Source organism: Rhizobium sp. BK316, from assembly GCF_014193695.1.
Lineage (GTDB): Bacteria > Pseudomonadota > Alphaproteobacteria > Rhizobiales > Rhizobiaceae > Rhizobium.
Map to the genome: position 1 here is coordinate 323,611 of NZ_JACHZR010000001.1, position 461,373 is coordinate 784,983.

At 59.6% G+C, this 461,373-nt stretch carries 398 protein-coding genes, 11 pseudogenes and 2 riboswitches (2 of these 411 cut by a window edge); of the genes and pseudogenes, 194 read left to right on the top strand and 215 right to left on the bottom strand.

What is annotated here, in order from left to right; all coding sequences use genetic code 11:
- Positions 1-865: the 3' portion of an ABC transporter ATP-binding protein gene (locus FHT87_RS01390; RefSeq protein ID WP_183798869.1), read on the top strand. Its footprint begins 128 nt before the window's first position; the window shows 865 of its 993 coding nt (coding positions 129-993); the start codon falls outside the window, past its left edge; it ends in the stop codon at positions 863-865.
- Positions 862-1,878 (top strand): ABC transporter ATP-binding protein, encoded by a 1,017-nt coding sequence (locus FHT87_RS01395; protein ID WP_246698156.1) that lies wholly within the window; start codon positions 862-864, stop codon positions 1,876-1,878. Before FHT87_RS01390 ends, FHT87_RS01395 begins: the two co-directional genes overlap by 4 nt.
- A 130-nt stretch (positions 1,879-2,008) precedes the next feature.
- On the opposite strand, the gene FHT87_RS01400 is transcribed toward FHT87_RS01395, so the two are convergent.
- Positions 2,009-2,467 carry a helix-turn-helix domain-containing protein gene (locus FHT87_RS01400; protein ID WP_183798872.1) on the bottom strand — a complete coding sequence of 153 codons (459 nt, stop codon included), beginning with the start codon at positions 2,465-2,467 and terminating at the stop codon, positions 2,009-2,011.
- A gap of 373 nt (positions 2,468-2,840) precedes the next feature.
- On the opposite strand from FHT87_RS01400, the gene FHT87_RS01405 reads away from it, so the two are divergent.
- From FHT87_RS01405 to FHT87_RS01425, 5 genes are all read left to right on the top strand, one after another.
- Entirely contained in the window at positions 2,841-4,043 is a 1,203-nt protein-coding gene (locus FHT87_RS01405; RefSeq protein WP_183733507.1) for an MFS transporter, read from the top strand.
- A gap of 207 nt (positions 4,044-4,250) precedes the next feature.
- The gene (msuE, locus tag FHT87_RS01410; protein ID WP_183798875.1) at positions 4,251-4,811 is read left to right on the top strand and encodes an FMN reductase; all 561 of its coding nucleotides are present in this window, start codon (positions 4,251-4,253) and stop codon (positions 4,809-4,811) included.
- A gap of 239 nt (positions 4,812-5,050) precedes the next feature.
- On the top strand, positions 5,051-5,887 hold the full coding sequence (locus tag FHT87_RS01415) for a MetQ/NlpA family lipoprotein (RefSeq protein ID WP_183798877.1): 837 nt from the start codon (positions 5,051-5,053) through the stop codon (positions 5,885-5,887).
- Between the two features lie 87 nt (positions 5,888-5,974).
- Complete coding sequence (locus FHT87_RS01420) at positions 5,975-7,057, top strand: methionine ABC transporter ATP-binding protein (RefSeq protein ID WP_183798880.1); 1,083 nt, start codon at positions 5,975-5,977, stop codon at positions 7,055-7,057.
- Entirely contained in the window at positions 7,038-7,697 is a 660-nt protein-coding gene (locus FHT87_RS01425; RefSeq protein WP_183798883.1) for a methionine ABC transporter permease, read from the top strand. The genes FHT87_RS01420 and FHT87_RS01425 overlap by 20 nt, the downstream gene beginning before the upstream one ends.
- 97 nt (positions 7,698-7,794) lie before the next feature.
- Here the strand turns inward: FHT87_RS01425 and FHT87_RS01430 are convergent, their stop codons facing one another.
- On the bottom strand, positions 7,795-9,150 hold the full coding sequence (locus tag FHT87_RS01430) for an LLM class flavin-dependent oxidoreductase (protein WP_183798886.1): 1,356 nt from the start codon (positions 9,148-9,150) through the stop codon (positions 7,795-7,797).
- A 203-nt stretch (positions 9,151-9,353) separates the two neighbouring features.
- Between FHT87_RS01430 and tauA the strand changes: the two genes are divergently transcribed.
- The 4 genes from tauA (at position 9,354) to scpA (ending at position 14,275) form a co-directional block, all read left to right on the top strand.
- A complete protein-coding gene (gene tauA, locus FHT87_RS01435) occupies positions 9,354-10,358 on the top strand; it encodes a taurine ABC transporter substrate-binding protein (protein WP_183798888.1) in 1,005 nt (334 codons plus the stop codon).
- A gap of 59 nt (positions 10,359-10,417) precedes the next feature.
- Positions 10,418-11,212 (top strand): ABC transporter ATP-binding protein, encoded by a 795-nt coding sequence (locus tag FHT87_RS01440; protein WP_183798891.1) that lies wholly within the window; start codon positions 10,418-10,420, stop codon positions 11,210-11,212.
- Positions 11,213-11,262: 50 nt separating this feature from the next.
- On the top strand, positions 11,263-12,039 hold the full coding sequence (locus FHT87_RS01445; RefSeq protein ID WP_246698169.1) for an ABC transporter permease subunit: 777 nt from the start codon (positions 11,263-11,265) through the stop codon (positions 12,037-12,039).
- Between the two features lie 100 nt (positions 12,040-12,139).
- Positions 12,140-14,275 (top strand): methylmalonyl-CoA mutase, encoded by a 2,136-nt coding sequence (gene scpA, locus FHT87_RS01450; protein ID WP_183733480.1) that lies wholly within the window; start codon positions 12,140-12,142, stop codon positions 14,273-14,275.
- Between the two features lies 1 nt (position 14,276).
- Here the strand turns inward: scpA and FHT87_RS01455 are convergent, their stop codons facing one another.
- On the bottom strand, positions 14,277-15,437 hold the full coding sequence (locus FHT87_RS01455; protein WP_183798894.1) for a fumarylacetoacetate hydrolase family protein: 1,161 nt from the start codon (positions 15,435-15,437) through the stop codon (positions 14,277-14,279).
- A 369-nt stretch (positions 15,438-15,806) separates the two neighbouring features.
- Here FHT87_RS01455 and FHT87_RS01460 point away from each other — a divergent pair, with 369 nt between their 5' ends.
- The 3 genes from FHT87_RS01460 to FHT87_RS01470 are packed head-to-tail and all read left to right on the top strand — an operon-like array spanning position 15,807 to position 18,346.
- Complete coding sequence (locus tag FHT87_RS01460) at positions 15,807-16,817, top strand: Gfo/Idh/MocA family oxidoreductase (protein ID WP_183798897.1); 1,011 nt, start codon at positions 15,807-15,809, stop codon at positions 16,815-16,817.
- Between the two features lie 10 nt (positions 16,818-16,827).
- On the top strand, positions 16,828-17,925 hold the full coding sequence (locus FHT87_RS01465; protein ID WP_183798900.1) for a Gfo/Idh/MocA family oxidoreductase: 1,098 nt from the start codon (positions 16,828-16,830) through the stop codon (positions 17,923-17,925).
- 10 nt (positions 17,926-17,935) lie between these two features.
- Positions 17,936-18,346: a VOC family protein gene (locus FHT87_RS01470; protein WP_183798902.1), complete on the top strand. Its 411-nt coding sequence runs from the start codon at positions 17,936-17,938 to the stop codon at positions 18,344-18,346.
- A 64-nt stretch (positions 18,347-18,410) separates the two neighbouring features.
- On the opposite strand, the gene cydX is transcribed toward FHT87_RS01470, so the two are convergent.
- The 7 genes from cydX to FHT87_RS01505 all read right to left on the bottom strand — a co-directional run bounded on the left by cydX (position 18,411) and on the right by FHT87_RS01505 (position 26,190).
- Positions 18,411-18,533 carry a cytochrome bd-I oxidase subunit CydX gene (gene cydX, locus FHT87_RS01475; protein ID WP_183733466.1) on the bottom strand — a complete coding sequence of 41 codons (123 nt, stop codon included), beginning with the start codon at positions 18,531-18,533 and terminating at the stop codon, positions 18,411-18,413.
- A gap of 12 nt (positions 18,534-18,545) precedes the next feature.
- Positions 18,546-19,700: a cytochrome d ubiquinol oxidase subunit II gene (cydB, locus tag FHT87_RS01480; RefSeq protein WP_183733463.1), complete on the bottom strand. Its 1,155-nt coding sequence runs from the start codon at positions 19,698-19,700 to the stop codon at positions 18,546-18,548.
- A gap of 6 nt (positions 19,701-19,706) precedes the next feature.
- Complete coding sequence (locus tag FHT87_RS01485) at positions 19,707-21,287, bottom strand: cytochrome ubiquinol oxidase subunit I (protein WP_183798905.1); 1,581 nt, start codon at positions 21,285-21,287, stop codon at positions 19,707-19,709.
- A gap of 77 nt (positions 21,288-21,364) precedes the next feature.
- Positions 21,365-23,056, bottom strand: coding sequence for an ATP-binding cassette domain-containing protein (locus FHT87_RS01490; protein ID WP_183798908.1), 1,692 nt, complete (start codon positions 23,054-23,056; stop codon positions 21,365-21,367).
- A complete protein-coding gene (gene cydD / locus FHT87_RS01495) occupies positions 23,053-24,759 on the bottom strand; it encodes a thiol reductant ABC exporter subunit CydD (RefSeq protein ID WP_183798912.1) in 1,707 nt (568 codons plus the stop codon). The genes FHT87_RS01490 and cydD overlap by 4 nt, the downstream gene beginning before the upstream one ends.
- A 4-nt stretch (positions 24,760-24,763) precedes the next feature.
- Complete coding sequence (locus tag FHT87_RS01500) at positions 24,764-25,339, bottom strand: GbsR/MarR family transcriptional regulator (protein WP_183733449.1); 576 nt, start codon at positions 25,337-25,339, stop codon at positions 24,764-24,766.
- 251 nt (positions 25,340-25,590) lie between these two features.
- Positions 25,591-26,190 carry a HupE/UreJ family protein gene (locus FHT87_RS01505; protein WP_183798915.1) on the bottom strand — a complete coding sequence of 200 codons (600 nt, stop codon included), beginning with the start codon at positions 26,188-26,190 and terminating at the stop codon, positions 25,591-25,593.
- 245 nt (positions 26,191-26,435) lie between these two features.
- Between FHT87_RS01505 and FHT87_RS01510 the strand changes: the two genes are divergently transcribed.
- Positions 26,436-27,467 carry a hydroxyacid dehydrogenase gene (locus tag FHT87_RS01510; protein ID WP_183798918.1) on the top strand — a complete coding sequence of 344 codons (1,032 nt, stop codon included), beginning with the start codon at positions 26,436-26,438 and terminating at the stop codon, positions 27,465-27,467.
- On the opposite strand, the gene FHT87_RS01515 is transcribed toward FHT87_RS01510, so the two are convergent.
- Both FHT87_RS01515 and FHT87_RS01520 read right to left on the bottom strand, forming a co-directional pair.
- Complete coding sequence (locus tag FHT87_RS01515; protein WP_183798921.1) at positions 27,464-28,477, bottom strand: Tim44 domain-containing protein; 1,014 nt, start codon at positions 28,475-28,477, stop codon at positions 27,464-27,466. The genes FHT87_RS01510 and FHT87_RS01515 overlap by 4 nt on opposite strands.
- Positions 28,478-28,557: 80 nt before the next feature.
- Positions 28,558-29,016 (bottom strand): YbaK/EbsC family protein, encoded by a 459-nt coding sequence (locus FHT87_RS01520; protein ID WP_183798924.1) that lies wholly within the window; start codon positions 29,014-29,016, stop codon positions 28,558-28,560.
- Between the two features lie 239 nt (positions 29,017-29,255).
- On the opposite strand from FHT87_RS01520, the pseudogene FHT87_RS01525 reads away from it, so the two are divergent.
- Positions 29,256-29,384, top strand: a pseudogene (locus FHT87_RS01525) (helix-turn-helix domain-containing protein); the annotation flags it as partial.
- 166 nt (positions 29,385-29,550) lie between these two features.
- Here the strand turns inward: FHT87_RS01525 and FHT87_RS01530 are convergent.
- The 6 genes from FHT87_RS01530 to FHT87_RS01555 all read right to left on the bottom strand — a co-directional run bounded on the left by FHT87_RS01530 (position 29,551) and on the right by FHT87_RS01555 (position 34,144).
- On the bottom strand, positions 29,551-29,739 hold the full coding sequence (locus tag FHT87_RS01530; RefSeq protein ID WP_183733434.1) for a hypothetical protein: 189 nt from the start codon (positions 29,737-29,739) through the stop codon (positions 29,551-29,553).
- Between the two features lie 483 nt (positions 29,740-30,222).
- A complete protein-coding gene (locus FHT87_RS01535) occupies positions 30,223-31,380 on the bottom strand; it encodes a glutathionylspermidine synthase family protein (RefSeq protein WP_183733431.1) in 1,158 nt (385 codons plus the stop codon).
- Position 31,381: 1 nt separating this feature from the next.
- Positions 31,382-31,984, bottom strand: coding sequence for a DUF1190 domain-containing protein (locus FHT87_RS01540; RefSeq protein ID WP_183733428.1), 603 nt, complete (start codon positions 31,982-31,984; stop codon positions 31,382-31,384).
- A gap of 12 nt (positions 31,985-31,996) precedes the next feature.
- The gene (locus tag FHT87_RS01545; protein WP_183733425.1) at positions 31,997-32,398 is read right to left on the bottom strand and encodes a DUF350 domain-containing protein; all 402 of its coding nucleotides are present in this window, start codon (positions 32,396-32,398) and stop codon (positions 31,997-31,999) included.
- 34 nt (positions 32,399-32,432) lie between these two features.
- Entirely contained in the window at positions 32,433-33,092 is a 660-nt protein-coding gene (locus FHT87_RS01550) for a DUF2491 family protein (RefSeq protein WP_183733422.1), read from the bottom strand.
- Positions 33,089-34,144, bottom strand: coding sequence for an ion channel (locus tag FHT87_RS01555; RefSeq protein WP_183733419.1), 1,056 nt, complete (start codon positions 34,142-34,144; stop codon positions 33,089-33,091). Before FHT87_RS01555 ends, FHT87_RS01550 begins: the two co-directional genes overlap by 4 nt.
- 117 nt (positions 34,145-34,261) lie before the next feature.
- Between FHT87_RS01555 and FHT87_RS01560 the strand changes: the two genes are divergently transcribed.
- The 10 genes and pseudogenes from FHT87_RS01560 (at position 34,262) to FHT87_RS01600 (ending at position 43,298) form a co-directional block, all read left to right on the top strand.
- A complete protein-coding gene (locus FHT87_RS01560) occupies positions 34,262-34,696 on the top strand; it encodes a YjfI family protein (RefSeq protein ID WP_183733416.1) in 435 nt (144 codons plus the stop codon).
- A complete protein-coding gene (locus FHT87_RS01565; protein ID WP_183733413.1) occupies positions 34,693-35,427 on the top strand; it encodes a PspA/IM30 family protein in 735 nt (244 codons plus the stop codon). The genes FHT87_RS01560 and FHT87_RS01565 overlap by 4 nt, the downstream gene beginning before the upstream one ends.
- 72 nt (positions 35,428-35,499) lie before the next feature.
- Positions 35,500-35,815, top strand: a pseudogene (locus tag FHT87_RS31080) (hypothetical protein); the annotation flags it as partial.
- Between the two features lie 293 nt (positions 35,816-36,108).
- Positions 36,109-37,455: an extracellular solute-binding protein gene (locus tag FHT87_RS01570; protein ID WP_183798927.1), complete on the top strand. Its 1,347-nt coding sequence runs from the start codon at positions 36,109-36,111 to the stop codon at positions 37,453-37,455.
- 64 nt (positions 37,456-37,519) lie between these two features.
- A complete protein-coding gene (locus tag FHT87_RS01575) occupies positions 37,520-38,821 on the top strand; it encodes a sugar ABC transporter permease (protein WP_183798930.1) in 1,302 nt (433 codons plus the stop codon).
- 2 nt (positions 38,822-38,823) lie between these two features.
- Entirely contained in the window at positions 38,824-39,666 is an 843-nt protein-coding gene (locus tag FHT87_RS01580) for a carbohydrate ABC transporter permease (RefSeq protein ID WP_183733403.1), read from the top strand.
- Positions 39,666-40,715 (top strand): ABC transporter ATP-binding protein, encoded by a 1,050-nt coding sequence (locus FHT87_RS01585; RefSeq protein WP_183798933.1) that lies wholly within the window; start codon positions 39,666-39,668, stop codon positions 40,713-40,715. Before FHT87_RS01580 ends, FHT87_RS01585 begins: the two co-directional genes overlap by 1 nt.
- Before the next feature lie 3 nt (positions 40,716-40,718).
- Complete coding sequence (locus tag FHT87_RS01590) at positions 40,719-41,492, top strand: glycerophosphodiester phosphodiesterase (protein WP_183798936.1); 774 nt, start codon at positions 40,719-40,721, stop codon at positions 41,490-41,492.
- On the top strand, positions 41,476-42,483 hold the full coding sequence (locus FHT87_RS01595; RefSeq protein ID WP_183798939.1) for a LacI family DNA-binding transcriptional regulator: 1,008 nt from the start codon (positions 41,476-41,478) through the stop codon (positions 42,481-42,483). The genes FHT87_RS01590 and FHT87_RS01595 overlap by 17 nt, the downstream gene beginning before the upstream one ends.
- On the top strand, positions 42,483-43,298 hold the full coding sequence (locus tag FHT87_RS01600) for an inositol monophosphatase family protein (RefSeq protein ID WP_183798942.1): 816 nt from the start codon (positions 42,483-42,485) through the stop codon (positions 43,296-43,298). The genes FHT87_RS01595 and FHT87_RS01600 overlap by 1 nt, the downstream gene beginning before the upstream one ends.
- Here the strand turns inward: FHT87_RS01600 and FHT87_RS01605 are convergent, their stop codons facing one another.
- The 14 genes from FHT87_RS01605 to FHT87_RS01670 all read right to left on the bottom strand — a co-directional run bounded on the left by FHT87_RS01605 (position 43,299) and on the right by FHT87_RS01670 (position 59,400).
- The gene (locus FHT87_RS01605; RefSeq protein WP_183798945.1) at positions 43,299-44,153 is read right to left on the bottom strand and encodes a glycerophosphodiester phosphodiesterase family protein; all 855 of its coding nucleotides are present in this window, start codon (positions 44,151-44,153) and stop codon (positions 43,299-43,301) included.
- A 303-nt stretch (positions 44,154-44,456) separates the two neighbouring features.
- On the bottom strand, positions 44,457-45,548 hold the full coding sequence (locus FHT87_RS01610) for an aminotransferase class V-fold PLP-dependent enzyme (protein WP_183798948.1): 1,092 nt from the start codon (positions 45,546-45,548) through the stop codon (positions 44,457-44,459).
- An 11-nt stretch (positions 45,549-45,559) separates the two neighbouring features.
- A complete protein-coding gene (locus FHT87_RS01615; RefSeq protein WP_183798951.1) occupies positions 45,560-46,339 on the bottom strand; it encodes a dipeptide/oligopeptide/nickel ABC transporter ATP-binding protein in 780 nt (259 codons plus the stop codon).
- Positions 46,336-47,118 carry an ABC transporter ATP-binding protein gene (locus FHT87_RS01620; protein WP_183798954.1) on the bottom strand — a complete coding sequence of 261 codons (783 nt, stop codon included), beginning with the start codon at positions 47,116-47,118 and terminating at the stop codon, positions 46,336-46,338. The genes FHT87_RS01615 and FHT87_RS01620 overlap by 4 nt, the downstream gene beginning before the upstream one ends.
- Positions 47,115-47,945, bottom strand: a complete 831-nt coding sequence (locus FHT87_RS01625) for an ABC transporter permease (protein WP_183798957.1) — start codon at positions 47,943-47,945, stop codon at positions 47,115-47,117. The genes FHT87_RS01620 and FHT87_RS01625 overlap by 4 nt, the downstream gene beginning before the upstream one ends.
- A complete protein-coding gene (locus FHT87_RS01630) occupies positions 47,942-48,931 on the bottom strand; it encodes an ABC transporter permease (RefSeq protein ID WP_183798961.1) in 990 nt (329 codons plus the stop codon). Before FHT87_RS01630 ends, FHT87_RS01625 begins: the two co-directional genes overlap by 4 nt.
- 40 nt (positions 48,932-48,971) lie before the next feature.
- Positions 48,972-50,582, bottom strand: a complete 1,611-nt coding sequence (locus tag FHT87_RS01635; protein WP_183798965.1) for an ABC transporter substrate-binding protein — start codon at positions 50,580-50,582, stop codon at positions 48,972-48,974.
- Between the two features lie 120 nt (positions 50,583-50,702).
- A complete protein-coding gene (locus FHT87_RS01640) occupies positions 50,703-52,103 on the bottom strand; it encodes an LLM class flavin-dependent oxidoreductase (RefSeq protein WP_183798968.1) in 1,401 nt (466 codons plus the stop codon).
- 32 nt (positions 52,104-52,135) lie between these two features.
- Positions 52,136-53,113: an ABC transporter permease gene (locus FHT87_RS01645; protein ID WP_183798971.1), complete on the bottom strand. Its 978-nt coding sequence runs from the start codon at positions 53,111-53,113 to the stop codon at positions 52,136-52,138.
- Position 53,114: 1 nt separating this feature from the next.
- Positions 53,115-54,134: an ABC transporter permease gene (locus FHT87_RS01650; RefSeq protein WP_183798974.1), complete on the bottom strand. Its 1,020-nt coding sequence runs from the start codon at positions 54,132-54,134 to the stop codon at positions 53,115-53,117.
- Positions 54,124-55,674 carry a sugar ABC transporter ATP-binding protein gene (locus tag FHT87_RS01655; RefSeq protein ID WP_183798976.1) on the bottom strand — a complete coding sequence of 517 codons (1,551 nt, stop codon included), beginning with the start codon at positions 55,672-55,674 and terminating at the stop codon, positions 54,124-54,126. Before FHT87_RS01655 ends, FHT87_RS01650 begins: the two co-directional genes overlap by 11 nt.
- 60 nt (positions 55,675-55,734) lie before the next feature.
- Positions 55,735-56,745 (bottom strand): sugar ABC transporter substrate-binding protein, encoded by a 1,011-nt coding sequence (locus FHT87_RS01660; RefSeq protein WP_183798979.1) that lies wholly within the window; start codon positions 56,743-56,745, stop codon positions 55,735-55,737.
- Positions 56,746-56,860: 115 nt separating this feature from the next.
- Entirely contained in the window at positions 56,861-57,919 is a 1,059-nt protein-coding gene (locus FHT87_RS01665) for an ABC transporter permease (protein ID WP_183798982.1), read from the bottom strand.
- On the bottom strand, positions 57,916-59,400 hold the full coding sequence (locus FHT87_RS01670; RefSeq protein ID WP_183798985.1) for a sugar ABC transporter ATP-binding protein: 1,485 nt from the start codon (positions 59,398-59,400) through the stop codon (positions 57,916-57,918). Before FHT87_RS01670 ends, FHT87_RS01665 begins: the two co-directional genes overlap by 4 nt.
- A gap of 235 nt (positions 59,401-59,635) precedes the next feature.
- Between FHT87_RS01670 and FHT87_RS01675 the strand changes: the two genes are divergently transcribed.
- Both FHT87_RS01675 and FHT87_RS01680 read left to right on the top strand, forming a co-directional pair.
- Complete coding sequence (locus FHT87_RS01675) at positions 59,636-60,682, top strand: substrate-binding domain-containing protein (RefSeq protein ID WP_183733348.1); 1,047 nt, start codon at positions 59,636-59,638, stop codon at positions 60,680-60,682.
- Between the two features lie 76 nt (positions 60,683-60,758).
- Positions 60,759-61,967 (top strand): acyl-CoA dehydrogenase family protein, encoded by a 1,209-nt coding sequence (locus FHT87_RS01680; protein WP_183733345.1) that lies wholly within the window; start codon positions 60,759-60,761, stop codon positions 61,965-61,967.
- Positions 61,968-62,041: 74 nt separating this feature from the next.
- Here FHT87_RS01680 and FHT87_RS01685 read toward each other — a convergent pair whose 3' ends face one another.
- Complete coding sequence (locus FHT87_RS01685; RefSeq protein ID WP_183798989.1) at positions 62,042-63,259, bottom strand: SfnB family sulfur acquisition oxidoreductase; 1,218 nt, start codon at positions 63,257-63,259, stop codon at positions 62,042-62,044.
- A 313-nt stretch (positions 63,260-63,572) separates the two neighbouring features.
- Between FHT87_RS01685 and FHT87_RS01690 the strand changes: the two genes are divergently transcribed.
- Positions 63,573-64,901: an LLM class flavin-dependent oxidoreductase gene (locus FHT87_RS01690; RefSeq protein ID WP_183798993.1), complete on the top strand. Its 1,329-nt coding sequence runs from the start codon at positions 63,573-63,575 to the stop codon at positions 64,899-64,901.
- Positions 64,902-64,993: 92 nt separating this feature from the next.
- On the opposite strand, the gene FHT87_RS01695 is transcribed toward FHT87_RS01690, so the two are convergent.
- From FHT87_RS01695 to FHT87_RS01715, 5 genes are all read right to left on the bottom strand, one after another.
- Complete coding sequence (locus tag FHT87_RS01695) at positions 64,994-65,323, bottom strand: DUF6665 family protein (protein WP_183798996.1); 330 nt, start codon at positions 65,321-65,323, stop codon at positions 64,994-64,996.
- A gap of 18 nt (positions 65,324-65,341) precedes the next feature.
- Positions 65,342-65,494 (bottom strand): hypothetical protein, encoded by a 153-nt coding sequence (locus FHT87_RS01700; RefSeq protein WP_183733333.1) that lies wholly within the window; start codon positions 65,492-65,494, stop codon positions 65,342-65,344.
- Positions 65,495-65,627: 133 nt separating this feature from the next.
- Positions 65,628-66,269 (bottom strand): ThuA domain-containing protein, encoded by a 642-nt coding sequence (locus FHT87_RS01705; protein ID WP_183798999.1) that lies wholly within the window; start codon positions 66,267-66,269, stop codon positions 65,628-65,630.
- A 19-nt stretch (positions 66,270-66,288) separates the two neighbouring features.
- Positions 66,289-67,392 carry a Gfo/Idh/MocA family oxidoreductase gene (locus FHT87_RS01710; RefSeq protein WP_183800969.1) on the bottom strand — a complete coding sequence of 368 codons (1,104 nt, stop codon included), beginning with the start codon at positions 67,390-67,392 and terminating at the stop codon, positions 66,289-66,291.
- 29 nt (positions 67,393-67,421) lie between these two features.
- Positions 67,422-68,621, bottom strand: a complete 1,200-nt coding sequence (locus FHT87_RS01715; protein ID WP_183733325.1) for an ROK family transcriptional regulator — start codon at positions 68,619-68,621, stop codon at positions 67,422-67,424.
- A gap of 204 nt (positions 68,622-68,825) precedes the next feature.
- Between FHT87_RS01715 and FHT87_RS01720 the strand changes: the two genes are divergently transcribed.
- The 4 genes from FHT87_RS01720 to ugpC (FHT87_RS01735) all read left to right on the top strand — a co-directional run bounded on the left by FHT87_RS01720 (position 68,826) and on the right by ugpC (FHT87_RS01735) (position 73,086).
- Positions 68,826-70,130 (top strand): extracellular solute-binding protein, encoded by a 1,305-nt coding sequence (locus FHT87_RS01720; protein WP_183799002.1) that lies wholly within the window; start codon positions 68,826-68,828, stop codon positions 70,128-70,130.
- Between the two features lie 78 nt (positions 70,131-70,208).
- Entirely contained in the window at positions 70,209-71,147 is a 939-nt protein-coding gene (locus tag FHT87_RS01725; RefSeq protein WP_183799005.1) for a sugar ABC transporter permease, read from the top strand.
- Complete coding sequence (locus FHT87_RS01730; protein WP_183733316.1) at positions 71,140-71,988, top strand: carbohydrate ABC transporter permease; 849 nt, start codon at positions 71,140-71,142, stop codon at positions 71,986-71,988. Before FHT87_RS01725 ends, FHT87_RS01730 begins: the two co-directional genes overlap by 8 nt.
- 24 nt (positions 71,989-72,012) lie before the next feature.
- Complete coding sequence (gene ugpC / locus FHT87_RS01735) at positions 72,013-73,086, top strand: sn-glycerol-3-phosphate ABC transporter ATP-binding protein UgpC (RefSeq protein WP_183733313.1); 1,074 nt, start codon at positions 72,013-72,015, stop codon at positions 73,084-73,086.
- Between the two features lie 101 nt (positions 73,087-73,187).
- On the opposite strand, the gene FHT87_RS01740 is transcribed toward ugpC (FHT87_RS01735), so the two are convergent.
- The gene (locus FHT87_RS01740) at positions 73,188-74,522 is read right to left on the bottom strand and encodes a dicarboxylate/amino acid:cation symporter (protein WP_183799008.1); all 1,335 of its coding nucleotides are present in this window, start codon (positions 74,520-74,522) and stop codon (positions 73,188-73,190) included.
- Positions 74,523-74,730: 208 nt separating this feature from the next.
- On the opposite strand from FHT87_RS01740, the gene FHT87_RS01745 reads away from it, so the two are divergent.
- From FHT87_RS01745 to FHT87_RS01770, 6 genes are all read left to right on the top strand, one after another.
- Positions 74,731-76,611 (top strand): sensor histidine kinase, encoded by a 1,881-nt coding sequence (locus tag FHT87_RS01745; RefSeq protein WP_183799011.1) that lies wholly within the window; start codon positions 74,731-74,733, stop codon positions 76,609-76,611.
- On the top strand, positions 76,608-77,975 hold the full coding sequence (locus FHT87_RS01750; RefSeq protein ID WP_183799014.1) for a sigma-54 dependent transcriptional regulator: 1,368 nt from the start codon (positions 76,608-76,610) through the stop codon (positions 77,973-77,975). Before FHT87_RS01745 ends, FHT87_RS01750 begins: the two co-directional genes overlap by 4 nt.
- 680 nt (positions 77,976-78,655) lie before the next feature.
- Positions 78,656-80,599, top strand: coding sequence for a PrkA family serine protein kinase (locus FHT87_RS01755; RefSeq protein ID WP_183799017.1), 1,944 nt, complete (start codon positions 78,656-78,658; stop codon positions 80,597-80,599).
- A gap of 37 nt (positions 80,600-80,636) precedes the next feature.
- The gene (locus FHT87_RS01760; protein ID WP_183733297.1) at positions 80,637-81,914 is read left to right on the top strand and encodes a YeaH/YhbH family protein; all 1,278 of its coding nucleotides are present in this window, start codon (positions 80,637-80,639) and stop codon (positions 81,912-81,914) included.
- The gene (locus FHT87_RS01765; RefSeq protein WP_183733294.1) at positions 81,911-83,476 is read left to right on the top strand and encodes a SpoVR family protein; all 1,566 of its coding nucleotides are present in this window, start codon (positions 81,911-81,913) and stop codon (positions 83,474-83,476) included. The genes FHT87_RS01760 and FHT87_RS01765 overlap by 4 nt, the downstream gene beginning before the upstream one ends.
- A 123-nt stretch (positions 83,477-83,599) precedes the next feature.
- Positions 83,600-84,031, top strand: a complete 432-nt coding sequence (locus FHT87_RS01770; protein ID WP_183733291.1) for a hypothetical protein — start codon at positions 83,600-83,602, stop codon at positions 84,029-84,031.
- Between the two features lie 24 nt (positions 84,032-84,055).
- On the opposite strand, the pseudogene FHT87_RS01775 reads toward FHT87_RS01770, so the two are convergent.
- A pseudogene (locus FHT87_RS01775) lies at positions 84,056-84,238 on the bottom strand (glutathione binding-like protein); the annotation flags it as partial.
- Positions 84,239-84,416: 178 nt separating this feature from the next.
- On the opposite strand from FHT87_RS01775, the pseudogene FHT87_RS01780 reads away from it, so the two are divergent.
- From FHT87_RS01780 to FHT87_RS01790, 3 genes and pseudogenes are all read left to right on the top strand, one after another.
- A pseudogene (locus FHT87_RS01780) lies at positions 84,417-84,650 on the top strand (alkanesulfonate monooxygenase); the annotation flags it as partial.
- A gap of 24 nt (positions 84,651-84,674) precedes the next feature.
- Entirely contained in the window at positions 84,675-86,504 is a 1,830-nt protein-coding gene (locus FHT87_RS01785) for a TRAP transporter large permease subunit (RefSeq protein ID WP_183799020.1), read from the top strand.
- Positions 86,505-86,521: 17 nt separating this feature from the next.
- Entirely contained in the window at positions 86,522-87,520 is a 999-nt protein-coding gene (locus FHT87_RS01790; protein WP_183733286.1) for a TRAP transporter substrate-binding protein, read from the top strand.
- A 91-nt stretch (positions 87,521-87,611) separates the two neighbouring features.
- Here the strand turns inward: FHT87_RS01790 and FHT87_RS01795 are convergent, their stop codons facing one another.
- From FHT87_RS01795 to FHT87_RS01830, 8 genes are read right to left on the bottom strand one after another with little or no spacing between them, the layout of a single operon-like run.
- Positions 87,612-87,965, bottom strand: a complete 354-nt coding sequence (locus FHT87_RS01795) for a cupin domain-containing protein (RefSeq protein WP_183733283.1) — start codon at positions 87,963-87,965, stop codon at positions 87,612-87,614.
- Positions 87,958-88,626, bottom strand: coding sequence for a cysteine hydrolase (locus FHT87_RS01800; RefSeq protein WP_183733280.1), 669 nt, complete (start codon positions 88,624-88,626; stop codon positions 87,958-87,960). Before FHT87_RS01800 ends, FHT87_RS01795 begins: the two co-directional genes overlap by 8 nt.
- Positions 88,626-90,176: an ABC transporter ATP-binding protein gene (locus FHT87_RS01805; RefSeq protein ID WP_183733277.1), complete on the bottom strand. Its 1,551-nt coding sequence runs from the start codon at positions 90,174-90,176 to the stop codon at positions 88,626-88,628. The genes FHT87_RS01800 and FHT87_RS01805 overlap by 1 nt, the downstream gene beginning before the upstream one ends.
- Positions 90,173-90,874: an isochorismatase family cysteine hydrolase gene (locus FHT87_RS01810; RefSeq protein WP_183733274.1), complete on the bottom strand. Its 702-nt coding sequence runs from the start codon at positions 90,872-90,874 to the stop codon at positions 90,173-90,175. The genes FHT87_RS01805 and FHT87_RS01810 overlap by 4 nt, the downstream gene beginning before the upstream one ends.
- A 12-nt stretch (positions 90,875-90,886) precedes the next feature.
- A complete protein-coding gene (locus FHT87_RS01815; protein ID WP_183799023.1) occupies positions 90,887-91,903 on the bottom strand; it encodes a formamidase in 1,017 nt (338 codons plus the stop codon).
- Between the two features lie 34 nt (positions 91,904-91,937).
- Positions 91,938-92,864, bottom strand: a complete 927-nt coding sequence (locus FHT87_RS01820) for an ABC transporter permease (protein ID WP_183733268.1) — start codon at positions 92,862-92,864, stop codon at positions 91,938-91,940.
- Positions 92,864-93,994 (bottom strand): ABC transporter permease, encoded by a 1,131-nt coding sequence (locus tag FHT87_RS01825; protein ID WP_183733265.1) that lies wholly within the window; start codon positions 93,992-93,994, stop codon positions 92,864-92,866. The genes FHT87_RS01820 and FHT87_RS01825 overlap by 1 nt, the downstream gene beginning before the upstream one ends.
- A 19-nt stretch (positions 93,995-94,013) precedes the next feature.
- Entirely contained in the window at positions 94,014-95,141 is a 1,128-nt protein-coding gene (locus tag FHT87_RS01830; protein WP_183733262.1) for a BMP family ABC transporter substrate-binding protein, read from the bottom strand.
- Between the two features lie 390 nt (positions 95,142-95,531).
- On the opposite strand from FHT87_RS01830, the gene FHT87_RS01835 reads away from it, so the two are divergent.
- A complete protein-coding gene (locus FHT87_RS01835) occupies positions 95,532-96,155 on the top strand; it encodes a GntR family transcriptional regulator (RefSeq protein WP_246698168.1) in 624 nt (207 codons plus the stop codon).
- Between the two features lie 172 nt (positions 96,156-96,327).
- On the top strand, positions 96,328-96,702 hold the full coding sequence (locus FHT87_RS01840; RefSeq protein WP_183733246.1) for a DoxX family protein: 375 nt from the start codon (positions 96,328-96,330) through the stop codon (positions 96,700-96,702).
- Between the two features lie 395 nt (positions 96,703-97,097).
- Here the strand turns inward: FHT87_RS01840 and FHT87_RS01845 are convergent, their stop codons facing one another.
- The 16 genes from FHT87_RS01845 to FHT87_RS01920 all read right to left on the bottom strand — a co-directional run bounded on the left by FHT87_RS01845 (position 97,098) and on the right by FHT87_RS01920 (position 116,542).
- Entirely contained in the window at positions 97,098-98,174 is a 1,077-nt protein-coding gene (locus FHT87_RS01845) for a porin (RefSeq protein WP_183733243.1), read from the bottom strand.
- Positions 98,175-98,688: 514 nt separating this feature from the next.
- On the bottom strand, positions 98,689-100,365 hold the full coding sequence (locus FHT87_RS01850) for an ABC transporter ATP-binding protein (protein WP_183733240.1): 1,677 nt from the start codon (positions 100,363-100,365) through the stop codon (positions 98,689-98,691).
- Complete coding sequence (locus tag FHT87_RS01855) at positions 100,362-101,306, bottom strand: acetamidase/formamidase family protein (RefSeq protein WP_183733237.1); 945 nt, start codon at positions 101,304-101,306, stop codon at positions 100,362-100,364. The genes FHT87_RS01850 and FHT87_RS01855 overlap by 4 nt, the downstream gene beginning before the upstream one ends.
- A 64-nt stretch (positions 101,307-101,370) precedes the next feature.
- Complete coding sequence (locus tag FHT87_RS01860; RefSeq protein ID WP_183733234.1) at positions 101,371-102,990, bottom strand: ABC transporter substrate-binding protein; 1,620 nt, start codon at positions 102,988-102,990, stop codon at positions 101,371-101,373.
- 25 nt (positions 102,991-103,015) lie between these two features.
- Positions 103,016-103,936 carry an ABC transporter permease gene (locus FHT87_RS01865; protein ID WP_183799026.1) on the bottom strand — a complete coding sequence of 307 codons (921 nt, stop codon included), beginning with the start codon at positions 103,934-103,936 and terminating at the stop codon, positions 103,016-103,018.
- Entirely contained in the window at positions 103,936-104,784 is an 849-nt protein-coding gene (locus FHT87_RS01870; RefSeq protein WP_183800971.1) for an ABC transporter permease, read from the bottom strand. The genes FHT87_RS01865 and FHT87_RS01870 overlap by 1 nt, the downstream gene beginning before the upstream one ends.
- On the bottom strand, positions 104,784-105,365 hold the full coding sequence (locus FHT87_RS01875) for an ANTAR domain-containing protein (RefSeq protein ID WP_183799029.1): 582 nt from the start codon (positions 105,363-105,365) through the stop codon (positions 104,784-104,786). Before FHT87_RS01875 ends, FHT87_RS01870 begins: the two co-directional genes overlap by 1 nt.
- A complete protein-coding gene (locus tag FHT87_RS01880; protein WP_183799031.1) occupies positions 105,362-106,495 on the bottom strand; it encodes a transporter substrate-binding protein in 1,134 nt (377 codons plus the stop codon). Before FHT87_RS01880 ends, FHT87_RS01875 begins: the two co-directional genes overlap by 4 nt.
- A 237-nt stretch (positions 106,496-106,732) precedes the next feature.
- Positions 106,733-106,909, bottom strand: a complete 177-nt coding sequence (locus tag FHT87_RS01885) for a hypothetical protein (protein ID WP_246699547.1) — start codon at positions 106,907-106,909, stop codon at positions 106,733-106,735.
- Complete coding sequence (locus tag FHT87_RS01890; protein ID WP_183799034.1) at positions 106,861-109,089, bottom strand: glycoside hydrolase family 95 protein; 2,229 nt, start codon at positions 109,087-109,089, stop codon at positions 106,861-106,863. Before FHT87_RS01890 ends, FHT87_RS01885 begins: the two co-directional genes overlap by 49 nt.
- A gap of 2 nt (positions 109,090-109,091) precedes the next feature.
- Positions 109,092-110,189, bottom strand: coding sequence for a sn-glycerol-3-phosphate ABC transporter ATP-binding protein UgpC (gene ugpC / locus FHT87_RS01895; RefSeq protein ID WP_183799037.1), 1,098 nt, complete (start codon positions 110,187-110,189; stop codon positions 109,092-109,094).
- A 37-nt stretch (positions 110,190-110,226) separates the two neighbouring features.
- Positions 110,227-111,261, bottom strand: coding sequence for a LacI family DNA-binding transcriptional regulator (locus FHT87_RS01900; RefSeq protein ID WP_183733210.1), 1,035 nt, complete (start codon positions 111,259-111,261; stop codon positions 110,227-110,229).
- A gap of 140 nt (positions 111,262-111,401) precedes the next feature.
- On the bottom strand, positions 111,402-113,453 hold the full coding sequence (locus FHT87_RS01905) for an alpha-L-fucosidase (protein ID WP_183799040.1): 2,052 nt from the start codon (positions 113,451-113,453) through the stop codon (positions 111,402-111,404).
- A 4-nt stretch (positions 113,454-113,457) separates the two neighbouring features.
- A complete protein-coding gene (locus FHT87_RS01910) occupies positions 113,458-114,279 on the bottom strand; it encodes a carbohydrate ABC transporter permease (RefSeq protein ID WP_183733205.1) in 822 nt (273 codons plus the stop codon).
- The gene (locus FHT87_RS01915; protein ID WP_183733203.1) at positions 114,276-115,235 is read right to left on the bottom strand and encodes a sugar ABC transporter permease; all 960 of its coding nucleotides are present in this window, start codon (positions 115,233-115,235) and stop codon (positions 114,276-114,278) included. The genes FHT87_RS01910 and FHT87_RS01915 overlap by 4 nt, the downstream gene beginning before the upstream one ends.
- Complete coding sequence (locus tag FHT87_RS01920; RefSeq protein WP_183733200.1) at positions 115,235-116,542, bottom strand: extracellular solute-binding protein; 1,308 nt, start codon at positions 116,540-116,542, stop codon at positions 115,235-115,237. The genes FHT87_RS01915 and FHT87_RS01920 overlap by 1 nt, the downstream gene beginning before the upstream one ends.
- Before the next feature lie 231 nt (positions 116,543-116,773).
- Between FHT87_RS01920 and FHT87_RS01925 the strand changes: the two genes are divergently transcribed.
- Positions 116,774-117,127: an ABC transporter ATP-binding protein gene (locus FHT87_RS01925; protein WP_348649343.1), complete on the top strand. Its 354-nt coding sequence runs from the start codon at positions 116,774-116,776 to the stop codon at positions 117,125-117,127.
- On the opposite strand, the gene FHT87_RS01930 is transcribed toward FHT87_RS01925, so the two are convergent.
- Both FHT87_RS01930 and FHT87_RS01935 read right to left on the bottom strand, forming a co-directional pair.
- The gene (locus FHT87_RS01930) at positions 117,124-120,417 is read right to left on the bottom strand and encodes a cellobiose phosphorylase (protein ID WP_183799044.1); all 3,294 of its coding nucleotides are present in this window, start codon (positions 120,415-120,417) and stop codon (positions 117,124-117,126) included. The two genes, FHT87_RS01925 and FHT87_RS01930, sit on opposite strands and share 4 nt — an antisense overlap.
- A gap of 296 nt (positions 120,418-120,713) precedes the next feature.
- The gene (locus tag FHT87_RS01935; protein WP_183733195.1) at positions 120,714-121,469 is read right to left on the bottom strand and encodes an SDR family oxidoreductase; all 756 of its coding nucleotides are present in this window, start codon (positions 121,467-121,469) and stop codon (positions 120,714-120,716) included.
- A gap of 217 nt (positions 121,470-121,686) precedes the next feature.
- Between FHT87_RS01935 and FHT87_RS01940 the strand changes: the two genes are divergently transcribed.
- Positions 121,687-122,577: an AraC family transcriptional regulator gene (locus FHT87_RS01940; RefSeq protein WP_210276816.1), complete on the top strand. Its 891-nt coding sequence runs from the start codon at positions 121,687-121,689 to the stop codon at positions 122,575-122,577.
- A 41-nt stretch (positions 122,578-122,618) separates the two neighbouring features.
- Here FHT87_RS01940 and cysG read toward each other — a convergent pair whose 3' ends face one another.
- The 9 genes from cysG to FHT87_RS01985 form a co-directional block, all read right to left on the bottom strand.
- A complete protein-coding gene (gene cysG, locus FHT87_RS01945) occupies positions 122,619-124,094 on the bottom strand; it encodes a siroheme synthase CysG (RefSeq protein WP_183733192.1) in 1,476 nt (491 codons plus the stop codon).
- The gene (locus FHT87_RS01950; protein ID WP_183734179.1) at positions 124,066-126,723 is read right to left on the bottom strand and encodes a nitrate reductase; all 2,658 of its coding nucleotides are present in this window, start codon (positions 126,721-126,723) and stop codon (positions 124,066-124,068) included. Before FHT87_RS01950 ends, cysG begins: the two co-directional genes overlap by 29 nt.
- Positions 126,723-127,052 carry a nitrite reductase small subunit NirD gene (gene nirD / locus FHT87_RS01955; RefSeq protein WP_183733189.1) on the bottom strand — a complete coding sequence of 110 codons (330 nt, stop codon included), beginning with the start codon at positions 127,050-127,052 and terminating at the stop codon, positions 126,723-126,725. The genes FHT87_RS01950 and nirD overlap by 1 nt, the downstream gene beginning before the upstream one ends.
- A gap of 11 nt (positions 127,053-127,063) precedes the next feature.
- Complete coding sequence (gene nirB / locus FHT87_RS01960; protein WP_183733186.1) at positions 127,064-129,514, bottom strand: nitrite reductase large subunit NirB; 2,451 nt, start codon at positions 129,512-129,514, stop codon at positions 127,064-127,066.
- 3 nt (positions 129,515-129,517) lie between these two features.
- Positions 129,518-130,315: an ABC transporter ATP-binding protein gene (locus FHT87_RS01965; protein ID WP_007816841.1), complete on the bottom strand. Its 798-nt coding sequence runs from the start codon at positions 130,313-130,315 to the stop codon at positions 129,518-129,520.
- Between the two features lie 11 nt (positions 130,316-130,326).
- Positions 130,327-131,217 carry a nitrate ABC transporter permease gene (gene ntrB, locus FHT87_RS01970; RefSeq protein WP_183733183.1) on the bottom strand — a complete coding sequence of 297 codons (891 nt, stop codon included), beginning with the start codon at positions 131,215-131,217 and terminating at the stop codon, positions 130,327-130,329.
- A gap of 59 nt (positions 131,218-131,276) precedes the next feature.
- Positions 131,277-132,575, bottom strand: a complete 1,299-nt coding sequence (locus FHT87_RS01975; protein ID WP_183733180.1) for a CmpA/NrtA family ABC transporter substrate-binding protein — start codon at positions 132,573-132,575, stop codon at positions 131,277-131,279.
- 360 nt (positions 132,576-132,935) lie between these two features.
- Positions 132,936-134,210 (bottom strand): CmpA/NrtA family ABC transporter substrate-binding protein, encoded by a 1,275-nt coding sequence (locus FHT87_RS01980; protein ID WP_183800973.1) that lies wholly within the window; start codon positions 134,208-134,210, stop codon positions 132,936-132,938.
- 46 nt (positions 134,211-134,256) lie between these two features.
- Positions 134,257-134,844 carry an ANTAR domain-containing response regulator gene (locus tag FHT87_RS01985; RefSeq protein WP_007816832.1) on the bottom strand — a complete coding sequence of 196 codons (588 nt, stop codon included), beginning with the start codon at positions 134,842-134,844 and terminating at the stop codon, positions 134,257-134,259.
- A gap of 250 nt (positions 134,845-135,094) precedes the next feature.
- Between FHT87_RS01985 and FHT87_RS01990 the strand changes: the two genes are divergently transcribed.
- Complete coding sequence (locus FHT87_RS01990) at positions 135,095-137,398, top strand: FdhF/YdeP family oxidoreductase (protein WP_183799047.1); 2,304 nt, start codon at positions 135,095-135,097, stop codon at positions 137,396-137,398.
- On the opposite strand, the gene FHT87_RS01995 is transcribed toward FHT87_RS01990, so the two are convergent.
- Positions 137,395-138,417, bottom strand: a complete 1,023-nt coding sequence (locus FHT87_RS01995; protein WP_183799050.1) for a LacI family DNA-binding transcriptional regulator — start codon at positions 138,415-138,417, stop codon at positions 137,395-137,397. The genes FHT87_RS01990 and FHT87_RS01995 overlap by 4 nt on opposite strands.
- A 235-nt stretch (positions 138,418-138,652) precedes the next feature.
- On the opposite strand from FHT87_RS01995, the gene FHT87_RS02000 reads away from it, so the two are divergent.
- The 4 genes from FHT87_RS02000 (at position 138,653) to FHT87_RS02015 (ending at position 143,381) form a co-directional block, all read left to right on the top strand.
- Positions 138,653-139,792, top strand: a complete 1,140-nt coding sequence (locus FHT87_RS02000) for a sugar ABC transporter substrate-binding protein (protein WP_183733171.1) — start codon at positions 138,653-138,655, stop codon at positions 139,790-139,792.
- A 78-nt stretch (positions 139,793-139,870) separates the two neighbouring features.
- Positions 139,871-141,409 (top strand): sugar ABC transporter ATP-binding protein, encoded by a 1,539-nt coding sequence (locus FHT87_RS02005; RefSeq protein WP_183733168.1) that lies wholly within the window; start codon positions 139,871-139,873, stop codon positions 141,407-141,409.
- Positions 141,406-142,401 carry an ABC transporter permease gene (locus FHT87_RS02010; RefSeq protein ID WP_183733165.1) on the top strand — a complete coding sequence of 332 codons (996 nt, stop codon included), beginning with the start codon at positions 141,406-141,408 and terminating at the stop codon, positions 142,399-142,401. The genes FHT87_RS02005 and FHT87_RS02010 overlap by 4 nt, the downstream gene beginning before the upstream one ends.
- Positions 142,398-143,381: an ABC transporter permease gene (locus FHT87_RS02015; RefSeq protein WP_183799053.1), complete on the top strand. Its 984-nt coding sequence runs from the start codon at positions 142,398-142,400 to the stop codon at positions 143,379-143,381. The genes FHT87_RS02010 and FHT87_RS02015 overlap by 4 nt, the downstream gene beginning before the upstream one ends.
- Positions 143,382-143,387: 6 nt before the next feature.
- Here FHT87_RS02015 and FHT87_RS02020 read toward each other — a convergent pair whose 3' ends face one another.
- Positions 143,388-143,720 (bottom strand): hypothetical protein, encoded by a 333-nt coding sequence (locus FHT87_RS02020; RefSeq protein WP_246699548.1) that lies wholly within the window; start codon positions 143,718-143,720, stop codon positions 143,388-143,390.
- Between the two features lie 213 nt (positions 143,721-143,933).
- Between FHT87_RS02020 and FHT87_RS02025 the strand changes: the two genes are divergently transcribed.
- The 8 genes from FHT87_RS02025 to dhaL (FHT87_RS02060) all read left to right on the top strand — a co-directional run bounded on the left by FHT87_RS02025 (position 143,934) and on the right by dhaL (FHT87_RS02060) (position 153,002).
- The gene (locus FHT87_RS02025; protein WP_183733160.1) at positions 143,934-145,412 is read left to right on the top strand and encodes a sugar ABC transporter ATP-binding protein; all 1,479 of its coding nucleotides are present in this window, start codon (positions 143,934-143,936) and stop codon (positions 145,410-145,412) included.
- Positions 145,413-145,452: 40 nt separating this feature from the next.
- A complete protein-coding gene (locus FHT87_RS02030) occupies positions 145,453-146,457 on the top strand; it encodes an ABC transporter permease (RefSeq protein WP_183733156.1) in 1,005 nt (334 codons plus the stop codon).
- Between the two features lie 94 nt (positions 146,458-146,551).
- Complete coding sequence (locus FHT87_RS02035) at positions 146,552-147,538, top strand: substrate-binding domain-containing protein (protein ID WP_183733153.1); 987 nt, start codon at positions 146,552-146,554, stop codon at positions 147,536-147,538.
- Between the two features lie 60 nt (positions 147,539-147,598).
- Positions 147,599-148,369: an SDR family oxidoreductase gene (locus FHT87_RS02040; protein ID WP_183733150.1), complete on the top strand. Its 771-nt coding sequence runs from the start codon at positions 147,599-147,601 to the stop codon at positions 148,367-148,369.
- A 22-nt stretch (positions 148,370-148,391) separates the two neighbouring features.
- Positions 148,392-149,387, top strand: coding sequence for a dihydroxyacetone kinase subunit DhaK (locus FHT87_RS02045; RefSeq protein WP_183799056.1), 996 nt, complete (start codon positions 148,392-148,394; stop codon positions 149,385-149,387).
- A gap of 15 nt (positions 149,388-149,402) precedes the next feature.
- The gene (dhaL, locus tag FHT87_RS02050; RefSeq protein WP_183799058.1) at positions 149,403-150,050 is read left to right on the top strand and encodes a dihydroxyacetone kinase subunit DhaL; all 648 of its coding nucleotides are present in this window, start codon (positions 149,403-149,405) and stop codon (positions 150,048-150,050) included.
- A gap of 151 nt (positions 150,051-150,201) precedes the next feature.
- A complete protein-coding gene (locus FHT87_RS02055) occupies positions 150,202-152,292 on the top strand; it encodes a bifunctional sugar-binding transcriptional regulator/dihydroxyacetone kinase subunit DhaK (protein WP_183799061.1) in 2,091 nt (696 codons plus the stop codon).
- 53 nt (positions 152,293-152,345) lie between these two features.
- Positions 152,346-153,002: a dihydroxyacetone kinase subunit DhaL gene (gene dhaL / locus FHT87_RS02060; protein WP_183799063.1), complete on the top strand. Its 657-nt coding sequence runs from the start codon at positions 152,346-152,348 to the stop codon at positions 153,000-153,002.
- 22 nt (positions 153,003-153,024) lie between these two features.
- Here dhaL (FHT87_RS02060) and FHT87_RS02065 read toward each other — a convergent pair whose 3' ends face one another.
- Both FHT87_RS02065 and FHT87_RS02070 read right to left on the bottom strand, forming a co-directional pair.
- Positions 153,025-153,783 carry an alpha/beta hydrolase gene (locus tag FHT87_RS02065; protein ID WP_183799067.1) on the bottom strand — a complete coding sequence of 253 codons (759 nt, stop codon included), beginning with the start codon at positions 153,781-153,783 and terminating at the stop codon, positions 153,025-153,027.
- Positions 153,784-153,825: 42 nt separating this feature from the next.
- The gene (locus tag FHT87_RS02070) at positions 153,826-155,601 is read right to left on the bottom strand and encodes a cytochrome c biogenesis protein DipZ (RefSeq protein ID WP_183800976.1); all 1,776 of its coding nucleotides are present in this window, start codon (positions 155,599-155,601) and stop codon (positions 153,826-153,828) included.
- A gap of 232 nt (positions 155,602-155,833) precedes the next feature.
- On the opposite strand from FHT87_RS02070, the gene FHT87_RS02075 reads away from it, so the two are divergent.
- The 6 genes from FHT87_RS02075 to FHT87_RS31360 all read left to right on the top strand — a co-directional run bounded on the left by FHT87_RS02075 (position 155,834) and on the right by FHT87_RS31360 (position 160,344).
- The gene (locus FHT87_RS02075; protein WP_183733134.1) at positions 155,834-156,202 is read left to right on the top strand and encodes a DUF488 family protein; all 369 of its coding nucleotides are present in this window, start codon (positions 155,834-155,836) and stop codon (positions 156,200-156,202) included.
- A 137-nt stretch (positions 156,203-156,339) separates the two neighbouring features.
- Positions 156,340-157,383 carry an alpha/beta hydrolase gene (locus FHT87_RS02080; protein WP_183799070.1) on the top strand — a complete coding sequence of 348 codons (1,044 nt, stop codon included), beginning with the start codon at positions 156,340-156,342 and terminating at the stop codon, positions 157,381-157,383.
- A 136-nt stretch (positions 157,384-157,519) separates the two neighbouring features.
- Positions 157,520-158,260 (top strand): response regulator, encoded by a 741-nt coding sequence (locus FHT87_RS02085; protein WP_183799073.1) that lies wholly within the window; start codon positions 157,520-157,522, stop codon positions 158,258-158,260.
- Positions 158,257-159,582 carry a HAMP domain-containing sensor histidine kinase gene (locus tag FHT87_RS02090; RefSeq protein ID WP_183799075.1) on the top strand — a complete coding sequence of 442 codons (1,326 nt, stop codon included), beginning with the start codon at positions 158,257-158,259 and terminating at the stop codon, positions 159,580-159,582. The genes FHT87_RS02085 and FHT87_RS02090 overlap by 4 nt, the downstream gene beginning before the upstream one ends.
- Before the next feature lie 159 nt (positions 159,583-159,741).
- Positions 159,742-160,158: an organic hydroperoxide resistance protein gene (locus FHT87_RS02095; RefSeq protein ID WP_183799078.1), complete on the top strand. Its 417-nt coding sequence runs from the start codon at positions 159,742-159,744 to the stop codon at positions 160,156-160,158.
- A gap of 51 nt (positions 160,159-160,209) precedes the next feature.
- Entirely contained in the window at positions 160,210-160,344 is a 135-nt protein-coding gene (locus FHT87_RS31360) for a hypothetical protein (RefSeq protein ID WP_281411196.1), read from the top strand.
- A 108-nt stretch (positions 160,345-160,452) separates the two neighbouring features.
- Here the strand turns inward: FHT87_RS31360 and FHT87_RS02100 are convergent, their stop codons facing one another.
- The 3 genes from FHT87_RS02100 to FHT87_RS02110 all read right to left on the bottom strand — a co-directional run bounded on the left by FHT87_RS02100 (position 160,453) and on the right by FHT87_RS02110 (position 164,344).
- Positions 160,453-161,412, bottom strand: coding sequence for a trypsin-like peptidase domain-containing protein (locus FHT87_RS02100; protein ID WP_183799081.1), 960 nt, complete (start codon positions 161,410-161,412; stop codon positions 160,453-160,455).
- Between the two features lie 164 nt (positions 161,413-161,576).
- A complete protein-coding gene (locus FHT87_RS02105; protein ID WP_183799084.1) occupies positions 161,577-162,761 on the bottom strand; it encodes an alpha-D-ribose 1-methylphosphonate 5-triphosphate diphosphatase in 1,185 nt (394 codons plus the stop codon).
- Positions 162,762-163,198: 437 nt separating this feature from the next.
- On the bottom strand, positions 163,199-164,344 hold the full coding sequence (locus FHT87_RS02110; protein ID WP_183799087.1) for a Xaa-Pro peptidase family protein: 1,146 nt from the start codon (positions 164,342-164,344) through the stop codon (positions 163,199-163,201).
- 96 nt (positions 164,345-164,440) lie between these two features.
- Between FHT87_RS02110 and FHT87_RS02115 the strand changes: the two genes are divergently transcribed.
- The gene (locus FHT87_RS02115; protein ID WP_183733110.1) at positions 164,441-165,739 is read left to right on the top strand and encodes an alpha/beta fold hydrolase; all 1,299 of its coding nucleotides are present in this window, start codon (positions 164,441-164,443) and stop codon (positions 165,737-165,739) included.
- A gap of 45 nt (positions 165,740-165,784) precedes the next feature.
- On the opposite strand, the gene ugpC (FHT87_RS02120) is transcribed toward FHT87_RS02115, so the two are convergent.
- The 5 genes from ugpC (FHT87_RS02120) to FHT87_RS02140 form a co-directional block, all read right to left on the bottom strand.
- Complete coding sequence (gene ugpC / locus FHT87_RS02120) at positions 165,785-166,882, bottom strand: sn-glycerol-3-phosphate ABC transporter ATP-binding protein UgpC (RefSeq protein WP_183733107.1); 1,098 nt, start codon at positions 166,880-166,882, stop codon at positions 165,785-165,787.
- A 10-nt stretch (positions 166,883-166,892) separates the two neighbouring features.
- Entirely contained in the window at positions 166,893-168,824 is a 1,932-nt protein-coding gene (locus FHT87_RS02125) for a beta-L-arabinofuranosidase domain-containing protein (RefSeq protein WP_183799090.1), read from the bottom strand.
- Between the two features lie 29 nt (positions 168,825-168,853).
- Complete coding sequence (locus FHT87_RS02130; RefSeq protein WP_183733101.1) at positions 168,854-169,723, bottom strand: carbohydrate ABC transporter permease; 870 nt, start codon at positions 169,721-169,723, stop codon at positions 168,854-168,856.
- The gene (locus FHT87_RS02135; RefSeq protein WP_183799093.1) at positions 169,723-170,643 is read right to left on the bottom strand and encodes a sugar ABC transporter permease; all 921 of its coding nucleotides are present in this window, start codon (positions 170,641-170,643) and stop codon (positions 169,723-169,725) included. The genes FHT87_RS02130 and FHT87_RS02135 overlap by 1 nt, the downstream gene beginning before the upstream one ends.
- Before the next feature lie 80 nt (positions 170,644-170,723).
- Positions 170,724-171,968 carry a sugar ABC transporter substrate-binding protein gene (locus FHT87_RS02140; RefSeq protein WP_183799096.1) on the bottom strand — a complete coding sequence of 415 codons (1,245 nt, stop codon included), beginning with the start codon at positions 171,966-171,968 and terminating at the stop codon, positions 170,724-170,726.
- A gap of 180 nt (positions 171,969-172,148) precedes the next feature.
- Here FHT87_RS02140 and FHT87_RS02145 point away from each other — a divergent pair, with 180 nt between their 5' ends.
- Complete coding sequence (locus FHT87_RS02145) at positions 172,149-173,162, top strand: LacI family DNA-binding transcriptional regulator (RefSeq protein WP_183799099.1); 1,014 nt, start codon at positions 172,149-172,151, stop codon at positions 173,160-173,162.
- A 24-nt stretch (positions 173,163-173,186) separates the two neighbouring features.
- On the opposite strand, the gene FHT87_RS02150 is transcribed toward FHT87_RS02145, so the two are convergent.
- The 10 genes from FHT87_RS02150 to FHT87_RS02195 all read right to left on the bottom strand — a co-directional run bounded on the left by FHT87_RS02150 (position 173,187) and on the right by FHT87_RS02195 (position 184,618).
- The gene (locus tag FHT87_RS02150) at positions 173,187-174,377 is read right to left on the bottom strand and encodes an MFS transporter (RefSeq protein WP_183799102.1); all 1,191 of its coding nucleotides are present in this window, start codon (positions 174,375-174,377) and stop codon (positions 173,187-173,189) included.
- A 504-nt stretch (positions 174,378-174,881) separates the two neighbouring features.
- Positions 174,882-175,946: a sn-glycerol-3-phosphate ABC transporter ATP-binding protein UgpC gene (ugpC, locus tag FHT87_RS02155; protein WP_183799105.1), complete on the bottom strand. Its 1,065-nt coding sequence runs from the start codon at positions 175,944-175,946 to the stop codon at positions 174,882-174,884.
- A gap of 76 nt (positions 175,947-176,022) precedes the next feature.
- Positions 176,023-177,324 carry a D-tagatose-bisphosphate aldolase, class II, non-catalytic subunit gene (locus FHT87_RS02160; RefSeq protein ID WP_183799108.1) on the bottom strand — a complete coding sequence of 434 codons (1,302 nt, stop codon included), beginning with the start codon at positions 177,322-177,324 and terminating at the stop codon, positions 176,023-176,025.
- Entirely contained in the window at positions 177,321-178,277 is a 957-nt protein-coding gene (locus tag FHT87_RS02165; protein ID WP_183799111.1) for an SIS domain-containing protein, read from the bottom strand. Before FHT87_RS02165 ends, FHT87_RS02160 begins: the two co-directional genes overlap by 4 nt.
- Positions 178,278-178,288: 11 nt before the next feature.
- Positions 178,289-179,146: a carbohydrate ABC transporter permease gene (locus tag FHT87_RS02170; RefSeq protein WP_183799114.1), complete on the bottom strand. Its 858-nt coding sequence runs from the start codon at positions 179,144-179,146 to the stop codon at positions 178,289-178,291.
- Positions 179,146-180,063, bottom strand: a complete 918-nt coding sequence (locus tag FHT87_RS02175; RefSeq protein ID WP_183799117.1) for a sugar ABC transporter permease — start codon at positions 180,061-180,063, stop codon at positions 179,146-179,148. Before FHT87_RS02175 ends, FHT87_RS02170 begins: the two co-directional genes overlap by 1 nt.
- Positions 180,060-181,343 (bottom strand): sugar ABC transporter substrate-binding protein, encoded by a 1,284-nt coding sequence (locus FHT87_RS02180; RefSeq protein WP_183799119.1) that lies wholly within the window; start codon positions 181,341-181,343, stop codon positions 180,060-180,062. The genes FHT87_RS02175 and FHT87_RS02180 overlap by 4 nt, the downstream gene beginning before the upstream one ends.
- Entirely contained in the window at positions 181,344-182,306 is a 963-nt protein-coding gene (locus FHT87_RS02185) for a BadF/BadG/BcrA/BcrD ATPase family protein (RefSeq protein WP_183799122.1), read from the bottom strand. It lies immediately after the preceding gene.
- Positions 182,303-183,097 (bottom strand): DeoR/GlpR family DNA-binding transcription regulator, encoded by a 795-nt coding sequence (locus FHT87_RS02190; protein WP_183799125.1) that lies wholly within the window; start codon positions 183,095-183,097, stop codon positions 182,303-182,305. The genes FHT87_RS02185 and FHT87_RS02190 overlap by 4 nt, the downstream gene beginning before the upstream one ends.
- Positions 183,098-183,301: 204 nt before the next feature.
- Entirely contained in the window at positions 183,302-184,618 is a 1,317-nt protein-coding gene (locus tag FHT87_RS02195; protein ID WP_183799128.1) for an alpha-glucosidase/alpha-galactosidase, read from the bottom strand.
- Positions 184,619-184,722: 104 nt separating this feature from the next.
- Here FHT87_RS02195 and FHT87_RS02200 point away from each other — a divergent pair, with 104 nt between their 5' ends.
- From FHT87_RS02200 to FHT87_RS02230, 7 genes are all read left to right on the top strand, one after another.
- A complete protein-coding gene (locus tag FHT87_RS02200; protein ID WP_183733057.1) occupies positions 184,723-185,577 on the top strand; it encodes a helix-turn-helix domain-containing protein in 855 nt (284 codons plus the stop codon).
- A 113-nt stretch (positions 185,578-185,690) separates the two neighbouring features.
- Entirely contained in the window at positions 185,691-186,764 is a 1,074-nt protein-coding gene (locus FHT87_RS02205) for an Ldh family oxidoreductase (RefSeq protein WP_183799131.1), read from the top strand.
- 108 nt (positions 186,765-186,872) lie between these two features.
- Positions 186,873-187,631, top strand: a complete 759-nt coding sequence (locus FHT87_RS02210) for a FadR/GntR family transcriptional regulator (RefSeq protein WP_183799134.1) — start codon at positions 186,873-186,875, stop codon at positions 187,629-187,631.
- Positions 187,632-187,654: 23 nt separating this feature from the next.
- Positions 187,655-188,629 (top strand): sialic acid TRAP transporter substrate-binding protein SiaP, encoded by a 975-nt coding sequence (locus FHT87_RS02215; RefSeq protein WP_183733048.1) that lies wholly within the window; start codon positions 187,655-187,657, stop codon positions 188,627-188,629.
- Positions 188,630-188,690: 61 nt separating this feature from the next.
- Positions 188,691-189,263, top strand: coding sequence for a TRAP transporter small permease (locus FHT87_RS02220; protein ID WP_183733045.1), 573 nt, complete (start codon positions 188,691-188,693; stop codon positions 189,261-189,263).
- Positions 189,264-189,267: 4 nt separating this feature from the next.
- Positions 189,268-190,674: a TRAP transporter large permease gene (locus tag FHT87_RS02225; RefSeq protein ID WP_183733042.1), complete on the top strand. Its 1,407-nt coding sequence runs from the start codon at positions 189,268-189,270 to the stop codon at positions 190,672-190,674.
- A gap of 9 nt (positions 190,675-190,683) precedes the next feature.
- Complete coding sequence (locus FHT87_RS02230) at positions 190,684-191,727, top strand: L-idonate 5-dehydrogenase (RefSeq protein ID WP_183733039.1); 1,044 nt, start codon at positions 190,684-190,686, stop codon at positions 191,725-191,727.
- On the opposite strand, the gene FHT87_RS02235 is transcribed toward FHT87_RS02230, so the two are convergent.
- From FHT87_RS02235 to FHT87_RS02255, 5 genes are all read right to left on the bottom strand, one after another.
- Complete coding sequence (locus FHT87_RS02235) at positions 191,724-192,485, bottom strand: SDR family oxidoreductase (RefSeq protein WP_183733036.1); 762 nt, start codon at positions 192,483-192,485, stop codon at positions 191,724-191,726. The two genes, FHT87_RS02230 and FHT87_RS02235, sit on opposite strands and share 4 nt — an antisense overlap.
- A gap of 12 nt (positions 192,486-192,497) precedes the next feature.
- Positions 192,498-193,310, bottom strand: a complete 813-nt coding sequence (locus FHT87_RS02240) for an ABC transporter permease (RefSeq protein ID WP_183733033.1) — start codon at positions 193,308-193,310, stop codon at positions 192,498-192,500.
- Entirely contained in the window at positions 193,310-194,176 is an 867-nt protein-coding gene (locus FHT87_RS02245) for an ABC transporter permease (protein ID WP_183733030.1), read from the bottom strand. Before FHT87_RS02245 ends, FHT87_RS02240 begins: the two co-directional genes overlap by 1 nt.
- Positions 194,177-194,258: 82 nt before the next feature.
- Positions 194,259-195,422: a spermidine/putrescine ABC transporter substrate-binding protein gene (locus FHT87_RS02250; protein ID WP_183733026.1), complete on the bottom strand. Its 1,164-nt coding sequence runs from the start codon at positions 195,420-195,422 to the stop codon at positions 194,259-194,261.
- A 22-nt stretch (positions 195,423-195,444) separates the two neighbouring features.
- The gene (locus tag FHT87_RS02255) at positions 195,445-196,536 is read right to left on the bottom strand and encodes an ABC transporter ATP-binding protein (RefSeq protein ID WP_183733023.1); all 1,092 of its coding nucleotides are present in this window, start codon (positions 196,534-196,536) and stop codon (positions 195,445-195,447) included.
- A 190-nt stretch (positions 196,537-196,726) separates the two neighbouring features.
- On the opposite strand from FHT87_RS02255, the gene FHT87_RS02260 reads away from it, so the two are divergent.
- Entirely contained in the window at positions 196,727-197,530 is an 804-nt protein-coding gene (locus FHT87_RS02260) for a LuxR C-terminal-related transcriptional regulator (protein WP_183733020.1), read from the top strand.
- 28 nt (positions 197,531-197,558) lie between these two features.
- Here FHT87_RS02260 and FHT87_RS02265 read toward each other — a convergent pair whose 3' ends face one another.
- The gene (locus FHT87_RS02265) at positions 197,559-198,584 is read right to left on the bottom strand and encodes a fatty acid desaturase (protein WP_183733017.1); all 1,026 of its coding nucleotides are present in this window, start codon (positions 198,582-198,584) and stop codon (positions 197,559-197,561) included.
- A complete protein-coding gene (locus FHT87_RS02270) occupies positions 198,581-198,781 on the bottom strand; it encodes a DUF4167 domain-containing protein (RefSeq protein ID WP_183733014.1) in 201 nt (66 codons plus the stop codon). Before FHT87_RS02270 ends, FHT87_RS02265 begins: the two co-directional genes overlap by 4 nt.
- A 484-nt stretch (positions 198,782-199,265) precedes the next feature.
- Between FHT87_RS02270 and FHT87_RS02275 the strand changes: the two genes are divergently transcribed.
- Both FHT87_RS02275 and FHT87_RS02280 read left to right on the top strand, forming a co-directional pair.
- The gene (locus FHT87_RS02275) at positions 199,266-200,186 is read left to right on the top strand and encodes an MYG1 family protein (RefSeq protein ID WP_183733011.1); all 921 of its coding nucleotides are present in this window, start codon (positions 199,266-199,268) and stop codon (positions 200,184-200,186) included.
- Between the two features lie 25 nt (positions 200,187-200,211).
- Positions 200,212-200,880 (top strand): DUF309 domain-containing protein, encoded by a 669-nt coding sequence (locus FHT87_RS02280; protein ID WP_246698153.1) that lies wholly within the window; start codon positions 200,212-200,214, stop codon positions 200,878-200,880.
- Between the two features lie 24 nt (positions 200,881-200,904).
- Here FHT87_RS02280 and FHT87_RS02285 read toward each other — a convergent pair whose 3' ends face one another.
- Positions 200,905-201,282: a hypothetical protein gene (locus FHT87_RS02285; RefSeq protein WP_183733008.1), complete on the bottom strand. Its 378-nt coding sequence runs from the start codon at positions 201,280-201,282 to the stop codon at positions 200,905-200,907.
- Between the two features lie 243 nt (positions 201,283-201,525).
- Between FHT87_RS02285 and FHT87_RS02290 the strand changes: the two genes are divergently transcribed.
- Complete coding sequence (locus FHT87_RS02290; RefSeq protein WP_246698166.1) at positions 201,526-203,322, top strand: EAL domain-containing protein; 1,797 nt, start codon at positions 201,526-201,528, stop codon at positions 203,320-203,322.
- Here the strand turns inward: FHT87_RS02290 and FHT87_RS31085 are convergent.
- Positions 203,319-203,507 (bottom strand): hypothetical protein, encoded by a 189-nt coding sequence (locus FHT87_RS31085; protein WP_183734217.1) that lies wholly within the window; start codon positions 203,505-203,507, stop codon positions 203,319-203,321. The two genes, FHT87_RS02290 and FHT87_RS31085, sit on opposite strands and share 4 nt — an antisense overlap.
- Positions 203,508-203,564: 57 nt before the next feature.
- Here FHT87_RS31085 and FHT87_RS02300 point away from each other — a divergent pair.
- The 4 genes and pseudogenes from FHT87_RS02300 (at position 203,565) to FHT87_RS02315 (ending at position 205,833) form a co-directional block, all read left to right on the top strand.
- Positions 203,565-204,269, top strand: a pseudogene (locus FHT87_RS02300) (transposase).
- Between the two features lie 169 nt (positions 204,270-204,438).
- Positions 204,439-204,924 (top strand): DUF2384 domain-containing protein, encoded by a 486-nt coding sequence (locus FHT87_RS02305; RefSeq protein WP_183733002.1) that lies wholly within the window; start codon positions 204,439-204,441, stop codon positions 204,922-204,924.
- A complete protein-coding gene (locus FHT87_RS02310; RefSeq protein WP_183732999.1) occupies positions 204,921-205,427 on the top strand; it encodes an RES family NAD+ phosphorylase in 507 nt (168 codons plus the stop codon). The genes FHT87_RS02305 and FHT87_RS02310 overlap by 4 nt, the downstream gene beginning before the upstream one ends.
- A gap of 205 nt (positions 205,428-205,632) precedes the next feature.
- Positions 205,633-205,833, top strand: coding sequence for a phage integrase N-terminal SAM-like domain-containing protein (locus tag FHT87_RS02315; protein WP_183732996.1), 201 nt, complete (start codon positions 205,633-205,635; stop codon positions 205,831-205,833).
- Between the two features lie 78 nt (positions 205,834-205,911).
- On the opposite strand, the gene FHT87_RS02320 is transcribed toward FHT87_RS02315, so the two are convergent.
- The 6 genes from FHT87_RS02320 to FHT87_RS02345 form a co-directional block, all read right to left on the bottom strand.
- A complete protein-coding gene (locus FHT87_RS02320) occupies positions 205,912-206,883 on the bottom strand; it encodes a GDP-L-fucose synthase (protein ID WP_183732993.1) in 972 nt (323 codons plus the stop codon).
- Entirely contained in the window at positions 206,876-207,979 is a 1,104-nt protein-coding gene (gene gmd / locus FHT87_RS02325) for a GDP-mannose 4,6-dehydratase (protein WP_183732990.1), read from the bottom strand. Before gmd ends, FHT87_RS02320 begins: the two co-directional genes overlap by 8 nt.
- 106 nt (positions 207,980-208,085) lie before the next feature.
- Positions 208,086-210,296 (bottom strand): polysaccharide biosynthesis tyrosine autokinase, encoded by a 2,211-nt coding sequence (locus tag FHT87_RS02330; protein WP_183799137.1) that lies wholly within the window; start codon positions 210,294-210,296, stop codon positions 208,086-208,088.
- Positions 210,293-211,423, bottom strand: a complete 1,131-nt coding sequence (locus FHT87_RS02335) for a glycosyltransferase family 4 protein (RefSeq protein ID WP_183799140.1) — start codon at positions 211,421-211,423, stop codon at positions 210,293-210,295. The genes FHT87_RS02330 and FHT87_RS02335 overlap by 4 nt, the downstream gene beginning before the upstream one ends.
- On the bottom strand, positions 211,417-212,517 hold the full coding sequence (locus FHT87_RS02340; protein WP_183732980.1) for a glycosyltransferase family 4 protein: 1,101 nt from the start codon (positions 212,515-212,517) through the stop codon (positions 211,417-211,419). The genes FHT87_RS02335 and FHT87_RS02340 overlap by 7 nt, the downstream gene beginning before the upstream one ends.
- Positions 212,514-213,464 (bottom strand): glycosyltransferase, encoded by a 951-nt coding sequence (locus tag FHT87_RS02345; RefSeq protein ID WP_183732977.1) that lies wholly within the window; start codon positions 213,462-213,464, stop codon positions 212,514-212,516. The genes FHT87_RS02340 and FHT87_RS02345 overlap by 4 nt, the downstream gene beginning before the upstream one ends.
- Positions 213,465-214,104: 640 nt before the next feature.
- On the opposite strand from FHT87_RS02345, the gene FHT87_RS02350 reads away from it, so the two are divergent.
- The 6 genes from FHT87_RS02350 (at position 214,105) to FHT87_RS02375 (ending at position 223,379) form a co-directional block, all read left to right on the top strand.
- Positions 214,105-215,421, top strand: a complete 1,317-nt coding sequence (locus FHT87_RS02350; protein WP_183732974.1) for an O-antigen ligase family protein — start codon at positions 214,105-214,107, stop codon at positions 215,419-215,421.
- A complete protein-coding gene (locus FHT87_RS02355) occupies positions 215,418-217,541 on the top strand; it encodes a right-handed parallel beta-helix repeat-containing protein (protein ID WP_183799143.1) in 2,124 nt (707 codons plus the stop codon). The genes FHT87_RS02350 and FHT87_RS02355 overlap by 4 nt, the downstream gene beginning before the upstream one ends.
- 547 nt (positions 217,542-218,088) lie before the next feature.
- A complete protein-coding gene (locus FHT87_RS02360) occupies positions 218,089-218,946 on the top strand; it encodes a WecB/TagA/CpsF family glycosyltransferase (protein WP_183732969.1) in 858 nt (285 codons plus the stop codon).
- Between the two features lie 14 nt (positions 218,947-218,960).
- Entirely contained in the window at positions 218,961-220,457 is a 1,497-nt protein-coding gene (locus tag FHT87_RS02365; RefSeq protein ID WP_183799146.1) for a sugar transferase, read from the top strand.
- Between the two features lie 44 nt (positions 220,458-220,501).
- On the top strand, positions 220,502-221,545 hold the full coding sequence (locus FHT87_RS02370) for a UDP-glucuronic acid decarboxylase family protein (protein ID WP_183732965.1): 1,044 nt from the start codon (positions 220,502-220,504) through the stop codon (positions 221,543-221,545).
- Between the two features lie 4 nt (positions 221,546-221,549).
- On the top strand, positions 221,550-223,379 hold the full coding sequence (locus FHT87_RS02375; protein ID WP_183732963.1) for a glycosyltransferase: 1,830 nt from the start codon (positions 221,550-221,552) through the stop codon (positions 223,377-223,379).
- Positions 223,380-223,640: 261 nt separating this feature from the next.
- Here the strand turns inward: FHT87_RS02375 and FHT87_RS02380 are convergent, their stop codons facing one another.
- Entirely contained in the window at positions 223,641-224,462 is an 822-nt protein-coding gene (locus tag FHT87_RS02380) for a response regulator transcription factor (RefSeq protein ID WP_348647628.1), read from the bottom strand.
- Between the two features lie 555 nt (positions 224,463-225,017).
- Between FHT87_RS02380 and FHT87_RS02385 the strand changes: the two genes are divergently transcribed.
- Genes FHT87_RS02385 through FHT87_RS02410 form a run of 6 tightly spaced genes read left to right on the top strand, consistent with a single transcriptional unit; the run spans position 225,018 to position 230,552 of the window.
- On the top strand, positions 225,018-225,524 hold the full coding sequence (locus tag FHT87_RS02385; protein WP_183732961.1) for an acyltransferase: 507 nt from the start codon (positions 225,018-225,020) through the stop codon (positions 225,522-225,524).
- Positions 225,521-226,558, top strand: coding sequence for a Gfo/Idh/MocA family oxidoreductase (locus FHT87_RS02390; RefSeq protein ID WP_183732948.1), 1,038 nt, complete (start codon positions 225,521-225,523; stop codon positions 226,556-226,558). Before FHT87_RS02385 ends, FHT87_RS02390 begins: the two co-directional genes overlap by 4 nt.
- Entirely contained in the window at positions 226,555-227,658 is a 1,104-nt protein-coding gene (locus FHT87_RS02395) for a DegT/DnrJ/EryC1/StrS family aminotransferase (protein WP_183732945.1), read from the top strand. Before FHT87_RS02390 ends, FHT87_RS02395 begins: the two co-directional genes overlap by 4 nt.
- A complete protein-coding gene (locus FHT87_RS02400) occupies positions 227,648-228,367 on the top strand; it encodes an acyltransferase (protein WP_183732942.1) in 720 nt (239 codons plus the stop codon). The genes FHT87_RS02395 and FHT87_RS02400 overlap by 11 nt, the downstream gene beginning before the upstream one ends.
- Positions 228,364-229,338, top strand: a complete 975-nt coding sequence (locus FHT87_RS02405) for an NAD-dependent epimerase/dehydratase family protein (protein ID WP_183732938.1) — start codon at positions 228,364-228,366, stop codon at positions 229,336-229,338. Before FHT87_RS02400 ends, FHT87_RS02405 begins: the two co-directional genes overlap by 4 nt.
- Positions 229,335-230,552: a DegT/DnrJ/EryC1/StrS family aminotransferase gene (locus FHT87_RS02410; protein ID WP_183799149.1), complete on the top strand. Its 1,218-nt coding sequence runs from the start codon at positions 229,335-229,337 to the stop codon at positions 230,550-230,552. Before FHT87_RS02405 ends, FHT87_RS02410 begins: the two co-directional genes overlap by 4 nt.
- Positions 230,553-230,610: 58 nt before the next feature.
- Here the strand turns inward: FHT87_RS02410 and FHT87_RS02415 are convergent, their stop codons facing one another.
- From FHT87_RS02415 to FHT87_RS02435, 5 genes are all read right to left on the bottom strand, one after another.
- Positions 230,611-232,119, bottom strand: coding sequence for an O-antigen translocase (locus tag FHT87_RS02415; protein ID WP_183799152.1), 1,509 nt, complete (start codon positions 232,117-232,119; stop codon positions 230,611-230,613).
- Positions 232,120-232,177: 58 nt separating this feature from the next.
- Positions 232,178-233,491, bottom strand: a complete 1,314-nt coding sequence (locus FHT87_RS02420; RefSeq protein WP_183799155.1) for an SLBB domain-containing protein — start codon at positions 233,489-233,491, stop codon at positions 232,178-232,180.
- Positions 233,492-233,775: 284 nt separating this feature from the next.
- Positions 233,776-234,321: an OmpA family protein gene (locus tag FHT87_RS02425; protein WP_183799158.1), complete on the bottom strand. Its 546-nt coding sequence runs from the start codon at positions 234,319-234,321 to the stop codon at positions 233,776-233,778.
- On the bottom strand, positions 234,318-234,989 hold the full coding sequence (locus FHT87_RS02430; RefSeq protein ID WP_183732924.1) for a L,D-transpeptidase: 672 nt from the start codon (positions 234,987-234,989) through the stop codon (positions 234,318-234,320). Before FHT87_RS02430 ends, FHT87_RS02425 begins: the two co-directional genes overlap by 4 nt.
- 14 nt (positions 234,990-235,003) lie before the next feature.
- Positions 235,004-235,252 carry a hypothetical protein gene (locus FHT87_RS02435; RefSeq protein ID WP_183799162.1) on the bottom strand — a complete coding sequence of 83 codons (249 nt, stop codon included), beginning with the start codon at positions 235,250-235,252 and terminating at the stop codon, positions 235,004-235,006.
- Positions 235,253-235,409: 157 nt separating this feature from the next.
- Here FHT87_RS02435 and FHT87_RS02440 point away from each other — a divergent pair, with 157 nt between their 5' ends.
- From FHT87_RS02440 to FHT87_RS02465, 6 genes are all read left to right on the top strand, one after another.
- Positions 235,410-235,910, top strand: coding sequence for a sigma-70 family RNA polymerase sigma factor (locus FHT87_RS02440; RefSeq protein WP_183799165.1), 501 nt, complete (start codon positions 235,410-235,412; stop codon positions 235,908-235,910).
- 117 nt (positions 235,911-236,027) lie between these two features.
- On the top strand, positions 236,028-237,044 hold the full coding sequence (locus FHT87_RS02445; protein ID WP_183799168.1) for a FecR family protein: 1,017 nt from the start codon (positions 236,028-236,030) through the stop codon (positions 237,042-237,044).
- Positions 237,045-237,418: 374 nt separating this feature from the next.
- Positions 237,419-239,818, top strand: coding sequence for a TonB-dependent receptor (locus FHT87_RS02450; protein WP_246699549.1), 2,400 nt, complete (start codon positions 237,419-237,421; stop codon positions 239,816-239,818).
- Positions 239,819-239,893: 75 nt separating this feature from the next.
- Positions 239,894-240,631 (top strand): hypothetical protein, encoded by a 738-nt coding sequence (locus FHT87_RS02455; RefSeq protein ID WP_183799171.1) that lies wholly within the window; start codon positions 239,894-239,896, stop codon positions 240,629-240,631.
- Positions 240,632-240,638: 7 nt separating this feature from the next.
- On the top strand, positions 240,639-242,486 hold the full coding sequence (locus FHT87_RS02460) for a type I secretion system permease/ATPase (RefSeq protein ID WP_183799174.1): 1,848 nt from the start codon (positions 240,639-240,641) through the stop codon (positions 242,484-242,486).
- On the top strand, positions 242,473-243,783 hold the full coding sequence (locus tag FHT87_RS02465; RefSeq protein ID WP_183799177.1) for an HlyD family type I secretion periplasmic adaptor subunit: 1,311 nt from the start codon (positions 242,473-242,475) through the stop codon (positions 243,781-243,783). The genes FHT87_RS02460 and FHT87_RS02465 overlap by 14 nt, the downstream gene beginning before the upstream one ends.
- A gap of 42 nt (positions 243,784-243,825) precedes the next feature.
- Here the strand turns inward: FHT87_RS02465 and FHT87_RS02470 are convergent, their stop codons facing one another.
- Positions 243,826-243,999, bottom strand: coding sequence for a hypothetical protein (locus tag FHT87_RS02470; RefSeq protein ID WP_183732908.1), 174 nt, complete (start codon positions 243,997-243,999; stop codon positions 243,826-243,828).
- Positions 244,000-244,369: 370 nt separating this feature from the next.
- On the opposite strand from FHT87_RS02470, the gene FHT87_RS02475 reads away from it, so the two are divergent.
- The 3 genes and pseudogenes from FHT87_RS02475 to FHT87_RS02485 all read left to right on the top strand — a co-directional run.
- Positions 244,370-246,094: a penicillin-binding protein 2 gene (locus FHT87_RS02475; RefSeq protein ID WP_183799179.1), complete on the top strand. Its 1,725-nt coding sequence runs from the start codon at positions 244,370-244,372 to the stop codon at positions 246,092-246,094.
- A gap of 108 nt (positions 246,095-246,202) precedes the next feature.
- On the top strand, positions 246,203-246,388 hold the full coding sequence (locus FHT87_RS02480) for a hypothetical protein (protein ID WP_246699550.1): 186 nt from the start codon (positions 246,203-246,205) through the stop codon (positions 246,386-246,388).
- A 52-nt stretch (positions 246,389-246,440) separates the two neighbouring features.
- Positions 246,441-246,632 (top strand): annotated as a pseudogene (locus tag FHT87_RS02485) (hypothetical protein); the annotation flags it as partial.
- Between the two features lie 436 nt (positions 246,633-247,068).
- Here FHT87_RS02485 and FHT87_RS02490 read toward each other — a convergent pair.
- Positions 247,069-247,416 carry a hypothetical protein gene (locus FHT87_RS02490; protein ID WP_183732898.1) on the bottom strand — a complete coding sequence of 116 codons (348 nt, stop codon included), beginning with the start codon at positions 247,414-247,416 and terminating at the stop codon, positions 247,069-247,071.
- Between the two features lie 49 nt (positions 247,417-247,465).
- Positions 247,466-248,110: a helix-turn-helix domain-containing protein gene (locus FHT87_RS02495; protein ID WP_183799184.1), complete on the bottom strand. Its 645-nt coding sequence runs from the start codon at positions 248,108-248,110 to the stop codon at positions 247,466-247,468.
- 160 nt (positions 248,111-248,270) lie between these two features.
- Here FHT87_RS02495 and FHT87_RS02500 point away from each other — a divergent pair, with 160 nt between their 5' ends.
- Positions 248,271-249,236 carry a hypothetical protein gene (locus tag FHT87_RS02500; RefSeq protein WP_183799187.1) on the top strand — a complete coding sequence of 322 codons (966 nt, stop codon included), beginning with the start codon at positions 248,271-248,273 and terminating at the stop codon, positions 249,234-249,236.
- A gap of 16 nt (positions 249,237-249,252) precedes the next feature.
- Here the strand turns inward: FHT87_RS02500 and FHT87_RS02505 are convergent, their stop codons facing one another.
- The 4 genes from FHT87_RS02505 to FHT87_RS02520 form a co-directional block, all read right to left on the bottom strand.
- Positions 249,253-251,016: a hypothetical protein gene (locus FHT87_RS02505; protein WP_183799190.1), complete on the bottom strand. Its 1,764-nt coding sequence runs from the start codon at positions 251,014-251,016 to the stop codon at positions 249,253-249,255.
- A gap of 85 nt (positions 251,017-251,101) precedes the next feature.
- A complete protein-coding gene (locus FHT87_RS02510) occupies positions 251,102-251,776 on the bottom strand; it encodes a response regulator (RefSeq protein WP_183799192.1) in 675 nt (224 codons plus the stop codon).
- Entirely contained in the window at positions 251,766-252,977 is a 1,212-nt protein-coding gene (locus FHT87_RS02515) for an ATP-binding protein (protein ID WP_246699551.1), read from the bottom strand. Before FHT87_RS02515 ends, FHT87_RS02510 begins: the two co-directional genes overlap by 11 nt.
- 273 nt (positions 252,978-253,250) lie before the next feature.
- On the bottom strand, positions 253,251-253,496 hold the full coding sequence (locus tag FHT87_RS02520; RefSeq protein ID WP_183799198.1) for a hypothetical protein: 246 nt from the start codon (positions 253,494-253,496) through the stop codon (positions 253,251-253,253).
- Between the two features lie 273 nt (positions 253,497-253,769).
- Here FHT87_RS02520 and FHT87_RS02525 point away from each other — a divergent pair, with 273 nt between their 5' ends.
- A complete protein-coding gene (locus FHT87_RS02525) occupies positions 253,770-254,006 on the top strand; it encodes a hypothetical protein (RefSeq protein ID WP_183732881.1) in 237 nt (78 codons plus the stop codon).
- Between the two features lie 12 nt (positions 254,007-254,018).
- Here the strand turns inward: FHT87_RS02525 and FHT87_RS02530 are convergent, their stop codons facing one another.
- The 4 genes and pseudogenes from FHT87_RS02530 to FHT87_RS02545 all read right to left on the bottom strand — a co-directional run.
- Positions 254,019-255,137, bottom strand: coding sequence for an AI-2E family transporter (locus FHT87_RS02530; protein WP_183799201.1), 1,119 nt, complete (start codon positions 255,135-255,137; stop codon positions 254,019-254,021).
- A 33-nt stretch (positions 255,138-255,170) separates the two neighbouring features.
- Positions 255,171-256,010, bottom strand: coding sequence for a polyphosphate kinase 2 (gene ppk2 / locus FHT87_RS02535; protein ID WP_183732876.1), 840 nt, complete (start codon positions 256,008-256,010; stop codon positions 255,171-255,173).
- 20 nt (positions 256,011-256,030) lie between these two features.
- A complete protein-coding gene (locus FHT87_RS02540; RefSeq protein WP_183799204.1) occupies positions 256,031-257,746 on the bottom strand; it encodes a SulP family inorganic anion transporter in 1,716 nt (571 codons plus the stop codon).
- 77 nt (positions 257,747-257,823) lie between these two features.
- Positions 257,824-257,940: pseudogene (locus FHT87_RS02545) on the bottom strand (DUF3302 domain-containing protein); the annotation flags it as partial.
- 299 nt (positions 257,941-258,239) lie between these two features.
- On the opposite strand from FHT87_RS02545, the gene FHT87_RS02550 reads away from it, so the two are divergent.
- Genes FHT87_RS02550 through FHT87_RS02560 form a run of 3 tightly spaced genes read left to right on the top strand, consistent with a single transcriptional unit; the run spans position 258,240 to position 260,954 of the window.
- Positions 258,240-258,554, top strand: coding sequence for a hypothetical protein (locus FHT87_RS02550; protein ID WP_183734167.1), 315 nt, complete (start codon positions 258,240-258,242; stop codon positions 258,552-258,554).
- 40 nt (positions 258,555-258,594) lie between these two features.
- Complete coding sequence (locus FHT87_RS02555; protein WP_183800981.1) at positions 258,595-259,986, top strand: DUF3300 domain-containing protein; 1,392 nt, start codon at positions 258,595-258,597, stop codon at positions 259,984-259,986.
- A gap of 29 nt (positions 259,987-260,015) precedes the next feature.
- Positions 260,016-260,954: a DUF2950 family protein gene (locus FHT87_RS02560; RefSeq protein WP_183732871.1), complete on the top strand. Its 939-nt coding sequence runs from the start codon at positions 260,016-260,018 to the stop codon at positions 260,952-260,954.
- Positions 260,955-261,441: 487 nt separating this feature from the next.
- On the opposite strand, the gene FHT87_RS02565 is transcribed toward FHT87_RS02560, so the two are convergent.
- A complete protein-coding gene (locus FHT87_RS02565; protein ID WP_183732868.1) occupies positions 261,442-261,909 on the bottom strand; it encodes a hypothetical protein in 468 nt (155 codons plus the stop codon).
- 272 nt (positions 261,910-262,181) lie between these two features.
- On the opposite strand from FHT87_RS02565, the gene FHT87_RS02570 reads away from it, so the two are divergent.
- Complete coding sequence (locus FHT87_RS02570) at positions 262,182-263,984, top strand: hypothetical protein (protein ID WP_183732866.1); 1,803 nt, start codon at positions 262,182-262,184, stop codon at positions 263,982-263,984.
- 66 nt (positions 263,985-264,050) lie between these two features.
- On the opposite strand, the gene FHT87_RS02575 is transcribed toward FHT87_RS02570, so the two are convergent.
- The 5 genes from FHT87_RS02575 to FHT87_RS02595 form a co-directional block, all read right to left on the bottom strand.
- On the bottom strand, positions 264,051-265,313 hold the full coding sequence (locus FHT87_RS02575) for an MFS transporter (protein ID WP_210276803.1): 1,263 nt from the start codon (positions 265,311-265,313) through the stop codon (positions 264,051-264,053).
- Positions 265,314-265,421: 108 nt separating this feature from the next.
- Positions 265,422-267,338 carry a beta-N-acetylhexosaminidase gene (locus FHT87_RS02580; protein ID WP_183799207.1) on the bottom strand — a complete coding sequence of 639 codons (1,917 nt, stop codon included), beginning with the start codon at positions 267,336-267,338 and terminating at the stop codon, positions 265,422-265,424.
- A 31-nt stretch (positions 267,339-267,369) separates the two neighbouring features.
- Positions 267,370-268,146 carry an SDR family oxidoreductase gene (locus FHT87_RS02585; protein WP_183799210.1) on the bottom strand — a complete coding sequence of 259 codons (777 nt, stop codon included), beginning with the start codon at positions 268,144-268,146 and terminating at the stop codon, positions 267,370-267,372.
- Positions 268,147-268,165: 19 nt separating this feature from the next.
- On the bottom strand, positions 268,166-269,029 hold the full coding sequence (locus FHT87_RS02590; RefSeq protein ID WP_183799213.1) for a MurR/RpiR family transcriptional regulator: 864 nt from the start codon (positions 269,027-269,029) through the stop codon (positions 268,166-268,168).
- A gap of 25 nt (positions 269,030-269,054) precedes the next feature.
- Positions 269,055-269,441 carry a RidA family protein gene (locus FHT87_RS02595; RefSeq protein WP_183799232.1) on the bottom strand — a complete coding sequence of 129 codons (387 nt, stop codon included), beginning with the start codon at positions 269,439-269,441 and terminating at the stop codon, positions 269,055-269,057.
- 111 nt (positions 269,442-269,552) lie between these two features.
- On the opposite strand from FHT87_RS02595, the gene FHT87_RS02600 reads away from it, so the two are divergent.
- Genes FHT87_RS02600 through FHT87_RS02610 form a run of 3 tightly spaced genes read left to right on the top strand, consistent with a single transcriptional unit; the run spans position 269,553 to position 272,644 of the window.
- Entirely contained in the window at positions 269,553-270,038 is a 486-nt protein-coding gene (locus FHT87_RS02600) for a hypothetical protein (RefSeq protein WP_183799235.1), read from the top strand.
- Positions 270,039-270,067: 29 nt separating this feature from the next.
- Complete coding sequence (locus tag FHT87_RS02605; RefSeq protein ID WP_183799238.1) at positions 270,068-271,543, top strand: M81 family metallopeptidase; 1,476 nt, start codon at positions 270,068-270,070, stop codon at positions 271,541-271,543.
- On the top strand, positions 271,544-272,644 hold the full coding sequence (locus FHT87_RS02610) for a D-TA family PLP-dependent enzyme (RefSeq protein ID WP_183799241.1): 1,101 nt from the start codon (positions 271,544-271,546) through the stop codon (positions 272,642-272,644). It abuts the gene before it with no gap.
- Between the two features lie 16 nt (positions 272,645-272,660).
- Here the strand turns inward: FHT87_RS02610 and ugpC (FHT87_RS02615) are convergent, their stop codons facing one another.
- The 11 genes and pseudogenes from ugpC (FHT87_RS02615) to FHT87_RS02665 all read right to left on the bottom strand — a co-directional run bounded on the left by ugpC (FHT87_RS02615) (position 272,661) and on the right by FHT87_RS02665 (position 284,490).
- Positions 272,661-273,794 carry a sn-glycerol-3-phosphate ABC transporter ATP-binding protein UgpC gene (ugpC, locus tag FHT87_RS02615; RefSeq protein ID WP_183799244.1) on the bottom strand — a complete coding sequence of 378 codons (1,134 nt, stop codon included), beginning with the start codon at positions 273,792-273,794 and terminating at the stop codon, positions 272,661-272,663.
- Positions 273,795-273,880: 86 nt separating this feature from the next.
- Positions 273,881-275,086, bottom strand: a complete 1,206-nt coding sequence (locus FHT87_RS02620; RefSeq protein WP_183800984.1) for an extracellular solute-binding protein — start codon at positions 275,084-275,086, stop codon at positions 273,881-273,883.
- 75 nt (positions 275,087-275,161) lie between these two features.
- On the bottom strand, positions 275,162-276,019 hold the full coding sequence (locus tag FHT87_RS02625; protein ID WP_183732840.1) for a carbohydrate ABC transporter permease: 858 nt from the start codon (positions 276,017-276,019) through the stop codon (positions 275,162-275,164).
- Positions 276,016-276,900 (bottom strand): sugar ABC transporter permease, encoded by an 885-nt coding sequence (locus FHT87_RS02630; protein ID WP_183799247.1) that lies wholly within the window; start codon positions 276,898-276,900, stop codon positions 276,016-276,018. Before FHT87_RS02630 ends, FHT87_RS02625 begins: the two co-directional genes overlap by 4 nt.
- Before the next feature lie 13 nt (positions 276,901-276,913).
- Complete coding sequence (locus FHT87_RS02635) at positions 276,914-278,071, bottom strand: Gfo/Idh/MocA family oxidoreductase (RefSeq protein WP_183799250.1); 1,158 nt, start codon at positions 278,069-278,071, stop codon at positions 276,914-276,916.
- 160 nt (positions 278,072-278,231) lie between these two features.
- Positions 278,232-278,528 (bottom strand): annotated as a pseudogene (locus tag FHT87_RS02640) (helix-turn-helix domain-containing protein); the annotation flags it as partial.
- 173 nt (positions 278,529-278,701) lie between these two features.
- Positions 278,702-279,711 (bottom strand): annotated as a pseudogene (locus tag FHT87_RS02645) (IS30 family transposase).
- Positions 279,712-279,927: 216 nt separating this feature from the next.
- The gene (locus tag FHT87_RS02650) at positions 279,928-281,127 is read right to left on the bottom strand and encodes a mandelate racemase/muconate lactonizing enzyme family protein (protein ID WP_183799253.1); all 1,200 of its coding nucleotides are present in this window, start codon (positions 281,125-281,127) and stop codon (positions 279,928-279,930) included.
- Between the two features lie 15 nt (positions 281,128-281,142).
- Entirely contained in the window at positions 281,143-282,504 is a 1,362-nt protein-coding gene (locus FHT87_RS02655; protein ID WP_183799256.1) for a mandelate racemase/muconate lactonizing enzyme family protein, read from the bottom strand.
- Between the two features lie 54 nt (positions 282,505-282,558).
- Positions 282,559-283,725 carry a mandelate racemase/muconate lactonizing enzyme family protein gene (locus FHT87_RS02660; protein WP_183799259.1) on the bottom strand — a complete coding sequence of 389 codons (1,167 nt, stop codon included), beginning with the start codon at positions 283,723-283,725 and terminating at the stop codon, positions 282,559-282,561.
- Positions 283,726-283,779: 54 nt separating this feature from the next.
- The gene (locus tag FHT87_RS02665) at positions 283,780-284,490 is read right to left on the bottom strand and encodes a GntR family transcriptional regulator (RefSeq protein WP_183799262.1); all 711 of its coding nucleotides are present in this window, start codon (positions 284,488-284,490) and stop codon (positions 283,780-283,782) included.
- Positions 284,491-284,695: 205 nt separating this feature from the next.
- On the opposite strand from FHT87_RS02665, the gene FHT87_RS02670 reads away from it, so the two are divergent.
- From FHT87_RS02670 to FHT87_RS02695, 6 genes are all read left to right on the top strand, one after another.
- Positions 284,696-286,174 carry a sugar ABC transporter substrate-binding protein gene (locus FHT87_RS02670; protein WP_183799265.1) on the top strand — a complete coding sequence of 493 codons (1,479 nt, stop codon included), beginning with the start codon at positions 284,696-284,698 and terminating at the stop codon, positions 286,172-286,174.
- A 75-nt stretch (positions 286,175-286,249) separates the two neighbouring features.
- Entirely contained in the window at positions 286,250-287,209 is a 960-nt protein-coding gene (locus FHT87_RS02675) for a sugar ABC transporter permease (protein WP_183799267.1), read from the top strand.
- On the top strand, positions 287,206-288,096 hold the full coding sequence (locus FHT87_RS02680) for a carbohydrate ABC transporter permease (RefSeq protein ID WP_183725116.1): 891 nt from the start codon (positions 287,206-287,208) through the stop codon (positions 288,094-288,096). The genes FHT87_RS02675 and FHT87_RS02680 overlap by 4 nt, the downstream gene beginning before the upstream one ends.
- Positions 288,097-288,107: 11 nt before the next feature.
- Positions 288,108-289,205 (top strand): ABC transporter ATP-binding protein, encoded by a 1,098-nt coding sequence (locus FHT87_RS02685; RefSeq protein ID WP_183725118.1) that lies wholly within the window; start codon positions 288,108-288,110, stop codon positions 289,203-289,205.
- A gap of 33 nt (positions 289,206-289,238) precedes the next feature.
- Positions 289,239-290,402 (top strand): mandelate racemase/muconate lactonizing enzyme family protein, encoded by a 1,164-nt coding sequence (locus FHT87_RS02690; protein WP_183799270.1) that lies wholly within the window; start codon positions 289,239-289,241, stop codon positions 290,400-290,402.
- Between the two features lie 21 nt (positions 290,403-290,423).
- Positions 290,424-291,170 (top strand): ribonuclease activity regulator RraA, encoded by a 747-nt coding sequence (locus FHT87_RS02695; protein WP_183799273.1) that lies wholly within the window; start codon positions 290,424-290,426, stop codon positions 291,168-291,170.
- Positions 291,171-291,290: 120 nt separating this feature from the next.
- Here the strand turns inward: FHT87_RS02695 and FHT87_RS02700 are convergent, their stop codons facing one another.
- Positions 291,291-291,890 (bottom strand): gamma carbonic anhydrase family protein, encoded by a 600-nt coding sequence (locus FHT87_RS02700; RefSeq protein WP_183799276.1) that lies wholly within the window; start codon positions 291,888-291,890, stop codon positions 291,291-291,293.
- Positions 291,891-291,918: 28 nt separating this feature from the next.
- On the bottom strand, positions 291,919-292,299 hold the full coding sequence (locus tag FHT87_RS02705; RefSeq protein ID WP_183799278.1) for a nuclear transport factor 2 family protein: 381 nt from the start codon (positions 292,297-292,299) through the stop codon (positions 291,919-291,921).
- A gap of 90 nt (positions 292,300-292,389) precedes the next feature.
- Between FHT87_RS02705 and ftrA the strand changes: the two genes are divergently transcribed.
- Positions 292,390-293,442, top strand: coding sequence for a transcriptional regulator FtrA (gene ftrA / locus FHT87_RS02710; RefSeq protein ID WP_183799280.1), 1,053 nt, complete (start codon positions 292,390-292,392; stop codon positions 293,440-293,442).
- 30 nt (positions 293,443-293,472) lie between these two features.
- Here the strand turns inward: ftrA and FHT87_RS02715 are convergent, their stop codons facing one another.
- From FHT87_RS02715 to FHT87_RS02740, 6 genes are all read right to left on the bottom strand, one after another.
- Positions 293,473-294,732 (bottom strand): MFS transporter, encoded by a 1,260-nt coding sequence (locus FHT87_RS02715; RefSeq protein ID WP_183799283.1) that lies wholly within the window; start codon positions 294,730-294,732, stop codon positions 293,473-293,475.
- A 167-nt stretch (positions 294,733-294,899) separates the two neighbouring features.
- A complete protein-coding gene (locus FHT87_RS31020) occupies positions 294,900-295,622 on the bottom strand; it encodes an MFS transporter (RefSeq protein ID WP_348649344.1) in 723 nt (240 codons plus the stop codon).
- The gene (locus FHT87_RS02725) at positions 295,579-295,992 is read right to left on the bottom strand and encodes a type II toxin-antitoxin system VapC family toxin (protein WP_183725132.1); all 414 of its coding nucleotides are present in this window, start codon (positions 295,990-295,992) and stop codon (positions 295,579-295,581) included. Before FHT87_RS02725 ends, FHT87_RS31020 begins: the two co-directional genes overlap by 44 nt.
- Positions 295,989-296,237 carry a type II toxin-antitoxin system VapB family antitoxin gene (locus FHT87_RS02730; protein ID WP_183725134.1) on the bottom strand — a complete coding sequence of 83 codons (249 nt, stop codon included), beginning with the start codon at positions 296,235-296,237 and terminating at the stop codon, positions 295,989-295,991. Before FHT87_RS02730 ends, FHT87_RS02725 begins: the two co-directional genes overlap by 4 nt.
- A gap of 100 nt (positions 296,238-296,337) precedes the next feature.
- Positions 296,338-298,380 (bottom strand): NADH:flavin oxidoreductase, encoded by a 2,043-nt coding sequence (locus tag FHT87_RS02735; protein ID WP_183799286.1) that lies wholly within the window; start codon positions 298,378-298,380, stop codon positions 296,338-296,340.
- Between the two features lie 88 nt (positions 298,381-298,468).
- The gene (locus FHT87_RS02740; RefSeq protein WP_183799289.1) at positions 298,469-299,374 is read right to left on the bottom strand and encodes a DMT family transporter; all 906 of its coding nucleotides are present in this window, start codon (positions 299,372-299,374) and stop codon (positions 298,469-298,471) included.
- 114 nt (positions 299,375-299,488) lie between these two features.
- On the opposite strand from FHT87_RS02740, the gene FHT87_RS02745 reads away from it, so the two are divergent.
- A complete protein-coding gene (locus tag FHT87_RS02745; protein ID WP_183799291.1) occupies positions 299,489-300,364 on the top strand; it encodes a LysR substrate-binding domain-containing protein in 876 nt (291 codons plus the stop codon).
- On the opposite strand, the gene FHT87_RS02750 is transcribed toward FHT87_RS02745, so the two are convergent.
- Positions 300,339-301,388 carry a GlxA family transcriptional regulator gene (locus FHT87_RS02750; RefSeq protein ID WP_183799294.1) on the bottom strand — a complete coding sequence of 350 codons (1,050 nt, stop codon included), beginning with the start codon at positions 301,386-301,388 and terminating at the stop codon, positions 300,339-300,341. The two genes, FHT87_RS02745 and FHT87_RS02750, sit on opposite strands and share 26 nt — an antisense overlap.
- Positions 301,389-301,429: 41 nt before the next feature.
- Between FHT87_RS02750 and FHT87_RS02755 the strand changes: the two genes are divergently transcribed.
- The 9 genes from FHT87_RS02755 (at position 301,430) to FHT87_RS02795 (ending at position 313,104) form a co-directional block, all read left to right on the top strand.
- On the top strand, positions 301,430-302,332 hold the full coding sequence (locus FHT87_RS02755) for a 3-keto-5-aminohexanoate cleavage protein (protein ID WP_183725144.1): 903 nt from the start codon (positions 301,430-301,432) through the stop codon (positions 302,330-302,332).
- 7 nt (positions 302,333-302,339) lie between these two features.
- Positions 302,340-303,830: a carnitine 3-dehydrogenase gene (locus FHT87_RS02760; RefSeq protein WP_183725147.1), complete on the top strand. Its 1,491-nt coding sequence runs from the start codon at positions 302,340-302,342 to the stop codon at positions 303,828-303,830.
- A gap of 10 nt (positions 303,831-303,840) precedes the next feature.
- Entirely contained in the window at positions 303,841-305,001 is a 1,161-nt protein-coding gene (locus tag FHT87_RS02765; RefSeq protein WP_183727181.1) for an acyl-CoA dehydrogenase family protein, read from the top strand.
- A gap of 3 nt (positions 305,002-305,004) precedes the next feature.
- Positions 305,005-307,059 carry an acetate--CoA ligase family protein gene (locus FHT87_RS02770; protein ID WP_183725149.1) on the top strand — a complete coding sequence of 685 codons (2,055 nt, stop codon included), beginning with the start codon at positions 305,005-305,007 and terminating at the stop codon, positions 307,057-307,059.
- A gap of 6 nt (positions 307,060-307,065) precedes the next feature.
- The gene (locus FHT87_RS02775) at positions 307,066-307,848 is read left to right on the top strand and encodes a carnitinyl-CoA dehydratase (protein ID WP_183725151.1); all 783 of its coding nucleotides are present in this window, start codon (positions 307,066-307,068) and stop codon (positions 307,846-307,848) included.
- A 119-nt stretch (positions 307,849-307,967) separates the two neighbouring features.
- Positions 307,968-309,557 carry an ABC transporter substrate-binding protein gene (locus tag FHT87_RS02780; protein ID WP_183725153.1) on the top strand — a complete coding sequence of 530 codons (1,590 nt, stop codon included), beginning with the start codon at positions 307,968-307,970 and terminating at the stop codon, positions 309,555-309,557.
- 91 nt (positions 309,558-309,648) lie between these two features.
- A complete protein-coding gene (locus tag FHT87_RS02785) occupies positions 309,649-310,656 on the top strand; it encodes an ABC transporter permease (RefSeq protein ID WP_183725156.1) in 1,008 nt (335 codons plus the stop codon).
- Positions 310,653-311,480, top strand: a complete 828-nt coding sequence (locus FHT87_RS02790; RefSeq protein ID WP_183725158.1) for an ABC transporter permease — start codon at positions 310,653-310,655, stop codon at positions 311,478-311,480. Before FHT87_RS02785 ends, FHT87_RS02790 begins: the two co-directional genes overlap by 4 nt.
- Positions 311,473-313,104 (top strand): ABC transporter ATP-binding protein, encoded by a 1,632-nt coding sequence (locus FHT87_RS02795; RefSeq protein ID WP_183725160.1) that lies wholly within the window; start codon positions 311,473-311,475, stop codon positions 313,102-313,104. The genes FHT87_RS02790 and FHT87_RS02795 overlap by 8 nt, the downstream gene beginning before the upstream one ends.
- A gap of 59 nt (positions 313,105-313,163) precedes the next feature.
- On the opposite strand, the gene FHT87_RS02800 is transcribed toward FHT87_RS02795, so the two are convergent.
- Positions 313,164-313,949 (bottom strand): helix-turn-helix transcriptional regulator, encoded by a 786-nt coding sequence (locus tag FHT87_RS02800; protein ID WP_183725162.1) that lies wholly within the window; start codon positions 313,947-313,949, stop codon positions 313,164-313,166.
- A gap of 121 nt (positions 313,950-314,070) precedes the next feature.
- Here FHT87_RS02800 and FHT87_RS02805 point away from each other — a divergent pair, with 121 nt between their 5' ends.
- On the top strand, positions 314,071-315,651 hold the full coding sequence (locus FHT87_RS02805; RefSeq protein ID WP_183725164.1) for an ABC transporter substrate-binding protein: 1,581 nt from the start codon (positions 314,071-314,073) through the stop codon (positions 315,649-315,651).
- Between the two features lie 21 nt (positions 315,652-315,672).
- Complete coding sequence (locus tag FHT87_RS02810; RefSeq protein ID WP_183799297.1) at positions 315,673-317,676, top strand: CocE/NonD family hydrolase; 2,004 nt, start codon at positions 315,673-315,675, stop codon at positions 317,674-317,676.
- Positions 317,677-317,679: 3 nt separating this feature from the next.
- On the opposite strand, the gene FHT87_RS02815 is transcribed toward FHT87_RS02810, so the two are convergent.
- Entirely contained in the window at positions 317,680-318,594 is a 915-nt protein-coding gene (locus FHT87_RS02815) for an alpha/beta hydrolase (RefSeq protein ID WP_183725167.1), read from the bottom strand.
- 414 nt (positions 318,595-319,008) lie between these two features.
- On the opposite strand from FHT87_RS02815, the gene betC reads away from it, so the two are divergent.
- Positions 319,009-320,523, top strand: a complete 1,515-nt coding sequence (betC, locus tag FHT87_RS02820) for a choline-sulfatase (RefSeq protein ID WP_183725169.1) — start codon at positions 319,009-319,011, stop codon at positions 320,521-320,523.
- Positions 320,524-320,618: 95 nt separating this feature from the next.
- Here betC and FHT87_RS02825 read toward each other — a convergent pair whose 3' ends face one another.
- The 6 genes from FHT87_RS02825 to thiC form a co-directional block, all read right to left on the bottom strand.
- Positions 320,619-320,882, bottom strand: a complete 264-nt coding sequence (locus FHT87_RS02825; RefSeq protein ID WP_246698014.1) for a hypothetical protein — start codon at positions 320,880-320,882, stop codon at positions 320,619-320,621.
- A gap of 51 nt (positions 320,883-320,933) precedes the next feature.
- On the bottom strand, positions 320,934-321,398 hold the full coding sequence (locus FHT87_RS02830) for a YbhB/YbcL family Raf kinase inhibitor-like protein (protein ID WP_183725171.1): 465 nt from the start codon (positions 321,396-321,398) through the stop codon (positions 320,934-320,936).
- A 367-nt stretch (positions 321,399-321,765) separates the two neighbouring features.
- Positions 321,766-322,539, bottom strand: a complete 774-nt coding sequence (locus tag FHT87_RS02835; protein WP_183725173.1) for a thiazole synthase — start codon at positions 322,537-322,539, stop codon at positions 321,766-321,768.
- A gap of 3 nt (positions 322,540-322,542) precedes the next feature.
- Complete coding sequence (thiS, locus tag FHT87_RS02840) at positions 322,543-322,740, bottom strand: sulfur carrier protein ThiS (protein ID WP_183725175.1); 198 nt, start codon at positions 322,738-322,740, stop codon at positions 322,543-322,545.
- Positions 322,740-323,711, bottom strand: a complete 972-nt coding sequence (gene thiO / locus FHT87_RS02845; protein ID WP_183799300.1) for a glycine oxidase ThiO — start codon at positions 323,709-323,711, stop codon at positions 322,740-322,742. Before thiO ends, thiS begins: the two co-directional genes overlap by 1 nt.
- A gap of 1 nt (position 323,712) precedes the next feature.
- Complete coding sequence (gene thiC, locus FHT87_RS02850) at positions 323,713-325,539, bottom strand: phosphomethylpyrimidine synthase ThiC (protein WP_183725179.1); 1,827 nt, start codon at positions 325,537-325,539, stop codon at positions 323,713-323,715.
- 92 nt (positions 325,540-325,631) lie between these two features.
- A riboswitch (TPP riboswitch) is annotated at positions 325,632-325,763 on the bottom strand.
- 410 nt (positions 325,764-326,173) lie between these two features.
- Here thiC and FHT87_RS02855 point away from each other — a divergent pair.
- On the top strand, positions 326,174-326,377 hold the full coding sequence (locus tag FHT87_RS02855) for a cold-shock protein (RefSeq protein WP_183725181.1): 204 nt from the start codon (positions 326,174-326,176) through the stop codon (positions 326,375-326,377).
- Between the two features lie 116 nt (positions 326,378-326,493).
- Here the strand turns inward: FHT87_RS02855 and FHT87_RS02860 are convergent, their stop codons facing one another.
- A complete protein-coding gene (locus FHT87_RS02860; RefSeq protein ID WP_183799303.1) occupies positions 326,494-326,787 on the bottom strand; it encodes a DUF2934 domain-containing protein in 294 nt (97 codons plus the stop codon).
- 325 nt (positions 326,788-327,112) lie between these two features.
- Here FHT87_RS02860 and FHT87_RS31095 point away from each other — a divergent pair, with 325 nt between their 5' ends.
- The 8 genes from FHT87_RS31095 to atzF all read left to right on the top strand — a co-directional run bounded on the left by FHT87_RS31095 (position 327,113) and on the right by atzF (position 337,425).
- Positions 327,113-327,418, top strand: a complete 306-nt coding sequence (locus FHT87_RS31095) for a hypothetical protein (RefSeq protein WP_246698063.1) — start codon at positions 327,113-327,115, stop codon at positions 327,416-327,418.
- Positions 327,419-327,638: 220 nt separating this feature from the next.
- Positions 327,639-327,750: riboswitch (guanidine-I (ykkC/yxkD leader) on the top strand.
- Between the two features lie 73 nt (positions 327,751-327,823).
- The gene (locus FHT87_RS02865) at positions 327,824-328,897 is read left to right on the top strand and encodes a putative urea ABC transporter substrate-binding protein (RefSeq protein ID WP_183799306.1); all 1,074 of its coding nucleotides are present in this window, start codon (positions 327,824-327,826) and stop codon (positions 328,895-328,897) included.
- Between the two features lie 58 nt (positions 328,898-328,955).
- A complete protein-coding gene (locus FHT87_RS02870; RefSeq protein WP_183799308.1) occupies positions 328,956-329,774 on the top strand; it encodes an ABC transporter permease in 819 nt (272 codons plus the stop codon).
- Entirely contained in the window at positions 329,771-330,595 is an 825-nt protein-coding gene (locus FHT87_RS02875) for an ABC transporter ATP-binding protein (RefSeq protein ID WP_183725188.1), read from the top strand. Before FHT87_RS02870 ends, FHT87_RS02875 begins: the two co-directional genes overlap by 4 nt.
- Positions 330,592-331,413: an urea amidolyase associated protein UAAP1 gene (locus FHT87_RS02880; RefSeq protein WP_183799311.1), complete on the top strand. Its 822-nt coding sequence runs from the start codon at positions 330,592-330,594 to the stop codon at positions 331,411-331,413. The genes FHT87_RS02875 and FHT87_RS02880 overlap by 4 nt, the downstream gene beginning before the upstream one ends.
- Positions 331,414-331,423: 10 nt before the next feature.
- The gene (locus FHT87_RS02885) at positions 331,424-332,074 is read left to right on the top strand and encodes an urea amidolyase associated protein UAAP2 (RefSeq protein WP_183799314.1); all 651 of its coding nucleotides are present in this window, start codon (positions 331,424-331,426) and stop codon (positions 332,072-332,074) included.
- Between the two features lie 2 nt (positions 332,075-332,076).
- A complete protein-coding gene (gene uca, locus FHT87_RS02890; RefSeq protein WP_183799317.1) occupies positions 332,077-335,616 on the top strand; it encodes an urea carboxylase in 3,540 nt (1,179 codons plus the stop codon).
- A gap of 3 nt (positions 335,617-335,619) precedes the next feature.
- Positions 335,620-337,425: an allophanate hydrolase gene (gene atzF, locus FHT87_RS02895; protein WP_183799320.1), complete on the top strand. Its 1,806-nt coding sequence runs from the start codon at positions 335,620-335,622 to the stop codon at positions 337,423-337,425.
- A gap of 208 nt (positions 337,426-337,633) precedes the next feature.
- On the opposite strand, the gene FHT87_RS02900 is transcribed toward atzF, so the two are convergent.
- Positions 337,634-338,809, bottom strand: a complete 1,176-nt coding sequence (locus FHT87_RS02900; protein WP_183799323.1) for an adenylate/guanylate cyclase domain-containing protein — start codon at positions 338,807-338,809, stop codon at positions 337,634-337,636.
- Positions 338,810-339,061: 252 nt separating this feature from the next.
- On the opposite strand from FHT87_RS02900, the gene FHT87_RS02905 reads away from it, so the two are divergent.
- Positions 339,062-339,259, top strand: a complete 198-nt coding sequence (locus FHT87_RS02905; protein WP_183799326.1) for a hypothetical protein — start codon at positions 339,062-339,064, stop codon at positions 339,257-339,259.
- 42 nt (positions 339,260-339,301) lie between these two features.
- Here the strand turns inward: FHT87_RS02905 and FHT87_RS02910 are convergent, their stop codons facing one another.
- The 7 genes from FHT87_RS02910 to FHT87_RS02940 all read right to left on the bottom strand — a co-directional run bounded on the left by FHT87_RS02910 (position 339,302) and on the right by FHT87_RS02940 (position 347,582).
- A complete protein-coding gene (locus FHT87_RS02910; protein ID WP_183799329.1) occupies positions 339,302-341,137 on the bottom strand; it encodes an ABC transporter ATP-binding protein in 1,836 nt (611 codons plus the stop codon).
- A 33-nt stretch (positions 341,138-341,170) separates the two neighbouring features.
- Positions 341,171-342,367, bottom strand: a complete 1,197-nt coding sequence (locus FHT87_RS02915) for an aminotransferase class V-fold PLP-dependent enzyme (RefSeq protein WP_183799332.1) — start codon at positions 342,365-342,367, stop codon at positions 341,171-341,173.
- 51 nt (positions 342,368-342,418) lie between these two features.
- The gene (locus tag FHT87_RS02920; RefSeq protein ID WP_183799335.1) at positions 342,419-342,934 is read right to left on the bottom strand and encodes a RidA family protein; all 516 of its coding nucleotides are present in this window, start codon (positions 342,932-342,934) and stop codon (positions 342,419-342,421) included.
- A 23-nt stretch (positions 342,935-342,957) separates the two neighbouring features.
- Positions 342,958-344,166, bottom strand: a complete 1,209-nt coding sequence (locus tag FHT87_RS02925; protein ID WP_183799337.1) for an amidohydrolase/deacetylase family metallohydrolase — start codon at positions 344,164-344,166, stop codon at positions 342,958-342,960.
- Positions 344,167-345,036 (bottom strand): ABC transporter permease, encoded by an 870-nt coding sequence (locus FHT87_RS02930; RefSeq protein ID WP_183725210.1) that lies wholly within the window; start codon positions 345,034-345,036, stop codon positions 344,167-344,169.
- Positions 345,036-345,977 (bottom strand): ABC transporter permease, encoded by a 942-nt coding sequence (locus FHT87_RS02935; RefSeq protein ID WP_183799339.1) that lies wholly within the window; start codon positions 345,975-345,977, stop codon positions 345,036-345,038. The genes FHT87_RS02930 and FHT87_RS02935 overlap by 1 nt, the downstream gene beginning before the upstream one ends.
- Positions 345,978-346,055: 78 nt before the next feature.
- Positions 346,056-347,582 carry an ABC transporter substrate-binding protein gene (locus tag FHT87_RS02940; protein WP_183799342.1) on the bottom strand — a complete coding sequence of 509 codons (1,527 nt, stop codon included), beginning with the start codon at positions 347,580-347,582 and terminating at the stop codon, positions 346,056-346,058.
- A 739-nt stretch (positions 347,583-348,321) separates the two neighbouring features.
- Between FHT87_RS02940 and FHT87_RS02945 the strand changes: the two genes are divergently transcribed.
- The 9 genes from FHT87_RS02945 to FHT87_RS02985 all read left to right on the top strand — a co-directional run bounded on the left by FHT87_RS02945 (position 348,322) and on the right by FHT87_RS02985 (position 361,156).
- Complete coding sequence (locus FHT87_RS02945; protein ID WP_183727185.1) at positions 348,322-348,591, top strand: SDR family oxidoreductase; 270 nt, start codon at positions 348,322-348,324, stop codon at positions 348,589-348,591.
- A 402-nt stretch (positions 348,592-348,993) separates the two neighbouring features.
- Positions 348,994-349,494, top strand: a complete 501-nt coding sequence (locus FHT87_RS02950; RefSeq protein WP_183725216.1) for a hypothetical protein — start codon at positions 348,994-348,996, stop codon at positions 349,492-349,494.
- On the top strand, positions 349,494-350,762 hold the full coding sequence (locus FHT87_RS02955) for a hypothetical protein (RefSeq protein WP_183725217.1): 1,269 nt from the start codon (positions 349,494-349,496) through the stop codon (positions 350,760-350,762). The genes FHT87_RS02950 and FHT87_RS02955 overlap by 1 nt, the downstream gene beginning before the upstream one ends.
- A 1,224-nt stretch (positions 350,763-351,986) precedes the next feature.
- A complete protein-coding gene (locus FHT87_RS02960) occupies positions 351,987-352,985 on the top strand; it encodes an NAD-dependent epimerase/dehydratase family protein (protein WP_183725219.1) in 999 nt (332 codons plus the stop codon).
- 33 nt (positions 352,986-353,018) lie between these two features.
- On the top strand, positions 353,019-354,197 hold the full coding sequence (locus tag FHT87_RS02965) for a glycosyltransferase (protein ID WP_183725221.1): 1,179 nt from the start codon (positions 353,019-353,021) through the stop codon (positions 354,195-354,197).
- Positions 354,191-357,202: a glycosyltransferase gene (locus tag FHT87_RS02970; protein ID WP_183725224.1), complete on the top strand. Its 3,012-nt coding sequence runs from the start codon at positions 354,191-354,193 to the stop codon at positions 357,200-357,202. Before FHT87_RS02965 ends, FHT87_RS02970 begins: the two co-directional genes overlap by 7 nt.
- 6 nt (positions 357,203-357,208) lie before the next feature.
- Positions 357,209-358,294 (top strand): glycosyltransferase family 2 protein, encoded by a 1,086-nt coding sequence (locus FHT87_RS02975; RefSeq protein WP_183725226.1) that lies wholly within the window; start codon positions 357,209-357,211, stop codon positions 358,292-358,294.
- Positions 358,291-360,033, top strand: coding sequence for an ABC transporter ATP-binding protein (locus tag FHT87_RS02980; RefSeq protein ID WP_183799344.1), 1,743 nt, complete (start codon positions 358,291-358,293; stop codon positions 360,031-360,033). The genes FHT87_RS02975 and FHT87_RS02980 overlap by 4 nt, the downstream gene beginning before the upstream one ends.
- A 10-nt stretch (positions 360,034-360,043) precedes the next feature.
- The gene (locus tag FHT87_RS02985) at positions 360,044-361,156 is read left to right on the top strand and encodes a glycosyltransferase family 2 protein (RefSeq protein ID WP_183725230.1); all 1,113 of its coding nucleotides are present in this window, start codon (positions 360,044-360,046) and stop codon (positions 361,154-361,156) included.
- 44 nt (positions 361,157-361,200) lie between these two features.
- On the opposite strand, the gene FHT87_RS02990 is transcribed toward FHT87_RS02985, so the two are convergent.
- Positions 361,201-362,115, bottom strand: a complete 915-nt coding sequence (locus FHT87_RS02990) for a DMT family transporter (protein WP_183725232.1) — start codon at positions 362,113-362,115, stop codon at positions 361,201-361,203.
- A 297-nt stretch (positions 362,116-362,412) separates the two neighbouring features.
- Here FHT87_RS02990 and FHT87_RS02995 point away from each other — a divergent pair, with 297 nt between their 5' ends.
- Positions 362,413-363,615, top strand: a complete 1,203-nt coding sequence (locus tag FHT87_RS02995) for an ROK family transcriptional regulator (protein WP_183725234.1) — start codon at positions 362,413-362,415, stop codon at positions 363,613-363,615.
- A 21-nt stretch (positions 363,616-363,636) separates the two neighbouring features.
- Here the strand turns inward: FHT87_RS02995 and FHT87_RS03000 are convergent, their stop codons facing one another.
- Positions 363,637-364,551, bottom strand: coding sequence for a DMT family transporter (locus tag FHT87_RS03000; RefSeq protein ID WP_183725235.1), 915 nt, complete (start codon positions 364,549-364,551; stop codon positions 363,637-363,639).
- A 277-nt stretch (positions 364,552-364,828) separates the two neighbouring features.
- On the opposite strand from FHT87_RS03000, the gene FHT87_RS03005 reads away from it, so the two are divergent.
- Entirely contained in the window at positions 364,829-365,569 is a 741-nt protein-coding gene (locus FHT87_RS03005) for an AraC family transcriptional regulator (protein ID WP_183727187.1), read from the top strand.
- Between the two features lie 147 nt (positions 365,570-365,716).
- On the opposite strand, the gene FHT87_RS03010 is transcribed toward FHT87_RS03005, so the two are convergent.
- Positions 365,717-366,532, bottom strand: coding sequence for an oxidoreductase (locus FHT87_RS03010; protein WP_183725237.1), 816 nt, complete (start codon positions 366,530-366,532; stop codon positions 365,717-365,719).
- Positions 366,533-366,617: 85 nt separating this feature from the next.
- Here FHT87_RS03010 and FHT87_RS03015 point away from each other — a divergent pair, with 85 nt between their 5' ends.
- Positions 366,618-367,079 (top strand): helix-turn-helix domain-containing protein, encoded by a 462-nt coding sequence (locus FHT87_RS03015; RefSeq protein ID WP_183799347.1) that lies wholly within the window; start codon positions 366,618-366,620, stop codon positions 367,077-367,079.
- A 123-nt stretch (positions 367,080-367,202) separates the two neighbouring features.
- On the opposite strand, the gene FHT87_RS03020 is transcribed toward FHT87_RS03015, so the two are convergent.
- From FHT87_RS03020 to FHT87_RS03030, 3 genes and pseudogenes are all read right to left on the bottom strand, one after another.
- Positions 367,203-369,224, bottom strand: coding sequence for a beta-N-acetylhexosaminidase (locus tag FHT87_RS03020; protein ID WP_183799350.1), 2,022 nt, complete (start codon positions 369,222-369,224; stop codon positions 367,203-367,205).
- Between the two features lie 30 nt (positions 369,225-369,254).
- Entirely contained in the window at positions 369,255-369,725 is a 471-nt protein-coding gene (locus FHT87_RS03025; RefSeq protein ID WP_183799353.1) for a GNAT family N-acetyltransferase, read from the bottom strand.
- A gap of 439 nt (positions 369,726-370,164) precedes the next feature.
- A pseudogene (locus FHT87_RS03030) lies at positions 370,165-370,627 on the bottom strand (Lrp/AsnC family transcriptional regulator).
- A gap of 132 nt (positions 370,628-370,759) precedes the next feature.
- On the opposite strand from FHT87_RS03030, the gene FHT87_RS03035 reads away from it, so the two are divergent.
- The gene (locus tag FHT87_RS03035; RefSeq protein ID WP_183799356.1) at positions 370,760-371,176 is read left to right on the top strand and encodes a DUF2000 domain-containing protein; all 417 of its coding nucleotides are present in this window, start codon (positions 370,760-370,762) and stop codon (positions 371,174-371,176) included.
- Between the two features lie 493 nt (positions 371,177-371,669).
- On the opposite strand, the gene FHT87_RS03040 is transcribed toward FHT87_RS03035, so the two are convergent.
- Positions 371,670-371,858 (bottom strand): hypothetical protein, encoded by a 189-nt coding sequence (locus FHT87_RS03040; protein WP_183801109.1) that lies wholly within the window; start codon positions 371,856-371,858, stop codon positions 371,670-371,672.
- Positions 371,859-372,109: 251 nt separating this feature from the next.
- On the opposite strand from FHT87_RS03040, the gene FHT87_RS03045 reads away from it, so the two are divergent.
- The 4 genes from FHT87_RS03045 to FHT87_RS03060 all read left to right on the top strand — a co-directional run bounded on the left by FHT87_RS03045 (position 372,110) and on the right by FHT87_RS03060 (position 374,807).
- Positions 372,110-372,652, top strand: a complete 543-nt coding sequence (locus FHT87_RS03045) for a GXWXG domain-containing protein (RefSeq protein ID WP_348649345.1) — start codon at positions 372,110-372,112, stop codon at positions 372,650-372,652.
- 4 nt (positions 372,653-372,656) lie between these two features.
- On the top strand, positions 372,657-373,025 hold the full coding sequence (locus FHT87_RS03050) for a c-type cytochrome (protein ID WP_183799359.1): 369 nt from the start codon (positions 372,657-372,659) through the stop codon (positions 373,023-373,025).
- 189 nt (positions 373,026-373,214) lie between these two features.
- Entirely contained in the window at positions 373,215-373,661 is a 447-nt protein-coding gene (locus tag FHT87_RS03055; protein ID WP_183799361.1) for an SRPBCC family protein, read from the top strand.
- A gap of 87 nt (positions 373,662-373,748) precedes the next feature.
- Positions 373,749-374,807, top strand: a complete 1,059-nt coding sequence (locus FHT87_RS03060; RefSeq protein ID WP_183799364.1) for an adenylate/guanylate cyclase domain-containing protein — start codon at positions 373,749-373,751, stop codon at positions 374,805-374,807.
- 64 nt (positions 374,808-374,871) lie between these two features.
- On the opposite strand, the gene FHT87_RS03065 is transcribed toward FHT87_RS03060, so the two are convergent.
- Both FHT87_RS03065 and FHT87_RS03070 read right to left on the bottom strand, forming a co-directional pair.
- Entirely contained in the window at positions 374,872-383,367 is an 8,496-nt protein-coding gene (locus FHT87_RS03065; protein WP_183799367.1) for a glucoamylase family protein, read from the bottom strand.
- 666 nt (positions 383,368-384,033) lie between these two features.
- Entirely contained in the window at positions 384,034-385,053 is a 1,020-nt protein-coding gene (locus FHT87_RS03070; RefSeq protein ID WP_183799370.1) for a LacI family DNA-binding transcriptional regulator, read from the bottom strand.
- A 142-nt stretch (positions 385,054-385,195) separates the two neighbouring features.
- Here FHT87_RS03070 and FHT87_RS03075 point away from each other — a divergent pair, with 142 nt between their 5' ends.
- The 5 genes from FHT87_RS03075 (at position 385,196) to FHT87_RS03095 (ending at position 391,611) form a co-directional block, all read left to right on the top strand.
- Entirely contained in the window at positions 385,196-387,529 is a 2,334-nt protein-coding gene (locus tag FHT87_RS03075; protein WP_183725258.1) for an alpha-L-rhamnosidase, read from the top strand.
- Positions 387,530-387,604: 75 nt separating this feature from the next.
- Positions 387,605-388,879 (top strand): extracellular solute-binding protein, encoded by a 1,275-nt coding sequence (locus FHT87_RS03080; protein WP_183725268.1) that lies wholly within the window; start codon positions 387,605-387,607, stop codon positions 388,877-388,879.
- A 63-nt stretch (positions 388,880-388,942) separates the two neighbouring features.
- Complete coding sequence (locus tag FHT87_RS03085; RefSeq protein WP_007823368.1) at positions 388,943-389,806, top strand: sugar ABC transporter permease; 864 nt, start codon at positions 388,943-388,945, stop codon at positions 389,804-389,806.
- A complete protein-coding gene (locus FHT87_RS03090) occupies positions 389,803-390,627 on the top strand; it encodes a carbohydrate ABC transporter permease (protein WP_183799373.1) in 825 nt (274 codons plus the stop codon). The genes FHT87_RS03085 and FHT87_RS03090 overlap by 4 nt, the downstream gene beginning before the upstream one ends.
- A gap of 3 nt (positions 390,628-390,630) precedes the next feature.
- Positions 390,631-391,611 (top strand): ABC transporter ATP-binding protein, encoded by a 981-nt coding sequence (locus FHT87_RS03095; RefSeq protein WP_183799376.1) that lies wholly within the window; start codon positions 390,631-390,633, stop codon positions 391,609-391,611.
- Positions 391,612-391,614: 3 nt separating this feature from the next.
- Here the strand turns inward: FHT87_RS03095 and FHT87_RS03100 are convergent, their stop codons facing one another.
- Together FHT87_RS03100 and FHT87_RS03105 are read right to left on the bottom strand one after the other, a co-directional pair.
- Entirely contained in the window at positions 391,615-391,899 is a 285-nt protein-coding gene (locus FHT87_RS03100; protein ID WP_183799379.1) for an acylphosphatase, read from the bottom strand.
- Positions 391,900-392,108: 209 nt separating this feature from the next.
- Entirely contained in the window at positions 392,109-393,017 is a 909-nt protein-coding gene (locus tag FHT87_RS03105) for a helix-turn-helix domain-containing protein (RefSeq protein ID WP_183799382.1), read from the bottom strand.
- An 85-nt stretch (positions 393,018-393,102) separates the two neighbouring features.
- On the opposite strand from FHT87_RS03105, the gene FHT87_RS03110 reads away from it, so the two are divergent.
- From FHT87_RS03110 to FHT87_RS03140, 7 genes are all read left to right on the top strand, one after another.
- The gene (locus tag FHT87_RS03110; protein WP_183799384.1) at positions 393,103-394,377 is read left to right on the top strand and encodes an ABC transporter substrate-binding protein; all 1,275 of its coding nucleotides are present in this window, start codon (positions 393,103-393,105) and stop codon (positions 394,375-394,377) included.
- An 80-nt stretch (positions 394,378-394,457) separates the two neighbouring features.
- The gene (locus tag FHT87_RS03115) at positions 394,458-395,318 is read left to right on the top strand and encodes a sugar ABC transporter permease (RefSeq protein WP_183799387.1); all 861 of its coding nucleotides are present in this window, start codon (positions 394,458-394,460) and stop codon (positions 395,316-395,318) included.
- Complete coding sequence (locus FHT87_RS03120) at positions 395,315-396,151, top strand: carbohydrate ABC transporter permease (RefSeq protein WP_183725283.1); 837 nt, start codon at positions 395,315-395,317, stop codon at positions 396,149-396,151. The genes FHT87_RS03115 and FHT87_RS03120 overlap by 4 nt, the downstream gene beginning before the upstream one ends.
- Before the next feature lie 11 nt (positions 396,152-396,162).
- Positions 396,163-397,248 (top strand): sn-glycerol-3-phosphate ABC transporter ATP-binding protein UgpC, encoded by a 1,086-nt coding sequence (gene ugpC, locus FHT87_RS03125; protein WP_183725285.1) that lies wholly within the window; start codon positions 396,163-396,165, stop codon positions 397,246-397,248.
- Positions 397,249-397,283: 35 nt separating this feature from the next.
- Positions 397,284-399,287, top strand: a complete 2,004-nt coding sequence (locus FHT87_RS03130) for an aldo/keto reductase (protein WP_183725287.1) — start codon at positions 397,284-397,286, stop codon at positions 399,285-399,287.
- Between the two features lie 170 nt (positions 399,288-399,457).
- Positions 399,458-399,676 carry a hypothetical protein gene (locus tag FHT87_RS03135; RefSeq protein ID WP_183725289.1) on the top strand — a complete coding sequence of 73 codons (219 nt, stop codon included), beginning with the start codon at positions 399,458-399,460 and terminating at the stop codon, positions 399,674-399,676.
- A 64-nt stretch (positions 399,677-399,740) separates the two neighbouring features.
- The gene (locus FHT87_RS03140) at positions 399,741-400,115 is read left to right on the top strand and encodes a hypothetical protein (protein ID WP_183725291.1); all 375 of its coding nucleotides are present in this window, start codon (positions 399,741-399,743) and stop codon (positions 400,113-400,115) included.
- 33 nt (positions 400,116-400,148) lie between these two features.
- On the opposite strand, the pseudogene FHT87_RS03145 reads toward FHT87_RS03140, so the two are convergent.
- Both FHT87_RS03145 and FHT87_RS03150 read right to left on the bottom strand, forming a co-directional pair.
- Positions 400,149-400,358: pseudogene (locus tag FHT87_RS03145) on the bottom strand (DUF2934 domain-containing protein); the annotation flags it as partial.
- Between the two features lie 253 nt (positions 400,359-400,611).
- Positions 400,612-401,385: a siderophore-interacting protein gene (locus FHT87_RS03150; RefSeq protein ID WP_183727192.1), complete on the bottom strand. Its 774-nt coding sequence runs from the start codon at positions 401,383-401,385 to the stop codon at positions 400,612-400,614.
- Between the two features lie 318 nt (positions 401,386-401,703).
- On the opposite strand from FHT87_RS03150, the gene FHT87_RS03155 reads away from it, so the two are divergent.
- Together FHT87_RS03155 and FHT87_RS03160 are read left to right on the top strand one after the other, a co-directional pair.
- Positions 401,704-401,967, top strand: coding sequence for a DUF982 domain-containing protein (locus FHT87_RS03155; RefSeq protein WP_183725293.1), 264 nt, complete (start codon positions 401,704-401,706; stop codon positions 401,965-401,967).
- 116 nt (positions 401,968-402,083) lie between these two features.
- Positions 402,084-402,989, top strand: a complete 906-nt coding sequence (locus FHT87_RS03160) for a lytic transglycosylase domain-containing protein (protein ID WP_348647564.1) — start codon at positions 402,084-402,086, stop codon at positions 402,987-402,989.
- Between the two features lie 259 nt (positions 402,990-403,248).
- Here FHT87_RS03160 and FHT87_RS03165 read toward each other — a convergent pair whose 3' ends face one another.
- Genes FHT87_RS03165 through FHT87_RS03185 form a run of 5 tightly spaced genes read right to left on the bottom strand, consistent with a single transcriptional unit; the run spans position 403,249 to position 408,188 of the window.
- Positions 403,249-404,313, bottom strand: coding sequence for a DUF2218 domain-containing protein (locus FHT87_RS03165; RefSeq protein ID WP_183799390.1), 1,065 nt, complete (start codon positions 404,311-404,313; stop codon positions 403,249-403,251).
- The gene (locus FHT87_RS03170; protein WP_183725297.1) at positions 404,310-405,152 is read right to left on the bottom strand and encodes an ABC transporter ATP-binding protein; all 843 of its coding nucleotides are present in this window, start codon (positions 405,150-405,152) and stop codon (positions 404,310-404,312) included. Before FHT87_RS03170 ends, FHT87_RS03165 begins: the two co-directional genes overlap by 4 nt.
- Entirely contained in the window at positions 405,149-406,189 is a 1,041-nt protein-coding gene (locus FHT87_RS03175) for an iron ABC transporter permease (protein ID WP_183725298.1), read from the bottom strand. Before FHT87_RS03175 ends, FHT87_RS03170 begins: the two co-directional genes overlap by 4 nt.
- On the bottom strand, positions 406,186-407,229 hold the full coding sequence (locus FHT87_RS03180; protein WP_183725300.1) for an iron ABC transporter permease: 1,044 nt from the start codon (positions 407,227-407,229) through the stop codon (positions 406,186-406,188). The genes FHT87_RS03175 and FHT87_RS03180 overlap by 4 nt, the downstream gene beginning before the upstream one ends.
- On the bottom strand, positions 407,226-408,188 hold the full coding sequence (locus FHT87_RS03185) for an iron-siderophore ABC transporter substrate-binding protein (RefSeq protein ID WP_246699583.1): 963 nt from the start codon (positions 408,186-408,188) through the stop codon (positions 407,226-407,228). Before FHT87_RS03185 ends, FHT87_RS03180 begins: the two co-directional genes overlap by 4 nt.
- A gap of 384 nt (positions 408,189-408,572) precedes the next feature.
- Here FHT87_RS03185 and FHT87_RS03190 point away from each other — a divergent pair, with 384 nt between their 5' ends.
- A complete protein-coding gene (locus FHT87_RS03190) occupies positions 408,573-410,702 on the top strand; it encodes a TonB-dependent siderophore receptor (RefSeq protein ID WP_183727194.1) in 2,130 nt (709 codons plus the stop codon).
- 37 nt (positions 410,703-410,739) lie between these two features.
- Here the strand turns inward: FHT87_RS03190 and FHT87_RS03195 are convergent, their stop codons facing one another.
- Positions 410,740-411,636: an AraC family transcriptional regulator gene (locus FHT87_RS03195; RefSeq protein ID WP_183799396.1), complete on the bottom strand. Its 897-nt coding sequence runs from the start codon at positions 411,634-411,636 to the stop codon at positions 410,740-410,742.
- A 494-nt stretch (positions 411,637-412,130) separates the two neighbouring features.
- Positions 412,131-412,277 carry a DUF1127 domain-containing protein gene (locus FHT87_RS03200; protein WP_183725306.1) on the bottom strand — a complete coding sequence of 49 codons (147 nt, stop codon included), beginning with the start codon at positions 412,275-412,277 and terminating at the stop codon, positions 412,131-412,133.
- A 257-nt stretch (positions 412,278-412,534) separates the two neighbouring features.
- Between FHT87_RS03200 and FHT87_RS03205 the strand changes: the two genes are divergently transcribed.
- Positions 412,535-412,843 (top strand): hypothetical protein, encoded by a 309-nt coding sequence (locus FHT87_RS03205; protein WP_183799399.1) that lies wholly within the window; start codon positions 412,535-412,537, stop codon positions 412,841-412,843.
- A gap of 83 nt (positions 412,844-412,926) precedes the next feature.
- A complete protein-coding gene (locus tag FHT87_RS03210; protein WP_183799401.1) occupies positions 412,927-413,856 on the top strand; it encodes a TIGR03571 family LLM class oxidoreductase in 930 nt (309 codons plus the stop codon).
- Between the two features lie 4 nt (positions 413,857-413,860).
- Here FHT87_RS03210 and FHT87_RS03215 read toward each other — a convergent pair whose 3' ends face one another.
- On the bottom strand, positions 413,861-414,640 hold the full coding sequence (locus FHT87_RS03215; RefSeq protein WP_183727195.1) for a DUF1194 domain-containing protein: 780 nt from the start codon (positions 414,638-414,640) through the stop codon (positions 413,861-413,863).
- A 227-nt stretch (positions 414,641-414,867) separates the two neighbouring features.
- Between FHT87_RS03215 and FHT87_RS03220 the strand changes: the two genes are divergently transcribed.
- Complete coding sequence (locus FHT87_RS03220) at positions 414,868-415,110, top strand: DUF6074 family protein (RefSeq protein WP_183799403.1); 243 nt, start codon at positions 414,868-414,870, stop codon at positions 415,108-415,110.
- Positions 415,111-415,116: 6 nt separating this feature from the next.
- Here the strand turns inward: FHT87_RS03220 and FHT87_RS03225 are convergent, their stop codons facing one another.
- Positions 415,117-415,419 (bottom strand): hypothetical protein, encoded by a 303-nt coding sequence (locus FHT87_RS03225; RefSeq protein WP_183725314.1) that lies wholly within the window; start codon positions 415,417-415,419, stop codon positions 415,117-415,119.
- Positions 415,420-415,718: 299 nt separating this feature from the next.
- On the opposite strand from FHT87_RS03225, the gene FHT87_RS03230 reads away from it, so the two are divergent.
- The 3 genes from FHT87_RS03230 (at position 415,719) to FHT87_RS03240 (ending at position 418,789) form a co-directional block, all read left to right on the top strand.
- Positions 415,719-416,879: an HlyD family secretion protein gene (locus FHT87_RS03230; RefSeq protein ID WP_183799406.1), complete on the top strand. Its 1,161-nt coding sequence runs from the start codon at positions 415,719-415,721 to the stop codon at positions 416,877-416,879.
- A gap of 1 nt (position 416,880) precedes the next feature.
- Positions 416,881-418,491 (top strand): DHA2 family efflux MFS transporter permease subunit, encoded by a 1,611-nt coding sequence (locus tag FHT87_RS03235; protein ID WP_183799409.1) that lies wholly within the window; start codon positions 416,881-416,883, stop codon positions 418,489-418,491.
- Positions 418,492-418,597: 106 nt separating this feature from the next.
- Entirely contained in the window at positions 418,598-418,789 is a 192-nt protein-coding gene (locus FHT87_RS03240) for a hypothetical protein (protein ID WP_183799411.1), read from the top strand.
- 57 nt (positions 418,790-418,846) lie between these two features.
- Here FHT87_RS03240 and FHT87_RS03245 read toward each other — a convergent pair whose 3' ends face one another.
- From FHT87_RS03245 to FHT87_RS03270, 6 genes are all read right to left on the bottom strand, one after another.
- Entirely contained in the window at positions 418,847-419,917 is a 1,071-nt protein-coding gene (locus FHT87_RS03245) for an ABC transporter ATP-binding protein (RefSeq protein ID WP_183799414.1), read from the bottom strand.
- Positions 419,914-420,741 carry a carbohydrate ABC transporter permease gene (locus FHT87_RS03250; protein WP_183799418.1) on the bottom strand — a complete coding sequence of 276 codons (828 nt, stop codon included), beginning with the start codon at positions 420,739-420,741 and terminating at the stop codon, positions 419,914-419,916. The genes FHT87_RS03245 and FHT87_RS03250 overlap by 4 nt, the downstream gene beginning before the upstream one ends.
- Positions 420,738-421,640, bottom strand: coding sequence for a sugar ABC transporter permease (locus FHT87_RS03255; RefSeq protein WP_183725325.1), 903 nt, complete (start codon positions 421,638-421,640; stop codon positions 420,738-420,740). The genes FHT87_RS03250 and FHT87_RS03255 overlap by 4 nt, the downstream gene beginning before the upstream one ends.
- Before the next feature lie 105 nt (positions 421,641-421,745).
- On the bottom strand, positions 421,746-422,978 hold the full coding sequence (locus FHT87_RS03260; protein ID WP_183799421.1) for a sugar ABC transporter substrate-binding protein: 1,233 nt from the start codon (positions 422,976-422,978) through the stop codon (positions 421,746-421,748).
- A gap of 65 nt (positions 422,979-423,043) precedes the next feature.
- Complete coding sequence (locus FHT87_RS03265; RefSeq protein WP_183799423.1) at positions 423,044-423,946, bottom strand: sugar phosphate isomerase/epimerase; 903 nt, start codon at positions 423,944-423,946, stop codon at positions 423,044-423,046.
- An 11-nt stretch (positions 423,947-423,957) separates the two neighbouring features.
- Positions 423,958-424,992, bottom strand: coding sequence for a Gfo/Idh/MocA family oxidoreductase (locus FHT87_RS03270; RefSeq protein ID WP_183799426.1), 1,035 nt, complete (start codon positions 424,990-424,992; stop codon positions 423,958-423,960).
- A 286-nt stretch (positions 424,993-425,278) separates the two neighbouring features.
- On the opposite strand from FHT87_RS03270, the gene FHT87_RS03275 reads away from it, so the two are divergent.
- Positions 425,279-426,319, top strand: a complete 1,041-nt coding sequence (locus tag FHT87_RS03275; RefSeq protein ID WP_183727196.1) for a substrate-binding domain-containing protein — start codon at positions 425,279-425,281, stop codon at positions 426,317-426,319.
- 78 nt (positions 426,320-426,397) lie between these two features.
- Here the strand turns inward: FHT87_RS03275 and FHT87_RS03280 are convergent, their stop codons facing one another.
- From FHT87_RS03280 to FHT87_RS03295, 4 genes are all read right to left on the bottom strand, one after another.
- Entirely contained in the window at positions 426,398-427,354 is a 957-nt protein-coding gene (locus FHT87_RS03280; RefSeq protein ID WP_183725332.1) for a rhizobiocin, read from the bottom strand.
- Positions 427,355-427,535: 181 nt separating this feature from the next.
- Complete coding sequence (locus tag FHT87_RS03285; RefSeq protein ID WP_183799429.1) at positions 427,536-428,840, bottom strand: HlyD family type I secretion periplasmic adaptor subunit; 1,305 nt, start codon at positions 428,838-428,840, stop codon at positions 427,536-427,538.
- Positions 428,841-428,850: 10 nt separating this feature from the next.
- On the bottom strand, positions 428,851-430,581 hold the full coding sequence (locus FHT87_RS03290) for a type I secretion system permease/ATPase (RefSeq protein WP_183800991.1): 1,731 nt from the start codon (positions 430,579-430,581) through the stop codon (positions 428,851-428,853).
- Between the two features lie 418 nt (positions 430,582-430,999).
- Positions 431,000-431,593: a transglutaminase-like cysteine peptidase gene (locus tag FHT87_RS03295; RefSeq protein WP_183799432.1), complete on the bottom strand. Its 594-nt coding sequence runs from the start codon at positions 431,591-431,593 to the stop codon at positions 431,000-431,002.
- Between the two features lie 87 nt (positions 431,594-431,680).
- Here FHT87_RS03295 and FHT87_RS03300 point away from each other — a divergent pair, with 87 nt between their 5' ends.
- The 4 genes from FHT87_RS03300 (at position 431,681) to FHT87_RS03315 (ending at position 436,480) form a co-directional block, all read left to right on the top strand.
- Positions 431,681-433,348 (top strand): O-antigen ligase family protein, encoded by a 1,668-nt coding sequence (locus FHT87_RS03300; protein ID WP_246699553.1) that lies wholly within the window; start codon positions 431,681-431,683, stop codon positions 433,346-433,348.
- A 403-nt stretch (positions 433,349-433,751) separates the two neighbouring features.
- Entirely contained in the window at positions 433,752-434,813 is a 1,062-nt protein-coding gene (locus FHT87_RS03305; RefSeq protein WP_348647566.1) for a polysaccharide biosynthesis/export family protein, read from the top strand.
- A 118-nt stretch (positions 434,814-434,931) separates the two neighbouring features.
- A complete protein-coding gene (locus FHT87_RS03310) occupies positions 434,932-435,558 on the top strand; it encodes a hypothetical protein (protein WP_246699554.1) in 627 nt (208 codons plus the stop codon).
- A gap of 151 nt (positions 435,559-435,709) precedes the next feature.
- Entirely contained in the window at positions 435,710-436,480 is a 771-nt protein-coding gene (locus FHT87_RS03315) for a hypothetical protein (RefSeq protein WP_183725342.1), read from the top strand.
- Between the two features lie 17 nt (positions 436,481-436,497).
- Here the strand turns inward: FHT87_RS03315 and FHT87_RS03320 are convergent, their stop codons facing one another.
- Positions 436,498-437,406: a metallophosphoesterase family protein gene (locus FHT87_RS03320; RefSeq protein WP_348649346.1), complete on the bottom strand. Its 909-nt coding sequence runs from the start codon at positions 437,404-437,406 to the stop codon at positions 436,498-436,500.
- Positions 437,407-437,648: 242 nt separating this feature from the next.
- Between FHT87_RS03320 and FHT87_RS03325 the strand changes: the two genes are divergently transcribed.
- The 4 genes from FHT87_RS03325 (at position 437,649) to FHT87_RS03340 (ending at position 442,722) form a co-directional block, all read left to right on the top strand.
- The gene (locus FHT87_RS03325) at positions 437,649-438,695 is read left to right on the top strand and encodes a glycosyltransferase family A protein (protein ID WP_183725344.1); all 1,047 of its coding nucleotides are present in this window, start codon (positions 437,649-437,651) and stop codon (positions 438,693-438,695) included.
- A 316-nt stretch (positions 438,696-439,011) separates the two neighbouring features.
- Positions 439,012-440,472 carry an oligosaccharide flippase family protein gene (locus FHT87_RS03330; protein ID WP_183725346.1) on the top strand — a complete coding sequence of 487 codons (1,461 nt, stop codon included), beginning with the start codon at positions 439,012-439,014 and terminating at the stop codon, positions 440,470-440,472.
- A gap of 62 nt (positions 440,473-440,534) precedes the next feature.
- Complete coding sequence (locus tag FHT87_RS03335) at positions 440,535-441,677, top strand: glycosyltransferase family A protein (RefSeq protein WP_183799441.1); 1,143 nt, start codon at positions 440,535-440,537, stop codon at positions 441,675-441,677.
- 37 nt (positions 441,678-441,714) lie between these two features.
- Positions 441,715-442,722: a polysaccharide pyruvyl transferase family protein gene (locus FHT87_RS03340; protein ID WP_183799444.1), complete on the top strand. Its 1,008-nt coding sequence runs from the start codon at positions 441,715-441,717 to the stop codon at positions 442,720-442,722.
- Positions 442,723-442,865: 143 nt separating this feature from the next.
- Here the strand turns inward: FHT87_RS03340 and FHT87_RS03345 are convergent, their stop codons facing one another.
- Positions 442,866-443,837 carry a glycosyltransferase family A protein gene (locus tag FHT87_RS03345; RefSeq protein ID WP_183725351.1) on the bottom strand — a complete coding sequence of 324 codons (972 nt, stop codon included), beginning with the start codon at positions 443,835-443,837 and terminating at the stop codon, positions 442,866-442,868.
- A 145-nt stretch (positions 443,838-443,982) separates the two neighbouring features.
- On the opposite strand from FHT87_RS03345, the gene FHT87_RS03350 reads away from it, so the two are divergent.
- Positions 443,983-445,104: an endo-1,4-beta-xylanase gene (locus tag FHT87_RS03350; RefSeq protein WP_183799446.1), complete on the top strand. Its 1,122-nt coding sequence runs from the start codon at positions 443,983-443,985 to the stop codon at positions 445,102-445,104.
- A 322-nt stretch (positions 445,105-445,426) separates the two neighbouring features.
- A complete protein-coding gene (locus tag FHT87_RS03355) occupies positions 445,427-446,659 on the top strand; it encodes an acyltransferase (protein WP_183799449.1) in 1,233 nt (410 codons plus the stop codon).
- Positions 446,660-446,865: 206 nt separating this feature from the next.
- Here FHT87_RS03355 and FHT87_RS03360 read toward each other — a convergent pair whose 3' ends face one another.
- The 5 genes from FHT87_RS03360 to FHT87_RS03380 all read right to left on the bottom strand — a co-directional run bounded on the left by FHT87_RS03360 (position 446,866) and on the right by FHT87_RS03380 (position 452,404).
- Positions 446,866-448,230, bottom strand: coding sequence for an O-antigen ligase (locus FHT87_RS03360; protein ID WP_183725357.1), 1,365 nt, complete (start codon positions 448,228-448,230; stop codon positions 446,866-446,868).
- A complete protein-coding gene (locus FHT87_RS03365; protein ID WP_183799452.1) occupies positions 448,227-449,390 on the bottom strand; it encodes an acyltransferase in 1,164 nt (387 codons plus the stop codon). Before FHT87_RS03365 ends, FHT87_RS03360 begins: the two co-directional genes overlap by 4 nt.
- Positions 449,387-450,496, bottom strand: coding sequence for a glycosyltransferase (locus FHT87_RS03370; protein ID WP_183799455.1), 1,110 nt, complete (start codon positions 450,494-450,496; stop codon positions 449,387-449,389). Before FHT87_RS03370 ends, FHT87_RS03365 begins: the two co-directional genes overlap by 4 nt.
- Positions 450,497-450,549: 53 nt before the next feature.
- Positions 450,550-451,011, bottom strand: coding sequence for an acyltransferase (locus FHT87_RS03375; RefSeq protein ID WP_183800997.1), 462 nt, complete (start codon positions 451,009-451,011; stop codon positions 450,550-450,552).
- A gap of 337 nt (positions 451,012-451,348) precedes the next feature.
- On the bottom strand, positions 451,349-452,404 hold the full coding sequence (locus tag FHT87_RS03380; RefSeq protein WP_183799458.1) for a hypothetical protein: 1,056 nt from the start codon (positions 452,402-452,404) through the stop codon (positions 451,349-451,351).
- A gap of 405 nt (positions 452,405-452,809) precedes the next feature.
- Here FHT87_RS03380 and FHT87_RS03385 point away from each other — a divergent pair, with 405 nt between their 5' ends.
- Positions 452,810-454,291, top strand: coding sequence for an SGNH/GDSL hydrolase family protein (locus FHT87_RS03385; RefSeq protein ID WP_246699556.1), 1,482 nt, complete (start codon positions 452,810-452,812; stop codon positions 454,289-454,291).
- An 84-nt stretch (positions 454,292-454,375) separates the two neighbouring features.
- Here the strand turns inward: FHT87_RS03385 and FHT87_RS03390 are convergent, their stop codons facing one another.
- Both FHT87_RS03390 and FHT87_RS03395 read right to left on the bottom strand, forming a co-directional pair.
- Positions 454,376-455,470 carry a glycosyltransferase family 4 protein gene (locus FHT87_RS03390; protein ID WP_183725367.1) on the bottom strand — a complete coding sequence of 365 codons (1,095 nt, stop codon included), beginning with the start codon at positions 455,468-455,470 and terminating at the stop codon, positions 454,376-454,378.
- A 30-nt stretch (positions 455,471-455,500) separates the two neighbouring features.
- The gene (locus tag FHT87_RS03395) at positions 455,501-456,073 is read right to left on the bottom strand and encodes an SGNH/GDSL hydrolase family protein (RefSeq protein WP_246698021.1); all 573 of its coding nucleotides are present in this window, start codon (positions 456,071-456,073) and stop codon (positions 455,501-455,503) included.
- A 527-nt stretch (positions 456,074-456,600) separates the two neighbouring features.
- On the opposite strand from FHT87_RS03395, the gene FHT87_RS03400 reads away from it, so the two are divergent.
- Complete coding sequence (locus FHT87_RS03400; protein ID WP_348647568.1) at positions 456,601-457,797, top strand: glycosyltransferase family 4 protein; 1,197 nt, start codon at positions 456,601-456,603, stop codon at positions 457,795-457,797.
- A gap of 213 nt (positions 457,798-458,010) precedes the next feature.
- Positions 458,011-460,224: a polysaccharide biosynthesis tyrosine autokinase gene (locus FHT87_RS03405; protein WP_348647579.1), complete on the top strand. Its 2,214-nt coding sequence runs from the start codon at positions 458,011-458,013 to the stop codon at positions 460,222-460,224.
- Positions 460,225-460,287: 63 nt separating this feature from the next.
- Here the strand turns inward: FHT87_RS03405 and FHT87_RS03410 are convergent, their stop codons facing one another.
- Together FHT87_RS03410 and FHT87_RS03415 are read right to left on the bottom strand one after the other, a co-directional pair.
- Positions 460,288-460,896 carry an alpha/beta hydrolase gene (locus FHT87_RS03410; RefSeq protein WP_183725373.1) on the bottom strand — a complete coding sequence of 203 codons (609 nt, stop codon included), beginning with the start codon at positions 460,894-460,896 and terminating at the stop codon, positions 460,288-460,290.
- A gap of 14 nt (positions 460,897-460,910) precedes the next feature.
- Positions 460,911-461,373, bottom strand: partial view of a VOC family protein gene (locus tag FHT87_RS03415; protein ID WP_183725375.1) — the 3' portion only. 470 nt of this gene lie beyond the right edge of the window; only the last 463 of its 933 coding nucleotides appear in the window; its start codon lies beyond the right edge, outside the window — the gene reads right to left on this strand; its stop codon occupies positions 460,911-460,913.

Below are 461,373 nucleotides of genomic sequence, written 5' to 3' on the forward strand. Positions count from 1 at the left end.
CATCGTCGGCGAGTCCGGCTCGGGCAAGTCGATCACATCGCTGGCGATCATGGGGTTGATCCCCAACCCGCCTGGCCGTATCGCCCAAGGGCGCATCGAGCTCGAAGGCGTCAATCTTCTCGATCTGCCGAAGACGAAGCTGCCCGAAATCCGCGGCCGCGATATCGCGATGATCTTTCAGGAGCCGATGAGTTCGCTGAACCCGGTCATGACAATCGGCGATCAGATCGGCGAAGCGATCATGCTGCATGAGAAGATGAGCCGCGGAGAGCGCCGTGCCCGCATCATCGAACTCCTGGAGCTCGTCGGCATCCCTAATCCGGAGGGACGTCTCGATGCCTATCCGCACCAGTTTTCGGGTGGGATGCGCCAGCGCGTGATGATCGCCATGGCGGTCGCCTGCAATCCGAAACTTCTGATTGCTGATGAGCCGACGACCGCACTCGACGTCACCATCCAGGCGCAGGTGCTTGACCTGATGGCGAGGGTGCGAAAGACGCTGAACACGGCCGTGCTGCTGATTTCGCACGATCTTGGGGTGATCGCTGAAGTCTGCGATCGGGTCATTGTCATGTATGCGGGGCGAGTGGTCGAGGACGCCGATGTCCGCTCGATCTTCAGGAATCCAAGCCACCCCTACACGCGCGGCCTGCTGCAATCCATTCCGCGTCTCGATGACGAACGCTCGCGTCTCTATCAGATCCCCGGTTCCGTGCCGCTCGCCGGCACGGTCAAGCAGAGCTGTCCCTTTTATGCCCGCTGCAGCGACCGGATCGACAAGTGTGCGGCCGAGATGCCGCCCATGTTCACCGTTTCAAAACGCCACAAGGCGGCCTGCTGGGTCACCGCCGGAGCAACAGCATGATAGAGATGAGCAGCGTCGACGACCTGTTGACCGTCAAAGACCTTGGCAAGACCTTTTCCGATGCGGGCAGACTGTCGTTTGGAAGCTCCTCTTCCGGCAGTGTGCGCGCCGTGGATGGCGCATCCTTTTCCGTCAAACCGGGCGAGACGCTGGCGCTTGTCGGTGAATCCGGCTGCGGCAAGTCCACACTCGGCCGTCTTCTGTTGCGGCTGATCCAACCGACCGATGGCGAGGTGCTGTTCGAGGGGCGTGATATCACCGCTCTCGGCGCTGCCGAGATGCGTATGATGCGCGCCAGAATGCAGATGGTCTTCCAGGACCCTTACGGCTCGCTCAGCCCGCGCCGTTCGATCGCGCAGATCATTTCCGAACCGCTCGAAGTCTTTGGGCTGGCGAAATCTTCGAGAGAACGGCGCGAGCGCGTGGCGGAGCTGTTGGTGCAGGTTGGCCTGTCGCCGAGCTTCATGGATCGTTATCCGCGTCAGTTTTCCGGCGGCCAGCGGCAGCGCATCGGCATTGCCCGCGCCATCTCGGTCAACCCGCAATTCATCGTCGCCGACGAACCGGTCTCGGCGCTTGATGTGTCCGTGCAGGCGCAGATCGTCAATCTGCTGCAGGATTTACAGGCCGAGCGAAAATTCTCCTACCTCTTCATTGCCCACGATCTCGCGGTCGTGCGGCACATCGCAGACCGTGTCGCGGTGATGTATCTCGGCAGGATCGTCGAGATCGGACCGAAGAAATCCGTCTATGCCCTGCCGCAGCATCCCTATACGCAGGCGCTGCTGTCGGCTGCTCCCGAGCCCGATCCGGATCGCAAGGCGAACCGCATCGTGCTGCAGGGCGACGTGCCGAGTCCATCACGCGTCCCGCCGGGCTGCAGCTTCCACACCCGCTGTCCGATTGCAAAGGACATCTGCAAGGTCGATCGGCCGGCGCTTCGCGAGGTTTCGCCGAACCAGTTCTCGGCCTGCCATTTCGCCACGCCCAATCCGCTGACGCAGGCAGGGTAAAACTATCGGCCTTCAGTGCACCAGGCCCGCCGGTGAACCTTCGTTTGTTCCCTCGACCGGCAGGTCTATGCCGCAGCGTATCAGCATAACTGACTCGAGCCTGAAGGTCATGGACCGGTATCGTCCGCTTTCACTCTCTGCGGGATTCCGGCTCGTCCATCCTCAGTGGGTCCAGCGGAATGTCGCTGCTTTCGGCCTGCGCCATCGCTTTGACGAGCGAGATGATCGTCTCGCGGATACGACGGTCCTCGATCTTTACGAAGGCCTTGTTGAGGACGAGGCCTTCCTTCGACCGCAGAAATTCGGCGACCGGATCGATGGGGGCGGAAAGGTCGAGGCCGGCAAAAATCGGCGCTTCCGAATCATCCTGTTCGAAAAAGAAGGCCGGTGAGGTGCGCAGCGCTTCGGCGATTTTCTGCAGGCGGCTTGCGCCGATGCGGTTGATGCCCTTTTCGTATTTCTGCACCTGCTGAAAGGTAACGCCGATCTGTTCGGCAAGCCGCTCCTGGCTCATGCCGAGAAGCTGCCTGCGCCTGCGCATGCGCATGCCGACATAGGTATCAATCGCGTTCGGTGTCTTGACGTTCATGGCCTACCTTCTGTCTCTTTCGCATTTCAGTCCATTGACTTGTAGACGGCATCGCGCCGCTTTTCTATGATTTGTTTTTGATGTCATATTAGGCATTCAAAAAATGCTCGGCACTGTGGCAAATGGCCCGGACCGATCACCAGTGCGGGATCGGTGTGTGAAGTGGTCGAATTGCAGGATCACGAACAAAAATCTTAAAATTGCGTACCGATCCGCGCAAAACTGGGCTGTAATCGTTTCTCTTCATAAGATAAATGCTTTTCCCAGCGACCGCCGCTGACAATTCACTTCCCGAGCCCGATCGCCTTAATAACAGCCCGCACGAAAACCGACGACGGCCCGGCATGGTTCCGGCCGCGCAGGAGGAAGATCCATGGCATCCGTTGCCGAGAGCGCCCCCCGCTTTGAAAAGACAGCAATGTCCATCCTGGTGGCAGTCAGCTTCTGCCACATGCTCAACGACATCATGCAGTCGCTGCTTGCCTCGCTCTATCCGCTCTTCAAGGCCAATTACAACCTCGATTTCGTGCAGATCGGCCTTCTGACCATGACCTTCCAGGTGACGGCTTCGCTGCTCCAGCCGCTCGTCGGCATCGTCACGGACCGTTGGCCGATGCCTTATTCGCTGCCGGTCGGCATGGCGAGCACCTTCTGCGGACTGATCCTGCTCGGCAATGCCGGCAGTTTCGAGCTGCTGCTGGTCGCGGCAAGCCTCATCGGCTTCGGTTCGGCCGTCTTCCATCCGGAATCCTCGCGTGTCGCGCGTCTTGCTTCCGGCGGCCGCCACGGTTTTGCCCAGTCCTTCTTCCAGGTGGGCGGCAATGCCGGCCAGGCAATCGGTCCGCTGTTGGCCGCCTTCATCGTGCTGCCGAACGGTCAGCACAGCGTGTCCTGGCTTTCCGGCATCGCCATGGTCGGAATGGTGGTCCTGAGCTGGGTCGGCAATTGGTACATGAGCCACCGCCGCCAGAACGCCAGCAAGGCAGCCCCGAGCCGCACGCTACCTCTGCCTCAGAGCAAGGTCGTCTGGGCGCTGCTCATCCTCGTGTTGCTGACGGCGACGAAGAACGTCTATATGGCAAGCGTCTCGAGCTACTTCACCTTCTACGTCATCGACCGTTTTCAGCTCGATGTGCAGCAGGCGCAGCTCATGCTCTTCCTGTTCTTGGGGTCTGTTGCCACCGGCACCTTCCTCGGCGGCCCGATCGGTGATCGTTTCGGCGCCCGCTTCGTCATCTGGTTCTCGATCCTCGGCGTCATTCCCTTCGCGCTGCTGCTGCCCTATGCGAACCTTTTCTGGACAGGCGTGCTCAGTGTCGTCATCGGCCTGATCTTCGCCTCTGCCTTCTCGGCTATCGTCGTCTTCGCGCAGGAGCTGGTGCCGGGTCGCGTCGGCCTGATCGCCGGCGTCTTCTTCGGTTTCGCCTTCGGTGCGGGCGGCCTCGGCGCGGCCTTGCTCGGCGGTTTTGCCGACTCGCACGGTATCGCCTTCGTCTATCGTATCTGCTCCTACCTGCCCCTGCTCGGCCTGTTCACCATCTTCCTGCCGCGCATCCCGAAGAACCGAGCGGTTTAAGTTTCGCGCTCAGAAAGAGGCACCGAGAAGCGTTTCGGTGCCTCTTTGGTATCCGGGCAAGCGCATGGCGCGGCGTTGCACTCGAACGAACATATTTTCCCCGGCCTTCGGCGAAGACGGATCGTCATTTCTTTAATCTACTATTTTAATAGATAATATCCGTCTCATGACGCAGCCCGTAACGGCGCGATAGTGGAAGGAAATGACATGTCTGCACCCAAACTGGTCGGTCTTGCCGGCAGCTTCAATCGTCCCTCGAAGACTTTTGCGCTGGTCGAGAATATTGCCGGCCTCGCCGCCGAAAAATATGGCTTCGACAACACGATCTACGACCTGACGGATGTCGGCCCCTCGCTCGGCCAGGCGCTGCGCCGTGACGACCTCGACAATCGTGCCAGGGAAATCATCGCCGATATCGCCAATGCCGATGTCCTCGTCATCGGCGCGCCGACCTTCAAGGGCAGCTATCCGGGTCTCTTCAAGCATCTGATCGATCTCATCGATCCACATGAGCTGCGCGCCAAGCCGATCGTCATCACCGCGACCGGCGGCGGCGACCGTCATGCGCTGATGGTCGAGCATCAGCTTCGCCCGCTCTTCGGCTTCTTCATGACCCATACCCTGCCGACGGCCGTCTATGCCTCGGACCGCGATTTCACTGACTACCGCGTTTCCTCCGAACAGCTTTCCAAGCGCATCGGGGAGGTCGTCGGTGAACTCACCGCCTTCTTTCCGGGCAGAAGTTCCACGCTGATCGCAGCGGAATGAATGCCATCCCGAGACTGATTTCAGCGGCGCCATTGGGCGCCGCTTTTGCTTGAGCGTTATTTTATGCTGACATTAATCCACAAATTTGATAGAATTTTTATCCTGCCGGTATCGACAAGGCGGCAAGAGTTTTTCCGGCGATGAGAAGACATCGGACGTTCGTGCTTCGCTCGTAATGAGCGCATTTGCAATTATCCGCCTGCTCGGGGCTCGGCCTCATCAGTCAGACGGGATATAAAATGACCAAGAACAAGAATTTCAGCGCCATTTCGCTTTCGCGCCGCGCGGCCCTCACTGTTGCAGCCTCTGCAGCTGCATTCATCGCCTTTGCCGCGCCGGCTCCTTCCTTTGCAGAAGACAAGTCGATCAAGGTCGGCATCATGAGCGGTGAGGATGAGGATGTCTGGCGTGTCGTCACCAGCGAAGCCGCCAAGAAGGGCCTTAAGATCGAGACGATCACCTTCAACGACTATACCCAGCCGAACGAGGCACTGGAGCGCGGCGAAATCGACGCGAACGCTTTCCAGCACCAGCCTTATCTCGACAACCAGATCAAGCAGAACGGCTACCATATCGTCCGTGTTGGCTATACAGGCGTCTGGCCGATCGGCCTCTACAGCAAGAAGCACAAGTCCGTTGCCGAACTGCCCGAGGGTGCCGTGATCGGCGTGCCGAACGATCCGTCCAACGAAGGCCGTGCGTTGCGCGTTCTGCAAAACGAAGGCCTGATCAAGCTGAAGGACGGCACGGGCATTCTTGCGACGATCGCCGATGTCGCTGAAAACCCGAAGAATATCGAGATCAAGGAGCTGGATGCCGGCATTGTCGGACGCTCGATCGATGATCTTGACGCCGGCGTCGTCAACACCGACTGGGCGCTGAAGAGTGGTCTTTCGCCGGCAGAGCGCGTCGCGCAGGAGCCGATCGCCGACAATCCCTATCGTAACTTTATTGCCGTGAAGGAAGAAAACAAGGATGCCGATTGGGTGAAGACCCTCGTCTCCTCCTATCAGAACGATACGGTCAAGGCCGAGTTCGACAAGGTGTACAAAGGTACGGGCCTCAGCGCCTATTGATCCACACGCCCTCCGCAGGGCGTCAACAACAGAGGCGGCCCGGGTCTTTCTGCCAGGGCCGCCTTCAGCATTTGTGAAGGAACGAGCATGAATTCAATTGTCTCCGCCTCGAGGATCGAGACGCGGCCGGCTGATGCCGAAGAGGTCGTCCGGCTGAAGGATGTCAGGCGCAGGTTCGGCGCGACACCAGCGCTCGATGGCATTTCGTTGAGTGTGAAGAAGGGCGAAATCCTCGGCATTATCGGCCGCAGCGGCGCCGGAAAGTCGACGCTGATCCGCTGCCTCAACGGCCTCGAGCGCGCCGATAGCGGCGAGATCGTCATCGAGGGCCGCAACATCATGGGCCTTGCCGAGCAGGAGCTGCAGCCGCTGCGCCGCCGCATCGGCATGATCTTCCAGCACTTCAATCTCCTGTCGGCCAAGACCGTCGAGGAGAATGTCGCGCTGCCGCTGAAGATCGAAGGCCTCGCCAAGGCCGAGCGGCTGAAGCGGGCGCATGAATTGCTGGACCTGGTCGGCCTTTCCGACAAGGCCAAGGCCTATCCGTCTTCGCTATCCGGCGGTCAGAAGCAGCGTGTCGGCATTGCCCGCGCACTCGCCGCCCGCCCGGCCCTGCTGCTCTCGGATGAGGCGACCTCGGCACTCGATCCAGAGACGACGCGCTCGATCCTCGCGCTTCTGAAGGATATCAATAGTAAGCTCGGGCTTACGATCCTGCTGATCACCCATGAGATGGAAGTGGTGCGCGGCATAGCCGATCGCGTCGCCGTCATCGATGCCGGTCGTATCGTGGAAGAGGGGCAAGTCTGGTCGATCTTCGGCGATCCGCAGACGGCGATCACCAGGAGCCTGCTCGGCGGCATCCGCCCACAGCTTCCCGAACACATCGCCGCGCGCCTGTCGCAGACAGGCGGCACGGAAGCGATCCTCAGCGTCGATCTCGCCGGGCCGGAGGCACAGGGCGCTCTCTTTGCCGATCTGTCGGCAACGCTGCCGCATTCCTTCCGCCTCGTGCATGGTGGCATCGACCACATCCAGAACCAGCCTGTGGCGCGGTTCTTCATTGCCGTTCCCACGCGCGATCCTGCGCTTGCCGAAAAGGTCGAACAATTTCTGAAGGCCCGGTCCGCCCGGGTGGAGGTGCTTGGTTATGACACCGATCATGATTAATCTGCTTTTGCGCTCACTCTGGGAGACCGTGCTGATGACGGCGGCTTCCGGGGTGATATCGCTTGTTGCCGGCTTGCCGCTCGGGCTGGCGCTGGTATTGACGAACCGCGGCGGCATTGCCGAAAATCCCTGGATCAACCGCATCCTCGGCGCCGTTATCAACGGCTTCCGCTCTGTGCCGTTCATCATCCTCCTGGTGGCACTGATCCCGCTGACGCGACTGATCGTCGGCACGGCGATCGGCACGTGGGCGGCCATCGTTCCGCTCGCCATCGCTGCCACGCCCTATTATGCGCGAATCGCCGAAGTGTCGCTGCGTGAGGTCGATCGCGGCCTGATCGATGCCGTTCGGGCCATGGGCGGCAATCGCTGGACGATCATTCGTGAGGTTCTGGTGCCTGAGGCATTGCCGGGCATCGTCGCCGGTTTCACGGTCACGCTGGTGACGCTGATCGGCGCATCGGCAATGGCTGGCGCCATTGGTGCCGGCGGTCTCGGCGACCTCGCCATACGCTACGGTTACCAGCGGTTCGAAACCAACGTGATGATTGCAGTCGTGGTCGTCCTTATCGTTCTCGTCTGCGGCATTCAATGGCTGGGCGACCGGCTGGTTGCCCGCCTTGATCATCGCTCAGCCTAGAGCAATTCCAGCAAAAGTGCGTAGCGGTTTTGCGTCCGGAATTGCGTGAAAACAAAGAGGTAGAGCGCTTCCGTGATTCGAAGATAAGCGGAATGCTCTAGCGCCTGAACTGTGCGGCGGGATGGCCGGCTGGCAGCCGGCCGTTTCCGCCGAACAGCTTCCGGCGCAGCGGTCCTTCCGCATAATCGGCCTTGAACAGGCCGCGCTCCTGCAGCACAGGCACCACGAGATCGACAAAATCATTGAGGCTTTCCGGCGCCACGGTGCGCGCCAGATTGAAGCCGTCGATACCGCCCTCTTCGATCCAGTGCTGCAGGATGTCGGCAATCTGCTCCGGCGAACCGACGATCGGCGTCATCCGGCTGCCGAGCACCATCTGGTCGATGATCTGCCGCTTCGTCACCGGCTTTGCCGCCTGCTTGGTGATCGCCGCCAGCGCCGACTGATTGGCATTCGTCGAGCTTTGGTCGATCACGTCATCGAGATCGTATTTCGAAAAGTCGACGCCGATAGAGGCGGAGTAATGCGCCAGCGAGGCCTCGACGCTCGCATGTCGGCGATATTCCGCGAGCTTTTCTTGTGCCTCGCTTTCCGTCTTTCCGACGACGACGGTCATCAGGCTCAGGATCTTTATCGCGTCCGCGCCGCGACCGTTCGCTTGCGTCTTGGCACGAAGCGCATCGACAGTCGGGCGTGCCGATTGCGGTGTCGGCCCTGCGATGAAGACGCATTCGGCATGGCGGGCAGCGAAATCCCGCCCGCGTGCGGACGCGCCGGCTTGGAAGAGCAGGGGTGTGCGCTGTGGCGAGGGCTCCGAGAGATGGATGCCCTCCATCTTGTGATATTGTCCCTGATGGCTGACGGCGCGGACCTTGGAGGCATCCGCAAAGACGCCGCGCTCCCCGTCGCGCAGCACGGCATCGTCGTCCCAGCTTCCCTCCCAGAGCTTATAGAGGATTTCGAGATATTCCTCGGCGGCGTCATAGCGCGCATCATGCTCCGGCAGTTTGTCAAAGCCCATGCTGCGGGCGGCACTGTCAAGATAGCCTGTCACGATGTTCCAGCCGATGCGCCCCTTCGTCAGGTGATCGAGCGTCGACATGCGTCGTGCCAGCAGGAAGGGCGGCTCATAGGTCGTATTGACCGTCACGCCGAAGCCGAGATGTTTCGTGACGTAGGCCATCGCCGAAATCGGCATCAGCGGATCATTGACCGGGATCTGCGCGCCCGTTTCGATAACCGGGGCCGGGCTGTTCTTGTAGACATCGTAGATGCCGACAATATCGGCAAGAAATATACCGTCCAGCTTGCCGCGTTCTGCCGTGCGCGCAAAATCCGCCCAGTAGTCGAGATCGGTATAGCTCACCGAACGATCGCGCGGATGTGTCCACATGCCGTGGTTTATATGGCCGACGCAGTTCATGTCGAAGGCGTAGATCTGCATTTTCTTCATTGAATACTGTCCTGAGATTTTCGTCGGTCATATTGGCGGATTCAGCGGGCAGATCGGGAAACACCGTTTTTCTCCTCCAATTTAGAAGCAAATTATCCTTCATGCCCGATTCCGGAAATTTTCTATCTCTATAAAATCTATGAATTTACAATGATCTATCCACATTCCGGGCGGAATGAATTTGAACATTGCGGGAGAGGGATATGAAAATCAACCGACGCAACCTGCTGGGCACGGCTGCCGCCGCTGTCCTCACCTTCACCACCTATACGGCCCATGCTGCCGACGTCACTCTCAATATCGGCTACCAGCCGATCGTCGAGCCGTCGCGCGTGCCGCAGGCCGATGGTACCTATGAGAAAGAGACCGGAGCCAAGATCAACTGGCAGAAATTCGATGGCGGCGCTGATGTCATCGCAGCCATCGCCTCCGGTTCCATCGATATCGGTTATGTCGGCTCGTCGCCGCTTGCTGCGGCTGCCAGCCGCGAACTGCCGATCGAGACGATCTATGTCGTCGGCCTGATCAGCGAGGCCGAAGCGCTTGCGGTCAAGAACATCACCAAGCCGGAGGACCTGAAGGGCAAGAAGATCGCCACCCCCTTCGTTTCGACAGCGCATTACAGCCTGCTGACGGCCTTGAAACACTGGAAGGTCGATCCGAAATCGGTGCAGATCCTCAACCTGCGTCCGCCGGAAATCGCTGCCGCCTGGGAACGGGGTGATATCGATGGCGCCTATGTCTGGGATCCGGTTCTGGCGCAACTCAAGAAGAGCGGCAGCATGCTTGCCACTTCTGCCGACGTTGCCAAGTGGGGCGGCCCGACCTTCGACGCCTGGATCGTCAGCAGGAAGTTCGCCGAAGCTCATCCCGAAATCGTCACAGGCTTCGTGAAGGTCACGGGTGCGGCTTACGCATCTTATCTCGCCAATCCGGACAGCTGGAACGCGACGTCCCCGGAAGCCGAGAAGATCGCGAAACTGACGGGCGCCAAGGCCGATGAAGTGCCCGCGCTCCTCAAGGGTTATACCTTCCCAACGTTGAAGGAGCAGGCCAGCGCCGATCTCCTGGGCGGCGGCACGGTGAAGGCAGTTGCCGAAACCTCGGCCTTCCTTCTGGAACAGGGCAAGATCCCTGGCGTGCTGAAGGACTACAGCCCCTATGTCTCCGACCGCTGGGTCAAGGAAGCCGCTAAGGCCGGTCTCTGATCCTCCCAAGGGTCCCGGTGCGGCTCCGGCCGCGCCGGTTTCATCTGTAGGTGATGTCCATGAGCATACTTTCTCTGCAATCCTTATCGCTCGACTACATCGAGACAGGCAGCCGCCGAAAAAGACGGGTGCTTGAGGACATCAACCTGCATATCGCTTCAGACGAATTCGTTGTCGTCATCGGCCGTTCGGGTTCCGGCAAGACCAGTCTTCTCAATCTCGCGGCGGGTTTCGCTGAGCCGAGCGAAGGCCGTCTGCTCGTCGATGGCCGGGAGATCGATGGCCCAGGCGCGGACCGGGCCGTCGTCTTTCAGGACGATGCGCTCTATCCCTGGCTGACCGCTGCCGGCAACGTCGCCCTTCCGCTGAAGCTCCAGGGCATCTCGAAAGGTGAGAGACAGCGTCGCGCGGCGGACCTGCTTGCCAAAGTCGGGCTCGACGGTGCGGGCGACAAGAATATCTGGGAACTCTCCGGCGGCATGCGCCAGCGTGTCGGCATCGCCCGCGCCCTGGCCTCCGGCCCGCGTTTTCTCTTGCTCGATGAGCCTCTTGGCGCGCTGGATGCGCTGACGCGCAGCCGCATGCAGCAGTTCCTGCTCAATGTCTGGGCCGAGAGCAAGACTGGTGCCTTGCTGATTACCCATAGCATTGACGAGGCCCTATTGCTTGCCACACGCGTCATCGTGCTGGCGCCCAATCCCGGCCGCATCGTGGCTGACATCAAGACAGATTTCGGCGGGGCGCTGCTCGACAACAAGAGCGCAAAGGAGATCAAGGCGCTGGCGGCATTCAAAAGCCTGCATGACGAGCTGACCGCGCTCATCCACGCGGATGAAGAGGAGATTGCTGCATGAGCGTCGAGGCAGAAACACTCACGACAGCAGTTTCCGACCAGCCGGTCGAGATGCGGCCGAAAGGTCGTGGCACGCTGCGGATCTCGTTTGTAACAATCGCCGTCATCATCGCCGCCTGGAGCCTCGCTTCGGCCTATGGCGCTGTCTCACCGGTTTTCCTGCCGTCACCATTTGTCGTGGCAAAATCGCTCGCCAATGTGGCGGTTAACGGTTTCGTCGATTCCACGCTTGCCGAACATACTCTGGCGAGCCTGCTGCGCATCTTCGCGGCACTCGCCGTCTCACTTTTGATCGGCGTGCCCGCAGGCATTGCCATCGCCACGAGCCGTATCGGCAAGGGTATCCTCGATCCGGTCGTCGAATTCCTGCGTCCTTTGCCGCCGCTTGCCTATCTGCCACTGATCATCATCTGGGTCGGCATCGGCGAGGCCTCGAAGGTCACGGTGATCTCGCTTGCCATGCTGCCGCCGATTATCCTGTCGACGGTCTCGGGCGTCAAATCCGCCCCGGCGGATTTCGTCAATGCGGCCCGCTCCTTCGGTGCCACGCGCTTCCAGCTCCTGCTGCATGTCATTCTTCCGGGCGCGTACCCGTCGATCCTGACGGGTACGCGCATTGCGCTCGGCGCCGGCTGGTCGACACTCGTCGCAGCCGAGTTGGTGGCGGCAAGCCAGGGCCTCGGTTTCATGATCCAGTCGGCAGCGCAGTTTCTGGTGACCGACATCGTCATCGGCGGCATCATCGTCATCGCCGCGATCGCCTTCCTGCTGGAATTGCTGGCGCGCTTGATCGAACGGCTCTTCGTGCCTTGGGCAGCACATCGCTGAAGGTCTATCATCGCCTTGCTGATCAAATTATCCTAAGGCTGTATCGCGCCGCGTGACCGCGAGGTGGTAGCGTGGCACGCGCACAATGCCGGAGGATGAAATGACGAAGAAGACGCTGTCGGACTGGGAGGAACTGGCGGAAAAGGAGCTGCGCGCAGCGCCGGAAACGCTGACCTGGCACACACCGGAAGGCATCGACGTCAAGCCGCTCTATACGGCCGCCGATCTCGACGGTGCCGACGCGGACACTCTTCCCGGCTTTGCGCCGTTCACACGTGGCCCGCGTGCCACCATGTATGCCGGTCGACCCTGGACGATCCGGCAATATGCCGGCTTTTCGACCGCCGAAGCGTCCAACGCCTTCTATCGCCGGAATCTTGCCGCGGGCCAGAAGGGGCTTTCCGTCGCCTTCGACCTCGCCACCCATCGCGGTTATGACAGCGACCATCCGCGTGTCGTCGGCGATGTCGGCAAGGCAGGCGTGGCGATCGACAGCGTCGAGGACATGAGGATCCTCTTCGACGGCATTCCGCTGCAGGACATGTCGGTTTCCATGACCATGAACGGTGCGGTCATCCCGATTCTCGCGAATTTCATCGTCGCCGGCGAAGAGCAGGGCGTTTCGAAGGCGGAATTGTCGGGGACCATTCAGAACGATATTCTCAAGGAGTTCATGGTCCGCAACACCTATATCTACCCGCCGGAACCCTCGATGCGCATCGTTGCCGATATCATCGAATATACGGCAAAGGAGATGCCGAAATTCAATTCGATCTCCATCTCCGGCTATCACATGCAGGAGGCCGGCGCGACGCTGGTGCAGGAGCTTGCCTTCACGCTGGCCGATGGGCGCGAATATGTGCGGGCAGCGATCGCCAAGGGACTTGATGTCGACGACTTCGCGGGGCGCTTGTCCTTCTTCTTCGCGATCGGCATGAACTTCTTCATGGAGGCGGCCAAGCTCCGCGCTGCCCGGCTGCTCTGGACGCGCATCATGGAGGAATTCCAGCCGAAAAAGACTTCCTCGCTGATGCTGCGCACCCATTGCCAGACCTCGGGTGTCTCGCTGCAGGAGCAGGATCCTTACAACAACATCATCCGCACCGCCTTCGAGGCCATGTCGGCCGTGCTCGGCGGCACGCAGTCGCTGCACACCAATTCCTTCGACGAGGCGATCGCGCTGCCGACGGAATTTTCCGCTCGCATCGCCCGCAACACCCAGCTCATCCTGCAGCACGAGACCGGCGTCACCAACGTCGTCGATCCGCTCGCCGGCTCCTATTACGTGGAGAGCCTGACGAAGGAACTGGCCGACAAGGCCTGGGCGTTGATCGAGGAGGTCGAGGCGCTCGGCGGCATGACGAAGGCGGTCAACGAAGGCCTGCCGAAGCGCCTGATCGAGGAAGCTGCCGCCCGTCGTCAGGCCGCCGTCGACAAAGGCGACGAGGTCATCGTCGGCGTCAACAAGTACCGGCTGGAGGCCGAACATCCAATCGATATTCTGGAGATCGACAACAGTGCGGTGCGTGCCGCGCAGATCCGCCGCATCGAGGACACCAAACGACGCCGCGATGGTGCGAAGGTGAAGGAAGCGCTGGCGACTCTGTCTGAGGTCGCCCGCAGTGGTGACGGCAATATGCTTGCAGCAGCCGTCGAAGCCGCCCGGGCACGCGCCACCGTCGGTGAAATCTCCGATGCGATGCGCGAAGTCTTCGGCGACCATTTCGCTACGCCCAAGGTTATCAGCGGTATCTACGGCAGCGCTTATCGCGACGAACCCGAGCTCGATGTCCTGAAAACCCGTATGGCTGAAGTAACCGAAGCCATGGGCCACAAGCCGAAGATCATGGTCGCTAAGCTCGGCCAGGACGGGCATGATCGTGGCGCGAAGGTGATCGCCTCGGCCTTCGGCGATGTCGGTTTCGACGTTCTCGCCGGCCCGCTGTTCCAGACGCCCGAAGAGGCGGCCGGCATGGCGGTCGGCGAGAAGGTCAACGTCGTCGGCGTCTCGTCGCTGGCGGCCGGTCACCGGACCCTGCTGCCGCAACTGATCGAACGGCTGAAGGAACAGGGCGGTGGCGATATCATCGTCGTCTGCGGCGGTGTCATCCCGCGACAGGATTACGAATTCCTGCATGAACACGGCGTTGCTGCAGTCTTCGGCCCGGGTACCAATGTACTGGAGGCCGCGAACTCCGTTCTCGACCTCCTGCAGGGGATCCGGCGGAACCAGTAGCTTAGAGCAATCCGCGCTTTGCGAGATTGCCCATCAGGGATGAGATGCCGAAGGTCCAGGGTGGGCATTCGGTGGAAAGCCGGACCGTATTGACCAGCGCGCCAAGGCCGGCGGACGAAATTTCCACGACATCGCCGATCTTGTGCGTGAAACCCTGGTTCTTTGCGTCGCGATCCTGCGTCGGCGCAAAGAGCGTGCCGAGGAACAGCATGAAACCATCGGGGTACTGATGGTGGGCGCCGACCGTCTGCTTGACGAGATCGGTCGGATCGCGGCTGATCTGCGACATGGAGCTCTTGCCATGCAGGATGAAGCCATCCTCGCCAGTGACCTTGAGATCGAGCTCGGCCTTGCGCACGTCATCGAGGCTGTAACCCGCATCGAAAAGCCGGACAAAGGGACCGATGGAGCAGGAGGCGTTGTTATCCTTCGCCTTGCCGAGCAGCAGCGCGGAGCGGCCCTCGACGTCGCGCAGGTTCACGTCGTTGCCGAGTGTGACGCCCTTGATCTCGCCGCGGCTGTTGACCGCCAGCACAATTTCCGGCTCCGGATTATTCCAGGTCGAGATCGGGTGAAGACCGACATCGGAACCCCAGCCGACCGATGAGAGAACCGGCGATTTGGTGAAGACTTCCGCGTCTGGGCCGATACCGACTTCGAGATATTGCGACCAGATGCCTTCCTCGATCAGCGCCTGCTTGACCTTGGCGGCTTCCGGCGAACCGGCCTTGATATTGGTGAGGCTGCCTCCGATCAGCGTGCTGACGCGCTCGCGGATGGAAGCGGCCCGATCCGCGTTGCCGGCGGCCTTTTCCTCGATGACGCGTTCGATCATCGACTGGGCGAAGGTCACGCCGCAGGCTTTGATCGCCTGCAGGTCTGCCGGCGCCAGAAGATAGGCCTTACTCGCATCCGGCCTGCCGGTGCTGTTGGCTGCGATCTCCTCCAGCGTGCCAAGCGGCTTGCCGGTTGCGGCTCGGACGAACTCCGCCGCATCGGCTCGCTCCAGCAGCGCGCTGAGGGTCGGGGCCTCGGCAGAGGTGATGTCGATGAGGGCGCCATCGCGCAGTGTCACGATGCTTGGCCCGGCTACCTCCGGGTTCCAGGCGCGACCGACAAAGAGACCGCCCGAAGCGGCAGCATCGAGGGGGAAATGGGACATGGTGATCTTCCGTCACAGGCGGAGCGGGGAGCGCTCCTGCAGAATTGGATAGCTGCCGTCCTCCTACCCGACGGCGGCGAAAATCGAGCACATTCATCGGACAAGAGCAAGTCTCAACAGGCGAAAAGCGGTTCGTGCCTGCTTTATGCGTGTGCAAAGCAACAAAGTGCCAAAGCGGCATTTCGTCATAACTTATAACTATTTAGATACAAAATAACCTTTCTATTTCATATATTTACCAAGGAGGCAAAACTCTTTTGCCGCAGATCTTGCCTTGACAGGGCCACTCTTTCGTTATCTGTTTTGCACCATGGAGGAGGGGCGGCGGATGCCGACCTGCGAAAGTTTTCCCGGGAGGATAATACTGCGATGCTGAGATTTGCCGTCGTCGGGATCGACCATGGGCACACGTTCGATCATGTGAAGGGATTGCTGGCTGCGGGCGCCGAATTCGTCGGCTATTGCCCCCAGACATCAGTGCCCGCGATCCGCGAAATGTTCGAGAAGACCTATCCGGATGCGCCGCAGATCGACCGGGAAAAGATCTTCGCCGATCCCTCGATCGACGTCATCTGCATTGCCGCCATTCCGCGCGACCGCGCTGGCTTAGCGATCCGCGCCATGAAGGCCGGCAAGGACGTCATGACCGACAAGCCGGGTGTGACGACCTTCGCCCAGCTGGAAGAGGTCAAACGCACCGTTGCAGAAACCGGCAAGATCTTCTCCATCTGCTTCTCCGAGCGCCATTGCGTGCGCTCCGCCGTCAAGGCCGGCAAGCTGGTGAAGGAAGGGGCGATCGGCAAGGTCATTCAGACGCTGGGCACGGGACCGCATCGGCTGCAGTTGCCGACGCGGCCGGACTGGTTCTTCGATCCGGAAGCCTTCGGCGGCATCATCGTCGATATTGCCTCGCACCAGATCGACCAGTTCCTTTTCTATACCGGCTCGACGACAGGCGAGGTGGTCGCCAGCTCGATCGGCAATTTCGGCATGCCGGAGAAACCGGCTTTCCAGGATTTCGGCGACGTGTTGCTGCGTTCCGACACGGCAACCGGTTACATCCGCGTCGATTGGTTCACGCCGGAGGCGCTGCCGACCTGGGGTGACGGACGCCTGACTATCCTCGGCACCGAGGGCTATATTGAATTGCGCAAATATATCGATATCGCCGGCCGGCCGGGCAAGGATCACCTCTTCCTCGTCAACGGCAAGGAGATGACGCATATCGATTGCAGCAGCGAGAAGCTCGACTATTTCGATGCTTTCGCAGCCGATGTACGCGACCGCAGCGAAACGGCGATGACGCAGAGCCACGTCTACGAAGTCTGCCGCCTGTCGCTCGAAGCACAGACGAAGGCAGCCCGCATCGGTACCCGCTAAGGAAAACATCATGACACGGAAACTGCGCGTCGGCGTCCTCGGCGCGGGCATTGCCGAACGGCATTTGACAGGCTTCAGCTGGAACAGCGATCTCTTCGAGGTTCCCGTTCTCTGCTCCCTCGACGCGGATCGCGGCAAGGCGCTCTGCGAAGAGCACAAGATTCCCGAATATACGCAGGATACGGATTCGCTCTTTGCTCGCGACGATCTCGATGTCATCGATATCGCCACCCCGCCGAGTTCGCATTTCGAGCTGTGCAGAAAGGCGATCGAGAGTGGCAAGCATGTGATCTGCGAAAAGCCGCTCTTCGGTTCGATTGCCGAAGTGGATGAGATGGCGCGCATCCTCGCTCGGTCGAACGGCCGCAAGCTGATGCCGATCTTCCAGTATCGCTATGGCAGCGGCCTGCAGAAGCTGAAGCTGTTGATCGAGCGCGGCCTCGCCGGCAAGCCGTTCCTCACCACAATCGAAACGCATTGGTGGCGTGGGCCGGATTATTATGCGGTGCCGTGGCGCGGCAAATGGGCAACGGAACTCGGCGGCGGCCTACTCGGCCATGCGATCCACGCCCATGACATGTTGAACTATGTGCACGGCGCCTGCGCCGAGGTGTTTTCCTACGGTGCGACGCTCGTCAACCCGATCGAGGTCGAGGACACTGCCTCGCTGTCGGTGAAGATGAAGAACGGCTCGCTCGCCACGCTCTCCATGACGCTCGGCTCCCGCAAGGAAATCTCCAGGCTGCGCTTCTGCTTCAGCGATCTCGTCGCCGAAAGCATTCTGGAACCCTACACGATGGGCCGCGATCCCTGGACCTTCATCGCCGGGACAGACGAGCATCAGGTCAGTATCGACGCCGCGCTTGCCGGCTACGAAGTGAAGGAAGACGGCTATACGCGTCAGTTTGAGCTCTTCCATCAGGCGATCATCGAGGACCGCGATCCGCCGGTGACCTTGCAGGATGCGCGCAACTCCCTGGAGCTGGTGACTGCCGCCTATCACTCGCAGCGTACCGGCCAGCCGACGCCGATGCCGATTGCGGCCGATCATCCACTTTATCGTTCCTGGCTTCCGGAAGAAGAACGGCGTCTTGCCGCCGGGGTTTAAGGCAAAGATCGTGCTGAAATCATTCGAACATATCGGCATGACGGTCAGCAATATGGATCGCGCGATCGAATTCTATTGCGGTCTGCTGGGCCTGAAACTGCATCTGCGCAAGCAGATGCCTAACGGCATGCAGGTCGCCTTCCTCGACGCCGGCGGTGGCATGCTGGAGGTTTTTGCGCCGCCTGGCGGTGCCGCAAGAGCTGTCGACCTTCAAGATGGAACGGCCGGCGTCAAGCACATAACCTTCCATTTCGAAAACGTCGAGGAAACCTTCGCCCGCCTGGAAGCGGCGGGTGTAGAAATCAAGGAACGGCCGCGTTTTGCGGTCCATTCCGAGATGTTGAACAGGATCGCGTTTGTCCGCGATCCGGATGGAATCATTGTCGAGCTTGCGGAGCGGTCGCAGAACCGGCTCGCCTGAGAGCGTCATGCCGATCGCGATGAGCTGAAAGGAAAGGGCGCGGTGTGAACCGCGCCCTCGGCTTTTATCTATGTTCTCCCGACGCCTTTTTCTTGGCTTCGTCATCCACCAGTTCGTACCACATGGCGTTGAGGACGGCGAAAGCGGCTGCCAGCGGCAGGCCGAGAATCCATGCGAAATACCACATCGTTTCGTCTCCTCAGTAAGCGTGGCTGTTCTTGTCGGTGACGCTCTTCTCGTCGACCTTGCCCCACAGCACCTTGTAGACCCAGGCGGTGTAGGCAAAGATGATCGGCAGGAAGATGATCGTGGCCACCAGCATGATGAATAGCGTCAGGTGGCTGGACGACGCATCCCAGACCGTCAGGCTCGCCCTTGGATCGAGCGACGAGGGTAGGATGAACGGGAACATCGAAAGACCGACCGTCGAGATGATGCCTGTTATCGCGAGGTCGCTGAAGAGCAGAGTTGCGACCTCGCGGCGGACCCGCATGGCAAGGAATGCCGCGCCTGCGCCCAGGAAGCCGAGGATCGGTGCTGCAATCATCCAGGGATAGGTGTGGTAATTGGCAAGCCATGCACCGCCTTCCGGCGTCACGGTTTTCAAAAGCGGGTTCGACGGGCCGATCGGGTTGATATCGCTGGTGATGCGATAACCGCCGACACCCATCCAGAGAAACAGGCCGCCGAGCGCGAAGAGCACGATGACGGCGAGCGCCGCGATACTGCCGTAGCGACGACTGCGCTCGGCAACCGGTCCCGTTGCCTTCAGCATCAGCCATGCGCCGCCGTGCATCACGAGCATGGCGACGGAGAGCAGGCCGCAGAGCAGGGCATAGGGGTTCAGAAGCGCGAAGAATGAGCCTTCATAGAAGATGCGCATGTCGTTCGCGAAGCGGAAGGGCACGCCCTGCAGCACATTGCCGACGGCAACGCCGAAGATCAGCGACGGCACGAAACCGCCGACGAAGAGTGCCCAGTCCCAATTGCTGCGCCACCGAGGGCTCTCGCGCTTGGAGCGGTATTTGAAAGCGACCGGGCGCAGGATGAGCGCAAGCAGAATTGCGAACATCGCCAGATAAAAGCCCGAGAAGGAGACCGCATAGAGCGGCGGCCAGGCGGCGAAGATGGCGCCGCCGCCTAGGATGAGCCACACTTGGTTGCCTTCCCAGGTGGCGCCGATCGTATTGATAGCGATACGGCGTTCCGCATCGTTCTTGGCAACGAAGGGCAGGAGCGCACCGACGCCAAGGTCGAAGCCGTCGGTGGTGGCGAAGGCTATCAGGAGCACGCCGAGCAGCACCCACCAGATGATGCGCAGGGTTTCATAATCGATAAGTTCGTGAAGGATCATGACGGTTCACTCCGCGGCTGGAACGAGGGTTTCGGAAACAAGCTTTGCTTCCGGCTCGTGGTCCGGTTCCGGTCCTTGCTGGATTGCCTTCAGCATCAGCTTCATCTCGATGATGATCAGCGTTGTGTAGAGTACGGCAAAGCCGCAGATCGTCAGCAGCACCGTGCTGGCGCCGAGGCTGGAGACGGCGACGGCCGTCGGCAGCACGCCTTCGATCACCCAGGGCTGACGGCCGAACTCGGCAACGATCCAGCCGAGTTCGATCGCCACCCACGGCAGCGGGATGGCAAATACCGCGATGCGCAGGAGCAGCGGATATTTGTCCAAATGCCGGCGGGCCGACAGCCAGAAGAAGGTTGCCGTCAGCACGATGAAGAACATGCCGAGGCCGACCATGATACGGAACGACCAGAAGAGCGTCGGCACATGCGGGATGGTGTCGCGTGCGGCCTGAGCGATCTGTTCGTCGGTTGCCTGACGCGGATCGTCGACATAGCGCTTCAAGAGCAGGGCATAGCCGAGATCGTGGCCGAGATCCTCGAAGGAGCTGCGGACTTCCTGGGCAACCTGATCCTGGGCAGGCGCGGACCGGATCTGCATCAGCGCGTCATAGGCCTTGATGCCGTCGCGAATGCGGGTTTCTGCCTGCTGTTCCAGCTGATCGATACCAGGGATTTCCGTCGTCAGCGAGCGGGTGCCGATGAGGCCCATGACCCAGGGGATATGGACGGCGAAATGTGTTTCGCGCGCTTCCTGATCCGGGAAACCGAAGGCGGTGAAGGCGGCCGGAGCCGGCTCCGTCTTCCACATGGCTTCGATTGCGGCGAGCTTCATCTTCTGGTTTTCGGTGGCGAGATAACCGCTTTCGTCACCGAGAACGACCACCGACAGGGCCGAGGCGAGGCCGAAGGAGGCGGCAACCGTCATCGAGCGTTTGGCAAGTTCGACGTGCCGGCCCTTGAGCAGGTACCAGGCAGAAACGCCAAGCACGAAAATCGAGGCACAGACATAACCCGCCGAAACCGTGTGGACGAACTTCGCCTGGGCGACGGGGTTGAAGACCACGTCGAAGAAGCTTGTTATCTCCATACGCATCGTCTGCGGATTGAGCGCCGAACCGACAGGGTTCTGCATCCAGCCATTGGCGACAAGGATCCAGAGCGCCGAGAAATTCGACCCAAGGGCCACCGCCCAGGTGGCGGCCAGATGGCCGACCTTCGACAGCTTGTCCCAGCCGAAGAAGAATAGGCCGACGAAAGTCGCTTCGAGGAAGAAGGCCATCAGGCCTTCGATCGCCAGCGGCGCACCGAAGATGTCGCCGACATAATAGCTGTAATAGCTCCAGTTCATGCCGAACTGGAATTCCATGACGATGCCGGTCGCGACGCCGATGGCAAAATTGATGCCGAAGAGCGTGCCCCAGAATTTCGTCATCTGTCGCCAGATCTGGCGACCGGTCATGACATAGGTCGTTTCCATGATGGCAAGCAGCACGGAAAGGCCGAGCGTCAGGGGCACGAACAGGAAGTGATAAAGCGCGGTCAGCGCGAATTGGAAGCGCGATAGCGCTACGATGTCTAGTTCCATTGTCTTTCTCCCACGGTCCCACGGGGTATCAAGAGTTTCTGCATGGCCGGCCGGCCATGCAGGGCATGCCTGTTCGCTCAATCCGGCCGAAGCCGGTCGAGCGCCTTTTCGAACGCCGCCTCTCCACGGCGCGAAACCTCTGTGATGCGGCCGTCCTCGATGACGACAATGCGGTCTGCGAGTGCCGCTTCACGGCGGATATGCGTGGCGATGACAAGCGCGCGGCCTTCGGCTCTTAGCGCGAGGCGATGGAGCACGTCACGCGCGGTGCGACCGTCGAGCCCCTCGGTCGGCTCGTCGAGCAGCCAGAGCGGCGTATCGCGCAGGAAGAGACGTGCGAGCGCCAGCCGGCGTGACTGGCCGCCGGAAAGCCCCATGCCGCCTTCGCCGAGCGGCGTATCGAGACCTGATGGCAACGCGTCGACATCGGCAAGCAGGCCGGCAGCGGCGAGCGCGCCGCGCAACTGATCGTCATCGGCATCGGCTGCCGCGAGCAGCAGGTTGCCGCGCAGCGTATCCTGGAAAAGCTCGGTCCGCTGGGTGAGCAAGGTTGTATCCAGTGCTGCGGCCACGCCGGCTGCCGGCGGCAATTCGCCTGAAAGCAGCGAGAGCAGGGTCGATTTGCCGGCGCCGCTGCTGCCGACCACGGCGATGTGCTCGCCGCGGCGCAACTCGAGCGTCACGTTGCGCAATGCTGACCGTGTCGCCCCGTCATGTGCGACGGTGATATCCTGGAGCGCGAAGGCAAGCTCATGGGCCGGAGCTTTAGGCGTGAGGTCTGCTTTGACGGCCGAAAGCCGTGGCGCGATGCGTTTGGACGCCAGCATCGTCCTGCCGAATTCCAGGGCGCCGCGGCGCAGTGCGGCGAAAGGTTCGGTCGCGGCAAATGCGACGAGCACGCCGAGCGCGGCAATAGGCGCGGTGATCGCGCCGGTCCGCATCAGCATGGCCACGATCAGCAGAGACGCGACCAGCAGGGCGGTGGAGAAAAGGCCAAAGCCGAAGGTCACGCCGCTCTCGATGCGGTTCAACCGGTCGTCGGCCTTTGCAGTATAGGCGTCAGCAGCGGCGATGGCCTGCTGCTGTGCGGCAAGTCGGTTCGCCATGAGAAGATCGGTCTGGCCGGCGACGAGATCGATGGCCCGGGACCGGATGGTTTCAATGCCGTAAGCGCGGCGGCGCGCGTACTTCAACGCCAGCCGGCCGGCAGCGAGCGGCAGGCCAAGCCCCACTAAAACGAGACAAAGGCCGAAGAGCAGGCCGAACAGCGGATGCATCAGCCCGAGCGTGACGCTGGCAACGAGTGCCGCGCCGACTGCCACGGCTGCCGGCACGAGAACGCGAAGATAGAGTGAATCCAGCGCATCGATATCGGCCGTCAGGCGGAAAAGCAGCCGGGCTGGCCGGTCGAGAAGCGCGCGTGCTGCGCCGGCGGCGGCCCAGCCGCGGAACAGACGTTCGCGAAGGGCAGCAAGCACAGCAAGCGTTGCATTGTGAGTAGTCAGCCGTTCGCCATAACGCGCCGCGGTGCGCAGGATCGCAAGGAAACGAATGCTGGCCGATGGTGCAAAGACGTCAAAGGTCGCGGCAACGGTTGCCGAAAGACCTGCAAGGGCGGTCGCGGTGATGAACCAACCTGAAAGGCCGAGCAGCGCAATGCCAGCCGTGACGGTCGCAGCCGACAATGCGGCGCCAAGCAGCAGCTCTTTGCGGCGTGTCTGCATGAAAAGACACAAGACCGGTTTGATATCGGTGAAGAAAGAGGTCATTCGGCAGCCTCCTGAACACGATCCGCATCAAGGCGGATGGCGCGGTGCATGCGTGCTGCAAGCAGCGGATCGTGTGTCGCGACGATCAGCGTGCGCCCTTTTGCGAGCGCGAGCAGGCTCTCGGTGATCTCGGCCGCCGTCTGAGCATCGAGATGGGCGGTCGGCTCGTCGGCAAGGATGATGCGGATATTGGGATCGCAGGCAGCCCGCGCGATAGCGAGCCGCAGCGCCTCGCCGCCCGAAAGACCGATGCCGGCCTCGCCGAGCGGGCGATGGCCATAGGCCTGCGCGACACTGCCAAGCTTTGCGAGATCGAGTGCCTTGGAGACGTCTGTCTTTTTGATGTCGGGTCTGCCGAGCGCAATATTGCCGGCAATGGTGCCCGCGAAAATGTGCGGCTTCTGACCGATCCAGGCCATCTTGCCGCGACCCTCGTTCGCGCCGCCGATCAGAACCCGGCCTTCATTGCAGGGCGCCAGGCCGGCGATCAGCGACATGAGGGTCGACTTGCCGGTACCACTGGCGCCGAGCAGTGCCACGTGTTCGCCGGCGGCGATACCGAGGTTGAATGTGTCGAAGATCGGTACGTGCTCAGGTCTATAGCGGAAGCCGACATTTTCCAGGCGTATATCGAAGGCTTCTGAAACGGCGGTAACCTGGGCATTCTGCTGATCGGGAAGCACCAAGCCCCCGGCGGCTAGCCCATCCAGCGCCTTCAGCACAGCCTGGCCCGAGGCGCGGTCATGCCAGACGGCCGAGAGTTCACGCAATGGCTCGAAGAAGGCAGGTGCGAGCAGCAATACGAACAGGCCCTGCGAAAGGTCGAGACCGCCGGACCAGGCGCCGAACCGGATTTCGCCGAGCAGGCTGAAGCCGACATAGACGGCGGTCATCGCCACGCCGAGCGCCGAGAAGAGTTCGAGTACGGCCGAGGACAGGAAGGCGATCTTCAGCACGGCCATGGTGCGCGTGCGCAGTGATTCTGCCTCCGCGCGAAGCCGGAGCGCGGTGGCATCGACCGCATCGAGCGAGCGGATCGTTGCAAGCCCGCGCAGGCGATCGAGCAGGAAAGCGTTGAGGCCGCCCGTTGCGACAAGCTGCTTTTCGCTCGCAGCCTGCGCCCGCCAGCCAATCAGCGCCATGAAGATCGGAATGAGCGGCGCTGCAAACAACAGGACGAGCGCAGCGATCCAGGAGATCGGAAAGATGCAGACGAGGATGACGAGCGGTACGAGGCTCGCCTTCATCCGCGCCGGCTGGAAACGGGAGAGATAGGGCACGATCAGCTCGGCCTGTTCGCCGAGTACGCTGGCGGCCTCGCCGGATGCAGGGCGGCCCGCATTAACTGGCGAAAGACGGGCAAGCAGCCCTACTGCGGCGACGCGCTTTTTACTGAGTTCGGCTCGTGCTGCGCGGAAGGCAAGGCGGCCGCCAGCCGCATCGAGACAGCTTTTGACGACGCCGAGCAGCAATACCAAGACCGCTGGCCAGAGGATATCGGCAAGGCCGCCGCCATCGGCGAGCCGACCGACGGACCATGCAAGCAGACCTGCTTGCGGAATCCAGAGCGTGGCTGCGAATGCCTGTAACATTGCGGCGCTGCGCAGACGGCTTCTGGTCCCGCTCGGCTTGTGCGCCGCGGCCTCGCGGGCGGGCGCCCCCGCCGTCTGCCGGTCTCTCGCGTCGAAGAAAGCACTGCTCATGGCGCTAGCTCTTGCTGGCAGAATTGGGACGGCGGCGGCCAAGCGAAACGACCTTGTCCTTGGCCTCCAGAAGTTTGGTCACCTTCGCACCTAACGAGAGTAACGTTGCAAGTCTTTCTGTTTCAAGTTGTTTTACGTCTTCATACCAGTGCGTCAGCTGTTCGATGAGCGTATGCATCTCGCTCATGCGCTCCTGCGCATGGCGTTCGGCCTCGCTTGCCGGGCGCTGCATCAGGATCTCGCGCAGCATCGACAGCGTCGGATCGACCTCGCGCTTCTTGCGCTCTTCGGCAAGCGTTCTGAGGATCAGCCAGACATCGTCGGGTGTTGTGAAGAAGTCGCGCCGGTCATCCGGCTTGTGGCGCAGCAGCACCAGGTTCCAAGCCTGCAGTTCGCGCAGACTCATGGAGACGTTCGAGCGTGATATTCCGAGTGCATCGACGATCTCTTCGGCGCAAAGCGGCGAGGGCGAGACGTAAAGCAAGGCATAGATCTGGCCGACCGTGCGGTTGATTCCCCAGCGGGAGCCCATTTCACCGAAGTGCAGAACGAAGGACTGAACGAGAGGTGGAAGGTTCATTGTCGTTTCCGTTGCGTCTGTGATTTCAGAAATTTCTGAAATCACTATACAGACTTTCGCATTTGTGCCGCAATTGCGCAGGCAGGGCTGCGGCAATTTGGATGCATGCTTCGATGGTCCGCCTTTTTAGTAGACGGACACCGCACGCCTGGAATTGATTTAAGTCAAATTTCGTAAAGACAAAACGCCCGGCAGACGAGCATCTGCCGGGCGTTTTATCTCGGATAAATTAGTGGAAAGGGGCGCGAGCCTCAGATCAGGCCGGTCAGGATGCCGATGCCGGCAACGGCAGCAAGGCTGCCTGCGGTGCGAGTGACGAAGGCGCCCTGACGCTCGCCGAAGCGGGCAATCAGAAAACCGAGACCGAGACCTGCCATGTGCAGCAGGGCAGTGGCGATCATGAAGCCCGCGGCATAGGCAGCACCTCCGGCGTTTTCAGGCATTTCGGCGCCGTGCGCATGGCCATGGAAGATCGCAAACAGGCCGACGATACCCATCGCGACAGCCGTGGAGGCGCGGATGTTCAGCGCAACGATCGCGCCGAGCACGATGACGGAAAGCGCGATGCCTATTTCAACGAGGGGTACATTGATGCCGGCGATGCCAAGAGCGCCGCCGAGTGCCATGACGAGCACGAAGGTCGTCGGCACGGCCCAGACGGCCCGGCCACCAAGCTGGAAAGCGAGGATACCGACCATGATCATGGCAAGGATATGATCGAGGCCGGAAATCGGATGGCTGAAACCGTGCATAAAGCCGGCCGTTTCGCCGACGCCGGTATGGGCATAGGCGACTGCCGGAAGCGCCGCGGCGGCAAGCGCAAGAGCGCCGCTTTTGAAGATTGATTTCATTATGGAATTCCCTCTGAGTTTTTAGATCCCGCGGCTGCCGACTCCTCAGGCACGGTTTCACGTCGCGTCACCAAGCTAGTCCACCGAGATTTTCCCGTCAACGAAAAGTACAGGAATAGATAGGAATTTCAATTGCTTATATCGTATGCAATTGCCTTTTTGAAAGGCGGCTTCACAAGGGGCGCTCAACCGGATTATCAATCATCTTGCGAAGGAGAGAGCCGCCGCATCTTGAGGAGGATCCCATGACGAATACCGAAAGGCCACTGGCGATCAGCGCGCCGGAGCCGCGCACGCTGGACCTGATTTTCAGCGACAAGGCGCGCGCCGAACTCAACGCGAAATACGAGATCGTAGAGGCCGATGCCGATGATATCGCCGGCCTTGGCGATGATATCCTCTGCAGGACGCGCTACATCATCGGCCAGCCTCCGCTGTCGGCGGAGACGCTTGATCGTATGCCACAGCTCCGCTCGATCCTCAATGTCGAGAGCAACCTCCTCAACAACATGCCCTACGACATACTCTTCCAGCGCGGCATCCATGTGGTGACGACCGGGCAGGTGTTTGCACAGCCGGTGGCGGAAATCGGCCTCGGCTTTGCGCTGAGCCTCGCGCGCGGCATCGTCGATGCCGATGTGGCTTTCCGGGAGGGAAATGAACTCTGGGGCGGCGAAGGCAATACCAGCGCCCGGCTGATATCGGGCTCCGAGATCGGGATCGTCGGTTTTGGTGATCTCGGCAAGGCACTGCGGCGGACCCTGTCTGGCTTCAAGGCCAGGATCAGGGTGTTCGATCCGTGGATGCCACGTTCGATCCTGGAGGAAAATGGCGTGGAGCCGGCGAGCCTGAGTGACGTGCTGACGCAGAGCGATTTCGTCTTCGTCGTCGCCTCGGTTACAAGCGAGAACAGGGGCTTCCTCGGCGCGGATGCCTTCGCCAGCATGCGAAAAGGTGCCGCCTTCATCCTGCTCAGCCGTGCCGATGTGGTGGATTTCGATGCACTGATGGCCGCCGTCGCCTCCGGCCATATCGTTGCGGCAAGCGATGTCTATCCGCAGGAGCCGCTGCAGTCAGACCATCCGGTGCGCAACCTCAAGGGTTTTATCCGCTCGGCCCATCGCGCCGGTGCGCTCGACAGCGCCTTCAAGAAAATGGGTGATATGGTGCTGGAGGATATGGATCTGATGGATCGCGGCCTGCCGCCGATGCGCTGCAAGCGGGCGGAGCGCGAAACGGTGTCCCGTATGCGCTCCAAACCCGTTTCTGTGAACTAAGCGGCGCGCTGGCCGGTGCCCTGGATGGCGGCAAGCTTCCAGTCGGCGCCGGACTTGCGCACGAAGGTCCAGATCTCGGTGCTTTCGCTCGCGCGGCGGTCGTCGCCCGAGACGAGGCGGCCACTGTCGCGCTCGACCATCGCGTCGATCGAGGAATAGCGCATCGCCAGCGTCGCATATTCCTGACCGTTCTCACGCCAGGCTTCGGCGATGTCGCCCTGCAGCAGCTTGACGTCGGTAACCTGGTTGCGGACGCCGTTGGTGGCGTTCTCGCCAAGCTCTTCGGCAAGGTAGGACATGGCTTCCGGTGTCGTCAGGCGGCGCAGCGCACCATAATCTTCCGCACCATAGGCGGTCTGAACCTTGGTCAGCAATTCCTCGAACTGATCGAGATCCGCCTGGGCAAGGCCGATCTCATCGCGCGGGCGCGCATTGCTCCGCTGCTGGGAGCCAGAGCCCGAACCGATGGCCGGAATATGGAAGGTCGAACCGCCATTGGCCGGCGACATGTTGTAGGACTGCGGCCCGCTATAGCTCTGGCCACCTGCGCCGTAGGACGGCTGGCGGCGGTTGGCGAAGAAGCGCATGGCAAGCGTGATCGCACCGAAGATCAGCGCGATCTGCAAGAGCATGCCGAGGAAACCGAAGCCGCCGCCGAAGCCGTGGCCGAGCAGCATGCCGAGAAGACCGCCGGCAATCAGGCCGCCGATCATTGAACGGCCGAAGCCGCCGAACAAACCGGGGCGCTGCTGGGCAAAGCCGGGCTGCTGCGTGTTATAGGGCGCGGTCGTCTGCGGGCGCGGTGTCATCGAGCGTTCGATGGGCGCAGCCGGGGCGGGGGCGGTGCTGGTGGCAGGAGGCGCACTGAAGGTGCGCGTGCCGCGGCTTCCGAATCCGCCAAAGCTGCCTGCGCGGCGCGCATCGGCATCACCGATCGAAGCAAAAACGGTAGCGCCTGCAAGAACGGCAATCCCCGCGATCCTGGCAAAACGCGAAACGGCACTGGGCATTTCAAACCTCCTGTCATGCGCTCAACGGCATGTCACGGCCTAATATAGGTATTCTTTCCGCTCTGTGAAGTTGTGCGTTGCTACTGGCAGACGTCGACCCATTCGGCTCCGGTGATTTCCGCCAACCGGCCGGTCGAAATACGCACTGCAGAATTGGTCGACCCGGCGGCCGGCACGACTTCCTCGAACTGCTTCAGCGACACATCGCAATAGACAGGCAGCTGCGCAGGCAGGCCGAAGGGGCAGACCCCGCCGACCGGATGGCTCGTCACCGCGAGCACTTCTTCGGCATCGAGCATGCGCCCCTTGCCGCCGAAGGCATCCTTGAATTTCCTGTTGTCGAGACGCGACGTGCCGCTCGCCACAATCAGCATGGTGCGGTCGCCGACGCGCAGGCAGATCGTCTTGGCGATCTGCGCGGGCTCGACGCCGTGCGCCGCGGCCGCGAGCGTGACGGTCGAAGAGCTTCCGGCCGTTTCGATGATGGCGATGTCGGGAGCGTTGGCAGCGAAGAAGGCGCGGACGGATTCAAGGCTCATGGGATGGGATACTTTTGGATGAACGGCCAATCTGGAGCCGCATGCGAATGCGACGTGGGATTCATGTATTTGCGGTCCAACTTAATATTTAGATCTCAGAAAATTCAATCGCGTAGTTTCCGAGAAAGCATTTCTGTGCGTCTCGAAAGGCGATCTGGATTGCTCCCGATTTCTAAGTCATGGATATTGCTGGAAAAGCGTCTTTGACGATGCAGCCTTCGGCGATTGGGGACAGAGCAGTGAGCAAGCCGAACTATCGGGATATCGCCCGCCAGGCAGGTGTGGGAACCGCCACCGTCGAACGGGTGCTGAACGGCCGGGGTGGGGTTCGTCCCGAACTGGTCGAAAAGGTCATCATCGCCGCGCGGCCACCGATCGATGGGAGGAGGCGCTACTGCTTCGGCAGATACTTCGCGATCTCTGGGCCAGGATTTGATTACCATATCGCATTGGCCGAAAACCGGCAGGGATGATCTCGTCTTGAAACCATTCCCTGCCGGATATTCCCTTGGCAATTTTAGCGAGGAGTCCGATCTATTCATCGGATAAAGCGAGGTCCCGGCGCAGCCAGGATGGGAAGGTATCGAAGCCGTTCACGATGCGACGACGTCTCCACCGGGCAATGATGGTTGCGACAAGAATCTGTCTGAAACTGAACCGCGAGCAAAGCTCGCGCATGGATGCCGACAGGCTTTCGCCGGCGCGTTGATTGGTCATGATCATCAGCGGTCAGAATCCTGAGCCGCCCTTCTTTCAAGCTGAAAGTGCGCAGCGACATAGCGCGGACATCACCGCGCCCAGACGCTGCGTGCGAAACGATGCCATCTTTGGATGGGGAAGCTTGAAAGGTCTCGGATATGATCGAGGGTTGGGAGCTTCGAAGGCCTATGCCAAAGAGGCGTTGGACGAAGAAATATCTGTCATTGCACGCCTCCATTGTTGAGTTACTCCGCCGCAACCCTTAGCCGATTGCGAAGATACAAGCAAGAGCGCGGTCTCGCATTCTTCGAAAAGCCGACAGCGTGATCGTCGCGCTCCCATGTAGAATTCATCCCATAGCGAATCTCTTCAGGCTTGCGAGAAGATTGCGCCATCAAAATCCGGGATCAAACAGCTAGAATTCATCATGGGAATGTGTGCTGATGTTCGCATACTGCCGGGAAAATCGGGCAGCGTCGCACAACTAGTGACGCGATTCGTCCCGTTTTATTCTACTATAACGTGTGGCACGAAGCGCGACAGGTTGGCCGTTATGCGCGAGCGGTCTTCGCGCACGGCAAGGCCGCAGGCGCGATCGCCGACGACCCAGCTGCCGAGCACGGCGAAGCCGCCATCGCTTTCGAAAAGCGGGGCATACGCCTGGACAATGAAGCCTTCGTCGCCGTAATCGCCGGGAGCGGAAATCAATTCCCGGCCATCTCTGAATATTGTGACGTTTTCGCCTTCCCGTGACAGCAGCGGTTTGCGCACATAGTCGGTCAAGGCCGAGGCTGCCGGGTCGTCCGCGAAATAGCTGGGCAGGAGGTTGGGGTGATTGGGGTGGCGTTGCCAGAGCAGAGGCAGAAGCCCTTTGTTGGAGAGGACGGCTTTCCAGGCGGGCTCGATGAAAACATCGCCCGAGCGCACCAGTTCGCGGGCGAACGGCTCGCGCAGCATGAATTCCCATGGGTATAGTTTGAAGCACCGGTCGATTACTCGATCCTTGAGGTCAGTGTAGCGGCCCTGCGCATCGATGCCGATCTCGCGCATGTCCATAAGCTCGACGCGATGGCCGGCCTGCACGGCACAATCCATCAGGTAAACCGTCGTGCCTCGATCCTCCTCATTGTCGGTCATCGCCGCGAAGTGGAAGATCGGCTCTTTGGAAAATTGCCCGAACGCCTCGACGAGGCTTTCCTGCAAGGAATTGTACTGGTCCGCATCCTTGGGCAGGACACCCAAAGCCATCTGGTCGGTCAGCCAATTGAACTGGAAATAGGCTGTCTCGAACACCGAAGTCGGCGTATCGGCATTGTATTCGAGCAGTTTGGCCGGCCCGGTACCGTCGTAAGCGAGATCGAATCGGCCATAGAGATGCCTGTCGCGGCGCTGCCAGGATCGCTGCACCACATCGCGCAGGTCCTCCGGAATGGCCAGCCTGTCGAGTGACTCTTCGCTGCTGACGATATCACCGACCATATCCATGCACATGTCGTGCAGTTCCTGGCTCGGCTCTTCGATCTGCATCTCGATCTCATCGAGCGTGAAGGTATAGGCGGCATCGTCGAGCCAATAGGGCTCGCCGTACATAACATGAAAGCCGAAACCTACGGCGCGCGCCTTGTCACGCCAGTCGGGACGCGCCGGAAGAGTGATGCGCTTCATATCAGCCGCCGAAACTGAAGGATGAACGGCCACCGAAGCCTTGACGGGCGACGGTGCGGGTATTGACGTTGACCGGCTTGACACTCTGGCGCGAGGGCGCAAGCGTCGTGTCACTGCGCGTGCCGCCTGAGCGAACCGTCGTTGTTACTGTCTGCCCCGAGCGATTGCGATAAATCGGCGTCGAACCGTAGTAGTTGCCGCTCTCCTCCTGGCGCCGACGATAAACGTTGTAGTCGCCAATGTTGTTCAGTGCCGAAGACAGCATGTAGCCTGCCAGGAACGGCACAAAGAAGCTGCCGCTTCCGCCGGTATTGTTAGGTGAAGCATTGGCCGACTGTTCAGTGCATTGGCCCGAACCGTACTCGGCCTCGCACGCGGCCATGCCGTTGAAACGCGGCGCGTTGGCGAGATGAGCCCGCATGGCATCCTGATATCCGGCCTGACAGACCTGCCGGTCCATGCCGGATTCCACGCATTGGTCGACGGAGGTGAACATTGTTTCCGAAGGCGTCTGGTCGCCGCAACCGGATAACGCCAAGGTTGAGGCGGCGATGGTGCCAAGGGCCAGGAAGGGTCGTTTGTGCCCGCTCTTGCGTCTGCGCATCTTTCCCTCCCCTCAATAGGTCATGCAGGCGGCATTGAGAATACCGATGACCAGTGCGATGCCGCCGCCCCATATGCCCGCGGCGATATTGCCGGCCGTGATCTTCTTATGCAGGTCCGTCATAGTGAAATTCGCGATGTAGTAAGCGAGGATCTGCGCCAGGATGCCGATCACCGCCCATATGATGTAGTCGACGACGCTGACCGAATTGGCTGCGGCCGAAGCGAGAGGCAGGCTGAAACCGACAAGCGCTCCCAGGAATGCGGTAACGGCCGCAAGATTGCCGGCGCGAATGAGCTGGACTTCCTCTTGCGGCGTCAACCATGTGTAAATCACCGAAAAAACGGCAAAGGCGGCAAGACCGATGGCAAAATAACCAAGGAATGCGGGCAGACCCGCCACGTAATCGAGCATTGAAAAAGTTCTCCGTTGTAAATTGATGGCTCTATCAGACGCGGCGAACATCGGGTGGAGTGAGTCCGTAGCCGATCAGAAATTCCACTGAGCTTCCCGCCTGGCTCTGCATGAGATCGAGGTCGCGTTCGACATTGATCAGAAGCATTTCGCGCGTCGATCCAAGCGGGCGATAATACAACATGCAGGTCTGGTGAATGGAGCGCTGCTCTTCACCATCGTCAACTTTTTCGACAAACTCCGCCAGCGGCGCGCGCTCCGGACCTTCTCCCCAGAAGCGACTATAGAGGATACCGTCGGCATCGTAGGATGGCTGGCCGATCAGGCCTTCCGGGCCGGTCCAGCGGTTCCATTCGCTCTGCCCGGCAGGCACGACGCTGTCCCAAGGCTGATAAAAGCTGATGTCGTCAACGGCATCACCCGGCCGGCCCGAGGTCGACATCACCTGAATCATCCGGTGATCTTCATCGTAGTAACGCGACAGAACCGTCGCGGCATCGAGCGAAACCTCACCGTAGCCGGCAATGATGAAGGGGCCGCTCCGTGGCAGTGGCATGGCCGGCTCACCACCCAAGGCTTCGGCCTCGAGGGAGAGGAAATCGATCTCCAATGCGCCGCCGATGGCAGCACTCAAGGGGCCAAGTTCTTTGGGCAAGGGCCTTTCGTTCTTGTCTCCGCTGAACCAGCCGATCATGATACGCCTCCCATTCGAGCCCAAGCGATGGCAGCGGGATCTAGCCGCATTCCGCTGATATAGTAAAGGGTTTCGCCGCCCCGCATCAGCACCTCGTCTCGACAATTGAGGTCGGTAATACCCTGGCTCAGCAAGCCCACCAGCGTCACATTGTGCTCACGCTTGAGGCTTAAAAACACGTCCCCATAGAGCAGCGGCGTTTGCAAAGGCGGTACTGGTAGGGAAAAGGCCGTGTCGGTGGAGGCGGCCGACAGCAGCCGTGCGGTGATTTCCGAAGAGCCCGGATCACGGGCGGCACGCGACAGCAGCTCCTCGGCGAGCGACCCCACCGCCTCGACGCGGGGCCGGAGTTGTTTGACCATCTGTGCCGTGCGGTCGTCGGTGAAATAAGCTACGATATGCGCATTGGGTGCATGGTCTTCGGCAATCAGGACCGCGGCCAGCGTCTCGTCGTCATTTGCTCCGCGCGCGATGATCGCCCGCGCCTGCCCCGCTCCGGCTCGCACCAGAGCATCGGCATCAGAAAGCCTTTCGGTTCTGATATAGTCGGCGCAGTCGCTGGCGGGATTTTCCAACAGGTCCTTGGCAACCAGAACGCTCATTGGTTCGTTGGCCTGTCGTTCGGCATGCAGCAGCCGGAGCGTCTGATATGTCTGCCCCTCCTGCCAGCCCAGGATAATGATGTGGCCGGTGCGTTCGCTGTAGTCGCCTAAGCCGCGCATACGATTCCTCCAGATCGTGCCGATCGTTGTCAACAATTTGCCAAGAACAGCGGTGAAGATGGCGATGCCACCGGGAAGAACGAACAGGACGGCAATGATCCGGCCAAGCCCAGATTTTGGGGACAGATCGCCATAGCCGACAGTCGTTGCTGTAACCATATAGTAGTAAAGAAAATCGATCGGACTGCCGACAAGATCGCCTTCGCCCGCCAGCGTAAAGAGCAGGTAGGATGCGACCAGATGGATCACGAGGATAAGAAAAAGGGCTGACCAAGCCAATTCGCTGAGCGAGAGATATACACGCCGCAGTATTGAAGCGATAAATGGCACGCGATTCGTCCCCGTTCCCCGTGCGTAACCTAGCGAAATTTATTTAGCACGCCACCTTTAAGTGGCATTTCGACTACCCAGATATTTTTTCGACGTTCTAATCGATGGAGGACTTTTTTGGAGACCTGGAACCTCACCACCTTAACGCGCCTGTTCGCCGCCGATCCCGAGGCACTCGGCGATGTGGATGTCGCCGTACCCGAGCAGGGCGACGTCCTATGTGTCACTCTTAAGGAAAAAGGCGATCTCGACGTCTTCGTGGCGGTGAGCGGGGAGCGCGATATCCTGGTCAGCGCCGTTCTGGTGCCCTGCAAGGACATACCCAATCGCGAAGCCTTCGAACGCATGGTGCTCAAGACGCACAAGTTCGTGCCGCTCTCCAGTTTCGGCATTACCGCGATCGACGGTGAGGAATGGTATGAATTGTTCGGCTCGCTTTCAGCACGCTCGTCTGCCGACACGGTGGTTGAAGAGGTCGCAATTCTGGCGGCCAATGCCGTCGATGCGGCACATATGATCGAAGAATGGAAAAGTGGGGAGATTGCAGCGTGAGCACCTGGGGAAAGATTTTCACTGCCATTCGCGGCGGCATTAACGAGGCAGCGGAAGCTGCCGCCGACAGCCAGTCCATTCGCATTCTTGACCAGGAAATCCGCGACGCCGAACAGTCGCTGCGGCGGGCGCGATCCGACCTGGCCGGCATCATGGCGTCCAACAAGAGCGTTATGCGCCGACTTGAAGAAAATCGCGCGAAGGAGACCAAGGATACCGACAGCGCCCGCGCCGCGATTTCCGCGGGCCGCACGGATCTCGCTCAGGGCCTTGCCCAGCGCATCGCCACGACCCGTACCGAAGTGCAGCGCGACCAGGAAGAACTCGATCGGCTGCTGCCCCGCCAGCAACAGATGCTGCGCACGATCCAGGACACCGAAGCACGCATTGCCCAGATGAAGCGCGAGGTGGAGAACGTCAAAGCCAACGAGTCACTGCTGCGCGCGCAGTCGGCGATCGCCCATAACCAGTCGGGCATCAATACCCGTCTCGGCAGCGCCGTCGAAAGTCTCGAACGCATCAAGAAACGTCAGGAAATCACTGCTGGCCGCATCGAAGCCGGTGCTGAACTGGCCGCACTGGAAAACGGCGGGGATCTCGATCGTCAACTGCGCGAAGCCGGCATTGGCGGCTCGAGCCATTCGGCCGACGATATTCTTGCGCAACTGATGCTGCCCAGGCAGTCGGCCGAGCCCGTCCTGCTGCCGGCGCCCACCAGCACCAAGGTCTGACAATCGTCAGCGAGTGGCAGCCCTGGCTGCTGCTCGCTAGGGATTCCGCTTTTGGCCGCTTTGTGATCCAAGATGCTGGCTGGAGTGGAGGCCAGCATCAAATGGCACGACGTCATCTCAAATCATCTTCGTGAGCATATTGTTGACGCAATCGCTGCAGGCCGGTGCCGGCGCGGTTTGGTATTGCGGTATCTTCAGCGGTGGAGTGACCTCGGCGTTATCGTTCGAGTGGATCTGTCGTGCCTGGGAAGATGGGCGGCCACCGCAAGCGGGTTCTGGAGTCATATCGGACGGTTCGTGGGACGGATCAACTAGGCGCCGCATCTGTCACTGCACCGGTTGAAGGAAGAGGTGCCGCGCGAGAGGTGAAGGTATCACGGATACGGCATGACAGTTCCTGCGGCGTGAGGGATTGCGCTTCCAAAAAAAAAACACTGTTCGCCCCCCTGTGCAGGTACGCGCGATGTCGCGCGGCGCCGACACCTTTCCATTGACGATTGACCGCGCCGAGAACATCGTCATAATAATTTTTGCACACGTGCTCAATTTTGTCATTCGGCCGTTACGTTCGCCCCCTAGAGCGGGATACGCCACGTTTTCGTGGGGTTATCGGAACGGCCGTCACCACCAGTGATGACCCGTCAAGAGGCCTCACACTGCTCTTCTGGGGAGATGAAGAAAATGACTCTTTTGCCGACACTGAAATCCCTTACCGTCGCCGCCGCAATCCTGGCTTCGACTTCGGCTCTCGCGCTTGCCAAGGACGTTCACATCAGCGTCTGGGCCGGCGGTACCGGCCCGAACGACGTCTATCGCCTCGATGCCATCGAGATCGCAGCCCAGCAGCTCCAGCGCGAAGCTGCGCTGAAGGGCGAAGACCTGAAGATCACCGTCGAGAAGAAGCCCTATTCGGCCTGGGAGGACTTCAAGCAGGCGCTGACCCTTGCTGCGGAAGCCAAGACCGCCCCGAACATCGTCGTCAGCGGCCATGAAGACATCGCGCCCTGGTCCCAGGCCGGCCTCATCGTTCCGATCGAGGATTACGTCGATCTCGACTCCTGGCCGCTCAGCGACATCTATGAAAATCTGTTGAAGATCGCCTCCTATAACGGCACCGTCTACGGCATTCCGCAGGATGCCGAATCCCGGCCGATGTTCTTCTGGAAGCCTTACATGAAGGCGATCGGCTACAGCGATGCCGATCTCGATGCCTTGCCGCAGAGTGTCCAGGACGGCAAATACACGATGAAGAACCTGCTCGAAGACGCCAAGAAGATGCAGGACAAGGGCCTCGTCCAGCCCGGCTACGGCTTCTATCCGCGCACCAGCAACGGCCCTGACTACTGGCAGTTCTACACGTCCTTCGGCGGCACGATGGAAGAAGACGGCAAGCTCGTCTTCGACAAGGCGGCGATGACCCGTACCTATCAGTTCTTCGCCGATGCCGTTTCGACCGGCGTTACCAAGAAGAACCATATCGGCATGCCGGGCGACCAGTGGTGGAAGGAAGTTTCCACGGGCAAGGCCGGCATCTGGGACGCGGGCACCTGGCACTATGCCCGCATGGTCAATCAGGAAGGGCTGAAGGACTTCTTCGGCAATATCGTTTTCACGCTGATCCCGGCCGGCGAAGGCGGCAAGGCCAACACGCTGACCCACCCGCTCGTCTACCTCCTGACCGCAGGTCACGACCAGGAGGACACCGAGATCGCCGCCCAGCTGGTCAAGATCGCCTCCGAGCCACGCACCAACGCGCTGCATGCGGTCAAATCAGCCCATCTCGGCATCTCCAAGTCGGAATCCACCGTCGATTTCTACGCGGCCGACCGCTGGACCCGCGAAGCCACCGAGCGCCTGCTGCCGCATGCCAATGCGATGCCGAATAATTCCGATTTCGGCAAATATTGGAACATCATGTGGAAGAACCTCGAAGCATCCTGGACCGGCGCCAAGACCGTAGACGCCGCGATCAGTGATGCAGAGGGCGAGCTGAAGAGCACGCTCGGCGACAAGATCGTCATCCGCTAAGATCGAAGCACTCTTCCGGGCGGCGGCCACCGCCGCCTGGTCGGTTCGCGATGAAGAGGCTTCCATGAAATCGTCCAGAACGCTCGGACTGGTGATGATCGCGCCTGCGGCGATCATGATTGTCCTGTTCTTCCTGATGCCGGTGGTTCTGACGGCGGTCTTCTCGATGACCAACATGACGACCGCGACCGGCATATCAGGCGGTGTCTACCAGATCGCGCCCAACTCCCTGATCGCGCTGAAATCGGCGATGCCCGACATCGCCGCCGAGATGGCCGAACCGCGCTACACGATCGACGAGGCGGGCCTCACGGCCGTCGAGAGCCTCGGGATAGCGCCGGGGATTGCCGCGGAATTGCGCGCCAAACATATAGGCGAGGTCTTCCCGGCACGCCGCGACGTCGAGCGCATGATCAAGGATCTCGCCGAGCGACCTTCGACACGCGAGGTCAAGCAGATCTCCGAACAGTTCAACCGCTCCGTCCTTAACACCCGCTTCGACAGCAAGGACCAGCTCTTCTCCGCGCTCGATACGCTTGGTTTCAAGCTGACGCCGGAGCAGAAGGAAACCGTCGCCAAGACCACCTACACCGGCTGGATCTGGACGACCGACAATTTCTCACGCATGGCCACCTCGCCCGACATGGCGCGCGTGCTTTTCAATACCGTGCTCTACGTCGCGCTGGTGCTGATGCTCTTCAACGTCGGTTATGCGCTGCTGCTCGCCATCTGGACGCATTACATGCCGCCGACCCCGGCTTCGATCTTTCGCGGCATCTGGCTCCTGCCGCGCATCACGCCTGTCGTCATCTATGTCATGCTGTGGAAGTGGCTCGCCTGGGACAGCGGCTTCATTTCGATCCTGATGGGCAAGTTCGGCTACCCCCCGAAGAACTACCTGCTCGATACCGCCTATCATGCCTGGTTCTTCGTGGTGCTGATCAACGGCTTCATCGGCGCTTCGATGGGTATGCTGGTCTTCTCATCTGCGATGAAGGCCATTCCGAAGAGCCAGTTTTATGCGAGCGAGGTTGACGGCGCCTCGCGCTGGCAGCAGATCCGTTACATCATCCTGCCGCAGATGCGCTGGCCGATCCTCTTCGTCACCTGCTATCAGACCCTGTCGCTGCTTGCCTCCTTCAATGAAATCCTGCTCGCCACCAATGGCGGGCCGGGCAACGCGACCGAGGTCTGGGCGCTCTCCGCCTATCACACCGCGCTCAGGAACTATGCCGGCAATCTCGAATACGGGCTGGGTGCCGCCATGGCGCTGGTGCTCGTCGTCATCGGCGTGACGCTGTCGCTTCTTTATCTGCGCGTCTTCAACTACGGCACGCTTGTCGCCAAGCCCCTGATCGAGGATTGACCATGGCCGAACGCTCGCAGCCCTCGGCAAATTACCGCAGCTGGCCTGTCCTAACGGCACTGACCATCGTCAGTCTGCCGCTGCTCCTGATGTATGTCTATCTCTTCCTCGACACCGTGACGGTGAAGCAGCCGGATGCCTTGCTGCCCTCCGGCTTGACGCTCAACCATTGGCGCTTCCTGTGGCAGACGACGGCGGGCAAGGCGAACATCTGGCAGGTGACGCTGAACACGTTGCTGTTTTCGGCCTGCACCACAAGCCTGGTGCTCATCGTCTCGTCGATGGCAGGTTACGTGCTGTCGCGGCTCAATGTCCCTGCGCGCGGTTTCTTCCTTGCCGGTGTCATGGTGCTGCACGCTTTTCCGTCGGTCACGCTCATCATCGCCATCTTCATCGTGCTGCAGATGATCGGTCTCTACAATTCATTGATCGGCGTGATCCTGGTGAAAGCGGCGATCGATCTGCCGCTCGGTATCTGGTTGATGAAGGGCTTCTACGACACGGTGCCCTGGGAAATCGAAATGGCCGGCGTCGTCGACGGCGCTTCGCGGTTCCGGGTCTGGCGCAGCCTCGTGCTGCCGCAGGTCAAACCCGGCATCATGGCGCTCGGCCTTTTCTCCTTCCTCTCCGGCTGGGGCGAGTTCATCCTGCCGCAGGTGCTGGCGCCGGGCAATCAGGTGCAGGTGCTGTCGGTCTATCTCGCCGGCTTCCTTGCCGACGACAACAACTACGATTTCAACATGTTCAAGGCGGTTGGCCTCTTCTACCTCATTCCGGTGCTGATCGCCTACGCACTCTTCAACAAATACCTCATGAACATCTACGGCGGCGGGAGCAAAGGCTGATGCGCATCCTCCTCGACAATTTCTCGAAGAGCTTCGGCTCCACCAAGGTCATCGAGAACATGAAACTCGAAGTCGGCAGCGGCGAGATGCTGGCGCTGCTCGGCCCCTCCGGCTGCGGCAAGTCGACGACGTTGTTTGCCGTCTGCGGCATCCACCGGCCGACTGGCGGCCGCATCCTCTTCGGCGATCGCGATCTAACCGACCTGCCGAGCCAAATGCGCAATGTCGGTGTGGTCTTCCAATCCTACGCGCTCTATCCGCACATGACGGTTGCCGAAAACATCGGCTTTCCGCTGAAGGTAAAGGGCATCAATGCGGCCAATATCCGCAAGGAAGTGGAGCGCATTTCCGGCCTCGTGCAGATCGGCAATCTCATGGAGCGCCGACCGGCACAGCTTTCCGGCGGCCAGCAGCAGCGTGTGGCCCTTGCCCGCGCGCTGATCCGCAAGCCGGATGTGCTGCTGCTCGACGAGCCTCTCGCCAATCTCGATGCCAAGCTCCGCCTCGAAATGCGCTCGGAAATTCGCCGCATCCAACGCGAGACAGGCATCACTGCGATCCTCGTTACCCATGATCAGGTGGAGGCGATGAGCATGTGCGACCGTATCGCCATCATGAAGGAAGGCGAGATCGTGCAGATCGCTACGCCGTCCGAAATGTATAGTGATCCACGCACCGCCTTCGTCGCCGGTTTCCTCGGCAATCCGCCGATCACCTTCCTGCGCGGCGTCATGAAGGACGGCACCTTTGCCATGCCTGAAAGCGAGATCCGCGTGCCGGTTTCGGTCCAGGCTGCCGAGGGCAGCAAGCTGACGCTCGGCGTACGCCCTGAACATTTCAATCCGGCCGGCGATATTGCCGTCTCCGGCAAGGTTACTTTCGCCGAAACGCAGGGCCGTGAGAACCTTTACGACGTACGGCTTGCCGGCGGCTCGCTGCTGCGTTCCATCCAGCCGGTCCGCAATGACATCACCGTCGGTGATGAGGTGAGGTGGGCGATCGACAGCAAGGGCGTGTTCGTCTTCGACGAAGAAGGCCGGAGACTCTGAGCGATGCGTGACTTCTCGACTTTCTTCGAACGCTACGGCTGGCCCTCGGACAAGGGATATCTGCCTTTTTGCATCGGCCATCGCGGCGCGAGCGGCCATGAGCGGGAAAATACGCTCGAAGCCTTCCAGCGCGCTGCCGAACTTGGCGCGGAAATGTGGGAGCTCGACACACAGATCACCAAGGACGGCGTGGTCGTGGTCTCCCATGATGACCATCTGGAACGTGTCTTCGGCATCGATCGACGCATTTCCGAGATGACGGCCGCCGAACTTGCTGCCCTCGAAAGCGTCAATGTTCCGACCTTCGAGGCGGTCGCAGCTCTCGGCCGGCGGACCAATACGGGACTTTACATCGAGCTTAAGGCGCCGGGCACGGGGCTTCTGTGCTGGAAGCACCTTCACGAAAAGAATCAGCGCTTCGCCTGCCTCGGCTCCTTCGATACGGCACAGGTGCGCGAGCTTCGCGATGCCGGTTGCGACTATCCGCTCTCGGTGTTGATCCGCGTCGGACACGATCCGCATGCGGCGGGCGACGAGGCCGGTGCCGATATCCTGCATCTCTGCTGGGAGCGGGCCGGCGAACGGCCGCAGGATCTCGTGACTGACGAGCTGATGCAGCGGGCTTTCGGCGAAGGCCGTGAGATCGTGCTGTGGCATGAGGAACGGCCGGCCATTCTTTCCGACATCACAAAGCTTCCGGTGCTCGGCATCTGCACGGACCTGCCCGATCTGATGCGCCCGGCCGCTGGGAGTGAAAGACATGGCAGACAAGGATAACAAGGGGCCGAGAAAGGTCACCTCCTTCGACGTTGCGCGTGTGGCAGGCGTCTCGCGTGCCGCCGTTTCGCGCGCCTTCACGCCGGATGCGAGCGTTTCGCCGAAGACGCGCGAAAAGGTCTATCAGGCGGCGAAGGATCTCGGCTATCGGGTGAACTATCTTGCCCGCAGCCTGACCAACAAGCGCTCCGATCTCGTCGGTGTTGTCGCCGCCGGTCTCGACAATCCGTTCCGTACGCTGCAGATCGAGCATCTGGCACGTGTTCTGCTCGCCCGCAATTTTCGTCCGATCCTGTTGCCGACCTCAAAGGAAGCCGACACCTCTGCTGTCATCGGCCAGCTGCTGCACTATGCCGTCTCGGGCGTCATCGTCACGTCGGACGCACCGCCGACGGAAATCTGCGAGCAATGCGCTGCCGAAGGCGTACCGATCGTGCTGATCAACAAGGGCGATGATATTCCCTTCGTCGATCGCATCATCTCCGACGATCGCATGGCCGGGCATCTTGCCGCCACGCATCTCATCGAAAGCGGCGTCAAGGCGCCGGCGGTCATGGCCGCGCCCGCAATCTCCTATACGGCCAGGCGACGCAGCGAAGCCTTTATGATGACCTGCCGTCAACGCGGCCTCGATCCACGCATGGTGGAGCTGAAGGTCAACGACTATCGGAACGGTTATGACGCAGCTGCCGGTCTTGCCTCGCTCGGCATCGACGGCCTGTTCTGCGCCAATGACTACATGGCTTGCGGCGTGGTCGACCGGATGATGAGGGAGCACGGCCGCGAGGAGCAGCCACCGATCCGCATCATCGGCCATGATGATATTCCCCAGGCAAGCTGGGCGGCTTACGACCTCACGACCATCCGCCAGCCGTGCGATTTCCAGGCTGAACAAACGGTCAATCTGCTGATGTCCAGGATGGCCGAACCGGATATGACCGCCCGCGTCGAATTTACCCCGGTGACGCTGATCAAAAGAAGGACTGTTTGATGAATTCCGCATTCGATGCCTCTGCTCTGACCGCGCGGGCGGAGGTCGCAATCGACGCGGCCCGCAACGCTGGACGCGAGGCTGCGCGCTTCAGGCGTGAAGGAAAGCCGGGCGCGCTCAACGTCGAGAATAAGGGATTGCAGGATTTCGTCACCATCGCAGACAGGCAGGCAGAGCAGGCGATCCGCGAGGGACTGCTGGCGCGCTTCCCTGAGGATATGTTCATGGGTGAGGAAACCGGCGGTGAGTCCGGCTCGGCCGGCACCTGGGTCGTCGATCCCATCGACGGGACGACCAATTATATCCGTGGCTTCCGCCATTGGGGTGTTTCCATCGCCTTCGTCGTCGATGGCCAGGTGGAGATCGGCGTCGTCTATGATGCGGCCAATGATCAGGTCTTTTCCGCTATCCGCGGCTGCGGCGCCTTCAAGGAGGGTCAGCCGATCCATGCCGCCCCGACCACCGACCCCGCCAATGCGATCGTCGTGCTCGGTCATTCGCGCAAGACGAGCTTTGACGACTATGCGGCGCTCTCCAAGCGGCTCTACGAACGTGGCATGGATTATCGCCGCATGGGGGCAGCGGCAGTCGATCTCGTGCGCGTGGCTGAAGGTGTTTCCGATCTCTTTTACGAACGGCATCTGAATGCCTGGGATATGCTTGCCGGTGCGCTGATCGCCGCAGAGGCTGGCGCGAAAGTCGCCATTCCACCAGTCGGTAGATTGCTGGAGGATGGCGGCCCTGTCATCGCCCATTCGCCTGGATTGGCAGAAGAATTCGCTTTCCTCGTCGAGTTCGAGGGATTGGCGGGCTGATCAGCCCGTCATGCGCTTCAGCCATGCCCGTTCGGTCGCAGGGGCTTCGTCCGTGGTGATCTGATCGGGCTTCAGCGCCACCAGTGTTGAGAAATTCGCCCATTCGACATCGCTGAAACCGCCGTCGGGATCCTTCAGCGTGAAGGTCCAGGCATCGACGAGTTTGCCTTCGCTGTGGCAGAGTGCGATCATATCGAGGCCTGCTTTTGCCGCATCGAGCAGCATCGGCCAGTAAAGATAGATTGTTTCCGGCTCCGTCGGGCCGCGCAGATCGGCAAGCAGCTCCTTTTCAACTGCTATCCACCCTTCGGTTCTGTAGATGTCGCCGAGCTTGTCGCTGGGGTCGATACCACGGCGCAGATGCGGCAGCTTCTCCTTGACGGCCAGGATCAGGTCCAGACTGCCTGCACTGACGATGACGGAGGCGGAAATCTTCTGCAGGTGTTCGGCCAGATGGGCGATCCCCTTTTCGCCGATCACCTCGTAATCGTCCTTCATGTCGAACTGCAGCAACGCGTCCGGATGGGCCGATTGCAGCATGGCCGCCAGATCCTCACTGTAGAGGAGCGGGCGATTGCCGTCCTTCATGCGCAGGTCGCTCAGATCCGCGAGGCTGTTTTGGGTAATGAGACCGTGCCCGGTCGTCTCGCCTTCCAGGTCCTTGTCATGCAGCACGACAAAACCGCCATCGGCGCGCACCCGAAGATCGAGCTCCATCGACGCACCAGCCTTGAAGCCTTCGGCCATCACCTCAGCCGAAAACAGCGGATCGGCCATACGCCGGCGCAACCGGTGCCATTTCAGCAGGGTCGCATGGTTCTCAAACTCGATCCGAAGTCCGCGTGCGTCTGCCATTCCGTCATCCTCGGCATGTCTTTTATTTTCCCTTCGTGCATCGGAAAGGCTCGATTCTCAAGAGGTGCCAGAAGATTGGCGCTACGGTGAGAGGAGGCCTTTTTCGCAAGCCAATCTTCCGGCGGTCTCTCCGTGCACCGCGGCTCAGCAAAATAGAGCACTATTTTATAGACAATATATCTCTGCGAGGCTTTTCCGGAGCCAGGAGCAAGAGGTTTTCGAAGTACGGGCGAGGATTTCGAAAACCGTCTGCACAGTCTGCGGGAGGAATGGCAGCCAACGCCGCTCTCCTGGTATTAAGGATCAGCCGCTATAGGCTCTGACAACTGCCTCCGACGCGGCGCCGAGATCCGCCGGCAAACCGGCTTGACGCAGGGCTTCGCCATAGGCCACGACATTTGCAAGCACGGTCTGGAACGTCGCTCGTCGGCCTGTGTGGTTCAATCGTATGAGATGCGACAGGCCGGTGCCGACACCGGCCGTCAGGTCGACACCCAGTCCCGCAGCAAAGCGGATGACCGATGTGGGCTCCACGCCTGTCGGTGTGGACATCGTTGTCACCAGGTTTGACGCCTGTTTGGCAGGCACCCAAAGGCTTGCTCCCATCGCTGACAAACCGGCTCGGCTGGCGAAAGCGGCCTTCTCGTGACGAGCGACGGTCTGTTCGATGCCTTCCGCCTCGACCCGGTCGAGTGCCGCCTCCAATGCAAAAAATTCCAACGGCGCGGGCGTTCCGGGCAAAGCGCTGCGGCCGCCATCCACCCAGGCTCTCAGGTCGGCGAGTGACAGGATGGAGTTGCGCGGCGCATCGTCATGCATGATCAGCTCCCAGGCTCGCGGGCTGACCGACAGGGCAGAAACGCCAGCAGGTCCGCCAAGCGCCTTCTGCGCGCCGATGACGGCAAGATCGATGCCCAATCCGGCGACATCGAGCACATGACCGCCAACGGACGCTACGGCATCGACCACCGTTACGACGCCACGTGTCCGCGCCAGCGCGACGATTTCGGGCAGTGGATTGAGGATGCCGCTTGCCGATTCCGCGTGGACGAGCGCCAGCACACGGACACCGGGATTGGCTTCCAGCGCAGCGGTAATCGCTTCGACCTCGATGGGCAGGCCGGGTCGGGCGACGATGTCGATGACGTCAGCGTCGCCACGCCGCAGCCACTGCCCGAACCAGCCGCCATAGGAACTGGTGACGATGTTCAGCGCCGCAAGACCGGGTCTGGCAAGGCTGGTCGCAACGGCCTCAAGCGCCACCACCGCCTCGGCCTGCACCAGCAGCACGTCGTTATCCGTCTTCAGGATTGCGCCGATGCGGCGGGCAAGAATGGCGTAACGTTCTGCCGGATAGGCCGGCGCGCCGTAGAGCGGGTTCCAAGCTTCGGTCATAGGCGGCTCCTTCAAGCGGGTTCGGTCACGAGGCGCGGCACGGCCGCAACGAGCCGGCGCGCCGCATCGGATCGCGGTGCGGTGACGACATCGGCTGCCGGTCCTTCCTCGACGATGCGGCCGGCATCCATAACCGCGATACGATGCGAGATCGCCCGCACCACCGCGAGGTCGTGGGATATGAAGAGATAGGCAAGGCCACGCTCGCGCTGCAGCTCGACCAACAATTCAAGGATGCGGCCCCGAACCGTCACATCGAGTGCGGAGACGGCCTCATCCAACACCAGCAGGGCGGGTCGCGTCGTGATGGCGCGGGCGATGGCGACGCGCTGTCGTTGGCCGCCCGACAATGTGCGGACTGGGCGGGAGGCAAAGGCGGTGGGCAGGCCGACGCGCTCCAGCAGGGCGGCGATTTCGGTCGGCCGTTGTTTCCTGTCCGCGATATCGTGAATGCGCAGCGGATCGTCGAGAACCGAGGCGACGGAGGCCAACGGATTGAAGGCGCCGAGGGGATCCTGAAATACCATTTGCATGCGCGCGCGTCTGCGCCGCAGGTCGACGCCGCGAAGTGCGAGCCAATCTTCCCCTTCGAACCGGATGGAGCCGGCATCAGGCTTCAGCAGACGCAGAAGGACGCGCGACAGCGTCGATTTTCCGCTGCCCGAGGCTCCTACGAGGCCCAGGGTTTCGCCGGCCGTGATTGTCAGGGAAACATTGTCGAGAGCCGCAACCTGGCGGCCGGAGCTGTAATAGGCCTTGGACAATGCATCTACGGTCAGAAGCCCATTCATGACACAACCTCGCTAATCAGTGGCTGCGTGGAAAGATCGCGATGGTTGGCGATGAGGGCGGCAGTATAGCTCTCGGCTGGCGATGACAGAACCGACCGGACAGGGCCGGCCTCGACCAGTTCACCTTTGCGGAAGACGGCGACGCGATCGACGAAGCCGGAGGCGAGCGCGATATCATGGGTGATGAAGAGCAGCGTCATGCCTTCCTCACGAACCAGCCCTTCGAGCAGTCTGACGATTTCTGCCTGAACCACGACATCGAGCGCGCTGGTCGCCTCATCGGCGATCAGCAAGGCGGGCTTGGCCGCAATTGCTGCGGCAATCGCCACGCGTTGCCGCTGGCCGCCGGAAAGCTGATGCGGGAAAGCACGCATGGTGCTGGCGGGCTGCGGTATGCGGACGCGATCCAGAAGCTCCTCGGCATGCATATAGGCTTGCCGCCAGTCGAGGCGGAGGTGTCTTCTGGCGACTTCGGCAACCTGTTCGCCGATGGTCAGCACCGGATTGAGGCTGGTGCCGGGGTCCTGAAAGACAAAACCGAAATCACGGCCGGGGAGCGGAGCATGGCCGAGCGCCGGCCACGTTATTTCGCCTTCGATTCTGGCCCGCTCCGGTAAAAGGCCGGCAAGTGTCCGCGCAAGCGTGCTTTTGCCCGAACCGCTTTCGCCAATGATCGCCAGCCTCTCACCCCTGACAATATCGAGGTCGACGGATTTCAGCGCCACCTCCAGTCCATAGCGGACCGACAGGCTTTTCACGCAGCAGAAGGGCGGAGTCATCGGGAGCCTCCCTCATGACCAAGTGCCCTCGTCAGGCCCTCGCTGAAAAGGTGGACGCCGAGCACGGTGATCGCCAGCGCCAGACCGGGGAGAACCGAAAGATAGGCAGCGGAGCGCAATACGCTACGGCCTTCGGCGATCATAGAGCCCCAGGTGGCGAGATTGGGATTACCGAGACCGAGAAAGGAGAGGGCCGCTTCGGTCAGGATCGCGCCGGCGACGATAGTGGCCGACAACGCCAGAACCGGCGGCAATGCGTTCGGCAGGATCTCCTTGAAGGCGATCTCGGCCGGATGCATGCCGATCACCCGCGCGGCCGCCACATAATCTCGCTCGCGGATGGACAGCACTTGTGCTCGCGTCAGCCGCGCCGGATCGGCCCAAGTGCCGAGGGCGATCGCGAAGACGACGACCGGCGTCGACACACCGATGATGCTGACGAAGGCGAGCGCTAGCAAAAAACCTGGGACGATCTGGAAGGCATCGACCACACGCATCAGCGACTCGTCGATCGCGCCGCCGGCAAAGCCGGCAGCCATGCCGACAAAAAGCCCGAGCAGCATGGCGGAAAGGGCTGCGGCGATCCCGACGGCCAGCGAGGTCCGAGCGCCATAGAGCAGGCCGGCGAGTACATCGCGACCCAGCCGGTCCGTGCCGAGCGGCAGGCTCGGATCAGAGAAGGGTGAAAGCAACGCCCTGCCGGCGATCCGCAGCGGATCTCCCGGCGATATCGCCGGTGCCAGCAGGCCGGCAATAAACAGGGCTGCCAGAATGACAAGTCCGATCGTACCTTCCGGAGTCCCTAGGAGACGCTTGAGCAGGGTCATGCGCGGCCCTCCGACGCGCCGATGCGCGGGTCGAGGGCGGCATAGACGAGATCGACGATGAAATTGACGCAGATGACGAGAACGGCGCTGGTGACGATGATGCCCATCAGGAGCGGCGCGTCACGGCCGTTGACGGCCTCCTGGGCCAGCCTGCCGAAGCCCGGAATGGCAAAGACGCTCTCGATGACGACGCTGCCGCCAAGCATGGCGGCGGACTGCAGGCCGAGCATGGTGACGAGCGGCAGCAGCGCATTGCGCGCCACATGGCGAAGCACGATGCGGCTGCGCGACAGGCCCTTTGTCCGGGCAAACAGCACGAAATCGAGCTTCCACGCCTCAGCCATGCCCGAGCGCATGACGCGCAGGAACAGCGCAAGATAGATAAAGGCGAGCGCCCCGACCGGCAGGGCCAGGTGTTCTGCGATATCAAACGCTCGGGAAAGGCCTGTTTTGCCGGAGGCGATGGTCTCGATGCCGCCGATCGGCAGCCAGCGCAGTTTAACCGAAAACAGGATGCTGAGCACCAGTCCCAGCCAGAAGCTCGGAATGGCATAGATGATCAGTGAACCGATCGAGAGAAAACGATCACGCAGGCTGCCCGGCCTCGCGCCGGCAAGGATGCCGAGCACTGTGCCAAGCCCGAAGGACAGCGCCGTCGCACTTCCCATCAAGAGCAGCGTATTCGGCAGCCGCTCGGCGATGAGATCCCGCACCGGCCGGTTGAAGGCCACCGACCAGCCGAGGTCGAGACGGGCGAGCGACGACAGATAGAGCCAGAGACGGGCGAAGACCGATTGATCGAGCCCATAACTTTCCCGCAGCGACTTGATGAGAGCTGCATCGCCGCCGCCGATAGAGCCGAGATAGGCATCGACGGCATCGCCGGAGGCGGATTCAAGCAGGAAGAAGCTGAAGATCACGACGATCAGCAGCACCGGAATGCTGCTGATGATCCTGTGTCTCAGGAGGAGAAGTGCACGTTTCACGCCGGACGAGGCCCCCGAAGCAATTGCGCCTTCGACCCTATCACGATTGCAGCGCGGTATCGCCCCAGTTCGAGACCACCCAGCGTGGATTATCCGAGACGTTCAGCACTGTGTCGCGAGCAACCGTGATGAAACCCCATTCGGCGACGTTGATCAGCGGTAGTTCGGCTACCACGAGCTGCTGGAACTTGTAATAGAGGTCGGTACGCGCAGCCGCATCAATGGTCCCGGACGCCTGCGCGATGATCTTGTCGAGTTCGGCGCTGACATAGCCGCCCTGGTTGGAGAAAGGCACACCGTCGGGCGTTCCGGACTGAACCAGGATGGTGGTGGAGATGGCCGGATCGCCGCGGAAGACCGGCGGGCCGACGGCAATATCGAAATCATGATCCGTATAGACCGCTTTCTGGTGGGCGGCCGCATCGGCATTGACGATCACAGCGTCGATGCCGACAGCAGCAAGCGCCTGGCGCAGATAGTCGCCGAACTGGCGCGTCTCGTTGAAATAGGGCGCCGGCCGCAGCTTGAGCTGGAAACGATTGCCGTCAGGTCCTCTCGTATAGCCGCCCTGGTCCAGCAGATCGTTTGCCACCTGCACGTCGAAATTATAATTCGCGACGTCGGCCGTGTAGAACTCCTTGGAATTCTTCGGGATGGGGCCGGTCGATTCCGTCGCATAACCGAGGAAGATCGTGTCGACGACGAATTTCTTGTCGATCGCATGGGCGATCGCCTGGCGGACTCTGAGATCGGCGAGTTCCTTGCGGCGATGGTTGATCTCGATGACGAGCTGATAGGTCAGCGCCTCGTAGCCCTTGGAGATGACCTTGATGCCGTCGACCTTGGAGATGCGGTCGAGATCGGCGAGCGGCACGGCCGAGAAGGCAGCAAGGTGGATTTCCTCGGCTTCCAATGCCGCGCCAGCCGATTCACGGTCGGGCAGCACGCGGTAGACGATTTCGTTGAGCTTCGGCTCGCCCTTCTGCCAGTAGTTCTCGTTGCGCGTCAGCCGGTAATATTCGCCGGGTTTATATTCGGCGAACTTGAACGGGCCGGTACCGACAAGCGTGTTGTTGGCAGGATTCTTGGCGATGTCCGTGCCTTCGAAAATATGCTTGGCGACGACGCTGGTGACGGTTGGAAGCGCATTGCGGATGAGCTGGAAGGGCGTCGGCTTCGAAAAGCGGAAGATCGCCGTATGGCCATCGGGCGTATCGACTGTCTGCAGATTGGCGAAGACCAGGCGCCCGAGATTCTGAAGCGGCTTCCAGACGTAGAGCGCGGAGAAGGCGACGTCGGCCGACGTGAACGGCTTGCCGTCGTGCCAGGTGGCGTTTTCACGCAGCTTGAAAGTCACGGAAAGCCCGTCAGGCGAGCCTTCCCAGGAGGTGGCGAGCCGCGGTGCGAGACCATCCGCGCCCTCGTAGGAGGCTTCGGCCAGCGGTTCGATCACCTTGCTTGCAACGAAGAAGACGCCGTTAGAGGCAACAATGGCGGGGTTCAGGTTTTTCGGCTCGGAGTCGGCTGCGACGATCAGGCGCCCGCCGGCCGGCACGTCCTGTGCCAGAACAATGCGCGAAAATGCGGTCGAGCCGAGCAGCAGCGCGGTACCCTGCAGCAGGCTGCGCCGAGAGATATCTGCAATAGTCATGCCCCGTCCAATCCTTAAAAATTCAATGGGCTATATTCGAGCTGACACCGTAAGTGTGACAGGAATTAAATTCGAACATGATGGCCAGGCGAGATATTTTTTGTCACCCAGCCATTATTTTCAACGGCTGCCCACGGCAAGCCGGGGCGCTTCGGCGCCGAGGTTACGGTAGGCTGCTCCTGGGTGCGGGGCAACCAGTCGCGGTCCGCCGCCGCCGAGCTTTTCACGTAGCGTGCCTTGCCGGTACTCGGTCTTGTAGACCCCACGTTTTTGAAGTTCGGGCACCAGCAGATCGACAGTGTCTTCAAAGCTCTCCGGCGTGACCGCATAGGCGAGGTTGAAGCCGTCGACATCGGTATCCTCGACCCATTCCTGCATCAAGTCGGCAACCGTTGACGGCGAGCCGACAAAGACCGGCCCGAAGCCGCCGACGCCGACCCAGTCGGCCATCTCGCGTACCGTCCACTCCTTGTCCGGATCGATGGTCGTGAAGGTTTCGACGGCCGATTGCACGGCATTCGTATAGCGGTGGCGCAGTACCTCGTCCGGTCCGAATTGGCCAAAGTCGATGCCTGTCCAGCCGGAAATCAGCGTCAGCGCGCCTTCGAAGGAAGTGTACTGGCGGTATTCGTTGAATTTTCGCTGCGCCTCGGCATCCGTTTCGCCGAGCACGACCGTCTGGAGATTGAAAGCGAGAATTTCGCGCGGGTTGCGCCCGAGCCGTTCGACCGCCTGGCGGACGTTGGCCACGTAGCGCTTCAGGACCGCCTTGGAGGGCGCAGCCACGAAAATGCATTCGGCATGCGCGCCGGCAAAATCCTTGCCGCGGCTGGAGGCGCCGGCCTGATAAAGCACTGGAGTGCGCTGTGGCGAAGGCTCGCTCAGGTGAATGCCGGGAACCGTGAAATATTTTCCGGCATGGTTGATCGGATGGACCTTTTCCGGATGCGTGAAGATGCCTTTTTCCCGGTCGCGGACAACGGCATCGTCCTCCCAGCTTCCTTCCCAGAGCTTGTAGCAGATCTCGAGATATTCGTCGGCGAGGTCGTAGCGGTCGTCATGGTTGGTCTGCGCCGGTTGACCGATATTGAGCGCGCCGCTGTTGAGATAGGAGGTGACGATGTTCCAGCCGACGCGGCCCTTGGTCAGATGGTCGAGCGTGGAGATGCGGCGCGCGAATGTATAGGGGTGCTCGAAGGAGAGCGAGGCCGTCAGCCCGAAGCCGAGATGTTCGGTTTCGTAAGCCATGGTCGGGATGAGTTGCAGCGGATCGTTGACCGGCACCTGCGCGGAATGGCGCAGCGCTGCGTCGACATTGCCGTTCAGCACGTCATAGACGCCGAGCACATCGGCGATGAAGAGACCGTCGAACTTGCCGCGCTCCAGCGTCTTTGCCAGATGCACCCAATAGTCCAGATCCTTGTAGGTCCAGGATTTGTCGCGCGGATGCCGCCAAAGGCCCGGCGACTGGTGTCCGACGCAATTCATGTCGAAGGCGTTGAGCCTGATTTCACGGGTCATGTCATATTTCCTGCATCTGTCGGCGGGTGCGGTCAGGCGCCGACGGTTTTCCTGTTGATGAAGCTGAAGGCGAGCACGGCGAAGATGAGCGTGCCGGTGCCGACCTGTTGCCAGTAGAAGTTCAGGCCCGTCAGCAAGAGGCCATTGGCGACGACGCTGAGGAGCAGGACGCCGAGCACGGTGCCGAGGATGTTGGGCCGGCCGAGCGGCGAGAGGGTCGTGCCGATGAAGGTCGCGCCGATCGCGTTCAGCAGGAACGCATTGCCGGAGGAAGGGATGTAGACCGTCACCGTCGCCGTCAGGATCAGGCCGGCAACGGCGGCAATGGTTCCGGCAAGAATGAAGGTCGCCGCGACATGAGCACCAAGTCCGATGCCGGAGTAACGCACCACGCTCGGCTGGATGCCGATCGAAAGCACGACGCGTCCAAACCGCGTCCAGGCAAAGGCAGCCGCCGCACCTGCGATGATGACGGCCGCAACGATGAGGGGCACCGGTACATTTGCGATCGTTCCGTGCCCGAGGAAACGGAAGGCGGGTGGAATGCCCGAGGGCGGCAGATAGACGGGATTACCGCCGTTGGTCAGCAATTGCTGGATACTGCGCCCGATGAACAATGTGCCAAGCGTCGCCAGGAAGGGTGCGACGCCGATTGCAGAAACAAGAATAGCGTTGAAGGCGCCGACAAGTGCGCCCGCGGCGAGACCGGCCGCGAGGGCCAATGGCACCGGCTGCCCGGCCAGCACCAGGGAGACGAAGGCGAAGCTTGCGACATCGACCGCCGTACCCACGGAGAGATCGATGCCGCCGGCCGATACGGCAAAGGTCATCGCGATCGAGACGATGGCCAGCAATGTGAAGTTGTTCACCAGAATGCTCTGAAGATTGCCCGGACTCAGGAAGGTGGGCGCCAGGATCGAGAAAACGGAGAAGACCGCGACGAGCGCCACAATCAGTCCATATCGTGCGAAGCCCGCGGCCGAGCGTCCGGCAAAAGTCGGAGCGGACATGTCAGATCTCCCGTTTGCGCAGCAGCGTCGTGGCCGACACGACGATCAGGATGAGAAGGCCCTGCACGCCGCTGACGAGCGTGCTCGGCAGGTTCAGCAGTTGGAAGCCGTTGGTCAGGACGCCGACGAAAAGCGCCGATATCAGGGTTCCCGGAACGGTCGGCACCAGGCGACGGGAGAAGACTGCGCCGAGCAGCGCGATGACGACGACAGGCAGCAGCGCTTCCCCCGAACCCGTCGTGCTGCCGCTGAGATAGGAAACTGAAAGGATGCCGGCAAAACCGCCGCAGAGACCGCTGGCAATGAAAGCGCCGGAAAGCAGGCGCTTGAGCGGCAGGCCCGCAGCGCGTGCAGCGTCCGGAAACTCGCCGACCGCATAGAGCCTCAGCCCCACAGGTGTGTATTGCACGATTGCCGTCGCGATTGCTGTAAAGCCTATCAGGACATAGGCAAGGATCGGGATGCCGAAGCTGTCGGAAGCCGAGATTGCCGTCAGGAAATCGGTGGAAGCGGGAACGACCGTATTCTGCGTGAGAACCAGTTCGAGGCCGGCAACGACGTTCATGACGGCAAGCGTTGCAAGCAGGGGTACTATACCCGCCAGGACGACGGCGGTCGCATTGATCACGCCGATCGCAAGCCCGGTCAGCAAGGCGGCGGTGACCGCCACGGGATCGCCGTAGCCGAGCTGGATCAGCGAGGCATAAACGGCTGCACTCAAGCCCATATTCGCCGCCAATGACAGATCGATGCCGCCGGTGACGACATTCGAACCGCCTGCGATCAATACGACCGTCAGGCCGATCGCAAGAACACCCGAAATGGCGGATTGGCCGAGGACATTGCCGATATTGCCGACCGACAGGAAATAGGGAGCCGTCAACGAGAAAACCAAGAGGATCGCGGCAAAGGCGAGCAGGGAACCGAAGCGGAGAACTGCGGCAGCGGCTTTGCCTTTTGCCTGCGGTGGGTGATCCGACGAGGCGACGGGGAGGGTGGCAAACTGAATGTCAGCCGACATGGCGTAATCCTTCCGAAGCGCCGGTCGAAATCGACAGCACTTCATCCGTTGTGGTCTTTGCGGAGCCGAGTTCGCGGATCAGCCGTCCGCGGAAGAACACCAGAATGCGATCGGTGATACCAACGAGCTCCGGCAGGTCGGAGGATAAGACGATGACGCCGGCGCCGCGCGCGGCAAGCTCACCGATCAGGGCATAGATCTCGACTTTGGATCCGATGTCGACGCCGACCGTCGGCTCGTCCAGCAGATAGATTTCCGACTGACGGCTCAGCCATTTGGCGATGGCAACCTTCTGCTGGTTGCCGCCGGAGAGCGTGCGAACCAAAGCATCACGGCCTGCCGTCTTGATCTGCAGCCGCTTGATGAGGTCGGTGGTATCGGAGCGCTCGCGCTTCAGATTGAGAAAACCGAAACGGCTGTAGCGGGCAAGGCTTGGAAGCGTGATGTTTTCGGACAGGCTGAGATCGAGGCCCACGCCATGTCCGCGCCGATCCTCGGGAACGAGCGCAAGCCGGCGGTCGACAGCTTTTGCGGGGCTGCGTGGCTGTGCCGTTTGTCCCCCTATCTCGATTTCGCCGCTGGCGGCCTGTTCCAACCCGAACAGCGTGCGGATGAGGTCCTTTGCGCCCGAGCCGAGAAGGCCGGTAATGCCGAGCACTTCGCCGCGGCGCAAGGTGAAACTGATATCGTCGAAACGGTTCGGCGACGAAAGCGCCCTGACCTTCAGGATGTCTTCGCCGAGCTCCACACGGCGCTTGGGAAACATCTCGGCAATATCGCGTTCGATCATCAGGCTGGCGATCGCCTTGGCTGACGTTTCGCCGATCGGCAGGGAGGCCACATCCAGGCCATTGCGCAGCACGGTGACGTGATCGCACAGCTCCTGGATCTCATTGAGGTAGTGCGAAATGTAGATGATCGTCACACCTTCATCGCGCAGCCGGCGGATCAGGCGGAAGAGGATTTCGGCCTCGCGTCGGACGAGGGCCGCGGTCGGCTCGTCGAACACCAGCACCTTCGGCTGATGCAGCAGCGCTCGGGTGATCTGGACGATTTGCCTTTCAGCGGTCGACAGCTCGCTGATTAGAGCATTCTTCGGCAGGTTCACGCCGAAATAATTGGCAAGAAGCTCGGTGGCGCGCTTCTGCATGGCCCGTCGGTCGATGAACGGCGTTCCCGCAAGCCGCGTTTCTCGCCCGAGAAACAGCGCTTCGCCGACGGTGAATGTCGGAACCAGCAGCCGGTCCTGATGAATGAAATGGATGCCGAGCTCTTCGCAGAGATGCGGCGTCAGCCGGTCATGGGTTTTGTTTTCAATTTCAATCCGGCCGTCATCCGGTCTATGCAGCCCGGCAAGCAGCTTGATCAGCGTCGACTTGCCGGCGCCGTTTTGCCCGACGAGGCCGTGAACGGTGCCGCGGCGTATGGCGACCGATGCGCCGGCAAGTGCCTGCGCGCCGCCGAAGCGCTTCACGATGCGGTCGAAGCGAATGATGACATCGTCATTTTCGGCCGGTTGCGTCGGGGCGGATACAGTCATGATGCAGCTTTCCGGAAAGGGGCGGACCTTGTGGCGCCAGCAGCAAGGTCCGAGTTGATGTCAACCAATGCCGAGCTTCTTGACGATCTCGGATACGTTTTCCTTGTTGGCGAGCAGCGCCGGCACATAGGTTTCGCGCGGCAGCGTCTGGCCAGCGAGCAGCTTGGCGACATTGCGGACCGCCACGCGGCCGATCTCTGCCGGCTGCTGAGCGGCATCGGCGCCTGCCGGAGAGTTCTTGTCGGCAACGAGCTGGAGAACTTCCGGGCTGCCGTCGACGCCATAGGTGCGGATCTCGTTGCGGCCGGCAGCGGCGATCGCCTGCGTTGCGCCAAGCTGCGGAATGTCCCAGGCCGACCAGACGGCCTTGATCGAGCCCTTGTCCGGATATTTGTTGAGGATTGCGGTGATCTGGGTAAAGGCGTCCTGGACCGTGTTCGGGATGATGTCCCGCAGCTCCGGCTGAATGATCTTCACCTTCGGGAAATACCTGATGACATTGACAAGCTGATCGTAGCGGATCGCGCAGGGCGTGACACCGTAAAAGCCGTTGAAGACGACGATATTGCCCTCGCCGCCGATGTCGGAGACGAGCTGCAGGGCGAGGTCCTTGCCAATGCCCCAGTTGTCCGACGTCGTATTGTTGATCGAATTGGTCGAGCCGACATCGACGGTCAGCACCGGAATGCCGGCATCGCGGGCCTTCTTGAGCCAGGGATCGATAACGCTGAGCGTGCCGAGGATCTGGACGAGCGCATCCGGCTTCTGCGCGACGAGCGTCTGAAGCTGGGCGATCAGCTTGCCGTCGTTACGGCCGGCATCGACTGCGATCGGCTCGCCGCCGAGCCGCTTCACTTCGTCGATCTGGGCATTGTAGACCTGCAGGTCGAAATAGTGGTCCGTGCCGGTGGCGCTGATGGCGATGCGCTTGCCCTGCAGGGAAAGGCCTTCGTCTGCGGCCCTTGCCGCCGGCGCAGTCAGCATGCTTGCGCCCGCAAATGTCGCTCCGGCGACTGCCGCGAGCTTCAAGATTTCGCGGCGTCCGAAGCCGCCTCCAAGTCCTTCATTCATAACGATACCCTCTCAATTTTATAGTCTATAAATTATATAGATTTTAAGTGTATAAGAGGTACGTTATTCCAAAAGCACGCGATCGCAGGAAATTTTCTGAGGCCAAATCCCGCTGTCAGCGATCGGTGTTGCGGCCGAGGCCGTAGGTCAGCGCCAAGGCTCCGACGAGCACGGCGCCCTTGACGAAATCCTGGGTGTAGTAAGGGGCGTTCAGCATGGTGAGGCCGTTGAGCAGCACGCCGACGAAGACGGCGCCGGCAATCGTGCCGAGCACATTAGGACGGCGCAGATTGAGGACGGCAAAGCCGATCAGCGCGGCTGCGACCGAGTCCATAAGCAGCGACCCGCCGGAGGAAACGTCACCGCGGCCGACGCGGGCGGCAATTACGATGCCGCCAAGCGCTGCTAAGGCCCCCGAAATGACATAGGCGAGTGTCTTCAGTCGCGTCGTGGAAGCGCCGGCAAGCCGCGTTGCCACCTCATTGCCTCCGGTCGCAAAGAGCAGCCGGCCGATGCGGGTGCGCTCGGTCAGCACGAAGAGAACGATCGCGACGACCGCCATCAGCACGACGGAAACGGGCAGAGTGTTAAACAGGCTGTAGCGACCAATCAGCAGGAAGGCCGGGTCATAGGCGCCGGTCGCCTTGGAGCCGTCGGGCAGAACGAGGCCGGCCGAAATCGAGCGTCCGGCCGTCGGGATGAGCTGCAGGCCCGACAGCAGGAACATCATGGCGAGCGTCGCAAGCAGATCTGGCACACGCAGGCGCACGATGAGGAAGGCGTTGACGAGCCCGATTGCCGCTCCAAAGGCGAGCACCAGCGGTACAGTCGCGAAGGCACTCAGATGCCAGACGATCATCGCGTAGCTTGCGGCCATGACGCTGGAGGCGGCAACCGCACCGATTGAGAGATCAAAGCCGCCGACGGCGAGCGTCACCGTGACACCGGCGCCGAGGATCGCGACAACCGACACGGCCTGCAGGATGCTCATCAGGTTTCCGATATTGATGAAGGCCGGTTCGGCATAGGTGAAGCCAATCACCATCAGCCCGAGCAGGATGAAGACTGCGCCGGCGCGCAGAACGCTGCCGAGCGCCAGGAGGCGATTGGCCGGGTTGCGGCTTTTCGGCCCTGCGACAGCCTTCGGAAGCACTTCGTCGTCGATGGTCGTCATGCGGAAAGTCCCTGTATGGCTGAAGAAGAGGCGACATTTGTGATGACTGGCAGCAGCGTGTGGCGGTCGATGGTCAGGATGCGGTCGGCGACCTCATAGGCCTCTTCGGGATCGGATGTGGCGATCAGGGTTGCGCGGCCGGTGCGGGCGCGGATCGCCTGGATGATATCGTGGCGGGCGCCGACATCGACGCCCTGGAATGGCTCGTCGAGCAGCAGCAACCGGCTGGGCTCCGCCTCCCAGCGGGCGATCACCGTCTTCTGCTGATTGCCGCCTGACAGTGTCCAGACGGAGGTGAGGGGACCGGCGGCCCTGATGCTGAGACGGGAAATAGCCTTCTCGGCCTCGCGGCGTTCGCGGCCGCCGAATAGAAGGCCGTGCGGATACCATTTGGAAAGATGCGGCAGGCTGATGGTGGCGGCGAGCGAATTGCCGGGCCAGGTGGCGGGCATGAGCGAGGAGCGGTGGCGGTCTTCTGCGGCCATTGCCACGCCGGCTGCAATCGCGCCACCAGGTGATTTCGGCCGGTAGGACCTGCCATCGAGCCGCATCTCGCCGCCGGCAAATTCTCTTGCGCCGAAGATTACGGAGAGCAGGCGGCTCTTGCCGGCGCCGAGTACGCCGGTGATGGCGACGACCTCTCCCTCATGCAGGGTCAGATCGAAGGGGGCACTTGTCGGCAGAAGGCGTACGTCGCGCATCTCGAGAACGGCCGGACCAGTCGCCGGTCGCGCGTCCGGCCGCGCCGCTTCCAGCCGGCGACCGATCATCGTTTCAATGGCGCTGGAAAAATCGATGGGGCGGTTGAAGCTGCCGACGACGCGGCCGCCGCGCATGACGAGTGCCCGGTCGGCGATCGCTTCGAGATCGGCAGTCCTGTGGGAGATGTAGAGGATCGCAAGACCTTGTGCACGCAGGCTGAGCAGGATGTCGAAGAGGCGCCGGCTCTCGTCTGCCGAAAGGCTTGCGGTCGGCTCGTCGAGGATCAGCAGGTCAGCCTTGTTGGCAAGCGCCCGAGCGATTGCCACGAGTTGCCGGTCGGCGGCGGTCAGATCGCCGAAATCCCTGTCGAGCGGCAGCGAGAAACCGGCGGCATCGAGCATGGCACGGGCCTGGCGCCGCACGCATGCCCGCGAAACAAAGAAAGGCGTGCCCCGCTCGGCGAAGCGATTCAGCAACAGGGCGTCGGCCACCGTCAGGCCTGCCGCGCCGACAAGATCGGTCGATTGATGCACGGTGACGACGCCGGCCTTCCCAGCTTCGGACGGGGTCCTCGGAGAGAAGAGCCGGTCGTTCAGGCTGATCGTGCCGCCATCGGCTGCGAGCACACCTGACAATATCTTCACCAGCGTCGATTTGCCCGCGCCATTTGCGCCCATAAGCGCAACGATCTCGCCGCGCTCAATCGAGAAATGGGCGCCCGCAAGGGCGCGCGTCGACCCGAAACTGCGAGTGATGTTTTCGACATGAAGGAGTGGCATCGGGCAAGTCCAGGTCTGCTTTCAAGCTGCAATATTCGCCTGCAAGGTGCCCGAACCTCCAGGCACGCTTTGTCACTGGTGTATGATGTCGAGAACAAAGAATCTCCGGAAGCCGCGAAAATCGGATCATTAAATCTACTAAAAACATAGAGTTTATATCTAATAATTTTATGCGTCGCAGGAGAACTGCCTACCTGTCAGACGACGCTCACGATCGACCAGAAGGACCGCGACGATGAAATCCCTCGCACGGCTTGCGCTCTCTGCTGCCGCAATCTCTTTGCTCTTTGCCCAGCCTTCCCTTGCGGGTGGCGTGAGCGGCGCTCCTGCGCCCTTCGACAAGGGCGGCGTCAAGGTAGCGCTGATCAGCTATATCTCGGCTGGCGACTTTTTCCAGGCCTATCAGGCCGGCGCGGAAGCCCAGGCCAAGGCCCTCGACATTGACCTGCGCGTCTTCCCCGGGCGGCAGGATGCCGCCGAACAGCGCGAGCAGATCTTGCAGGCGATCAATCTCGGTGTTGCCGGCATCGTCGTCGACCATGGCCTGCCGGAATCGCTCGGCGATGTCGTCCAGCAGGCGCTGGACAAGGGCATCAAGGTCGTCGCCTTCGACGTCAACCTCAACAATCCCAAAGTGCCGCAGGTGGAGCAAAGCGACCACGAACTCGCCGAGCGTGCGCTGGAGCAGGCGGTGAAGGATAACGGCAAGAGCTTCAATGCCGGTTATGTCTATGTCGCAGGATTCGCGCCGCTCGACCGCCGCAACGAGGTTTGGGAGAAGTTCAAATCGGAGAATTCCGGCGTGATCGAGAAGGCCCGCTTCGGCAATGTCAGCGATACGACGGCGACCTCAACGGCCGATCAGGCGAAGGCCGCGCTGACCGCCAATCCTGACATCAGCGTCGTCTTCGCGCCTTATGACGAGTTTGCCCGCGGCGTGAAGCTTGCTGCCAACGATCTCGGTATTGCGAGCAAGCTGAAGATCTATTCGGCCGACGTCTCGACCGCCGACATTCAGGAGATCACCGAAGAAGGCAGCCCCTGGGTTGCGACGGTTGCGACCAACCCGGCCGTCGTCGGCGCGGTTTCCGTGCGCGCGGCGGCTCTCCAGATCGCCGGACAGGAGATCCCTCATCAGATCACGGTCAAGCCAACGCTGCTGACGCAGGAAAGCCTGCGTGCGGCCGGCGTCAAGACGATCGAGGAATTGGCGCAGAAAATCCCGGCCTTCAGCACAAGCGATGCGGCAACCGCGAGCTGGATTCCGGACAAGCTTTTCTAGGCTGCCTGCCTCGATCTTCCGGCGGGGGTTGTGCGGCCCCCGCCGGCCCCATTTCTGAAAACCGGAGTTTTAACCCATGAGCCAGTCCAATGTCGTCTTTGCGACCAACCGCAGCACGACGCGAGAGGACCTCTTTGCCCGTGCCGAGGAAATCTCGGCCGATCTTTCCAGACGGGCAGCTGAGCTCGACCGTGACGGTCGTCCACCGCTGGCCGAAATCGTCAAGCTGAAGAATGCGGGCCTGCTGAATGCCCTGCATGACCAACAGATTGGTGGCGGCGGGTTGGACTGGGTCGATGGCCTGCGGCTGGTGCGCATCCTGGCGCGCGGTGAAAGCTCCATCGGCCAGCTTCTCGGCTATCACTACGTCAACAGCCAATTCATTTACTGGGCACTCGATGAAGCCCGCGCCCATGCATTCGGCTCTGAAACCGTTGCGAAAAACCTCTATTGGGGTGCCGCCGTCAATCCGCGTGATCCAGGCCTTGTTCTCACCCGCCGCGGCAACGGCTATGTGCTGAATGGACGCAAGTCCTTCTCCACCGCCGCCCACGTGTCCGACTATATCAATGCCAATGCGGCGCTGGGCGACAAGATCGTCGGCTTCGCTGTACCCACCAATCGGTCGGGCTACCAGGCAAACGACGACTGGGACAATTTCGGTCAACGTCTTTCGGATAGCGGCAGCGTCGAGTTCCACGATTTCCCCGTCTATGAGGAGGATTTCGTTGGCGTCCCGGCCGCGCCCGACGCAGCACCGCCCGTCCTCTCGACCTTCAACACACCGCTTATCCAACTCGTTTTCGTCAACTTCTATCTCGGCAGCGCCGAAGGCGCACTTCAGGCTGCGATCGATTATGTGCGCACGACGACGCGTCCATGGGTTACGTCAGGCGTCGAGCGCGCTGCCGACGATCCTTATATTCTCGAACGGGTCGGCGAGTTCACGGCTACGCTGAAGGCCTCTGCGGCGCTGGCCGACGCGGCAGCAGCGGCAGTCCAGGCCGGGCTTGCAAAGGGTCATGCCGTCACGGTACGCGAGCGTGGCGAGGCGGCTGCGGAAGCCTATGCCGCCAAGGTGCACGCCACCCATGTCTCGCTCGACATCACGTCACGTGTCTTCGAACTGACCGGTGCGCGGTCGACGGCGGAGAAATATCGCTTCGACCGTTTCTGGCGCAACGTGCGCACCCACACGCTGCACGATCCGGTTTTCTACAAGGCCAAGGAAGTCGGCGAGTTCGTGCTGAACGACAGGATTCCCGACGTCAGCCTCTACAGTTGAGATCAGGTAGATTTACTCAAAAAGAAACCCCATTTCGGTCATCGGAAATGGGGTTTTCAGTTTGAGGAGAGCGGTCAGAGCGCGCCGTTCTTCGGCGGTGTCACTCCGTTCAGATGGTAATTGCCGACGACGTGGTACTTCCAACGCACTGGATCGTGCAGCGTATGGGTGCGTGCATTGCGCCAGTGCCGGTCGAGATTGAGTTCGGCCTTGACCGCGGATGTTCCGGCGAGCTCGAACAGCGTGTTGGTTGCTTCGATCGCAATCTCTGTCGTCAGCACCTTGGCGGCAGCGACCGCAAGTGTGGCCTCGACGACGGTCGCCTCGGTCGTCTCGATCTGCGCCGCATCGACCTTGCGGCCGGCGCGTTCGAGGAGCGCTGTTGCAGCCTCCAGCCGGATGGCGATCTGCCCCACCTTCGATATCGTCAGCGGATCATCGGCGGCGCGCTCCACGCCGCTGTCCATCCAGGGGCGTGACTTGGTGCGCACGAATTCCAGCGTCTCGGCAAAAGCTGCGCGCGCGATGCCGAGATCGATGCCGGCATGGACGATCTGGCCGACCGAGCCGATCGTCGTCGGCCGCTCGAAGCCCTTGTGATGCAAGACGACGGAATCGGCATGCACATAGACATTGTTGAAGATCGTCGTGCCGCTGCCCGTCGTGCGCTGGCCGAAGCCATCCCAGTCGTCGATGGTCTCAACGCCCTCAGTGCCCTTCGGCACGAAGGCCATGACGAGACGGTCCTCTTCGTCAAGCGCGAAAACGGTGACCCAGTCGGCAAAGAGCACGCCGGTCGAATAATATTTCGTGCCATTGATGTGATAACCAGGCCCGTCCCTGACAATGCGGGTATTGTAGTGGCCGACCGTCTTGGTGCCGCGCTCGGAAAGCGCATTGCCGAAGCGGTCGCCGGCGAGCGCCCGGCCGAAGAAATACCGTTTCTGCTCCTCGCTGCCATCCGTGCGCAGCGCTTCCAGAATGTAGAAATGGTTCTGCGGGATCTGGCCGATCGAGCCATCGGCTGCTGCGAGGATCGCCGTTACTTCAGCCAGCACGGCATTCGAGACATCGAGCCCGCCATATTGTGCGGGGACGGCGATCGCCAGCAGGCCGGACTGGGCCAGTTCATCGAGTTCGGCAAAGGGCAACCGGCGTTCTGCGTCGCGCCCGGCGGCCGTAGCAGCAAACTGGACGGCCAGCCTACGCGCCGTTTCAAGCGCTTCCTCGTCGCTGGCAATGCGGGCGGCCACGGGCCGGATCTGATCTTGTTGCCTGAGCACGGTCGTCATCGATTTCTCCAGGTTCTGACGAGGCTATGGGTGAAAGAAATCGAAGCGAGAGGTAAGATTATAAATTCTATAGATGTGATAGAAAATGGAAAGCGCTTGCTTATCCGGCGGCTGGCCCGGCGTCTAACGTGCATCTTCGTCGATCTCACCTGGAAGTGACCGGTTTGGTGGTGGAACTGTCGCCGAAAAATGACATGGTCGATCTTCTATTGCTGCTCTCCAGCTCCTACGTAACCCTGGACCGATACGTCATTCCCGTATCCGCATTCTGCAGAGGGCAGGCGACCGCTTCGCCCGATCCATGAGGAAAAACATGACCCGTTCCCGGCAGTTGCGCCTTGGCGCCTTTATGCGTCCCGTCAGCCTGCACACCGGCGCATGGCGCTATCCCGGGTCCTATCCGGATGCCAATTTCAACTTCGCCCATCTCAAGTCTTTCGCCCAGAAGCTCGAGGCCGCGAAGTTCGACGCCTTCTTCATGGCCGATCACCTGGCTGTGCTCAACATGCCGGTGGAGGCGCTGAAGCGCAGCCATACCGTGACCTCCTTCGAGCCGTTCACGCTGCTTTCGGCGCTGGCCGCCGTCACCGAGAGGATCGGGCTCGCTGCGACGGCATCGACGACCTTCGATGAGCCCTACCACATCGCCCGTCGTTTCGCCTCGCTCGATCACATCAGCAATGGCCGCGCCGCCTGGAACATCGTGACCACCTCCAACCCCGATGCAGCTCTCAATTTCGGTCTGGACGAGCACGTGGAACACGGTGAGCGCTACAAGCGCGCGCGTGAATTCTATGATGTCGTCACCGGCCTCTGGGACAGCTTCGCCGACGATGCCTTCATCCGCGATCGCGACAGCGGCATTTATTTCGATCCCGACAAAATGCATGTGCTTGACCACAAGGGCGAGGAGTTGAGCGTGCGCGGGCCGTTGAACATTGCCCGACCGGTCCAGGGCTGGCCCGTCATCGTGCAGGCCGGCCAATCGGACCCGGGTCGCCAGCTTGCGGCCGAAACCGCCGAAGTGGTCTTCTGTTCGCCACGCGATCTCGACGGCGGCAAGGCACTTTACGCCGATATCAAGGGCCGGATGCAGGCCATCGGCCGCAATCGCGACCATCTCAAAATGCTGCCCGCCGCCTTCGTCGTCATCGGCGACAGCATCGAGGAAGCGCGCGCCAAGCGTCTCGCCCTCGATAGCCTCGTTCACTACGATAGCGCCATCGCATCGCTTTCGATCGCCCTCGGCCATGATGCCTCCGGCTTTGACCCGGATGCGCCACTGCCTGATGATATTCCCGATACCAATGCCAGCAAGACCGGCCGCGCCCAGGTCATCAAGCTGGCGCAGGAGGAAAACCTGACTGTGCGCCAGCTTGCCCAGCGTTATGGCGGCTATTCCGGCCTTGCCTTCGTCGGCACGCCTGAGAGCATTGCCGACGAGATGGAACGCTGGCTGGATGAGGAAGGTTCGGATGGCTTCAACGTCGTCTTCCCTTACCTGCCGCAGGGTCTCGACGACGTCACGACACGCCTGGTTCCGGAATTGCAGCGCCGGGGCCTGTTCCGCAGGGACTATGAGGGCACGACGCTGCGAGAACATCTTGGCTTGCCGCGGCCGGAAAACCGCTTCTTCGCCTGAAGAAAACCGTCAGGGCCGGGCAACGATCAGGCAGAGCGACTTTCGAAGAGGGGCTGCGCGCGGAGATGCGGAGGCGACTGCCTGACCGGAGGCTATTTCCTGATAACACCGACCCTTGCCAGCACTTCGCCGGGAATGGCGTAGCGCTGGATAATATCCTTGTTGTTGCGAAGCCCACAGATCTCGCGCTGGACGAAGAGCGCCCAGACCGCATCGGAGGCGTTGTTGACCAGGGTCTCGCGCTGCTCGGTGCCATGGCGATCGGCATTCCAGGCCTTCAGCGCAGCGAGCGCCGATTCGACCTTCAGGCCATTGCGCCCGAGCGAACTCGCCCGCTCCGACATGAGTTCATATTCGAGTACATTCACCCCGCCTTCGGCCGAAATGGACTGCCTGAAGGATTGCGGCGGGCGAACGCTCATTGGACTTTCCCTCGCTGGTTACGGCGCCGGCCTGCCCGTGACCTGGAAATAGGCCCAGGCGGCGGCAAACACGAGAATCACCACGGCGATGATCACCAGCTTGCGGAGCATGGGATTGGGTGCTTTCGGCGGAGGCTTCGGCTTGCGAAACTTGATGACGTTGTCGCTCATTGTCTTGCTGTTCGGTTCATTCTTCCCACAGCAGTAACGCATATCGACGGGCTTTGGCACCCGTGTCCTGTCCAAATATGCGCTTTTATGTGAGAGCTGCCGGTGGACACCGGCAGCTCAAGGTCAAGTCGGGTCAGCGAGCCGCCCAGTTGGCGCCGCGGCGGAAGATCGTCTTCATCTGCGGCACATCGAATTCCTTGGCGACATGGCCGAGGGACGAATAAAAGACTCGACCCTTGCCGTATTTGCGCTTCCAGACGACCGGCATGGTTACGCCATCGATCCAGTAGGCATGTTCGCCGGTGAAGGTGGTTGTTGCCAGCACCTCGTTCGAGGGGTCGACATGCATGTAATACTGCTCGGAATTATAGGGGAAATCGGTAATCCCCTCCATCAGCGGGTCATCCGGGCGCGTGATGTTGACGGTGTAGTTGATGATGTTGCCCGGATGGGCAACCCACTGGCCACCGATGATGAACTGGTACTCAGTCGATTCGCGGAAGCTGTCGCCGGCGCCGCCGTGATAGCCGGCAATGCCAACGCCGCTTTCGATGGCGGCAGCGAGGTTCTTCACCTCTTCCTTCTCGATCTTCGACATTGTGATGACGGGTACGATAAGGCTCAGGTCGTGAATCGACGGATCGGCGAACGCCTCCGTGCTGTGCTCCACATAGACCTTGAAGCCGTCTTCCTCGAGCATGTCCTTGATGATTGCGGCGCATTGTTCCGGTTCGTGGCCTGCCCAGCCGCCCCAGACGATCAGTGCTTCACGCATCGTGTATTCCTCCTGAAAATTACTTGCCGAGCAGTCCGTCGACGAGGGATTGAGAAAGCGGAGCAGGACGCTCCGTTGTCGTGGTGAGTGTCACCGTGCTGCCGGTGTCGGATGCCTTCTGGAAGGCTTCCATCACTTCGAGCACGTGCAGCGCCAGATCGCCGTTCGCGCGGTGCGGCCGGTTCGACCGGATGGCGTGGGCGAGATCGGCGACGCCGAGAGAGCGGTAGTTGCCCTCGGCATAAGGCAGGGTCACGGGCTGGTCCTCGAACTGACCGCCCTTCTTCAGATATTCGACGGGGCCTTCAAACCGGTTCGGATCCGGCACAATCAGCGTACCCTCGGTGCCGTAGACCTCGAGCGGCACATGCTTGTGGCCGGCCACATCGAAGCTCATGCCAATTTGCACGACAGCGCCATTGGCGAAAGCCATCACGCCGGCCACATGGGTCGGGATATGAACCGGAATGCGCTCGCCATTGCGCGGCTCGCTGGTGATGATGCGCTCATTGCGCGGGGTGACCGCAAAACCCGCAACCTTGGCGACCGGTCCCAGCAGATTGACGAGGTCGGTGATGTAGTAGGGACCCATGTCGAGCATCGGGCCGCCGCCGACTTCATAGTAGAAGGCCGGGTTGGGATGCCAGCGCTCGTGGCCGGGGCACATGAAGGTCGCGGTGCCGCCGACCGGGATACCGATGACGCCGTCATCGATCAGGGTACGGGCCGTCTGATGGCCGCCGCCGAGAAAAGTGTCGGGAGCCGCGCCGATGCGCAGGCCCTTGGCCTTGGCGGCATCCGCCAATTTTTTCCCTTCTCCGAAATTAATCCCGAGTGGCTTTTCTGAATAGGTGTGCTTTCCGGCTTCCAGCGCTTGCAGGCCGACGGCGACATGGGCCTTCGGAATGGTCAGGTTGACGATGATCTCGACCTTCGGGTCGGCGAGAAGCTCGTCGACCGTCCTGGCCTGAAGATTGAATTCGGCCGCCTTTGCCTCGGCGAGTTCGCGATTGAGATCGCCCAGTCCCTTGATATCGAGGATCGGAAATGCCGATGTCATCGCCTTCAGATAGGCGCCCGAAATATTGCCGCATCCAATGATGCCGATACCGACTTTTTCCATCATGTCCTCCAACAATACGGTTTTGCGCGTCAGAGCGCTGGCCCGGTGGTACTCCAGGGCGATTCATAGAGTTCGTAGAGCGCGACGGCCGCTGCACCCTGTGCCCAGAAATCGTCGGTCGAATCATCGAAAACGAGTTCGCTGACGCCTTGCAGGGATGGCGGGATGGCCAGTGCATAGGCATCCCGCAGGCTGTTGAGGAACGGCTCACCCAGCGCGAGCGAAGAGCCGACGAGAATGACGCGCGGCGGTGCAAACAGCGTGACGATATTGGCGATCGTCAGCCCGACCGCCTCGCCGGCCCGCGCGGCTGCACCGATCAGCCTGTCGTCGTCGGCCTGGATCATTGCCTGTACATGGGTCATGCCGCGGCCGAGACGCACCGCCTCGGCAAAACGTCCATCGGTCTGCTGGTCGCCGAGAATGGCGCTTTCTCCGGCCTGGCTGGAAAGGCGGACCACGCCCTGCTGGCCCATGCCGAGAACGAGGTCGCCAAGATTGTGGCTGAGGCCGCCGGCGCCGCGGAAAAGCTGGTTGTCATGAAGCACGCCCAGGCCGAGTGTCTGCTCCAGTGAGATCAGCACCATGTCTTCGAGGTCGCGGGCCTTGCCGAACCAGTGATGGCCAAGCGTGATTGCATGCGCGTCGCTTTCGATGATCGTCGGCGTCGATAGGCGGGTCGACATTTCCTTAGCAAAATCAACATTGACTTCGCGGAATATCGGGCTTGAGCGGATATAGCCGGTGCGGTGCTCGATGACGCCGGGAAGTGCCAGGCAGATGCTGTCTATATCATCGAGCGACAAGCCGATATCGACGACACAACGGCGAACGCCATCTTCGACGAGATCGGCAATGACGGCGATCGGCTGACGATCGATGCGGATCGGCAGTGTCAGCCTGGAGAGCACGTCCCCGCGGAAATTGGCGACGACGAAGATCATGCGGCTGGCGGCGATCTTGGCGCCGACCACACGGGCGGCATCAGGATTGAGCTCCAGCATCACGCGGGGTCTTCCGCGGACAGCCTCATTGCGGATATCGCCCTCATGACGCGGCAGGATCAGTCCATCGTCGAGCAGCGAAGCGGTGATCGCGGAAACCGTCGTGGTCGAGAGCTCCGTACGCTCGCTGATCTGGATACGAGAAATCGGACCGTGACGCCGGATCGTGTCGAGCACGTTCAAGCGGTTGATCGCACGCATTAATTCGGGGTCTGCAGTCTTCATAAAAATTAGCCAGGCAATCGGTCTGCTGGGGCAAGCCGCCTAATGTTTTTAACGGGTTACGAAATAAATAGCAGGCAAATACGGAGCCCTGTCAAGCGAATTTGATGAAAAATACAGCGATTGGCTTGACATTGGGCAAAAGCTCCGTTGAATTATTCCGCATAGGGGAAAAATTGTGAGGATAGGTCCCCTGGGAGGAAAATCATGAATTTTATGTCCAAGAGCGCCGCTTTTGGCGGCGGGCGCATCGTGTCCATGGCTGCGGCAGCCGGCATGTTATTGGCCGGGGCAGGGGCTGCTTCGGCGGCGACGGTGGTCAAGTGGCTGCATCTCGAAACCGATCCGAAAAACGTCGCGGCCTGGGAAGGTATCGTCAAGAAATACGAAGCCCAGCATCCCGACGTCGACATCCAGATGCAGTTCCTCGAAAACGAGGCGTTCAAGGCCAAGCTTCCGACATTGCTGCAGTCCGACGACGTACCGGATTTCTTTTTCAGCTGGGGCGGCGGCGTCCTGAAGCAGCAGTCGGAGACCGGCGCGTTACAGGATGTGACGCCGGCCCTCGATGCCGATGGCGGCAAATTGCGCAAGGCTTATACGCCCGCTTCCGTGGATGGCCTGACCTTCGACGGCAAGACCTGGGCGATCCCATATAAGGTAGGCCTTGTCAGCTTCTTCTACAACAAGGCGCTGTTTGCCAAGGCCGGTGTCAAGGCCGAAGACATCAAGACCTGGACCGATTTTCTCGAAGCGGTGAAAAAGATAAAGGCGGCCGGCATCGTGCCGATTGCGGGCGGTGGTGGCGAGAAGTGGCCGATCCACTTCTACTGGAGCTATCTCGTCATGCGCGAGGGCGGCCAGAAGGTCTTCGAAGCCGCCAAGAAGGGCGAGGGCGAAGGTTTCCTCGACCCCGCGATCATCAAGGCCGGCGACGATCTCGCTGAACTCGGCAAACTCGAACCCTTCCAGCCCGGCTATCTCGGCGCGACCTGGCCACAGACGCTCGGCGTCTTCGGTGACGGCAAGGCCGCGATGATCCTCGGCTTCGAAGCGACCGAGGCCAACCAGCGCAAGAATTCCGGCGACGGCAAGGGTCTGGCGCCCGACAATATCGGCCGTTTTGTCTTTCCGACGGTCGAAGGTGGCGCGGGCAAGCCGACGGATACGCTCGGTGGCCTGAACGGCTGGGCCTTAACCAAGAAGGCCTCCAAGGAAGCGATCGATTTCCTCGCTTTCCTGACGAATGCGGACAACGAGCGCACGATGGCAAAGGCCGGTATGCTCCTGCCTGTTGCGGCCGGCGCCGACGATGGCGTCGTCAACCCACTGCTTGCCGAATCGGCAAAACAGCTTGCTGGTGCCACCTGGCATCAGAATTTCTTCGACCAGGATCTCGGTGCGGCCGTCGGCCGTGTCGTTAACGACGTGTCGGTGGAAATCGTCTCCGGACAGATGAATTCCAAGGACGGCGCCCAGATGATCCAGGACGCTTTCGAACTGGAGCAATAGTCAGCGCCCGCAGAACCTTCCGGCGCTCCTGCCAAAGCGGAGCGCCGGCACCGCAGCCGAGATGCGAAAGCAGGACCCATGGCCAATGTATCAGTCCTATCAACACCGAGTGCCGTAAGGCTGGCAAGACGAACCGCAAATAGGAAGAGCTCGGTCGCCCACGACCGGCTGACGGTGCTGCTGCTTTTCCTGCCACCGGCGCTGCTCCTCTTCACGCTCTTCGTCATCATGCCGATGGGCGAGGCGGCCTGGTACAGCCTCTATAAGTGGAACGGCTACGGCACGCCGACCGAATTCATCGCGCTCCGCAATTTCCAGGTCCTGTTCCGCAACGCGGCTTTCACCCAGGCGCTGATCAATAACGGCCTGATCATCGTCATCTCGATCTGCATCCAGGTGCCGCTCGCCATCTGGCTGGCGACGATGCTTGCCCACCGCATTCCCGGCGTTGTCGGCTTCCGTCTGATCTTCTTCCTGCCCTATGTGCTGGCGGATGTTGCAGCGGGCCTCATCTGGCGTTTCGTCTATGACGGCGATTACGGCCTGTTTGCAGCCGTTTCCAATTTCTTCGGTTTCGCCAACCCTTATGTGCTCGCCGACAAGGACGTAGCAATTTATGCGATACTCGGGGTCATCGTCTGGAAATATTTCGGTTTTCACATGATGCTGTTCATCGCCGGCCTGCAATCCGTCGACAAGAACGTGCTGGAGGCGGCCGAAATCGACGGCGCCACCGGCTGGCAGAAATTCCGTTACGTCACGCTGCCGCTGCTCGGCTCAACCTTGCGCCTTTCGATCTTCTTCGCCGTCGTCGGCTCGCTGCAGCTCTTCGACATGATCATGCCGCTGACGGGCGGCGGGCCGTCCAATTCCACGCAGACGATGGTCACCTTCCTCTACACCTATGGCGTCATGCGTATGCAGGTGGGCTTGGGCAGCGCCGTCGGCGTGGTGCTCTTCATCATCTGCGTCACGCTCGCCTTCGGCTACAAAAGGATCTTCATGCGTCATGACTGATATAAGCTCTTCCATCCGTATGAGCGTGTCCACGCGCATCTATCTGTACGTGTCGCTGAGCCTGATTGCCGCGATCGTGCTCGTGCCGCTGGTGACGACCGCGCTCGGCGGCTTCAAGACGCTGGGCGACCTGCGCACCAATCCTTTCGGCCTGCCAACGGAATGGCAATTGGCGAATTATACCGACATTCTCTTCGGCGAGCGCTACTGGCTGCAGATCGGCAATTCACTTGTCATCGCAGCGCTCACGGTGCTCCTGACGCTGATCGTTTCGTCCATGGCGGCTTTTGCCTTTGCCCATGTCCGGTTCTTCGGCTCGTCCTTCCTGCTCAACTATTTTCTGCTCGGTCTGATGTTTCCGGCGGCGACCGCGATCCTGCCGCTCTTCATCCGCATCCGCGATCTTGGGCTTTTGAACACCTATTGGGGCGTGGTGCTGCCGCAGGTGGCCTTCGGTCTCGGCATGAGCATCCTCTTGTTTCGCAACTATTTCCGCAATCTTCCGGAAGAATTGTTCCAGGCGGCGTTCGTCGATGGTTGCGGTTATCTGCGCTTCTTCTGGCATATATCGCTGCCGCTTTCCCGACCGATCGTCGCCACCGTCAGCATCATCTCCTTCGTCGGCAGCTGGAACAGTTATATCCTGCCGCTGATCATGCTGAACTCGGAGTCCAAATATCCCTGGCCGCTCGGCATCATGGTCTATCGCGGCGAATACGGGACGGAATGGCAGCTGGTGCTGGCCTTCATCACGCTCACCATCCTGCCCACCATCATCGTCTTTTTCATCGCCCAAAGGCACATCATCGCCGGATTGACCGCCGGCGCCGTGAAGTCCTGAGCCCGAGCCATTGGAGGTGCAATCATGGCATCCGTTTCACTGAACGATATCCGCAAGGCCTATGGTGCCGTCGACGTCATTCACGGCATTTCGCTCGATATCGAGGATGGGGAATTCGTCGCCCTCGTCGGGCCGTCCGGCTGCGGAAAATCGACCCTTCTGCGGATGATCGCCGGCCTCGAGGAGATCACCGACGGCGAGATCGCGATTGGCGGCTCTGTCGTCAACAGCATGACGCCGCGCGAGCGCAACATCGCCATGGTCTTCCAGTCCTACGCGCTCTATCCGCATATGACTGTCGCGGAAAACATGGGCTTCAATCTGAAGCTCGCCGGTGTCGCAAAAGCGCAGATCGAGGCGCGCGTGGCAGAGGCCGCTCGAATGCTGGATCTCGCCCAGCTTCTCGACCGCAAGCCGGCCCAGCTTTCCGGCGGCCAGCGCCAGCGTGTCGCCATGGGCCGCGCCATCGTGCGAAATCCTGCCGTCTTCCTGTTCGACGAGCCGCTGTCCAACCTCGATGCCAAGCTGCGAGTGCAGATGCGCTCGGAAATAAAGACGTTGCACCAGAAGGTCAGGACCACCTCGATCTATGTCACGCATGACCAGATCGAGGCGATGACGCTTGCCGACCGCATCGTCGTGCTCAATCATGGCAGGGTGGAGCAACAGGGTACGCCGCTCGAACTCTACAGGAAACCAGCCAATCTCTTCGTCGCAGCGTTCATCGGATCGCCGGCGATGAATATGCTCGACGGCACGGTGGACGGCGAAGACGGTAAGCCGGCCGCGCGTCTTTCGGATGGCACTGCGATCCGCATTGCTGCCGACCGCAAAGTCCGCCCCGGACAGGCGGTGACTATCGGCCTGCGCCCCGAGCATCTGACGCCGGGCAACAGAGATGGAAATGCGCTTGCCGGGCAGACCCTGCTTGTCGAGCCGACCGGTGCCCAGACACATGTCGTTTTTGATCTGGCCGGTCAGCCGGTCACGGCGGTGGTGGATGGGGACTATGCCGCCCGCTACGGCGCCCGTTTCGAGGCCAATATTGCCAGCGAGCAGGTCCATATTTTCGATCGGGGTACGGGTCTGGCGCTCTAAGTTTAAGAGATAGCGGGCGGGCTTCTTTGGCCTGTAGCATCGATCTCAAATGAAATCCGCCGCCAATCCCGTGATTGGCGGCGGATTTATTTTGTCAGCGCTTATTCTGCAGGCTGTGCGATCGGTACCAGGAGATCGCTGTCGTCGCGCAAATTTCCGTTCATTGCGGCGGCAAAGCGGGTCTGGTCGAGTTCGTTTTCCCAGCGGGCAACGACGATCGTGGCAACCGCATTGCCGACGAGGTTGGTCAGCGCGCGGCATTCCGACATGAAGCGGTCGATGCCGAGGATGAGCGCCATCCCGGCGATCGGAACCGAGGGGACGACCGAGAGTGTTGCGGCAAGCGTGATGAAGCCGGCGCCGGTAATGCCGGCGGCACCCTTGGAACTCAGCATGGCCACGAGCAGCAGCAGGATTTGATCGCCGAAGCTCAGATGCGTATCCGTCGCCTGGGCGATGAAGAGGGCTGCCAATGTCATGTAGATGTTGGTGCCGTCGAGATTGAAGGAATAGCCGGTCGGAATGACGAGGCCGACGACCGAGCGCTTGCACCCGGCGCGTTCCATCTTGTTCATCAGGCCGGGCAGGGCGGCTTCGGACGACGAGGTGCCGAGCACCAGCAGCAGCTCTTCCTTGATATAGCGGAGCAGCGCCAGGATGGAAAAGCCGTTGTAGCGGGCGACTGCACCGAGCACGACCAAAACGAAGAGCAGCGACGTCAGGTAGAAGGTGCCGATCAGGAAGGCGAGGTTGGCGATCGCGCCAATGCCGTATTTGCCGATCGTAAACGCCATGGCACCGAAGGCGCCGATCGGCGCGAACTTCATCAGGATTGCGACGAGACGGAAGACCGGGGCTGTCAGAACCTGGAAGAAATCCAGCACCGGCTTGCCGCGTTCGCCGACGGAGCCAAGCGCAATGCCGAAGACGATGGAGAAGAACAGCACCTGCAGGATGTCGCCCTTGGCGAAGGCGCCGACGATCGTGTCCGGGATGATGTTCATCAGGAAGCCGACGATCGTCGCGTCATGAGCCTGGGCGGCATAATTGTTGACAGCCTTCGTATCCAGCGTTGCCGGATCGATATGCATGCCGGCGCCAGGCTGCAGCACGTTTGAGACGACGAGGCCGACGACGAGCGCCAGCGTCGAGAAGACGAGGAAGTAGCCTAGCGCCTTGCCGACCACGCGGCCGAACTTCTTGAGGTCGGCCATGCCGGCAATGCCGGTTGTCACCGTCAGGAAGATGACGGGCGCGATCACCATGCGCACGAGCTTGATGAAGGCATCTCCAAGAGGCTGCAGCGAAGCGCCAAGAGAAGGATAGAAGTGGCCAAGCAGAACGCCGGCGGCGATAGCCGCGAGAACCTGCACATAGAGGTGCTGGTAAAGGGGAGTTTTGCCGCGCGGTGTGGCGGCGTTGATAGCAATATCCATAGTGTCCTCCACTGTGCCGAACGCCAATGCGGCGAGCGGGCGAGTCATGATGGTCAAACAGCCTCCCGACTGTTGAGGCATGGGATTGCAACACGCGTGCCAGTTTCCGTTGCGATCTTAACCCGTTGATATTCCTACCTATCGCTTCCAATCATGGTTGGGTATGTGCGGATTTGCGCACAACGTGATTTGCTCTCGGTGCGAATATATGCACAATCTCCTCATGCTCCAGAAGACCGCATCCGAACGTTTCCTGACGCCCGAACAGCTCGGCCGGCGCTCCCGGTTGGTCTGGCTGATCTTTGCCGTACTTGCTGCCATCTTGATCGGTACGGCGCTTTACGGCGCCGGCATTTATGGTCGCCTGCAGGCTATCGCAGCGTTGGAGGACCAGGGGCAGACAGACGCCAATCTCAAGGTGGCGCTGCTGCGTGCCGTGCTTGAGGGACCGCGAGCCCTGCCGCTGCTTCTCGCCGATGATCAACAGGTACGGGACGCTCTCGCTTCAGGGCAGGGCGAGGCCGTCATGGGGCTTGACCGTAAGCTCCAGAGCCTCGTTGCCGGCACCCGCGCCTCGGTTCTCTATGTCACCGGCAAGAATGGCATCGCGATCGCGTCCAGCAATTGGCAGGAGCCCCTGAGCTTTGTCGGCAATGACTATTCCTTCCGTGACTATTTCCGCCGCGCGATGGAAACGGGTACGGCTGAGCATTTCGCGCTCGGCAATGTCAGCAACCGGCCCGGCCTTTATATATCCCGGCGAGTGGGGGATGACGCGGCTCCGCTCGGCGTGGTCGTCGTTAAAATGGAATTCGATCAGCTGGAATCCGACTGGCGCGATGCAGCCCGGCCGGCCTATGTCACCGACGAGCATGGTGTCGTGCTGATTACCAGCCTGCCGTCCTGGCGTTTCATGACGGCCACGCCCTTGCCGCAGGAAAACCTGGCAGCGATCAGGAGCAGTCTGCAATTCGGCGAGGCGCCGCTGTTGCCTCTGCCGATCGATCAGCGGCAGGTGCTGCGGCCAGGAGCCGCGATCGTGCACGCCATCCTGCCGGGCGGCGGCGGGGAAGGCGAGTTCCTGCGATTACGCACGGAGGTGCCGTCGACATCCTGGCAACTGGAATATCTCGTGCCGACCGAGGTGCCCATTGCCTCTTCCGTGCGCGAGTGGCGGCTGCTGACACTGGCCGGGCTCCTTCCGGTGTTGGCAATCATGACCTTCCTGCTGCGCCGCCGCCAAATCGTCGTCATGCGTATTGCAGCCGAACGCGCTGCGCGTGAGCTGCTGGAGCGCCGGGTGCTGGAGCGGACCGAGGACCTGAGCCGTGCTCGCGACCGGCTGCAGGAGGAGATATCCGATCATCGCGCGACCGAGGCAAGGCTGCAGGTGGTGCAGCAGGAACTCGTGCAGGCAAACCGACTGGCGATCCTTGGCCAGGTCGCCGCCGGTGTGGCGCATGAGATCAACCAGCCGGTGGCGACCATCCGCGCCTATGCCGACAATGCCCGCACCTTCCTCAAACGCCAGCAGCCGCAATCGGCTGATGACAATCTCGATGCCATTGCCGGCCTGACGGAACGTATCGGCACGATCACCGAGGAACTGAAGGCCTTCGCCCGCAAGGGCCGCACTGCAGCCGAACCGGTGGAACTGCGTGCCGTGATCGAAGGGGCTGTCGTGCTGCTGCGAAGCCGCTTTGCCGGTCGGCTGGATGCGTTGAATATCACGTTGCCATCCCCCGATCTGAAGGTGAGCGGAAACCGCATTCGCTTGGAGCAGGTACTAATCAATCTCTTCCAGAATGCGCTGGAAGCGCTCGAGGGCAGGGACGGAGCAAAGGTGGACATCTTCTGCGACGAGGCTGACAGCGAGGTGGCCGTGACTGTCGCCGATAACGGTCCCGGCATATCGAAAGATATTCTCGGTTCGCTCTTTTCTCCTTTCAACACCTCGAAGGAAAAGGGCCTCGGCCTCGGGCTTGTCATCTCCAAGGATATTATTGCCGACTATGGCGGTCGTATCGAGGTCGAGAGCAATGAGAGCGGCACCTGCTTTACCGTCTATTTGCAGAAAGCACAGGCATGATTGACATGATCCCGGTCTTCCTTATCGATGACGACAAGGATCTCCTGAAGGCGACGAAGCAGACGCTGGAGCTTGCCGGCTTTGAGGTCTCGACCTTTTCTACCGCCGCAGAAGCGCTGAAGGCACTCAAGTCAGAATTTTCCGGGGTCGTGGTCTCGGATATTCGCATGCCGCAGATCGACGGATTGCAGCTCTTCGACCGCATCCGACGGCTGGATGAGGACCTTCCGGTGATCCTGATCACCGGGCACGGGGATATTCCGATGGCCGTCAAGGCAATCCAGGACGGAGCCTATGACTTCATCACCAAACCTTTCGCAGCCGAGCGGCTGGTGCAGAGCGTGCATCGGGCAGTGGAAAAGCGCCGGCTCGTGCTGGACAACCGATCGCTGCGCGAGGCTGCCGAACAGGCGCAGGGCGATCTGCCGCTGATTGGCCAGACGCCGGCCATGGAACGCCTGCGGCGGACACTTCGGCAGATCGCCGATACCGATGTCGACGTGCTGGTGACCGGCGAGACCGGCAGCGGCAAGGAAGTTGTGGCAAGCCTGCTGCACCGCTGGAGCCGTCGCGCCAAGGGAAATTTCGTCGCCCTGAACTGCGGCGCCTTGCCGGAAACGGTGATCGAGAGCGAACTCTTCGGCCATGAGGCCGGCGCCTTTACCGGCGCGCAGAAGAGGCGTGTCGGCCGCATCGAGCATTCGAGCGGCGGAACGCTGTTTCTCGACGAGATCGAAAGCATGCCGGCCTCCGCACAGGTGCAGATGCTGCGCGTCCTGGAAATGCGTGAAGTCATGCCGCTCGGCACCAACGAAGTGCGGCCCGTCGACCTGCGTGTCGTGGCCGCCGCCAAGATCGATCTCGCCGATCCGCGCGAGCGTGGCGATTTTCGCGAGGATCTTTACTATCGCCTCAATGTGGTGACGATCAGTATCCCGCCGCTCCGCGACCGACGAGATGACATCCCGCTTCTTTTCGCCCATTTCACAGAACGCGCTGCCAACCGCTTTAAGCGCCCCGTTCGCTCGGCTTCACCTGAACTTTACCGCCACTTGAAAAGCCATGACTGGCCGGGCAACGTACGCGAGCTCTCGCATTTCGCCGAGCGCTTCGTGCTTGGCCTCGAAATCATGTCGGAGGAATCGAAGCAGAACGGGACGGAGGACAAAGAGGCCTCCCTTCCTCTGCCGGCGAGGATCGACCGCTACGAGGCCGATATCATCCGCGAGACGCTGACCCGCAACGAAGGCGACGTGCGCCGGACCATCGAAACACTCGGGATCCCGCGCAAAACCTTTTATGACAAGCTGCAGCGTCACGGCATCGAGCGGGCCGCTTTCAGCCCTTCGAAGGCGGATAGTTGAGATGACCGGTTCGAGCAACCGCGGCACCAGGGCATCGTCAATTTCCATGCCGGTTATTTCAAAACGCTCAGCGATGCCGGCGACAGGATCGGTATCGAATACCGCAGGAGGGGAAGCCGTGAGACGATCGCTCTCCCGGTCGACTGGATTGTCAATTGCACTGGCCTGGAACGTACAGGGCTGGCGCATTCACCGCTTCTGCAGGAAATGCGCCGGCAAGCTTTGTCGTTGCGGATCCGCTCGGGCTCGGAATTTCGGAAAATCCGGAGCCTTAATCGCGTGGGTTGAGTTGCCGGCCTGTTTTCGATCAGGCATTGCTTCACTCGCGGAGGTCTCTTGGAGGCACATCTCGAATACGGACGGCGAGAAATCCTCGCTCCAACGAATCAGATAACCCTTAATCGGCACCAGCACATGTTCGCGTCGTTGGCGTGAAGGTGCGCGGCGCTCTCTTCAAAACCGCGCGCGAATGATACTCCCGGCGCTGCCGCAAAGCTATAGAGACTGTCAATTTTCGAGGATCAATTCGGTGGGTTGCGTGCACTTTTTTGTGTAGCGATGCCGGAATGCCAGCCATGTCTTATTTCCGCCCTTGAGGATCTTGATCTTTCAGAACATTGGCGCACCATCTTACTTAGCGAAGGCGAAAATCGCTGAGGCAGACCTTTATAGGAGGGCCTATGCTGAACAACTCCCTATTTGATGCGTTCACCCGTAACTACGAGTCTCGCCGCGAGACGGATATGTCTATCGCGGATTATCTTGCTTTGTGCAAGGAGGATCCGATGGCCTATGCCAATGCCACCGAGCGGCTGCTGGCGGCAATCGGCGAGCCTGAGATCGTCGACACAGCCAAGGATTCGCGGCGCGGTCGGGTGTTCATGAACAGAACCATTCGAACCTACCCGGCCTTTTCAGGGTTTTTCGGTATGGAAGAGACGATCGAACGCATCGTTTCCTTTTTCCGGCATGCGGCCCAAGGCCTCGAAGAGCGTAAGCAGATCCTCTACCTGCTCGGCCCGGTCGGCGGTGGTAAGTCCTCGCTCGCGGAACGCTTGAAGCAGCTGATGGAGGTCAATCCGATCTATGTCCTGAAAGCCGGCGACGACTTGAGCCCGGTCTTCGAAAGCCCCCTCAATCTCTTCGATCCCCTGACCATGGGGCCGTTGTTGCTTGAGCAATACGGCATTCCGACCCGCCGCCTCAGCGGCCTCATGAGCCCATGGTGCCTCAAGCGCCTTGATGAATTCGACGGCGATATCTCTCGCTTCCGCGTGGTGCGAATCCAGCCATCGAGACTGCGCCAGATCGCGATTTCCAAGACCGAACCGGGTGACGAGAACAACCAGGATGTCTCATCACTGGTCGGCAAGGTCGATATTCGCAAGCTTGAGCACTATTCGCAGAACGATCCCGATGCCTACAGCTATTCCGGTGGGCTCAACCGCGCCAACCAGGGCGTGCTGGAATTCGTCGAGATGTTCAAGGCGCCGATCAAGATGCTGCATCCGCTGCTGACGGCGACTCAGGAAGGCAACTATATGGGCACCGAGAATATCGGTGCGATTCCCTTCATGGGCATCATCCTTGCCCATTCGAACGAAGCGGAATGGCAGAGCTTCAAGGCCAACAGGAACAATGAAGCCTTTATCGACCGTATCTGCGTCATCAAGGTTCCCTATTGCCTCAGGGTCACGGAGGAACAGAAGATCTATGAAAAGCTGATCGAAGGATCGGAACTTGCGGATGCGGCCTGTGCGCCGGCAACCCTGGAAATGCTGGCTCGCTTCTCCGTCCTGTCACGGCTTCGCAAGCATGAGAATTCCAATCTCTTCTCCAAGATGCGCGCCTATGACGGCGAAAGTCTGAAGGAAACCGATCCGCGCGCCAGGAGCGTGCAGGAATATCGCGATGCCGCTGGCGTCGATGAAGGCATGGACGGAATATCGACACGTTTCGCGTTCAAGGTTCTTGCGTCGACCTTCAACCACGACGCGACGGATATCGGAGCCGATCCCGTTCATCTGATGTATGACCTGGAACAGGCCATCCGCCGCGAGCAGTTTTCCGAGGAGACGGAAAAACGCTACATGGAGTTTATCAAGGCAGAGTTGGCGCCGCGTTATGCGGAATTCATTGGCAACGAGATCCAGAAGGCCTATCTGGAATCCTATTCCGACTACGGTCAAAACCTGTTCGACCGTTATGTGGATTATGCCGATGCCTGGATCGAGGACGTCGATTTCAAGGACCCGGATACCGGTCAGATGCTCGACCGCGAACTTCTGAACCAGGAACTGACGAAGATCGAAAAGCCTGCGGGCATCGCCAATCCCAAGGATTTCCGCAACGAGATCGTCAAGTTTTCGCTCAGGTCGCGTGCTGCCAATGGCGGCAAGAATCCTTCCTGGACGAGTTACGAAAAGATCCGGGAAGTGATCGAAAAGCGGATGTTCTCGCAGGTCGAGGATCTGCTGCCGGTCATCTCATTCGGATCGAAGAAGGATAGTGAGACCGAAAAGAAACACAGCGAATTCGTCTCGCGCATGGTGGCGCGGGGCTACACGGAACGGCAGGTTCGCCGGCTGGTGGAATGGTACATGCGCGTCAAGCAGGCGAGTTAGGTAGGCTGTCCGAGCGAGTACCCATGTAGGAGCAAACATGCACATCATAGACCGGCGGCTCAATCCGCGCGGTAAAAGTTTGGAAAATCGACAAAGGTTTCTACGGCGTGCCAAGGACGCCGTGGAGCAGGCGGTAAAACAATCTTTGCAGAACCGCTCCATCCGCGATGTGCTTGATGGCGGCGAAGTCACTCTTCCGATCGGCGGCATGGCCGAACCGGGCTTCCACCGGGGCGGAGGCGGAATTCAGGACCGCATCCTTCCAGGCAATCAGGAATTCGTCGAGGGCGATTTTATCAAGCGGCCACCGGCATCGGGCCGTGGCCGGTCGAAGGAGGCAGGAGAAGGCGATGGCGAGGATGGCTTCCGTTTCGTGCTCACCCGGAAGGAATTTCTCAATATCTTCCTCGAAGATCTGGAATTGCCCGACCTCGCCAAACGCAGGCTGAGCGAGACCGAGGAGGTGACGCCGCAACGGGCCGGCTTCTCCGTTTCCGGCTCCCCCTCCAACATCGCCGTTGGACGCACGACCCGCCTTGCCATGATGCGGCGTCTTGCGCTTCACCGCCCGAAAGCGGAGGAAATCGAAGCGCTTCAGGAGCAGATCGACGAATGCGACAGCGAGGAAGAGCGTCTGGTTCTTGAGGAGAAGCTGAGGACGCTGACGACCAAGAGCAAGCGCATTCCCTATATCGATCCTCTCGACGTGCGCTACCGGCGCTTCGAAAACACGCCGAAACCTGTCGTCAAGGCGGTGATGTTCTGCCTCATGGACGTTTCCGGCTCCATGAGCGAACATATGAAGGATCTCGCCAAGCGCTTTTACCTGCTGCTCTATCTCTTCCTGTCGCAACGCTATGAAAAGGTCGAGATCGTCTTCATCCGCCATACGGAGAAGGCGGAGGAAGTCGACGAGGAGACCTTCTTCTACAGCCCGGCGACAGGCGGAACCCTGGTCTCCAGCGCGCTGGCCGCCATGCGTTCGATCGTTGCTGCGCGCTTCGATCCGACGGAGTGGAACATCTATGCGGCCCAGGCTTCGGATGGCGACAATTCCTATTCCGACGGCACTTTGACCGGCCAGCTGCTGCAGCAGGAAATCCTGCCGGTCTGCCAGTATTTCGCCTATATCGAGGTTGGAGAGGAAGGCGGGGACTCCTCGATCTCCCGGTCACCGCTCTGGACGCTTTATGATGAGATCCGCTCCGAGGGACTTCCCCTTGCCATGCGCAAGGTCTGCCGCAGGAACGAGATATTTCCAGTCTTCCACGATCTGTTTCAGAAGAAGACCGCCAAAGCGGGGGCAACGCCATGAAAGCCAGCACAGGGCATAAGGGAAAGCTGTTGTTTGAAGGCGCTGATTGGGATTTCCCGGCCTTGCAGCGCATTCATGACGCCTGTGAGGACATCGCGCTTGGAGAACTGGGACTGGATGTCTATCCGAACCAGATCGAGGTCATCACGTCGGAACAGATGCTCGATGCCTATTCTTCGACCGGCATGCCGCTCTTCTATCGCCACTGGTCCTTCGGCAAGCACTTTGCCCACCACGAAGCATTCTACCGCCGCGGGATGCGCGACCTCGCCTATGAGATCGTCATCAACAGCTCGCCCTGCATCTCCTACCTGATGGAGGAGAATACAGCGACTATGCAGACGCTGGTCATTGCGCATGCCGCCTTCGGCCACAACCACTTCTTCAAGAACAACTACCTTTTCAAGCTGTGGACCGATGCAGAGGGCATCCTCGATTATCTCGACTTCGCCAAGGGTTATATTTCCCGCTGCGAGGAACGCTATGGAGAGGTAGCCGTCGAGCGAACGCTGGATGCTGCCCATGCGCTGATGTCGCACGGCGTACACCGCTATGCCGGCAAGACGCAGGTGGACCTGAGGCAGGAGGAAAAACGGCAGCAGGAACGCCGCGCCCATGAAGAGAAGATCTTCAACGATCTCTGGCGGACGGTGCCTGTCGGTCAGAAGCGCAACAAGTCGGACCGCGATCTGGAGCACAGACGAGCCGCACTCGGTTTACCGCAGGACAATATCCTCTACTTCCTCGAAAAATCGGCGCCCCGGCTCCATTCCTGGCAGCGCGAGATCTTGCGCATCGTCCGCCACGTCGCCCAATATTTTCATCCCCAGCGCCAGACCAAGGTGATGAACGAGGGAACCGCCACCTACGTCCACTACAACATCATGAAGCGTCTGCATGAGCGCGGACAGATCAGCGACGGCAGCTATTTCGAGTTTCTGAAATCGCACACGAACGTCGTTTTCCAGCCCATGTTCGACGACCGTCGCTTTTCCGGCTTCAATCCCTATGCGCTGGGTTTTGCGATGATGCAGGATATCGAACGCATCGTGAAGGAGCCCACAGACGAGGATCGCGAGTGGTTTCCTGATATCGCCGGACGAGGCGATGCCATGGCTGTCCTGCGCGATATCTGGGCCAATTACCGCGACGAGAGTTTCGTCAGCCAGTTCCTCAGCCCACGCCTCATGCGGCAGTGGCGCATGTTCCAGCTCCACGACGATCCGGAGATTGAGGAGGGTATTCTGGTTTCGGCAATCCATGACGAGCGCGGTTATCGGCGCATCCGCCGGCAACTCTCACGCGACTACGACATAGGCCATACCGATCCGGCGATCGAGATCGTCGATGTCGATCTCGCCGGCGACCGCAGACTGCTGCTGCAGCACCGGGCCACCAATGACGAGTTCCTGGAAGAGGACGACCTGAAGCTCGTTCTGCAGCACCTTGCCGATCTCTGGAGCTATGACGTTCTTCTGGAAGAGCTCGACAGCAAGGACAGTATCGTGCGGAAGCACGTCGCCCATCCACGTAGCTTTTCGCGACAAAGCGAATTCGCCTGAGTGGGCGGGAACCTGCCTGCATTCAAGAGACGTGATTCTTCAAACGTGATTGGACAGGCAGCGCAGTTGGGGTCAACCTTCTGATGGGGGCGTGCAGTCTATTTTTCCGAATAGGAGGCCGCTATGGAACAATACGCAGTCGATCAGCTCAAAGCTATAGCCAGGGTCAGCCGCACCACTCCACAACTGTCTCGCGCCGAGCGCTTGGACCGGTGGGCGGAGCTCCTGGAAAGCGATCCCGCGCGTTCGCTCGTTACCCTTCGAGAAACCGAATATCTGCCCCGTGACCAGCGGGTGATGATGAGGATCGCCGGGTCGCCCATATCCGTAGCCTATGCCGATCCGGTTCTGCGTGCCGCAGGTCTCGAGGGCGATACCTATGGGGACGCCCAGAGCTTTTTCGATCTTAACGATCGGCAGCTGCACGGGCTCGTCTGCTCCTGCCATTTTGGAGCACAGGTCGATGCAGGTGTCGTCGCCCGCCATCTGAGGGCAGCCTCCATGCCAGGTGCGAAGGGTATCCTGGCACGCATGCGGCTGCTTTTCACGCGATAGGCTGCGGCCACACAATTTTGGCGACTAGAGACCGGGCAGCAGAACCGGGCCGGTGAAGTGCGGCACGTCGTAGCCGCGCTTCACCTGCGGCCGGGCGGCAAGCTGCAGATACCAACGGCAGACATTCGGGAAGTCGCTGAGATCGATCTTGTGGCGCATAAAACGCGAAACCCAGGGCCAGACGGCCATATCGGCGATGGAATAGTCGCACCGAATTCCTCGAGCGCGATCGAGACCTTCAGGCCGTTGGGTGTGATCCAGGTATAGAAATCGATCATGGGACGGTCAGTCGAACATCACTTCATCGACCGGCAGTTTTGCCATGCCGAAACGGCCGGTGAGGTCGGTGGCTCCTCCGACAAGGCGCTCGATGTCGCGACAAAGCCCCGGCATGGCAATCGTCGGCTCCCCCGATACCGTGCTGCGCACGCTGGAGGCCTATCAGAAGGCCGGTGTCGAAACGTTCATTCTTTCCGGCATGCCGCTGCTTGAGGAAGCCTATCGTTTCGGCGAAAAGGTTTTGCCGCGTCTCGACGTCAGCAGGGAAGTGTCGAAGGCGCGCAACTACACCTGGTCGACGCTCTTCGATCGCGACCTCTCGACCGTCAAGAGCGCCTGACAACACGGCAAGAAAGCAAGTTCAGTGGCAGCAAGCGAATTTCATCAAGCTGAACAGGAGGCAAGAGTCGCCGGGCTCGCAGCCCGCATTCTGAGGGCGATCGAAGCCGTGCTCGGCATGGCAGCTGCGTCTGTGCTTGCCGTGTTGCTCGTCATGGTACTGGTCACGGTCTGCATGCGCTACTTCTTTGCGGCAGGCTTCATTGGTGCGGAAGATCTCGGCATCTGGCTGCATGTGCTCCTGATCGCGCTCGGTGCGCCACTTAGCCTCAACAGTGCTCTCGCCATGCGTCTCGATGTCTTCGTCAACATGCTGCCGGAGCAGCTGCGTCCGGCAACGCAGATCGCAGCCGATGTTTTTACCGTGTTGTCCGGCTTGATCCTGAGCTTCGGCGGCAGCGAGATCATGACCATGCTTGGCGGCATGTCCCCAACGCTCGGCGTGCCGGAATGGATCCGCTTCGGTTTCCTCGGCGCCGGCGGCGCGCTGATCCTCATCGTCCTTCTGCTGCAGCGCATCGCTGAAGGGAAGGCGTTGCCGGTCCTGGTCTCCTTCGCGACAGGGGTGGCACTCTATGCCGGTATTCCGCTGCTCACCATCGAGCTTGACTGGCCGCCCAGTATCTTTCTTGGCCTGATGGCGGCAATCGGCCTGGTCCTCGCCGCCCCGCTGCCGCACGCCTTCCTGGCCGCCGCCTATATCGCTATCGCCTTCGGCAGCAGCCTGCCAGAACCGGCGATCGTCTCTTCGACCGTCACGGGCATCTCGAAATTCCTGCTGCTCGCCATACCCTTCTTCCTGCTCGCCGGCGGATTGTTGACGGCATCGGGCGTCGCGAACCAGCTTGTTCGCTTCGCTGCTGCCATGGTCGGCCATCGTCGCGCCGGACTTGCCCAAACGACGCTATTGACCAGTGTGCTCTTTTCCGGTGCCTCCGGCTCTTCGGTTGCCAATGCCGCCTTCGGCGCCTCGACCTTCCAGCCGGAACTCGTCCGCCACGGTTATCCGCCGGCAAAGGCTGCGGCGATCATCGCGGCAACCTCGGTGCTCGACAACGTCATCCCGCCGTCGATCGCCTTCCTGATTCTGGCGACCGCCACCAATCTTTCGGTAGGCTCCCTGTTGGTCGGCGGCTTCTTTGCCGGCGGGCTCATGGCCATCTGCCTTGCCGTTGCCATTCATCTGACTGTCCGCGATCAGGCACCGTTGCCGCGCGCCACGGCAGCGCAGCGCTGGCAGTCGGCCATCCAGGCGATCCCGGCCTTCGGTCTCGGTGTCATCGTCGTGGTCGGCATCCGCATCGGCATCGTCACGACGACGGAGGCTGCGGCACTTGCCGCCTTTTACACCTTCCTGCTCGGCATCGACGCGCGGCTTGGCGTCCTCTCGCTCTACGCCGCCTTCCGGCAGGCGGCTATCGAGGCTGCGGCGATCGGCCTGCTAATCGGCACGGCCGGCCCCTTTGCCTTCCTGCTCGCCGTCGATGATGTCTCAGGCCTGATCTCCAACCTGATGATGGCGCTTGGCGGAAGTGCTCTCGCCGTGATCCTGCTCTCCAACATCATTCTGCTCGTCGTCGGGCTGGTTCTCGATATCGGCGCTGCGATCCTGCTGTTCGGGCCGATCCTGCTGCCAGCCGCCGTCGCCGCCGGCATCGATCCCATCCATTTCGGCGTCATCATCGTGGTCAACCTGATGATTCACGGCCTGACACCACCTCTCGGCATGCTGATCTTCGTCGTCAGCGGCGTGACCCGTATTCCAGCCTCCGCCCTCTTCAGGGCGGTCGTTCCCTATCTGCTTGCCCTTCTCGTCTCGCTCGCAATCCTTTGCGCCTGGGCGATCCTCTTCTAACCGACAGGACCTCATTCATGGACAATCTCAACCGACGCAATTTCCTGAAGACCGCCGCGATTGCCGGCACTGCCCTTGCCGCACCGGCCTTCGTTCGCACGGCGTCCGCCCGTACGACGACGATCACCATCGCCTCGCTCCTCGGCGACGACAAGCCGGAGACCAAGATCTGGGTGAAGATCAGCGAGCTGGTCGAAGCCAAGCTGCCCGGCCAGTTCAAATTCAACATCGTCAAGAACGGCGCGCTCGGCGGCGAAAAGGAAGTGGCAGAGGGCGTTCGGCTTGGCTCCATCCACGCCAGCCTTTCGACGGTCTCATCGCTCTCCGGCTGGGCGCCGGAACTGCAGATCCTCGATCTTCCCTTCCTGTTCCGCGATGCCGATCATGTGCGCCGTACCGTCAGCAGCGATATCGGCGCCGATCTGAGGGATAAGCTGCAGGCGCAGAATTTCGTCGTCGGCGATTTCATCAATTATGGCGCCCGTCATCTCCTGACCAAGGAGCCGGTGACGCGCCCGGAACAGCTCAAAGGCAAGCGCATCCGCGTTATTCAGAGCCCGCTGCACACCAAGCTCTGGAGCGCCTTGGGCACGACGCCGATCGGCATCCCGATCACCGAAACCTATAATTCGCTGGCAACCGGTGTTGCCGATGCCATGGATCTCACCAAGTCCGCCTATGCCGGCTTCAAGCTCTACGAGGTCGTACCCTACATGACCGAGACCGGCCACATCTGGGCGTCAGGCATCATCTATTATTCCTCGACCTTCTGGGGCGGCCTCAACGATGAGCAGAAGACCGTCTTCCAGCAGGCGTCCAGCGAAGGTGCAGCCTATTTCAACCAGCTGATCGTCGATGACGAGGCGGCATCCGTCGAAGTCTCGCTGAAGAACGGCGGCAAGCTGTTGAAGCCGGAAGCCTTCGAGGAATGGCAGAAGGGTGCCAAGAGCGTTTGGGACGATTTCGCTCCCATCGTCGGCGGGCTGGACCGCATCAAGGCCGTCCAGTCGGCCTGAAGAAACTTTGACCGCAAGGCTGGCCCGCCAGTCAGCCTTGCCTACCAGCCAGCCTTGCCCACCCCTTGGGGCGCCGCTGATGCCGTCGAGTTCACGCCGGTTCCTCTTCCAGTATTTTTACCGGCCGGTCCCACTGGATGAGCACGACACAGCCCGTATCGCTCCATACCGAATGTTCGGTACCCGGTGCATTGACGATGTAACTGCCGCGGCCGTAATCGCCCGCTTCATCGGATTGGACGCCGTCAAGCACAAGGATCGTTTCCAGCCCCTCATGGCGATGGCGGGGAACGCTGGCGCCGGCCTCGTATTTCAGCAGTGCGACGCCTGGCTGATCGCCTTCGAAGCGGCGGATCCAATGGATGGTGACCTCGTCGCGGAAGGGGCCGAATTCCAGATCCTTCCAGCCGCCGGATGTCAGCAATTCGCGGGTCGTTTCAGGCATGAGCGATGCTTTCCAGGATATCGTCGACACGGGCCGTCCAGCCGACGATCGCGCCCTGGGCACGGATCATGGCGATGGCGGCCGCCTTGAATTCGGGGAAATAACTCTCTGTCGCCTCCTCGGCGAGCAGGCATTCATAGCCGCGGTCATTCGCCTCCCGCATGGTCGTCTGCACGCAGACTTCGGTCGTCACACCGGCGAAGACAAGCTGCTTGATACCTTTGTGCTGCAGCACTTCGCCGAGATCGGTGGCATAGAAAGCGCCCTTGCCTGGCTTTTCGATGACCACTTCGCCCTTGACCGGCGCAAGCTCCGGCAGGATCGCCGTGCCGGGTTCGCCCGAGATCAGGATCCGGCCCATGGGGCCTTCATCGCCGATCCGGAGCGTCGGGTTGCCGCGATCGCGTTTTGCCGACGGCAGGTCCGAGAGGTCGGGCCTATGACATTCCATCGTATGGATGACCGGCAGGCCGGCATTGCGGAAGCCCTGGATGAGGCGTTTGACATCGGGCACGATCCTGGTGATGCGACTGACATCATTGCCGAGGCTGGCGCCGAAGCCGCCAGGCTCGGCGAAGTCGCGCTGCATGTCGATGATGATGAGGGCGAGCCGGTCGTGCTTCACCGGAAAGGCGAAGGGTTCTGCCTTGATCTCCGCCATCAGTGGTGTCCCGCCATGTGGGCGCCGATGACGCTGATATCGGCGGAAAGGGCCGGGGTCTCGTAGACCAGCCTGCCCTCGGAAATCACCATGATGCGGTCCGACATTTCGAGCAGCTCGTCGAGGTCTTCAGAGAGCAGCAGCACGGCCGTACCGGAATTACGCGCCCTCATGATGCGGGCGCGGATTTCGGCGACGGCCGAGAAGTCGAGGCCGAAACAGGGATTCGAAACGATCAGCAGATCCACTTCGCCGGTCAGCTCGCGGGCCAGAACGGCGCGCTGCACATTGCCGCCCGAAAGAGCTGCGATCGGCGATGAGGAGGAGGCTGTCTTCACCTTGAAGTCGGAAATCAGCGCTATGGCGCGTTTCTTCATCTTGCCCTTGTTCAGCCAGATCGCGTCCTTGCCGTCGGCCTTCAGATCGAAGGTCCGGAAGGCGAGGTTCTCGCTGACTGTCATGCGCGGGGCGCAGGCATTCTGCAGCGGCTCTTCAGGGATGAAGCGGACATTGTTCTTGCGGGTCTCCGGACGTGTCGCGCCATAGATCTCGCCGTTGACGCTAACACGACCGGTATCCGTCGGCCGCTGTCCTGCAAGGATTTCCGTCAGCTCCTTCTGGCCGTTGCCCGATATGCCGGCGATGCCGACGATCTCGCCCGAGCGGACCGTGAGATTGTCGATCTCGATGGTCTTGAGGCCTGAGCGGTCCGGTGCTTTGACTTGCTCGACGGTCAGGACCGGCTTGGCGCTCTCGGAAACCGGAACGCGGGTGTCGAGTTCAGCGAGCTTGACGTCGCCTATCATCATTGCCGCCATATCGGCGGTGGAGAGCTCGCCGACCTTGCCGGTGCCGACCAGCTTGCCGCGCCGCAGGATCGACACGGCATCGGCGAATTTCGTCACCTCGTGGAATTTGTGGGAGATCATCAGCACGGTCAACTCGCCGCGCTCGGTCATGCCACGCACGAGGCCGAGCATTTCATCGGCTTCGGCGGGCGTCAGCACCGAGGTCGGCTCGTCGAGCACCAGGAAGGAACGACCGAGATAGAGCTGCTTGACGATCTCCAGTTTCTGCTTTTCGCCGGCGGCAAGCTCGCTCACCGGACGATCAAGCGGGATCTTGAACGGCATGCGCTCCATGAAGGTCGCAAGGTCTTTCCGCTCTTTCGCCCAGTTGATGATCGCCGGGACTTCCGCACGGCTGATGACGAGGTTTTCAGCACCCGTCAGCGACGGGACCAGCGTGAAGTGCTGGTAAACCATGCCGAGGCCATAGGTCGCTGCATCCTTGGGTGAAGCGACCGCCACTTCGCGGCCGTCGACGGAAAGCGAGCCCGATGTCGCGTGGTAGAAGCCCATGATACATTTGACGAGTGTCGATTTGCCAGCGCCGTTTTCGCCGAGCAGAGCATGAAAGCTGCCCGAAGGCACCTTGATCGAGACGTGGTCGAGCGCGGTGAAGCTGCCGAAGCGCATCGTCATGTCGATCGTGTCGATGCCGACGGCTTTGCCGGCTTGCGGGAGGGGAGTGTCGCGGACGGTGCTCATGGCAGCTGGCTCACAAGCGTTTCGGAGTTGGAAACGGAGCCGAAGACGCCGCCCTGCATCTTCACCATCTTGATGGCTGCGAGGTGGTTACCATAATCGGTCGCGCCGCAGCAGTCCTCCAAGAGCAGGCACTCGAAGCCGCGGTCGTTCGCCTCGCGCATGGTGGTGGAAACGCAGACATCGGTGGTGATACCGGTGAGGATGATGTTCTCGATACGCTTCTGGTTGAGGATCAATTCCAGATCGGTGGCACAGAAGGAGCCCTTGCCGGGTTTGTCGATGATCGTCTCACCCTCGATCGGGTAGAGTTCGGGAATGATGTCCCAGCCGGGTTCGCCGCGGGTCAGGATGCGCCCACAAGGCCCGGGATCGCCGATACCAGCGCCAACGCGCTGCGAGCGCCAGCGCTTATTGGCTGGCAGGTCGGCGAGATCGGGACGATGGCCCTCGCGGGTGTGAATGATGGGGTAGCCCTTGGTGCGCATGGCGGCCAGCACCTTCTTGATCGGCTCGATGGGTGCCTGGACCAGTGACAGGTCGTAGCCCATGTGGTCGACATACCCGCCTTTGCCGCAGAAATCCGTCTGCATGTCGATGATGATGAGGGCGGTATTGTCCGGCCGCAGGGCGCCGTTATAGGGCCAGGCATAGGGATCGGCGTCAATATAATGTCCTTTGCTCTCGACCATGGCGTCCATCGTCTTCTTCTCCTATTCACCCGCGAGTTTGAATGTTTCGCCGTAGCGGCGCGTCGGCGTGTCGAAGCCACAGGACGTACCGTCCGTGACCTTCACCTGATCCTCCCAGGGGAGGCGGTATTTGCCGGCGATGAGGTCGTGCATATAGGTGTAGGGCGCATCATCAGCGCCGCCGGCCACGGCGACATAGCCGCGGTGGCCGAACTGGTAGATGTTGTTTTCGACACCCCAGCCGAGGCGGGCTTCGCGCACGAGATCGGGGCGGACTTCGGCGGTGATAATCTCATTGACGCGGCCCGATGTTCCGTGAGCGATGATCGAGCCGTCGAAATTGCAGATCATGCCTTCGCCCATCGAGTCGAAGGTGCCGTCCGAGCCGCACATGCAGACGCTCGCCGTGACCATGAGGTTGCAGAAGGCGTTCGACTGGTTGGTGAATTTCCAGCTCTCACGGATTGGCGCCGTATAACCTGCGGTGCGGATCATGATCTCCGCACCCTTATAGGCGCATTCGCGCGCCATCTCCGGGAACATGCCGTCATGGCAGATGATGAGCGCCAGCTTTGCGCCCTTCGGCCCGTCGATGACGGGAATGCCGAAATTGCCTGGTTCCCAGGGCTCTACCGGCACCCAAGGGTGCATCTTGCGGTAATAGAGCTTCAGCTCGCCCTTGTCGTCGATGATGACACCCGAGTTGTAGGGCATACCATCGGGGTTCAACTCCATGATCGAGAAGCAGCCCCAGATCGCGTTCTCCCTGCACGCCTTCTTGAATGCTGCGACCTCCGGTCCGTCGAGCGTGCACATGATCTCGGGATTGATGTCCATCGACAGGCCATGCAGGGCATATTCCGGGAAAACGACGAGGTCCATGCCCGGCTGATTGCGCCGCGCCTTGCCGACGAGATCGACGATCGCCTGCGTCTGGCGGGCGAGGTCTTCCCTCGTGACGGTGACGGGAAGCTGCAGCTGCACGAGACCGATGCCGACGCCATGTTCCGATTTATTCAATCCGCCGAGGCCATTCATGGTTTGGCTCCTTTCATGCTCATTTCGTTCGGGCTCATTTCGTCAGGGAGAGCGCGCCGGGCGCACCGGCGAGCGAGCGTGTCGGCGACGAGGTCGCGATCATGATGACCAGGGTCAGCACGTAAGGGGCGGCGTAGAAGAGGTAATAACCCTGGGTCACGCCGACCGATTGCAGCGCCGGGCCGAGTGCGCCGGCGCCCCCGAAGAGAAGAGCGGCAAGAAAGCAGCCGATCGGGTTCCAGCGGGCGAAGATGACGAGTGCTACAGCCATCAGGCCCTGGCCGGAGGAAATGCCCTCGTTCCAGGAGCCGGGATAATAGAGCGAGAGATAGGCGCCGCCGATCGCCGCCAGCGAGCCGCCGACGGCGGTGGCAAGCAGCCGCACGCGATCCGGATCGATGCCCATGGCGCGCGCGGCATCGGTACTGTCGCCGACGACCCGCAGGATCAGGCCGACACGGGTGTTGCGAAAGGCCCACCAGAGGATGAAGGCGAGAGCAGCACCGAGGATGAAGAGCACGTTGATATTCAGCGCTGCCTGGATCTGCGGCATGCTAGACCAGAAACCCAGCGGGATTGCCGGCAGATGCGGAGCGGCAGGCTGGATGAAGGACTTGCCGAGGAAGAAGGCAAGGCCGAGGCCGAACTGCATCATGGCGATGCCGATCGCGATATCGTTGACCTTCGGCCATTTGCAGATCCAGCCATGGACAAGGCCGAAGACCGCGCCTGTCGCCATGGCCGCCAGCACGCCGAGCCAGGGCGAATTGGCCATGACGGCAACGGCGTAGGCCGTCATGGCACCGAAGACGAGTGTGCCCTCGAGCCCGAGATTGATGCGGCCGGAACGTTCGGTGATCGTCTCGCCGAGGCTAACGAAGATGAAGGGTGTGGAAACGCGAATGGCGCCCGCGAGGATGGCGAGGGGGACGCCCCAGATGCCGATGCCTGTCTCTTCCATCAGAGGCTCCTTTTCCAGAGGTCGGGATTGAAGATCCTGAAGCGGCCGTAGAAGGTCTCGCAGAAGAGGATGACGATGAAGAGCGTTCCCTGCAGCACCAGCACGGTGGCATCGGGCAGGCCCATGCGGCGCTGGATGAGGCCGCCCGAGGCATCGATCCCGCCAAGCAGGATTGCGACCGGGATGATCGCCAGCGGATTGTGGCGGGCGAGGAAAGCGACGAGGATGCCGGTATAGCCGTATCCTGCGGCCAGCGAGGCATTGGCGCTGCCCTGGACGGCGGCAACCTCGATCATGCCCGCAAGCCCTGCAAAACTGCCGGCAATCGCCGTGAATCCGACAATGAGCCTGCCGACCGGCAGGCCCTGAATCTGGGCGGCGCGCACATTGCCACCGGCGATGCGGGCAGCAAAACCGTAGCTTGTCACTTCGATCAGGATCCAGGAGGCGATGCAGGCGACGGTGCCGATGAGGAGGCCCCAATGCACGTCCATGCCGGGGATATTGCCGAGCATGTATTCTGGTTGCAGCGGCCTGGTCGAAGGCTTGTTGAGGCTTGCCGGATCACGCAGCGGCCCTTCGACGAACTGGTTCATCAGGGCGATGGCGATATAGGAAAGCAGCAGCGACGAGATCGTCTCGTTGACACCGCGGTAGTGGCGTAGGAAACCGGCAAGGCCGATCCAGATGCCACCGATGACCATAGCGGCAAGCCCCATGAGAATGAGGGTCGGGAAGACAGGGGCGAAGCCGGCAAGCGGCATGGCCATCGCCGCGGCGGCAACGCCGCCCAGCACGACCGCTCCTTCCCCGCCGATGATGACGAGGCCGAGGCGGGCGGGCAGGGCGACGCAGAGTGCCGTCAGGAGAAGGGGTGCGGCACGACTTAAGCAGTTCTGCATCGAAAACCAGCTGCCGAAGCCGCCGGTGTACATGAGCTGGAAAAGTACTGCTGGCGATTTGCCGATCGCCAGGATGAAAAGAGAGAAGAGCGCAAGACCGATCAGGATGGCCGCAAGGCCGATGACGATGGGTTCCGCCCGCCGCGCGATCCATTCGAGGATGGGACGGAGCGAAGCCGGTTTTTCTGAAATAACTGATATTGCGGGATCATTGGCCTGAACAGTCATGGCGCTTCTCCCTTCGCGGTTACGCCGTGGACCCGACGACGCCCTCAACCAGATAATTCATGCTTTCGAGCTCGATCGCGTCTTCGGCGTAGTTCTTGTCGGCGGTTACGACCGTGTTGCCCTTGTTGTCCTTCAGCGGACCCTTGAAGACCGAGAAGCCGCCCTTCATCATCTCCGCCTGCGTGGCTTCGAAAGCCTTGCGGCCTTCGGCGGAAACACCGGGGCCGAGCGCGCTCATCTTCACGAAGCCGTCCTTCAGCCCGCCGCGCACGAAATTGCCGAGCTTCTCGCCGGCCTGCGCCTTCTTGACGAAATCGCTGTAGACGTTGCCCCAGGCCCATTCGGCGCCGGTGAGATATTTTTCGGGGGCAAGCGGGCTCTGGTTGGCGTGATAGCCGCAGACGAAAGCACCGCGGCCGGCGGCCGTCTCGACGACGACTTTGGGGCTGTCGACGTGGCAGGTGATGACATCGGCGCCCTGATCGATCAGCGCGTTGGTGGCTTCGGCCTCCTTGACGGCAAGCGACCATTCACCGGTGAAGATGACTTGGCAGGTGATACCAGGATCGACCGTGCGGGCGCCGAGCAGGAAAGCGTTGATGTTCTGCAGAACCTGCGGGATCGGCTTGGCGGCGACAAAGCCGATCTTCTTGCTCTTCGTTGCATGGCCGGCGGCTATGCCGTTCAGATACTGGCCCTGGAAGATATAACCGAAATAGGAGCCGGTATTGGGCGGGTTCTTGCCCTCCTGCCAGAGGCCGCCGCAATGGCGAAACTGGATATCGGGGTACTTCGCGGCTATCGCCAGCATATGCGGGTCGAAATAGCCGAAGGAGGTGGGAAAGAGCAGGGTCGCGCCATCGAGGTTGATCATCGATTCCATCGTTTTCTGGACGTCGACAGTCTCGGGGACATTCTCTTCTTCGACGACGGTGACACCCGGCAGTGCCTTCACGGCAGCCGCACCTTCGGCATGCGACTGGTTGTAGCCGTAGTCGTCCTTGGGGCCGACATAGATGAAACCGACGGTGAGCGCGGTCTGCCCAAGCGCGCGCGATGAGAGGAGGCCCGGAGTAGCGCCGACAAAAGCGGTGGCAGCAGAAGCCTGGAGGAAATGGCGGCGGTTCATGGAAAGGAGTTTGGTCATCGGAATGCTCCCCTTGCGGCGGTTTCGCCGGCTCAATTGGTTACAGAAAAGTGTATGCAATGACCGTGCCAAGTTTTATCTGATTGATTTTCCTGTAAATATTTAAGGATGCTTGAAGATATGTAAAAAGTGTATGCATTTTTAAGCTCAATAAGATCAAAATCTGTGCATCGTCTATAAATTAATCCGATTTTGACATCACGACATACATGCCTCTGTAGAGCCAGTTGCTGAATGGTAGATTCTCTTATTTAAAACAATATATTATTGCTAATATTTGACTTTGATTCGTAGGCGATGCATGTGTATGCAGCAGGTAATAGGCAGGATCGTACCTTGAGGCAGGTCAGGCGCAGAGAGATCATCCGGGCAGGAACGACCGTCGAGCAGATGGTGCGGGCAATTGCCGACATGATCGTGACCGGGCAGATGCTGCCGGGTGACAAGCTTGACGAAATCTCGCTTGCTGCCCGTTTCGAGGTGTCGCGTACACCGGTACGCGAGGCACTTCGTGAGCTTGGAGCGATGGGGCTTGTCGACCGGGAACCCAACCGCAGCGCTGTCGTCACCACCGTGACCGAGTCCTATCTGCACTCGATGTTCGAGGCTATGGCGGAACTTGAAGGGGTCTGCGCGCGGCTTGCCGCCGAACGGATGACGGTTGACGAGCGGCGCATGCTGGAAATGGAACACCGTGCTTCCGCTCGCCTTGTGCATCAGGGTGCGAAAGAGGACTACGCCGTCCACAATACCGAGTTCCACACGCGGCTCTATCGCGGTGCGCATAACGAGCATATCTATGAACTGGTAACCCAGAGCCGGGCCAGGCTTGCGCCGTTCCGTCGTGCGCAGTTCCGGCTGCCGGGTCGGCTCGCGAAATCCTATGACGAGCACGACATGATCGTGACCGCGATCATGCGAGCAGATGGCGCAGCCGCTGCAAAGGCGGCCTATTCGCATGTGGAAATCGTCAGCGATGCCAGCGTCGTCTTTGCGTCCGCGAGAGAAAAATAGCTGCCACGGCCGGCATGGCTGTGCAAAGTGGCAATCCTCAGCCGCAACGTCCGGAACTGCAGATCATCAGACGCAGATGATCAAATCCCCGGTTATGAGGATACTGCGGAATTGACAGCATCCGGACTACGCCATAAGCCGAATTGTGACCAGCAATTGAAGAGGCAGTATAGTGTCGATCTGGATTGGACGAGTTCTGTCAGCGGCGGTCGTCGTTCTGCTTCTCGCTGATGCGGCCACTAATCTTTTTGCACCCGATTTCATAAGGGCGGAAATGGAAGCGACCGGTTTCCCCGTCAATCTGGCCTCGGCGCTCGGTATTATCATCGCGATCTGCGCGATCCTCTATGCCGTTCCGAAAACAGCCTTCCTTGGTGCAATACTGATAACCGGTTTTCTCGGCGGCGCGATCTGCACGCACTTCCGCCTGGGCGAGTTTTTTACGCCTCCACAGATCGTCAGCCTTCTTCTCGGCATTGCCGCTTGGGGTGGCCTGTATCTGCGCGATCCGAGACTGCGCCAGTTGATGCCGCTGAATATGGTTTGAGCGCGTAGGGATCTCGTCCCGGAGTATGAAAGCGGCGGGCAATCGCCCTGTCCTTGTTCAAGAACAGGCGCGCGCGTTCGCAATCTGTGACCACGACGATAGCTATGCTTACCGGCTGCATTTTTTCCCGCAGGAAATCGGCGGCTGGGTTCTTCAGACTCTCAGCCGCCGACAGAGCCTCCGTCCGTCGGACAATCCAGTCCCATCAAGTAAAAAGCTCGCCCTCGTGTGAGGGCGAGCCAAAACCATCTACAGGAGTGGAGCTCTGTATCGATGGGTGAGGCCGATCCGGCAGGGAACCGGACCGACCTCTTTCTTCTGAATTGGAGGTCACCAAACCAGAAGCTCGTGATGAAAAACCCCGAGATGCGATCCCGGGGTCTTCAATATTCAGATTAGAACGCACGCTGCAGACGGAAGTAACCCGTCGTGGTGTCGTCGCCATCTTCCGGATCCAGCCACTGGACGGAAGCCTTGGCGTAGAAGTTTTCGACGATCTGGTAGTCAACCGTCAAACCGGCCTTCCAGGCATCGCCGAGACCGTCGAAGTTCTCCGGAACATCCGTGCCGCCGCCGAAGTAGTTGCCGTAGTACTGAACGCCGGGGGTGATCTTCAGCTTGTCCGTTGCCTTGATGGCGTATTCGCCAGCAACTGCCCATTCAGCCGACGAGTAGTAGGAGTTCGGGCCGCTGGAGTAGACAACAGCGAGGCCGAGCGTGCCCGGGCCGAGTTCAGCCGTACCCATAGCGCGGATTGCGCCGTCTTCGTTGTCGAAGTCCCAGCCGCCGGTGACCTGGTAGCTGAAGGCGCCGGCCGTACCGCCGATGCCGAAGGCAACGCCGACGTTGTTCGGACCATCGTCCGGAGTGAAGACGGTGGTGCCATCGGCGGCGGTAGCAAAGGTGCCCTGGTAGACGCCGTCTTCCAGTTCGTCGACGCTGAGGCCAGCGTAGAAGGTACCGGTTTCGTACTGATAACGGATCGAGTTATGCAGCGTTACGACGGAACCGATGTCGTCCGTTTCGCCGGAGAGACCATCGTCCCACCAGGAGTAGAAGAGACCAGCGCGGAAGCCCGCGACGTCGAGGTAAGCGGAGTCGAGGATCGTGTCCTGGTCCGTTGCGTTGTCGGCGTTGGCCTGGAAAACGATCACGCCGGTGAGCGGGCCGTATTCGGTGTCGCTCTTGGCCGTGAACTGAACCTGACCGCGGGTTACAGCATCCCAGCTGGAGTCGTTGGTGGCGGGGGTGCCGCCGGCGTTCGGGCCGACGTTAACCTGGAAACGGATGTAGCCTTCGATCTTCAGGCAGGTTTCCGTGCCCGGGATGTAGAAGTAGCCGGTGCCGTAAGCGTCGCAGACGCGAACGTATTCAACCGGTTCCGGCTCGGCAGCAACGATTGCGTCTGCTGCGAATGCCGGTGCAGCGATGAGGGCCGCTGCGGAACCAAGCAACATCATACGAATGTTCATGGAAAGCCAATCTCCTAAGTTCGAGTGCGTTCCACGAAAGAACGTCCCCTCCAATTAAAGCCCGATCAATTCGGTAAGGCCTAAAATAACCGAAAGACGGGAGGGCTCAACATTGAATGCTCTCATTTTACAGAGAATTCTAACTAAACCGCCATGTGTGTGACAGAAGTACAACACTCCTTGGGCGGGTATTAACGAGAGGTAAAGTAGAGTGGCGAAATATCGCTATTTTAGTACGACTTACCCGGATTGGCCGAGCGCGAATGGGTTACAGGTGGTTGTCGCCTGAATGCTGAATCTATCGAATATCCTGCTGCTGCGAGCCTGTATTTGCCCATCTGCACGGGCTGCCGTGAGAAAATGCGGCTGGAAAATAGGCATTAGCTGGCAGGCGGCGCCGCCATTCGACCCTGCCGCAATTCGATTCTGAGCGATGATTCGCGGCCGCCGAGGCAAGCCTCGCCAAAACATACCCGACTCCAAAGGAGGCGCTTCTGTTTCGCGTCTAGGAAACTCAAACCTGCGCTCGCCGCGCTTCCGGATCGGGGATCGGAACGGCAGCCATCAGGGCCTTCGTGTAATCCTCTGCCGGATTTTCGAAGATTTGGCGGCGGGTGCCGGTTTCGACGATCCTGCCGCTGCGCATGACGGCAACCTTATGGGACATGCGTTCGACGACTGCCATGTCATGCGAGACGAAGAGGTAGGAGAGCCCCATGCTTTCCTGCAGTTCCAGCATGAGGTCGAGCACGCGGGCGCGGACGGACACGTCGAGTGCGGCAACGCTTTCGTCGGCGACGATCAGCTTCGGCTCGAGCGCAAGGGCGCGGGCAATGCAGATGCGCTGGCGCTGGCCACCGGAGAATTCATGCGGATAGCGCGTGGCGGCATCCGCCGTCAGGCCGACGCGGCGCAGGAGTTCCGCGACCCTGTCGCGCCGCTCGGATTTACTGGCGATGCCATGAATGACCAATGGTTCGGCGATTGCGGTCCCGACCGCCATGCGCGGGTCGAGCGAGGCATAGGGGTCCTGAAAGATCATCTGCGCAGTGCGGCGTATCGGCTGCATTGCGCGATGGCTGAGGCCTGCAATATTGCGGCCGTCGATGATCACATCGCCCGTGAAGGGGATGAGGCCGAGTACAGCCTTGCCGGTCGTCGATTTTCCCGATCCGCTTTCGCCGACGAGGCCAAGCGTTTCGCCCGGCAGGATATCGAAGGAGACGTCGCTAACGGCCGCAGCCGGCGCCTTGCCCTTGAAGAGAAGGCTTGCCGCACTGCCATAGGTGACGTTGAGGCCACGCACATTCAGGACCGGGGTGTGGTCAGGATGCAGGGTTTCGACGTTGCGTGACGTGATGCGCGGCGGACTATCCGTGCCGGCAAAAGCACCAAGGCGCGGCACGGCCGAGAGCAGTTGCTGCGTATAGGTCTGGCGCGGTGCGCGGAAAATAGCGATTGCCAGGCCTTGCTCGACGATGCCGCCATTCTGCATGATGATGACGCGGTCGGCCATCTCGGCGACGACGCCCATGTCATGGGTGATCAGGATAATCGAGGTGCCGAATTCCGACTTTAGCTCGCGCATGAGTTTGAGGATCTGCGCCTGCACCGTCACGTCGAGCGCCGTCGTCGGCTCATCGGCGATCAGCACCTTGGGACGGCAGGACAGCGCCATAGCGATCATCACGCGCTGACGCATGCCGCCCGAGAGCTCATGTGGATATTGCTTCAGCCGCCGGGCCGGATCAGTGATCTGAACGGCATCGAGCATCCGCAGCGCGGTCGCCTCGGCATTCTCGCTGCCCTGATGTTCGCGGATCGCTTCCGTCAACTGCGCGCCGATCGACATGACAGGGTTGAGCGACGTCATCGGTTCCTGGAAGACCATGGCGATATCGCCGCCGCGCACGCTGCGCATGGCCCGGTCGGAAAGTTTCAGCAGATCGCGCTCGCCGAGCACGATGTTGCCGGAGGAAACCTGGAGCGAGGTCTTCGGCAGCAATCCCATGATCGACAGCGACGTCACCGACTTGCCCGAGCCGGATTCTCCGGCCAGGCAGAGTGTTTCGCCGCCGGCGAGATCGAAGCTGATATCTTTGAGAACCGGTTTGCGTCCATCAGGCGTTCGCGCATCGACGTTGAGATTGCGAACGCTGAGGATAGGCGCGGCGGGCATGGCTTCGATCACGCGAATACGATCCTCGGGAAGTAGAAGGAAACGACCCAGTTCGGCATGTCGACGATTTCGCTGATGCGCAGATCGCCGCAGACCGAGCAGAGCAGATAGGCGTCCACTGCGCTCATCCCGTGCTCCGCCGTCAGAAGATCGATCATACGCATCACGCTTTCACGCGCGCTTGTCATCAAATCCGGGCCGATGCCGGTGGTGACTTCGTAGCCGGCGCCGTCGAGATGGCGGGTGACAGGTTCTGTCGTCGTAAAGCGAGGCGTCTGCAGGCGTGCATCCTTGACGAGCTCGATCGTTGCCTCGACATTCATCTGGCTTTCGATCGCCGTACCGCAGACCTCGCCGTCACCCTGAGCGGCGTGTGTGTCGCCGATGGAAAAAAGCGCGCCCTCAACCTCGATCGGTAGATAAAGAGTGACGCCGGCGGTCAGGTCACGGATATCCATGTTGCCGCCGACGCGGCGCGGCGGCACGACGGAATGCGTGCCGGGCTCGGCAGGGGCAACGCCGATGGTGCCGGCAAAGGGCTTCAGCGGCACACGGCCGCCGGGGCCGTAGAGGGCTGGTGTCATGCTGTTGGCGTCATAGGACCAGACATGCAGCGCCGGATCCTTGAACTGGTCGGCGAGCAGGCCGAAACCCGGAATATTGGCCGTCCAGCCGGTGCCCGAGGGAATGAATTTGCGCAGCGTCACTTTCAGCGCATCACCGGGCTGCGCCCCCTCCACATAGATCGGGCCGGAAACCGGATTGATCTTGTCGAAATCCAGATTGTTCAGCGTATCCAGCGTTGCATCGCCGCCGAGCTGGCCACCGGAGGAATCCAGGCATTCGAAATGAATGGTCTCGCCGGGTTTGGCGACGACGGCGGGTGCGAAATCCTTGTTCCAGCCGAAATTATGCTGGGCGCGGTGAATGGTGTGGGTGCAGGCAATGCACATAAGGTGTCTCCCTCGATTTTATGATGCCTTCCCGGCGGCCGGGAAGGCATTGTTTCCTTAAGGTTTATTGCTTCACATAGATCGCGTCGTAATTGATGACGCGCGTCGGATCGATATAGATATTGTCAGCACCGCCCATTCGCAGCGACTTGGCAACGACGCGACGTTCATTGATGACGGGAACCCACGGCGCATCGGCCATGATATCGGTGAAGACCTTGCCCCAGGCAGCGGTGCGTTCTGCGGACTTTGCCGGATCGGACATGGAGTCGGCCGCTACAGCACGCTTGTCGAGATCGGCGTTGCAGTACCAGGACCAGTTCCAACCGCCCTGAACCGCGCCGGCGCAACCAAGGATCGGGCCGTAGAAGTTCGACGGATCCGGGAAGTCGGCAATCCAGGCCATGCCGCCCGACCAGATCATCGGCGCCTCGCCTTCTGTGCCGCCGGCCGAGATGACATTGGCCTGTGCGAGAGCACGAATTTCGGCCTTGACGCCGATGGCGGCGAGATCCTGCTGGATCGCCTGGGCGATACGCGGCTGCGGATCAGTGTTGGTCGAGTAGAGCACCGTTTCGAAGCCATCCGGGAAGCCTGCTTCCGCGAGCAATGCCTTGGCCTTGGCAACATCATAGGCATAGCCGGTGAAGGACTTGTCGTAGCCCGGCATCAGCGGCGGCAGCGGCTGGTTGGCAGGTGTGGCGCGGCCGTTCAGGATGCGGGTGATGCGTTCCTTATTGATGGCCATATTGACGGCCTGGCGCACCTTCACATTGTCGAAAGGCTTCACCTTGGTGTTCAGAGTGATGTAGCCGGTGTGAAGCTGTTCGCCGTCGACGATCATCTGCGGGCCGTCGGCAGAGTTCTTGATTTCCAGGAATTTCGCTGGCGGGATGCCGTCGCCAGCGATATCGACTTCACCCTTCTGCAGGCGCAGCAGCGCGACCAGCGGCTCCTGGCCCACTTCGACCTTGAAGCTGTCGATATGCGGCATGTCCTTGACGAAGTAATCCTTGTTGCGCTCGAAAACGAGCTGCTGGCCGATCGTCCAGTCTTTCAAGATAAAAGTGCCGGAGCCAACAGGCTTTTTGCCGAAATCGCCGCCGGCGGCATCGACGGCTTCCTTCGGCACGACCGATGCGAAGTTGATGGCGAGAACATGTAGAAAGGTTGCGTCCGGACGCGACAGGTGGAAGATCACCGTGCCGTCATCGGGCGTTTCGATGCCCGAGAGTGTCTCGGCCTTGCCGCCTGTCTCATCATCGAAGCCCTTGATAGCGCCGAAGAAGCCTGCACCCGGTCCCTGGGTCTTCGGATTGACGGCCCGTTCGATCGAATATTTCACGTCCGAAGCGACAACTTCGCGACCGTTCGAAAACTTCACGCCCTTGCGCAGCTTGAACGTATAGGTGAGGCCGTCAGGCGAAACGGTAAAGCTCTCGGCAAGCGAGGGAACGAGGTTCGGCGTACCCGGCTCGTAGTCCATCAGGCGGGAATAGAGGCTCTTGATCATCGACCAGTTGACCCAGTCATAGCCGATGGCCGGGTCGAGCGTGGTGATGTCGTCTTTATAGGTAACGACAATATCGCCGCCCTGCTTGGGCGTTTCCTGTGCCGTGGCGGCGAGCGGCGCGAGCGCCACCATCGTTGCCATGGTTGTGTGTCGAAGCCAGCGTTTGAACATTAGGGTTCCCCTTCTTTGGTTGCTGTCAACGTGTGCGGATGCGTGGATCGATGAGCGGCGCCACGAGATCGGCAAGCAGATTGCCGATGACGATGGCGAGCGCCGACGTCAGCGTGACGCCCATGATGATCGGTATGTCGACCTGCTGGATTGCCTGCCAGGCGAGCTGGCCGATGCCCGGCCAGCCGTAGACGGCCTCGACGACGACCACGCCACCCATGAACTGGCCGATATCGATGCCGATCATGGCGATGATCGGCAGGATGGCGTTCGGCAGGGCGTGGCGGAAGATGATGCGGCGCGAGGACAAGCCCTTGGCGCGGGCAGTGCGGACATAGTCCTGATTGAGCACGTCGATCATCGCCGATCGCACCATGCGCGCATACCAGCCGGCGCCGAGGACGCCGAGGGTGGAAGCCGGCAGCACGACATGGGCGAACGTGCCGTAACCACTCATGGGCAGCCATCCGAGCGTTACGGCAAAGACATAAAGAAGCAGCAGGGCGACGACGAATTGCGGTGCCGAAACTCCGACGAAGGAAGCCATCATGACAAGCCGGTCGACGAAACCGCCGCGGCGCACGGCAGCAATCGTGCCGAGTGTCAGGCCGAGTACCACTTCCACCAGGACGCCGGTGAGCATCAGCATCAGTGTTGCTGGCAGGCGGGCGACGATCAGCGTCCAGACCTCAGTCTTCTGTGCGTAGGAACGGCCAAGATTGCCATGCACGAGATTGGCGAGATAGGTGCCGAACTGCACGAGAAGCGGCTCGTCGAGGCCGAGCTCATGACGGATGTTTGCGACCGTCTGCGCCGTGGCGCTGCGACCGGCGATCATGCGCGCCGGATCGGCCGGCAGTGCGTAGAGCAACACGAAGGTGATGGCGGCAACGCCGAGAAGAATGAGGGCAGCCTGCACCAGCCGACGGAGGATGAGGAAGAACATCAGCCTCTCCCGCGCTGAGTCGGATCGATAATATCGCGCAGTGCATCTCCGACGAGATTGAAGGAGAGCGCCGTCAGCAGGATGATCGCGCCGGGGAAGAAGACCAGCCAGGGGGCCGCCTGGAAGTAACTCTGGCTCTCAAAGATGATATTGCCCCAGGACGGCTGCGGCGGCTGCACGCCGATGCCGAGGAAGGAAAGGGTTGCTTCAAGCAGGACGGTCGTTGCGATGCCAAGCGTGCCCCAGACGATTGCCGTTGGAACGAGATGCGGCAGGATATGCAGGAAGAGCACACGCATATGGCCGGCACCGAGCGAGCGCTCGGCCATGATGAAGTCGCGCTCCACCAGCCCGCGCGTCTCCGTATAGACGATACGGGCGACCTGCACCCAATTGACGAGCGCAATCACCATGGCGACGATCCAGAGGCTCGGCCGCAGCAGCGCGGCGAGCACGATCGCCAGCAGCAAAGCAGGGAACGCCATCATCAGATCGGTGAAGCGCATCAGGATATTGCTGACGAGACCGCGCATGTAACCTGCGAGGATGCCGATGAAGAGGCCGATCGCCACCGCGATGCCATTGGCGACAAGGCCGATGACCAATGAGGTCCGCGCACCGAAGAGCATGCGCGAAAAGAGATCGCGGCCGAGCGTATCCGTACCGAGCAGATAGGGGCCGCCCGGCGGCAGTGGCGCGCCTTCCAGCGACAGGCCGTCGAACATCTGCTCATCGGGGTTGAATGGAGCGACCCAGGGTGCGGCCATCGCAAGGGCGATGACGACGAGCACAATGATGAGGCCGAAGAGGGCGGTGGGCTGCCGCAGCATGGCTTTGATCACACGCATCATCCGGCCTCCGGCAGGGGTTCTATGCCGCCGAGGATGAAGGCGGAGATCTGTTCCATCGGCAGGCGGCGACGCATGGCGCAGTTGCGCAGGATCGAATAGGCGCGTTCCTCATCAACCCCATGCGCCTGCATCAGTTTTTCGACGGCGGCATGGACGAGCGGACGCAGGCGCACGCGCTCTTCGAGATATTGCAGGCGTTCAGCCACGCTCTTGCGCTCCTGATGAACGGAGACGGCCATGACGAGGGCTGGATAGACAGCAGAGGCAGCAATCGGCTTGGCGACGATCGCGCCGGCGCCCTGGGCCAGCGCCCAGGCAATGCGACCCGGCGCTTCCGAACCGAGCAGCGCAACGACGGGGCATGTCGGGGCGCTGCCGCTCCATGGCATGAGATCGTCAAAGCCCTGGTCGGCATCGACGATGACGATGTCGGGCACGCTTGCTGCAGAAAGCGGCGCCCATTGCAAGGTGGCTGAGAGGCCGAGAAGCCGGAGTTGGCGTATCAGTTTTTCCGTATTGCCGTCCTCACGATGCAGGACGACGGCATGCCAACCGGTGAAATTGGGTGTCTCCTTCATGATACTACCCGCAATTTCGGCAAAGCCGGCTTATTGCGGCCGGTCAAATAGGGATCTGCGGCAAGCGGCGGGCGGGATGCGATCACATCGAAACCGTTCTGGGTATTGATACGGCCGAGATGGAAGGGCAGGGCGGCATGGTTCGTTTCCTGGTCGATGTTGAGCGCGCCGAAGGGTGTCGCCCAGCTCTTGCCATGGAGTTCCCGACGCACGGCGGAGGGCTCGTCCCCACCCGCAGCCACAATCGCATCGACGCAAAGGCGCATAGCCGTGTAGGCGCTGGCAAAGACGCTCGAGACGCGGCGAGGCGCGCCATAATGAGCGACGATACGCTGCTTGAAATCGATATTCTCGGAGGTCGCGACGCTGTCAAAGTAGGAGGCTGCACAAAGCTGGCCGATCGCAGCGCCCGGCGCGATATCGTCAAGCTCACATTCCATCAGGTCGCAGCTGACGACAGGGCAGTTTTCGGGCCGGAAGGCGGCGTCTCGATCGGCAAGCCGACGGATTGCCTCATGGAAGGCGTAACTCGATGGGCCGATCAGATTGTTGAGGATGAAACTCGGGCGGCGCTGCTCGATATCGGCGACGATGCGCTCGACCGCGGTCTCTTCGAGCGGCAGGTAGCGTTCGCCGAGCACTTCTCCGCCCGCATTGGCGATCAGTTCGCGGGCGAGCCTATTCATCTCCCAGCCCCAGACATAGTTGGCGCCGACGAGATAGGGACGGTTGCCATAACGCGGAATCAGATGCTCGAAGAGCGGCAGCAGATGCTGGTTGGGGCAGCCACCGACATAGATGACGTTCTCGTTCGCCTCGAAACCTTCGTAGGGGCACATGTACCACAGCAAACCGTCATGCTTCTCGATGACCGGGATGACCTCCTTGCGCGCGGCGGAGGTGATCGTGCCGACGATGTGGCGGCAGCCGTCGCGTAATAGATGCCGGGCGCCGTCGAGATAGGCAGCAAGATCGGCCTGCGGATCGAAGAAAACCGGTTCGACCGAACAACCGCTCGCTGCGGCAAATTCGGCGATTGCGAATTCCGCGCCGTCGCGTGCGTCACGCCCCATCGAGCCGTAGGGACCCGTGGTCGAGTAAAGAATGCCGATTTTCAAAGCATCATTCATTTGTAAGCCAAAAACCAAAAACCCCATGAGGGCATCCCGTCAGCGACGGGGCCGTCATGGGGCGAAACTGCCCAGCGACTATCGAAGTCATGTAAAAATGCGGGGTTCTCTGCCTAATCCGCAGGCTTGAATAAAATACAGGCACTCCTGTTTTGTCAAGCGCGCCTCAAGCGAATTCTGGGCAGTCGGGCAAGATCAACGACTGCACGCAACTAGCCCTGGAAATCAGCCAATATATTAGCCTAATCCAGGCATGGCGTGGCGCGACACGCGCATACGCTCGATGATGTGATGGCCGGAGCCGCCGACATGTTTGGCGATGGCCTGAGCGGCACCTTCGACATCCTGTGCCTTGATGCAGGCGATCAGCTCGCAATGGTGAAACTCTCTCCGGCGGCGAGATCGATCTTGCATCGTGTTTCGCCGAAGCGAAGGATCGTGCTTACATCTCGCGATGCTGTGAGCTTGATCTTCACCGGCCGGCCATTCTCCCAATCGAGGTCGAGAAGCACACCGCCGCGTGCCCGCAAACCGCGCAATGAGCCGCGCGGCCATGCCTTGGGCAAAGCCGGGAGCAGGTGAATTTCGCCTGGGCGCGACTGCACCAGCATTTCCAGGATGCCGGCGGTCCCACCGAAATTGCCATCGATCTGGAAGGGCGGGTGGGCGTCGAAGAGATTGGTGTAGGTTCGCTCGGGGCTGATGAGCAGCTTGATCACATCGAGCGCATGATCGCCGTCGCGTAGCCGCGCCCAGAGATTGATGCGCCAGCCGATACCCCAGCCCGTCGCATCGTCACCGCGGATTTCCAGCGAACGGCGGGCGGCCGCGGCAAGCTCCGGGGTCTTGTCCATGTCGATCTGCCAGCTCGGATAGAGGCCGTAGAGATGCGAGACGTGGCGGTGATGCATCTCCGGCGCCTGCAGGTCCCAGTCTTCCAGCCATTCCTGCAACTGGCCTGCAGATCCGATCCTGTCGGGCGGCAGGCGCAGCAGGATGCGGTCGATCTCCGAGACGAGCGCATCCTCGCCGCCGATGGAGGTGGCGACGGGCCGAAGCAGATTGAGAAAATCCCGGATGATCTGGCTATCCATGGCCGGCCCCGCACAGAGCGAGGCGCCGTGCGGGTGGACATTCTCAGGTGAAAGCGAGGGGTTCGTCACCAGATAGTTCGTGCCCGGAAGCGGCACAAGTACATCGAAGACAAACTCTGCAGCCCCCTTGGCAAACGGAAAGAGCCGCCGGCGCAGGCCATCGGCATCATCAAGATAGTCCGCAAGATCGAGCAGTTGCGCCATGAGCCAGGCGCCGCCGGTCGGCCACAGGCCCCATTTGGCACCGTCGATCGGTCCGGTCGCGCGCCAGAGATCAGTGTTGTGGTGCATAACCCAGCCACGGGCGCGATAATGCACCTGCGCCGTCTCGCGGCCAGTTTCGGCAAGCTCTTCCGCCATTGCGACAAGCGGTTCGATGCATTCCGGCAGATTGGCCGGAGCCGGCAGCCAGTAGTTCATCTGCAGATTGATGTTGGCCGTATATTTGCTGCCCCAGGGCGGATCGGTTTCATCGTTCCAGATGCCCTGCAGGTTGGCAGGCTGTGTGTCGGGGCGCGAAGAGGCGATCATCAGATAGCGGCCGAACTGCACATAGAGGGCGGCAAGTGCGGGATCATGTCCCCCGGCATAACCCGCAATGCGGCGATCGGTGGTCTCGACGGCGGCCGGCGTCGTGCCGAGATCGATGGCAAAGGAACCGAAAAGCTTTTGATGTTCGGCCATATGGTCCCGGCGCATAATCTCGTAGCTGCGGGCAGAGGCCTTTGAAAGACGCGCCGAGATGGTGCCGTCCGGATCGCCGGAGACATCGTCATAACGCCGGAAGCTCGTCGCTGCATCGAGCAGGATCACAAGCTCGTCGGCATCGTCTACGGAGATGCCATTGGAGAAACTCAGCATTCCTCCCTTGTTGATCACTCGGATGCCAAAGGCGAAGCGCAGGGCGCCGGCAATGCCCCACTCGGCCTTGCCGGTGCCGGAAAAGGTCAGTTGCGAGGCTTGTCCTGCGACCAGTTGACCTTGTTGCGGGCTGTCGAGCGATATCCGGCATTTTATGGAGCGGGGTCGATCGGCCGAAAGGCGCAACACAAGCACGCCGTCGACGGCGGAAATGAAGGCTTCGCGAAAAAAGGTCGTGCCATCGGCGACATAAGAGGTCGCTGTGATTGCGGTGTCGAGATCGAGCATGCGGCGATAGCTCATCGCGGTATGCGAATGCAGGAAGTCGATATGGAGATCGCCGATCGGCTGGTAGGACATCTGCTTGATCGGCCGGGCCATAAGATGCTCCTCGGCCATTGCTTCTGCTTGCGCATAGTGCCCGGCGAATATCAGCTCACGTACTTTTCCGAGATGGCTGTAGGCATCGGGATTGACCGGCCGGTAAGGGCCACCCGCCCAGAATGTGGATTCATTGATCTGCAGCCTTTCTGAAACCGGAGCGCCAAACACCATCGCGCCGAGCCGGCCATTGCCGAGCGGCAGCGCGTCTGTCCAGAGCCGGGCTGGCGCATCGTACCAGAGAAGATTGTCCACCATGGTCATTCTGCGGGAATGCTGTTGGCAGGCCTGATATCGCGCACGCGCATGCCGTCGACGCTGAAGAGCAGTGCCTTCCTGGCCGGAAAGGCAGCGCTTACCGTTTCACCGGGGCGCAGAGCCCTTTCCGAGCGGTCTTCGACGATTGCCGATTGGCCTGAGGTGAGCGTGCCGTAGATGAAACGGGTTCCGCCGAGGTTTTCCACCACGTCGACCTTGACGTCGATCGCGCCGCCACCCTCGTCCTGTCCGGTGAAATGTTCCGGGCGGATGCCCACTTTGACCGGCATTTCCTTACCCGCGCCGACAATGCCGACTCGAAAAGCCGTGCCGCAATCGAGTTTGATCACTCCATCCGTACCGAGCTTGCCATCGAGGAAATTCATGCGCGGCGAGCCGATGAACCCGGCGACGAAGAAATTGTCCGGATCGTTATAGAGTGCATCTGGCGTGCCGGCCTGTTCGATCTTGCCGGCGCGCATGACGACGATCTTGTCGGCGAGTGTCATCGCTTCGGTCTGGTCGTGGGTAACATAGATCATCGTCGCGCCGATGCGCCGATGCAGCTTGGCGATCTCGACGCGCATGGAGACGCGGAGTTCGGCGTCGAGGTTCGACAGCGGTTCGTCAAACAGGAAAACGGCGGGGTTGCGGACGATCGCCCGGCCGATCGCAACGCGCTGGCGCTGGCCGCCGGAGAGTTGAGCGGGCTTGCGCTTGAGCAGCGATTCGATCTGCAAGGTCGCGGCAGCGGCGGCAACGCTCTTGTCGATATCGGCCTTGCCCATGCCGGCCATGCGCAGCGAAAAGCCGATATTCTGTTCGACTGTCATATGCGGATAGAGCGCATAGTTCTGGAAGACCATGGCGACGCCGCGTTCGATCGGATCGGCTTCGTTCATGCGTCGTCCGCCGATCGTGAGGTTGCCGGCGGTGATCTTTTCCAGACCGGCGATCATGCGTAGAAGCGTCGATTTTCCGCAGCCGGAGGGACCGACGAAGACCGTGAATGAACCATCGTCCACGCTCAGGTTAAGCCCCTCGATCGCCTGAAAGCTGCCGTAGGACTTGTCGATATCATGCAATTCTACGCTGGCCAAAGCTTCCTCCCTTTAACCGCCTGGCAGGCAGAACGCGTCAGGTGATCCGTCGCGTCGAGCCCCGCAAAATGATGTCGCATTCGAGTACGACGCTGCGCGTCGCCCCTCCCGACGGTTCCGTCAGGCGTTCCACAAGAATGTCTGTGATGGTTTCCGCAATGCTTGCCACCGGTTGGGCGACGGCAGTGATGCCGGCTTCATACAGCCGGAAGATCGCCACATCGTCGAAGCTCGCAAGCGAAATATCCTCGGGCACATGCCGGCCGTTCTCCTTCAGCCAACTCAGTCCTCCGACTGCCATGCCGTAGTTGGCCGAAAAGATCGCGGTGGGCGGATTTTCGAGCGACATCAACCGTTTGGTCGCCTCATAACCGCCATCCATACGCCAGTTGCCGCGGGCAGCCAGTGTCGGATCGATCGTTATGCCCCGGTCACGCAGCGCCTGTTCATAACCTGCCAGCCGCTCGATGCCGGAGGAATTGCGCGGATCGCCCGTCAGGATTCCGATGCGGGTGTGACCGAGATCGATGAGGTGGCTGACGATGCGGTAGCTCGCGCGATGGTTCTCCACCATCACCCGGTCTGCTGCCAGCCCACGGACGTCGTTGTTGTAGAAGATGATCGGAATGTCATGGTGGATCAGGTCGTCAACGCGGTCGTAGACTTCCGCTGTACCGTCCATCACCAGCGCATCGACGCGCTGCGCGGCGAAGAAATCCAGGGCTTCCGCAACCACACGCGGATCGCCACCATGGCAGTAGGTCAGAAGTGCTCGGCCGGTCTGGCGCACTGAATGGGCGAGATGCTCCAGCATGCGAGCATGGAATTCGTCGAAGGTCGGCACCAGGAAGCCGATCATATGGGTAAGGTCGGTGCGGATCGAGGCGGCAGCGGCGTTGCGCCGGTAACCGAGGTCCTGGATGGCCCTCTCGATTTGCTCCCGGTTGGAGCGGCGGATCGTCTGGCCGTTGAGATAGCGGGACACGGTACCAACAGCGACATTTGCCACCTTGGCAACGTCGATGATCGTGGCTCCGCGCCTCCTTCCGGCCGTCTGGTCCGTTTGTCGCATTTCGAGCAGGCTCCTGCACTTATTCCCGGGAAATGGCGCCCGATCAGGCGCCTTTCCGTCGTATAGCCCAGCACTCCGCCGCCCACCAGTATTGCGGGCAGTATGTGCAAAGTCCGACGGCTCCCTGACCTCGATCTGCATCAGGCGCCTTCGAAGACGACGGCGCTATGGATGCGCAGCCGCGGCACCGTGATGCTGATGGCGCCGTCGTCGCCGACATTCCAGGCTAGATCCTCACCCGTCATCGCATCGAAGACGCGCTTCGGTTTTGCCGGCAGGCGCACTGTGGCATTGACCGGGCCGATCGCCGGAATGTCCTCGATCATCTCCATCACGCGGGTCGAGCCGTCATCGCCGCGCACGTCCTTGCCGCGGATCTGCGGCGGACCATAGAGCAGATGCAGAATATGACGGTCATGTTCGATCTGGCGCGTCAGCGTTGCTCGACCGGACGACGGCAGGTCGGTCGCCATTGCCGGGTTGGGAACGAGACGGTCGAGTAGCCCGCGAACGACGTATTTGTAGAGCGGCTGGCCCATCGCCCGGTAAAGCCGGAAAATCGGGTAGGCAATGTAGGCCGCACCCTTATGTACGGTCACCGCAGCACCGACCATCTCGGCATCTGTGTCGTCGGGCGCATGCTGGTGCGAGCAGAAATGTTTGTAGGAGCGATTGAAGTAGGATGGAAAGATACCTGCCAGAACAGTCGCACCGACCGACCGGACGGTTTCCGCGTCGTCATAAAAGACGAAAGCCGTTTCCGGCATGGAGGCGTCGAGGTCTTTGCCCGCCTTTACGTAGCTCGGTCTGAAAGCGACGGGTGCCGCGCCTCTTTCGATGCCGAAATCAACAGCGAATTTACCGTTCTCGTCGAGGCCCGAATGCCAGGAGGCGATGATCTTGCCGCCACCGGCTAAATACGACTTCAGACGTACGGCGAGCGCCGCATCGACGGGGATCTCGTCGGGCAGGATAAGCAGGCGATATTGTTCAAAGCGGCCCGATATATCGAGGACATCGAAGGGGCGTTTCAATTCCTGCAGCACCTGTGCCGCACCATCATCGCTTGGATGATTGCGTGCTCCCCCGGGGTTCATATGTTCCGCCGAAAGGATGGCGATCTCGGAGATTTGTTTTGCTCCTTCCAGGAAGGGTTCGAGCTTTTTGACGCGATGATAGGCCGGTGCGATCGACGCATAGGTATCGGGATTGATCGCGCCATTCGGATGCAACTGGTCGCCGACCAGGCATTTGGAGCCGAGCGCAATCATCTGGGCGCATTCATATTCCAGCGCATCCGGATGTTTGAAGCCGCCAAATTCGCCCCAGGACGTATGGAATTTGCCGGTATGGGCGAGGAAATCCATGCCCAATGTGGCCGCGTAGCGCGCGCTCGAAGGGAAGTGGTCGTAACCCCAGCCGCCGGTCGGCAGGCTTTCGAGCTCGAGATGCGAATAGGTCGAGAAGCGTTCCGGCCCCTGCTTGTGGATGTGGCCACAATTGTAGAAGACGCGCAGGCCTGGAAATTCCGCAAACAGCGCCTCGCTGGTCTCGCGACGGAACTGCTCGTTGACGGCCTCGTCATTCTTCAGGCGGTCGGCCGGATTTTCCGGGTCGAGGCCCTCGCACAGCATGCGTTCGACGCAGGCGGGGCAGACGCAGTCAGGCGTCAGAATGATATCGAAGAAGAGCCCCTGTGTCGGATAGCTCTGCGCCACCTCGCGCGCCTGTTCGAGAATATAGTGCCGCAGGCCCGCATGGTTGAGGCAGAGCGTATGCCAGGCGGGGCTAAGCTGCTTGCCGGCGGAGGGATCTGCCGGCCGGTCGTGGTGGTAGCGGTTCGAGGCGCTCATGGCGCGCCATTCGGGATGTTCGCGGGCCGTCAGCTCGTCCCACTGCACGGAAATGTAGATCGGGCTTTCGATATCAGCCGCCGCCAGCGCCTTCACCATGTCGCCGAGCAGGTCCGGGCGGGCAAGCTTCGGATGCGGCTTGCCGACCTTGGTCGGATAATAGGACCAGCCGTGATGGCACTTGGCGAAAATGGTAATGGAATCGACATGGGCTCCCTTCAGCGTCGAGACGAAAGCATCCGGATCGAAATCGGCGCCGATGCCCGGAATATGTTCCGACGTATGGAAGTCGAGATGGATCTGGCGGTAGCGCAGCGGCTTGTTCGTGGTCTTGGGCATGGTCCTATTCCTTTGCGCCGGTGCGTGTCTGCGAGCCGGCGGCGAACTGACGTTGGAAAATGAGGAAGACAAGCAGTGGTACGATGGTGGTAATCATGGCCGCCACCGATCTCAGGTCCCAGTTGATCTCGTAGCTGCCGGAAATGCGGGCGAGCAGTACGGGAAGAGGTACATCGCTGCGCAAAAAGAGCATGGGCAGCAAGAGCGCATTCCATGTCCACAGGAACTGCAAGATGCCGACGGCGAAGATCGGTGATAGGCTGTTCGGCAACACCACATGGCGGAAGGTCGCGAGCGGTCCGCAACCGTCAATCTTGGCGGCTTCCACCAATTCCCTAGGGAAATCTTCGAAGAAGTTTTTGACGAGGAAGATCGACCAGGCGAATGACAGTCCGACATAGGGGATGAGCACAGAGAGGATATTGTCGATCAGCCCCATATCGCGCCAGAGCGTGAAGAGCGGAATGATGACGACCTGCTGCGGCAGCACGAATGCGTTGATGATGATGATCAGCAGCACCCGGCGGAAGGGAAATGTCAGGAAGTGGAAGGCATAGGCGGCGGCCGGCGTCAGCAGCATGGTCAGCGCCGTCGCAATGCCAGCCGTCTTCATCGTCACCCACATGGAGTCTGCGAGCGGATATTTGTCCCAGACGCGGCGCCAGGCATCCAGCGTAAGATCGAAATGGTCGAAGCGCCACCAGCCGAGCGACACGCCCTCCGGCGGGCGCAGTGACGTGACGACGATGCCGATGATCGGGATCACCCAGATGAAAGCGACGATGCCGACGACGACGATAATCCAGCGAGGAGCCTTTCCGATCATTTCGCACCTGCCGTTCGCTGGATGATGGCCGGGATCGAAACGATGAGAACCGCAAGGAGCAGGATAACGGTGGCCGCCGCTCCGTAGCCCAGTTTGAACTGGGTCATGGATTCCCGGTACATGAAATAGCCGACGGTTTCCGTGGAGCGCACCGGCCCGCCGCCGGTGAGAATATAGATGATATCGAAGGCGCGCAGTGCCGTCAGAAGGTTGATGAAGACGGCGACGCGGACACCCGGCATCGACAGCGGCATCATGATATGTCGCATGGTCGAAACCGGTTTGGCGCCATCCATGTAGGCGGCTTCGAGCACGGATTTCGGTATTGCCTGAATGGCGGCGAAGATCAGCATCAGGGGCAGGCCGACACCGCTCCAGGAAGCCGCGACGATCAGAGCCCAGAGGGCCGTGTTGGCATCCCCCAACCAGGCATGCGCAAAGCCCGGAAAGCCCAGGAGCTGGATCAGCGAATTGAGCAGGCCGCCGGCATCCGCCCGATAAATGCCGATCCACATATAGCCGGAAACCGCCTCCGAAATGCCGAAGGCCGCGAAGATCATCACCCGGAAGGGCAGAGTCTGCTGCGGCGCAAAAGCACACAGCATCGCCAGAGCCCAGCCGATCGCCACTGAGATGACAGTCGTGCCGATGGTGAAGATCAAGGTCGTCAGCAGCGTGTTGCGAAATGCCGCGTCGGCAAAGAGCCGCACATAATTGCCGAAGCCGATGAAAACAGGCTTTCTCAGCCCCTGGATATCCCAGAAGCTCAGCCGGATCGTCTCCACAAGCGGGTAGATCACGGCAATCGCAAACAGCACGATAACAGGCGCAATCAGGATCAGTGCGGCGGGCGTGTCCTTGAGCAGACGCCGACGGCCCTGGATGCCAGCCGCCAGCGGAGAACCCTGCATCACGCCCGCCGCTTCCCGCACCGGGGAGGCGGATGTGTCAGCCATCAGTAGGAACCCTGGGCCTTGGTTTCGATAGCGGCAAGAACCGTGTCGATATTGGCATCGGACGGATCCTGCAGGAATTTCTGCAGCTGCACGCGATACTCGTCGACGAGATCGCCCGGCAGAAGGTCGCCGAGCACGAATTGCAGCTTCGAGTTCGCGACGGCCTGCGTCGCCACTTTCTGTACTTCGCCATAGAGCGAAGCATCGACGTTGCTGCTCGGTGAAGCGTAGCCGGCCTTGGCGAGAATGTTGGCGGCCTCGGCACTCGTCCAGAAATCGAGGAAGGCGTCTGCCGCCTTCGGATTGGGGCCGTTCGTCGTCACCAGCAATTCCTTGGCGTCGACGCTTGACGTATCGTCATGGCCCATGCCGAGAGACGGGAACTGGAAGAGACCGTAATCCTTTCCTTCGGTGAGTTTGTAGTCGTTCTTGGCGCGGTTGTTCATCCACATGCCGATCAGCAGATAGTTCTTGGCATTGGCCTGAAAGATCTGATCGGCTTCGCCGTCCCAGTCATTGGCGAGCATCGTATTCGGCGCGCCGCAGCAGCCGGATGTGAGCATCTGCGCGTATTTGGTAAGCGCCGTCTTCACAGCCGGATCAGTCCACGGAATTTCATGGGTGGCAAGCTTTGTCGTCGTCTCGATGCCTGCGGTTCTGAGCAATAGGGTTTCAAACCACTCGGCATGTGCCCAGTATTTGCCGGGGATCGCGACCGGCGCTGCATAGCCGGCTTGGGTGAGCTTTGCGAAGGACCCGACAAACTCGTCCCAGGTCTTCGGCGGCTCGGCAATGCCAGCCTTGGCGAGGTGCTCCTTCTTGTACCAGATGCCGGAGCGGTCGCCGAACGTATAGGTCAGGCCGTAAGTCTTGCCGTCGATGGCGCCGAGATCCTTCCAGGACTGGCTGATGAGCTTGTCCCAGCCGAAGGATTTCCACTGGTCGTCGATGGGCCGCAGCATGCCGGCATCGGCAAGTTCCTTGCGGAAGGCCGGCCATGTGTTGAAGAGCACGTCGACGACTTCGCCGCCCATCAGTGCGGTACGGATGCCGCCGCGCATGTCGCCTTGGCCGGTGACGACGACTTCGCGGATCGTCACATTGGGATATTTCGCCAGAAAGGCCTTCTGGATTGAATGCATCATGTCGAGTTCGGAGCCGCCGAGCCAGTTGAGAACGACAAGTTCACCACTCACTGCGTCCTGTGCCCGTGTCGCACCGGTCATGGCCAATAAGGCGGTGCTTCCTGCTCCGGCGAGCAGCGTGCGGCGACGAATTTCGGGATTAAATTTACTGCTGCTGGTCATGCCACGTCCTCCCAAACGTTGACTGTTACCGTCATGCATTCAATTTAGTTGAAACGTTATCATCTATATTGTGTGCCGCAAGTGTTTTTATCGATAATAAACAACTATGAGTCTAACATATTGGGAACAAACAATAAAATCGGGAGTTGATGATTATCTTTTGCGGCATTGCAGGACCTGCAGTAGAAGAAGGGTTTCTCCTTCCTCTTCATCGCCCATGACCTCGCCGTCGTGCGGCACATCGCTGATCGCGTGGCTGTGATGTATCTCGGCGGGATCGTGGAGATCGGCGACAAGCGAAAGGTCTATTCCGCCTCGCTGCACCCCTCTACGCTAGCGCTGCTATCAGCTGCGCCCGAACCCGATCCTGATCGCAAAAGTCGCCGTATCGTACTCGAGGGCGATGTGCCGAGCCCATCGCGCATTCCATCTGGCTGCAGCTTCCATACGCGCTGCCCGATCGCCCAGGACATCTGCAAGGTCGAGCGGCCGGTATGGCGGGAAGTCGCGAGCGGCCAGATGGCCGCCTGCCATCTCGCCACTCCCAATCCGATCCCGCTACAGGTGTGGGAAGCCGTCTCCTAGCCTTTTTGCTTCGGCGCCTTTGACGCAGCCTTCAGCCGGCGCCAGGGTGTATGATCCGTCTTGATCGTGATCGATGCGGAAGGCGGCAGCAGCGGTACACGCTTGCGGCGTCCGAAGTGGCGTTTGAAGCCGAGGATGTTTTCGACGAAGCTCCGGGTAAAGAGGCCTGGGCCGCTGGAGTAAATGCGCCAGCCGCCATCGACGTCGATCTTGCCTTTCTTGACCTGATCCCAGTCGCTCATCGCCTGATAACGATCAGGGAAAGCGGCGTCGCTGCTGCTGAAGTAGGTGTTGCGCTGGCGCAGTGACGCATGCGCCAGGGCGTCCGTGACAGCGATCGGGTTGGCGACGCCGATCGTCTTCCAGAGGGCCTTTGCATCCTCGGCGATGGCAAGCGTTTCGCAGTAGCGCAGATGCGCATGCACATACATGAGGCCGATCTCGCGGCCGAAGAAGGACGAGGATTCCGCGCGCCGGAACAGCGTTTCCGGGCCGCCGGCATAGGTCGCGGGCTTCTCCATCAGGCGTACGCCGTCGGGGAAGAACAGGTGTTTTTCAATCAGCTTCATGTGCTGTTGCCGCTGCTCCGGCGTGAAGAGTTTGCCGAGCATCGCCTGCGTCATCGAGATCAGCGAGTAGTGCAGCCCCGTGCGTTGGTCGTCAGGATGCAGCAACAGTTCGACGCCATCGTGGGCGGGATCGAAGATGCCGTAGCCGGCGACAACGCCATCGCGGATGAGGTGCTTGTTGAAGTCGCGCCGCATGGCGGTGGCGATCTTGCGCAAGCCGGTTGCGTTCGCGCCCTGGCCGATCCGGCGCAGGATGGCGGAGTAGCGCACGAGTTGCTCGTAGAGCAGGGAAACGGTCCAGCTGCTCACCATCCAGTCGCGCAGATGTGGATCGGCCGGCTGCAGGGAATCGTTCCAGTCGCCCTCGCCATAGCGGATCAGATGCGTGCCGGGGATGAAACGCTCGCGCACGGTATCGAGTAGCTTGTCGACATGCACGGCGATCGTATCGGCCGGTGCCTTGCCCATGGTCTTGTCATCGCGCCAGGAGACCTTTTCATCGAGGATGGCAAGGTCACCGGTCGCCTCGATATAGTCGCAGAGCGCCTTCAGCGGCCAGACGACGATATCGCCATGGCTGTCGCCGGAGCGGATGTTGGAATAGGGCTCCAGCATGAACCATTGCGGCCAGTCGCCCTTTTCGAGATACTGCTCGCTGAAGACCGTCTTCACCACTTCCTTGGCTTCGCTATCGTGCTCATAGGCAAGCAGGAATTCAATCGGTCCCTGGCAGGCGTCACGCGTACCCCAGGCGGCACCCGTATATTGTTCGAGCCCATGCGGCACACTCAGATGCACGATCGCATCATGCGCCAGCCATGGCAGCATTGCCGCATGCGCTTGAGCCTCGGCTTTCGGCTTGTCCAGCGTCAGGCCGCGGATGGTGTGCTGCCAGAAGTGCGACGCCGGTGTCAGCATCGCTTCCTGCGTTACGCCGCTTGCGTAGCGTTCGGCCAGACGCTCAGCCTCCGCCTTATCTGTCATCGAGCCGACGACAGCGAAGGAAAACGATTGTGTTTCCTTCGACCGCAGGGCGATGAAAGCGCCGTTACGGGCGATGCCATCCTCATAGAGAAGCTCGTCTCCGCCGATTGCCTCCAGAACATCGGGTGTCGGGCTCACCAGCCAGTAGCTGGCATCGGGATAGCGTTCGCCCCAGAGCCAGTGCGGATCCGGACGGAAGAGAATGCGTTTGGCATCATTGTCGAATTCGACATGGCCGCTCGCATCATATTCCCGCTCTCCGAGAACGAGATGGCCGAAGACGAGGAACCGGCAGGGCTTGCCCTCAACCGAGACCGCCCATTGCATCGCGGCATCCTCCCCGGACGCCGCGGCTGTCACGGTGATGGTGCGATCGGCAAGACGATAGATCCAGCGGCAGTCGCTGAGGCCTATCTCGAAGGCGGAGGGAACAGCGAGAAGCTGCCAGCCCTGGCCTGCGTCGGTCAGGATGCGCAATCCGGTGGTCCGCGTCAGGTTATAGGGATCGCGGGAGACGGAAAACAGCTTGTGGAAGGAGGTATTGCCGATCGTCAACTGTGCCGCGAAGATGCCCTGCATCCAGCAGGTAGAGGCCAGTGTCGCGTCGTCGAGCAGCATATTCTGTCCGCTGCGCACGATCGCGCCGTGGCGGCGTGCGACCAGCAGCTCTTTCTCCTGAAGGACGACGTGGCGGTTGAGTGCACCCTCGGCTACGAAAAAGGAGAGGAGTTTTCCACCCTTACGCTCATCGAGCATGCGCTCGGGATAGAGGCGGGCGATTGCCTTGTCGTCGAGTGCGTCGACATCAAGAAGCGCGGCATCCTGCAGGATGCTGCGCGGCGGCGTTCGCTCTGCCGGTCCGGAACCGTTCTTTTCGATCGTGCTCAGATGGTCGAGGCGGGAAAGATCGGCATCATCAGATGCCGCCTGATGATCATTAAGGAACAAGCCGAAGAAAGTCGCCGTCACGCCCTCGGCAGATATGGACAGCGGCTTCGATTGAAGTGCAGGGCAGGCCATTTCATGCTGACGGCGCTGGCACGGCAGGTCCGTGCCGAAGGGGCCAACCAGCAGATCGTCGCTCCGGGCGGCCGATTGCACGAGTTGGATTGCGTCGGTGGCATAGGCGGCGACGCCTTCGAGGCAGCCCTGCGCGAGCCATGGATTGCGCCCTCCGCCTTGCTTGAGGTTCTGCCTGTTCATTACGACAAAACCGAATGCCGGATGCTCGGCAATATGGTGGTCGACATATTGCGAGGCATAGGCTTCGCTGTTCATCAGGAAGCCACGATCGCCGAGGCCGATATCCTGAACCAGCACGAGATCGGCCGGCAGCGTCTCCTTGCCGGTATGCGTCAGCGTAACCTGCCAGAACCACGTCGTCTCGGAGGGAGTAAGCACGAGGCTCACCTGATAGTGGACATCTCCGACATCGCCGCTCCAGGAAAAGCCCGTCTCACCATGGCCGAAGCGACCTCGCGCCCGAGGCCCGACGATCTCTGCAACGGCAGGCTTCTTGCCGCCGATCCGCAGGTAAAGACGCCCGACGCCGCCGGAAAGCGGCGATCCCTGGATCTGGTTGATCTGCACCGATCCGAGGCCATCGACATAGTCGATGGAAAAGAGCGCGCCGTTCGGCAGTGCGGATATGGAGAGGCCGGAGCCATTGGCGATTGTCAGAAGGCCAAGGTCGTCGCGGCGGGGCATCTGCAATTTGCGATTCAGTCTCGAAGACATGTGAGATCTCGTGTCGCCTAACAGGGAATCGGAGAATGACGCAAAAATGTTTGAGCCAAATAATACCCGTTGTCACTGAGTTAGATCAGTGACGTGCTGACGAACTTTCCCTGGAGCGCAATAAACATTGGCTCAAAATCGAGGACAGCAGAACCAATCCGCCTCGGCGCCTCGACGACGCGAGTATTAAAGCGCATCACCTTCCGAACGTCGAGGAACAAGATTTTCTCGGGGAGGGCAGATGCATCGAAGACATCCGAGGCCGGTCCGGCGTAACACCGAACCGGCCTGGCTGACTAGATATTCTGACCGCCAGACACTTCAATGCGCTGTGCCGTGACCCAGCCATTGTCAGGGCCAATCAGGCTGGCGATCATCGGGCCGATATCGTCGGGCAACCCGACGCGGCCGAGGGCGATCATGTTTGCGAATGCCTCGTTATAGGCTGGCGTATCGCGAACCGCGCCGCCCAGGAAATCTGTCGCAATCGCACCTGGAGCGACCGTATTCGCTGTAATACCGCGACTTCCGAGCTCTTTCGCCAGGTAGAGCGTGAGGATTTCGACCGCTCCCTTAGCTGCGGAATAGGCGGAAAATCCCGGATAGGAAACGCGGGTGAGGCCGGACGAGAAATTGACGATACGGCCGCCATCGACAAGGAGCGGGAGCAGGGTCTGAGTCAGGAAGAAGACGCCCTTGACGTGGACATTGAAGAGATTGTCGAACTGCGCTTCCGTAGTCTCCGCGAAACCCGCCATCTCACCATGACCGGCATTGTTGATGAGGTGATCGAAGTTGGTGCGCGACCATGTCACCGTCAGAGCGGATCGAACGGCTTCCGCGAAGGCCGGGAACGCCGACGTGGTACCGACGTCGAGCTGCAGCGCCACTGCCTTGCGGCCGAGAGCTTCTATTTCGGCCACGACAGCCTTGGCTTCTTCTGCGCCATTTCGGTAGGTCAAAATGACATCGCCACCATGCTTGGCGATGCTGATGGCGGTATTGCGTCCAAGGCCGCGGCTTCCGCCGGTTACGATTGAGATTGTCGTCATAGGTCAACTCCTTTTGTGCTGATTGCTAATCAACACAATGCCCCCAGGCCAATGCGAACTGCTGCCTATTTCTCCAAACGAATTGCCTATTTATCCGAAACCGAAGCGTCGCATCGTCCTGCGCGCTTGCGATATGGCTCAAATGCTTGCTAATCTGGCGTCATTCAAGGCAGGCAGACAATCTCAACTTGCCTTTTTCTCCATTGCTGTAGGAGTTCTGATGAGTTTGCTGGAGATCGTCCGCCGTCATGCAGACATCAACGTCGATCGCTTCGGACTGGCAGCAACTCCGATCCCCGGTCTGACGGCTATCCGCGCCCTGAACCCAAGCGAAATCCAGTTTGCGATCAACAGGCCTCTGGTTGCACTGGTTCTACAGGGGCGAAAGAGAGTGAGCATCGGGCCGGAAACGTTCGACTTCGGCGCAGGTGATAGCCTCCTGATCACCGCTGACGTCCCCACGGTGAGCCAGATCACAACGGCACGCCGCATTGCTCCCTATTATTCTCTCGTTCTCGAACTCGACCTCGCCCTGATCCGCGAACTGGGTTCGGAAATTGGCCCAATGACAGTTTCGACCTCGAAACCCGTTAACGTAGACCCGACGGAAACTGAGGTCGCGGACATCGCCGCCAAGCTCATGGGCCTCATCGATCGGCCCTCAGTCATGCCGATCCTGGCGAGGCAGCATCTAAGGGAGATGCACTTCTGGCTGATGACCGGCAAGCACGGCGCCTCAATCCGGGCGCTCGGTCAGACAGATGGCCACGCGGAGAGAATTGGGCGTGCCGTTGCCGTCATCCGCGAAGATTTCGCTCGTCCCTTACGAGTGAATGAACTTGCCGAGACGGCGGGCATGAGCCTTTCGTCATTTCATCAGCATTTCCGCACAGTGACCACATTGTCACCACTTCAGTTCCAGAAGCAGTTGCGCCTGATCGAGGCGCGAAGGCAGATGATCTCGGAAGGCGTTCCGGCCAGCTCGGCTGCGTATTCCGTCGGCTATGAGAGCGTCACGCAGTTCACCAGGGAATATGCCCGCCAGTTTGGGGCACCGCCCGTTCGTGATCTCAAGGCGTTGCTGGAAAATGGCGTAACCGCTGCGTGAATTTGACAAGACAAGCTTTTGTTCATCGTCCCGGCGCTTCCTTAAGCCCGGGCAAACAACGGCAGATTGGCTTCAGCCATCAGGTGGCAAGCGGCAAAAACCTCCCCCACGCCAATCAGTACGGGCCGGTCGAGGCCGATTTCCGCCATGGCCGAAGAAAGGCCGTCCAAACTGCCGGCCCAGCGCCGCTCGTCGGCATTGGCAACAGAACTGACGATCACAACAGGCGTTCGTGCATCGAGACCAGCCTCGATCAGCCTGTTCTGGATTGCTCCGGCTGTCCGTCCACCCATGTAGAAGATCGTCGTTTTTCTTGTGTCTGCGATAGCCTGCCAATCGATCGTCTCGGGCAGGTTGCCATGACGCGAATGGCCGGTGACGAACTGTACGGCTTGCGCGTGATCGCGATGGGTAAGCGAAACGCCGAGCCGTGACGCCATGGCGCTTGCGGCCGTGATGCCGGGTATGACTTCGACCGGGATATTATGCTGCTTCAGATAGGCGATTTCCTCTCCGGCGCGGCCAAAGATCATCGGATCGCCGGATTTCAGCCGCGCGACATTCTTGCCGGCCTTGGCGAAGGTGAGCATCATTTCGTTGATATCCTCCTGCCGGCAACTTGTTCGGCCGCCGCGCTTGCCGACGAGCAGACGTTTTGCCTCGCGCCGCGCAAGTTCGAGAACCTCGTCCGACACGAGATCATCGAACAGGATGACATCGGCCGCCTGTAATGCCCGCACTGCCTTCAGCGTCAGATATTCCGCATCGCCGGGACCGGCGCCGACGAGCGTTACTCGTCCAACGGGGCGTGTCGGAGCTGGCCGTTTCATATCGACAAGCAGATCGCGTACGCACGCTTCAGTCGGCGCAGTTGCAAAGGCACGATCGACGAAATGCTCCCAGAAGGCGCGACGCTCTGCTCCGGGTTTGAGACGAAGGGCAATCTCCTCACGCAGCGATTGGGCGAGGGCCGCCCAGGATTTGAGCGATGCCGGCAGCAGCGTTTCGATGCGGCGGCGAATGGCCTGCGCGAGGATGGGGGCTGCGCCATCCGTCGAGATCGATACCACGACGGGCGAGCGGTTGACGATGGAGCCGAACTGGAACTGGCAGAAAGCCGGCTTGTCGATCACGTTGACCGGAACCCCGGCCCGCTGCGCGGCCTCGAAAAATAGCCTGGCCTCGGTCTCGTCATCGCAGTCGGCCACGGCAATGGCTGCCCCCGCAAATGCATCCTCGTGCCATGCTGCGGGGCGATGGATGAGTGCGCCTTTCGGATGCGCGGATCCTTGTTCGACGAGAGCCGCACAGGCCTCGCCGAGCTGTTCAGCATAGATCTCGACCTTCGCGCCGCAGGCAGCGAGCAGTTCCGCTTTCCAGGCGCAGGCGTCCGAGCCGCCGGCGACAATGACCCGCTGTCCGGCGAGCGACCAGAAAACCGGCAGTTTGGCGAGCGGTGCCATGCGGGCCGGCGTCCGCTCGGCAATCTCATTCGGCAGCGTCTGCAACACAGGCATTGATGATCCCCCTGATTTCGGCGCGGCAGGAACCGCAATTGGTACCGGCCTTGATTTCGCTGCCGATCGCCTCGACGCTGCGGCAGCCGGAGCGCACGGCGGCAACGATCTGGTTGACGCCGACGCTGAAGCAGGAACAGACCGTCGCGCCCGGATCCGGCATGTCAGCACCCGGGCGGCCGGCGATGATCGCAAAGCGGCGGCGCAGGTTGCGGTGGTCGGCGGTCAGCTGCGACACCGCCCAATTGCGGGCGACGGCAACCGGTTCTCTCGCAAGGAAGAGCGCGGCAAGCAGCTTCCCTCCATCGAAGAAGGCAAGGCGCCGGTCACCGGATTGACGGTCGGCATAACCTATTGGTTCGACATGGTCAGGGATGGCGAAGGTCTGGCGGCACCATGCCGTCCAATCTTCGAGTTTGTTGTTGAAAGCGAGTTCCAGCCTCCAGCCACCATCCGCCTTTGCAAGTGCCCAATAGTCCGCATCGGGAGCCTCGGGCCTCGCCATGCTAACGGCAAAGCCATAATAGTCTGCGCGATAACGGCTGACAGCGACGGCGACATTCTTGGAGGCGGGCTGACCCGAAACGGTATCGGTCGCCGGCTTTACGACAGCGCCGATGCGTCCCTTTGCGGAATTCTGGTCGCTCCAGTGCATCGGCACGAAGACGCTGCCGCGTGCCTGCCGGTCAGTTACAAGTGCGCGGATGACGGCCTTTCCGTAGGCGCTTTCGACCTGGACCAAGGCGGCATCGGCTATGCCGAGTTCCATCGCATCGCGCGGATGGATTTCCGCGAAGGGTTCGGCAATGTGGGATGATAGCCGCGCGCTCTTCCCCGTGCGCGTCATTGTGTGCCACTGGTCGCGGATACGGCCGGTGTTCAGCGTAAAGGGATAGGCGCCATCTGTTTTGTCGGTTGCCGGCGCCTCAACGGCTATGAAGCGCGCCTTGCGATCGGGATGGAAAAAACCACCTTCGGCGAAGAACCGCGTTTCTTGGCTGTCCGTCCCGGAAGGCTGAGGCCACTGGAACGGTTTCAACGCGTCATATGCCGGAGTACGCGTTTCGGCGTAGGCGCCGATATCGAAGTCGCGGCTGCCGTCATTCTCGAAGGCGGAAAGGGCCGCGTGTTCGGCAAAGATGTCCGCCGGCGATGGATAATCGAAGGCGTCGGCAAAACCCATCCTGCGTCCGACTTCTGCCAACTGCCACCAGTCGGCACGTGCTTCTCCCGGCAAATCGAGAAAGGGGCGCTGCCTGGATATGCGACGCTCCGAATTGGTGACCGTACCATCCTTCTCGCCCCAGCCGAGCGATGGCAGGAGCACATGTGCGTGCCGTGTCGTATCCGTCTTGTGCAGGATGTCGGACACGACGACGAAGGGGCAGGCAGCAATCGCCGCCTCGACCCTGGTGGTATCGGGCAGGGAAACGACGGGATTGGTCGCCATGATCCAGAGTGCCTTGACGCGTCCCTCCTCGACGGCGCGGAACAAGTCGACGGCTTTGAGGCCGGGCCTTGCGGCAATGTCGGGCGCATTCCAGAAGCGCTGCACCCGGTCGCGATCATCAGCGCTTTCGATCGCCATGTGAGCGGCCAGCATATTCGCGAGCCCGCCGACCTCGCGCCCGCCCATGGCATTCGGCTGGCCCGTCAGCGAAAACGGCCCCATGCCGGGTCGGCCGATGCGCCCCGTCGCCAGGTGGCAATTGATGATGGCGTTGACCTTGTCGGTGCCGGAAACGGACTGATTGACGCCCTGGCTGTAGCAGGTAACGACCTTCTCCGTCGTCTCGAACAGCCGGAAGAATTCCCTCACCTGCATGGCCGGCAGACCGGTGCGCTCAAGCAGGTCGTCTAAAGTCAGCGCGGCGGCAGCGGCAAAGGCTGTACCAAAACCTTCCGTATAGGCGCCGATATAGTTCTGGTCGATCGCGGGGCCTGCCGCGAGATGGGCGAGCAGCCCCATGAAGAGCGCCACGTCGCCATCGGGCCGGATGGCGAGATGCAGGTCGGCGATATCGCACGTCATCGTCCGGCGCGGATCGATGACGACGATCTTCAGGCCCGGCCGGGCTGCCTTGGCGGCAGCGAGCCGCTGGTAGATGACGGGATGGCACCAGGCAAGGTTGGAGCCGGTCAGTATGACGAGATCGGCAAGTTCAATATCTTCATAGAGGCCCGGCACCGTATCCGAACCGAAAGCGCGCCGGTGACCGGCGACTGAGGAAGACATGCAGAGACGGGAATTCGTGTCTATATTGGCCGAGCCGATGAAGCCTTTCATCAGCTTGTTGGCGACGTAGTAATCCTCGGTCAGAAGCTGACCCGAGACATAAAAAGCGACGGCCTCAGGGCCGTGTTCGGCAATGGTCTCGGAAAACCTGCTGGCGACGAGATCGAGCGCCTCATCCCAGCTTGCCTGTCTGCCATTGATCTCAGGGTGGAGGAGGCGGCCATCGAGATCGATCGTTTCGGCAAGCGCCGAACCCTTCGAACAGAGCCGGCCGAAATTGGCCGGATGTTCCGGATCTCCCTTCACGGTCACCGTACCTGCCTCGTCCACACGGGCGATCACACCGCAGCCGACGCCGCAATAGGGACAGGTGGTCTTGACCTCCGCTCCCATCATTCGGCCGCCATGACAAGGCTTTCGAGCGCGATATAGAGCGTGCCGCCCTCGTTCTTGAGGGGGATCGTGCGCACCGCGCCGTCATCGGCCCCGAGGGCTTTGCCGGTCTCCAGCGAGATCACCCAATTGTGCAGCGGGCAGGTGACGGCATTGCCATGCACAATGCCTTCGGAAAGCGGCCCCCCCTTGTGTGGGCAGCGGTTTTCGATTGCATAGACTTCTTCCTCGCTGGTGCGGAAGACAGCGATGTTCATATGCGGGGTCTTCACGCAGCGCGAGCCGCGCAGCGGAATATCGGAGATATCGCCGATCGGGTGCCAGTTCATGATGGTTCTCCTCACTCGGCTGCCTGACTGAAACCGATGGTCGCCATCGGCCGGAACTCATGCTTGTCCTTGCCGGAGACACGCTCCGACCAAGGGTCGACCTGCGCAAATTTCTGGGAAAAGACGAAGCGCTCGTAATAGGCCTGGCGCTTGTCATGGTCCTCCATGATCTGCCGGCGGATCTCGTCGAGGCCGATGCGCTTGGCCCATTTGTAGATGCGTTCGAGATAGCGGCCTTGCTCTCGGTACATCTGTGTCAACGCCACGATATGTTCGAGCGCTTCGTCCTCGGTCTTCACGAGGCCGAGCACCTCGGTGCCCTTGATATCGAGACCTGCGGCGCCAGCGAAATGGATCTCGAAACCGGAGTCTACGCAGATGACGCCGATATCCTTGCAGGTCGCCTCGGCACAGTTTCGCGGACATCCGGAGACTGCCATCTTCAGTTTGGCCGGCGTCCAGGAGCCCCACATGAATTTCTCGATGCGGATGCCGAGACCGGTGGAATCCTGCGTGCCGAAGCGGCACCAGTCGGAGCCGACGCAGGTCTTTACCGTGCGCAGGCCCTTGGCATAGGCCTGGCCGGAGACGAAGCCGGCTTTGCCGAGATCGGCCCAGACGGCCGGCAGGTCTTCCTTCTCGACGCCGAGCAGGTCGATGCGCTGCCCGCCGGTCACTTTGACCATCGGGATCGCGAACTTGTCGACCACGTCGGCGATGGCGCGTAGTTCGCCGGAATTGGTCACTCCGCCCCACATGCGCGGCACGACGGAGTAGGTGCCGTCCTTCTGGATATTGGCGTGGACGCGCTCGTTGATGAAGCGCGACTGGTAGTCGTCGGCATATTCGTCCGGCCAGTCGCAAACGAGGTAATAGTTCAGCGCCGGACGACATTTGGCACAGCCGCCGGATGTCTTCCATTCCAGTTCCTGCATGACGGCGGGAATGGTTTTCAGCTTCTTTGCCTTGATGAGGCGGCGCACATCGTCATGGCCGAGCTCGGTGCAGGTGCACATCGGCTGGACGGCCTTCGGATTATAGGCGTCGCCGAGCGTCAGCGACATGAGCTGCTCGACAAGGCCGGTGCAGGAGCCGCAGGAGGCGGATGCCTTTGTATGGGCACGCACGTCATCGAGCGATGTCAGCCCCTTGGCCGTGATCGTGGACGTGATCTTGCCCTTGCATACGCCGTTGCAGCCGCAGATTTCCGCATCATCCGGCAAGGCTGCAACGGCCGCCATAGGGTCCAGCGGGGACCCTCCCTGATAGGCCTGGCCGAAGATCAAGGTGTCGCGCATCTCAGAGATGTCGACCGCCTTTTTCTTGAGATCGTTGAACCAGGCGCCGTCGGAGGTTTCGCCGTAAAGCACCGTGCCGATAATGCGGTTGTCCTTTAGCACCAAGCGCTTGTAGACGCCCGCGGTCGCATCACGCAGCACGATTTCCTGCCGGTCATCACCGTCGGCGAAATCACCCAGAGAATAGAGCTCGATGCCGGTGACCTTGAGCTTGGTCGGCGTGTCGGAATGCACGAAGCCCGGCTTGGTATCGCCCGCGAGATGGGCGGCTGCCACGCGGGCCATCTCGTAGAGCGGTGCGACAAGACCGTAGACCATGCCGCCGACTTCGGCGCACTCGCCGAGGGAGTAGATGTCACCATCGGAGGTCTGCATGCCGGCATCGACGACGATGCCACGATTGACGGCAAGCCCGGCGTCCTTGGCGAGATTGACGTTCGGCCGAATGCCGACCGCCATGACGACGAGCGTGGCCGGAATGATCGTGCCGTTGTCGAGCTCGACGCCTTCCACTTTGCCGTTGCCGATGATCTGCTTGGTGTTGGCCTTGCAGATGACCTTGATGCCGCGGTCCTCGACCGCCTTCTGTAAGAGGTAGCCTGCGGCGGGATCGAGCTGGCGCTCCATCAGCGTCGGCATGACGTGCAGCACGGTGACATCCATGCCGCGTTGTGCAAGGCCGGCGGCCGCTTCCAACCCGAGCAGGCCGCCGCCGATGACGATGGCCTTTTGCCGCGACTGGGCGGCGAGCAGCATGGCCTGCACGTCGTCGAGATCGCGATAAGTGATGACGCCGGGCAGATCCTTGCCGGGAACGGGAATGATGAACGGAACGGAGCCCGTGGCGATGACGAGCTTGTCGTAGCTCTCGGTCACACCGTGATCCGACGTGACCGTCTTCCTGTCGCGGTCTATCGAAACGATCTTGTGGCCCTTGTAGAGGGTGATGCCATGATCGATGTACCAGCCGTCGCCGTGGATGACGATCTGCTCGTAGGTCTTTTCGCCCGAGAGGACCGGCGAGAGCATGATGCGATCGTAATTGACGCGCGGCTCGGCGTTGAAGATCGTGACCTGATAGCGGCCCGGCGCCTGTTCGAAGAGGTGTTCCAGCATGCGCCCAGGCGCCATGCCGTTACCGATGATAACGAGTTTTTCGGTCATGGTTTACTCCGCGGCTTCGACGAAGCGGTGACGTTCGTAGAGGAACTTCAGCACGGCTTCGCGGCATTTGAGATAGGTTCGGTCGGAGGCGAGTTCGATCCGGTTGCGGGGACGGGCAATCGGCACGTCGAGCACTTCGCCGATGCGGGCTGCCGGCCCATTCGTCATCATCACGATGCGGTCGGAAAGCAGCACGGCCTCGTCGACGTCATGGGTGATCATGACCATTGTGTTGCCGAGCCGGGCGTGGATCTCCATCACGGCGTCCTGCAGATGCGCACGGGTCAGTGCGTCGAGCGCGCCGAAGGGCTCGTCGAGCAGCAGGATCTTCGGCTCCATCGAGAGTGCCCGGGCGATGCCGACGCGCTGCTTCATGCCGCCTGATATTTCGGAGGGGCGTCTGTCTTTCGCATGAGCCATCTGCACGAGGTCGAGATTGGCCATGACCCAGTCGTGGCGCTCCGCCTTGCTCTTCTTATTGCTGAAGACCTTCGAGACGGCGAGATTGACGTTTTCATAGACCGTCAGCCAGGGCAGCAGCGAATGGTTCTGGAAGACGACGGCACGTTCGGGGCCGGGCTCGTTGACCTCACGGTTTTCGAGCAGCACGGCTCCCTTCGAGACAGGCGTCAGGCCGGCGATCAGGTTGAGGAGCGTGGACTTGCCGCAGCCGGAATGGCCGATGATCGAGACGAATTCGCCCTTGTCGATGACGAGATTGATGTCCTTCAGGACCTCTGTACGGGCGCCGGCCCGGTCGAAATGCTTGTCGATATGGTCGAGCTTCAGATAGGCGTTCATGGTCGATCCCCTCAATTGGCCGAGGCGCCGCGCGTGACGAGTTTGCCGATGGCTGCCACGAGCTTGTCGAGGGCGAAGCCGACGACGCCGATATAGGCCAGGGCCACGATGATGTCGGGCAGGCGGGAGGAGTTCCACGCATCCCAGATGAAGAAGCCGATGCCGACACCACCGGTCAGCATCTCGGCGGCGACGATCGCCAGCCATGACAGGCCGACGCCGATGCGCAGACCAGTGAAGATGTAGGGGGCTGCCGAGGGCAGCATGATCTTGAAGAAGAACTCGAACTGGTTGAGCCGCAGCACCTCGGCGACATTGCGATAGTCCTGCGGGATATTGCGCACGCCGACGGCGGTATTGATGATGACCGGCCAGATCGAGGTGATGAAGATCACGAAGATCGCCGAAGGATTGCTGTCCTGGAAGGCCGCGAGCGACAGCGGCAGCCAGGCAAGCGGCGGCACTGTACGCAGCACCTGGAAGATCGGATCGAGGCCGCGCATCGCCCAGACCGACTGGCCGATAATCGCGCCGATGACGATGCCGGCTATGGCTGCAAGGCCGAAGCCATAGGCAACCCGCTGCAGCGAAACCAGCACGCGCCAGCCGAGACCGATATCCTGCGAGCCGTAGTTGAAGAAGGGATAGGCGATGAGATCATAGCTTTCCTGCCAGACCTGGTGCGGCGATGGCAGCGAGGCGTTCGGCGAAGAACAGAGGATCTGCCAGAGGCCGAGAATGATCGCGAGAACGATCAGCGGCGGCACGATATTGCGGGCGACGGCGATCGAAAGAAGCTGCAGATCGATCTTGCGCGCCGGCTTCTTTGCGAGATGGACGACATTGGCCGTTTTCGGCGCAACAATCGTCTTGATGGTTTCATTCTTTGCAAGCGCTGACATGCGTTCGCTCCTTGATGGAATAAAAGGCCGGCGCGCGCCCCACGCGCCGGAGGCGGGGATTACGAAGCGGCCTTGATGGAAAGGCTGTCGAGATAGGCAGACGGGTTTTCCGGATCGAAGACCTTGCCGTCGAAGAAGGTCTCCTTGCCGCGCGACGGCGAGGCCGGAATATCGGCCGCAGCAACGCCGAGGTCCTTTGCGGCGTCGCGCCAGATGTCCTCGCGGTTCACCTTGTCGACCAGCGCCTTGATGTCCGTATCGGGCGCGAGTTTGCCCCAGCGGACGTTCTCCGCCATGAACCAGGTATCGTGGCTCTTGAAGGGATAGGAGACGCCGCCAGCCCAGAACTTCATGTAGAGGTCCGTGCCATGGGCGACTCGGCCATTGCCGTAGTTGATGTCGCCCTTCAGGCGGCCAAGCACATCCTTTGGCGGTACGTTGAACCATTGCCGCTTGCCGAGGATGGTCGCCATTTCCTCCTTGTTGTCCATGCTGTCGCACCATTGTTGGGCTTCCATAATGGCCATCAGCAGGGCCTTGGCGGCATTCGGGTTCTTTTCCACCCAGTCGGCGCGCATGCCGAGGGCCTTTTCCGGATGGCCTTTCCACAATTCGCCGGTCGTTGCCGCTGTGAAGCCGATGCCCTGGTTGACGAGTTGCTCGTTCCAAGGTTCGCCGACACAGAAGACGTCCATGTTGCCGACCTTCATGTTCGCCACCATCTGCGGGGGCGGCACGACGACGGTCGAGACGTCCTTGTCCGGATCGATGCCGCCAGCGGCGAGCCAGTAGCGGATCCAGAGATCATGGGTGCCACCGGGGAAGGTCATGGCGGCTTTCACCTCCTTGCCATCGGCCTTCTTCTTTTCGAAGGCGGCCTTCAGCTTGGAGGAGTCGAGCTGGACGCCGGTATCGGCATATTCCTTGGCGACCGAGATGCCCTGGCTGTCGTAGTTCAGACGTGCCAGCAATGCCATCGGCACCGGCTGGTTGTTCTGGGTCACCTTGCCGGTGTGCATGAGATAGGGCAGCGGCGAGAGGATATGGGCGCCATCGATGCCGTTGGCCGCGCCGCCGAGAACCAGATTGTCACGCGTTGCCCCCCAGGAGGCCTGCTTCGCCACATCGACTTCAGGAAGGCCGTGTTTTTCGAACAGACCCTTTTCTTTGGCGACGATAAGTGGCGCTGCATCTGTCAGGGCGATGAAACCAAGCTTGACGCCGGTCACTTCGGGTGCGGCTGCAGCGGCGAAGGCGCCCGAAGGAAATGCCGTCCGAACAGCGCTCACGAGGGCTGCTGCTGCGGTGGTCTTCAGCATGCTGCGACGGCTGATCGCGGTCGTGAAAATCTTGGTCATGCGCGGGCTCCTCTGGGTGGCTGCCGGAATTTTCGAAATAAAAAAACGCCGCTCGGAGATTGCATCCTCGGGAAGGGAGAAGTCCCGGGCAGCAAAAACCTTGCGACGTCGATGTCTTTTGTGAGCGCTTATTACGCACCCATCCTGCGCCCGGTCGCCGTTGACCGGTACGATTTTAGCCCTGCAAGCAGCGTGCCAGTTTGTTGGTGTTTCTGCAGCCTATTGAAATTAAAGGAGATTGTTTCGGATTAAAGCTGCCGCTGTTTTTTGAAGCACGAAATCGCTCTGCAAAACTTTTGTGCGATTGCTCAGTCGCAGATCGAAAATGCTGCAAGCGATTTATGCAATGCAGCAACCCTTTCAGGTCTCATCAGACTGCGGAATGAAGGGCAGATCGCTCTTCACCTCAAAGCCCGCAATATAATCCGGCAGTTTCGATGGATCGAAAACGTGACCGTCCATGAAGCGGTCGTTTTCGTCGGCGCCTTCGATGCGCACGTCGGCATCGATGGGCGCGCTGCCCTCGCCAAGGGCTGCGCGATAAAGGTCCGGGCGGTAGGCGGAAGCGGCTGCGCGTGCGGGGTTGAGTCCGAGTTCGGCCTGGCCCCAACGGATCATCTGGCTGTAGATCCAGAGCGCTTGGCTCGTGCGAGGATAGTTGGCAAAACCCGCATGGAACATGAAGTAATTATCGATGATGCGCCGGTTGCCCCTCGCATCGAGGCTGAACTCGCCGGCCAGTACATGACGGATGATGTGAACCGGCGCTGCGATATAGCGGGCATCCGCGAGGGCCTCGGCAAGCGCATCGTGGTTTTCCGGTCTGTCGCACCAGCGTGCCGCTGCGTCGAGAGCGACGATCAGCCGGGAGACCGTTTCCGGATGGCTGTCCGCCCATTCCGGGCGCATGCCGATCACCTTTTCCGGCGCAGATGGCCAGATATCCTGTTTGGCAGCGACGATACGCCCGGCACCGCGCTCTGACGCCACCATGTTCCAGGGTGCGCCGACGCAAAAACCGTCGATCGCGCCGGCAGCCAGTGCATCCGGGGTCAACGGGGGCGGCACGACGACGAGTTTGACGTCCTTGTCCGGATCGATGCCGCCGGCGGCGAGCCAGTAACGGAATTCGTAATTATGCGAGGAAAAGGGGTAGGTGACACCGAAGGTCGGCAGCGGCTCGCCGCTTGCCTTCATTTCCGCCAGCACCGTTGAGAGCGCCTTGGCGTTTTCCAGTGCACTGGCAGTTTCGGAAAGCCCGGCCGCATTCCGCATCCTGTCGAACAGGCGGGTCGAAAGCGTGATCGCATTGCCGCCGCGCCCAAGGGAGAAAGGCGTGATCGTCGGGGATGGGTTGGAGCCGAGGCCGAGCATGGAGGCAACGGGCATTGGCGAGAGCATGTGAGCAATATCGAACTGCCGGAAGGCAAGGCGATCACGGACATTGGCCCAGGAGACGTCCTTGACGAGATCGAGCGTCAGGCCTTCCTTCCGGACAAAACCGAATTCGGAGGCGGCGACCAGTACGGAGGCATCGACAAGCGGGATGAACCCGGCTCTCAATGTTCTGTCGCCTTCGCCATTAAGCCGTGCGGGGGCGGGCAGGCCGGCGCCGGGGCCGAGATTTGTCGTCATCATATTCACTCCGGCTTCCTCCGGACATCAGCACACGGAGCCGCCATCACATCAAAAGCCCCGCCGCCGTGACGACGCTCTGGGCGATGTCGGACATTTTCTTCTTCTCGTTCATGGCCGTCTGGCGAAGCAGTGCGAATGCCTCTTCCTCCGACAGTCCACGCATCTTCATCAATATGCCCTTGGCGCGTTCCACCACTTTGCGTTCTTCGAGCGCCGATTTGGCGTCGGCAAGTTCGCGCTGCAGTCGGCTGAAGGCATTGAAGCGGCTGACCGCCATATCAAGAATGGGTTTGACACGCTCCTTCTTCAACCCGTCGACGATGTAGGCCGAAACGCCCGCATCCACTGCGGCCTCGATGGAGGCCGTGTCGGAACGGTCGACGAACATGGCGATCGGCCGGCCGACCGTGCGGGTCAGCTGGAACAGATGCTCCATCATGTCGCGATTGGGGTTCTCGATATCGATGATGATGACATCGGGCCGTAGCGTATCGATGATGCGCGCCACGCCCTGAACCTCGTGAATGACAGTCACGCGCGCGTGGCCAGCCTCCCGCAGCCCCTCTTCGATGATGGAGGCGCGAATGGTATTTTCATCGATCACTAGAATGGTCAGATCGAGCCGGCTCATTGCGCATTTATGACGCAGCGCAGCAAAGTGCACAAGCAAAAAAGGCAAAATTTTAGGCATAAATACATAATGATAAAAAAATGATCATTTTGCTTTATATCCGTGCAGCATCTGATCCGCGTATGGGCCTTTGAAAACAGGCCGCAACATCCATGCCCTTGTCGGCCACTGCGCTACCTATGCCTCAGTATAATGCACGGCCCGATCCATCGCTGTTATCGTCGGGCGATCTTGAAGACGGAGAACGAAGATGAGCGACGAACGTCCTGATGGTGTTGAGGAATACGGGCGTCCCGCAGGGGGATGGGACGCGCTGAAGGCGGTGGCGAAGACGCTGAAGCATCAGCAGATTGTCGCGCAGGGCAGCGCCACCCTGCTCAAGGCAAACCAGCCGGAAGGTTTTGATTGCCCGGGCTGCGCCTGGCCCGATCCCAAGCACACATCTTCGTTTGAATTTTGCGAAAACGGCGCAAAGGCGATCACCTGGGAATCGACCGCTCGTCGCGTCCCGCCGGAATTCTTTGCCGAGCATACCGTCTCCGAACTTTGGGGATGGATCGATCACAAGCTCGAGGATCAGGGTCGCCTGACGCATCCGCTGAAATACAACGGCGTCACCGACAAATATGAGGCCATCGACTGGGACGACGCTTTCAGCCTGATTGGCGCCGAGCTCAACAAGCTTGCAAGCCCGGATGAGGCCGAATTTTACACATCCGGCCGTGCTTCAAACGAGGCGGCTTTTCTTTATCAGCTTTTCGTGCGCGCCTATGGCACGAACAATTTCCCCGATTGCTCGAACATGTGCCACGAAGCGACCAGCGTCGGCCTGCCGTTGTCTCTCGGCGTTGGCAAGGGTACGGTGACGCTTGAGGATTTCGATCATGCCGATGCCATTTTCAGCTTCGGCCACAATCCCGGCACCAACCATCCGCGCATGATGACGACATTGCATGAGGCGTCCCGGCGCGGCGTTCCGATCATCGTCTTTAATCCGCTGAAGGAGCGGGCGCTGGAGCGTTTTGCCGCGCCGCAGAACCCGGTGGAGATGGTGACCTTCTCCTCGACGCCGATCGCATCAGCCTATCACCAGCTCCGCACCGGCGGCGATCTCGCCGCCCTCAAGGGTCTCATGAAGCTGATTTTCGAGCGTGACGAGGCTGATACCGCTGCTGGCGGCGAGGGCGTTCTCGACCGGGCCTTCATTGCCGAACATACCGCCGGTATCGAGGATCTGAAGGTTGATCTCGCCAATACCAGCTGGAGCCATATTCTCAGCGTCTCTGGCCTGACAATGGAAGCGCTGGCGAGCGCCGTCGATGTCTACCTCAACGCCCGAAACGTCATCCTCTGCTACGGCATGGGCATTACCCAGCATGCCAACGGTACGGCCAATGTCCAGCAGCTTGCCAATTTTCTGATGCTGCGCGGCAATATTGGCCGCCCCGGCGCTGGTCTCTGCCCTCTGCGGGGCCACTCCAACGTGCAGGGCGACAGAACCGTCGGTATCACTGAAATTCCGAACAAGGCGCTGATCGACGGTATGGAACGTGCCTTTGGTTTCCGACCTTCCGACAGAAAAGGGCACAATGCAATCGAATCCATCGAAGCGATCGCTGCCGGTCGGTCTAAAGCCCTGATCTGCCTCGGCGGGAATCTGGCCGTTGCCATGTCCGATCCGGATGTCACTTTCGAAACGATGCGCAAGCTCGATCTTGCCGTCCATATTGCGACCAAGCTCAATCGCTCACATCTGCTGACGGCAAAGACCTCGATCATTCTTCCCTGCCTCGGGCGGACCGACCTCGACACCCAGGCATCAGGCCCGCAGGCGGTGACGGTGGAAGATTCCATGTCGATGGTGCATGCATCGCGCGGCTTCCTGAAGCCGCCGAGCGAGTTGCTGAAGTCCGAGCCTGCCATCATCGCAGGTATTGCGATGGCAACGCTGGGTACAAAATATGGCATCGACTGGCCCGGGCTGGTCGCCAATTACGACCGGATACGCGACAAGATCGAAGTGGTCTTTCCGGATTTTCATGAGTTCAACAGTCGCGTCCGTGTTCGCGGCGGCTTCCGGCTCGATGTTCCGGCCTCCTATCGCGTCTGGAAGACGGCAAGCGGAAAGGCGAATTTCCTTGTCGCGCCCGGTCTCGACGAAGATCCCCGCCTGAAGGACCCGACGACATTGGTGCTGACGACGCTGCGAAGCCACGATCAGTATAACACGACCGTCTATGGTCTCGATGATCGCTATCGCGGTATCTTCGGCCGCCGTGACGTCATCTTCATGAGCAGTCAGGATCTTGCTGAACGAGGCCTGTGTGATGGAGACCGGATCGATATCCGTTCAGCCACTGGCAACGGCGGCGGGAAAACCGTCATCGGTTTCACGGCGGTCGAATATAGTATCCCCGTCGGTTCGGTGGCGGGCTATTATCCGGAAATGAATGCGGTGATCGCGCTCGGTCACTACGATCGCAAGTCAGGCACACCGAGCTACAAAGGCGTTCCCGTCACGATCGCCAAGAGCGAGGTTCAGGCTGCGGCTTAGCTGGAAGCCGCGACGGTCACGCCCGTACTTTCGCGGGCGATGACCTCGAAGCCAAGATCGATCTGGTTCGGTGGCTGGCGGCTCGTCGAATTGAGGGCCGCCAGCACCTTTTCGGCGGCAAGCTTGCCCGTCTCGAAACGTCTCGTCATGATCGATGAGAGGGACGGTGACGCACAGGCGGAAAATTCCAGATCATGAAAACCGATGATGGCGATATCGTCTGGCACGCGGATGCCGCGCTTGCGGCACTCTTGCATGGCGCCGAGCGCCACGTTGTCGTCGGTGCAGAAGATCGCCTCAGGGCGGTCGCCGCGTTCATGCATCAGGGCTAGGAGATCGGAACCGAGCGCAACCGAGCTGTGCCGCGGCCGCTGGGTGACGATCTCAAGGTTCTCCAGGCCTGCTTCCTGCATCGCCAGGCGATAGCCGTCGAAGCGAGACTGGGAACGATGGTCGAGGTTGCCAGCCAGGAAGGCGATACGATGGAAGCCACGGTCGATGAGATGTTGCGTCGCCGCCTGCCCGGCGCGGTCTTGCAGCATGCCGATATTGAGGTCGATCGGATCTGGCGACAACTCGAATGTCTCGACAACTGGCAGGTGTGCCCGCGTCAGAAGGTGATGGGAAAGCGGCGTATGATGGATGCCGGCGATGATGATCGCTTCGACCCGTTGGCCGAGCAACACCTTGATGGCGTTTTCCTCTTCCTGCTCGGAATACCGGCTGTTGACGACGATGACCTGAAAGCCCGCCCCGACGAGCACGTCGTGCAGTGCGAAGAGATATTCGGCAAAGATGACGTTATAGAGGGTCGGCACGATGACGCCGATCGCATGCGTACGCGAAGAGGCAAGGCGGCTGGCCGCGATGTTCGGCACATAGCCGAGTTCCTGAACGGCAGCATTGACACGCCGCCGCAGCGCCTCCGAGACCGCATCGGGCTTGCGAAGTACGCGTGATACTGTAATCGGGCTGACGCCGGCCAGATTTGCCACGTCATCCAAAGTTATTCTACGCATTGCCGTCTCGCTTTATACCACAAAGTCATACCGATCCGTAATTTATCTCGCAAGTGCGAAATATTTCTTCTCGGTACTTACAGTTGACAGCGCTAGCAAATCCGATTTGACAGCGCTGTCAACTATGTTAGGCTCAAAGTGCACCGGAAAAGGATGGGATGGAGCCTTCCGGGATCAGCATGCCAATCAGAATTTATGGAGGGGCGGCCTGGTCCGCCTGAGGAGGAGACATTCAATGCTCAAGGTGAAGAAAGCGAAGATGGCCCGTATCGCCGCGTTTTCCGCGTCGGCGTTTGCTCTGCTCTGCAGCACGGCCATGGCGGAGCCAAAGGTCGTGTCCGGTCCCGCCGCCGACCCGAATTGCATGGTACCGTGGTCGGCCGAAACCCAATTCCTGCAATATCCGAAGAAGGATGGTCCTTATCGCATCGCGCTTGCGAACGGCTATATTGCCAATACCTGGCGCATCCAGATGGTGCAGACGGCAAAGGCCTATGCCGCTCAGCCGGATGTCGCCGCCAAGCTGAAAGAATTCAAGGTCGTGTCGACCGGCGAGGACGTTCCGGCCCAGATTTCGGCGATCAACAATTTCATCGATGCCGGCTATGATGCCATCGTCGTCAACGCTCAGAACCCGACAGCCTTCGGTCCGGTCATCAAGCGCGCCAAGGAAGCCGGCGTCGTTCTCGTCGCCTTCGACAATATCCTCGATACCAAGGATGCGATCAACGTCAATGTCGACCAGAAAGGCCTTGGCGTCATCTGGGCCAACTGGCTGGTGAAGCACCTGCCGCAGGGCGGTAAGATCCTGGAAGTGCGCGGCGTTGCCGGCACCTCCGTCGATACGGATCGCCATAATGGCATTCATGAGGCTCTGGATGCTTCCGGCAAGAAGTTCACCGTCACTGAAGTCGTCGGCAAATGGGATGACGGTGTAGCGCAGAAGGCAACGGCCGATGCGATTGCCACTAATGGCCCCTTCGATGGCATTACCGCGCAGGGCGGTGACACCGGCGTCGTGCAGGCGATGATCGACGCGAAGCATCCGTTCGTGCCCTTCGGCGGTGAGACGGAGAACGGCTTCCGCAAATTCTGTGCCGCCCATGCGGCCGATGGTCTGAAATGCTCGTCGGCAGGCACTGGCCCGGCCCAGGTTGCTGTTGCCATCAAGACGGCCATCGCGGCTCTCGAAGGTCAGGTCGTGCCTCAGGCCGTCAAGCTGCCGACGGCACTCGTTTCCGATCCCGATTTCAAGGCGGGCGAGGATTATTACCCCAAGGAATCCGACAACTTCTTCGTTGGCAACTCCTTCCCGACCTGCGGCATCAACTTCTCCGCACAGGAAATCATGGGGCAGACCAAGGAAAACCAGTAAGCACCACCATCCGGACCTGACTGCGGGCGCTCGTGCCCGCAGCCTCGATCTCGACGCGACCGAACGGAGGCTGGATGCATGACCCTTTCCGAACCGCTTCTGCGCCTGGAAGGCATATCGAAGCGTTATGGTGGCGCGATTGCGCTGAAGGAAGCCAATATCGCTGTTCGACCGGGCGCGATCCACGCCGTGCTCGGTGAAAACGGCGCGGGAAAATCGACCCTCATCAAGATCATGGCCGGTGTGGTGACGCCAGATGAAGGGCGCATGCTGCTGGACGGAAATGAAGTCTCCTTCGCCTCGCCGGCTGCCGCCAATGCCGCCGGTATTGTCTGTGTTTTCCAGGAGCTGTCGCTCATTCCCGATCTTTCGGTGGCCGACAACATCGTCATCAGCAATCCGCCGCTGCGTTTCGGCATGATCGATCGCAAAAGACAGCGCCAGATTGCCGAGGCGGCACTTGCCCGCGCTGGAGCAGCCGATATCCATCCGTCGTCCCTCGTCAAGGACCTGCCGCTTTCCCGCCGGCAGATGGTGGAGATCGCCAAGGCGCTTGCCCGCAAACCGCGGCTGATGATCCTCGATGAGGCGACCTCGGCGCTCACCCAATCGGATGTCGAGAAGGTTTTCGGGGTGCTGAAACAGCTGCGTGCCGAGGGCATGGCGCTGATCTATATTTCCCATCGCATGCATGAGATCGCGCAACTGGCTGATGACTGCACGGTTTTCCGAAATGGCCGCAGCATCGAATCCTATCCCGCCGGCACCAAGACTGATCAGCAGGTCGTGGAGCTGATGATCGGACGCGAATATACCCATGTCTTTCCACCCAAGCCGCTGCGATCGAAGGCAGACGCGCCGGTTCTGTCCTGCCGCGACCTCTCCTGGGGAGACCGGCTTTCCGGAATCGATTTCGATGTCCGGCCTGGTGAAATCATCGGTTTCGGTGGGCTGGACGGGCAGGGGCAGCGCGAATTGCTCCTGGCGCTTTTCGGCGTGCTGCGTGACCTGAAGGGCGAAGTGGCAGTCGATGGCCGGCCGGTAAGGTTGAAGAGCCCCGGCGCGGCAAAATCCGGCGAGATCTCCATGGCGCTGATCCCGGAGGACCGCAAGACCGAGGGGTTGATGCTGCCGATGACGGTGCGCGAAAACCTGTCGATCGCAGCCCTTGATCGCGTTTCGCGCAACGGCGTGATCGACCGCGCAGCCGAGCTTCGGGAAATCGACGAACTTCTGAAGCTGCTGGCCATCAAGGCTGCGACGATCGACATGCCCGTCGCCTCATTGTCCGGCGGCAACCAGCAGAAAGTCGTGATCGCCAAATGGCTGATGAACCGCCCACGCATCATTCTGCTCAACGACCCGACCCGCGGCATCGATGTCGGTACCAAGCAGGAGATCTACGCTTTGCTGCGCAAGCTTGCCGACGCGGGTGCGGCCATCATCTTCTATTCGACCGACTATGACGAATTGGTCGGCTGCTGCGACCGTGTGTTGGTCATGTATGATGGCAGTATCATCCGCATTCTTGAAGGAGACGAGATCAACGAGCGCGAGCTGGTGAGCGCCGCCCTCAACATCGGCGCCGCAGAGGCGCAGCAAAGGATGGCCCAATGAGCAGGCAGGTGACTGGTGAATGGCGCTACCGATACGTTCAGCAGAAGGGTACGCTCTTTGCGGCGCTTCTCTTCATCCTGATGTTCATTCTCTATGTCTCGAACCATCCGGCCGGCTTTACGCCCAATGTGGTTCAGACGGCCGCCAACAAGGCGACGCTACTCGCTTTCGTGGCGATGGCGCAGTGTTTCGTGGTCATTACATCAGGCATCGATCTGTCGGTCGGCATGATCCTCGTCCTGTGCAATTGCCTCGCCTCATGGCTTGTGGTCGGCACGCCGCTGCAGACCGGGCTTGGCATAATTGCCGTGTTGCTGACGGGGCTCGCCTGCGGTCTGCTGAACGGGCTCGTCATCATCTTCGGCAGGTTGCAACCGATCGTCACCACGATCGCGACAAGCGCGGTTTTCTACGGTCTGGCGTTGTTGCTGAGGCCAACGCCCGGCGGCTCGGTGAATGAGGATCTCGCCGATGCTTTCACCTCGAAGTTCTTCGGTCTGATACCGGCAAGCCTCGTGGTGCTCGCTCTCGTCGTCCTGGTGATTTGGATACCCTTCAGCCGATCGGTGCTCGGCCGCACCGCCTATGCCGTCGGATCGGCAGAAAATGCCGCCTATATGTCGGCCATGCCGGTGAAGCGTGCAAAGCTTGCGGCTTACGCGCTGGCTGGCCTGCTGTCAGCGATCGGCGGGCTTTATCTGACCTTCTTCTCCTATACGGGTGAGGCGGCCTTTGCGAGCGGCAACGCCTATACGCTCTATTCGATTGCGGCGGTGGTGCTCGGCGGCGTTTCTCTGGCGGGCGGCAAGGGAAGCGCTGTCGGCGCAGTTTTTGGCGCACTGGCCTTCCGCACCATCGGCGACCTTCTGTTCGTCTTCGATCTCGATCCGCTCTGGCAGCCACTCTTCCAGGGTGTGGTGCTGATGCTGGCAGTCAGCGTCGGCTGCATCGGCCTATCACGGGTTCGCAATCGTCTGGAGTGGTTCCAATGAGTGAGGATGCTTCCGCCATGCGGCAAATTCCGTTACCCACCCGGCTGCGCGGTATCGACCCGGCGGTAGCGATCGCCTTCGGCTGCATCATCCTGCTGCTTTTCGGCGGCTCGCTCTATTCCTCCAATTTTCTGTCCCCGGATTACCTGATGCAGCAGTTGAAGGTTGCCTCTTTCCTCGGCGTCATTGCCACCGGCATGATGGCGGTCATCCTGCTTGGACAGATCGACCTGTCGGTGCCCTGGGTGGTGACAACGGGGGCGATGATGGCATGCGCCGCCACCGCTTATGGGACGACAGGCGCGGTTCTCGCAATTCCCTTCGGCATTCTCTGTGGTGCTGCAATCGGCCTCATCAACGGCATTGCAGTTGCCTATCTGCGCATCCCCTCGATGATCATCACGCTCGCTACCAATGCGGTCGCTCAAGGCCTGATGGTGGTCTATACGGGCGGCTTCTCGCCGCAGGATTCGGCCTCCGCTGCCATGCGCTTCCTGGCAACGGGCTACACCATACCGGGGCTTCCGAACGGAGTTCTGGTGTGGCTCCTCGTCGGTCTGTTCGCCGTGTTCCTTTTGACGCGCACGACCTTCGGCCGGGCGCTCTATGCGATCGGCAACCGCGAACGCGCCGCCTACATGTCCGGCATCAATACGCGCAGGATCACCCTTCTGGCCTTCATCATTTCAGGCGGCCTTAGTGCACTCGGCGGTGTGCTTCTTGCCGGTTATGCTTCGAAAGCCTCCCAGTCCATGGGCGACGCATATCTCCTACCCTCAATCGCCGCCGTGGTGCTCGGTGGCACCCATGTTCTTGGCGGCAAGGGCTCCTATCTCGGAACCGTCGCCGGCGTCATCCTGATCACGCTGCTGCAGTCGATCCTCTCAGTCATGCAGATCGAAGAGGCTGGTCGCCAGCTGATCTATGGTGCTGTCATCATCGGTATGCTGCTGCTTTACGGGCGGCAAAAGGTCTCGTGACGAAACTCAACTTTTGGCTTCGTCCAGGCGACTGATTGCCTTGACGTTTTCGGCCAAAGGCCCGTTCGGATAGAAGCTGGAGGCAAGGTAGGTGTCGACGATCGCGTTGGAGCGTTCGGGGCCGACCGCGCGCCCATATTCGCCATTACAACCTTCCGGACAATCTTCTGCGACGCGTCGGCATAGAAGCCCGGCTCGCTCAGATCCGTGACCGTGATGCTTGCTTCCGGTCAGGTGAGAGGTGATGACATCGACCAGCGGTTTGCCGGTGCTGTCGGTCCTGATGCTGTTTTCAGTGCGTGTTTCCTTTCGGCTCTTCGATTTTCTGTCGGCCCTCATTCATGCGGCTATGTCGCCTTGAGCCTGTAAAAACGGCCTTTTTCGGTGTCGTTCCGGCTCTCGATGTGCCCTGCCATTTATATGATTAGGCGTTACTTGACATTTGTCGAATGAGAATCGAATATTGTCAGCATCGACATCGGGCGGAGGTTTTCAGGTGTCGATTGGCGCGCTGTATGGCGCTCGCCAAGTGCATGCGTGGAGGAGACGGACGTGGAATTTCTGCTGGAAGTGGAGGGGCTCAAGAAGTCCTTTGGCGGTGTCGCAGCCCTGCGTGACGGCCGCTTTCAGCTTCGCGCCGGCTCGGTCCATGCGCTGTGCGGCGGCAATGGCGCCGGCAAGTCGACCTTCCTCAAGATCCTGATGGGCATTCACAAGTGTGATGCCGGCTCGATCCGCCGTCGTGGCCAGGAGGTGGATTTTTCGAGTCCTGCAGACGCGCTTGCCTCCGGTATTGCCATCATCGAGCAGGAGCTGAGCCCGGTTCCACATATGACCGTCGCCGAGAACATCTATCTCGGCCGAGAACCGTCAGCTCGTTTCGGCGGCATCGATTTTCGCAGCATGAACCGGGCGGCGCAGAAGCTGCTCGACGAGCTGGAATTCGATATCCGCGCCACCCAATACATGATGAACCTTTCGGTCGCGCAGATGCAACTGGTGGAGATCACCAAGGCGCTCAGCCACGATGCCGAAGTCATCTTCATGGACGAGCCGACATCGGCCATCGGCGAGCGTGAAGCCCAGCAACTCTTCGCGGCGATCCGCCGCCTGCAGGCGCAGGGACGCGGCATCGTCTACGTTTCCCATCGCCTCTCGGAAATTTTCCAGATCGCCGATTCCTACACGGTCTTCCGCGACGGCTCCTTCGTCGGTGCTGGCGCCTTGTCGGAAATCGACCGGCCGAGCCTGATCCGCATGATCGTCGGACGGGAACTTGCCGAAGAATATATCAAGACTAATACACCGACGTCGGATATTGGTCTCGAGGTCAATGCGCTCTCCTGCCCGAACAAGATCGAGGATATTTCCTTTGCCGCCCATAAGGGCGAGATCTTCGGCATTTACGGGCTCATGGGCTCTGGCCGCACCGAGATTTTCAACTGCCTCTTTGGCCTCGACAAACCGTCTGCAGGGCGCATCTCGGTCGATGGTGCGGCGATCTCGGTTGCAAAGCCATCGGATGCGATGGCCCATGGTCTGGCGCTGGTTACTGAAGACCGCAAGCAGACGGGCCTCAATCTCTCGGATTCCGTTCGCGCCAATATCTGCATGGCGAGCCTGCCTGAGCTGAGCCCAGCCTTTTCCATGGATCATGCAAAGGAAGTGGATGCCAGTAGGCGCATGCGCGAGCAGTTTCAGATCAAGGCAGCGCGTGACACCATGCCGGTGTCTGGCCTTTCCGGCGGCAACCAGCAGAAGGTCGTTCTCGGCAAATGGTTCCTGCGCAACCCTAAGGTCCTGCTGTTGGATGAGCCGACACGCGGTGTCGATGTCGGCGCCAAGCGGGAAATCTATCGCATCATCTGCGACTTCGCCGAAGGCGGCGGTACCGTGGTGATGATCTCATCGGAAATCGACGAAGTTCTCGGCATGTCGGACCGCATCATGGTGATGCGCGGCGGCAGGAGCGCCGGAATATACAGCCGGGAGGAGACGAATGCCCAATCACTCGTCCACCTATCAACCTGACCAAGGTCAGCGCATTCGTCCGGCGGCAGAGGAGCAGGCAGTGTCAGTGAGTGAGAACAAGAGTGTGGGCGGTTGGTTCAAGACGGAGCAGCGGCGTCTGATCTTGCAGGAATACGGCATCTTTCTTGCTTTTCTGCTCCTGGTCGTTATCCTGTCGTTCTCGAACGAGTTCTTCCTGACCGGCGGCAATATTTCCAACGTGCTGCTGCAGACGTCCATCAACGGCGTGCTGGCGATCGGCATGACCTTCGTGATTCTCACACGTGGCATCGACCTCTCGGTCGGCTCGGTCGTGGCGCTCGCCGGCATCGTCAGCGCCAGTTTTGCCACCACTTCGGAAACGGCCGGTGTCATCGGTTCGCCCTATCCGGTCGCCATCGGCCTGCTGGTCGGCGTGCTCGTCGGCATCATCTGCGGCTCGATCTCCGGCGCGATCGTCTCTCGCTTCTCGGTACCTGCCTTCGTCGCCACGCTCGGCATGCTCTCGGCTGCTCGCGGCATGACGCTGATCTATGGCGGCGGCCGTCCGGTTCCCGCGCTTACACCCGCCTTCCGCTGGATCGGCACTGGTGATGTGTTCGGCATTCCCGCGCCGGTCATCGTGCTCGCGGTCGTCTTTGCGGTCTCCTGGTGGATCCTCAACCGTACGCGGTTCGGCCGCTATATCTACGCCGTCGGCGGCAATCCGCATGCGGCCAAGACCTCAGGCATCAACACCGACCGAATCCGCTTCACCGTCTATGTCATCTCCGGCGGCCTGGCAGGGCTGGCAGGCATCCTGCTCAGCGCCCGCACCGGTTCGGGTCTGCCGCAGGCTGGCGTCGCGTATGAACTGGATGCGATCGCGGCAGTCGTCATCGGCGGTACGAGCCTTTCCGGAGGCGTCGGCCGCGTAACGGGAACGTTGATCGGCGCCCTCATCATTGGCGTCATGAACAACGGTCTCGATCTGATGGGTATCCAGTCCTACTACCAGCAGGTCCTGAAGGGTGCCCTCATCGTCGGCGCCGTCATGCTCGACCAGAAACGAAATTTCGGAGCCTGAGCTCATCAGCAGAAATTCGGGGCAGGCGGCTCGTTCGCCCCGTCCGACAGGCAAGCCATGCCGGCAGCCTAAACCCAAGTGGAGGAAACTGAAAATGAAAAATCTTCTGATTGCGCTTGCTTCGGCAACGGCGCTGCTGGCGACGTCGGCCGCAGCCCAGGAAAAGATCAAGATCGGCGCAGCCCCCTACGGCTTGAACGCGGAGTTCATGCAGATCTGGACAGCAGCCTTGCAGGATCACCCGGCTGTCAAGAGCGGTGAAGTCGAACTGACGGTTTTCGATGGCCGCTATGACGCACTGGTCCAGCAGGATCAGTTCAAGACCATGATCACCCAGAAATATAATGCCATCATCTTCGCACCGATCGACGTCGATGCTGGTGCATCTGCCGTTCAGTCCGCGGTCGATGCCGGCATTCCGGTCATCGGCTCCAACACCCGCGTCAATTCCGACCAGCTGACCTCCTATGTCGGATCCGACGATACCGTGTCCGGCTATCTGGAAGCCAAGAGCGTTCTGGACAAGATCGGTTGCAAGGGAAATGTCGTCATCATCGAAGGTCCGGTCGGCCAGTCTGCGCAGATCCAGCGCCTGCAAGGCAACAAGAAGGCGCTTGCCGAGTGCCCAGATGTGAAGGTTCTCGAAGACCAGACAGCGAACTGGTCGCGCGCGGAGGCCCAGACGCTGATGGAGAACTGGCTGACGGCTCACCCGAACCAGATCAACGGCATTATCGGCCAGAACGATGAAATGGCGCTTGGCGCCATCGAGGCGATCAAGGCCGCCGGCCTCGACGTCAAGAGCTTTGCCATTGCCGGTATCGACGGCGTCACCGATGCGCTGCGTGCGGCCAAGGCCGGCGAGATGACCTCGATCCTTCAGGATGCCCGCGCCCAGGCGCAAGGTGCTTTGGATCTCGCGATCTTCAATGCCAAGAAAGGCAACTACAAGCCGGAATCCGATATCTGGACCACTTACAAGGATATGCCTTGGAACGACGGCAAGGATAAGACCTATAATGTTCCGTGGACCCCGGTGACGGCTGAAAACGTCGACAAGCTGCTCTCCACGCGCAAATAATCCTCCCTGGGGCGGGATGAAGATCCCGCCCCATATCCCAGACAGATCGAGAACAGAGCCATGACTGACTCCAAACAGGTTGACCTGAACTTTTCGCTGAGCGGCAAGGTCGCTCTGGTCACGGGCGGCGCATCCGGTATCGGCAGCGCCATTGCATCCGCCATGGCTGCCAAAGGCGCCGTCGTTGCCGTCATCGACATCAATGAATCGGTGGCACGGGCCAAAGCTGAAGAACTCGGCAATGGCGCGAAATCCTTCGTCTGCGACGTGTCCGATCCGCAGTCCGTCGAAAAAGTGGTTGCCGATGTCGAGACTGCGTTCGGCCATATCGATATCGCCGTCAACAGCGCCGGTGTCGTCATGCTCGCCCCTGCAGAAGAACTCAGCCTCGATGCATGGGACAAGACCATCGCCATCAACCTGAAGGGCACGTTCCTGGTGTCCCAGGCTGCCGGCCGCGCCATGATCAAGGCGGGCAGGGGCGGCAAGATCATCAACATGGCTTCCCAGGCCGGCACTGTCGCCATCGATCAGCATGTTGCCTATTGTGCATCGAAGTTCGGCGTCATCGGTCTTTCCAAGACGCTTGCTGCCGAATGGGGAAAGCACGGCATCAACGTCAACACGATCTCTCCAACTGTCGTTCTGACCGATCTCGGCAGGAAGGCATGGGATGGCCCGCGCGGTGAGGCGCTGAAACAGCGCATCCCGTCCGGACGCTTCGCGTTCCCTGAGGAGATTGCTGCGGCGGCGGTATTTCTCGCCTCCAACGGCGCCGATATGATCAATGGCGCGGACCTTCTGGTCGACGGTGGCTACACCATTATCTGACGCGCGGTAGATAGGAGTTATAATGCAGCGTTTTATCAACAATCCGGATGAAGTCGTCGAAGATACCGTCAAGGGCTTCGTTAAGGCCCATGCCGACATCGTCAGGCTGTCTTCGGAAAATCCCCGTGTCATCGCCGCCCGTCACGCGCCTGTCTCCGGCAAGGTCGGTGTCATCACCGGCGGCGGTTCGGGTCATGAGCCCGCCTTCATCGGCTATACCGGCCGCAACATGCTGGATGCTGTCGCTGTCGGCGAACTCTTTTCCTCGCCAACCGCAAAAAGCTTTCTGGATGCGGCGCGCGCGGCCAATGGCGGCAAGGGTATCGTCTGCCTCTACGGCAATTACGCCGGCGATAACATGAATGTAAAAATGGCGATCAAGCTTGCGGCGAAGGAAGGCATCGAGATCGCCACCGTCGTTGCCAATGACGACGTATGTTCGGCAGGTCCCGAGGAGCGCGAAAAGCGCCGCGGCGTTGCCGGCGAAATCTTCATGTGGAAGTGTGGCTCAGCCAAGGCTGCCGAGGGCGCGAGCCTCGAGGAAGTCCGCGCGACCGCCCAGAAGGCGATCGACAATTGCCGCTCGATCGGCGTCGGCCTCAGCCCCTGCACGCTGCCCTCCGTTGGCCATCCGAATTTCGCCATCGAACCGGATACGATGGAGGTCGGCATCGGCCATCACGGCGAGCCCGGCGTGCGTGTCGAACCGCTGAAATCGGCCAAGGAAGTCGCCGAAGAGATGGCGAAGATCGTTCTCGACGACCATCAGCTTGCGGCCGGAACTGAGGTCGCCGTCATCGTCTCCGGTCTTGGCGCCACGCCGCTCAACGAGCTCTATATTCTTCATGACACAATCGAATCCGAGATCACTGGACGCGGACTGAAGATCCACAAGGTCTATATCGGCAATTATTTCACATCGTTGGAAATGGTCGGTGCAACGCTGACCGTGATGGCACTGGACGACGAACTGAAACGGCTTCTGGATGTCGACGTCCAATGCCCGGCGATGCTCTGAAGGGAGGCAGGCGGAATGCAGCAATTTCAGAATGCCGGGTCGGGCGATATCGTTCTCTCGCTGGCCGACAAGATCATCGAAAATCGCGCCTATCTGAGCGAAATCGACGGCAAGATCGGCGACGGTGATCACGGCGTCAACATGGCCAAGGGGTTCGGCATGGCTGCCGAACGCATCAAGGGGGCGGACATGTCGCTGGCGCAAGCCTTCGACACGCTCGGCACGGTCCTGATGACGGAGATCGGGGGTTCGATGGGGCCGCTCTATGGCGTGATGTTCACCCAATTCGCCGAAACCATTGAAAAGTCTGATGCGATCGACGCCGCGACCTTCAGCACCATGCTGCATAATGGCCTCGACGGTATCAAGGCGATCGGCTCGGCCAAGGTCGGCGACAAGACACTGCTCGATACGCTCGTGCCGGCAATCACAGCATTCGATACGGCGGTCGGCAGCGGCAAATCCTTTGGCTCTGCGCTTGCGGCCCTCGTTGCGGCCGCCGAAGCCGGACGCGACAGTACGCGCGATCTCGTCGCCAAGATCGGTCGCGCCAGCCGCCTTGGCGAACGGTCGCTCGGCGTGCTTGATGCGGGCGCAACCTCTTGCGCATTGATCCTGAAGTCGCTGGCCGATGGCGTAGAGACAAGGCTGCAGCCCGTCTGACAGACCGGGCTTTGGTGAGAGCCCGTGATCCTCCCTTGCATTACCATCCCGGCCGCTGCGGCGGCCGGGAACAATCAGGCGAGGGCACGTTGAAAACTGCAGCTTTTACGCTCATCTTCGCCGTCGATTTGGATGAGGGAAACCAGGCAGGATGACCGCTAAGACATCATCGGCACGAAAGAATGGTACGGCTGATATCGCGGCCGAGCCCATTCCGTTGCGCTACGGGGACGATCCCTATGTATGGGCGTGCTGGCTCTACTACGAAGACGGCATGACCCAGGGCGATATCGCTGAAACGATGGGCATTTCGCGCGCGACGGTGAACAGCTACCTCGCCGATGCGCGTGCCCGCGGCATCGTCAACATTTCCATCGAACCCGCGCGGTTAAGCTCACTGACCATCGCCCAGGAGCTGAAGCGGCATTTCGGCCTGCACGACTGTCTTGTCGTGCCGAGCGACGACAACACCCGTCCATTGATCGAGCGGCTCGGCTCTGCAGGCGCCCAGGCCCTGCAGAAGATCCTCAAATCCGGCGACACGCTAGCGGTTGTCTGGGGGCGCACGATCATGGCGGTCGGCGAGCAAGCCTCCATTCCGGGGCTTCAGGATATGACCGTCGTGCAGGCGACGGGCGGAACGAGCGCGACTTTCGCCTATACGCCGGAACTCTGTGCCGCGGCCTTTGCCGATGCGGTCGATGCCAAGCTCATCAATATTGCAGCACCTGCCATCGTCTCCAGCCCCGCGGTTCGCGACGTACTGCTGGGTGAACCACTGATCGACGGGCAGTTCGAGGCGCTTTCACGGGCGAACAAGGTGATCTTCGGTATCGCCTCCATGCGGCCGAATTCCACCATCCACACAAGCGGCTTTTTCGATTCCGTATCGTTGCAGGACTATCTCGCCAAGGATGCGACCGGCGTGGTGGCCGGCCGCTTCATCGACGGCCATGGGCGCCCCGTCGCAGGGCCACTGGATGACCGCACAGTCGGCATCTCTCTCGATCTGCTGAAGAAGATCAAAGTGCGCATCGCCGTTGCGGGTGGCTTCGACAAAGTGCCGTCCATTCTTGCCGCGCTCCGCGGCGGCTATGTCAACGTGCTCATCACCGATGCCGCGACCGGCCGCGGCATTCTCAATGCCGATGGCGTGACGGAAGTCGATCAGAAGCTCTCGCAGCGTCCGAAAGTAGACAGCGAGATCACCACGCCGTCGACTGGCTTCCGCACTCATATCAAGAAGTTCCTGAACAACCCCGACGATGTCGTGGAAGAAATGCTCGATGGCGTCGTCAAGGCACATGCGAGCTACCTTCGCCCGGTCGACAGTTCCCACCGTGCGCTCGTTGCCCGTTCAGGTCCGCGCGCCGGCAAAGTCGGTCTGGTCGTCGGGGGTGGTACGGGGCATGAACCCGCCTTTCTCGGTTATGTCGGCAGGGGGCTCGCCGATGCGGTCGCGGTCGGCAATATTTTCTCCTCGCCTCCGCCGGGGCCGATCCTGCAATGCGCCAAGGCGGCATCGGGTGGAGCGGGGGTACTCTTCGTCTATGGCAATTACGCCGGCGACGTGATGAATTTTGAGATGGCCGCCGAGATGGCCGCGGAGGACAATATCGAGGTCCGCACGGTCGTGACGACCGACGATATCTCCTCCTCGCCCTTGGAAGACCGGGATGGTCGTCGCGGCGTTGCCGGCAATTTCTTCATCTTCAAGATCGCCGGCGCAGCCTGCGACCGTGGCCTGTCGCTCGATGCCTGCGAAGCCGTAACCCGCAAGGCCAATGCACGGACCTTCACCATGGGTGTCGCGCTTGAACCCAGTTCGCTGCCGCAGACGCGTCGCCATAATTTCGAGATCGGACCTGATGACATCGAGATCGGCATGGGTATCCATGGCGAGCCCGGCGTGATGCGCGAGAGGATGATGAGCGCCGATGCCGTCGTCGATGTCGTCATGGACAGGATTTTCTCGGAGATGAAAGCCGTGTCGGGAGATCGTGTCGCCGTGCTGGTCAATTCCTTCGGCGGCACGCCGCTGATGGAACTCTACATTCTCTTCAGGCGCGTGGAACAGCGGCTGAGCGCAAAGGGCATCGAGATCGAGGCGAATTGGGTGGGGCATTATTGCACATCGCTCGACATGGTCGGCGCATCCATATCGGTGCTGCATCTCGATCGGGAACTGACGGATATGCTGCATCATCCTTGCGATACGGCATTCCTCAGGGTCGTAGACTGAAAAAGAGAAGACAGCACCCCAGGGGCTGGGCTGCATGAATTGGGAGGATACGCATGTCAGCAAACGCGGCCCGCCGCCTCAGCAGGATGTTTCACCGGATCTCGGTCGCGATTTCAGCTGAGAAGGACCATCTCTCCGATCTGGATGGCGCGATCGGCGATGCCGACCATGGCATTACAATGGCACTCGGTTTCCAGGCGGTGAATGGCGAACTGACAAAGCGCGATCTCGATCAGATGCTGCCGTCCGAAGTGCTTTCGGTTGCCGCTTCCGCCTTTCTCGATGCCGTCGGTGCGTCGACCGGACCACTTTATGCCACGGCCTTTCGCAAGGCGGCGCAGGCCCTGAAGCAGGACGAAGCGCTCTCGGCTGCCGGCCAGGCGGCAATCGTCGAGGCGATGACGTCAGGCATCAGGGAACGCGGCAAGGGACAGCGTGGCGACAAGACGATGCTGGATGCCTGGATCCCGGCAACCGAAGCGGCCGCCGCCGCGCGCGACCGGCAGGCGAGCGTTTCCGCCATGTGGGCCGAGATTGTCGACGCCGCCGATGCCGGCGCACGCTCGACGCGCTCCATGGTCGCTACCCGCGGTCGCGCCGCCCGTCTTGGCGAGCGATCGCTCGGGCACATCGACCCGGGTGCGGCATCGGCGGTCTTCATCATAAAGGCGATGAGGGATACGTTCACAGAAAATGAGCCGGCGGAATGATCCGCCGACCCTAACGACTTGATTATTTGCCTGCTGCCTCAGCCGCTTTCTGGATTACGTCCGCGACCTTTTCAGGCTGCGAGGCGAAGACCGCATGGCTTGCCTTGATCTCGGTGACATCGCTTCCTGCCCGCTTCGCCATGTCTCGTTCGAGGTCGGGATTGATCGACCGGTCTTCCGTGGCGACGATCGCCCAGCTCTTCTTTGTCTTCCAGGCGGGATCGCCGGCTTTCGCCGAGAAGGCTTCCTTGGACGCGAAAACCTGTGATTTTGCCAGGAAGGCCGCTTCGTCTTTCGGCAGGTCGGCGGCAAAGTCGTTCGCGAAGGCGGCAGGGTCGAGATAGAGGTATTTTCCGTCCTTCGTCTCGCGGATATTCATGCCGCCGGCCGGCTTTGAGCTTGCTAGGCTGATGAGGCTTTCACCCTTGTCCGGTTGGAAGGCCGCGACATAGACCAGGCCCGCGACATTCGCGCTGTTGCCCGCTTCGGTGATCACCATGCCGCCGTAGCTGTGGCCGACCAGTAGAGTCGGGCCATCCTGCAGGTCAAGAACCCGGTTGGTTGCGGCGACATCATCGGCAAGCGAGGTGATCGGCTCCTGGACGATGGTGACGTTGAAGCCACGGCGTTCGAGGATATCGCTTGCCTTGCGCCAACCGGAGCCATCGGCGAGCGCACCGTGTACGATGACGATGTTTTTCACCTCGGCCGCCTGGGCAGCAAAAGCGATGACACTGGTGGCAAAGGCAAGGGCGATGGTGGAAAAATACTTGTATTTCATGATTATTGCTCCTGTTGTTCAAGTATAATGTGAGAATGAGTGTCAGCCGAATGTGAAGGCGTAGGCCTGGACACCGGGATCGAAGAAGCGGATCTCGAAGTTGCGGGCTTCGATGTCGCCGGACTGGCGCACCAGTTGGTAGAGCTTCGTCGAAGTCACCGTGCCGTTTCCATCGGCATCGATATCGCTTCCGTGATCGGCACCAGGCGCCTTGCCGTCGATCGTCACCTGGAAGTGCACGGGCTTGCCGTTAGCATCTGGACCGAGGACGAGGTGCAGGTCGCGAGCACTGAAGCGATAGGCAATGCTGCCGCCCGCCTGATCGAGCGTGGCCTCTTCGGCACCGATGGTCCATTTGCCCGCGAGACCCCACTGGTTGAGGCCCAGCTGCTTGACCGAATAGTCTCTGGCGGCATCGGCGCGCATGCTCTCGTTGGAGGCAAAGCTGGTGGCCTGCTTATAGCCGATATAGGTTTCGCCTGAGCCGATATGCTTCAGGTCCGGATCCGCCTCGGCGCCCTTTGCATCCGGTGTTACCGGCGCGTCTTCGGCCATTTCACTGCCGGCTTCGCGCAGCAGGTTCTGGATCGCCTGTTCGGTCTGGCGGTAGTTGCCTTCGCCGAAGTGATGTTCGCGGATCTGGCCCTTGGCGTCGATCAGGTAGTGGGCCGGCCAGTAACTGTTATCGAAGGCACGCCAGATCTTGTAGTCGTTGTCGATTGCGACAGGATAGCCGATCTTGAAGTCGCCAATGGCCTTTTTGACATTATCGATCTTCTTCTCGAAGGCGAATTCCGGGGCATGCACGCCGATCACCACCAGGCCCTGGTCCTTGTACTTTTCAGCCCAGGCACGGACGTAAGGGATGGTGCGGATGCAGTTGATGCAGGAATAGGTCCAGAAATCGACGAGCACGACCTTGCCGCGGAGCTGTTCCATGGTCAGGGGCTGCGAATTCAGCCATTCGACGGCGCCATCGAGCGGCGGAGCAGAGCCTTCGACCGGAAGGTCGCTGTGGAAAGGCGTCTTGGCATCGGCAAGGCCGATCATCTTGTCGTTGCTTGCAACCTCGGACGGCACGCCGTCCGTCGGCTTCACGTTGAGTTTGTCGAGCACGGCCTGCTCGAAGGACGCCGTGCTGGCATAGGAAAGCTGCGACAGCAGACCGGTGTCGAGACCGAGTGCGATGACGACGACGCCTGCAAGCACGGCTGCTCCCAGCCCCTGGCGAATCCGCTCACTGACACTAAGCGACTTCTTCATGCCGGCAAAAATCTTTCCGCCGACGGAAAGGGCCGTCGCGAGCGAGGTTGCGGCACCTGCGGCATAGGCAATCAGCAGGAGGGTCGTCTGCAGATTGGCACCCTGGAGGGCGGCCCCTGTCAGGACCAGGCCCAGGATAGGCCCGGCGCAGGGTGCCCAGAGCAGACCGGTCGCGATGCCCAGAATGAGCGCGCTTGCCACTGTCGGGGCAGAACCGGTCTTGCCGGACGCGTTCAGCAGGCGGTTGCCGAAATCGACGACCGGCTGAGTGATGAAAGCAGCGATGCGCGGCGAAATCAGGCTGACGCCGAAGACGGCAAGCAGGGCCAGTGCGGCAAGGCGGCCATATTCATTCGCATTGATCGCCCAGCTTCCGCCGACGGCAGCAAGTGTCGCCACAAGCGCGAAGGTGGCGGCCATGCCGATCAGCATCGGTAGTGTGCTGCGCACGAAAGGCTGTCCGGCACGGGCAAAGACAAAGGGAAGGATGGGGAGGATGCATGGGCTGAATATGGTCAGCGTCCCTCCGAGATAGGCAATGATAAGAAGCGTCATCATCGTTTCCTTTGAAACCGGGTTACGGGCTCTGGACGGCGATGCGGCTCGACCAGCAACGGGGCTAATCTGGTCGAGGCGATGTATCTCGGATGTGTCCGGTTCGGTGGCAATATGTACCGAAGTGTAGGAAGCGCGCGGATCACGGCTGCGCTATCTTCTCTCCATACCTGCCCCATATCGCCGGGATATTGCCGGCAGAGACGGTCGGCCCAGCACGGAGGATGTCAAGATGGTCAAAGCGGAAGCCATAAAGCTGAAGCGCGCTTATACGGCCAAGGCTGCTACGGATGGCGCCCGATTGCTGGTCGATCGCATCTGGCCGCGCGGCCTCAGCAAGGAGCGCGCTGCACTCGATGCCTGGCTGAAGGATGTGGCCCCAAGCACAGAGCTCCGCCACTGGTTCAATCATGAACCGGATCGCTGGGAGGAGTTCCGCAGGCGCTACACGGAGGAGCTTCAGGACAAGGAAGAGGAAGTGAAGCTCGTGGCCGATTTCGCGAAGAAAGGCCCCGTTACGCTGCTCTATGCCGCTCACGATGACGAGCACAACAATGCCGTCGTGCTTCGTGATTTCCTTATGCACCGCCAGTCCGAGTGAGGCGGCGGAGAATTGTATCAGAACGTATCCAACAGGCCGGATGCTACATCCGCATGCATTAGAACCGGATGCCCGAAATATCGGGGATACATGCCGGCTGTTTTTTCCTGTCATCAACTTGAAAACAGAGAGAGCCAATGTCCAACAAAATCAACCTTCAGCGCCGTCATTTCCTCGGTGTTGCTGCCATGACGATGGCAGCGGCCGAATTCGGCCTGACCAGCGCCGCCGGTGCCCAGTCGATGCAGGCTGCCGCGCCGACTGTTAAGGCTGGGACACATACTTCGTTTCAGGCGCTGAAGCAGGTCAAGGCTGGCGTGCTCAACGTTGGCTACGCTGAAACCGGTCCGGCAGACGGCCCGGTTGTGCTTCTGCTGCATGGCTGGCCCTACGACATCTACAGCTTTGTCGATGTCGCACCTATCCTTGCCGATGCCGGATATCGCGTCATCATCCCGTATCTACGCGGCTATGGCACGACCGAGTTTCTCTCTGCAAAGACCCCTCGCAACGGCCAGCAGGCCGCCATCGCGACCGATATGATCGACCTCATGGACGCTCTTGACATCGAGCGCGCCGTTATCGGCGGCTACGATTGGGGCGGTCGCACTGCAGATATCATGGCGGCTGTCTGGCCGGAACGCTGCAAGGGCCTGGTCTCCGTCAGCGGCTATCTGATCGGTAGCCAGGAAGCCAACAAGAAGCCCCTTCCGCCGCAGGCCGAGCTGTCCTGGTGGTATCAGTTCTATTTCGCCACCGAGCGCGGCCGCGCCGGCTATGAAGCCAACCGGCACGATTTCGCCAAGTTGATCTGGAAGCTCGCCTCACCGCAATGGAATTTCGACGATGTGACCTTCGAGCGCTCGGCCAAGGCTTTTGAAAACCCCGACCACGTGGCCATTACCATCCACAACTACCGCTGGCGGCTTGACCTTGCCAAGGGCGAAAAGAAGTACGATGCGCTGGAAAAGAAGCTCGCCGCCTTCCCAGTCATCACCGTGCCGACCATCACCATGGAAGGCGATGCCAATGGCGCCCCGCATCCGGAGCCCTCGGCCTATGCCAAAAAGTTCACCGGAAAATACGAACACCGCACCATCACCGGCGGCATTGGGCACAATCTGCCGCAGGAGGCACCGCAGGCTTTCGCCCAGGCCATCCTGGATGTTGATCGCTTCTGAAACCTGCTGTCGCTGCCGCGAACAGAATTCCTGTTTCGCGGCAGCCAATTCAGAGTCAAAAAGGGGACAGCGAGTCTGTTCCCGGGAGCAGCGGGCCTGCTTTGCACCGACCGATAGAGGATCCGAAAGTCTAGAGATGGAGCATGTCGACCATATCCTGATCGTCGATGACGATCGTGAAATCCGAGAGCTGGTTTCGAGCTATCTGACGAAGAACGGTCTCCGCACGAGTGTTGCTGCCGATGGCCGCCAGATGCGCAGCTTTCTCGAGGCCAATACGGTCGACCTCATCGTGCTCGATGTCATGATGCCCGGCGATGACGGGCTTGTACTCTGCCGTGAGCTGCGCGCCGGAAAACACAAGGCGACACCGATCCTGATGCTGACGGCCCGCAGCGACGAGATGGACCGTATTATCGGGCTCGAAATGGGCGCCGACGACTATCTGCCGAAACCCTTTGCCGCCCGCGAACTTCTGGCGCGCATCAAGGCCGTCTTGCGCCGCGCTCGTGCCCTGCCGCCGAACCTGCAGATATCCGAGGCCGGGCAGTGGCTGCGCTTCGGCGACTGGCGCCTCGATACGGTCGGCAGGCACCTCCTCGATAAGGAGGGAACCGAAATTGCGCTCAGTGGAGCGGAATACCGCCTGCTGCGCGTGTTCATCGACCATCCGCAGCGGGTGCTCAACCGCGACCAGCTTCTGAACCTGACGCAGGGCCGTGATGCGGAACTCTTCGACCGCTCGATAGACCTTTTGGTCAGCCGCGTGCGCCAGCGGTTGGGGGATGATGCCCGCGAGCCGACCTATATCAAGACGGTGCGCAGCGAAGGTTACGTCTTTTCCGTTCCGGTCGAGATTGAAGAGGCCAGGTCATGAGCGTGGGTGCTGCCCTTCGTTCCGGTTTTTGGCCGAACACCCTCAGGGCTCGGCTTTTCCTCATCCTGCTATTGGGTCTGGCTATTGCCTATGGCCTGTCATTCACCGTACTCTTCGTCGAGCGCTCCATGTCCGCCAAGGCCGTCATGCTTGGTACGCTGGAAAGTGACGTCGCGACCTCGATTGCTGTTCTCGACCGTCTGCCGGCAGACCAGCGAGCCGGCTTGCTCGACCGCTTGAGCCGTGGCAATTATCGCTTCGTACTCGGACCAGGTCTTCCCGGCGTGCCCGACAATTCCAGCAAGGGCAGGGAAATCGGCAGCAGGATCGAAGAAGCGATCGGCGGCGCCTATCCGATCCGAATGGAATCCATTCCCGGCGATATCAGCCGGTTGCAGGCGCATTTGACGCTGAGCGACGGAAGCCCCCTGACGATCGACATCACGCCGCGACCTCCCATGCCGATTGCGGCATGGCTGCCCTATGTACTCGCCATACAGATGGTGCTGCTCGTGCTTTGCACATGGTTTGCCGTCCGTCAGGCGATCCGTCCGCTCGGCGCGCTAGCTGCCGCGGCCGATGCGCTCGATCCCAACAAGAAAGGGCCGCCGCTCAGCGAGCACGGCCCGAGCGAGGTTGCGCATGCGGCGCGCGCCTTCAACGCCATGCGGGAACGAATTGCGCATTATCTCGAGGAGCGCGTGCAGATCCTGGCGGCTATTTCCCATGACCTGCAGACGCCGATCACCCGCATGCGCCTGCGCGCCGATATGGCCGACGATTCCCCCGAGAAGGACAAGCTGGTGCGTGATCTCGGCGAGATCGAGCGGCTGGTGCAGGACGGGATTGCCTATGCCCGCAGCGCCCATGGCAATGGCGAGAAGTTTTCGCGCATCGACCTGTCATCCTTCATCGACAGCATCGCCTATGATTATCAGGACATGGATAAAGCCGTCGCCGTTATAGGCCTCGTGCAGGGTGTCGCATCGACAAAACCCCATGCGCTTCGACGCATTCTGACGAACTTCATCGACAATGCTCTGAAATTTGCCGGTGCCGCCGAAATCGGTGTCGAGCGGAAAGACGAGGGGGCTATCGCCATCACGGTGATGGATCGTGGCCCGGGCATTCCGGATGCCATGCTCGAAGCCGCCATGCAGCCGTTCTTCCGGCTGGAGCAGTCGCGCAACCGCGAGACCGGCGGCACCGGGCTCGGCCTTGCCATCGCTCAGCAGCTGGCCACAGCGATCGGCGGATCGGTGCGGCTCTATAATCGCGAAGGTGGCGGGCTGGCGGCCGAAATCATCATCCGCGCCAACTGAGCTTTTTCACTGATTTGTATATGAAAATGTCTGGATCGGCCGGTGCTACGCTTTGATACATTTCGGCCGATTTGAGAAACATACGGGATACGTCAGATCGTCAAAACCACTCCGTCACCAGATGTCGCGAGCAGCGACAGGAAACGAAGGAGTGCTCACATGACGACGATTGAAAAGGTTCTCTACACCGGTAAGACCCATACCACGGGCGGCCGCGACGGTTCGGCCCGCAGCAGCGATGCGCAGCTCGACATCAAGCTTTCGCCTCCGGGCAGCGCCCAGGCCGGCACCAATCCCGAACAGCTCTTCGCAGCCGGCTGGTCGGCCTGCTTCATCGGCGCGATGGGCCTGGCCGCCGGCAAGCGCAAGCTAAGGCTCCCCGCTGATACTGCTGTCGATGCCGAAGTCGATCTCGGTATGACCGGCGACGCCTATTTCCTGCAGGCGCGCCTGAACATCAGCCTGCCGGGTCTGGAACCGGAAGTGGCCCGCGCCCTCGTCGAGGAAGCCCACCAGACCTGCCCTTATTCGAAGGCAACCCGCGGCAACATCGATGTCGAGCTGAACCTTGTCTAAATATTCCGGATACGAACTGGGTGCGGCTTGGCTGCGTCCACGGAGGTTTCGATGAAGAGGATCATCATCTGTATTCTGGCCGTAACCGTTTTTGCAGCACCTTGCATCTACGACGTGTTCTCTAACGAACCATCGCCTTTGCTTGGTTTGCTTGCCGCAGCCGCTGTTGCGCCCGGATCCTTATAATCATCGCGATTTCATGTCGCGAAAGGCAAACAGACAAGGCGCCCTCCGAAAGACGGGTGCCTTGTTACTTGAATGGCTGATTTCCAGGCACGCTCATCACGTGACCAGCTAATTCGCCCGTTTCGTTGGACGGACGGTGCGCTGTTCGATCCGGCCAGCGACGGAAAAAATCAGCACATCGACTTCGGCGTCGATTGTTGTTCCATCCAAAAGCCGGACGACGTCGTCTATTCCCGACACCGGCTGACCGCCGATTGCGAGCAGGTAGTCACCTTCGCGAAGGCCGGCCCTTGCGGCGGGGCCGCCGTCTTCGACACGGCGCAGGCGCACCGTCGTCCGCTGCGGAACGCCCGCTTCAAGCGCAATGCGCCGATGCAGATCGACCGTATCGGCCGCAATGCCGATATATCCGCGCCTGACTTCTCCGAAGCGCAGAATGTCCGATACCACGTGCTTGGCGGTATTCGATGCAACGGCAAAAGCAATGCTTTGCGCACCCTGGATGACGGCGGTGTTGACGCCGATTACCTCGCCCAGGGAAGAAACCAGCGGGCCACCCGAATTTCCGGGGTTAAGGGCAGCGTCGGTCTGGATGATATCCTCCATCAAGCGTCCGCTGGCTGCTCGCATCGAACGCCCGAGCGCAGAAACGACGCCGGCCGTGACAGTCCATTCGAAGCCGAGCGGATTGCCGATGGCGATCGCGATGTGTCCGCGCTTCAGCTTTTTGGAATCTGCAAGCTGCGCCCAGGCTCCGGACCAATCATTGGCCCTGATAAGAGCGAGGTCGGTGTCTTCATCCCGGCCGAGGACCCTGCCTTCGACAACCGTACCCTCGGGCGTCTTGATGGTGACGGCTTTTGCATCGCCGACCACGTGGTTGTTGGTGACGACGAGACCATCAGGAGAGATGGCGAAGCCAGAACCGTGGCCGGCCCGTCCACCGACGCGTTCGATCCGGCTGACAGCCGGGCCGACCGTGTCGACGGCATTTGACACCGTTTCAGAATAGGCATCCAGCAGTCCGGCATCTGATGACGGCTGAATGTCACGATCAATGAATCCCATGAAATCTTCTCCGACGCGTGAGGCGTCGACGTTGAGGTCCGGCAGCGACTGCTGATGGCAAAGGGCTGTCGTTCGACAGGTGAACAATAGAGATATCAGGTGAGGCTTGCGGGCTTGTCTTTCAAGAGATGCGCCGCAAGCTCCGCAAAACGCGATGAGCGCCTTCAGTATGCGATCGCGTATGGTGCCGGGAATCCCGGAACCGTTCCATCTGAGTAGACCAGTTTTCCGCGGCAGAAGGTTGCCCTCAGCCGTGGCAGACGACCGCGTTCAGCGATGACAAGATCGGCACGCAGGCCAACTTCGATCGCGCCGCGATCTGTAAGCCCTAGCGCCATCGCCGGGTTAGCGCTGACGAGCGCTACAGACGCCGGCAGCCCGCCCGATCCAGCTTCTGCAAGCGCGATGGCGGCCGGCAGCATGGTGGCGGGGTGGTAATCGCTCGCCAGAATGTCGAGGACGCCGTACTCGTAGGCCTCTCGGGCAGAGAGATTTCCCGAATAGGACAGGCCGCGAAGCGCGTTCGGCGCCCCCATGGCTGTTGCCAGTCCGAGTTTGCGGGCTTCCTGCGCCGCCGCCATCGTCACTGGAAATTCGCTGATGCGTGCACCCAGTCCCTCGACGATCGCAACTTTTTCGATGCTGTCATCGTCGTGGGAGGCGATAATGACGCTGTGATCGCGCGCGGTGGCAGCAATTCCCTCCAGATTGTCGACCGCATCATTGTTTTGGGTCCGGTATTCGATGCGCTCCCGCACGCGACGGGCAGCCTGTTCAAGCGTGATTTTGTTGTTGCGGGCAATCGTCTCGATATGCCGCTCGACATCGCGATACTGGCCCTGTCCTGGCGTGTGGTCCATCAGCGACAGGAGGTCGAGGGCGCCGGCCCGCAGCAGATCTTCGATCACGGCGCGGGCATGGGTGAAGGTGATTTCGAAGCGCGCATGGACCCTGTGGTCGACAAGAAGATCACTTTTTCGGAGATGAATCAGGGTCTGGATAATCGAACGCGAATGTTCTTCCGAGCGGACGTTGCCGTAGCCGTGGTTCCCGTGGAAGGAAAGCGCCGCAAAGGCGGTGGTGATGCCATTGCCGGCGAGTTTCTTGTCGAGTTCGAAGAGGCCGAGCTCCAAAGGAAAGCGCACATTCAGACGCGGCTCGATCTCGCGCTCGACCATGTCTCCATGCATGTCGATGAAGCCGGGAAGCAGCAGCCTGCCGTCGCCGTCGATGTCGGCGGAGGCCGCTGGCTGTTCCCTGATTTCTGCGATGATGCCGCCTTCGATCCTGACTGCGCCGCGAGGTATAACCCTATCGCGCAGCACGACTTCGAAATCACTTAGCCACATTCTCCGCTCCATCCATCCTAGATCTGTCGGATCTGCCGATGCGACGACCTAGCCTGTTACGCTGCTGCGATGACGAAACATGTCAGCAAGATCATTGATCCGCAGGCGCCTCGTCGAAAACGACCGGCTACCGGCAAGCGCTTTCGTCTAATCGAGTGCCGCATAGGGTGCAGGAGATGCAGGGGCAGTTTCTACCGCTCTCTAGGAAATGTCAGATTAGTGACTGTCATGTCACCATCTGACATTTCCCACGTGATCAATAAAAAACCTATGCAGATTATGCATCCTATGCAGGTCAGAGTGGACCATCCATGACCGCTAACGTGCGCTCCTTCTGCGGGCTGTTATTGCGGATGTCGGCTCAGTTTGACGTGGCTGCAAGTCGCGGCGGCTGTGACCGGCACGAACAGGCTTTTCGCACGTCTGCGCAATGGAACTCAGACCGCGTAGGGATTTGCAGCCGGAGTCGTGAACCAATGCGCGCCGTCTTCTGCCATATAGATGTGATCTTCGAGGCGAATGCCGAATCTGCTGGGGAAGACAATCATCGGCTCGTTCGAGAAGCACATGCCCGATGCCAGCGGCGTTCCGTTGCCTCGAACGATATAGGGCGCTTCGTGGATTTCGAGGCCGAGACCATGACCGGCGCGATGCGGCAGGCCGGGCAGGCGGTAGTCAGGGCCGAGGCCATGGCGCGCGAAACTGTCGCGGGCAGCCGCATCCAGGCTTTCGCAGGGTGCGCCGAGTTTTGCCGCATCGAAAGCGACCTGCTGGCCTTCGCGCTCGATCGCCCAGGCGCGTTCGAATTCGCCATTGCCTTCGTCGAGCATATAGGTGCGCGTCAGATCCGAATGATAGCCGTCGAGGCGGCAGCCGGTGTCGACGAGAATGACATCGCCCGACTTCAGGATCTGTTCACCATCTGCACCATGCGGCAGCGCGGTTGCCTCACCGAAGGAGACGATGCAGAAGGTCGACCCGCCGTCGGCGCCTGCCGCCCGATGCTGCTGATCGATGAAGCGAACCACCTCCGAAGCCGCGGTGCCGGGTGCGAGCGTATCGCGGACCTTGCGGTGAATATCCAGCGTGATGCCCATCGCATGCTGGATGAGCGCGATTTCCGCCGGCGATTTGATGGCACGCAGCGCGCGGATGAGAGGTCCGCCGTCGATGAGACGCGCAGCGCCCATCTGTTCGGTGAAGGCATGGTAGAAGGCAAGCGGCAGTGCGTCGTCGAGGGCGAGTTTGCCTGTTGGCCCGGCTAGCCGCGAGACGAGCGCCGCCGGGCTTTCCTCTTCTTCCCAGACGGCGATCTCACCCGGCAGATGCGGGAGCATTTCGACACGGCTGCGCTCGAAACCGGGCACGATATAAATCAGCTTATCGTCAGTCATGAGCGCGCCGAGCAGGCGTTCGCTCAGGTGCCAGACGAGGCCGGTGAAATAGCGTAAGCTCTCAGTCGGGCCGAGCAAGGTGGCAGCGATGCCTTGCGCCTGCATGCGTTCGCGCAGGCGCGACAGGCGGCTCTGCCTTTCTTCATCTGTGATGGCTGCGACGGGATGGGACCAGGCTTGGAGAGACACGCTATATATCCGTGATTTTTGCCGAAATTAGATGCTTGATTCCAGCATAGGGCAATTGTAGGCACTGTGTCGACAAACAATCTACAGGATTTGACCATGCTCGTCAGCGAATACACGATCCCCGGCGTCCATGTCCGCGACCATCTCGTCGACGTGCCGCTCGACTGGAAAAAGCCGGATGGCGTATCGATCAAGGTCTTTGCGCGCGAGGTCTGCGATCCCACGCGTAAACAGGAAAAACTGCCCGTCCTGCTGTTCCTGCAGGGTGGTCCTGGCGGCAAATCACCGCGTCCGGTCGGCGGCGGCCCCTCGTGGCTTGGCGAAGCACTGAAGAATTACCGCGTCGTGCTGCTCGATCAGCGCGGCACCGGACGAAGCACCCGCATCGAGAGCGCCACGATGGCCGCCTTTGCGGATGGGAAGGCAGGGGCCGATTATCTCAGCCGTTTCCGTGCAGACAACATTATTGCCGATTGCGAGCATATCCGGAAGAGCGTGTTTGGCGGGGTACGCTGGGAGACGCTTGGCCAGAGTTATGGCGGCTTTCTGACGTTGACCTATCTGTCGCAGGCCCCGGAGGGACTGGCCGCCTGTTATGTCACCGGCGGACTGGCCGGGCTTTCCGCAACAGCCGATGACGTCTATCGCCGCACCTATCCGCGCGTCGCGGCCAAGAACCGGGAATATTATCGGCGGTATCCGGCTGATCGCGATCGCATCGCCCGTATCGCCGAGCGCATTGCCGCCGATGATGTCAGGCTTCCGGATGGTGATCGCCTGACGGTGCGCCGGCTGCAGACGATCGGCATCGATTTCGGCATGGCGCCGGGTTACGAGAATGTGCACTGGCTGGTGGACGAGGCCTTCTCCGATCAGGAGGAGACACGCTTTTCAGATGCCTTCCTGGCCTCGGTCATGTCGCTGACCTCATATGACGGAAATCCAATGTTCGCGGTGCTGCAGGAAAGCATTTACGGGCAGGGTAAGACTGCAACGGGTTGGGCCGCGGAGCGCATCCGATCGGAATTTGTCGAATTCGGTGAAGAGAGCCGGCCGCTCTATCTGACCGGCGAGATGATGTATCCGTGGATGTTTGAGGAAATCCGCTCGTTGCGGCCGTTCCGCGATGCCATGGAGGCGCTGGCGCGTTGCGACGGGTTCGAGCCGCTCTACGATACTGCGCGGCTGTCATCGAGCGAGATCCCGGTCGCTGCGGCGGTCTATTTCGACGATATGTATGTCGATGCCGAGCTGTCGCTCGCAACCGCCCGTGACGTCGGCAATGTCAGGACCTGGGTGACGAATGAATTCGAACATGACGGCGTGCGCCAGTCGCCAGCCGTCTTCACACGTCTCAGGCAGATGGTGCGTGATCGCGGGGGTCCCCTCGGATAATCCGAGGGGCCTTCATCTCGGGTGCGTTCGCGGGCCTGCCAGACGTCAGGCCGAAAGCGACCTGCCGCCGATGGGATCGAAGAGGTGCATACGGTTCATGTTGAAGGAGAGCGGCATTTTCGTGCGCGGACGCGGATCGCTCTCCGGATCGACATTAGCGCATATGCCGACCGAACCGATGTCGAAATAGATCATTGTTTCCGGCCCCAGCGGCTCCACCAGATCGATATCAGCCTCGATGGTTTCAAAGCCGGGTTTCTGCGCCAGGCTTGATATCGATTCAGGCCGGATTCCGAAGATGACCGGCTTGCCGGCATGCGCCAGGTATTCCTGAGCCCGCGTCACTGGAACCGCAAGCCGGCTGCCGTCTTCCAGGATGACGACCAGTCCATTGCCGTCGGCCTCGAGCGATGCGTTGAGGAAGTTCATCGACGGCGAGCCGATGAAACCGGCCACGAACTGACTGACAGGATTATGGTAGAGTTCCTGCGGCGGACCGGCCTGCTCGATAATGCCGCCATTCATGACGACGACGCGATCGGCCATGGTCATCGCCTCGACCTGATCGTGGGTGACATAGACGGTCGTGGTCGGCAACAATTGGTGCAGGCGCTTGATCTCGGTACGCATCTGCACCCGCAGCTTTGCATCGAGGTTGGAAAGCGGTTCGTCGAACAGGAAGACCTTGGGATTGCGTACGATGGCGCGGCCCATCGCGACGCGTTGGCGCTGCCCGCCCGACAGTTGGCCGGGGCGCCGCGACAGGAGTTCGGTAATATGCAGCGTCTCAGCGGCACGGCTGATGCGCTCGTCGATCTCCGTTTTCGGCAGCTTCTGCTGTTCGAGGCAGAAGGAGATGTTTTCCCTGACACTCATGTGCGGATAGAGCGCGTAGTTCTGGAACACCATAGCAATGTCGCGCTTGCCGGGGCCAAGCCGGTTGACGACCTGATCGCCGATGACGATATCACCGCCGGTTATATGCTCCAGTCCAGCGATCATGCGCAGCGTCGTCGATTTGCCGCAGCCGGACGGGCCGACGAAGACGACGAATTCGTTGTCCTCGATATTGAGGTTGATGCCGCGCACGGCTTCGTAGATGCCGTAGGATTTGACCACGTTGCGCAGTTCAAGGCGTGCCATTGCGATCTCCCTACTTCTCGTGCAGCCAGACGGCCATCGCGCCCGGCTCTCTGTTTGCCCAAAGATGATAGGGGATTGCCCTGAAACGTCTCGGCTTCAGCGCCGGCGGCTCTGTGCGATAGAGTGTTTCCCGCCAGTCGGATGCATCGGCTTCCAGCGCATCGCCTTCAAGAACCGTGGCCCCGCCGAGAAGCGTGTCGTCGAAGATTGCGACAATCTCGCCCTGCGAGGGCAGCCTCAGCCGTTGCGGCTCCGTGCCGAGATCGGCTTCCTCGACGCAGAAGATCACCGGGCCGCGCCGTAGCGCAAAACGGCCATTGTCTTCGGTTGCGGCCGGATGGGCATAGAGCCGGTCGACAGGCATATCGAAGGAGAGGCGAACCTCGTCGCCATCCTTCCATTCGCGTTCGATTGCCGCATAGCCCTTGCTGATATCGAGCTTGATCGCCCCGCCATTGACGAAGGCCTCGGCATCGCGGCACCAGCCGGGAATGCGCAGGCGCAGCGTGAAACGCTTCGGCTGTTCGAGGCCGAGCGAGATCCTGACGTCGCCATTCCACGGATATTCCGTCTTCTGCGTCAGGCGCAGGAAAGTATTGCCGACCGAGAGTTCGGCGGCGTTTTCGCCGTAGAGATGGATTGCCACCTCATCGGCTTTGGTCGAGTAGAAGTACTGGCCGAGCGAGGTGATGAAGCGGGCGATATTGGTCGGGCAGCATGGGCAGTAGTGCCACTTCCAGCGGCGGTTCTGGCCGTGGCTTTCGAGCACGTTCTCATAGAAATAATGCTCGCCGTCGCGCGAAATGCCTGACAGTGCGCCGTTGTAGAGCACGATTTCGAGCTTGTCGGTAAATTTGCTGTCGAGCTCGATCTGCGCCATACGATGGCTGAAGAAGCCGAGTGCCACGGCAGCGCAGGTTTCGGCATAGGCCGTCTCGTTCGGCAGGTCGTATTCGCGGGTAAAGCCCTCGTTCGAAGCCGAAGGGCCGAGGCCGCCGGTGACATAGAGCTGACGTCCCACCAGATTGTCGAACAGCCGGTCGCAGGCGTTTTTCAGGCTTTCGTCGTCATTCTCGAAGGCAAGGTCGGCCATGGCGGAGAACAGGTACATGGCGCGCACCGCGTGGCCGACGACCTGTGTCTGCTCGCGCACCGGCATATGGGCCTGGCTGTAGGCATAGGTCTGAAAGACGTAGCTGGCCGGGTCTTCGCCGCGCTTGCGCGCCTCCTCGTCGTAATAGGAGGGCACCTGACCGCGCTCGTCGACGAAATAGGTGGCAAGCTTTAGATGCCGGGGATCCCTCGTCACGCGGTAGAGCTTGATCAGGGCCAGCTCGATTTCCTCATGCGCATCATAGCCGCGCAGCTTGCCCGGCTCGCGGCCGAAGGTGTCGATGATGTGATCGACGGCGCGGATCATCACGTCAAGGAAGCGACGCTTGCCTGTCGCCTCGAAATAGGCGACGGCGCCTTCCAGCAGATGTCCCATCGAATACATTTCATGCAGGTCGCGCAGGTTGGTCCAGCGCTTTTCCGGCTCGCGACGGATGAACCAGCTGTTGAGGTAACCGTCGGCCATCTGGCCGTGTTCGAGCTTTTCGACGATCGCGTCGATCTTCGCCTCGATGTCAGGGTTCGGACTGTTCTTCAGCGTGTAGCTCGCTGCCTCGATCCATTTGCCGAAATCGGAATCGAAGAAATGCTGCATCGACAGGCCACTCGGCTGGATGGGCCGCGCCAGCGGGCCGGCCGGCTTGTCGAAGTCGAGCACTTCGAGGAAGCCTTCCTCATCGAGCCGCATATGCTGGGTTGGAATGGTCACGTCGCGGACGGTCTCCGTCCAGCTCTTCCAGAAGCCGCCATTGAAGGCGACGCGGGTGTGGTCGGCCGGCACGTATCGGTCGATCGGGGATCGTGACGGGGTTTTCTGGGCGATGGGCATGGGAACTCCTTGAGCGGGCGGGCCGCTTCTCATTTCACGGCGCCGGCCGTCAGGCCGCGCACATAGTAGCGTTGAAGAAGAAGAAAGAGGATGATGCAGGGGATCATGGTGACCGCGATACCCGCCTGCAGCGCACCCCAGTCGATGATGCCGTAGAGGCCCGAAGACACGTTCACCAGCATGATCGGCAGCGTGAACTTGTTCTGGTCCGACAGGAAGATGAGCGCCGCCAGGAACTCGTTCCACGAATTGAGGAAGGCAAACATCGCCACCGTCGCGACACCGGGCAGCGCGATCGGCAACATGATGCGGCGCAGGATTGTCGCCTGCGAGGCGCCGTCGATGCGGGCCGCTTCGATCAGCGCCTTTGGTACGGCATCGAAGGCATTGCGCATCATGAAGACGGAGAACGGCAGCTGGAAGGTGACATAGATCAGCACCAGGCCGAACAGGTTGTTCTGCAGGCCGAGCAGCTTCAGGATCAGGAACAGCGGCGTCAGGATCGACTGGAACGGGATCATCATCGTTGCCATGATCAGCACGAAGAGGATCGACTGACCCGGAAACCTGAATTTGGAGAAGCCATAGCCGGCCGGCACCGAGACGACGACCGTCAGCACGACCGTGCCGATGGCGATCATCACCGAATTGGCGGCGTAGACATACCAGCCGGCGCCGACATTCTCGAGCCGCCGGTAATTCTCCAGCGAGAAGGTCTTGGAAAACAGCGCAGCCGGATTGGCGAGCGCCTCGGCTGCCGGCTTGAAGGAATTCGCTAGCGACCAGACGATCGGCATGATGAAGAAGATCGCGAGCAGGATCGATACGAGCAGGAAGAGCAGGTAGCCGGCCTGGCCGTCACGCGGATTATTATTTGTATTGGATTGGGTCGAGGTCATTAGCCTTCCTCCGGGCGCTCGCGCAACAGCACGAATTGAATGGCGCTGATGGCGACCAGCACGATCAGCAGCGCAAAGGAGAGCGCCGAACCGTAGCCAAGCCGATAGGACGAGAAGGACGCCAGGTAGATCGAAAATACCGCAGAGATCGTGCTGTTTTCCGGCCCACCCTGGGTGATGATGAAGAACTGGTCGAAGGCAAGCATGGAGGAGGTGACGTTGAGCACCAGCGCCAGCACCAGCGAATTGCGCATCAGCGGCAGGGTAATGCGGCGAAAGCGGCTGAAGACGCTGGCGCCATCGATCTTGGCGGCCTCGATGACATCGTTGGAAATGCCCTGCAGGCCGGTCAGCAGGATGACCATGGTGAAGCCGGCGGTCTTCCAGACGACCATCAGGACGACCACGGCCATCGCCGGCCAGAAGCTTTCGAGCGGGCGTGGCGCAGAGTCGATCAAGCCGATGCCACGCAGGACCTGTGCGAAGACGCCGCTATCGGGGTTGAGTAGCCACATCCAGAGGGTGGAGGCTGCGCCGAAGCCGATCACGACAGGCATGAAGAAAATCGTGCGAAAGAAGCCGGCCGAGCGCAGCGGGCGATCGACGAGCAGTGCCAGCGGAAAGGCCACTACGAAAATCGCCGCCGTTACGAGCAGGGTGTAGAGCATCGTGAAGCCCAGCGAATGCCAGAGCTGCGTGTCGCCCAAGAGCTCGCCGTAATTGGCGAGGCCGATGAATTTTTTCCGCCCGAGCAGCGGCCAGTTGTAGAAGCTCATCCATATTGTCATGGCGAGCGGGACGAGAAACAGCACCAGGATGAAGAGGAAGCCGGGCAGGATGAAGGCCAGCCCCAGCCAGCCCTTCGGCTCCAGCTCCCCGGAGGTCGGCTGTTTGATACCAGTTGTCGGTGTGTCGACCACTATTTTTCCTCGAAGATTTCAAAACCGCATGTCGGCAATCCGGGATGTGCGGGGCGGAAGGCCGCCCCGCTTCGGTACAATTACGGATTGGTGCGGTCGAGGATCTTGGTGAAGTCGCCTTGCGCCTTCTTGATCGAACCATCGACATCGTCGCCAAAGATCGTGCCCTGGATCAGATTGAGGAACGGGCCGGTGCGGCTCACGAACAGCTCATCCGAGGAGAAGGTGTAGGGCGTACGTGCCTTGGCCAGGATGTCGTAGGCGATGAGATTGCGCTGATCGAACTTGGCATAGGCTTCCTTGGCGAGGTCCGTGCGCGACGGCATGCCGGATTCCTGGGTGATATAGACCTGCTGCTCAGGCTCCATGTAGAATTTCACGAAGTCGAGCGCGACCTTCTTCTTCTCCTCGCTGATGCCTTTGATGAGGGCCACCGTATCGCCGCCGGCAAAGCTCGATGCGCCGCCCTTCGGGCCTGGGATCGGGGCGACCGCGAACTTGACGTCGGGATATTTGCTCGTCAGCAGGTTGACGATGTAGGAACCGGTCATGAGGATGCCGACTTTGCCGGAGGCGAAGGCTTCGACGGCGTTGTTGCCGTTGCCTGAGCGGGAGGTCGGATGAATGGCGCCCTCTTTCCACATGTCGCGATAGGCGGCAATGGTGTCGCGCAGCGCCGGCGTGTCGACGGTGGCCGTGCGGCCGTCTTCGGAGAGCACGTCGGCATTGGCGGCCCAAAGATGCGGCAGGAAGTCGTAGATCAGCCAGCTGCCGGAATTGGCGACGAAGTAGAAGCCGTAGGTTTCTTTGTCGAGCGCGTGTATCTTCTTGGCGTCGGCAGCGATCTCTTCGAGTGAGGCCGGAGCCTTCTCCGGATCGAGGCCGGCCTTCTTGAAGAGGTCGGTATTGTAGGCGATGATCGAGGCATCGGGCAGCGCCGGCACGCCGTAGACTTTGCCGTCATAAGTGGCGAGGCGGATATGCGACGGGCTTAGCGCCGCCGAATACGGCAGGCTCTTGACGAAATCGCTGATGTCTTCAAGGCTGTCATTGGCCGCGAAAGTCGGCAGGTAGATCAGGTCGAGGACCGCGCCATCAGGCGCTGCACCACCGGCAATCGCGGCACCGAGCTTCGGAACCATCTGCTCGGCGGTGATCTGGGTGACGTTAACCTTGTCGGAATGCGAGGCGTTGTATTTTTCAGCCAGGCCCTGAAGCACGGCGCCCGAAGACGTCCGCACCCATAGCGTGATTTCTTCGGCGCTGGCGAGAGAAGAGCTCGCCAGCAGCGCAACGACGGCAATGGTGGTTTTCAAATGTAACATGCGGGTTCCCCTTCTCTTATGCGAGGCTCCTCTGCCTCGAGACAAAGACGACGTTAAAGGAGAAAATTTTTTATGTCGACAGGCTGTATGCATGAAAAGGCCATGTTTTTGTTAAAACCTTTTAGCAACTAAATTATTTCTGCTAAAAGGTTTTAACAAGCCAGTTGAACGGGTGGGATTTTGAAGGAATCAAGCGGCGGCCGGCATACGATCCGTGACGTGGCGAAGGCTGCGGGCGTGAGTATTTCAACGGCCTCGAACGCGCTGAACGGTACCGGGCGGACCAATGCTGAGACGCGCGAAAAGGTGAGAAGGATCGCCGAGGAGATCGGATTCCGTCCGAATGCTCTCGCGCGTGGGCTGTTGACCAAGCGCAGCCACGCGATCGGCATGCTGACCAACGATACCTATGGACGTCTGACACTACCGATGGCATCAGGCGTGTCGGAAGTGCTGGTCGACCATGGTGTCTCGCTCTTCCTCTGCGCCACCAACAACAATCCGAGGCTTGCGAAACTACACCTCGAAGCGCTGCTCGACCGGCAGGTCGACGGGATCATTTTCACCGCGACGCGTATCGACCTCGAGCCGCCGCCGGAACTGACCAAGCTGCGTATCCCGGTCGTCTATGTTTTCGCGCAGGGGCCGTCGGACAGCGTCAGCTTCCATCCCGATGATGCCCAGGGCGCGCGGCTTGCGGTCGAACATCTCCAGCGCCTCGGCCGCTCGCGCATCCTTCACATCACCGGCGAGCAGAATTATCGCGCCGCCTGCATTCGCGCCGAGGCCTACCGGGAGCTCGTCGGGCCGACGGCCGAGGTCATGTTCGGCGACTGGTCAGAAGAATGGGGACATGCGGCGATCGAGACCGTCTTCTCGCGATCCGGTGCAAAACCGGACGCGATCTTCTGCGGCAGCGACGAGATCGCCCGCGGCGTCATTGATGCGTTGCGCGACAGAAACATCTCCATCCCCGACGATATCGCGGTCGTCGGTTTCGATAATTGGGAGGTCGTCTCACGGCAGACGCGTCCGCCTTTGACGACGGTCGATATGGAGCTCAAGGAACTCGGTCACCGGGCGGGACTTGCGATCCTCGGCTTATCGAAAGGCGAGACGGTCGCACCCGGTGTTGAGAGATTGCCCTGTACACTTGTCATTCGCCGTTCCGCTGACCAACCCGGCCAAGCCTGAGGTCAGCCAGTTCTGGTCGATCATCTATACGCGCGCTGCCTGATTGGTCTCGCTCTTGATCCCCGCTCTGTTGTCAGTTCCGCGCGACTTCAGCGCTTTCGTCAGGCATAAGGCCGCAATGATAACTGGCAAGCAGACGAGATAAGCGACCCTGATGCCCGCGTGTTCAGCGACAAACCCGAGCAGCGGGGGTGCCAGAAAGAAGACGACGAAGGACATCTGCCCGAGGGCTGCGACATTCAGATGGGCCGGACGATCGGTCCGCTGGGCTGCCGCGGAAACCGCCAGAGGGTAGACTGCGCTGCAGCCGCCGCCCATCAGCGCGAAGCCGAGCAGCGCGACATAGGGGTGTGGCGCGAGCCAGACGGCGCAGAGGCCCCCCACGGAGAGAATCAGCAGAAAGGTCGCGACAGCACGCGCGCCAAATCGATCGACCAGCGGATCGACGAACAGCCGCGCCACGGCCATGAAGAATGTAAACAGCGTCAGCCCAAGGCCGCCGATAAAGGGCTCGGCTGCGAAGGCATCGCGCATATAAATGGCTGACCAGTCGATGCCAGCGCCTTCCACGAGAAAGGCGGCAATACCGATCACGCAAAGCGGCATCAGTCCCCATGTCGGCAGCGCGATGCTCGGACCTTCTACATGTTCACCCTCATCACGAGCCGGCGCATTCTTGATGCCCGAAATAACGATAGTGCCGACGATCAGAACGAAGGTGAATGTCAGTGCGAGGTGGAGATGCATGGGCACGCCCGCTTGACGAACGGCCGAGCCAACGAGCGCGGTCAGGAAGAAACCAAGGCTCCAGAAGCCATGCGCCCTATTCATCACGCCGCGACCGAGCTGGGCTTCGATGCGGTCGATCTCGACATTAAGATTGATCTCCAACGCGCCTGCCAGCAGGCCTTCGCAGAAAAGAATGAAGAAAACCAACCAGGCGGCGTTGGCCCAGGGGATGGTTGCCAGCAGAGCGGACGTACCGAGCACCGTCAGAAACGCTGTCTTGCGCGCGCCGAACTGGGCAATGAGTGGGGATGCGAAGGTCAGGGAAATCAGCGCACCGATCGCCGCACCGATCAGCGTGAGGCCGAGTTCGGACTTGTTGACGCCCAGCGCATCCTGAAGGTCAGGCAATCGCGAGAGCAATGCTCCCATCGATATGGCGAAGAGAAAGAAGCAGACATAGATCCGGTGTTGCGGCTGGATGTGCATTCGATCGCTCCGGGATGTGATCGGTTCGGGAGTTGGACCTCAGTCGCAACGACGGCGAAAAGGACAATTTCGAGTGGCATTTCCGAGATATATCTTGTTGGCGATTACCGCAACAACAACCTTAACTGGTTTCTAAGGGATTTGCGGACTCTGCCAGGCCATGCAGGGACGCAAGCCATCAGCCGCACAAATGCCGCTTGAGATCGCACACCTGTCTTGGATAGACGCTTTGCCATATGAGCCCTGGAGCTGCCAGAAATGCTCGGCAGCGCCAAGTATTCGTATCTGTTGATGGAAGGACCGTCACCCGCCTCAGGATGTCTTCGGCGCCTTGCTGAGCTCATCCATTTACAGGGAGCTGGTTTCGAAGTCGACCAAGCGATGGAAATGGACGCAATCTATGCGAGATAAAGCCCAGCTTGCTAACACTGGCGACGATACTTGCCTGCGGATCGCATGCATAATGTTGACCATTCAAAATTAAGTAAAAAACAAGTTTTCCTCTCAAGACAGGCGCTTTTCGGTCTTGGCGTCGAAGAGATGCAGTTTGCTGAGATCCGGCATCATCCTGACGGTGTCGCCGGCCTGCAGGGAAAGACGCTCCCGCACCGTGGCGACAACCGGATCCGATCCGAGCCTGGCATTAATCTGGGTTTCGGCGCCGGTGGGTTCGATCACCGCCACCTCGACGCTCACGCCGTTCGGATTGACGGAAAGATGTTCCGGGCGAATGCCATAGATCACCTCCGAGCCTCGCGCTGACGAAGCACTTTCCGGCAGCGGCAGGCGCGCGCCACCATCAGCAATGAATTCCAACGGTCCCGAACTGCTGATCTTGCCCCTGATGACATTCATGCCCGGTGAGCCAATGAAGCCGGCGACGAAGAGATTGGCCGGCCGGTCGTAGAGATCGAGCGGTGAGCCGATCTGTTCGACGTAGCCGTCGCGCATCACCACGATCCGGTCCGCCATGGTCATGGCCTCGATCTGGTCGTGAGTGACGTAGACCGTCGTCGTTTGCAGTCGTTGGTGCAACTGCTTGATTTCCGAGCGCATCTGCACGCGAAGCTTCGCATCGAGATTGGACAGCGGCTCGTCGAAGAGGAAGACTTGCGGCTGGCGGACGATCGCGCGGCCCATGGCGACTCGCTGACGTTGGCCGCCGGAGAGATTTCTCGGGTAGCGATCGAGTAAATGTTCGAGACCGAGGATCTGCGCGGCGTCACGGACGCGACCTCTGATCTCATCCTTCGGCGCCTTCGCCAGCCGCAGCGAAAATCCCATATTCGCCTCGACGGTCATATGCGGATAAAGCGCATAGGACTGAAAGACCATGGCGATGTCGCGCTCCTTCGGCGCCACATTATTGACGACGCGGCCGCCGATCGACACCTTGCCGCCAGAAATCTCTTCAAGCCCCGCGATCATGCGCAGCAAGGTTGACTTGCCGCAGCCGGAAGGGCCGACGAGGATGACGAATTCCCCGTCGCGGATGTCGATGTCGACCCCATGCAATACCTCGAAGTGACCATAGCTCTTGCGTACATTCGCCACGTTTACGGACGCCATAACTGTCTCCGGCTAGAAAACTGATATCGATCTGCACTCGCTCACCCGGAGCGATATACGGTGATGAACGCGCCTGCTATCGGGGCGCCGTTGCGGCAGCGTAAGGCGCCAGCGCTGCATCGATAGCGGCGAGGCAGAGTTCGCGAGCATTCGGTGCGATGCGTTTCTCCACCACGTCGGGATAGAGGCGAGCAAGATGCTGGCTGATCAGCGTTTCCGGGATAGTGTCGGGAAGCAGGGCAAACAGGCGTTCGACCGCCGCTGCCGCACGCGCATCGGGCCAGTAATAGCGGATGCGGTCACTATAGCTGAAATGCCGCTGCAGGCGCTGTTCCTCGGCCGTACCGCCGTAGTGGCCGGCCCAGTGGCCGGGCTCGGCGAGCATGATCTCTTCCATAGTCGCTTTCAGCCCGCCAGCGCCCCTGTCTCCGGCTAGAATGGCAGCGATCGCGTCGAGGCCATAGAGGGCTTCGCGCAATGCGAAAGTGAGCCCAGGGCCGACTTTCAGGATCGCAAATCCGCCATCGACGAGCGCCGAAAGCGAAGCGGCCGGTTGATAGTCAGTGGAATGGGCTTCGAACAGCAGACCCTTCATCTCATCGAGTGCCGAGATCAGCATCTGTGCATGATCCGGCTTGTAGAGCGCGACATTGGCGTTGCCGAATTCGACGCCCGGTTGGACGACGATGGCGATAATGCGCTCCAGTGCCGCACCGACGCCCGCTTTGATAAAAGCCTGGCGATGAACATCAAGCGTGCTCAAAGCGGCTTCCCGTCGCGTGACCTCGAGTTCGGCCAAAGCATGCGTTGCGCCGCCCGGCGGCGGCACTTCGGTGCCGACGACATAGACCGGTAAGCGAGCACCGATGCGGTTGGCAGCATCTTCCGCCGCCCTCGCCAGGCGCGCTGCCCTTGCGGCAGTCAGCTCGTCGGCAAGTGCGACCGGCTCACCGGCGCATCCCATCGACGTATCGAGATGCAGCTTTTCGAAACCGGCCTCGACATAGGCCATCACCATGGCTTCGGCTCGCGCCATGGCATCCTCGGCGCCGAGCTTTCTCCACGGGTTCGGGCCGAGATGGTCGCCGCCGAGTATGATGCGACTGGTGGGAAAACCGATACTCCCTGCAATCTGCTCGATGAAGGCCCGGAAGTCCGCCGGCGTCATGCCGGTATAGCCGCCTTCCTGATTGACCTGGTTGCAGGTCGCCTCGATGAGGACCGCTTCTCCCTGCAGGGCCGCACGTCGCAACGTCGCTTCGATCACAAGCGAATGGGCGGAGCACACCGCTGTGATGCCGCGCGGCAGGGGCAGCTCCCTTCCGCCGAAAAGTTTTGCCAGGGCGATCCGGCGGTTCTGGTCGATTGCGGTGCTCATACCAGTGTCACGACCTTGGTGAGGTGGCGTGGCGAGACGGTATCGATGTGGCGCGCCTGCGCGGCGCGTTCGCCGAGGATCTGCAGGGCCGGCAGGACGACGAGACCGGCGAGCGACAGGTCGACATCGACGGGAAGCTCCAGATCGCCGGGGCCGCCGAGACCGATGACGATAGCCCCCTTCTCGCGCAGTTCGCCGACAAGCTTGGCCTCGGCTTGTCTCTGGTCCGAGCTGTAAAGCATGACGGCTGCCGTCTTTTCGTCGACGAGGCTGATCGGTCCGTGGCGATATTCGAGCGGATGAAAGGCCTGAGTCATCAGTTGGCTCATTTCCATCAGCTTGAGGGCGCCTTCGAGGGCGATGCCGAAAAGCGGCCCGCCGCCCAGGAAGACGAAGTGCGAGCGATCCCTGATGATATCCGGGAGCGCGGCATCGAGCGCGTTCGCCAGCTTTTGAGCCGATGCGACGACCGAGGCCGGGACGGTCTGGCCGATCATCTGCAGGCTCAGCAACACCATGAGGCTTGCTGAAACCGTCATGACGATGCCTTCGTCGGGATGGGTCGGAGAGCAGATCAGCTGGTCGCAGTTTTTCGCAAGCGTGCTTTCGGGCTCGACCGTCACGCCAGTCACGAAGGCGCCTGCGGCGCGGCTCGCCTTGGCGGCGGCAACCGTTTCCGTCGTTTCGCCGCTTCGCGAGAGCGCAACCACATGCGTCTTTTGCCATTCCGGCCAGAAGGATGAGGGTCGGTTCAGCCACTCCGCGCCGGGAACTGCGATCGCCTTGCGCTTGAGGCTATTGGCATAGGCGGCGAGAGACAAGGCGAGGTTGAAAGAGGTGCCGCAACCGACAAAGACGAGGAGATCGTCTGTCTTGCCGCTGGCAGCATTCGAGCCGATAGCCTTTTCCCAATAAGGGAACTGCTCGAAGATTACCTTTTCGGTCGTGTTCATGATGTCTCCGATTATTTGACCGAACCAGCCAGCAGACCGCTGACGAGGTAACGGTTGAGGAAGATGACGACGAGGGCAGGGATGACGATCGCAATCGATCCGCTTGCAGTGATCAGCCCGTAGTCGATGAAGTTCTTGGTGACGAATTCGGGAATGAGAACCGTCAGGGGTTTTGTCGCCTGCGGCGAGAAGATGAGGGGGACGAGATACTGGCCCCAGGCCCCCAGGAAGGTCAGGATGGCAGCCGCCGTCAGGCCGGGGCCGGCAAGCGGCAGCACGATGTGGAAGAAGATGAAGAGGCGACCCGCGCCATCAAGCTGTGCCGCCTCTTCGAGCGCGATCGGAAGCTGCTCGAAGACGCTGCGCAATAGCCATAGCGAGAGCGGCAGATAGGCCGAGACATAGATCAGCGAGACCCCGGTATAGGTATCAACCAGGTGCATCTTGATCATGATCTGATAGAGCGGGATCAGCACCGCATAGGCAGGGATGGCCAGTGTCGCGACGACAGCGCCAAACAGAAGCTGACGCCCGGGAAAGCGTATTCGGGTGAATGCATAGGCGCCGAGTGCCGAGATCGCGACGCAGAGAGCCGTGGCGGCGGCAGACGTGATCACGCTGTTGAGCAGCGCTGCACGGAACTGCTTCCATACTTCCACCCCGCCGATCCGCGCAATGTTGATTCCGAGTAGGCGCGAATAATGGTCGAGCGTGAAATGCTGCGGGAAGAAGCGGATCGGCCGCGTGGAAAAATCTTCCGTCGGCGTCACGGAGCTTGCGAGCGTCCAATAGATCGGGCCGAGCGACCAGATCAGCAGCACGGCAAGACCGGCCCAAATCGTCAGGCGATGGAGAAAGCTTGGTTTCATCAGTCGAACCGTGTGTTGCGATAAACGCGCAGGACGTAGACGAGCGAGACGAGCAGCGAGACCAGCGTGATGACGACCGAAAGCGCCATGCCGTAGGAGAAGCGCAGGTTCTGAAATGTCTCGAGATAGATCTGGACGAGGATCGGCCGCGTTTCGAGGCTCGACCCGGCCAGTACCCAGGCCTCGTCGAAGAGGTTGAAGGCGTTGACGGTCGCGTTCGTCATGGCAACGGCAATGGCGCTGCGCACGAGCGGAAGCGTCACCAGGCTGAACATCTGCACTCGCGTCGCGCCGTCGATACGGGCGGCCTCGTAGAGATGCGCCGGGATGCTCTGCATGGCGGCGAGCACGATGACGATCGTCAGCGGCATCATGCGCCAGACATGCACGACGGTGACCGCGATGATCGCGCTCGTCCGGTCGTTGAACCAGACGTGATTTTCGAAGGGCAGGCCAAGTGCGACGAGGATGCCGTTCAAGAGGCCGGCACCGGGTTGGTAGATCCACAGCCAGATGACGGAGTTGACGACGCCGGGAAGCGCCCAGGGCAGGATGACGGCCGCAAGCACCCATTGGCGCCCGACTTTCACCTGATTGATGAGCGCTGCGGCGAGCACGCCAAAGACGGTTTCGGCAGCGACGGCGAGAACGACATAGATGAGCGTATTCGTCCAGGTCGTCGCCAGCTGTCCGTCCGACAGCATGCGGATGTAATTTTCCAAGCCAACGAAAGGTGTTCCCGCCTGCATTGGATTGACCCGGTGCAGCGAGTCCCAAACCGTTCGTCCCATCGGGTAGAAGACCAGTGCTGCCATCGTCACAAGGATCGGCAGCACCAGCAGCAGTCCGAGCATGGTGTCGGCGTTGAGGCCGACACTACGCTTGGCTGCGACACCTTCAGCGGTGACTGTTGTCATTGGGCCATCGCCTGCTTGGCGGCATCAGCGATGGCCTGCATGGCCTGATCAACCGTCATCTGGTCCTTCGCCGCACTGTTGATCGCCGTATTTACCGCGCTTGAAAACTGCGGGTACCACGGCGGCGTTCCCTGCTGGAACAATGGCTCGACGGTCTTCGACTGCGCGACAAGTGCGTCGCCGCTGGTCAGCTTGCCTTCCGTATTGAGTTCGGAAAGAGCCGAGGTGCGTGTCGGCAGGAAGCCGTTCGCCGCATTCTTCTTCTGGAACTCCCTGCTGGTGAACCACTTGACGAATGCGACTGCCGCTTCCTTGTTCTGCGACACGTTCGGTATGGCGAGCGCTTCCGGAAGGCCGAAGCTGCGCGTCTGACCGCTTGCGGTCGGCACCAGGATCGCTTCCACCTGGCCGGCGACCTTGGATTGCTTCGGATCGTTCATCTGACCCAGGCGGCCGGGTTCGCCCGAGATCATGATGCTGGTCAGTCCCTGGGCAAACATGCTCTCGTTGATCTGGCTGTCCTTGAGACCCGTCGAGGCCGGGTCGACCAGTCCGTCCTTCAGCAGCGAGAGTTCGAAGGCGAGCGCCTTGTAGCCGGCTGAATCGGGCGTGAGGAAAAGCGGCTTGAAGTCCTTGTCGAAGAGTTCGCCGCCGAAGGCCTTGGTCAGCAGATACCAGCTTGTCGAGGCACCTTCCGTTGCCGAGAGCGGCAGGCCGATCGGATAGGTGGAGATGCCCTTCTCCTTGATCCTTTTGGCCGCGGCGACCAGCGCGTCAAGTGTCTTCGGCATCTCGGTAACGCCGGCATCCGTGAAGTGCTTCTTGTTGACAAGCATGACGCGGAAGTCGTTGGTGTAGGGAACGCCGAGCAACTGACCATCGACGGTGAAGATCTTGGCAACGCCGATATCTTCGACGGTATCCTTATCGATCACGTCATTCAGCGGCATATACCAGCCGGCGGCGCTGAACTGACCCGTCCAGGACCAGTCAAATTCAGTGACATCGGCCGGCGCCGTGCCGGCGACCAGCGCCGTTACGAGTTTCGGGCGGATGTCGTCCCATGACAGGGTCTGGAGATCGACATGAATGCCGGTCTCGGCTTCAAAATCTGCAGCGACCGTGGCTCCCTGCGGCGATGGCATCAGGACCGTGATCGACTGGCCGGCAAGCGGCTTGGCGTCGTCTGCCATGGCAGGCAGGGCAATCGCCAAGGCTGCTGAGGCAAGCAAAGGCAATATAAATTTACGCATGTTCCCATCCTTCGTTATCGTTGACATTCATTGTCTTGATCGCGCGATCACGGCTTCAGCCTCGACCGCGATTTGCCCGAACCAGCCTTCGTCCAGCGGCCAGTCGAGAAGTTGGGCGGCGGCCAGAAGCGCGCCGCCAATGGGAGGAAGTACAGGTAAAATCGCCCGCCGGCCGATCCGCCGTTCGACGGCTTCAAGCAGGAGACGGCTGGAAAAGGTGCCGCCCGCATAAGTCCAGTCGGCGCCGGCCTCGCAATGGCTTGATATCGCCCAATGATGCTTGGCAAGCTCGTCGGCCGCCTTTTCGATCAGACTGATCGACGTTTCGTCGCCTTGCTGGGCGGTTCTGTCGACAAGGATGGAGAGGGCGGCAATACCCGCGCGTGGTCGCGCAAGCCCGTTGATCCAACCGCCGAGAGCATTGATCGGATCGGAGATGTCGAGCTGGAGATCATCATAAATTGCCTTCGTCAGTGCCGTCGGCTTGGCTCGTCCATCAAGACTTTGGCTGATGAGATGGAGCGCTTCGCGACCGATCCAGTAGCTGCTGCCTTCGTCGCCGATCACATCGCCCCAGCCGCCTGCACGGGTCGACAGCCCAGCGCCATTGCGCGCCCAGGACATGGAGCCGGTTCCCGACAGGACGAGGATGCCTGGACGACCGGCAAATGCGCCAAGATGGGCGGCGTCGACATCATTGAGCACGGCCTTTTGGATGTCCGGAAAGGCTTCGTCGATGCATTGCTTCTGAAGAGCGGAAAGACGCGCGACTTCACCATAGGCCGGCAAGGCCGCGCCGACGGCAGCCAGCCTCGGCTCATTGCGGAACGGTCGGATATGTCGCTCCAATTCGTGGCGCCAGTCCGGATTATCCATGGGATTGACGCCGCCGCCGAGCGCTGCGCGCAGAATATGGCCGTCTCTATCGGCCAATGTAACGAGCACCTTGCTTCCGCCGCCATCGATGCCGAGGATCAGCTCTCCGCTCATTCTCTTGCTCCGAGTTCGGCGAAGGTCGTATCGACGCCGAAGTTGGCGAGCTCGGCGCGCCATTGTGGTGTCAGGCCCTTGTCGGTGATGAGCTTTGCGGCATTCAAAGGCGCGACCTTGTAAGTTGCCATCGTCCCGAATTTCGAGGAGTCCGCGAGCACATAGCCGTTGGCTGAACGTGACAGCATGCACCGGTTCAGGCTCGCTTCCGCGCTGTCCACGCTGTAGATCGCACCATCAGGGCTGATGGCGCTGGCACCCAGAAACAGCTGATCGAACCAGATCGTTTCCAGCATCGCCTCGGCCTGCGGACCGACGAGCGAGGCGTTTTCACTGCGCAGTTGGCCGCCGAGAAGGACGACCTCGAGGTTTGGAATATTGAGAAATTCCTGGGCGACGATCAGGCCGTTGGTGAAGATGCGCAGCGGCATAGGATTGATGCGGATCAGCCGGGCGAGCTGAAGAACCGTCGTGCCGGCGTCGAGAAAGATCGCCGTGCGGGGCAGGAGCATCTCATAGGCCGCATTGGCGATTGCGCGCTTTGCCGAAAGATGACGCTTTTCGCGCTCCTGGAAGGCGAGCTCGACCGAAGAACCCTCGGCGATGCGGGCGCCGCCATGAACCCGATCGATAGCGCCGTCCTGTTCGAGGATCTGCAGGTCACGCCGCACGGTCGCGAGCGAAGCGCCGACGGCATCGGCCAGATCCTGAATGGTCGAGAAACCCTTCGCATAGAGATGGCTTCTGATGGCATCCAGCCGATCGGTCTTCACTCCGCCATTCTGGTTCACTGGCTATCCCTTGCTGCAATCCTGTCTGCTTGCGTCAAAGCTCCCACCCAATTCGATCAATGTCAATCAGAATTATGATCGTTTATGATCTTTTCTACCCTGCCAATTGCTTGTTCGTGATCAAAAAACAAAGGCGCACCGTCCCGAAAGACGCCGCGCCTGCCGCAGAGTGTTTTGTATGAGAGAACCCGCGTAGGAACGGGCTTAGTGATATCCAGGCAGAAGGTCACCATGCGCCTCGATCAGGTCGTCGACGAGGCTCCAGATCTCGTCTGGAGACAGTTCGGCCGACGTGTGCGGATCGAGCAGGGCTGCTTGGTAGATGCGGTCGCGCTTCCGTGTCAGCGCCGCTTCTACTGTAAGCTCCTGAACCGAAATGCTGAGCTTCATAACTGCCGCAAGCTGTGACGGGATCCTGCCGATACGGGTTGGCTGGATACCGTTTCTGTCGACATGGCAGGGCACTTCCACGACACATTCGGGCGGGAGGTTCTCGATCAGGCCGTTGTTCGGAACATTGCCGTAGATCAGGGCCGGCTTGCCGGTGACAACAGCGTGAATGATGCCGGCGGCATATTCGTTGCTGCGGCAGACGTCGATCGGCTTGTCGCCCTCGAGATCCCGGCGCAGCGCATGCCATTCGGAGATCTGCCTCTCGCAGCGGCTGATATATTCGTCGAGCGGGATATTGAGCTTGTCGATGAGTTCGGGGCGGCGGTCCTTGATGTACCAGGACGTATATTCCGAGAAATGTTCGCTCGATTCCGTCACGAAATGGCCGAGCCGCTTCAGCACGTCAAAGCGGACCCGGTCGTCGGTTGGTACGCGACCCTCACCGGCAAGCGCCGTCAGGCGGGGATAGAGATCCTCGCGTCTGCCATCGGCGTGCAGCTTCTCGTATTTCAGGAAGAAGGCGATGTGGTTGATGCCCGCCGAAATATAGTTGATGTCGGCGATGTCTTCGCTAAGGCATGTCGCGAGATGAGCGGCTGTATGCTGGACGCTGTGGCAAAGGCCGACCGTACGGATGGACGGCGCCAGCTCCTTGATGGCCCAGCAATTGATCGCCATCGGGTTCACATATTGCATGAGCAATGCGCCGGGGCAGACCTCTTCCATATCGCGGCAGATCGCTTCCAGTACCGGTATGGTGCGAAGCCCGCGGAAGATTCCGCCGATGCCGAGCGTGTCGGCGATGGTCTGCCGCAGGCCATATTTCTTCGGCACATCGAAGTCCGTAACCGTCGCCGGCCTATAGCCGCCGACCTGCATCATCAGGATGACGAAATCTGATCCGCGCAGCGCTTCGCGACGATCGAGGGTGGCTTCGATCTTCACCTTGCGCAGATTGAGCGCCTCGCAGATGCGCCTTGCGACAATCTCGGATGTCTTCAGCCGCTCGGGATCGATGTCGAAGAGGCTGATGACATAGTTGCTGCCGGAAGGCGTCGACAGCACATCCCCCAGAATATTCTGCGCAAAAACGGTGCTGCCCGCACCCACGAGGCAAATCTTCGGCATTTTGGTCTCCCGCCAATCAAGGTTGCCTTGTCTTTGCCTCTTCCAAATCAGAATTTCTTCCGCTTAATGGCGTTAATATTCCCGGATCGAAGCGCGAGAGTGACATGAAAGACGATCATTCCGACACAAGTGGCGAATGGACGGGATCGCCACGCGGCTTTCTGATCGAGCGTCACACGGCAGATGCCATGAGCGCTGCACATTGGCACGACCATGTCGAAATCAACCTGCTTCTCGACGGAGCTATGACCTATCTCTTCAATGGCCGGCAAGAGCAGGTCGAGGCCGGCCGCCTTGTCCTGTTCTGGGCGGCCATTCCTCATCAGACGATTCTGGTGACGCAGGAAGCGCCGCTCATCTGCCTCTATCTTCCGCTCGTCGATTTTCTTGCTCTGTCCATAGACAAGAAGGCGAGGCAGGCGATCATGCAAGGCGCCTTCGTGGTCGAGCCCCACCGCCGTGAGACGACACCGCTAACCGTCTCTGCATGGGTCGAGGAATGGGGCAGGGGTGATCCGGTGCGGCGTCAGCTGATTGCCGAGGAGGCCAAGCTCCGATTGCGCCGGCTTATTCTCGATCACGCCGACGGTGAGGGCTCTTCGGTGGCGGTGGCCGCGACGCCTATAAGCCCTGCGATCCGCCACTCCGAGGTGCTGACCGATCTGATAAACAGACATTTTTCCGAGCAGCTCAGCCTGGAGCTGCTGGGAAGGCGCGCCAATGTTCATCCGACCACCGCCAACCGGGCGTTTCGCGATGTGCTCGGTATTTCCGTGATGGAATATCTGACGCGATATCGCCTTGCGAGAGCAATGCAGCGGCTGGCTGAAACCGAAGACTCGATCCTGGAAATTGCTCTGGACTGTGGCTTCGGCTCCAGCAGCCGGTTCTACGATATCTTCAAGCAGCGGACCGGCACCACGCCCCGGCAATTCCGCCTGTCGCTGGGTAAGCCGTGACAGGGCACCAGGTCTGGGCGCGAGACAGCTATCGAATCCCCCGGCCAGCGCGCTAAGCTATGAGGGATAGAATGCTTGGACCTGCTAGCGATAGAGCGAAATGGATTGAACCTATGGCAAGTGATAGCACCAACCCTTCCGGCGCTCTGGTGCCCCTGGCTGTCATCGAGGATTTTTGCCGACAGGTCCTGCTTGCAGCCGGCGCTGACGAGCCGACAGCCGACGCTGCGACACGGGGAATGCTGCACGGCACACGCTACGGCATCGACAGCCACGGTGTGCGTCTGCTTGCGCATTATGTGAAGGGATTGACGCAGGGACGTCTCAATCCAAGCCCAAAGCTCTCCGTCTCCAACATGTTCGGCGCGGTCGCTTCGCTTGATGCGGATAATGCCCACGGCGCCCTTGCGACTTATACGGCCATGGAGCGTGCGACGCGCTTGGCCGGTGAGTTCGGGATTGGTGCCGTCGCCATCCGCAATTCCTCGCATTTTGGTCCGGCAGGCGCCTATGCGCTCGACGCCGCTGAACGTGGTTTCATCGGTTTCACCTTCTGCAATTCCGATAGCTTCGTTCGCCTGCATGACGGCGCCATGCGCTTCCATGGCACCAACCCGATTGCCTGTGCCGTGCCGGTCAAGGGAGACAATCCCTGGCTCTTCGACATGGCGACAAGCGCTGTACCCTATAACCGCGTGCAGCTCTATCGCAGCCTCGGCCGACAACTGCCGGAAGGTGTCGCGTCGGATGAACGGGGTTACAATACGACTGATCCCGATGTGGCCGACATGCTGGCGCCTCTCGGCGGCGAATTCGGCTTCAAGGGCGCGGGGCTTGCCGGCATTCCCGAGATCCTGAGCGCGGTGCTTACAGGCATGAAGCTGAGTTTCGATATCGCTCCGATGCCTGGCCCGGATTTCTCGACCCCGCGTGGGCTCGGCGCCTTCGTCATCGCCCTCAATCCAGCAGCCTTCCTCGACATTGAAACCTTCGATGCTGCCATGAAACGCTACGTCGAAACCTTGAGGGCTTCCCCTGCGCGGAAAGGCTTCAAGGTGCTCGCGCCCGGTGACCGGGAATGGGCTGTCGCCGCCGAGCGGGAAAAACATGGCGTCACGCTGGACCCGGCGACGGTCGACGCCTTCAGAACGCTTGCCTCCCGTTATCGACTGGTCAGCCCGGCCTGAATGAGTGCGGCGGATTGACGCGCAACTTTCCCAATGATAGCTTGAGTTAATTGGTCAGGCCAGTTGACCAGTTGTGCGCTTGAGGAGAAGCGCGCCGGGGAGGCCACGATGTTTTCGGCAGTTGAATCACGCCGCCTTTACAGGCAGGTGGCGGATCAGATTCGTATGATGATTATCCGAGGCGAACTCGCCGTCGGTCAGAGGTTGCCGGCTGAGCGCGAGCTCGCGGAGCAACTTTCGGTTTCGCGCCCCACGCTGCGCGAGGCGCTGATCGTACTGGAAGTTGAGGGCTACATCAATATCCGCATGGGCTCCGGCATCTACGTCACGCGTAAACATGCGGCCGAAGGGACTGGCAACGAGCGCGAACCTGTCGAAGGGCCTTTCGAGCTGCTGCAGGCACGCGCCATCATCGAATGCGCAATATCAGAGGAAGCCGCAAAGTGCGCCCGACCGGAAGACATTGCCGTTCTCGATGCGGCGCTGAGTGCGATGAGTGGTGTCGTGGATGATGCACGGGCCGTGCTTGTCGCCGACCGCGCCTTTCATACCGGCATTGCCGCAATCATCGGCAACGCGACCTTGATCCGGGTCACCGGCGAAATGTTCGACATGCGGATGACACCATATTTCGAGAGGCTTGCCAGCCATTTCGAAGGACCGGTGTCGTGGCGCAGCGCGCTGGAAGAGCACCGGGCCATCCGCGACGCGATCGCCGCAGGCGATGCGGCGGGGGCGAAGGCCGCCATGCGCACGCATCTGACGAATTCGCAGAAGAGGTTTTCCGAAAGCTTCGGGGAGGAGTTCTCGGGCGAGGAGGGGCGCGGCCGTGTGGCCGGGCCAAACAAGGGAAAAGTAATCATCTAACCAGAGCTCAGGAGGAGAGAGCGATGAAGTTGAAACTGACAACGATACTCTGCACCGCCGCCGCTATCATGGCGACAACGGCGATCGCCCATGCCCAGACCGTGCTGAAATGGGCGCATGTCTACGAGACCTCGGAACCCTTCCACACGGATTCCGTCTGGGCCGCGGAAGAGATCAACAAGCGCACCAACGGCCGCTACAAGATCGAAGTCTATCCGGCCTCGCAGCTCGGCAAGGAAGCGGATATCAACCAGGGCCTCAAGCTCGGAACGGTCGATATCATCATTTCCGGATCAAGCTTTGCTGCCCGCGACTACAAGCCGATCGGCGTCACCTATTTCCCCTACATCTTCCGCAGTCCGGAACACCTGATCGCCTATACAAAGAGCGACGTCTTCAAGCGCCTCGCCAAGGGCTATGAAGACAAGACCGGCAACCACATCGCCGCCGTCAGCTATTACGGCACACGCCAAACGACAGCCAATAAGCCGATCGCCAAATGCGCCGACATGCAGGGCCTGAAGATCCGCGTGCCTGACGTTCCGGCCTACCTCGCCATGCCGCGCGCCTGCGGCGCCAACACAACGCCGATCGCTTTTGCCGAGGTCTATCTCGCTTTGCAGAACGGCACGGTCGAAGCCCAGGAAAACCCTCTGACGACGATTGAGGCCAAGAAGTTCTATGAGGTCCAGAAGAATATCATTCTGACCGGTCATATCGTCGACCACCTGAATACGGTGATCTCGAAGACGCTCTGGTCGAGCCTTTCCGACGAGGACAAGAAGATCTTCGGCGATGTCATGCAGGAAGCGGCCCAGCGCACGACCAAGACCATCGAGGGCAAGGAAAACGGCCTGATCACTACCTTCAAGGAGAAGGGTCTGAGCGTCACCGAGGTCGACAAGGCCGACTTCGAGAAGACGGTTGCGGAAAAGGTCAAGTTCGAGGACTTCGGCTACGAGAAAGCCGATTGGGAAGCGATCCGCGCGATCCAGTAAGAGCCCGGGGGCGCGCGGGAGCGCTGCGCGCCCTTCTTCCCCAATCGGAATAAGGCCGATCATGTCTCAAGAAGTCCACACGCAAATCACCGCCGAGGAGATCGGCCACGAGTTCGAAGGGCATGCGCCCACCGCCAATGTCTCGGACTACGCCATCGAAGACTGGATTACGCTGATCGTCTTCTGGCTGATGGCCGGCTGCGTTTTCCTGCAGTTCTTCACCCGCTATGTGTTGAACAACAGCTATGCCTGGACCGAGGAGATCGCCGTGAACTGCCTGATCGGCGTCGTTTTCTTGGGCGCCGTCATGTGTGTGCGCACGTCGCGCCACATCCAGGTGGACGTCTTCTACCATTACATGCCGGCAGGCCTCGCGCGCGTTCTCGCAACGTTCGTCGATATCGTCCGCATCGGTTTCTTCGCTTACGGCTGCTATCTGATGTGGCGTTACGTGCAGATCGTCGCCGACGAGCAGATGGTCACCGTCGATTTGCCGCGCAACATCGTCTTCTACAGCGTGCTTGCTGCCTTCGTGCTGATGCTGATCCGCGCGGTGATCGTCTTCATCGCCAATATGCGCCGCGGCTATTCCGTTCTGGAGCGCCCCGAAGAATTCCACGCTGTCGAAGGATGACCTGATGCTGCTCTTGCTTGGCTCGTTTCTGCTGCTGATGCTGATCGGCGTGCCCGTCGCAATCTCGATGGCCGTCGCATCCGTTCTCTACATTGTCCTCTACGGCGTTGCGCCTGACATCATCGTCGCCCAGCGAATGATCGCGGGTGTAGAAAGTTTCCCGCTTCTCGCTGTTCCCTTCTTCATCCTTGCCGGCAATCTCATGAATTCGGCTGGTGTCACCGGCCGCATCTATTCCTTCGCCGTCGCGCTCGTCGGCTGGATGAAGGGTGGTCTCGCGCAGGTCAATATCATCGGTTCCGTCATCTTCTCGGGCATGTCGGGCACTGCGCTCGCCGATGCGGCAGGCATCGGGACGATCGAGATCAAGGCCATGAAGGATCACGGCTATCCGGTCGAGGCAGCAGTCGGGGTAACAGCGGCTTCCGCCACGCTCGGGCCGATCTTCCCGCCGTCCTTGCCCTTCGTAATCTACGGTATGATGGCCAATGTCTCGATCGGAGCTCTTTTCATGGCCGGCATCCTGCCGGGCGTCGTCATGACGTTGCTGATGATGATCACCGTCGCAGCTTTTGCCTACGTGAAGCGCTGGGGTTCCGATGCGCCATTCGACGTCAAGCAACTCCTTTCCGCAGGTTTGGAGATCGTCGTCGTCCTGCTCGTCCCGTTGTCGATTTACGTGATGATGCGATCAGGCGTATCAATGAACGCCGCGGCGGGCATTGCCCTTGTCGTGCTTCTGGCGCTCGACTGGTATTTTCGCTTTTCTGCCGTCATGGCGCTGATGACGCCGGTCATCCTGATCGGCGGCATGACCATGGGCTGGTTCACGCCGACGGAAGCGGCCGTCGCCGCTGTGCTCTGGTCGCTGTTTCTCGGCCTTGTGCGCTACCGCACGATGACGCTCTCGACTCTTGCCAAGGCGAGTTTCGACACGATCGAGACGACGGCTTCCGTTCTCTTCATCGTCACTGCCGCTTCGGTCTTCGCATGGTTGCTGACGGTGAGCCAGGCGGCACAGCTTCTGTCTGACGCGATCCTGTCGATCACCGACAACAAATGGGTGTTCCTGATTCTCGTGAACCTGCTGATGCTCTTCGTCGGCTGCTTCCTGGACACGATCGCGGCCATTACCATCCTCGTGCCGATCCTACTGCCGATCGTTGCGAAATTCGGCATCGACCCGGTCCAGTTCGGCCTCATCATGACCCTGAACCTGATGATCGGCCTTTTGCATCCACCGCTCGGCATGGTACTTTTCGTACTGTCGCGGGTGGCAAAACTATCCGTAGAGCGCACGACTATGGCGATCCTGCCTTGGCTTGCGCCGCTTTTCATCGCCTTGATCCTGATCACCTTTGTTCCCTCCGTATCCCTGTGGCTGCCACAGCAGCTCGGGCTTCTGAAGTAGGGGAGTGCGATGCAGACCCGTCTGGCACGGCTTTATGCGAAGGGCGATTTGCGGATCGAGACCGCTCCGGTCGCAGCCCCCGGCCCCGGTGAGGTGCTTTTGAAGATGGCAGCCGCAGGCATCTGCGGCTCTGACCTGCATTATTACCAGGATGGCGGTTTCGGACCGGTCCGGATTCGCGAGCCGATGATACCCGGTCACGAGGCCGCCGGAACCGTAGAGCAGGCAGGTGAAGGTGTAACCTTGAAGGCCGGCACGCTGGTCGCGGTCAATCCGAGCCAGCCCTGCGGTGCTTGCGAATATTGCAACATAGGCTTGCCGATCCACTGCCTGGAAATGCGCTTCATGGGCAGTGCGATGCGCCTGCCGCATGAGCAGGGCATGTTCCGGGAATGGCTGGTGGTGCCGGCCCAACAATGCATTGAGGTTGGAGCCTCGATAACGGCTGCGGAAGCGGCCTGCAGCGAGCCTCTGTCCGTCTGCCTGCATGCCGCATCGCGTGCGCCAGGCATTGCCGGCAAAAAAGTCCTGGTAACAGGTGCCGGACCGATCGGTTCCCTGATGGTTGCCGTTGTCAGTCATTATGAGGCGGCAGAGATTGTCGTCACGGATCTTGCCGATGCGGCGCTCGCGCGGGCGAAAGCCATCGGCGCCAGCCGCACGATCAACGCGGTCCGGGATGCAGAGTCATTTGCCGAATTCCAGTCAGGAAAAGGCTATTTCGATCTCGTGTTCGAATGTTCCGCCGCCGCCCCAGCCATCCATAGCGCTATTGCGGCGGCCCGGCCGCGCGGCACCATCGTCCAGGTGGGCGTCTCAGGCGACGTACCGGTGCCTCTCAACGCCATCGTCGGCAAGGAACTGCACATCCACGGAACACAGCGCTTTCATGAGGAGTTCGCGACCGCCGTCGACCTGATCTCGCGCCGGAAGATCGATGTGCGGCCGATCATCAGCCACAGAATGCCGCTCGAAGACGCCGTTTCAGCCTTCGAAATTGCCGGCGACCGTTCGCTGGCCTGCAAGGTGCAATTGACCTTCCACTCGCCCTAAACGATGGTTTCGCCACCATCGACGACGAGGATCTGCCCCGTCATGTAAGAGGAGCGGTCCGAAACGAGAAACAGGATCGGCTCGGCGATTTCCGACACATCCGCCCAGCGGCCGAGCGGCACCTTCTCGGCGATGTAGCCTTCGATCGCACCGCGTCCACCCATTTGCGCGATGAATGGTTCATTGAACGGCGTGTCGACCCATCCGGGACAGAGTGCGTTCACGCGAACGCCGAATTTTGCATAGTCGCCCGCCATCTGCCGGGTCATGGCGATGACAGCATGTTTGGTGGTCGTATAGGCGATCATTTCGCGGTCGTAGAGCACGCCCGACGAGGAGGATGTATTGAGGATAACGCCTTTGCCGGCGTTTTTCATGATCGGCATAACGAAACGCGCTGCCATGAAATGCGCCCGCACATTCAGGCTCCAGGACTTGTCGAAGCCTTCCACGGCGACCTGCTCCAGATCTCCGGCGACCTGAGCACCCGCGTGATTGTGCAAAATGTCGATCCGGCCATGGCGTACGGCAGTAGCGGTTATGCCGGTTTCAAGCGCCCTGTCGTCGGTCACATCGACCACCAGGCTTTCGGCGCTGCCGCCGGCCTCAGCAATCAGCTCGACAGTCTCTTCGGCATTCGCGAAGTTGATATCGGCAACGACGACATGGGCGCCTTCGCGCGCCATGATCTGTGCGCCGGCCCGACCGATGCCCGAGCCTGCGCCCGTAACGATTGCAACGCGATCTCTCAATATCATGCATTTCCCCGGTCAGTTTGTCGTTGTCTTTTCACGCATCAGGAAGCGCGCGATGAAAATGAGGGCAAGCGAGGCGATCAGCACCATCGTTGCGACCGCATTGATCTCAGGCGTTACGCCGCGGCGAATGGAGGCGAAGACATAGATCGGCAGCGTCGTATTCGAGCCGGCCACGAAGAAGGCGATGATGAAATCGTCGAAGGAAAAGGTGAAGGCGAGCAGAAAACCCGCCAGGATCGACGGCATGATTTGCGGCAGCACGATCTGCCGGAAGGTGGTGAACGGTGTCGCATAGAGATCGCTGGAGGCCTCGACGATATCGCGCCCGAGGCTCGCGATGCGCGCTTTCACGATCATCGTCACCAGCGCCATGGTGAAAAGCCCGTGGGCGGCAATGATCGAGCCGTAACCGAGTGCCAGCTTCGGCGGTTGATCGCCCGGCCAGAGGGCGGCGATAACAGGATTGACGAAGCCGAAGACCTCGACGAGGGCAACCAGCGTTGCGATGCCGATGACGACACCGGGCACGACGATTGCTGCCGCAAAGAGCGCGTCGAAAACCGCACGCGTCCGGGCACCGAGCCGCTCCATGCCGATCGCGGCCATGGTGCCGAAAATCGCTGCAAGTGCAGCGCTGGTAAAGGCTATGATCAGGCTGTTGCGCAGCGCTTCCATCAGGAAAGTGTTCGAAAGCGCCCGCCCATACCATTGCGTGGAGAAGCCGGTGAACTCGCTGGCATTGCGGCCGGCATTGAAGGAGAACAGCACGACGAGCGCGATCGGCGTGTAGAGGAACAGGTAGACGAAGGTGACGAGTGCGCGCATCAGATGAGGTCCACCTGCCGGGTACCGGCGACGCGCCAGGCGATACGCATGGCGACAAGCAGCACGATGACGACAACGGCAACCAGCGTGACGGCAATCGCCGATCCGAACGGCCAGTTGCGTGATTGCAGGAAGAGATCGACAAGCGCATTGCCGATGAAGAACACCTTGCCGCCGCCGAGAAGCTGCGGGATCAGGTACTCACCGAGAAGCAGGATCGTCACCAGCGCAACGCCGGTCATCACGCCCGGCAGCGACAGGGGCAGGGTAATACCGAAGAAGGTCGAGATAGGCTTTGCACCAAGGTCGGCCGAAGCTTCGAGCAGCCGGCGATCCAGCTTTTCGAGGTTGACATAGATCGGCATGATCATCAGCGGCAGGTAGCCGTAGACGATGCCGAGCAGCACCGCACCCGGCGTATTGATCAGCCTGACATTTTCGATGCCGACGAATTCAAGCAGGTGCGGAATGCCCCGCGCGCCAAGCAGATACATCCAGGCATAGGTGCGCACCAGCAGGCTGGTCCAGAAGGGTACCACGACAAGCGAGACAAGCAGCAACCGGCGCTGCGGGCTCGCCTTGACCGCCAGATAATAGGCGACCGGATAGGCGACGATGAGGCAGGCAGCCGCCCCGATTGGCGCCAGGATCAGTGTATTGACGAAGGCTGCCGAGCGAGCCCCGAGATTGGCGAACTGTTCAAAGGTGAAAGCCGCCTGATAGCCGCCTTCCGGCGCCCGTTCGCCGAAGGCAAAGACGATGATCGCGATGAAGGGCAGCACCAGGAAGACGAACAGCCAGACACTGGCCGGGCCGACCAGGGCCGCGGTGATCAGGCGCCGTTTGGTGGCGTGGGGCAGGGGCATGGCTTGATCTTCATCCACCGGATCAGGAAGCTGAACCGGCTTCCCCGCTGCAGGGCGGGGGAAGCCGGGATGCAAGATGGTCTTATGCCGACTTGAAGCGCGCCATCAGTTCGGCGCGGCCCGGATCGGTGAGTGTCACGGCGGCACCGAACTCGAGCGGTGTCAGTGCTGCTTCGTCCGGATAGACGATCTTGTTGGAGGTGACCTCCTTCGGCAGCAGCGCGATGACGCGGCTGTCTGTGGTCGGCGCACCGTTGGCAATGTGCTCCTTCACCGCATTCTGCGGGTCCATCAGGTAGTTGAGCAGCGCGTAACCGGCGGCCTTGTTCGGCGCATCCTTCGGGATCGCGTAATAGTCAGTCCAGATCTCGCCGCCGTCGGTGCCGAGGATATAGGCAAGCTCCGGCATGTCGCGGTTGAGCTGCGCGCCGTCATTGGTCCAGCACATGGTGAGCCACGCATCGGTCGAGCGCATCGACGGCTGATAGTCGGAGTTGATGGCGAAGAGATGCGGCTTGACCTTGATTAGCAGCTCTTCCGCCTTGGCAAGTTCGTCGGCCTTGATCGAATTGAAGTCGTAGCCGAGCGAAACAAGCGCACTGCCGATCGTCGTCAGCTGATAGTCATGCACCATGGCGCGACCGTCAGCTTCCGTCTGGGCGATCTCGAAAAAGTCCTTCCAGCTCGAAAGCTTGGTCTTGATCTTGGACGTATTGACGGAGAAGCCGGTCGTGCCCCAGTTCTTTGGCACGGCATAGGTCTTGCCATCGATCTGGCCTTCCTTGGTGAAGCGTGGGCTTTCGCTTGCCTGGCTGAAGTTCGGGATCTTCGAAAGGTCGAGCTCGTCGATGAGGCCAAGCTTGTGGTGGGTCGAGATCGTGTAGTTGGTCGGCACGAAGAGCGACCAGCCGGAGGCACCGGCCTGCAGCTTGGCGAGCATTTCCTCATTCGAACCGAAGACGTTGACCTCGACGGCAACGCCGGTTGCCGCCTTGAAATTCTCGAAGGTCGCCGGGTCATGGTAGTTCGGCCATGTGGCGATCGACATCTGCGTGCCGAGATCTTCTGCCGCATAGGCTGATGTCGACAGCGCACCCGGGAAACGCGACAGCACGGCGGTCGCAAGACCGAGGCCGGTAATGCCGAGGAAGTGCCGGCGGCTGACGGAACCGCGCTTCAGGCGCATGAACTCGTCCATAAAACCTTCGGCAGAAATGGGCAGATTGTCTTTATAATCCTTGCTCATGATGCTGTTCCCTTGTTTTGGTTTATGCATTCGATGCTGGAAAGACATGGATGGCGGCGGGGTCGAAACCGAGGAAAACCTCTTCGCCAGGTTCCACGAGATCGCTCTCGTTCATGCTGCGGCGGTCGGCCGTGATCAGGAAGTCGCCGAGCCCCGGCACGCTGACGGCATATTCGGCGGACGAGCCGAGGAAGATGCGGTGCGTCACGGTCCCCCTGAACGACGTGCCTGATGACGCCGCTTTGCGTGTCAGATGGATCGCCTCGGGGCGGAGTGCAGCGATGACGTCGCCCGACGCCAGCTGCTTGCCTGAGGGGATTGCCGACCCGTCCGCAAGCCGCAATGTCGTGCCGTCGGCTTCCATCGCAGCGGTGATACGGTTCGTCTTGCCGACGAAATCGGCGACGAAAAGATCGGCCGGGCGGTCATAGACTTCCTGCGGGCTGCCGAGTTGACGGATGCGGCCGGCACTCATGACGCAGACCACATCAGCCATCGAAAGCGCCTCTTCCTGATCGTGGGTGACGAGGACGAAGGTGATGCCGAGTTCTCGCTGCAGGGTTTGCAGCTCGATCTGCATCGCCGAGCGCAGCTTCTTGTCGAGTGCTGCCAGAGGTTCGTCGAGCAGCAGCACGGAAGGGCGGTTGACGATGGCGCGGGCGAGCGCCACACGCTGCTGCTGGCCTCCCGACATTTCATGGATCCGCCGCTTGGCAAAGCCGCCAAGCCGAACCATCTCGAGCGCTTCGGCGACACGCCGGTCGATCTCCTTCGCCGCGATCTTTGGGCGCATCTGCTTCAGCCCATAGGCGACGTTCTGCTCGACGTTGAAATGCGGAAACAGCGCATAGTGCTGGAAGACCATGTTGACGGGGCGGCGATAGGCCGGAACGCCATTCATCTCGTCCCCGTCGATCAGCACCGTGCCTTCGCTCGGCTGTTCAAAACCGCCGATCATGCGCAGGCACGTCGTCTTGCCGCAGCCCGAAGGCCCGAGCAGTGCCAGGAACGCGCCCTTTGGCACAGTAAGGTTGATGTCCGTTACAGCGGTCACGGCGCCATAGTTCTTTGTGACCGAACGGAATTCGATATCGTTCGTCGAAGCGGATGCCACGTCTGTTCCCTGCGGTTGGTTGGAATGGCAGTCTGTCGCTGCCTTATTGCCACCGTCGTTAAGGAAAGAGTAAGCCTGAGCTTCCTGCACGGTATATACCCCGAGAGAGGTATTTAGGCACACATCGTTTCGTGGAAGGTGTATATCCGGGCTGCGCGCAATTGCCCGGCATGGCACAGGGGAAGGGCTAGTGAGTATCGACCTGGAGACGCTGTTTGCTGCTTTCAACGCTACTGTCGGCAAGTCAGCCATGACGGATGCGGGCTTCGGCGATACATTCCGCCAGATGATGGCCGCACTCGTGCGCTTCGATTATGTTGTCGTCTTCGCCTATCGCGGAAAAGAGCGGCCGATCGATCTCTACAGCACCTTCGATCGCGAAGAGCACGTCGTTTTTGTGACGCTCTATCAGGCCGGTCCGTACCTGCTTGATCCCTTCTACCACACTGCTCGCGAGAGGCGCGAAGGCGTCTTCCGGATGCGTGAACTGGCGCCGGACCGGTTCTTTTCCAGCGAATATTATCGCACCTATTACGTCCAGACCGGACTTGCCGAGGAAATCGGCTTCTTCGTACCTGTCGATGGCGATATCACGGTGGTGCTGTCGCTGATGCGGCGCGAAAAGACCGGCGCTTTCCCACCCGCCGAATTCGCCACGCTGAAGAAGGTCGAGCCGCTCGTGGCCAGCATGGTGAAACATTATTGGGCCGGGCTCTCGCCGCGTTTCGATGTGCAGCTCGCGGCCAGAGGCAAAAGCCGCCGCAAAAGCGAGAGCATCCCGCGCGCTGATACTGTCTGGCATGACCTCAATCTCACGGGCCGCGAAACGGCAATCGTCGAACTGGTGCTGCAGGGCCATTCGTCGGAATCGATCGGCCTGAAGCTCAATATTTCGACGGGGACGGTGAAGGTCCACCGTCGCAACGTCTACCGCAAGCTCGGCATCTCCTCGCAGACGCAGCTGCTCTCGCTCTATCTGAAGAATCTGAGCTGACCGATGGCTACACGCCCCGGGACTGCTGTTAGGCGCGCGCCTTTGCCTCACGCAGCGAAATCAGCCGTCGTGCCGTCTCGTCCCAGAGGATGAGTTTCACGCAGCTGAGACTGTCACGAATGTTGATGCGCCCAAGCTTCGCCAGTTCCGGATAGTCACGCAGCACTTCCGGCAACCTGTAAAACGGCACTCGGCTCGACAGATGGTGGACATGGTGCATGCCGATATTGGCGGTGATCCACCGCAGAGGGCGCGGCAGATCATAATGCGAGGCACCGTGCATGGCGGAATAGGGAAACGTCCATTCCGGAGGCTTGGACCAGTGGGTGTCTTCGAATTGGTGCTGAACATAAAACAGCCAGACACCAGCCGATCCGGCAAGCAGAACGATTGGCAGATGGATCAGCAGAAAGGGAACGATGCCGACGGCCCAGATGAGGAGAACAGCCAGCGCAGCGATGCCGGCGTTGGTCGCCATCGTGGAAATCCAGGGCAACGCCCCGGAGCGCATCATGCCGAACGGCAATCTTTGCTTGAAGAGAAAAAGATAGGCAGGGCCAATGCCGAACATGACCAGTGGATGCCGGTATAGGCGATAGGCGAGCTTTCCTCGACCCGTCAGAGCGCGATATTCCTCGACCGTCAACGTGGTGATATCACCGACCCCCCGCTCATCCAGGTTGCCGGCTGAGGCATGATGTTCCGCGTGCGCGCGGCGCCAATAATCGTAAGGTGTGAGCGTGAGAATGCCGATCGCGCGTCCCGTCCAGTCATCCCACTGACGTCGTCCGAAGAACGAGCCATGCCCGCAATCATGTTGCAGCATGAAGAGCCGCAACAGGAAGCCGGCGGCAGGGACGACGAGGATTAAGCCGAACCAATAGCCGAAGTGGATCGCAACCGACGCTGCCGCCCAAAGAAGGATAAGCGGGATCAGCGTCACGGCCAGTTCGTACAGGCTTCGGCCTGTATTGGGTTTTCGGTAATTCGAGAGAATCTTGAGCCAGGCTTTTTCGGCACCGGCGTCTTGGCCGGCCGTCATCGTTGCGTTCATAGTCGGTCGGCGTCTTTCTGTTCAGCAGCGCTGCGGAAGAAGTGTTCGGCATGCTGGTAGTCATTTTCTGCGCCGATCCGGTCGCCGGCCAAAGACTTCAGCTCGGCAAACTGAAGGTACTGCTTGTATCGATCCAGCAGGCGCTGCCGCGATGATGTAGCATTTCTATCGGCTCGGGCGAAATGGTGTTTTCTCATGATAAATCCGAACCGCGAGGGTTCGCTCCTGATCGTCTGAAAATAGTTGTTCGATCGCTCTGTTCGGCGATGATCCGCCATAACAGCTTGCAACTGATGCCTTGTCTTGGGAGGCTGTAGCCGGGTGCGTCAGCGATCGGCCAAGCGGCGTTGCCGCCAACAGATAGGGTCATTCTGATCTGGTTTGCAGGGGATCCATGCGCAGAAGCAATCCTCAACTGCGGCTATTACAAATCACTAAAGGGAAGATTGCAAACGTGCGTCGGCAATCGGACGACGAATGCCTGCTTCGTTGAGGATGCAAGGCCCTCGGATGTTAAAGTCGCTACCGCAGCATTGTGGCTGCATCAGGTCCGAACAGCCTTTCAAACCGATCCAGATCGAAAGATTTGTGCGGCTGCCTTTCGTGCCCACTGTTGAGCTGGCGACCGACGCGGGCTATCAGGACGGGCAACATATTATTGGCTCCGAGGCGCATCTCAAAATGACCCCGTTATACCTGGTTACGCATTCCGGCGGATTCCACGCCGATGAGCTGCTTTCGAGCGTCATCCTCACTCGGCTGTTCCCACAGGCCAAGGTCGTTCGCAGCCGAAATGTCGAATGGATCACGCCTAGCACTGATCGCGTCATCTATGATGTGGGCGGGCAATATGATCCCGCAGCAGGCATTTTCGACCACCATCAGCGCGGCGCGCCCGTGCGAGAGGACGGACGGCCCTACAGTTCCTTCGGCTTGGTCTGGAAACATTACGGGGCGGACTATCTCTCAGCATTGGGCGTGCCCGATGCGCATGTTTCGTCGATACATGCGTCCTTCGACGCCAAGTTCGTCTTGCCGGTCGATCTGAACGATAATGGCGCGCTTGATCCTTCCATTGCGGGCGAGTTGGCTGGCCTCACGCTGCCGGCTCTGCTGGAAACCCTGAAGCCGGTTTTTGATGCCAAGGATCCCGAGGCCGATGACCGTGCGTTCCATGCCGCCCTTTCCATCGCGCGAAGTTTCGTAGAGGCAGGTGTCTTGACGCAGGATGCAAAGCTGCGCGCGGAAGCCCTTGTTCTCAATGCAATTAACGAGACAGGACAGGAGCACGTTCTCGAACTGCCGATGGGAATGCCCTTTCGGGCGGCGATCGTAAAGGCGAAGGCCGACCATCTGCTTTTCGTCGTTCACCCCAGGGAAAACGACTGGTGCCTGACGGGCATACGCCGTGCTGACGAGGGTTTCGAACTGCGCGCCGACCTGCCGGCATCCTGGGCGGGTCTTACCGGTCATGAGCTTGAGCGCATCTGTGGTGTCGAAGGAGCAACCTTCTGCCACAAGGGACGCTTCGTCGCGGCCGCCAAGACCCGGGAGGCAGCCCTTGCGATGGCAAAAATCGCCGTAGACGAGGCGCTCTCGTAAAACGACTGCGGACGTTCACGATGTCATGTCATCCGATCCGATAGTGGGTCGATCGTCGGCCGGCTTGCGTAGTGCTTCGCTTGCGATCATGGTCACCGGCATGATGCCTATTGAGGTTATGCAACGTCCTCGTTTACTGCCGCAGAGAAGCTTTCCGCGCTACGCCTATTTGCCCGGCCGGATGCCCCATCCCGTACGGGATCCGGCGGGGCATAGTTACCAGATCGCACCTGTGCCGGTTCTTCCGACACTCGATTCCGATGAATTTGCGTGGGGAGCGGACCTTTTCAACCATGGCTATTACTGGGAAGCGCATGAAGCCTGGGAAGGGATCTGGCAGGTCGCGGAAAGAGGCAGCGTGCTGCGCACGTTGCTCAAGGGGCTGATCCTGCTCTCTGCCGCCGGTGTGAAGATCCGCGAAGGCAAACGCGCACCGGCGATGCGTCATGCCGGCCGCGCCGTCGGGCTGTTTCGTCAACTGTCTAAAGTCCCGCATGACGCCTTTTCGCACGCACTCGGAATGTCGCCGGCGATGCTTGCTGATATCGCCGAAGCATCAGTGAACGCTCCACCGGTCTTGAGGGCGACCGCGCCCGGACAGCCCGAATCGGTCTACGGTTTCATTCTGGGAAGCGATTGCGGATTGACGAGAAGAGCGTCGGTTGGTCGCGAAGAAGACCCGCAAGCGAGCTAACATGGAGCCAATGCCCGGTGACCTTCAAACCTCCATCACGTCTTCAAACGATTCCGGGAAAGTCTGGCGCGCCACCTTCTCGTTGATCACAAGCATCGCCTCATAGGATGTTGGATCGAAATCCTTGTCCGCTGCCACCACTTCCCGCCCAAAGAGCAGGTTTAGTCGGGCGGCGTCCAGATTGCCGCGCTCAAAAGGCTCCGCTCCGAAATGGTGCCAAAGCGCATGCAGGAAGGCAGCATCGACCCGGTGTTCCGATGAGCCCGGCCGCGCACGGCGAGGAAGGGGCTTGATCGGCGTCACACCCCTGGGGTTCGCGCGGCGGATGGTGAACTGAATGCCGCTCCCCGGCATGCCGGATGGAAAGCCGCGGTGCTTCGTCATGTCTGCAAGCTTGGCCATCGCTGCCTCTCCTTCGCAATCGATCCTATCATTTTTTCAATGTCGGGCTCGCCGATGGCGATACCCGCAGCCACAACACGCCCCAATCTTGGGCTCGAATTGTAGACGATATATTTCCAAACCCGTAACATGATACCTGCTAGTTTTCGATCGTAATCGGTCGAACAGGCTTTGAGGCCGTTTGAGCGCAAGCAACATGACGAGGCCAGGATGCGAAGACAGCTTCAGCAAGAAATTCTGGATATGCTGGCACGGGGTTCTTCCCTCGAGGACGCCTGCGATCGCATTTGTGAGCATGCTGAACGGCTTGCGGCCGGCGTCCTTTGTTCAATTGTGACCGTTGATCGTGACGGTCTCCTGCATCCCCTGGCGGGGCCAACGATAGCGAAGACCTATTCGAACGCCCTCGATGGAATACCGATTGGACCTGATGTCGGCTCTTGCGGCACGGCTGCCCATTTCCGCAGGCCGATCGCCGTCACCGATATCTTTGCTGACCCGCTTTGGATCCCCTATCGGTCGCTTGCCGACATCCTTGCAAAGGAACATGGCGTCAAGGCGTGCTGGTCCAGCCCCATCCTGCGCAGTGATGGCCGCGTGCTTGGGGCGTTTGGGTTTTATTACAAGGACAATCGCGGCCCCACCCCCGAAGAACGAATGATCGTCGCCGAGTATCTCGACCTTTGCTCACTGGTGCTCGAGCGCGAGGAGGTGAAAGCCGACAATCAAAGGCTGGCCTTCTTTGACAACCTCACCGGCTTCGGCAATCGCGCCAATTTTCTCAAGACGTTGGAGGCAGCCATCGACGGCGGCGCTGGCCCTCTTTCGGTTCTGCTCATCGATATCGATCATCTCGGCCGGGTCAACGACGCCTTCGGGCATGCGACCGGCGACAGGCTGATCCTGGAGGTTGGTCAAACGGTTGCACGGATCGCAGCGCCGGTGGCCACTTTCAGGGTGGACGCCGATGAGTTCGCGGTATTGATCGAAAATCGTTCGACGGAATTGTCCGCGGTTTCGGCGGAAATTCTACGCGCCATCGAGAACCGGACACCACGGCGCAACGAACATCTCCTGCCGGTCTCGGTCACCTGCGGAGGCGCAATCTCCGAACCGTCCCAGCCGCCCGACGTTCCGACTTTTCTGCAACACGCAAATCTCGCGCTCCACCACGCCAAGCGGACAGCCAGAGGCGGGTTCGTGCTGTACAGCGACGATCTTGCCGGGGCTATCGCAAACCGGTTCCGGGTGCTGCAGACCGTGACGAGCGCCTTGGCCGAAGATCGGATCGAGGCGCACTATCAGCCGATCGTCAGCCTCGCAACGCAGGAAATTGTCGGCCTTGAGGCGCTCTGCCGCATTCGTCTGGACGGAGGGCAGATCCTCTCAGCCGGCGCGTTCGCCGAGGCGCTCCAGGATCTGTCGATGGGCCACCTCCTGACGGATCGAATGCTGGAGCAGGTCGCGCGCGACATTAGATACTGGCTCGATCTTGGGATGTCGTTTCAATATGTCAGCGTCAACGTGTCGATGGCGGATTTCAATCAGGGAAACCTCTGCGAGCGTATCAAAAGCGTTTTTGCCCACCACCGCACGCCCCTCAAGCACGTTGTGCTCGAGGTGACGGAAACGGTCTATATGGACGAAAAGGACGGTAAGGTCGCACAGGCGATCGAGGAACTTCGCAGGGAAGGGCTGCTTGTGGCACTCGACGATTTCGGCACGGGTTACGCCTCTCTCACGCATCTGCTGAATTTTCCGGTTGACATCATCAAGATCGACAAGACCTTCATCGACCGGATGTCGGACGGACCCGGCGCAGTCATCGTCAAAGCCCTTCTCGACATGTCGATCGGTCTCGGCACCCGCATCGTGGCCGAAGGTGTGGAAACCGAAGATCAGGCGGACCGTCTTCGGCGCCTCGGATGCCCCTATGTACAGGGATATCTGTTTGGCCGTCCGGTTGACCGCGACAGGACAACCGAAGCGTTGCGCGCTGATACTTTCGCTCTGGCAAGCAAGGCGGGACAAAAGGCCTAGAGCCGTTCATCGCTTATCGGAATCGTCAGGGATTGAACGAAGCCGCTTTCGCGGCATTTGGAGCGCGGGATTTGCATGAATGCGCGATCGTGTCCCGCCAGGTGATGTAGCTCGGCGGTAGCGAAGCCGCTCGCGAGCGTGCCCTCAACAGCGCCGTAGTGAGCGGGCGGCGGAGCGGTGGTCATCGATGTTCTCCGGTAGCGTCGGGTTGCTGACACCAACCTGATTCGAAGGAACCACCGATGACCGACGACATGATGAACCTGCGTGCGTTCGTGGAGAAGTCCCCCGACGCCGATCTTTTGCGCGAGATGATCGGTTTTGCCGCCGAGCGGCTGATGGAGCTGGAGGTGGGCGCCGCCACCGGTGCCGGTTATGGCGAGAGGAACCCGCTGCGGACGGCCCAGCGCAACGGCGACCGCGAGCGGGATTAGGAGACGCGCGCCGGAACCGTCGAGCTGCGCATTCCGAGGCTCAGGAAGGGCTCTTACTTTCCAGGCTTCCTGGAGCCGCGGCGCATGGCCGAGAAGGTCCTGACGGCGGTCATCCAGGAAGCCTACGTGCAGGGAATGTCGACCCGCTCGGTTGACGATCTCAGCGCAAACGCAGTTTGTCGCGTGGTCAAGGCCATGGGCAAGGTGCCCAAGCGTGCCGCCATCATGGATGATGCCGAAGAAGACGTTCTCGCCTATATGACCTTCCCGAAGGAGCACCGCGCCAAGCTGCACAGCACCAACCCGATCGAGCGCCTCAACGGCGAAATCAAGCGCAGAACCGAGGTCGTCGGGATCTTCCCCAATGATGACGCCATCGTCCGCCTCGTCGGCGCGATCCTGCTCGAACAGAACGACGAATGGGCTGTCCGGCGCGCCAGATACATGACGCTGGAAACCAGCAGCCAGATGAGCGATGATCCGCTCATCAGCCTGCCAGCCGTGGCGCGCTGATCATCCCGGCCCATGCCGGAGAACGCGGCGACCCAGCCGCCACCTACATCACTCCCTGGGACATGATCCGCCCCGCCGCCGTAAAACCGGTTCGGGGGCCGATCACTGCACTTGAAATTTATCACGACAGATGACATGTTAGGCGCGACACTTGACGCGGAGAATGGTAATGGCCCTCGCAGCAAAACCCCCTTCCTCACTGGTCGCCGGTGGCGAATTGCAAAAGATCGAAGCTCTGCTGGGTGGCTCGCGGGTGCTTGCGCGCCGACTGACCAGCGCGCTCGATGCGCATGAGCTGCTGTTGCACGGCCTACCGGCCTCGGCGCTGGATCACCTTGTCGGCAATCTCGTCGTCATCGGCAAGAACGAGTCGCTTGAAAAGGCGGTCGGCATGAGCTTGCGCACATGGCAGCGACGGAGGGACACGCCGTCCAAGCCGCTTAGCCAAGAACAGAGCGGCCGGGCCTGGAAATTCGCCGAAATCCTCGCTAAGGCGACGGACGTCTTCGGCTCACAGGCCGAGGCCGAGCAATGGCTGGAACGTCCCGCAGTCGGGCTTGATCAGCGTCGCCCGATCGACCTTCTCGGCACTCCGGCCGGCGTCGAGCTGGTGGAGGATCATCTCGACCGCCTCGATTACGGCGTCTATGCATGAACCTTCTGCCGATTGCGCTCGGCGGGACCGAGCTTGTCGCATGGCGACTCGATCAGACGGTCCATGCGCAGACATGGGATAGTGGCGAGGGCGCGTATCGGGTTGGTGGACGCTGGAACAGCAAGGGCGTTCGCGCGGTCTACTGCTCCCTCGATCCGGCGACGGCGATCCTGGAGGTGGCAGTCCACAAAGGCTTCCGGGCGCTCGATACGGTTGCGCACATAATGACAGCGGCCGTCATTTCCGCTCCCGCCGATGTCCACGTTGTCGATCCGACGACCGTGCCAAATCCGAACTGGCTGCGGCCGGGCATTCCCGGCGCGGGGCAACAGGCCTTCGGAGACGAGTTGCTGCGCCAACACCGCTTCGTCGCCATCCCCAGTGCGGTATCGACGCACAGCTGGAACCTGATCTTTCTAGCGGGCGGCCCGGCAGGCGCCTATGTGCTCAGATTCCAGGAAGCGTTTGCGCTTGACACGCGTTTGCATCCACCCGGCCCCTAGACATTCGGGAACTGGATGAACCCAGCTCTGCTGGCGTCGTCGTGATGGATCAATTCAAGCGGCTAGAGTCCCGGGCGTCTTTTGTGAATCTGCGGGGGATTGAACGAAGCCGCTTTCGCGGCATTTGGAGCGCGGAATTTGCATGATGCGCTTCTGATTTGAAGGATTGGGCTGTTTTAGCCCAACCTTTGTACAGGAGATGACGATGAGTGAGATGAGCCCGCTACGCCGGCGCATGATCAATGACATGACGATCCGCAATCTTTCACCAGCGACGCAACGATCGTATTTACATGCAATGTCGAAGTTCTCGCGCTATTTCGGGCGATCGCCAGACCGTCTTGGACTGGATGACGTGCGCGCGTTTCAGGTGCATCTGGTCTTCCGTCAAAACTTGAAACGCTAGCGGTCCGTAGCCTTGATGACGCGCTGACCATCAGAACCGCCAGCTAGCTCGATCACTGCGACAACAGTCGTGCCGCCATTACTCTGCAGCCTCGTTGCTGCGTTCGAGGTAATGCCCAGTCAGGAAGGAGCGATAGGCGTCTGCGATACCCTCCTTCAGCCCTATCTTCGGCGTCCAGCCGAGAGTACGGAGCTTGTCGGCACTCATGAGCTTACGTGGAGTGCCATCCGGTTTGGTGAGGTCTCGCGTGATCTCGCCTTCGAAGCCGACGACCTCCGCAACGAGCGCGGCCAATTCGAGGATGGTAATGTCTTCGCCGGAGCCGACATTCACATGACTTTCGGCGGAATAGGTCTTCATGAGATGGACGCAGGCGTCGGCGCAATCGTCGACATGCAGGAATTCGCGCTGCGGCGTTCCGGTACCCCAGATGCGCATGTCTTTCTGACCGCTCATCTTGGCCTCATGCGCCTTGCGTATCAGCGCCGGCACGACATGGCTCGAATCGAGGTCGAAATTGTCGCCCGGTCCATAAAGATTGGTAGGCATGGCCGAGATGAAATCACTGCCATGCTGTTTTCGATAGGCAGCGCAAAGCTTCAATCCGGCAATTTTGGCGATCGCATACCATTCGTTCGTGGGCTCGAGCGATCCGCTCAGAAGCGATTCCTCAACGATCGGCTGATCGGCGAATTTCGGATAGATGCAGGACGAACCCAGAAACATCAGTTTTTCGACGCGAACCTTATGAGCTGCGTGGATGACGTTAGCCTGGAGGATCAGGTTGTCGTAGAGGAAGTCGGCCGGATAGGTATCATTGGCAAGAATGCCGCCGACCTTCGCAGCCGCCAGGAAGACGGCGTCGGGACGGTTATTTCCCATCCACGCCTCCACCTGCTCCTGTCGTCTCAGGTCGACCTCGGCGCGCGTGGCCGTCAAAATCTCGCAGCCCTCGGAGGCAAGACGTCGCATGATCGCCGAGCCCACCATGCCGCGGTGGCCCGCGACATAGACCTTTTTTCCGGCAAGGCTGTAGATCACCTCAGGCATGGACCAAGCCTTTGTTCGCACCGACCGTCGGAACATTTCGTGCCATGACTTTCAGGTCTTCGCGAACCATCTCCGAAACCAGTTGATCAAGACTGGTCTCATGTTTCCAGCCAAGCTTCGTATGCGCCTTCGTCGGATCGCCGAGCAGAAGATCGACTTCTGTAGGGCGGAAGTAGGCCGGATCGATCTCCACCACACAGCGGCCGGATATCGTATCATATCCTTTTTCCTCGACACCCTCCCCACGCCAATCGATCGGCATGCCCACCCTGACAAAGGCCTTTTCGACAAAGGAGCGAACCGAGTGCGTTTCGCCGGTCGCAAGAACATAGTCCTCCGGTTCGTCCTGCTGCAGCATCAGCCACATGCCGCGGACATATTCTCGTGCATGCCCCCAATCACGCTTGGCGTCCAGATTGCCGAGATAGAGCCGGTCCTGCAGGCCAAGATGGATTGCAGCGGCCGCCCGGGTGATCTTTCGGGTCACGAATGTTTCGCCGCGGATCGGGCTTTCATGGTTGAACAGGATGCCATTCGAGGCATGCATGCCATATGCCTCGCGATAATTGACCACGATCCAATAGGCATAGAGCTTGGCAGCCGCGTAGGGGGATCGGGGATAGAAAGGCGTCGTTTCGCTTTGGGGAACTTCCTGCACCTTGCCGTACAGCTCGGAGGTGGACGCCTGATAAAAGCGGGTCTTCTTGGTCAGGCCCAGAAGACGAATTGCTTCGAGCAGCCGCAGCGTTCCGGTTCCATCCGCGTTAGCCGTATATTCCGGCGTTTCGAAGGAGACTTGGACATGGCTTTGTGCGGCAAGGTTATAGACCTCGTCGGGCTGCGTTTCCTGAACGACCCGGATGAGATTGGTTGAATCGGTCATATCCCCGTAATGCAGGATAAAGCGAGGGCTCTCGACATGCGGATCCTCGTAGAGGTGCTCGATACGATTGGTATTGAAGGACGACGAGCGCCGCTTGATGCCGTGAACGATATAGCCCTTGTCCAAGAGCAATTCGGCCAGGTATGCACCGTCCTGTCCGGTCACGCCGGTGATCAGCGCAACTTTCCTGTTATTTCTCATTCCGGTATCCATGGTCGCTCTCCAACTCGAATACTAACGCTATCTTTGAATGCTGGTAGTGTAGGAAAGGCGCGAACGCCGATGAATTTCTCTGGCAATCCGACGTTCTTTCGCTGCTTTAGGTCGTCGTTTTGTAGTATTTCATCAACGATCTCGAGAACAACTCGGAATCGCCGAACGTATAAAGGGCGTGCTTTCTTGGCTTTACGCCGTTTATCGCGATGGAAATCTCCGGGCTGCGTGAAGAAGCCCTCAGCTGCTGAAGGCAAAAATCGACGGCTCGGCGGCTGGTTTTTGCCCATCTGACAACCATGAGCGTCCTCTCCGCGATCGCTGTCAGATGCACTGTATCGGTAGAGGCAAGCACGGGCGCACTGTCGAAGATCACAACCTGGCCATTTGCCCGGGCCATTTCGATGAGTTCCGCAAGATCGGCCAGACGGGTATGCCGAAGGTGGCTGGGGTTGCCGGCGGGAATGAAGTCGATACCGCTTGGATGATGATAGATGATGTCGTCGATTTCAGCCTGTCCGCACATGAAATCGTTCAGTCCGTGCTTGAGTCCCGACTTGAAAAGCGAGTCGAGTTTTCCGCGCCGAAGGTCGCAATCGACGAGCAGCACGGGGGTTCCGTTGGCTGCGAGTTCGATGGCCAGCGATCCGGCGACAAGCGATTTGCCCTCGCCGCTATGGGCGGACGTGACGACAATGCTGGCTGGAAGCTTCCCGCCATTGGTTTGTTTGAGCGAAATCATGACGGTGCGAATTGCTTCATCGAACATGCCGCCTTGAATTTGCCCAAAGAGGACCGACGGATTTCGCCGGGTTGCCTGACTCAGGCGCGGTATGAAACCGGCAGGTACGAAGCGTCCCATCCCGATCAGTTGGTCGAAGCTGCGGACAGATTTGTCCATCATTTCTACCGCGAAAGCGGCCGTTGCAGCGATCGCGGACGAAGCCACAAGAGCACCGATCAGATAGAAAAGCCGGCCCCGTCCTTGTGGCATGAGCGGTACCGCAGCCGGCGACAGAACTTCAACTTCCGCGCCAGGCAGCATGGCTTGTGCCGCAAATACGCGACGCTGTTCCTCCAGCCTGTCCAGGGCTGTCTGTTCCCTATCGGCGACGCGCTCCAGTCGCGCCAGCTCGATTTTATCAAGTGTGGAGTGAGACCGCAGATTGTAAGCCGCCGTCAGGGCGGATCGGACTGTGCTGTCTTCACGATCAAGCGCAGCAAGCTTGGCGCGCAGCGATTGAACATAGCGATCGACGGCAGTGCCGAGATCGGCGCGCGATTTGACAATCTTTGCACGCAGATCGACGACTGGCTGGGCGTCGCTACCATATATGTCGAGAAGACGCTCGAGATCCTGCTGCTGTGCCCGAAAGTCACGTTCCATCGCGCTGATACTGTCGGGGATGGAGTCATTCTGCGTGGCGAGCGAGGCGTCGCCGGCCGCCTCCAGGGTGGTGATTACTGCTTTTATATCGACGCGGTCCTTTTCAATTTTTGCCTGCCGGTCGCTCAGTTCCATAATGGATTTGATCTGTTCGCTCTGAGCATCGTCATTCGGGACGATACCCGTGGTTTTTTGATATTCGTCGGCGGCATTGCGCGCCGCATCGGTGCGGCCCTGCTGCTCCGCTATGCGCTGTCGAAGCCACCCTTCTGCAGCATCCAGACGATTGCGAGCACTCTCTTCCCGCTCTTCAAGGTAAATATCGATCAGGCGATTGGGCACAGCGGCCGCCAATTCGGGATCATGCGTATCGAATCCGATTCGGATAACACCGCCCGGGCCGTCCCGGATCACCTGGAGCGCCCTGTAATATTCCTCGATAACCGGCTCGAGCCTGTCTTGCTGCGGCACGGGCGGCTTACCGCTGTCGATCAACTGCCGCAGACTAGCCTTGATCTCGCTGATCAGAGACGGTTGACGCAGTGCCGGATTGAATTCCGCCCGCTCGTCGAGCCGCAGATCGCGAATGACACGTTCCGCCACGCTCCTGGACCGCAGCCGCTCCGCCTCCGATGCGACATTCAAGGGGTCATTGCCGCTGTCGTCGCTGTTCACCGATTTTGCCAGCGGCGCGTGGATCATAAGCCGGGACTCGGCATGATAGCTCGGCTGCATTCCCAGGATCATCACGGTGGCAACCGTCATCGTCAGAACCACCAGGCATGCAATCATCACCATCCTGCGGCGGAGCAGGCGCAAACCGGATGCCAGATCGAAATCATCCGATCTCGTCTCTGCCTGAAACCGGGGTTCATAGTGCATCGTTCTGATAGGAACATTCCGATCTGGCGGAAAAGTCGAGATTGTCATGATGCGCTAACCCTTGCTTGAGGTTGCGTGGAGATGGCCTCGTAGAGTTTTTCGATCGACCGCATATATGCTGTCATACTGAAATGGTTGAGGTAGTGGACGCGGCCTTTGATGGAGAGCTCAGCGCGCATTTCGGGGTCCGTAACCAGCTTTGCCAGGGCCGCAGCCAGAGCATCCTGGTCCCCGACAGGGACGAAGACACCGGTTTTGCCGTCGGAGATGACCTCCTCATGCGCTCCAACCCGCGTGGTGACGACGGCAAGGCCGTGGGCCAGTCCTTCAATGACGGCCATGGCCAGGCCTTCGGCATGCGAAGGCAGGACGAGAATATCGGCGCGGGCGCATAAGTCCTTGATCTCGTCGGCCCCAAGCCAACCTGGCATCTCCACCAGGTCGGATAGCCCCATCGCGGCGGCTTGGCGGCGGTAGTCCTCGACCGGCCCATCACCTGCCAGCACGGCTCGCCACTGTAACTCTTTCATCATCGGATGGCTGAGCGCCAGCAACAGCTCCGGCACGCCCTTGCGTTCGCTCAAACGGCCGAGAAAGACGATGAGTGGCGTCTGGCCAGCAGGAGGCCTGCGCCGCGCGCCGGGATCGGGGACACAATTGTGGACGACGACGACGCGGTGACCGTCTACGCCGAGAAGCGTCGTCAGCGTCACGTGATCACGCTGGCCAAGTGCCACCACGCAATCGGCATTTTGAAACATCCGCCGGATGAGCGCTTGTTGGCGTGGAGAACGGGCAGCAAAATCGCTGGCGTAATCATAGTCGTGCAAGTGCAATATGTGAGAGCAGCCCAGCACACGGGCGGCCTCCGTCAGGATCAGCTTTCGTGATGTGCTGCCGCGACCTGCGACATGGATATGGTGAATACGCGTGGGAGCAACGACCCGATCCCTAGCCATCGTCAGGATGGCGCCCAGCAGGCGCAGGGACGACGTCGCCGCGGACCATCGAGGCCCTCTGGTGTCGGTGACGAAGTGCGTTGCGCCGGCCTGCCTTGCTGTGCTGGTTATATAACCGACCAGCCTGCCGATCCCGCCGCCGTTCTCGCAGCCGCCCGGGACATAGTGGCGTACACTTGCCATTTGAGCTCTTTCCGCCGATGCCTTCATCAGCATGATCGGACGACCTCGCGATAGACGGCTGCAGCCTGAGCTCCAACCTGCTCGGGTGAATTCGGTCCCCTGGCCCAGGCAAGCGCGTTGGCGCCGAGATTGTTTCTGAGTTCGCTGTTTTCAGCCAATGTGCGGATGGCCTTTGCGAGGTCTTCCGCATCCCCGGGCGAGACCACCATTCCAAGCCCATTCGGCTGAACTGTCGTGCGCAATTCGCCGACGTCGGTGACGATGACAGGTTTGCCGAAGGCAGCGGCAAGGTTGAGTACCCCGCTTTGAGAAGCTTCCGTATAGGGGAGCACAACGATATCGGCATCGAGGAAAAGCTGCGCAACTTCAGCATCTTCGATGAAGCGGTTGCGGATATCATAGCGACCGGCGTCCCCCATCAGCGGCTGGAACAGCCAGGGGTTGTCACCGCGGCCCGCGACCGTAATGCGCAGGTTCGGAAGCGCATCCTTGAGCATCGCTTCGGCGCGGATCAAATGTTCCAGGCCTTTGTAAGCAAAGATCCGTCCGAAAAGCAGGACGCGCAGAGTTCCATCGGCCTGGCCTCGCGTCAGATTTTGCTGCCGGGCGAGTTCCGCGTAACGCTGTATGGCGGGGTGCGACAAGACATGGACGCAGTCTGGAGATTTCGAATATCGATCGAGCGCCATCCGCTTCAGCTCTTCACCATGAACGACGAGGTGTCCGGATTGTCTTGCCATCAATTCCGGCGCCCAGCCGGGCAGGGTGCGGGTATCGGAATCTCCCGGATGTACATCGACATCATGGACGGTCGTGATGAGCGGGATCGGCCGCCAGAACGGAGCGGCGAAATTCAGCCAGAGCGTGCTATTGCTGAGAAGATGAATAAGGTTCGGCTTTTCGTTCCGGATGAGTCGGGTCAACTGATGCAGGAACCAGGGATTGGCGAGCGAACGGTGCCGCGGCCAGTCCAGCAGGTGCAAATCGATTGCCGGATCGAACCAGGATGCAAGATGCGCGTAGCGTCGGCGCGGGACGCCGAGAACGACATCAAGGTGCCGCGCGACACCGCCGGCGAAGGCGATCGTGTAATCTTCCAGTTCGGAAACGAGCAGCAGCGCCTTCATTTCGCTGCCTCCGATAAGCCGATGTCCCGGCCGAACCGGGGGAGATTGCGGACTGAACGCAATGCGTCGCGTGTGCGTCTGAGCACGTTTGGTTCGCCAGCGAATAACAGCCCTTCGAAGGCAAGCTTGATGCGGGTACGCGCATCAGCGCCGGCCAGCTCCGCCGATGCCACCCAGTAGGGATAGTGATCCGTCAGGCTTAACCGTGCCGGTATCTCGTGGATTGAAAGAAACCTGTTTGTCGCTTCGACGGTGCGCTGCCAATGGGCCATTCTCCGTCGCAACATCGCGGCATCATCGACCGGCCGATACCAGTTGTTGTTGTGGATCCGGTAGAAGCCGAGTGAATCCGGCAAAGAAGCGACGTCCCCGAGAAACGGATAGATCCCCGTGAGCCATGCATCGGCCGAAATACGGAACTGATCCGGGATCGGTCCTGCAGCATCCCACGCGCTGCGCCGAACCGAGATGGCTGAGGTCATCGGGAAGGGCCACCAGCCGGCCGATCTGGTCAGCAGTGCCGAGAGATCTCCGGAACATAGCGTCCGGGGGATCGGCTTGAGGATTGACGATCCATCGATCGAAACCGGCTGAAGTCGGTGATAGACAAGCGATACCGCAGAATCCAACTGAAAGGCAGCGCGTGTCGCCGACAGTTTGCCCGGAGCCCACCAGTCGTCCGCGTCCAGAAAACAAAGGATACCGCCGCTGCTGAGCTTTACCGCAGCATTGATCGCGGCTGCCTGTCCCGAATTTTCCTGGAAGAGTACCTTCACCCTGTCATCATAGGCTTCTAGTACGGAGCGCGACTGGTCGCTCGATCCATCATCGACGACGATGATCTCGACGTCGGGGATATCCTGGCTCAGGACGCTGTCGATCGCGCGTCCGACGAAACGGCCATAGTTGTAATTGTTGATGAGAACGCTGATCCCTGACTGCTCCATGACGCCCTCAAGCGGCTTGCAGCACGACAAGGCTGCGCAGCAGCATGGTCGTGCTATCGTCCGGGAGACCGGCCCCGCCATTGCCCCCAGCACCTGGAACCTCGCGGATGGCTATATCAGGAGCGCTCACGCGCCCAATCTGGTTTTTTTGGGGTAGAGACAGTGAGGCAGGCGTTGACGCCGCCGCGACCGGTGAAGCTCTCGTCGTGGAGCATGCCGAACCAGGATCATAACGCGAAACCATAGCAATCCCAACCTTCCAAGCATCGCTGCGGACAGCCTGCGTCGGAACCCTCAATTCGCCAAAAAACCGTGGCGCAACGTGGCGTGCTTTGCTGTCCGCACCTTTGCAAGCTACCGGCGAATGGAGATGGGTAAAATCTGCTCTTATGGGCAATCCCGCAGGCTTAGGGCCTATCCTTTGGGGTAGGTTCCAGACGCCTGCTTAAGCGTAACCACGTCTTTGGGTGATGGGTGTCTGCATTAGGCGTAGCCGCGCCGTCATTTGCGTGAGTTGACTGCGCGGATGTTTGGATGGTTGTTCTTGTGTGTAGCAGCGTAGCTGTGAAAGGAGATACATGCCTTTCCAGACTGACGCGATCAACAGCCGCTCCTTTGGCCAGCTCGGCAAGGACCGACAATGAGCGTATACGGTCTTAGAACTACAAGCGGGCCGGCCATCACTTGGCGAAGCATAGAATGCTGGGGAGCCGGTATATGCCTGTTCCTGCAGACGGGTGCGCTTTTTCCGCTTTTGCTATCAGATCCGGACGGAGGGTTGAGCGATCACTCCAAGTCGCTGCTGCGCCTCGTCAGCCTACCCGTCTATGCATTTACAATACTGATCCTGATAAGAAATTTACCGCTCTTCCTCGTGGCGCTGAGACGCAATCTGCTGCTCCCGCTGATCATCTTGTTGCCGTTTTTGTCCATCTTGTGGTCGATCAGTCCATCGCTGAGTCTGCGGCGCGCCATCGGCCTGTTGTTTACCGTGCTTCTTGCCTACGTGCTTGCAATGCGCTTCACGCCGAGACAGCTGCTTTTGCTGGTCTTTGCGACTTTGGGAACGTGTATCGTACTGAGCCTGGCGATGTTCGCGGTGGCGCCTCATCTTGCCCGTATGCCCATGGACAGCGAGATGCGAGGCATCTTCATCAACAAGAACAGCCTCGGCTGGTATTCGAGCATCATGATACTGGCGGCGGCTGTCGTGCTGATCGACGGCACTCTCGGCTTGCGGCGAACCGCATTTATCCTGCTGGCTGCGAGCGGGATTTGTCTTGTTGCTTCAGGATCGATGACTGCGACGATTGCGATCGCCTCGGCATTTTGCCTGATTGGATTCTATTCAGCCCTGCAGAGAAGCAGCGGCATCGGCCGCATCCTCCTCATCCTGCTGTTCGTTCAGCTCGCGGCTGGCCTTCTCATCTCGCTTCACGAGTTCCTGGTTCCGTTCCTCGAAGCGCTCGGTAAGGACGCCACTTTGACAGGTCGCGTGCCGTTGTGGGAGCTGGTCGACCGCCAGATTGCCAGCCACTTGATGTTCGGCTTCGGCTATCAGGCGTTTTGGACGGAAGCTAACCCCGGAGCATGGTCCATCTGGTCCGAAATCCTGTGGATGGCGCCTCACGCCCATAATGGTTACCGCGACGCGATGCTCAGTTTCGGCATCATCGGCACGGCCTTCTTTGTTCTGCTGCTTTTGCGCGCAGTGCGCCAGGGGGCGATTCTTCAATGCCGCGATCCGCAATATGGCTGGCTCTGGCTCAATGTCTTCACCGTCATGATCTTGGTGATGAACCTGACCGAGAGCATTTTTCTAATCCAGAATGACGCCATTTTCATTCTGTTCAGCACGGCTATCATCATGTTCTCGCTGCATGTGCCCGTCGTTTCGGCAGAGGCCGATCAAGGGTGGCGGATGCCCATGACGGCGCCGGATCCATCAATCCCATGAGACCTCGTTTCACACTGTCCTGTTGCGTACTGCTTGCAGCGCTCTCACCACGCCTGGGCAATTCTGCGCCGGTGAGTTCGGACAAAGACGCGCCCGACATCATGCATAAGGCAATCCAGGCAGCGACCTGCGCCGAGGCCGCGCCAGGCGCATTATCCGACGAACTCAACGGAATTCTCCCTGGCGATGCGGTGACCGGCACAGCCGCGGGACGCGCGATATTCTATGTGTCGCCTGCCGGCAAAGACACTTGGAGCGGCCGTCATCCCGAGCCGAATGCCACCGACGGACCCTTTGCCAGCATCGAGCGCGCGCGCGATGCTGCGCGGGAAGCAGGCGGCCAGAGCATGATTGCCATGGAGGGTGGAGATTATTATCTAGCCCGCCCCGTTGTCTTTGATGCCAGAGACAAGGGCCTGGTCATCACGGCGAGATGCAACCAGACACCTGTCTTGCATGGCGGTCGGCTTGTGAATAACTGGGTGTCACAGACTGCCGGACGCTGGAGGGCGCCACTGCGCTTGCCGACGGACGAGGCCGTCGGCGATCTCTTCGTCAACGGGGTTCGCCAGGCCCTGTCCCGCTTTCCGAACGCTCCTTCCGACGGAGATCCGCGCAAGGGATGGCTGTTTGCCGCCAAATGCAATCCGGCGATTGACCAATGGGAAGGCAATACGCGCTTTTGCTATCATGCCGGCGACGTCCCGACGCTTGAAGGCGCATCAGGGCTTGTCGTCAACATTGTCGGTGGCTTCAAGCCTGGAAGCCAATGGGGCAGCGACACACTGCCGGTCGTTTCGATCGACGCTGCAACGCGGACCGTTCAAACCAAGGGCACCAGCTATTTCTTCACCGCAGAAGGCAGCCGCTATTTCCTGACAGGAGCAGCGTTTCTCGATGCGCCCGGAGAATGGCGCTACAATGTTGCAGCAGGCCAGCTCGACTATATCCCGGCCGAGGGACTGTCACCTAATTCTACTGTTGTGGCCGGTATGCTGCCGACATTCTTCCGGCTGGAGGGTGCCGATAACATGGTCGTATCAGGGCTCCAGTTTCGTGACGGAGCGCCTGAAGGCAGCGGTAAATTCTATACCGACACCAGAGGGTTCGGCGCCATACGGCTTGAACACGCCAACGGTGTCAGGCTGCTCGGAAATCTCATCGAAAATGTCGGCGTCGGCATCCATGTGACTGAGAGCAGCGATGTTCTGATCGCCGGCAATGTGATCGGAGATATCGCCGGCAACGGCATCTATGTCGGCACCACCTATGGTAGTTTCGGCAAATCGAACGGCGTCAGAATTCTGTCGAACCATATCCATGACATCGGAAAGGTCTATTTCGAGACGGCAGGCATATGGTTCCAGGCAGGCGACGGTATGCGGATCGGCAATAACCTGATCGAAAATACCGCACAATTCGGGATCGCCGGCGGCTCCCTTTGGGGTGCCCAGGACGCAGTCCACGACGCGATCATCGAACACAATGTCGTGCGCAACGCCAATCAGCAGACGGCCGACGGCGGTGCCATCAAGATGATGGGCGAGCAGGCCGACCTCCTGAACAGCACCATCCGCTATAATCTCGTCACCGGGACAGGGCATCTCATGAACAGGGCCGATGGCACCTTCTGGCCTCTGGGATACGAAAATATCAATGAATGGCCGTCTCCGATCAGCTGGGCGATATACACTGATGGCAAGGCGAGTGGGGTGCGCATCAAAGGAAACACTCTTTCCGGCAATGTCTGTGCGATCGGGATCAACGGCGGCTGGAATAACCTGGTGACCGGAAACACCATCTCAAACGGCTCGGGCGCGGCCTTCCGCGTGGACGACGGCACCGGTTGGGGATGGCATCCACCGTGGGCCGTCCCGAACCGGATAGAGGACAATATCGTCTCGATCGATAACAGCAACGGGGTCGCCGCCTTCGTCTACGCGCCCGATCACGGGACTGGATCCGTGCAGTTCGCGCGCAACCGCTACAGCGGCAATCTGAACAACAAGAGCTTCCGGATCGATCCGGCGATCATGCGGTGGGGTGTTTTTGGCAGCCTGGCCGATCTTCAGAGAGCCGGTGCGGACAGGGACAGTGTCTTCACTCGTCCCAATGATTGATATCGCCGGGATGACCGGCAACGGAGCCGCATGAGCTGTGGCTCGCGCCGGCATGCGGTAACCGGTGACGATGCGCTCGTTCCCCGGCCCGGCGGTTCAGTGCAATACGGAGACCCCGATAGTGGGCGGGACAACGTTGTTGACCGCGAGCTGCGCCATTACCTCTGCGCTGAGCGTGCCTCGAACACCGGGATGGCGATGGCGGCCCCGGCACCGACAATTCGTTTATTGAATTCACCCTGTTGAATTCACCATTGTCTCTCCCCTCACTTTATCGCGCTCAAACCTCCCAGCTTTGGTCGCGCTGAAGCGAATGTCTTCTGCGACTCCGCGAAGGTCAAACCGCCTTTTCGGGGTAACGCTTATCAAAAAGGGCAATGCGGCATACCCGGGGGATACTGCCTTACTTCGAATATTGTAATTCATTTCTATGCGGGACGCAGAAATGTGAAGTCTTTCTACGTCCAATAGCTGGAGATGAAAGTCTAGAGGCAATCGGCCTGTCAGCATATTCTGACAACAGTTTCAGTTGGCAAAAGCGTAGGTCATGAGAAATTCATCGGCAGACAGAAACCAAACTTCAGACCTTGATCCAAAGGGCTCCCTGGAGTGGACGAATGTTCTTGGTGTTCGAGTTTCGGCAGTCAATCTCAAAAGCGCGACCGGACTGATCGAAAAGGCGATTGAAGACGGCAGGAAAGAATATGTATGCGTTCGCGACGCGCACGGTATCGTGCGGTGTCAAAAAGATCCCGAACTTCGGTCCATACATAACCGTGCATTCCTCGTGACCCCCGACGGCATGCCGTTGGTGTGGGCGCTGAAACATGCTGGCCATGTGGAAAGCGACAGGGTCTACGGACCGGATCTAATGTTATCAGTTTTCGAGGCGGGCAGATCCAAAGGCTTGCGTCACTTCCTCTACGGCGCAACCGCCAAGACGCTGGAGCAGCTACAGGCTCGACTTATCGCAAAATTCCCGGAAGCCCGGATCGTCGGCTCCTATGCGCCGCCCTTTCGTGACCTCTCGCTGCAAGAGGAAACGGATATTGCTGACCAGATCAATCTGTCAGGCGCGGATATCATCTGGGTCGGACTGAGCAGTCCCAAGCAGGAACACTGGATGGCGCGCATGCGCGACCGCCTGGACGCTTCGGTTCTCATCGGAGTCGGAGCTGCCTTCGACTTTCACGCCGGCCTTAAGCGGCAGGCTCCAAGGGTCATTCAAAGAAGCGGCTTCGAATGGGCGTTTCGTCTTTTATGCGAGCCGAAACGGCTGTGGCGGCGCTATGCGCTCGTCGTGCCGACCTTCATCTCACTGACGGCCTTTCAGAGACTGGGGCTTCGGAAATTTCCGATCGAAGACGCGGTTTCTGGAGCGAGTGCGTCGGGACAAAGGCTGTAGAGGAGTAACCCACCATGTCCTTACTTGCGCCGTCAGCAATGACATCGGGTCCGTCGAAGGTAGCCAACACAAATGACGCGTCCTCGCGAGCAGCGCCGGTAGGCTCTGTTCCCCCCATAACGGCCGCCAAGACCGTCGAACCGCTAAGGCAGGCGGGGCTGAATATGCCAGTTGCGCTACGGCGCCGGTTTCCTCGGCTTGCAACATCGTCGGTCTTGGTTGCCGGCGACATTGCCGCCTATCTGACCGCCTATTTTGCTCTCCTTTCCTTCCTTCCCGATGGTTCGGCGGGCACGGTACTGGAGCGTGCTTTCGCCGTCGCGGCATTGGCAACCATCGTTCTCTATGCATCGGCCGGCCTCTACCCTGGCTATCGTCTTCACGACCACGAACATCTGCGGCGTCGCACGATCGGCGCCTTCAAGGTGGCCGTTCTTGCTGCGCTCGGAGCAATCCTCCTGCCGGAAGGGGAACGACTGCTGCTCGCCGTCATCGGCTTCCTCGGCCTCGGGCTAATTGTCCAGCCTGTCATGCATTGGCTCGCTCGAGGCCTGTGCTGGAGACTTGGAATCTGGGGAGAGCGTGCGGTAATCATAGGGGGCCGCAATCTTACCCCGGCACTCATGGCGCATTTCAGAGACCACTGGCAGTATGGCATAAGGCCGGAACCTTTTTCCTCGGATACGTCGGAAGTATCACCTGACGGCGCGCCATCCATTGCCCTGATTGCCGGTGACACCTCCTCGCTTGTTGCCGATCTGGCGGCGATGCGGCGAAAGTTCTCCGAAGTCATTCTTCTGTCGGATACGCCGAGCCTCAAGATAAACGGCTTGCGACCGGCGGATGTCGGCGGAGAGATCGGAGTTCGTCTCACCAGCGGTGGGAGTTCGGTCAATTCGGACCTGGTTCGCCGGATCCTCGATCTCGCGATCGCCATTCCTGCAACCATCGTTGTTGCACCCTTCATCGCGATTGCTGCCGCGGCGATCTACGCCATCGATCCAGGCCCTGTCTTCTTCCGTCATGCTAGGGAAGGTCTGTCCGGCAAACCGGTGCACGTCCTGAAATTGAGGACGATGTACCAAGATGCGGAACAGCGCCTCGAAGCATTGTTCCGGGAGAACCCGGCTATGCGGGCCGAGTGGTTGGCCCACTTCAAGCTCAAAAACGATCCCCGCGTTCTGCCGGTTATCGGCCATCTCCTGCGCTCTTCGAGCTTCGACGAACTCCCCCAATTGGCGAACATCATCGCAGGCGAGATGGCGATCGTCGGACCGCGTCCCTTTCCGGAATACCACCTCCTGGCGATGGATGGCGAGTTTCGCGACAAGCGGCGCTCGGTGACGCCGGGGCTTACGGGCCTTTGGCAGATCTCCGAACGAAGCAACGCGGATATCGAGCTGCAGCAACAACTCGACGAGTTCTACATCGACAACCGGTCCCTGTGGTTCGACTGCCAAATTCTTCTCAGCACAATCCCTGCAGTCTTCAAACGCAGGGGAGCTTACTGACCATCCTCGTTCTGCGAGGCAACCATCAACAACGGAGCACACCAATGCACGGACACAAGCGAATTATGGTAACCGGCGGTACCGGGTTTCTGGGATCGTTCCTGTGCGAAAGACTCTTGCGAGAAGGCAATGATGTTCTCGCCGTGGACAATTACTACACCGGCTCGCGTGACAACGTGCTGCATCTTCTCGACGATCCCCGCTTTGAAATCCTTCGCCACGACATTACCTTCCCGCTTTATGTCGAGGTCGACGAGATCTACAACCTTGCGTGCCCCGCATCTCCTGTTCACTATCAGGTCGATCCGGTCCAGACGGTCAAGACCAATGTGCACGGCGCCATCAACATGCTTGGCCTTGCCAAACGCACCAAGGCGAAGATCTTCCAGGCATCCACTAGCGAAGTCTACGGCGATCCGGCGGTTCATCCGCAGCCCGAGGAATATCGAGGCAGCGTCAATCCCATCGGCCCGCGGGCATGCTATGACGAAGGCAAGCGCTGCGCCGAGACGTTGTTCTTCGACTACCATCGTCAATATGGCGTGGAAATCAGGGTGGCGCGGATCTTCAATACCTACGGGCCGCGCATGCAGACCCATGACGGCCGCGTTGTCTCCAATTTCATCGTTCAGGCGCTTCGAAACGAGTCGATTACCATCTTCGGGAATGGTACGCAGACACGCTCGTTCTGCTATGTGGACGATCTGATCGAAGGCTTCATTCGCCTGATGGGGGCGCCGGCTGGCGTTACCGGCCCGATCAATCTCGGCAATCCCGGAGAATTCCAGGTCCGAGAACTGGCCGAAATGGTGATCGAAATGACGGGATCGAAATCAGGCATCGTCTTCAAGCCGCTGCCGGTTGATGATCCGACACAACGCAAGCCGGACATCAGCCGCGCCAGCCAAGAATTGGGTTGGCAGCCGACGGTGAGCCTGCGTGAAGGGCTCGAGAGAACGATCGCTTATTTCGAGTGGAAGCTTTCGGGCAAAGCCCGAAACATGCCAGGCGCCAAGTTCCCGCAGGCGACCTACACGCATCTGCCTGTCCCGGCGGTCGGCCTCCCTGTTTCGGAAGCCACACGATAGGGACATGGACAGCAACGGCAATCACCGCAAACCGAAGCTCGTTTTCTTTCAATGGGACCATCAGCCCAATGCGAACGCAGCCGGTTACCTGCTGCTGCATATGCAGCAGCAGGTCAAATGCCTCAGCACACATTTTGATGTCGTCGTCGTAAACCGTGACTGCGACTACGCAGAGATATGCGAAAGGTACGAACCGGATCTGACGCTGTTTGAGAGCGGCTACCGGTCACATGGCTCGCGACGGATAAGAATCGCCAACACGAATACCCACATCGGCGTTCCGAAGCTTGGTCTTCACAATGCCGATCCATGGTGCGACCGACGCAGCGGTTTCCTTTCCGATATGGAGCAATGGGGCATCGAGACATATTTCTCGATTGCGACTCTGGCTCCGGAATATATGCCGGAGCTGAAAGATAACCTGTTCGTCTGGCCAAACTTCATCGATCCCGAAGTTTATCAAGACTATCACCAGCACAAGATCATACCGGTCACGCTCACAGGCCAGGTCAATGGCCTTTACCCTTGGCGGCAGAAGGTCTTTCCAATAATCCGTGATCGATATCCCTGCCTGGTTTCGCCACAGCATACCTATGAGAGCAAGCTTGCCTCCCAGTTGCTGTCAGGAGAGGCCTATGCGCGCGCGCTCAACGCGAGCCTCGTCGTACCCACATGCGGAACCATGGCCGGCGAGGTCGTGCGAAAGCATTTGGAGATTCCCGGGGCGAACACCTGTCTCGTGACGGAACGGACGGCGGCGCTGCAGGCAGCTGGCTTTGCCGACATGGAGAATTGCGTCTTCACCGACCACAACGACATCGTTGAACGCTTGGAATACCTGTTTGCTCATCCCGCTGAAATACAGCGTATTTCGGCGGCCGGCTATAATTTGGTCCACTCTCGTCACACGTTGAATCACAGGCCGCAAATATATCAATGGTTTATGCTGAACAGCGGCCAGCGATCCGGAGAGAAAATCATTCAGTCCGGCCCTTTCAGCGACTTGATAAAGGTTCAGCGCATCTCCCAGCGAGCGAGTATCCACGTTGCCGGAGGGGCAAGCGACCGCGCTTTATTGAAGCAAGGCGATCTGCTTCTCGAACAGGGCAAGGTGGAAGAGGCCAAGGACTGCTACGCACGCTGCTTGGATTATGTGTCCTATCTGCCTGAAGCCAAATTCCGTCTCGCCGTCTGCGCCTTGCATGAGGGTAGTGCCGATCGCGCCTACACGCTTCTGGTGAACTTGATCAAGGTAACGATGATCGACTACGGGGCGGCCGACCCGGATCCCGTCGAATGGGCATATTTCCTTCTCGCGCTGGTCTGCAAAGGCCAAATTGCGCAAGCGCGAAGGTTGCAGGACTTTTATCCATCCCTGTCCCATGACGAACTCCGGCGCGCGCGCCTCGTGCTCGCTCAAGGCGGTCGAGAAGACAATTGGCGTGTCCCCGAACGGTCCGGCACAGGCCGAAAGAGCATTCACCAGCTTCCCCGACGAAGCGATCCCGAATGGCTTGCATGCTTCGCCGATATTCTCGATCGTTGTCAGCAGCCGGATCTTGCGAACGTTCTTCGTCGCGGTCCCCTCGAAGAGAGCGGAACCGGCGGACGCGCAGTATCTCGACATCTCAGACTTGATATTGGCTGGCGCCAGCGGTTGTACTCGAGCGTCGATGACCTGATGATCACACTGCGCTTGAATCACTTGAGGCCGAACGTGCCGCCAGTGCCGGAGTTCCGATATTTTTGGCACCTTGCAAAGGGCCTGATCCCCCGTTCGCAGAGAAGCCCATTGCGCAGGATCCGAACGGCGCTTTCCAGGCATCCTTTGTGATCGCCGACAAATGGCGGTGTCCATTGCTGAATGATCGAGAAAGACGAGTTCAACAGTCGCCAACCCCTGCAACTGCAACCAGGGCCAGTCCAAGCCGAACGAAGGGGGTTGGACGATCTCAAGGAAAATCAGTGATGGGCAATTGTGTGCGGGCAGAGCCGGAGATGCACAAGGCGATCTCGGCTCGGGTGCCCTGGCGCCAAATGGCCTCGGTGGCGCATTTGCTTCGCGACCACCGAGGATGTTTAGGTCAGGACCGCACTAGTGATGTGACGGAGGAGTCGATCGCCCGGCAGAATCTATCCTGTCTCTGCCTGTTTCGCGGGCAGTAATACTGTCGAAGAGATCGTTTATCTTGAACACGACCTCTGTTCTGTTCGTTGCTTTGACTTTTTTCATGATGTTACGAACATGCACCTTGACGGTGCTTTCTCGCAGATTGAGCTCATAGGCGATGATCTTGTTCGCCTTTCCGCGCCGGAGCGCCTCTACGACTTCGGCCTGACGATCCGTGAATATGCCCGCCAACGGGCGCGCCGTCGAGTTGCTGGATTCCAGCAAGTGACGCATGGCGAACAGGGTGCTTGCGGGAACAAAAACGCCTCCCGCAACCGACAGTGCGATCAGTTCCATGCAGACGCTGACGCTGACCGAGGCAGGTATGTAGCCCTTGGCTCCATATTCGAGCGCCTTCACGATTTGGGTGAAATCGTCGCTATCAGCCAGCACGATGACAGGTATCGTCCCGAACTCCGACGAGAGGCTCCTGATTTGCTCCGAAACGGCGGGCTCGTCGATTTTCTTGCCGCCAATGTTCAAGAGGATTGCCGAAAGCGGCGGATACTCGTCGCGTTTTTGCTTCCACTCTTCAACCGTTCCAAATGCCAGGATAAGTAAATCCGTCTTGTGGGCGGCCATGCACTGCGCAAGGCATTGCCGATCAAGTTCACGGTTATCGAGAATCACGAGAGAGTGCTTTGGCCTCGACGGCAAGATCGATGCCGTTGAACTATTCTCTATCTTAAGTGGCAGAGTTACATTTTCCTGCCTTAGGTCTAAATTTGGTATAAGCGCTGAATTCACTGCTTCATCCTCCCCAGCCGAGTTTCCCTACGCCCCAACAAAACCGAACACTCAAGCCCTTCAGATATGAGGGTTTGGAAGCACTAAAGTAGGAATTAAATACCACAGTTTCCGCGATCTCAAACTAGCTAATATAGGCTAAAGGCGCACATTAGTTCCATCGTAAGGTGTAAATACGACTTAATTCTTGGTATAAAGTCATGCGATGTTAAGCCGCTCGGGGAGTGGTCGATTACGTTGCTCCTCGGTTACGGATCGAGTCGCTAAACGCATGAAAACAATGTCTGCGCCTGACGTGTGATTGAGCCGAATCCGGACTTGTTCCACCACCAATGTTGATCGTTGGCTATGAACTTCGGCGTAAGTCGTCATAAGTATATACGCCTTTAGGTGAATAAGCTTAGACGTTTTGTTCCTTTACTCGGATGACGAAAACAATTCTCTTTAAATGGAGAGCAATATTTGTTCTCTCGAAATGAAACCTTGGGCACAATCACCTGATTGTCGGTTTCATTTAGAAATAAGGGTTTGTTCAAGAGTAGAGGTGCATGCGTAATGATTGCATCGAACGTCAAGCTGGATGATAGCAGCGTCATCCATCATCGAGAACTCGTAAATCTTTACGGCTGCACGATCGGTGCCGGAACGCGCATCGGCACTTTCGTTGAAATCCAGAAAAACGTCCTCGTCGGAAAAGACTGCAAGATCTCCAGCCATTCCTTCATCTGCGAAGGCGTGACGCTGGAAGACGGCGTTTTTATCGGCCACGGGGTCATGTTCACCAATGACACGTACCCGCGCGCTGTCAATGCGGATGGCGGTCTGCAGACCGAAGCAGACTGGGTTGTCATCCCCACGTTGGTCAAGCGCCACGCGTCGATCGGCAGCAATGCGACCATTCTGCCCGGCGTGACCATCGGAGAAGCCGCGCAGGTCGGAGCCGGGGCAGTTGTAACAAAGGATGTGCCTGCGGGCGCCATTGTCGCGGGCGTTCCGGCCAGGATTACCGGTCACGTTCACGACCGAGCAGTTGACATGCAAGCATTGGGAGGAATGCGATGATCGGTATTGCCGTTGTTGGATATGGGTATTGGGGTCCGAACCTGGTTCGTAACATCTCGGAAGCGGCCGGTGCGCACCTCGTTTCAGTTTGTGATCTGAATGTCGAACGGTTGGCGGCAGTTAAAAGCCGCTACCCCGCAATAACGATCACCGATAATTTTGAGGAAGTCCTACGCGATCCGAGAGTGGACGCAATCGCTATCGCAACGCCGGTCTCGACCCATTTCAAGCTCGCAATGCAGGCTATGATGGCCGGAAAGCATGTCTTCGTCGAAAAGCCGATGGCATCGACGACGGACGAAGCCTCGCGGATGGTCGAGGAGGCCGCGCGCCGACGGCTCGTGCTGGCCGTGGATCATACCTTCGTGCACACCGGTGCGGTCCGCAAGATGCGCGAACTGGTCGAAAGCGGCCTAGGCGACATGTATTACTATGACTCGGTTCGGGTCAATCTGGGGCTCTTCCAACATGATGTGAGCGTCATCTGGGACCTCGCGGTGCATGATCTCTCCATCCTGGACCATGTTGTGCAGGAAAGGCCGGTGGCCGTTTCAGCGACGGGCATGAGCCATGTGCTCGGCGAGCCGGAAAACATCGCCTATCTGACGCTCTTCTTCGAAAGCAAGCTTATCGCCCACATCCACGTCAATTGGCTGGCGCCGGTCAAGGTGCGCCGCACACTGATCGGCGGCAGCAACAAGATGGTCGTCTACGACGATCTGGAGCCTAGCGAAAAGATCAAGGTTTACGACAAGGGCATCACGCTGAACCCAAATTCTCAGGCCTACGGCGAGAAGGTGCATCAGATGATGGTCGGCTACCGCAGCGGCGACATGTGGGCGCCCAAGCTCGATATGACCGAAGCATTGAAACGTGAACTCGATCAGTTCGTCGAGTGCATCGAGCAGAATTCGCGGCCCATTACGGACGGCCAGGCCGGGCTGCGTGTCGTTCGCACTCTTGAAGCAGCAAGCCGGTCGCTCGCTCAGCGCGGTCGTATTATCGAGCTCGAAGAGGCGAGGCGCATTGCATGATCCCGTTCCTGGATATCAAGGCACAATATCAATCCATCAAGGGCGAGATCGACGCCGCCGTGCTCGGCGTTCTTGCCTCGGGGCAATACGTACTGGGCGAAGAGGTTCTGCGCTTCGAGCAGGAATTCGCAGACTATTGCAACGTCAAGCATGCAATAGCCGTCAACACCGGAACGAGCGCCCTGCATCTGGCTCTCCTTGCCGCAGGCATAGGTCCCGGCGATGAGGTCATCACCGTGCCATTCACTTTCGTCGCGACTGTGTCGGCGATCTGCTACACAGGTGCACGACCGGTGTTCGTCGATGTCGAGCCCGTGACGCTTACAATGGATCCGGCTGAGATCGAGGCGAAGATAACCCCCCGGACCAAGGCCATCACTCCCGTCCACATCTACGGTCAGATGGCCGATATGGACGCGATCAAGGCGATTGCTGATCATCACCGCATTCCCGTCATCGAAGATGCCTGCCAGGCCCATGGGGCTCAATACAAGGGCCAGCGTGCCGGCAGCATCGGTGTGTCCGGATGCTTCAGTTTTTATCCAGGCAAGAATCTCGGCGCCTGCGGTGAGGGAGGCTTGGTCGTCACCAACAACGACGAACAGGCCAAGACGATGCGTATGCTGCGCGACTGGGGGCAGGAACAGCGTTATCATCATCTGCTGAAGGGTTTCAACTATCGCATGGACGCCATTCAAGGTGCGATCCTGCGCGTGAAGCTCCGGCATTTGGAAGCCTGGACAGAGGCGCGCCGCACTCATGCGCGCCGCTACTCGTCGCTACTCGCTGGATCGCCGCATTTGAAGATACCCGTCGAAACAGCCGACCGGCGTCACGTCTATCACGTCTATGCCATCAGGAGCCGCGATCGCGATGGGCTTCAGCGTGTGCTGAGTGCAGATGGCGTTCCGTCCGGATTGCATTACCCCATTCCCGTTCATCTGCAGAAGGCTCATGCCGACCTTGGCTACCAAGCCGGTGATTTTCCGGTCTCGGAAGCGGCCGCCCGGGAGGTCCTCTCGCTGCCGATTTATCCTGAGATGCCTTCGCAGCATATCGACCAGGTGGCCGCCGCACTGGAGTACGCCTATGTCAGCTAGTCGGGCAGGTGAGGCGAGGGTCGTGCAGGCGGTGCATGGCCGCCATGAACGGCCGGCAGATCCGGCCTATCAGGCTGGTCTGGCCGAAGAACTCAAGCAATCATATGGACGTGCCGGCCTGATCGATCTCTACGGTCGCTTCGCAACCGGGGACGGTGTTGTCGACAGCCTTATGCGAAAAGCCATCTGGCAAGCCATCACGCGGAGCTGCGGCACCGGATTGCAGGTTGCAGGTGGTGCCGGTTTCAAGCATCCGGAAACGTTCGAAATCGGCAATGGCGTATTCATCGGCGCCCAGGCCTATATCCAGGGCCGCTTCGACGGCACCTGCAAGATCGGCAACAATGTCTGGATCGGCCCGATGGCCTATTTCGACGCCCGTGACCTGGAGATCGGGGATTCCGTCGGCTGGGGACCTGGAGCCAAGGTACTGGGCTCGACCCACACGGCGCTGCCCGTGGACGTGCCGATCATTCGCACGGATCTTGAAATCAAACCGGTACGCATCGGCGCAGGGGCCGATATCGGAACGAATGCGACCATTCTTCCCGGCGTGACCATCGGCGAAGGGGCGATCGTTGGAGCCGGAGCAATCGTTGTTTCCGACGTGGCGGCGTATTCGGTTGCCGCGGGTGTGCCGGCAAAACACATACGCTGGCGCAAGGAAGCTGATCCTGTGCTGGAAATCTCGCGTGGAGTAAAATCATGAAAAATCAACGAGTTCTTATAACGGGCGGAGCCGGCCTGATCGGTTCGCATATCGCCGATCTGGTTGCTTTGGAAAAGCCGCGCGAAATCATCATCCTCGACAATTTCGTGCGTGGACGCCGAGACAATCTCAGCACGGCAATAGCCAGCGGCTCCGTGAACATCATCGAGGGAGATATTCGCGACAGAGCGCTGCTTGCGAAAACCTTCGAAGGCGTCGACATCGTCTTTCATCAGGCGGCCATTCGCATCACGCAATGCGCGGAAGAGCCAAGGCTCGCCTTCGATGTTCTGGCCGAGGGCACGTTCAATGTTCTCGAAGCAGCCGTCAAGGCGGGCGTATCGAAGGTGGTTGCTGCCTCCTCGGCCTCTGTGCTGGGCTTGGCCGAGAGCTTTCCGACCACCGAAGCGCATCATCCCTACAATAACAGGACGATTTACGGCGCGGCCAAGACATTCAACGAGGGACTGCTCCGCAGCTTCGCGGACATGTACGGCCTGCGCTACGTGGCGCTGCGCTATTTCAATGTCTACGGGCCGCGAATGGATGTTTACGGCGCCTATACGGAAGTGCTGATCCGTTGGATGGAGCGTCTGGCGGCTGGAATGCCGCCCCTCATCTATGGCGACGGTAGCCAGACGATGGACTTCGTCGATGCGCGCGACATCGCCCGGGCAAACCTGCTGGCTGCAAAGAGCGATGTCACGGATGAAGTGTTCAATGTCGCAAGCGGCAAGGAAATAAGCCTGCTGGAACTCGCGCAGATGCTGAGCAATATCATGGGAGTTTCACTCGAACCGCAGCACAAAGAGGCCCGCACGGTCAACGGCGTGACCCGTCGTCTTGCCGATATCCGCAAAGCCGAGAAGCTCCTCGGCTTCAAAGCGGAGATATCGATGGAGCAGGGGCTTCGCGACCTTGTTGCGTGGTGGCGGCTGAATACCGCCGTGGCAGGAGGCCAAGCTGCATGAGCCCGTCGCTATCTGCAATTCCCGTCGCCAAGCCCGTCCTCGGAGAGGAAGAGGCTGAAGCCGCGCGCCGCGTCATCTTGTCGGGATGGGTGACGCAGGGGCCGGAAGTCGCGGCTTTTGAGAAGGAATTCGCGGCCTTCGTCGGCACCGAGCACGCTTGCGCCGTTTCCAACTGCACAACCGCGCTTCATCTGGCCCTGATGGCGGTCGGCGTCAGTGCCGGCGATGAAGTCATCACGGTCAGCCATTCGTTCATCGCCACCGCGAACGCTGTTCGATACTGCAATGCGGTACCCGTTTTCGTCGACATCGAGGCGGATGGTTACAACATCGACCCCAGCCTGATCGAAACAGCCATCACGTCCCGCACCAAGGCGATCCTGTGCGTGCATCAGCTCGGCATGCCTTGCGATCTCCGCCCCATCGTGGAGATCGGCAAGCGCCATTCGATACCGGTTATCGAAGATGCGGCCTGCGCGACAGGAAGCGAAATCCTGTGGGATGGGGGTTGGGAAAAGATCGGCAAATCGCATGGCGACATTGCCTGCTTCTCCTTCCATCCCCGGAAGGTCGTCACGACAGGTGACGGCGGCATGTTGACCACGGCCAATCCCGAATATGACCGGAAATTCCGGCTGTGGCGCCAACATGGAATGAGCGTCACCGATACCATCAGGCATGGCTCGAAACAGGTGATTTTCGAGGACTATGACGAACTGGGCTACAACTACCGCATGACCGACCTTCAGGCGGCCGTCGGACGAGAGCAGTTACGGCGGCTGCCTGAATTGATTGCGCAGCGAAGGCGGTTTGCCGAACAGTATTGCGAGCGCCTGTCCACAATCCCTGGTCTTTCGATTCCGATCGAACCCCGCTGGGCTCGCAGCAATTGGCAAAGCTTCTGTGTGCGATTGTCTGACGAAATTGACCAACGGGCGGTCATGCAGGCGCTGCTCGATCAAGGGATCTCGACCCGGCGCGGTGTGATGAACATTCATCTGGAAGGCGCCTATGCCGACCAGAGCTCCCATCGCGCTGCCAGCACCCTGACGCGAAGCGTATCGGCGCAGCAGCAAACCATCATCCTGCCGCTTTATGCCCAGATGACGGAACTCGACATCGTCAGGGTCGTCGAGACACTGCGTCAGGCCATTGCTGACGCCAACACCGGACGCGTCATCCGTCAACCCGAGCGGGGCGTCGTGCCCGCCTGATCTGATCCGTGGAATACAGCATAAAGAGACACGCGCATCACCTGATGCGCGTGTCTCTTTATGCGGATTTCGTGATCCATCCTCTAACGACTGCGGGTACTGACTCCGGCGGAAGCAGATCAACCAACATGCGCAGCGAGTAAAGTCCACTCACAGCCACTGCGATGGAGCCAATTACCATCGCCGACCATGGTGGCAAGATCAAAAAGGCCGAAAACACCAATCCCGAGGCAGGCAGGAAAAGAAGCACGTGCCTGCGATTGGCGGCCGACCAGCGGAAGCCGGTAAACCGCCGTACGATCACGTAAATCAGAATACTATGCCAGACATAAAGGCCGAAAAACGCCATGCCGGCCCCCGGTGTGCCAAACTTTGACACGAAGAGCCATGCCAGCCCCACATGCACTGCCGTCGCTGCGACCTCCGTCCAGAAGAAGATCGTTTGCGCACCTTTTGCCACAACGATGAAACCCATCGGCCAGGCGACAATCCTGAGCATCATTCCAAGGCAGATCCAGCGCAGAAGCTCCACAGCCCCATGAAACTCAGCCGAATAGAACAGACTCATCACGAGCGGTGCGAGGGTCAAGGTAGCGAGCAGACCAGGGCCGGCCAACAGCAGGCTGATTTCCGCCTGCTCGTTGACCAGTCGGTTGCACTCGGCATTGTTGTCTGCGGTTGCGGTCAGGCGCGGATAGAAGTCCGTGCTCATCGCCTGCAGGATGAAACCGGCATAAAGACCCCCAAGCGCCCAAGCCGCCTGATACAGTCCGGCCGCCGCTACGCCCCCGTCCTTCAGCACGATGATGCGGATGGCATAGGCGGCACCGAAAGTCAGAAGTCCGCTTGCCATGAATGCGAAACCGAGCCTGAGCAGAGCGGTCGCTTCCTGACCGAACTGGCGTGCCGACATCGGCGGGCGATCGGTGCAGATCTTTCGGCTGTACCACCAGGTGGGAAGGATTGAAGCAGCTGCGATCACGACGAGAGACGGCGCGATGGCCTGTGCGCCGAACAGGTAGATCAGCGGGATGCTGACGACCGTTCCGAAGAGCCCCGAAAGCACGTTGATAAGGGCAAGACTTCCAATGTTCCGCATGCCCTGAATCAATGCAGTTTGTCCGGCAGAGACCACCCGGAAAAAAACGGCCAGGGAAAGCAGTGCTATCCCGCCGACATGCCGGTAGTCGCCGAAGGTAAAATTCGAGACAGGAAACGCCAGTGCAGCAAGCAAGAGCGCACCCAGGAGCCCGAGCACCATCGATATGCGCCTGAGCGCTGTCGCGGACCGTGCAATCCTCTCCGCGTCGCTGGTGCCGGCAGCTTCGGCGATCTGGCGCACGCCGCTGCCACTCACCCCCAGACCCGCGATCGCTTGCGCCATGTCGATGATCGACCCGTAAAGGCCGATAAGTCCCACGCCTTCCGGCCCGAGCAGAACAGCCAGGGCCTTATTTCTGATAATACTGAGCGCGACGTTCACCAGCGAGGAGCCGCCCATCAGCATCGTCGATTTGAGGATCTGGGTATAGGTCTGGCCACGGGGGGGTATCATGCGCATGGTCATCGGATGCCCCTAGCCATTTGCTGCCAGCCAACCTGGTCGCAACCCATGCTTTCGTCGGTCACTGGCTGGCCCGATCTGCAAGCGCCGGGGTTTCTTCGGAAGGCTCGGCGGAATCGGGATCGGACGAGCTTCCCAAAATGTGAGGTTGGACCACTCTCACCACATCGCCAGGCTCCAACGCCGTCGTTTCCGAGGCCGGGAATTGATTGATTTGTCCGTCATTTCGCCGACTGACGGTAAAGGTAAGCGGGAGTTCATCGCCAGGGTTTTTGGCGTCGTCGCCGGCGGCGAGCCCCTCGATGAGTAGTTTCTGCGTCAACTCCCGTTTCATTTTGAGCTGATCGAGATTTGCCCGTTCGGACTGCGCTTCGGTTGCGATTTCGCTCCGGCGCGTATCGGCAAGCCCCTCGAGATTCCGCGTTGTCTCGCTGATGGCCTGGCGCCCCCGCATGATCGCGGTGACGAGGTCGAGCTTGTCGGCGCGGTAGGTCGTCAGCAGCCGTTGCAGGTCCATCTGCCGCGACGAGACCGTAAGGCCCTTCTCGACCAGCGTCTTAACACTGACCAGTTGGTCCTCGACTGATTTGATATTGTCGTCTGCCCCCGCCACCTTTTCTTCCAACGTCGAAATTTCGGTATTCAGAAGATCACGCAGTTCCACGAGTGCCTTTGACTGCCTCTCCAGCGCGCTCGCGCGGGCCTGAAAAATGACCCGTTCCTCGTTATGGATCTCCGCTGCATATTGCTGGTCGCTGCCATCCGTCCGGTCGAAGGTTATTTCCTTCGCTCCGTCCATCTCCGCCTGAAGCCGCGACAGTTTCGCGGCGCTGCGCAGGATCGAGTGATCGGTTTCGCGCAATTCGCCTGCAAGCCGGATCGACTGCGTTTGTTGCTCGCTTTTGGCGCGGACCGGGCCGCCGCCCATTGCGAGCGATTGCAGGACGGTAAGGCCGGGGCGGAATTTATACTCTCCCGGCTTGGCTACGTCTCCCACGACATAGATCGGCGGGTATTCGAGGATTTCGATCATCACCACAGGTGCCTGCATCAACCCGATCTTTTCCTGCAGACGCGCGGCAATCTGGTTTGTGAGGCCGGCATTGTCGAGCTTGCCGACGGGAAGGGATCCAAGGAAGGGCAAGAAGACTGCGCCTTCATCCGAGACGGTGTATTCGCCACCGATCGCATCCCATCGTTCATACTGGCCTTTGGATGGCATCCACTGGGCAATCGTCAGACGGATTTTCGTTTGGGGAGCGAAGGGAGTGTCGTCGGCGAGAGCCGGCAATACAGGTCCGGCAAGAAAGACGAGCGTACTGATGACAAACGTCGCACGAAAGAAGATGTGAGGAACGCGGTACGATAACTTCATCTACGTGTCCAGCCTGCAAAGCATCCTCAAGCGGATACAGGTTCAATGCGTTAGGCGTTGCGCGGACGACGGACGCGGGGTCCAACGCCGCAACGCCAGTGTGCGTTTTGACGGAGCCTTGAGGAAGGTGGAGGCCGGGTGTTTCGCTTCATCACTATTGATGAAACGGAGTAGGGCGCCTCACCCTGAGAGACCCGGAAGATATGCCTCCGGTTCATAAACGCTCGATTTCAGGCGGAGAGGCTGGGCGTTCGCATGCGAGATCGTAAGCAGACGAGGTCCAGTCAGGTCGCATCGGGCCCAGTGCGTAGATTAGCGACGACGCGCCGGTTCTGCACCTTGCAGGAACGCTCTGTGCAGTCGCGCACCTCCCGGTCCTCACCGTAACCCTTGGCCCACATCCGTTTTGGGTCCACGCCCTTCGAGGCCAGATAGACCATCGCCGCATCGGCGCGCTGCTGCGACAGGCTCTTCATTTTCGATACGGAACCCGAATCGTCGGCAAATCCCTGCAGCTTGATCAGCCAGGCCGGATTCCTGTTCAGCCAGGCTGCCTGGTTGTCCAGCGTCGTCATCGCGACGGAGTCGAGTTTGGCGGAGTCCTGTGTGAAGTAGATACGCCGGCCGACGTTGAGGATGAAATCCTCTTCGCTGCCGGCCTTGACGCTTTCAAAACCGGGCGCCGGATCGTTTGTCTGTCCAGTCAACGGCGCCGCGGGAGGTTCTTCCACGGAAGCGATATCTGTGGTGGTGCAGGCAGTGAGCGCCAAAAGCATGGCCGCGGCGATAAGACGCCTCGTATATCCAGACATCAACGTGATATTCCTCATTCGACCGGGGTTGCCTGGCTGACCTCAGCGGCTGGCGCCTGGTCGGCAATATGCGGCAGGACCTGAACCGCGGTGCCGATCGGGCAGCGCTGATAAAGATCGATGGCATCTTCATTGAACATGCGGATGCAGCCACTGGAGGCATCCTTGCCGATACTCCAGGGCTCAAGCGTGCCGTGGAAGCGGTAGCCGGTGTCGACGCCGTCACGATGCAGGTACATGGCCCGGGGGCCGAGCGGGTTCTTCGGTGAACCCCCGGCCACGAATTCGGGCAGTTCGGGATGGCGCTTGCGCATCTCCGGCGGCGGTGTCCAGCGCGGCCAAAGTGATTTGCTGTCGATCGTAGCGCGGCCGAACCATTTGAAGCCCTCGCGGCCGACGCCGACGCCGTAGCGGATGGCTGTCTTATTCTCCATGATCAAATAGAGAAAATGATGCCGCGTATCGACAACAACGGTGCCGATCGGCTCGCTGCTGAAATATTTGACAACCTGACGCTGCCACTGTCTGTCGATCTTGGCGAAGTTGGTCGCCCTGAACGTCACGCCATTATCGGCGGCAGTGCCGGTAAAATAGGAGGCAGCCTGGGCAAAAGCCGGTTTTTGTACCGCGCCGGTGCCAAGCAATGCCAATCCACCAGCCAGAATATCCCTGCGGGTCCACACCATCGGCCATATCCCCCTCAAAGCCAAGCAGCGCGGCGCCAGTAAATCAGATTTTTCATTTGCCACAACACAAAATTCTTCTCATCCCCCAAAGCTTGAGGTCGAGTTGCTGATGCCTCGGGGTCGGTGTTGCTCTGATCGTTACTCGGCGAGAATGCCGCTATACCAAATTTCATAAGGAAATTGAAGGCGGCCACGAACTGTGTTGCCTGCGAATTTGGATCCCGGTTTCGCGCATAGAGTCGCGGATCGAACCGTTCGTTCAACTTAGAAATTCCTGCAAATTCAATCTTGGAAAAAACATGCTGGAAATTGTCAAGTTTTTTTGGTTTACCTCTCACGTTGCGAAATAAGCGGAATTTGCAATCCGGCGTTTAGCCTGCCGTCGATTGTTCATTTCCGCGTTTCTTTATGGATATTGCTATGGGCATCAGGGAGGACGACCGGCGTTACGCGGTCTATGCGGCACATCGCTCCGACCTCATTCGATATGCTACGCCCATCGTCGGTTCGCGAGAGGAAGCTGAAGATCTCGTCCAGGAGGTCTTCATAAAATTCGTGCCGGAAGACGCAGCCACACCCCAGAAGTTGAAGGCCTATCTCTTCCGCATGGTGAGGAACCTCGCGCTCGACGTGCGCAGGCGCCAGAAGCGCGATTTGCGCGCCCGTCCGGAAGATACACCGTGGTGGGGACTTCCCCTGGATACGGGAACGCCTGAGGAAAACGCGCTCTTCTGCGATCAGGTCAGACAGGTCGACGCAATCCTTTCGGCGATGCCGGACCAGGCACGCATCGCTGTCGAAATGCATCGCTTCGGCGGATACCGCTTGGAGGACATCGCCAGCCACCTCGACATTTCGGTGGCCGGCGTCCACAGGCTGATCAAGGCCGCAATTGTCGAATTCGCCAAAAAAATGGGATGATCCGCTAAAAATCTCGAATCCGCGTGAAAAAACCGGACGAGATAAACGTCATTATCCGTGAAGCGGTAAAACAGCGGGGATGCGACGTGGTTTGGCTACGGGAAAGATTGGGAACTGATGGCCGTCGAACCGGATAAAAGGCCTGATGTTTCGGACGAGGCACTGGCGGCGGCGGCAGACTGGTTCCTTCTTCTGCAGGAAGGTCCCGAAGACGCCGACCTCAAAGCGCGCTTCGATCGCTGGCTGGGCAGCCATAGGGAACACCGCCTGGCCTGGGAGCGCACGGAGAAGGCATGGACCGCGATGGGGCAGGTCGTTCCGGCCATGCGATCGCAATGGGAATATGCGTCGAGATCGGCGGCCAGACCCGTCATGCGAAAACCGGCAGCGACTCGGCGTCGCGCGCCGTGGCGCCGGGTTGCCGTGGCAGCGGCGGCTGTGGCCGCGCTCTGTCTTGGGCTTGTCGTTGCGCCCGGCCTGATGCTTCGCTTGAGCGCCGACTATTCAACGTCCACGGCGGAGACCCGCACGATCACCCTTCAAGACGGCAGCACGGTAACGATGGCTGCCGCGACCTCGATTGCTTTGAACTACGGCGACGGACGGCGGGGCATCAAGCTTCTTGCCGGCGAGGCGTATTTCGAGGTGGCGCCGGATAGGGACAAACCCTTTACGGTGGAGGCAAATGGCGTCCGCGTCGATGTGCTTGGCACAGCCTTCGATGTGCAGCTCGCCGATGGGCTGACCAGCATTGCCCTTGCGCACGGTTCCGTTCAAGCCTCCATTGCGGGTTCGTCTGCGACCCCGCCCGAACGGCTGGTGCCCGGAGATCTGTTGACGGTCGATCCAAATAGCGCCGTCATGATGAAGGACACGATCCCGGTCGATCAGATCGCCAACTGGCGCAATGGCGAACTTTACGTCGTGAACGCGACGCTTGCCTCGGTCATCGAGCAGATCCAGCGCTATCACCCCGCCTGGATATCGGTTCCCGACGCGACACTTGCCCATCAGCGGGTCACGGGCTTCTACAATCTCAGGCAACCCGATCAGGCGCTGCGAGCCCTGGTCGAACCTTATGGCGGCAAGGTCCGCTCAATATCCTCGCTCGCGCGCATCGTCAGCCGATTTTAGAAAAAATTTGACTGTAGTTATCAAGATTTAGCTCAATCCAGCCGAAAACCCTGAAAAAACTCTGAGAGCCAATCGTCATTTCGTTGAAAGCGCCGAGCACGACATCGGCGCAAACGACTGGAGAGACGAGAGTGAGCATGCGAGTGAGGGTAGGGGTTCTGAGGCTCAACGGCGCGCGCCAAGCGGGTGGGCACGCCTGGCGAGCACGGTTATTGGCGACAACGGCTTTTGCAATTTTATCGGTTGCGACCAACGCTCACGCGCAGTCGGCTCCGGCCGATCAGGCACAAGCGCAAGCGACCACCGTACTCCCCTTCAACATCCCGTCCCAGCCCTTGGCGAATGCAATCCGTGCATTTGGGCGTCAATCCGGTATGCAGGTCACTTTGTCGTCGGCGCCGACGGGCGCTGTGAACACCAGCGCCGTCGTCGGTCGATTGACGCCTGCCGACGCGCTTGATCGAATGCTGTCGGGAACGGGAATATCGGCCCATATTTCCGGAGATGGCGGCGCAGCGATGATCGGCAGCGCCGAGATCGTGAATGCCATTCCGCAGGAGGAAGGTGTCACCCAACTTGCTCCGATCGTCATCAAGGGCGGCCGGCGTGCAAGTTCCGGCGCGGGCTATCGCGGCACGCCCGACTGGGTCTACGACGAGCCGGCAAGCGTCAGTGTCATTTCAAGGGAGGCTATTCAAAGCTCTTCGGCCCGTAACGCACGCGACCTGCTCGATACCGCCGCCGGCGTCTATGCCAACCGTTCCGAAGGGCAGAACCCCGGCGTAACGGTCAATATTCGCGGCCTCCAGGACCAGAACCGCGTCGTCACCATGATCGACGGGGCAAGGCAGAATTTTCAACGCAACGGTCATGGATCAACGCAGCGAACCTATGTCGAAACTGCCTTCATCCGTGAAATCGACGTCGAAAAGAGCGGCACCTCGGGCGTTGGCGGAGCTGGCGCACTCGGCGGTTCGGTCAACTTCCGAACCATCGAGGCCGATGATCTCATAGAAGATGGCCGCCAGTGGGGCGGTGAGTCAAACGCGACCGTTGGCACCAACGAGTTCCAGTTTGATGGCGCAAGCATGGCGGCGGTCAGATTGTCGGACAGCTTCTCGGTGCTCGGCGGCATCAGCCACAAGAAGATTGGCGCCTATGACATCGGCGAGAATGGCGACATCAAGCTTTATGACAGTTCCGTGCATGACGGAGCGGCAATCTTCACGGGGCAGGACTCCTACTCCTACCTGCTGAAGGCCGAGGCGGAACTCACCGACGATCTCGATACGTCGCTGACCTGGCTTCGCAACGATTCCGACTTCAGCCAGGGCTCCTACAATAACGATGGCGACCTCGATGAAGATACGCAGCAGGTTCTGAACGATACGATCACCAGCAGCCTTCACTGGGATCCCGACAGCGAGCTCATCGATCTCAACGCCCGCCTCTGGTACAACCACACGCGAAACCGCGAGAAGCGCTACGGCTCGGCCATCAACGACGATGGTTTCCCCGTCAATTATGCTCTCGGCACACTGGGCTTCAGCATCGATAACACCAGCCGTTTCGAGACCTCAGCCGGTTCGCTTTCGTTGAATTACGGCGTCGAGGCCTTCTTCGACCGCGGAAAGACGGAGACGCTCGAGGATTACTTCCTCAATGGCGTCGATATGACGGCCACCTATACCGGCACGACCCCATCGGGCGATCGCGATGTCTACAGCGCCTTTACCAATGCCACGTTCGAACATGACGATTGGCTGATGGCGCAGGCCGGCCTGCGCTACGACTATTACAATCTGTCGGGCGATGCATCGCTCTACGGTCTGGAAGTCAAGACGATCGACAACCGGAGATGCCGGTTGTACTTCCCCGACGGCGTGACCTGCCGGATCTGGACGGGCACCATCGATCGCGTAACGGTCTATCCGGAAAATGTCATCCCGGTCGATAATTCGGACGGTGCGCTGCTGCCCTCCGCCATGCTTGCAGTTAAACCCGTCGACTGGCTGCAGCCCTTCGCAAAGTATTCGCGCAGCTTCCGTCCTCCGACGATCATGGAAACCTTCCTGACGGGCGGTCACCCCGGCGTCAATCTCGTGGAGAACGCTCCCAATCCCGATCTCGTGGCCGAAGAAGGCAACACGTTCGAGCTTGGTGTGAATGCCACGACCGACGGGCTCTTGTCCACTGATGACAGCCTGCGCCTGAAGGCCGTCGGCTTTTACCGCGAGATCGAAAACTATATCGCGCTCGGGACAGTTCATCGCGCCGAAACGGGCCGCGAGTATGCCTCCTATGTCAATGTCGACGGCACGACGCGCATGAAAGGCATCGAGCTGGAGGCGAACTACGATGCAGGCAAATGGTATGCCGGCCTCTCCTATACCTATCTGAAGACGGATTTCGGCACCAGCTACAGCTACGACGGCGCAAGCTACGAGATCGAGCCCTCGATCATTTTCGTGCCGCCGCGCAACAAGTTCACCATCGATGCGGGTATGCGGCTTTTCGACGACAAGCTGACGATCGGCGGTCGCGCCACCCATGTCGGCGGCACATCGCCCAATATCGGCGTGCTGGCGAGCAACTATGTCACCGAAGACTATTCGCTCTACGACATATACGGGTCCTACGCCTTCAACGATACCGTCAAGCTCCGCTTTGCCGTCAACAACGTCACCGATGTCGCCTACGTCCCGGCGCTCGGAACCATCAGCCTGCCCGGACCGGGACGCACGGCAACGGCATCGCTCAACTTCAAGTTCTAAGCAATTTCCCGGCCGACAGGCCCGGATCCGAGGTTCGTCGACCGACGGACAACCAACCATCAATGGAGAAAGACAATGAGTGTAGGAATTCAGGTCCCCGCCGGTGCGCCCGATTGGATCAACTATCTCGAAACCACGTGGCTCAACTCCTTCTCATATCGCAGCCATGGCTCGTTCAGCCCGGGCTCGGCGCCTTACGACCAATGGGTCGCCGGCAACGCCGGTACCACCCAGTCGGGCGTGGTTCTCAACGGCGATTTCAGCTACATTCCTCCGGGCGGCTTCGTCGGCTCGCTCGATACGCTGGAATTCGGCTCGCATCTGACCGGCAGCACGGCCGCCGGCTATGATCTCAGCACCGTGCTGACGCTGGACCTGTCGGACGCGACCGCCTCTACGGCGTTCACCTATGCGATCTACTACCTCTCAAACTTCGCCGACCTGACGCATCTCTATGACTATCTCGGCGAACAGGGCACGACGCAGACCGGCAATAGCGGCGGCCTCGGCGAGACCCTTTACAGCTTTGCCGGCGACGATGTGCTGACGGGCGCTGGTGCGAGCGACTTCGACACCTTCTACTATCGCGCCGATCTGAATGCCGGCGGATGGGGCGATGATTCCATCACCGACTTCGTTGACGGCAACGACCTGATCGTTCTCGATGGTTATGGCTGGGATGATTACAGCGACTTCGTTACGGCTGGCGGCAGTATTTCCGGTTCGACGATCTCCTACGCCGGCAACAGCATTGACGTCGCTTTTGCAGGCGGCGGCACGCTTGACAGCTCCGATCTGATCTTCGTCGCGTGATCGGCCGATGAGGAACCAATTTTTGGTTCGGACGTCGTCGCAGCCCTTTGCTGCGGCGACGATCCTCCCGCTGAAGAGCAATGTCGTCAGCATCGCCCTCATCAGCGGGGTCGTCAACCTGCTCGCCCTGACATCGCCCCTGTTCATGCTGCAGGTCTATGATCGCGTGCTCGCAAGCGGCAGCGTTCCGACGCTGATTGGTCTGGCGGTGCTTGCCGCGGGCCTCTACGCATTCCAGTCGATCCTCGATATCGTCCGCGCCCGTGTCTTGCTGCGGATCGGCGAGCGATTTGACGGAAAGCTCAGCGCCCGCGTTCATGAGGCCGTGATACGCCTTCCATTGGTCAGTCGAGCTCAAGGTGACGGCTTGCAGCCGTTGCGGGATCTCGACAACGTCCGCGGCTTCCTGTCCGGCACAGGCCCCACGGCCTTTTTCGACCTTCCGTGGATGCCGCTTTATCTCGGCATATGTTTCCTCTTCCATGTCTGGATCGGCGTGACGGCGCTCGTCGGCGCGGTCATCCTTGTCTCGCTGACGCTGATCACGAACACCCTGTCGCAAGGTCCTATCCGCGAAACCATTGCCCAGAACATGATCCGCAACGGTCTTCTAGAAGGTACCCGTCGCAATGCGGAAGTCGTCCGCGCGATGGGACTGGAAACGCAACTCGCCAAACGATGGCTGAAGGTCAACGCCGCCTATCTTGCGGCCAACCGCCGGGCCGGCGACATTGGCGGTGGCTTGGGAGGCGTGTCGAAGTCGCTGCGCATGATGCTGCAGTCCGCCATTCTCGCTGTCGGTGCCTATCTCGTGATCACTCAGCAGGCCACGGGCGGCATCATGATCGCAAGCTCGATCATGATGGGCAGGGCGCTCGCACCCGTCGAACTCGCAATCGGCAACTGGAAACCGTTTCTGATGGCACGCCAGAGCTGGGCTAGGCTTCAGGACCTGCTGGGCAAGATCCCTGAGGCCAAGCCTGTCACGGCTCTGCCACGCCCTGAACGCGAGCTGCGCATCGAGGCAGTGACCGTCATGCCTCCGGGCGAAAGAAAACCGACGCTGGCTGGGCTCGGCTTCTCGTTGGTCGCAGGAAGCGCACTCGGCGTGATCGGTCCATCCGGATCGGGAAAGTCGACCTTGTCGCGAATCCTGGTCGGCGCCTGGCAGCCGTCGGCGGGCAAGGTCAGGATCGATGGCGCCAGCCTGGACCAGTGGGACAGCGCCGCACTCGGCGAGCATATCGGCTACCTCCCGCAAGGCGTGGAACTGTTCGACGGAACCATTGCCGAGAACATTTCGAGGTTCGAGGAAACTCCTGACGCAGACGCGATCATCGCCGCGGCGTGCACGGCCGGCGCCCATGAACTCATCTTGAAATTCGAACTCGGCTATGAGACGCAAATCGGCGAAGGCGGAGCCGCGCTCTCGGCAGGTCAGCGCCAGCGCATCGGCCTTGCACGTGCCCTTTATCGCGATCCGTTTCTGGTCGTCCTTGACGAGCCCAACGCCAATCTGGACGCCGAGGGTGAAGCAGCCGTTGTCAGAGCCATCGCGGCGGTTCGCGATCGCAAGGGCATCGTCATCGTCGTTGCCCATCGACCCAGTGCACTTGGGGTCGTCGATCATGTGCTGATGATCGAAGGTGGCAGGCAAAAGGCCTTCGGTCCGCGTGACGAAGTGCTTTCCAAAGTTCTCAAGAGCGGCTCTGGCCTGCCCGCTGGCCGGGGCTTTCCGGCAACCGGCGTGAGCACTGCGCCACTGCGGGTGATTGCAAACGTCGCCCGGGCGACATCCGATGCAGCAAATGGCGCCATAGCGGATAGTCAAGAGGATGCCGATGTCAGACATTGATGATCGCGAAGTCAGCCGTTCAATCCGCCGCCACCTGATGGTGGGCGTCATCGCTTCGCTCGCGATGGTCGCAGGTGCGGGGGCGTGGGCCTCGATGGCGGATCTCGCCGGAGCGGTCGTTGCATCGGGGCGTTTTGTTGTCGATTCCTATGTCAAGAAGGTCCAGCATCCGAAAGGCGGGGTCGTCGGAGAAATCCTTGTAGGAGAGGGGGATGAGGTCAGGGCTGGTGACGTGCTCATGCGCCTCGATGCCACCCAGACCCGCGCCAACCTGGCGATCGTCACGAAGCGGCTGAACGAATTGGCCGCGCGGCTCGCAAGGCTCGAAGCCGAACGTGACGATCTTGATGAAATCGCTTTTCCAGACTGGCTGCTTGCCGCCGACAAGGATCCTGAGGTGGCTGCTGCCATCCATAGCGAATCTCGATTATTCCAGTCCCGGCGGGACGCGAGGGAAGGACAGAAAGCCCAGCTCAATCAGCGCATCGCGCAGTTCGAGCATGAGATCGCTGGGCTGAAGGCACAGGAAGTTGCCTATGGCGAGGGAATAGAAGTTCTCAATACGGAAATATCCGCTTTGAACAGATTGCGCGAACAGGGCATCGTTTCCGACCAGCGGCTGAACGGCCTCAAGACCCAGGCTGCGACCTTCGGCGGAGAACGCGGCGAAAAGATTGCTTTCCAGGCCCAGTCGGCCGGCCGGATCACTGAAACGCGGCTGCAGATCCTGCAGATCGACCAGGATCTCAGAACCGAAGTCGGCCGCGAATTGCGGGAGGTCCAGGCGCAGATCGGCGAATATGTCGAGCGCAAAGTGGCAGCCGAGGACGATCTGAAACGCATCAATATCGTCGCTCCGCATTCCGGCGTCGTGCACCAATTGGCGGTCCATACAGTGGGTGGGGTGATCTCTCCTGCCGATCCGATCATGCTGATCGTGCCGGAAGGGGATAATCTGGCCCTTGAAGTTCAGATTGCACCGAAGGATGTGGACCAGATTCAGATCGGGCACGCCGCCTTGTTGCGCATGACCGCTTTTAATCTTCGCACGACACCGGAGCTGAGTGGTGTCGTCAGCCGAATTGCGGCCGATCTTACCACCGACGAACGGTCCGGCCAGTCCTACTATTTGGTGCGTGTCGCTATCTCGCAAGCCGAAAAGGAAAAGCTGAAGAGCCTCACGCTCGTTCCAGGTATGCCGGCCGAAGTGATGATCAAAACGGGTGACCGCACCGCACTCTCCTATCTCGTCAAGCCGCTCTCCGACCAGGTCCTGCGCGCCTTTCGGGAGGATTAAGATCGACGTGATCGCCGAAATCGGAGCCCGGCTTTTCGAGCGCTACCATGCCGTACGGGCAGTCCCCAGCGCGAACGTATGGGAGGAAGTGACGAGGGCGACGTGAGCCTTGAGCGAAACGGCACAGTTTCCCGGATAGGAGAGATTGTGCTGGATCAGATGCTTCAGCAGCTCATCGGCGTTGCGCTTTTCTGTTAGCGGAAATGTCACTGTCATGTGCGTTCCTCGACAGAGAAAATTGACCCTTCGCAGGGATTAAGGCGTGAATCCTTTTGCGCTGCAACAAGAAAAATTTAACCGTAAAATTAAAATCGATTAGTTTTTGAAGTGTATATTTTAAAATCGTTTTAAATCCGGAAGCCGCCATTGGGTACGGTGTGCGTCGGGAAGCTGCGACAAAAACACACGCGGCTGGATAAGACCTTGTTAACCATCCAGCTCCCAGATGGAGAGAGGTTTAAACGTTCTGCCAGAGCCGTGAAATTCGTTCCGCCGCGTAGGGCTTTAAATCCGCACATATCTCCCTCGATAGCCGATGCCGACGAGTGGGTTATGCGCTGGTGCGTTCTGTTCTCGGTGTGTGGCAATGTCGATCATTCATAGTATCAGCGTAAGAAGCGGTCGGCTGGTGAAGCTCACCTTCGAATCTGCCTCCTTCACGCGGGCCGCTCGCAAAACGACGGGAACGGCACGTCAGGCGAGAAGTCGTATCGTCACCCTCGCTGGCGTCCTCGGCATCGTCTACGCCGGGATGTTCGGCAAGCTGATTTACTATGGACTTGTCGTCGACACGACGACATCGAGCATTCCGCCAAATCCGATCATGGCCTCCCGGCCTGATATTCTCGACCGCAACGGCGAGCTTCTGGCGACCGATATCCGCACGGTTTCGATGTTTGCCGAGCCGAGCCATATGGTCGATGTGGATGAAGCGGTCGAGAAGCTGACGCAGCTTTTCCCGGAGCTTGACCGGAAGGCGCTCTATCAGAAACTGTCGGACAAGCGTTCGCAATTCACATGGCTGCGTCGCCAGCTGACGCCAAAGCAACAAAGCGAGGTTCTGGCTCTCGGCCTTCCCGCCATTGGCTTCCGCCCGGAGGTAAAGCGCTTTTATCCCGGCGGGCGCACGGCAGCCCACATTCTCGGCTATGTCGATATCGACAACAAGGGCATGGCCGGCATGGAGAAGTATCTCGACACGCAGGGCCTTTCGGATCTGGAATCCACCGGGCTCGCAGTGCGCGAGAATCTGGAGCCGGTGCGGCTGTCGATCGACATCCGGGCGCAGAATGTCGTTCATGACGTCGTCACCAATGCGATCACTACATACAAGGGCAAGGCCGCCGGCGCCGTCATCCTCGACGTCCATACCGGCGAGGTGCTCGCCATGGCGTCCGCGCCCGATTTCGATCCGAATGACCCGCAGGCGACAGGCAGCGAAGGCTGGCTGAATCGTATGTCGAACGGCACCTTCGAAATGGGCTCGACCTTCAAGACCTTCTCGATGGCATTGGCACTCGACAGCGGCACGGTGAAACTCTCCGACAGTTTCGACGCCACCGGGCCGCTGCACTACGGCGGCTTCACCATCCATGACGACCATGACGTGCCGCGCCGCTGGCTGACCATTCCGGAGATCTTCCGCTATTCTTCCAATATCGGCACGGCGAGGATGATGGACCTGGTCGGCATGGATCGTCAGAAGGATTATCTGACCCGCTTTGGCCTGTTGACCAAGATGCAGACCGAGCTGCCGGAGGTGAAGACACCGACACAGCCGAAAGTCTGGAAGAAGATCAATTCGATCACGATCTCCTTCGGCCATGGTGTCGCGACCACGCCACTGCAGACGGCGGTTGCCGGTGCCGCCCTCGTCGACGGCGGCGAGCTCATAGAGCCGACCTTCCTGCCGCGCTCGGCGGAAGCGGCGGCGAAAACCGAACAGCAGATCGTCAAGAAAAGCACCAGCGACACAATTCGTTATCTCTTCAAGCTGAATGGCGAACAGGGCTCCGGACGCACCGCCGATGTGCCCGGCTTCCATGTCGGCGGCAAGACGGGCACGGCGAATAAGGTTGTGAACGGTCACTATTCGCACACGTTGAGCTTCAACGCCTATCTGGCTGCCTTCCCGATCGATGCGCCGAAATATGTAGTGCTGTCTTTCATCGACGAACCGCTGACCGGCCAGCACGGGCTTACTTTCGCGACGAATACTGCCGCCCCAATGGTACATGACATCATCAGTCGGGTCGCACCGATCCTGGGCGTCGAACCGGATTTCGGGCAGAATCTGCTGGCCTCGTATTGAGACCGTGCCAGACGCTATCCGATAACGCAGGTTACCCGACTTTCTTTACTTTGCGTCATCCAGGCCACATACTTGCGGCCTAGGTCATTGGATGGAGGTGCGCACCTCATGTCCAGTCGAACGAACGTCACTGCAAAACGCCTCATGGACGCCTGCGAGCTGCTGCTTTGCAAGGCGCATGCCCTCGAAGAGCTGACGGCGCGTCGGAATGCGATCCGGGTGCAGGCGACGCCTTCGAGGGCTGAGCTGGTCGACATTCTTCCTGGGCTCGTCGAGAGCTTCGCTTGGGGCTAGTGCGTAACGTTGATATTCGGACTCCTCTACAACTTCTTCGCCCCACGCTGGCGATAGCCGAACGCAGGTGATCGGAGCGACGCTCAATCGCAGCGGCATGCTTCGCTTCCGGGCTACGCAGGTCGGCAAGGACACGGCGCTTTCCCAGATCATCCGGATGGTCGAGCAGGCGCAGGCAAGCACGGCGCAGGGCAGCAGGTGGCTGGCGTCGCCGAAAACCACCTGGACCAATTGCCGAGCCTGATCGATGAGTTGGCAGACGGCACGATTGCCGTGTTCTGAAGAGTGCTCGACCATGGGTGGCGGTCAGCAGCAATTGCTGGCAATCGCCCGCTCGCTCGCTGATGACCGCGCCGAAGATCGTCGTCATCGACGAACCGTCGGTGGGCCTAGCGCCGATCGTCGTGCGTGACGTGCTGAACGCGATCACTGAGCTGCGCGAGAAGAGCAACATGACGATCTTCATGCCACGATCGACGGCGCCTCCCGCCTCGGCGTCGCCTCTGTTGCCACCTGGAACGCGTTCATCTTCGTGGCTCTGCTTTGCGCGGACTCCTCCGTCAAGACCCTCCCGGTCGGGCTTGCGGAATTTTCGACCGAGTTCAACCCGATTGGGGAGCCGTCATGGCCGCCTCCATGGTGAAATGGATCGAACTGGGAACCGCTTCACATGGAGGGCGCTAACGTTTCAGGTCATAGGCTTGGTGAGATGCACGAAGCTCTGCCAGGGTCTTGCCGACGCAGCTGCCGCCCTCAGCGCCGCCGGTTGCCTTCGCGTGGCCGTCCAGGGTGATCGTGCCGGCCATCCGTTCAGATGCCACATAGGTCGCGACACCATCTTGAGAGATGCGCGATATGTAGAAGGCATGATAGGTGTCTTTGTACTTGCACTGGATAAGCAATGGAAATTGATCGAACGGATCGTCCTGCGCCTGGAGCGCGGTGAGTGGAAGCCATGCTAGCGAGACCAGACTTGCAAGAAGCGTTTTGGTCAATCCGTTTGATATTCGGCCGAATGCGTACTTCATTGCTCAATCCCTCCTTTTGCAAGATCATGTCTTCCGAAATCCGCTGCCGCTAGATCGTCATTGCGATGAGTGCATCGCGGTCAAGAAGGCGAACAATGCGTTGCAGTTTGCCGTTCAGGCAGAGGATGCGCTTTCCGCGGAGTTTCGTGAAGCAGCGGGCGACGGTTTCGACCGTCAATCCGAGATAGTCGGCGATATCGCTGCGCGACATCATCATATCGAATTCGCAGTTTCCGGGATGACGATCGGCCATTTCATAGACAAAGGCGGCAACGCGCTTCAGTGCGCTTTGCTCGGTGATGACGAGTTGTTTGTGCTGTGCCTTTGCGAGGTTCGTCAGGGCAATGTGGAGAAGGTCTATGGGGACGACTGCGTCCTGATTGACGCGAAAGGGCCTGATACAGGTTTCGCAGACGGCTTCCGCGAAATCGGTTCGAACATTCCCCGTTTCCAGACCGAACCACTCACCCTTGCCGCAGAAGGACAGGATGTATCGCTGCCCGCTGGCCGTCAGGCGATAGATGCGCACCGCACCCGCTTCGACCCGATAAATCGCAAGCGCATATTCGCCTTCGCTATAGATCATCTCGTCGGCCTTGAGCTTGATCGACTGATCCTTGGCCGTCCCAGCAGTCGCGCCATAGCGGTGTCCCGGAACTGTCGTCTGCTTTACGATCGCGTGGTCTTGAAGCATATGTGTCGCTCCCATCCGTATCGCAGAATAGGCAATCGCGGCCCGCCCCGGTATTCGAGATACCCCTTACGTATTACTACGGAAGCCCCGGAGCCATCGACAGGTGTATAAAGCTATTCCCCTTGAGGAGAGCGATACGAAAATATCGCGGGAGGTCTCGATGGCATCGGAAGAGGAAGGGGACGGTCGCGCAATTCAAGACTCTGCAAGCGTGCGTGCACAACTTGACCTTATACTCGCCAGTCCGGAATTCCTTGCCCCTGAGCGCGGGCGCCGCTTCCTGCAATATATCGTTGAAGAGACGCTTGAAGGACGCAGCGAACAGCTTAAGGCCTATACGATTGCACAGGCCGTTTTTGGACGCGATGCCTCCTTCGATGCACAGAGTGATCCGGTCGTCCGCATCGAGGCGGGGCGGATCCGTCGCGCGCTCGAACGATACTACCTCGTCTGCGGACGCAGTGACCCGATCCGGATTACCGTCCCCAAAGGAAGCTATGCGCCGCACTTTTCCAGGAGGGAAGACAGTTCGGGTACGGGCGAAATCTCCGTTCTGCAGAACCGCGAGAACAAGCGGCGCCCACTCGGGCGGGAGCGGCGGTTAAGCTATCGAGATCTCCTGTTGCCGATCGGCATCCCCGCGCTGTTCGGGGTCGTGGCTGTACTCGCTCTTGTCCGTCCGCTGGAAGCCTATCTCTCCCCACCAAAAGGGTTGCCGGCCCCTGCCACATCAGCGTTGAAGAGCAAGATCAGGATTGCTGTCGAACCCTTCGCCGCTCTCGGCGGTACCGTGCAGGGAGCAGATTTCGTGAAGGGATTGGCCGATCAGCTGATTGCAAAGCTGACGAAGGTGGAAAATCTTGTCGTGCTTGCCCCGGCCCGCTCCAGGACGGAAGTGACCGGTTCGCTTTTCAACCTGCAGGGAAGCGCCCTCGTCGAGGGCATGATCCTTCATCTGCATGTCCGCCTGATAAATGACGCCGACGGCGCGGTTATCTGGGCAAATCAATATGATCGAGACCTGCGCGGCCAGAACATTCTCGATGCTGAGGACGAGATCGCCGCACAAATCGCCATGGAGATTTCGAACAGCCAGAGGCTGAACGGCACAGGCACCGATCCATAGCTTATCTTATCTTATCTTATCTTATCGACACGGGGTCGACGACCAGCCCTGAGGCGCGCAGCCCGTTCAGGAACCGTTCCTGGTCCTCCGGCCGCTGCAGGCGGAGCGACACTTCCTGGCGGATATTCGTCATCAAAGTCGGCGCGTGGATATTGAGCCAATCCTGTTCCAGCATGGCTTCACCCGTCTTTCCGGCTGCTCCGAGAATGGATAGCAGCACAAGGCGATGCATGGGATTATTGTCGAGATCGGACCGTCTCGACCACTGCTCGGCCTCTTCGATATCTCCCTTCATGAACGCGCACAAAGCCATGCCGACCTCGTAATAGCCTCTGGTGCCGACACCCTTGTTGAGGGCGACCGACAGCAACTCGCAGCCCGATTGCCATTTCCCCGACATCGCCAATCGAAAACCGTATTCGCCTGCGAGTTCCACATCATCAGGGTCTGCAGCGTAGGCTGCGGTACCGGCCTTCAGGGCCTTGTCGATATCTCCCCTGAAGAAGCTCACCTGCATCTGCGCCTGCAGCACGCGGGGATTGTCCGGCGCGAGTGATGTTGCCCGCTCCACCGCAGCGCTCGCCAGTGCGAGAGGCTGGGTCGACGATGACGTGCCGAGCGTGTAACGGAATCTGATTTCATCGAGATAGGCCATGGACAGCAGCGCCCAGGACACCGCGTCATTGGGAAAACGCTGGGTCGCCTGTTGCAGGCATTCGCGTGCTGCACCGTGACTTTGCGCAGTCATGGTCTGGCGGTAGCTGGAATAGGCGAGCGTACAGGCATAGGCACTCTGGTTTCCCGTCTGCGCCGGTCGCGCTGCCATATCCGTGTCGGTTTGGAAGATAGCGCCATAGGGCTGCGCGACAGCATTGGCGATTAACCGGGCGATGTTGCCTTGAATCGCAAGCTTGTTTTGATCTTGAAGATCCGCATCGAAATTATTGGCCCAGATGACCGCTCCATCCAGTTGGCGCACCAGCCTGGCAACGGCACGCAGCCTGCTTCCATCGAGCTGGACATTGCCCTGCAGTGCGTAGTTGGCAGCGGTGGCGTGTTCACCACGCAGCGGATCGGCGACCACGACAATGTCATCGAACTGGGCGAGCTGCCCGATAAGGTCGTCCCGGAGGCCACGCGCGATATCCGAACCGGCGTGAGCGGGGCTGCTTTCGGCAAAAAAATCGATGATCACCTTTGGCTTGGGAGGTCCCGGCGGCATCGTCGCGGTCGGAGTATCACGCAAGGACAATGCGGACGTGAGAGCGAGGACGACGGCCAGCGCAGTTCCGAGACCGATAAGGGTGGCAAATCCCGGACGACGTGTTTCCTGAAGCGAATGATCTTGATCTTCGTATTCGGCATTCTGCGCATTATCCGAGACCTCGGCGGGCTCTGCCGACGCCGGCGCACCCCGCGCATATTCGAAATGCGGGACATATCCACCCTTGGGCACAGTAATGACGACGTCATCCCTCTGGCCTGCGACGAGATAGTAACGCTCGAGCGCCTTTCGTATTCGGCCGGCCTCGATTCGAACAACCGGATCGTTCTGCGGGTCGAACGAAGCTTCCCGACCAAAAACCACATTTGCTATCGTGAATGCCTTCAGGAAGTCCGATCGGCCGGCGAGCGTCTCATTGACGACGAATGCCAGGAAATTCCGCCCGCGTTTCGGCGCGTGAAACTCCTCGCTTGTGAGAATTCGTTCGACCTGCTGGCAGATTTCATCAGCCGTTGGCCCAAGACCGCTGAAGGCATTGATCTTTGCGCTCCTCATGATCGCCCCTACGACAAGATCACGCAATTATTTAAGCCATTTCTAACACATCATACCTCACAAGCCTGGGGTTGCAAGCTCTGCTTTAGAATTGCCGAATATAAGTTGACCAGCTGCCGATCGGCAAAGCCTTTGCGGTTTCAAGCGGTTGCGTCGCAGCATCGATGGTGATGGCCATGCGCATAAGCTCTGCCAGATTGCGCGCGCCCATCTTGGCCATCACATTGGCGCGATGGACCTCCACCGTACGCGAGCTGATGCCGAGATGATAGGCGATCATCTTGTTCTGTAAGCCATCGAGTACGCCGGAGAGGACCTGATGTTCGCGGTCCGTGAGCTGACGAAGTCGCGCCGCAACGCTTTCGCAATCGGCCACGGCGCTGCCGCATCGCCTTTGCCTCATTGCTCCGTTAATGGCCGCGATCAGCGCCTCTTCCCTCAACGGTTTTTCCAGAAAATCGGACGCTCCCGCCTTCATCGCCTGAACCGCGGCGGCGATATCGCCCCGACCGGTAATGATGATCGCCGGCACGTCCGTGCCGACACGCCTTAACCGCTGAAGCAATTCGATGCCGTTTACATCAGGCATGCATAGATCGGTAACAAGGCAATTTCGCCCCGACAGCGGGAGAAGTTCCAGAAAGGCTTTCGCACAGCTGTGTGCACGAACGGCAAAGCCTGCCGACACCAGCAGAAACGTCAGAGATCGCCGGAGCGACTCCTCGTCATCGACGAGATGGATCGTAAGGTCATTCGCCATTGATTGTGGTCTCCACCAGCGGGAGCGAAAACGTGAGGATTGAGCCTCCCTGTATTCCCTTACGCGCGCTTATGCGGCCTCCATGCGCTTCAATGATACGCTTGGACAATGCCAGGCCCATGCCAAGTCCGCGCGGTTTACTGGTGACGAAGGGACGAAACAGCGCCTCTTCGATCTCGGCGGCAATTCCGCAACCATTGTCGGACACGTCGACGACCAGATGCGAGAAATTGTCGGTCCTGGTGTGGATCGCGATAGTCGGCCGCTCGACGCCGTCGGTCGCGTCCATGGCATTGTGAAGAAGGTTCATCAGTACCTGGACGATCTGGACACGGTCTGCGACTACGATGTCCCGCTCTGCTTCGAGTTGCAAATCGGTGTGAAGGTCTTTCCGGGGTGATCCGGCAAGCCCAAGCGCCGTCGCTCTGTGGATCAACGCGTGCATCGCCTCCCGTTGTTTCTCGCCGGTGCCGCGCTTTGCAAATTCTCTGATGTTCTGGACGATCGTTCCCGCCCACAAGGCGTGCTGCGTAATTTCCGACAAGGCTTCGCGAAGCTCCTCGCCGTGCCGGCGACGGTCGTTCGTCATGAGGCGCCTGCACCCCTCGGAGTAAGCGGCGATCAAGGAGAGCGGCTGGGACAGTTCGTGAGCCAGCGTCGTTGTCATTTCTCCAAGCGCGACTACTCTTGCGAGACGCGCCAGCTCACATTGAAGCTCCTGAACCTGCTGCAATGTCTCGCGCTCTGTCCGGAAGTCCTCAAAGATCGCCGCAGCGAAGGTTTCTTTTTCGCCCTGTTCTCGGATGATGGTCAGCGCAGTTGGAAACTGGACGCCGCTCTTGGTCGTTGCCAGACCGGCGCGTGCCGCGCCCTGGTCCGCCCAGCGTCCCCTGAGCTTGACATCCGGTGTCGCCGACCAGACGAGGTCGATCTTGCGGTCGAGCAATTCATCTTCCTCATAACCGAACAGGATCACCGCAGCCCTGTTACAGGCTGAAATTCTATTGTTGTCGGTCATGAAGAACACTGCGTCCGGTATGTGTTCATAGAGTTGCCGGATCCAGTTCGCCTGTGGCCCGTTATCTCCCTTGGACGCATTACGCACGGGTTCGCGGCGTGCTATTCGCGTTCCGATGAACGAGATTCGTCCCGTCAGGCTTGAGACAAGGGAACTGAAGTCGGTAACATGCGGCGCTTCCATCTTGGTGGACATGATGGTCTCCTCCGCCCTTGAGAAGTAATCCAGTGCCTCGACGGCCTCCTCAACAATGGCGCGAGTTTACCATCCTTGGATGGGGGATCGGTGTAATATCGCGTAGACTCTATTGGTCTTTTCCTACAACCGGACCTGCCGAAGGCCCAGCGAGCCAGTGCCTTGGCTCGCCTCACCTCCATTGATCCGGCTCAATGCCTCTGGCTCGTCGTTCCGCTATTCTGGGACGTCGTGGGTATATGGCCATTTGGGAGAGCTGGTTCACTGCGAGGAGGGCTCGCGATCGCTGGTGTAACGCCAAGGCAGGACATGGCGGAATGCAACATCCGCAGATGTGCTGGCAGGAAAAACCATGCCGGCGGAGTGACTGGCACGCCGAAACGATGGCATCTTGCCGGTCGACGCCGGTGCATCGTCGGGGAGGGTTCGGTGATGTGGCGCTTGGTCGTTGAAGCTCCGTTCGAAGAGGACATAGAACTCGCCGTCATCGACGACGAAGGTACCCATGCCCTGGTCTTTCCTTGCCAACGTCTGCCCAGCGGATGGGCCAACGCCATGACCGGCGAGATGCTTGACATTCACCCGACCCATTGGCGCGCATGGCAAATTCAGCGATGTGATCCGTCCGATCTTCATTGAAAGGGACTGCAAATGCCTCGTCAGCCGGATCCCGGCAGTTTTTGCTCTCAAATCGGAACATATATTTGCTAGGTCGGGAACAATCCGACCGCTTTCTGCCTTCGTATCAGTTGCAGACGTGCTTTGAATACGGAGCGATCCATGAGCCTAGAACGCGGTCGCAGAAAACTGATGTTGCGGCTTCCCGATATCCGTCATCTTCTGGCGGAGATAACCAACGAGACGCTCGGCGAGATGTTCGAGGCCTATGATCTTGCCGTCGATGCGTTGGACAGATTTCGGATTCAAAGACCGAGGGAAGATAAGCTGATTACAGAATATGAGCAGCTCTGCCGCGAAATAGAGCAGGAAGTCGTCGTCTACTGCACCAGCCGATGAGCTTGGCGATACCTATCCGATGTGTTCCGCTTCGGGTCCATTTGAGATCGCCGGCGGCCAGGCCCAGGCTCTCAGCAACTCGTAGAAGACGCTGAGGACGACCGGCCCAAGAAACAAACCCAGGAGCCCGTGAGAGAGCGTGCCGCCGATGACGCCGATCAGGATAACGGGCATCGGCGTCGAGAGGCCTCTCGCCATCAGGATGGGCTTCAGAATATTGTCCACGACGGTGATCGGCACCGCAAGGCAGGTAAAGATAAAGGCAGTCGCAAATGGCCAGGAGAACCATGCCCAGATGGCGACCGGCAGCAGCACGAGCCCAGGGCCTAGCTGCATCACGCACAGCATGAAGACCGCAAAGGTCAGCGCACCGCGTGCCGGAATGTCAAAGAAGGCAAAGCACAATCCGCAGAGCAGGGTCTGGAGGAAGGCAACGCCGATCACGCCTCGCGAGACATTCCACACAGTGGTTCCTGCCAGCCGGGCAAAACCGACGCCCTTTTCGCCGGCAATCCGGCTTGCCAGCACCTGTATTACCGCAGCCAGGGGCGCGGACCACGTGAGAAACAGCCCGGAGAGCATAATCGAAGCGACGAAGCTCAAGACGCCGCCGCCAATCGAGGCGAGCTTTGCGACGACAACACCCATGACCTCACGGATAGGCGCCTGAAACTTGATGATGGTGGAGGCGAGATCGCCCGCAATCTGGTTCCAGATGTCATGGACACGCTCGCCGACGACGGGCCATTCCTTGATGGCGGCCGGTGCTGTGGGTAGCGTGAAGTTCCCCGTCCGCAACTTGCCGGTCAGTGCCTGCACCGCATCGGCAAAATTGACCGCAACGAGCGCGAGCGGTGCGATAATCAGTACAAGGCAGCCGACAACGATGATACTAGCCGCAATCACCGGCCTGTTTCCAATCAGTCTCGAGAGAGCCTGGAACATCGGAAACAGCGCCACTGCGAGGATCGCCGACCAGATGACGATCAGTGCGAAGGGCGCGATGAGAACCATCGTCCAGTAGGCGAAAAGCCCGATGATGCCCAACCGGACTAGATCACTTACTCTCGCCTCTATCGAAATCTGGCCCGCATCGGTTTTCCGCGCCGGCGTATCGGCTGTCTGCTCCATTGTTACATCCGCCACGTTCCAGGCCGCCAACGCTTACGACGTCGTGTCGGGCACGATATGGCGAATGCTGCTATCCTCTATGAAGTCGGCCGGACGCTTCTGACGTTTTCCCAGATCGGGCTCGTCAAACTTCACCCGCTCATAGGGAATGGACTGCAGGATATGCGAGATGCAGTTAATCCGCGCGCGCTTCTTGTCGTCCGAAGGCACGATCCACCATGGCGCATGGTTGGTGTCGGTCATCCGCAGCATCTCGTCATAGGCGCGCGTATAATCCCACCAGCGCTGATAGGATTCGAGATCCATGGGGCTAAGCTTCCACTGCCGCACCGGATCGTCGATCCGCCGCCTGAAGCGCCGCTCCTGTTCTTCCTCGCTGACGGTCAGGAAATACTTGAGCAGAATGACGCCGCTTTCGACGATGGCCGCTTCAAAGCGGGGCGCGAGCTCCAGAAAACGCCGCGCTTTCTTATCGCTGCAGAAGCCCATGACACGATCGACGCCCGCCCGGTTATACCAGCTGCGGTCGAATATCACGACCTCGCCGGCGGCCGGCAGGTGAGCGATGTAACGCTGCATATAGATCTGCGATTTCTCGCGATCTGTCGGTGCAGGCAGCGCCACGACCCGGAAGACACGCGGACTGACCTTTTCCGTTATCCGCTTGATCATTCCCCCCTTTCCGGCAGCATCGCGTCCCTCGAAGATGATGACGACCCTTGCGCCGGCTTTCTTCACCCAGGCCTGCAGATGAGCGATTTCGACCTGCAGCCGGCCGATCTCTTTCTCATAATCCCATGATTTCTTTTTCTTTTTATCCTTGCCGCGACTCTCATCGCCGGCGGCCTGCTTCGGCTCGTAATTCTCGTCCATGGCTCTCCCTCCTTCTATCACTAAGGTGCATTGCTCGCCGGCGTGGCACTACTGATCTGGTCGATATCGCCGATCAGTGTCCGCAGGGCTTCTTCTCTGCCGTTAAAAATATTCTCGGCGCCGACCATCTTGATGACCCCGGCCCGTTCGAGAATGACGCGGCTTTCGTCGCTGAGATCGGCAAAGGCGAAGATGATGTTTCGCTTCACGAGGATTTCGGCGACGGCCTCGAGCGCGGTCGCGCCGGTGCTGTCGATTTGTGTGATGGCGCTGGCATCGAGCACCAGACATTTGGTATCGGCGGGAAGCTCCTTTGCCACTGATGTCAGCCGGATGCGAACGTAATCAGCGTTGTAGAAAAGGATGCTGCCCTGCACCGCGAAGACGGCGGCGCCCGGGACGGGCCGGGCCTCCGGATAGCGCTTGAGATCGAAGAAACCGTGCCGCCCCTCGATGCGGCCAAGAAGGCCGTCGCGCGGAAACATGGTCTTCCGTAGGAGATAGACGAAGGTTGCGGCAATAGCGACGATGACGCCATTGAGGACACCGAAGCTGATCGCCCCCCACATGGCGATCAGCGCGAAGACGAATTCCATACGGCTGATGCGCCAGATCTTCCTGAGCTCGGGAAGATCGATCAGGCTGATGGCAGCCATTGCAAGGATTGCGGCGAGCGCGGGAATGGGAAGGATGCGCAACGCAGCATGAAGGAAAACCAGCACGGCGATCAGTGCTCCCGCGGAGACCAGTCCTGCGACCTGCGAAACGCCGCCCGTCGACAGATTTATGGCGGTTCGAGAATCCGATACGCTGACCGGAAACGAACCGAAAAACCCGGGCGCTATATTGGCTGCGCCAAGCCCGACCAACTCCTGATTTGCATCGACCTCGTCACCGGTCCGCGACGCGAAGCTGCGCGCCGCCACAATGCCGGAGCCGAAGCTGACAAGAAAGATCGCAACCGATCCGGTGACGACTTTGTCGAGAGGCATCTGATGAAGCGGGGGTAGGGAGAAACTCGGAAGTCCGCGCGGTATGTCCCCAACGACGGCGATGCCTTGGTCCCGAAAATCGAAAATCGCGGAAAGAACGACCGAGATAACGACGACCAGAATAGGACCTGGAATTTTGAAAGGGAAAAAACGGAGGATCCACAGCAGCGCGAACATGCTAAAGCCGAAGATGAGCGACGGCCAGTGGATCAGGCTGCTTTTGGCAAGCAATTCGGCGAGCGGCTGAATCAACCCATCGGATTCGATCTTCACTCCCGTGAAACGGCCAATCTGTCCCACGAGGATCGAGAGGGAAACGCCGGCAAAGAACCCGACTAGAATGGGGCGGGAAAGAAAGTTTGCGAGGACGCCAAGCCTCAACAATTTGGCGGCGATATAGCAGACGCCAACGCCGAGGGCGAGGGCTGCCGCGATCGCTACCCGGTCGCCGCTGCCCGTGGGATCGGCGGCTATGATCGTGCCCATTGCAGCCGCCAGCACCGACATTGACGCGGCATCAGGACCCACGATCAGAAGGCGGGACGGGCCGAAAATCGCATAGGCGATCGGCGCGACGATACTCGCATAGATGCCGGTCTCCGGCGGCAGGCCGGCGACGGCGGGATAGGCGATGGCGCTCGGCAGGCCGACGGCGGCGATCGACAGGCCGGCCGGGATATCGCTCCGGAACCAGCCTCTGTTGAAGCCAGTCAAGCCTCGCAACATCGGAAGACTGCCTATCACCGCTAACTCCTATGCTTTCACCGTTGCCATTTGCGTCTTGGCATTCCACCCGGCTGCAACTGGCCCTGGGCCATCAGAGGACGATTGCGCGCCTTGGCCATGAGATGAGGAATGTCGTGGATCGCAATCACTGCGTAAAACAGGGTGACGACAACAAAGACCAGCACGCCCAGGGCAAAATAGTCGAGAAACACGGACGCTCCCTTCCGGCTGGTCTGGCCGAGCCGTTCGATTGCTATCGACAGCAGGATATTAGGCCCGTTTGGGCGCTGAAGCCCGTAGCATCGCGTAACCTCTATCGGCGTTGGCAGATGACCCGAAAAATGAAGAGGCGGGATCGGCAGGGTGGATGCCGTTCCGGCCTCGGCCTGCCGTATTCATCGCGTTTTTAGAAGCCGGCTAACGTAAGATCACGTATTTTACGTCTGCGGCCGATCCGCCTGTTATATAGTTCCCGCATCTGCTTGGCGCAGTTCAGCGGCGGGGGGAGGAGATGGTGTCGGGAGAAAGTGGTTCGACATATTTGTCCGCCATAGAGACGGCTGAGACTTATTTTCCTGAGCAGAAGCGGCTGGTACAGCGGCTTTTCTATGCAAACGAGGCTTTTCACAGCATGTGCGAGGATCTCGCTGCCGCTGCACAGGCTCTGGCGCATGTCGAGCGGTTACCTGAGACGGTGCGAGAGGCGCGGCGGCTGGAATACGCGGGGCTCGTCGATGCCCTCCTGAAAGAGATGGGGGAGGCCATCGCCCAATCGAAAATTGTGGTGCTCCGGCGGTCAACGCAGACTGGCCCGAAACCTTTGTAGGCGTATCTGTCGTTCAAAACTCAAGGGAGGTCCGTGCGTGATGAAAGCAATTTCCCGCAAACTGCTTGGCGGATTGTCGGCACTGGCAATTATCGCGTTGCAGCCGGCCCTCCCAGTGCGAGCGCAGACGCAGCCCCCCGTACCGACAGCAGCACCAGCGCAGACAAGTACAGAACAGCCCGCAACCGCACTCCTGTCTGATGATGAGCTTGAAGTGCTCGTAGCGCGGATTGCGCTCTATCCGGATGAATTGGTTGCGGCAATTTCGGCCGCCTCGCTCTTTCCTCTACAGATCGTCGAGGCGCAGCGCTTCCTGGAAGCAAAGAAGAAAAATTCCGACCTCAAGCCCCAAAGCGATTGGGACGGCAGCGTCGTTTCGCTGCTCAACTACCCAGACATCGTCAAGATGATGAGCGAGGATCTCGATTGGACGCAGTCGCTCGCCGATGCGCTCGCCAATCAGCAGAAGGATGTCCTGATTGCCATCCAGCAGCTTCGTGACGAAGCGGTGGAAAAGAACATCATCAAGACGGATGACAAAGTGACGATCGTCACCGAAAACGACAACATCATCATCCGGCCGACCGATCCGGAGAAGATCTATATCCCGCAATATCCGCCGGAAATGCTGTATGAGCCGGGCTATGTTTCGGCGCCGATCTCCTATTATCCCGATTATTACGACAACTACTACTACCCCGGGGCAACGTTCTTTGCTGGCGCTGTAACCGGCCTTGCCTGGGCGGCCATCGTCAACTGGGACGACTGGGGAGTATGGGGCGGCCGCTGGGATGGCGATATCGACATCGACTGCAACAATTGCCTGAACGACCGCAACTTCAACGGAAAGCTGAAGTGGAACGACGTCGACTGGAGCAATGTCGATCGCAGCAAGCTCAGCATCGGCAAGGACCAGCTTGCGAAGATGGACCGGTCGGCGATCAAGTCCGGCCTGCAGGCCGACAATCGCAACCAGCTGCGCAACAGGGCCAACGATATCCAGGCGAGCCAGCGGCCCGGCAATCGCGCTAGTTCGGCACGTGCGGAAGATATCCGCAAGAGCACGGCTCAGGGCCTGAAGGACAGACCGCAGGCAAACAGGCCAACAGCAGCAAATCGACCAGCGGCAGCCAATCGGCCGGCAGCATCCCGGCCCGAGGCACGTCCTCAGAAGGCCGCCAATCGACCGTCCAAGCCTGCGCAGAAATCCGTCAATAGGCCCAATAAACCGCAGATGGCTGCCAGACCCGACAATCGCGGACGTCAGACGAGCGCACTCGGCAATGTCCAGTCCGGTCGTCGTGAGGCAGTTGCCTCGAAACGAGGATCGCAGAGCATGGGCGCCCATCGCCAGTCAGCTCGTCCCGCACAGCATCGGCCGCGCCCACAGGGTGGCGGCGGTCGCGGTGGCGGTGGCGGCAGACGGCGGTGAGACCTCTTTTCAGTTCAGGGAGTTACATCATGAAACGTCAATCGACCGTAATTCCGCTCATGCTCGCGACAGTACTTTGCGCAATGCCGGCAGCACCCGCACTTTCGCAAGAGCAGACAGATCTTGCCGACTACAAGGCGGCAACGCCATCGCCGAAATTCGACAGTCCTGAGCTTGCGCTCGATAAGCTCAAATCGGTGCTGGGCTCGAACAATATCGACGATCTTGCCACGTTGCTCGGCTTGAAGCCGGACAAGCTGCGCTCGAACAACGAGGCGATGATCGCCTATGGATTGATCCGCGAAGGCGCCGAACGACGGGTGGTTTTGCGGGATTCAGAAGGCATGAAGATCGTTGCGATCGGCGATCGGCTTTGGCCCCTGCCGTTTCCGCTGACCGAGGGCAAGGACGACAAATGGTCCTTTGATACTCAGCGCGGCCTCGAGGAGATCATCAATCGCCGCATTGGCGAAAACGAACTCGCCACCATCGACACCATGCATGAATATGTCGCGGCCCAGTATCAATTTGCATCCGAGGACCGTGATGGCGACGGCATCTATGAGTTCGCAAAGAAATTGATCAGCAGTCCGGGCAAGATCGATGGCTTGTACTGGGATCCAAACGTTTATCCCGAGGAAAGCCCGGCAAGCGCGCTGGTCGAGACAGCTGCCTTCGGCGCCGCCAAACGCGGGGAGGGCTATTACGGCTATCGCTACCGCATCCTGACGTCCCAGGGAGACAACGTGCTTGGCGGCAAGCAAAGCTATATCATCAACGGTTATATGACCGGCGGCTTTGCGCTCATCGCCTGGCCGGTCAAATATCGGGTCACCGGCGTGCAGACATTCATGGTCAACGGGACGAGCGTCATCTACCAGCGCGATCTGGGACCGGAAACGGAAGCGCGCGCGGCGGCGATCAAGGATTTCAATCCGGATGCCAACTGGACCGTCGTAAGCGAATAGGATCTTAGTCCATGCTGCCGGTATCGCCGGCGGTATGCGCAAGACAGCGGCCATGGCGCGGTTGGAATAGTGTTCGTTCCCACCTATTGCGCCAGGTTCGGGGATCATCCTGGCTCGCCATTCGATCTACGCAAGCGTCAGTTCCTCACAAGTGCCGGCAAAGACGTCAACATTCCAGCCTCTGCCTTCATGAAGAACGCGGTCGCAATAATATGGCCAGCCGCGTGGAGCAGGAGATTTCGTGCCTCTCGGATTGGAATTTCGTACCCATATTCCTTCCGGGCGAGGCCGGCGCGAAATCTGATCGTCAGGTGCGGGGAACGCCCATCCATCGAGCGGACACGGATGGAGTTCTGATCCCGGCGGTAAAGCTGGACATGCAGGTCGTTGGCGCAAACGCGCCCACGGTCGTTGCTGACCGGGAACTTTCACTCGATCTCGGTCGCTTTCAATTCGGTATTCCCTCGCTCATGCCTGATGTTGCCGGTCAGTCGACAGGCGGCTCCCAGGTGAGGAAGAAGCCCACATCCCCAGGCATGCCGTCGGGAAAGTTGATGATCATCGCCTTGAGCCCGTAACCTTGAGGTTTGGCGACCTTCTCGAAGAGTTCGTGAAGTTCCTTTGCCTTTCCCTGCAGTGTTTTCTGCCATCCCGGAAGGTTGTTGTTGATGGCTCGGCCGCTATCCGTGCAGAAGGTCGAGGGGAAACTGTAGATCAGCGCCTCGTATTTGCCGTCTGCAGCGGCTTTCATCACCAGTCGCTTGATGACGGCGCGTTCCGTTTCACCGATCTGTTTGCGGAAAAAGTCCTCGACGAATTCCGAATGTTTCTTCGCTTCACGCGCCTTGATCTTTTCGTTGCGCTCCATTTCCAGAAGCTGGAGTTCCAGAGCACGTTTGCGCAGCTCCTCTGCGCTTGCCATGGATTGGGGTGTGGACGTCTCAGGTGATGTCATCGCCGTCTCCTCCAGAGTGCATGGGCGATGATAGAGCGCGCAGGCAGCCGAAGGCAGTAAAATACACGTCCGATCCGGTAGAATACGGTATCTTACGCCGGCATATGACCCGCGAAGACCTGCCAGGCCATCAGGTGATCCATTGCGCAAGCTTTGTTTTATTAGTGTTTTCTATTAAATGACATTGCCGTCATGGCGGCTCGGGACTATCGTCCAAGGCAGTATGCTGCAGGTTGTTATCAATCGGATTCTGGCGGATTCTGGGGGAGCCGATGGCAAATGCAGGCGTTGACAGGGCCGGCGGCAGCACGCCTTCGCAGGAGGAGGTGCGGCAGCAGCTTGAGCGCATTCTTTCCAGCCCGGAGTTTCGTCTTCCCGAGCGGGCGAGAAGATTCTTCGAATTCGTCGTGACGGAAACACTTGAGGGCCGTCGCGAGTATCTGAAGGCCTTTACGATCGCGCAAGCCGTTTTCGGCAGGGATGCGAATTTCGATGCTCAACAGGATCCATGCGTCCGTATCGAAGCCGGGCGGCTGAGGAGGGAGCTGGAACACTATTACCTGACCGCCGGCGGCGCTGACCGGATCATCATTACAATTCCGCTGGGCGGTTACACGCCGGTCTTCGACGTGAGGCAAGGCACTGAGCCCGCAGATATGTCGAAACTCAGGCATTCCGATCAGCCGATATCAGGGGGAGGCGATGCGCGGCAGGCCAATATCATCGGAGATACGGTCGGCCGAGACAGGGCGAGCTGGCGCTTGTCACGCCCCCGATATTGGCTCCCTGCGGGGGGCGCAGTGATCCTCCTCGTCTCGGCGGCGATGCTTTTGCATGCAAGGTTGTTCGATATGGAAGCCGAGACAGCGACGGCGGCCGACAGCCGCCCCACTATCGTCGTCGAACGCTTCGCAAGTGCCTCTGAAGGAGGGCTCGCATCCGATATCTCCAGAGGCATTACCGACGACATCATCGAAAAACTCGTCCCCTTCAACGACATCGTCGTCGCCGTGGCCGTGCTGCCGCGCAATAGGGAAGGCCGGGCTTCGTCGGAGCCGCTCTACGCGCTCCAGGGAAGCGTCCGGCTGGAAGGCAATACTCTGCGCTCAACGGCAAGGCTCGTGCGACGGGCGGATGGAGTGGTCATCTGGGCAAACAATTACGATGCCGACACGAAAGTGCAGGGCATCCTGAAAACGCAGGGGAGCCTTGCCGAAGATATCGCGACGGCGGTCGCACGGCCGTTCGGCGTTATGTTCGAAACGGACACCGCCAGCATTGCCGGAAGTGCCGACACTTTTTCCTGCATTCTGTCCTATTATAGCTATCGCAGCGAAATGACTGCGCAGGCGCATGAGATGGCAAAATCCTGTCTGCAACGGGCCGTTGAAAAGAAACCCGATGTTTCCAATACCGTCGCTCTTCTTTCGCTGATCCATCTCGACGAGTTCCGTTTTCTGTACCAGCTGCACACCAAGCCGACAGCCGCTACGCTCAGCGTTGCGAAAGAACTTGCCGAACGCGCAGTAAGGCTCGACCCGAAGAATGCGCGCGCGCTTCAAGCACTAATGCTCGCCAATTTTTTCAGCAATGACCCGACCGGAGCCCTGCATGCCGGCGAGGCCGCCTATGCCAGCAACCGGAACGACACCGAAGTGGCAGGTGAATACGGCTTGCGCCTCTCGATGTCGGGAAAATGGGGCAGGGGTTGCGAACTGGTTTCCGAGGCCGTCAGCCGGAATGCCGGACCACGCGGATATTACGAGGTTGGAATGGCGCTTTGTGCTTTCATGCGGGGCGACACGCAAGCCGCGGAACTGTGGTCCCGCATGTCGGACCTGAACTACAATCCGATGCATCGCCTCGTATTGCTCTCCATCCTCGGCACGCTGGGAAAACCGGCCGAGGCCAAGGAGCAGCTCGATTGGATCGAGCTCAGGTCACCGGCATTGATCCCGAACGTCAGACGGGAGGTCGCCAAGCGGCTGGCGCGGACCGAAGACCAGGAGCGCTTTCTTGCGGGACTCAAGGCTGCAGGCCTGCCGGTGTCGGATGATGAGGCGTCAAAGGACTAAAATGGCGATAGCCATGCAAATGCGGATGGCGCCGAAGCTTTCTCAAGCGCCGTCGCCGCTCCTTGGCTACCGGCGTCTGTCGAGACATAGCAGCCAAGCGATCCCGAGAAGACCGGAGAGGGCACTGACCACCGCAGTGCCGGAATAGCTGGTGATGGCTGTGCCAGCGGCAAAGAGAAGAGCGCTCAGTCCGGCGCTGAGAAAGATGTTAACGGAAATCAGCGCGCTGCCGAGACCGGGCCGCTCGGCGATCAAGTCCTGCAGATAGGTGATTGGAATGGAGATCAGTGACGCCGCGCCGATGCCACTGATCAAGGTGAGGGCATAGACATGCCACGGCTCATGGGCAAAAGCCAGAAGCAGTAGGTAGACGGCATAGATCAATGCCCCGGCTGCAAGGGCCGCGAGTTGGCTGATGCGACGCAGCAGGCGCGACCAGACGATGATGAAGACTACCTCGAGGAGAGCGACGATCCCGACCAGAATACCGATATCAGCGACAGTACCGCGGGCGGCGCCGGTTACGACGAGGGGAAAAATGGCGTCGTTCACATGCAATGTGCTGCTGATCAGCGCGATCGCCGTGATCCTGCTGAAGATTTTGGGAGAAATCACCTGGCCAAGTGCGGCGAGATAGGTGAGATGGTGGGCGGCAGCATGATCCGTGCCGCTCTGTCGGGGCAAAAAGAAGCCCACGAGTCCCACACAGACAAGGCAGGAAATAGCGGCGAAGAGATAGGCTGGCAACATGGTCGAAGAGGAGGAGAGCAGAACCCCCGTGAGCCCGGGAACCAGGACCCAGGAAAGCGAGATCATCGCCCGCACGCCGGAATTGACGGTCGCCACGTCAGCCGGCGCCATTCCATGGGCCGCGGCCCGGACATTGGCAAAGAGCAACGAGTTCAGGCAACCATAGACTGGCAGCAGCAGAAGCGCGCTGAGGACAAATATGTCCTGCGTCGGGAAGAAGAAGACTGCGCCATAACCGACAACGCCGAAGGTCGCCGCAACAAGCATCATCGAACGATATTCACCGAGCCGGTCGGCAAGATTGCCGAGCAGAATGCTGACGATTGCGTTGACCGCCGCTGCGGCGAAGATCAGCGCAGCATAGAGTTCATTCGACAGGCCGAGCTCGCGGATGCCGACCACAGACCGATAGGGGGCCGTCGTCGCTCCGGCAAATCCGAAGGTGAAGATGGCGACCATGCTCACCCGGATTGCAGGATTACGGAAAACGTTGGGAATCAAGCGGTTCATTATCGTCGTCAGCTGGCTTTGAGGCGTCTGGTGCGGATCGGGAAACCGCGATCGCACTAGGATCGTCATGATCAATTTCGGTCGCGCCTGAGGGCGGGAAGGCGCGCATGCGGCGTGTAGCCGAAATCCTCATTCAAGGGAAAGACAAAGCGGCCGGCCTGACGCTCAGTTGACAGCTCAAAGCTTCGGGCTGAGCGCCACGATCGCCGCGAAACGGTCCCAATCCTTCGACGCTTTTGGGGTCCAGGCAGCCTCTGCGATTGCCGGAAGACGCGGGAAGACGAGGCGATTGAAATAGCCGCGCGACAGGAAGTGCTCCGACCAGATGCAGGCCTGGACGCCTTTCAGCTTGTGCTTCAATTCCTCCGGGAATTCGCCGGCGGCTTCATAGGCATAGGTGTGGGCCGGCGGTACCGTACCGGCCCAGCTCGCGCCCGGTTCCTGGAAGGCTTCGGCTTGGACCATGTCGAGATAATAGGCCTGGCCCGGCGTCATGACGACGTCATAACCCTGTTCGGCAAGCTCGATGCCGACCTGCGGATTTTCCCAGGCCATCAGGAGGCTGTCCTTCGCCGCGACTCCGCCGCCATGGGCGACCTCGTTCCAGCCGGCGAGCTTGCGGCCGCGCTTGTCGAGCATCGTCTTGACCTGCTTCAGGAGGTAGGATTGCAGCCCGAACGTGCCGGAAATGCCTTGTTCGGCCATCAGCTTCCTGGCAAGCGGCGAGGCGAGCCAGGAGCCGTTCGCCACTTCGTCGCCGCCGATATGGATGTAAGGCGAGGGGAATAGCTCGACCATTTCGTCGAAGACCTTTTCCAGGAATTCGTAGGTCAGCGGCACGGCAGGATTCAGCGCGTTGTTTGGATAGCCCTGAACCGAATGGTAGCTTTCCGGTGCCTCCTGTCCATCGGTCAGTTCGGGCAGAGCAACCAGCGTTGCCGCATTGTGGCCAGGGATATCGATCTCCGGAACTACCTCGACATAAAGGGAACTCGCATGCGCAACGATGTCTCTGACATCCTCCTGCGAGTAGAAGCCACCGACGGGCTCCGCGCCATTGCCGAGCTGCGGCAGCAGCGGCTCGTCCGGACCTCGCAACACGCCCGTTGTCGTCAGCTGCGGATAGGCCTTGATCTCCAGGCGCCAGGCCTCGTCATCGGTCAGATGCCAGTGGAAGATGTTGAGCTTGAACCAGGCAAGGATGTCGATCAGCCGCTTGATGTCGCTGACCGGATAAAACTGCCTGGAAACGTCGAGATGGCAGCCGCGCCAGCTATAGCGGGGGTGATCGGAAATCGTTCCCGAAACCGGGAAGCGGAATTTGCCCTGGCTGACGCGCGCACCGTTCAGCATTTGCGCGAGCGAGGTCAATCCGTACTGGCGCCCTGCGGCGCCGGAATAGGAAAGTACCACGCGATCGGCCGCGAACGTCAGCCGGTAGGCTTCAGCGTCGAGCGAGGTATCCTTGCTGAAGGTGAGCGCGCGACCTTGCGGCGAGCCGGCCAGATTGAAAACCGAATGATCGCTTTCGAAAAGGCGGCGCGTCAGGGAAATGCATGTTGATATCGCCGACAATTCCTCTGCGCTGGCGCCCTCCGGATAGAGGATGACCGGAAAACTATCATCCGGCTTCGCATCGATTTCGGCCGGCCACGGCTGCAGTGCAAAGGGCAGATCGAGCCGGCCCTCGGGCAAAAGCGCGGGCGGAGGCTCGCTCACGCGGCCTTCGAGAAGCAGATCGGAAACGGCGACCGGCATATGCTCTCCGGAAGACAGCGTCAGATAGGCGGACTTGGCGCCGTCAGTGCAATGCCGCGCAGGGCGGTGCAAGCCAGCGACCGTAAAGGTCCAGCTTTCACCGGCTGCGAGGGCCAGTCCTGCCGGCGGTTCGAATTCATGAAAATTGGCATTGCGTCTGAGAAAGGTGGCATTACCGCATGCGGCCGCATCGATGACCCGCGTGAGTGAGGTGTAGACAAGCTTGAAACCGGAGAGCGCCTCACTGGAAAGATTGAAAAGCGTAAAGGCAAAAGCGCCATTCGGCCCGCCATGAGGGTTCCAGCTGCTTTCCAGGCGGTAGTCGGCTGGTTTCATATCTCGTTCCTCTCGTTATGTTCTATGAATCTCAGTAGTGCTCGGACTGGGAAAAAGTCCGGGCAAGCTCGGCCTGTCCGGCTGTCAGGCCGCAGTCGACGGGCAGGCAGACGCCGGTGATCGCCGCAGCCTGCGGCCCGGCCAGAAAGGCGACGGCATTGGCGACGTCCTTCGGATCGACGACGCGCTGCAGCGGATACCAGCGACGGGCATCCTCGAAGACATTGGGATTGGCGGCCGCCCGGACTTCCCAGGCCTGTGTCTTCACCGTTCCGGGGGCAACGGCATTCGCGCGGATGCCGAATTTTCCGTATTCGACGGCGACCAGCCGGGTGAAATGCAGAAGGCCGGCCTTGGCGGCGCTATAGGCCGGATGGCCGAACACGTTCATGCCGTTGACCGAGGCAATGTTGACCATGGAGCCCCGCGACGCCTTCAGCTGGTCTTCGACGGCCCGAAAGCAGAGAAAGGCCGCTTCGAGGTTGAGTGCATTGTCGGCACGCCAGATCTCCGGCGTCGTATCATGCAGGCTGACGGCCCGGGCTGCACCTGCATTGTTGACGAGAGTGCGCAGGCTGCCGAGCTGGGCAGCGCGCCTGGCAAGAGCCGCAACGCTCGTCTCGCTGGTCACGTCGCATTCGATGGGGACGAAGCGGTCGGATGGTCCAAGCCTGCCAGCAACGGCTGCCGCAGCGACGAGATCGATATCCGCAAGCAGAATGACGTCATGATCGGCTGCGAGTCGATCGGCGATCGCCGCGCCGATATCGCCTGCGGCTCCCGTGACGATGGCCACTGATTGCGTCATTGTCGCTCCCTCTTGTTGATCAGTCTCCAAGCAGCTGCTTGTCGTCGCCATCGCGGTGTGTAACCAGCTGCTGCTTGATGCGTCTCAGCGTCGTCGTCGCCTTCGCTTGGATGGCATAGGCGACGAGGCTCGCCAGGATATCGACGGTTGCGATATAGGCGATACGCGTCGATGTCGGACGGAAGATGTTCGTTCCTTCCGGAAGATCGATCGGCACGACGATCCCGGCGGCCCTTGCGACCGGGCTGTCGGTCTGCGTCAGCGCAATGGTCCTGACCTTGGCCTCGCGGGCCAGCACAAAAGCCCGCACCAGTTCTGCGTTGCGCCCGGAAAAGGACGAACCGATGATCACATCGCCAGCCTTCGCTGCCGCCGCCATCATCAGCTGCATGCTGTGGTCGGAACTGGAGGTGATCCTGAGACCAAGGCGAAAGAGCCGATTCTGCAGCTCATCGGCGATCATCGAGGAATTGCCACCCGATCCGAAGGCATAGATCATCTCCGCCTTGGCGATCTGCGCAACAGCGGCCTCGATCGCGGTTAGGTCCAGCGAGCGATGCAAGAGGAAAAGGGCGTTCTGCGCCTTGGTGATGATATCCTGAGCGACATCGGCCGGATCGCTGCTCTTTGATTCCGGCTTCAGGTAACGCACGCCGACATGGGCGGTGCGGGCAAGCTGCACCTTGAAATCGGAAAAACTGTCGCAGCCGAGGCGGCGGCAGAAACGTGTAACCGTTGGCGGCGAGACTTCTGCGCGTTCGGCAAGCTCGATGATCGAGGCATTCACCGCGAATTCGAAATCATTGACAATGATGTCGGCGATGCGGCTCTCGGAGGCGGAAAGCCGGCTTCTGTCTTCCTGCAATGTGGAAAAGATATCCAAGCCGATCCTCCCGCCGATCCGTCAGTCAACTTTTCTTCTTATAGGCAACGCAGTCGATCTCGATCTTGCAATCCACCATCATCGACGATTGGACGCAGGCGCGGGCCGGCGGATGCGCGCCGAAATAATCCTGATAGATCTTGTTGAATGTCCAGAAATCGCGGGGATCGTCCAGCCAGACGCCGACGCGCACCACGTCCTCGACGCCGTATCCGGCTTCATCGAGAATAGCGAGCACATTGGCGATCGTCTTGTGCGTCTGGGCAACGATATTGCCGTCGATGATCTCGCCGTTTTCCATCGCCACCTGCCCGGAGACATAGAGCCAGCCATCGGCCTCGACCGCGCGCGCAAAAGGCAACGGCTTGCCGCCGGCGCCGGTCTGAACAGTGCCATATCGCTTGATGGACATGCTAGGATCCCTGCAAATTATTTTCTTGATAAGTTGACAAGGGACCATAGAAAGCAGATTTTGACCAGTGAAAAACGCTATTTATGAAAAGAATTTAAATCGGGAGCGAAGATGCGTGATCCTTTCAAAAATCCTTTTCCGCCCTCCGATACGGCTCGGCACGCCATTTGGGAGATGCTTGTGCCCCGCGACATCGATGCCTTTCTGGCCGCCGACTGGTCGATGGTCGAAGATGATTTCGTCGAGGAAGGCTTCATCGGCATTGATGGTCGCAAAGAGGTTAGCCCCGACAAGTGGCGCCTGGCATTCCCCACGCTCGGCGCCTATCGCGATGAGTGGCTGAGGCAGGCAAAGGATTTCGCGACACAGAGCTTTGCCGAGGACGCTCGCACGGCGATCTTCACCACCACGACGCTCGAAGACATCGAGATCGAGGACGACATGGCGCTTGTCCGCAAGAAGTTCGACGGAGGCCTGACGAAGCGCGATGGCACCCGCGATATCATGCAGTGGCAGACGCTCTATTATTGCAGGCTCCACGAAGGACGGTGGAAGATCTGCGGATTTACCGGCTACCTGCCGAACCCAATGGGTTGAGGCGGGGCCGCAAAACAAGGCCAAATCACTTGCGCATTTTCACGGCGGCACTGGCGACCGAAACCAATACGTTTTCCCCGATTTGTGTGGACCGCCGCGCTTTCGAAGCATCTCTTTATGCCCCACCTGGCCAGCATCCGGAAACGCCTACACTCTGCACCGCGCCGATCACTGTCGGTCGCCGCGTCGCCGTCGAAAAGGGCTGGGAGCTGATCGAGGGCACTGCAGCCTGGGCAGACCCCGCCGGCCTCGTCAATCGCGAGGCCTATGAAGGGTTGCGCGACGAAATCCTTGGGCAGCTCCGTGCCGCAATGCCTGTCGACGCCGTGGTGATGGGCCTGCATGGGGCAATGGTGGCAGCGGGATATGAGGACACGGAAGGCGACCTGCTGACCCGCATGCGCGACATCGTCGGGCCAGACGTGCTGATCTGCGCTGAACTCGATCCGCATAGCCATCTGACCCGGAAGCGCATCGAGGCGTTGAATTTCGCCATCTATTTCAAGGAATTCCCGCATACGGATTTCGTCGATCGCGCCGAGGATCTCTGGCGCATCGCGGTCGACGTGCTTGAGGGCAGGGTCAAGCCGGTCAATTCGGTGTTCGACTGCCGGATGATCGATGTCTTCCCGACGTCACGCGATCCGATGCGCTCCTTCGTCGACAAGATCATGCGGATCGAAAAAGAAGATCCGGACATCCTGTCGATCTCCGTGGTCCACGGCTTCATGGTCGGCGATGTGCCGGAGATGGGCACCAAGCTGCTTGTCGTCACTGACAACAATCCGCAAAAGGGTGCGTTGCTGGCGCGCGAACTCGGCATGGAGCTGTTTTCCAAGCGTGGCACCTTCATGGTGCCGCAGATCGACGAGAGGGAAGCCGTATCCCGGGCGATCGCCGCTAAAGCCTGGCCGGTCGTCATTGCCGATGTCTGGGACAATCCGGGTGGTGGGACTGCCGGCGATGCCACCGTCATTCTCGAGGAGCTTCTGGCGCGCGGTGTGGCAAGTGCTGCTGTCGGCACGATCTGGGATCCGGTTGCCGTTCAGATCTGTTTTGCCGCAGGCGAGGGGGCCGAAATTCCGCTGCGCTTCGGTGCGAAATCGGCACCGGGGACCGGCAATCCTGTCGACGGCATGGTCAAGGTGGTCAAACTAGTGAAGAACGCCGAGATGCAATTCGGCGAGAGCCTCGCACCATTCGGTGATGCGGCGCATATCGTGCTTGATGGCATCGACATCATTCTGAATTCGACGCGGGCGCAGAGTTTCGATCCGAGCCTGTTTTCTGTAATGGGCATCGATCCGACCAGGCAGAAGATTTTGGTGATCAAGTCCACCAACCATTTCTTCGCATCCTTCTCGAAGATCGCCGCCGAAATCCTGTACTGTTCGGCGGGAACCCCCTATCCCAACAATCCGGCGACGACCCACTATCGCCGTGCACCGAAGACCATCTGGCCGATCGTGGCCGATCCTCATGGAACCGAACGCGGAGCTGCCTGAATGCATGACAACCGGTTTGCCGTCGTCGCCAAGACTGGAGACAGGATCGTGGATCTTTCCACGCCTCGCCCGATCATCGACGAAGACAGACTGGCGGCCAACATCTCAAGGGTCCAGTCTTACATGGACGAGCACGGGCTGAATTTCCGTCCACATATCAAGACCCATAAGATACCGGCGCTCGCTGCGGCCCAGGTCGCGGCCGGCGCCAAGGGTATCAATTGCCAGAAGGTGACAGAGGCAGAGGTCTTTGCCGAAGCCGGTTTCGAAGACATCCTGATCACCTTCAATATTATCGGAGCCCCGAAGCTCGAACGGCTCGCCGCCTTGAACGATCGCATTTCCGGTCTCAAAGTCGTTGCCGACAGCGACGTGACGGTCGACGGCCTGTCTGCACATTTCTCCGGCCGCAAGCCGCTGACCGTGCTCGTGGAATGCGATACCGGCGGTGCCCGCTGCGGCGTCCAGACGCCCGAGCAGGCGGTCTCGCTCGCCAGACGCATCCTTGCCGCCGACGGGCTGACATTCGGCGGTATCCTCACCTATCCGAAGCCGCAGTCGGCCGATGTCGTCGAAGCTTTCATCCAAGCCGCATTAAAGCAATTGGCGGCAGACGGTATCGCCTGCCCGATCGTCAGCAATGGCGGTACGCCCAGCCTCTTTCAGGCGCATCTGGTCAAATCGGCGACGGAACACCGGGCAGGGACCTATATCTATAATGACCGTCAGATGATCCGGATGGGACATTGCACGCAAGACGATTGCGCGATGCACGTTTTGGCAACAGTGGTGTCACGGCCGAATGCCGGCCGCGCCGTTATTGACGCAGGTTCGAAGGCGCTGACCTCCGATCTTCAGGGCTTTGCCGATTTCGGCCTCGTCGTCGGATATCCCGAGGCGAAGATAGCCAGCCTCTCCGAAGAGCACGGCGTCATCGACCTTTCGGCCTGCACCGCTACGCGGCCTGAGATCGGCGAAAAGCTCTTCATCATCCCGAACCACACATGCGTGGTTTCGAACCTGTTCGACACGATGGTCTTCCATCGCGACGGCATCGTCACGCGCGTCGAGGACGTCGCCGCGCGCGGGCTTGTCTGGTAGCTGATCAATCGACCCTTCACGCCGTTGCCGGAGCCAGCAGGTTCATGTCGATATCGGTGAGCTCGACGTGGCGTTCGAAGGCGACACCTTCCTCGTCAAAGAGATGGCAATCGGCGGCATTGATACCGACGGTAACCGGCGCCTCGGTACGGATACCGACACTGCCGGGCAGCATGGCGCAGAAGTTTTCCGTTTCGCTGCCGAGCGCCGCATAGGCCACGGTGTTCGCGCCAAGCCGCTCGATGACGCTGGGCGTAACCGTCAGCGAAATATCGCCGGAGCTGAGCTGGATATGTTCCGGCCGAATACCGAGTGTCATTATCTTGCCGACCATGCCGTCGCGGGGCTTCACCGGTAGGGTCGCCGTCTGGCCGCGATAGTCGACGATCGCGTCTGCCTCGCTTGCGGACGTGCAGGTCACGGGCAGGAAATTCATTTTCGGATTGCCGATGAAGCCGGCGACGAACTGGTTGGCGGGCTTATGATAGAGCTCAAGCGGCGCACCGGTCTGTGAAATATTGCCGGCGTCCAGCACGACGATGCGGTCGGCCATTGTCATGGCTTCCACCTGGTCGTGCGTCACATAAATCATCGTCGCCTTCAACTGCCGGTGGAGCTTGGCGAGTTCGATGCGCATGTCGGCGCGAAGGGCGGCATCAAGGTTGGAAAGAGGCTCGTCGAACAGGAAGATTTTCGGCTCGCGGACGATGGCGCGGCCGATTGCGACGCGCTGGCGCTGTCCGCCCGAGAGCATGCCGGGTTTCTGCTGCAGCCTCGTTTCGAGATGCAGGATACGAGCGGCATTCTCGACCTTGGCCTTGAGCTTTTCCTCCTCCATCTTTTCCACACGAAGAGGGAAGGCGATGTTTTCGAAAACCGTCATGTGCGGGTAGAGCGCATAGGACTGGAAGACCATGGCGATGCCGCGCTTGACCGGCGGCAGGTCGTTGACCCTGACGCCATTGATGATGATGTCGCCTTTGCTCGTCGCATCGAGACCTGCGATCATGCGCAGGAGGGTGGACTTGCCACATCCCGAAGGCCCGACGAAGACGACGAACTCACCGTCCCTGACGTCGAGCTCGACGCCTTTCAGAACTTCGTAGTCGCCATAGAATTTTTGAACCTTGTTGAGCTGAAGCTGTCCCAAAAATCTGTCTCCGGTCCCGGCCTGAATGCGCAAAAGTTTGGTCGGTGAGGATCGCAGATCGTCAACCTGCGATCCTCGACGTCGGCTTACTTGAAGGCCTCGATCTCGCCTGCAGCCTTCTTCAGAGCGGCTTCAGGCTCGGCCTTGCCGGTGACGACGGACTGGACCATCTCGATCATCGAATTCTGGAAGCCCTTGTAGTCGGTGAAGAGCGGCTCGGGACCACCATAGCTGATGCCCTCGATGAACGGCTTCCAGAAGGGGTCCTTGGCGACGAATTCGTCAACCTTTGCGGACGGACGCAGCGGGGTGAGGCCTGCGCCGCCCTGCAGCTCGTATTCACCCTGGATGTCGGGCGAGGTGATATACTTGGCGAATTCGATCGCCTTGTCCTCGACGCCCGAACCCTTGAAGATCGCAAGGCTGTCGGTGATGAGAAGCGTGCCTGCACCCTTGGCATCGGGACCAAGCGGCAGCGTTGTGACACCCCAGTTGACCTTCGTATCCTTCAGGCGATAGGCGGCACCGGAGCCGGCCTGGATCATCGCGACCTTGCCATCGAGGAAGATGGCGCGGACTTCGTTCTGCTCATAGGCGGTCGGACCTTCTTCGGCATAGGCCGAAATATCCTTATAGGCCTTCAGCGCGGCAAGGATCTGCGGGCTGTCGAGCGTGATCTTGCCTTCGGCGTCGGTCACGGCACCGTTGTTGGTGTACACCCAATGCATGAACTGATGCATCGTGTTGTCGAAGGTCTTGGCAGAAAGACCGAAGCCCGGAATGCCGGTCTTTTCCTTGATGGTCTTCGCCATCTGGATTTCTTCAGCCCAGGTCTTCGGCGGCGTTTCGGGATCGAGGCCTGCCTGCTTGAAGAGATCCTTGTTCCAGTAGAGCGCCTTGGTGGAGAAGGCGATCGGGACGCCCCACTGGTTACCCTCGAAGGTGACAGTGTCGACGATATGCGGGTAATAACCCTTCTTCTCGTCATCGGTCATCGGAACGGGAACGATGAGGTCGTTCTGCGCGAACTCTTTCAGCGTGCGCGAGCCGACATAGGCCATGGCAACCGGCGTGCCGGCGGCAGCCAGCGTCGTTGCCTTGTCCTGGCACTGTGCCCAGCCGACCACTTCCGGCGAGATCTTCCAGCCGGCATTCTTGGATTCCCATTCCTTGATATACTTGGTGTGGATCGGGTCGATCGTGTCGCCGCAATAGATCCAGCTGATTTCCTTGTCGGCTGCCTGGGCCGTAACCGCGGTCAATGCGGTGGAACCGAGCAGGGCGAGCGCTATAAGGCCTGTCTTGATGGTAATGCTCACGTCGTTACTCCCATTCTCTGTGTTAGCTGTTCACTCTTATTGTTGGTCTTATTGTTTCACCGCACCGGCAGTCAGGCCGCCGACGAGATAGCGCTGAAGGAAGAAGATGACGATCATCGCCGGCGCGATGCCGACGAAGGAGGCCGCCATCAGTTCGTTCCAGATGACCTCCTGCTTGCCAAAGTAAGCGAAGAGTCCCACCGGCAGGGGCATGTATTCCGTCTTCGAGTTGAAGGTCAGCGCGAAGATGAACTGCTGGGCATAGGCGCCGATGAAGGTGGTGATCGCGACGACGACAATCCCCGGCATCGCAATGGGCAGAATGACCCGGCGCAGCGTATAGAAATGGCTGGCGCCATCCATGTAGGCCGCTTCGTTGAGTTCCTGTGGAATGCGGATCATGTAGGTGCGCAGCAGCCAGATCGCAGAAGGGATCAGGAAGGCGACGCCCGGTACGATCATCGCAAGATAGGTGTTCAAAACACCCATGCTGCGCATCAAGCGAAAGAGCGGGATGAGCAGAACGGCGCCGGAGAACATATTCACCGTCAGGAAGGCGCCGAGCAGGATGCCCATGCCCTTGAACTCGAACCTCGCAAACGCATAGGCCGCGGGAATAACGAGGCAGAGCACGATCACGGTCACGATGATCGAGATGAAGAACGAGTTGAAGATGTAACGACCGAAGCCCGGTACGCTGATCCACATGGTCCGGTAGGCTTCGAACGAGCCGTTTTCCGGCCAGAAGCGGTAGGGCGAGGAGAAGAGCTGGCTCAGCGGCTTCAGCGACACCAGGAAGCCTTCGACGAAGGGCGAGAGAACGAAGAACAGGAAGAGCGCTATGCCGCAATAGATGAGGATGATTTCCCACCAGCTATAGCGATCGATCATGGGACGGCTGCTCATGCGCGCTTCTCCGGGTTCAGGCGGCGGGTGACACGGAAATAGGCGATGCAGAAAAGCGACAGGAAGATGCAGATCAGCACCGCGCGCGCTGCGCCTTCGCCATATTTCTTCGAGCCGATCGCCGTCTGATAGGTGTCGATGATCATCGTCGTCGTTTCGCCGCTCGGGCCGCCCTGCGTCAGAATCCAGATGATGTCGAAGGAATTGAAGGTCGCAATCAGCGACAGCATCGACATGGTGATGATGGCCGGAACCATCAGCGGCAGCGTGATGCGGCGGAAGCGATACCAGCGGCCGGCCCCGTCGGTCCATGCTGCCTCGTAGAGGTCCTTTGGAATCGACTGGATCGCGGCCAGGAAGTAGATCGTCACCAGCGGCACGCCGATCCAGACGTCGGTGACAATCGTCGCCCAGAAGGCGGTACTGCCATAGGCGAGGAAGGCGACCGGACCGTCGACGAGGCCGAAGCGCTGCAGCAATCCGGAGATCATTCCGAACTGGCCATTATACATCCAGCCCCACATGAAGATGCCGATTGCCATCGGCACGATCCACGGCGGCATGGTGAGCAGTCGAAACAGCGACCGGCCAGGCACGGCGGCGTTCAGCATCGCAGCGCCGAACGTGCCGATGATCATCTTCAGCGCGACCGAAAAGAAAGTCCAGATGAAGGTTCGGACGATGACTTCCACAAAGGTGGGATTGAAGATCTTCTCGTAATTGACCCAGCCAACCCAGTTCGTCACCTTCCGCAGCGATGCATCCGTAAAAGACAGGATGAACGTATCGACCAGCGGATAGGCGACGATCGCGAGCACATAGAGGACAGCCGGAAAGAGAAGGATCCAGGCGAAGATGACGGCACTTTTCTGAGCACTCATCTTGCCGGTCTCCTCAGGCCGCTCTGGAGTGTAGCGCCTCGTCGAACCGGTCCCATATGGGACGAAGGTCGATTACGGCCTTCTTCATGCGGGCTTCATCCATGGCGAGCGCCAGGATGCCTGCCTCCAATGCGTTGAGCGTGGAAACCGGGAGTTCCGAACCGGTGCGCACGCTCTGCAGAATATCGGCTGCCATCTGTTCGTCGGCGCCGTAATGCTGCGACAGCTCGGTCGCGGCATATTTGTTTTCGACGATCTTGTTGCCGGTCAGCTGCTCGTGCACATCGAGGTAGCCGCGAACGAAGTCGCCTTCGGCCATGCCGCGCGAGCCCATGATGGCGAAGCGGCGGAATTGGTCGGGAACATTCAGGTTGGTGTGGAAATTCATGCCGACGCCGTTGGCGTATTCGACGATCGCCACCTGGTAATCGATGATGTCGGCGTCGCTGTCGAACACCTTGTCCGAGCCCATCCAGCCGCTCGGCTTGCGGTGGAAGAGTTCCAGATCGTTGATGCCTTCGCGCGCCGGGTCGTTGGCGGGGATAAAGCTCTTGCGGCCGCCGAAGCTTGCGACCCGTTCGGGACGGGCGCCCACCACACCATTATAAAGGTCGAGATCGTGGCAGCATTTCTCCAGCATGAAACTGCCGGAATAACGCTCGTAGCGGCGCCAGTCGCGCATAAAGAACGCGCCGTGATAGGGCTCGATATGTTCGGAGGCTTCGATGGAAACGATATGGCCGAGCTTGCCTTCGGCCTGGATGGCGCGCAGGTCCTTATAAAGAGGCGAGTAGCGCAGCACGAGACCGACCATCAGCCGCTCATGGCCGAACTTCGCCATCAGGGAGGCAAGTTCGATGCTCTCGGCGATCGTCGTCACAATCGGCTTTTCGCAGAAGACCTTGAGACCAGCCTCGAGACCGAGGCGGATATGATCGAGATGCATGTGGTTGGGAGAGCCGATCATCAGGAGATCGAGCTTTTCGGAAGCGAGGAGCTCCTGCGGCGAACCATAGGCCGTGCCGACAGAGACGCCATTTTCGGTCAGTCCGGGAAGTCCCGCAGGATCCGGATCGACGTAACCGACGATCTCGAAGCTGCTGTCGATAGCCTTGAAGACATAGCCAAGATAGCCGAGCCGGAATCCCAGCCCTATGATTCCCACTTTCATGCCAACAATGTTCCCAACTCGTAATTTATTTTCTTCAAGTTGGGACAAAAAACGAGGGCCGTCAACTGAAAACGGGGTTCGGAGCGAATTGATGAAATTAATTTTCATCATCGATTTGGAGAAGCTCACCCAAGTGCATCACGCGACGTTCAGGGCAGGGGATCATTTTCTCGCGCGCCAGTGTCGGACCGAAATCCAGATAGCGTTCGCGGATCAGATCCAGCGCCGCATTACGAAACTCTTCGCTATGGCGCCGATTACTCGGCTGTGAGCGCTTCTTGGAAACAAGGCCGGCTGGATCATCCAGGTCATAGGCCTGCAGCAGCCGATGGACCTGACTTCGACTGAGGTCGAGCAGTTCGGCAGCCTGGACAACGCTCAGGCGTTCGTCACGGATCTTCTGGATGACTTCGAGGCGATGCAACTCTTTCTGCGACATGGTGATCAAACAGGACATGACGACTCCGACCGCTCATGGTCTCGACCAGGCTGAAGGTCGTCATCCTTGCTCCCAACGTTGGCTTTGACCAGTGCGTCGAGAGGCGACGACTGTCGCATCTCTAACTGGCCCAACTGTCGAATGCACCTGGTGTGAGTTCATGCTGAACCGCGACTTTTGTGCTCATCAAGCTAACCGGCATTCCGCATCTGTGCGAGCAGTTTCTTGCGAAAGACTTCGGCCGGTGTTCGGTAGCCAAGGCATTTGCGGGGCGTCTCGTTGAGCCGGTTGCAGATGTTGATCAGATCAGCATCCGTGACCGACAATGGATCGACCTCTCTCGAAAGCCATTTCCGTACCCTGCCATTGGTATTCTCGACGGTGCCTTTCTGCCATGGCGATTGCGGGTCGCAGAATCAGGTTGGGTGCCAATGCTCGCCTGGAGATAAGGCCAATCCGTGAACTCCGTGCCACGGTCGAAGGTGATCGAGCGACGGGCGAGATGGGGTAGGGTCTTGAGGGCGTGTATGAGACCATCCATGACCGGGCGCGACTGACGGTCGTTGTTGCGCAGGAAGATCGCAAATCGACTAACGCGCTCGACGAGCGACGTCACGTTGGCCTTTCCGAACTTCTTGCGGAACTGGATCAGATCACATTCCCAGTGCCCAAACTGCTTGCGCGCAGCGACGGTGTCGGGGCGGCGCAGAATGTTCAGATCCGAGCTAAACCGTTGACCGTGCTTGCGTCTGGCATGTCTTGGTCTGCGCCTGGCACGACGCTCCGGCAAATGTCGCCACAGCTTGATCGCTTGGCCGTCAGCCGAATATGCGAACTTGTAGATCGTCTCATGGCTTACCGAGATTGGATGGTGCTCCAGGCGCATCCGCCCAGCAATTTGCTGCGGCGACCAGCCGTGTACGATCCGCTCGATTACCGATTGCCGGACATGTGAGAAGCGCGCGAGCTTCCGTAGCTTCGAACGACGATCGCAAGCGGTCTGATGTGCCGTCACACAATAATAGCCGCTGAGATCAGGTATTTGCTTGTCGACAAACGTGTTGCGCCGGATCTCGCGGAAGATCGTCGAACGATGTCGTCCGAGTTTCTCTGCAATGGCGTCAACACTGAGCCCAGCTGACCTCCAACGGGCAATCTTACGGCGTTCGTCCAATCCAATCTGAGAGTAGGTGCGTCGCATTTCGCCTTCCTTGCGAGTGATAACCCATTGGGATCATTAGCAAGTCGCACTTCATCCTTGAACCCACCCCCGCTACATACAAAGATCGCATAACATACGTTATGGAACATTTCGTCAATTTTGTACCACGCATTTCAACGGTCGGCTGCCGCCTGCCGCATCTCCGCCGGAAACGGTGCCGGTCGCGAGATTGACGACCACATTGGGAGGGAAGTTTCAGTCGAAAAAGCCCGCATCCTCTTCGCTGAGATATCTCCTGGCTCCTTCAGCGTCGATATCGAGACCCAGACCCGGCGCTTCCAGTAGGTCCACCATGCTGTCCTTCACGATCTGCGACGGCAAGCCGATTACCAGATCCTCCCACCAGGGGTCGGAGGCACTCGGATATTCGAAGGCGACGTAATTTGCTGGCAAGGTGGCGCAGACATTGATCAACGCGCCGAGGCCCAGCAGGCCGTTGGCTGTGCCGTGTGGTGCCATCAGGATCGAATGCATATAAGCGTGCTCGGCGACCCATTTGAGCTCTGCAATGCCGCCAATATCGGCAGGATCCGGGCCGATGACACGTACCGCCTGCGTCTCGATCAATTCCTTGAAATTATGCCGCAGGTAGATCTGCTCACCAGTATGGATTGGCGTCGAGGTAGAAGTGGTCAGTTCCCGATAGGCCTGCGGATTGACCCACGGCACATAGTCGCCGGTCAGCATGTCCTCGAGCCACATCAGATTGTACCTCTCGACCGCACGAGCGAACTTGATCGCATCGGGCAGCATCCAGCCCGGGCCGCAGTCAAGCGCCAGGCTGACCTTGTCGCCCAGCACTTCCTTCATCGCGATCACGCAGTCGAGCATGTGATTGAAACCACGCTCGCTGATCACGCCCTGGTCCATGGCACCGTGATAGCCGGCCTTCTTCTGCGTCACGCCGTAGTGGAAGCCCCCGATGGTGTCCTTCATGTTGGAGTGAAACGAGATTCCTTGCTTGATCATGAAGAAGTTCTGCGGCTGCTCCATCATCCATTTGACGTCAGCGGCGTAATCCTCCGGCCGATCGCCGGTGCGTTTCTGGCGGATCGAGCCGTTATAGACGCGCACCTTGTCGCGCACCTTGCCGCCGAGGAGCTTATAGACGGGCACGCCCGCGGCCTTGCCGGCAATATCCCACAGCGCATGCTCGATAGCGCTCACCGCCGCGCCGTACGGCTTGAAAGAGCCGCGTTGGCGGATCTTCAGCATGACTCTCTCGACGTCGGTCGGGTCCTCGCCGATCAGGGCCTCGCGGAAATGCAGTACCCAGGGCTTGAGGTAGGATTTGGTGAATTCGACTTCGCCCAAACCATAGAGGCCCTCGTCGGTTACGATGCGGACGATTGGGTGTCTGCCGATAACGGCACAGCGTAGATCGGTGATCTTCATCTTCGGTCCTTTGCCTCAGCTCCAGGTGCGATCCCAGGAATACTCGTCGTCCCAGCGATCCGTAGGCTGCCAAATAGCGGTGACGCCTGGCTGCAGATGCTGCGAGATCACCTCGTCGACGACGTCGTCGATCCCCAGGCCCGGCTTGTCCGGAACAGTGATGAAGCCGTCCTTGACGAGCGGCTTGGGAAGGCCCGTGACGATATCGTCCCACCAGTCGACATCGGCGGAATGGTATTCAAGCGCCATGAAATTTTCGGTCGCGGTCGCGACATGTGCGGCGGCCATGGCGGCGATTGGGCTTTCTGCCATGTGGATGGCCATGGCGACACCATGGTCCTGCGCCATATCTCCGATCTTCTTGGTCTCGAGGATGCCCCCACTGGTTAGCAGGTCCGGGTGAATAACGGAGACGCCGCCGCTCTTCAGCAGAGGCTCGAAGCCTTCCTTGAGGTATATGTCCTCCCCAGTGCAAATCGGCACCGTGGTGGAGTCCTGCAGTTGTCGGTATTGCTCGCTATACTGCCACGGGATCACATCCTCGAGCCAGGCTGGCACGTATTTTTCAATTCGCCTGGCAAGGCGAATGCCGTTCTGCATCGAGATATGGCCGATATGGTCGATCGCAAGCGGCACATCCATGCCGATGACCTCACGCACCTCGGCGATGTATTGCTCAAGCAGGTCGAGGCCCTTGTCGGAAAAGTGGAGGCCGGTAAACGGGTGCTGGACGTTATGCAGATCGTACGCAGCGTTGCGGAGACGCCGCTCTTCTATGGTCTTCAGCGGCCCGCGAGTGGGACCGGTGCGGTATCCTTCCAGCGAGCCGGCAGGAAACACGACCGCACCGGGCACATCCGCGATCTGCATCAATCCCAGATCCATCTTGAGGAAGGTGAAGCCGAGCTCCATGCGCTGCTTGAGGCGCTTACCGGTCTCGGTACCGCTGGGCACGGTGGCGTCGGTATCGCAGTAGACGCGCACTTTCTCCCGAAACCGGCCGCCGAGCATCTGGTAGATCGGGACGCCATAGGCCTTGCCGGCAAGATCCCACAAGGCGATCTCAATCGCCGATACGCCGCCGCCTTGCCGGCCGTGCCCGCCGAACTGCTTGATCCGGCGAAATAGGCGGTCGATGTCGCAAGGGTTCTCGCCAAGCAACCGGCTCTTCAGCATGAGCGCATAGGTGGCGCTGGCGCCGTCGCGCACCTCGCCAAGCCCCACGATGCCCTGGTTGGTGTAAATCTTCAGCAGCGCTGAGGTAAACGGCGCGCCGACAATCTCGGCTACCCGCATGTCGGTGATGCGAAGGTCGGACGGCCTGGAATGCGTGTTTACCCGATTGAGCGCCTCGTCGGCTCCATATGCCTCTGGCATGATTTATCCTCGTTCTGGTCGGGGGCACTTTGGGGTGGCGTTGAGCGCTGCTGGCTAGTCCAGCTCGATCTCGTGATCTTGAAGGTAGTCGCGGTTCATCTCGACGCCGAGACCAGGCTTGGAGGTAAGCTTGAGGCTGCCGTTCGAGATATCGAGGGGCCCATCGATGAGGTGATCGTATTTGCCTAGGTTCCACTCTGACGTTTCAAGCTTGTAGAAATTGGGAACGGTCATCATCACCTGTGCTCCCGCAACGACGTTGATCGGGCCTGCGGCATCGTGCGGCGAAACCGGAATGTAGTAGGCTTCGCAAAGAGCCGAAATCTTCTTGAGTTCGGTAATGCCACCGGTCCAGGTGACATCAGGCATGATGTAGTCGGCAAGCTTGTTTTCGAGCACCCGCACGAAATCCCACTTCGTGTGGCCGCGCTCGCCCCATGAGATAGCGGCGCTGACCTTCTCACGAACCTGCTTGAGGGCGTTGAGGCTCTCCGGTGGACAGGGCTCTTCGAACCAGTCGATCTGACCAGCCTCCTCGAGGCTCCGGCAAAGGCGGATGGCGGTCGGAACGTCGAAGCGGCCATGGGCATCGATGAGGATGTCGACGTCAGAGCCCGCCGTCTCGCGGATCAGAGCCGTAAGTTCGGCGGCTTCGCGCTCATCCTTGCGGGTCATGCTGCCATCGAGATAGCCATCCCGCTGCTCGCGAGCCTGTCCGCCGGCGGTGCGGCCCTGGTGGGGGAAAGGATCGAACTTGAGCGCAGTGTGGCCAGACTCGACGATATCTCGAATTTCCCGGACCACAGCCTCCTTGCTGGTAAACTTGCGCTGGTCGGGATGAGTGTAGAGCGAAATTTCATCGCGTAACGGTCCGCCCAAGAGCTCATAAATCGGCTTGCCAAGAACTTTGCCACGGATGTCCCAGAGGGCGATGTCGATGGCGCTTATGCATTCGACCGCGGCGCCGCGACTGCCCATGTAGGTGAAGCTGCGGAATATCTTGTGCCACAGATACTCGATCCGCGCCGGGTCTTCGCCGGCAATAGCGGCACCGATCTGCCGCAGGATCGTGCAGAGGGCGCGATTGGCGAGCCTTGTCGTGGTGGTGATCTCGCCCCAGCCGCTCACTCCGTCGTCGGTCGTCACCTCGACGAACAGGAACTCTCCCCAATAAGAAGCATCGGATTTGATAAGCCACGGCCGAACGCTGGTGATCTTCATCTCAACTGCCTTTAACTGAAGTGGTGGGGATAACGATATCAAGGGTTATGGATTCTATCCTGCTCGAGCGGCATTACGCGCACGCATGTGTTCGAGGATGTGCCGGCCGGAGCCCTCGACATGGCGTGCAATGAGGTCGGCTGCCTCGTTGGCATGTCCGGCTTTTACATGCGCGATGAGCTCGCGATGCTCATTAAGGATCGCGGCACGCCGGGCGAGCGTGAAGTCGAAACGCCGGCTCACAGCTCGCAGCACTTCGCGATGCTTCCACCAAAGCTCGGCGGCATGGCGGTTGTAATGCTTCTGGTACATGACGGTGTGAAAGGCGGTATCCAGCTCGCTGTGCCTGAACGGGTCGGCGAAGTTGTTCTCTTCAATCAGGCCTTGGATGCGTTCGAGCTCAGCAATGTCCTCGACGGTGGCCATATTCACGAACCATTTCGTCAGCGCCGGCTCGATCAAGACCCCGATCTCGTAGATATCCCGAACGAAGTCCTGATCTATAGGCCTCACGCGCGCTCCGCGGTTGGGAACGAAGGTGACAAAGCCCTCCCCGCGCAACAGTTGCAGAGCCTCGCGCACGGGATTGGTTGAGGTGCCATGGCGCCGGGCGAGATCGGTGACCACAAGCCGCTCGTTGGCAGCGAGCCGCCCTTCGATGATGTCTTCCCTGATCAGTTGATAAAGCGAGGCGCCCTCGCTGGAGGCCCCTATAGCGTCGATGCCTTCGGGTGGCTGTGCTTTAAAATCGCTCGTTTCGGCCAAGACTGCCCCCAAAAAATACACATATTATCCGGTTATCACACGAAGTTTCCGTAAACAATGTACGATTTCTCTCATTGACAGACAATCTTTGATCTGAAAACGTATGATCAGGCCGAATGGATACATTAGGAAGGTCCTGCGGCCGGGGAGCAAAGACCGCTCGCCTGACGCAGAGCGGCATGGGAGAGAACCTGGGAGGTTACCTATGACGAGGATTTCACTCGGCCGTGCCGTCATGCGCGGCACTGTCTCGACTGCTTTGATGGTATCGTTGATGTCCGCGTCTGCGCTGGGTGCGCCGGTCGACTTGAGCAAATGGTCGCCGGAATACGTTCGCTCCATCGCCGGCACGCAGGATTTTGACACGGCCGGCGATTGCGCCAAGGTCACTCCGCTCGATTACAAGGGGCGACTGACTTTCTGGTATCAGGGCGTGTTCGAGGGCGACCCCGACCTCCTGCGGCAGTATTACAAGGACTTCTTCGAGACCTTCCGCAAAACTTATCCGAACATCGAGCTTGAGGAACAAGCCCTCACCTATAATGACCTTCTGGACAAGTTCCGGACCGCACTTCTGGGCAATGCGGCACCCATGGCGGTCCGCCTGCAAATCCTTGGTGGCACCGAGTTCGCCTCAAAGGGCTATCTGCAGCCGCTCAAACCCGAGGATATAGGGTATTCGACCGAGGATTTCTGGCCCGGTGCAATGAAGGCGGTAACCTGGGAGGGGGTGACCTACGGCCTCCCAACCAACAACGAGACGATGGCGTTCATCTGGAACGCCGACATCTTCAAGCGTGCGGGCCTCGATCCGGACAAAGCCCCAGCAACCTGGGACGACGTTGTCAAATATTCCAAGCAGATCCACGACAGGCTCGGCATTGCCGGCTACGGCCTCGTGGCGCGCAAGAATGCCGGCAATACGCCGTACCGTTTCATGCCGCAGCTGTGGGCCTATGGCGGCGGCGTCTTTGACGAGGCCACTGCGAGCCCGACCTATCAGCAGGTCGAGTTAAACAGCTCGCAGAGCAAGGCGGCGCTGCAAGCTTCCTACGATATGTATGTTCGCGACAAGTCGGTTCCGGTCTCGGCACTCACCAATCAGCAGGCAGATAACCAGCCCCTCTTCCTCGCTGGCCAGCTCGGCATGATGATCTCGCACCCGTCCGACTATAACGTCATGCTCGACCTGCAGAAGAAGACAACGGGCAGCGACAAGGAAAAAGCGCAGACCGTCATCGACAACATGCGCTATGGCCTGATTCCGACCGGCCCCGACGGCAAGCGTGCCGTCGTGTTTGGCGGCTCGAACATTCACATCCTGAAGCCCGAATATGTCGAGGGCGGCAAGGTAGACGAGCCGGCTGCAAAGGCTATCATCTGCATGTGGACGAGCCCCGAATGGTCACTGAAGATGGCCTATGCCGGCTCCAACCCTGGAAACCTTAACGGCTTCAAGACCAAATGGATGAAGGAACGTCTTGATAGTATCAAGTTCCTTGATGTCACGACCTCGATGCTGCCATACGGCATCCCGTTCCCGGCGCTGCCACAATCGCCCGAGATCATGAACATCATCGTCCCGGACATGCTGCAGAATGCCCTGACTGGAGCTATGACAGTCGACCAAGCAGCGGACGACGCGGCCAAGAAGGTCAAAGACCTGATGGACGGCGGTCTGTAGTCCAAGCCTGACCACGATCTGACCGGCTGCGCCGAGACTGCAGCCGGTTTCTTCCGAAGAACGAGGACAGGCATAGTGACGATCTTGACTGGCAAGGCCGAGGCGCGCCGAAGACTGCAACCTGATAGGTCCGGCGTGCTGCGAAAGATTTGGGAGCACCGCGCTGACTACGCGTATGTGCTTCCTTCGATCGCAGTGATGCTCATCGTCATCGCCTACCCTATCTACTACACGATCGAACTGTCGTTCTTTAATACACCGCCTGGCCTGCAGCTAAGGGACAAGATTTTTGTCGGCCTCGACAACTATACCGCCATCCTTACAAGTCCGGTGTTTTGGAAAGTCACCTCGAACACTCTCATCTGGACGCTGGGATCCACTCTCATTTCATTTGTCCTGGGGTTTGCCTGTGCCCTGGCGCTCCATGGCGACTTTGTCGGCCGCGGCATCCTGCGCGCCATCCTGATTATTCCCTGGGTCATCAGCGCGGTCGCCGCGTCCTATATCTGGAAGTGGATCTACCATTCGGACTTCGGGATCATCGGCGCGGTGCTCGTCGGCCTCGGATTGGCCGATCGGCCGCCGAATTTCATTGACAGCGTCAGCACGGTGCTGCCCTCGCTGATCGTCGTCAATATCTGGCGAGAGTTTCCGTTTGCCATGATCATGATGATGGCTGGCCTGCAGACGGTCCCCGACCAGTTGCTGCGCGCCGCAAAAGTCGACGGAGCCAATGCATGGCAGCGGTTCTGGCACGTCACCTTTCCGCACTTGAGAAACGTCTCGACGGTGACGATCCTTCTGCTGGCAGTGGCCAACTTCAATTCTTTCATCATCCCCTGGATCATGACCGGCGGCGGGCCGTCGAACGCATCGCATATCTGGATCACCCACATTTATGAACTCGCCTTCGGCCGCCAACGCTGGGGGGTGGCATCGGCCTATTCGGTGCTCTTGTTCCTGATCCTGATGTCGCTCGGCTATTTCTACGTCCGTGCGCTGAGCGGTAACGAACGGAAGGACGGAAGCGAATGAGCGCGATTGCCGAGACGGTTCATCGAAGCCAGACACGTCGCCGTACGCGCATCGATGGATGGCGGTGGGGCGGACGCATCTTCCTCGTGTTCATGCTGCTTTACACTGCATTGCCGATGGTCTGGATGCTTCTGACCTCGATCAAATCCGGCTTCGCGGCCATGCAATTCCCGCCGCAATGGTGGCCGGACCAACCGACCCTCGACAGCTACCAGAAGCTGCTCGATCCGCAAAACAGCGTCGGCCAGGACTTCCTGCGCTTCTTCTGGAACAGCCTTTTCGTCTCCACTGCCACGACCATCCTTTCGGTGATCGTGGCAGTTCCTGCGGCCTACGCCTTTTCGCGCTTCACCTTCCCGGGCAGGAACTTTCTGTTCTTCGCCGTCCTCCTTCGCAACATGTTCCCGGCTGTGATCTTTCTCGTGCCGCTCTTCATCCTGATGCGCGCAATCGGGCTGGTGAACACGCATGGGTCGCTCGTCCTCACCTACCTCACATTCGGCCTGCCGCTGGCAATCTGGCTCCTGAAGGGCTTCTACGACAACATCCCGGTCCAGCTCGAGCAGGCCGCACGCATCGACGGGGCAACGCGGTTCCAGGCCTTCCTCCTGATCGTGATGCCGCTCTCGGCGCCGGGCATCATCGCCACGGCGATCTATTCCTTCATCGGCGCGTGGAACGAGTACATCTACGCCTACACCTTCCTCTCCAAGAACGAGCAATTGACGCTGCCGGTCGGCATCCAGCGCTTCTTCTCGGAAAACACGACGGATTTTCCGGGCCTGATGGCGGCAAGCTTCATGATGAGCGTGCCCGTCGTGGTCCTGTTCCTCGTTCTTCAACGATACTTCGTACGCGCCCTCACGGAAGGCGCAGTCAAGCACTAGGGGAGTTGCCTGTGGCCCACGTGGTCCTCAAAGATCTGGTCAAGACCTATGGCGCCTTCAAAGCTGTCAACGATGTTTCGCTGACGGTCAATGACGGCGAATTCGTTGCGCTTGTCGGCCCTTCAGGCTGCGGCAAGACAACCACGCTCAATCTTGTGGCAGGGCTTATCCCCATCACATCTGGGGACATCGTCATCGGCGACCGGGTGGTCAACGACCTCGACCCCAAGGACCGGGACATCGCAATGGTGTTCCAGAACTACGCGCTCTATCCGCAGAAATCTGTCTACAAGAATCTGGCGTTCCCGCTGCAGATGCGCAAACTGCCGCGAGACGAGATCGACAAAAAGGTCAGGGAAGCAGCGCGCGTGCTCGACATGACGCAGCTGCTCGAGCGCAAGCCACGCGAACTTTCGGGCGGCCAACAGCAGCGCGTGGCGCTCGGCCGCGCGCTCGTTCGCGATCCGGCAGTATTCCTGATGGATGAGCCGCTCTCCAACCTCGACGCAAAGCTGCGCGTGCAGATGCGCTCGGAGATCAAGCGTTTCCACCAGGACCTCAAGGCGACGATCATCTACGTGACGCACGACCAGCTCGAAGCCGTGACCATGGCCGACAGGATGGCGGTGATGAACGGAGGCTACCTGCAGCAATACGATACTCCGGCGCAGGTCTTTGCCCATCCGGTGAACATGTTCGTCGCCAGCTTCGTCGGCAGCCCGGCGATGAGCCTTGTCCCACTAGAGGCGTCAACGGCAGGCGGCGAGGCCGTGTTGACCAGCGCGGAGGGCTGGCGCCTCGAACTCTCGCCACGCAACGCCCAGAAGGTCGCAAGGTCATCCACCAAGAAAGTCGTGCTCGGCGCACGCCACTCGACGATCAAACTGCATAAAAGTGCGATGCCTGGAAGCGTCCCTGCCAAGGCCTACACGGTGGAGCCGACCGGAGACGTCACCTTCGTGCAGGCGTTTCTCTCCGGCGCCATCGTCAATGTCAGCGTTCCGCCAACCATTGCCGTCACGCCCGACGAACAGATTTGGCTCGAGTTCGATCAGGAGCGGATGCATCTGTTCGACGGCGAAACGGAAATGGCCCTCAAGGCCAACTGAGACCAGGCGGATGCGTGCGAAACGAGGGCGTGGATGACTGCGAAGCTTAAAATCACGGCGATCAAGCCCTATCCAGTATGGGTGGGAACGCGTAATCAGATGCTGGTCAAGGTTGAGACCGACAACGGCATCTTCGGCTGGGGCGAGAGCGGCTTGAGCGGTCGCGAGAAGGCCGTGACCGGCGCGATCGAGCACTATCGCGAGTTTCTTATCGGCCGCGATCCGATGCAGGTTGGCCGAATCTGGCAGGAAATTTATCGCAGCCAATATTTCGAAGGCGGGCGCGTTCTGCAGGCGGCGATTTCGGCGATCGACATTGCCCTTCACGACATCAAGGGCAAGGCGCTGGGCGTGCCGGCCTACCAACTCTTGGGCGGCAAGCAGCGCGACCGCATTCCGACCTTCGCCTCGACCGGCGACGAGGCCGAGGGCGATGTTGCCATCGAACGAGCCCGCGAACTGCGCGCACAGGGGTGGCAGGCGATCCGCTTCTTCCCCATCGGGCAAAGCAGCAACGACATCTTCGAGCCGCGCGAGTCGATCGGCGCGACCGCACGGATGCTGAACAAGGCGCGCGAGGCGCTCGGCGACGACGTCGTCCTCGGCATCGACTATCATCACCGGCTGTCGGTGGCAGAGGCGGCGAGCTTCTGCAACAAGCTCGGCCGTGGCGTGCTCGATTTCCTCGAAGAGCCGATACGAGACGAAACGCCGGAGGCCTATGAATCCCTGCGCAGGATGACTGACATCCCCTTCGCCATTGGCGAGGAATTTGCCAGCAAGTGGCAATTCCTGCCCTATATCGAGCGCGGCATCCATCAGTTCAACCGGCTCGATGTCTGCAACGTTGGCGGGCTCACTGAAGCGATGAAGGTCGCGGGCTGGAGCGAGGCGCACTATGTGGACCTGATGCCGCACAATCCCCTTGGTCCAGTCTGCACAGCCGCGACCATCCATCTCGCCGCTGCGGTGCCGAATTTCGCCTGGCTCGAGACCAGGGCGCCCGAAGCAAAGCTGGGCTTCGATAATTCCGACTTCTTTCCCGTGCAACCACGCCTCGACGGCCCTGACTATCCGGTGAGCGACCTGCCGGGGCTCGGCGTCGAGGTCAACGAAGAAGCGGTCGAGGCGGAGAGCTTTCGTTTCTGGGAAGCGCCTCACCTGAAGCGCCGCGACGGTTCTGTCACAAACTGGTAGTTTCATCCACCGGAGCCTAAAATGACGCATACGCCCGATATTACGCGACCGCCCAGAGAGCTGATCGATGCGCTGAAGGAGATCGGCGCCGCGACCATTGCAGGTACGCTCGGCCACATGGGCTTCCGCAATCCGCATATGGTCGGTCCGGTATCGCAGAGCCGCGGGAAGTCGATCGTCGGCCCGGCGCTGACGCTTCAATTCATGCCGCAGCGGCCGGACCTTTTCACCGAGGGAGAATATGCAGATCCGGAGACGCAGTTGCACCGGCATGTGCTCTATCACGCGCAGGAGGGCGATGTGGTCGTGGTCGACGCGCGCGGCGACATGAGCTCGGGCGTCTTCGGCGATATGATGTCGACCTATTTCAAGGGTAGAGGCGGCGCTGGCATCGTGATCGACGGCTGCATGCGCGATCGGCCCAATGTCGAGAAGCTGGATCTCCCTCTATGGCTACGCGGCTGGACGCCCAACTATCATGTGCAGACTGGCATCTATCCTAACGCCGTCAACGTTCCGATTGCCTGCGGCGGCGTCACGGTCATCCCCGGAGACATCATTGTCGCCGACGATGACGGGGTGGTGGTGCTTCCAGTCACAATGGCCTCGAAGGTGATCGAAGAATCGCAAAAGCATCACGATTGGGAAGAGTTCTCGCGCATGAAGCTCATGGGGGGCGGGTCGTTGCAGCGCTACTATCCGCTGCATGACGATGCCCGCGGAGAGTACGAAGAGTGGCGCAAAATGAACAGCTCGGGAACTCCTTAGCCAATGGATTACCCGCTGGCCAGCCTCTATGCAAGGACGATGGCCGACGCCGCCATGGAAGCCCTAATGGCAGCGGTAGAGCCAAGGCGAATCTCGAACCGGTCGGGGTTTTCGTGGCATCTAACAACTGCTTTCGGCTCGATGAATTCCAAGAACATCGGACAAGCGCGACGTAATTGTTTTCATCACATCGGGTGAGCTTCTATCTACGCCATAAACGAAACCGGGAAAGTCCAGTGACTTCTGGAGTGCCCATATGGCTTCGTGCTGATCGGAGGACAGAATTTCCGCCGGGTCACCGACGGCGACCCATCCGATCGGCACGGTTGAGCCCGGCTCCAGCCGCGTTCGCAAATGCACGGTTCCGTTGATGCGGACTTCTGACCCGCGTCCGATCTGCGCCCCGTGAAACACGGCTGCCCCGGTTGCGACGAAAACTTCGCCGTCAATTTGCGCGCCTACCACATGGCTGTTAGGGCCGACTATGCAATGGTCTCCAATGGAACAGTCATGACGACTGGTGGCTCGGATCACGGCATTTTCGAACACGATGCAATTCCGTCCGATGTGGATGGATCCACCGGCTTCCGCCACCAAGCGAGCACCATGCATGATTCTGCTACCCGCACCGATGGCAACATCGCCACAGACCGTCGCATCCTGCGCTACCCATGCATCGGGATCGATCGATGGCGACTGTTCTTCGTACGATAAGATCATGTTTTACCCTCTTGCCTCGATCTCGGCGCTACGACGACGCCCTCACACTTTCAAGGTGCCAGACCTTTGCGACGATCCGCCAGCCATCAATGCCTTTCACGAAGCAAAGATGATCGATAAAGATGTTGGCGTGGATCCGCAGCCTGACCTTCACGGTGGCCGCAGCTGGCGAAAGCCAATCAATCAGGATGATTTCGTCCTCACGGTCTTGCGAGCGGCTCGCGGGAGATTCGCGCCTGGCGATCACCTGGCGATAATCTGCAATCGGGTCCACCGTGATTGCGCCTTCGTCAGCGTCGAACAGGCTACAGGCTGGATGAAAGATGTGGTCAAAGAGCGAGAGATCGCAGGCGTAGAGCGCATCGAAATAGGTTTGTATCGCGTTTAGCAATTCGGTATCGCGGCTCATCTGGTTTCTCCGTATTTGTTGGCGGGTGACCGTGTCGCATGCCGACAGCACGAGTTGCCAGCGGCAGGATTGCCAGATAAGACGGCATTCATGCCAAAAACTGAGAACGCACGCTTTCCTGCAAACAGACGTGTCGTCAGCCTCGTCTATGATGGCCTCTGCACCTTCGAGTTCGGGATCACGGTCGAAATCTTCGGTTTGGCACGACCTGAGGCAGGACCCGACTGGTATCAGTTCAAATCGGTCTCGCTGGAGGATCAGGTTCTCAATGCCTGTGGTGGCTTGACGGTCGCAGCAACAGGCACCGAGACGGATCTGCACCAAGCCGGAACAATTATCGTCCCCGGCTGGCGTGGACCCGACGAGCCGGTACCCGATCAGATCTGCAACGCATTGGTTCGCGCTCATGAGGGCGGCGCCCGCATCGTTTCCATCTGCGGGGGCGCGTATGTGCTCGCGGCCGCCGGCTTGCTCAATGGCCGCCGTGCCACAACGCATTGGCGTTTCGCCGAGGGCCTGGTTCAGCGCTATCCCGCCATCAAGATCGACGCGAATTGCCTCTATATCGATGAGGGCGACATCCTCACCTCGGCAGGCAGCTCAGCAGGCATCGATCTGTGCCTGCATATCGTCCGTTCGGATTTCGGGGCGGAGCTCGCCAATACGGTGGCGCGCCGGTTGGTGATGTACAGCCATCGCCAGGGTGGACAATCCCAGTTCATCGAGCGTCCCGTGCCGCTCAGGCGAGAGGCAGATCGGCTGTCATCGATCCTGGACCATATTCTGACCGACCTTCACCACCCGCACACAGTCAGTTCTCTCGCCCGCCACGCCGGCATGAGCGAACGTACCTTTCAACGTCGTTTTCGCTCCCTGACCGGCCTGCCACCGCTCAAATGGATCCTGAGGGAGCGACTTGAGCAGGCCCGCATCATGCTGGAGACCGGTTCTGCCGTGCCTGATGACATCGCAAGGGTGACAGGACTCGGAAGTGCTGAAAACCTACGGCTTCAGTTTGGTCGACATTACGGGGTTAGCCCAATGATTTATCGCAATCGTTTTGCGCAACGACCGCAAATAGGCCAGGCGCTTCCGAAGCAAACTGGCCAAAGTTCCTCGAACATCGATTTCCTTGTTGATTGAACTGTAGACCCTCCCCGCGAATGTCGCAATTCATGCAACAAGATAGGCGCCGCGCAAACATGGCCCGGTTGCAGCTTCCGGCGAACCGGCCGAGGATTGCTGTGCCGCTGCTTTCGGTGGTGGCATGCGTGTCCCGATGGCAAACAAAATCGCGCTGATGGCCGAGAACCCGGCGAATAACAGGAACATGCCTGGCCCGCCAAAAGCGCCAAGCATGGCACCGCCCAGAGTCGGTCCAATAAAGTTGCCGATGGTTGAGAACGAGTGAGCGCCAAAATAGCTGCCTCTGTTCCGATCGTTCGCAATGCCGTCGACCAGCATGTATTCGCAAGGTACGACGAGAATCTCTCCGATCGTGAAAACAACCATCGAGACCGCGAGCCCCCAGAAGCCGGCAGCGCTGAGAAACCCGACTTCGCCGAAGGCAAACAGCATACAGCCGATCACAAGGCCGTTGAGCGCGCCTGCACGTTCGACGAACCTGCGCGCAAACGGATTCCCGATCAGAACAGCCGCACCGTTGATCGAAACGAGATAGGCGTAGATTTCCATGCCTTCGGCGACATTTCCCGTGAGGTACGGGGCGAGTGTCGCTGACCATTGGCCATAGACGGCGATCAGCAATGTGCCGCCACTGACAAAGAAGGCCAACCGCGGATCGCCGATCGCCGCCTTCAGGCTCTCAAGCAATGGCGGCGAAGCGGGTGCTTTGGAAACATCGTCGCTCTGGTGAATTGGAACGTGCAACATGTACAGGGCAAGCGCGAACATCGCGTAGACAACACCTGCAATGACGAAAAGAATGGTGGAGGCAGCCCCAGCGGCAATCCCCATCAAAGGTCCGATGGCCCAGCCGACATTCGTGGCCGTGTAACGCCAGGAAAAATACCTGAGGCGCAGCGGCTGCGGACAGACGTCGCTCATCAGCGCGCGTGAAATCGGTTCATAAATCGCGAGAGCGATGGCAGCAACGATCTGGGCAATGCAAAATGTCAGCACGGTTTCAGCCAACCCCATACAGGTTAGCGCAACAGCCATGGAAAGCAGGGTAAGCGTCAGCACCGTCTTGCGTCCCACCCTGTCCGACAGGGATCCCGCGAAGGGAGCCGCGACAGCGCCTACCAGGGGACCAATGCCCAGAAGCGCGCCAATCATGGCCGGACCAAGCCCGAACGACTGCTGCAGCTTGATGGCAAGGAACGAGAGCGTCATTGCGCGCGCGATGGTCACGAGTCCTGACCCCGCGATGAGGAACAGGACGTAGCTCAGTCGTTGATTGTCGTGCCTCATCGGGCCTCTCAGCAATTCGTGGTCGTCAATACAGCTATACCGGTATTCACGAGCTTCCGGTCTCTCCATCAGATGAATCGCGGACTTTTGCAACGCACGACGTCAGGGATGACTGCGGCCTCGCTTGCACGATGCCGACAGCCATCATGACCCAGGCTTGTGACAAGTCATCTGAATGGCTGCGCAACCAGCCGGCCGTAAAGGGCATGATGCTGGCGATGATGTATCCGCCCCCCCTGCACGAAGGCGGTGAGGCGGCCGGCGCTGGTCGGTTCGTCGGCGTGGTCGAGTGTGACGATCAACGAAAGTGGAAACAGCGCGCCGATGCCCAACCCAAGCAGGATCATCGCTGGAAGGGCAAGCGCCAGTGGCATGGTGATGAGGCAGACCAAGCCTCCGAGAATGGCAAAAAGAGCGGCGGCAAGCGGTCCCCGCCGATCGGGAAACCAGTTGATCATCGCCGACACAGCTGGGCCGGCTAGAACCTCCACGAGCGTGAGGCCCGCGAGCAGATAGCCTGCGATATCCTCGCTCCGCCCCAGTTGAACATAGAAGGGCGGCAGCCACGCCAGCACGAGCGTGTAGGCGCCCGTGCCGACGCCGAAGAAGGCAAGCAAAAGCCACGTCCTGCCGCTTCGCGAGGGGGACGAACTACTAGTTTTACTTGTTGCCGTCCTTTGCCCAGAGGCAACACGATGCCGCTTGCCACAGAACAAGCGCAAGGAGAGCAGGCAGCGCCCACAATCCCAGCATCGCTTCCGAGCCCAGTTGCCGGGACACGCTGGCTGCCGTCGCGGCTGCCAAGCGTCCGGAAAGTGGGCCAGTAAAAACTGGAGACGGATCAGATCAAAAATCCCACGGGTTGACGAGATCGAGACCTGTTGTTTCAAAATCCTTGAGATTGCGCGTGGCTAGGCGTCCGCCGTTCACGCGAGCAACTGCAGCGATCATTGCATCGGGTGCTGACATTCCTCGCCCCTGACGAACCGCCCGCCCCATAATTTCTCCGTAAGCAAGCGCGGCTTCCTCCGTAAGCCCAAACATCCGATCGGCAAACCGGCGACGCCACTCTGTAAGCCCCTGTTCGAGGCGATCGGCACGCTGGTCCGGCTTGATCTTTTGAATGCCGAAAGCGATCTCGGCTATTGTCACAGTGGGCAGGGCCAATTCCGCGTCGAACCGAACCAGCCAGGCCATTAGGGCTTCGTTGGGATCCCTTCTCAACGTCTCGGAGACGACGTTCGTATCGAGAAATATCAAAGCTCAATGCCCTGATGAGGACGACGGCTTTCTCGGATGACGGCATCCAGATCGATATCTGCGGCAGCCTGCGCATTTACACGCGAGTAGAAGCTGGACGCAGGTTCGCGCCCCGCCTCGCGTATCTCGTAAGCTTCTAGCGCTCGTTCGACCACTTCAGCGATCGAACGATTTTCGCGCCGAGCCAGCCTGTGTGCCAAATCACGTGCTTTGGAGCTTCGAACAGAGAGTTGTGGTGCGGCCATTGCGGTCTCCTTCGCAGAAAATATAAGGTAGCCCGGTCTCGCCATCAAGATGGCAGATGACGGCTTGCCATCTGACAAACGCAGGGCAATTGCCAAGAGGTCAAAACAACGAACATAATCTCAGAGCGTCATAAACGGCAGCATGGATGTTGCGGCTGGAAATCGCATCGCCGATTCGCACGAGATCGAAACGCCCCTGACTACCGAGCTTCGGCAGTGGCGCCCGACGATTGATCAAGGCGGCATAATCCACGGCTCCAAGATTTCGCGAAAGCGGCTTCAGCTCAAGATAAAGCCCGTCATTGGCAAGCGTGCCATGCTCTACAACGACCTGAGAGACGCGCCGCTCCCACTGTGCGCCGTCTGCAAAATCCGATCCGAGTACGGCGACAAGAGCATTGCCGTCGCGCCGGACGGACTTGAGCCGCGTGTTGATGGTGACCCTGACGTTCCGTTCTGCAAAGGTACGGGCATAGGGCACGTGGTTCATGCCCCCTATATCGGGTGCGAAAAAGCGTTCGGGTGACACAAGCTCGAGCTCTGCACCGCTTCTAGCAATCACTTCGGCGGCCGACATGCCTGGATGTCCGCCGTTGTCATCGAAGAGCAGGACCGCATCCGCAATCCTGACGCCGCCTGAAAGAATGTCCCAGGAGGAGGTTACGAGTTCATCGCCGGCATCGAGTTCGGGTTGCTGCGCAATGCCGCCGGTCGCAATGACAACGAGGTCGGGTTCAAGAGCAAGGACATCGCTTGCCTCTGCGTAGACATCATAATGCATGCGAACACCCAACCGCTCAAGTTCCGCCAGCCGCCAGTCGATGATGCCTATCATCTCCCTGCGTCTGACATTGCGGACGAGCAGATTGACCTGTCCGCCGGCTTTTCCCGTTGCTTCCAGGACATCGACCACATGCCCGCGCTCCGCGAGCACACGGGCGGCCTCGAGGCCGGCCGGTCCCGCACCGACCACGACGGCCTTGCGGCGAACCTCGGCCTTTTCGATCTCATGCGGGATCTGTCCCTCGCGTCCGGTCGCAGCATTGTGGATACAGAGTGCCTCCCCGCCTTCGTAGATCCGGTCGAGACAATAGGTAGCGCCGACACAGGGCCGGATGCGCGCCTCCTCGCCGCGCTCGATCTTGCGCACGATATGCGGGTCGGCGATATGGGCGCGCGTCATGCCGACCATGTCGAGCTTCCCCTCGGCGATCGCATGACGGGCCGTTGCTACATCCCCGATGCGCGCGGCGTGGAAGACCGGAAACTTGGTGATCGCCCTCACCTCGCCGGCAAAATCGAGATGCGGGGCAGATGCCATGCCCTGGATCGGAATGACCTCGTTGAGCGCGACGTCGCTGTCGATATGGCCGCGAATGATGTTGAGAAAATCAATGTCGCCGGATCGGGCAAATCGTGAGGCGATCTCTATGCCTTCCTCCCGCGATAGTCCCTTCTCCCAGTCCTCGTCTGCGACGAGACGCATGCCAACGATGAAATCCGGCCCGACTGCCTCGCGAACCGCCCGCGTGACCATGACAGAAAAACGCATACGATTGTCGAGCGAGCCGCCAAATTCGTCCTCACGCCGGTTGGTTGCCGGCGACCAGAAACCATCGAGCAGATGGCCGTAAGCCTCGATCTCGATACCGTCGAGGCCGGCTTCCTGCACGCGCTGCGCGGCGCCTGCATAGTCGGCGACGATACGCTCGATGTCCCAGTCTTCCACCTCTTTCGGGAAGGCCCGGTGCGCCGGCTCGCGGATCGGCGAAGCCGCCAGAACGGGCAGCCAGTCGCCCTTGTTCCAGCTTGTGCGGCGGCCAAGATGCGTAAGCTGGATCATGACCGCCGCACCGAACTCATGACAGTCGTCGGCAAGTCTCTTCAACCACGGCACGATCTCGTCGCGATAGGCATGGAGATTGCCGAAGGATGGCGGAGAGTCAGGCGAGACGACTGCCGATCCCGCCGTCATGGTCAGCGCGATGCCGCCTCTCGCCTTTTCTCTGTGATAGAGCCGGTAGCGATCCGTCGGCATGCCGTTTTCCGAATAAGCCGGCTCGTGAGCGGTCGACATGACGCGGTTTTTCAGCGTCAGGTGCTTGAGTTGGAAAGGCTGCAGCAGGGGGTCTTTGGAGGACATGTCCGCACTCTTTGCTGGGTGGGAGTAGCAATCGAACCGGTATTCTGACCCATGGCGCCTGAAATGACGATCCGATCGGCGTCGCTTTCTAGCCGGCATGCGCCCGCCGGCTGCGGCTGAGATCGACGGCGGTATGCCAGAGAACGGCTGCGAAGATGATGGCGCCGCCGAAGAAGGTGGCGACAGGCGGTTGCTCGGAGAACAGAAGCCAGACCCAGAACGGGGTCAGCACGATCTCCATCGTCCCGATCAGCGCAGCTTCGGCCGGCGGCATTCGCCTGGCCCCGGCCAGGAAAAGCACAAGCGCCAGCGAAAAATTGGTCGCACCAAAAGCTGCAAGCACGATCCAGTTGTGAAGATCAAGCGAGCCGACCGAGCCGAATGGAGCGAAGATGACGAGCGTCAGGAAGGCGCTGACAACCGTCGGCGGCAGGCTCGGCACTTCAGGGTTGATGCGCGGGATAATGATGACGAGCGCGAAGGAGACCGTCATGCCAAGCGCTAAGAGGTCGCCGAGCCCGGTGCCACCGCCGATCGACGAGGCGACGATGACCACGACACCCAGAAGGGAAATGCCGCCGGCAATCAGCGTGCGCCGTCCGACGCCCTCTTTCAGGATGATCCAGCCGAACAGGGCGGCGATGAAGGGTGCGGTCGAATAGATCATCGTCACATTCGCGACGCTGGTCATATAGAGCGCCCCGATGAAGCAGCCCTGGCTGACGGTCTGGCAGACAATCATCGCCAGGCCGGACGGATGCAGGACGGAGCGCCACTGCTTTCGTGATATCCCGCCTTCGAGGAACAGGCAGGGGATCAGCAGGAATAACCCACCGAACAGCGAACGCCAGGCGATCGCCGTCCAGACGTCTGTCGTCAGGAGCCGCGAGTAAACGCCGCTGGCGCTCCAGGCAAGTGTCGCCCCGATGACGAGAAGGATGCCCTTCTCGCGCTCGCCGGCACCGAGGTGCCTGGCCGGATGGTCAATGGTCACGCAGGTTAGTCTCGAAGGAGGAAAAGTCGAACGCACTTCCTTTCTGCACCTGCAATTGACATCAGACAAACGAATAGTAGAGATGGATGGCATCGATTTTTTCTATGGCTGTCCATGCGCGAGCCCATCGAGAGTGATCTTCTCCGGACCTTCCTCGTCGTCGTCGAGACCACCAATTTTTCGGCGGCCGCACAGCGCGTCGGCAGAACGCAGTCTGCGATCAGTGCGGCGATCAAGAAGCTGGAAGACACGATCGGCGAAACATTGTTCGAACGCGGCGCCCGAGGGGTGGTGCTGACACGTCAGGGCGTCCAGCTCGTCCCCTATGCCCGCCGTGTCATCGATCTCCTGAGTGAGGCGGCGGCGACGATCCGCAGCAAGCCGCTCGACGGACCGGTTCGCATCGGCATTCCCGAGGAATATAGCCAGACTGTGCTGCCCGCAGCACTTGCAGCCTTCGCCGTGCGTCATCCGGCCGTCGAGGTCACGGTCTCCTGCGATTATACTGTCCGCAATATCGCCGCCCTCGAACGCGACGAGCTTGATCTCGCCGTCGTCTTCGACTGGAGCGATCAGATGAGTGGTGAAGTGCTCTGCATCGACCCGACCGTCTGGGTGACCTCGATCGTCCACCGGCTGCACGACATCGACCCGCTGCCGATCGCAACCTACAGAGACTCGAGCTGGTGTCGCGACTTTGCATTGAAGTCGCTGCACCAGCTCGGGCGCAACTACCGGGTCGCTTTCATTGCCGATACCAGCTCCGGACTGAAGAACGCCGTGACTGCCGGTCTTGCCGTCACCACGCTGTCGCGCAGCAACATCCCGCCCGGCTGCCGGGAACTGACGACCGAGGATGGTTTCCCGCCGGTCGATTCCTCAAGGGTCGTGCTTCGTCGCAACACCTTCCGGTCGAGCGAAGCGGTTCGCGAGCTTGCTGAGATGGTGCGCGACGCCTTCCAGCCTATGGCCGGGCTTCCGATGGCCTGACCGGACGCCGCAGCCGTCGCCGCGTTTCCGAGGGACTTTCGGAATAGCTTGCCCGATAGCTTCGCGCGAAGGCGGAGGCAGAATTGAAGCCCGTCGCCGCGGCAATGTCGGCGAAGGACGCCGTCGTCTCGATCACCTTGCGCCGCGCCGCGTTCAATCTGAGCGCAAGATAATGGATATGGGGCGGCGCGCCGATCGAGGCCTGGAAGAGATCCTGCAGGTGCCGGGCGCTGATCCCGACCCTGCGGGCAAGACGCGTCAGCACGATCGGCTGCTCGATATTGTCCTCCATCAGCCGTACGGCGTGGGCAACCCGCGGATCGTCCATGCGCAAGCCTGCCGACAGCGCCTCGTCGGCATGAAAGGCTGGCTGCTCGTAGCGGAACAGCCGGCTGACCTCGAGCGCCAGCGAATAGCTCTGGCGCCGCCGGATGATCTCCAGCATCAGGTCCACGGTGGGCAGCGAGCCTGATGTCGTCACCCGCTTGCCGTCGATGACGAACCGGTCCTTGACCGCGGACACCTGCGGATAGGCAACCACGAAATCCTCGTAATCCTCCCAATGCACGGTCGCCGACAGGCCGTCGAGCAGGCTTGCTTCGGCAAGCAGCCAGGTGCCGGATTCGATGCCGGCGATCATCGTCCGGTGGCGTGCCGCCTGCGATAGCTGCATCTTCAGGCCCGGCGTTGCGCTTTGCCGCCAGTTGTAGCTCGCCAGCACGAAGAGCGGCGTATCCGATGCCGTCACCTGGAACGTTCCCTGCGCCGGTATGGCAATGTGGCTGGTTGTCGGTACAGCTTCGCCGTCAGGCGTGAAGATGTGCCAGCGGTAGAGCTCGCTGCCGGAAATGCGGTTTGCTCCGCGCAGCGGTTCGATGACGGAGGCAATGAGAATGAGATTGGTATCCGGCAGGACAAGAAGATCGATGTCGAGCCGTTCGGTCGATCGCTGCAGCAAACTCCCCTCCCCGGTGTTCCGATAATGTATCGATCGATTCCGAAAATGCAAAGCATCCTCGCTCATCCTGGCGCGTAATGGCCTCAAGACGAGGGAGAACAACAAACATGCCTCTTGCGATGAACCGCGATGTCTTCATCACTTGTGCCGTCACCGGTGCCGGCGATACGGTTTCGAAATCCAGCCACGTTCCCATTACTCCCAAGCAGATCGCGGCCTCCGCGATCGATGCCGCCAAGGCTGGGGCGGCAGTCGTTCACTGCCATGTCCGTGATCCGGAAACCGGCGCCGCAAGCCGCCGCAACGACCTTTATAGGGAGGTCACGGACCGCATCCGTTCGGCCGACGTCGATGTGGTGCTGAACCTGACGGCCGGCATGGGCGGAGATCTGATCTTCGGCGATGTCGAAAGTCCCCTTCCCTTGAAGACCGCGGGAACGGATATGGCGGGAGCAACCGAGCGCGTCAGCCATGTCGCCGAATGCCTGCCGGAAATCTGCACGCTCGACTGCGGCACGATGAACTTCAATCTCGGCGATTACGTCATGACCAACACGCCCGCCATGCTGCGGGCAATGGCCAAGAAGATGACCGATCTCGGTGTGCGCCCCGAGATCGAGGCGTTCGACACCGGCCATCTTTGGTTTGCCAAGCAGCTCGCCGAAGAAGGCCTGATCCAAGATCCGGTGCTGATCCAGCTCTGCATGGGCATTCCCTGGGGTGCTCCAGACGATCTCAATACCTTCATGGCCATGGTCAACAACGTGCCCGATAGCTGGACCTTCTCGGCCTTTTCGATCGGTCGCAACGCCATGGCCTATCCGGCTGCCGCGGTTCTGGCGGGCGGCAATGTCCGCGTTGGCCTCGAGGATAATCTCTATATCGGCAAGGGCGCTCTCGCCACCAATGCGCAGCTCGTCGAAAAGGCCGCGCAGGTGGTCGAAGGCATGGGTGCCAGGATCATCGGTCCTGAGGACGTCCGCAAGAAACTGAATCTGACGAAGCGCTGAGGACGAAATGACAGGGATTACCAAAGCGGCCTGTATCGGCGGCGGCGTCATCGGCGGCGGATGGATTGCACGTTTTCTGCTTGCCGGCATCGACGTGAGCGTCTTCGATCCGCATCCGGAAGCAAGCCGCATCGTCGGCGAGATCCTTGCCAATGCGGAAAAAGCCTATGCCATGCTGACCGGCGCACCGCTGCCGCCACGTGGCCGGCTGACCTTCGAAACGTCCCTGCAAGAGGCCGTCTCCGGTGCCGACTGGATCCAGGAAAGCGTGCCGGAACGGCTCGACCTGAAGCGTCGCGTGTTGACGGAGATCGATGCTGCGGCACGACCGGATGCCCTGATCGGTTCATCCACTTCCGGCCTGCTGCCGAGCGACCTGCAGCGTGACATGCGGCATCCCGAGCGTCTCTTCGTCGCCCATCCCTATAATCCCGTCTACCTGCTGCCGCTGGTGGAGATTGTCGGTGGCGAGAAGACATCAAAAGCCACCATCGAGGCAGCGATGGAACGTCTGATCCCGATCGGCATGAAGGGCGTTCATATCGCCAAGGAGATCGAGGCCTTCGTCGGCGACCGACTGCTCGAAGCGCTGTGGCGCGAGGCGCTCTGGCTCATCCATGACGATATCTGCACCGTCGAGACGCTCGATAACGTCATCCGCTATTCTTTCGGACTGCGCTGGGCGCAGATGGGCCTGTTCCAGACCTATCGCATCGCCGGCGGCGAGGCCGGTATGCGCCATTTCCTCGCCCAGTTCGGCCCCTGCCTTGCCTGGCCCTGGACGAAGCTCACCGACGTCGTCGACCTCGATGAGGCGCTGATCGAAAAGATCGGAAAACAGTCGGACGAACAGGCCGCCGGCCTTTCGATCCGCGCACTGGAGCGCATCCGCGACGAAAATCTCGTCGGCATCCTGCAGGCGTTGAAGGGCGGAAACGACGGCAAGGGCTGGGGCGCCGGCCAGTTGCTGAAGGATTTCGAACGGTCCCTCTGGGCCGCAGGCGGCGGGAAAACCACTGCTGCTGATCCTGCAGGCCCTCTCAAGCTCGTCGAGACGAAGGTGAGCCCAGCCTGGGTCGACTATAACGGCCATATGACAGAGCATCGCTACCTACAGGTCTTCGGCGATACGTCCGATGCGCTTCTGCGGCTGATCGGGGTCGATCTTGCCTATGTCGAGGCAGGGCGGAGCTACTATACGGTCGAGACCCATATCCGCCATCTTGGCGAAGCAAAACTCGGGCAGGCGATCCATTCGACCTGCCAGATCCTCGCAGTCGATGAGAAGCGGCTGCACCTCTTCCATACCGTCTGCGACACCGAGAGCGGCACGGTGCTCGCCACTGCCGAGCAGATGCTGCTGCATGTCGATACCGAGGCCGGCAAGGCGACCTTGGCGCCAGCCGCAGTCCTCGACAAGGCAAATCTGATCGCCGCGGCCCATGCAAAACTGCCTCCCCCCGATGGGGTCGGCCGCCATGTCGGCCAGAAACGATAGGGAGATCGCTATGGATTTCGGCCTCAGCGAAGAACAGGAAATGATCGTCGAGACGGTCCGCGACTTCGTCGAAACCGAAATCTATCCGCATGAGAACGACGTCGAGCGCACCGGCGTCGTCCCGCCGGATCTCGCGGCTGAGATCCGGCGCAAATGCATCGACCTCGGCTTCTACGCCTGCAATTTCCCCGAAGAGGCCGGCGGCGCCGGCCTCGATCATGTCACCTTCACGCTGGTCGAGCGCGAGCTTGGCCGCGGCTCCATGGCGCTGACGGTCTTTTTTGGCCGTCCCTCCGGCATCCTGATGGCCTGCGAGGGCGAACAGCGCGAACGCTATTTGCTTCCGGCGGTCCGCGGTGAAAAGATTGACGCGCTGGCGATCACCGAGCCCGATGCCGGCTCCGACATGCGCGGCATGAAATGCACCGCTCGCAACGACGGCGGCGATTTCGTCCTCAATGGTACCAAGCATTTCATCTCGCATGCCGATGTCGCCGATTTCATCATCGTCTTTGCCGCAACCGGCGAAGAGGAAACGCCAAGGGGTCTCAAGAAGAAGATCACGGCGTTTCTGATCGATCGCGGCACGCCGGGCTTTGAAATCCTCAAGGGCTACGATTCCGTCTCCCACCGCGGCTATCACAATTGCACCTTAAGCTTTGCCGATTGCCGGATTCCGGCCTCCCAAGTGCTGGGCGAGGTGCATCGCGGTTTCGAACTCGCCAATCACTGGCTCTACGGCACGCGGCTGACGGTCGCCGCCACCTGCGTCGGCCGGGCGCGGCGCGTCTTCGACATGGCCTTGTCCTATGCCGCCGAGCGCAAGCAGTTCGGCAGGCCGATCGGCGCCAATCAAGGCGTCTCCTTCAAGCTTGCCGACATGATCACGGAGATCGACGCAGCCGACTGGCTGACGCTTTCGGCGGCATGGCGCCTGGATGCCGGCCTGACTTCCGATCGCGAAATCGCGTCTGCCAAGCTCTACGCCTCTGAAATGCTTGCCCGCGTCACCGATGAGGCGATCCAGATCTATGGCGGCATGGGCCTGATGGACGACCTGCCGCTTTCCCGCTTCTGGCGGGACGCGCGTGTCGAACGTATCTGGGACGGCACGTCGGAGATCCAGCGCCACATCATCAGCCGCGATCTCCTGCGGCCTCTGGGAGCGTAGCCGATGACAGCACGCGCGCTCGACCGCCTGTTCAGACCGCAAACGATCGCCGTCTTCGGCGGTCGTGAAGCGCGCCGTGTGATCGAGCAGTGCGACCGGATGGGGTTTGCGGGCGAGCTCTGGCCCGTTCACCCGACGCTCGACGAGGTCCTCGGGCGACGCTGCTACAGAAGCGTTTCCGAACTGCCGTCGCCGCCAGACGCGGCCTTCGTCGGGGTCAACCGGACATTGACCGTCGAGATCGTGCGCAGCCTGTCGGCGGCTGGTGGTGGCGGTGCGGTCTGTTATGCCTCGGGCTTCAGCGAGGCCGTCGCGGAATTAGCCGATGGCAACAAGCTGCAACAGGCGCTGATTGCCGCCGCAGGCGACATGCCGATCCTCGGGCCGAACTGCTACGGCTTCATCAACGGCCTCGACGGCGCGCTGCTCTGGCCCGATCAGCACGGCATGAGGCGCGTCGAACGCGGCGTGGCGATCCTGACCCAATCGTCGAATATAGCGCTCAACCTGACCATGCAGACACGCGGCCTGCCGATCGCCTATGTCGTGACGTCGGGCAACCAGGCGCAAACCTCGCTCTGCGATATCGCCTGCGGCCTGCTTTCCGATCCGCGCGTGACGGCGCTTGGCCTGCATGTCGAAGGCTTTGGAGACAAAGCCGCGCTCGAGCGCCTTGCCGCCACAGCCCGCCTGACGAAAAAGCCCGTTATTATCTTGAAAGTCGGCAAATCCGAACAGGCGAGACAGGCAACGCTCTCCCATACCGCATCCCTTGCCGGCGGCGATGCCGTGGCCGATGCGGTGCTTGCCCGCCTCGGCCTTGGCCGCGTCGAAACGCTGCCGGCTTTGCTCGAAGCGCTGAAACTCCTGCATGTCGCAGGCCCGCTGCAAGGTGCCGCGATCTCCTCCATGAGCTGCTCGGGTGGCGAAGCCTCGCTGATGTCGGATGCTGCCATCGGACGCGCCATCACGTTCCGAGACCTTGAACCAAAGCAACTGCCGCGCCTGAGAGGCATCCTCGGCAACATGGTGACGATCTCCAATCCGCTCGATTACCACACGTTCGTGTGGGGCGATCTTGCGCGTCAGACAGAGGCCTTCACCGCCATGTTCGAAGGTAGCTACGACCTCAATCTCGTCGTCCTCGATTTTCCCCGCGCCGATCGATGCGAGGCGGCAGATTGGGTGACGACGGCTGACGCGGTCACCGCTGCGGCGTCTGCAACAGGCGCGCTTGCGGGGATCCTGGCGACTCTCCCCGAAAACATGCCGGAGGCTGTCGCCGACCGTCTGATCGCCGACGGCGTCGTCCCCTTCTGCGGTATTGATGAAACCCTGATTGCCGCAGAAATCGCAGCCGGCATCGGTGATACCTGGCGCAAGCCGCCTTCCCTGCCGCTTCTCAATGTGGCGTCTGTCGAAGGCGCAATCGAAACGCTGACGGAGGCCGATGCAAAGACCGAACTCGACCTCGCCGGCCTCCGGATCCCCAAAGGCCGGGTTGCAGGCTCGCCGCTTCAGGCGGCAGATTGTGCCGAGCGGCTCGGCTTTCCTGTTGCCCTGAAAGCTCTCGGCGTCGCGCATAAGACCGAAGCAGGCGCCGTCGCACTCAACCTGAAGGATACCAAGGCCGTATCGGATGCCGCATCAAAGATGACTGCGACACGCGGTTTTCTGGTCGAGCAGATGGTCGACCGGCCCGTCGCCGAGCTGATCGTCGGCGCCTCCCGCGACCCGGTCTTCGGATTATCGCTAACGCTTGGCGCTGGCGGAATTTTCGTCGAATTGCTGGAGGATTCCGTCATCTTGCCGTTGCCGACAACGAGATCGGAAATTTCCGAGGCAATTTTACGCCTGAAGATCGCAAAATTGATCGAAGGGTATCGCGGGCGCCCGAAAGGAGACCTCGAAGCGACCGTAACGGCTGTCGCACGGGCGGCAGATTATGTCGTAATGAATGCGGCACGGCTGGAGGAACTGGACATTAATCCATTGATGGTTCTTCCCGAAGGTCACGGCGTGGCCGCAGTCGATGCCCTGATCCGGCGGAGGAGGTAGCATAGGTTGAGCGACGCCATTCGCACCCGACAGGTTGGCACAGTGCTGGAAGTCATCATCGACCGGCCGAAGGCGAATGCCATCGACCTTGCCACCAGCCGCGACATGGGACTGATCTTCCGCGATTTCCGCGACGATCCAGCGCTCCGCGTGGCAATCATCTCCGGCGCAGGCGAGAAATTCTTCTGTGCCGGATGGGACCTGAAGGCCGCCGCGGCAGGCGACGCGGTCGACGGAGATTATGGTGTTGGCGGTTTCGGCGGGCTGCAGGAGTTACGGGATCTCAACAAGCCTGTCATCTGCGCTGTCAACGGCATCTGTTGCGGAGGCGGCCTGGAGATCGCGCTCTCCGCCGACCTGATCCTCGCCGCCGAGCACGCGACCTTCGCACTTCCGGAAATCCGCTCCGGCACGGTTGCCGATGCTGCCTCGGTGAAGCTGCCGAAGCGCATCCCCTATCATATCGCCATGGACATGCTTTTGACCGGCCGCTGGCTTGACGTCCAGGAGGCGCATCGCTGGGGCTTCGTCAATGAGATATTGCCAGCAGACAAGCTGATGGACCGGACCTGGGATCTCGCCCGCCTGCTCGAAAGCGGACCGCCGCTCGTCTATGCGGCAATCAAGGAAATCGTCCGTGAATCGGAGGGTTCGACCTTCCAGACTGCCATGAACAAAATCACCAAACGGCAGTTTGCAACGGTGGACCGGCTTTATTCGAGCGAGGACCAATTGGAAGGCGCACGGGCTTTTGCCGAAAAACGAAGCCCTAACTGGAAAGGACGGTAATAAGGCGGCAACCGCATCATCTTCCCGCAAGCGTGCGGGCACCTCGGACGGAAGAGGAAACCGTTTGGGGATCATGCCCAAAAAATCGAAGTCAACGCACCATAAGAAGGAGAAGGGGAATGAACGACTATACGAAATATCTCGCAAGCCGGGTGACCGCCGGTGGCCTCAGCCGCCGCGAATTCCTGGGACGCGCCATGGCAGCCGGCCTGACGCTTGCCGTTGCCGACAAGCTCTTTACCGAAAGTGCCGAGGCCGCCGAACCGAAGCGCGGCGGTCATCTGAAGCTTGGCCTGGAGGGCGGGGCAGCAACCGACTCGAAGGACCCGGCGAAATTCCTGTCGCAATTCATGTTCTGCGTCGGCCGCTGCTGGGGCGACATGCTGGTTGAATCCGACCCGCTGACGGGCGCCGCCGTACCGGCGCTTGCCGAATCCTGGGAGCCGTCGAAGGATGCTGCAACCTGGACCTTCAAGATCCGCAAGGGCGTCAAGTTCCACAATGGCAAGGAACTGACGATCGATGACGTGGTTGCGACCCTCAAGCGTCATACCGACAAGGCGTCGGAATCCGGCGCGCTCGGCGTTCTCGGCTCGATCAAGGAAATCAAGGCGGACGGCGGCAACCTCGTGCTGACGCTTTCGGAAGGCAATGCCGATATGCCACTGCTGTTGACCGACTATCATCTGGTCATTCAGCCAAATGGCGGTGTCGACGATCCGCTCGCCTCGATCGGCACAGGCCCCTATAAGCTGACGAACTTCGAGGCAGGCGTGCGCGCCACCTTCGAGAAGAACAAGGACGACTGGCGCACCGACCGCGGTTATGTCGATTCCATCGAAATCATCGGCATGAACGATGCCACGGCGCGCATCGCCGCGCTCTCGTCCGGCCAGGTGCATTACATCAACCGTGTCGATCCGAAGACCGTCAACCTCCTGAAGCGTGCTCCGAATGTCGAGATCCTTTCGACCGCCGGACGCGGCCACTATGTCTTCATCATGCATTGCGACAAGGCGCCGTTCGATAATAACGACCTGCGCCTGGCGCTCAAATACGCCATGGACCGCGAGACCATGGTGGAGAAGATCCTCGGCGGTTACGGCAAGGTCGGCAACGACTTTCCGATCAACAGTACCTACGCGCTTTTCCCCGAGGGCATCGAGCAGCGCGTCTACGATCCCGACAAGGCGGCCTTCCACTACAAGAAATCGGGCCATAGCGGCTCGGTCCTTCTGCGCACGTCCGAAGTCGCTTTCCCCGGCGGTGTCGACGCGGCCGTCCTCTATCAGGAAAGCTGCAAGAAGGCCGGCATCGACATAGAGGTCAAGCGTGAGCCGGGCGACGGTTACTGGACCAACGTCTGGAACGTCCAGCCCTTCTCGACCTCCTATTGGGGCGGCCGCCCGACGCAGGACCAGATGTATTCCACCGCCTATCTCTCGACGGCCGACTGGAACGACACCAAGTTCAAGCGCCCTGACTTCGACAAGCTGTTGCTTCAGGCCCGCTCCGAACTTGATGAAGCCAAGCGCAAGGACATGTATCGCGCCATGGCGATGATGGTCCGCGACGAGGGTGGCGTCATTTTGCCGATGTTCAACGACTTCGTGAACGCCTCCACCAAGCAGGTGAAGGGCTACGTCCACGACATCGGCAACGACATGTCGAACGGCTACGTCGCGACCCGCGTCTGGCTGGAAGCCTGACGCCGGGCGCCTGCCCTCCGATCTCCAGGCAAGCCGGGACCGTGGGACAAAACCCGCGGTCCTCCTGACGTTTCAGCGCGAGGCCTTCATCATGTCCAGTCCAACCTCCGGCAATATCCTGCCCGGCCTCAGGTTCCGGCAGCGTTTTCCGCTGCTTGCCCTTATTCTCGAACGCTTCGTGCTCAGCATCATCCTGCTTTTTGCCGTCTCCGTCCTCATTTTCGGCGGCCTGGAAGCCCTTCCCGGCGATTTTGCCACGACCTATCTCGGCCAGTCGGCAACGCCGCAGGCGGTTGCCAATATCCGCAAGGATCTCCGGCTCGACCGACCGGTGACGACGCGATATGTCGAGTGGCTCGGCAATGCCGTGCAAGGCGATTTCGGCACATCCTGGGCCAGCAAGAACTCCGTCAGCGAGCAGATCGGCAAGCGGCTCGGCAATTCGCTGTTTCTGGCGGGCTTTGCAGCACTGATCTCCGTGCCGCTTGCCGTCGGGCTTGGCATGGTTTCGGTGCATTTTCGGGGCCGCCTGCCCGACAAGATCATCAACATCATTTCGCTGGCGGCGATTTCGTTGCCGGAATTCTTCATCGGCTACCTGCTGATCATGTTTTTTGCGGTGAAGTTCGGCGTCGCCACCTTTCCCGCAACCGTCTATGAGAGCATGGGCTTTGCAGACCGTCTGAAGGCAATCGCACTACCGACGGCGACCCTCGTGCTCGTCGTGCTGGCCCACATGATGCGCATGACACGCGCCGCAATCCTCTCGGTCATGTCGTCGGCCTATATGGAGACGGCCGAGCTGAAGGGCCTTTCTGCGTTCCGCTCGATCGTCAAGCATGCCGCACCGAACGCGCTTGCGCCGATCATCAACGTCGTGGCGCTGAACCTCGCCTATCTGGTGGTCGGCGTGGTCGTCGTCGAGGTGGTCTTCGTCTATCCCGGCATGGGCCAGTACATGGTCGATGCCGTGACGGTACGAGACATGCCGGTGGTGCAGGCCTGCGGCCTGATCTTTGCCGCCGTCTATATCTTCCTCAACATGCTGGCCGACATTCTCGCCATCATTGCCAACCCCCGGCTGAGGCATCCAAGATGAGATTGAGAGACATCCCCATCACCGCCTGGATCGGCATGATCGGCATCGCCGTCGCCTTCATCTTCGCGCTTTTTGCACCTTTGATTGCTCCCTACGGGGAGACCGAGGTCGTCGGCAGCGTCTGGCAGATGCCGGACGCGCAATATGTCTTCGGCCTCGACAATCTCGGCCGCGACATTCTCTCCCGGCTGATCTACGGCGCGCGCACGACGCTTTTCGTGGCGCTTGCCGCAACGGTCATCTCCTTTTCGCTCGGCGTCATCTTGAGCTTCATGGCGGCCGTCTCTCGCGGGCTGATCGACATGGTCTTCTCGCGCTTCAACGACCTGATGATGTCGATCCCGACGCTGATTTTCGCGCTCGTGGTTCTGGCAGTCCTGCCACAGAACATCATCGTCCTGATCCTCGTCATGGCGATCCTCGATTCCACCCGCGTCTATCGTCTCGGCCGCGCCGTGGCGCTCGATGTCGCTGTGATGGAATTCGTCGAGGCGGCCAAACTTCGCGGCGAAGGAAAACTCTGGATCATCTTCCGGGAGATCTTGCCGAACACGCTGACGCCGCTGCTCGCCGAGTTCGGCCTGCGGTTTGCCTTTTCGATCCTCTTCCTCTCGACGCTCTCCTTCCTCGGCCTCGGCATCCAGCCGCCATCGGCTGATTGGGGCGGCATGGTCAAGGACAACAAGGACGGCATCATCTTCGGCATTTCGGCAGCGCTCGTGCCGGGTAGCGCGATCGCCATCCTCGCCGTCTGCGTCAACCTGGTCGTCGACTGGCTTTTGAAACGAACCTCGAGCCTCAAGGGAGGGCGTGGCGATGCCTGATCTTCTTTCCGTCCGCAATCTCAAGATCGAAGCCACCAGCTATCCGCCAGGTGAAGCGCCGAAACGCGTGACCATCGTCGACGGCGTTTCCTTTGATTTGCAGAAAGGCCGGGTGCTCGGCCTGATCGGCGAATCCGGTGCCGGCAAGTCGACGATCGGGCTCTCGACACTTGCCTATGGTCGAGGCGGCGCCGAGATCACCGGCGGAGAGGTGCTGCTCGATGGCGACAATATTCTTGGCCTTGGCAGGAGTGGCATCAGGCATATCCGCGGCGCCCGCGTCTGCTACGTCGCACAGTCGGCCGCGGCCGCCTTCAATCCTGCCCACCGGCTCGGCGACCAGGTGATTGAGGCTTCCGTCAAACACGGGCTCATGAGCAAACAGGAGGCGAAAAAGCGAGCGCTCTACCTCTTTCAAGTGCTTGGTCTTCCCCATCCCGAAAGTTTTGGCGAACGTTTCCCCCATCAGGTTTCCGGCGGCCAGCTGCAGCGCGCCATGACGGCCATGGCGCTCTGCTCCAACCCCGAACTGATCGTCTTCGACGAACCGACGACGGCACTTGACGTCACCACCCAGATCGACGTGCTGGCCGCAATCAAGCATGCGATCGAGGAAACCCATACGGCCGCTCTCTACATCACTCATGATCTCGCCGTCGTTGCCCAAATCTCCGACGACATCATGGTGCTGCGCCACGGAAAGACAGTGGAATACGGCAGTGTCCAGCGGATCATCGAAAAACCACGGGAGGATTATACCCGCGCGCTCGTCAACGTCCGGCAGACGCTGAGGGACGAAGCCGCCGATCAGTCCGATGCGCTGCTGAAGTTCGAAAATATCAGCGCGGAATATTCCAATGGCTTCAAGGTGTTGAACGATGTCAGCCTGCATGTACCGAAGGGACAGACATTGGCGATCGTCGGTGAATCGGGCTCGGGAAAATCGACGCTCGCCCGCGTCGTCACCGGGCTCCTGTCACCCACGTCAGGGACGATCTCTTTTGCCGGCAAGCCATTGACGCCCGACGTCCGACACAGGCCACGCGACGACCTGCGCCGCATCCAGCTCATCTACCAGATGGCTGACACGGCGATGAACCCGCGTCAGACCGTGCGTGACATCATCGGTCGGCCGCTGACCTTCTACTACGGCCTCAGGGGAGCTGCGAAGACGGACCGCGTGAAGGAATTGCTCGACCAGATCGAGATGGGCAACGGCTTCCTGAACCGCTACCCGGCCGAACTCTCCGGCGGCCAGAAGCAGCGCGTCGCCATCGCCCGCGCGCTCGCGGCCAAGCCGGAACTCATACTTTGCGACGAGCCGACGTCGGCACTCGACCCGCTGGTTGCCGAAGGCATTCTGAAACTACTGCTGAAGCTGCAGGAAGAAGAACATCTCTCCTACGTCTTCATCACCCATGACATCGCTATCGTGCGCGCCATCGCCGACAGCGTCGCGGTGATGCATCGCGGCAAGCTCGTCCGCTTCGGTCCCAAATCCCAAGCGCTATCGCCGCCCTTCGACGATTACACCGACCTGCTGCTGAAATCCGTACCCGAGATGGAGATCGGCTGGCTGGAACGGGTACTGACGACGCGGAAGATGGCAAGCGCTGGAAATTGAAGGCTCGAAATTTTCCGGCATTCATCCGGATCTGATGGCGTCGTCGCAAATCGGTGTCTTCAATACTCTGTCGGCACCGCATACACTTCCGCGGAAGGATCTGCGAGGAATGAGCGCACCGTTGGTGGCAGCTGGCGTGAAGACAGCGGCAGTGGTCCGCAGCGCGACAGAAGCTCGCGCAGGTCGGGCTCGGCGCCGATATGCCGCCAGATCATTCGCGATGCATAGGGGAGATTTTCCCTTCGCCAGGAAACTCCCATTGTCGTTCCACGCAGATAGACGCGCTGGTACTCGTCGAAGGGCAGGAGGATCGTCTGTGACAATATCGGATTCGGGCCGACGACCCGCTCCGTAATGAAGATCCGGTTTCGATAGAAGGCCGCAAGGCCGACATATTTCGAAAACTGCTGGATGCCGTTTCCAGGGTCCCGCAGACGCTCCATTGATTTGACATGCACAAGCCCACCCTTCTCCACAATGCGGCTGCACGAACAGACAACCATTCCCGGCCAGGACGGTGAGCGATGATAGGTCTGGAAATAGCCGATATGGCGCCGGAGCGCGGTCAGATCTCCTGGGAACGCCTTTAACAGTTCGGAACTTTGATTGAGATCTAGAGTCGGTTTGCGAAGCCGCTCGCGAAAGAGCCTGGGAGCGAGACCAAAGTCGGCTGCGTCGAGATCGAAATACTTAGCTATGCGCGTGAGATTATGGGCAGACGGCCTCGTCTGGCCGTTGATATATCGATTGAATTGCTGCCTGTTAATATCGATCGCGCGGCACAGATGCGAAATGGAACGCTGCGTGGCACAGGCAATCTTGAGGTTCTCGACCAGGTGAGGCATCGGCGGCTCCGACTTAATCATAGTAGCGTAAACTCGCTCAAAAATGCGTCAAGTCGCGAAATTGCGTGAAGCAGCCTGACCTCTACGTTCCTTTCTAATAGAGTTGAAAAAGGGGACTGCAATGACACGTGAAAAGGATCAATCCGCACCTCTGAGTATAGGCCGCCGTCACTTCCTGGGCGGTGCCGTCGCGCTGGGCGCTTTGCCTGCCCTCACCTCCGGCCTCCTGATGCCGCACGATGCCCGCGCGCAGGAAGCAAAGCGCGGTGGTCATCTGAAACTCGGCCTCAAGGGTGGCGCCACCAGTGATACGCTCGACCCTGCGACCTATAGCGCCTCCGTGTTGTTCGTCATTGGCCGTCTCTGGGGCGACACACTTGTCGAATCCGACCCCAAGACCGGTGCGCCCTTGCCGTCGTTGGCGACGTCCTGGACGCCATCGGCGGACGCATCCGTCTGGACTTTCAAGATCAGGAACGATGTGCAGTTTCACGACGGCAGCAAGATGACCGTGGCCGACATCGTCGCGACACTGAAGCGACATGCGGACAAGAATTCACAGTCGGGTGCTCTGGGACTCATGGCCTCGATCACCGGTATTGAAGAAAAAGCGGGCGACCTTGTCTTGACGCTTTCGGAAGGCAATGCAGACCTGCCTTTGCTTTTGACCGACTACCACCTGATCATCCAGGCGAAGGGCGGCCTCGAGAAGCCTGCGGCGGCCATCGGTACAGGTCCTTACATTCTGAAAAGCTTCGAACCGGGCGTTCGCGCAACCTTCGAGAAGAACCCTGGGGATTGGCGCTCCGACCGCGGCTTTGTCGACAGCGTCGAAATCCTCGTCATCAACGACAACACGGCCCGCGTTGCCGCACTTGCCTCCGGCCAGGTCCATTTCGTCAACAATGTCGACCCCAAAACCGTCCCGATGCTGGAGCGAGCACCGACCGTCGACATCCTCCGGAATGCAGGCAAGGGCTTCTATTGTTTCCTGATGCATTGCGACACGGCTCCCTTCGACAACGCAGATCTTCGGCTTGCGCTGAAATATGCCATCGATCGTCAGGCGATCCTCGACAAGGTTCTGGGCGGCTACGGAACGATCGGCGACGACTATCCGGTCAATTCCAATTACGCCCTCGCCCCGACCGATATCGAGCAGCGCCCTTATGATCCGGACAAGGCCGCCTTCCACTTCAAGAAATCGGGGCTCGACCGCTCCATTCAGCTGCTCACGTCAGACGCAGCCTTTCCGGGCGCCGTGGATGCGGCGATCCTGTTCCAGCAAAGCGCGGGCAAGGCCGGCATCACGATCGACGTCAAGCGCGAACCGGAAGACGGCTACTGGACCAATGTCTGGAACAAGCAGCCCTTCTGCGCCTCGTTCTGGGGCGGTCGTCCGACCCAGGATTCGCGCTATTCCACCTCCTACCTGTCGACCGCAGAATGGAACGACACGCGTTTCAAGCGCCCTGACTTCGACAAATTGGTTCTGCAAGCAAGGTCTGAACTCGATGAGGCCAAGCGCAAAGTGCTTTATCGGCAATTGGCGCTTATGGTGCGAGACGATGGCGGTCTGATCCTACCCGTCTTCAACGACTACATCATGGCCTCTTCGAAAATGCTGAAGGGATATGTCGACGATATCGGCAACGATATGTCCAACGGCTACATCGGCAGCCGTGTGTGGCTTAATGCCTGAAGCTCTTCTGGATATATGACCATGTCAGACCGCAGCTTCACGACCATCGAAAATCAGTGGATCACCTTGAAGGACGGCACGCGGCTCGCCGCACGCATCTGGATGCCCGACGGCGCGGAGAGCGACCCGGTGCCGGCGGTCTTCGAATTCCTGCCCTACCGCAAGCGCGATGGAACCAGCCTGCGCGACGAATCCACCTATCCGGTCTTTGCGGCAGCCGGCATTGCCGGCGTGCGTGTCGACATCAGAGGCTCCGGCGAATCCAGCGGCATTATCGATGGCGAATATACCGAGCTTGAGCTTGCCAATGCTTGCGAGCTGATCGCCTGGATCGCAGCACAGCCCTGGTCGAACGGGTCGGTCGGCATGATGGGTATTTCCTGGGGCGGCTTCAACTGCCTGCAGGTCGCAGCCTTGAAGCCCCCGGCGCTGAAGGCAGTGATTTCAATCGCTTCCACGGTCGACCGCTATAATGACGATATCCACTACAAGAACGGCTGCCATCTCTCTGCCCAGCTTTCCTGGGCGGCGACCATGCTTGCCTACCAATCGCGCTCCCCCGATCCGGCCATTGTCGGCGACGAATGGCGCGATATGTGGCGGCAGCGCCTGGAGCAGGAACCCTTCTTCATGGAAGAATGGCTGGAGCATCAGCGCCGTGACGATTTCTGGCGGCATGGGTCGATCTGCGAAGATTTCGCGGGCTTTGATATCCCCGCCATCGTCATCGCTGGCTGGGCGGATGGCTATCGCAACACGCCGTTGCTGGCCGTCGAGGGTCTCGGCGAGAAGGCGAAGGCGTTGATCGGTCCATGGATCCACAAGTATCCGCATTTCGCCTGGCCGAAGCCGCGGGTCGATTTTCATGGCGAAGCCATCGCCTGGTGGAACCGATGGCTGCGCGGCGAGCGCAACGGCGCGGAGACCATGCCATCCTTACGTGCCTATATTCTCGATGCCATAAAGCCCGCCACGCGCCGCGATTTCGACCCCGGTTTCTGGATCGCCCAGCGTATTTGGCAGCAGCCGGACATGCAGTGCTTCTATGTCGAGCAGTTCGGTGCCTTGATGGAAGGCATGCCGATCCCACATGCGCCGGAACATCCTGTTTATCTGCGCTCGCCGCTCGATACGGGCACGGCCTCGGGCGAATGGTTCACCTTGAAGCCGGATGCGGAACTGGCGATCGATCAGCGCCTCGATGACGCCGGATCGTTGATCTTCCAGACCGCGCCGCTGGTAGAGGACCATGATTATCTCGGACGCCCGGCCCTCACATTGACGTTGAGATGCGACGCCGAAACCGCCAATCTCTGCGCAAGGCTCGTCGATGTCCATCCAGACGGCACGGCAACGCGCGTCTCCTTTGGTCTGCTCAACCTCGCTCATCGCAATGGCAATGCTGCACCGGAGCCGCTGAATAAGGGGGAACTGACAACTATTACCATCACGCTCGATGCCTGCGGCTACCGTTTCCGCAAGGGGCACCGTATCCGCCTGTCGCTATCAACGGCCTATTGGCCGATGGTGCTGCCCCCGCCGGAAGATCCGGGGCTGACAATCGACATCGCCTCCATCGGTCTAGCTTTGCCCAAGCTCGGCGCGCATGAGATCATCGACATCAAGCAGCCCGACAATCCCGATCCCCTACCGAAATATATCGAACACGCACCCGCCTCCACAAAACGGCAGGTGGTGCGCGATCTCTCGGCCGGCGTCACGCGCTATGAAATTCATGAGGATACTGGCCTTTTCGAGCATCCCGGCACCGGTCTTTCCACCCGGCAACTACGCGAGGAAACCTGGTCGATCGCGCCGAACGATCCGCTATCAATGACGGGCACCTCGACCTGGACTTGCGACATGCAGCGTCCTGGTTGGTCAGTGACGACGGTTGCGACAGCATCGATCCGTTGCACGGCAACACACTGGATCATCGCCGCCTCAGTCGTTGCCCATGAAGGCGGAATAAAGATTTTTGAGAAGGATTTCGGCGACACGGCAATCGCCCGCGATCTGATGTAGCCGTCAGCGCGACGCGAAGAGCCGCACCGCCTCGCATACCGCCTTGAAGCCTGCCTGGGCACCTTCGCTCATGTGGCGCGCGCGCAGCCACGCATGCACCATCTGCGGTTCCTCCCGGAACCAGACTTCCACGCCGGCCTCCGCAAGCCGGGCAGCGTAGGCTCGTCCATCGTCTCGCAGCGGATCGAACCGCGCAACCGTGATGAAGGCAGGTGCAAGCCCTTCGACCGATACCGCGTGAAGCGGCGCGGCGACAGGATGGCGCAGCGGTGCCTGCAGAACGCGGCGATAATAGGCGACTTCAGCCGTGGTCAGGCCCGGTGCATTTGCCATTTCAACATAGGAACCCTTCTGCAGGTCTCCACCCAGCGCCGGATAGACGAGGACCTGGCCGGCGATACCAGGCAGGGCCTCCTCCAGCGCCCTGATGGCGAGTCCCGCCGCCAGATTGGCGCCGGCGCTGTCGCCTATGATGACGACCTTGCCACCGGTGGACGACAGCAGATGCTTCAAGACGAGGAAGCAATCCTCGCTCTGCGCCGGCCAGCGGTACTCGGGCGCCAGCCGGTAATCGACGGAAACGAGTTCGGCGCCGGCGAAATCGGCGATTTCAGCACAGATCGAGTGATGGCTTTCGAGCGAGCCGACAACAAAGCCTCCGCCGTGCAGATAGAGGAGAACGGTTGATGTGGTTATTGTCCTTGGCCGATACCGGCGGATTGGTATCCGCAGCACCATGCCATCAGCATAGACCATCCCCTGCGGCAGAGCATGGTCGAACCGCGCGCAGAGTGCGTCATACCATTGGCGTTGCTGCTCGATCGATGCCTCGACTGCGTCAGGCGGATAAAAGCCTTCGCAGACATCAAGGAACTCCAGAATGCTCTCTTCGGTGGGCATCGGTCGGTCGATCGACATGAAGATCCTTCCGCGTGCTCGCAAGATACTGCCGAGGTGGCGACAAGCCAGCCGATACCGCATCATGCACGCGCTGCTCCGCGACGCCTGTCTTGCTGCGACCCCCGGTGTCGCCGGCAAGTCCGCCCCTGGAAAACAGGCATGAGCGAGCGCCCGGAACAACGGATGTCGGCAAGGCGATAGCGTGCAATCATCAAGCTGGTTATCGTGAGGTGATAACTGCGACCCACGCCGCCGAGAGGATCAGTCATGCGACGACCAGTGCCGCTTGTGAAGAGGATAATGGATCTGATCGGCGCTCGCCGAGCCAGACCAGCCCCCGTCGGCGGCATCCGATTCCCTCAGACGAACTGGTGGCGGACGCATCCGTAGATCACCTCCCCCACCCCCGAACTTGAGCAGCGTCGATATATCATGGCCCGTCCCAATATTCTCATCATCATGGTCGACCAACTGAACGGCACGCTGTTTCCGGACGGCCCGGCCGATTTCCTGCATGCGCCGCATCTCAGGGCACTCGCTGCCCGTTCGGTCCGCTTCGCCAATAGCTACACGGCGAGCCCCCTCTGTGCTCCAGCGCGTGCATCCTTCATGTCGGGCCAGTTGCCGAGCCGGACGCGAGTCTATGACAATGCGGCCGAATTTGCCTCCGACATTCCGACCTATGCGCATCATCTCCGGTCTGCTGGCTATCACACCAGCCTGTCGGGCAAGATGCATTTCGTCGGACCCGACCAGCTGCACGGTTTCGAAGAGCGTCTGACGACGGATATCTATCCGGCCGATTTCGGCTGGACTCCCGACTATCGCAAGCCCGGTGAACGGATCGACTGGTGGTATCACAATCTCGGATCGGTAACCGGCGCCGGCATCGCGGAAATCACCAACCAGCTCGAATATGACGACGAGGTCGCCTATAACGCAACCCGCAAGCTCTATGACCTGTCGCGCCGTCAAGACGAGCGTCCCTGGTGCCTGACCGTCAGTTTCACCCATCCGCACGATCCCTATGTCGCCAGGCGCAAATTCTGGGATCTCTACGAGGATTGCCCGGCCCTTGATCCGACTGTTCCGGCCCTGTCGTTCGAGGAGATGGACGCGCATTCGAGGCGCTTGCTGGAAGCCTGCGACTACAAGGCTTTCGACATCACCGCCGAGCAGATCCGCAGGGCAAGACGCGGCTATTTCGCCAATATCTCCTACATCGACGAGAAGGTCGGAGAGATCCTTGACGTACTGGAGCGCACACGGATGGGCGAAGACACCGCCATCCTGTTCGTGTCCGACCACGGCGACATGCTGGGCGAACGCGGTCTCTGGTTCAAGATGTGCTTCTTCGACGGTTCCGCGCGCGTGCCACTGATGATATCGGCACCGGGCTGGCAGCCTGGCCTGATCGATCAGCCGGTCTCCACTCTTGATGTCACTCCGACGCTTGCCGGCCTTGCCGGGCTTGATATTTCTGCGATTGCCCACTGGACGGATGGCGAGGATCTGGCCCAACTCCTGGGCGGCAGCAAGGCACATGGTCCGGTCCTGATGGAATATGCCGCTGAAGGATCGATTGCACCGCTTGTGGCTATCCGCGCCGACCGTTTCAAATTGACGGTCTGCGAAAAGGATCCACCTTTGCTGTTTGATCTTCGGGCCGATCCCCACGAACTCTCCAATCTCGCAGGTGATCCAGCCCATGCGGAAACGCTGGACGCCCTGCTTTCTCAAGTCCATCTCCGTTGGAACCTGTCAGGCTTTGATGCGCAGATCCGCGAAAGTCAGGCCCGTCGGTGGGTCGTCTATCCCGCATTGCGGCAGGGGTCCTACTATCCGTGGGACTATCAGCCACTGCAGAAAGCCGCCGAGCGATATATGCGCAATCATATGGATCTGAACGTCTTGGAGGAGAACCAGCGATTTCCTCGCGGCGAATGACGGGCAGGAGGAATAATCGCGACACCCGGACACTGGCCCTTCGCCCCGGGCGATTTCGGCCCGACTTCGCTCCGGCGGTCGAAACTGGCGCAGTTCTAGCGCAATGCACCCCATCGTGCGTCCCATTCTACCCCCTCGGATAGTTCGATGAGGATCTCACTGGCCCCGTGCAGGTGGCTGCGGGCGATTTGAAGCGCGGCTGCCGGTTCCATCTCCTCGCCGGGAAAAACACTGTAGTCCCTACCCCGGCCAGTCACTTTGCGCACGAAGCCGCGGATCTCGTCACCGGAATGATAGAGCTTGATGACCATGTCGCCCGGCTTTTCCAGACCTTTTTGAAAGCGCCGATAAATAGCCAATATATCCTCCTGCGCACGGCCGTCAGCCGAGCAAGGTGAGCCAGCGGCCGGTTACGTTTGTTCAAACGTGCCGGTCAGTGAGGTTTCAGCGATCGTATGTTTCCGTGCCTCTCGCCACATCGCCTGGATGCCGGCCGAGGCCGGAATTGACAGAGCGGGGACGTCGAGTGCCGCCAGCCTGAAGTGATAGTGATGGACGCCGTGGCCTTTGGGTGGCTGTGGGCCGTCATAGCGGCCATTGCCGAAATCATTGTCGCAAAAACGCGGCCCTCCATTCGGTGCCATATTGCTGTTTTCCGGTAACGCGTTGCGATCGCCCGGTATATTGAAGACGCCCCAATGACGGAAGGTTCCATTTGGCGCATCGGGATCTTCAACGATAAGCGCAAAGCTGCGTGTCTCATCCGGCGCTCCGGCCCATTCAAGGCGCGGTGCTATGTTTTCGCCAAGCCGTGTGTGCTTGTTTGGAATTGTGGATCCGTCCGTGAATGCGGAACTCGTGAGTGTGAACGACATGAAGACCTCCTTCGGCCGTCAGGACCGGCAAATGCCTTCACCGGTCCACAATCTGAGGATTGTTTCAAACATGCAGGTCCAACATGGATCGGGCGCCAAAGTTCCAGCCTTGGCCACGTTTGACCGGCGCATGTGGAACCTTTTCCGGCAGCTGTGGTTCGAATTGTAAGAGGCATACCCTTACCAACGACATGAAAGGGAAAGTGGTGCGCGGGGGTCCGCATTCGTCTCTCCGGCGGTCCCGAGATCCTGAAAATCGAGACGTGACGACGAACAGCGTCTCAAGCGTATCACTCGCACCGGTGCGGACGCGTTAGCCTTTCGATCCAGGCGGCGCTGTCGACGATCAGATAGAAGGGATCGAGCTTCACGCGAATACTGCCTTTCCAATCACGGGTGTCGACGGAACCGCCATGTCGCGCGGCTCCAGCATGCCGGCGCCGAATGCCTGTCGGCCGGCCTCAATTGCCCCAGCGAAGGCTTCCGCCATTGCCGCGGGGTCACCCGCGCCGGCAACCGCGGTGTTGAGAAGGACCGCATCGAAACCCAGCTCCATCACGGTCGTTGCATGCGACGGACGGCCGATGCCTGCGTCGACGATCAGCGGCACGTCGGGAAAATGTGCGCGCATGGATCGAAGGGCCGTAAGATTGAGCGGCCCTGAAGCGGTGCCGATCGGGGCGCACCAGGGCATCAGCACCTTGCATCCTGCTTCCAGGAGGCGCTCCGCCACTATCAGATCGTCGGTCGTATAGGGAAAGACCTCAAAGCCGTCAGCGGCGAGAATGCGCGCCGCCTCCACAAGGGCGAAGACATCCGGCTGCAGCGTATCGTGATTGCCGGTCACCTCCAGCTTGATCCAATTGGTCTGAAACACCTCGCGCGCCATCTTGGCCGTCAGCACGGCCTCGGATACACCGTGGCAGCCGGCCGTGTTGGGAAGAACGCGGACACCAAGCGCCCGGATCATATCGAAAAATGCGCCGCCATTGCGCCCGCCGGCCATTTCGCGCCGTAGCGACACGGTGACGATCTCCGTCCTGGACCGCTTGACAGCCTCGGCCAGGATGTCTGGCGAGGGGTAACGCGCTGTTCCGAGCAGGAGGCGCGACCCGAGCTGGGTTCCGTAGAGATCAAGCATGGGTCAGCCTCCCTGCATCGGGGCCAGGATCTCGATCCTGTCATTGTCGTTCAGAAGGTGATCGTCGCGATCCTCGCGATGAATGAGCTCGCCGTTGACGGCGGTTGCCAGCCACTCGCCCTCATAATCGAGTGCCGCCAGAAGCTGCGACAGCGTGGTTGCGACAATTGTCTCGGGTTCGCCGTTTATGATCAGGTGCATCAGGGGCTCCTTTGCTTCGTCTGTCCGGAAAAGACCAGATCCGCGGCTTCAGCCGCCATCGCTGGCGCCAGCAGAAAACCGTGGCGATAAAGGCCGTTGAGGATGATGATATTGCCCTCCCGCATCACGCGGGGAAAGTTGTCTGGAAAGGCAGGGCGGATGCCGGCGCCGGTTTCGACAATCGCAGCATCGGCAAAAGCAGGATGCAGTGCATAGGCGGCATTCAGCAGTTCCATCAGCGAGCGGGCGGTGATCGGCCCTTGGAATTCCGTTTCGATCATCGTCGCGCCGACCATGAACAGGCCTTTACCGCGCGGCACGATATAGACGGGAAAACGCGGATGCAGCAGGCGGACGGGCCGCGCGAGGGTGACCTCCTCAGTCTGCAGATAGAGCATTTCGCCCCGCACACCCCGCAACTCCTCGCACTGGCCGATCTGGCCCACCCCGGTGCAATCGACGATTTCCGCGAATTCACCGTCATCGGCGATCTCTTCGGCAAAAGTGACGCCCTTTGCCGACAGATCATCTTTCAATGCGTGCAATACTTCGCGGGGATTGAGGTGCGCTTCCTGCGGAAAGAACAGGCCGTGCCTGAAGCGACCGGCGAGAGAAGGTTCGAGGGTGGCGATTTCGCGTTCCTCAACCCAACGATAGCCGGTCGTGCGGCCGGCGAAGCGCTTCAGCTCGCTCTCATCGCGGTTCGGTGCGACGACAAGCGTTCCCTTGCGGACGATCTTGCCCGGCGAAATCGCTTCCCATCGATCAGCGGAATCGCGGCCGCGTTCGAGTACGGCTTCATCGGCACTTTCCCGCTCGCACCATGGTGCCAGCATGCCGCCGGCAAGCCAGGAGGCTGCCCGGCTGAAAGTCTGACTGGGATCTGAGATCGTGACCTCAGCGCCGCGCCGAAACAGCTCGTGAGCGACCGTGAGGCCGGCGACGCCGCCCCCTTTGACGAGGACGCGCATGTCACTCGGCCGGATGCGCGCTGCCGTTGATCGGCATATAGAGATCGCCGCCTTCTCGATATTTCGCCGCCATCGCGTCCAGCCCCTCCTTCTGCGCCTCCGCGCGGATGTCATGCGAAATCCGCATGGAGCAGAATTTCGGGCCACACATCGAGCAGAAATGCGCAACTTTATGGGCTTCCTTCGGCAAGGTCTCGTCATGGAAACTGCGGGCGGTATCGGGATCGAGCGACAGGTTGAATTGGTCCTCCCAACGGAATTCGAAGCGGGCGCGAGATAACGCATCGTCGCGGACACGCGCCGCTGGATGTCCCTTGGCGAGGTCTGCCGCGTGGGCGGCGATCTTGTAGGTGATGACACCCGTCTTGACGTCGTTGCGGTCGGGTAGGCCGAGATGCTCCTTCGGGGTGACGTAGCAGAGCATGGCAGTACCGAACCAGCCGATCATCGCCGCACCGATCCCCGAGGTGATATGATCGTAGCCCGGCGCGATATCGGTCGTCAGCGGCCCGAGCGTGTAGAAGGGCGCTTCGCCGCAGACGGCAAGCTGCTTGTCCATGTTTTCCTTGATCTTGTGCATCGGAACATGGCCAGGCCCTTCGATCATCGCCTGACAGTCTTTTGCCCAGGCGATCTTCGTCAGCTCGCCAAGCGTTTCGAGCTCGGCAAACTGCGCTGCGTCGTTGGCATCGGCAATCGAGCCGGGGCGCAGGCCGTCGCCGAGCGAGAAGGAGACGTCATAGGCGCGGCAGATGTCGCAGATTTCCTCGAAATGCTCATAAAGAAAGCTCTCGCGATGATGATGCAGGCACCACTTCGCCATGATCGAGCCGCCGCGCGAGACAATGCCGGTGACGCGGTTGACGGTCAGCGGGATGTAATGCAGCCGCACGCCGGCATGGATGGTGAAATAATCGACCCCCTGCTCGGCCTGCTCGATCAGCGTGTCGCGATAGACCTCCCAAGAGAGGTTCTCGGCGATCCCATCGACCTTCTCCAGCGCCTGATAGAGCGGTACCGTGCCGATCGGAAGCGGCGAGTTGCGGATGATCCACTCGCGGATGTTGTGAATGTTGCGGCCGGTCGACAGGTCCATGACGGTGTCGGCGCCCCAGCGAGCCGCCCAAACCATCTTCTCGACTTCCTCTGCCATAGAGGAGGTGACGGCGGAATTGCCGATATTGGCATTGATCTTCACCAGGAAATTCCGGCCGATGATCATCGGCTCGCTTTCCGGGTGATTGATATTGGCCGGGATGATCGCGCGGCCGGCTGCGACCTCCTGACGGACGAATTCCGGGGTCACATGATCCGGAATATGGGCGCCGAAACTTTCGCCATCGCGAATTATGGCTTCGACCTTCGCTTTGCGGCCAAGGTTTTCGCGGATGGCGATGAACTCCATTTCCGGCGTGATGATGCCGGCGCGCGCATAGGCAAGCTGGGTGACCGCCTTGCCGTCTCTGGCACGTAGCGGCTGACGTTTGGCAGGAAATTGTGGTGTCAACCGCTCGCCGGTAACAAAGCCATTGTCTTCGGGGCGCAGATGGCGGCCTTCATAGGCCTCGACATCGCCGCGCGCGAGTACCCAGTTGCGGCGAAGCTGTGACAGGCCCCGCTCGATGCGGATATCTGCTCCGTCGGCGGTATAAGGGCCGGAGGAATCGTAGACGACAACAGGCGGCTCGCCCGATGTCGGATGCACGCTGATCTCGCGCATCGGCACGCGGATGTCGGCGTGAATATCCCCCGCGACATGGACTTTCCGCGACGCCGGCAGCGGGCCGGTGGTAACGGTCGGAGTGAGGTTTTTTGCGGCAATGGTCATGGTTTGAGGCTCCAAGTTGGTGTTGGAGACCCAGTCAATCAGCCGGAATGATGGAAAGACGCCGGCATGGATTCTACGCGTGAATCCAAAGTCTTCGAGCGCTTGCACCGTCCCTACGCCAGTATGAACTGGATCAGGTTCAACGGGTCACTGCGCCACAATCGGCAAAGCCGTATTGCCTAGCAGTATCTCAGCCCCTTGCCGGGACACCCCTGGTGAATGTCGCAAAGACTATGTGCTCGGCCGAGTTCATGTCAACCCGGAACTGCGGAACTTCGGGCAAACCAGCACGCAGGGTGAACCGCACCGAGCTTGCCCTGAGAGCAATAATATACGACAAGCGCGATCCGCATAACGCAACCCGGAAGCCTTTCGGCGCCCCTCTAATGAAGGGCGATTAATACGAACGCGCGTGGGACGCACGACCAGACACGACACGAGGTTTAGGAACGTTTTCTGCCAGCCAAAGAGGCTCTATCCAACCTCCAGCTCATGCAAACACATGCCAGCACCAGAGCGTGCTGGCTAAGGCCGGTCGTTGTTTCCCATTCGCTCCCGGTAGATCGGGTTGATCGCGCGACAGCTGATCGCTAGATTGCCGGCGCGATTAAACCGCAAGCACACGAGGATTCTCATGCCGACTGGCAAAGTAAAGTTTTTCAACAACGACAAGGGTTTCGGCTTTATCACGCCTGACGACGGCGGAGCTGATGTTTTCGTGCACGTATCCGCATTGCAATACGGTGGTACACTGAAGGAAGGCCAGAACGTGTCCTTCGATATCGGCCAGGATCGGAAGACAGGCAAGTCAAAGGCCGAAAACGTCAGACCGCTCTAAACCGCACGGGATCTCCTTTTCGACAATCAGAATTCATCGCAGGGCGCTCATCGAGGGCGCCCCGCTCTTTCAATCCCATTCAACCAAGTCGAATGGGCCGCCATGAAGCAGCCCAGTTAGTGCTTGGTAACGCCTGTGGCAATCTTAGTTGACTTCGGCGGCGGAGCCGTCGTCGGAACGCTCTGGGCGCCGCCCTTGGACTTGCCTGCTGCTTTTACCTTAGGGGCTACGTCCGCCTCCCCAGCCTTCTTCGACCGGGGTTTCTTGACCGGCTGACCACCGGTCTCGGTGCTCGCGGCGATTTCCTGAAACGCCTGCAGCCAGTGCTTCATGTCCTCCCCGTGAGGCCGGCCCTCCTGCTCCCAGATCTCATAGGCGCGTTGTCTGAGACGGTCTTCGTTCACTGCCATCCGTTCCTCCCTGAGCTAGACCTTAAGACCACTGACATGGTGCGGCCCATATCAGAGGCAAGTGCCACCGCGTATTTCCGGCAACGAATAATTGGCAGCACGGTCATGCCTCCGTTCTCCGGCTTGCTGGCCGTGCCAGCGATCTATTGGTAATGGCTGCTCTCCGGGCCGGCGTCGCAATTTGCCGATTGCGAATGCGGTTGTTCACCATTTCCGGAGAAGTCAAAGCCGATTGCGTGCCGTTGAATGATCTAGCAAGCAATTTCAGATAATAGCAAAGGCATCGGTAGCTGAATCGCCTCGGAGTAACGTCGTGAAATCTCGATTGTCGTCCAAATTTGTACTTTCAGCATCTGCGTTGCTCATCGGTTCGACGCTGGCTTCAGCCCAGGGATGGCAAACAGACACGCAAGGTACGTCCAATTGGCATGTTTCACCGCCGATCGGGCAGTGCAACGTCAGTCGAGCCAGAAACAGAGCGATACGCGCGGGCATTTACCGAAGCGAGATCGTCTATCGTGACGAGAATGTGCTGACCTTCAGGGGGCTGACGATTAACGGAGATCGCAAGGAGATCACCTTCGGAAACGAGCCAAGCTGTCCGGAACTGGAGTCGAGAGATATCCCATAGATCGCCGAACGAATGAATGATCTCCTAACTCAATTTTTTATAGCCGCCGACTGCCTTAAGAATCTTAATTTTTATGCATATCGCTAATGCGATCCAGAGAATTGCCTATTTTGTATGCATTGGTATGCACTTTTTCGATCATTGCCAATACACAGCATACGTCATCCTAGTAAAATCAAACAGATGCACGACCTGGCATGACGCTTGCTTCGATAGAGGCAGAGTTGGTGGCTAGGGTTCCGGCGTTCTCGGAGAGCGCGGCTGGTCCGAGAGCCACCACCGGCGGGGGAGAGATCCCGCCGGGTGCACGGCGGGACAAAAGCCCGGGAGACCTCGTAAGCCAAGGGATTGGCGGCACGATGGTCATTGCCGATCCCTTTTGAAGAAAGCAAAAGGGGAATTTCAATGCAGACTTTTTCGAAAATCCTTTCCATGACCGCGCTCTCTGTGTCGCTGGCTCTCGGGATCGGTTCCATCGCCAAGGCGGAGCAGAAGACAGAATTCAAGGTCGCCTGGTCCATCTATGTCGGCTGGATGCCTTGGGGCTATGCCGCCGACCACGGCATCGTCAAGAAATGGGCCGACAAATACGGCATCAAGATCGACGTTACGCAGTTCAACGATTATGTGGAGTCGATGAACCAGTACACGGCCGGCGCCTTCGATGCCGTGACCCTGACAAATATGGACGGCCTCTCGATCCCCGCCGCCGGCGGCGTCGACACGACAGCGGTCATTGTCGGGGACTTCTCGAACGGCAATGATGCCGTCATTCTGAAAGACAAGGCCAGCCTCGCCGATCTCAAGGGCCAGAACGTCAACCTCGTCGAATTCTCCGTCTCGCACTATCTGCTGGCCCGTGCGCTCGAGAGCATCAAGCTGACGGAGCGTGACGTGAAGGTGGTCAACACCTCGGACGCCGACATGGTCGCCGCCTACAAGACGCCCGATGTCAGCGCCGTCGTCACCTGGAACCCGCTGGTTTCCACCATTCTCGAAGATCCCACGGCCAAGAAGGTTTTCGACAGCTCGCAGGTGCCGGGCGAGATCATCGACCTGATGGTCGCCAATACCGGCGTGCTGAAAGACAATCCGAATTTCGGCAAGGCGCTTGCCGGCATCTGGTATGAGACGGCGGCCCTTCTGAGGGCCGACACCGCCGAGGGCAAGGCGGCCCGCGAGGCCATGGGTTCGGCATCCGGCACCGATCGTGCCGGCTTCGAAGCCCAGCTCGCCGCCACCAAGCTCTTCGACAAGCCGGCTGATGCAGTTGCGTTCACCGCCTCGCCGGGCTTGCCGAAGACCATGGACCTGGTCCGCGCCTTCCTCTTCGAAAAGGGTCTGCTCGGCAATGGCGCCCCGTCTGCCGATGTCATCGGCATCGAAATGCCTGACGGCAAGGTGCTGGGCGATACGGGCAATGTGAAGCTGCGTTTCACCGAGACCTACATGAAGGCCGCCGCCGCCGGTTCGCTCTGATCGCAACGGAGGCGCAGCCTACCCGCGCCTTCCCTCCTTCACCAGCGGAGCATTTCCCATGCGTTGGATCAACACGAGGCCGAGCCGGGGCGCACAGTTCGCCTTGATGATGCTGCCCTTCGTGCTGCTCGTCGTCGCCTATGCGTTCGGTTCGGCCGCGCGACTGGCGGAAAACACCAATGACAAGCTTCTGCCAAGCCTTGCTGGCTTTGCCGATGCGATCAACCGCCTGGTTTTCGTTGCCGACCAGCGCACAGGCGAATATCTGCTCTGGTCGGATACAGGAGCAAGTCTGATCCGGCTGCTCTCCGGCCTCGGGATCTCCACTGCAATTGCGCTCGTCGTCGGCATGCTGATCGGCATGCTGCCCTATCTGAGAGCGCTGCTTTCCCCTTTCGTTGCCGTCATCTCTATGGTGCCGCCTCTCGCGCTCCTGCCGATCCTCTTCATCGTCATGGGGCTCGGCGAAACCTCGAAAATTGCCCTCATCGTCATCGGCGTCGCGCCGACGATGATCCGCGACCTGGCACTGAAGGCGCTGGAGCTGCCCCGCGAACAGATCGTCAAGGCCGAGACGCTCGGCGGCTCCTCATGGCAGATCGGCCTGCGTGTCGTGCTGCCCCAGATCCTGCCGCGGCTGATCACATGCCTCAGATTGCAGCTCGGCCCGGCATGGCTGTTTCTGATCGCGGCGGAAGCGATCTCCTCGGATTCCGGCCTCGGCTACCGCATCTTCCTCGTCCGCCGCTATCTCTCGATGGATATCATCTTTCCCTATGTGGTCTGGATCACCCTGCTTGCCGTTGTGATGAATTATCTGCTCGACCGCCTGCGCATCGCCGTCTTCCCCTGGTCGGAACTGGAGAGGCAGGCATGAGTGAACTCAGGGTCGAACGGGTCTGGAAGGAATATGGCGACCAGATCGTGCTCGAGGACGTTTCGCTGACCGTCGATGCACGCGCTTTCGTCGCGCTGGTCGGCCCCTCCGGCTGCGGCAAGTCCACATTTCTGCGCATGCTGCTTGGTCAGGAACGGCCGACGAAGGGCAAGATCCTGCTCGACGGTGAGCCGCTGCCACCGGAACCGGGGCCAGATCGTGGAGTCGTCTTCCAGCGCTATTCCGTCTTCCCGCACCTGACCGTGCTCGGCAATGTGCTGCTCGGCAAGGAATTGACCGCCGCACGCTACAGGGCGAGGCTCTTCGGTGCAGCCCGCCGCAACGCGTTGGAAGACGCGCGCCGGCTGATTGCCGAGGTCGGTCTCGCCGGTTCCGAAGGCAAATATCCGGCCCAGCTTTCAGGAGGCATGCAGCAGCGCCTTGCGCTGGCCCAGGCGCTGATCATGAAGCCGAAGGTGCTGCTGCTCGACGAGCCCTTCGGTGCGCTCGATCCCGGTATCCGCGCCGAGATCCACATGTTGATGAAACGGCTCTGGCACGAGACGCAGATGACCGTCGTCATGGTCACGCACGACATGCGCGAAGCCTTCACCCTTGCGAGCCGAGTCGTCGCCTTCGAACGCCGCCGCGACCGGCCGGAGGAGAAGGAGCGTTACGGCGCCACCATCACCAAGGACATTTCCATCTGGCCGCCGCGCCTTGCCGGCCAGTCATCAATCTTCAGCCCCGACCGGGACGGCCCGGTCGCTTCCCTGGGGCACGGCCGGGACGACCTGGCACCATCAGGAGAGATGCTATGATGCATATGAGACGCTCGCCCGAAGAGATCGCCGCCAACCGCGCGCGCTATGAGGAGCATCAGAAGAAGGGTTTGGAATTCGCCCCCAAGGCGCTACCCGGCCCGAGCCCACTGCCGGCGCCGGCCATCGATGCCTCGACCATCGTCCATCAGGAGACCATCCCGGGCGGCTGGTACTGGTCGACGAAGCTCTTACGTGGCGAGGCGATCCGCATCGATCAGGCCGAGGGCAATTCCACCGTGGCGCTCGTCGCCTGGAACGCGGCCGACACCAGCGAGCGCATTAATCTGGTCGATACCGCCAAGGTCCAGTGGACGACGGCGCTCGGCAAGGGGCGTGTGATCTTCTCTGACATGGGTCGCGTCATGTTCTCGATGATCGAGGACAGTTCCGGTGCCCATGACTGCCTGATGGGTGGCTCGACGGCCGCCTCGAATGCAGACAAATATCCCGGCGAGAAGACGCGCAATACCCGTGACAACTTCGTCCTCGTCGCCGGCAAGCTCGGCCTCGACCGCCGCGACATACCCGGCATCCTCAATCTCTTCGCACCCGTTCGCCTCGCCGAGGCCGGTGGCTTCGGCTGGCAGAAGAAGCTCTCCAACAGCGGTGACTATGTGGAGCTGCGTGCGGAAATGGACATGCTGGTCGGCTTTTCCAATTGCCCGCATCCGCTCGATCCCGATCCGGCCTATCAGCCGAAGCCGATCGTCGTCACGCGCTACAAGGCCGCAGTCCCGGCCGTGGACGATCTTTGCCGGACGGCGACCGCCGAAGCTGTGCGCGGTTTCGAAAACAACGCCCTGATGCGGGCCTGAGGATACAACGATGACCGATTTCATCCAGACCTCTCCTGCGCGCACCGTGGAAAATGCCGCGCAGGATCACTTCATTCCGGCAGAAGCCCCGTGGTCCGGCATCGTGCGCATGGGTCAGACGATCCGCATCGAGGACAGTTACGGCCAGCAGGCTATCGACACGCTCTTCTATCGTGCCGATGATTTCTCCGAGCGCTATTCCAACCAGGATACGATGCGTATGCAGGGTGCCGCCTATGTCGGCATCGGCACGAAGATCATGTCGAACGAAGGCAATGTCATGCTCACCATGACGGCAGACAGCTGCGGCCGCCATGACACGTCGGCCGGCGCCTGCTCCTGCGAGAGCAATACGGTGCGCTTCGGTCATGGCACGAAATATCTGCATGCCTGCCGCGACAACTTCGTCCTCGAAGTCAGCAAACATGGCATGGGCAAGCGCGACATCGTGCCGAACATCAATTTCTTCATGAACGTGCCGATCAAGCCGAATGGCGAGATGACGATCGTCGACGGAATCTCCGCGCCAGGCGATTATGTGGAACTCGTCGCCGAGATGGACGTGCTCTGCGTCATCTCCAACTGCCCGCAGATCAACAACCCGTGCAACGGCTTCGATCCAACGCCGATCAGGGTGCTGATCTGGGATGGCGAGGACTGAGGATGTTCAAGAAAGTCCTGATCGCCAACCGGGGCGAAATCGCCATCCGGGTCATCAAGACCTTGAGGAAGATGGGCATCGCCTCCGTCGCCGTCTATTCCGATGCCGACCGCTTTGCCAAGCCTGCCATGATGGCCGATGAAGCTGTCCGCCTCGGCCCGGCGCCGGCCAGCGAAAGCTATCTCAACGTCGATGCCGTCATCGCCGCCTGCAAGGCGACCGGTGCCGAGGCGGTGCATCCCGGCTACGGCTTCCTGTCGGAAAATATCGGCTTTGCCGAACGCCTCGCCGCCGAAGGCATCGCTTTCATCGGCCCGCGACCCGAGCATCTCTCAGCCTTCGGACTCAAGCACACGGCCCGCGAACTCGCCAAGGCAAGCGGCGTGCCGCTCCTGCCTGGCACCGGCCTGCTCTCGAGCGCCGACGAAGCACTCTTTGCTGCAGAGACGATGGGCTATCCCGTCATGCTGAAAAGCACGGCCGGCGGCGGCGGCATCGGTATGCAGCTCTGCGGTGATCCGGAAAGCCTCAAGGCCTCGTTCGAAAGCGTGCAGCGCACCGCACGGGCGAGCTTCGGTGATGCGCGTGTCTATATCGAACGTTTTGTAGCCGAAGCCCGCCATGTTGAAGTGCAGATCTTCGGCGACGGGAAAGGCACGGTCATCGCGCTCGGCGAGCGCGACTGCTCGCTGCAGCGGCGGAACCAAAAGGTGGTCGAGGAGACCCCTGCCCCCGGTCTTTCCGCAGCAAGCCGCGCTCGCCTGGACAAGGCAGCCGTCGATCTCGGTTCGGCGGTCTCCTACGAATCCGCCGGCACCGTCGAATTCATTTACGACCCCGTGCGCGAGGAATTCTATTTCCTTGAGGTCAACACCCGCCTGCAGGTCGAGCATCCGGTAACGGAAGCCGTCTTCGGCATAGATCTCGTTGAATGGATGATCCGCCAAGCGGCGGGCGAAGACGTGCTCTCCGGCGCAGAGCCCCTGCAGCCGCAGGGTGCGGCGATCGAGGTGCGTGTCTATGCGGAGATGCCGCATGCAGATTTCCGCCCAAGCGCAGGGCTGCTGACGGAGGTGTCATTCCCTGATGATGCACGTATCGACGGTTGGGTCGAGACCGGCACGGAGGTGACGCCTTTCTACGATCCAATGCTCGCCAAGATCATCGTTTCTGCGGAGGATCGCCCAGCAGCGATCGAGAAGCTGAAGGCCGCGCTTTCGGGCACATCGATATCGGGCATCGAAACCAATCTGGATTACCTCCGCGCCATCGCCAGTTCGGATCTACTCGCCAGCGGCAAGGTGGCGACGACGGCGCTGCGTGACTTTTCCTTCGTACCCGATGTCATCGAGGTGCTTGCGCCGGGCGCGCAGTCGAGTATCCAGGAGCTGCCGGGCCGGCTTGGCCTGTGGCATGTCGGCGTGCCGCCGAGCGGCCCGATGGACGAGCGCTCGTTCCGCCATGCCAACCGCCTCGTCGGCAACGGTGATATGGTTGCGGCGCTGGAACTGACGGTTTCCGGTCCGGTGCTGAAATTTCATACCGATACGGTGGTTGCGCTCGCCGGTGCCAGGATGGCGATAAGCGTTGATGGCGCGAAATTGCCGCATGGCGAAGCCGTGACTATCCGCGCCGGCCAGATCCTCTCGATCGGCAGCATCGATGGGCCGGGGCAGCGGGCCTATCTGGCCGTGGCAGGCGGTTTTGCCGCTCCCGTCGTGCTCGGTTCACGCGCCACCTTCGGCCTCGGCCAGTTCGGGGGCAACGCTACCGGTACGTTAAAGACCGGCCATGTGCTGCATCTTGCCAGAGAGGCCGCTGTCGGGCCGCCGAAACCGGCGACGGAGCCGGCAGAATTGACCCGCGAATGGGATGTCGGCGTTGTCTATGGCCCGCATGGCGCTCCCGATTTCTTTGAGGACGGCGATATCGAGACGCTGTTTTCGACGAATTACGAAGTGCATTTCAACAGCGCCCGCACTGGTGTGCGCCTGATCGGCCCGGCGCCGAAATGGGCGCGCAGCGATGGTGGTGAGGCGGGTCTTCATCCCTCAAATCTGCATGACAACGCCTATGCCATCGGCGCGATCGATTTTACCGGCGACATGCCGATCATCCTCGGTCCGGACGGACCGAGCCTCGGCGGATTCGTCTGCCCTGCGGTGATCGCCCGCGACGAGCAGTGGAAGATGGGGCAGTTTAAACCGGGCGACCGCATCCGCTTCCACCCCGTTTCACGTTCTGAGGATCCGATCGCCGGCCCGGCGGTGCATCGGGTGACGGAAGAAGCGGGCTCGCCGATCGTCGGCCACCGTGACGATGGACCTGTCTCCGTCGTCTACCGCCGGCAGGGTGACGATAACCTGCTGGTCGAGTATGGGCCGATGACGCTCGATATCGCTCTGCGGCTCAGGGTTCATCTCCTGATGCAGGCTCTATCGAAAGCGCGTCTGCCAGGGATTATCGATCTCACGCCTGGCATCCGCTCGCTGCAGATTCACTATGACGGTACGAATTTGACCCGCAAGCGCCTGCTTGGCTTGCTCGCCGAGATCGAGGCAGGCCTGCCGGCAGCCCAGGACGTCAAAGTGCCGAGCCGCATCGTGCATCTGCCGCTGTCCTGGAACGATCCGGACGCGGAACTTGCCATGCGCAAGTATCAAGAGCTCGTTCGGCCGAACGCGCCATGGTGCCCGTCCAATATCGAGTTCATCCGCCGCATCAATGGCCTGGCGGATGAACAGGCGGTGCGCGACGTCGTCTTTGACGCCAGCTATCTCGTGCTCGGCCTCGGCGATGTCTATCTCGGCGCGCCGGTCGCCACTCCGATCGATCCGCGCCATCGGCTGGTAACGACCAAATATAATCCGGCCCGCACATGGACACCGGAAAATGCCGTCGGTATCGGCGGTGCCTATATGTGCATCTATGGCATGGAAGGCCCTGGCGGTTACCAGCTCTTCGGCCGCACCATCCAGATGTGGAATACGTGGCGGCAGACGCCGGTATTCGCCAAGGACAAGCCGTGGCTGCTCGATTTCTTCGATCAGATCCGCTTCTTCCCGGTCAGCCACCCGGAATTGGCGGAAGCCCGCAGCGCCTTCCCGCATGGCGGCTACCCCGTCACGATCGAGGAAACGGAATTCTCCTATGCCGCCTATGAGAGAGAACTCCGGGCGAATGCCGCCTCGATCGGCCGCTTCAAGGCAAGACAGCAGGCGGCCTTCGATGCCGAGCGCCTGCGTTGGAAGGAGGCGGGCCTCGACAGCTTCGTCGCTGACGAAGGCGCAGGGGAAAGCCTGGACGGGGATATTCCCGAGGGATGCTTCGGCGTTGCCAGCGCCGTACCCGGCAATATCTGGAAACTGCTGGTCGAGCCGGGCGTACCGGTCGCGGCCGGCGACACGCTTGCCATCATCGAATCCATGAAAATGGAAATCAACGTCACCGCACATGCGCCGGGCCGTGTCCGCGACCTGCGCGCCGGCCCCGGACGAAACGTCAAAGCGGGCGATATCATTGTTGTTCTGGAGGAATGCTGACCTATGCTGCCGACCATTCTTGATCTGACAAGCCTTCGCGCAGCCTATGAGGCGGGCACAACCCCGCGCGATGTCATCGAGACCGTGATTGCCCGTCGTGCCGCCTCGAAGGATCCGGCAATCTTCATCACGCCGACGCCTGATGACACGTTGCGGGCCGAGGCTCGCGCCCTGATGGAGCGCGCGCCAACGCCAAACAGCCTGCCGCTCTGGGGCATGCCCTTCGCGGTGAAGGACAACATCGACGTGGCGGGGCTGCCGACCACAGCTGCCTGCCCGGCTTTTGCCTATCAGCCCGAGAGGGACGCAACCGTCGTCGCCAGGCTGCGGGCGGCGGGCGCGATCGTCATCGGCAAGACCAATCTCGACCAGTTCGCGACCGGCCTCAACGGCACGCGCTCGCCCCATGGAGCACCGCGGTCGGTGTTCGACGCCGACTATATATCCGGCGGTTCGAGCTCCGGCTCGGCCGTGGCGGTGGCATCCGGCCTGGCCGCCTTTGCGCTCGGAACGGATACTGCCGGCTCAGGCCGTGTGCCGGCGGCCTTCAACAATCTCGTCGGCATCAAGCCGACGCCGGGCCTGCTGCCGAATACCGGCGCCGTGCCGGCCTGCAAGAGCGTCGACTGCATCACCATCTTTGCCGCTGTTGTCGGTGACGGCGTCGCAATCCGCAAGATTGCCGAGGGCTTCGATGCCGCCGACGCGTTCTCCAGGCGTGCCAAGCCGGCTTCGCTTCCGGCCGCCGCCCTGCGCGTCGGCGTTCTCGACGGCGCAGAGCGCGAATTCTTCGGCGATGCCAATGTCGAGACGCTCTACGATCAGGCGATCGAGCGCGCAAAGGCGCTCGGCGCGACGATCGTTCCCTTCGATTATGCGCCCTTCCGTGAGGCGGCTTCTCTCCTCTATGACGGCCCATGGGTTGCCGAGCGCCTGGCTGCCGTCGAAGATTTCCTGGCGAGCAACGCCGCCGATTTCGATCCCACGGTTCGCAAGATCATCGAAGGCGCCAAAGGCAGGACCGCCGTCGAAGCCTTCAACGGTCGCTACAGGCTCGAGGAGCTGCGGCGCGAGACGGAAGCCGAATGGGCAAAGGCCGATCTGCTGCTGCTGCCGACAGCACCGACGACTTATAAGGTCGCCGACATGCAGGCCGACCCGATCGTGCTCAACGGTCGGCTTGGCCGCTACACGAATTTCGTCAATCTGCTCGATTGCGCGGCAATCGCCGTTCCCGCCGGCTTCGGCGACAACGGCCTGCCGGGCGGCGTGACACTGGTTGCGCCAGCCTTCACCGACGATGCGCTGGCTCCCCTTGCCGATGCGCTGCATCGCGCAGCCGCAGCCGGCATGGGTGTCGACCGCACTGCGGCGATGCCTGAGCAGAGCCGTGTCGCCTCACTGACGGACGATACCATCGCCATCGCCGTAGTCGGCGCGCATCTGACGGGTATGCCGCTCAATCATGAGCTGACAACATTGGGTGGCACATTGGTAAGGGCCTGCCGCACCGCAGGCGATTATCGTCTCTTCGTGCTTCCGAATACTATGCCGCAAAAGCCCGGCCTCGTCCGCGAACCGGGGTATGACGGGCATGGACTGGAGATCGAGGTCTGGGCGTTGCCATCAGAGGGCTTCGGCCGTTTCGTTGCAAATATCCCTGCACCGCTTGGTATCGGCAAGGTGACGCTGGAGGACGGTTCGAGCGTATCGTGCTTTCTCTGTGAATCCCATGCTGTCGACGGAGCCGAGGAGATCACGGCTCTCGGCGGCTGGCGGAACTATATGCGCAGCAAATCGGCCGCTTGAATCGGAGGGGTACGGCAGTGAAACTCATAGTTCGACTGCTGATCAATGGACTCGCGGCGCGTGCCGGCGCGCTACGAGGTCGACCTGTCATCTTTGTCCACAGTCCGCTCCATGGCCGAGACGGGACGAAATGATGGCCACCGTGTCGAGCTGCGGCGGTACAAGCTTTTCCATGGCTCCGAGCGGGAGCCGTAGCGACGGCCCAGCTTCAATCCGGCCAGGCATAAATCACGGCTGGACGAGCGACGCCTTTGAGTGGAAAAATGCCGGCTTTCTCGAAACGGCCTGGCGCCTGCAAAACGAAATCGGCGGATGCAAGCAGGCTATGGCCGATTTCGTCGGCCAGCTTCTCCATGCGCGCCGCCTCATTGACCGCTCTACCAATGGCGGTGAAGTCAAGGCGGCGGGCCGCGCCGACATTCCCATAAAAGACTTCGCCGACGTGAAGCACGATATCGACGAGCAGCTCCGGCTCCCCCGCTTCCGCCCGCCTGCGATTGACGTCGGCATTGGCATTCATTGCAGCACGCGCCGCCGATAAGGCGCGGTCACAAGCCTCAGCCGGGTTGTTGATATCGGCGGAGAAGATGGCAAGCAGACTATCGCCCATGAACTTCAATATTTCCCCGCCCGCTTGTTCGACCGGAGCGCCGATCGCCTCGAAGTGCTCATTGAGCCAGGCAACGATGCGTTCGGGCGCATGTTTTTCATTGAGCGAAGTGAAACTCTTGAGATCGGCGAGAAGGATCGCTGCGTAAACCGCCGTACCGTCGCCACGACGGATATGACCGCTCAGAATACGATTGCTGGTCCTGGTGCCTGTATAAACGGCCAGCACATCCGCCGCGACACGCGTGGTGGCGATGCGGCAACAGGCGAGTGACAGCGCCGGCACCAACCTCTCCAGATCGGCAATCAGCCTGTCCGAAAAGCCATCGGGGTCATCAACGGCGATCGAAAAACTGACGCCCGCCAGCGCAGTATCGCCGGGGAATGAAACGAGCTTCGTCAGATAATCGGTCGCTCCGAGCTCCGCCAGCTCAGTCAGGAGAGGAATCGGCGGAACATCCGGTCCCGGCGGCAATCGCCAGCGGGCATATTGCAGGTTATTCTCCAAGAGATAGGAGATGGGAGAGCGCCGGAACAATTCCTGACCCGCCTCATCATACCCTTGAACCTCGGTCGAGAAGCCGGAAGAGCGATACCAGGCAACCGAAAATCCCCGTTGCAGGGGGTCGATCGACGGCATCGCGATCGAGGCACGAAGGATCGGATATCCGAGATCCGTCAGCCGTTCTGCAACACCTTGCAAAATGGTCTCGATCGTATCCGTCGATAGTCCTTCGGCAATGATCCAATCGATCAGGTCCTGCAAGCCAGGCATGGTCACGTCCTTTGGTCCCCGAATTTGTGGAGGTTTGTCCTTCTACTCCAATTTCGTCATTGGTCCATCGGCCGTGTCATTCCCAGGCAAGGATGGCGCTGTTGCAAAAAATTCGACACTCACGTCGATTGAGGTAAGATGCATGGAACAAAATTGCCGCAGCCGCGTCATCTCTCTCTTGGACACAAAAGAGTCTGTTATCGCCCTAACAAGAAGCACAACCCCACTTCGAGGAAGGAAAGGAATCTGCCTATGACCGTACGAACTGTTGATGTTGTGCCGCATGACGATCACGTGGTTACGGCCAAAGAGGCCCTGGAGGGACTTTATCTCAGGCTCGAAATGGAGGCGGAGGTTCGGCTCGTCGCCGCGGCGTTGCGCGCCGGCTGGACGGCAGACGAAGCGCTGGACGCAATCGACCAGCTCCGGGCTGACGATACGAAGCATTGAAACAGCACCAGACCGCGCAGCCGCCGAGCCTTGTCGGCGCGCTTAGACGGCCACCAGATGCCCCGGTGATATCTCACGATACTCAAGCGGCTTGATCTTATAATCGACAGGCCGGATGGGGCTCTTGATCTCGTCATTGGCGACAGTCCGCTTTTCGCGGCGGCGATCGGGATCGGGAACCGGGACGGCCGACATCAGCTTCTTGGTGTAGTCATGCTGCGGGTCACCGAAGACGGCGGCCCGCGGGCCGATTTCGACGATTTCGCCGAGATACATGACGGCGACGCGATGGCTGACGCGCTCGACGACGGCCATATCGTGCGAGATGAACAGGAAGGCGAGGTTCAGGCTCTCCTGCAGATCGAGCATCAGGTTGATGACCTGCGCCTTGATCGAAACATCGAGTGCAGACACACTTTCATCCGCCACGATGACTTTCGGCTCCAATGCAAGCGCACGCGCAATACAGATACGCTGGCGCTGGCCGCCGGAGAATTCATGTGGGAAGCGCGAGGCCATGTCGGGCGTCAGGCCGACCTTGGTAAGGAGGTCCGCGACGCGCTCCTTCGCCTGCTTGCCGGTCCCCATCCTATGCTCCAGATAGGGCTCGGCAATGGCATCGCCGACGCGGATGCGCGGATTGAGGCTGGCGAAAGGATCCTGGAATATCATCTGCACAGTCTTGCGCATCTGGCGCATACCCGCCTTGTCGAGCGCCAGCACATCCTTGCCATCGGCAATGACGGAACCGCTCTGCGCATCGATCAACCGCATGATCGCGCGCCCGGTTGTCGATTTGCCGCAGCCGGACTCACCGACGAGCGACAACGTCTCGCCGGCATGGAGATCAAAAGACACGTTCTCGACCGCATGGACACGACCGGTCAACTTGCCGAAGAGGCCGGAATGAATGTCGAAGCGCTTGGTGAGGTTCTTGACCTCCAACACGGGACGGGATGTCGCAGCAACCGTGTCGGCAGTCTCGACCGGACTGTTCGATTCCCCGGTCGCGGTATTGACCACGGGAAAGCGCAACGGCCGCTCATAGCCTTGCATGGAACCGAGAACCGGCACGGCCGACAGCAGGGCGCGGGTGTAGGGATGCTTGCCGCGATGGAAAATATCCGCCGTTGCTCCCGTCTCGACCTGCTCGCCACGATACATGACGACGGTGCGGTCGGCGATCTCGGCCACGACGCCCATGTCATGGGTAATGAACAGGACCGACGTGCCCTCTTCCTCTTGCAGCATCTTGATCAGATCGAGGATCTGGCCCTGGATCGTCACGTCGAGTGCCGTCGTCGGCTCGTCCGCTATCAAAAGCTTCGGCCGTGAGGCGAGCGCCATGGCGATCATAACCCGCTGGCGCATGCCGCCGGAGAAGCGGTGAGGATATTCATCAAAGCGGGAGGCGGCCGAGGGAATACGCACCTTTTCGAGCAGGCGGATCGTCTCGGAGCGGGCTTCGGTCTTCGACATCGACCTGTGGCAGAGCAAGGCCTCGGAAATCTGGTCGCCGATCGTGAAGAGCGGATTGAGGCTCGTCATCGGCTCCTGGAAGATCATCGCGACGTCGTTGCCACGGACCTTGCGCATCTGATTTTCGGCCAAGCCGAGGAGATCACGGCCGCCGAGTATGATCTTGCCTTCGATACGGCTCGAATCCACCTGCAACAGGCGCATGATCGACAGCGAGGTCACACTCTTGCCGGAGCCGCTTTCACCGACGATGGCGACCGTCTCACCCGGTGATACGTCGAAGGAGACATTGCGAACGACAGGCTTCCAGGCGCCATCGACCAGAAACGATGTCGTGAGGTTCTGGACGGAGAGAACCGGCTCCGCCGTTGCGATGGATTGTGCCTGGATGCCTGTCATGATCGCTTCCTCAACTTTCTCGGGACTTCCAGATCAATCCGGCCACTTCAGCACACCGTCGAAGCGGCGCTTGCTGCGGTTTTCAAAAGGCGTTGCGATGATCTCGTTGGAGGCGCGCGCCTTGTCGAGTTCCTCTGCCAGGCGGCTTGCGACGATCTTCTCTTGACCCGGATGCAGGTTGCAGGGATCGAGATAGAAGTAGCGGTGCTCGACTTCATGGTCGCGCACGATGATCGGCGGAGAGCCGCGGCCGAGCGCATCGGCGAGATCCCAGGCGGTGATGTGCGCCTCATCGGTGTCGATGATCACGCGCATGCGGTCGAGCGGGTTGTTGGTCGGGTCCGGCTCGATCAAGGCGGTCACGCCCGGGCGACCGTCCAGCGTCTGCTTCCAGAGATTGAGATAGCTCATCTCACGCTCGCGGATGCCGGCATGATCGCGCTTTTCCCAGGCTTCCAGCGCCGCCATGACGCCGAAGATGCTTTCCTTGCCGACCTTCATGCCGCGGCCGATGCCCATGTTCTGCAGGAAGGCATTGCGCACCAGTTCCTTCTTGCCGGCGACGATGCCCGAGGTCGGGCCGCCCAGAAACTTGTGGCCGGAATAGAGCGCCACATCGGCGCCCAGCTCCAGGAAGATCTTCAGATCATATTCCGAGGCAGCATCGACGATGACGGGAACGCCCCTGGCATGGGCGATCTCGACAAATTCCTTAAGGTTCAGAAGGCCGTAATCGACGACATGGTGCGACACGACATAGACGGCCGCTGCCGTCTTTTCGGTAATCGCGTGCTCCATGTGGAAGCGGTGCGTAGAGGTCGCCTGACCGACCAGCACCACCTTGCCGCCAGCAAGGCGGATCGCCTGATCGACCGGCGCGCCGTAGCTGACGACGTGTCCCATCTGGACGAGAACTTCGTTCTTTTCGGAGACGATATCCGGCAGCTTTTCGATGGCGAGTAGGTTGTTGCCGGTGATCGCGCCGGCGACAGCAAGCGAAATGCCAGCGGAACAGGATGCGGTCACAAAGCCCGCTTCGCCGCCCGTCAGCCGCGCGATGACGGCGCTCGCCTTGCGCTGCAGATCGTTGATCTCGACAAACTGCGGCAGGATCGACGACATGGCAGCAACAGCTTCGGGAACGACGATCGATGCGCCGAGGCTCGTCATGGTGCCGGAAACATTGATGACCGGGCGAAGACCGATCGATGTGCGGATGTCCTCAGACATGGGTGTCTCCAATTTCAATCTGTTGGGTCGAAACGATCACGCGCATCCTCATTAATCCCTGAGCGCGACGATAGCCTCGATTTCGACGGTGATGTTTCCTGGCAGTGAACCGAAGCCGACGGCCGAGCGGGCATGCGGTCCGACCTCTTCGCCGAAGACGTCGATCAAGAGATCTGAGCAGCCGTTGATGACGGCGGGATGATCGAGGAAATCCGGCACGGCATTGACCATGCCGAGCAGCTTGACGACACGCTTGACGCGGGAAAGATCGCCGAGCGCCTCATGCATGACGGAAAGCAGATTGATGCCGGTCACCCGGGCGTGGCGGTAGGCGGCCTCGACGTCGACCTCGGCGCCGACCTTGCCGACATGCATGAATCCATCAGCCTCGCGCGGCCCCTGCCCCGACAGGTAGAGCATGTTGCCCTCCTGCACATGGGTGACGAAGTTGGCGATCGGCGGCGGCGAGGCCGGAAGCGTAATGCCAAGCGCAGCAAGCCGTTCATAGGGCAACGTGCTGATGGTGCCGGCGGTGGCGGGAGACTGGTTCACGCAAACTCCTGTCATGCGATTTCTTTTATGCTCTGGTCTTATCGGTAGGAATAACCGTGGCTGTGGCGCACCAGCTTGCGGGCGCGCGGCACATAGCGGCTGGAGGTGAAGGCCTCGTTGCCGATGACCGCATGACGCGGCTCGAAGAGCTTCTTCAGCACCGAGACATCGCCATTGGAATCCGTCGCCTCCAGATCGGAATCGACCAGATCGAAGACCGTGAACTCAGCCTGTGCGCCGACGGATAGACGGTCGTCCATCGACAGCTTGATGACCGAGGCCGGTGCATGGGTGACGGCATCGATTACCTTGTCGAAGGGCATGCCGACCGAGAGCAGCTTCGACATGGTGGTTGCCAGATCCCAGACCGGGAAGTTCATCGAATGGCCATGCAGGTCGGTGGAAATCGAGAAGGGCAGCAGGCCGCGGGCGATTGCCGCTTCCGCCACCTTGAAGGAGAAGGAGGCGCCGCCATGGCCGATGTCGAGGCGGATGCCTTCGGACGCACAGCGTTCGGCGAGATTGAAGAGGTCTTCGTCCTCCATGATGCTCGAACCCGCCTTGCCGTTGAAGCAATGGGTGACGACATCGCCGGGGCCGAGGATTTCCAGCACCTCGTCGTAAAGTGCCGGCGGTTCGCCGACATGCACCATCATCGGCACTTTCAGGATCTTGGCGATCTTCTTGCCGAGTTTGACGGGGGTGACACCCCAGGAGCCGGTGATCACGTGGCTGGCGCGCACCTTGATGCCGACGATATGCTCGCTGTTTTCTGCATAACATTCGAGGATGCGGTCGAGGTCGATATCCCTGATGTCGCGCAGTTCCGCGACACGGTTGCAGGCAACGAGACCGATGGAACCGAGATTGAGGAAGGCCTTGATGCGTTCCTTGGAGGGCTCAATGATATATTCGCGGAAGCCATGGAAGCTGGCTTCACCGGCAGAGCCGGCATCGACCAGCGTCGTCACGCCGCGCTCAAGACCGCAGTCGGACGGGCGGATCGAGATATCGGTGCCGCCGTGCCAGATATGCACATGCAGGTCGACCCAGCCAGGCGAGACGAAGGCGCCCTTGCCATCCACGCGCATCACGTCGTCAGCGACCGAAAGCTGCGGACCGAGCCTGGCGATCTTGCCATCGGCACCCACCAAGATGTCGATCGCGCCATCAGGCATGCCAGTACCAAAGCCGACAGGCTTCACATTGGTGAGGAGGAGCGGCTTGCCCGCCGTTTCACCGGTCATTCAAAGGTCCTTTCGAAGTTTGGGATCGAGCATGTCGCGCAGACCGTCACCGACCATCTGGAGCGAAAGCACGGAGAGAATGATGGCGATACCCGGAAACAGCGTCATCCAGTCGGCCTGACCGATATATTGGCGACCGGCGGCAATCATCGTGCCCCAGGTCGGGATTTCCGGGCTGACGCCGAGGCCAAGGAAAGACAGGCCGGCCTCGGCGAGCATCGCGCTCGCGAAGAGAAACGTCGCCTGCACCAGGATCGGCGAGAGCAGGTTCCTCAGCACATGACGCGTCATGATATGGAAGGTCGAAATGCCAAGCGCTTGAGCCGCCTCGACATAGGGCAGTTCACGGATCACGAGAGTCGAGGCCCGAACGATGCGCGCAAGACGTGGCGCATAGACGATCGACAGCGCAATGATGACTGTCGTCAGCGACGGGCCAAGAGCCGCGACAAGTGCGATCGCCAGCAGAATGTCGGGGAAGGCCATCATTGCGTCGATCAGCCGGGCAATCGGCGTATCGAGGTTCTTGAAAAAGCCGGCAAGCAGGCCGAGCGTGATGCCGATCATGGCCGACAGTGCCACGACCGCAGCCCCAACCAGCAGGGATAATCGACCAGCAAAGATGGTGCGCGACAGCACATCCCGGCCGAATTCATCCGTACCGAAGAAGTAGGTTCCGCTCGGCGGCTTCAGCCGGTTGACGATCGAAAGCTTTGATGGCGAATAGGGAGCAACCCAGGGCGCGAGGATCGCCAGCAGCACGAAAATCACAAGGACGAGGACACCGATAGCGACGGTCTTGCGCTTCAGGAAGCGGCTCAGGAATTTGCGGCCTTCGCTTTCGGCCGGTTTGATCGCTATATCCGTCATCAGTAGCGCACCCTCGGATCAACGAGCAGGTAGAGCATGTCGATCGCAAAATTGATCAGCACATAGAGCGCTGCAATCACCAGAAGCGCCCCTTGAATGACCGGGTAGTCGCGGCGCAGAACGGCTGACACGACGAGATTGCCGACGCCCGGAAGACCGAAGACAGTCTCGGTAACGACTGCACCTGAGATCAGCACGGCAGCGGTCAGACCGAGAACCGTGAGGATCGGGATCAGTGCATTCTTCAGGGCATGTTTGAGGATCACCCGGCGCTCGATCAGGCCCTTTGCCCGAGCGGTCCGGATATAATCGTCGCCGAGAACATCGAGCATCGAGGCGCGCGTAAAGCGCAGGATGAGCGCCGAGGAGACGATGCCAAGCGCGAAGGCAGGCAGCGTCAGGTGATACATGCGGTCGAGGAAGGTCGAGCTCGGTCCGCCATATCCTGACACTGGGAACAGGCCGAAGCGTACGGCGAAGACCTGCATGAGAATGAGACCGAGCCAGAAACTTGGGATGCTTGCGGCAAACATCGCAAGCGTCGTTGCCGCTTGGTCGACGAAGGAGCCACGACGGTAGGCGGCATAGATGCCGATCGGCAGCGCGATAAGGCTAGCGATGACCAGCGAGAAAATCGTCAGGAAGAAAGTCGGTTCGGCGCGATCGAGCAATGCCGAGGTCACCGGCATGTTCAGGAAAATCGACTGCCCGAGATCACCCTTCAGCAACTGGCCGATATAATAAAGATATTGCACGCCGATGGACCGGTCGAGGCCAAGGCTGGCGCGCAGATCGGCAATGTCCTGCGGCGTTGCATCGGGGCCGAGCATGACGGCTGCCGGATCGCCGGGCGTGACGCGCACGATGACGAAGACGATTGTGACGACGAGGAACATCACGACGATCATGCCAAGAAGGCGCTGGAGAATGTAGCGTATCATGAAGTCTATCCCGGTGCCGGGCGGGCACAATGGAAGAAGGATACCGGTGCGGGCACACCGGTATCCCGCGATGGAGCGTTACTTCTTGATGGACGCGTTCCAGAAGTACGGCCACGGAGCCGGATCGACGCCTTCAAGCTTGGCCGACTTGGCCGAGACGGCATTGAAATCGCCGATCTTCATGTAGGGCAACTCGTCATACATGGCCTTCTGAACGTCGGCCCACAGCGCAATGCGCTTCTGCGGATCGACCTCGGACGTGAAGGCATCGACGACGGTCTTGCGCGCCGGTGTATCCCACCAGCCGGGCGAGCTCGGAGACAACGAACCGATCAACGCCGGTTCCGGCAGGAAGGGGCTGTGGGTGATGTAGATATCCCAGAGCTTCGGATCGGTGCGGCGCTGTGTCAGCGTTGCCCAGTCGACGACCTGCAGGTCGACGGCAAAGCCGGCTGTCTTCAGATATTCGGCGGCGACCTGCGCCATCTTGTAGTGGAATTCGTACTGGCGGCTGGTCAGAATGCGGATCGGCTCGCCATTGTAGCCGGCCTTTTTCGCCGCTTCGGCGGCGCCTTCCGGATCGGCGACATTGTAGTTACCCTCGACACCCGCATTGGTATTCCAGACGTACGGCTTGGGATAGATGTCGCCGTCGAGCGTGTAGAAATCCGTGCTGCCGAAAGCGGCGGCGAGCATGTCTTCCATGCTGAGTGCCTGGCGGATGGCCTTGCGGACCTCGACGTTCTTGGCAAGGCCTTCCTTCGTATTGAAGACAAAGACCGGATAGCCGAAAGGCTTCAGGATAACCGGCTGCGATGCGCTCGATGCCTTCAGCTTGTCGAAGGATTCAACCGGGATCGAGTCGACATAATCATACTGGCCGGAAACGGCAGCCTCGACACGCGTGTTCGGATCCGGAACCGGCACGAAGCGGATTTCGTCGAGATATTGGTGGCGGGCACCGCCATAACCATCGCTCTCACCATCGCGCGACTTGTAGCCGTCGAAACGGGCGAGCTGGATATACTGGTCCGCCTTGCGCTCCTTCAGCATGTAGGGACCGGTGCCGATGAATTCCTTCATCGGTTCATCCTGCTTCTCGGAGGGGATGATGATGGCGGCAGAATTGTTGAAGGCGAGCAGCGAGGTCAGCGGCGCATAGGGCTGCTTCAGCGTGATTTTCACGGTTGCCGGATCGACAGCAGTGATGGAGTCGATAAAGCCTGCAACCTGCTTGCCGCGCGAGGCGATCTTCATCCAGCGGTTCAGCGACGCGACGACGTCTTCCGAGGTCATGTCGGAGTTATCATGGAATTTAATGCCGGTGCGAAGTTTGATCGTGTAGATCTTACCGTCCGCGCTGATCTCAGGCAGGCTTTCGGCCAGAAGCGGCGTGACATTCCACTTCTTGTCGAACGTGTAGAGCGTTTCGAAAATGTGCTGCGTGACGATACCGACGAGGTCAGCGGTCGAGGACATCGGATCGAGCGTCGGCGGCTCTCCGATCGTCGCGACGTTGATCACGCCACCCTTTTCCTGAGCCATCAAGGTTGTCGGCAAAGCGACCAGCGCAGTGCCGAGAAGGAATGCGACAAAAGTCTTCATTTCATGCTCCCGGTTTAATGTTCCACAATTATGTTATGTCGAATTTTATAATAGACTATCGACGGGAGTGGTCCTGTCAATCGGGAAAGTGGTCCTTCAGCGGAAATGCGTCGCTTGCGATTTCATAGCGATGCTCCTCAGAATCTGGCGTTTCGGCCGACAGACGCACTAATGTTCCTTTAGCTTCGGCCGAACGGCGTTAGCCTGAGGTCCTCGGATGTAGTCCATCTTAGGTCCGAGCTCGTGATTCCGAGAGTCCTCAGTCTGAGAAAGGGACCATATCCGCGCTGATTCTCGTCTGACTTGGACATCTGCTGGCGCGAAATCGTGTACGTCGAAGGATCTCGTCGACCTCCGATTGGACGTCCATGAGGCCCCACCCAACCCGCCAAATATTGCCATTTTCGTAGCTCGCCGCCGATGACTCTGAGCGGCAGAATCTTAGAAGTTGATAGTCGCGATGAACGATGCAGTGCGACTTGCTAAAGCCAAACGGCGATGACGAAGATTACGGCATCACTTTGGATGCCCATCAAAAGTCGCAGCTCACTAAGTTACACGCTATGGCGAAGGCGTACAGGTCTGCACTCGACAGCTTGGATTTAGGGGACGAAAGCGCCTCCCATCATCGATATTTTGCTGGACGCAATAAGCAGGGGAAACGCTCTCGCGCTACCCTCACTCATTGGCTTCGCATAGCGGCATTCGATAGGGGAAGAGTGAGCGGTCCAAGAGAGCGATAAGGCTCTTTACGATAACTCTCGCGCTCGAAGTTGTCGGCATGAATATCCGGGTCAATTCCGTGCATCCCGGCGCAATCGCCCCACCCTACGTATCGCCTTACCTGGAAGATCCCGAGAGCCGCCAAACCGTCCTCGCGCGCACTCTTATGAAACGTTCTGGTGAATCGGCCGAGATAACCAAAGTGGTGGCGTTCCTCGCCTCCGATACGTCTTCGTTTATGACTGGCTCCGAAGTGGGCGTCGACGGTGGCTTTTTGTCAACGTGATATCATAAGAAAGGCGTCGGCCACGTTTACGCGCGGCAGCGCCACCCGCCTGCCTCAGCGTTCCGCCTGATCCATCCCCGATAGGACGCAGCCACCGCCCTTTCCGCAGGTCCATTTGTAGTCGTACTCAACAATTCCAACAAAAAACAACTATTGCCGAATGTAAATGTCGGTTGTATTATTGCAAACTGCTACCTGTTAAGATTTCCAGGAGGGAAACAGATGGGTAAAACTTTAATCTTGATCGCTCTTGTGGTTGGAATTTCGTTCGGCTTACCAGGCGTCGTTGACTATGCTCATGCCGGTCCTTGTAATCCGGCCGTGCAGACCTGCGGCTAGTTTCTACAATTAATCTGAACTTCAGAGACTCGGGTTGGCGCGTCTCGGCGCGAGGGCTGGTTCATGTTTCTTTTCAGTCCGACATTCTGGCTTGGTAAAAGTGAGTCCCTCGCCCAAGATTTGGTCGGGTCATTCGTAAAAACCGCGCTGATCGCTGTCTTCGCGTTCGTCGTAATGGAATACGCGAAAGATCTGATGGAACTCTATGACAAGCGTCGAGCGCTTGTTCAGTTTCAAAATAGCACGGTAACAACCACGATTGCCTCGCTGCAAAACAGCTACAACACACAGTTTGGATGCCTGGCAACTTTGGCCCAGTTCAAAAAAGTCGAGTGTTTGAACGGTTTGAGAAACTTCCGGGTCGGGCTGGATTCGCAACAGGATGTCGTTTCCGGCGTCCTGGGTAACCAAGCAAGTGCCCTGGAAACACTAGCTGCTTCTGTCGATGCACTGTTATCCGCTCAGACCGATGCTTTGAGCTCGGACGAATTAGCCAGGCTGTCGAAAGCAGCGAAAAAGAACTTACGATCCGCGATAGATGAGCTCGCTCAGGAGATTCAGTGATGTCCCGTTGGGTCCGTGCATGGGGCTTCTTACTCATTTGTGGCTTTGCCATTGATGCGCTGGCGCAAGAACCTATCGGACGCTGGGTAAAGGTTGGAACCTTCGCGCTTTCAGGTTTCGCGCCTAACGCTGAACGCGAACATACTTACCGGGGCGCGGCGAAAGAGCGCTCTCGATTGCTTTCGTTTATGCCACCAATGACAATTGTATTCCCGGATTTTCTGGGATTGCTTACAAATGCCAACATTCCCAACGGATACGTCGCCGGGATTACCCAAACGGGCACTCCGATCATCGTATTGGACCAAGAACTTTCCAAAACGAAATTCGGCACCTACGACACACATGACGTGGTGATTCATACGGACCATGATGCTTGCAAAGAGCTTTACTGTGATCTGGATGCCGATGGCCGAACGGTCCGGGGAGGTCAATCGTACAAGCTGATGGATGACTCGATTGGAGGAAACATTCACCTTTTCAACGCCCAATCGGAAGCGGACTTTTACTATCGTGAGGAGCGTTTCAAGCAGCTGGAGCGCCGCGGCACGCTGACCCAAATGAAGGGCCGCATTATTCCACGTTGGGAAATTTACGAGGGTTACGCCAAAGAATTGTCTGTGGGATGCGGGGGCAGCCATCCTTCAGGGGCGAAGTTCCAGGCCGACAGCGTGTCCTACGAAAGTTCTCCGGCTACTTGGGCGTTGAATGCACCTCAGTGGAGCGTAAAAGCAGCGGACCTGTTTGTCGGAAGCGAGGTCGAGAAGGTCGGCGACGCTTATGTGGCCGAGCTTACGAAAGGCGTCCACGACGTCACTGCAGGAGATACCCCAAAAGACGGGTACCAATCTGCGATTGATTTTACAGTCTTCGCATACCGCGATCGCGCCACGTCCCCATCGAACTTTGAATACGCAGTCCTCATTTCCATAGTCGCATGCGTAGAGCAGCCGTTTAGTGACTTCGTACCCAGTTATGTTCGCGAAGCCCATTTATATTTCGACGACGAGCGGTTTAAGCTTCCTCAGCAATTGAGTGAAGATAGCAAGTTAGCGCTCTCGAACCGGCTGGAAAGATCGTTTTTGTACAGTGTCAACTCTCCTCGACAATACGAGCGACTTTTCGGCATGCTCGCCGAGGGTCTTGATGCGGAATCTTCAGACGCACGCTCGAACCTAGTCGCGGTCGTGATCGCCAGACTTAACGCAACTTGCGACGGACAGCGTCGCGCAGCATGTGCTCGTATTGTCGATGCAAGCGCCAAGTAGAGGCGTGGTCTTGTTCCAAAACGGACTCAGGGAAGTTGAAATCAACGAGCGAGTGTATCGGCCGCAATGACACACGTAAATCTATCGCGTCATAGTCGAAGTGTCAGCAGATCGAACGATAGGCGAAACTCAACGGACAAGCGCTACTGGCGCATGTCCGTAACATCGCGCGGATTTCAGACCTGCGCATAACCGCAATCGACGTGGTAATCTGCGCCGCTCAGGTCCGAAGCCAGGAAAGCCACAACTTCTGCGACTTCCCCGACGTACCGAGACGACCTAGTGGCGTCCGGCTCGAGAAGTAGCCATAGACGTTCTCAGCTTCTTCAGCGGCTAGCTTCGAAAGGCCTTCGGCTCCCAATCCTCACTGTCGACCCCGCACGGAATAACCGCGCGGATCAAGATTTTCAAATGCGTCAGCAGGCGGGCCATAGCTAAGCGGCCAACTGGCAAAAACTACAGGAACTGTCTTTCGGAAAACCTGGGAAATCTCGGATTTTTTATGATGCCTGCAGGAAGATTTTAAAGGGCCTGGCTATTTCATGCCGTTTCGCGACGGTGCAGGCGACCTGGTGCGTATTGTTGAAGGCGAGAGAAGCTCCGTCGCCTTTGAAGCCCGCCTGACAGCGGCAGTCGGTCTAAATAGGACCGCGTACCCCGAATTCCTGCAAATCTCTCGGGTCTTGCCGAGCCCGATTTTGAAGACAGCCCATCTGGCCTTCTGGAGTTAATTCCAAAATTAAGTGCGCTCTGGCTAGCCTATCGCCGCATTCGTCAATGGCGTCGATACTCACCCAGAAGAAGTACATCATGTCGGACTTAAGTCCGTGTTGTGCGGCGCAAAAAAAAGTTAGAACGCGCTTATGTCGCTTATTATCGAGGACATTGAGGGTGCGTCGAAGGCGGCCGCCGGGATCCACCCTCCAAAACGGCGTATGAGCTGGCGATCACTCCGTCGGTGCATCAATTTGCATATAGAAGCGCGGCAAAAATCTAGAAGCAACTGCCACTCGACCGGCCTCAAGCATCGTTGCGTTCGACGCAAAGGAGTCCGGAGCATCTTTTTCAACTCAGGCGCGGCTACGCAGATTAGTTGCAATTATCGATATTAGACCGAGATTTCAACACTAAATTCCAGAAAAGCGACCATATTATTGACCATTTTCTCAGATTGAAAGCATTCAAACATAAGAAAAGAGAAACGTATCATCTGCTGGAGAAGTCATGAAGAAAGTGCTTGTGGCGGGCGGAGCCGGTTTTCTCGGATCCCATTTGTGCGATAGGCTTTTAAATCGCACCGACATCGAAAAACTGGTCGTTGTTGATAACCTTTGGACTGGCCGTGAGGCGAATATTTCTCATATCCGAGATCCCCGCTTCCAGTTTGTGCGATCCGATGTTGAAAACCTTCAGACGTCGGACAAGTTTGACGAAGTATACCACCTTGCTTCTCCCGCATCGCCACCGTGGTATATGAAGGAACCCAAGAGAACCATTTCGGCAAATCTCATCGGAGCGTTCCGTCTTCTGGACCTTCTGAAAAAAGGAGGACGCTTCTGTTTCACCTCGTCCTCGGAGGTCTATGGCGATCCCCTCGTCTCACCGCAGCCGGAGTCCTATAAGGGCCAGGTCGATTGCACCGGGCCACGCTCATCCTACGATGAAAGCAAACGCTGCACCGAGTCCTTGCTGTTCGAGATGCAGCGCACACAAGGTCTGGACGTTAAAATCGTTCGACCCTTCAACGTATACGGACCGAGGACACGGCCGGACGACGGCCGCGCCGTCTCCAATTTCGTCGCCCAGGCCCTGACCGGCCGCCCCATTACGGTGTTCGGGGATGGCCTCCAATCCCGAAGCTGGGGCTATGTCGACGACATCATTGACGGCTTCGCGCGTTATTTCTGGATGAACGAGACGGATTATAGAGGGCCGCTTAACGTCGGGAACGATCGGGAGATCGCAGTCCTGGAAGTGGCTCAGTATATTTCGCGCCTGATGGGTGGTATTCCGATCGTCTTCGAGCCCTCACCGCCGCACGATCCGACAAACAGACGGCCGGATCTGACGAATGCAAATTATGTAATGCCCGAATGGTCGTGTGCGATCAGCTATGAGGAAGGCGTCGCAAAGACGCTCGACTGGTTCAGGCAGGACATGAAAATCACTGCGGCAGAGGTGGCCGAGGCGGGCTCCCGCCGGCTGGCCAAGGCAGGACGCTAAACAGTTCCCCGGCATCTGGTGCAGAGTGTAACAATGAGCGACGTCATCCCGCATGACATGAAAGACAATGTCTTTCCTGTGCCTATCCGATATCTGGATCTTTCATCGGATGACGTCGGTGCCAATGCCCCGGCCATTGACACCGGGCTTGTCGTCTTCGTCTCCGAAGGCCTTCCCGTCGGTCAGGCCTATATCGAGGGGTCAGAAAGCCCGGCCGCGCTGGCTGCGCACGCCGTGTTGCCAGAAACCGTTGAACACGCTCGGGATGTGATGCACACGCCGATCAGGAACCGCGACGTCAGCCTCCTGATCTGCACCAAGGATCGGCCGGACGAACTGGCCAGATGTCTGGCATCGATCCCCAAGCAGTCTCTGCCTCCGGCTGAGGTCATCGTCGTCGACAACGCCTCAACCGGTGATGGCACGCGCCGCGTCGTGGAGGCGGCCGGCGCGACCTATGTGCGCGAGAACAGGATCGGGCTGGACTATGCCCGCAATGCCGCCGTGCGCGCGGCAAAGACCGAGTTCGTGGCGTTCACGGATGACGACGTGGTCCTGCATGAACGCTGGCTGGAAAACCTGATGAAGGCCTTCGATCGGCCCGAAATCGGATGCGTCACCGGCCTTGTCCTTCCCGGCGAACTTTCCACGCCCGCGCAATTGATATTCGAAACCCATTGGGGATTTGGCAGAGGCTATAAGCGCCTGGATTTCGGCCAGGACTTCTATCGCCAAAGCGCACCATACGGGGCACCTGCCTGGTTGATCGGCGCGGGTGCAAGCCAGGCGTTCCGGCGCAAGGTATTCGACGATATAGGATTGTTCGACGTGCGGCTGGATATGGGTGCGGCAGGGTGTTCGGGCGATTCCGAATTCTGGAATCGCCTTCTCCATCACGGGGGTACCTGTCGCTACGAGCCGACGGCGGTTTCCTGGCATTTCCATCGCAAGGAGATGAAGGGGCTCGCCAAGCAGATCCGCCAATATATGAGCGGCCATGTGGCAGCCTTGCTGGTCCAGTACCAGAACACCGGAAACCGGGGCAATCTGCGGCGCATCCTGGTCGCGTTGCCGCGATATTATCTCCAGAGGTTGAAGAAACGGCTGCCCAACGGAGCGACCTCTGACACCTTCTTTCTCAAGGAGGAAATACTGGGGTGCCTGAACGGCGCCTGGTATGTCCTTCGCCGCTGGAAGATGCCGGCATGGTAACCGCATCGAAGCCGGACATATCGTTCCTCATCCCCGCCTATAACGCGGCAGAAACTCTGGCCGACTGTCTGGGCAGCCTGCAAAAACAGTCGGTGTCGAACTGGCAGGCGGTAGTCGTCGATGACGGTTCGAAAGACGATACCTGGAATGTGCTCGAAGGTTTTGCGAAAGCGGACAGTCGGATTCTGATCCATCGCCAGGCGAATGCCGGCGCATCCGCAGCGCGTAACACTGCCGCCGGGTTTGCGACTGCCCCTTTTTTCTGCATGCTTGATGCGGATGACTGGCTGGATCCTGTTTTTATCGAAAGCATGCTGCCGGTCGCTGCGGATGGCGCTCAGCCGGTGATTGCCTGCTGCAGCTATCGCCGCGTCACACCGGATGGCCGGATGCTGGGGATCGAAATACCCCCTGATCTCGCCGGCGACAGGGCAAAGCGGGAGTTCTCGTCGTTCTGTGCCCAGGCCATTCATACGGTGGTCTTTCCCAAGGATCTTTTCATCAAGCTGGGCGGCATGGATGTCGAGCTGCAGACCTGCGAGGATTGGGATCTCTGGCTTCGCATGGCGTTTGCAGGAGCAGCATTCCGACAGATCGACCAGTGCCTTGCATTCTATCGCATGAAGCCCGGCTCTCTCTCGGGCGATCCGCATAAAATGGTAAGGGACGCGGTCCGTGTTACCACCAGGGCGCAAGCCCTGGGCATGGAAGGGAAACAGCCGGCGGACGATGAGGATGCGCGGTGGACGGCGCCGGCTCTCGGGCAATTGCGGATGCTAGCATGGGCCGCTTCGGCCAACCTGTGTGTGGGGGCCGATCTAACCGCGCTGGCAGAGCTTCTTCCGGAATTTCCCAACGCCGCAGGTTATGAAGGCTTCCTCGCCGCGGTGATACTGCATGGATTGCAAACAGGTCTGGCAGTTGCGAATGCCGCCGATCTCGTCGATCTGCAGGAGCGTTGGAAACCAGCATTCCTCGACATTGTCCAATTGCTCGAGCAGCACTCGCTGCCCGGGACCGGGCGTCGGCTGAAGGAATTCATTGTCTGGTCGATCTCGGCGGCCGACATGTCGCGTTCCTTCGTGCTTGAGCATCTGCAGGTGGCTGTCGTCGATGCTGGCAAACTGATCCCTATTAGCAAGGTGGACGAGGCCGATACGCTGTTGCTGCAGGTCTTTTCCGGAGGGCGACATATCGGATCCTATGTCGGCCCCCTGTGGGGAGACCTCTCTGTTCGCGCTCAACTCAGGCTCATCATCGATGAACTGCGAGCTGGAAGGCGCTTGCCCACGCCTTTGACCTTTTCCTATGCCCGCTTCTGGGTAGCCGAAGCCATTCGCAACGCTAGGGTTTTGGGCAAAATCGCCCGTCAACGGCGGGGGCGACGGCGACAGCTTGGACAGCTTTCCTACGCGATACGTCGGAACGCGTTTATCAAGTCTGCGGCAAAGGGAGTTGGGGACAATGACGCGCGCCTGTTGGAGGTGCAATCGCGTTACGAGCGGCGGTTCACCGGACCGGCTGCTGAGGCGAGCGACGCCTCTCCCGAAACGGAAGGCAAGCAAACGGCTCTGCCGGAAGCCGCGACGAAAGAGGAATATTGGGAACGTGTTTTTGAGCGCCCGGATCCGTGGAATTACCTCTCTGTCTACGAACAGGTCAAATACGAGCAGACGCTGAGCCTTATTCCCGACGGTATAGAAAGAGCGCTCGAGCTCGCCTGCGCAGAAGGAATTTTCACGGCAAAGCTTGCACAGAAGGTCGGTTTCCTGACGGCCACGGATATTTCCCGCCGCGCCATTGAAAGGGCGTCCGAGAGATGTCGGGAGTGTCCGAACGCGGAGTTTCGCGTCCTGGATTTCGTCGGGAGCGAACTTCCGCCCGAGCAGGATCTGATCGTCTGTTCGGAGGTCCTGTACTATATGGACGACGAGAAAATCCTGGAGCAGGTATGCCGGAAGATCGCGACGGCCTTGAAACCGGGCGGTTGCCTTGTCACGGCGCATGCCCATATCCGTCGCGACGAACCCGGCAGAACCGGTTTCGACTGGAATAATCCGTTTGGCGTGGGCACGATCAAGAAGGTCCTGTCGAACCTGCCTGATCTTGTGCTGGAAGAAACGATCGAGACCGAGCTTTACGCGGTTCATCGGTTCGCAAAGCGCAAGTCGGCAACACCGGCCGTGCGTGTCGAACCCTACGGCGTCCCTCTCGATGCCGATGTGGCCAAGCACATCATCTGGGGGCCGGCCGGTGTCGATCGCGGGTCGGCATGGACGAACGAGGCTACGACTTCGGTTCCTGTGCTCATGTATCACAGAATTGCGCTCGACGGGCCGGACGCACTCCGTCGATTTCGGGTCGCGCCGGAGGTCTTTCGCAAGCAGATGCAGTTCCTCCGGCGGCAGGGCTATTATACGCTGACGGCCCAGAACCTGGCCGCGCTGCTGCGTGAGGGCAAACCCATCCAAGGACGTCCCGTCGTCCTGACCTTTGACGACGCCTATCTCGACTTTCTCACCGCCGCCTTCCCCATTCTGGCTGAGAACGGGTTCGGCGCAGACGTTTTCGTGGTAACGGACAAGGTCGGTGGCCGGTCGGATTGGGATGCCGCCTACGGGGAACCGGCCCCGCTGATGTCCTGGGCCGACATCAGGATCCTGCAGCGGCAGGGAATCTGCTTCGGATCCCATTTGGCGTCTCACAGGCCGGCAAGTTCGCTCGACAATGCTACATTGCTGGGCGAAGCGGCTCTGTCGCGCGATGCGCTTGAAAGCCGGCTGGGCGAGGCTGTGACGTCCATCGCCCTTCCCTTCGGCTCCACCGATTTCCGCGTTCCCGGCATTCTTGCTCACACCGGTTACGAGATCGGCTTTTCGACAAAGCCTTCAAGGGTGAGCTCTGCCGACCATGCACTTTCCCTGCCACGCCTTGAAGTTCGCGGCGACCTTCCCCTCGAGGCCTTTGCCGAGTTGATGGGCCAACCCGATGCGTTCATTGGATAGCAAGCGATGAGCGCCGATTTCCTCCCTTTGGTCACGGTCGTCATTCCGGCCTACAATGCCGAGAAAACACTTATTGGGACGCTTCTGAGCGTATCGAACCAGACCTATGAATGCCTCGAGATCCTCGTGGTGGACGATGGTTCACAGGACAGAACCTACGAACTGGCAAGCGAATATCGCCGCAAAGATCTGCGTGTCAAAGTCCTGCGACAGGAAAATGGCGGCGTGGCGCGTGCCCGCAATCACGGAATCCGCGAAGCGACCGGAAGCTACATCGCGCCGATCGATGCCGATGATCTCTGGCACCCCCGCAAGATCGAATTGCAGGTCCGGGCTTTAGGAAACTTACCGGAAGGACGAGGGGTCGCTTACAACTGGTATGCGGCAATCGACGCTGATGATGTGATTTTCAGCCACTCGCGGCCCGTGCTGTACAGAGGCGACGTCTTCGAAATCATGGCTCGGGAAAACTTTATCGGCAACGGCAGCACGCCGCTCATGCCTCGCGCGGATGTCCTGGCATGCGGCGGCTATGATCCGGCGTTGCGTGATCAAAAGGCCGAGGGATGCGAAGACCTGAAACTTTATCTCGCACTCGCCGAAAGGCTGCCTTTCGCCGCGGTTCCTGGTTTTCTGACCGGATACCGATTCACTCAGGGAAACATGTCGAGCAACGCCCACCGCATGCTGAGATCTCATACCCTGGTGATGGCAGAGGTCAAGAAACGTCACCCGCATCTTGCCGCCTCCGTCGCCGTTGCGGAATTCGACACGGCACGATGGTATTTCGACAAGGCGATTTCCAGTGGAGACCAAGATCAGATCAGGAAACTGGCACCGATGATCGCCAGACGGTTCCCTGTGAAATTCGCCGTCCATGGCGCTCGCCTCGTCTGGCGCGCAACCAAGAGTCGAGCGCGGCGACTGGCAAATCGACTGCCAAAGCATCCAACACCATTTGCCCCGCCGATGCTAGACGGAGCGATGAGGATCGCATTTCCTGAAAGCGGTACGTCATTCCATGATCGCGTTGAAGCGGCTGCCGCCGGTCGGGCCGGTCAGCCCATCAAGCCGCACGCTGGTGATGCATGACGACGATCCGAAAATCCGTTTCCGGCAAGCCAACAGGCGCCTTCAACCTGGTCATCGCGGCCCGTTTCCGAGAGCTTCTGCAACTCGTTCCAGGGCTTCGGATGAAGACCTCGGTGATGATCGTCGTCGGCATCCTGAGCGGTCTGATGGAAATGGTCGGGATCACCTTTCTTGTCAGCCTCATTTTTCTCCTCGGCCAGCAGGGTTCTGCTTCCGGCGCAGCTGTCGGCTGGCTTCCCGCATTTTTCGGTGAGTTCGATACCGCGATCTCGAAGCCGATGCTGGTCACCATCCTCATCTGCGCGATCGTCCTCAGGATCGTGCTGGGCTTTGCCAACTCCATCATTGCGAGCACTGTCAGCCATCAGATCAGCGATCGCATTCGGCGTCGTCTCTATTCAAAAATCCTGGCGATCCCGTTCCAGCGCTTTCAGCATTACGAGCGCAGCGACATCATGAATGTGATCGCCACTGAATCCTATGCCGTAGCTTCGGCTCATACGAGCCTCGTTCGTCTCGGGATCAGTCTCGGGACCATTGTCATCTTCGGCGCCGGAATGCTGGTGATGGCATGGCCGATCGCGTTGCTCGGACTTGTCTTCGGCGTTATCCATAACCTGACGCTCGGTCTTTTTGCCGATGCCTACCGGCGTATCGGCGAGACCGCCCTTTCGGCGGTGGAGGACCTGACGCAATTAACATGGACCACGCTTCAGGCCTTAAAGGCGGTGAAAAGCTTCGGCCTGGAAAACCGCCATGAGAGCATTTTCGATGCCCTTTCCAAAGATGTCGGGCAAGCCTGGTCCCGTTCCGACCGTTTGGGCGCGGCAACGTCGCTATTGAGCGAGGCGCTGACATTCGGCGTGATTCTGACGATCATCCTGTCTTCGCAGTTTCTCCCGGTGGATTTCCGCGCAGCCTTGTCGGCCACTGTCCTTCTCTACAGGCTTCAGCCGCATATCAAGGACTTCGACTCTCAGATCCTTGGCCTCCATGCCCTGGAGGCCTCCTTGCAGAACGTTCTCGCGATAATTTCCGAAGCGGATGATGCGCGACAAGCCTCCGACCGGGAAGAGCTGCGACATCTACAAGGCGAGATTGTTTTCCATGATGTTTCCTTCTCTTATGAAGGCAGCAGCCTTCCCGCTGTCAGCCATGTCAGCTTCTCTATCAGGACCGGCGAGACGACCGCGCTGACAGGGCCGAGCGGCTCCGGCAAGACAACCATCCTCAATATGCTTCTCGACCTCATCCAGCCGACGGAGGGTCGCATCACCCTCGACGGCAAGGATCTTTCGACCATCGAACGATCAAGCTGGTTGCGGCAACTTTCAGTCTCGGGCCAGGATGTCGAACTGATGGAGGGCACGGTCCTCGACAATATCCGCTTCCGTCGCGAGATCTCCGAGGAAGATGTCCGTTGGGCCGCCGATATGGCCTGCGCAACTGAGTTTATAGAGAAATTACCCTACGGCTTCGACGAATGGCTGGGCGATGAGGCAATAAGGCTTTCGGGCGGCCAGCGGCAGCGCATTGGCCTGGCGCGGGCGCTCGCCGGCCGGCCTGAGATACTGCTCCTGGACGAAGCGACAAATGCGCTCGACGAGGCGACGGAAGCGAGGGTGCTTTCCCTCCTGCTTAAGGAATATCAGGGCCGAACGCTGATTATCGTCAGCCACCGACCGTCCGTCGCCAGCCTGATGAAGCATCAAATCTGTCTCGTCCCGGCTTTGGCATAAGGAAGAAGCGATGGATCGAGGAGACGCTTTTCATTCCACCCTGCCGCTGGTTTCCGTGGTCATTCCGGCCTTCAATGCTTCGACGTATATCGAGCGCACGCTTCGATCCGCTGCGCGCCAGACCTATCCGGCCCTGGAGATCATCGTCGTCAATGACGGGTCCACCGATGACACGGCCAAACTGGTCGAGCAAATAGCGATGACGGATTCACGGATCCGCCTCCTGTCCACACCAAACCGCGGTGTAGCTGCCGCAAGGAATACCGGAATCGAGACATCGTCAGGTCAATTTGTGGCATTCCTTGACGCGGACGATCTCTGGCACCCGATGAAAATCGAGAAGCAGGTAAACGCTCTCAATCGCTTGTCCCCGCGATGGGCTGCGGTCTACGTGCTGCATTATGTCATCAATCATGACGACGAGATCATTCGCCCCGGCGGGTCCAATGTCGCTCGGGGATATATCTATGCCCGACATCTGACTTTCAAATATATAGGCAACGGAAGCGCGCTTCTTGTCCGACGGGACGTTGCACTCGAGATCGGTGGGTTTGATAGCTCCTACGCAGCAGCGGGTATCGGAGGCTGCGAAGATCTCGATTTCGAACTCAGGCTAGCCGCACGTTATTGCATCGAAGTCGTCCCCGAACGCCTGGTGGGATACAGAGAGTATCCGGGCAATATGTCATCCAATCACGTACGAATGGGCCAGGGTGCCTTGGAAGTTATCAAGCGCTCGCTGGCCGCAAATCCGCAGCTTCCGAGATACGCAGCCAGGAGCGCTGTCGCACTCACTCAAAAATATGCATTCCAGCAGTACAGAGAAGCCAAGAGCCTGCATCTGTCACTCGTGACTGCTTGGGCGATTTTTCAAAGGGATCCACGTTTCATACTTGAATTCGCATGGCAATCCAGCCGGCGCTTCATGAAGCGACTGCTGACACTCAAGACAAGGACAGCGCAGGGTGAAGATCCGCCGCAATCGAATAAATCGAGATTCGACGAGCAGATCACCCCTTCGCCTGTTGAATGCCCGGAGGGGACGGTGCGGTCGCAACGTCATCTGATGCGGCTCACTGTCATGGATGCCAGGCTGGGTTCAATTTGTGAAAGCGCCGAGTGAAAGGCTCCCCGGGGTACTGAAATCGCCACAAGACCACGTGACCTTTAATGCCCGTCGGGCGGCACGTCAGATTTGGACGTGACGTCCACCATGTTCTTGCGATGGAAGATGAAGAGGCCCGCGAGAACGATGATGACAGAGCCGACGAGAATCTGCTTGTCGGGCAGTTCGCCAAAGAAAATGTAGCCAAGGACGATTGCCCAGAGCAGGAGGCTATATTGGAGCGGCGCAAGCAGGGATGCCGGGGCGAGCTTCAGCGCGCGCGTGATCATCATATGCGCGCTACCCGCGACGATGCCGAGCGCCAGCATGGCGGCGAACTCGCGTGCCGACGCGGCACGCCAGTCGCCAATGCTCAGGATCAGACCTGTGACCAGCGCACCGACCGTCTGCCATGTGACGAGTGTGACATCGCTCGTCTGCCGCAGGCGGCGACCAAGGATCAGCGTCAGCGCGAAGGAAAGGCTGCCGATCACGCCGAAGATCGATGGCCAGGACAACATGGCCGTCGAAGGCCTCAGTGCAATCACGACACCGATGAAGCCGATGATGACGGCGAGCCAGCGACGCCAGCCGATCGTCTCGCCCAGGAAGAAATGCGAAAGAGCGGCGACATAGATGGGGCCGGCCATGTAAAAGGTCATCACATCGGCAAGCGGGAGATAGGCAACTGCGGCGTAGAAGAAGGCGACGTCACCCGTCGTCAGGATAACCCGCAGGATTTGCAGCGACACACGCTCGACCTGCAACAGCGAGCGAGGTCCTTGCCTGGCGATCATCGGAGCAAGGATGAGAAAGGAACCGAACGAGCGGATCACCAGGACCTGGCCGACCGCAAAGCTCGCCACCAGCCATTTGCCCATGGCGTCATTCAGCGAAAACAGGAAATCGCCAAGCAGCATCAGAAGTACACCGAAGAGCGCTGCGTTTCCCGCGGTCCGGCTGACGCGCAAATTCATGATTCGTCCCAATTGGTTAGGCTTCTTGTCTCCCATAGAACTTCATCCTGCCATCGTCGATTCCTGACTGAGGATTTTCATGACAGAACTCTAATCATTGAGAGGAATTCCGTGCTTGTTCGGCGTCGTCAATCGCATCGATGGCAGCGACACAGCCGTTAAAGTGATATGTGAAGAGCGACCAGAACAATCGGCATCAACAGTCGCCGCGATCACATTGAAAAGACTGAACACTTCTCCCCTTTCCTGCGTGATCGTCTTGTGGCAATGGTGAGGCTCAAACTCTGTAAAGACATCATGAAAGCGATTTCAGGCACCAATCTCGAGCAGGCCAAGTCACACAACAGGCGTGTCGTGATTGAGGCGATCCGCACCAACGGTCCGCTGTCGCGCGCCGCGATCGCCCGCATGACGGCGCTGACGGCGCAGACGGTCTCGAACATCGTCGAGGAATTGCAGCGCTCGCACCTGCTCGTGCCTGCGAAAGCGCAGAAGCTTGCCCGCGGCCAGCCGATCATTCCCTATTCCATCAATCCGCATGGGGCCTATTCCATTGGGCTCGAACTTGGCCGCCAGCGCGCCAGTGGCGTGCTGACCGATCTCTCGGGCGCCGTCTGCGCGCGCATCGAACGCCATGTCGAACATCCGCATCCCGAACAGGCGATGCCGGTGCTCGGTGCTATTGTCGAGGATCTGCAGCAGGCATTTTCCTTCGATCGCGACAGGCTGCTCGGTGTCGGCATGGCCCTGCCCGGCCGTTATGCAGACGGAGGTATCACGTCACTCAGCCCGCAGAGCCTACCCGGCTGGCAGAATTTCCCCGTCGGCTTTGAGCTCGAACGGCGCGTGAAGGTGCCGGTGCTTGTCGAGAATGACGCAACGGCTGCGGCCATCGGCGAGCGCCTGCACGGTGTTGCCCGCGGCTTCAGCAGCTTCGTCTATCTCTTCCTTGCGGGCGGCGGCGGGATCGGCGCCGGCATGTTCCTCGACGGGCATCTCTACAAGGGCAGCCGGCACAATGCCGGCGAGATCGGCCACATCATCGTCGAGCCGCATGGTCGGCTCTGCAGCTGCGGCAAGCGCGGGTGCCTCGATCGCTACGTGTCGCCGACTGTCGCCTATGAATTCATGGGCATTGCGAATGCGGAAGAGCTTTTGCCGGATCAACTCGACGCGCTGATCGCCAAAGGCGGCGAAGGCCTGGATGCCTGGCTGGATCAAGCGGTCCAGCCGCTGCGGCAGACCGTCGATTTTCTGGAACTGGCCTTCGATCCGCAGACCATCGTGCTTGGGGGCAGCATATCGACATCGCTGATGCAGCGGCTCGCCGAGCGGCTGGAACCGCTGCACATTCCGATCGACCCCAACCAGAAGCGGACGGTACTCCGCGTCATGATCGGCATGACCGGCAAGGATACAGCGATCCTCGGTGCCGCGGCCCTGCCGATATTTTCCGAGACCAATCCACGCTTCGACGTTCTGCAAAAGCCGCTTGGCTAGGGAGATTGTCGACGCCGGCCCTCATTCGCCTGCCGGCAGCCTCTCATCTGCCTGCAGCGGGCGACGGGCTAGAGGTCGCGCAAAGATGACGACGTTCCCGAGAAGCGTCAGTGCTAGGCCGATCAGGCCTAGACCGCTCCAGCGGTAGCCCTCGAAGACCGTCGACAACGACAGAGCGACGATCGGGAACAGGACGGTGGCATAGGCAGCGCGTGAGGAGCCGATGCGGGACACCAGCATGAGGTAGGTGGTGAAGCCGATCACCGATCCGATTGCCGCAAGGTAGAGCAGTGCGGCAAGATAGGTGATGTTGGGCGGCGCCACGATCGGCGTTTTCGTCACGGCAGTGAGGAAGAGGAGGATGATCGCGCCATAGGTCATGCCCCAGGCATTGGCGGTAAGCGGTGAGATTCCGGCAGCGCTGTTTCGACGCGATGCCATATTGCCCAGCGAGAAGAACAGCGTGCCAAGCGCCGCAAGCCCGATCCCTTTCAACGTACCCATATCGAAATCGACGACAACGTCCTGTCCGAAAAGGAGGAGAAGGCCGGTTGCTCCGAGCGCGGCTGCGAGAAGCGTGCGGCCTGTAATGCGGTCGCCGAAGAAGAGGCGCGCATTGACGGCATTGTAGATCGTTGCGAGCGAGAAGATCACGGAGATGAGCCCGGACGGGATAGAGGCGGCTGCGTTGTAGAAACAGATGAAATTGAGGCTGAATAGGCAGAGCGCTTGGGCAAGGATGAAAGGTTGATCGCGTAAGGCAGGGAGCTTGAGCCGCCGCATGACAGCCAGGATGGCGACGAGGATCACTGCTGCGGCCGCAAATCTGTAAAAGACCGAGACCAAGACCGGCACGGGACCGACCTGCATCGCAATGGCGATCCATGTCGTCCCCCATATAAGGACGGTCGCGATGAAGAGAGCGGCATTTGCCATGGAATGATCCTCGTTTTCCCGACCAATAGGCGAGTCGTGAGCAGGCCTCTTGCAGATTCTTGCTATGAAATCGATTTGCCCGGACTTCCTGCTCGCCATGCGGGTCGCCCAACGGTATCGTTCGCACGGCGTGGTCAGGTTTGGGGAAGAATTAGTGAAATATAGTCACCCGTCGGTTTTCGGGTTTTTGTCCGCATCTCCCACTGCGCGGATGTCACAGTCTACCGATTTGGGGTTCGGGCGATCAGCCGCCATCTGGAGCAATGCACACGACAGGATGAGCTATCAGCGGCCGAACGGTCATACGTTCAGTCTCTATCTCAGGGGCGGTGCCGGAACGCGTCGTCTGGATGGCAGCCCCGCAGCGCGTGGCCGTCCGGGAGTCCTGTGCATCATGCCACAGGAGCATTCCTCCGAATGGGAAATCACCGACTTCTCCCAATTCGTCCATCTGTACGTTCCCGACGATCAGATGCGCAGGATGTTTGCGGAGATGTTTGACCGCGATGCTCGGCTTATGGCTCTTCCCGAAGTGACCTTCGCAGATGCACCCGCCTTGGCGCGTACGCTTCTTCAGATGACGAAAGCGATGGTGGCGGGCAGTCATCTGCAGGCTGAAGAAGCGATGACACAGACGATCAACGATTTCTTCGTTGATCCCCGCTATGGCGGGATGCGTCCCTGCACGATCAGCGGCGGGCTCGCTCCTCATGTGCGGCGCCGGAGTCTGGAGTATATCGAGGCCCATCTCGATGAGGCAATCCGCTTGCAGGATCTGGCGGCGATCGGGCAGCTCAGCGCCTTTCATTTTCAGCGGATGTTCCGGGCAAGTTATGGTGTGTCCCCGCATGGCTGGGTGGCCCACCGGCGTGTCGAGCGCGCCAAATCGATGCTGTGCGGCATGGACCCGATAGCGCAGATCGCTTCAGCCTGCGGCTTTAGCAGCCAGAGCCACATGACACGAGCATTTAAGTTGGGCACAGGCGTCACACCCTCTGCCTACCGACAACGGCAGTGAAGCCCCTTCGCTCGAGAACCGTTTGCTCGCTCTGGGCGGCACGGGGCCGTCAGCCTTGAGGGCACCGCCCTTCTTCCAATAGATCAGGAATGCTTTCACGGGACGAACTTTCGTTTTAGTCCTGCGCCGGGAATACGATAGGCAAGCTCAACCGGGAAGCTTGTTGAATTTCCGCAGGCTTTTGTCGACTAAGGACTCGGGCAGAAAGCGGCGGATAAAGCGCACCTGTCCTGCGGCTTTTCCAGCCGTGTAGCGTCTCTTTGGCGACGGCGCATTGGCGGCCCGGACGACGGTTGCGGCCACCACTTCGGGTGCATCGCCGTTGGAGACGATTTCGCGCATCAGCTTTTCGGCGTCAGCGCGTACCGCATCATAGATAGCGAGCGGCCGGTCCGGCCGCGTAATGTTCTCCTCGAAGGAGGTGCGGGTGACACCAGGTTCGACGAGCACGACGCGGATGCCTTGCGTGCGCACTTCGTGGTCGAGGGATTCCGAGTAGCCTTCGATCGCGTGCTTGGTCGCTGCGTAGAGCGCATTGAAGGGCGCCGGGATCAGCCCGAGGATCGAGCTCAGGTTGACGATCCGTCCACCGCGTTGCCGCCGCATCACCGGCAGCACCGCATTCGTCATCCTGATGGTGCCGAAAACGTTGACGTCGAATACGGCTTTCGCCTGCGCCGTCGTCGATTCCTCGGCGCCGCCAAGCAGGCCGATCCCCGCATTATTGACGAGAAGATCGATCCGTCCTGCGCGGCTCAGAACCTCGTCAATAACGCCGTGGACGGATTGATCGTCGATGACATCGCAGATCAGCATCGTGACCCCGTCGGCGGTATCGGGCATCGACTTTCGGCTGGTGCCGAACACACGGTAACCGTCGCGCCGCAGTGCCTTCGCCGTCACCAGCCCGATGCCGGAGGAAGCTCCGGTGACCAGGGCAATACCGCGTTCTTTCTTGCTCATCTCTGCCTTCGTTTTATCGTGGAACATCTATGCGCATTCTGTTACTATTAATTTGATAGTCAGTCACTACTAAAACGATATCGACATGAAGAATCTTTCGGATCAGCCCTGCCTTATCGCCCGCAGCCTGGCGCTCGTGGGCGATGCGTGGAGCATGCTGATCATGCGCGACGCCCATGCCGGGCTGACCCGATTCGATGATTTTCGAAAAAGCCTCGGCATTGCTCCGACGATGCTGACGGGACGGCTGTCATCACTGACCGAGGAAGGATTGCTGGAAAAACGTCGCTATTCCGAGCGCCCGCCGCGCGACGAATATCTGCTGACAGAGGCTGGCCGCGACTTTTTGCCAGTTCTGTTTGCGATCGGCGCCTGGGGCCGCAAACACCGCGGCGGCGGCGAAGTCACCCGTTTCTTCGACGCCGAAACCGGAACCGAAATCGATCCCGTCACCATCGATCGCGCGACCGGCGCTCCTGTTGGAACCCGTCCCATTCGCATCGCCAAACCTGGATGCGCCGCTCCGCCGCCGGATCAGCAGGACTGACCGCCAGCGCAGCGCACTTCGGTGTGTCTGCAACGCTCGAGCTCGCCGCTTGAGAGCGATGTCAGTATTTTGCCATCACCATCTCCGGTGATGGGCAAAATGATCCTTGATCCTAATCCGAGCTTACGACTGCTGCAGCCCGTAGAGCAGCGGCATCAGCCCGGCGAGCGCCTTGAAGCGTTCCCAGGATTTTGACGATGGCTTCGTCCAGCCCGTTTCGGCAAGTGCTGACAGGCGTGGAAAGACGAGACGGTCGAAGACGGCGCGATCGGTCATCGGTTCGGACCAGATGCAGGCCTGGATGCCGCGAAGCTTCTGTTTCTGCGTTTCGGTCCATCCACCGACCGGATCGAACGCATAGAGTTTCTCCGCGTCCGACGTGCCGGCCCAGCTCGCACCCGGCTCATCCCAGTCCGGCCGTAGCGCCATATCGAGATAATAGACCTGCCCCGGGCAGACGACTATCTCATAGCCGCGGTCGGCAAGCTCGGCGGAGACTTCAACATTGCGCCACGAGCAGAGGTAGCTTTTCGCCTTGTCGATAACGTCGCCATGCGCCGCCTCCTCCCAGCCGCCCGTAATGCAGCCCTTGGAAGCCAGGAAGCTCTGGATGCGCTTCAGGAATTCCGCCTGCAGGATCGCCGTGCCCGAACCATGGATGTCGTCAGCGCCATGGGTATTGGTAATGACATTCAAGCGCTCGGCATGCGCATCGGCGATATCGTCGCCGGCGACCGCACGCAGCCGCGCGAGTGCTTCCGGCGAGCCGGACCATGCGCCGAGCGGCACTTCGTCGGCGCCGATATGGATGGTCTTGAAGGGGAAAAGCTCGATGAGTTCCGAGAAGATGGTCTCGATGACCTGATAGGTCTTTTCGCGTGCCGGATTGATGCAATTATCCGGGAAACCCTGAACCGAGTAGTAGCTGCCTGCTTCCCCCGGATCGCGCAGATCCGGTATTGCCTGCAGCATGGCGTAGCAGTGGCCGGGTATATCAATCTCCGGCACGATCTCGATGCCAAGCTCCTCGGCATAAGCGACGATCTCGCGGATAACGGGTTTGGTGTAGTAACCGCCGGTGCGCGCCGGGCTGGAGCCGAGTAGCGGCGGTACGGCAAGGCCATGGCCCCGCCACGCGCCGATTTCGGTCAATGCCGGATAGGCATCGATCTCGACACGCCAGGCCTCGTCGTCGGAGAGATGCCAATGGAATCGATTGAGCTTGTTCCAGGCGAGCACCGCCATCAGTTTCTTGATTTCCGCCTCGCCATAGAACTGGCGGGCGACATCGAGATGCAGACCGCGCCAGCCCATCGACGGCTCATCGACGATCTCGCCCGAGGCCGGGAACTGGAAGGTCCGCGGATGCAGGCGCGCGCCGCGCCAGATCTGGCCGAGCGTCACGAGGCCGTATAGGAAGCCGGTCCGGCTGCTCGCCTCAACGGTGATCGCCTCCCCTTTGAAGCTCAATCGATAGGCCTCGGGGCCGAAACCGACGGCATTCTTGAGGGTTACGGCTGCAGCGCCCTCAGCGGCCGAGCGGATGATGCCTTCGACAGCGAAAAGATGATCGACCAGCACTTTGAAGCTATCAGTAGCAGCCTTTGCATCCGGATCCTCAGCCTGGAGCGTGAAGCCTGCCGGCAAGGGCTGCTTTGAGGCGACAGCCACATGGTTCGGCCAGGGGATGATCGACACCTGCACCGGCACGCTGGCCGGCACGGGAAAGATCTCGGCGCCGCGCTTCAATGGCGCGTTGCTGGCGGCCGAGCGTGTGGGCTCGAGCGCCAGCGAAACGGTGCTGCCATCCGCAAAGGCGAGATAGGCGCTCGTTGCGCCATCCGTCCAATGGCGGAACTGCCAGCTCAGCGCATGGACCGAAATCGTCCAGGTCTCGCCAGTGCCGAGAACAAAGCCCTCCGGCGGCTGGAATTCGGTGAAGTTCGACAGTCTCCTTGAAACCGTAGCCCCTTCGACGCGTCCGGCAGGATCAACCCGCCCCGGCCCGCTGATGCAGAGCGAGAAGCCGGAAAGCGGCTCGGCAGCCAGGTTCTTGAGGTTCAGGACATAGGAAAAATCCTTGCCATCGGCTGGTGGATTCCAAAGGGTTTCGAGCCGCAGGGCCTGATGTCGCGGTGTGGACATGATCGTTTCTTTCTGTTCGGACTGTGGAAGTCAGCTCTTGAGCATGCCTGCATAGATGCCGGGAGCAGAATCGGGGATGGGAATGGCGCCGACGGCTTTTTCGTAGAAGGCGGATGGGCCGACATCGCCGATGATCGCATAGCCGTAGCCCATGGCCTTCAGGTCATTGAGGCTGGCAAAAAGCAGCGCCCGGCCGATACCAAGCCCGCGAAGGCTCTCGTCCACGCCGGTCGGCCCGTAGAAGTCGGGCGCGGTCGCCTCGTGGCAGGAAAAGCCGACGAGCTTGCCTTCGCGTGTGGCGATGAAGCAGGTCGGCGGCCGGTGCGTTATCGCAACCGTCGCCTCACTTGCCCAGGCTTCGCCAAAATGCTCGTCGATCCAGCGGACAATCAGCTTGAGTTCAGGCGGCAGTGCACGGCGGATGGTGACGCCGGCCTTCGCTATAGCATCAGGTGATTTTGTGTCCTGCGGAAGGGTCGACAAGTTGACGAGATAATCCATTGAAAATGTCCTGTTAGGTCTGCGAGCCGAGCGCACGCATCAGATGATTTGGAGTGATCTGCTAGATGACGGTGGACTCTGGACGACGAACGAACGTTAAGAGTCAATCAAATTGATTTAATTAAGCTAACGCAGGATTTCCGATCCGGTCAATGGTGTGGAAACCAAAAATTTCGGCTTCCAACATCTGAACCTGATTGCTTCGGCACACGCATTGGCGGCCAACTGAAGGATGCCTGGAGAAAATAAATTGTCATACTTATTGTGCGCTGCGAAAAGTTTGGCGCAAGCGCGACTGGTCAGACTGAGTTCGTTGAAATGTAGTTATTTTGATCCGGCCTATGTTGAAGCCATGACGGCTTGCTTTTCAGCACGATCGGCCGTCCAGCATCTGCTGGACGGCTATTCCGACAACGACAGTCGGGTTCTGGTCAACCTCTTAAAGACCTACAGGAAAACCTTCGAACGGCTTGATTTCCTTAAGAACGAAGGTGGTCTGCATTTCCTTGATGCGCGGCAGGCGGCGCACGACAGACATGGCGAAATCGGCATAGGAATCGAGATCGGTCGAGACGACCTGCAATAGAAAATCCGAGTCTCCCGCAATGCTGTAACAGGCAACGACCTCTTGCAGCAACTTCGGCGGCAAAGGCATCCGCTTCTGCCTCGTTGTGACCGTCAATCTTTACCCGGATGAAAGCGAGGACTCCGAGCCCGAGTTTGCGCCGGTTGAGATCGGCCCTGTAGCCTTGGATCACACCTGTGTCTTCGAGCTGCCGGACCTTTCGCCAGCAGGGAGACGTCGACATGCCGATGCGCTCGGATAGTTCCTGGTTTGTCAGCCGCCCCTCGGCCTGCAGGCTGGAGAGGATCTTCAGTTCAACCGGCTCAAATGTCGTCATCGGCAATATCTACCTGAAAATTGCGTTAAGCGGGTCGAATCTACCAAATATCATAGCTGGGTGGCAATATCAGATAAGATTATTCCGTGTGGATCGCTTAGGCTGTGCGCATCGCAATCTCAGGTCCTTCCCATGCTCTCCGATATTCGTATCGCCATAGTCGTCGATCCCAGACTCTCACCTGCCCTCATCGCAAATACCGTCAGCGCCATCGGCATAGGCATGGGCGCCAAGATGCCGCTCCTCGGCGCCGAGAGGCTCAGCGACCGTGCCGGCAGGGCCACCGATATCATCTCCAACCGCCCCGTGCCGATCCTGCAGGCCGACGGGCAGACGATCCGCCAGATCATGCTGAAGGCGCTGAGCCAGCCGGAGGAACATGCCATCGTGCCGTTTCCCGGTTTTGCGCGCTCGCTGCACGACTATGCCGACTATCAGCGCGGTTTTCCGGACCGGGATCTCAGCGAAGAAGGAATCGATGGACTGGGTCTTGCAGGACCGGCAAAATGGGTGAGATCACTGACAGGCTCCCTGAAATTGCTCCGCTAGCGTGTCAAGCGAGCAGAACGATCTGGTGCTGGTCATCAAAAGTGACGACGACATCTTGTGGGAATCCAAATTGCAGTTCCTCTACTGCTGTTTGGGTCCGGGTACCTGTTGAGGGATGTCACCCGGTCGGATGACCGGCATGCTGTCGGTGGATGGGGCCGGTTCAACCAACCCGCGATCGCCAGTCGGTGGAGGCGTCAGTACGCCTTTGCACCGAGATATTTCGCTTTCCGATCTGCCATTCTCCACCGGCCGATCTTTGTCGGCTGACGACTGGCGATCCGCCTGACACTCCGGTTGCCGCTCCTTGCTTTCGGCCTGGCTCTTAGCAGCCTGAGATCCGGCAACAAGCACCCCGAGGGCGAGTCCAAACAAGAGAGACTTACCGGAAAGGCGATGCATCGAAAGCCTGGTCAGGGATATTGGCCGCAAAGTCCACATTGGTGTCACTCCCCGTTCCCGAGAGGCCAAACTGCCGCGAGCTACACGGAGGTCATCGCTTCCCCTCACGAACGCGAATGCCTGGCTTGCCAATCGGCATCAGCCGAGGATCATTGATGCCTGGCCTTATTGCGTCCTGCTCGCTCGACTCCTTGACAGGCGGCCCGCGCCCAACCTTGTTTTCCGGAGCATCGGGAGGTGTCTGCAAATATTCGCGATGTTGCTTGTCGAGTTTGCTCATAAGCGGCCTCCTTGCATCGGATCAATCGCGTGTCGGGCCGGGTATCCCGCGACGGCTTTTCGGACATGAACGCGGGTTGTTATCGCCAACGCCGGAGCGAGAAAGCGACAGTGAACGCCATTATGCCGGACACCGTCTTGCGATTGGTGTCCCTCATATTAGGTCCAACCAGCACGGACCTCGAATGTTCCGGATAGAAACGGAGAATTGACCCTCGGAATCTCCGCAGCCAAGCGCTATGTCGTTCCTGCGTGATCATAAGAAAAGGTGAACTCGTGCAGACGGACCTCCAGAAAGACATGGCGGCTTGGTTCCAGTCGCTCGAACCTGTCGATCCCATAGAGATGATCGGACTTTGGAGAGGTGCCGGCATTCCGTCAGGACATCCACTGGACGGCGTGCTCGAGAATTTGCAATGGTTCGGCAAGCGCTTCCATCCTGATCGGCGGGCAGATCCCCTGCTCTTTCAGTGGTTTCCGGGGCGGCTCGTGGCCATCGATCCGCGCTTCGCCCCTATCGGGTTGGCGATCAGGCTCGCGCCGTTGGGACGGACATCCCTTGCTCGGAACCTGTTTTCACATCTTCAGAAGGCGTTCCGCGCAAAGGGCACGACAGCCGCCCTGGAGGTTCGGACATTCGGGCAGATCGCAAGCGCTGCAATGATCTACGATGCGCAGCCGATCGTCGACCACTTTAGACGAGTAGCCGATGACACGTTGGCTGGCATGATGTGCGTGCGCGACGACGAAAGACGGTTCTTCTTCAAACTCACGAAGATCGACGCCCAGACCTAGAACGATGTTGAGAACAATAGTATGGGCGATCACGGCAGCAGGAGCGGGCAGCAGTTTTGCGGCCGACGTAGATCGTGGTGCGAGAATTTTCCGGGCCTGTTCTTCATGTCACATTGTCGATGACACCAGAACTACGTTCGGCCCCTCTCTGAAGGGCGTCGTGGGACGGCGGGCAGCGATCATGGACGACTACGTCTACTCTGCCGCCTTGAAGAAAGCCGGCGAAGACGGGCTTGTGTGGAACGAGCATGAGCTTGCGGAGTTTCTGGCACGCCCGAGCAGAAAAATCCCGGGCACAAAGATGCGCTTCTGGGGACTCTGGAGCTTCGATATCGACGACCTTATCGCCTTCCTGAAGGCAAATCCGTTGTAGCGCAGCGGCGGACTGCGGCAGGCATATATGAGGTCGGCCGCCTTCTCCACGTGAATCCTCAGGATGGGCGCCTCCACAATTCAAGCTCTGGCAACGCATGACACCCTTGCTGCGAACGATCCTCCCCCTAAAATAATCTGGGATACCGCGTCGTACCTCGGCCGGTGCAGACCAAACTGGGAGAAAGCGATGCAAGACGCACTCGTCGTTCGCCGCGAAACGCATCTTTCCGCGCCGCCTGCTGCCGTATTCGCCCTGCTGACGGATCCGGAAAAGATCCTGCGCTGGATGGGAACAGAAGCAGAGATTGAGCCGCAGCCGGGAGGACTCTATCTCGTCAACGTGACCGGTGCGCGTTTCGCACGCGGTTCTTTTCGTGAAGTGGTGCCGGTCCATCGCCTGGCCTATAGCTTCGGCTGGGATGGCAGCGAGGTGGTGCCGCCGGGGTCGAGCCTGGTCGAGATCGATCTGATCGAACAGCCGGACGGAACGCTCTTGCGTTTGACGCACACCGGCTTGCCCAATGCCGAGCAATGTGCCGGCCATGCCGAGGGCTGGGCTCACTACCTTGGCCGATTGAGCACCGTTGCGGCCGGACGCGACCCGGGACCCGATTCCTTTCATGGCAGGAAATGACCAGGCTTCCCATTTTAGGAAAAGCCCAATTCATGAGGGAGGCGGCGCCTGGCTGACATCAATTGAGCGCTATGGCATGATCGAGGCATGGATTTGCCCGCCCATCTCGCCTGGCTGATCGATGAGGCCAGCGCTTCGTCCAGCCCCGAACACTTTATAGCCGAGCTTGGCAGGCTGTTGCTTGCCGATGCTCTGCCGCTTGCGGGCGGAGCCCTCACTCTTGCCGTTCCGCATCCGATCATTGCGCGCCGTACCTGGTTGTGGCGGGCGGAGACCGGTGCAGTCATCGAAGCGCTCGACTTTGCCGGCAGCTCGCTCAACAAGGCTGCGGACGACTGGCTTGCCGGGCTTGGGCCTATACACGAAGGAAAGATCGGCCGCGGCTCCGACAGTCCGATGTTGGGCTGGGCCGGAACCCGACCGTTCGATCCGGCCGAGGCGGATCGGCTATGCCAGACCGCGCGCTTTGCGGCCGCACCCCTGGCAACTCTGACCGCGCGAACGGCGCTGACAACGTTGCTGGAGGCCTATCTCGGCCGGCGCAGTGCCGCGCAGGTGCAGGCCGGAATGCTCGGCCGCAGCAGCAGCGAAACCATCCGTGCCGCTTTGCTTTGTGCTGATCTGCGCGATTTCACGGCCCTCTCCGAAGCGACGGAGCCCTCCCTTATGATCGCCACTCTCGATGCGTGGTTCGATCGTATTGCCGGAGCGGTCCACGCTTTCGGCGGCGAGGTGCTGAAGTTCATTGGTGACGGTGTTCTGGCGATCTTTCCCGTTACCGGCACGCCCGGGGAGGCCTGCGAGGCCTCCCTGCGCGCCGTCGCGGCCGCCCGTGCCGGCATGGCCCATCTCGATGTCGCGCGGCAAGCACAAGGCCTGCCGCCGCTGCCGTTCGGCGTGGCACTGCATTTCGGCGAGATGCTCTGGGGCAATGTCGGTGCGGCCGACCGGCTGGACTTCACCGCAATCGGCCCCGCAGTCAATCTGGTCAGCCGGCTGGAGGGGCTCTGCAAGTCCCTTGGCCACAGTGTGCTGATATCAGGCGCACTCGCCGCGCAGACTACGACGCAACTGGTCCCCCTGGGTGAACACCGGTTGCGCGGCATCGCCGATCCCTGTGCTGTCTTCACTTTGCCAAGGGCTTGAACGACGCAGGTCGCGGCAATCGCCGGGGCAGTGACATCAGTCAATCTGCCCAGGCAGTGAGTTCTCATTTGGCCGCTATCAAATAGCCCTCGTTCAGATCATCGAGCGCAATACCGTTGATGGTCACAGAGCAGCGACCCGCGTCCACCTTCGAAACGGAAACCTGGTATTTACCGCTCGGCAGTTCAAGCTCCGCCGAGAAGCCGTCCCATCCGGCCGGCAGAACCGGTTTGATGTGCAGGCGGCCGTTCTCCGAGCGGATGCCGAGGATGCCCTCGATTGCCACGCGGTAGAACCAGCCGGCCGAGCCGGTGTACCAGCTCCAGCCACCGCGACCCTTGAGGTCGCCTTCGCCATAGACGTCGCCGGCAATCACATAGGGCTCGATGCGATAGACATCCGCGGAGGATTTATCGAGCGAGTGATTGATGGGGTTCAGCATTTCGAAGGCGCGCCAGGCGTCTTCACCGCGGCCCATTCGGGCGAGAGCAAGCACAGCCCAGGTGGCGGCATGGGTATATTGGCCGCCGTTTTCACGGACACCCGGCGGATAGGCCTTGATGACACCGGGATCGTTGACCGGTTTGACGAAAGGCGGCGTCAGCAGACGGATGAATTTGCCCTCTTCATCGACGAGCTTGTCGAGGACGGCCTTCATCGCCATTTCGCTGCGTTCAGGGTTACCCTCGCCCGACAGCACACTCCAGGACTGGGCGATCGAATCGATCTTGTCTTCCTCGGACTGACTGGAGCCGAGCGGCGCACCATTGTCGTAATAGCCGCGGCGGTAATATTCGCCGTCCCAGCCAGCCGTTTCGATCGCGTTCTTGAGCTTTGCCAGATGGTCCGACCAGCGGCCGACACGCTGGGTGTCACCACGGGTTTCGGCGTAAGCGATAAAGCGGCGCAAGGCGCCAGCCAGGAACCAGCCGAGCCAGACACTTTCACCACGTCCGGCCATGCCGACACGATCCATCTTGTCGCACCAATCGCCGCTCATCATCAGCGGCAGGCCGTTGACGCCGGTGCGCTTGATCGCAAGATCGAGGCCGAGAGCGGCATGCTCGTAGAGCGATGCGGTCTCGTCGGAAACGCGCGGCTGCAGGAAAGCATCATATTGGCCGGGGCTGAGCTGCGCACCTTCGACGAAGGGCAGCATCTCGTCCATGATCGCGGCATCGCCGGTCGCCGTGCAATATTGATCGACCGCATAGGCAAGCCAGACCGGATCGTCGGAGATGTTCGTGCGCACGCCGGCGCCGCTGTCTGCCAGCCACCAGTGCTGGAAGTCGCCTTCCGGGAACTGACGCCGGCCGGTATTGAGGATCTGCTTGCGGGCGATCTCCGGCGAGTGCAGCAGGAAGGCCAGCGAATCCTGCAGCTGGTCGCGCAGGTTCCAGGCGCCGCTCGATTGGTAGAAGGCGGTGCGGGCCATGATGCGGCAGCCATAGGTCTGATAGGGCAGCCAGTTGTTGACCATGAAGTCGAGGCGCTGGTCCGGCGTCGAAACGCGCGTCCGGCCGGTGAAGCTCTTCCAGAAATCGCGGGTCTGGCCGAGAACGTCCTCGAAGCTGACAGAGCGGATCTCGGCAATGAGAGCCGATGCTTCCTCTTGCGAGGCCCCATCGCCCATATAGAAGCAGATATCGCGCACTTCGCCCGGCTCGATCGTCAGATCGAAGGCCATGGCGGCTGCCGGATCGCCGTCGAGATCCATGGCATTGGAGAGGCGCGAGCCCGCCGAGACGGTCCGCGGCTGCTGGATCGTTCCGTGGCGGCCGATGAATTCGCGGCGGCTGGTGGAAACGCTCGATGGCATTTCGCTTGCCGCAAAGGCCGCGACACGCGTTCCGAAATTCACGCTGAACGGATTGCTCGCGAAGATCGCTCCGCTATCGCGATCGAAGCTGGAGATAATGAAGGGTTTGCTCTTCGTCGGGTTGTTGCCGAGGATCCATTCGGCATAACCGTAGAGCCGAAGCTTGCGCGCCTCGCCCGCACCATTGCGGATGCGCAGCTGCGTCAGCTTCACCGATTTTTCCATATGGAGGGTCTGCGTGACCTCCAGGGCGATTTCATCCTGAACTGTTGAGAAGACCGAGTAGCCGAGGCCATGTCGCGCTTCAAAGCGCGTGTCGGAGCGCTGCGCCAGAGACGCATAGGGCACGATGACGGAGCCGCGATCGAGGTCCCTCAGATAGAAGGCTTCGCCCGGTCGGTTGGCAACCATGTCATTGGTCCAGGGCGTTAGCTGGTGGTCACGGGAGTTCTGGCTCCAGGTGAAAGCCGCGCCTTCAGCCGAGACATGGAAGCCAAAGCTCTCATTGGCGATGATATTGACCCACGGATGCGGCGTCTGTTCACCGCCCGACAGGCGCATGACATATTCGCTGCCTTCGGCTGCAAAGCCGCCATAACCGTTCCAGAAGGCGAGATCGCCGCCTTCGGCTGGCGCCGGGGCGCCGATGCTGCGATCCATTCTCGGTACGAGGGTGGAATCGCCCCATTGGCCGAGCAGCGCCGGTGAGCCGGAAACGGAACGCGCCTTCTGCAGCTGGTCGATGAGGCTGCCGTCGCGGCCGCGCAGCACGACGCGCGAAGCGGCAATGATGGCGTCGTAGGCTTCCGGTGTCGTCAGATCCTTGCGCAGAACATAGATGTTGCGCTGGATGCCCGCCACTTCACTGGCGTGGCGCGCCGCGTCGCAGAGCTGGTCGATGGTGCGCTGCATCTCGGCCGCAGCCTCGCCGGCGCGCTCGTTGAAGATCACGAGATCGACCTCGACGCCGCGCGATTGCAGCAGGCCCTGGGCGCGCAGCAACTCCTTGACGAGATCCGTGCCAAGCTCGTCGGTGATGCGCAGCGTCATCAGCGGCGCATCGCCTGACAGCGTCGCGCCCCAAAGGACGGACTGGGACTTGAGGCCTTCGCGCACCGCCTTGCTGTCGGCACGCAGCGCCATGTCGGGATAGATGATATAGCGCGCAAAGCGCTGGTAGGCGGCTGCCTCCTTCGAGTTGACACCGATCTGGCGCAACTGGCTCTGCGTTCTCGTCCAGGCCTGAACGAGGCCCTGGGCGAAGCTTTCCGGCTGGCGATAGTGCTCCAGCGCAGCCTCGAGTTCGGCGCGATCCGCACCTGCAATCGTCCAGAAGGTCACGCTGACCTTCTCGCCGGCCGGCACACGAAGCGTCCGGCGCAGCGACACGCAGGTGTCCATGGTGAAACCGTCGGTGCCCGAGAGCTCCGCACCGGCATCGAAGGCTGCTGCTTCGGTCAGTGTCCGTCCACGGCCGAGGAAGCGCATACGATCGGTTTCATACTGCGTCGGGCCATCTTCGCCGGATGTGTCGACGATGAGCTGGGCAATGGCGACATCGGGATCAGTCAGGCCGCGCTTCTGGCGCTCGACGAAGATCGCATCGCCGCGGTTGGCGATCTCGGTCTTCAGGAACATGCGTGCAAAGACCGGATGGCCCGTGTCGACGATATCGAGCGTTGCGACAGGCTCCATATACGAGGTCACTTCGATGACACGGTCTTCGGTACCGGTGTTGGTGATCGTCAGGCGGCGGCCTTCCGCATCATAGTTGCTCGCGACGAAGACTTCCATTTCGCTCGTCAGCTCGCCGACGGTCTTGATGAATTCCGCCTTGTCGTCGCTGAAGCTGACGCGGACATGCTCGTTGGCGATCGAGCGCGGCTCTGCGGTCGCAGACCACCACTCGTTCGATGCGGTGTCCCGCAGGAAGACGAAGGAACCCCAGCGATCCTCGGTCGGATCGGCCCGCCACCGGTTGATGGAGAGGTTTTTCCAGCGGCTGTAGCCGGAGCCCGTCGCCGTCAGCATGGTCGAATAGCGACCGTTGGACAGCAGCAGCAATTCGCGTTCGCGCGATGCCGGATCTTCCAGTCGGCGTACTTCCGGACGCATCAGGTCACCCTGAATGGTCGCCGGCGCATCGGTCTCGTGCTTTGAGGCCATCACCGGAATGTCGCGCGGCGCCTTTTCCTGCAGCAGCAATTCAGCAGACTCGATGACGGGATCGGCATGGAAAAGCTCGCGCAGCATGCCATCGAAGGCGACATTGGCAACGGCTGCAATCGACATGCCGTGATGGTGCGCATAATAGTTGTAGACGACAGCGCACTGCTTGCCCTCGGGCACGCGGCTTGCCGTGAAGTCGACAGCATCGTGGAAACCATACATGCCGAGTGCGCCGACCGCCCTCAGCCTGTTGAGGTTTTCAAGCGCCGCAACAGGGTGATACTGGCTCGCCAGAAGCGACGCATAGGGTGCGATAACGGCGTTCTGGCCGAGACCGCGCTTCAGGCCGAGCGTCGGCACACCGAAATTGCTGTACTGGTAGTTCATCTGGTGATCGCGAGCGTTGAAGGCTGCTTCCGAGATGCCCCACGGCGTACCGAGCTTGCGGGCATAATTCATCTGTTCGAGAACGATCAGATTGTTGGTCTGATTGAGAATGCCTCCGCTGCGCTCCTGCATGACGAGCGGCGGCATCAGATATTCGAACATCGAGCCGGACCAGGAGACCAGCGCGCCGCGCGATCCAACCGGAACGACATGACGGCCGAGCTTATACCAATGCTCCGTCGGCAGATCACCCTTGGCGACGGAGAAGAGGCTCGTCAGACGGGCCTCCGAGGCAAGCAGGTCGTAGCAGGCCGCATCAACTTCCTCCGTCTCGACCCGGAAGCCGATCGACAGCAGCCGACGCTCGGGACGGTAAAGGAAGCTGAAATCCATATCGAAAGCGATTTCGCGGGCGCGATTGCCGACACGGCACAGTCTTTCGCTGATGGCATCCACCTGCGAATGATCGAAGGCCTTGTCGGCCTGATGAAGTTCGCAGGTCTCTACGAGCTTTTCGGCCCAATGGACAACCTCGTCGCTTTGCGCCGTCTTCACCTCTCGGTCGAGGCTGCCGGCAAGTTCACGGATTTCCCGCGCCTGCCCGGCAAATCGCTCGATCAACCCCGAAGAGAACTCTTTCTCGCGCTTGCCGGTGGCGACTGCCGCTTCGAGGTCGGCAATTCGGCCATCGAGCCGGTCGTGCAGAGGGCGGGCCGACTTGTTGTCTTGCCCAAGCTCCGCAAGCACCTCGCGAAGAATGGCCGCGACATCGCCAATACCATCGAGGTCGGTGTGAATGTGGGAAAGAGGAGATTTGGCCCAGAGGCGGCAAGCCGATGATACGGCAATCAAGTGACCGGCAAAATTGCCGCTGTCGACCGATGACACATATCTGCGGCCAAGCGGCTTCAGCGTATCCGTATGATACCAGTTGAAGAGATGACCCCGATATTTCTCGAGCCTATCAACCGTCTCGATCGTCTGTTCGATGCGCTTGACTGCATCTTCGAACGAAATCCAGCCGAAACGACGCGCCGAAATGACCGACAGCAGATAGACGCCGATATTGGTCGGCGAAGTACGCATGGCGACGACGGCGTGCGGCGTCTGCTGGACATTGTCCGGCGGAAGGTAGTGCTGGCCGGGAACCACGAAGTGGTCGAAGTAGCGCCATGTGCGCCTTGCGATCTTGCGCAGCTCGTTGCGGACATTGTCCGGCACATCGAGCCGATCTTCGGTTTCCGCCGTCTGGCTGACCGTCCAGGCGATAGCCGGCGAGAGCACCCAGAGAATGACGAAGGGAAGGCCGACCATCCAGGCGCTGTCGCCGGAGGAGACCGTAAAGATCAGCGCCAGAATGGCCAGAACCGGAGCCCGCCACATGACCTTGTAATGGCCGAGGATCGTCGTCTGCGCCATGGCCTGGGCACTGGCAGCGGTGCGCCATTGCAGCATCAGCTTGCGGCTGACGAAGAGGCGGTAAAGCGAGCGAATGATGGCGTCAGCCATGACGCAGGCAATATCGGCGATGAAGACGATGCGCATCGCCACCTGAGCGTTGGCATTCTCGATGTCTTTCCAGACAGTATGCAGATGCGCCTGCAGGATGATGTCGCTGGTGCGCGGAATGATGCCGTTGATCAGCGACAGGGTCGGTGCGACGAACAGACTGAAGATCAGCAGGATCTGCCAGATGAGCGCGCCGAGCGGGTCCATCCAGTACCAGCCGAGCACGGATGCCAGGAACCAGGCGATCGGCGTCAGCGAGCGGCGCAGGTTGTCGAACATCTTCCAGCAGCCGAGCGCAGTGACGCCGCGACGGTCATCGAAAATGTAGGGGAGAAGCTGCCAGTCACCGCGCGCCCAGCGATGCTGACGCGAGACTTCGACTTCGTAGCGGATCGGGAAATCCTCGACCAGCTCGCAATCCGTGACCAGCGCGCAGCGCGCCATCGAGCCTTCGAGCAGGTCGTGGCTCAGAACCGAATTTTCCTTGATCCGGCCCTTCAGCGAAGCTTCGAAGGCATCGACATGGTAGAGGCCCTTGCCGGTGAACGTGCCTTCGCCGGTAATGTCCTGATAGACATCGGAGACGGCGAAGACGTAAGGGTCTAGACCGCGGTTGACCGAGAAGACGCGCTGGAAGGTCGATGCGTCCTTACCTGTCGTCAGCGACGGCGTCACACGGGGCTGAAGTACGCCGTAGCCATCGACGACGCGCTGTTTCTGGGCATCGAAGACCGGGCGGTTGATCGGATGATGCAGCTTGCCGACGAGCTTGGTCACGGTGTCGCGGACGACGCGCGTGTCGCTGTCCAGCGTCATGACATATTTGACGTCCTGCGGCACTACGTTGGCGCCGGGCAGGAAGCTCGTGTTGGACTCGCCGCGCAGCAGCATGTTGAGTTCGTGCAGCTTGCCGCGCTTGCGCTCCCAGCCCATCCAGGCGCCTTCGGCCGGGTTGTATTGCCGGCGGCGATGCAGGAGATAGAAGCGCTGCTTGCCATCCTCGGCATAGCGTGCCTCCAGATCTGCGACCTGGCTCAGCGCATAATCGAGGACTTCAAGATCGCGGGCGTTTTGCTCCTCCTGGGCATCCGGCCAGTCGCTCAAAAGCGCGTAATAGATTTCGCCGCGCGCATTGGCGAGGTAGTGGACTTCGAGGTTGCGGACGAGCTCATCGACATGTTCGCGCTTGCCGATCAGGCAGGGAATGGTGACGAGCGTACGGGCTTCCGCCGGCAGACCCTTCTTGAATTCGTAGCCAACCAGCCGGTCGGGCGTGATGAAGAAGGTGGCAAAGAAATTGAAAAGACCGGTCGCACCTTCGGACGCCGGAAGCGCGAACATCAGCAACAGCACGATCGTCGCAAAAAGCGGCATGCCGGCATCGACGAAAACCCAGTCGACCACGATCAGCGCCAGCAACGTCAGGAGCAGCACTGGCATGGCGATCGCCAGCCAGTTCAGCTTGCGGATCGCGCGCATGAACCGCAGACCGAGCGTCGGCCGGAAGCCGATTTCCGTTTCGAGCGCCGGGCGACCATTGCCGACGAAGTAATAGCCGACATTGCCGGCTGACGCGGCGAGATCCAGGCTGCCTGCCTTCGCGCGGTCGGCCAGACGAACGGCCGCCTCGGCGATATCCATCTCCGTCTTGTCAGAGCGCTTGGCGAGCTTTTCAATCTGACGGCGATAGCTGTTGCGGGAGCCGGAATCGAGCTCGGCATAATCCGTCTGCTGCCAGAGCAGCTTGTCGATCGTGCTGACCTCTTCGACCCATTCGGACCAGTCGGTATCGTTGATCTCGCGAAGGCTCTTGATGATGCTGCCCATCAGCGCATTGGCCGCGCCAAGACGGGCCTGCTCCGCCGACATCACGGCTTCCGCATCGGTCCCCCTTGCGGAAAGCTTGCTTTCGAGCCAGTTCAGCGCGGCTTCGGTCGGCTCCAGGGCATTGCGAAGGCGATAATGCAACTGAGTGACGAATGTCGTGTCATCGAGATTGGCAGTCAGCGTCTCCAGGAATCCGGCGGATTCGGCATCGCCGAGCGTGATCGCCTGAGTGGCTGCCGCATTGGCGCTCGTCCGCATCTCGCGGCTCTTGTCGATCTGCGACGCCACTCGGCGAAGATTGTCAATCAGCACGTAGCGGACAAGCGAAGGCAGCGCCCAGAGTTCGCCGATGCGCAGCGTCTCCTTGTCCTGGAAACCTTCCGTGACAGCCGCCATGCCGGCATTGCTGATATTGCTGTGTGCATGCGCCATGTAGAGCCAGGCGAGCGCCAGCGTGCGCGGCACCTCCGTCCCGTCAAGTTTGATCTTGCGCAGCTCGCGATAAAATTTTTTCGGAAAGTCGCGACGGACTTCCTGGATCGCTTCCTCGACAATATAATGGTTGTCGAGCAGCCATTCGGTGGCCGGCGTGATGCTCTCGCCGGCATCGACATCTGCAGCGGCGGCGCGATAGACCCTCAGGATCTCGGCCTCGTTCTCCCGGTGCCGCTGGAAGAAATCGAAGTTCGTGAAGCTTGTAACATCAAGCGTACGGCTCTCCGCAAACTGCGCGGCCCGCACCCTCAGCTGGTCGTTCGACAGCAGGGGCGCGCGGATGCCGAAATCGGGATCCGCGGACGATGCTTGAACATGCGCGCTCGAAGCACCCACAATATTTTGAGAGGTCATAGTGTTTTCTCTTCTACTGGGTTCGTGTCCAACGAATGCATTCTTGCGGAACTGGATGCGAGCAGGAGCACGAGCGTTTCGAATTAGGCATCTTCATCGCTTTTGAAAGGGAGTTTACATTCAAACTGGGATTGTTCGAAATGGCGGATAGTGGTCAATAGCGACCACAAAATGAACGGGCGATTAATCGGGTTCCCCATCGGCGAAAATGACCCCACCGGGGAGCAGCAACCGACCGCGAAGACGGATTCCTCGCCCAATAAGTGGCGGCCCCTCCATCCAATTTATCGTGTCAAGACGATCTTTATAACGAGATCGACCAGGCGAAGCCGTAAGCCGGCTTCGCCTGGTCGCGAATCTGAAGATGTGTGGAATTTAACTGGCTGAGCAGACAGCTTTAGGCGGCCAGCGCCTCATCGGTTGGTCCGAAGAATTCGTAATGGATGCGATCGCGGGAAACGCCAAGGCTTAGTAGATCACCAACGATTGCCCGCACGAATGGCTTCGAACCGCAGATATAGAAATCTGCCGTCTCAAGAGGCGACAGCCGCTTTTGTCGGCGTTTTCGACCAGTATAGCGTTGCCGATATGATAGAATGGAAAGATGTATTCAGGGCATTCTTTGCCGCCGCATGATCTGCGGATTTCCAGAAGGCCACATGCCCTTCAGGTGCTTCCGCGCAATTCGACATGCGGCTCGATCAGCAAATGCCGCGCTTCCTCACGGCCATCAATCCTGCCGAGCAGTATTTCGGCTGCGGTTCTGCCCAACTCCGCAGCGTTCTGGTCCACGCTGGTCAGGCCGACAAGCGGCATGGCGGCCATCGGCGAATTGTCGTAACCGATAATCGCAAGATTTTCCGGAACCCTTATGCCGCTCATGCGCGCGGCGTTGATCAGCGGCACGGCATCAAGATCGGACCAGACGAAAACTGCACGGGGACGATCTCGCAAGGACAGGAAGTCATCGATCGCGGCGCGACGATCAGTCCCTACCAAAGGCAACCGGATAATGCGCCCCTCAAGACCCGCCGCCTTCATGCCGTCAAGATAGCCCCACTCGCGCTGGAGGGTGACAATGGTCGGCGGTGAATCGGCAAGCTCATAACCAAGCATCGCGATGTCAGTGTAGCCGCATCGCAATGCGGCTTCCACTGCCAGAGTGGCGCCCTGACGATCATCAGAATTGACGGTGTCGTAGGTCTGGGCATGCGGCTCATGATGGGCGATCACTACGATCGGGATTTGACGCGCATAACGCTCCAGCACCCTGCCCGATATCCTCGGAGCAATGATCAGCACACCATCCATCCGGTTGTCGATCATCGATTCGATCATCGATGCTTCGATCGGGCTCGTGGAGCGGCCGATCCCGATCAGCGCCTTGAAGCCATTCTCCGCCAACGTTGCGTTGGCCTCCTCGATGACACCCGCCAGGAATGGGTTCGACAATTCGACCACCAGCACGCCCACCGTCCGCGTGCGGCCGCGCATGGCGCGCGCTGCGACAGAAGGCCGATAATTCAGCTTTTCGATCGAGGTCTCGACCTTCGTTCTCAAGACGTCGCTGACGCCGTAAGCGTTGCGCAAAACTTTCGACACCGCGGCGACGGAGACGCCGGCATCCCGCGCCACATCACGGATCGTGACCCTATCCCTCATCGCGTTAACGGTCTGATTTTTCATTCCAAATTGCCTCACTTTCAGGTGTCGTGAAAATTATAGGCACAAAACCTCTTGCGCGGCAATCGATAGTGTAGAATGATATACATAGAACGATACACACGGAGCAATCGCCGGAGGGATTGGTGATTGAGGGAGGTTCTCAATGAAGACTGTTTCGGCCCACGGCATCGCCGGGGAAGACGGGCTTGCCGGTTCTGCTTTCCAGTTTACGGCATCGATGATCGGCCCGTCCTGCGACGGTGGCCAGGCGACGGCCGGCACCTTCGTGTCGCGTGAATTCACGCTCGAAGCGGTTCCGGCTGAAGCAACGCTGCGCATCTCGGCGCTCGGCCTCTACCGCGCCTTCATCAACGGAAAGCGCGTGGGGAGCGACCTCCTGACGCCCGGCTGGACCTGCTACGACGACCGTATCGCCTATCAGACCTATGATGTCGCAAAGCTCCTGCAACCCGGCGGCAATCGCATCGAGATCTGGCTGGGCGACGGCTGGTACCGCAGCCAGCTCATGTGGGCTTCCAATCCGATCATCAATTGCTGGGGCGACCGGACGGCGGCAATCGCAGAATTGCGCGCCGGCGGTGAAACACTTCTGAAGACGGATGACAGCTGGAAGAGCGGCTTCACCCCCCTTGTCCGCAACGGGATCTATTATGGCGAGGATTACGACGCTCGCATCCGTCCACAGGATAGTCACGGCGTCGAGGTCCTCTCCTTCGACAAGGCTTTGCTCGTTCCGCATGAGACCGGCGCAGTCAAGGAACTGGCCGGTCTCTCTCCCATCGATCGCTGGATGGAGGCCGATGGCCGGATTGTCTATGATTTCGGACAGAATGCCGGCGCCTATATCCGCCTGCGTCTCAAGGGTGTTGCCGGTGCACAGGTGCGCGTCGAACATTCCGAAGTGCTCGGCCCCGACCGCTTCTTCGATAACCGCAATTATCGCAGCGCGCGTGCCGAGCTGATCTATACGCTCTCTGGACAAGCCGAAGAGGAATACGCGCCTCTCTTCACCTTCATGGGCTTCCGCTATGCGCGCGTCACCCTGACAGGCCAGGTTGAATTGATCGCGATCACTATGGTGCCGGTCACCTCGGTGCCAACAAGTGCCGGCGGCTTCACATCAGGTGTTGCGGCCGTCAACCGGCTCGTCGACAACACGATCTGGTCGCAGCGTTCCAATTTCATCGAAGTGCCGACGGATTGCCCACAGCGCGATGAACGCCTCGGCTGGACCGGCGATGCCCAGGTCTTTGCCGGCACGGCCTGCTGGCTTGCCGATAGCCAATCCTTTCTCAAGAAATATCTTCGTGATGTGATCCACGACCAGCGTGCCGATGGCGCAGTCCCGCATTTTTCACCTGATCCGACGCGGCTTCATCCGATCGACGGGCGTGGCGATTGGGCGGGTTCAACCGGCTGGGGTGATGCGATCACCATCATTCCCTGGCAGCTTTACCTGCATTACGGCGACAGCGCCGTATTGGAAGAATGCTTCCCTGCAATGCTTCGCTGGCTCGATTACCTCTGGGGCATCTCGGATGGGCCGATCATTCGTCCACCGGCAGTCTGGGGCGCGCATGGCTTCACCTTCGGCGATTGGCTCCAGCCGGTCGGGGATAACCGCAAGCCGCGCCCGACCGTGGCAGACGATTGCGCAGCAACCCTCTACCACTTTATTTCAACGCAGTTGACGGCAAAGATCGCTCGTATTCTTGGCGAAAACGTCGAGGCCGCACGGCTCGACAAGCGCGCTAACGAGATCAGGGCCGCGTTCAAGCACGAATTCTTCGCGCCCTCCGGCCGCATTGCGCATAACGACCAGACCTCATGGTCCCTGGCGTTCCTCTATGGCCTCGTTCCGCCGGAATATGAGCCGGCTGCCCGCGACTATTTCCGCAGGGTGGCGGAAGAGACCGATGACGTCATCGGCACAGGCTTCATCGGCACCCCCGCCCTGCTGCCGGCACTGACCCGGCTCGGCATGCTGGACCTTGCCGAAAAGATGTTCCTCAACCGGAAGGTTCCCGGTTGGCTGTATCAGGTCGAGCGCGGCGCGACATCGATCTGGGAGCGATGGGATGCGCTCGCCGAGGACGGCACGATCTATGATCCCGATATGAACAGCTACAACCACTACGCTTATGGCGCGGTATGCCAATGGCTCTTCGAAGATGTTGCCGGCATCAAGCCGCTGGAAGACAAGCCGGGCTTCGAGGAAGTCGCCTTCGATCCCGCGATCCTGCCTGCTCTCTCGCCGGTTTCGGCCTGGCATGACACGCGCTTTGGCCGTATCGAAGCTGGATGGATCCTAGAGGCGAAGACCGTCACGTGCCGCCTGGTGCTGCCGGAGGGTGTGACTGCGCGTCTGCAAGGTAAGGACGACCGCAAGTCGCTGAAGGCAGACGGTACCCTGATCGAGCAGGGTGAGGAGACCAAGCTCGGTGCAGGAGAACATACGATTACGTTTTCTATCTGATGCGGTTGCTCGCGGGTCTTTGATCCGCGGGCAAACAGCCCAACGCATTCCGGTCTTCAAGAGGAGGAAATGACTATGCGAATGACGAAGTGCAGCATCCTTGCAGCCAGTATCATGGCTCTTGCCGCTGGAGTGGCGCATGCAGATGTGACCCTCAGCGTCCTGATCGACACCAATCCAGAGACGATTGCCTCGTTCGATGCCGTTTCCAAAGCCTATATGGAAAAGCATCCCGACGTCACATTTGACGTCGAGCAGCGTGCCGGAGGCTCGGAGGGCGATAACATCATCAAGACCCGGCTCGCCACAGGCGAAATGGCCGATATCTTCCTATATAATGGCGGCTCCCTCTTCCAGGCTCTGAAGCCGCAGGAAACGATCGCAGATCTTTCCGATCTTCCATCGGAAGCCGGTATTCTCGACAGCTTCAAGAAGGTCGTCACCAGCCCGGACGGCCATGTTCGCGGCCTTCCATTTGGTCCCGCCATGGGCGGCGGCATCTTCTATAATAGAAAGATCTATGCCGATCTCGGGCTGACGCCGCCGAAGACATGGGCGGAATTCATGAGCAACAACGAGAAGATCAAGGCGGCCGGCAAGGTCGCCGTGGCGCAGACCTATGGCACGACCTGGACCTCGCAGCTCTTTGTGCTTGCCGACTTCTATAACGTCCAGACCGAGGTTCCGAATTTCGCAGCCGACTATACTGCCAACAAGATCAAATATGCCACCACGCCTGCTGCGCTGCGCGGCTTCGAACATCTTGAGGAGGTCGCGAAGGGCGGCTTCCTCAACGCGGACTTCGGCGCGGCGACTTTTGACGACGGCATGCGCATGGTCGCCACAGGCGAAGCCGCGCACTATCCGAACCTCACCTTCGGTATCGGCAACATCCAGCAGAATTTCCCTGACAACCTGAAGGATCTGGGCTTCTTCGCTCAGCCTGGAACGGACGCTGCCAAAAACGGCCTGACCGTCTGGATGCCCTCCGCGCTCTATGCTTCCGCAAAGTCCGAAAACCTCGAAGAGGCCAAGAAATTCCTCGATTTCGTCGGCTCCAAGGAAGCGTGCGACCTGATGGCGAAGGCCGTTCCCTCAGGTCCCTACCTGGTCAAGGGGTGCGAACTTCCCAAGGACATTCCGCCGGTTGTTTCCGACATGCTGCCCTATTTCGATACTGAGGGACGCAACGGTCCGGCGCTCGAATTCCTCTCGCCCGTCAAGGGACCGGCGCTCGAGCAGATCACGGTCGAGGTCGGGACCGGTATACGCTCCGCCAAGGATGCGGCTGCTCTCTACGATCAGGATGTCGAGAAGCAGGCCAAGCAACTTGGCCTGCCGAACTGGTAACCTTCCAGCCGATCCCCCACTCACCTCTTTGAGCCCGAGTGGGGGACGCTTCGCGGTGTCCATATGATAAAACGCAAGTCACCCTATCCCTACTGGTTCGTCCTGCCGGCGGCGGTGATATTCACCGTCCTCTTTCTGGCTCCGACGGTCGCCTCCTTCTGGTTCAGCCTCACGCGCTGGGACCTGTTCACCACGCAGTTCATCGGCCTGGAAAACTACCGGCAATTCTTCCGCGAACCCTTCCTGATCCAGGGCCTGGTCAACACCGTCATCTATGCGGTGCTGACCTCAGGCACGAAAACTGTTCTCGGTCTCCTGCTCGCAGTACTGTTGACCTCCGGCCTCTGGGGACAAGGCCTGCTGCGCACCGTGATCTTCTTTCCGGTTCTGGTATCGACGATCGGTGTCGGCATCACCTTCTCGGTGCTCATGCATCCGACCCGCGGATTGATCAATGTGGCGCTCGCCGCCATCGGCATTCATGGCCCCGGCTGGCTGACCGATCCGGCACTCGCGCTCTATTCCATCGTCTTCGTCGACCTCTGGAAGGGTATCGGGCTTGCGACCGTGATCTATATCGCCGGGCTCGCATCGATCAGCCCCGACTATTATGAGGCCGCCCGCATCGATGGCGCGACCCGCACCCAGATGTTCTTCCGCGTGACCGTCCCGCTGGTCAAGCCCGCGACGGTGACGGTCGTGACGCTCTCGCTGATCGGCGGTCTCAGAAGCTTCGACCTGATCTGGGCAATGACACGCGGCGGCCCCGGTTTTTCCTCGGATGTGCTCGCAAGCGTCATCTACAAGCAGTACCAGGCGGGCTTCTATGGCCTCTCGACGGCCGGCAATGTCATCCTCTTCCTGCTCATCGGCCTCATTGTCCTGCCGCTGACGGCCTGGTTCAATCGCAAGGAGGTGGATCTATGAGCCGCCGCCAGCTCTATACCGGGATTGCGGCACTGGCCGCCTGTGGCGTGATCTTCGTGCTGCCTTTCCTCTTCATCTTCATCACGGCCGCCAAGACGAAACAGGATGCGGCAACGCTGAGATTCAGCTGGCCGGTCGAGTGGCAGCTCTGGCAGAATTTCATTGAGGTCGTGCAGACCCGCAACTACATGCTGCTGCTCGCCTACTTCAATTCGACCGTCATCACCGTGGCCGCCGTCACCCTGCTGGTGCTGTTCGGCGCCATGGTCGGCTATGTGCTGCAGCGCCGCCCCTCGCGCTGGAATACGGTCATCTACGGCTGCGTGCTCGCCGGCCTGATGATCCCGCCGGCCATCGTGCCGACCATCTGGGTGCTGCAACTGCTCGGCCTCTTCAAGACGCTGTCCGGCATGGTGCTGATCCAGGTCGCCTACGGCCTCGGCTTCACGGTTCTCCTGTTTCGCAGCTTCATCGCTACGATCCCGCGGGACCTCGACGAGGCTGCGATCATAGACGGGGCAAAACCATTCCAGATTTTCTTTCGCGTCATCCTGCCGCTTTTAAAGCCGGTCACCGTGACTGTCATCGTCGTCCAGTCGATCGCCATCTTCAACGATTTCACCAACCCGCTCTACTATCTGCCGGGCCGGGAAAACGTCACGGTGCAGCTGACGCTCTATAATTTCCAGGGACAGTTCCAGACCCAGTTCAACCTGCTGTTCATGAACATCCTTCTGGTGACCATTCCACCCCTGATTATCTTCATCTTCTTCAACCGGCAGATCGTGGCAGGCATGACCGCCGGTGCAGTCAAGGGATAAGCCATGACATCAGTTGTTCTTGAAAGTGTCCGCAAGAGCTTCGGCAGCCTGGAGGTGATGAAGGGCGTCGATCTCACCGTCGACGCCGGCGAATTCTGCGTCTTCGTCGGCCCGTCCGGTTGCGGAAAATCGACGCTGCTGCGCATCATCTCCGGACTGGAGACACAGACGTCGGGCAAGGTCTTCATCGACAGCAAGGACGTCACTTATGCCGAGCCGTCCGAGCGCGGCATCGCCATGGTCTTCCAATCCTATGCACTTTATCCGCATCTGACTGTCGCAGAAAACATCGGCTTCGGCCTGTCGCTTGCCAGGCGACCGAAAGCGGAGATCGCCGAACGGGTAAAGCAGACAGCCGATATCCTGCAGCTCTCGCATCTGCTCGATCGCAAGCCGAAGGCACTCTCCGGTGGTCAACGTCAGCGCGTCGCAATCGGCCGGGCGATCATCCGCAATCCGAAAGTCTTCCTGTTCGACGAGCCGTTGTCGAACCTCGATGCGTCGCTGCGCTCGCAGATGCGCATCGAGCTGACCGAGCTGCACGCCAAGCTCGGCGCCACCATGATCTATGTCACCCATGATCAGGTCGAGGCGATGACTATGGCCGACAAGATTGTCGTCCTGAACGGCGGACAGATCGAGCAGGTCGGAACACCGATGACGCTCTACAACAATCCGGCCACTCCATTTGTCGCAGGTTTCATCGGTTCGCCGAAGATGAACCTGTTCGAGCAAGAGATTGCGGCGCGGGAAGGCTGCAAGACCTATGGCATCCGCCCTGAACATGTCGTGCTCTCATCCACTGAGGGGAAATGGCAGGGCAAAGTGCGTCACATCGAGCGACTCGGTGCCGATACGGTGGTCTATCTCGATGTGCCGGAATTGCAGACACTTGTCGTACGCACGAACGGCGACCGGCCGGTCAAGATCGGCGAGACGCAATTCGCCTCGCCACTCACCGGGAAGGAACACAGGTTCTCCTGATCTCTATCGAACGATACGAAAGTCGTCCGGCACCTCATCGAGGTTTGCCGCCTCCGCCTTTACATCTGACACGGAGGAACCGGCAGGACCGCTCCAGAAACGCTCGAGCATGGAGCCGGTGGCGCCTTGGGAGCCGATGATCAGCGCGCTGACCGAGCCGTCAGCCTCATTCCGCACCCAGCCCGTCAAGCCGAGTTGGAGGGCCTGGCCGCGGGTCCAGGCCCGGTAGCCGACGCCTTGCACCCCGCCGGTGATGCGCACACGAAAAGCATCCAGGGTGACGGTCATTTGAAGTCCTCTCTGGCAACGAGATGAAGATGCCGCTGCTGGCCTTCATTGCAAGGGTCTTATTTCGACCAGCGGAAGACCCACGCATTCACGACGTCTTTTCATGAGGTATCTCTTGGCTCTTGGGCAGCCATGCTAGCGCCCGAGCAGAACTGATGCGATCCGCCTCCATGATCAAGGCCCGTTTTCGAAGACAAACCAAGAGCGTCTCAACCAGCGGCAGAGAGAGTGCTGATCATCGAGCGCATATCCCGCCGGAAATCCGATGGCGACATGCCGGCAATATTCCGGAAGGATTTGTTGAAAGCACTGATGGAGCCGAAGCCGCTATCCATCGCAATTTGAAGAACATTCGCCCCTTCGCCCATGAGCTGCGCCTGGGCATGTGAAAGACGCAGCAGATTGATATACTTGCTGATCGTCATGCCCGTCGTCTTCTTGAACAGGTTCATCGCATATTTCGGATGAAGGTCGACCGCGCGAGCGATTTCGACGGTGTCGATATCCTGCAGGAAATTGCTTGCAATGAAATCGCACATACGCGCGACGCTGCGGGAAAGATGCGAATTGGGCTGCTCAAGTCCCTCGACGCCGGTGCCGGGCACCATCAGATATGATTCCAGGGCAATCCGTTCGATGCGCAGAAGTAATTCATCGACGGCGTGCTGCGTCTTCCTGACATCATTGGATTTCGCATAGTCATACCAGCGGGGGAAATTTGCCTCATCCGCCGCATCGGTCGCCGATGTCAGCAGAATTTCTCCCTTCATCAGACGTGTGCCTATGGTCGGAGGCAGGCGCATTCTGAAGAAGTAGACGAGCGGCAGATGCGCGCCCGCATACAGGGAATCATCCGAGGAGTCGTCCATCTGATGCGGCTGCCCTCCCCAGAAAAGGCACATCTGGCCGGCTTTGAGGGTAATATCATGGTCGTTCATCCGGTAGTGGACGCTGCCACGCATGATGTAATTGACCTCGACCTGAGCATGCCAGTGCGGCATCGCCATGACCGGCGGATGGGCATAAAACACCTGCAGCGCCATCGGCATGCCTTCAATGGTGCTGGCACCAGGCTGATAAACAGGTTTGCCGACGACCTTACTTTCCGCCAATTCCATATTCCCTTTTTATGAGACAGCCGTTCCCGCCGCGCTAAATTAGCCACGTTCGCTCAGCGACGGCAATTGAAAAGGGAGGATTTTCATGCGCTCTAAACTCATCACGGCAACGACAGCGCTTGTGCTGCTTGCATCCGGATCCGCCTATGCGCAATCCGCTACGCTTACCATCTGGAGCTGGAACGTCGCAGCTTCCGCTCTCAAATCGACGATCGAAGGCTTCAACAAGCAGTTTCCCGACATCAAGGTCGATGTCCAGGATCTCGGCAACCAGCAGGTCTTCGACAAGACGCTTGCCGCCTGCGCCGCCGGCGGTGACGGCCTTCCCGATATCGTGACGATCGAGAATTTCGAGGCGGAGATCTTCTGGAGCCGCTTCCCGGATTGCTTCGCCAATCTGAAGGACCTCGGCTACACCACCGACATGCAGGCGAAATTCCCGGAGTTCAAACGCACCGAGCTTGAAATCGGTGATGTCGCCTATGCCATGCCCTGGGATTCCGGTCCGGTCACCGTCTTCTATCGCCGCGACTATTATGAAAAGGCTGGTGTGGATCCGAAGTCGATCGTGACCTGGGACGATTTCATTGCCGCCGGCAAGAAGGTTTCGGCAGCCAATCCCGGCGTCGTGATGGGCCAGGCCGATTTCAACGGCGACAGCGAATGGTTCCGCATGCTCGCCAATGAACAGGGCTGCGGCTATTTCTCGACGGATGGCCAGTCGATCACCATCAATCAGCCCGCTTGTGTGCAGACGCTGGAAAAAGTGAAGGCGATGAAGGATGCCGGCACGCTGACGGCGGCAAACTGGGATGAGAAGATCTCCTCCAACACCGCCGGCAAGGTCGCAAGCCAGGTCTTCGGTGGCTGGTACGAAGGCACGATCCGTTCCGGCTCTCCCGATCTGTCAGGCAAGTGGGGCGTCTACGCCATGCCCGGCATGAGCGCTGACAGCCCGCATGCGGCTAACCTCGGCGGCTCCTCGCTTGCCATCAATGCCAATTCACAGAACAAGGAAGCGGCCTTCAAATATCTGACCTATGCGCTCACCACCAATGAGGGTCAGGTCACCATGCTGAAGTCGTTCGGTCTCGTGCCGTCGCTGCTGTCGGCCGTTCAGGATCCCTTCGTCAACGAGCCGCAGCCCTATTGGGGCGGCCAGAAGATCTGGGCCGACATCCTCGCCACCCTGCCGAAGATCGTGCCGAGCCGCGGCACGGCCTTCCAGACGGATGCAGATGCCATCTACAAGACGACACAGACGAAATATTTCGCCGGCGGCTATCCCGATGCGAAGACGGCTCTCGACGATGCCGCCAAGCAGATCGCGTCGGCGACGGGTCTTCCGATCGCACAATGAATGGCAAGCCGGGCGCCAAAGCGCCCGGCTTCGCCCGCCACGGGAGGTGGCTGGCACATTCGTTTCGGTAAGGAGGTACCATGCCGATCAGAAACCGGAGCGCCTATGCGTTCCTTGCACCCTATCTTCTGGTCTTTGCCGCCTTCTGGGTCTGGCCGATCATCAATTCGTTCCTGATTTCCTTCCAGAACACGCGCATCAATCCGTGGAAATTCAGCCTGCAGGCCAATTGGGGGCGCCTCTTCGGCGACCCGGCCTTCTATAACGCCCTTAATAATACGCTCATCATCCTGGTCATCCAGGTCCCCGTCATGATCACGCTTGCGACCGTCATGGCGGTACTGCTGAACTCGCCGCTCCTGAAAGCGCGCGCCTTGTTCCGCTTTGCCTTCTTCGCGCCTGTCGTCGTCGGGGAAGTCGCCTATGCGGCCGTCTTCCGCCTGATGTTCAATCTCGATTTCGGCATCATCAACAAGCTGATCGGCGCGGCCGGATTTGCGCCCGTATCCTGGTTCGACAATGCCAACGCCGCCATGGTCGTCATCATCATCGCCGTCACCTGGCGGTGGGCGGGGTACAATGCCATCATCATCCTGGCCGGTCTGCAATCGATCCCAGAGGACGTCTATGAGGCGGCAACACTCGACCGCGTCAGCAAGCTGCAGCAGTTCTTCCACATCACCCTGCCGCTGCTGAAACCGATCATTCTTTTCTGCGTGGTTCTGTCGGTCATCGGCACGATGCAGCTCTTCGCCGAACCCTTCCTGATCACCAATCGCGGTGGACCGGGCGGCGGCACGGAGACACTTGGCCTGCTTCTCTATCGCCAGGGCTTCACATCGCTGAACTTCGGCTATGCCTCGGCCATCGCCTATACGATGGCAGCGCTCGCAGTGGCCATCTCGCTCCTCAATCTCTGGGTCGGGAGGGATCCGAAATGAGATCCAAGTCGCAATCCCTTCTCATCCGCAAGATCGCCCTGCACGCTTTCCTGCTGCCGCTTGCAATCATCTGGCTCTTTCCACTCTGGATGATGTTCGTTTTCTCGACGATGCCGGATTACGGCATCTTCAGCCCGCAAATCGTTCTCTGGCCCTCGACCAATTTCGTCGCGAATTTCCAGAACCTGCAGGCAGACACCAACTTCATCGGCGCAATGGTGATCTCGATCGTCGTTGCCACGATCTATACCATTTTGTCTGTACTCCTGACGTCCATGGCCGGCTGGGCGCTCGCTCGCTATCGCTTCGTCGGCCGCTCTCTGGTCATCGCCATCATCCTCGGCACCATCACGCTTCCTTATTTCGTCGTCGTCATTCCGCAATTCATCATGGTGGCGCGCGAGTTCAAGCTTGCCAATACCTGGGTCGCGCTCATTGTGCCGCCGCTCTTCAATTCGCTCGGCGTGCTCTTCATGCGGCAATCCTTCTCCATGATGCCAAATGATCTTTTCGATGCGGCACGCGTCGAAGGCGTCAAGGAATGGCAGATTTTTCTGCGCATTGCCCTACCTCTCGCCCGGCCGACCATGGCGGCACTTGCGATCATCCTCTTCCTCGCCTCCTGGAACAATTACCTCTGGCCGCTGCTCATCAATTCGAAGCCGGGCATGATGACGGCTCCGGTGGCGCTCGGCGTTCTGATCGGCCTCACCAAGGTTTCCTGGGGCGGCATCATGGCGGGTGCGGTGCTTTTGACGGCACCGATCCTTGTCATCTTCGTGGCTCTACAGCGTCACTTCATCGCCGGCATTGCGGCCGGCGCAATCAAATAATCGGGGAGCCCATGGCAGAGCTTTCACTTAACAATATCGTCAAGCGCTACGGTGCATTCGAAATCATCCATGGCGCCAATCTGGACGTGAGGGACGGCGAGTTCGTCGTCTTCGTCGGTCCCTCCGGCTGCGGCAAGTCCACCCTCCTGCGCATGATTGCCGGTCTTGAAGACATCACCGGCGGTGAGTTGAAGATCGCCGGTCGCACCGTCAACGACGTTGAGCCGGCGGATCGCGGGATCGCCATGGTCTTCCAGTCCTACGCGCTCTATCCGCATCTAACAGTCGAGGAGAACCTGAGTTTCGGCCTGCGCATGAACGGCAATCCGAAAGCCGATACCGAACGGCGCGTGCGTCATGTGGCCGAGATCCTGCAGATCACAGAACTGATGAAACGGCGGCCAAAACAGCTGTCCGGCGGCCAGCGGCAGCGCGTGGCGATCGGCCGGGCCATCGTACGCGAACCACAGGTCTTCCTGTTCGACGAACCACTCTCGAACCTCGACGCGGAACTGCGCGTGCAGATGCGCGTCGAAATCTCCAGGCTGCACAAGCAGCTCGGCACGACGATGATCTATGTCACGCACGACCAGACCGAGGCGATGACGCTTGCCGACAAGATCGTCGTTCTGCGGGCCGGCAATATCGAACAGATCGGTGCGCCGCTGGACCTTTACGACGATCCGGCCAATCAGTTCGTCGCCGGCTTCGTCGGTTCGCCGAAAATGAATTTCCTCGAGGCCGAGGTGGCAGGTGTGCAGGCAGGTAAAGCAACGGTCGTGCTCACCGGCGACAAGACGGTTCGGCTGGAGGTACCGCTTGCAGACTCGTCCGTAACATCAGGCGCGGCGGTAACACTCGGCATCCGGCCCGAGCATTTCGGCGAGGCGGGCCAGGGCGAAGCGGATCTGACGGTTGCCGTCGACGTCGCAGAGCACCTCGGCAATACCAGCTACATCTATGCGAACTTCGGCGGCGAGCAGCTCATCATCGAGCAACCGGAATCCCGCAGCCTTGGTAAGACCGAGACGCTGACGGTGTCGCTGCCCACCACCCGCACCTTTCTGTTCGATGCCGCCGGCAAGCGGCTTCGCTAACCCATCCCAGGACTGAAAGACGAAAGAGGATAGTCATGACTTCAGATAATCCAATCCGCTGGGGCATCATCGGCCCCGGCACCATCGCCCGCACCTTTGCCGATGGCGTTGCGCATTCGCGCACCGGCAAGCTGGTTGCGATCGCCACCCGCAATCCCGACAAACCGGGTCTTGCCGATGGCTTCCCGGGTGCACGCATCGTCAACGGCTATGAAGCGCTGCTGACCGACAACGAGGTCGATGCGATCTATATCGCCACCCCGCATACCGGCCACGCTGAATGGGCCATCAAGGCGATCCGCGCCGGCAAGCATGTGCTGGTCGAAAAGCCGATCGCGCTCTCCGCCTATGATGCCGAGGCGATCTACCACGAGGCGAAGAAGGCCGGCGTCTTTGCCGGCGAAGCCTTCATGTATCGTGTGCATCCGCAGACGGAAAAGCTGATCGAGCTGGTCAAGAGCGGCACGATCGGCGATATCCGCATCATCCGCTCCTCGTTCGGCTTCAGCATGGGCACCTACAAGCCGGAACACCGCCTGTTTGCCAATGAAACGGCCGGCGGCGGCATTCTCGATGTCGGCGGTTATCCCGTTTCCATGGCCCGGCTGATTGCCGGTGCTGCGGCCGGAAAACCCTTCCTGGAGCCGGAAAAGGTTGCTGGTGTTGCCCATCTCGGCCAGTCCGGCGTTGATGAATGGGCCTCTGCCGTCCTGAAATTCCCGAACGAAATCATTGCCGAAGTCTCATGTTCGATCATGGCGCAGCAGGACAATGTGTTGCGCATCATCGGCTCGCAGGGCCGTATCGAGGTCAAGGACTTCTGGTTCGCTTCCGGCCACAAGGGCGGTGTCGGCAAGATCGAAATCTTCAGGAACGGCGAGCAGGAGACGGTCGAGGTCAAGGAAGACCGCTGGCTCTACTCCTTCGAAGCAGATGCGGCCGGTGACGCGATCCGCGCCGGCGAGAAGGAATTCCGTTCACCCGGCATGAGCTGGGCGGATTCGATCAACAACCTCAAAGTGCTCGACCAATGGCGCGCTTCGGTCGGTCTCGAATATGGTATCGAGAAAGCCGTCAAGCGCACTCTGAACATTGCCGGCGGCACCGTTCGACGCGGCAATTCTATTTCGAAACGGCAGATCCCCGGCATTTCCAAGCCGGCTTCCGTCGTTACCCTCGGCTTCGAATTCTTCCCGAATTTCGCTGCCGCGTCCCTGACCCTCGACACGTTCTATGAAGCAGGCGGCAATATCTTCGATACGGCCTTCGTCTACGGCGGAGGCAAGACGGAGAGCATTTTCGGCGACTGGCACACCAGCCGTCAGGTGCCGCGCGAAGAGATCGTATTGATCGGCAAGGGCGCCCACTCTCCGCTCTGCTATCCTGACATCATCAGCAAGCAGCTCGATCAATCGCTCAATCGCCTGAAGACCGATTATGTCGATATCTATTTCATGCATCGTGACAATACCGACGTGCCTGTCGGCGAATTCGTCGATGCCATGGATGCCGAGGTCAAACGCGGCCGCATCCGCGGTATTTTCGGTGGCTCGAACTGGACGCGAGAGCGTTTCGATGAGGCGATTGCCTATGCGAAGAAGAACGGCAAGGCTGCACCTGCCACGCTTTCCAACAACTTCTCGCTGGCCGAAATGCTCGATCCGATCTGGGCCGGCTGCGTGGCCGCCTCTGACGATGAGTGGAAGACGTGGCTGAACGAAAAGCAGATCCCGAACTTCGCATGGTCGAGCCAGGGCCGCGGTTTCTTCACCGACCGGGCCGGACGCGACAAGCGTGACGACGAGGAGATCGTGCGTTGCTGGTATTCGGACCGCAACTTCGGACGGCGTGACCGGGCAATCGAGCTTGCCAAGAAGCTTGGCAGACATCCGATCCACATCGCGCTTGCCTATGTCATCGCCCAGCCCTTCCCGGTTATTCCGCTCATTGGACCACGCACGATCGCCGAACTCGAAGACAGCCTCTCGGCGCTGGATATCAAGCTGACACCCGAACAGGTGGCGTGGCTGGAGGGCTGATTGCCTCCCCCAGAGAGTATGTGATGAGAAGCGGCAGGCCTGCGTGCCTGCCGCTTTTCTGTTGCGCGACGGAGTAATCACGAACGACAACTAATCCGTCGGTGTTGCATTCTCGCCATTGCCCTCAACCATAGGTCATCTAATGTGAGGCTGCACCAGGGAGCAAGGCGATGACGCGAACGGTTTGGCCGAAGGAAGCGCTGACGTCGGAGGCGATGAACTTTCTCGACGGCATTCACCAGGAATGGTGCTCGACCGCTCGTTGCCGCCGTGACAGCGACTTGGGAATGGCAAGGGCTAAAGCGCTTATCGACTGGTTTGAATTCGGCGTGCGGGATCGCGACGAACTGCTGGGTCTGCTGTCGGAAGATTTTTCCGGTGCCGCCTGAGGTCCCACTTGTTTTTACCGCATTGGCTCTACCTCATTCTGAACAATGTTCGGAGGAGAGACCCTTGCGTAAACGTTTAGTATTATTCGCCATTGTCCTGTTTCCGGCGGCAGCTTTCGCGCAATCCCCCGATCTCGAGGCGACCTGCCAGGCAGTTGCCAAGGGCTTCTTCATGATGGAACAGCTTTCGATCGGCTCCGTGCAGTCCTTTCCGGAACTCAAGCCGCCGGGTGTGCGGATGACTTACTCCACCCGGGCGGGAACCGCTCCGGGTGACATGACGGATACGTTTGAATGCGAATTCGACAAGGCCGACAAGCCGCATCATCTGGTGCGGTTCTGCGTGTCGAATACCTGTTATTCGCCGAATGAAGACGATAGCGACCGAAAGCGCCGCTTCGAGGAGGCACGCATTCTGCTCGAGCGAGCGGAAAAATAATCTACCTATACGCGACTAGCGACGTGAGTGAATATCGCCGCTCTCACCTGCACCTTGCAGCAGAGCGGCATCGTCGCGATCATCCTCGTCGATCAATTCCTGCAATGTCTCATGTTCCTCGTCTTCGCTGAATTCATCAGATGCCTGCAGCCAATGGCGAAGCGCATTCCCTTCCGGACGGCCTTCCTGCTCCCAGATCTCGTAGGCGCGCTGACGAATTGCTTCTTCCTTGTCCCTGGCCATCGTGCTACCTCCAATCTCCGCATCGTCGCCGGCATGGCTTCTCAGCGAGCGGTTTGCGCCCGGCGGTTGGAGCGCTGGCGTTGTCTGCACCCATGGCGTATCTCCTTTGCTCAGAAACACGACAATCCGTCCGATGTTCCGCCGCATAGGCGGCAATGGAGAACACGATCGAGACGGAGATCGGTGGCCCCATCCTCAGAGGGGCCACTCCGGGAGCGATGGGCAGAAGCGCTTGAACACCATCACTTCGCTGCTATCCGAACTTCTCGGTCGTATCCGCCTTACCCTTGACCCAATAGCCTGATGCCTTGATCCAGCTAAGCGGATATCCGCGATCTTCGGTGAGATAAGAGCGGATTGCCCGCACCACCGACGCCTCAGCCGCGATCCAGACGAATGTCTGGGAAACGATGTCGATCTCTGCCAAAGCAGCGATCAGCGGTTCGGCATTCGTCGCATCGGAGAGAGGACGGTAAACCCAGCGCATCATGAGCGTTGCAGCCGTCTCGAACGACTGCTGCTCTTGCGGGTCTGCGACCGCGGCGATTGTCATAATCGTCGTTTCAGCCGAGCTCTCCTCAATTCGCCGACCAATGGCGGGCAAAGCCGTCTCATCGCCGATCAGAAGCCACCTGTTCACTGTACCGGCGACAACGGCCGAACCACGCGGGCCACCGATTTCAAGAGGCGTGCCGACGCGGGCGTCGATTGCCCATTGCGTGACGGGACCCGCCTCATGCAAAGCGAAATCGATGGTCAGACTACGAGCTGCGTTGTCGTAGCGACGCGGGGTGTAATCGCGACGTTCCTCGGCGCCATCGGTACCGGGCACGATGATCTTGATATGGTCGTCGGGTGCCAGGCTCGTGAAATCGGCGAGATCTTCGCCCTTCAGCACGATGCGTCGCATGCCAGGCGTGATATCCGTCACGCTCTCGACCGTCAGGGAGCGGCGGCGCAATTCATGGCGGACCCGCTCGATTGAGGGCGCAGGGAACGGGTGATCTGTGGATTGCTTGTTATCCATCATGTCCTTCCGGGGCTTCGGGAAACGATCCGCAGGACACAGTCGCGCAGATCGAAACCGCAAAGCTGTTCGATCATACGCGTTGAGTGACGTTAACGCTTACGTGGCCGGATCGCATCCGGCCAATGACGGCCTTCTTTAGCGAAGGCTGGAGCGCCGCGCAATGAAAAACTTGAGTTTTAATCTCCATTTTTTGAGGCTGCCCAAACACCAAATCCGACCCGTAACCCTAAAGTTGTCGGATGCACGTTTTTCACACGCGATCGGTATGGTTCTTGCAACGTTACCAATATCCTTACGTTGGGGAGACCAAGTGTAATGGAATGGAACATATACGAGCGCTTTCCGCCTCTGGTGCTGATGTTGGGTGGCCGGGAAAAATACAGAGTCCTCAGAACGTTGAGAGACGCCGCTGAGGTTTTGATAGCGGACTGGCCATCCGAGGACGGCGAGGAATATGTCGTGGCCGTCAAGGCCTGCGTCGATGCCATCACTGGGCAGATCGATGTCAGCGAACTGCAGGATGCCATTCGCCGTGCGGCTGCCGAAGCAGGCATTGCGATCCTGACGGTTGTGCACTGAAGCTCGTCGCCCCCGGCCAAGACCGCGGGCGACGAAGGAAGCTTGCCGTCTTGCCTGAAAACCGCGACGATGTCGTCAGGCAAGGTTTGGCGATGATGAGATGCGGCAGAGTCTTGATGGCTGCGGTGCTGATTTCCGCAGTATGGGCTGCGGCAGCGCCTGCGATCGGCGCTGCCGAGCCGTCCGCTCCAGAAGCGGCTTGCCTTTACCAGGGTGACGCTGGTGACGGGCAAACGCTCTGCATCCGAAAAGATCACTTCAATGCCGATCTCTGCGCCGTCATGGACCGTTTCGCAGCGATCCATAACATTCCATCTGCCTTCCTCGCCCGCCTGATCTGGCGCGAAAGCCTGTTTCGCCCGGAAGCGGTCAGCCCCAAGGGCGCGGAGGGTATTGCGCAGTTCATGCCGGGCACCGCCCGCTTGAGAGAGCTGGAAAACAGCTTCGATGTCGTTCAGGCGCTGAAAGCCTCTTCCCGCTATCTCGACGAACTCAGGCTTCGTTTTGGCAATCTCGGGCTTGCGGCGGCCGCCTATAATGCGGGCGAGTCCGGTCTCGGCCGGTTTCTCTCCTCCGGCCGCCTGCCGATCGAGACCCGCGACTATGTTTTCGCAATCACCGGCCAGACCGTCGAAACCTGGCGGGACAGCCCTCCGGAGACCGCCGCTCCGGACCTGCGGGACGGAATGCCATTCCGGGAGGCATGTGTGGCGCTCGCCGAAACGCGGCAGATGAACGAGCCCGTCCTGACCGGATCGGCCGACTGGGCGCCCTGGGGCGTGCAGCTTGCCGCCCACTATAATCCGTCCGTCGCGGACCGGCTCTTCACGGTATCGGTGGCAAAGCTTCCCGAACCACTGAATGCGGAGCGCGCGGTGATCGTGCGGCAGAGAGGCGGAAATTTCGGATACCGGCCACGCTATGCTGCAAGAATCGGCAGAGAGACGCGTGCCGAGGCGACCAAGCTCTGCAGCACGATACGCGCTGCCGGCGTTGCCTGCACGGTCTTCAGAAATCGCTGATTGCGAAACCCATCCCGGATCGACCTACCCGACTGTTTAGTAACGGAGCGCCATCCGGCGCTGCCAGGTTTGGGGGCTGACATCAAGGGATCGAGATGATCAAAACGGCCGAACCTGCCAACAAGCCTGCAGACACCGAAAGCGCCGAGCAGGAGCAGGACGACTTTCTTGAGGAGTCGCTTGAAGAGACATTTTCGGCAAGCGATCCTATAGCGCCCGGCCACACTTCCCGGGAGCCGTCAAAGGATGCATCCTCACGCTAGCCGGCTTCCCGTTCCCAGTACCAGGCGACATACATGCTTTTCCTATCGTGCCGGCGGGATTTCAGATAGGTGCGCATGGCGCGCACATCCTCCTTTTCGCAGGCAAACCAAACGAAGGTTTCACCCTCGGTTGCGGCAATCGCCTGTTTAGCTTCCTCCAGCAGAACGCCCTTGGCGTCCTTGGCATAATCCCGGCGGTGCAACCAGCGCACCTCGAGCGAGCCTGCCGAGTATAGTCGCTGTTCTTCCGCCTCGTCAGCCACCTCGATGATTGCCTGCAGCCGCGTACCCGCTGGTACTTCCTCGGCGATGCGGGCGATGGCGGGAAGCGCGCTTTCATCGCCTGCAAGCAGGATGGACTGCGCCACCGGAAGATTGCCGCCACCGGGGCCGAGCAGAGCCACCCGTTGACCGGGCTCGGCATCGCGGGCGAAACCGGCGCCGGGCGTTTTGATGCCAAGGGTCGAATGCTGCAGGAAGTCGATCCAGAGTTCGCGTTTTCCGACGTTGACGGTACGGATCGTATAGACACGCACCAGAAGCTCGTCTTCGCCTTCGGGCCAAGCAACGCGGCCATCGGCGCGCAGTCCTGGCCAGACCGGCGTCCTGCCCTTCGGCGGCACGAGCAGGCGCACATGCATGTCGCCGCCGATGAACGGGGTGACATCGGCGCAGGCGAATTTCACCCGGCGCATATTTGGCGTCACGTCCTCTGCGGAAATGACGGTCACCTCATGAATGTTCGGCAATACGGCAAGCGATGCAGGATCGGACCAGGCGAGCTCCAGCGGATCTTCGCCGGCGAAATAGAAGAGATGCTCGGCAAGCATCGTGCGGCTCATCTGCAACGCCGCCTCCGTCGAACAGGAAAGCTCGATCAGCAGCTTGCGGTCCTGAATACGGATCTCGGCAGTGCCGGCTTTGCTCTTGAGAAGCGCAAGGTCGCCGCTCAGCTGCACCTCCGCATGTTCGACGAAGTGCTCGCAGATTTCGCCGAACATGGCAGCCGCATCTCTGGGAAGCGCGACACCCGAGAGCTTGAATTCCTGAGCGATGGTCATCTGCCCTCCTTGTGGAATGCGTGTTGTGGGTCGGCCCTGCCCTCCGCCATGCGGTGGCGACCGATCGGCAGCATGATAGGCCGGCCGGATGTGGGATCGGTGATGATGCGGCTTTGAAGGCCAAAGACCTGTCGCACATTGTCTTCCGTCAGCACATCCTGCGGCAGACCGGACACGTGGACGCTGCCATCCGTCATGGCGACGAGGTAGTCTGCGTAGCGCGCCGCGAGATTGAGATCATGCAGCACCATGACGACGGTGGTGCCGCGCGCATGGTTGAGATCGGTCAGGAGGTCCAGAACCTCGACCTGATGACTGATGTCGAGAAAGGTCGTCGGCTCGTCGAGCAGCAGGATTTCCGTCTGCTGCGCCAGCGCCATCGCAATCCACACGCGCTGGCGCTGCCCGCCCGAGAGCTCGTCGACCGGCCTTTCGGCAAGATCAGAAGTGTTTGTGGCGGTCAGCGCGGCGTCCACTGCCTCGTCATCCGCACGGGTCCAGCGTGAAAACAAGCTCTGATGCGGATGGCGCCCGCGGCTCACGAGATCGGCGACGGTAATACCCTCCGGCGCGATCGGCGATTGCGGCAACAGACCCAGCGTGCGGGCAAGGTCGCGCGGCGGCGTGCGATGGATCGACTTGCCGTCGAGCAGCACTTGGCCCTTGCGCGGCGAAAGCAGCCGCGACATGGCGCGCAGCAGCGTGGACTTGCCGCAGGCGTTCGCCCCGACGATGACGGTTATCTTGCCGGGAGGCACGGCGAGATCAAGTCCATGCAGGATCTCGTCTTCGCCATAACCTGCGGAAAGCCCGGTGGCTGTGAGGGTATGGACGGTCATAGCGAGCCTCCGGTCCGGTTGACGCGCACAATCAGGAAAATCAGGTAGGGCGCGCCGAGCGCACCGGTGACGACACCGACCGGATAGCGGCTCGGCAGCAGGAACTGACCCGCATAATCGCCCGCCAGCACCAGCACCGCACCGACAAGGGCGGCGGGAACGAGGATCGAGCCGTTATTTCCAACGATGCGGGCGGCAATCGGCCCCGACAGGAAGGCGACGAAGGCGATCGGGCCTGTCACAGCCGTTGCCGAGGCGATCATGCCGACGGCGGCGATGATGACCATGACGCGCGTGCGCGACACGCCGACACCAAGGGCGGCAGCCATATCATCTCCGAGCCGCAACGCTTCCAGGTCGCGTGTGCGGCTGAGCAGCAATCCGCCAAAAACGGCAAGCGCCAGAAGCAGCGGAGCCGCCTGGTCAAGCTGGGCGCCGTTGACGCTGCCCGTCAGCCAGCGGATCGCTTCCTGCAGGCTCCAGGCCGGCGCCTGCGACAGGATATAGGCGATGACGCTTTCCAGCATCGCGGATACGCCGATGCCGACGAGGATGAGCCGTGTGCCCGCCACTCCGTTGCGGAATGACAGGCCATAGACCAGCAGCGCCACGCCGAGCCCCGCAATGACGGCGACGACGGAAACGATCGGCCCTTTCAGCGACAAGACGACGATGACGAAGACCGCTGCCGCACTCGCCCCCGAACTGATGCCGATAATATCGGGGCTTGCGAGCGGATTGCGCAACATGATCTGGAAGGCGACGCCACCGAGCCCGAAGCTCAGGCCGGCGAGCACCGCAAGTGCTGCTCGCGGCAGCCTCAGCTGTCCAACGGCAAAGGCCGCTCCCTGCACATTCTCACCGAACAACACGCGGATGACATCGCTGGGCGAGGTGAAGGATTGGCCAAACGACAGAGTAAGCGCAAAGAGCGCGACGACGAGGCAGAGCAACAGAAAAACCATGAACACATGCCGACGCGCCCTGCGGCGGCGGTTGTCGATGATGCTATCGAGGGAAGAGACAGGCACGGTCATAATTCACGCATCCGCTGGCGCCGGACGATGGCAATGAAGAATGGTGCGCCGACAAGCGCTGTGACGATGCCGACATCGAGCTCGGCAGGTCTCGCAACGATGCGCCCGACGATATCGGCTGCGAGCAACAGGCTGGCGCCGCCGATCGCGGAAAAGGGCAAGAGCCAGCGGTGATCGATCCCGACCAGCAGGCGGCAGAGATGCGGCACGACGAGGCCGAGAAAGCCGATCGGACCGCAGACCGCCGTGGTCGCGCCGCAGAGAAGGATGGCGCCGAGTGCTGCAACGCCGCGGGCAAGCGCCACGCGTTCGCCAAGGCCGGCCGCCAGCTCATCGCCGAGCGCCAGCGAATTCAATTTTCGCGCCGACAGCAGGCTGATGAGGAAGCCGATCGCCAGAAACGGCAGAACAGGAAGGATGCGCTCAAAGGTCGCCCCGCCGACCCCGCCGATCTGCCAAGAGCGGATGCCGCCGGCGATGTCATTGCGCGGCAGCACGACGGCAATGACCATGGAGGCGAAGGCGACCGAGGTCGCTGCGCCGGAAAGCGCCAGTTTCAGGGGCGTTGCGCCGCCGCGTCCGAGCGAGCCGATCGTATAGACGAAGACCGCCGAACATCCGGCGCCGAGGATCGCCGTCCAGATATAGGCCTCGTTCGACGAGATATCGAACCACGCGACCGCAACGACGACTGCGAGCGATGCGCCCATGTTAACGCCGAGAATGCCGGGATCAGCAAGCGGATTGCGTGTCACCCCCTGCATAATAGCGCCCGCAAGGCCCAGCGCTGCACCAGCGATGACGGCAAGCAGCGTGCGCGGAATGCGTACCGTCACCGCCGCCTGGCCGATATTGTTCGCATGCCCGGCCAAGGCGGCGAAGATATCGGCCCAGTCCACGTCGCGCGTGCCGACCGTGACCGAGAGCGCACAGAGGCACGCAAGAGCCGCGGTGAGCCCGAGAAGCCAGAGGCTGCGAACCTGGTTAGACCGGGCGGATGCTGGCGGCCGGGATGATGATTTTCGACTGCGCACGATCATTGAGATTTGTCGGGAGACTTTCTGGCGGCGTCTGTAAGCAGTGCCACGTAATCCTTGAGGACCCAGGAGATCGATAGCGGCGTCGGATTGGCGGCTGTGCCGACCGGGTCGCGGCCAAGTGTTACGAGCGCGCCCTTGGAAACAGCCGGCATTCTGGCCATCAGCGGGTTCTTCTTCAGCGCTTCGAGCAGCTGCTGGTTTCCATAGGTCACGACGATATCGACACCATCGAAGGAATCGATGCGTTCGGCGCTGATCGAGCCTGCGAACTTGCCCGGCGTGGAGGCCTCGACGACGCTCTTTGGGGACTTCAGCCCGAGATCGGCGAAAAATTTCACGCGCGTATCGTTGGTCGTGTAGAAATTGACCATGCTGAGATCGGTCGCATTGAGATGCGTGATGAACATCGCCGACTTACCCTGCAGTTCGGGATGGCCGGCGACGGTCTCTGATATTTCGCCCTCGATCGTCTTGATCAGCGCTTCGCCTTCTGCGGCCATGCCGATTCCGGCACTGTCCAGTCGGATCATGTCGCGCCAGTCGGTCGACCAGGGCGCATCCGGATAGGCGACGACAGGGGCGATCTGGCTCAGCGTATCGTAATCGGACCGGCTGAGGCCGGAGTAAGCCGCCAGAATCACATCCGGCCGGGTGGCCGCGACCGCCTCAAAATCGATGCCGTCACCTTCGTCGAACAGGACGGGCTTTTCGGCGTGCAGTTCCTTGAGCTTGTCGGCCACCCAGGGTAGCAGTCCGTCACCGTCATCATCGCCGAAATTGGCAGCCGCAAAACCGACAGGTACGATGCCGAGCGCCAGCGGCACTTCATGATTGGCCCAGGCGACCGTCGCGACCCGCTCCGGCTTCTTGGTGATGACGGTCGTGCCGAAAGCATGCTTGATGACGACAGGATAGGACGTGCTCTCGTCAGCCCAAACGTTGCCGGGCGCGGTGGCCATCAGCCAGATACAAGTTACCGCCAGCTTCGCGGCCAGAAGCAAAAAGCGCAGCATCACGCAAACTCCGCCAGTTTTTAAGTTGACCTCCACTTTCAGGTTAATCTACCTGCGTCAACGGTCATGCCAGCGCTTCAGGGCCGTGGCGTTGAGATTTCCGTGGGATCCTACAAAACACCGGAAATTTACAATACTGGACAATGGCGCTCAAGTTAGTAGCCGTCGCAGGGGACATCGAACCAACCATTGCGGCTGCCGGTCCGGGAACAAATCTCTCGTTCGCACCGGCCGCCGACATGCCGTTCGGACCGATCCTCAAACCGGCATTCCATTCGGCACCCCCTGTCGAAGGGCCGCAACGGCGACACCAAACTCTGGAACGTGAACATGGACATCGAAAGAACAGGCGCTCACTCGCGACAGACCCTTCTCCGCTACCGGAATGCGGTCCTTCTCGGTTGCACGGCGCTTGTCACCCTTGCACCGGGCGCGGTGCTCGGTCAGGAGAGCGGGAATTCCAATACCGTTACCAATCTCGCGCCCATCGTCATCCAGGGCAGCGGCCTCGATACCGACAATGATTCAAAATCGATCGTCGCGACCAAGACGATCAGCGGCAACGGTATGGCGACAGACATTCTCGACACACCGGCCTCCGTCTCCGTCATCACCTCGAAGGAAATCCAGGAGCGCGGTGCGCAGGACACCGAACAGGTGCTGCAATACACATCCGGTGTGACCACCGACTTCTATGGCTCGGACGACCGCTTCGACTATTTCAAGATCCGTGGTTTCGATGCCTATACCTATCGCGACGGCCTGACGCTCGGCGACTCCTTCGGCGGCATCCGTGAAGAGCCCTTCGCCTTCGAGCGCGTCGAAGTGCTGAAGGGCGCCAATTCCACGACCTTTGGCGTTTCCGACCCTGGCGGCGCGGTCAACTTCGTGACCAAGCGGCCGAAGAGCGAGCGCTTCGGCGAGGCCTATGTCACCGGCGGCTCCTTCGATCATCGCGAGACAGGTGTCGATTTTGGCGACAACATCACCGAGGACGATACATTCTCCTACCGCATCACCGGCAAGGTAAAGCGCGCCGACGAGGAATATGACTACTCGCAGGACGACGAGAATTTCTTCATGGGCGGCCTGACCTGGCGCCCGAGCGCCGACACCAATCTGACCGTGATCTATGACCACCTGGACAAAAACGGGGTGCCCGGTAGCGGCGGCCACCCGGTCGGTTCGGATTTTGCGAGAAGCCGCTTCTTCGGCGAGCCTGATTTCAACTATCGCGATGTCAACAGGAACACGCTGAGCGTCATGTTCGATCATGACCTCGGTTCGGGCCTGACCTTGAGCTCGAATGCGCGTTACAGTAATACCAAGAGCAATTTCGGCTATGCCTATATCTCGGCGACGCCGACGAACGGCTCGACCATCGCCGACCGCGCCTTCTTCGCCAATGACCAGGCGGTCGAAAACTTCATCATCGATACCCGCCTGCAATATGAGACGAACTTCGAGCATGTCGACAGCCGCAGCCTCGTCGGCCTCCAATACAACAATCTCCAATCGGACAATGACGGCTATTTCGGCGGAGCTCCTGGCATCGACTGGACAAACCCCGTCTATACCGGCGCACCGACCTCGGTTCCGCTCTACCAGAGCCTGACAAACAACCAGAAGACCACGGCCCTCTATTTGCAACAGGACCTGACCTTCTTCGACAAGCTGACCGCCTCCGTCGGCCTGCGCAACGACTGGCTTGACCTTCAGCAGCAGAACAACATGGCTGGCTCGACGACCGACGCCGATCTCAGTGAGTTCACCAAACGCGCCGCGTTGAGCTACAAGGTCACTGATCAGGTAGCGACCTATGTCAGCTACGCGGAATCGGTACTGCCGGCCTCGCTGACGCTCGATCCCGAGCGCGGCGAACAATGGGAAGTCGGCGTCAAATACCGGCCCGACGAATTCCCTGCCCTCTTCAGCGCAGCGGTCTACGACCTGACCAAGAACAACATCACCCGCACCAATCCGGCGACCGGCTTCCAGGAGACGATCGGCGAGGTGCGCGTGCGCGGTATCGATCTCGAAGCCAAGGCTGAAGTCACCGACAATATCAGCCTGACAGCCGCCTATTCCTACATGGTCTCCGACATCGTCGAGAACGGCACACTCGGCAACGAGGGCAACGAAATGTCCTTCGTGCCCAATCATATCGCCTCGCTCTGGGTCAATTACGGCATCCCCGGCAACGGCTTCCGCGGCGACATGAACTTCGGCCTCGGTGCACGCTACACGGGCTCCTATTACTTTAACGACGCCAACACCCAGTCGACGGGCAGCAGCATCGCCTTCGACGCCGCCTTCAGCTACAAGATCCAGGAAAACACATCCTTCGATGTGAACGTCAGCAACCTCTTCGATGAAAAGCACGTCGCTTATGGCGGCTTCGGAGCGGATTTCTATAACCCGGGCCGTGCGATCTACGCGACGCTGCGCCAGACCTGGTAACCGGCCGGTCCCGCCTGCATCCTGCGGGTGGGACTGTTTACGAACGGATCTGCCGAATCCGCCGCCAGGCGGCAGGTGTATCGCCGACGATCTGGCGGAAGACCTTGGTCAGATGCGCCTGATCGGAAAAGCCGAGCTGAGCGGCGATATCGGCGACAGCAAGTTCGCTTTCGACGAGCAGCGTCTTGGCATGGTCGATGCGTTTGCCGAGCTGCCATTGCAGCGGCGTCTTGCCCGTCGTCTGCTTGAAGACATTGGAAAACCAGCTTTCCGACAGGCCGACTGTCTCTGCCATCTCGGCAACCGTCAGACGGCAATCGCTCAACCGTTCGACGCGGGCGATCAGCTTGTTCATCTGCGCCTGGGTCAGCCGGCCATTCGGTTGTTCGACACCCTGTCGAGGAATATCCAGCAGACCGCTGACGATACTGCCGACAAGGCTCTCGCCAAAGATCTCATGTTTCGACGGGCTGGAGACCTCGTCGACGACGAGGCGTGCAAGCGTTTCGAGCGCTCCGGTATCCTGCACCTCGACCGGATTGCGAAGTGCCGTCATCGCCGCGGAATTGCCGACCGACGGCGCGAGATATCTCAGGAGCCGGTCCTTATGCATATGCAGGTTGAGATGCGAGAAGCGGTGCGTCGTGCCGCTCGTCGTCCACATCGGCATACCGGGCGGAACATAGACCGCCCGTGTCATAGGCCGGTAATGCTGCTGAAAATCACCGTCGCGATTCGACATGCGGATCTGAGACGAGACATCGCTGAAGAAGATCATGATGCGCGGATCGTCCGAGAAGTAATAGCCCCTGGCCCCCGGCTGGCTTTCGGCCTCCCAGAAGACACCCACGAGCCCGTCGAACTGGCGCCACTTGACCGGCGCCATGACCCGGATGCCTTCGGTATGCCAGACCATGGAATGCCAGAAACTCAAACTATGGATCCATCCTTACTCGGCATCGTCGATATCGTGCTTTCCATCCCGGCTTCTAAGCCAAAAATAACATGAGTTCAATTATCATGTTTATAGAACGTGGCAAGCGGCGATAGAGGGCCGGTGTGTGATCGCTGTAAAAAATATGATTACGCTCTTGGGGATAGCCGGCAGATGAGGCCAAGCGCCAAAAAAATAAGGCGCCTGCCGAGGGAGGAGATCCGGCAGACGCCTTTTATGACGCGTGGCGGCGGGAGGAGGATGCCACCACGTAGACGCTGGCTCGGGAGGAGGTAAGCCGCGTCTCGGACAAAGCGACGAGGGAGGAGTTTCATCGCTTCGTTGAAAGGAGATATACGCTGAGCCTTGCCACTCTTCTAGGCACATATTTGCAAGGCTGCCATGCGCCATGCGTCAGGCGAAAGGCTCGCCAAATAAAAACGCGCCCGCCTTGGGAAAGGCGAGCGCGTTTTTGAATTCATTCAGCAGCGGTCTTAGCGGCCGATGGCTGCGCGTGCGACGTCACGGATATCGCCACGTGCGATGCCCAGATCGTTCAGCTCGCGGCTCGACATACGGCCAAGCTCAGCAACGGTTTGACGATACTTGCGCCAGTTGTTGAAGGTGCGTGCGATGCTCATTTTAATCCCCTTTCCGTGGACCCAGCGACAGCTGCCAGATAGCGGCGCTTCGTTCGCTTCGATGAGAAGTATATAATATGGGACTGCGAGGAGGAGTAGCGTTCAGACTACAGCTCACCTATGCATCTGATGCATGGCTAAATGAGACGACAGCCTATTCCAGTGCCGTTCCCCTATCCGCGCGTATAGTTGAAGGAAGACCGGCCGAACCCCACGTGAGCTTTACAATCGTCCAATGCCGGTCAGGGACACATCCGATGTCTAACTCAGTCTGCGAAACCTATCCTGGAATATGCAGTAAATCCCGCCTCGCCCATCCTCGCCCCACCCGCCTCTTCCATCCCGCAAACGACAACAGCCGGACTGTCGCACGACCGCATATCGCTCCGCCCGCTGCGTCTCTGGCATCCGTCAACAATCCCATGCCAGTCATCGAAGCCGGATCGGTTATCTCGATACTGGGACTGCTCATTTTTGCTGCTCATGAAGAGATCATGGCGATTGCCCCGGTGCTCGCTTTCGCTCTCGATCAGTTTCTTGCAAGCGCGCCGGTCGCGCTCTGGTAGCGACAGCCAGTCTATGGTGTTCCGGCTATTGCAAACCTCACGCGGATCACCCACGTGCGGTCAGGCAACGCAGGAAACGACGGATGCTCTTCGAAGATTCACGGCTGACGGTTGGTGTCGTTCTCCCCATGCAGGCGCGGCAACGGCAGGACATCGACTTCGGCCTTCAACTGGAGCTCGCCCGGCGCGCCGATGAGCTTGGCTTTGCAGCGATGTGGGTTCGTGACGTTCCCTTGAACAGTCCGGCCTACCCGGATCCCGTCGGTCATTCCGACCCCTGGGTCCTGCTTGGCGCGCTCGCCGCCTCCACCCGATCGATCACGTTGGCAACAGGCGCGATTGTCCTGCCCTTGCGCCATCCCCTGCATGTCGCCAAGGCCGCTCTTTCGATGGACATGCTTTCATCGGGCAGGTTTGTCCTCGGCCTCGGTTCCGGTGATCGGCCATCGGAGTTTTCAGCATTTGACCGCAATGTCGACGACCGCCGGGAATTGTTTCGGGCGAACTGGGCCGCTCTCGAAGACGCGCTTGACGGCCGCGTTGGCAACCAGACAGACGAGAACCAATTCGAAATCCGTCCACGCAGCCGCCGCCGCATTCCCCTGGTCGCAGTCGGTTCATCCTCGCAGTCACTCGAATGGATCGCCAGAAACGCTGGAGCCTGGATGACCTACCATCGACCGTTCGCCGCACAGAAAGACCGGATCGCTCTATGGCAGGGGGCCGTGCAGCGCACGACCGACGAATTCCGCGGAATGGGCCAGGCCATGGCGCTTGAGCTCGTCGATACATCTGCCGACCGTGTCGATGACATCAAACTCGGATATCGGGCGGGGCCGAATGGATTGCTTGCCGCTCTTGTGGCCCTTCGCGAGCTCGGCGTACATCACGTCGCGCTCAACCTGACCGTTGACAGTCGCAGGGTGCTCTCCGACCTCGAAACCATCGCAAGGGAGGTCCTGCCGCGGTTGGAACAGGCAGGACCTGTCGCCGCAATTTCGAAAGCACGATGAGCACTCAGCGATCGAAGAAGTTCTGCCACAGTTTTTCGCCGACAAGGCAGTCCGTTGTTGGCTGATTGGCCGCGATTTTGCGGATCTGCGGTCGGGGCTCGATGCCGCTGATTTCCCAAACCAGCTTCCTGCGGACGGCAACTGCGAAATCCTCGATCTTGTGAACCGGCAAAACAAAGGAGCCGGGGCCGCCGATGACGCAATCGGCATAGTATTTATCAAGCCCTTCCGGCACATCGGATGGTCTCAGCATAATGGCAAGGCCATTGATGACCGCACCCGTCCCGAGCGCCGTGTCGCGGGCAGGCGTGACAGGATCCCCCGAATTGTTGGGACCATCGCCGGAAACGTCGATCACTTCGCGATTGCTTTTGTAGGGGCTGGCGGCGAGCATCGAGACGCCTTGAACGATCGCTGCGGATATGGATGTGCGGCGCTGGGTGGCAATCGGCCTCGCTTCGAGCTTGTCGGCGAAATCCAGCGCATCCTTTTGCGTTTCGATCACCTGCCAGTCGAGGACAGAGCCCGGCACGACATAGCCGGCCCATTCGAAATAGCTGATGGCGATCCGTCCAGTCAGCCCTCCTTTCACGGCGTCGAGGAACTCCTTGTGCCTGAGCGCCTCGACATAACCCTCGCGCTGTATGCGGACTTCCTCGTAATCCATGGAGCGGGACGTATCGACGGCCAGCACCAGCTCGACGTCGACTTCATCTTGGCTTGATTGCGCGATCGTGGCGGCAGCGCCAGACAGGCTCGCGAGCATCGCAAGTGTTGTCAGCATCATCACTTCCCATCACTGCGTTATCCCGAGAACTCTAACATAGCTTGACGCGGCGGCGACCGCCGCCGCCGGAGTGTATTCTGTCAATTTTCGGTGATGTGGGGTGCCATCGAACGAAGGGGCAGCATTTGAGGAGCCATGTCTCGCGACCGGCTTCACCACTTGTGAAGAACTCATAGCCATTCTGCGGGACACTTGGCGATTCGCCCAGCAATGACGGAGATAGCATGCCGCTTCTGCACTTTCCCGCCGACCGACGCACAGCCGATATCAGGCGCTGCGCAGAGGCCCTTCAGAACCTTCACGGCGAGGCCGCCAACCGCTTCTGGCGGTCGGAGATGGCCGGGTTCGCGGCCAATTTGAAAGAACAAGGCTGCAGCGATGCTGAGCTCTCGAGGCAGGCCGCCCTGTTCATGGACGCGGTCCAGATGGAGCTTCGGGTCGTCTACGCCGCAGCGGCCGAGCGATAGAAAGCACTAGTTGGGAAAGCGGTTGTAGAAGGATTGCGGGTCGTAAACACACTCGTAGTCGAGCACGCACATTTCCCCATTGGCCGCGCGCACTCTGGCCACGCTATATTTATCGCCTAACCGGCATCGCGCAGGCGGGTAACGGAAACTCCGGCCGCCGATGCCCATGCGAACAAAGACGGCCTTTTTCTGCTGGATAATCTGCGCGAGCTCGCGGCAGGAATGGTCGCGGGCATTGACCTCTACGGCCTCGACGGCAAAGGCAGCCGTGGGGAGCAGAACAGCGGCCGCTAAAATCAAACTTCTCATAACACCTCCTGGGCGGGTCAGCAGCGCCTGCGGCCTTCAATCGCAACAGCAGCGCTGATGGCGCACGATAAAGGTAGGATTTGGGCGGCTGACAAACCAGATCGGTCCATCCACATTGAAGACGCGCGGGCTTCAGATCTTGCCGCGGGTGGCAAAGCCCAGCGTCTTCAATTGATCGCAATACGCGCCCTGCCTTCACTACCTGGAATTGTTCCCGCAGTTACGAGCCCAAAGGGACGTTGCGACATTTTCGACCGGAACCGAAGCCGATGATCCGGCGTTGGTCTCAGGTTTTCAAAATGAAAGACATTGTCGTGCCCCAGAACCAGCCCGCCTTCGCCGGGCAAGATCAATCCTCCGATCCCGCAAAAAACGAAGCCCCTGCCAAGGCAGTCGAGAAGGACAAGGAAGCCGAGAAGCGGCCTTCAATCATCAGGCGCCATCCGGTCGCGACGCTGCTCATCGTTCTTGCGCTGATTGTTCTTGCTGTCGCCGGCTATTTCATCTGGCTCATCTATTTCCATCCCTACGAGACAACGGACGACGCCTTCATCGATGCCCGCAGCTTCTCCGTCGCGGCCAAGGTGTCGGGTTATGTCTCGGATGTTCCCGTCTCCGACAACCAGCATGTCGACGCCGGCGCAGTCATCGCCAAGATCGATCCCCGCGACTACCAGATCGCACTGGACCAGGCGCATGGGCAGGTCGATGTTGCAAAGGCAGCGATTTCCAGCGCCGAAGCACAGATCGCCGCTGCAGCTGCAGCGATCGACGAGGCCAAGGCGCAGCAGACTTCCGCAGAAGCCGCCCTTCAGTATGCGCAGGATGAAAACGACCGGCAGCAGCAACTAGTGAAAAGCGGCGCCGGTTCAGAACAGGCCGCACAGCAGGCAACATCCACGTTGCGACAAGACAGGGCAAGTACGGCTCAAGCGCAGGCAAGCGTCACCTCGGCCATCAAGAACAAAGCAGCCGCCGAAGCGCAACGAGCAAGCGCCGTCGCCAGCCTGCATCAGGCCGAAACCCAGGTCGAAGCCGCCGAACAGAACCTGAGCTACACGACGATCACGGCCGCCCAGCCCGGCCGTGTTGTGAAGCTCAGCGGCTCGAAAGGGCAATATGTTCAGGCGGGACAGGCAGTCTCCATGTTCGTACCCGATGAAATCTGGGTGACGGCCAATTTCAAGGAAACCCAATTGACGGATATGCGACCGGGCCAGCCTGTGGATGTGACGATCGATGCCTATCCGGATCACGTCCTTCGTGGCCGCGTCGATTCCGTCCAGCCCGGTTCGGGCATAGCCTTCTCGCTGCTTCCAGCGGAAAACGCCACCGGCAATTATGTGAAGGTGACCCAGCGCGTTCCGGTCAAGATCGTCATCGACAACTGGCCGAAGGATGTGGCGATCGGCCCCGGCATGTCCGTGGTGCCGACGGTAACCGTGCGCCCGAGGAACTGACATGAGTGATGCCACAACAGCGGATGGCGCCCCGGCATCGGGTGCCAGGCTTGCCAATCCATGGCTGATCGCGCTCGTCGTTTCACTCGCCACTTTCATGGAGGTTCTCGATACGACGATTGCCAATGTGGCGCTGCGCTACATCTCCGGCGGTCTTGCCGTCAGCGCCGACGAGGCATCATGGGTCGTCACGACCTATCTCGTTTCCAACGCCATCATTCTCGTCGCCAGCAGCTTCATCGCCAAGCGTTACGGGAGACGGCGTTTCTATCTGCTCTGCCTTGCGACATTTACGGTTGCTTCCATCTGTTGCGGCCTTGCCTGGAACCTGCAATCCCTGCTGATCTTCCGCATGATCCAGGGCTTCGCCGGCGGTGGCATGGTGCCGATCTCTCAATCGATCCTGGCCGACTCCTTCCCGCCGTCGAAGCGTGGCCAGGCCTTTGCCCTCTTCGGCGTCGCCGTGGTCGTGGCCCCTGTCGTCGGGCCAACGCTCGGCGGCTATCTCTCTGACAATTTCTCCTGGCACTGGTGCTTCCTGATCAATGGGCCGGTCGGCCTCTTCGCCTTCGTCCTCGTCTATTTCCTCGTCAACGAACCGGACTCACTGCGACTGGAGCGGGCGAACATGCGCAAGCAAGGCGTGCGGTTTGATATTGTCGGCTTTCTCCTGGTCGCGACCTTTCTCGGCGCACTGGAACTGGTTCTCGATCGCGGCCAGACGGAAGACTGGTTCGATTCGAACTTCGTTGTCACGATGACTGCAGTCTGCGTTACCGCCCTTGCTCTCTCCATCCCATGGCTGATGAACGCAACCAATCCGGCCGTTGACGTACGCTTGCTGGCAAGTCGGCAATTCGGCTCCTGTTTCATCGTCATGCTTGCGACCGGGGCGATCCTGATTGCCACGACCCAGTTCATTCCGCAGGTCCTGCAGGAGAATTTCGGCTACACGGCGACTTGGGCCGGGCTGGCACTTTCGCCCGGCGGCCTCGTGACGATGTTTATGATGTTCGTGGCGGGGCGGATCTCCAACAAGGTTCAGCCAAAGTATCTGATCGCTATCGGCACTGCGATTATTGCGTTCGCAATGTATGATATGACGCGGCTCAATGCCGAACTGAACTTCGGCTTCTTCGTCTGGTCGCGCATCTATCTCGGCTTGGGTCTGCCGCTGATCTTCATTCCGATGACTTCTGCCTCCTATGATGGCTTGAGGCCCGATCAGACGGATCAGGCTTCTGCTCTCATCAATGCGGCGCGCAACACCGGTGGCTCGATCGGCGTCTGCATCGCATCAAACGTGCTTGCCCATCGGGAGCAGTGGCACCAAAGCCGGCTGGTAGAACACATCATCCCCTCCGATCCGGCCTACAATCACGCATTGCAGGGCGCGACGCAATATTTTGCCGATAGAGGGGCGGGGGCTGTCGACGCACAATCGCAAGCCATGGGCTGGATCGGCCAGCAGGTGCAGATCCAGGCGAGTTATCTCGCCTATATCGACGTTTTCCACACACTCATGTGGCTCTCGCTCGCCGTGCTGCCGCTCGCCTTCATCCTGCGCAAGATCAATCTTGATGAAGGATCGAGCGGGCCAGCGGGGCATTGAACTGCTCTTTTTCAACAACCCTTCATATATCCCCTAATCTGGGGGTTCATTCGAATCGCCGCATACACTATATTCGCGGCGTGATATTCACACGAGACAGGTACTGATGACCCCAGAAATGTCCGGCTTTGAATGCACTCGCGGCAATACCGTTTCCGGCAAGTTCAAGCTTTCAAGCAAACTCCCCTACTTTATCGTCGCAGGACTTGCTGTGGCCGTGTGGGCAAACTCCAGCGAACGGACTCAGGATGTCGAGGTGGCAGCCAAGCAAGCTACGCCGGCTTCGCTCGCGCGATAAGAGCGGCAATGTCCCGCAGCTGAGCGCTGCGGGAAGTTATCCGGCAGACGCCGGATCTCAAATTCTGACGCCGCTCGCCTCGTCGAAGAGATGTACCTGCGCCGGATCGACGGTCACACCAATCGTCTGGCCCGGCTGAACCGTTCCCCTGCCTGTTTCGACGATGGTCAGTTCAGGGGTCGTTGCGGCGGTGATGAAGGTCGAAGACCCCGTGGATTCGACCACGTCAACCGGAACATCAAAGCTCCCCTGCCCTTGACCGGTAATGCCGATATGCTCCGGGCGGATACCGGCTGTGACCCTCCGGCCGGGCTGGAGCTGATGGTCTATAGAAATCTGCTGCCTCACCGAACCGAGATCGAGCGTCAGGCTCTTACCATCCTCGCCGACGATTGCCGGTATGAAGTTCATTGCAGGTGAACCGATGAAACCGGCGACGAATTTGTTGGCGGGCTTGTCATAGAGGTCGAGCGGCCGGCCCTGCTGCTCGATGATCCCATCACGCATGACGACGACATGATCGGCCATGGTCATCGCCTCGATCTGGTCATGCGTCACATAGACCGAGGTCGCATGCAGACGATCGTGCAGCGCGCGGATCTCCTTACGCATATGGACGCGCAGGGCCGCATCGAGATTGGATAGCGGCTCATCGAAGAGGAAGGCCTTTGGGTGGCGGATGATGGCGCGGCTCATGGCAACGCGTTGACGCTGGCCACCGGAGAGCTCACGCGGATAGCGCTTCAATAGATGCGAAAGGCCCGTGGTGGCCGCAACCTCCTCGGCTGCCTTCTTCGCCTCCGCTTTTGCAACGCCGCGCATGCGCAGGCTATAGGTGAGGTTTTCCTCCACGGTCATATGCGGATAGAGCGCATAGGACTGGAACACCATGGCGACATCACGCTTGCGCGGCGGCACGCCGTTCATCAACTCGCCGGCAATCTTCAAGCTGCCGTCCGAGATGGTTTCCAGGCCGGCCAGCGAGCGCAGTAGGGTAGACTTTCCGCAGCCGGAAGGGCCAACGAGCGCGACGAAGGTCCCCTTGGCGATGGAGAGGTCGATATTCTTCAAAGCATGGAAGGCGCCGTAATATTTGTTGACGCCGGCAAGCTCGATCTGAGGGGTCATTTGAGGGCTCCCGAGGTGAGGCCGGATACGATGCGGCGCTGCAAGAGAACGAAGATGGCAAGGATCGGCGTCACATACATCGTGGCGTAGGCCATGATGTTGTTCCACTCGTTGGTATTCGGTCCCATGAAGGAATTGAGCCCGACGCTTGCCGGCTGAAGCTCGGCGGCCTGGATCATCGACTTGGAATAGACGAACTCGCCAAAGGCCTGCATGAAGATGAGAATGGCGCTGACCAGAATGCCGTTGCGGGCAAGCGGCAGCACGATGTTGAAGAAGGCGCCGACGCGCGAATTGCCGTCGACGAGAGCCGCCTCCTCCAGCTCCATCGGGACCGCCATGAAGGTGGCGCGCACCAGCACGACGAAGAAGGGCATGCTCTTTGCGGCAATAGCGATGACGACGGCAAGCCGCGGATAGTTCAGCATGCCGATTTGCGAGAAACCGACAAAGATCGGCGTGATCATCAACGATGCCGGCAGAACCTGCAGCATGAGGATGAGAAAGAGGCCGATATCCACCCAGATGTTGCGATAACGCGCCAGGACATAGGCGCAACCGACGCCGAGCACCGTGATGATGACGACCGCGCCGATCGCGATCACCAGCGAGTTCCAGAGATAGAGTCCCATGTTCCGGCTTTCCCAGACATAGGCATAGGTGCTCCATTGCGGCGAAGCCGGCCAGAAGCTCGGCGGTGTGGCAAACATCTCCGAGCCGCTCTTCAGCGCGGTGATGTACATCCAGTAGAGCGGGAAAAGGTAGATCGCCGCCATGATGATGGCGATCATGAGCATCAGGCGATTGCGTGCAGTCTCGCTCATCCGCGCACCTCGTGGCGGGTCGAGCGGACATAGACCACGGAGGCGAACATCACGAAGACGATCATGATGACCGAAATGGTCGCGCCCTTGGCGAAGTCATATTGGCGGAAAGACAAATCCCAGGCCCAGTATTGCGTGACGTTGGAGGAGTTGTTCGGCCCGCCCGAGGTGATGGCGGCAAAGAGGTCGAACTGCTGGAGGGTGAAGATCAGGCCGAGTGCGATGATGGCGCCGATCGTCGAACGCATCATTGGCAGCGTAATCGTCCAGAAGCGCTGCCAGGCGGTGGCACCGTCGAGTTCGGCCGCCTCGTAGAGATCGCCCGGAATGCCCGAAAGGCCGACGGAAAGAAGGATCATGTTGAACGAGGTGCCGAGCCAGACATTCGCGATGATGACGGCATAGAGCGAATAGTGCGGGTCCGACCGCCAGAAGATATTACCGGAGATGATGCCGCTTTCCTTCAGAATGAAGTTCAGCACGCCGAAGTCACCCGAGAGGATCCAGTTCCAGATAGCACCGACGACGAGGCCGGGCATGACCCAGGAGACGAGGAAGAGACCACGCAGCCAGGACGCGCCGGGGAAATTCACCCAGAAGAACAGCGCCAGACCGAAACCGATCAGGAATTGGCCGGCGATCGAGCCAACGACGAAGATCGCCGTATTGTACAGGATCGGCAGCGTTTCAGGCTGCGCAAAGAGGTCCACGTAATTCTTGAAACCCACCCAGGGGCGCGAGAAGGTGCCGAGGCTGAACATGTCCACCTCCTGGAAGCTCATCACCACATTGTAGATGAGCGGCAGGCCTGCCATCAGGAACAGAAAACCGAGCGGAAAGGCGACCAGCACGATATCGAAACCGCGGCCGTCCCTGATGCTGGAAAAGGTCCTTCTCATGGGTCCTCCAATGCTCCGAACGGGGCTGCCTTGGCCGATGCCTGAGCAGCCCCTGCCGGGAGGAAAGTCTTGGACGGCCGGCAGGCCATCCGGTGATGCGGGAGATCAGCCGAGAACCGCCTTGATCTTGTCGGCAGCCTGATCAAGCGCATCCTTCGGGCTCATCTGGCCGGTCAGCGCGGCCTGAATGGCGTCCTGGATCGCCTTGGAGATCTTCGGCCACTGCGGATGCGGACCGCGCGGCTTGGCATATTTCAGCTGCTCGAGGAAGACCTTCAGCGCGGCATCCTTGAGCGGCTGGCCGGTCTCGGGGATCGAGATGTCGGAACGGGCCGGAAGCTGGCCGAAGTTCTTGAACATCTTGTCGTCCTGCGAGGCGAAATATTCGAGCGCCTTGAAGGCTTCGGCCGGATGTTTGGTGGTCGAGAAGATCGCCCAGTTGAAATCACCCATGGCCGAAGAGCGTTCAGCACCTTCCTTCGGAACCGGCAGCAGCGTGACGCCCCAGTCGAACTTGGCTTCCTTCATCATGCGGTCCAGTTCCCAGGGACCGGAGATCGCCATGGCGGCATTGCCGGAATTGAAGGTGCCGGTCGAATCCCACTGGCCGCGGGTCAGCGTATCGGGCGAGGCGAGCTTCTCGTCCATGATCGTCTTCCAGACTTCGAGTGCCTTGACCGCGCCGTCGGCATTGATGTGCTCATAGCTGCCGCCGCCCATCTGCGCCCAGGGCAGGAACTGGAAAGTGCCTTCCTCATTAGCCTTGGCCGAGAAGGCGAGACCATAGACGTTCTTTGCCGGATCCGTCAGCTTGCGTGCGTCCTCGACGAGCTCGTCCCAGGTCTGCGGCGGCTTGTTCGGATCGAGGCCCTTCGCCTTGAACATGTCCTTGTTGTAGTAAAGCGCGATCGTATTCGTCGCCTTCGGTACGCCGAAATATTTGCCGTCCCACTCGACCGATTTCAGCGGTCCGGGGAAATAATTCTCGGGCTTGATGACCTTCGAATTCTTGATCATGTCGGAGATATCAAGGAAGGCGCCACGCGAAGAAAACAGCGCATGCTCGGGATTGTCGACAGCGATGATATCGGGCGCCTGGCCGGTGGCATAGGCGCGCATCGCTTCGGTAACGACGTCATCGAACTGAATCAGGCGATATTCGATGGTGATGCCGTTATGCTGATCGTTGAATTCCTTGACCAGGGTCGGCGCCGGCTGGGTATCCTTGTCCAACGACCAGAGCGTCAGCTTGACGTCTTCCGCCTTGGCGGAAAGGCCGAAGAGCGAGACGCCTGCAAGAGCCAGCACGCCCAGAACTGCGAATTTGCGGATAGCCATGGTTCTCCTCCTTTGTGGTTATCCTTGCGATGGCCGGCGATTTCCTCCACGCCGACCATATTCACTCACACCGGATCGACGACGAAATCGCCACCCCGGGCATGTTTCAGATGATTGAGTGCATAGACCTGACCGGTCATTTCCAGGGCGTCGCGATAGACCGGATCATGCCAGCCCTCGATGTCGATGGAGCCGGACCAGCCGGCAAGCCGCAGTTCGGAAATGATATCTGTCCAGTTGCTGTCGCCAAAGCCCGGCGTGCGCATGAAGACGAACTTCTCCTTGCCGAAGATGCCGTGCTCCTTGATAACATCCCAACGGATCGTCGCATCCTTGCCGTGGACGTGGAAGATCTTGCTCGCCCATTTGCGGATCTGCGGCAGCGGTTCGATCAGATAGACCATCTGATGGCAAGGCTCCCATTCGAGGCCGATATTGTCATCAGGCGTCTCGTTGAAGATCAGTTCCCAGGCATCGGGATTATGGGCAATGTTCCAGTCGCCGGTCGCCCAATTGCCATCCATGGCGCAATTTTCGAAAGCGATCTTGATGCCCTTGTCGGCTGCACGCTTGGCAAGCTCACTCCAGACCTGTTTGTAGCGCGGCAGGCTGTCGGTCAGCGGCTTATTGCGGATGCGACCGGTGAAGCCGGCAACGCAGGTAGCGCCGAAATGATGGGCGTTGTCGATACAATCCTTCCAGCCCTGCAGTGTCTGCAGGTCCATCTCGGTCTCCTCGAGCGGATTACCGAACATGCCGAGCGTTGAAATCGTGATGTCGCGATCGCCGATAGCGTCCACGCTGCGCTTGCCGAGTTCGGCAAGATCCTGGCCGTTGGTCGTCTGCCAGAAGAAGGGCTCGAAGCTCTCGAAACCCATATCGGCGATCTGCGCTATGCGCTTGTCGGCGCCGCCCTTCGAGGCGCTGACCATGGTACCGATGCGAATGGCTTTGGCGGGGTTGCTCACGTCATCTGTCCTTATGCTGAAATTTCGACGCGCCGCCCGGTCTTGGCGCTTTCGATCGCCCCGAAGACCATGGCGAGGCTTCTGATATTGTCGGAACTGACCGTCTCCGGCCGCTTGCCGGTGCGGATCGCCTCCACGAAGCTTGCAATCACGCTGGCATGGCCATGCGTTTCGTTCTCGCGCTCAGGCGCGGGAACCTCAACGGGTGAAAAGCCATGAAGCAGGCCAGGCTCATTGCCGGAAACCGCCGCCTTGAAGCCATCATCGCCATCCCAGGTCAGCATGCCGTTCGAGCCGACAATGCGCCACTGGCTTTCCCAGCTCGTGCGCTCGCCTTCCGCGCACCAGGAGCCGCGATAGGTGAAGACGACGTCGTCGGAGAATTCGAAGGTGGCGTTGGCCGAAGCGCCGTGGCGATACCAGGAACCTTTGGGATTGCGTTCGACGCAATAGACTGCGAGCGGCTTCTTGCCAGCCACATAACGTGCCGCATCGAACGTGTGGATCGCCATGTCTAGCAAAAGGACATTGTCCATCTCTTCGCGGAACCCGCCGAAATGAGGAGCGATGAAGAAATCGCAATGAATGCCGGTCAGATCGCCGATCGCCCCGCTTTCGACGAAGCGACGCAGGCGGCGCACGCCGGAAATGAAGCGACGGTTCTGGATGATCGCATGAATCTTGCCGGTCTCGGCGGCGAGATCGATGAGTGCGGCCCCTTCAGCAAGCGAAGTCGCCATCGGCTTCTCGCTGAGCACATGGCAGCCAGCCCTCATGGCCGTCGAAACGATATCGAAACGGGCGGTCGGGATAACGACGTCGAAGACGATGTCAGCCTTGGTCTCGGCAATGACGGCAGCGAGATCGTTACCGATGCGAGCCGCGCTCAAGCCGAATTCGTCGGCGAGCTTTTCGGCGGCGGCACGGTTGACGTCGACAAGGCCGACGATCTCGATCGCCTCAGCAAGATCAGGCGTTTCCCTGATAGCGCGCAGCCAGCCTTTGGACATAGCTCCGCACCCGCACAGAATGGCATTCAATTTCACGATTTCCTCCAGCGGTGCGTTTCAGATTTCTCCCGAAACACCTTCCGTAAACGTTTACGATACTAAGCGGAAACGTTTCCTGCTGTCAATGCCAGCGTCGCTCGACAAAATATTGCGAAAAATCACAATGCGAACGGGCGCTTAGGCAAAAACCTTCGGCGATGCAGCAACAAATTTTTCTCAGATTGAGTAAAAATACATTCCGCCTTCACGGCAAATGCTTTCCGTAAACGTTTTCCCATGGCAATAAGATGAGAGGGTCCGCCTACCGGAAGAAAGATTGCAGATGAAGGGTATCCGCCAGCTCGCAGAACATCTCGATATATCGATCGGGACGGTTTCGCGTGCGCTGAACGGCAAGGCCGATGTCAATGAGGAGACCCGCAAACGCGTGCTGGCTGCCGCCGAAGAATTCGGTTACGTGGCCAATCAATCCGGCCGCAGCCTTCGTCAGGGAACGACCAATGTTATCGGCCTGATGATTGAATCCAGCAAGGAAACGGTCGAAAACAGCGACAACTTCTTCCTTGGCGTGACTGGTGGGCTACAGAGCGTGCTATCGCGCCATAAGCTCGATCTCGTCATGCTGCCCTGCCCCAGCGATGAAGACCCTTACGAATATCTGAAGCGTATGGTTGCGCGCCGGGTCGTCGATGCCATGATCATCTCCGCAACGCAACGCATCGACAAACGTATCGATTTGCTCGTCAAGGCGAAGATCCCCTTCGTCGCTCTCGGCCGCAGCTCTTCCGGCGGCGGCAACTTCACCTGGATCGACCTTGATTTCGAAGGTGTCGCGACCTGCGCCGTGGACCGGCTCGTCGGCAAGGGGCATCGCCGCATTGCGATTGCCGCACCGTCAGGGGAGATCAATCTCGGTTATATCTTCGTGGATGCCTATCGGAAGGCTTTGGAACGGCACGGGATTAAATATGATCCGGAGCTGGTTATCCGTGTGAAGTCCAGCGAACAGGGCGGCTACCGGGCCGGCGACGAGCTGCTGCGAATCGAGGATCGACCGACAGCGATTATCCTGATCTACGAACTGATGGCAATCGGCCTCTACCGCCGCCTGGTTGAAGCCGGCATCGTCCCCGGCCGCGACCTCGCCGTCATCGGCTTCCGCGAGGAACCCCGTGCCAAATTCCTGCAGCCGACGCTCACCTGCTTCCGCATGTCGCTGCCCGACCTCGGCGCAGCACTCGCCGAAACCTTGCTTGCGGGCATGCCTGCCTATTCGGAAACCTACCGCAATAGAGTGGGCAATCGGATCTGGCCCCTAGAGCTTGCTCCGGGTGAGAGCGATGCTTTTAGTCTGAACGGCTGAATATTCGAATTACACGCTGAAACGAGTATGCCGCCGTACGGCGGCATACTCCCGATCTGAGAAAATCACTTCAGGTGGTTATGCGGTGAACCAGCCATGGAAACCGGTAGCATCCACACCACTCAGCACAATCGTTTCACCCTTATGAGCGACATCTGCACCGACGTACTTCACAACAGCGTCACCACCGAAGTCCGTCGAGGTCCAATCGCTTTCCACAGTACCCACGAGTTTGAGCTTATCCGTAGCTGCGTTGAACCCGTCGATAGTATCCGTGATCAGAGACTTAGCCATGTCGCCCAGGTGGAATACGAACGTATCCGCCCCGCTGCTGGCGATCATGTGATCGATACCGGTGCCACCATCGACTGTCGAGGACTTCAGATGGGTGTCCGAAAGATCGATCGTGTCGCTGCCAGCGCCGGCCTTGATGTCAACAGTTGTGTAGCGGCCATCAACAAAGCCGTTGCCGCCATTGAAGGCAGTCGCGCCGGTGATGCCGCCCGTTCCGGCAGCGCTGCCATCGTTGAAGCCTACACCCGATTTGATCGTGATTGTATCGTTACCGGCGCCGCTGTCTACGGTTACAGCATTTACCCAGCTGCTGTCATTCGTTAGCAGTGAAATGGTAACCGTGTCGTTGCCGGCACCAGTCGAAACGTTTGCACGCTTCACGTTCAGAATCTCGACGGTCGATGAGGCGCTGCCACCGAGATGGACGTCGGCCTGAACAAAATCCTTGAAATAAACATTTTCTGCACTGTCGGATTGCGCCAGAACGTTCCTGACCGAATTCCACTTGCCGACAACATCAAAGTTGAAGGAATTCGTGTTCGGATCGAAGTCTACGGCGACCTCGCTGCCGGGACCTCCGACCACCACAGAATCGACGTCAAAAGTCGATCCGCTCGGGCCTGTCGTTTCATGATGCTCGGTGCTGCCGTCAAGTGCGTTGGAATTCTGGGCTTCGAGGCTCAGAAGATCGGAAACGTTAGAGGCGCCACCGTTACCGAATGTGACTGTAAAACCTGCCATGAGTGTTCTCCATTGCTCCTTCGAATAAAGCTCTTAGTTGCGACGCCCGATTCACTAACTTTAGCAGCTACAAACGCCTAACTTTACTAATAGATAAGCATAAGATTTTGGCAAGTCTGTAACAGTGACGAAAGAGATATTTGCCCGGACCCTTTTTGGGACAATGTTAGGCTTTCTAAGTTCACTCTTCTCGAAATGCCAATCTCAACCTGTCCTTGAAAGGCTTGGCAAAATACGAGATGACCGTCCGGTCGGCGATCTTGATAAAAATCTCAGCAGGCATGCCCGGATAAAGGGATCCTTCGGACAGATTCTTCAGAGTGGCCATGTCCGGTGTTATGCGCAGCGTATAAAATGCTGCACCGGTTCGTGGGTCCGTCTGAAGGTCCGGCGAGATGACGGAAACCTGGCCAGCAATGTCAGGCGTCGTTGTCTGGTTGAACGCCGTAAACCGGATATCAACCGGCTGTCCCTTATAAATCTGGTCAATATCCTTCGGTGCGATGGTTGCTTCGACCTGCAACTCGTCACGCTCCGGGACGATGAGCATCAGAACCTCACCCGGTTGCACAACTGCGTTGATATTATGAACGCCGAGCTGATAAATGCGGCCGGCAATTGGCGCACGAATTTCCAGGCGAGCGAGCTGATCCTTTGTTGCGGCCAGCCGCTCCTCGTACTCCGCGATACTCGCCTCGACGGAGGTCAGATCCTTGGAAACTTCCGATTGCCGGTCCTCGTCGAGCTGCAAGAGCTGGAGATCCAGCTCACCGATCTTGCCTTCGGTTTGCGCGCGGGCCGCGATACCCTGCCCTAATTGCCCCTCAAGTTCGGACTTGCGGCGCCTGTAGTCATTGAGCCGCTGCTGCGTGGTCAGTCCCTTCTTGAAAAGCGTATCGACTTTCTCAATATCCTCATCAACCAGCTTGACCTGATCGGAAATTGCATTGATCTGGACCGTCAGACCATCGACCTCGTCATTCAACTGTTGCTTGCGGGTCGCGACCTGTCTCTTCATACCCTCAAGCGCATTCTTGCGGCTGGTAAATAGGTTCCGTTCGCTTGCAACCAGCGTTGCGGCCGACTTGGACGTTGTTAGCTCGGACAGTTTTTCGGGAACCGTCAATTCAGACGCATGGGACGCCTCCGCCTGCAATCTCGCGCGGCGCGCATAGAGCTGCGCGAGCGTATTCTCGGCGATCGAAAGGTTTGCCTGCACAACGGTTCCATTCAACCGGACGAGCACTTGATTGGCATCTACCCTATCGCCTTCTTTCACGTCGAGTTCGCTGACTATCCCACCGGCAAGATGCTGAATCTTCTTTGCGTTGCCCTCGACGATGACACGGCCAGACGCAATGACCGCACTCGAAAGCTCGGTCGTCATCGCCCATCCAAAAACACCGACGACCAACCCGAATGCCAGCAGAACGACAGCCGCGACGTGCTTGGCAAGCGGTAATTTTGCTAGATTTCGCAAACGCATGGCGGCTCCATCACATATCGTTCGAAGCGATGGACGATCCGGCATCTTCAATCGCCCGCGGCTGATGGTCGGATGTGACCGGTCGGATATTCTGACGTAGCACCTGCCCGAAAATCTCTTCCTTCGTGCCGAACCGCTGCAACCTTCCAGCAGCGATAACCGCGACCAAATCCACATTGGCAAGCGCACTCGGCCGATGCGCGATTACGATCACAATCCCGCCCCTTGCCCTGATATTGGCGATCGCATTGCTGAGGGCATTTTCGCCTTCCGCGTCGAGATTCGAATTTGGTTCATCCAGCACGATCAGGAACGGATCCCCATAAAGCGCGCGAGCCAGGGCGATACGCTGCTTTTGACCCGCCGAAAGAGCTTCGCCGTTAGAACCAATCTTGGTCTTGTAGCCATCCGGCAAGTTCAGGATGAGGTCATGAACATTCGCCGCTTTAGCTGCATCGATAATCGACGCAGCAGTCGCGTCAGGCCGGAAACGAGCAATATTCTGCGCGACCGTGCCGGCCATCAATTCCACAGTTTGCGGGAGATAACCGAGATATTGGCCGAGCTCATCCATGTCCCACTGGTCAAGGCTCGCCCCATCAAAGCGCACTTTGCCGTGACGTATTGGCCAAGCGCCGACGACAAGACGGGCAAGCGTGGATTTTCCGGATGCACTCGGTCCAATCACCCCGAGTGCGTTTCCAGCCTGCAATTCAAAGGAAACGTCCATTAGCGTAATTGCGGACCCGCCCGGCGGCGAGCCGGTTAGATTCTCGACCGAAAAGGTAAAGGCCGGTCGGGGCAAGGAAAGGGCGGCTTCCGTTTCGGGAGCGATCTCGAAAAATTTCTGAAGGCGCTTCCAACCCTGCCGGGCGGATGTGAAGCTTCGCCAGTTGCCGATTGCCTGCTCTACAGGCGCAAGAGCCTTTGCCGACAGGATTGATCCGGCGATGATACTGCCCGCCGTCGCATCGCCATTAACGACCAAGACAGCCCCAACCGCCATGACGCCGGACTGGATGATCATACGCGCCACGCGCGACGCAGCACCGTAGGTACCCAAGATATCCGCGCCTCGCCGGCTCTGGCGTTTATACTGACCGTGCAGCTCGCGCCATATGGCCATCATAGTGCCTGACATGCCCATGGCCTGAATGGCTTCCGCGTTCCGGATGCTGCCACCTGCAAACATGTTACGCTGGCCGCGGGCACTCGCAGCGCTCTCGTTCAGCGACGCTGTGGACCAATTCGTCAGCACCGTTATGACGACCAGGATGACTGCACCGATCAGAACGCTGACGCCGATCCACGGATGCAACATGAAACAAATAAGCAGGTAAAATGGCAGCCACGGGAAATCGAACAACGCGTTAGGACCATTGCTCGAAAGAAATCCGCGAATTTGGTCCAGATCGGAAAGGGCCTGGAGACCGTCACCCCTGAGCTCGCCGGAGAAGGGCGTTTTGAGAAGCGCCTTATACATGCGCCTTTCAAGTTGCTGGTCCAGAATGTCGGCGACCCGGGTCAACATCTGACCTCGAACCACATCGAACCCCATCTGAAAGCCGTAAAGCAACAGGACAAGGGCACATAAAGCAATCAGAGACGGGACGCTTTTGCTCGGCAGAATGCGGTCATAAACCTCGAGCATGAACAATGAACCGGTCAAATGCAGCAGATTAATGAACCCGCTTGCAACCGCAACAGCAAGGAACACATGCCATATTCGCGCGAGGGACACCTTGTATATCAACCTATTTACCAAAATAACGCCTTTACGCGCATTCTGATACACAGGTTTACTGCATTGGAAAAGTCATCCAATGCTCATATCAAGAGTCGTCGCTCTAAAATCTCTCCGTATTTCGAGACCATTTTATAATCACTACTAAGGGTATATCGCCTTGAGCAACACGGCTACTTGAGGAATATCTTATTGGTTGTATCAATCCTGACGCAATCGGAGAATCGGCGAGATAGTTGCAATGCTGCCTTCAAAGACAGTTACCGCTGAATGTCAGCGCTGAGCGAGCGCCGTAGAGCGATATTCAGGCGACCGAGTATGATCTTTAGTCTCAAGATACGAGTCTGCAGCCGCAGTCAAACACGGTGTTCGCATTTCGCCGGGATTCTTTCAATCCTGGCCTGCCTAAGCAGCGTTAAAGTTCGTACCATACTCGTGGGTTATCACCCGACTGAATCATCAGCCAGCGAAGGTCCGTATCTTTCCAGCTCTTGATCGCGTTCGTACGGTTGTCGAGCACCAGATCACCACGATCCGTCTTGACGACGAGAACCGCATGACCTTCGCCAGTGGGCGTCTTGGTCACGGCGATGCGCAGTGTCTTCGGCGACCAGCCCATTGCGATGAGATGGTCACGCTTTGTCAGCGCGAAATCCTCGCAGTCGCCAGCCTTTACATTCACTTGCCAGACATCGCCCTGATCGGTCCGGTCGTTAATCGGGCGGATCGAGCGGTTGACGGAGGCGTTGACGGCGCGAAGCTGTTTATCTGCAAAGGGGCTTAGCGAAACTTCGGACGCGCCGCCACGAGCAACGCACTCATTCGGATTTTGCGCACAAAACATCACATGCGCGAAAGGTGCGGCAGTCCGGCGCTTTTCAGATATGTAACTGAATGCCGGTGCCGTCTTCAGACCACGGGCGAAACCGCCGGGTCCGGCTGCCTCAGCAGGCTGAACCGCAAACAGAGATGCAAGCGTCACCGCCGTAACCAGCACATGCTTAAACATTTTCTTACCCCGTTTCGACGACCACTACGCGATCATGTTGAAATCCGGCTTTGATATTTTGATCGAAGCTCTATCCAGCTCCAACCAATGATCGGGACCATACGAGGGAAGAATCTCGTTCCCTTTAAACCGATCCGAACAATTTTAATGGAGTGCGTTTTCTCAAGGCGACCGCATGCATGCCGTCCAATACTGGGATGGCATGCCGCATCGGTATTGGAGAGGGTTGCAAAACTCGCGGAATTCTTGCAGAGACAGGCGCAACGGCGCCGGAGGGGCAGCCGATCCTTCAAAGTTTTGGCCGTGGTTGTTACGGATAGATTAAAGACGATATTTGCCGGCCTCTACTGCACGCTCGTGCTGGCCGCCGTCATTCCCTTCGGCCTGGTCGATGCAACGCCTTTCGCGGCAGTTGCCATCTGTATGTTCGTGCTAAGTGTATCGGCCCTACTGCTTTTCGGAGAACCCCGGCGCGGCCGTTGGGTATTCGTCTGGACGTTGCTGCTTTTCATCATCACCTCGGCCTGGGTCGTCATTCAGACGATACACATGCCCTGGCCTTCTCTGGTCAATTCGATCTGGAAGGACGCAAGCACGCTCGCTGGCGCCTCCAGAGACACGATCTCGGTCGCGCCGGCCGATACACTCGCCTCTCTCCTGGAGATCGCACTGCCCGTCATGACGTTTCTGACCGGCCTCATCATTGCCGACACAGACAGACGAGCCCGCCGTATCCTTATGGCGCTTGCGATCGGCGCGGGAATCATCTCGCTGTTCGGTCTCGGCCAGTTCCTGCTGTTTCCAAAGATGCTGTTGACCGATTCCAAACGCTATTATCTTGACAGCCTGACCGCGGTCTTCGTCAATCGCAACACAGCTGCGACCTTCCTGGGGCTCGGTTTTTTGTTGCTTGCGACATTCGCTTCTGAAAAAGGGCGTGCCTATTTCGGCTTCTCATCCGCACCCTCGGGCAGTTTCAACGAAGGTCTCGGCTTCTGGCTTTTCACGCTTCTCTGCCTATCGTGCCTGACGGCGCTGATGCTCACCCAATCCCGTGCTGGACTGGTTGTGACGGGCCTTGGCTCCGTCTTTTACATCCCCTATCTTGCCAGCCAATGGAAAGGCAAGCGCTCGAGGCTCTTCTCGCAGGCGACCGGCTCCGTTACCCGAAGGTGGCTGCCGGCAGTCGGGGCAATTGCGCTTGTCCTCGTTTTCATCGCCATTTTCGGCGGCAGGGCTATCCTGCGTGCCGATCAGCGCGGCACAGATGACGGCCGTTTCTGCATATGGTCAGATACGATGCATGCCATTTCTCAGAATTGGTTTCAGGGAACCGGCTTCGGCACGTTCCGGACCGTCTATTCAGCCTACCGGACACCCGATTGTGGAATCGGCGGCATCGTCGACAGGGCTCATAGCGCGTTCCTCGAAGGCTTTTTGACTCTGGGGATAATATTCCCCGTCGTTGCGATTCTGATTTCCTTCGTGCTTATACGAGCCTTCTGGATCGGCTATCGCGCCCGCCATCGGCTACGGCACTATTCAATCCTTGGTTGTTCAGGCGTCTTGTTAACGGCGTCGCATTCTGCCGTCGATTTTTCGATCCAGATTCCCGGTTTCGCCATCTTCTTCATGGCCTTTCTTTCGGCGGTAATTTCAATTTGCTGCGGGCGCGAAGAAAGAGTGAGTAAAAACAGCAGCGATGCATCCTCCGCCCTGCGAATCGGGCAGCCGACGGAAATCTTTGAAATATGACAATTTATAGGCGCCCTGCCCATAAAAACGCCACTAAATAACATCATAATATTCGTTTGGGTTGCACCCAAAGCACTGCAGAATCTTAACGTATCAACTCCTCCTAATTTACCATAACAGGGAGAATTCATGTTGCCCTATTGCCACAATAACCTTCTGTTAGGTATGCAGTATCTGGCAGAGTTCGGGTATTTACTTGTCTTTTAAGTTGTCGGCGGGCTAGACGGTTTTAGTGCTATTAAAAAGTAGGGTCACGATGGGCATTCCTGTAACTCGACGCGTCGGCATCATTGTACCGATGCTGGTCATGCTTTCCAGCTGCACGTCTCTCCCTAGGTCCGGTCCCGATCACACTGACATCGACCGCAGTGCAGCAATTAAAGTCACTACGCCTGAGCGTAAGGTGGGGATTGATTATGCTCTGATCGATCTCAACAAAGCGATTCTGCCCTATTTCGACAAGATCCCGAGCAGCTCCCTGCGCAGTGGTTTCGGTGGCGGCCGTGGGGGCGCTCCGGATATCCCACTCGGCTTCGGTGATATCGTACAGGTTTCAATTTTCGAAGCGCAGTCCGGCGGTCTCTTTATCCCGTCTGATGCGGGCAGTCGGCCTGGTAACTATATCACCTTGCCTCAGCAAACGATCGACAAAGCCGGTACGATCAGCATTCCTTATGCAGGCCGCGTTCCTGCTGCCGGCCGCATGAAGGAAGAGATCGAACAGGATATCGAAGACAAGCTGGCAAGCCGCGCGATTGAGCCTCAGGTAGTCCTCACAACGACGACCAGCCGCTCCTCGGAAGTAGCCGTCGTCGGTGATGTCAACAATCCGCAAAAGATCGTCCTTTCGCCGGCCGGCGAACGCATCCTTGATGCGATCTCCGAGGCAGGCGGCCTGACGACACCTAATATTGAAACCAACGTCACGCTGCAGCGCCGCGGCAAGACGGCAACGGTCGCTTACGAAACGCTGTTGAAAAACCCATCCGAGAATATCTATCTCGCTCCGGGCGACACGGTTTCAGTTGAGCACGAACGCCGCACCTTCATTGCGCTCGGGGCATCCGGCCTCAACAGCCGCATCGACTTCGAGGATTCGAACCTGACCCTTGGCGAAGCCATGGCGAAGGCCGGCGGCCTCATCGATACCCGCGCGGATCCACGCGAGGTCGTGGTCTATCGCCAGGTTGATCGCGGCACCCTTCAACGCCTGAATATCGACACCAGCCGCTTCAAGGGCGACAAAGTGCCGGTCATCTTCCGGGCCAATCTGCGCGATCCGGCAACCCTGTTCGCAGTTCAGGAGTTCCGCATGGCGGACAAGGACGTCATGTATATCTCCAACGCTCACTCTGTTGAGCTCGTGAAGTTCTTCGACGTCCTGAACTCTATTACCTCGACAATCTCTGGCGTATCCAACGACGCCGCCGATACACGCTCGGCAGTGGAGTCGCTCGGAGATTAAATATATTGGACAATACTTCTAACACCTGACATTAAACGGACTGGTACGTAATGGAGTTTATGTTATAAGCTCCATTATCTTCTGGAGGCTGGGTATGATAAACACAGGCAAGAATATAATGAAAGGTGCCGCTGTCTTTGCGTTCGGCGCTCTTTGCTTCGCGACCTCGTCGCTTGCGGGCAACTGCTTTTCAGGTCCGGGCGCGGCGAGCGGTTCGCAGATGGATGCATTCAACGCAACCCCGGCAAGCATTCTGACGGGAAATCCGTCCGATAGCGCGCTCATGGGTTCCGTTCGCGATCTCACGGCAACCGAAACAAATGTAACGGCAGCTCTCCTGACGCTGGCAGCGGCTCCGGCGACGACGGATGCACAAAGGGCGGCTATCGGTGCCGGCCTTGGCCGCGCCGTCAACGTTTGCCGCCCACAACATTCCGATCTTGCCGACGAGATTGCAGCGGCTGTTGCAGCGGCAATCTTGAATAATCCCGCGCTCGGTAGCTTCCGTACGGCGTTTGAAGCTTCATTGACCGGTCAAACCGCTGTTGCGGCGCTTGGTGGCGCTGGAGCCGGTCCGGCGGGTGGCGGTGATATCGGCGGCCCCGGCGCACCTGGCCTGGGCGGTCCGGCCGCAGATGAGGCTAATGATGGCGCTATTCAAGGAGGAGGCTCTCTGAGGACAAGCGCATCGGGCGGCGGCAATTTTACGATCATCCGCAACGACTCGGTCAGTGGCAGCATCTGACCCAGGCCTTTAGCGCTCGATTAGAGCATTTTGGGAGAGGCTGTACGGCCTCTCCTCTCCCCTTCATAGTTTAGAGAACGGCTCCTCCCTCGCGCGAACCTTTGCCGGCATTGGAGCAGATCGCTCCTGCAGCAGGTCAGACCAGTAGGACATGTCGCAACGTGCCAGAGCAAGCGGACAAGCGCGCCCAAGGGGCGTGGTCTGGACTGCGTTCTCAGCTCCTTCTGCACCATCCGTTCTTTTTCTTCTTACGGCAGTCGCGCTTCTTGTTTTTGCTGTCAACGACATAAGGCAATCCGCGCGCTTTGCGGACGTTTTTCTTATCGCCGAGCGACTTGAGCGATCCGAACAAGTCAGCCCTGAAACCCTCGCTAAGACAGCGGCCAATGCCGACGATATCGTCTCCGGCGATTATTGCCGTTCCGATATTATCATGGCGGGCACCACGCTGGTTCTGAACCGGCTGGATGCCGCCAATGAGATCACTGGCTACGATGCCTGGGTAAGGGCCGCTGACGATGCAGAGCGCTACACGCGCCATGCTGTTACCTGCATGCCAACCGAGAGCAATCTCTGGCTCAGATTGGCAATCGTGCGTGCGGTCATCGTTCAAGAGCCAACGGCGACTGCCCGTTTGATGAACATGTCGGCCTGGCTCGCGCCTACCGATGAAGTCGCACTGCTCGCCCGGCTCTATTTCTGGAACCGTCTCAACGTCACAACGCTTGAAAACGCAAGAAATTCCGTTGAAAGCGACATGAACCTTCTTCTCAAACTCGGAGACCCGCGAAAGGTTGGACCGGCGCTGACGCGGATTAGCCCTGCCCTCTTGCCCTATGTAAAGGCCGCCGGCACAAAGCTCACTTCTGAGAAGAAGAGCTCACTGGCATGGTTCGGCCTGAATCTCGACAAGCTGCCATAAGCCCGCCGACAATGCTTTCAGGTAAGTACGACTGCTTGGCGATTCATAATGCGTAGCACGGTAAGCCTACCCGTCGCGAAAGCACCGGTGTCTATGGCGATACGCCCATTTCCAAAAAAGGGCCGCTGTACCGGCGTATGCCCATGCACGACCAGCAACGGCAATTCCGGCCCGCGCGTAAGAAATGGCTCGCGCATCCAAAGCAGATCCGAATCCCTCTGCTGCAGTAAAGGCACGCCTGGCTTAAGGCCGGCATGTACGAAGACGATATCACCGACCGTCAACATCGAGGGCAGCTCCTCAATAAACTGTCGGTGATGGGCCGGAACAGCATCCTGCAACGCACGGTCCAGTGCCGGGATTCCGCCTTGCCGCATCAGATAGGCAACGTCGACTCCATAGGAGGCCAGGGTCTCCGGGCCTGCAAATCGCTGCCATTCGGGAAAACCGGCCGGCTCTTCAAGCAATTGCCGGAAGGCCTCTTCATGATTACCGCAGAGCGCAATCCGCGTAAGCCCTGCATCCGTCGGGCGGCAGAGATGCTCGATCACCTCCCTCGAGCGACGACCGCGGTCCAAATAGTCACCCAGCATCACCACGAGCGCCCTCTCCGAGTGGATCGCAGCGTCCTCTCTGATGCGCCGCTCCGCTTCCAGGAGTTGGTCGTAGCAACCATGCACGTCACCGACCGCATAGATGACGGGGAATTCGTCCGGTTCAAAGCTTAGCCGTGAGCGCATTCTCTCCACAGAGATATCTGCCTGCGTCGCGTCCCTTCCCATCAATTTCTGCACCCAGCCAAAGGCACTGGTCCGGAAATTGTTGCGGCTAACCTTGCTCTCGGCTTTCGATGTTTCGTTCATGTCCACTAACATATTGAAGTTTATCAGCCTGACTAGATTGAGCAGGCACATGTTCCCGGTCATATCGCCGCGGCCATGCCTCGAATATTATAATCGGCCTGGTGATAAAAGCTCTGGCTGGTGCACCAAAGAAAAATTCAACGAATACTTTTATCTTTATTTCGCCATCCTTGTATTGAATCTTGAAAATCAAAGTATTCGAATTTAATTCCGCCGGGACGAAATTACCGCCCCTGATGAAGACGAAATACGTGAGTAAATACATCCGGGCGTACTGAGCACGGCGAAGGCTAAGCTAGGCAGACATGACCGCTCGCGCGCCTAATTTCAGTGTTTCCATTTGTATACCAACCTGTAATCGTCCGCGACTCCTTGAAGCGGCACTTATTAGCTGTCTAAGCCAACCTATATTTCCCTCTGAGATTTTAATCGGTGACGATTCACATGATCGAAAAAGCACAGCAATCGTGAATCGGTTATCGCGACAGGCCAATATCGACATAAAATACTGGAAACACTCCGAGAGTATTGGTCAAGCAGCCAATCTCAACTGGCTGATCGACAATGCAAATTCGGAATACCTGATATTCCTACATGATGACGACAGGCTTTGCGCCAGCGCAATCAAGATACTTTATGAAGCAAAGCTAAAGTATCCTGGCGCGCAGTGCTTCTACGGTAAGCAATATCTGATAGATTATATCGGCAATATATTACCAAATCGTACAGAGCGCTGGAATCAGCGCTACTTTCGTATTCGTGAGTATGCCGGTTTGCAGAGATCAAATCTTTCAGCTGCACTCTCGCAACAATTTCCCAATAATGGCTTCCTCATAGAAAATCAGTTGGCGCGAAAAACACGCTACCGGCCCGAAATAGAGATCGGCCAGGCAGTCGACGCTGACTTCGGTATTCGCGTCGCGTTCGCCGCCCGTCAACGCTCTTTTGTTTACATTGATAGTTTTGTCTCGGAGTACAGACTAAATCCGGACTCGATTTCCCAATCGACGACACTCAATCGCCGAGAGGACTTACTATATGAGTATATTGAGAAACTGAAAATTCCAGCCGATGACGAGAAAGCCAGAATAGGGTTTCTGGAGCGGATTGCCGTTGCTGCCGCACTTGACGCCGCACGCGCGGGCCGCCGACGCAGTGCGATCCGGATAATCTTCTCCAGGCGTTACAAAGAAGCCCTCTTAAGCCGCTGGACCCTCTATCGACTCATTTGTACGGTTTCGCCTGCCATCGGCGAAAGGATGAAACGCTTCCTCACACACATCAACCCGGATCTAGGGGGTGATCGCGAACGGCAATGGCGGCAGTTTGGCAACGGGCACATAGAGAAGTAGTATCCTCGGCAACTTCTAGTTACCGGTCTAAATTGGTGATTGTCGCCAGATTGACCTCTTAAAAATGGCTGTATATTGCCTTGCAAAAAATATATTGCTCTGCAAAAAGAGTTTGCCGCTGAACCTTGAGTTTGGCAGGGTGTTCGATATGGTGACGCGGAACCGGCCTCCTCCGCCTCGCACGTTGCAAGCATCAGGCGATGATGGAAAGAGAGGCGAAGATTGATGCGGGAAAATCAGTTGGTCCTCCGATTTTACCTGAAAAGCATCTCTCCGCCCAAACTTTACCAAGAACGTTCCGACAAGAGTGGCCTTCATGAATGATATGAGCAATTTTCGTCGTCGTGCGGTCAGCGCTCTGTTCTGGTCACTATTCCAGAACTGGGGCGGCCGCGCGCTGAGCATGGTCGTATTTGTCCTTCTTGCCCGCCTGCTCGCGCCGGCGCAGTTCGGTATCGCTTCTTCCGCTTTCCTGGTGATGTCGATGCTTTCGCTGGTCGCGGAATTTGGTTACGGCGATGCTCTTATCCAAAAGCAAGGGCTGAAGGACCAAGACGTCAACATACCATTTTACGCATCTATGATACTCTCGACGGCACTGGCGTGCATTGCCGCTTTCATGTCCCAGGACATTGCACATCTGATGAATGTCGAAGGATTGGCGCCCTACCTGATCGGAACTGCTGCAATCTGCCCGTTCCTCACGCTCGCAAGCTTTCAGGACGCAATGTATCGACGTCACGTTCAATTCCGCGCGCTGGCCATGCGTACGCTTGCCGGAATCATTATTGGCGGCATTGTCGGTGTTGCTATGGCCCTCATGGGTTTTGGAACATGGGCGTTGATCGGACAGTTTGCCGCCCAGACACTGACAAGCGTAGTTTGGCTATGGGCAAAGCCCGTATGGAAGCCGAACGCCGATCTTACTTGGGATACGTTGACCGGTCTCAGCAAGTTCGGCTTCAACGTCGTCGGACAGCGTCTTATCGATTTCTTCACGTTAAGGAGTATCGATTTTGTTATTTTGCTTGTCTACGGTCCGGCAGCGCTGGCGCTCTTTACAGTATCCTCGCGCCTTTACCAATTGTTATTGCAGCTGCTTCAATCCAGCATTTCAAACGTGGGATTGACGATGCTCTCCAAGGTTTCGGACGATAAGGTACGCCTGCAACGTCTCTACCTGCGCAGTTCGTCGATCGGCGCATTTTTCGGCACGCCCGTTTTCTGCGGCCTCGCAGCACTTGCTCCAGAAGTCAATCACATTATGTTCGGCCAGAAGTGGGCTGGTGCTGAGCACGTCATGGTTCCGTTGCTGCTGATGGGCGGGATTCATTGCGTGCAGTTTGTCAATGCGTCTTATCTGACCGCACTTGGGCGCCCTCAGGCTCTCTTGTGGCTGGTCATTCTGAAAGCCGTATTGGTGCTGCCTCCCCTCTATTTCATACGCATGGATAGTGTGGCCGGCACCGCAATGCTTTACTGCGCAAGTCTTGTTTGCCTCACGCCGTTCTCCTTTGGGGCGACGTTAAATGCGCTTTCGCTCAATTGGAAGGCCATGATCAGGCCTGTGGGCGTGCCTATGCTGGCCTGCGGGGCGGCATTTTTTGCTGTCTACGCTACCCGCACATGGGCAGGCTTGGGCGAATTGAACATCTTATTCAGCCTACTATTATTCGGCGCAATTTTCACCGCCGCATATGCAGTATCCGTCGCAATTCTTGCTTTTGATATCGGCCGCGAAAACGTGCTGTTCCTTCGTAATGCAGTTCGCAGATAAGCAAGCAATAATCTGCTCTAGATAGGTTCAACCTGCTCAAGCAACAAAAGAGGAGATCGAGGATGGATGGCACATCGCTGCGCGTGGCTCAGATCGACGTTCTCATTCCTGCTTACAATGCAGAAACCACCATTGAAGCCGCTGTTGCCAGCATCCAATCTCAGACCATCCGCGATATCAGGATCATCATCGTCAACGACGGCTCGACCGACCGCACGCAGGATATCTTGAATAAGATCGCAGAGGCCGATGAGCGAGTTCACGTTCTAACGACCTCTAATGGAGGAATAGTATCGGCATTAAATGCCGGCCTGGAAATTTGCAACGCCGAGTTCGTCGCCAGACATGACGCAGACGACTTGGCCTACCCCAATCGTTTTGAAGCGCAACTCAACTTCTTGCAGAACGAGAAGGACTGCGTAGCGGTAGGCTCGAACATTCGACATATCGACCAATACGGAAAGTTAATTGGCACACAGTCGAGACTCTATGGGGATGTTCGGCCAGACCCTGATTGGTTTCCTTCAAAGGAACCCTATCTGATGCACCCTTTCCTGATGGTACGTCTCGACGCGATAAGGAAGGTCGGAGGATACCGCTACGTTGTCCATGCGGAGGATACGGATCTCTATTGGCGCCTGCTCGGCGTGGGTCGTTTGCATAATTTGCGTGATATTCACGGGGAGTACCGCATCCACAGCGGCAGCATATCCAGTGCATCCATCGTCAACGGTCGCGTTGCGGCAGTTGCATCCCAACTTGCAGCAATTTCCTATAAACGCCGCCTTCAAGGCGTTCCGGATATCGACTTTTCGCCCGGGCTGCGAACGGATTACGAGCGCGCCAAGACACTCAGCAACATACTAGAGCTTGTGGGGCAATCTCTTTCACCCGATGAGTTCAGCTACCTTAAGGCTGCTGCTTCGGCAAAACTCCTCTCTTTGATGGAGTATAGGCCTTATATCCCGGATCATCAGGATTGCGCCTTAATCGGTGAAGCGCTCGGTCAAGTCGCCTTTTCCACACAGAACATGCGCGAGATAAGCCGGCTCAAAGGCAAAACCGCCTTGCGCTTGTTGAAACTCGGCAGGCTGTCCGATGCCTTTGCGCTGCAACCTTCAGTGGAGAATATTGCGCGAGCCGTCGTAAGCAATTTAAAGAAAAGCCTCTTTAAACGCAATCGATCCACCGCCCTGACAAACTAAAATCGAAATTACAATTCCTGTCGACGGAGAATAGAATATGAGCGTCGTATCTCAACTGCAACAGACGATACTCTCGACCATGAGTGATCTAGTGCCGAAGGATGGGCGCTTTGCTTTGGTGGATTTTCCCGATCACAATAACGTAGGTGATAGCGCTATTTACGTCGGCGAATCCGATCTCTTTAAACGGTTTTCGTTGCGGCCTGCTTACATTTCGTCAGTCCATCACACCAATTGGGCAGATATGGAAAGCGCGATCGGCGACGGTCCTATTTTCATTCACGGCGGGGGAAATTTTGGCGACCTATGGCCGGAATTCAATGATTTTCACGAGGAAATCCTGAGACGCTATCCGAACAGAAGAGTCATCCAGCTTCCTCAAACGATATTCTATGAACAGCCCGAAAAGGCTGCGAGTATGGCAGCGCTTTGTGAAGCACATAAGGATTTCGTGCTGCTGGTGCGCGACCAGCGCAGCTTTGAATTTGCGAAGGAAAATTTCAAGGCCGATATCAGGCTGTGCCCCGACAGCGCTTTTATGATCGAGAAGCGAGACCGGCTGGCGCCTACTCATGAGCTGTTGATGCTTTTGCGGCAGGACAAAGAGACGCGCGGTGTTGACACATCGAAGCATCAATATCCGAAGGATCGTGTATTGGTCGTCGACTGGCCGGAAGAGATTTCCGACAATTCGAAGCTGAACAAGATCAGGTCATATCTCTCGGCCAATGCTCACGAGCCCTGGCTGCTGCTCCCAGGTAACAAGCATCATCGCAGAGGCAATCTGTTGGAGATGGTTGCCCGCACTCGGTTGAGGACTGGCACCGAACTGCTGTCGAAGGGGCGAACGGTAATCACGGATCGTCTTCACGGACATATTCTTTGCACCCTTCTGGATATTCCGCACGTCGTCATCGATAACAGCTACGGCAAAATCAGCGGCTTTGCCAAGGCGTGGGGAACATTCAGCGAAAACCGCTATTTCGCTCAGTCGCTCGATGAGGCAATTTCTATTCTCAAAGAGCGACAAAACCTTGCGATCTGACGCCATCCAGCGATCGGTTTACGAACGCAGAGGAAATAGCTCAAGGCCTGGCGCGCTCACATGCGCGCTGGACCAATATGGTAAGGTGAGCCTCTCAAACACGCACTAGCGCATCGCCCAAATGCTAGGCTTCCTAGATTTGATCACGGAAGCGCACGCTTCTGAAAACGGACAATCCTCACAAGCTCGGCAGCAAACTTTGCGAAATGCTCCGACAAACCGAGCAAGCCGCCCCACAACCTCTTTTCTGAATGGGTCGTGGTCTGCGCGAGGAATGCCCTTGCACTCGCAATTTCGCGTCCAAGGCGGCGCCACGTGATAGGCCTGTGCGCCGGGCCTGAAGTTTCCCACCAGCCTCGAATATAGGCGGTGCGCGTCTCAGGTTTCAAAAGATACTTCATGTAATAAGCACCACGACCACGATCATAGCTCAGCATGATGTCTGGGACATCGGCTGCCTTTCGACGATGATGGTGAAGAATGACGGGGCGAGGATCATATGCGCCTCGATAGCCAGCCCATACGGCCGCTGCTACAGCATCAATATCCTCGCACGGAAATGGTGTACCGGCTCCGAGGCGGCGATCAAACCCGCCGATTTCGACCAGCACATCACGTCTGATCGCCATATTGGCGCCTTGCAGCATGCCTGCGGAAACATAAGCCTTGGCAGGAATTTCAACCCTATGATCCCGCAGGTCAATGGTGACCGGCGCATCATCCGGATCGAAGAGCTCAATACGCCCTCCCATAAAGCCCAATGCCGGATCTTCGCGAAAGACCTCCGCTACACGATCGATGTAGTCAGCCGGTAATATGCAGTCATCATCTGTAAAAGCGACGATTCTGCCACGCGTCGATCGCCATGCCGTATCGCGCGCTGCACCCAGTCCACGCTGAGCCTCATATGCGTAGCGCGCGTTCGGGCAGACTTTCGCAAACGCCTCTATAACGTCCTTCGTTCGGTCCGTGGAAGCGTTGTCGAGGATGACGGCCTCCCACTGATGACTGGAACGCAGTTTCATCAGCGAATCCAGCGTCTCCTCAAGTTGGTCGTGCCGATTTCTCGTGCATATCACCACCGAGACCTCAATCGGGTAATCAGCTTCGGACATCTTCACGCTCCTGCTATTTCAAGGCCATTCTGCCGATTGAAGTTACACAAAAGGGACGTCTATGAAAGGAAAAATTCGTTGGGATTCGGCATTGTCCTGACACATTGAACCTGAAAAATATACGCAATTTCAGGCGGAGAATTTTATGCGCAATAATATTGGTCAGTGGCCTACAAAGCATATTGATCGGCGAACTTTCCTCCTGGCCGCCGGCGCCGGGATCGCTGCCGCTTCCGTTCAAGTCAGCAGGGCCGATGAACCGAGCGAAACACCTTTGCGGCAGAGGGCCGAGAAGAAGGGCCTTGTTTTCGGCACCGAAGTCAACGCCGGACCTTTGTTTAGCCTCAAGCAGTATCAGGATGCCGTGCTACGTGATGCCGCGATGATAGTCCCTGAAAATGAGATGAAATGGAGGCCTACGCAGCCAACGGCACGCCAATCCAACTATTTTAACGCGGACCGAATTGCCAAGTTTGCCAAGGACAATATGCTCCTATTACGGGGCCATACAGCGGTCTGGCATCAAAATCCCCCGGCATGGACGAAAGACATTATCGGCAGCGATGACGGGCAGACGCTCGTTCTCGACCACGCTCGCGAACTCATCAACCATTTTCGCGGACGCGTCATGGAATGGGATGTCGTGAACGAGGCGATCGCGCCGGAGGATGATATGCCCGACAATCTCCGCAACTGGGCGCCGTACAACAAGGGAGGCATCGACTTCATAGCGGATTGCTTTCACGCCGCCAGAGAGGCCGACCCGAACGCCAATTTGTACTATAACGACTATAGCGTCTACTATCAGAACCAGGGTCATCGAAGAGATGCGATCTTGAGCTTTCTGGAAAAACTCAAATCCAAGGGTGCGCCGATTGATGGGTTCGGCATTCAAAGCCACTTGATCGCCAACGCGGAATTCGATGAAAACGTCTACCGACGTTTTCTCTCAGAGGTCGCCGACCTCGGCTTGAAGATACGTGCCACGGAGCTTGACGTAAGCGACGTCAGGCTTGAGCCCGATATAAAATTGAGAGACACAATCGTAGCCGCCCACACTAAACAGTACCTCGATGTGCTTTTCAACGAACCCGCCGTCGTAGGCCTTGTTACCTGGGGCATGACGGATCGTTTTAGCTGGCTTCACAAAGGCTGGCCCAGAAAAGATCACTTGAGACAGCGCTGCTTGCCGCTGGATGACAATTTTGCCAAGAAGCCAATGTGGTACGCGATCGCTGACGCGTTCGACCATGCGCCTTCACGCTAAATTCGAGATGTGATGCGCAAGCGGTCTTCAAGACCCGGCGTCCAATAACGGCCAGCTACAGCACTTCCCGAACTAGCGCGCGTGTGGTCGGGAGACATCCCATCACCCGGTAAGGGGTGGTCGGACGCTCAACTGAATTGCCTGCGCAGACCCATCTGCCTTCCAAGTATAACCCCTATCATTCTATGGGAAAAATCGCCCATTTGCTTATTTTCGTAGAGACATTAACCGTTTCAAGATCAATCCTGACATACAGACTATCATTGTGAAGTTACTTGTGCCATCTAGCAAAAAATATGCTGTATTAGCTAGGGGGCTTTGCGTGCACATCGGTATTGATGACGTAGTTCATAATAAAAATTTTTCTGCTTGGTTAGATTTTTTCCGCTGGGCGGCGGCATTGGAAGTGGTGATCTACCACATAAATCACCGGTATTTTGTGAAGCTCTTCGAGGTTCCTCACTCTGAGCGACTTATCGGCCACTATTTATTTGCATTCATTTCATCGTTCGGCGGTCCAGCCGTCATCCTTTTCTTCGTCATGAGTGGGTACCTCGTTGGAGGAAGCGTTGCAGGGAGATATCTTCGATCAAGCAAATTCGATAGCGTCGACTATTTCATCACGAGACTGTCGCGGCTCTGGACTGTGCTTATCCCGGCGCTTCTCTTTGCTTTCCTGTTTGACACCCTCGCGCTCGACATCTTCCACGCAGCAGAGAACGGTATCTTTGCCCTCGACGCAGAGGGTGCCGGCACAGCATTGAACCACGATGCCTGGACGGCAGCGTGCAACATCGCCTTTCTTCAAACGGCGTTCTGCACTCAGTTCGGCAGCAACGGTGCTCTCTGGAGTCTCTTTCACGAATTCTGGTACTATATGACGTTCCCGCTTGTGATGATGGCGTTCTGGGGCAGGAGCGGTGTCATTGCTAAAGTCGCCATGACCATTGCCGCCGCCGCCATCCTGCTGGCCCTGACATGGTTCCAGTTCGTCGGCTTCTCGATTGCCGGCTATGCCGGAATCTGGCTTCTGGGGACCTTTGCGGCGCTCAGATCCAAACCTGTTTTGCCGATCAATGCAACTTTTGCTGCCATAGGCTGTATCGCCTGCCTGCTTGTCTGGCGCGTGCTCTACACGCCAGGTACCGCGACCCCAGCAACGTTTTTTTCCAAAGAAACGGTTCTGGATTACACGATAGCAGCGAGCTTTGCGAATCTCCTGATGGCAATGAGGCAGTCGAAAAAGCTGCTACGTATGCCGCTGCCGCGCCTCAATGAACAACTCGCGGGCTTTTCCTACTCCCTCTACTGCACCCACACTCCGCTGGTTATTTTGATCGGGGCGATATGTGTATGGGCCTTCCAAACCGGGTGGCACATGAAGCCGACGGAGAACACGGATTTTCTTTACGCCGCGCTCGCCGTCGCAATCTGTGTTGGTTTTGCGTTTCTATTTTCTCTGGCGACCGAGCGGAACACTCCGGCAATTCGGGCATTGTTCCGGCGAATGCGAGCGAGAAAAGAATCGCTGGCCTATGAGCAGGAGGCGGGATAAGCCACCTTCGGATGATGGTGATACTGTGAAGCGCCGAATACCGTAGCGCGCATTTGGTGGAAAGCACTCTCAGCATCACCCGCTGCCCCCAAACACCAGTTGTAAGTCGTAAGAAGGTCGCGCGTCCCTTGTCCGAAGACTAGACTGCCGCCGGCGGTGACAACCCAGCGAGCATCCGCCGCGACCGAAAGTACAGGTCCTGAACGTCAACTAAGGGGCGGTATCGCACGCTCGCGCGCAAATGTCTGCTTGGAAACTATGCGCGTCGGCTCTTTCCATGATCTGCGAGCGAGCGTCTGCTGACGCCGACGAAGTCGCTCGCGAACCGGTAGAGCTGCGAAAGCAGCGTAGGAGAAGGCGAGCCAAAACATCTCGTTCAAGGACGGATCGACGATGATTGTCTCCGTATAAGAACGTATGCTCAGCAATATAAATATAGCCGCCGGAAGTGCCATTTCCGGGATACGTCGAATTGAAATGGCGTAGAGCAGCCTCATCCCGATGATCGCCCAAATCGCAACAGCAAAACACAGCCCCGGCAATCCCAACTGCAATCGAAAATCTATCCAGGCATTATGTGCGTGGGGTGCAGGCCAATGCAGTTCCTGCAGAACGATCGGCTTAAAGTATTCCGTTCCCCAGATACCGTTCCCATAGCCCCAGAAAGGATTTTGGTTGATCATGAGGGACGCGAATTCCCAGACCTGCGCACGTCCGGTCAGGCTGGCATCGCGTCCTAGAAGGGTGTAAACGATGCCGCTTGATATGATTATGACCCCGACAACTGAAGCCACGAGCCCCGTGAAGAACAGCAGCACCAAGGGATAGGAAACCCTGTTAACCACGTAGATCAGATAGCCGAGAATGGCCGTGATTACGAATGCAGCCAAAAGCGCCGTTGCCGAATTCGCGATAAGCAACAAGAAGGTGGCCAGACACGCAATAACCACAATGTGGTAAGGATTCAGCAGTTTCATGCGCCACGACACAAGCGCAACGAGGAAGGTCATCGACGCCGTACCTCCCATGACGTTCTTGTGTATCATCGCGCCGCGCCAAGCCCCGCGCAAATCTTCCGAGCTGTAAGAAAGTGACGGCGCTGCGACGATCATAACAAGCGAAATCGTACACGAAATTGCCAGGCCTATGGCGAGAAGCTGAAGGACACGCCGATAGGGTACAAATTCTATGAGATAGACCGCATAGAGTGTGAAAACCAGCATTCGCCCCGTTCTGTTGAACGATTGCCCTGGCTCAGGCATCCAGCGCGATGTGCAAAACGCCCATAGAAGGAAGGCGAACACTATCCAATTGCGCTTCAGCGCAGAAATAGACTTTTGTGGGCTCCGGCTAAAAAGCCACGCAACATAACTCAAGATCACCGTAAGTATTATTGTCGTGTTAAGCGGGCTCCTCACAACAATGGCCGCAAGCGCCGGAGATTTCCAACCAAGATACGAGTCCAGTGGAAAAAGCGTGCCAATCAGAGGAAACGTAATGATAAAAACGAGTGCGAGCTCGCGCGGCGAAAGACGATAAGGAGAAGTCTCCTTTTGCCGGGCAGCATTCATGCTTCGATCCTCGATACCTTCTGCTCTGGTTTAATACCGCTCGTTTCGTCATTTTCCGCGGGATAGCGGTCCGTCAGCTGGGTTTCTCTACGCGGCTCCATGATACGACGCGTAAACCTTATGAGCCGGCGCTCGATAAGATAGTGATAAGAGATCCCAAACGCTGCGGCGACGGATGCGATCATGATCGCAACAATATTCAACGAAAAATATGTCGAGATTCCGAGCCGTGACGATAGGTTTATCGAAAACGAAAGTACGACCGGATGCACGAGGTAAACAGCGTAGGAGGACGCACCGAAGGCGAGAAGAAATCCTGGCACGTTCAGTGGGCGATGACGTTCAATTTCCACTGCTCCAAGAACGAACAACATGGACGCAGTACCAAAAGCCAAACGTCCAACCAGCGGATCGTCCTGAATGTTCACGAAGAACCACGTCAAGAGGAAGAAGACGACGACGCCTAGAGAGGCGAGCACATATGGTACTGGTATTCTCGCATGTCGCAATATCATCGCCACGCCGACACCCATGATAAATTCGATATTGAACGGGCTGAAAAAGAACGAAAACGGAAAGGCCAATGAGCCGATTGCCTGGAGCGTCACCAGAAGATTTGCTGCGACGATAGCTAGCGCCCATGCTGGCAAGATCCACAATGCCTTACGGCCGTTCCAGATGATCACGGCAAAGAGCGCGTAGAAAAAGATCTCGTGTATCAATGTCCAGGCCACGCCGAGGACCGGTGGAATTGGATTGGGCAGGAGAAAAATGGACAGGACGATGTTTACCGGGTCGCGCTGGCTTGGCTGCCCTGCCCCCGTGAAGACCAAATAAAGGATGACAAGCGGAAAGAGGATGAACCAATAGGGCGGATAAATGCGGATAAATCGCTTGGCCGCAAAAGAACGGATCCGTTCTCTGCGACCTATATCGCTCCAGTGAATCCAGGTGATGATGAAGCCGCTAAGAACGAAAAAGAAATCCACTCCAACATTAAAGTTATTGAAATGGCTATTAAACGGCTCCGCCCCAAAGAACCGTGGTTCAGACATGATGCTACCAGTGTGGTGGAAAACGACGAGCAGAGCGGCGACTCCACGCCCGACCTCGATGCTGCCGAACTTATCGCGATTGGCATTCTTGTTAACGCCATTCATGCAAGCACCTCACAATAAGATTCCGCGCATCTGGCGACACTGAATGTTTGCCCTCTCGCTTGAAGCTCCGCAGCATCAACCGGACGACCCAAACTGTCGACAATGGCCTTCTCCAAAGCAGCAACGTCACCGACGGGAACAAGAGATCCAAAACGGCCGCCATCCAGAATCTCGGCCGGACCATGCGGACAATCGGTACTGACGACTGGCGTACCGCAAGCAAGCGCCTCGGCAACTACGTTTCCGAACCCTTCAAATCGGGAAGAAAGCACAAAAAGCTTCGCGTGCTTCAAGTAGGCGAGTGCATTCTCGCTGAAGCCTGGCATGGAAATACGCTCCTGAAGACCCAGACTTTTCACAAGTGTCTCCAGCTCTTCCCGCATCGGACCATCACCCAAAATGAGAAGCCTTGCGTCGCTCTGCTTTGAAACGCCTGCAAATGCCTTGATCAGGGTCGTGAAATCCTTTTGCGGCACCAACCGTCCCATGGCTAGAACAATTGGTTGAGGATCGTCAAACCACGGATGTTCCGGCGTCCTCGACGTGCGCTCCTCGAAATCGTCGGTGACGACACCATTGTAGATGACACGTATCTTCGAACGCTTGATGCCTGCTCTGGCAGCAAGGTCATCGGCGACACCGGCCGAGACTGCGACGATGACGTCTGCGAAAGGCATCGCCATGCGATAGAGCGCGGGTAGCACGCGGAATTGCCAGGAGCGCCGCTTCACCTGCTCGGAAAAGGCGTTATGCTGAGTTACGAGTATGCGTGTGCGAACACCGGCCAGCCGTCTGGCTAGAACCGCCATCACATTCATGTGCTCCATATTCGCGATGAGAATATCGGGCTTTTCCTCTTTCAGATAGCGTACGAGCTTGGGCAAGGCACTGAGCTGCCGTTTTGCATCGAGGGCAACTATCCGCGCGCCCTGCTCTTTCACCGGGTCTGTCAGTTCGCCTCCCTCACGGTCGAGGAGGAAGGTGACGTTGAAGCCTGCTTTGGAGAATTGCGGCAGAAGGCGCGCATGCAAGCGCTCCGCGCCACCACCGGAAAGATCGGGGAGATAGATGGCCAGGGAAGCCCGCTTTGCGCCGTTCTCGGTCATGCTTCTCGCTTTCACAACATTGACGGTATTATCGGCCGCTATGGCCGGTGATCTCACGCCTGCCGGCTTTGAAGGTCGTTAGCCTCGGCTTCATTGGGGACCTGCTCTACGACCCGTGGAATACGGCCATAGGGATCAAGCCCATTGTTGGAGCGTATAACGCGTGCGGGATTGCCTGCGATGATCGAATAGGCCGGCATGTCCTTTGTTACGACGCTGCCGGATCCGACGATGCAGTGATCTCCGATCGTCACCCCAGGCAAGATGATGCTTCTGGCACCAATGAAGCAGCGCTTGCCGATGCGTGTGTCGCGATACATTCGACGCGTTGTGTCGTGCGCGAGAATAGCAGCGTCAAAAGCGACATAGCTTTCCTCTCCGACATGAATGCCCTTTGGGTGTGTCTTATCAAAGCGTGCAGAGAGCGAAAAATCAGCTGTCGGATGGATGTTCATCCCCCAGAAACGGTTCAGATAAAACCGTCGCGCATCGACCACGATCCGGCGAAGCTTCAAAAATCGGTTCAAACCAGGCAATTCGATGCTCTCCTAATTCTTGCTGCCGTCCATTTCACTTGTCGGAAATGGTGCCGTTAGGTGATGAGTATGTCTTAGCAGAGGAGCCAATTGGGGCGGACAAACCGCTACGCGGAAACAGCTAAGTCACAGAACCGCAGGACGGTGGTTCGACCTCCAATGGTGCAATGCAGCATTCGCTTTCCGATAACACGTACCTTAGTTTGAAGCAACAAAATGGCCAAGGAAAGTCGGATAGATCAACATGCCTCACACATCATGCCGATCCGTCGGTCAAATCACCCCGCCGGATCACGAATAGAATATTGCGGGACAATCAGGCTGGCAGGCCTTCGGCACTTGAGGTTTCGCCGGACACAATATCAAGCAGCTTGATCGCCCGATTTCTCCAGTTGTAAACCGAGGCGGTTGACCCGGTATTGCGGCGTGCGATCGTACCTTCAGCAAGCCCGCAAAGTAGTGGCCCCACTTCGGCGGGATCTTCCACGCAATGCAGGACACTGCCGAAATCACGGGCCTTGGGAATGCCGGTCGAGATGACTTCCATGCCGGAATTCAGGCAATGATAGAAACGCAGCGGATCAATGTAATCGGTCAGTGGCGAGCCGACGACGTAAGGCGCAAGGGTAACGGCATAGGCGCCGAGGACTGTGGGCAGTTCGCTGTTAACGTAAGATCCCAAATAGTGGATGTTGGCGTGCATTGACGTCAGTTCATCAACCTTTTGCTTAACTTTCGGATCGTCGCTGGCAATGTGTCCGCGTATCTCGAAACGCAGTCCGGGATTTGCCGTTGCCGCCGCTCCCAGGAAATCGAAATCAAGCCGCTCGTCCACGCTCGCCAGGATCAGAATTTTTTTCCAATCCGGCGCCGGCCGCTCGATAGCTGTCACTGAGGAAGCATTACCGAGATGACGCGACGTCGGAAAAAGTCGCTTTAGTGTCGGCGCGGCGTGAACAACAACATCCGAGCCGCCGAGAAGAATGGCCTGCGCGATCTGCGCCTTCACGCGCGAGTATCCAGTGCGGCCATACAGCAAGTCATCGTGCATATCCAGGCACCATAAGCCGCCACAGAGCATCCGCAGCATTCGGCTCATTGCCGGGAATACAAGATTGGTGGAGTTGACGAAGAGCAGCTGTCTGCGGTCGCGGAAATTATGACGCATGAAGCTCAGAAATTTCGGCAGTGAGAAAACGCGCTTCTCCTGGCTATTGTCCATATCGATGACGACGGGGCGCCGCTTCAAAAAGATGTAGAAGACCTTATGCCCCAGAAGATGTAGCTCTTCCGCAAGCGGTAGGCGGAAATCCTTGGCAGGATCGCGGCAGGTTAAGAGGACGATGGTCCATCGACCCTTGTTCTCTTCCAATGTCAATGTCCTCCTGATCGAAAACGGGAAGCGGGTCCGCACAAAATATGCCCGCATGGCATATCAGCCGAAGCCAGCGAAAATATGAAAAATAACAAGTTCCGCCAATCTTCTGCCCACATCCTGGAGAGGCGGCCAACAGGCCACGGATGCCTTGTCTCCGCGCTCATGCAATGCCTTATCTCAAAAGCTTCATTTGAATGCAGCCAGGAAATCATGTTCAGCATATTGGGAGGAGCGACGGATAATTGTCGTTTTCATCCGGTAGCATTCGACAGGATATTTCCTTGCACGTCAACGACCGTGCTGCGAATAAACTGCTTCTTCCGAAAACCTACCCGGTGGGATTCATAGATGAACCGACGACCTGCGACACGCCGTGAACTCCTGCAAGCAGGAGCTGCGATGATCGGAATCGGCGTTGCTTTTCCTCCAAAGGCAACATTAGCCGCCGCTCTCCCACTTCCCTTGTCCGGCGCCGTTATCGACGAAGACTCAGTCACTGGCGCAATCGACACCCACCGTCCACTGCCTGCCCTTCCCCTTCCGACCGGAACCAGGGTATCGGCCATTGGCGACAGCCATATCGGCTACGGTGTTTATGCGGGCTCTCCTTTGGTGCCAAACCCAGGTAATACATTCGCCGTAGGCTACAGCATGGCGAACGGTTTCATCGAATGGACCCGCGCACTCGATCCCCGCTTCGACCATGATAGCTGGTACGATACAGCCGACCCGACCGGTCGCAATATTTCCGGAGCAAACCAGGGGATATTCGGAGCCCATCTCGAATGGAGTAATGAGGCATCCACCGGCATTCTCACCCGTCTCCCTGCGCTTCTTGCGAAACGCCCTGCTGTTATCATCCTGGAGGGAGGGACCAATTCGGTAAATTCAGGTGATACTGCCGGAAAGAACAGCCCTGCAGCCGCAGCGGAAATCATAGCCAAGCTCGACAAGGCGCTGCGGCTGGCGCGAGCCGGGGGTGTATGGGTTATCCTGATGACGATCTATCCACGGGGTGATTGGCCCAAGAACGACGCCCGCCACAGGGCCGTTGCCGATTCAAACAATTGGATAAAGGCCCAGGAAGGACGCGATGGCGTACTCGGCATTGTCGACGGCAATGATGATATTCTTGCACCAGGCGGCGTCCAAGACCTCAGCATGTACGAGAAAGACAAAATTCATCTGGCGCCAAAAGGCGCGCGGAGGATCGGTAAGGAAAAGCTGCTGCCTATCCTACAGTCCGCTATCAGCGCCGGATCCACGTTCAATTTCGATCCAGCCGTTGAAAATCTTGCGGGCGAAAGTATGGGACGATTGAGCGGAGCAGAAGGCGGGAAAGCCAGCCCGGCAATCACGGGACAAATTCCGAGCGGTTTCCGATGCGGCATCGGGCGTAATGCCGAGACCGTTGCCTGCTCCATTGACGAGCTTGAGGGCGCCATCAAGGGCGCGCGTCTAGCTGTGACGCCGACCGACGATAACGATGCGGCCTACACACATGTGCAGTTCAACGCCGACCCGATCGCGACTACAGGGAAGCTGGCGCCAGGCGACTGGATATACGCTGCTATGTTCGTGGAACAGCTAGCCGGTGATCAGTTGGGTACGGCGCGAATCGTCTTCAAATTGCGGCAGGACAAAAAGCTCCTCCAGAGCGTTGGAGGGCTTTGGACCTCATCCGGCGATTTCGCGCATTCGATCGGGGCCGGCAGCGAAGGCTGGTGGATCAAGACCAACCCCTTCCTGATGCCCGACTTGCCCTTCGACAACCTGAAATGCGATCTGGACATCACTTCAGACAAGAACGGCACACCTTTCACAATCAGGCTATCCCGTTTCATCATTAGAAAAATCGCTGATCCGCGGCTGGTGAGCTAACTTCCAATCATAGGTTTCTCCGAGTATGTGGACACACTCGGAGAACTATCCCGACCGAGGCAATGCGCTTCAATGACGAGCAAGCTACGACCGGCCTTCCAGCGTTTGGCCGCTGGCCGTCCCTTGCCGTTTGTCGGCGCCTGAGGCTTCTTCATAAATGCGATGAAGCAAGGGCAATATGACGCGATCGCAATAATGTTTTTCCACCCGCATTCTGCCGGCTTCGGCGAGACGCGTGCGAAGTCCTTCATCACTGACGAGAGCAGAGATTGCGTTCGCGAGCCCGTCTTTATCGCCGGCGTCGACCAGCAGGCCGTCGACGCCGTCGGTGATCAACTCTGGTATCCCGCCTACGCGCGTGGTGATAACCGCAACACCGGCAGCCATCGCTTCGAGCACGCTCATGGGCAATCCCTCGTTATAAGAGGGAAGAATATAGATGCCGCTTGCCTCCAGCAGCGCCTGCTTCTTCTGCCCGTCGACCCAGCCGGCCAATATCACGCGACCGTCCATGGAGAGGGTTTTTACGAGCTTGCTGGCCTCCTCAACTTGGCCATTGCCGCCGATCACCAGCTTCGCATCCGGATGATCTGGAGCTATCCTGGCGAAAGCCGGGATGAGGTCGAACGTTCCTTTGCGTGGTCCGATCAGCCCGAGGAAGAGAAGATCATGCGGCTTCCTTATCTGCGGATCTGCAGGGGGCGGCACAATCACATAATTCGGAACGACAACGATGCGCGCCGCTGGCGCGATCCCGCCAACGAATTCCCGCCAGCTTTCCGAAAGCACAATGACGCGCGTCGCCTTCTCAAGGTGACGCCGGATAAGTCGGCGCAGAAACGGACGCTGGCTCTCATAGAACGGCTTCATCTCCGAACCATGCAAATGCAGGACTACCGGTATGCCGAAAAGCCTTGCGAGCGACGTAAACAGCCCCTTGCGCCAAAAGCTGCCGCGCATTGCTGAATGAGCGTGCACAAGCTCGACGCGCTTGGTCGTCAACAGCCAGAGATAGACGATGAGTGCGCGCAGCAGCACGAGCTGCTTTACAAGAAAATTGCCATCCACATAGGAGGCGACGAGACGGACATCTTCTTTTTCAAGAAACCCGTCACGCTCATAGGCTTCGACGACGCTGCGCATGCCGCCGCGCGCGGCGCACCAAACCATGATCTTCATAAGCTTGTCCCTTCGATAAGGTCGACTGGTTCAATTCTGACATTTGCCCGATGCGATCTCCTGGGTCAAACCAGGAACGATGACGGCGGATGCCGCCTGCGGCAACGGATGCGAGCCGTCCGGGATAGCCGCAGAAAGCTCATCCGGGGCGAGCTCGGCCCAGGCCGGCTGGTTATCGTAGAAATCAAGGCCCATCTCGTTCGCAAGCTGACGATGGGCATCGATATAGCTGTTGATGAACGGACGAATGAAGCCCCTGATTCCAAAGATCGGATTCATTCCCATGACGATGATGCGCGCATGAGGCAATTGCTGTTTCAGCTGCCCCAGGATCATCGCCATGTTCTGACGACTGCGCCCTACAGTCATAAAGCGATTTAGAGCAGCATCGTTAGCATAGAATTCAACGAGTACGACATCAGGTTTCGCCGCTATCACGTCCCCTGTTTTTTCCAGAGCCCATTCAGATGTGGCACCACTGCGTGCAACTGCATCTACCAGAACCGGACGCCTAAGGCACTTAGTCAGCGCCTCTTGCAAAGGTAACTGCCAACCGCCCCGCTCGGTCAGAGACGTTCCGAAGGTCACGATTTTATAAGTCATGTCGTCTGCTCTGCTGATTGAGGCAACTTGGCCAGAGATCACACCCAGGATAAGCACAAGGCAAAGGCCAATTCCGAGCCATATTCGCATCATTTCCTCACCTGTTTGTGCAAATGATGTCTTCTTCCCGTCTTAATTCTCTTCGCTGTCCGCTAGCCTCAAGGACCATATCGAAGAGCGTATCCCATCGGGACATTAACCGCGCACCCCAAAAAAAGCCTCACTTCGATGGCATTTTTTTTGCACTGCAGCGAGGAATACGATAACGTCACGCTTAATTAGGTGTGAAGAGCTTTTGCAACAAAGTTTGTGCGATAGGTTGGAAGCTCTTGATTTAATTGCTGACGTTAGGCGTTGTTAACTGATGGATACGCAAGTCGTTTGGTGAAACGAGCACGCTGCATCGAGAACTCTCACAAATTGCGAGGCTTCGCCTCAACGTGAGGGTCGGCCAGCAAGGCTAAGTACTGCAACTTCAAATCAGCCCTTATTCAACTCGAATCATAGGACCAGATATGCCTTCCTGCGTGATTATCGTTGAAAATCTCCCAGTCCCGTTTGATCGACGAGTATGGCAAGAGGCGTGCGCGTTGCGGGATGCGGGCTGGCAGGTTTCTGTGATATGCCCGAAGACAGAACAGTATCCCGAGAAGTTTGAGATTATCGACGATATCGAGATCTTTCGGCATCCACTCCCACTCGAGGCTCGTGGAAAACTTGCCTTCCTTGCCGAATACAGTGTGGCATTGTTCTACGAATTCACCCTTCTCTTCAAAGTGCTTCAGAGAAGAGGATTCGATGTCATCCAGGCCTGCAATCCCCCGGATTTGATTTTTCTGGTTGCGCTCCCCTTCAAGCTGTTCGGGAAGAGCTTTGTTTTTGACCACCACGATGTAAGTCCGGAACTCTTCGTCGCAAAATACGCGAGGCGCGGCTTCTTCTATCATCTGCTGAGACTTGCCGAACGGCTGACTTTCCTCACGGCAGACCTCGTGATTTCGTCCAATGAGACTCACCGTGAATTGGCGATGTCGCGAGGAGGAAAGAAAGGAGAAGATGTCGTATCCGTTTACAGCATTCCGGATAAGTCCCGAATTCGCCGCGTTGCGCCGAATTTAGAACTTCGTGGCGGCGCCCGCGTCGTTTTGGGCTATGTTGGAATTATCGCAGATCAGGACGGTGTCGATCACCTGATCCGTTGCGTTCACCAGCTCGTAAAGGTTCACTCAGTTTCTGATATAAAAGCAGTTGTCGTGGGAGATGGTCCGGCACTTGAAACGGTTAGAAGTCTTGCTGCAGAGTTAGAGATAGAAGACTTTGTCACCTTCACTGGATATTTGCGCGGAGAGCAGCTACTCGCCGCGTTAAGTACCTTTGACATAGGGATCATACCGGATCCGGTAAATGAATATAATGACAAGATAAGCATGAACAAAGTTTTCGAGTACTCCGCGCTTGGAATACCCTCCGTTTCCTATGATTTGCGCGAAACGAAACGCTTGCTTAAATCGGCGGGGCGCTACGCCGATGCACCGACGCCCGAAGCCCTTGCAAAGGCTTGCTTGACACTAATAACGGATGACAACGCTCGAGCAGAAGCTGGCCGGCGCGCAAAAGCGTTGGCGGAAGCTGACTTCAATTGGGATCACGAAGCGCAAAAGTACGTCGACGCTTATTCTCGATTCCTTAAGCAGGAAGAGGTTAGCCTTCAGACTGGCACTTGATGAAGAGCTGTCATATTCTATTGCGGATATTGATATCCCACTCGGAATATTGATATCCCGGTCAATTGTATTGCCTGAAGATGGGCGCTTTTAATGTGTTCGATCGTACATTCACTTGAACTTGTTAGCTAACGGAGGCCCGGATTGCTATCGCCAGATAAGGTCTCGGCGCATGCCGATGAAGATTGGGAAAACGCCGGAGCCGGCGATACCATTGATGTCGAACGGCTTGTTGCAGTCGCACGCCGTCAATGGCGTGTCGTTGCAGTCTGCATGGGAATCTTCGCAATCTTGGGCCTCGTCTATATCCTGACGGCGGTACCCAAATACACTGCGTCGACAAGCGTTCTCATCGATCGCGGCAACAGTCAAATTGTGAACCAGATGCAGGCCAATGTCGCCGCAGCTCTTCCGATTGAGGACGACGCCTCCGTGCTCAGCGAGGTCGAGCTTTTCAAATCTGACTCGATCGGTCTAGCCGTTGTCGACAAACTGAAGCTCCTCGACAATCCGGAATTTACTTCGCCGGCCCGTTCGCCAATCAGCATGCTTCGCTCGCTTCTGAACTTTCGCACTTGGTTTGCCAGCGATGACGTCGCAGCCGACGATCTTGACACCTTGCGCCATAACGCAGCCGACAAGATCGTTACTGACATGGACGTCGATCGTATCGGACGCTCCTACGCACTTTCAATCAGCTACACTTCGACATCTCCTGAGCTGGCGTCGAAAATTGCGACCTCTATCGCCGAGGCCTATCTCGTCGACAAACTAAACTCGAAATACGATGCCACCCGTCGTGCCTCCGAGTGGCTTCAGGAGCGTATCGACGAACTCAAGCAGAGGGCGCTCGATTCAGATCTTGCGGTCCAAAAGTTTCGGACTGCGCATGGCCTTCTCTCTACCGGCGGTCAGTATCAGCTTCTTAGCGACCAGCAGCTTTCCGAATTGACGACCCAGTTGATCGGCGCGCAGGCCGATACAGCTAGAGCGCGGGCAAAGTACGAGCGTGTGAAATCGATCATCGATAATAAGCGCACTGACGCCATCGTAACCGACGTTCTCGATAACTCGATCTCTAACGATCTGCGCAAGAAATATTTGGAAGCTTCAAAGCTTGAAGCTGAAATATCTGCTCGTCTCGGGCCGGATCACATTCAGGCCGTTCGCCTTCGCAGCGAGATGGCTGAATATCAACGGCTGATGTTCGAAGAATTGAACCGTATCGCTGAGAGCTATCAAAGCGAGCTTCAGGTCGCGCAAACTCGTGAAAAGTCCCTTCAGGACAGTGTCACGCAAGCGAGCAGCGTAACGGCCGCGGCCGGTGAAACTCAGGTTCAGCTTCGAGAACTCGAGCGCACTGCAGATACTTATCGCAACCTCTACCAGACCTTCCTCGCCCGCTTCCAGGAAGCAACTCAGCAGCAATCCTTCCCGATCACCGACGCGCGCATCATCACCAGAGCACAGGTGCCGACGGCTCCGAGCGCGCCGAAGAAGCCATTGATCCTTGCTCTGGCTATGGCGCTCGGCGCAGCCTTCGGCGGTGGGATCGGCGCCTTCCGTGAATTCCGCGACCGCTTCTTCCGTACTGGCGAGCAGGTGCGGGACGTGTTGTCGCTCGAATACATTGGCCATATACCGGCTGTCGACGCGAAGGAAGCGAGCAGCGGCGCCAGCGAGCCGGAATCTGCCCGTGGCCTGCAAAGCGGTAACGGGATAACCAATTACGTGGTCAATCATCCACTTTCAGCCTTCGCTGAAACGATGCGTAGCGCCAAGATCGCCGTTGACATGGAAAATCCAAGCTCACGCTGCAAGGTGATCGGTGTGATTTCCAGCCTTCCCGGTGAAGGCAAGTCGACCGTCGCCATCAATCTTGCACAGCTTCTTGCCATGCAGGGCTCGCGGACTTTGCTGATCGATGCCGACCTTCGCAATCCGGGCGCAACGCGCGCTATCGGCCGCCATGCGGAGCAAGGCATTCTAGAAGCCTTGCTGGAAGGTAAGCCACTGAAGGATGTGCTGCTGCTCGACAGCAAGACAAAGCTCGCCTTCCTGCCGGCAGTCGTCAAGCGCCGCGTGCCGCACTCCTCCGATCTGCTCTCCTCCTCCATCATGGTCAATCTGCTGGAAGAGCTGAAGGTGCACTTCGACTACATCGTTCTGGACCTGCCGCCGCTCGGCCCGGTCGTCGATGCCCGGGCGGTTAGCCCGATGCTGGATGCATCGCTGGCCGTTATCGAGTGGGGCCGTACGTCACGGCGCGTCGTTCGCACCACCTTCGCAGTTCAACCCGAACTCATGGAAAAGTGCATCGGCGTCGTACTGAACAAGGTCGACACCGAAAAACTGAAGCTCTATCGCTCCTATGGTTCCGGCGAGTATTATTACAATCGCTACTCGGCCTACTACCACGAAGCGTAAGAGCGCTTTCCAACTGGAATCTGAAACGCATTATGCGGCGAAATTCGCCGCATAATTTTTTGATCAGGCGTATTCCGCAAAGAATTTACCGATCGCCTCTATTTCATTCGTCCGGATATCGTGACCGCCCGAATGCCATTCCAACAGCACAGCGGCCTTTTGGGCCTCGAAATAGTCGGAAAGCGCATCGGTCAACGCGACCGGCGAGATCGGGTCGCGCTGGCCTGCCGTGATCAAGACCCTTCGACCGCCGAGATCGGGATTGGCGCGCGGCCGAAAAGGGATGAGCGGATGGAGCAGTGCTGCCGCATCGAACAGGCCCTTTTCGATCAATATGTTCGCCAGAATGTTGGCGCCGTTCGAAAAGCCGAGCCCGAGAATTTCGGAGGCGCCGTGTGTCGCCGCCAGATCCTGGACATAGTCAGTCATCTTCGCAGTCGCCCGCGCGAGGTCGGCCATGTCGTAGACCCCTTCTCCGGTGCGCTTGAAAAAGCGGGCTGCTCCATATTCAGAGACATCGCCGCGCGGCGAAACGATTGTTGCTTCCGGCAGCAGTCGCCTGCCGAAGTCGAAGAACTGGTTCTCGTCGCCGCCTGTTCCGTGCAGCACGAAAAGGATGGGTTTGCCGGGCGCACCGGCATGCAGCCGGTGCACATAACCATTGTCGGTCATTGTCCTGCCTCCGCTTAGGCTTCGAGCGGCTGCAGATGCTGCTCAATAAGGGCGCGCAGATGAGCATGCTGTTGCGGCAGCTTCAATGCCTCGCCGAGATGAGCCGTATCCTCGTCGCGGTCGAAACCGGGCTCGTTGGTTGCGATCTCGAACAACACGCCGCCGGGCGTGCGGAAATAGATCGCCCAGAAGTAATCGCGATCAATGACCGGGGTGACCTGATAGCCCGTATCCATCAGCGCCTTGCGCACCTCAAGCTGCTTTTCGCGGTTTTCAACGGCGAAGGCGACGTGGTGGACGGAACCGGCGCCCGGGAGCGCACGAGCGATATTGGGCATGGTTTCGAGATCGACGAGATGCGCACCGTTGCCGCCGGGAATGACGAACCGCTTGACGCCGTCTCGTTCCTCCTGAACCTCATAACCCATGAACTTCAGAAGTTCGGCGGTGGCGCCATCATCCTTCAGCCGCATGGCG

Coding starts and splice junctions, on each gene's coding strand:
- FHT87_RS01395 (WP_246698156.1), top strand. CDS start 862: ATGATAGAGATGAGCAGCGTCGACGACCTGTTGACCGTCAAAGACCTT.
- FHT87_RS01400 (WP_183798872.1), bottom strand. CDS start 2,467: ATGAACGTCAAGACACCGAACGCGATTGATACCTATGTCGGCATGCGC.
- FHT87_RS01405 (WP_183733507.1), top strand. CDS start 2,841: ATGGCATCCGTTGCCGAGAGCGCCCCCCGCTTTGAAAAGACAGCAATG.
- msuE (WP_183798875.1), top strand. CDS start 4,251: ATGTCTGCACCCAAACTGGTCGGTCTTGCCGGCAGCTTCAATCGTCCC.
- FHT87_RS01415 (WP_183798877.1), top strand. CDS start 5,051: ATGACCAAGAACAAGAATTTCAGCGCCATTTCGCTTTCGCGCCGCGCG.
- FHT87_RS01420 (WP_183798880.1), top strand. CDS start 5,975: ATGAATTCAATTGTCTCCGCCTCGAGGATCGAGACGCGGCCGGCTGAT.
- FHT87_RS01425 (WP_183798883.1), top strand. CDS start 7,038: ATGACACCGATCATGATTAATCTGCTTTTGCGCTCACTCTGGGAGACC.
- FHT87_RS01430 (WP_183798886.1), bottom strand. CDS start 9,150: ATGAAGAAAATGCAGATCTACGCCTTCGACATGAACTGCGTCGGCCAT.
- tauA (WP_183798888.1), top strand. CDS start 9,354: ATGAAAATCAACCGACGCAACCTGCTGGGCACGGCTGCCGCCGCTGTC.
- FHT87_RS01440 (WP_183798891.1), top strand. CDS start 10,418: ATGAGCATACTTTCTCTGCAATCCTTATCGCTCGACTACATCGAGACA.
- FHT87_RS01445 (WP_246698169.1), top strand. CDS start 11,263: ATGCGGCCGAAAGGTCGTGGCACGCTGCGGATCTCGTTTGTAACAATC.
- scpA (WP_183733480.1), top strand. CDS start 12,140: ATGACGAAGAAGACGCTGTCGGACTGGGAGGAACTGGCGGAAAAGGAG.
- FHT87_RS01455 (WP_183798894.1), bottom strand. CDS start 15,437: ATGTCCCATTTCCCCCTCGATGCTGCCGCTTCGGGCGGTCTCTTTGTC.
- FHT87_RS01460 (WP_183798897.1), top strand. CDS start 15,807: ATGCTGAGATTTGCCGTCGTCGGGATCGACCATGGGCACACGTTCGAT.
- FHT87_RS01465 (WP_183798900.1), top strand. CDS start 16,828: ATGACACGGAAACTGCGCGTCGGCGTCCTCGGCGCGGGCATTGCCGAA.
- cydX (WP_183733466.1), bottom strand. CDS start 18,533: ATGTGGTATTTCGCATGGATTCTCGGCCTGCCGCTGGCAGCCGCTTTC.
- cydB (WP_183733463.1), bottom strand. CDS start 19,700: ATGATCCTTCACGAACTTATCGATTATGAAACCCTGCGCATCATCTGG.
- FHT87_RS01485 (WP_183798905.1), bottom strand. CDS start 21,287: ATGGAACTAGACATCGTAGCGCTATCGCGCTTCCAATTCGCGCTGACC.
- FHT87_RS01490 (WP_183798908.1), bottom strand. CDS start 23,056: ATGACCTCTTTCTTCACCGATATCAAACCGGTCTTGTGTCTTTTCATG.
- cydD (WP_183798912.1), bottom strand. CDS start 24,759: ATGAGCAGTGCTTTCTTCGACGCGAGAGACCGGCAGACGGCGGGGGCG.
- FHT87_RS01500 (WP_183733449.1), bottom strand. CDS start 25,339: ATGAACCTTCCACCTCTCGTTCAGTCCTTCGTTCTGCACTTCGGTGAA.
- FHT87_RS01505 (WP_183798915.1), bottom strand. CDS start 26,190: ATGAAATCAATCTTCAAAAGCGGCGCTCTTGCGCTTGCCGCCGCGGCG.
- FHT87_RS01510 (WP_183798918.1), top strand. CDS start 26,436: ATGACGAATACCGAAAGGCCACTGGCGATCAGCGCGCCGGAGCCGCGC.
- FHT87_RS01515 (WP_183798921.1), bottom strand. CDS start 28,477: ATGCCCAGTGCCGTTTCGCGTTTTGCCAGGATCGCGGGGATTGCCGTT.
- FHT87_RS01520 (WP_183798924.1), bottom strand. CDS start 29,016: ATGAGCCTTGAATCCGTCCGCGCCTTCTTCGCTGCCAACGCTCCCGAC.
- FHT87_RS01530 (WP_183733434.1), bottom strand. CDS start 29,739: ATGATCATGACCAATCAACGCGCCGGCGAAAGCCTGTCGGCATCCATG.
- FHT87_RS01535 (WP_183733431.1), bottom strand. CDS start 31,380: ATGAAGCGCATCACTCTTCCGGCGCGTCCCGACTGGCGTGACAAGGCG.
- FHT87_RS01540 (WP_183733428.1), bottom strand. CDS start 31,984: ATGCGCAGACGCAAGAGCGGGCACAAACGACCCTTCCTGGCCCTTGGC.
- FHT87_RS01545 (WP_183733425.1), bottom strand. CDS start 32,398: ATGCTCGATTACGTGGCGGGTCTGCCCGCATTCCTTGGTTATTTTGCC.
- FHT87_RS01550 (WP_183733422.1), bottom strand. CDS start 33,092: ATGATCGGCTGGTTCAGCGGAGACAAGAACGAAAGGCCCTTGCCCAAA.
- FHT87_RS01570 (WP_183798927.1), top strand. CDS start 36,109: ATGACTCTTTTGCCGACACTGAAATCCCTTACCGTCGCCGCCGCAATC.
- FHT87_RS01575 (WP_183798930.1), top strand. CDS start 37,520: ATGAAATCGTCCAGAACGCTCGGACTGGTGATGATCGCGCCTGCGGCG.
- FHT87_RS01580 (WP_183733403.1), top strand. CDS start 38,824: ATGGCCGAACGCTCGCAGCCCTCGGCAAATTACCGCAGCTGGCCTGTC.
- FHT87_RS01585 (WP_183798933.1), top strand. CDS start 39,666: ATGCGCATCCTCCTCGACAATTTCTCGAAGAGCTTCGGCTCCACCAAG.
- FHT87_RS01590 (WP_183798936.1), top strand. CDS start 40,719: ATGCGTGACTTCTCGACTTTCTTCGAACGCTACGGCTGGCCCTCGGAC.
- FHT87_RS01595 (WP_183798939.1), top strand. CDS start 41,476: ATGGCAGACAAGGATAACAAGGGGCCGAGAAAGGTCACCTCCTTCGAC.
- FHT87_RS01600 (WP_183798942.1), top strand. CDS start 42,483: ATGAATTCCGCATTCGATGCCTCTGCTCTGACCGCGCGGGCGGAGGTC.
- FHT87_RS01605 (WP_183798945.1), bottom strand. CDS start 44,153: ATGGCAGACGCACGCGGACTTCGGATCGAGTTTGAGAACCATGCGACC.
- FHT87_RS01610 (WP_183798948.1), bottom strand. CDS start 45,548: ATGACCGAAGCTTGGAACCCGCTCTACGGCGCGCCGGCCTATCCGGCA.
- FHT87_RS01615 (WP_183798951.1), bottom strand. CDS start 46,339: ATGAATGGGCTTCTGACCGTAGATGCATTGTCCAAGGCCTATTACAGC.
- FHT87_RS01620 (WP_183798954.1), bottom strand. CDS start 47,118: ATGACTCCGCCCTTCTGCTGCGTGAAAAGCCTGTCGGTCCGCTATGGA.
- FHT87_RS01625 (WP_183798957.1), bottom strand. CDS start 47,945: ATGACCCTGCTCAAGCGTCTCCTAGGGACTCCGGAAGGTACGATCGGA.
- FHT87_RS01635 (WP_183798965.1), bottom strand. CDS start 50,582: ATGACTATTGCAGATATCTCTCGGCGCAGCCTGCTGCAGGGTACCGCG.
- FHT87_RS01640 (WP_183798968.1), bottom strand. CDS start 52,103: ATGACCCGTGAAATCAGGCTCAACGCCTTCGACATGAATTGCGTCGGA.
- FHT87_RS01645 (WP_183798971.1), bottom strand. CDS start 53,113: ATGTCCGCTCCGACTTTTGCCGGACGCTCGGCCGCGGGCTTCGCACGA.
- FHT87_RS01650 (WP_183798974.1), bottom strand. CDS start 54,134: ATGTCGGCTGACATTCAGTTTGCCACCCTCCCCGTCGCCTCGTCGGAT.
- FHT87_RS01655 (WP_183798976.1), bottom strand. CDS start 55,674: ATGACTGTATCCGCCCCGACGCAACCGGCCGAAAATGACGATGTCATC.
- FHT87_RS01660 (WP_183798979.1), bottom strand. CDS start 56,745: ATGAATGAAGGACTTGGAGGCGGCTTCGGACGCCGCGAAATCTTGAAG.
- FHT87_RS01665 (WP_183798982.1), bottom strand. CDS start 57,919: ATGACGACCATCGACGACGAAGTGCTTCCGAAGGCTGTCGCAGGGCCG.
- FHT87_RS01670 (WP_183798985.1), bottom strand. CDS start 59,400: ATGCCACTCCTTCATGTCGAAAACATCACTCGCAGTTTCGGGTCGACG.
- FHT87_RS01675 (WP_183733348.1), top strand. CDS start 59,636: ATGAAATCCCTCGCACGGCTTGCGCTCTCTGCTGCCGCAATCTCTTTG.
- FHT87_RS01680 (WP_183733345.1), top strand. CDS start 60,759: ATGAGCCAGTCCAATGTCGTCTTTGCGACCAACCGCAGCACGACGCGA.
- FHT87_RS01685 (WP_183798989.1), bottom strand. CDS start 63,259: ATGACGACCGTGCTCAGGCAACAAGATCAGATCCGGCCCGTGGCCGCC.
- FHT87_RS01690 (WP_183798993.1), top strand. CDS start 63,573: ATGACCCGTTCCCGGCAGTTGCGCCTTGGCGCCTTTATGCGTCCCGTC.
- FHT87_RS01695 (WP_183798996.1), bottom strand. CDS start 65,323: ATGAGCGTTCGCCCGCCGCAATCCTTCAGGCAGTCCATTTCGGCCGAA.
- FHT87_RS01700 (WP_183733333.1), bottom strand. CDS start 65,494: ATGAGCGACAACGTCATCAAGTTTCGCAAGCCGAAGCCTCCGCCGAAA.
- FHT87_RS01705 (WP_183798999.1), bottom strand. CDS start 66,269: ATGCGTGAAGCACTGATCGTCTGGGGCGGCTGGGCAGGCCACGAACCG.
- FHT87_RS01710 (WP_183800969.1), bottom strand. CDS start 67,392: ATGGAAAAAGTCGGTATCGGCATCATTGGATGCGGCAATATTTCGGGC.
- FHT87_RS01715 (WP_183733325.1), bottom strand. CDS start 68,621: ATGAAGACTGCAGACCCCGAATTAATGCGTGCGATCAACCGCTTGAAC.
- FHT87_RS01720 (WP_183799002.1), top strand. CDS start 68,826: ATGAATTTTATGTCCAAGAGCGCCGCTTTTGGCGGCGGGCGCATCGTG.
- FHT87_RS01725 (WP_183799005.1), top strand. CDS start 70,209: ATGGCCAATGTATCAGTCCTATCAACACCGAGTGCCGTAAGGCTGGCA.
- FHT87_RS01730 (WP_183733316.1), top strand. CDS start 71,140: ATGACTGATATAAGCTCTTCCATCCGTATGAGCGTGTCCACGCGCATC.
- ugpC (WP_183733313.1), top strand. CDS start 72,013: ATGGCATCCGTTTCACTGAACGATATCCGCAAGGCCTATGGTGCCGTC.
- FHT87_RS01740 (WP_183799008.1), bottom strand. CDS start 74,522: ATGGATATTGCTATCAACGCCGCCACACCGCGCGGCAAAACTCCCCTT.
- FHT87_RS01745 (WP_183799011.1), top strand. CDS start 74,731: ATGCACAATCTCCTCATGCTCCAGAAGACCGCATCCGAACGTTTCCTG.
- FHT87_RS01750 (WP_183799014.1), top strand. CDS start 76,608: ATGATTGACATGATCCCGGTCTTCCTTATCGATGACGACAAGGATCTC.
- FHT87_RS01755 (WP_183799017.1), top strand. CDS start 78,656: ATGCTGAACAACTCCCTATTTGATGCGTTCACCCGTAACTACGAGTCT.
- FHT87_RS01760 (WP_183733297.1), top strand. CDS start 80,637: ATGCACATCATAGACCGGCGGCTCAATCCGCGCGGTAAAAGTTTGGAA.
- FHT87_RS01765 (WP_183733294.1), top strand. CDS start 81,911: ATGAAAGCCAGCACAGGGCATAAGGGAAAGCTGTTGTTTGAAGGCGCT.
- FHT87_RS01770 (WP_183733291.1), top strand. CDS start 83,600: ATGGAACAATACGCAGTCGATCAGCTCAAAGCTATAGCCAGGGTCAGC.
- FHT87_RS01790 (WP_183733286.1), top strand. CDS start 86,522: ATGGACAATCTCAACCGACGCAATTTCCTGAAGACCGCCGCGATTGCC.
- FHT87_RS01795 (WP_183733283.1), bottom strand. CDS start 87,965: ATGCCTGAAACGACCCGCGAATTGCTGACATCCGGCGGCTGGAAGGAT.
- FHT87_RS01800 (WP_183733280.1), bottom strand. CDS start 88,626: ATGGCGGAGATCAAGGCAGAACCCTTCGCCTTTCCGGTGAAGCACGAC.
- FHT87_RS01805 (WP_183733277.1), bottom strand. CDS start 90,176: ATGAGCACCGTCCGCGACACTCCCCTCCCGCAAGCCGGCAAAGCCGTC.
- FHT87_RS01810 (WP_183733274.1), bottom strand. CDS start 90,874: ATGGACGCCATGGTCGAGAGCAAAGGACATTATATTGACGCCGATCCC.
- FHT87_RS01815 (WP_183799023.1), bottom strand. CDS start 91,903: ATGAATGGCCTCGGCGGATTGAATAAATCGGAACATGGCGTCGGCATC.
- FHT87_RS01820 (WP_183733268.1), bottom strand. CDS start 92,864: ATGGAAGAGACAGGCATCGGCATCTGGGGCGTCCCCCTCGCCATCCTC.
- FHT87_RS01825 (WP_183733265.1), bottom strand. CDS start 93,994: ATGACTGTTCAGGCCAATGATCCCGCAATATCAGTTATTTCAGAAAAA.
- FHT87_RS01830 (WP_183733262.1), bottom strand. CDS start 95,141: ATGACCAAACTCCTTTCCATGAACCGCCGCCATTTCCTCCAGGCTTCT.
- FHT87_RS01835 (WP_246698168.1), top strand. CDS start 95,532: ATGGTGCGGGCAATTGCCGACATGATCGTGACCGGGCAGATGCTGCCG.
- FHT87_RS01845 (WP_183733243.1), bottom strand. CDS start 98,174: ATGAACATTCGTATGATGTTGCTTGGTTCCGCAGCGGCCCTCATCGCT.
- FHT87_RS01855 (WP_183733237.1), bottom strand. CDS start 101,306: ATGTGCATTGCCTGCACCCACACCATTCACCGCGCCCAGCATAATTTC.
- FHT87_RS01860 (WP_183733234.1), bottom strand. CDS start 102,990: ATGTTCAAACGCTGGCTTCGACACACAACCATGGCAACGATGGTGGCG.
- FHT87_RS01865 (WP_183799026.1), bottom strand. CDS start 103,936: ATGTTCTTCCTCATCCTCCGTCGGCTGGTGCAGGCTGCCCTCATTCTT.
- FHT87_RS01870 (WP_183800971.1), bottom strand. CDS start 104,784: ATGCGTGTGATCAAAGCCATGCTGCGGCAGCCCACCGCCCTCTTCGGC.
- FHT87_RS01875 (WP_183799029.1), bottom strand. CDS start 105,365: ATGAAGGAGACACCCAATTTCACCGGTTGGCATGCCGTCGTCCTGCAT.
- FHT87_RS01880 (WP_183799031.1), bottom strand. CDS start 106,495: ATGAATGATGCTTTGAAAATCGGCATTCTTTACTCGACCACGGGTCCC.
- FHT87_RS01885 (WP_246699547.1), bottom strand. CDS start 106,909: ATGCAAGATCGATCTCGCCGCCGGAGAGAGTTTCACCATTGCGAGCTG.
- FHT87_RS01890 (WP_183799034.1), bottom strand. CDS start 109,089: ATGGTGGACAATCTTCTCTGGTACGATGCGCCAGCCCGGCTCTGGACA.
- FHT87_RS01900 (WP_183733210.1), bottom strand. CDS start 111,261: ATGCGACAAACGGACCAGACGGCCGGAAGGAGGCGCGGAGCCACGATC.
- FHT87_RS01905 (WP_183799040.1), bottom strand. CDS start 113,453: ATGCCCAAGACCACGAACAAGCCGCTGCGCTACCGCCAGATCCATCTC.
- FHT87_RS01910 (WP_183733205.1), bottom strand. CDS start 114,279: ATGATCGGAAAGGCTCCTCGCTGGATTATCGTCGTCGTCGGCATCGTC.
- FHT87_RS01915 (WP_183733203.1), bottom strand. CDS start 115,235: ATGGCTGACACATCCGCCTCCCCGGTGCGGGAAGCGGCGGGCGTGATG.
- FHT87_RS01920 (WP_183733200.1), bottom strand. CDS start 116,542: ATGACCAGCAGCAGTAAATTTAATCCCGAAATTCGTCGCCGCACGCTG.
- FHT87_RS01930 (WP_183799044.1), bottom strand. CDS start 120,417: ATGTCTTCGAGACTGAATCGCAAATTGCAGATGCCCCGCCGCGACGAC.
- FHT87_RS01935 (WP_183733195.1), bottom strand. CDS start 121,469: ATGACGACAATCTCAATCGTAACCGGCGGAAGCCGCGGCCTTGGACGC.
- cysG (WP_183733192.1), bottom strand. CDS start 124,094: ATGCCTGTGTTGCAGACGCTGCCGAATGAGATTGCCGAGCGGACGCCG.
- FHT87_RS01950 (WP_183734179.1), bottom strand. CDS start 126,723: ATGGGAGCGGAGGTCAAGACCACCTGTCCCTATTGCGGCGTCGGCTGC.
- nirD (WP_183733189.1), bottom strand. CDS start 127,052: ATGAACTGGCACCCGATCGGCGATATCTCCGATATTCCGCTGCGCGGC.
- nirB (WP_183733186.1), bottom strand. CDS start 129,514: ATGACCGAAAAACTCGTTATCATCGGTAACGGCATGGCGCCTGGGCGC.
- FHT87_RS01965 (WP_007816841.1), bottom strand. CDS start 130,315: ATGAACGCCTATCTGAAGCTCGACCATATCGACAAGCATTTCGACCGG.
- ntrB (WP_183733183.1), bottom strand. CDS start 131,217: ATGTCAGCGCTTGCAAAGAATGAAACCATCAAGACGATTGTTGCGCCG.
- FHT87_RS01975 (WP_183733180.1), bottom strand. CDS start 132,575: ATGACCAAGATTTTCACGACCGCGATCAGCCGTCGCAGCATGCTGAAG.
- FHT87_RS01980 (WP_183800973.1), bottom strand. CDS start 134,210: ATGACGACAAATCTCGGCCCCGGCGCCGGCCTGCCCGCCCCCGCACGG.
- FHT87_RS01985 (WP_007816832.1), bottom strand. CDS start 134,844: ATGAGCCGGCTCGATCTGACCATTCTAGTGATCGATGAAAATACCATT.
- FHT87_RS01990 (WP_183799047.1), top strand. CDS start 135,095: ATGAGCGACGAACGTCCTGATGGTGTTGAGGAATACGGGCGTCCCGCA.
- FHT87_RS01995 (WP_183799050.1), bottom strand. CDS start 138,417: ATGCGTAGAATAACTTTGGATGACGTGGCAAATCTGGCCGGCGTCAGC.
- FHT87_RS02000 (WP_183733171.1), top strand. CDS start 138,653: ATGCTCAAGGTGAAGAAAGCGAAGATGGCCCGTATCGCCGCGTTTTCC.
- FHT87_RS02005 (WP_183733168.1), top strand. CDS start 139,871: ATGACCCTTTCCGAACCGCTTCTGCGCCTGGAAGGCATATCGAAGCGT.
- FHT87_RS02010 (WP_183733165.1), top strand. CDS start 141,406: ATGAGCAGGCAGGTGACTGGTGAATGGCGCTACCGATACGTTCAGCAG.
- FHT87_RS02015 (WP_183799053.1), top strand. CDS start 142,398: ATGAGTGAGGATGCTTCCGCCATGCGGCAAATTCCGTTACCCACCCGG.
- FHT87_RS02020 (WP_246699548.1), bottom strand. CDS start 143,720: ATGAGGGCCGACAGAAAATCGAAGAGCCGAAAGGAAACACGCACTGAA.
- FHT87_RS02035 (WP_183733153.1), top strand. CDS start 146,552: ATGAAAAATCTTCTGATTGCGCTTGCTTCGGCAACGGCGCTGCTGGCG.
- FHT87_RS02040 (WP_183733150.1), top strand. CDS start 147,599: ATGACTGACTCCAAACAGGTTGACCTGAACTTTTCGCTGAGCGGCAAG.
- FHT87_RS02045 (WP_183799056.1), top strand. CDS start 148,392: ATGCAGCGTTTTATCAACAATCCGGATGAAGTCGTCGAAGATACCGTC.
- dhaL (WP_183799058.1), top strand. CDS start 149,403: ATGCAGCAATTTCAGAATGCCGGGTCGGGCGATATCGTTCTCTCGCTG.
- FHT87_RS02055 (WP_183799061.1), top strand. CDS start 150,202: ATGACCGCTAAGACATCATCGGCACGAAAGAATGGTACGGCTGATATC.
- dhaL (WP_183799063.1), top strand. CDS start 152,346: ATGTCAGCAAACGCGGCCCGCCGCCTCAGCAGGATGTTTCACCGGATC.
- FHT87_RS02065 (WP_183799067.1), bottom strand. CDS start 153,783: ATGAAATACAAGTATTTTTCCACCATCGCCCTTGCCTTTGCCACCAGT.
- FHT87_RS02070 (WP_183800976.1), bottom strand. CDS start 155,601: ATGACGCTTCTTATCATTGCCTATCTCGGAGGGACGCTGACCATATTC.
- FHT87_RS02075 (WP_183733134.1), top strand. CDS start 155,834: ATGGTCAAAGCGGAAGCCATAAAGCTGAAGCGCGCTTATACGGCCAAG.
- FHT87_RS02080 (WP_183799070.1), top strand. CDS start 156,340: ATGTCCAACAAAATCAACCTTCAGCGCCGTCATTTCCTCGGTGTTGCT.
- FHT87_RS02085 (WP_183799073.1), top strand. CDS start 157,520: ATGGAGCATGTCGACCATATCCTGATCGTCGATGACGATCGTGAAATC.
- FHT87_RS02090 (WP_183799075.1), top strand. CDS start 158,257: ATGAGCGTGGGTGCTGCCCTTCGTTCCGGTTTTTGGCCGAACACCCTC.
- FHT87_RS02095 (WP_183799078.1), top strand. CDS start 159,742: ATGACGACGATTGAAAAGGTTCTCTACACCGGTAAGACCCATACCACG.
- FHT87_RS31360 (WP_281411196.1), top strand. CDS start 160,210: ATGAAGAGGATCATCATCTGTATTCTGGCCGTAACCGTTTTTGCAGCA.
- FHT87_RS02100 (WP_183799081.1), bottom strand. CDS start 161,412: ATGGGATTCATTGATCGTGACATTCAGCCGTCATCAGATGCCGGACTG.
- FHT87_RS02105 (WP_183799084.1), bottom strand. CDS start 162,761: ATGTGGCTAAGTGATTTCGAAGTCGTGCTGCGCGATAGGGTTATACCT.
- FHT87_RS02115 (WP_183733110.1), top strand. CDS start 164,441: ATGCTCGTCAGCGAATACACGATCCCCGGCGTCCATGTCCGCGACCAT.
- ugpC (WP_183733107.1), bottom strand. CDS start 166,882: ATGGCACGCCTTGAACTGCGCAACGTGGTCAAATCCTACGGCATCTAC.
- FHT87_RS02125 (WP_183799090.1), bottom strand. CDS start 168,824: ATGCCCATCGCCCAGAAAACCCCGTCACGATCCCCGATCGACCGATAC.
- FHT87_RS02130 (WP_183733101.1), bottom strand. CDS start 169,723: ATGACCTCGACCCAATCCAATACAAATAATAATCCGCGTGACGGCCAG.
- FHT87_RS02140 (WP_183799096.1), bottom strand. CDS start 171,968: ATGTTACATTTGAAAACCACCATTGCCGTCGTTGCGCTGCTGGCGAGC.
- FHT87_RS02150 (WP_183799102.1), bottom strand. CDS start 174,377: ATGCACATCCAGCCGCAACACCGGATCTATGTCTGCTTCTTTCTCTTC.
- ugpC (WP_183799105.1), bottom strand. CDS start 175,946: ATGGCGTCCGTAAACGTGGCGAATGTACGCAAGAGCTATGGTCACTTC.
- FHT87_RS02160 (WP_183799108.1), bottom strand. CDS start 177,324: ATGAGCACCGCAATCGACCAGAACCGCCGGATCGCCCTGGCAAAACTT.
- FHT87_RS02165 (WP_183799111.1), bottom strand. CDS start 178,277: ATGAACACGACCGAAAAGGTAATCTTCGAGCAGTTCCCTTATTGGGAA.
- FHT87_RS02170 (WP_183799114.1), bottom strand. CDS start 179,146: ATGAAACCAAGCTTTCTCCATCGCCTGACGATTTGGGCCGGTCTTGCC.
- FHT87_RS02175 (WP_183799117.1), bottom strand. CDS start 180,063: ATGACAACAGTCACCGCTGAAGGTGTCGCAGCCAAGCGTAGTGTCGGC.
- FHT87_RS02180 (WP_183799119.1), bottom strand. CDS start 181,343: ATGTCAACGATAACGAAGGATGGGAACATGCGTAAATTTATATTGCCT.
- FHT87_RS02185 (WP_183799122.1), bottom strand. CDS start 182,306: ATGAGCGGAGAGCTGATCCTCGGCATCGATGGCGGCGGAAGCAAGGTG.
- FHT87_RS02195 (WP_183799128.1), bottom strand. CDS start 184,618: ATGCCGAAGATTTGCCTCGTGGGTGCGGGCAGCACCGTTTTTGCGCAG.
- FHT87_RS02200 (WP_183733057.1), top strand. CDS start 184,723: ATGAAAGACGATCATTCCGACACAAGTGGCGAATGGACGGGATCGCCA.
- FHT87_RS02205 (WP_183799131.1), top strand. CDS start 185,691: ATGGCAAGTGATAGCACCAACCCTTCCGGCGCTCTGGTGCCCCTGGCT.
- FHT87_RS02210 (WP_183799134.1), top strand. CDS start 186,873: ATGTTTTCGGCAGTTGAATCACGCCGCCTTTACAGGCAGGTGGCGGAT.
- FHT87_RS02215 (WP_183733048.1), top strand. CDS start 187,655: ATGAAGTTGAAACTGACAACGATACTCTGCACCGCCGCCGCTATCATG.
- FHT87_RS02220 (WP_183733045.1), top strand. CDS start 188,691: ATGTCTCAAGAAGTCCACACGCAAATCACCGCCGAGGAGATCGGCCAC.
- FHT87_RS02225 (WP_183733042.1), top strand. CDS start 189,268: ATGCTGCTCTTGCTTGGCTCGTTTCTGCTGCTGATGCTGATCGGCGTG.
- FHT87_RS02230 (WP_183733039.1), top strand. CDS start 190,684: ATGCAGACCCGTCTGGCACGGCTTTATGCGAAGGGCGATTTGCGGATC.
- FHT87_RS02235 (WP_183733036.1), bottom strand. CDS start 192,485: ATGATATTGAGAGATCGCGTTGCAATCGTTACGGGCGCAGGCTCGGGC.
- FHT87_RS02240 (WP_183733033.1), bottom strand. CDS start 193,310: ATGCGCGCACTCGTCACCTTCGTCTACCTGTTCCTCTACACGCCGATC.
- FHT87_RS02245 (WP_183733030.1), bottom strand. CDS start 194,176: ATGCCCCTGCCCCACGCCACCAAACGGCGCCTGATCACCGCGGCCCTG.
- FHT87_RS02250 (WP_183733026.1), bottom strand. CDS start 195,422: ATGAGCAAGGATTATAAAGACAATCTGCCCATTTCTGCCGAAGGTTTT.
- FHT87_RS02265 (WP_183733017.1), bottom strand. CDS start 198,584: ATGAACGCAACGATGACGGCCGGCCAAGACGCCGGTGCCGAAAAAGCC.
- FHT87_RS02270 (WP_183733014.1), bottom strand. CDS start 198,781: ATGAGAAAACACCATTTCGCCCGAGCCGATAGAAATGCTACATCATCG.
- FHT87_RS02275 (WP_183733011.1), top strand. CDS start 199,266: ATGACCCCGTTATACCTGGTTACGCATTCCGGCGGATTCCACGCCGAT.
- FHT87_RS02280 (WP_246698153.1), top strand. CDS start 200,212: ATGTCATCCGATCCGATAGTGGGTCGATCGTCGGCCGGCTTGCGTAGT.
- FHT87_RS02285 (WP_183733008.1), bottom strand. CDS start 201,282: ATGGCCAAGCTTGCAGACATGACGAAGCACCGCGGCTTTCCATCCGGC.
- FHT87_RS02290 (WP_246698166.1), top strand. CDS start 201,526: ATGCTGGCACGGGGTTCTTCCCTCGAGGACGCCTGCGATCGCATTTGT.
- FHT87_RS31085 (WP_183734217.1), bottom strand. CDS start 203,507: ATGACCACCGCTCCGCCGCCCGCTCACTACGGCGCTGTTGAGGGCACG.
- FHT87_RS02305 (WP_183733002.1), top strand. CDS start 204,439: ATGGCCCTCGCAGCAAAACCCCCTTCCTCACTGGTCGCCGGTGGCGAA.
- FHT87_RS02310 (WP_183732999.1), top strand. CDS start 204,921: ATGAACCTTCTGCCGATTGCGCTCGGCGGGACCGAGCTTGTCGCATGG.
- FHT87_RS02315 (WP_183732996.1), top strand. CDS start 205,633: ATGAGTGAGATGAGCCCGCTACGCCGGCGCATGATCAATGACATGACG.
- FHT87_RS02320 (WP_183732993.1), bottom strand. CDS start 206,883: ATGCCTGAGGTGATCTACAGCCTTGCCGGAAAAAAGGTCTATGTCGCG.
- gmd (WP_183732990.1), bottom strand. CDS start 207,979: ATGGATACCGGAATGAGAAATAACAGGAAAGTTGCGCTGATCACCGGC.
- FHT87_RS02330 (WP_183799137.1), bottom strand. CDS start 210,296: ATGACAATCTCGACTTTTCCGCCAGATCGGAATGTTCCTATCAGAACG.
- FHT87_RS02335 (WP_183799140.1), bottom strand. CDS start 211,423: ATGCTGATGAAGGCATCGGCGGAAAGAGCTCAAATGGCAAGTGTACGC.
- FHT87_RS02340 (WP_183732980.1), bottom strand. CDS start 212,517: ATGAAGGCGCTGCTGCTCGTTTCCGAACTGGAAGATTACACGATCGCC.
- FHT87_RS02345 (WP_183732977.1), bottom strand. CDS start 213,464: ATGGAGCAGTCAGGGATCAGCGTTCTCATCAACAATTACAACTATGGC.
- FHT87_RS02350 (WP_183732974.1), top strand. CDS start 214,105: ATGAGCGTATACGGTCTTAGAACTACAAGCGGGCCGGCCATCACTTGG.
- FHT87_RS02355 (WP_183799143.1), top strand. CDS start 215,418: ATGAGACCTCGTTTCACACTGTCCTGTTGCGTACTGCTTGCAGCGCTC.
- FHT87_RS02360 (WP_183732969.1), top strand. CDS start 218,089: ATGAGAAATTCATCGGCAGACAGAAACCAAACTTCAGACCTTGATCCA.
- FHT87_RS02365 (WP_183799146.1), top strand. CDS start 218,961: ATGTCCTTACTTGCGCCGTCAGCAATGACATCGGGTCCGTCGAAGGTA.
- FHT87_RS02370 (WP_183732965.1), top strand. CDS start 220,502: ATGCACGGACACAAGCGAATTATGGTAACCGGCGGTACCGGGTTTCTG.
- FHT87_RS02375 (WP_183732963.1), top strand. CDS start 221,550: ATGGACAGCAACGGCAATCACCGCAAACCGAAGCTCGTTTTCTTTCAA.
- FHT87_RS02385 (WP_183732961.1), top strand. CDS start 225,018: ATGATTGCATCGAACGTCAAGCTGGATGATAGCAGCGTCATCCATCAT.
- FHT87_RS02390 (WP_183732948.1), top strand. CDS start 225,521: ATGATCGGTATTGCCGTTGTTGGATATGGGTATTGGGGTCCGAACCTG.
- FHT87_RS02395 (WP_183732945.1), top strand. CDS start 226,555: ATGATCCCGTTCCTGGATATCAAGGCACAATATCAATCCATCAAGGGC.
- FHT87_RS02400 (WP_183732942.1), top strand. CDS start 227,648: ATGTCAGCTAGTCGGGCAGGTGAGGCGAGGGTCGTGCAGGCGGTGCAT.
- FHT87_RS02405 (WP_183732938.1), top strand. CDS start 228,364: ATGAAAAATCAACGAGTTCTTATAACGGGCGGAGCCGGCCTGATCGGT.
- FHT87_RS02410 (WP_183799149.1), top strand. CDS start 229,335: ATGAGCCCGTCGCTATCTGCAATTCCCGTCGCCAAGCCCGTCCTCGGA.
- FHT87_RS02415 (WP_183799152.1), bottom strand. CDS start 232,119: ATGACCATGCGCATGATACCCCCCCGTGGCCAGACCTATACCCAGATC.
- FHT87_RS02420 (WP_183799155.1), bottom strand. CDS start 233,491: ATGAAGTTATCGTACCGCGTTCCTCACATCTTCTTTCGTGCGACGTTT.
- FHT87_RS02425 (WP_183799158.1), bottom strand. CDS start 234,321: ATGAGGAATATCACGTTGATGTCTGGATATACGAGGCGTCTTATCGCC.
- FHT87_RS02430 (WP_183732924.1), bottom strand. CDS start 234,989: ATGGTGTGGACCCGCAGGGATATTCTGGCTGGTGGATTGGCATTGCTT.
- FHT87_RS02440 (WP_183799165.1), top strand. CDS start 235,410: ATGGGCATCAGGGAGGACGACCGGCGTTACGCGGTCTATGCGGCACAT.
- FHT87_RS02445 (WP_183799168.1), top strand. CDS start 236,028: ATGGCCGTCGAACCGGATAAAAGGCCTGATGTTTCGGACGAGGCACTG.
- FHT87_RS02450 (WP_246699549.1), top strand. CDS start 237,419: ATGCAGGTCACTTTGTCGTCGGCGCCGACGGGCGCTGTGAACACCAGC.
- FHT87_RS02455 (WP_183799171.1), top strand. CDS start 239,894: ATGAGTGTAGGAATTCAGGTCCCCGCCGGTGCGCCCGATTGGATCAAC.
- FHT87_RS02460 (WP_183799174.1), top strand. CDS start 240,639: ATGAGGAACCAATTTTTGGTTCGGACGTCGTCGCAGCCCTTTGCTGCG.
- FHT87_RS02465 (WP_183799177.1), top strand. CDS start 242,473: ATGTCAGACATTGATGATCGCGAAGTCAGCCGTTCAATCCGCCGCCAC.
- FHT87_RS02470 (WP_183732908.1), bottom strand. CDS start 243,999: ATGACAGTGACATTTCCGCTAACAGAAAAGCGCAACGCCGATGAGCTG.
- FHT87_RS02475 (WP_183799179.1), top strand. CDS start 244,370: ATGTCGATCATTCATAGTATCAGCGTAAGAAGCGGTCGGCTGGTGAAG.
- FHT87_RS02480 (WP_246699550.1), top strand. CDS start 246,203: ATGTCCAGTCGAACGAACGTCACTGCAAAACGCCTCATGGACGCCTGC.
- FHT87_RS02490 (WP_183732898.1), bottom strand. CDS start 247,416: ATGAAGTACGCATTCGGCCGAATATCAAACGGATTGACCAAAACGCTT.
- FHT87_RS02495 (WP_183799184.1), bottom strand. CDS start 248,110: ATGCTTCAAGACCACGCGATCGTAAAGCAGACGACAGTTCCGGGACAC.
- FHT87_RS02500 (WP_183799187.1), top strand. CDS start 248,271: ATGGCATCGGAAGAGGAAGGGGACGGTCGCGCAATTCAAGACTCTGCA.
- FHT87_RS02505 (WP_183799190.1), bottom strand. CDS start 251,016: ATGAGGAGCGCAAAGATCAATGCCTTCAGCGGTCTTGGGCCAACGGCT.
- FHT87_RS02510 (WP_183799192.1), bottom strand. CDS start 251,776: ATGGCGAATGACCTTACGATCCATCTCGTCGATGACGAGGAGTCGCTC.
- FHT87_RS02515 (WP_246699551.1), bottom strand. CDS start 252,977: ATGGAAGCGCCGCATGTTACCGACTTCAGTTCCCTTGTCTCAAGCCTG.
- FHT87_RS02520 (WP_183799198.1), bottom strand. CDS start 253,496: ATGGGTACCTTCGTCGTCGATGACGGCGAGTTCTATGTCCTCTTCGAA.
- FHT87_RS02525 (WP_183732881.1), top strand. CDS start 253,770: ATGAGCCTAGAACGCGGTCGCAGAAAACTGATGTTGCGGCTTCCCGAT.
- FHT87_RS02530 (WP_183799201.1), bottom strand. CDS start 255,137: ATGGAGCAGACAGCCGATACGCCGGCGCGGAAAACCGATGCGGGCCAG.
- ppk2 (WP_183732876.1), bottom strand. CDS start 256,010: ATGGACGAGAATTACGAGCCGAAGCAGGCCGCCGGCGATGAGAGTCGC.
- FHT87_RS02550 (WP_183734167.1), top strand. CDS start 258,240: ATGGTGTCGGGAGAAAGTGGTTCGACATATTTGTCCGCCATAGAGACG.
- FHT87_RS02555 (WP_183800981.1), top strand. CDS start 258,595: ATGAAAGCAATTTCCCGCAAACTGCTTGGCGGATTGTCGGCACTGGCA.
- FHT87_RS02560 (WP_183732871.1), top strand. CDS start 260,016: ATGAAACGTCAATCGACCGTAATTCCGCTCATGCTCGCGACAGTACTT.
- FHT87_RS02565 (WP_183732868.1), bottom strand. CDS start 261,909: ATGACATCACCTGAGACGTCCACACCCCAATCCATGGCAAGCGCAGAG.
- FHT87_RS02570 (WP_183732866.1), top strand. CDS start 262,182: ATGGCAAATGCAGGCGTTGACAGGGCCGGCGGCAGCACGCCTTCGCAG.
- FHT87_RS02575 (WP_210276803.1), bottom strand. CDS start 265,313: ATGACGATCCTAGTGCGATCGCGGTTTCCCGATCCGCACCAGACGCCT.
- FHT87_RS02580 (WP_183799207.1), bottom strand. CDS start 267,338: ATGAAACCAGCCGACTACCGCCTGGAAAGCAGCTGGAACCCTCATGGC.
- FHT87_RS02585 (WP_183799210.1), bottom strand. CDS start 268,146: ATGACGCAATCAGTGGCCATCGTCACGGGAGCCGCAGGCGATATCGGC.
- FHT87_RS02595 (WP_183799232.1), bottom strand. CDS start 269,441: ATGTCCATCAAGCGATATGGCACTGTTCAGACCGGCGCCGGCGGCAAG.
- FHT87_RS02600 (WP_183799235.1), top strand. CDS start 269,553: ATGCGTGATCCTTTCAAAAATCCTTTTCCGCCCTCCGATACGGCTCGG.
- FHT87_RS02610 (WP_183799241.1), top strand. CDS start 271,544: ATGCATGACAACCGGTTTGCCGTCGTCGCCAAGACTGGAGACAGGATC.
- FHT87_RS02625 (WP_183732840.1), bottom strand. CDS start 276,019: ATGAGCAGCCGTCCCATGATCGATCGCTATAGCTGGTGGGAAATCATC.
- FHT87_RS02630 (WP_183799247.1), bottom strand. CDS start 276,900: ATGAGTGCTCAGAAAAGTGCCGTCATCTTCGCCTGGATCCTTCTCTTT.
- FHT87_RS02635 (WP_183799250.1), bottom strand. CDS start 278,071: ATGAAAGTGGGAATCATAGGGCTGGGATTCCGGCTCGGCTATCTTGGC.
- FHT87_RS02650 (WP_183799253.1), bottom strand. CDS start 281,127: ATGAAGATCACCGATCTACGCTGTGCCGTTATCGGCAGACACCCAATC.
- FHT87_RS02655 (WP_183799256.1), bottom strand. CDS start 282,504: ATGCCAGAGGCATATGGAGCCGACGAGGCGCTCAATCGGGTAAACACG.
- FHT87_RS02660 (WP_183799259.1), bottom strand. CDS start 283,725: ATGAAGATCACCAGCGTTCGGCCGTGGCTTATCAAATCCGATGCTTCT.
- FHT87_RS02670 (WP_183799265.1), top strand. CDS start 284,696: ATGACGAGGATTTCACTCGGCCGTGCCGTCATGCGCGGCACTGTCTCG.
- FHT87_RS02680 (WP_183725116.1), top strand. CDS start 287,206: ATGAGCGCGATTGCCGAGACGGTTCATCGAAGCCAGACACGTCGCCGT.
- FHT87_RS02690 (WP_183799270.1), top strand. CDS start 289,239: ATGACTGCGAAGCTTAAAATCACGGCGATCAAGCCCTATCCAGTATGG.
- FHT87_RS02695 (WP_183799273.1), top strand. CDS start 290,424: ATGACGCATACGCCCGATATTACGCGACCGCCCAGAGAGCTGATCGAT.
- FHT87_RS02700 (WP_183799276.1), bottom strand. CDS start 291,890: ATGATCTTATCGTACGAAGAACAGTCGCCATCGATCGATCCCGATGCA.
- FHT87_RS02705 (WP_183799278.1), bottom strand. CDS start 292,299: ATGAGCCGCGATACCGAATTGCTAAACGCGATACAAACCTATTTCGAT.
- ftrA (WP_183799280.1), top strand. CDS start 292,390: ATGCCAAAAACTGAGAACGCACGCTTTCCTGCAAACAGACGTGTCGTC.
- FHT87_RS02715 (WP_183799283.1), bottom strand. CDS start 294,732: ATGAGGCACGACAATCAACGACTGAGCTACGTCCTGTTCCTCATCGCG.
- FHT87_RS02730 (WP_183725134.1), bottom strand. CDS start 296,237: ATGGCCGCACCACAACTCTCTGTTCGAAGCTCCAAAGCACGTGATTTG.
- FHT87_RS02735 (WP_183799286.1), bottom strand. CDS start 298,380: ATGTCCTCCAAAGACCCCCTGCTGCAGCCTTTCCAACTCAAGCACCTG.
- FHT87_RS02745 (WP_183799291.1), top strand. CDS start 299,489: ATGCGCGAGCCCATCGAGAGTGATCTTCTCCGGACCTTCCTCGTCGTC.
- FHT87_RS02750 (WP_183799294.1), bottom strand. CDS start 301,388: ATGAGCGAGGATGCTTTGCATTTTCGGAATCGATCGATACATTATCGG.
- FHT87_RS02755 (WP_183725144.1), top strand. CDS start 301,430: ATGCCTCTTGCGATGAACCGCGATGTCTTCATCACTTGTGCCGTCACC.
- FHT87_RS02760 (WP_183725147.1), top strand. CDS start 302,340: ATGACAGGGATTACCAAAGCGGCCTGTATCGGCGGCGGCGTCATCGGC.
- FHT87_RS02765 (WP_183727181.1), top strand. CDS start 303,841: ATGGATTTCGGCCTCAGCGAAGAACAGGAAATGATCGTCGAGACGGTC.
- FHT87_RS02770 (WP_183725149.1), top strand. CDS start 305,005: ATGACAGCACGCGCGCTCGACCGCCTGTTCAGACCGCAAACGATCGCC.
- FHT87_RS02780 (WP_183725153.1), top strand. CDS start 307,968: ATGAACGACTATACGAAATATCTCGCAAGCCGGGTGACCGCCGGTGGC.
- FHT87_RS02785 (WP_183725156.1), top strand. CDS start 309,649: ATGTCCAGTCCAACCTCCGGCAATATCCTGCCCGGCCTCAGGTTCCGG.
- FHT87_RS02790 (WP_183725158.1), top strand. CDS start 310,653: ATGAGATTGAGAGACATCCCCATCACCGCCTGGATCGGCATGATCGGC.
- FHT87_RS02795 (WP_183725160.1), top strand. CDS start 311,473: ATGCCTGATCTTCTTTCCGTCCGCAATCTCAAGATCGAAGCCACCAGC.
- FHT87_RS02800 (WP_183725162.1), bottom strand. CDS start 313,949: ATGCCTCACCTGGTCGAGAACCTCAAGATTGCCTGTGCCACGCAGCGT.
- FHT87_RS02805 (WP_183725164.1), top strand. CDS start 314,071: ATGACACGTGAAAAGGATCAATCCGCACCTCTGAGTATAGGCCGCCGT.
- FHT87_RS02810 (WP_183799297.1), top strand. CDS start 315,673: ATGTCAGACCGCAGCTTCACGACCATCGAAAATCAGTGGATCACCTTG.
- FHT87_RS02815 (WP_183725167.1), bottom strand. CDS start 318,594: ATGTCGATCGACCGACCGATGCCCACCGAAGAGAGCATTCTGGAGTTC.
- betC (WP_183725169.1), top strand. CDS start 319,009: ATGGCCCGTCCCAATATTCTCATCATCATGGTCGACCAACTGAACGGC.
- FHT87_RS02830 (WP_183725171.1), bottom strand. CDS start 321,398: ATGTCGTTCACACTCACGAGTTCCGCATTCACGGACGGATCCACAATT.
- FHT87_RS02835 (WP_183725173.1), bottom strand. CDS start 322,539: ATGCTTGATCTCTACGGAACCCAGCTCGGGTCGCGCCTCCTGCTCGGA.
- thiS (WP_183725175.1), bottom strand. CDS start 322,740: ATGCACCTGATCATAAACGGCGAACCCGAGACAATTGTCGCAACCACG.
- thiO (WP_183799300.1), bottom strand. CDS start 323,711: ATGCGCGTCCTCGTCAAAGGGGGCGGCGTCGCCGGCCTCACGGTCGCT.
- thiC (WP_183725179.1), bottom strand. CDS start 325,539: ATGACCATTGCCGCAAAAAACCTCACTCCGACCGTTACCACCGGCCCG.
- FHT87_RS02855 (WP_183725181.1), top strand. CDS start 326,174: ATGCCGACTGGCAAAGTAAAGTTTTTCAACAACGACAAGGGTTTCGGC.
- FHT87_RS02860 (WP_183799303.1), bottom strand. CDS start 326,787: ATGGCAGTGAACGAAGACCGTCTCAGACAACGCGCCTATGAGATCTGG.
- FHT87_RS02865 (WP_183799306.1), top strand. CDS start 327,824: ATGCAGACTTTTTCGAAAATCCTTTCCATGACCGCGCTCTCTGTGTCG.
- FHT87_RS02870 (WP_183799308.1), top strand. CDS start 328,956: ATGCGTTGGATCAACACGAGGCCGAGCCGGGGCGCACAGTTCGCCTTG.
- FHT87_RS02875 (WP_183725188.1), top strand. CDS start 329,771: ATGAGTGAACTCAGGGTCGAACGGGTCTGGAAGGAATATGGCGACCAG.
- FHT87_RS02880 (WP_183799311.1), top strand. CDS start 330,592: ATGATGCATATGAGACGCTCGCCCGAAGAGATCGCCGCCAACCGCGCG.
- FHT87_RS02885 (WP_183799314.1), top strand. CDS start 331,424: ATGACCGATTTCATCCAGACCTCTCCTGCGCGCACCGTGGAAAATGCC.
- uca (WP_183799317.1), top strand. CDS start 332,077: ATGTTCAAGAAAGTCCTGATCGCCAACCGGGGCGAAATCGCCATCCGG.
- atzF (WP_183799320.1), top strand. CDS start 335,620: ATGCTGCCGACCATTCTTGATCTGACAAGCCTTCGCGCAGCCTATGAG.
- FHT87_RS02900 (WP_183799323.1), bottom strand. CDS start 338,809: ATGCCTGGCTTGCAGGACCTGATCGATTGGATCATTGCCGAAGGACTA.
- FHT87_RS02905 (WP_183799326.1), top strand. CDS start 339,062: ATGACCGTACGAACTGTTGATGTTGTGCCGCATGACGATCACGTGGTT.
- FHT87_RS02910 (WP_183799329.1), bottom strand. CDS start 341,137: ATGACAGGCATCCAGGCACAATCCATCGCAACGGCGGAGCCGGTTCTC.
- FHT87_RS02915 (WP_183799332.1), bottom strand. CDS start 342,367: ATGTCTGAGGACATCCGCACATCGATCGGTCTTCGCCCGGTCATCAAT.
- FHT87_RS02920 (WP_183799335.1), bottom strand. CDS start 342,934: ATGACAGGAGTTTGCGTGAACCAGTCTCCCGCCACCGCCGGCACCATC.
- FHT87_RS02925 (WP_183799337.1), bottom strand. CDS start 344,166: ATGACCGGTGAAACGGCGGGCAAGCCGCTCCTCCTCACCAATGTGAAG.
- FHT87_RS02930 (WP_183725210.1), bottom strand. CDS start 345,036: ATGACGGATATAGCGATCAAACCGGCCGAAAGCGAAGGCCGCAAATTC.
- FHT87_RS02935 (WP_183799339.1), bottom strand. CDS start 345,977: ATGATACGCTACATTCTCCAGCGCCTTCTTGGCATGATCGTCGTGATG.
- FHT87_RS02940 (WP_183799342.1), bottom strand. CDS start 347,582: ATGAAGACTTTTGTCGCATTCCTTCTCGGCACTGCGCTGGTCGCTTTG.
- FHT87_RS02950 (WP_183725216.1), top strand. CDS start 348,994: ATGTTTCTTTTCAGTCCGACATTCTGGCTTGGTAAAAGTGAGTCCCTC.
- FHT87_RS02955 (WP_183725217.1), top strand. CDS start 349,494: ATGTCCCGTTGGGTCCGTGCATGGGGCTTCTTACTCATTTGTGGCTTT.
- FHT87_RS02960 (WP_183725219.1), top strand. CDS start 351,987: ATGAAGAAAGTGCTTGTGGCGGGCGGAGCCGGTTTTCTCGGATCCCAT.
- FHT87_RS02965 (WP_183725221.1), top strand. CDS start 353,019: ATGAGCGACGTCATCCCGCATGACATGAAAGACAATGTCTTTCCTGTG.
- FHT87_RS02970 (WP_183725224.1), top strand. CDS start 354,191: ATGGTAACCGCATCGAAGCCGGACATATCGTTCCTCATCCCCGCCTAT.
- FHT87_RS02975 (WP_183725226.1), top strand. CDS start 357,209: ATGAGCGCCGATTTCCTCCCTTTGGTCACGGTCGTCATTCCGGCCTAC.
- FHT87_RS02980 (WP_183799344.1), top strand. CDS start 358,291: ATGACGACGATCCGAAAATCCGTTTCCGGCAAGCCAACAGGCGCCTTC.
- FHT87_RS02985 (WP_183725230.1), top strand. CDS start 360,044: ATGGATCGAGGAGACGCTTTTCATTCCACCCTGCCGCTGGTTTCCGTG.
- FHT87_RS02990 (WP_183725232.1), bottom strand. CDS start 362,115: ATGAATTTGCGCGTCAGCCGGACCGCGGGAAACGCAGCGCTCTTCGGT.
- FHT87_RS02995 (WP_183725234.1), top strand. CDS start 362,413: ATGAAAGCGATTTCAGGCACCAATCTCGAGCAGGCCAAGTCACACAAC.
- FHT87_RS03000 (WP_183725235.1), bottom strand. CDS start 364,551: ATGGCAAATGCCGCTCTCTTCATCGCGACCGTCCTTATATGGGGGACG.
- FHT87_RS03005 (WP_183727187.1), top strand. CDS start 364,829: ATGAGCTATCAGCGGCCGAACGGTCATACGTTCAGTCTCTATCTCAGG.
- FHT87_RS03010 (WP_183725237.1), bottom strand. CDS start 366,532: ATGAGCAAGAAAGAACGCGGTATTGCCCTGGTCACCGGAGCTTCCTCC.
- FHT87_RS03015 (WP_183799347.1), top strand. CDS start 366,618: ATGAAGAATCTTTCGGATCAGCCCTGCCTTATCGCCCGCAGCCTGGCG.
- FHT87_RS03020 (WP_183799350.1), bottom strand. CDS start 369,224: ATGTCCACACCGCGACATCAGGCCCTGCGGCTCGAAACCCTTTGGAAT.
- FHT87_RS03025 (WP_183799353.1), bottom strand. CDS start 369,725: ATGGATTATCTCGTCAACTTGTCGACCCTTCCGCAGGACACAAAATCA.
- FHT87_RS03035 (WP_183799356.1), top strand. CDS start 370,760: ATGCTCTCCGATATTCGTATCGCCATAGTCGTCGATCCCAGACTCTCA.
- FHT87_RS03040 (WP_183801109.1), bottom strand. CDS start 371,858: ATGAGCAAACTCGACAAGCAACATCGCGAATATTTGCAGACACCTCCC.
- FHT87_RS03050 (WP_183799359.1), top strand. CDS start 372,657: ATGTTGAGAACAATAGTATGGGCGATCACGGCAGCAGGAGCGGGCAGC.
- FHT87_RS03055 (WP_183799361.1), top strand. CDS start 373,215: ATGCAAGACGCACTCGTCGTTCGCCGCGAAACGCATCTTTCCGCGCCG.
- FHT87_RS03060 (WP_183799364.1), top strand. CDS start 373,749: ATGGATTTGCCCGCCCATCTCGCCTGGCTGATCGATGAGGCCAGCGCT.
- FHT87_RS03065 (WP_183799367.1), bottom strand. CDS start 383,367: ATGACCTCTCAAAATATTGTGGGTGCTTCGAGCGCGCATGTTCAAGCA.
- FHT87_RS03070 (WP_183799370.1), bottom strand. CDS start 385,053: ATGAAAAATCAGACCGTTAACGCGATGAGGGATAGGGTCACGATCCGT.
- FHT87_RS03075 (WP_183725258.1), top strand. CDS start 385,196: ATGAAGACTGTTTCGGCCCACGGCATCGCCGGGGAAGACGGGCTTGCC.
- FHT87_RS03080 (WP_183725268.1), top strand. CDS start 387,605: ATGCGAATGACGAAGTGCAGCATCCTTGCAGCCAGTATCATGGCTCTT.
- FHT87_RS03085 (WP_007823368.1), top strand. CDS start 388,943: ATGATAAAACGCAAGTCACCCTATCCCTACTGGTTCGTCCTGCCGGCG.
- FHT87_RS03090 (WP_183799373.1), top strand. CDS start 389,803: ATGAGCCGCCGCCAGCTCTATACCGGGATTGCGGCACTGGCCGCCTGT.
- FHT87_RS03095 (WP_183799376.1), top strand. CDS start 390,631: ATGACATCAGTTGTTCTTGAAAGTGTCCGCAAGAGCTTCGGCAGCCTG.
- FHT87_RS03100 (WP_183799379.1), bottom strand. CDS start 391,899: ATGACCGTCACCCTGGATGCTTTTCGTGTGCGCATCACCGGCGGGGTG.
- FHT87_RS03105 (WP_183799382.1), bottom strand. CDS start 393,017: ATGGAATTGGCGGAAAGTAAGGTCGTCGGCAAACCTGTTTATCAGCCT.
- FHT87_RS03110 (WP_183799384.1), top strand. CDS start 393,103: ATGCGCTCTAAACTCATCACGGCAACGACAGCGCTTGTGCTGCTTGCA.
- FHT87_RS03115 (WP_183799387.1), top strand. CDS start 394,458: ATGCCGATCAGAAACCGGAGCGCCTATGCGTTCCTTGCACCCTATCTT.
- FHT87_RS03120 (WP_183725283.1), top strand. CDS start 395,315: ATGAGATCCAAGTCGCAATCCCTTCTCATCCGCAAGATCGCCCTGCAC.
- ugpC (WP_183725285.1), top strand. CDS start 396,163: ATGGCAGAGCTTTCACTTAACAATATCGTCAAGCGCTACGGTGCATTC.
- FHT87_RS03130 (WP_183725287.1), top strand. CDS start 397,284: ATGACTTCAGATAATCCAATCCGCTGGGGCATCATCGGCCCCGGCACC.
- FHT87_RS03135 (WP_183725289.1), top strand. CDS start 399,458: ATGACGCGAACGGTTTGGCCGAAGGAAGCGCTGACGTCGGAGGCGATG.
- FHT87_RS03150 (WP_183727192.1), bottom strand. CDS start 401,385: ATGGATAACAAGCAATCCACAGATCACCCGTTCCCTGCGCCCTCAATC.
- FHT87_RS03155 (WP_183725293.1), top strand. CDS start 401,704: ATGGAATGGAACATATACGAGCGCTTTCCGCCTCTGGTGCTGATGTTG.
- FHT87_RS03160 (WP_348647564.1), top strand. CDS start 402,084: ATGGCTGCGGTGCTGATTTCCGCAGTATGGGCTGCGGCAGCGCCTGCG.
- FHT87_RS03165 (WP_183799390.1), bottom strand. CDS start 404,313: ATGACCATCGCTCAGGAATTCAAGCTCTCGGGTGTCGCGCTTCCCAGA.
- FHT87_RS03170 (WP_183725297.1), bottom strand. CDS start 405,152: ATGACCGTCCATACCCTCACAGCCACCGGGCTTTCCGCAGGTTATGGC.
- FHT87_RS03175 (WP_183725298.1), bottom strand. CDS start 406,189: ATGACCGTGCCTGTCTCTTCCCTCGATAGCATCATCGACAACCGCCGC.
- FHT87_RS03180 (WP_183725300.1), bottom strand. CDS start 407,229: ATGATCGTGCGCAGTCGAAAATCATCATCCCGGCCGCCAGCATCCGCC.
- FHT87_RS03185 (WP_246699583.1), bottom strand. CDS start 408,188: ATGGCCACCGCGCCCGGCAACGTTTGGGCTGACGAGAGCACGTCCTAT.
- FHT87_RS03190 (WP_183727194.1), top strand. CDS start 408,573: ATGGACATCGAAAGAACAGGCGCTCACTCGCGACAGACCCTTCTCCGC.
- FHT87_RS03200 (WP_183725306.1), bottom strand. CDS start 412,277: ATGAGCATCGCACGCACCTTCAACAACTGGCGCAAGTATCGTCAAACC.
- FHT87_RS03205 (WP_183799399.1), top strand. CDS start 412,535: ATGTCTAACTCAGTCTGCGAAACCTATCCTGGAATATGCAGTAAATCC.
- FHT87_RS03210 (WP_183799401.1), top strand. CDS start 412,927: ATGCTCTTCGAAGATTCACGGCTGACGGTTGGTGTCGTTCTCCCCATG.
- FHT87_RS03215 (WP_183727195.1), bottom strand. CDS start 414,640: ATGCTGACAACACTTGCGATGCTCGCGAGCCTGTCTGGCGCTGCCGCC.
- FHT87_RS03220 (WP_183799403.1), top strand. CDS start 414,868: ATGCCGCTTCTGCACTTTCCCGCCGACCGACGCACAGCCGATATCAGG.
- FHT87_RS03225 (WP_183725314.1), bottom strand. CDS start 415,419: ATGAGAAGTTTGATTTTAGCGGCCGCTGTTCTGCTCCCCACGGCTGCC.
- FHT87_RS03230 (WP_183799406.1), top strand. CDS start 415,719: ATGAAAGACATTGTCGTGCCCCAGAACCAGCCCGCCTTCGCCGGGCAA.
- FHT87_RS03235 (WP_183799409.1), top strand. CDS start 416,881: ATGAGTGATGCCACAACAGCGGATGGCGCCCCGGCATCGGGTGCCAGG.
- FHT87_RS03240 (WP_183799411.1), top strand. CDS start 418,598: ATGACCCCAGAAATGTCCGGCTTTGAATGCACTCGCGGCAATACCGTT.
- FHT87_RS03245 (WP_183799414.1), bottom strand. CDS start 419,917: ATGACCCCTCAGATCGAGCTTGCCGGCGTCAACAAATATTACGGCGCC.
- FHT87_RS03250 (WP_183799418.1), bottom strand. CDS start 420,741: ATGAGCGAGACTGCACGCAATCGCCTGATGCTCATGATCGCCATCATC.
- FHT87_RS03255 (WP_183725325.1), bottom strand. CDS start 421,640: ATGAGAAGGACCTTTTCCAGCATCAGGGACGGCCGCGGTTTCGATATC.
- FHT87_RS03260 (WP_183799421.1), bottom strand. CDS start 422,978: ATGGCTATCCGCAAATTCGCAGTTCTGGGCGTGCTGGCTCTTGCAGGC.
- FHT87_RS03275 (WP_183727196.1), top strand. CDS start 425,279: ATGAAGGGTATCCGCCAGCTCGCAGAACATCTCGATATATCGATCGGG.
- FHT87_RS03280 (WP_183725332.1), bottom strand. CDS start 427,354: ATGGCAGGTTTTACAGTCACATTCGGTAACGGTGGCGCCTCTAACGTT.
- FHT87_RS03285 (WP_183799429.1), bottom strand. CDS start 428,840: ATGCGTTTGCGAAATCTAGCAAAATTACCGCTTGCCAAGCACGTCGCG.
- FHT87_RS03295 (WP_183799432.1), bottom strand. CDS start 431,593: ATGTTTAAGCATGTGCTGGTTACGGCGGTGACGCTTGCATCTCTGTTT.
- FHT87_RS03300 (WP_246699553.1), top strand. CDS start 431,681: ATGATCGGGACCATACGAGGGAAGAATCTCGTTCCCTTTAAACCGATC.
- FHT87_RS03310 (WP_246699554.1), top strand. CDS start 434,932: ATGAAAGGTGCCGCTGTCTTTGCGTTCGGCGCTCTTTGCTTCGCGACC.
- FHT87_RS03315 (WP_183725342.1), top strand. CDS start 435,710: ATGTCGCAACGTGCCAGAGCAAGCGGACAAGCGCGCCCAAGGGGCGTG.
- FHT87_RS03320 (WP_348649346.1), bottom strand. CDS start 437,406: ATGACCGGGAACATGTGCCTGCTCAATCTAGTCAGGCTGATAAACTTC.
- FHT87_RS03325 (WP_183725344.1), top strand. CDS start 437,649: ATGACCGCTCGCGCGCCTAATTTCAGTGTTTCCATTTGTATACCAACC.
- FHT87_RS03330 (WP_183725346.1), top strand. CDS start 439,012: ATGAATGATATGAGCAATTTTCGTCGTCGTGCGGTCAGCGCTCTGTTC.
- FHT87_RS03335 (WP_183799441.1), top strand. CDS start 440,535: ATGGATGGCACATCGCTGCGCGTGGCTCAGATCGACGTTCTCATTCCT.
- FHT87_RS03340 (WP_183799444.1), top strand. CDS start 441,715: ATGAGCGTCGTATCTCAACTGCAACAGACGATACTCTCGACCATGAGT.
- FHT87_RS03345 (WP_183725351.1), bottom strand. CDS start 443,837: ATGTCCGAAGCTGATTACCCGATTGAGGTCTCGGTGGTGATATGCACG.
- FHT87_RS03350 (WP_183799446.1), top strand. CDS start 443,983: ATGCGCAATAATATTGGTCAGTGGCCTACAAAGCATATTGATCGGCGA.
- FHT87_RS03360 (WP_183725357.1), bottom strand. CDS start 448,230: ATGAATGCTGCCCGGCAAAAGGAGACTTCTCCTTATCGTCTTTCGCCG.
- FHT87_RS03365 (WP_183799452.1), bottom strand. CDS start 449,390: ATGAATGGCGTTAACAAGAATGCCAATCGCGATAAGTTCGGCAGCATC.
- FHT87_RS03370 (WP_183799455.1), bottom strand. CDS start 450,496: ATGACCGAGAACGGCGCAAAGCGGGCTTCCCTGGCCATCTATCTCCCC.
- FHT87_RS03385 (WP_246699556.1), top strand. CDS start 452,810: ATGATCGGAATCGGCGTTGCTTTTCCTCCAAAGGCAACATTAGCCGCC.
- FHT87_RS03390 (WP_183725367.1), bottom strand. CDS start 455,470: ATGAAGATCATGGTTTGGTGCGCCGCGCGCGGCGGCATGCGCAGCGTC.
- FHT87_RS03395 (WP_246698021.1), bottom strand. CDS start 456,073: ATGACTTATAAAATCGTGACCTTCGGAACGTCTCTGACCGAGCGGGGC.
- FHT87_RS03410 (WP_183725373.1), bottom strand. CDS start 460,896: ATGACCGACAATGGTTATGTGCACCGGCTGCATGCCGGTGCGCCCGGC.